The 461,373-nt window shown below is 68.8% G+C and carries 393 protein-coding genes, 1 tRNA gene, 7 pseudogenes and 3 riboswitches (2 of these 404 cut by a window edge); of the genes and pseudogenes, 214 read left to right on the top strand and 187 right to left on the bottom strand.

Going from position 1 to position 461,373, the window contains the following annotated elements; all coding sequences use genetic code 11:
- On the top strand, positions 1 to 609 hold the 3' portion of the coding sequence (locus OCU_RS39375) for a class I SAM-dependent methyltransferase (protein ID WP_225324252.1). Its footprint begins 234 nt before the window's first position; the window shows 609 of its 843 coding nt (coding positions 235-843); the start codon falls outside the window, past its left edge; the stop codon is at positions 607 to 609.
- 40 nt (positions 610 to 649) lie between these two features.
- On the opposite strand, the gene OCU_RS39370 is transcribed toward OCU_RS39375, so the two are convergent.
- The 5 genes from OCU_RS39370 to lysX form a co-directional block, all read right to left on the bottom strand.
- Positions 650 to 2,782 carry an Rv1355c family protein gene (locus OCU_RS39370; protein WP_014380337.1) on the bottom strand — a complete coding sequence of 711 codons (2,133 nt, stop codon included), beginning with the start codon at positions 2,780 to 2,782 and terminating at the stop codon, positions 650 to 652.
- Between the two features lie 60 nt (positions 2,783 to 2,842).
- Positions 2,843 to 3,508: a TetR/AcrR family transcriptional regulator gene (locus tag OCU_RS39365; RefSeq protein ID WP_014380336.1), complete on the bottom strand. Its 666-nt coding sequence runs from the start codon at positions 3,506 to 3,508 to the stop codon at positions 2,843 to 2,845.
- A gap of 135 nt (positions 3,509 to 3,643) precedes the next feature.
- Positions 3,644 to 4,063, bottom strand: coding sequence for a DUF6653 family protein (locus OCU_RS39360; protein WP_026071355.1), 420 nt, complete (start codon positions 4,061 to 4,063; stop codon positions 3,644 to 3,646).
- A gap of 4 nt (positions 4,064 to 4,067) precedes the next feature.
- Positions 4,068 to 5,546: an alpha/beta hydrolase gene (locus tag OCU_RS39355; RefSeq protein ID WP_026071356.1), complete on the bottom strand. Its 1,479-nt coding sequence runs from the start codon at positions 5,544 to 5,546 to the stop codon at positions 4,068 to 4,070.
- A gap of 77 nt (positions 5,547 to 5,623) precedes the next feature.
- Entirely contained in the window at positions 5,624 to 8,977 is a 3,354-nt protein-coding gene (lysX, locus tag OCU_RS39350; RefSeq protein ID WP_372457224.1) for a bifunctional lysylphosphatidylglycerol synthetase/lysine--tRNA ligase LysX, read from the bottom strand.
- Positions 8,978 to 9,437: 460 nt separating this feature from the next.
- Between lysX and infC the strand changes: the two genes are divergently transcribed.
- From infC to OCU_RS39330, 4 genes are all read left to right on the top strand, one after another.
- Positions 9,438 to 10,043 (top strand): translation initiation factor IF-3, encoded by a 606-nt coding sequence (infC, locus tag OCU_RS39345; protein WP_026071357.1) that lies wholly within the window; start codon positions 9,438 to 9,440, stop codon positions 10,041 to 10,043.
- 50 nt (positions 10,044 to 10,093) lie between these two features.
- On the top strand, positions 10,094 to 10,288 hold the full coding sequence (rpmI, locus tag OCU_RS39340) for a 50S ribosomal protein L35 (protein ID WP_008257635.1): 195 nt from the start codon (positions 10,094 to 10,096) through the stop codon (positions 10,286 to 10,288).
- A gap of 88 nt (positions 10,289 to 10,376) precedes the next feature.
- The gene (gene rplT, locus OCU_RS39335) at positions 10,377 to 10,772 is read left to right on the top strand and encodes a 50S ribosomal protein L20 (RefSeq protein WP_008257634.1); all 396 of its coding nucleotides are present in this window, start codon (positions 10,377 to 10,379) and stop codon (positions 10,770 to 10,772) included.
- 30 nt (positions 10,773 to 10,802) lie between these two features.
- Positions 10,803 to 11,594, top strand: a complete 792-nt coding sequence (locus OCU_RS39330) for a TrmH family RNA methyltransferase (RefSeq protein WP_085978378.1) — start codon at positions 10,803 to 10,805, stop codon at positions 11,592 to 11,594.
- Here OCU_RS39330 and OCU_RS39325 read toward each other — a convergent pair.
- Positions 11,581 to 12,648 carry an oxygenase MpaB family protein gene (locus OCU_RS39325; RefSeq protein ID WP_008257632.1) on the bottom strand — a complete coding sequence of 356 codons (1,068 nt, stop codon included), beginning with the start codon at positions 12,646 to 12,648 and terminating at the stop codon, positions 11,581 to 11,583. The genes OCU_RS39330 and OCU_RS39325 overlap by 14 nt on opposite strands.
- 201 nt (positions 12,649 to 12,849) lie before the next feature.
- Here OCU_RS39325 and OCU_RS39320 point away from each other — a divergent pair, with 201 nt between their 5' ends.
- From OCU_RS39320 to OCU_RS39235, 18 genes and pseudogenes are all read left to right on the top strand, one after another.
- Complete coding sequence (locus tag OCU_RS39320) at positions 12,850 to 13,770, top strand: adenylate/guanylate cyclase domain-containing protein (protein WP_014380329.1); 921 nt, start codon at positions 12,850 to 12,852, stop codon at positions 13,768 to 13,770.
- Between the two features lie 9 nt (positions 13,771 to 13,779).
- Positions 13,780 to 14,598: a rhomboid-like protein gene (locus tag OCU_RS39315; RefSeq protein WP_020188598.1), complete on the top strand. Its 819-nt coding sequence runs from the start codon at positions 13,780 to 13,782 to the stop codon at positions 14,596 to 14,598.
- Positions 14,599 to 14,737: 139 nt separating this feature from the next.
- The gene (gene pheS / locus OCU_RS39310) at positions 14,738 to 15,781 is read left to right on the top strand and encodes a phenylalanine--tRNA ligase subunit alpha (RefSeq protein WP_014380327.1); all 1,044 of its coding nucleotides are present in this window, start codon (positions 14,738 to 14,740) and stop codon (positions 15,779 to 15,781) included.
- Entirely contained in the window at positions 15,781 to 18,267 is a 2,487-nt protein-coding gene (gene pheT, locus OCU_RS39305) for a phenylalanine--tRNA ligase subunit beta (RefSeq protein WP_014380326.1), read from the top strand. The genes pheS and pheT overlap by 1 nt, the downstream gene beginning before the upstream one ends.
- Positions 18,268 to 18,297: 30 nt before the next feature.
- A pseudogene (gene argC / locus OCU_RS39300) lies at positions 18,298 to 19,357 on the top strand (N-acetyl-gamma-glutamyl-phosphate reductase).
- Entirely contained in the window at positions 19,354 to 20,565 is a 1,212-nt protein-coding gene (gene argJ, locus OCU_RS39295; RefSeq protein WP_014380324.1) for a bifunctional glutamate N-acetyltransferase/amino-acid acetyltransferase ArgJ, read from the top strand. Before argC ends, argJ begins: the two are co-directional and overlap by 4 nt.
- Positions 20,562 to 21,497 carry an acetylglutamate kinase gene (gene argB, locus OCU_RS39290; RefSeq protein WP_009954340.1) on the top strand — a complete coding sequence of 312 codons (936 nt, stop codon included), beginning with the start codon at positions 20,562 to 20,564 and terminating at the stop codon, positions 21,495 to 21,497. The genes argJ and argB overlap by 4 nt, the downstream gene beginning before the upstream one ends.
- Positions 21,485 to 22,687 carry an acetylornithine transaminase gene (locus tag OCU_RS39285; protein ID WP_014380323.1) on the top strand — a complete coding sequence of 401 codons (1,203 nt, stop codon included), beginning with the start codon at positions 21,485 to 21,487 and terminating at the stop codon, positions 22,685 to 22,687. Before argB ends, OCU_RS39285 begins: the two co-directional genes overlap by 13 nt.
- The gene (argF, locus tag OCU_RS39280) at positions 22,680 to 23,606 is read left to right on the top strand and encodes an ornithine carbamoyltransferase (RefSeq protein WP_014380322.1); all 927 of its coding nucleotides are present in this window, start codon (positions 22,680 to 22,682) and stop codon (positions 23,604 to 23,606) included. The genes OCU_RS39285 and argF overlap by 8 nt, the downstream gene beginning before the upstream one ends.
- Entirely contained in the window at positions 23,603 to 24,097 is a 495-nt protein-coding gene (locus OCU_RS39275; protein ID WP_009954337.1) for an arginine repressor, read from the top strand. Before argF ends, OCU_RS39275 begins: the two co-directional genes overlap by 4 nt.
- 27 nt (positions 24,098 to 24,124) lie before the next feature.
- Positions 24,125 to 25,342, top strand: coding sequence for an argininosuccinate synthase (locus tag OCU_RS39270; RefSeq protein WP_008257621.1), 1,218 nt, complete (start codon positions 24,125 to 24,127; stop codon positions 25,340 to 25,342).
- A complete protein-coding gene (gene argH / locus OCU_RS39265) occupies positions 25,339 to 26,769 on the top strand; it encodes an argininosuccinate lyase (RefSeq protein ID WP_014380321.1) in 1,431 nt (476 codons plus the stop codon). The genes OCU_RS39270 and argH overlap by 4 nt, the downstream gene beginning before the upstream one ends.
- A 111-nt stretch (positions 26,770 to 26,880) precedes the next feature.
- Positions 26,881 to 27,942 carry a type III polyketide synthase gene (locus OCU_RS39260; RefSeq protein WP_008257616.1) on the top strand — a complete coding sequence of 354 codons (1,062 nt, stop codon included), beginning with the start codon at positions 26,881 to 26,883 and terminating at the stop codon, positions 27,940 to 27,942.
- A 129-nt stretch (positions 27,943 to 28,071) separates the two neighbouring features.
- Positions 28,072 to 34,461, top strand: a complete 6,390-nt coding sequence (locus OCU_RS39255) for a type I polyketide synthase (protein WP_014380320.1) — start codon at positions 28,072 to 28,074, stop codon at positions 34,459 to 34,461.
- Positions 34,442 to 40,837 (top strand): type I polyketide synthase, encoded by a 6,396-nt coding sequence (locus OCU_RS39250; RefSeq protein WP_014380319.1) that lies wholly within the window; start codon positions 34,442 to 34,444, stop codon positions 40,835 to 40,837. The genes OCU_RS39255 and OCU_RS39250 overlap by 20 nt, the downstream gene beginning before the upstream one ends.
- Before the next feature lie 2 nt (positions 40,838 to 40,839).
- A complete protein-coding gene (locus OCU_RS39245) occupies positions 40,840 to 43,941 on the top strand; it encodes a type I polyketide synthase (RefSeq protein ID WP_036459112.1) in 3,102 nt (1,033 codons plus the stop codon).
- Between the two features lie 160 nt (positions 43,942 to 44,101).
- Positions 44,102 to 45,163 carry a type III polyketide synthase gene (locus tag OCU_RS39240; RefSeq protein WP_014380317.1) on the top strand — a complete coding sequence of 354 codons (1,062 nt, stop codon included), beginning with the start codon at positions 44,102 to 44,104 and terminating at the stop codon, positions 45,161 to 45,163.
- 56 nt (positions 45,164 to 45,219) lie between these two features.
- The gene (locus OCU_RS39235) at positions 45,220 to 46,506 is read left to right on the top strand and encodes an HNH endonuclease signature motif containing protein (protein WP_014380316.1); all 1,287 of its coding nucleotides are present in this window, start codon (positions 45,220 to 45,222) and stop codon (positions 46,504 to 46,506) included.
- 104 nt (positions 46,507 to 46,610) lie between these two features.
- Here the strand turns inward: OCU_RS39235 and OCU_RS39230 are convergent, their stop codons facing one another.
- The 8 genes from OCU_RS39230 to OCU_RS39195 form a co-directional block, all read right to left on the bottom strand.
- Positions 46,611 to 48,428: an ABC-F family ATP-binding cassette domain-containing protein gene (locus tag OCU_RS39230; protein ID WP_009957485.1), complete on the bottom strand. Its 1,818-nt coding sequence runs from the start codon at positions 48,426 to 48,428 to the stop codon at positions 46,611 to 46,613.
- 23 nt (positions 48,429 to 48,451) lie between these two features.
- Positions 48,452 to 49,138 (bottom strand): PAS and ANTAR domain-containing protein, encoded by a 687-nt coding sequence (locus OCU_RS39225; protein ID WP_029385522.1) that lies wholly within the window; start codon positions 49,136 to 49,138, stop codon positions 48,452 to 48,454.
- Positions 49,139 to 49,228: 90 nt separating this feature from the next.
- A complete protein-coding gene (locus tag OCU_RS39220) occupies positions 49,229 to 50,347 on the bottom strand; it encodes an enolase C-terminal domain-like protein (RefSeq protein WP_044059240.1) in 1,119 nt (372 codons plus the stop codon).
- Positions 50,344 to 51,360 (bottom strand): SDR family oxidoreductase, encoded by a 1,017-nt coding sequence (locus tag OCU_RS39215; RefSeq protein ID WP_014380313.1) that lies wholly within the window; start codon positions 51,358 to 51,360, stop codon positions 50,344 to 50,346. Before OCU_RS39215 ends, OCU_RS39220 begins: the two co-directional genes overlap by 4 nt.
- A 33-nt stretch (positions 51,361 to 51,393) precedes the next feature.
- The gene (locus tag OCU_RS39210) at positions 51,394 to 53,184 is read right to left on the bottom strand and encodes a glycoside hydrolase family 15 protein (RefSeq protein ID WP_008257603.1); all 1,791 of its coding nucleotides are present in this window, start codon (positions 53,182 to 53,184) and stop codon (positions 51,394 to 51,396) included.
- Positions 53,177 to 54,874 (bottom strand): GMC family oxidoreductase, encoded by a 1,698-nt coding sequence (locus OCU_RS39205; RefSeq protein WP_009953463.1) that lies wholly within the window; start codon positions 54,872 to 54,874, stop codon positions 53,177 to 53,179. Before OCU_RS39205 ends, OCU_RS39210 begins: the two co-directional genes overlap by 8 nt.
- Positions 54,874 to 55,617 (bottom strand): gluconate 2-dehydrogenase subunit 3 family protein, encoded by a 744-nt coding sequence (locus OCU_RS39200; protein WP_009953464.1) that lies wholly within the window; start codon positions 55,615 to 55,617, stop codon positions 54,874 to 54,876. The genes OCU_RS39205 and OCU_RS39200 overlap by 1 nt, the downstream gene beginning before the upstream one ends.
- 17 nt (positions 55,618 to 55,634) lie before the next feature.
- Positions 55,635 to 56,141, bottom strand: a complete 507-nt coding sequence (locus OCU_RS39195) for a hypothetical protein (RefSeq protein WP_009953465.1) — start codon at positions 56,139 to 56,141, stop codon at positions 55,635 to 55,637.
- A 467-nt stretch (positions 56,142 to 56,608) separates the two neighbouring features.
- Between OCU_RS39195 and OCU_RS39190 the strand changes: the two genes are divergently transcribed.
- Both OCU_RS39190 and OCU_RS39185 read left to right on the top strand, forming a co-directional pair.
- Positions 56,609 to 59,656: an acyl-CoA synthetase gene (locus tag OCU_RS39190; RefSeq protein ID WP_085977672.1), complete on the top strand. Its 3,048-nt coding sequence runs from the start codon at positions 56,609 to 56,611 to the stop codon at positions 59,654 to 59,656.
- A complete protein-coding gene (locus OCU_RS39185) occupies positions 59,653 to 59,880 on the top strand; it encodes a Trm112 family protein (RefSeq protein ID WP_009953467.1) in 228 nt (75 codons plus the stop codon). Before OCU_RS39190 ends, OCU_RS39185 begins: the two co-directional genes overlap by 4 nt.
- Here the strand turns inward: OCU_RS39185 and OCU_RS39180 are convergent.
- From OCU_RS39180 to OCU_RS39165, 4 genes are all read right to left on the bottom strand, one after another.
- Positions 59,846 to 60,469 (bottom strand): TetR/AcrR family transcriptional regulator, encoded by a 624-nt coding sequence (locus OCU_RS39180; RefSeq protein WP_009953469.1) that lies wholly within the window; start codon positions 60,467 to 60,469, stop codon positions 59,846 to 59,848. The genes OCU_RS39185 and OCU_RS39180 overlap by 35 nt on opposite strands.
- 175 nt (positions 60,470 to 60,644) lie before the next feature.
- Positions 60,645 to 61,463, bottom strand: coding sequence for an ABC transporter permease (locus OCU_RS39175; RefSeq protein ID WP_080552504.1), 819 nt, complete (start codon positions 61,461 to 61,463; stop codon positions 60,645 to 60,647).
- On the bottom strand, positions 61,397 to 62,161 hold the full coding sequence (locus tag OCU_RS39170; protein ID WP_014380310.1) for an ABC transporter ATP-binding protein: 765 nt from the start codon (positions 62,159 to 62,161) through the stop codon (positions 61,397 to 61,399). The genes OCU_RS39175 and OCU_RS39170 overlap by 67 nt, the downstream gene beginning before the upstream one ends.
- 75 nt (positions 62,162 to 62,236) lie before the next feature.
- Entirely contained in the window at positions 62,237 to 63,517 is a 1,281-nt protein-coding gene (locus OCU_RS39165) for an ammonium transporter (RefSeq protein WP_020188604.1), read from the bottom strand.
- 96 nt (positions 63,518 to 63,613) lie between these two features.
- Here OCU_RS39165 and OCU_RS39160 point away from each other — a divergent pair, with 96 nt between their 5' ends.
- From OCU_RS39160 to xerD, 14 genes are all read left to right on the top strand, one after another.
- Positions 63,614 to 64,258, top strand: coding sequence for a DNA-3-methyladenine glycosylase (locus OCU_RS39160; protein WP_014380308.1), 645 nt, complete (start codon positions 63,614 to 63,616; stop codon positions 64,256 to 64,258).
- A gap of 92 nt (positions 64,259 to 64,350) precedes the next feature.
- The gene (gene tyrS / locus OCU_RS39155) at positions 64,351 to 65,613 is read left to right on the top strand and encodes a tyrosine--tRNA ligase (protein WP_009955608.1); all 1,263 of its coding nucleotides are present in this window, start codon (positions 64,351 to 64,353) and stop codon (positions 65,611 to 65,613) included.
- Positions 65,614 to 65,712: 99 nt separating this feature from the next.
- On the top strand, positions 65,713 to 66,087 hold the full coding sequence (locus OCU_RS39150) for a DUF732 domain-containing protein (RefSeq protein ID WP_009955607.1): 375 nt from the start codon (positions 65,713 to 65,715) through the stop codon (positions 66,085 to 66,087).
- A 28-nt stretch (positions 66,088 to 66,115) separates the two neighbouring features.
- Entirely contained in the window at positions 66,116 to 66,916 is an 801-nt protein-coding gene (locus OCU_RS39145; RefSeq protein WP_225331121.1) for a tetratricopeptide repeat protein, read from the top strand.
- Positions 66,917 to 66,934: 18 nt separating this feature from the next.
- On the top strand, positions 66,935 to 67,942 hold the full coding sequence (locus tag OCU_RS39140) for an HAD-IIA family hydrolase (protein WP_014380305.1): 1,008 nt from the start codon (positions 66,935 to 66,937) through the stop codon (positions 67,940 to 67,942).
- 12 nt (positions 67,943 to 67,954) lie between these two features.
- A complete protein-coding gene (locus tag OCU_RS39135; RefSeq protein ID WP_009955065.1) occupies positions 67,955 to 68,140 on the top strand; it encodes a hypothetical protein in 186 nt (61 codons plus the stop codon).
- A gap of 8 nt (positions 68,141 to 68,148) precedes the next feature.
- Positions 68,149 to 68,958 (top strand): TlyA family RNA methyltransferase, encoded by an 810-nt coding sequence (locus OCU_RS39130; RefSeq protein WP_014380304.1) that lies wholly within the window; start codon positions 68,149 to 68,151, stop codon positions 68,956 to 68,958.
- Positions 68,959 to 68,981: 23 nt separating this feature from the next.
- On the top strand, positions 68,982 to 69,881 hold the full coding sequence (locus OCU_RS39125; RefSeq protein WP_014380303.1) for an NAD kinase: 900 nt from the start codon (positions 68,982 to 68,984) through the stop codon (positions 69,879 to 69,881).
- Positions 69,882 to 69,906: 25 nt separating this feature from the next.
- The gene (gene recN, locus OCU_RS39120) at positions 69,907 to 71,673 is read left to right on the top strand and encodes a DNA repair protein RecN (protein ID WP_014380302.1); all 1,767 of its coding nucleotides are present in this window, start codon (positions 69,907 to 69,909) and stop codon (positions 71,671 to 71,673) included.
- A gap of 220 nt (positions 71,674 to 71,893) precedes the next feature.
- Positions 71,894 to 73,075, top strand: coding sequence for a putative cytokinetic ring protein SteA (gene steA, locus OCU_RS39115; RefSeq protein ID WP_009955069.1), 1,182 nt, complete (start codon positions 71,894 to 71,896; stop codon positions 73,073 to 73,075).
- Positions 73,076 to 74,020 carry a copper transporter gene (locus OCU_RS39110; protein WP_014380301.1) on the top strand — a complete coding sequence of 315 codons (945 nt, stop codon included), beginning with the start codon at positions 73,076 to 73,078 and terminating at the stop codon, positions 74,018 to 74,020.
- 124 nt (positions 74,021 to 74,144) lie between these two features.
- Complete coding sequence (locus tag OCU_RS39105; protein ID WP_014380300.1) at positions 74,145 to 75,896, top strand: CTP synthase; 1,752 nt, start codon at positions 74,145 to 74,147, stop codon at positions 75,894 to 75,896.
- Positions 75,889 to 76,512 carry an NUDIX domain-containing protein gene (locus tag OCU_RS39100; protein WP_009955788.1) on the top strand — a complete coding sequence of 208 codons (624 nt, stop codon included), beginning with the start codon at positions 75,889 to 75,891 and terminating at the stop codon, positions 76,510 to 76,512. Before OCU_RS39105 ends, OCU_RS39100 begins: the two co-directional genes overlap by 8 nt.
- A complete protein-coding gene (gene xerD / locus OCU_RS39095; RefSeq protein ID WP_014380299.1) occupies positions 76,509 to 77,450 on the top strand; it encodes a site-specific tyrosine recombinase XerD in 942 nt (313 codons plus the stop codon). The genes OCU_RS39100 and xerD overlap by 4 nt, the downstream gene beginning before the upstream one ends.
- A 101-nt stretch (positions 77,451 to 77,551) precedes the next feature.
- Here the strand turns inward: xerD and OCU_RS39090 are convergent, their stop codons facing one another.
- Positions 77,552 to 78,301, bottom strand: coding sequence for an O-methyltransferase (locus OCU_RS39090; protein WP_014380298.1), 750 nt, complete (start codon positions 78,299 to 78,301; stop codon positions 77,552 to 77,554).
- Between the two features lie 234 nt (positions 78,302 to 78,535).
- Here OCU_RS39090 and OCU_RS39085 point away from each other — a divergent pair, with 234 nt between their 5' ends.
- The 9 genes from OCU_RS39085 (at position 78,536) to OCU_RS39045 (ending at position 84,733) form a co-directional block, all read left to right on the top strand.
- Positions 78,536 to 79,399: a ParA family protein gene (locus OCU_RS39085; RefSeq protein WP_008257550.1), complete on the top strand. Its 864-nt coding sequence runs from the start codon at positions 78,536 to 78,538 to the stop codon at positions 79,397 to 79,399.
- Positions 79,396 to 80,214: a segregation/condensation protein A gene (locus OCU_RS39080; RefSeq protein WP_008257548.1), complete on the top strand. Its 819-nt coding sequence runs from the start codon at positions 79,396 to 79,398 to the stop codon at positions 80,212 to 80,214. The genes OCU_RS39085 and OCU_RS39080 overlap by 4 nt, the downstream gene beginning before the upstream one ends.
- The gene (gene scpB / locus OCU_RS39075) at positions 80,214 to 81,038 is read left to right on the top strand and encodes an SMC-Scp complex subunit ScpB (protein ID WP_020188608.1); all 825 of its coding nucleotides are present in this window, start codon (positions 80,214 to 80,216) and stop codon (positions 81,036 to 81,038) included. Before OCU_RS39080 ends, scpB begins: the two co-directional genes overlap by 1 nt.
- Positions 81,038 to 81,781 (top strand): pseudouridine synthase, encoded by a 744-nt coding sequence (locus OCU_RS39070; RefSeq protein WP_014380296.1) that lies wholly within the window; start codon positions 81,038 to 81,040, stop codon positions 81,779 to 81,781. Before scpB ends, OCU_RS39070 begins: the two co-directional genes overlap by 1 nt.
- Positions 81,778 to 82,449 carry a (d)CMP kinase gene (gene cmk, locus OCU_RS39065; protein WP_170320570.1) on the top strand — a complete coding sequence of 224 codons (672 nt, stop codon included), beginning with the start codon at positions 81,778 to 81,780 and terminating at the stop codon, positions 82,447 to 82,449. The genes OCU_RS39070 and cmk overlap by 4 nt, the downstream gene beginning before the upstream one ends.
- Positions 82,446 to 83,846, top strand: coding sequence for a ribosome biogenesis GTPase Der (gene der, locus OCU_RS39060; RefSeq protein ID WP_014380294.1), 1,401 nt, complete (start codon positions 82,446 to 82,448; stop codon positions 83,844 to 83,846). Before cmk ends, der begins: the two co-directional genes overlap by 4 nt.
- Positions 83,847 to 83,998: 152 nt before the next feature.
- Positions 83,999 to 84,075, top strand: a tRNA-Pro gene (locus OCU_RS39055).
- Between the two features lie 114 nt (positions 84,076 to 84,189).
- A complete protein-coding gene (locus OCU_RS39050) occupies positions 84,190 to 84,390 on the top strand; it encodes a hypothetical protein (RefSeq protein ID WP_014380293.1) in 201 nt (66 codons plus the stop codon).
- A 4-nt stretch (positions 84,391 to 84,394) separates the two neighbouring features.
- Positions 84,395 to 84,733, top strand: coding sequence for a hypothetical protein (locus tag OCU_RS39045; protein ID WP_014380292.1), 339 nt, complete (start codon positions 84,395 to 84,397; stop codon positions 84,731 to 84,733).
- Positions 84,734 to 84,807: 74 nt separating this feature from the next.
- Here the strand turns inward: OCU_RS39045 and OCU_RS39040 are convergent, their stop codons facing one another.
- Both OCU_RS39040 and OCU_RS39035 read right to left on the bottom strand, forming a co-directional pair.
- The gene (locus tag OCU_RS39040; RefSeq protein ID WP_142305478.1) at positions 84,808 to 85,287 is read right to left on the bottom strand and encodes a hypothetical protein; all 480 of its coding nucleotides are present in this window, start codon (positions 85,285 to 85,287) and stop codon (positions 84,808 to 84,810) included.
- 57 nt (positions 85,288 to 85,344) lie between these two features.
- Positions 85,345 to 85,665, bottom strand: a complete 321-nt coding sequence (locus OCU_RS39035) for a hypothetical protein (RefSeq protein WP_014380290.1) — start codon at positions 85,663 to 85,665, stop codon at positions 85,345 to 85,347.
- Between the two features lie 843 nt (positions 85,666 to 86,508).
- Here OCU_RS39035 and OCU_RS39025 point away from each other — a divergent pair.
- Entirely contained in the window at positions 86,509 to 88,053 is a 1,545-nt protein-coding gene (locus tag OCU_RS39025) for an ORC-CDC6 family AAA ATPase (RefSeq protein ID WP_198346183.1), read from the top strand.
- Between the two features lie 444 nt (positions 88,054 to 88,497).
- On the opposite strand, the gene OCU_RS39020 is transcribed toward OCU_RS39025, so the two are convergent.
- Positions 88,498 to 89,214 carry a DUF6338 family protein gene (locus OCU_RS39020; RefSeq protein WP_041787068.1) on the bottom strand — a complete coding sequence of 239 codons (717 nt, stop codon included), beginning with the start codon at positions 89,212 to 89,214 and terminating at the stop codon, positions 88,498 to 88,500.
- A gap of 356 nt (positions 89,215 to 89,570) precedes the next feature.
- Between OCU_RS39020 and OCU_RS39015 the strand changes: the two genes are divergently transcribed.
- Positions 89,571 to 89,966, top strand: a complete 396-nt coding sequence (locus tag OCU_RS39015) for a hypothetical protein (protein WP_014380287.1) — start codon at positions 89,571 to 89,573, stop codon at positions 89,964 to 89,966.
- An 11-nt stretch (positions 89,967 to 89,977) separates the two neighbouring features.
- On the opposite strand, the gene OCU_RS51790 is transcribed toward OCU_RS39015, so the two are convergent.
- The 3 genes from OCU_RS51790 to OCU_RS39005 form a co-directional block, all read right to left on the bottom strand.
- Entirely contained in the window at positions 89,978 to 90,112 is a 135-nt protein-coding gene (locus tag OCU_RS51790) for a hypothetical protein (protein WP_014380286.1), read from the bottom strand.
- 52 nt (positions 90,113 to 90,164) lie between these two features.
- Positions 90,165 to 90,599 (bottom strand): DUF4383 domain-containing protein, encoded by a 435-nt coding sequence (locus OCU_RS39010; protein ID WP_014380285.1) that lies wholly within the window; start codon positions 90,597 to 90,599, stop codon positions 90,165 to 90,167.
- Positions 90,600 to 90,687: 88 nt separating this feature from the next.
- Entirely contained in the window at positions 90,688 to 92,244 is a 1,557-nt protein-coding gene (locus OCU_RS39005; RefSeq protein WP_014380284.1) for a succinic semialdehyde dehydrogenase, read from the bottom strand.
- Positions 92,245 to 92,670: 426 nt separating this feature from the next.
- Here OCU_RS39005 and OCU_RS39000 point away from each other — a divergent pair, with 426 nt between their 5' ends.
- A complete protein-coding gene (locus OCU_RS39000; RefSeq protein ID WP_014380283.1) occupies positions 92,671 to 93,909 on the top strand; it encodes a fatty acid desaturase family protein in 1,239 nt (412 codons plus the stop codon).
- A 148-nt stretch (positions 93,910 to 94,057) separates the two neighbouring features.
- Here OCU_RS39000 and OCU_RS38995 read toward each other — a convergent pair whose 3' ends face one another.
- From OCU_RS38995 to OCU_RS38985, 4 genes are all read right to left on the bottom strand, one after another.
- Entirely contained in the window at positions 94,058 to 94,261 is a 204-nt protein-coding gene (locus OCU_RS38995; protein WP_009954002.1) for a cold-shock protein, read from the bottom strand.
- Positions 94,262 to 94,422: 161 nt separating this feature from the next.
- Positions 94,423 to 94,557, bottom strand: coding sequence for a hypothetical protein (locus OCU_RS51785; RefSeq protein ID WP_014380282.1), 135 nt, complete (start codon positions 94,555 to 94,557; stop codon positions 94,423 to 94,425).
- A gap of 231 nt (positions 94,558 to 94,788) precedes the next feature.
- Positions 94,789 to 95,256 (bottom strand): DUF5994 family protein, encoded by a 468-nt coding sequence (locus OCU_RS51690; protein ID WP_225332129.1) that lies wholly within the window; start codon positions 95,254 to 95,256, stop codon positions 94,789 to 94,791.
- Between the two features lie 250 nt (positions 95,257 to 95,506).
- Complete coding sequence (locus OCU_RS38985; protein ID WP_009953999.1) at positions 95,507 to 96,298, bottom strand: transglutaminase-like domain-containing protein; 792 nt, start codon at positions 96,296 to 96,298, stop codon at positions 95,507 to 95,509.
- Between the two features lie 107 nt (positions 96,299 to 96,405).
- On the opposite strand from OCU_RS38985, the gene OCU_RS38980 reads away from it, so the two are divergent.
- A complete protein-coding gene (locus tag OCU_RS38980) occupies positions 96,406 to 97,152 on the top strand; it encodes an ANTAR domain-containing protein (RefSeq protein ID WP_014380280.1) in 747 nt (248 codons plus the stop codon).
- Between the two features lie 32 nt (positions 97,153 to 97,184).
- On the opposite strand, the gene OCU_RS38975 is transcribed toward OCU_RS38980, so the two are convergent.
- Complete coding sequence (locus OCU_RS38975) at positions 97,185 to 97,976, bottom strand: GAP family protein (protein ID WP_026071367.1); 792 nt, start codon at positions 97,974 to 97,976, stop codon at positions 97,185 to 97,187.
- 1,027 nt (positions 97,977 to 99,003) lie between these two features.
- Here OCU_RS38975 and OCU_RS50535 point away from each other — a divergent pair.
- The 5 genes from OCU_RS50535 to OCU_RS38955 all read left to right on the top strand — a co-directional run bounded on the left by OCU_RS50535 (position 99,004) and on the right by OCU_RS38955 (position 135,734).
- Complete coding sequence (locus tag OCU_RS50535) at positions 99,004 to 99,222, top strand: MbtH family protein (protein WP_014380278.1); 219 nt, start codon at positions 99,004 to 99,006, stop codon at positions 99,220 to 99,222.
- Between the two features lie 50 nt (positions 99,223 to 99,272).
- Complete coding sequence (locus tag OCU_RS38970; protein ID WP_014380277.1) at positions 99,273 to 130,523, top strand: non-ribosomal peptide synthase/polyketide synthase; 31,251 nt, start codon at positions 99,273 to 99,275, stop codon at positions 130,521 to 130,523.
- A 95-nt stretch (positions 130,524 to 130,618) separates the two neighbouring features.
- Entirely contained in the window at positions 130,619 to 132,424 is a 1,806-nt protein-coding gene (locus OCU_RS38965; RefSeq protein WP_041787067.1) for an N-acetylglutaminylglutamine amidotransferase, read from the top strand.
- Positions 132,421 to 134,211, top strand: a complete 1,791-nt coding sequence (gene ngg, locus OCU_RS38960; RefSeq protein WP_008257303.1) for an N-acetylglutaminylglutamine synthetase — start codon at positions 132,421 to 132,423, stop codon at positions 134,209 to 134,211. Before OCU_RS38965 ends, ngg begins: the two co-directional genes overlap by 4 nt.
- 29 nt (positions 134,212 to 134,240) lie before the next feature.
- Positions 134,241 to 135,734 carry an MFS transporter gene (locus OCU_RS38955; RefSeq protein WP_014380275.1) on the top strand — a complete coding sequence of 498 codons (1,494 nt, stop codon included), beginning with the start codon at positions 134,241 to 134,243 and terminating at the stop codon, positions 135,732 to 135,734.
- Between the two features lie 33 nt (positions 135,735 to 135,767).
- Here OCU_RS38955 and OCU_RS38950 read toward each other — a convergent pair whose 3' ends face one another.
- The 6 genes from OCU_RS38950 to OCU_RS38925 form a co-directional block, all read right to left on the bottom strand.
- Positions 135,768 to 137,549: a serine/threonine protein kinase PknE gene (locus tag OCU_RS38950; protein WP_014711780.1), complete on the bottom strand. Its 1,782-nt coding sequence runs from the start codon at positions 137,547 to 137,549 to the stop codon at positions 135,768 to 135,770.
- 177 nt (positions 137,550 to 137,726) lie between these two features.
- Positions 137,727 to 138,068 (bottom strand): hypothetical protein, encoded by a 342-nt coding sequence (locus OCU_RS38945; protein WP_008257297.1) that lies wholly within the window; start codon positions 138,066 to 138,068, stop codon positions 137,727 to 137,729.
- 109 nt (positions 138,069 to 138,177) lie between these two features.
- The gene (locus OCU_RS38940; protein ID WP_014380272.1) at positions 138,178 to 138,891 is read right to left on the bottom strand and encodes a pyrimidine reductase family protein; all 714 of its coding nucleotides are present in this window, start codon (positions 138,889 to 138,891) and stop codon (positions 138,178 to 138,180) included.
- A gap of 2 nt (positions 138,892 to 138,893) precedes the next feature.
- The gene (locus OCU_RS38935) at positions 138,894 to 139,391 is read right to left on the bottom strand and encodes a flavin reductase family protein (protein ID WP_009956799.1); all 498 of its coding nucleotides are present in this window, start codon (positions 139,389 to 139,391) and stop codon (positions 138,894 to 138,896) included.
- A 4-nt stretch (positions 139,392 to 139,395) separates the two neighbouring features.
- Complete coding sequence (locus OCU_RS38930; RefSeq protein WP_014380271.1) at positions 139,396 to 140,709, bottom strand: APC family permease; 1,314 nt, start codon at positions 140,707 to 140,709, stop codon at positions 139,396 to 139,398.
- The gene (locus OCU_RS38925; protein WP_009956800.1) at positions 140,706 to 141,830 is read right to left on the bottom strand and encodes an FAD-dependent oxidoreductase; all 1,125 of its coding nucleotides are present in this window, start codon (positions 141,828 to 141,830) and stop codon (positions 140,706 to 140,708) included. The genes OCU_RS38930 and OCU_RS38925 overlap by 4 nt, the downstream gene beginning before the upstream one ends.
- 93 nt (positions 141,831 to 141,923) lie before the next feature.
- On the opposite strand from OCU_RS38925, the gene OCU_RS38920 reads away from it, so the two are divergent.
- Positions 141,924 to 142,721: a hypothetical protein gene (locus OCU_RS38920; RefSeq protein WP_009956801.1), complete on the top strand. Its 798-nt coding sequence runs from the start codon at positions 141,924 to 141,926 to the stop codon at positions 142,719 to 142,721.
- Here the strand turns inward: OCU_RS38920 and OCU_RS38915 are convergent.
- Positions 142,714 to 143,634 (bottom strand): TIGR03619 family F420-dependent LLM class oxidoreductase, encoded by a 921-nt coding sequence (locus OCU_RS38915; protein ID WP_014380270.1) that lies wholly within the window; start codon positions 143,632 to 143,634, stop codon positions 142,714 to 142,716. The genes OCU_RS38920 and OCU_RS38915 overlap by 8 nt on opposite strands.
- A 61-nt stretch (positions 143,635 to 143,695) precedes the next feature.
- Here OCU_RS38915 and OCU_RS38910 point away from each other — a divergent pair, with 61 nt between their 5' ends.
- Together OCU_RS38910 and OCU_RS38905 are read left to right on the top strand one after the other, a co-directional pair.
- Positions 143,696 to 144,385 carry a PadR family transcriptional regulator gene (locus tag OCU_RS38910; RefSeq protein ID WP_009956802.1) on the top strand — a complete coding sequence of 230 codons (690 nt, stop codon included), beginning with the start codon at positions 143,696 to 143,698 and terminating at the stop codon, positions 144,383 to 144,385.
- Between the two features lie 175 nt (positions 144,386 to 144,560).
- Positions 144,561 to 145,958 (top strand): HNH endonuclease signature motif containing protein, encoded by a 1,398-nt coding sequence (locus OCU_RS38905; RefSeq protein WP_014380269.1) that lies wholly within the window; start codon positions 144,561 to 144,563, stop codon positions 145,956 to 145,958.
- A gap of 74 nt (positions 145,959 to 146,032) precedes the next feature.
- On the opposite strand, the gene OCU_RS38900 is transcribed toward OCU_RS38905, so the two are convergent.
- The gene (locus tag OCU_RS38900) at positions 146,033 to 147,775 is read right to left on the bottom strand and encodes a 3-ketosteroid-delta-1-dehydrogenase (RefSeq protein ID WP_080587932.1); all 1,743 of its coding nucleotides are present in this window, start codon (positions 147,773 to 147,775) and stop codon (positions 146,033 to 146,035) included.
- A gap of 101 nt (positions 147,776 to 147,876) precedes the next feature.
- On the opposite strand from OCU_RS38900, the gene OCU_RS38895 reads away from it, so the two are divergent.
- Genes OCU_RS38895 through OCU_RS38885 form a run of 3 tightly spaced genes read left to right on the top strand, consistent with a single transcriptional unit; the run spans position 147,877 to position 150,115 of the window.
- Positions 147,877 to 149,016 carry a Rieske 2Fe-2S domain-containing protein gene (locus tag OCU_RS38895; RefSeq protein WP_014380267.1) on the top strand — a complete coding sequence of 380 codons (1,140 nt, stop codon included), beginning with the start codon at positions 147,877 to 147,879 and terminating at the stop codon, positions 149,014 to 149,016.
- The gene (locus OCU_RS38890) at positions 149,016 to 149,303 is read left to right on the top strand and encodes a hypothetical protein (RefSeq protein WP_008257273.1); all 288 of its coding nucleotides are present in this window, start codon (positions 149,016 to 149,018) and stop codon (positions 149,301 to 149,303) included. The genes OCU_RS38895 and OCU_RS38890 overlap by 1 nt, the downstream gene beginning before the upstream one ends.
- Positions 149,303 to 150,115 carry an SDR family NAD(P)-dependent oxidoreductase gene (locus tag OCU_RS38885; RefSeq protein WP_014380266.1) on the top strand — a complete coding sequence of 271 codons (813 nt, stop codon included), beginning with the start codon at positions 149,303 to 149,305 and terminating at the stop codon, positions 150,113 to 150,115. The genes OCU_RS38890 and OCU_RS38885 overlap by 1 nt, the downstream gene beginning before the upstream one ends.
- Before the next feature lie 13 nt (positions 150,116 to 150,128).
- On the opposite strand, the gene OCU_RS38880 is transcribed toward OCU_RS38885, so the two are convergent.
- The 8 genes from OCU_RS38880 to OCU_RS38845 form a co-directional block, all read right to left on the bottom strand.
- A complete protein-coding gene (locus tag OCU_RS38880) occupies positions 150,129 to 150,911 on the bottom strand; it encodes an SDR family NAD(P)-dependent oxidoreductase (protein WP_014380265.1) in 783 nt (260 codons plus the stop codon).
- A 17-nt stretch (positions 150,912 to 150,928) separates the two neighbouring features.
- Positions 150,929 to 152,005, bottom strand: a complete 1,077-nt coding sequence (locus OCU_RS38875) for a hypothetical protein (RefSeq protein ID WP_014380264.1) — start codon at positions 152,003 to 152,005, stop codon at positions 150,929 to 150,931.
- A gap of 46 nt (positions 152,006 to 152,051) precedes the next feature.
- Positions 152,052 to 153,035 carry an alpha/beta hydrolase gene (locus OCU_RS38870; protein WP_014380263.1) on the bottom strand — a complete coding sequence of 328 codons (984 nt, stop codon included), beginning with the start codon at positions 153,033 to 153,035 and terminating at the stop codon, positions 152,052 to 152,054.
- Positions 153,036 to 153,047: 12 nt separating this feature from the next.
- Positions 153,048 to 153,917: an SDR family NAD(P)-dependent oxidoreductase gene (locus OCU_RS38865; protein WP_014380262.1), complete on the bottom strand. Its 870-nt coding sequence runs from the start codon at positions 153,915 to 153,917 to the stop codon at positions 153,048 to 153,050.
- Positions 153,918 to 153,919: 2 nt separating this feature from the next.
- Positions 153,920 to 154,408: a nuclear transport factor 2 family protein gene (locus OCU_RS38860; RefSeq protein ID WP_009957264.1), complete on the bottom strand. Its 489-nt coding sequence runs from the start codon at positions 154,406 to 154,408 to the stop codon at positions 153,920 to 153,922.
- Between the two features lie 71 nt (positions 154,409 to 154,479).
- Positions 154,480 to 155,505, bottom strand: a complete 1,026-nt coding sequence (locus tag OCU_RS38855) for an acyl-CoA dehydrogenase family protein (RefSeq protein WP_014380261.1) — start codon at positions 155,503 to 155,505, stop codon at positions 154,480 to 154,482.
- Positions 155,502 to 156,641, bottom strand: a complete 1,140-nt coding sequence (locus tag OCU_RS38850) for an acyl-CoA dehydrogenase family protein (RefSeq protein ID WP_014380260.1) — start codon at positions 156,639 to 156,641, stop codon at positions 155,502 to 155,504. The genes OCU_RS38855 and OCU_RS38850 overlap by 4 nt, the downstream gene beginning before the upstream one ends.
- A gap of 76 nt (positions 156,642 to 156,717) precedes the next feature.
- Positions 156,718 to 158,316 (bottom strand): acyl-CoA synthetase, encoded by a 1,599-nt coding sequence (locus OCU_RS38845; RefSeq protein ID WP_085981108.1) that lies wholly within the window; start codon positions 158,314 to 158,316, stop codon positions 156,718 to 156,720.
- A 93-nt stretch (positions 158,317 to 158,409) separates the two neighbouring features.
- Between OCU_RS38845 and OCU_RS38840 the strand changes: the two genes are divergently transcribed.
- Together OCU_RS38840 and OCU_RS38835 are read left to right on the top strand one after the other, a co-directional pair.
- Positions 158,410 to 160,347 (top strand): flavin-containing monooxygenase, encoded by a 1,938-nt coding sequence (locus tag OCU_RS38840; protein ID WP_014380258.1) that lies wholly within the window; start codon positions 158,410 to 158,412, stop codon positions 160,345 to 160,347.
- Positions 160,344 to 161,231: an SDR family NAD(P)-dependent oxidoreductase gene (locus tag OCU_RS38835; RefSeq protein WP_014380257.1), complete on the top strand. Its 888-nt coding sequence runs from the start codon at positions 160,344 to 160,346 to the stop codon at positions 161,229 to 161,231. The genes OCU_RS38840 and OCU_RS38835 overlap by 4 nt, the downstream gene beginning before the upstream one ends.
- On the opposite strand, the gene OCU_RS38830 is transcribed toward OCU_RS38835, so the two are convergent.
- From OCU_RS38830 to OCU_RS38795, 8 genes are all read right to left on the bottom strand, one after another.
- Positions 161,228 to 161,854 carry a Dabb family protein gene (locus OCU_RS38830; RefSeq protein ID WP_014380256.1) on the bottom strand — a complete coding sequence of 209 codons (627 nt, stop codon included), beginning with the start codon at positions 161,852 to 161,854 and terminating at the stop codon, positions 161,228 to 161,230. The genes OCU_RS38835 and OCU_RS38830 overlap by 4 nt on opposite strands.
- Positions 161,847 to 162,194, bottom strand: a complete 348-nt coding sequence (locus OCU_RS38825; protein WP_014380255.1) for a hypothetical protein — start codon at positions 162,192 to 162,194, stop codon at positions 161,847 to 161,849. The genes OCU_RS38830 and OCU_RS38825 overlap by 8 nt, the downstream gene beginning before the upstream one ends.
- 58 nt (positions 162,195 to 162,252) lie before the next feature.
- Positions 162,253 to 163,176 carry an alpha/beta hydrolase gene (locus OCU_RS38820; RefSeq protein ID WP_014380254.1) on the bottom strand — a complete coding sequence of 308 codons (924 nt, stop codon included), beginning with the start codon at positions 163,174 to 163,176 and terminating at the stop codon, positions 162,253 to 162,255.
- Complete coding sequence (locus OCU_RS38815) at positions 163,173 to 164,009, bottom strand: IclR family transcriptional regulator (RefSeq protein ID WP_014380253.1); 837 nt, start codon at positions 164,007 to 164,009, stop codon at positions 163,173 to 163,175. The genes OCU_RS38820 and OCU_RS38815 overlap by 4 nt, the downstream gene beginning before the upstream one ends.
- Positions 164,010 to 164,167: 158 nt before the next feature.
- On the bottom strand, positions 164,168 to 165,676 hold the full coding sequence (locus tag OCU_RS38810; protein ID WP_009957251.1) for an FAD-dependent oxidoreductase: 1,509 nt from the start codon (positions 165,674 to 165,676) through the stop codon (positions 164,168 to 164,170).
- Entirely contained in the window at positions 165,640 to 166,548 is a 909-nt protein-coding gene (bphC, locus tag OCU_RS38805) for a biphenyl-2,3-diol 1,2-dioxygenase (protein WP_008257238.1), read from the bottom strand. Before bphC ends, OCU_RS38810 begins: the two co-directional genes overlap by 37 nt.
- A 9-nt stretch (positions 166,549 to 166,557) precedes the next feature.
- On the bottom strand, positions 166,558 to 167,742 hold the full coding sequence (locus tag OCU_RS38800) for an acyl-CoA dehydrogenase family protein (RefSeq protein ID WP_009957249.1): 1,185 nt from the start codon (positions 167,740 to 167,742) through the stop codon (positions 166,558 to 166,560).
- Between the two features lie 90 nt (positions 167,743 to 167,832).
- Positions 167,833 to 168,111: a 2Fe-2S iron-sulfur cluster-binding protein gene (locus OCU_RS38795; RefSeq protein WP_009957247.1), complete on the bottom strand. Its 279-nt coding sequence runs from the start codon at positions 168,109 to 168,111 to the stop codon at positions 167,833 to 167,835.
- A 130-nt stretch (positions 168,112 to 168,241) separates the two neighbouring features.
- Between OCU_RS38795 and OCU_RS38790 the strand changes: the two genes are divergently transcribed.
- From OCU_RS38790 to OCU_RS38770, 5 genes are read left to right on the top strand one after another with little or no spacing between them, the layout of a single operon-like run.
- Positions 168,242 to 169,852 carry a flavin-containing monooxygenase gene (locus tag OCU_RS38790; protein ID WP_014380251.1) on the top strand — a complete coding sequence of 537 codons (1,611 nt, stop codon included), beginning with the start codon at positions 168,242 to 168,244 and terminating at the stop codon, positions 169,850 to 169,852.
- Positions 169,849 to 170,652, top strand: a complete 804-nt coding sequence (locus OCU_RS38785) for a mycofactocin-coupled SDR family oxidoreductase (protein ID WP_014380250.1) — start codon at positions 169,849 to 169,851, stop codon at positions 170,650 to 170,652. The genes OCU_RS38790 and OCU_RS38785 overlap by 4 nt, the downstream gene beginning before the upstream one ends.
- Positions 170,649 to 171,494 (top strand): mycofactocin-coupled SDR family oxidoreductase, encoded by an 846-nt coding sequence (locus tag OCU_RS38780; protein WP_014380249.1) that lies wholly within the window; start codon positions 170,649 to 170,651, stop codon positions 171,492 to 171,494. The genes OCU_RS38785 and OCU_RS38780 overlap by 4 nt, the downstream gene beginning before the upstream one ends.
- Positions 171,495 to 171,503: 9 nt before the next feature.
- Positions 171,504 to 172,295 (top strand): SDR family NAD(P)-dependent oxidoreductase, encoded by a 792-nt coding sequence (locus OCU_RS38775; protein ID WP_014380248.1) that lies wholly within the window; start codon positions 171,504 to 171,506, stop codon positions 172,293 to 172,295.
- Positions 172,296 to 172,325: 30 nt separating this feature from the next.
- Positions 172,326 to 172,835: a nuclear transport factor 2 family protein gene (locus OCU_RS38770; RefSeq protein WP_009957240.1), complete on the top strand. Its 510-nt coding sequence runs from the start codon at positions 172,326 to 172,328 to the stop codon at positions 172,833 to 172,835.
- 13 nt (positions 172,836 to 172,848) lie between these two features.
- Here OCU_RS38770 and OCU_RS38765 read toward each other — a convergent pair whose 3' ends face one another.
- The 3 genes from OCU_RS38765 to OCU_RS38755 form a co-directional block, all read right to left on the bottom strand.
- Positions 172,849 to 173,736 (bottom strand): alpha/beta fold hydrolase, encoded by an 888-nt coding sequence (locus OCU_RS38765; RefSeq protein ID WP_029385467.1) that lies wholly within the window; start codon positions 173,734 to 173,736, stop codon positions 172,849 to 172,851.
- Between the two features lie 62 nt (positions 173,737 to 173,798).
- Positions 173,799 to 175,199: a WS/DGAT/MGAT family O-acyltransferase gene (locus OCU_RS38760; RefSeq protein WP_014380246.1), complete on the bottom strand. Its 1,401-nt coding sequence runs from the start codon at positions 175,197 to 175,199 to the stop codon at positions 173,799 to 173,801.
- A gap of 183 nt (positions 175,200 to 175,382) precedes the next feature.
- On the bottom strand, positions 175,383 to 175,829 hold the full coding sequence (locus OCU_RS38755; protein ID WP_009954238.1) for a nuclear transport factor 2 family protein: 447 nt from the start codon (positions 175,827 to 175,829) through the stop codon (positions 175,383 to 175,385).
- A 270-nt stretch (positions 175,830 to 176,099) separates the two neighbouring features.
- Between OCU_RS38755 and mbp1 the strand changes: the two genes are divergently transcribed.
- Both mbp1 and OCU_RS38745 read left to right on the top strand, forming a co-directional pair.
- Positions 176,100 to 176,333: a microaggregate-binding protein 1 gene (mbp1, locus tag OCU_RS38750; protein WP_009954239.1), complete on the top strand. Its 234-nt coding sequence runs from the start codon at positions 176,100 to 176,102 to the stop codon at positions 176,331 to 176,333.
- 91 nt (positions 176,334 to 176,424) lie between these two features.
- Positions 176,425 to 178,671, top strand: coding sequence for a molybdopterin-dependent oxidoreductase (locus tag OCU_RS38745; RefSeq protein WP_009954240.1), 2,247 nt, complete (start codon positions 176,425 to 176,427; stop codon positions 178,669 to 178,671).
- A 26-nt stretch (positions 178,672 to 178,697) separates the two neighbouring features.
- Here OCU_RS38745 and OCU_RS38740 read toward each other — a convergent pair whose 3' ends face one another.
- Positions 178,698 to 179,543, bottom strand: a complete 846-nt coding sequence (locus OCU_RS38740) for an SDR family NAD(P)-dependent oxidoreductase (protein ID WP_009954242.1) — start codon at positions 179,541 to 179,543, stop codon at positions 178,698 to 178,700.
- Between the two features lie 251 nt (positions 179,544 to 179,794).
- Here OCU_RS38740 and OCU_RS38735 point away from each other — a divergent pair, with 251 nt between their 5' ends.
- Complete coding sequence (locus tag OCU_RS38735) at positions 179,795 to 180,793, top strand: alpha/beta hydrolase (protein WP_193375152.1); 999 nt, start codon at positions 179,795 to 179,797, stop codon at positions 180,791 to 180,793.
- Positions 180,794 to 180,896: 103 nt separating this feature from the next.
- A complete protein-coding gene (locus OCU_RS38730) occupies positions 180,897 to 183,593 on the top strand; it encodes an FHA domain-containing protein (protein WP_162130886.1) in 2,697 nt (898 codons plus the stop codon).
- Between the two features lie 11 nt (positions 183,594 to 183,604).
- Here the strand turns inward: OCU_RS38730 and OCU_RS51410 are convergent, their stop codons facing one another.
- Entirely contained in the window at positions 183,605 to 183,769 is a 165-nt protein-coding gene (locus OCU_RS51410; RefSeq protein ID WP_008257199.1) for a hypothetical protein, read from the bottom strand.
- Positions 183,770 to 184,022: 253 nt separating this feature from the next.
- Between OCU_RS51410 and OCU_RS38725 the strand changes: the two genes are divergently transcribed.
- The 8 genes from OCU_RS38725 to fadD1 are packed head-to-tail and all read left to right on the top strand — an operon-like array spanning position 184,023 to position 192,157.
- Positions 184,023 to 185,201: an acyl-CoA dehydrogenase family protein gene (locus tag OCU_RS38725; RefSeq protein WP_009952364.1), complete on the top strand. Its 1,179-nt coding sequence runs from the start codon at positions 184,023 to 184,025 to the stop codon at positions 185,199 to 185,201.
- 21 nt (positions 185,202 to 185,222) lie between these two features.
- Positions 185,223 to 186,356, top strand: a complete 1,134-nt coding sequence (locus tag OCU_RS38720; RefSeq protein ID WP_009952365.1) for an acyl-CoA dehydrogenase family protein — start codon at positions 185,223 to 185,225, stop codon at positions 186,354 to 186,356.
- Positions 186,349 to 186,849, top strand: coding sequence for a MaoC family dehydratase (locus OCU_RS38715; protein WP_009952366.1), 501 nt, complete (start codon positions 186,349 to 186,351; stop codon positions 186,847 to 186,849). The genes OCU_RS38720 and OCU_RS38715 overlap by 8 nt, the downstream gene beginning before the upstream one ends.
- Before the next feature lie 7 nt (positions 186,850 to 186,856).
- Positions 186,857 to 187,312, top strand: coding sequence for a MaoC/PaaZ C-terminal domain-containing protein (locus OCU_RS38710; RefSeq protein ID WP_009952367.1), 456 nt, complete (start codon positions 186,857 to 186,859; stop codon positions 187,310 to 187,312).
- Positions 187,309 to 188,511, top strand: coding sequence for a thiolase family protein (locus OCU_RS38705; RefSeq protein ID WP_009952369.1), 1,203 nt, complete (start codon positions 187,309 to 187,311; stop codon positions 188,509 to 188,511). Before OCU_RS38710 ends, OCU_RS38705 begins: the two co-directional genes overlap by 4 nt.
- Before the next feature lie 2 nt (positions 188,512 to 188,513).
- Positions 188,514 to 188,924, top strand: coding sequence for a Zn-ribbon domain-containing OB-fold protein (locus OCU_RS38700; RefSeq protein WP_009952370.1), 411 nt, complete (start codon positions 188,514 to 188,516; stop codon positions 188,922 to 188,924).
- Positions 188,921 to 190,516 (top strand): flavin-containing monooxygenase, encoded by a 1,596-nt coding sequence (locus OCU_RS38695; protein ID WP_009952371.1) that lies wholly within the window; start codon positions 188,921 to 188,923, stop codon positions 190,514 to 190,516. Before OCU_RS38700 ends, OCU_RS38695 begins: the two co-directional genes overlap by 4 nt.
- Before the next feature lie 21 nt (positions 190,517 to 190,537).
- Positions 190,538 to 192,157 (top strand): fatty-acid--CoA ligase FadD1, encoded by a 1,620-nt coding sequence (fadD1, locus tag OCU_RS38690; protein ID WP_009952372.1) that lies wholly within the window; start codon positions 190,538 to 190,540, stop codon positions 192,155 to 192,157.
- Between the two features lies 1 nt (position 192,158).
- On the opposite strand, the gene OCU_RS38685 is transcribed toward fadD1, so the two are convergent.
- Entirely contained in the window at positions 192,159 to 193,046 is an 888-nt protein-coding gene (locus tag OCU_RS38685) for a DMT family transporter (RefSeq protein WP_009952373.1), read from the bottom strand.
- Positions 193,047 to 193,195: 149 nt separating this feature from the next.
- Here OCU_RS38685 and OCU_RS38680 point away from each other — a divergent pair, with 149 nt between their 5' ends.
- The 9 genes from OCU_RS38680 (at position 193,196) to OCU_RS38640 (ending at position 203,085) form a co-directional block, all read left to right on the top strand.
- The gene (locus tag OCU_RS38680; RefSeq protein WP_014380241.1) at positions 193,196 to 194,293 is read left to right on the top strand and encodes a ferredoxin reductase; all 1,098 of its coding nucleotides are present in this window, start codon (positions 193,196 to 193,198) and stop codon (positions 194,291 to 194,293) included.
- A gap of 16 nt (positions 194,294 to 194,309) precedes the next feature.
- Complete coding sequence (locus OCU_RS38675) at positions 194,310 to 195,713, top strand: fatty acid desaturase family protein (protein ID WP_009952375.1); 1,404 nt, start codon at positions 194,310 to 194,312, stop codon at positions 195,711 to 195,713.
- 78 nt (positions 195,714 to 195,791) lie between these two features.
- Positions 195,792 to 197,069, top strand: coding sequence for a molybdopterin-dependent oxidoreductase (locus OCU_RS38670; RefSeq protein WP_009952376.1), 1,278 nt, complete (start codon positions 195,792 to 195,794; stop codon positions 197,067 to 197,069).
- A complete protein-coding gene (locus OCU_RS38665; RefSeq protein ID WP_009952378.1) occupies positions 197,062 to 197,592 on the top strand; it encodes a hypothetical protein in 531 nt (176 codons plus the stop codon). Before OCU_RS38670 ends, OCU_RS38665 begins: the two co-directional genes overlap by 8 nt.
- Positions 197,593 to 198,032: 440 nt before the next feature.
- Positions 198,033 to 199,646: a class I adenylate-forming enzyme family protein gene (locus OCU_RS38660; protein ID WP_009952380.1), complete on the top strand. Its 1,614-nt coding sequence runs from the start codon at positions 198,033 to 198,035 to the stop codon at positions 199,644 to 199,646.
- Positions 199,633 to 200,406 carry a class II aldolase/adducin family protein gene (locus tag OCU_RS38655; protein ID WP_044059215.1) on the top strand — a complete coding sequence of 258 codons (774 nt, stop codon included), beginning with the start codon at positions 199,633 to 199,635 and terminating at the stop codon, positions 200,404 to 200,406. Before OCU_RS38660 ends, OCU_RS38655 begins: the two co-directional genes overlap by 14 nt.
- A 19-nt stretch (positions 200,407 to 200,425) precedes the next feature.
- Positions 200,426 to 201,694, top strand: coding sequence for an amidohydrolase family protein (locus OCU_RS38650; protein WP_014380239.1), 1,269 nt, complete (start codon positions 200,426 to 200,428; stop codon positions 201,692 to 201,694).
- Positions 201,695 to 201,796: 102 nt separating this feature from the next.
- Positions 201,797 to 202,267, top strand: coding sequence for a GbsR/MarR family transcriptional regulator (locus tag OCU_RS38645; RefSeq protein ID WP_009952385.1), 471 nt, complete (start codon positions 201,797 to 201,799; stop codon positions 202,265 to 202,267).
- The gene (locus OCU_RS38640) at positions 202,264 to 203,085 is read left to right on the top strand and encodes a class I SAM-dependent methyltransferase (RefSeq protein WP_009952386.1); all 822 of its coding nucleotides are present in this window, start codon (positions 202,264 to 202,266) and stop codon (positions 203,083 to 203,085) included. Before OCU_RS38645 ends, OCU_RS38640 begins: the two co-directional genes overlap by 4 nt.
- A gap of 3 nt (positions 203,086 to 203,088) precedes the next feature.
- On the opposite strand, the gene OCU_RS38635 is transcribed toward OCU_RS38640, so the two are convergent.
- Positions 203,089 to 204,114: an NAD(P)H-dependent flavin oxidoreductase gene (locus OCU_RS38635; RefSeq protein ID WP_038536483.1), complete on the bottom strand. Its 1,026-nt coding sequence runs from the start codon at positions 204,112 to 204,114 to the stop codon at positions 203,089 to 203,091.
- Positions 204,115 to 204,190: 76 nt separating this feature from the next.
- Here OCU_RS38635 and OCU_RS38630 point away from each other — a divergent pair, with 76 nt between their 5' ends.
- The 3 genes from OCU_RS38630 to OCU_RS38620 are packed head-to-tail and all read left to right on the top strand — an operon-like array spanning position 204,191 to position 208,059.
- On the top strand, positions 204,191 to 205,792 hold the full coding sequence (locus OCU_RS38630; protein WP_038538655.1) for an arylsulfatase: 1,602 nt from the start codon (positions 204,191 to 204,193) through the stop codon (positions 205,790 to 205,792).
- 30 nt (positions 205,793 to 205,822) lie between these two features.
- The gene (locus OCU_RS38625) at positions 205,823 to 207,058 is read left to right on the top strand and encodes an FAD-dependent oxidoreductase (RefSeq protein WP_014380235.1); all 1,236 of its coding nucleotides are present in this window, start codon (positions 205,823 to 205,825) and stop codon (positions 207,056 to 207,058) included.
- Positions 207,055 to 208,059, top strand: coding sequence for a Gfo/Idh/MocA family protein (locus OCU_RS38620; protein WP_014380234.1), 1,005 nt, complete (start codon positions 207,055 to 207,057; stop codon positions 208,057 to 208,059). The genes OCU_RS38625 and OCU_RS38620 overlap by 4 nt, the downstream gene beginning before the upstream one ends.
- Here OCU_RS38620 and OCU_RS38615 read toward each other — a convergent pair.
- Both OCU_RS38615 and OCU_RS38610 read right to left on the bottom strand, forming a co-directional pair.
- Positions 208,047 to 208,886, bottom strand: coding sequence for a sugar phosphate isomerase/epimerase family protein (locus OCU_RS38615; protein ID WP_009952395.1), 840 nt, complete (start codon positions 208,884 to 208,886; stop codon positions 208,047 to 208,049). The two genes, OCU_RS38620 and OCU_RS38615, sit on opposite strands and share 13 nt — an antisense overlap.
- The gene (locus OCU_RS38610; protein WP_225331163.1) at positions 208,883 to 209,497 is read right to left on the bottom strand and encodes a SecDF P1 head subdomain-containing protein; all 615 of its coding nucleotides are present in this window, start codon (positions 209,495 to 209,497) and stop codon (positions 208,883 to 208,885) included. The genes OCU_RS38615 and OCU_RS38610 overlap by 4 nt, the downstream gene beginning before the upstream one ends.
- A 153-nt stretch (positions 209,498 to 209,650) precedes the next feature.
- Here OCU_RS38610 and OCU_RS38605 point away from each other — a divergent pair, with 153 nt between their 5' ends.
- From OCU_RS38605 to OCU_RS38575, 7 genes are all read left to right on the top strand, one after another.
- A complete protein-coding gene (locus OCU_RS38605) occupies positions 209,651 to 210,334 on the top strand; it encodes a TetR/AcrR family transcriptional regulator (RefSeq protein WP_014380233.1) in 684 nt (227 codons plus the stop codon).
- Between the two features lie 250 nt (positions 210,335 to 210,584).
- A complete protein-coding gene (locus OCU_RS38600; protein WP_009952399.1) occupies positions 210,585 to 211,790 on the top strand; it encodes a cytochrome P450 in 1,206 nt (401 codons plus the stop codon).
- The gene (locus OCU_RS38595; RefSeq protein WP_009952400.1) at positions 211,787 to 212,623 is read left to right on the top strand and encodes a mycofactocin-coupled SDR family oxidoreductase; all 837 of its coding nucleotides are present in this window, start codon (positions 211,787 to 211,789) and stop codon (positions 212,621 to 212,623) included. The genes OCU_RS38600 and OCU_RS38595 overlap by 4 nt, the downstream gene beginning before the upstream one ends.
- 33 nt (positions 212,624 to 212,656) lie before the next feature.
- The gene (locus tag OCU_RS38590) at positions 212,657 to 213,625 is read left to right on the top strand and encodes an enoyl-CoA hydratase/isomerase family protein (RefSeq protein WP_009952401.1); all 969 of its coding nucleotides are present in this window, start codon (positions 212,657 to 212,659) and stop codon (positions 213,623 to 213,625) included.
- A gap of 19 nt (positions 213,626 to 213,644) precedes the next feature.
- A complete protein-coding gene (locus OCU_RS38585; protein WP_014380231.1) occupies positions 213,645 to 215,996 on the top strand; it encodes a CaiB/BaiF CoA transferase family protein in 2,352 nt (783 codons plus the stop codon).
- Positions 215,993 to 216,754 carry an SDR family NAD(P)-dependent oxidoreductase gene (locus OCU_RS38580; protein ID WP_009952404.1) on the top strand — a complete coding sequence of 254 codons (762 nt, stop codon included), beginning with the start codon at positions 215,993 to 215,995 and terminating at the stop codon, positions 216,752 to 216,754. The genes OCU_RS38585 and OCU_RS38580 overlap by 4 nt, the downstream gene beginning before the upstream one ends.
- Positions 216,755 to 216,773: 19 nt before the next feature.
- Positions 216,774 to 218,033, top strand: coding sequence for a hypothetical protein (locus OCU_RS38575; RefSeq protein WP_009952405.1), 1,260 nt, complete (start codon positions 216,774 to 216,776; stop codon positions 218,031 to 218,033).
- A 2-nt stretch (positions 218,034 to 218,035) separates the two neighbouring features.
- On the opposite strand, the gene OCU_RS38570 is transcribed toward OCU_RS38575, so the two are convergent.
- The 7 genes from OCU_RS38570 to OCU_RS38540 all read right to left on the bottom strand — a co-directional run bounded on the left by OCU_RS38570 (position 218,036) and on the right by OCU_RS38540 (position 225,980).
- Positions 218,036 to 219,400, bottom strand: a complete 1,365-nt coding sequence (locus OCU_RS38570; protein WP_009952406.1) for an HNH endonuclease signature motif containing protein — start codon at positions 219,398 to 219,400, stop codon at positions 218,036 to 218,038.
- Between the two features lie 144 nt (positions 219,401 to 219,544).
- Positions 219,545 to 220,663, bottom strand: coding sequence for a M24 family metallopeptidase (locus OCU_RS38565; protein ID WP_029383981.1), 1,119 nt, complete (start codon positions 220,661 to 220,663; stop codon positions 219,545 to 219,547).
- On the bottom strand, positions 220,653 to 221,888 hold the full coding sequence (locus tag OCU_RS38560) for a M24 family metallopeptidase (protein ID WP_014380229.1): 1,236 nt from the start codon (positions 221,886 to 221,888) through the stop codon (positions 220,653 to 220,655). The genes OCU_RS38565 and OCU_RS38560 overlap by 11 nt, the downstream gene beginning before the upstream one ends.
- Positions 221,885 to 223,057 carry an amidohydrolase family protein gene (locus tag OCU_RS38555; RefSeq protein WP_029383982.1) on the bottom strand — a complete coding sequence of 391 codons (1,173 nt, stop codon included), beginning with the start codon at positions 223,055 to 223,057 and terminating at the stop codon, positions 221,885 to 221,887. The genes OCU_RS38560 and OCU_RS38555 overlap by 4 nt, the downstream gene beginning before the upstream one ends.
- Before the next feature lie 27 nt (positions 223,058 to 223,084).
- A complete protein-coding gene (locus tag OCU_RS38550; RefSeq protein WP_009952410.1) occupies positions 223,085 to 224,044 on the bottom strand; it encodes an SDR family oxidoreductase in 960 nt (319 codons plus the stop codon).
- Positions 224,038 to 225,261, bottom strand: coding sequence for a cytochrome P450 (locus OCU_RS38545; RefSeq protein WP_014380226.1), 1,224 nt, complete (start codon positions 225,259 to 225,261; stop codon positions 224,038 to 224,040). Before OCU_RS38545 ends, OCU_RS38550 begins: the two co-directional genes overlap by 7 nt.
- Before the next feature lie 20 nt (positions 225,262 to 225,281).
- Positions 225,282 to 225,980: a TetR/AcrR family transcriptional regulator gene (locus tag OCU_RS38540; protein WP_009952413.1), complete on the bottom strand. Its 699-nt coding sequence runs from the start codon at positions 225,978 to 225,980 to the stop codon at positions 225,282 to 225,284.
- Between the two features lie 138 nt (positions 225,981 to 226,118).
- Between OCU_RS38540 and OCU_RS38535 the strand changes: the two genes are divergently transcribed.
- Positions 226,119 to 226,595, top strand: a complete 477-nt coding sequence (locus OCU_RS38535) for a nitroreductase family deazaflavin-dependent oxidoreductase (protein ID WP_014380225.1) — start codon at positions 226,119 to 226,121, stop codon at positions 226,593 to 226,595.
- A gap of 313 nt (positions 226,596 to 226,908) precedes the next feature.
- On the top strand, positions 226,909 to 228,033 hold the full coding sequence (locus OCU_RS38530) for a class I SAM-dependent methyltransferase (RefSeq protein WP_014380224.1): 1,125 nt from the start codon (positions 226,909 to 226,911) through the stop codon (positions 228,031 to 228,033).
- Here OCU_RS38530 and OCU_RS38525 read toward each other — a convergent pair.
- The 3 genes from OCU_RS38525 to OCU_RS38515 form a co-directional block, all read right to left on the bottom strand.
- The gene (locus OCU_RS38525) at positions 228,030 to 228,488 is read right to left on the bottom strand and encodes a DUF2231 domain-containing protein (protein ID WP_014380223.1); all 459 of its coding nucleotides are present in this window, start codon (positions 228,486 to 228,488) and stop codon (positions 228,030 to 228,032) included. The genes OCU_RS38530 and OCU_RS38525 overlap by 4 nt on opposite strands.
- Before the next feature lie 41 nt (positions 228,489 to 228,529).
- Complete coding sequence (locus OCU_RS38520; protein WP_014380222.1) at positions 228,530 to 229,165, bottom strand: hypothetical protein; 636 nt, start codon at positions 229,163 to 229,165, stop codon at positions 228,530 to 228,532.
- Positions 229,166 to 229,284: 119 nt separating this feature from the next.
- Positions 229,285 to 230,094: a SigB/SigF/SigG family RNA polymerase sigma factor gene (locus OCU_RS38515; RefSeq protein ID WP_036396576.1), complete on the bottom strand. Its 810-nt coding sequence runs from the start codon at positions 230,092 to 230,094 to the stop codon at positions 229,285 to 229,287.
- 777 nt (positions 230,095 to 230,871) lie between these two features.
- Here OCU_RS38515 and OCU_RS38510 point away from each other — a divergent pair.
- Entirely contained in the window at positions 230,872 to 231,771 is a 900-nt protein-coding gene (locus tag OCU_RS38510; RefSeq protein WP_014380220.1) for an SDR family NAD(P)-dependent oxidoreductase, read from the top strand.
- Positions 231,772 to 231,809: 38 nt separating this feature from the next.
- On the opposite strand, the pseudogene OCU_RS38505 reads toward OCU_RS38510, so the two are convergent.
- Positions 231,810 to 232,269, bottom strand: a pseudogene (locus OCU_RS38505) (hypothetical protein).
- Positions 232,270 to 232,434: 165 nt separating this feature from the next.
- Positions 232,435 to 233,106 carry a TetR/AcrR family transcriptional regulator gene (locus OCU_RS38500; RefSeq protein ID WP_014380218.1) on the bottom strand — a complete coding sequence of 224 codons (672 nt, stop codon included), beginning with the start codon at positions 233,104 to 233,106 and terminating at the stop codon, positions 232,435 to 232,437.
- Positions 233,107 to 233,289: 183 nt separating this feature from the next.
- Here OCU_RS38500 and OCU_RS38495 point away from each other — a divergent pair, with 183 nt between their 5' ends.
- On the top strand, positions 233,290 to 235,053 hold the full coding sequence (locus OCU_RS38495) for an N-acyl-D-amino-acid deacylase family protein (RefSeq protein WP_014380217.1): 1,764 nt from the start codon (positions 233,290 to 233,292) through the stop codon (positions 235,051 to 235,053).
- 43 nt (positions 235,054 to 235,096) lie between these two features.
- Here OCU_RS38495 and OCU_RS38490 read toward each other — a convergent pair whose 3' ends face one another.
- The gene (locus OCU_RS38490) at positions 235,097 to 235,699 is read right to left on the bottom strand and encodes a TetR/AcrR family transcriptional regulator (protein ID WP_014380216.1); all 603 of its coding nucleotides are present in this window, start codon (positions 235,697 to 235,699) and stop codon (positions 235,097 to 235,099) included.
- A gap of 119 nt (positions 235,700 to 235,818) precedes the next feature.
- Here OCU_RS38490 and OCU_RS38485 point away from each other — a divergent pair, with 119 nt between their 5' ends.
- Positions 235,819 to 236,364: an SAM-dependent methyltransferase gene (locus tag OCU_RS38485; protein WP_009952431.1), complete on the top strand. Its 546-nt coding sequence runs from the start codon at positions 235,819 to 235,821 to the stop codon at positions 236,362 to 236,364.
- A 17-nt stretch (positions 236,365 to 236,381) separates the two neighbouring features.
- Here OCU_RS38485 and OCU_RS38480 read toward each other — a convergent pair whose 3' ends face one another.
- From OCU_RS38480 to OCU_RS38460, 5 genes are all read right to left on the bottom strand, one after another.
- Positions 236,382 to 237,746 (bottom strand): DEAD/DEAH box helicase, encoded by a 1,365-nt coding sequence (locus OCU_RS38480; RefSeq protein ID WP_014380215.1) that lies wholly within the window; start codon positions 237,744 to 237,746, stop codon positions 236,382 to 236,384.
- Positions 237,743 to 237,994 carry a hypothetical protein gene (locus OCU_RS38475; protein WP_008257110.1) on the bottom strand — a complete coding sequence of 84 codons (252 nt, stop codon included), beginning with the start codon at positions 237,992 to 237,994 and terminating at the stop codon, positions 237,743 to 237,745. Before OCU_RS38475 ends, OCU_RS38480 begins: the two co-directional genes overlap by 4 nt.
- Positions 237,995 to 238,070: 76 nt before the next feature.
- A complete protein-coding gene (locus tag OCU_RS38470) occupies positions 238,071 to 238,442 on the bottom strand; it encodes a hypothetical protein (RefSeq protein ID WP_014380214.1) in 372 nt (123 codons plus the stop codon).
- Between the two features lie 7 nt (positions 238,443 to 238,449).
- A complete protein-coding gene (gene scnC / locus OCU_RS38465) occupies positions 238,450 to 239,154 on the bottom strand; it encodes a thiocyanate hydrolase subunit gamma (RefSeq protein WP_014380213.1) in 705 nt (234 codons plus the stop codon).
- A 33-nt stretch (positions 239,155 to 239,187) separates the two neighbouring features.
- Positions 239,188 to 240,024, bottom strand: coding sequence for an SH3-like domain-containing protein (locus OCU_RS38460; protein ID WP_014380212.1), 837 nt, complete (start codon positions 240,022 to 240,024; stop codon positions 239,188 to 239,190).
- Positions 240,025 to 240,133: 109 nt separating this feature from the next.
- Between OCU_RS38460 and OCU_RS38455 the strand changes: the two genes are divergently transcribed.
- Complete coding sequence (locus OCU_RS38455) at positions 240,134 to 240,982, top strand: enoyl-CoA hydratase-related protein (RefSeq protein ID WP_009952438.1); 849 nt, start codon at positions 240,134 to 240,136, stop codon at positions 240,980 to 240,982.
- Between the two features lie 80 nt (positions 240,983 to 241,062).
- Here the strand turns inward: OCU_RS38455 and OCU_RS38450 are convergent, their stop codons facing one another.
- From OCU_RS38450 to OCU_RS38415, 8 genes are read right to left on the bottom strand one after another with little or no spacing between them, the layout of a single operon-like run.
- Positions 241,063 to 242,739 carry an FAD-binding protein gene (locus OCU_RS38450; RefSeq protein WP_036459078.1) on the bottom strand — a complete coding sequence of 559 codons (1,677 nt, stop codon included), beginning with the start codon at positions 242,737 to 242,739 and terminating at the stop codon, positions 241,063 to 241,065.
- Positions 242,736 to 244,088 carry an aromatic ring-hydroxylating oxygenase subunit alpha gene (locus tag OCU_RS38445; protein WP_014380210.1) on the bottom strand — a complete coding sequence of 451 codons (1,353 nt, stop codon included), beginning with the start codon at positions 244,086 to 244,088 and terminating at the stop codon, positions 242,736 to 242,738. Before OCU_RS38445 ends, OCU_RS38450 begins: the two co-directional genes overlap by 4 nt.
- Positions 244,089 to 244,100: 12 nt before the next feature.
- A complete protein-coding gene (locus tag OCU_RS38440) occupies positions 244,101 to 245,636 on the bottom strand; it encodes an acyl-CoA synthetase (protein WP_014380209.1) in 1,536 nt (511 codons plus the stop codon).
- A 9-nt stretch (positions 245,637 to 245,645) separates the two neighbouring features.
- The gene (locus tag OCU_RS38435) at positions 245,646 to 246,518 is read right to left on the bottom strand and encodes an enoyl-CoA hydratase-related protein (protein ID WP_014380208.1); all 873 of its coding nucleotides are present in this window, start codon (positions 246,516 to 246,518) and stop codon (positions 245,646 to 245,648) included.
- Between the two features lie 16 nt (positions 246,519 to 246,534).
- A complete protein-coding gene (locus OCU_RS38430) occupies positions 246,535 to 246,771 on the bottom strand; it encodes a biotin/lipoyl-containing protein (RefSeq protein ID WP_008257090.1) in 237 nt (78 codons plus the stop codon).
- Positions 246,764 to 247,762 carry an alpha-ketoacid dehydrogenase subunit beta gene (locus OCU_RS38425; RefSeq protein ID WP_009952446.1) on the bottom strand — a complete coding sequence of 333 codons (999 nt, stop codon included), beginning with the start codon at positions 247,760 to 247,762 and terminating at the stop codon, positions 246,764 to 246,766. The genes OCU_RS38430 and OCU_RS38425 overlap by 8 nt, the downstream gene beginning before the upstream one ends.
- 4 nt (positions 247,763 to 247,766) lie before the next feature.
- Positions 247,767 to 248,771 carry a thiamine pyrophosphate-dependent dehydrogenase E1 component subunit alpha gene (locus OCU_RS38420; RefSeq protein ID WP_179300642.1) on the bottom strand — a complete coding sequence of 335 codons (1,005 nt, stop codon included), beginning with the start codon at positions 248,769 to 248,771 and terminating at the stop codon, positions 247,767 to 247,769.
- Positions 248,771 to 249,634: a mycofactocin-coupled SDR family oxidoreductase gene (locus OCU_RS38415; RefSeq protein WP_014384792.1), complete on the bottom strand. Its 864-nt coding sequence runs from the start codon at positions 249,632 to 249,634 to the stop codon at positions 248,771 to 248,773. The genes OCU_RS38420 and OCU_RS38415 overlap by 1 nt, the downstream gene beginning before the upstream one ends.
- A 285-nt stretch (positions 249,635 to 249,919) precedes the next feature.
- Between OCU_RS38415 and OCU_RS38410 the strand changes: the two genes are divergently transcribed.
- The 4 genes from OCU_RS38410 to OCU_RS38395 all read left to right on the top strand — a co-directional run bounded on the left by OCU_RS38410 (position 249,920) and on the right by OCU_RS38395 (position 253,719).
- The gene (locus OCU_RS38410) at positions 249,920 to 251,143 is read left to right on the top strand and encodes a CaiB/BaiF CoA transferase family protein (protein WP_009952449.1); all 1,224 of its coding nucleotides are present in this window, start codon (positions 249,920 to 249,922) and stop codon (positions 251,141 to 251,143) included.
- Positions 251,144 to 251,412: 269 nt separating this feature from the next.
- Positions 251,413 to 251,700, top strand: a complete 288-nt coding sequence (locus tag OCU_RS38405; protein WP_008257079.1) for an ANTAR domain-containing protein — start codon at positions 251,413 to 251,415, stop codon at positions 251,698 to 251,700.
- A gap of 335 nt (positions 251,701 to 252,035) precedes the next feature.
- Positions 252,036 to 252,887, top strand: a complete 852-nt coding sequence (locus tag OCU_RS38400; RefSeq protein ID WP_009952450.1) for a helix-turn-helix domain-containing protein — start codon at positions 252,036 to 252,038, stop codon at positions 252,885 to 252,887.
- A 7-nt stretch (positions 252,888 to 252,894) separates the two neighbouring features.
- Positions 252,895 to 253,719 (top strand): SAM-dependent methyltransferase, encoded by an 825-nt coding sequence (locus tag OCU_RS38395; RefSeq protein WP_009952452.1) that lies wholly within the window; start codon positions 252,895 to 252,897, stop codon positions 253,717 to 253,719.
- A gap of 23 nt (positions 253,720 to 253,742) precedes the next feature.
- On the opposite strand, the gene OCU_RS38390 is transcribed toward OCU_RS38395, so the two are convergent.
- Positions 253,743 to 255,431 carry a DUF4407 domain-containing protein gene (locus tag OCU_RS38390; protein WP_014380206.1) on the bottom strand — a complete coding sequence of 563 codons (1,689 nt, stop codon included), beginning with the start codon at positions 255,429 to 255,431 and terminating at the stop codon, positions 253,743 to 253,745.
- A 227-nt stretch (positions 255,432 to 255,658) separates the two neighbouring features.
- Between OCU_RS38390 and OCU_RS38385 the strand changes: the two genes are divergently transcribed.
- Together OCU_RS38385 and OCU_RS38380 are read left to right on the top strand one after the other, a co-directional pair.
- On the top strand, positions 255,659 to 256,216 hold the full coding sequence (locus tag OCU_RS38385) for a hypothetical protein (protein WP_009954143.1): 558 nt from the start codon (positions 255,659 to 255,661) through the stop codon (positions 256,214 to 256,216).
- Between the two features lie 106 nt (positions 256,217 to 256,322).
- Positions 256,323 to 256,751: a type II toxin-antitoxin system Rv0910 family toxin gene (locus OCU_RS38380; protein WP_014382645.1), complete on the top strand. Its 429-nt coding sequence runs from the start codon at positions 256,323 to 256,325 to the stop codon at positions 256,749 to 256,751.
- Positions 256,752 to 256,755: 4 nt separating this feature from the next.
- On the opposite strand, the gene OCU_RS38375 is transcribed toward OCU_RS38380, so the two are convergent.
- The 5 genes from OCU_RS38375 to malQ form a co-directional block, all read right to left on the bottom strand.
- The gene (locus OCU_RS38375; protein WP_008257067.1) at positions 256,756 to 257,037 is read right to left on the bottom strand and encodes a LapA family protein; all 282 of its coding nucleotides are present in this window, start codon (positions 257,035 to 257,037) and stop codon (positions 256,756 to 256,758) included.
- Between the two features lie 93 nt (positions 257,038 to 257,130).
- On the bottom strand, positions 257,131 to 258,906 hold the full coding sequence (locus OCU_RS38370; RefSeq protein WP_026071377.1) for a molybdopterin-dependent oxidoreductase: 1,776 nt from the start codon (positions 258,904 to 258,906) through the stop codon (positions 257,131 to 257,133).
- A 266-nt stretch (positions 258,907 to 259,172) separates the two neighbouring features.
- A complete protein-coding gene (locus tag OCU_RS38365) occupies positions 259,173 to 259,643 on the bottom strand; it encodes a nuclear transport factor 2 family protein (RefSeq protein WP_008257062.1) in 471 nt (156 codons plus the stop codon).
- Between the two features lie 4 nt (positions 259,644 to 259,647).
- On the bottom strand, positions 259,648 to 260,529 hold the full coding sequence (locus OCU_RS38360; protein WP_009954148.1) for an LLM class F420-dependent oxidoreductase: 882 nt from the start codon (positions 260,527 to 260,529) through the stop codon (positions 259,648 to 259,650).
- Positions 260,530 to 260,564: 35 nt separating this feature from the next.
- A complete protein-coding gene (malQ, locus tag OCU_RS38355; RefSeq protein WP_009954150.1) occupies positions 260,565 to 262,748 on the bottom strand; it encodes a 4-alpha-glucanotransferase in 2,184 nt (727 codons plus the stop codon).
- 414 nt (positions 262,749 to 263,162) lie between these two features.
- On the opposite strand from malQ, the gene eccB reads away from it, so the two are divergent.
- Together eccB and OCU_RS38345 are read left to right on the top strand one after the other, a co-directional pair.
- Positions 263,163 to 264,680 carry a type VII secretion protein EccB gene (eccB, locus tag OCU_RS38350; RefSeq protein ID WP_009954151.1) on the top strand — a complete coding sequence of 506 codons (1,518 nt, stop codon included), beginning with the start codon at positions 263,163 to 263,165 and terminating at the stop codon, positions 264,678 to 264,680.
- Positions 264,677 to 268,840, top strand: a complete 4,164-nt coding sequence (locus tag OCU_RS38345) for a type VII secretion protein EccC (protein WP_009954152.1) — start codon at positions 264,677 to 264,679, stop codon at positions 268,838 to 268,840. The genes eccB and OCU_RS38345 overlap by 4 nt, the downstream gene beginning before the upstream one ends.
- 39 nt (positions 268,841 to 268,879) lie before the next feature.
- On the opposite strand, the gene OCU_RS38340 is transcribed toward OCU_RS38345, so the two are convergent.
- Positions 268,880 to 270,043, bottom strand: coding sequence for a cytochrome P450 (locus OCU_RS38340; RefSeq protein WP_014380203.1), 1,164 nt, complete (start codon positions 270,041 to 270,043; stop codon positions 268,880 to 268,882).
- A gap of 190 nt (positions 270,044 to 270,233) precedes the next feature.
- Here OCU_RS38340 and OCU_RS38335 point away from each other — a divergent pair, with 190 nt between their 5' ends.
- The 25 genes and pseudogenes from OCU_RS38335 to OCU_RS38210 all read left to right on the top strand — a co-directional run bounded on the left by OCU_RS38335 (position 270,234) and on the right by OCU_RS38210 (position 298,198).
- Positions 270,234 to 270,428, top strand: a complete 195-nt coding sequence (locus OCU_RS38335; protein ID WP_009954154.1) for a ferredoxin — start codon at positions 270,234 to 270,236, stop codon at positions 270,426 to 270,428.
- Between the two features lie 489 nt (positions 270,429 to 270,917).
- The gene (locus tag OCU_RS38330; RefSeq protein ID WP_014380201.1) at positions 270,918 to 272,129 is read left to right on the top strand and encodes a PPE family protein; all 1,212 of its coding nucleotides are present in this window, start codon (positions 270,918 to 270,920) and stop codon (positions 272,127 to 272,129) included.
- Between the two features lie 49 nt (positions 272,130 to 272,178).
- Positions 272,179 to 272,340 (top strand): annotated as a pseudogene (locus OCU_RS38325) (PE family protein); the annotation flags it as partial.
- Between the two features lie 7 nt (positions 272,341 to 272,347).
- Positions 272,348 to 273,541, top strand: coding sequence for a PPE family protein (locus OCU_RS38320; protein WP_014380199.1), 1,194 nt, complete (start codon positions 272,348 to 272,350; stop codon positions 273,539 to 273,541).
- A 497-nt stretch (positions 273,542 to 274,038) separates the two neighbouring features.
- A complete protein-coding gene (locus tag OCU_RS38315) occupies positions 274,039 to 275,292 on the top strand; it encodes a PPE family protein (RefSeq protein WP_009957370.1) in 1,254 nt (417 codons plus the stop codon).
- Between the two features lie 332 nt (positions 275,293 to 275,624).
- Positions 275,625 to 276,836: a PPE family protein gene (locus tag OCU_RS38305; RefSeq protein ID WP_014380196.1), complete on the top strand. Its 1,212-nt coding sequence runs from the start codon at positions 275,625 to 275,627 to the stop codon at positions 276,834 to 276,836.
- A gap of 332 nt (positions 276,837 to 277,168) precedes the next feature.
- Entirely contained in the window at positions 277,169 to 277,468 is a 300-nt protein-coding gene (locus OCU_RS38300) for a PE family protein (protein WP_008257045.1), read from the top strand.
- Positions 277,469 to 277,786: 318 nt separating this feature from the next.
- Complete coding sequence (locus OCU_RS38295; protein ID WP_003874404.1) at positions 277,787 to 278,083, top strand: WXG100 family type VII secretion target; 297 nt, start codon at positions 277,787 to 277,789, stop codon at positions 278,081 to 278,083.
- A gap of 41 nt (positions 278,084 to 278,124) precedes the next feature.
- Positions 278,125 to 278,409, top strand: a complete 285-nt coding sequence (locus tag OCU_RS38290; RefSeq protein WP_008254256.1) for a WXG100 family type VII secretion target — start codon at positions 278,125 to 278,127, stop codon at positions 278,407 to 278,409.
- Between the two features lie 107 nt (positions 278,410 to 278,516).
- Positions 278,517 to 279,419: an ESX secretion-associated protein EspG gene (locus tag OCU_RS38285; protein WP_008257042.1), complete on the top strand. Its 903-nt coding sequence runs from the start codon at positions 278,517 to 278,519 to the stop codon at positions 279,417 to 279,419.
- 267 nt (positions 279,420 to 279,686) lie between these two features.
- Entirely contained in the window at positions 279,687 to 281,198 is a 1,512-nt protein-coding gene (gene eccD / locus OCU_RS38280; RefSeq protein ID WP_008257040.1) for a type VII secretion integral membrane protein EccD, read from the top strand.
- A complete protein-coding gene (locus OCU_RS38275; RefSeq protein ID WP_008257037.1) occupies positions 281,176 to 282,999 on the top strand; it encodes a type VII secretion-associated serine protease mycosin in 1,824 nt (607 codons plus the stop codon). The genes eccD and OCU_RS38275 overlap by 23 nt, the downstream gene beginning before the upstream one ends.
- Positions 283,000 to 283,018: 19 nt before the next feature.
- The gene (gene eccE / locus OCU_RS38270) at positions 283,019 to 284,218 is read left to right on the top strand and encodes a type VII secretion protein EccE (protein WP_014380194.1); all 1,200 of its coding nucleotides are present in this window, start codon (positions 283,019 to 283,021) and stop codon (positions 284,216 to 284,218) included.
- Positions 284,215 to 286,044, top strand: coding sequence for a type VII secretion system ESX-5 AAA family ATPase EccA5 (gene eccA5, locus OCU_RS38265; RefSeq protein ID WP_008257033.1), 1,830 nt, complete (start codon positions 284,215 to 284,217; stop codon positions 286,042 to 286,044). Before eccE ends, eccA5 begins: the two co-directional genes overlap by 4 nt.
- Positions 286,045 to 286,128: 84 nt before the next feature.
- A riboswitch (M-box (ykoK) riboswitch) is annotated at positions 286,129 to 286,303 on the top strand.
- 437 nt (positions 286,304 to 286,740) lie between these two features.
- A complete protein-coding gene (locus OCU_RS38260; protein WP_009954992.1) occupies positions 286,741 to 287,910 on the top strand; it encodes a PPE family protein in 1,170 nt (389 codons plus the stop codon).
- 795 nt (positions 287,911 to 288,705) lie between these two features.
- A complete protein-coding gene (locus OCU_RS38255; protein ID WP_014380190.1) occupies positions 288,706 to 289,965 on the top strand; it encodes a PPE family protein in 1,260 nt (419 codons plus the stop codon).
- 67 nt (positions 289,966 to 290,032) lie between these two features.
- Positions 290,033 to 291,436 (top strand): PPE family protein, encoded by a 1,404-nt coding sequence (locus OCU_RS38250; RefSeq protein WP_014380189.1) that lies wholly within the window; start codon positions 290,033 to 290,035, stop codon positions 291,434 to 291,436.
- A 56-nt stretch (positions 291,437 to 291,492) separates the two neighbouring features.
- Entirely contained in the window at positions 291,493 to 291,819 is a 327-nt protein-coding gene (locus OCU_RS38245; protein ID WP_014380188.1) for a DUF732 domain-containing protein, read from the top strand.
- Between the two features lie 61 nt (positions 291,820 to 291,880).
- The gene (locus OCU_RS38240; protein ID WP_009957631.1) at positions 291,881 to 292,204 is read left to right on the top strand and encodes a DUF732 domain-containing protein; all 324 of its coding nucleotides are present in this window, start codon (positions 291,881 to 291,883) and stop codon (positions 292,202 to 292,204) included.
- Positions 292,205 to 292,492: 288 nt separating this feature from the next.
- On the top strand, positions 292,493 to 293,737 hold the full coding sequence (locus tag OCU_RS38235) for a PPE family protein (RefSeq protein WP_020188631.1): 1,245 nt from the start codon (positions 292,493 to 292,495) through the stop codon (positions 293,735 to 293,737).
- Between the two features lie 165 nt (positions 293,738 to 293,902).
- Complete coding sequence (locus tag OCU_RS38230) at positions 293,903 to 295,306, top strand: PPE family protein (RefSeq protein WP_014380187.1); 1,404 nt, start codon at positions 293,903 to 293,905, stop codon at positions 295,304 to 295,306.
- Positions 295,303 to 295,620, top strand: a complete 318-nt coding sequence (locus tag OCU_RS38225; protein ID WP_014380186.1) for a DUF732 domain-containing protein — start codon at positions 295,303 to 295,305, stop codon at positions 295,618 to 295,620. The genes OCU_RS38230 and OCU_RS38225 overlap by 4 nt, the downstream gene beginning before the upstream one ends.
- 122 nt (positions 295,621 to 295,742) lie before the next feature.
- Positions 295,743 to 296,459: an MgtC/SapB family protein gene (locus tag OCU_RS38220; RefSeq protein WP_014380185.1), complete on the top strand. Its 717-nt coding sequence runs from the start codon at positions 295,743 to 295,745 to the stop codon at positions 296,457 to 296,459.
- A gap of 31 nt (positions 296,460 to 296,490) precedes the next feature.
- Positions 296,491 to 297,426: a sterol desaturase family protein gene (locus tag OCU_RS38215; protein ID WP_014380184.1), complete on the top strand. Its 936-nt coding sequence runs from the start codon at positions 296,491 to 296,493 to the stop codon at positions 297,424 to 297,426.
- Between the two features lie 94 nt (positions 297,427 to 297,520).
- Positions 297,521 to 298,198, top strand: coding sequence for an Rv1815 family serine proteinase (locus tag OCU_RS38210; RefSeq protein WP_009957625.1), 678 nt, complete (start codon positions 297,521 to 297,523; stop codon positions 298,196 to 298,198).
- Between the two features lie 18 nt (positions 298,199 to 298,216).
- Here the strand turns inward: OCU_RS38210 and OCU_RS38205 are convergent, their stop codons facing one another.
- Positions 298,217 to 298,663, bottom strand: coding sequence for a nitroreductase/quinone reductase family protein (locus tag OCU_RS38205; protein WP_014380183.1), 447 nt, complete (start codon positions 298,661 to 298,663; stop codon positions 298,217 to 298,219).
- A 122-nt stretch (positions 298,664 to 298,785) separates the two neighbouring features.
- On the opposite strand from OCU_RS38205, the gene OCU_RS38200 reads away from it, so the two are divergent.
- The 3 genes from OCU_RS38200 to OCU_RS38190 all read left to right on the top strand — a co-directional run bounded on the left by OCU_RS38200 (position 298,786) and on the right by OCU_RS38190 (position 301,651).
- Entirely contained in the window at positions 298,786 to 299,469 is a 684-nt protein-coding gene (locus tag OCU_RS38200) for a TetR/AcrR family transcriptional regulator (protein WP_014380182.1), read from the top strand.
- A 135-nt stretch (positions 299,470 to 299,604) separates the two neighbouring features.
- Positions 299,605 to 300,108 (top strand): VOC family protein, encoded by a 504-nt coding sequence (locus OCU_RS38195; RefSeq protein WP_009957622.1) that lies wholly within the window; start codon positions 299,605 to 299,607, stop codon positions 300,106 to 300,108.
- Positions 300,109 to 300,157: 49 nt separating this feature from the next.
- Entirely contained in the window at positions 300,158 to 301,651 is a 1,494-nt protein-coding gene (locus OCU_RS38190; protein WP_009957621.1) for an FAD-binding protein, read from the top strand.
- A gap of 91 nt (positions 301,652 to 301,742) precedes the next feature.
- Here OCU_RS38190 and OCU_RS38185 read toward each other — a convergent pair whose 3' ends face one another.
- Positions 301,743 to 303,662, bottom strand: a complete 1,920-nt coding sequence (locus OCU_RS38185) for an ABC transporter ATP-binding protein/permease (RefSeq protein WP_009957620.1) — start codon at positions 303,660 to 303,662, stop codon at positions 301,743 to 301,745.
- Between the two features lie 87 nt (positions 303,663 to 303,749).
- Here OCU_RS38185 and OCU_RS38180 point away from each other — a divergent pair, with 87 nt between their 5' ends.
- The 12 genes from OCU_RS38180 to gcvP all read left to right on the top strand — a co-directional run bounded on the left by OCU_RS38180 (position 303,750) and on the right by gcvP (position 317,143).
- Positions 303,750 to 305,393, top strand: coding sequence for an acetolactate synthase (locus OCU_RS38180; RefSeq protein ID WP_009957619.1), 1,644 nt, complete (start codon positions 303,750 to 303,752; stop codon positions 305,391 to 305,393).
- 37 nt (positions 305,394 to 305,430) lie between these two features.
- Positions 305,431 to 307,755 carry an accessory Sec system translocase SecA2 gene (secA2, locus tag OCU_RS38175; RefSeq protein WP_009957618.1) on the top strand — a complete coding sequence of 775 codons (2,325 nt, stop codon included), beginning with the start codon at positions 305,431 to 305,433 and terminating at the stop codon, positions 307,753 to 307,755.
- Between the two features lie 93 nt (positions 307,756 to 307,848).
- Positions 307,849 to 308,478 (top strand): CDP-alcohol phosphatidyltransferase family protein, encoded by a 630-nt coding sequence (locus OCU_RS38170; RefSeq protein ID WP_009957616.1) that lies wholly within the window; start codon positions 307,849 to 307,851, stop codon positions 308,476 to 308,478.
- Complete coding sequence (locus tag OCU_RS38165) at positions 308,471 to 309,382, top strand: DUF881 domain-containing protein (protein WP_038536441.1); 912 nt, start codon at positions 308,471 to 308,473, stop codon at positions 309,380 to 309,382. Before OCU_RS38170 ends, OCU_RS38165 begins: the two co-directional genes overlap by 8 nt.
- 52 nt (positions 309,383 to 309,434) lie before the next feature.
- Positions 309,435 to 309,767, top strand: coding sequence for a small basic family protein (locus OCU_RS38160; protein ID WP_008256991.1), 333 nt, complete (start codon positions 309,435 to 309,437; stop codon positions 309,765 to 309,767).
- 24 nt (positions 309,768 to 309,791) lie between these two features.
- Positions 309,792 to 310,604, top strand: coding sequence for a DUF881 domain-containing protein (locus tag OCU_RS38155; protein ID WP_009957614.1), 813 nt, complete (start codon positions 309,792 to 309,794; stop codon positions 310,602 to 310,604).
- 27 nt (positions 310,605 to 310,631) lie between these two features.
- Complete coding sequence (gene gcvH / locus OCU_RS38150; RefSeq protein WP_008256987.1) at positions 310,632 to 311,030, top strand: glycine cleavage system protein GcvH; 399 nt, start codon at positions 310,632 to 310,634, stop codon at positions 311,028 to 311,030.
- Positions 311,031 to 311,268: 238 nt separating this feature from the next.
- Positions 311,269 to 311,742, top strand: coding sequence for a glycogen accumulation regulator GarA (garA, locus tag OCU_RS38145; RefSeq protein ID WP_014382626.1), 474 nt, complete (start codon positions 311,269 to 311,271; stop codon positions 311,740 to 311,742).
- Complete coding sequence (gene ftsR / locus OCU_RS38140; RefSeq protein WP_009957613.1) at positions 311,742 to 312,491, top strand: transcriptional regulator FtsR; 750 nt, start codon at positions 311,742 to 311,744, stop codon at positions 312,489 to 312,491. Before garA ends, ftsR begins: the two co-directional genes overlap by 1 nt.
- 111 nt (positions 312,492 to 312,602) lie before the next feature.
- Complete coding sequence (locus OCU_RS38135) at positions 312,603 to 313,097, top strand: bifunctional nuclease family protein (protein ID WP_008256980.1); 495 nt, start codon at positions 312,603 to 312,605, stop codon at positions 313,095 to 313,097.
- Between the two features lie 255 nt (positions 313,098 to 313,352).
- A complete protein-coding gene (locus OCU_RS38130) occupies positions 313,353 to 313,982 on the top strand; it encodes a MerR family transcriptional regulator (RefSeq protein WP_008256979.1) in 630 nt (209 codons plus the stop codon).
- A gap of 61 nt (positions 313,983 to 314,043) precedes the next feature.
- Positions 314,044 to 314,141: riboswitch (glycine riboswitch) on the top strand.
- Positions 314,142 to 314,268: riboswitch (glycine riboswitch) on the top strand.
- Positions 314,269 to 314,320: 52 nt separating this feature from the next.
- A complete protein-coding gene (gcvP, locus tag OCU_RS38125; RefSeq protein ID WP_009957612.1) occupies positions 314,321 to 317,143 on the top strand; it encodes an aminomethyl-transferring glycine dehydrogenase in 2,823 nt (940 codons plus the stop codon).
- A gap of 19 nt (positions 317,144 to 317,162) precedes the next feature.
- On the opposite strand, the gene OCU_RS38120 is transcribed toward gcvP, so the two are convergent.
- From OCU_RS38120 to OCU_RS38090, 7 genes are all read right to left on the bottom strand, one after another.
- On the bottom strand, positions 317,163 to 317,807 hold the full coding sequence (locus OCU_RS38120) for a TetR/AcrR family transcriptional regulator (RefSeq protein ID WP_009957611.1): 645 nt from the start codon (positions 317,805 to 317,807) through the stop codon (positions 317,163 to 317,165).
- A gap of 120 nt (positions 317,808 to 317,927) precedes the next feature.
- Positions 317,928 to 318,911, bottom strand: a complete 984-nt coding sequence (locus OCU_RS38115; protein ID WP_009957610.1) for an oxygenase MpaB family protein — start codon at positions 318,909 to 318,911, stop codon at positions 317,928 to 317,930.
- 31 nt (positions 318,912 to 318,942) lie between these two features.
- Entirely contained in the window at positions 318,943 to 319,833 is an 891-nt protein-coding gene (locus tag OCU_RS38110; protein ID WP_008256968.1) for an oxygenase MpaB family protein, read from the bottom strand.
- 350 nt (positions 319,834 to 320,183) lie between these two features.
- Positions 320,184 to 322,307, bottom strand: a complete 2,124-nt coding sequence (locus tag OCU_RS38105) for a substrate-binding domain-containing protein (protein WP_014382621.1) — start codon at positions 322,305 to 322,307, stop codon at positions 320,184 to 320,186.
- A gap of 103 nt (positions 322,308 to 322,410) precedes the next feature.
- Positions 322,411 to 324,606, bottom strand: a complete 2,196-nt coding sequence (locus OCU_RS38100) for a malate synthase G (protein ID WP_008256964.1) — start codon at positions 324,604 to 324,606, stop codon at positions 322,411 to 322,413.
- A gap of 312 nt (positions 324,607 to 324,918) precedes the next feature.
- Positions 324,919 to 325,959 (bottom strand): hemolysin family protein, encoded by a 1,041-nt coding sequence (locus tag OCU_RS38095; protein WP_009954822.1) that lies wholly within the window; start codon positions 325,957 to 325,959, stop codon positions 324,919 to 324,921.
- On the bottom strand, positions 325,956 to 327,326 hold the full coding sequence (locus OCU_RS38090) for a hemolysin family protein (RefSeq protein ID WP_009954823.1): 1,371 nt from the start codon (positions 327,324 to 327,326) through the stop codon (positions 325,956 to 325,958). Before OCU_RS38090 ends, OCU_RS38095 begins: the two co-directional genes overlap by 4 nt.
- 311 nt (positions 327,327 to 327,637) lie before the next feature.
- Here OCU_RS38090 and OCU_RS38085 point away from each other — a divergent pair, with 311 nt between their 5' ends.
- Positions 327,638 to 328,261, top strand: coding sequence for a GNAT family N-acetyltransferase (locus tag OCU_RS38085; protein ID WP_008256958.1), 624 nt, complete (start codon positions 327,638 to 327,640; stop codon positions 328,259 to 328,261).
- Here OCU_RS38085 and mbtN read toward each other — a convergent pair.
- From mbtN to OCU_RS38050, 7 genes are all read right to left on the bottom strand, one after another.
- The gene (mbtN, locus tag OCU_RS38080; RefSeq protein WP_009954826.1) at positions 328,228 to 329,394 is read right to left on the bottom strand and encodes a mycobactin biosynthesis acyl-ACP dehydrogenase MbtN; all 1,167 of its coding nucleotides are present in this window, start codon (positions 329,392 to 329,394) and stop codon (positions 328,228 to 328,230) included. The two genes, OCU_RS38085 and mbtN, sit on opposite strands and share 34 nt — an antisense overlap.
- Before the next feature lie 9 nt (positions 329,395 to 329,403).
- On the bottom strand, positions 329,404 to 330,972 hold the full coding sequence (mbtM, locus tag OCU_RS38075) for a long-chain-fatty acid--ACP ligase MbtM (RefSeq protein ID WP_008256952.1): 1,569 nt from the start codon (positions 330,970 to 330,972) through the stop codon (positions 329,404 to 329,406).
- On the bottom strand, positions 330,965 to 331,219 hold the full coding sequence (locus tag OCU_RS38070; RefSeq protein ID WP_008256950.1) for an acyl carrier protein: 255 nt from the start codon (positions 331,217 to 331,219) through the stop codon (positions 330,965 to 330,967). The genes mbtM and OCU_RS38070 overlap by 8 nt, the downstream gene beginning before the upstream one ends.
- 54 nt (positions 331,220 to 331,273) lie before the next feature.
- Positions 331,274 to 332,710 (bottom strand): GuaB1 family IMP dehydrogenase-related protein, encoded by a 1,437-nt coding sequence (locus tag OCU_RS38065; RefSeq protein ID WP_014380175.1) that lies wholly within the window; start codon positions 332,708 to 332,710, stop codon positions 331,274 to 331,276.
- Positions 332,711 to 332,749: 39 nt separating this feature from the next.
- Positions 332,750 to 334,219: an NADP-dependent phosphogluconate dehydrogenase gene (gene gndA / locus OCU_RS38060; RefSeq protein WP_009956145.1), complete on the bottom strand. Its 1,470-nt coding sequence runs from the start codon at positions 334,217 to 334,219 to the stop codon at positions 332,750 to 332,752.
- A gap of 101 nt (positions 334,220 to 334,320) precedes the next feature.
- A complete protein-coding gene (locus OCU_RS38055; RefSeq protein ID WP_008256947.1) occupies positions 334,321 to 335,271 on the bottom strand; it encodes a M56 family metallopeptidase in 951 nt (316 codons plus the stop codon).
- A 14-nt stretch (positions 335,272 to 335,285) separates the two neighbouring features.
- Complete coding sequence (locus tag OCU_RS38050; protein ID WP_008256945.1) at positions 335,286 to 335,705, bottom strand: BlaI/MecI/CopY family transcriptional regulator; 420 nt, start codon at positions 335,703 to 335,705, stop codon at positions 335,286 to 335,288.
- 337 nt (positions 335,706 to 336,042) lie between these two features.
- Between OCU_RS38050 and OCU_RS38045 the strand changes: the two genes are divergently transcribed.
- A complete protein-coding gene (locus OCU_RS38045; RefSeq protein ID WP_009956128.1) occupies positions 336,043 to 336,465 on the top strand; it encodes a PaaI family thioesterase in 423 nt (140 codons plus the stop codon).
- A 50-nt stretch (positions 336,466 to 336,515) separates the two neighbouring features.
- On the opposite strand, the gene OCU_RS38040 is transcribed toward OCU_RS38045, so the two are convergent.
- The 3 genes from OCU_RS38040 to OCU_RS38030 form a co-directional block, all read right to left on the bottom strand.
- Positions 336,516 to 337,901: an NAD(P)/FAD-dependent oxidoreductase gene (locus OCU_RS38040; protein ID WP_009956129.1), complete on the bottom strand. Its 1,386-nt coding sequence runs from the start codon at positions 337,899 to 337,901 to the stop codon at positions 336,516 to 336,518.
- Positions 337,902 to 338,107: 206 nt separating this feature from the next.
- Positions 338,108 to 338,488, bottom strand: a complete 381-nt coding sequence (locus OCU_RS38035; RefSeq protein ID WP_009956130.1) for a DUF4189 domain-containing protein — start codon at positions 338,486 to 338,488, stop codon at positions 338,108 to 338,110.
- A 212-nt stretch (positions 338,489 to 338,700) separates the two neighbouring features.
- Positions 338,701 to 339,378 (bottom strand): SDR family oxidoreductase, encoded by a 678-nt coding sequence (locus tag OCU_RS38030; RefSeq protein WP_008256934.1) that lies wholly within the window; start codon positions 339,376 to 339,378, stop codon positions 338,701 to 338,703.
- A 187-nt stretch (positions 339,379 to 339,565) separates the two neighbouring features.
- On the opposite strand from OCU_RS38030, the gene modA reads away from it, so the two are divergent.
- The gene (modA, locus tag OCU_RS38025) at positions 339,566 to 340,342 is read left to right on the top strand and encodes a molybdate ABC transporter substrate-binding protein (RefSeq protein WP_009956131.1); all 777 of its coding nucleotides are present in this window, start codon (positions 339,566 to 339,568) and stop codon (positions 340,340 to 340,342) included.
- Between the two features lie 36 nt (positions 340,343 to 340,378).
- Here modA and OCU_RS38020 read toward each other — a convergent pair whose 3' ends face one another.
- Positions 340,379 to 341,041 (bottom strand): DUF2510 domain-containing protein, encoded by a 663-nt coding sequence (locus OCU_RS38020; RefSeq protein ID WP_009956132.1) that lies wholly within the window; start codon positions 341,039 to 341,041, stop codon positions 340,379 to 340,381.
- 229 nt (positions 341,042 to 341,270) lie between these two features.
- Here OCU_RS38020 and OCU_RS38015 point away from each other — a divergent pair, with 229 nt between their 5' ends.
- The 5 genes from OCU_RS38015 (at position 341,271) to OCU_RS37995 (ending at position 345,956) form a co-directional block, all read left to right on the top strand.
- Positions 341,271 to 342,068 carry an ABC transporter permease gene (locus OCU_RS38015; protein WP_193375150.1) on the top strand — a complete coding sequence of 266 codons (798 nt, stop codon included), beginning with the start codon at positions 341,271 to 341,273 and terminating at the stop codon, positions 342,066 to 342,068.
- Positions 342,069 to 342,077: 9 nt separating this feature from the next.
- Positions 342,078 to 343,181 carry a sulfate/molybdate ABC transporter ATP-binding protein gene (locus OCU_RS38010; protein ID WP_014380167.1) on the top strand — a complete coding sequence of 368 codons (1,104 nt, stop codon included), beginning with the start codon at positions 342,078 to 342,080 and terminating at the stop codon, positions 343,179 to 343,181.
- Between the two features lie 141 nt (positions 343,182 to 343,322).
- The gene (locus OCU_RS38005; RefSeq protein ID WP_014380166.1) at positions 343,323 to 344,450 is read left to right on the top strand and encodes an alanine and proline-rich secreted protein Apa; all 1,128 of its coding nucleotides are present in this window, start codon (positions 343,323 to 343,325) and stop codon (positions 344,448 to 344,450) included.
- Positions 344,451 to 344,581: 131 nt separating this feature from the next.
- Positions 344,582 to 344,881 (top strand): GlsB/YeaQ/YmgE family stress response membrane protein, encoded by a 300-nt coding sequence (locus OCU_RS38000; protein WP_008256923.1) that lies wholly within the window; start codon positions 344,582 to 344,584, stop codon positions 344,879 to 344,881.
- A gap of 46 nt (positions 344,882 to 344,927) precedes the next feature.
- Positions 344,928 to 345,956 carry a zinc-binding alcohol dehydrogenase family protein gene (locus OCU_RS37995; protein WP_014380165.1) on the top strand — a complete coding sequence of 343 codons (1,029 nt, stop codon included), beginning with the start codon at positions 344,928 to 344,930 and terminating at the stop codon, positions 345,954 to 345,956.
- A gap of 6 nt (positions 345,957 to 345,962) precedes the next feature.
- On the opposite strand, the gene OCU_RS37990 is transcribed toward OCU_RS37995, so the two are convergent.
- From OCU_RS37990 to OCU_RS37975, 4 genes are all read right to left on the bottom strand, one after another.
- Complete coding sequence (locus tag OCU_RS37990) at positions 345,963 to 346,721, bottom strand: CPBP family intramembrane glutamic endopeptidase (protein WP_029384263.1); 759 nt, start codon at positions 346,719 to 346,721, stop codon at positions 345,963 to 345,965.
- A 61-nt stretch (positions 346,722 to 346,782) separates the two neighbouring features.
- A complete protein-coding gene (locus OCU_RS37985) occupies positions 346,783 to 349,146 on the bottom strand; it encodes a phosphoketolase family protein (protein ID WP_009953034.1) in 2,364 nt (787 codons plus the stop codon).
- Positions 349,147 to 349,176: 30 nt separating this feature from the next.
- On the bottom strand, positions 349,177 to 350,025 hold the full coding sequence (locus OCU_RS37980) for an SDR family oxidoreductase (protein WP_009953032.1): 849 nt from the start codon (positions 350,023 to 350,025) through the stop codon (positions 349,177 to 349,179).
- Between the two features lie 100 nt (positions 350,026 to 350,125).
- Positions 350,126 to 351,049 (bottom strand): undecaprenyl-diphosphate phosphatase, encoded by a 924-nt coding sequence (locus OCU_RS37975; RefSeq protein WP_008256912.1) that lies wholly within the window; start codon positions 351,047 to 351,049, stop codon positions 350,126 to 350,128.
- Positions 351,050 to 351,255: 206 nt separating this feature from the next.
- Between OCU_RS37975 and OCU_RS37970 the strand changes: the two genes are divergently transcribed.
- From OCU_RS37970 to OCU_RS37960, 3 genes are all read left to right on the top strand, one after another.
- Positions 351,256 to 353,664 (top strand): CaiB/BaiF CoA-transferase family protein, encoded by a 2,409-nt coding sequence (locus OCU_RS37970; protein WP_009953031.1) that lies wholly within the window; start codon positions 351,256 to 351,258, stop codon positions 353,662 to 353,664.
- Positions 353,665 to 353,757: 93 nt separating this feature from the next.
- Positions 353,758 to 355,242: an acetyl-CoA acetyltransferase gene (locus OCU_RS37965; RefSeq protein WP_009953030.1), complete on the top strand. Its 1,485-nt coding sequence runs from the start codon at positions 353,758 to 353,760 to the stop codon at positions 355,240 to 355,242.
- A gap of 112 nt (positions 355,243 to 355,354) precedes the next feature.
- Positions 355,355 to 357,514, top strand: coding sequence for an NAD-dependent epimerase/dehydratase family protein (locus tag OCU_RS37960; RefSeq protein WP_009953029.1), 2,160 nt, complete (start codon positions 355,355 to 355,357; stop codon positions 357,512 to 357,514).
- On the opposite strand, the gene OCU_RS37955 is transcribed toward OCU_RS37960, so the two are convergent.
- The 7 genes and pseudogenes from OCU_RS37955 to OCU_RS37925 all read right to left on the bottom strand — a co-directional run bounded on the left by OCU_RS37955 (position 357,488) and on the right by OCU_RS37925 (position 364,621).
- Complete coding sequence (locus OCU_RS37955; RefSeq protein WP_009953028.1) at positions 357,488 to 358,720, bottom strand: NAD(P)/FAD-dependent oxidoreductase; 1,233 nt, start codon at positions 358,718 to 358,720, stop codon at positions 357,488 to 357,490. The genes OCU_RS37960 and OCU_RS37955 overlap by 27 nt on opposite strands.
- Positions 358,721 to 358,765: 45 nt before the next feature.
- Positions 358,766 to 359,490: pseudogene (locus OCU_RS37950) on the bottom strand (DUF72 domain-containing protein).
- Between the two features lie 6 nt (positions 359,491 to 359,496).
- Positions 359,497 to 360,123 carry a hypothetical protein gene (locus tag OCU_RS37945; protein WP_009953026.1) on the bottom strand — a complete coding sequence of 209 codons (627 nt, stop codon included), beginning with the start codon at positions 360,121 to 360,123 and terminating at the stop codon, positions 359,497 to 359,499.
- A gap of 43 nt (positions 360,124 to 360,166) precedes the next feature.
- Positions 360,167 to 360,499, bottom strand: a complete 333-nt coding sequence (locus OCU_RS37940; protein ID WP_009953025.1) for a TfoX/Sxy family protein — start codon at positions 360,497 to 360,499, stop codon at positions 360,167 to 360,169.
- Between the two features lie 8 nt (positions 360,500 to 360,507).
- The gene (locus OCU_RS37935) at positions 360,508 to 360,885 is read right to left on the bottom strand and encodes a nitroreductase family deazaflavin-dependent oxidoreductase (protein WP_036396652.1); all 378 of its coding nucleotides are present in this window, start codon (positions 360,883 to 360,885) and stop codon (positions 360,508 to 360,510) included.
- Between the two features lie 61 nt (positions 360,886 to 360,946).
- Positions 360,947 to 363,268, bottom strand: coding sequence for an endopeptidase La (gene lon / locus OCU_RS37930; RefSeq protein WP_179293458.1), 2,322 nt, complete (start codon positions 363,266 to 363,268; stop codon positions 360,947 to 360,949).
- 93 nt (positions 363,269 to 363,361) lie between these two features.
- Positions 363,362 to 364,621: an alpha-hydroxy acid oxidase gene (locus OCU_RS37925; RefSeq protein WP_014382602.1), complete on the bottom strand. Its 1,260-nt coding sequence runs from the start codon at positions 364,619 to 364,621 to the stop codon at positions 363,362 to 363,364.
- Positions 364,622 to 364,640: 19 nt separating this feature from the next.
- Here OCU_RS37925 and OCU_RS37920 point away from each other — a divergent pair, with 19 nt between their 5' ends.
- Positions 364,641 to 365,078, top strand: coding sequence for a DUF1810 domain-containing protein (locus tag OCU_RS37920; RefSeq protein WP_009953019.1), 438 nt, complete (start codon positions 364,641 to 364,643; stop codon positions 365,076 to 365,078).
- Here OCU_RS37920 and OCU_RS37915 read toward each other — a convergent pair.
- Genes OCU_RS37915 through OCU_RS37905 form a run of 3 tightly spaced genes read right to left on the bottom strand, consistent with a single transcriptional unit; the run spans position 365,064 to position 367,565 of the window.
- Positions 365,064 to 366,392 carry an alpha-amylase family glycosyl hydrolase gene (locus tag OCU_RS37915; protein ID WP_014380160.1) on the bottom strand — a complete coding sequence of 443 codons (1,329 nt, stop codon included), beginning with the start codon at positions 366,390 to 366,392 and terminating at the stop codon, positions 365,064 to 365,066. The two genes, OCU_RS37920 and OCU_RS37915, sit on opposite strands and share 15 nt — an antisense overlap.
- A gap of 10 nt (positions 366,393 to 366,402) precedes the next feature.
- Positions 366,403 to 366,939 carry an alkyl hydroperoxide reductase gene (locus OCU_RS37910; RefSeq protein WP_009953017.1) on the bottom strand — a complete coding sequence of 179 codons (537 nt, stop codon included), beginning with the start codon at positions 366,937 to 366,939 and terminating at the stop codon, positions 366,403 to 366,405.
- Between the two features lie 38 nt (positions 366,940 to 366,977).
- The gene (locus tag OCU_RS37905; protein ID WP_008256883.1) at positions 366,978 to 367,565 is read right to left on the bottom strand and encodes a peroxiredoxin; all 588 of its coding nucleotides are present in this window, start codon (positions 367,563 to 367,565) and stop codon (positions 366,978 to 366,980) included.
- Between the two features lie 101 nt (positions 367,566 to 367,666).
- Here OCU_RS37905 and OCU_RS37900 point away from each other — a divergent pair, with 101 nt between their 5' ends.
- Genes OCU_RS37900 through OCU_RS37885 form a run of 4 tightly spaced genes read left to right on the top strand, consistent with a single transcriptional unit; the run spans position 367,667 to position 370,561 of the window.
- Positions 367,667 to 368,602, top strand: a complete 936-nt coding sequence (locus OCU_RS37900) for a hydrogen peroxide-inducible genes activator (RefSeq protein WP_009953016.1) — start codon at positions 367,667 to 367,669, stop codon at positions 368,600 to 368,602.
- A gap of 36 nt (positions 368,603 to 368,638) precedes the next feature.
- Entirely contained in the window at positions 368,639 to 369,340 is a 702-nt protein-coding gene (locus tag OCU_RS37895; protein ID WP_009953014.1) for an EthD domain-containing protein, read from the top strand.
- A 9-nt stretch (positions 369,341 to 369,349) separates the two neighbouring features.
- Positions 369,350 to 369,793, top strand: coding sequence for a TIGR03618 family F420-dependent PPOX class oxidoreductase (locus OCU_RS37890; protein ID WP_009953013.1), 444 nt, complete (start codon positions 369,350 to 369,352; stop codon positions 369,791 to 369,793).
- Between the two features lie 18 nt (positions 369,794 to 369,811).
- Positions 369,812 to 370,561: an enoyl-CoA hydratase/isomerase family protein gene (locus tag OCU_RS37885; RefSeq protein WP_009953011.1), complete on the top strand. Its 750-nt coding sequence runs from the start codon at positions 369,812 to 369,814 to the stop codon at positions 370,559 to 370,561.
- 15 nt (positions 370,562 to 370,576) lie between these two features.
- On the opposite strand, the gene OCU_RS37880 is transcribed toward OCU_RS37885, so the two are convergent.
- Complete coding sequence (locus OCU_RS37880) at positions 370,577 to 370,762, bottom strand: (2Fe-2S)-binding protein (RefSeq protein ID WP_008256874.1); 186 nt, start codon at positions 370,760 to 370,762, stop codon at positions 370,577 to 370,579.
- A 339-nt stretch (positions 370,763 to 371,101) separates the two neighbouring features.
- Between OCU_RS37880 and bfr the strand changes: the two genes are divergently transcribed.
- The 6 genes from bfr to OCU_RS37850 all read left to right on the top strand — a co-directional run bounded on the left by bfr (position 371,102) and on the right by OCU_RS37850 (position 377,779).
- Positions 371,102 to 371,581, top strand: coding sequence for a bacterioferritin (bfr, locus tag OCU_RS37875; RefSeq protein WP_008256872.1), 480 nt, complete (start codon positions 371,102 to 371,104; stop codon positions 371,579 to 371,581).
- Positions 371,582 to 371,618: 37 nt separating this feature from the next.
- Positions 371,619 to 373,691 (top strand): MDR family MFS transporter, encoded by a 2,073-nt coding sequence (locus tag OCU_RS37870; RefSeq protein ID WP_176476798.1) that lies wholly within the window; start codon positions 371,619 to 371,621, stop codon positions 373,689 to 373,691.
- Positions 373,692 to 373,756: 65 nt separating this feature from the next.
- On the top strand, positions 373,757 to 374,251 hold the full coding sequence (locus tag OCU_RS37865) for a carboxymuconolactone decarboxylase family protein (protein WP_009953008.1): 495 nt from the start codon (positions 373,757 to 373,759) through the stop codon (positions 374,249 to 374,251).
- Positions 374,252 to 374,361: 110 nt separating this feature from the next.
- Positions 374,362 to 375,243 carry a TIGR03854 family LLM class F420-dependent oxidoreductase gene (locus tag OCU_RS37860; protein ID WP_009953007.1) on the top strand — a complete coding sequence of 294 codons (882 nt, stop codon included), beginning with the start codon at positions 374,362 to 374,364 and terminating at the stop codon, positions 375,241 to 375,243.
- Between the two features lie 57 nt (positions 375,244 to 375,300).
- Complete coding sequence (locus OCU_RS37855; RefSeq protein ID WP_009953006.1) at positions 375,301 to 376,653, top strand: type I glutamate--ammonia ligase; 1,353 nt, start codon at positions 375,301 to 375,303, stop codon at positions 376,651 to 376,653.
- A gap of 10 nt (positions 376,654 to 376,663) precedes the next feature.
- Positions 376,664 to 377,779 (top strand): amidohydrolase family protein, encoded by a 1,116-nt coding sequence (locus OCU_RS37850; protein ID WP_009953005.1) that lies wholly within the window; start codon positions 376,664 to 376,666, stop codon positions 377,777 to 377,779.
- Between the two features lie 410 nt (positions 377,780 to 378,189).
- Here OCU_RS37850 and OCU_RS37845 read toward each other — a convergent pair whose 3' ends face one another.
- The 8 genes and pseudogenes from OCU_RS37845 to ag85B form a co-directional block, all read right to left on the bottom strand.
- Entirely contained in the window at positions 378,190 to 378,633 is a 444-nt protein-coding gene (locus OCU_RS37845; protein ID WP_009953004.1) for a nuclear transport factor 2 family protein, read from the bottom strand.
- Between the two features lie 85 nt (positions 378,634 to 378,718).
- Positions 378,719 to 380,041, bottom strand: coding sequence for a cytochrome P450 (locus OCU_RS37840; RefSeq protein WP_009953003.1), 1,323 nt, complete (start codon positions 380,039 to 380,041; stop codon positions 378,719 to 378,721).
- Positions 380,042 to 380,096: 55 nt separating this feature from the next.
- On the bottom strand, positions 380,097 to 380,519 hold the full coding sequence (locus OCU_RS37835; protein WP_008256850.1) for a lipoprotein LpqH: 423 nt from the start codon (positions 380,517 to 380,519) through the stop codon (positions 380,097 to 380,099).
- Positions 380,520 to 380,531: 12 nt separating this feature from the next.
- Positions 380,532 to 381,365, bottom strand: coding sequence for an SDR family oxidoreductase (locus tag OCU_RS37830; RefSeq protein WP_014380158.1), 834 nt, complete (start codon positions 381,363 to 381,365; stop codon positions 380,532 to 380,534).
- Entirely contained in the window at positions 381,362 to 381,841 is a 480-nt protein-coding gene (locus OCU_RS37825; RefSeq protein ID WP_170320593.1) for an SRPBCC family protein, read from the bottom strand. The genes OCU_RS37830 and OCU_RS37825 overlap by 4 nt, the downstream gene beginning before the upstream one ends.
- A 35-nt stretch (positions 381,842 to 381,876) precedes the next feature.
- Positions 381,877 to 382,314: a resuscitation-promoting factor RpfC gene (rpfC, locus tag OCU_RS37820; RefSeq protein WP_014380156.1), complete on the bottom strand. Its 438-nt coding sequence runs from the start codon at positions 382,312 to 382,314 to the stop codon at positions 381,877 to 381,879.
- Positions 382,315 to 382,419: 105 nt separating this feature from the next.
- Positions 382,420 to 383,004: pseudogene (locus OCU_RS51085) on the bottom strand (chorismate mutase).
- A 90-nt stretch (positions 383,005 to 383,094) separates the two neighbouring features.
- Complete coding sequence (gene ag85B, locus OCU_RS37810; protein WP_009952996.1) at positions 383,095 to 384,087, bottom strand: diacylglycerol acyltransferase/mycolyltransferase Ag85B; 993 nt, start codon at positions 384,085 to 384,087, stop codon at positions 383,095 to 383,097.
- A 626-nt stretch (positions 384,088 to 384,713) separates the two neighbouring features.
- Between ag85B and OCU_RS37805 the strand changes: the two genes are divergently transcribed.
- Complete coding sequence (locus tag OCU_RS37805; RefSeq protein WP_026071387.1) at positions 384,714 to 385,850, top strand: DUF7159 family protein; 1,137 nt, start codon at positions 384,714 to 384,716, stop codon at positions 385,848 to 385,850.
- 19 nt (positions 385,851 to 385,869) lie between these two features.
- Here OCU_RS37805 and OCU_RS37800 read toward each other — a convergent pair whose 3' ends face one another.
- Genes OCU_RS37800 through OCU_RS37790 form a run of 3 tightly spaced genes read right to left on the bottom strand, consistent with a single transcriptional unit; the run spans position 385,870 to position 388,752 of the window.
- A complete protein-coding gene (locus tag OCU_RS37800; RefSeq protein WP_009956806.1) occupies positions 385,870 to 386,430 on the bottom strand; it encodes a YceI family protein in 561 nt (186 codons plus the stop codon).
- A gap of 12 nt (positions 386,431 to 386,442) precedes the next feature.
- The gene (locus tag OCU_RS37795) at positions 386,443 to 387,456 is read right to left on the bottom strand and encodes an alcohol dehydrogenase (RefSeq protein ID WP_009956807.1); all 1,014 of its coding nucleotides are present in this window, start codon (positions 387,454 to 387,456) and stop codon (positions 386,443 to 386,445) included.
- 9 nt (positions 387,457 to 387,465) lie between these two features.
- Positions 387,466 to 388,752: a cytochrome P450 gene (locus OCU_RS37790; protein WP_009956808.1), complete on the bottom strand. Its 1,287-nt coding sequence runs from the start codon at positions 388,750 to 388,752 to the stop codon at positions 387,466 to 387,468.
- A gap of 245 nt (positions 388,753 to 388,997) precedes the next feature.
- On the opposite strand from OCU_RS37790, the gene OCU_RS37785 reads away from it, so the two are divergent.
- From OCU_RS37785 to OCU_RS37775, 3 genes are all read left to right on the top strand, one after another.
- Positions 388,998 to 389,402, top strand: coding sequence for a hypothetical protein (locus OCU_RS37785; protein ID WP_008256836.1), 405 nt, complete (start codon positions 388,998 to 389,000; stop codon positions 389,400 to 389,402).
- A gap of 11 nt (positions 389,403 to 389,413) precedes the next feature.
- Positions 389,414 to 389,704 carry a hypothetical protein gene (locus tag OCU_RS37780; protein WP_014380152.1) on the top strand — a complete coding sequence of 97 codons (291 nt, stop codon included), beginning with the start codon at positions 389,414 to 389,416 and terminating at the stop codon, positions 389,702 to 389,704.
- Positions 389,705 to 389,782: 78 nt separating this feature from the next.
- The gene (locus OCU_RS37775; RefSeq protein ID WP_008256834.1) at positions 389,783 to 390,004 is read left to right on the top strand and encodes an Rv1893 family protein; all 222 of its coding nucleotides are present in this window, start codon (positions 389,783 to 389,785) and stop codon (positions 390,002 to 390,004) included.
- 26 nt (positions 390,005 to 390,030) lie between these two features.
- Here OCU_RS37775 and OCU_RS37770 read toward each other — a convergent pair whose 3' ends face one another.
- On the bottom strand, positions 390,031 to 391,161 hold the full coding sequence (locus OCU_RS37770) for a nitronate monooxygenase (RefSeq protein WP_008256833.1): 1,131 nt from the start codon (positions 391,159 to 391,161) through the stop codon (positions 390,031 to 390,033).
- A gap of 251 nt (positions 391,162 to 391,412) precedes the next feature.
- Between OCU_RS37770 and OCU_RS37765 the strand changes: the two genes are divergently transcribed.
- Together OCU_RS37765 and OCU_RS37760 are read left to right on the top strand one after the other, a co-directional pair.
- Positions 391,413 to 393,362 carry a flavin-containing monooxygenase gene (locus OCU_RS37765; protein WP_009956810.1) on the top strand — a complete coding sequence of 650 codons (1,950 nt, stop codon included), beginning with the start codon at positions 391,413 to 391,415 and terminating at the stop codon, positions 393,360 to 393,362.
- Between the two features lie 10 nt (positions 393,363 to 393,372).
- Positions 393,373 to 394,398 carry an alcohol dehydrogenase catalytic domain-containing protein gene (locus tag OCU_RS37760; RefSeq protein ID WP_009956811.1) on the top strand — a complete coding sequence of 342 codons (1,026 nt, stop codon included), beginning with the start codon at positions 393,373 to 393,375 and terminating at the stop codon, positions 394,396 to 394,398.
- Between the two features lie 4 nt (positions 394,399 to 394,402).
- On the opposite strand, the gene OCU_RS37755 is transcribed toward OCU_RS37760, so the two are convergent.
- Positions 394,403 to 395,314: a class I SAM-dependent methyltransferase gene (locus OCU_RS37755; RefSeq protein WP_009956812.1), complete on the bottom strand. Its 912-nt coding sequence runs from the start codon at positions 395,312 to 395,314 to the stop codon at positions 394,403 to 394,405.
- 17 nt (positions 395,315 to 395,331) lie between these two features.
- Positions 395,332 to 395,763: a D-aminoacyl-tRNA deacylase gene (gene dtd / locus OCU_RS37750; RefSeq protein ID WP_009956813.1), complete on the bottom strand. Its 432-nt coding sequence runs from the start codon at positions 395,761 to 395,763 to the stop codon at positions 395,332 to 395,334.
- A 52-nt stretch (positions 395,764 to 395,815) separates the two neighbouring features.
- On the opposite strand from dtd, the gene OCU_RS37745 reads away from it, so the two are divergent.
- Complete coding sequence (locus tag OCU_RS37745; RefSeq protein ID WP_014382583.1) at positions 395,816 to 396,121, top strand: MTH1187 family thiamine-binding protein; 306 nt, start codon at positions 395,816 to 395,818, stop codon at positions 396,119 to 396,121.
- Here OCU_RS37745 and OCU_RS37740 read toward each other — a convergent pair.
- Positions 396,118 to 396,612, bottom strand: a complete 495-nt coding sequence (locus OCU_RS37740; RefSeq protein WP_029385352.1) for a macro domain-containing protein — start codon at positions 396,610 to 396,612, stop codon at positions 396,118 to 396,120. The two genes, OCU_RS37745 and OCU_RS37740, sit on opposite strands and share 4 nt — an antisense overlap.
- A 40-nt stretch (positions 396,613 to 396,652) precedes the next feature.
- Here OCU_RS37740 and OCU_RS37735 point away from each other — a divergent pair, with 40 nt between their 5' ends.
- Positions 396,653 to 397,942 (top strand): competence/damage-inducible protein A, encoded by a 1,290-nt coding sequence (locus OCU_RS37735; protein ID WP_446500393.1) that lies wholly within the window; start codon positions 396,653 to 396,655, stop codon positions 397,940 to 397,942.
- A 3-nt stretch (positions 397,943 to 397,945) separates the two neighbouring features.
- Here the strand turns inward: OCU_RS37735 and OCU_RS37730 are convergent, their stop codons facing one another.
- Positions 397,946 to 399,142 carry an MFS transporter gene (locus OCU_RS37730; RefSeq protein WP_407937426.1) on the bottom strand — a complete coding sequence of 399 codons (1,197 nt, stop codon included), beginning with the start codon at positions 399,140 to 399,142 and terminating at the stop codon, positions 397,946 to 397,948.
- Positions 399,143 to 399,296: 154 nt separating this feature from the next.
- Here OCU_RS37730 and OCU_RS37725 point away from each other — a divergent pair, with 154 nt between their 5' ends.
- Entirely contained in the window at positions 399,297 to 400,364 is a 1,068-nt protein-coding gene (locus tag OCU_RS37725) for an amidohydrolase family protein (protein WP_009956819.1), read from the top strand.
- Between the two features lie 128 nt (positions 400,365 to 400,492).
- Here OCU_RS37725 and OCU_RS37720 read toward each other — a convergent pair whose 3' ends face one another.
- Complete coding sequence (locus OCU_RS37720) at positions 400,493 to 401,887, bottom strand: HNH endonuclease signature motif containing protein (RefSeq protein ID WP_014380151.1); 1,395 nt, start codon at positions 401,885 to 401,887, stop codon at positions 400,493 to 400,495.
- 214 nt (positions 401,888 to 402,101) lie between these two features.
- Here OCU_RS37720 and OCU_RS37715 point away from each other — a divergent pair, with 214 nt between their 5' ends.
- On the top strand, positions 402,102 to 402,491 hold the full coding sequence (locus tag OCU_RS37715; RefSeq protein ID WP_008256813.1) for a phage holin family protein: 390 nt from the start codon (positions 402,102 to 402,104) through the stop codon (positions 402,489 to 402,491).
- A 2-nt stretch (positions 402,492 to 402,493) separates the two neighbouring features.
- On the opposite strand, the gene OCU_RS37710 is transcribed toward OCU_RS37715, so the two are convergent.
- The 7 genes and pseudogenes from OCU_RS37710 to OCU_RS37680 all read right to left on the bottom strand — a co-directional run bounded on the left by OCU_RS37710 (position 402,494) and on the right by OCU_RS37680 (position 407,651).
- Positions 402,494 to 403,456 (bottom strand): FAD-dependent oxidoreductase, encoded by a 963-nt coding sequence (locus OCU_RS37710; RefSeq protein WP_014380150.1) that lies wholly within the window; start codon positions 403,454 to 403,456, stop codon positions 402,494 to 402,496.
- 136 nt (positions 403,457 to 403,592) lie between these two features.
- Positions 403,593 to 404,162 (bottom strand): annotated as a pseudogene (locus OCU_RS51520) (hypothetical protein); the annotation flags it as partial.
- 98 nt (positions 404,163 to 404,260) lie between these two features.
- The gene (locus tag OCU_RS37700) at positions 404,261 to 404,755 is read right to left on the bottom strand and encodes an SRPBCC family protein (protein WP_009955988.1); all 495 of its coding nucleotides are present in this window, start codon (positions 404,753 to 404,755) and stop codon (positions 404,261 to 404,263) included.
- Positions 404,755 to 405,384 carry a nitroreductase family protein gene (locus OCU_RS37695; RefSeq protein WP_009955986.1) on the bottom strand — a complete coding sequence of 210 codons (630 nt, stop codon included), beginning with the start codon at positions 405,382 to 405,384 and terminating at the stop codon, positions 404,755 to 404,757. The genes OCU_RS37700 and OCU_RS37695 overlap by 1 nt, the downstream gene beginning before the upstream one ends.
- Positions 405,385 to 405,488: 104 nt before the next feature.
- Positions 405,489 to 406,460 (bottom strand): NAD(P)H-dependent flavin oxidoreductase, encoded by a 972-nt coding sequence (locus OCU_RS37690; RefSeq protein WP_196771129.1) that lies wholly within the window; start codon positions 406,458 to 406,460, stop codon positions 405,489 to 405,491.
- 8 nt (positions 406,461 to 406,468) lie between these two features.
- Complete coding sequence (locus OCU_RS37685) at positions 406,469 to 406,861, bottom strand: tautomerase family protein (protein WP_009955983.1); 393 nt, start codon at positions 406,859 to 406,861, stop codon at positions 406,469 to 406,471.
- A gap of 190 nt (positions 406,862 to 407,051) precedes the next feature.
- Positions 407,052 to 407,651: a TetR/AcrR family transcriptional regulator gene (locus tag OCU_RS37680; RefSeq protein WP_014380148.1), complete on the bottom strand. Its 600-nt coding sequence runs from the start codon at positions 407,649 to 407,651 to the stop codon at positions 407,052 to 407,054.
- A gap of 102 nt (positions 407,652 to 407,753) precedes the next feature.
- Here OCU_RS37680 and OCU_RS37675 point away from each other — a divergent pair, with 102 nt between their 5' ends.
- Positions 407,754 to 409,322: a phytoene desaturase family protein gene (locus OCU_RS37675; RefSeq protein ID WP_009955980.1), complete on the top strand. Its 1,569-nt coding sequence runs from the start codon at positions 407,754 to 407,756 to the stop codon at positions 409,320 to 409,322.
- 10 nt (positions 409,323 to 409,332) lie between these two features.
- On the opposite strand, the gene OCU_RS37670 is transcribed toward OCU_RS37675, so the two are convergent.
- The 4 genes from OCU_RS37670 to OCU_RS37655 form a co-directional block, all read right to left on the bottom strand.
- A complete protein-coding gene (locus OCU_RS37670; RefSeq protein ID WP_044059214.1) occupies positions 409,333 to 409,935 on the bottom strand; it encodes a YbhB/YbcL family Raf kinase inhibitor-like protein in 603 nt (200 codons plus the stop codon).
- Positions 409,936 to 409,997: 62 nt separating this feature from the next.
- Positions 409,998 to 410,444, bottom strand: a complete 447-nt coding sequence (locus OCU_RS37665) for an SRPBCC family protein (protein ID WP_009955978.1) — start codon at positions 410,442 to 410,444, stop codon at positions 409,998 to 410,000.
- Positions 410,445 to 410,480: 36 nt separating this feature from the next.
- The gene (locus tag OCU_RS37660) at positions 410,481 to 410,897 is read right to left on the bottom strand and encodes an SRPBCC family protein (RefSeq protein ID WP_009955977.1); all 417 of its coding nucleotides are present in this window, start codon (positions 410,895 to 410,897) and stop codon (positions 410,481 to 410,483) included.
- A complete protein-coding gene (locus OCU_RS37655) occupies positions 410,894 to 411,220 on the bottom strand; it encodes an ArsR/SmtB family transcription factor (RefSeq protein WP_009955976.1) in 327 nt (108 codons plus the stop codon). Before OCU_RS37655 ends, OCU_RS37660 begins: the two co-directional genes overlap by 4 nt.
- Positions 411,221 to 411,311: 91 nt before the next feature.
- Between OCU_RS37655 and OCU_RS37650 the strand changes: the two genes are divergently transcribed.
- From OCU_RS37650 to OCU_RS37635, 4 genes are all read left to right on the top strand, one after another.
- Positions 411,312 to 412,025 (top strand): MBL fold metallo-hydrolase, encoded by a 714-nt coding sequence (locus OCU_RS37650; protein WP_009955974.1) that lies wholly within the window; start codon positions 411,312 to 411,314, stop codon positions 412,023 to 412,025.
- Positions 412,026 to 412,161: 136 nt separating this feature from the next.
- Positions 412,162 to 414,450: an isocitrate lyase ICL2 gene (gene aceA, locus OCU_RS37645; RefSeq protein ID WP_008256786.1), complete on the top strand. Its 2,289-nt coding sequence runs from the start codon at positions 412,162 to 412,164 to the stop codon at positions 414,448 to 414,450.
- 419 nt (positions 414,451 to 414,869) lie between these two features.
- Positions 414,870 to 415,280: a hypothetical protein gene (locus OCU_RS51285; RefSeq protein ID WP_038538645.1), complete on the top strand. Its 411-nt coding sequence runs from the start codon at positions 414,870 to 414,872 to the stop codon at positions 415,278 to 415,280.
- A 168-nt stretch (positions 415,281 to 415,448) separates the two neighbouring features.
- Positions 415,449 to 416,612, top strand: a complete 1,164-nt coding sequence (locus OCU_RS37635; RefSeq protein WP_009956988.1) for an LLM class flavin-dependent oxidoreductase — start codon at positions 415,449 to 415,451, stop codon at positions 416,610 to 416,612.
- Between the two features lie 59 nt (positions 416,613 to 416,671).
- On the opposite strand, the gene OCU_RS37630 is transcribed toward OCU_RS37635, so the two are convergent.
- A complete protein-coding gene (locus OCU_RS37630) occupies positions 416,672 to 417,139 on the bottom strand; it encodes an SRPBCC family protein (RefSeq protein ID WP_008256767.1) in 468 nt (155 codons plus the stop codon).
- 199 nt (positions 417,140 to 417,338) lie between these two features.
- On the opposite strand from OCU_RS37630, the gene OCU_RS37625 reads away from it, so the two are divergent.
- From OCU_RS37625 to OCU_RS37615, 3 genes and pseudogenes are all read left to right on the top strand, one after another.
- Positions 417,339 to 419,183, top strand: coding sequence for a fatty acyl-AMP ligase (locus OCU_RS37625; RefSeq protein WP_009956986.1), 1,845 nt, complete (start codon positions 417,339 to 417,341; stop codon positions 419,181 to 419,183).
- 64 nt (positions 419,184 to 419,247) lie between these two features.
- Positions 419,248 to 420,440, top strand: a pseudogene (locus tag OCU_RS37620) (serine hydrolase domain-containing protein).
- Positions 420,441 to 420,574: 134 nt separating this feature from the next.
- Positions 420,575 to 421,252, top strand: coding sequence for a hypothetical protein (locus OCU_RS37615; RefSeq protein WP_014380143.1), 678 nt, complete (start codon positions 420,575 to 420,577; stop codon positions 421,250 to 421,252).
- A gap of 7 nt (positions 421,253 to 421,259) precedes the next feature.
- On the opposite strand, the gene OCU_RS37610 is transcribed toward OCU_RS37615, so the two are convergent.
- Complete coding sequence (locus OCU_RS37610; protein ID WP_009954866.1) at positions 421,260 to 422,030, bottom strand: SDR family oxidoreductase; 771 nt, start codon at positions 422,028 to 422,030, stop codon at positions 421,260 to 421,262.
- A 59-nt stretch (positions 422,031 to 422,089) separates the two neighbouring features.
- On the opposite strand from OCU_RS37610, the gene OCU_RS37605 reads away from it, so the two are divergent.
- On the top strand, positions 422,090 to 422,566 hold the full coding sequence (locus OCU_RS37605) for a nuclear transport factor 2 family protein (protein ID WP_009954865.1): 477 nt from the start codon (positions 422,090 to 422,092) through the stop codon (positions 422,564 to 422,566).
- Between the two features lie 157 nt (positions 422,567 to 422,723).
- On the opposite strand, the gene OCU_RS37600 is transcribed toward OCU_RS37605, so the two are convergent.
- Positions 422,724 to 423,131 carry a tautomerase family protein gene (locus tag OCU_RS37600; protein ID WP_009954863.1) on the bottom strand — a complete coding sequence of 136 codons (408 nt, stop codon included), beginning with the start codon at positions 423,129 to 423,131 and terminating at the stop codon, positions 422,724 to 422,726.
- 149 nt (positions 423,132 to 423,280) lie between these two features.
- On the opposite strand from OCU_RS37600, the gene OCU_RS37595 reads away from it, so the two are divergent.
- The gene (locus OCU_RS37595; RefSeq protein WP_009954862.1) at positions 423,281 to 423,919 is read left to right on the top strand and encodes a winged helix-turn-helix transcriptional regulator; all 639 of its coding nucleotides are present in this window, start codon (positions 423,281 to 423,283) and stop codon (positions 423,917 to 423,919) included.
- Positions 423,920 to 423,944: 25 nt separating this feature from the next.
- On the opposite strand, the gene OCU_RS37590 is transcribed toward OCU_RS37595, so the two are convergent.
- Both OCU_RS37590 and OCU_RS37585 read right to left on the bottom strand, forming a co-directional pair.
- Positions 423,945 to 424,688, bottom strand: coding sequence for a DJ-1/PfpI family protein (locus OCU_RS37590; protein ID WP_009954861.1), 744 nt, complete (start codon positions 424,686 to 424,688; stop codon positions 423,945 to 423,947).
- An 18-nt stretch (positions 424,689 to 424,706) separates the two neighbouring features.
- The gene (locus OCU_RS37585) at positions 424,707 to 425,657 is read right to left on the bottom strand and encodes a GlxA family transcriptional regulator (RefSeq protein ID WP_009954860.1); all 951 of its coding nucleotides are present in this window, start codon (positions 425,655 to 425,657) and stop codon (positions 424,707 to 424,709) included.
- Positions 425,658 to 425,778: 121 nt separating this feature from the next.
- Here OCU_RS37585 and tpx point away from each other — a divergent pair, with 121 nt between their 5' ends.
- Positions 425,779 to 426,273 carry a thiol peroxidase gene (gene tpx / locus OCU_RS37580; protein WP_009954859.1) on the top strand — a complete coding sequence of 165 codons (495 nt, stop codon included), beginning with the start codon at positions 425,779 to 425,781 and terminating at the stop codon, positions 426,271 to 426,273.
- A 12-nt stretch (positions 426,274 to 426,285) separates the two neighbouring features.
- Here the strand turns inward: tpx and OCU_RS37575 are convergent, their stop codons facing one another.
- Both OCU_RS37575 and OCU_RS37570 read right to left on the bottom strand, forming a co-directional pair.
- A complete protein-coding gene (locus OCU_RS37575; RefSeq protein ID WP_009954858.1) occupies positions 426,286 to 427,257 on the bottom strand; it encodes an NAD(P)H-dependent flavin oxidoreductase in 972 nt (323 codons plus the stop codon).
- The gene (locus OCU_RS37570; protein WP_009954856.1) at positions 427,254 to 427,634 is read right to left on the bottom strand and encodes an NYN domain-containing protein; all 381 of its coding nucleotides are present in this window, start codon (positions 427,632 to 427,634) and stop codon (positions 427,254 to 427,256) included. The genes OCU_RS37575 and OCU_RS37570 overlap by 4 nt, the downstream gene beginning before the upstream one ends.
- A gap of 77 nt (positions 427,635 to 427,711) precedes the next feature.
- On the opposite strand from OCU_RS37570, the gene OCU_RS37565 reads away from it, so the two are divergent.
- From OCU_RS37565 to OCU_RS37540, 6 genes are all read left to right on the top strand, one after another.
- Positions 427,712 to 428,896 carry an acyl-CoA dehydrogenase family protein gene (locus OCU_RS37565; protein WP_009954855.1) on the top strand — a complete coding sequence of 395 codons (1,185 nt, stop codon included), beginning with the start codon at positions 427,712 to 427,714 and terminating at the stop codon, positions 428,894 to 428,896.
- Between the two features lie 62 nt (positions 428,897 to 428,958).
- On the top strand, positions 428,959 to 429,861 hold the full coding sequence (locus OCU_RS37560) for an NAD-dependent epimerase/dehydratase family protein (RefSeq protein ID WP_009954854.1): 903 nt from the start codon (positions 428,959 to 428,961) through the stop codon (positions 429,859 to 429,861).
- Positions 429,862 to 429,880: 19 nt separating this feature from the next.
- On the top strand, positions 429,881 to 430,333 hold the full coding sequence (locus tag OCU_RS37555; RefSeq protein ID WP_009954852.1) for a helix-turn-helix transcriptional regulator: 453 nt from the start codon (positions 429,881 to 429,883) through the stop codon (positions 430,331 to 430,333).
- A 4-nt stretch (positions 430,334 to 430,337) separates the two neighbouring features.
- Positions 430,338 to 430,748, top strand: coding sequence for a VOC family protein (locus OCU_RS37550; protein WP_009954851.1), 411 nt, complete (start codon positions 430,338 to 430,340; stop codon positions 430,746 to 430,748).
- A 111-nt stretch (positions 430,749 to 430,859) separates the two neighbouring features.
- Complete coding sequence (locus OCU_RS37545; protein WP_009954849.1) at positions 430,860 to 432,314, top strand: aldehyde dehydrogenase family protein; 1,455 nt, start codon at positions 430,860 to 430,862, stop codon at positions 432,312 to 432,314.
- A 154-nt stretch (positions 432,315 to 432,468) separates the two neighbouring features.
- Positions 432,469 to 433,314 carry a class I SAM-dependent methyltransferase gene (locus tag OCU_RS37540; RefSeq protein ID WP_009954848.1) on the top strand — a complete coding sequence of 282 codons (846 nt, stop codon included), beginning with the start codon at positions 432,469 to 432,471 and terminating at the stop codon, positions 433,312 to 433,314.
- A 10-nt stretch (positions 433,315 to 433,324) separates the two neighbouring features.
- On the opposite strand, the gene OCU_RS37535 is transcribed toward OCU_RS37540, so the two are convergent.
- Positions 433,325 to 434,173 (bottom strand): glycoside hydrolase family 16 protein, encoded by an 849-nt coding sequence (locus OCU_RS37535; RefSeq protein WP_009954847.1) that lies wholly within the window; start codon positions 434,171 to 434,173, stop codon positions 433,325 to 433,327.
- Between the two features lie 253 nt (positions 434,174 to 434,426).
- Between OCU_RS37535 and OCU_RS51080 the strand changes: the two genes are divergently transcribed.
- The gene (locus OCU_RS51080; RefSeq protein WP_131810880.1) at positions 434,427 to 434,633 is read left to right on the top strand and encodes a hypothetical protein; all 207 of its coding nucleotides are present in this window, start codon (positions 434,427 to 434,429) and stop codon (positions 434,631 to 434,633) included.
- 327 nt (positions 434,634 to 434,960) lie between these two features.
- Here the strand turns inward: OCU_RS51080 and OCU_RS37530 are convergent, their stop codons facing one another.
- Positions 434,961 to 435,260 carry a PE family protein gene (locus tag OCU_RS37530; RefSeq protein WP_009954846.1) on the bottom strand — a complete coding sequence of 100 codons (300 nt, stop codon included), beginning with the start codon at positions 435,258 to 435,260 and terminating at the stop codon, positions 434,961 to 434,963.
- Between the two features lie 678 nt (positions 435,261 to 435,938).
- On the opposite strand from OCU_RS37530, the gene OCU_RS37525 reads away from it, so the two are divergent.
- Positions 435,939 to 436,127 (top strand): hypothetical protein, encoded by a 189-nt coding sequence (locus OCU_RS37525; RefSeq protein ID WP_009954845.1) that lies wholly within the window; start codon positions 435,939 to 435,941, stop codon positions 436,125 to 436,127.
- Positions 436,128 to 436,163: 36 nt separating this feature from the next.
- Here OCU_RS37525 and OCU_RS37520 read toward each other — a convergent pair whose 3' ends face one another.
- Positions 436,164 to 436,805 carry a carboxymuconolactone decarboxylase family protein gene (locus OCU_RS37520; RefSeq protein ID WP_009954843.1) on the bottom strand — a complete coding sequence of 214 codons (642 nt, stop codon included), beginning with the start codon at positions 436,803 to 436,805 and terminating at the stop codon, positions 436,164 to 436,166.
- Positions 436,806 to 436,963: 158 nt separating this feature from the next.
- Positions 436,964 to 437,659, bottom strand: coding sequence for a cutinase family protein (locus OCU_RS37515; protein WP_201358504.1), 696 nt, complete (start codon positions 437,657 to 437,659; stop codon positions 436,964 to 436,966).
- Positions 437,660 to 437,778: 119 nt separating this feature from the next.
- Here OCU_RS37515 and OCU_RS37510 point away from each other — a divergent pair, with 119 nt between their 5' ends.
- Complete coding sequence (locus OCU_RS37510) at positions 437,779 to 438,441, top strand: class I SAM-dependent methyltransferase (protein WP_008256687.1); 663 nt, start codon at positions 437,779 to 437,781, stop codon at positions 438,439 to 438,441.
- A 14-nt stretch (positions 438,442 to 438,455) separates the two neighbouring features.
- Here OCU_RS37510 and OCU_RS37505 read toward each other — a convergent pair whose 3' ends face one another.
- From OCU_RS37505 to OCU_RS37495, 3 genes are read right to left on the bottom strand one after another with little or no spacing between them, the layout of a single operon-like run.
- Positions 438,456 to 439,532: a prenyltransferase gene (locus OCU_RS37505; protein ID WP_009954840.1), complete on the bottom strand. Its 1,077-nt coding sequence runs from the start codon at positions 439,530 to 439,532 to the stop codon at positions 438,456 to 438,458.
- On the bottom strand, positions 439,519 to 440,277 hold the full coding sequence (locus tag OCU_RS37500) for a class I SAM-dependent methyltransferase (protein WP_008256685.1): 759 nt from the start codon (positions 440,275 to 440,277) through the stop codon (positions 439,519 to 439,521). The genes OCU_RS37505 and OCU_RS37500 overlap by 14 nt, the downstream gene beginning before the upstream one ends.
- The gene (locus OCU_RS37495) at positions 440,271 to 441,521 is read right to left on the bottom strand and encodes a glycosyltransferase family 4 protein (protein WP_008256684.1); all 1,251 of its coding nucleotides are present in this window, start codon (positions 441,519 to 441,521) and stop codon (positions 440,271 to 440,273) included. The genes OCU_RS37500 and OCU_RS37495 overlap by 7 nt, the downstream gene beginning before the upstream one ends.
- A 290-nt stretch (positions 441,522 to 441,811) precedes the next feature.
- Here OCU_RS37495 and OCU_RS37490 point away from each other — a divergent pair, with 290 nt between their 5' ends.
- A complete protein-coding gene (locus OCU_RS37490; protein WP_014380139.1) occupies positions 441,812 to 442,609 on the top strand; it encodes a DUF1906 domain-containing protein in 798 nt (265 codons plus the stop codon).
- A gap of 60 nt (positions 442,610 to 442,669) precedes the next feature.
- On the opposite strand, the gene katG is transcribed toward OCU_RS37490, so the two are convergent.
- The 3 genes from katG to OCU_RS37475 all read right to left on the bottom strand — a co-directional run bounded on the left by katG (position 442,670) and on the right by OCU_RS37475 (position 446,738).
- Complete coding sequence (gene katG / locus OCU_RS37485) at positions 442,670 to 444,910, bottom strand: catalase/peroxidase HPI (RefSeq protein ID WP_008256682.1); 2,241 nt, start codon at positions 444,908 to 444,910, stop codon at positions 442,670 to 442,672.
- Positions 444,911 to 444,960: 50 nt separating this feature from the next.
- Positions 444,961 to 445,401, bottom strand: a complete 441-nt coding sequence (locus tag OCU_RS37480; RefSeq protein WP_008256681.1) for a Fur family transcriptional regulator — start codon at positions 445,399 to 445,401, stop codon at positions 444,961 to 444,963.
- Between the two features lie 110 nt (positions 445,402 to 445,511).
- Positions 445,512 to 446,738 (bottom strand): L,D-transpeptidase, encoded by a 1,227-nt coding sequence (locus tag OCU_RS37475; protein ID WP_044059238.1) that lies wholly within the window; start codon positions 446,736 to 446,738, stop codon positions 445,512 to 445,514.
- A 157-nt stretch (positions 446,739 to 446,895) separates the two neighbouring features.
- On the opposite strand from OCU_RS37475, the gene OCU_RS37470 reads away from it, so the two are divergent.
- On the top strand, positions 446,896 to 447,648 hold the full coding sequence (locus tag OCU_RS37470; RefSeq protein WP_014380135.1) for a hypothetical protein: 753 nt from the start codon (positions 446,896 to 446,898) through the stop codon (positions 447,646 to 447,648).
- A gap of 61 nt (positions 447,649 to 447,709) precedes the next feature.
- Positions 447,710 to 449,197 carry an FAD-dependent oxidoreductase gene (locus OCU_RS37465; protein WP_014380134.1) on the top strand — a complete coding sequence of 496 codons (1,488 nt, stop codon included), beginning with the start codon at positions 447,710 to 447,712 and terminating at the stop codon, positions 449,195 to 449,197.
- An 11-nt stretch (positions 449,198 to 449,208) separates the two neighbouring features.
- Here the strand turns inward: OCU_RS37465 and OCU_RS37460 are convergent, their stop codons facing one another.
- Together OCU_RS37460 and OCU_RS37455 are read right to left on the bottom strand one after the other, a co-directional pair.
- Entirely contained in the window at positions 449,209 to 450,219 is a 1,011-nt protein-coding gene (locus tag OCU_RS37460; protein ID WP_263650139.1) for a class I SAM-dependent methyltransferase, read from the bottom strand.
- A gap of 91 nt (positions 450,220 to 450,310) precedes the next feature.
- Positions 450,311 to 451,492 (bottom strand): glycosyltransferase, encoded by a 1,182-nt coding sequence (locus OCU_RS37455; protein ID WP_014380132.1) that lies wholly within the window; start codon positions 451,490 to 451,492, stop codon positions 450,311 to 450,313.
- A gap of 462 nt (positions 451,493 to 451,954) precedes the next feature.
- Here OCU_RS37455 and OCU_RS37450 point away from each other — a divergent pair, with 462 nt between their 5' ends.
- Both OCU_RS37450 and OCU_RS37445 read left to right on the top strand, forming a co-directional pair.
- On the top strand, positions 451,955 to 453,352 hold the full coding sequence (locus OCU_RS37450; RefSeq protein WP_014380131.1) for a PPE family protein, SVP subgroup: 1,398 nt from the start codon (positions 451,955 to 451,957) through the stop codon (positions 453,350 to 453,352).
- Between the two features lie 73 nt (positions 453,353 to 453,425).
- Positions 453,426 to 454,271, top strand: coding sequence for an MOSC domain-containing protein (locus OCU_RS37445; protein ID WP_014380130.1), 846 nt, complete (start codon positions 453,426 to 453,428; stop codon positions 454,269 to 454,271).
- Between the two features lie 8 nt (positions 454,272 to 454,279).
- Here the strand turns inward: OCU_RS37445 and OCU_RS37440 are convergent, their stop codons facing one another.
- The 6 genes from OCU_RS37440 to OCU_RS37420 form a co-directional block, all read right to left on the bottom strand.
- Positions 454,280 to 454,531, bottom strand: coding sequence for a hypothetical protein (locus OCU_RS37440; RefSeq protein ID WP_008256642.1), 252 nt, complete (start codon positions 454,529 to 454,531; stop codon positions 454,280 to 454,282).
- A gap of 96 nt (positions 454,532 to 454,627) precedes the next feature.
- A complete protein-coding gene (locus tag OCU_RS51685) occupies positions 454,628 to 454,876 on the bottom strand; it encodes a DUF6480 family protein (protein WP_134770564.1) in 249 nt (82 codons plus the stop codon).
- Positions 454,851 to 456,086, bottom strand: coding sequence for a zinc-dependent alcohol dehydrogenase (locus tag OCU_RS37435; RefSeq protein ID WP_014380129.1), 1,236 nt, complete (start codon positions 456,084 to 456,086; stop codon positions 454,851 to 454,853). Before OCU_RS37435 ends, OCU_RS51685 begins: the two co-directional genes overlap by 26 nt.
- Before the next feature lie 14 nt (positions 456,087 to 456,100).
- Entirely contained in the window at positions 456,101 to 456,589 is a 489-nt protein-coding gene (locus OCU_RS37430) for an SRPBCC family protein (RefSeq protein WP_009957174.1), read from the bottom strand.
- 222 nt (positions 456,590 to 456,811) lie between these two features.
- Positions 456,812 to 457,066 (bottom strand): hypothetical protein, encoded by a 255-nt coding sequence (locus OCU_RS37425; RefSeq protein ID WP_009957172.1) that lies wholly within the window; start codon positions 457,064 to 457,066, stop codon positions 456,812 to 456,814.
- A 45-nt stretch (positions 457,067 to 457,111) separates the two neighbouring features.
- Positions 457,112 to 458,128, bottom strand: a complete 1,017-nt coding sequence (locus OCU_RS37420) for a zinc-dependent alcohol dehydrogenase family protein (protein ID WP_014380128.1) — start codon at positions 458,126 to 458,128, stop codon at positions 457,112 to 457,114.
- 319 nt (positions 458,129 to 458,447) lie between these two features.
- Between OCU_RS37420 and OCU_RS37415 the strand changes: the two genes are divergently transcribed.
- Both OCU_RS37415 and OCU_RS37410 read left to right on the top strand, forming a co-directional pair.
- Positions 458,448 to 459,005 (top strand): general stress protein CsbD, encoded by a 558-nt coding sequence (locus tag OCU_RS37415; protein WP_041787066.1) that lies wholly within the window; start codon positions 458,448 to 458,450, stop codon positions 459,003 to 459,005.
- Positions 459,006 to 459,031: 26 nt separating this feature from the next.
- Complete coding sequence (locus OCU_RS37410; protein ID WP_014380126.1) at positions 459,032 to 459,706, top strand: hypothetical protein; 675 nt, start codon at positions 459,032 to 459,034, stop codon at positions 459,704 to 459,706.
- 8 nt (positions 459,707 to 459,714) lie between these two features.
- Here the strand turns inward: OCU_RS37410 and OCU_RS37405 are convergent, their stop codons facing one another.
- The 3 genes from OCU_RS37405 to OCU_RS37395 all read right to left on the bottom strand — a co-directional run.
- On the bottom strand, positions 459,715 to 460,377 hold the full coding sequence (locus OCU_RS37405) for a cutinase family protein (RefSeq protein ID WP_026071609.1): 663 nt from the start codon (positions 460,375 to 460,377) through the stop codon (positions 459,715 to 459,717).
- Positions 460,378 to 460,444: 67 nt separating this feature from the next.
- A complete protein-coding gene (locus OCU_RS37400) occupies positions 460,445 to 461,218 on the bottom strand; it encodes an enoyl-CoA hydratase/isomerase family protein (protein ID WP_014380125.1) in 774 nt (257 codons plus the stop codon).
- A 59-nt stretch (positions 461,219 to 461,277) separates the two neighbouring features.
- Positions 461,278 to 461,373: the 3' portion of a YhjD/YihY/BrkB family envelope integrity protein gene (locus tag OCU_RS37395; RefSeq protein ID WP_014380124.1), read on the bottom strand. Its footprint extends 927 nt past the window's final position; only the last 96 of its 1,023 coding nucleotides appear in the window; its start codon lies beyond the right edge, outside the window; its stop codon occupies positions 461,278 to 461,280.

Genomic DNA, 461,373 nt, shown 5'->3' with positions numbered 1-461,373 from the left:
CTGCGCCGACGACCCGACGTTCGGGCCACAGCCGTCGATCTCGCCCCCAACATGCTGTCCACGGCGCGGGCGCTGTTCGACGCCGAAGGGATCGGAGAACGTGTCGAACTGCGTCGGGAGGACATCACCGCGTTGCCGGAGCGGGTTTCAACGGCCCCGTGGGACGCCGTCTCGTGCATGTGGACCTTGCATCAGCTACCCGATTTCGACACCTTGCGCGGCGCCCTTCGACAGATCGAAGCGATCCAACGCCGCAGTGGGGCCGCAGTGTGGATTTCCGATTTTCAGCGACTCCGGGACCCGGCGGCCGCCCCCAGCATGCTGGCGATCGCCGACCCCGACTCGCCGGCCGTCCTGCGCCAAGACGCCATTGCGAGCGAGGCGGCGGCGTTCACCATCGCGGAACTGTCGAATGAGCTTGCCGCAGCGGGTCTGCAAGCAATGCACCGCGGTCATTCGACACCGGTGCCCTACCTGCAGGCGTACTGGATGTACGGGGCGCGCGGCGGACCGAGCGCGCTGACCGGCGCGCGGGACCCTCGGCTGAGTCGTCAAGCCCGCCGCGAGTCGGCTTTGTTGCGATGGGGATTCACGGCGAAACCGTTCTGAGGTCCGATGGCCCCGGCGCGCTCGTCGCACGACGGGCGCATCACGGGCGCCCCGAACGGACCCGGCTCGGGCTGCGGCGACTGGACACCGACGGTGGCGGCGCGGAGGCCAAGCGCAAGACCAGCACGATCGATTCCTCGGGATCGGTCGCGATCAGGCGCGCAAATCCGTCTTGTAATCGGGCTAATTCGTCGCCGAAAGCGGCCGATAACTCATTGAGATCAGCAGCATTCCGCGCATGCAGAAAGACCGGCGACAGCGGCCTGACGGCGAGGCCTTCGCGCTGGGCAACGATCCATACCGCCTCGACCGCCGACCCGCCGCGGGCGTAGTCACGGAGGCGCCCCCCGGTCACGGTGAGCACGGCCAGGGCGGAGCCGGCGAGGACTTCGTCGCGCATCCCGTCGCCCAGCGCGCTGCCGGCGTCCCATTCCGCAAGATAAGCCATGACGTCGGCCCGGCGCACGATATCCATCAGCGCCAAGTCGCTGGCGTCGAGTTCGAGCGAGCGCACGTCGATACCGGTGTCGGGGTCGGGGTCTCCGGGCCAGCGCAGTTCCGAGACCATCTCCGCGTGCAGATGCGGCGTCAAGTACCGGATGCGGTCGGCCGCGCCGAAAATCGTTGCGGCCCGCGAAAGCTCGTCTCGCCCGGTGAGCAGGTGCAGGCGTGCGCCCTCCCGCTCGGCCGTGACGGTGAGTAACTTGGTCGTCTGATCGTCGAGCGGTTGAGGTGTGCCGCGATGCCGGTTGGTCTCCCGCACGATCATCGGTTCATAGAGATCGGCCAGGGCCGGGTCGCTGCCGGTTCCAAAGTGCATGGTGGCCCGCAGCGGAGACCCGGCGCCGTCTTCGGATACGGTCACCGGGCCGAGCACCCCGCGGGCGGCGGCGGCGATTCTGACGTTGTACAGCGCCGCGCCCACCGCGACGGCGCTGCCGCGGAAGCCCACGTCCATCGTCGAAGTATGTTCTGTGGCAATGCTTATGGTGAGCTCGGTCGGTTGCGCGTCGATGCGCCACGGCTGACTGTTTCCGCCCGAGGGGGCGCGCATGGCGGCGGCGACAATCGTGTCGTCGACCGCGGGGGCCGCCGGGTCGTCTCCCTGGTCGTTGTCACGCGCAGGGCGATGCTGGGCCGCGTCGACCTCGCGCAGCTGGTCGAGCGCCCAGCCTGTGTCGATGCGGCACCGGCCGGATCGAAGCTGTTCGCCCAGTCCGATTCTGCGGACGGCCTCGGCCAGGGCCGAGGCGCCCACAATGACATCGGATGCCAGCTGCGGCCACGTCGACAGCGACCGGTCGATCTCGATGAGCGATGCGGCGGTGCGCGGCGAGATGTGCTCGGCTTCGTCGTAACGCAGCATGTGAGGGAGCTTGTCCCGGGTACTCATGCCTGCCACCAGCTCGACGTCGAGCCCGTCCAGCAATCCGTGCATGATCGGGCGTTCGGGATGTTGATCGAAGCGTTCAACATCGACCCGCCCCCGGTCGCTGGTCGCCATCAACACGGGGATACGCCTGTCACGGGCCGCCAGCCGCAAGGCGACCTTCATGTCGAGCGAATCGCATTCTTCGACGGCGATGTCCAGTCCATCCAAGAACGCATCGATGGTGTCTGCGGTGATTCCGGTGTCGAGCACATCCACCGCCAGGTAGGGATCGAGCTCGGCGATCCTGCGCGCCGCCACCTGAGCTTTGTTCAACCCGAGGTCGAACACAGTGGCCGGCACCCGATTCAGATTCGATAGTTCCAAATGATCGAAATCCGCCAGGCGAAGCCGGCCACACAATCCCTGGACCGCCAGGGTGTGCGCGATGACATGCCCGACGCTCAGGCCGGCGACGCCAATGGTCAGCGAGCTGAGCCTGGCCTGTTCCGCAATGGTGATGTTGTTCCTGTTGCGATCAAGTCGTAACGCCCGAAACCCCCGCGGCCCCAACACCGCAACGACGGCGCGCCGCCACGGGTAGTACGCCCACCGGGTTCCCTCGCCGAGGAGGGTCGAATCCGGTGGCGGGTGGAGGCCGCGCAGATTGGCCAGCTGCGCGTCGAGCCGGTCGACGACCTCGACGGTGGGATCGGTTCGAAGTCGGTCCAGTACCAGACGATCGCCGGGCTCTTCGGGGTCGAGAATTTGTGCGCTATGCGCGGTTACCGTGCGCTCGTCCATGGTGTTTCGTGTATAGCACCTGACCGGCGTGCCGGCCGTCTTAACGCTGCGTTTGGCCGCTCACCGGGCGATGACGTCCTTGTCCTGCAGCTCGGTTTCCTCGGCGAATTGCCCGCGCCGTATCAGGCTCGTGACCGCGGCGTCCCACCGTCGCAGCTGTGGCGCGCTGAAGAACGACTCACCCAGGTAAAGCTCGATGTAGGGATGCAGAATGATGGCGCCAATGCGCAGGATGAGCGGGTTGAGCACCCCCCAATCGGGATCGAGGTCGGGCCGAAGCTTGCCCTGTTGCCCGAACTGATCACCCTGCCCCGCGCTGATACCCACCAGACCGGTGAAGATGACCGAACCCAATGCGCCACCCTCGGCGAGCGCACGCCCGAGGTAGGACATCACATCGGGACGTTCGACCATCAGCGCGGTCAGCCGCCGCCCTGCCTCGTTGAGATTGTCGGACGGCGGTTCGGGCAGCGTAGCGGGTTCCAATGCCTCACTCACCGTTTGCAGGACGTATTGATCGACGGCGGCGCTCAGCGCGGCCTTGGTGCGAAAGTGGTGCTGTACCAGCCCAATCGAAACGTCCGCGGTCTCGGCGACCGCGCGCAACGTCGTGGCGGCGATGCCGCGAACGGCAAAGCAGCTCAGCGCGGCGTCGCGAATCCGCTCCTTGGGCGAAGGGTCTGCTGGAGGGGGCGGGTCGTACGGAAACAGCCGGGTGGGTCCCACGGCCGGACAATACACCCGCATCGCCTCACGATACGGAGGTATCGGATAACCATACCTGCGTATCGTCACCGCGCTTACGTGGCGGCTGCCGTCCTCGGCGACGAACGGTGTTCTCGCCCACAAGGTCCCGTGAGGCTACCGCGCCCGCCGCTCGAGATACCGGACCATCTGCTGCCAGTACACCAGGGTCAGCGCCATCTGCACGGCGACCGCGATCAGCGCCGGCCGCAGCCGGTGGCGGCGGGCGGCGAGCACCGCGCCCAACGCGGCGGCCGACGTCGCCGCGCTGACCAACGCCGCCGCATCGCGGGGGCGACGACTGATCCACAGCTCCTCGCCCAGCATCGCCCGCGTCGACCATGCGCGGTGATGGGCGGGCTTGCCGAAAACGAACGGGTTCGCGGCCAGCCACAGCGCGATCCACGCCGCGTGGCTCCACCGCCGCGTCCACGGCGGCACCAGGATCAACGGCGTGCTCGCCCACCGGCTCCACGCGCTCCACGGATGGCAGTGCCGCGCGAAGACCGCACGCCGAACGCGCGCAACGGATACCACCGAGCTACCGCATCGCGGTCTTGGAACGTTCGGCCGGAACGACGACCGGGGCGCCGGCGGCCGGGGCGGAGGGCAACGGCGTCCGCGAAATGCCCGGGGTGCCCAGCGCTCCGGCCAGCCAGGGCAGCGCGGCGGCGAACACGCGGTCCGCGAACGGCCAATCGTGCCGGCCGGGCTGCGGAACGACGGCGCAGTCGATTCCGTTGGCGCGGCCGAGCGCGCACAGCGAATAGGCGGCCGCGGTCTGATTGGCGGGGTTGGCGGCCGCCTCGCGTCCGGCCAGACGGATGGCGCCGCTGTCGGTCAATGTGATGTCCCGGCGCGCCGTCGGCGGACCGTCCGACGAAATCGCGAACCAGCCGGCGACGTCGCGGTACGGCCCATGCCGGGTGATCACCGTGGACGGATCGAAAGCCGCCCAGGCATCGGCGTTTCCGCCGAACAGCCGGGTGATGGTCTGGGCCTTGTTGCCGGCATTGGGGAAGAAGTCGCCGGCGACGTCGACGAACGCGCTGAACATATCGGGATGCATGACGGTCAAGTCCACGGCGCAGGTCCCGCCCATGGACCAGCCCGCCACACCCCAGTTGGACCGCAGCGGGCTGACACCGAACGCCGAAACCATATAGGGCACGACGTCTTTGGTGAGGTGGTCGGCGGCGTTGCCCCGAACCCCGTTGACGCATTCGGTGTCGTTGTTGAAGGCGCCGCCGGAGTCCACGAACACGAACACCGGCGCCTTGCCGTCGTGCGCGGCCGCGAAGTCATCGATCGTCTTGACCGCGTTGCCCGCACGGGTCCAGTCCGCCGGCGTGTTGAACTGCCCGCCGATCATCATCACGGTCGGCAACGGCGGCGGCGGGGACGTGGCGAACCATTCGGGCGGCAGGTACACGAGCTCGCCACGGTGTTTGAAGTGCGACCCGTCCGAGGGGATCGCGACGGGCACCACGGTGCCGTGCGGTGGCCGGGTTCCCTTGGCGGCCATGGCGGTAACGGTCGCCTGGTCGGTCTGATCGGGCAGCGGGCCCGACGTCAGCTGGCTCCACGCGGACTGGACGGTGGGGAAGTAGCCCACCCACAGGTTGAGCACCAGCGCCGCGCTCAGCAAGCACAACGGCACGGCCAGCATCCCCGCGCCGCGCCGCCAGCGGCGCGCGCTGCCCCAGCCCAGCACCAGCACCGCCGCCGCCACGCCCGTCAGCGCGATCCACACCCACAGCGCCGTCGGCGCCGGCTCCTCGGAGAGTCCATGGTCGACGACGTACCAGTGGGTCAGGTAGGCGGCGGCGCCGCCGCTCAGCGCCGCCACCGGCATCCGCACCGCGCGCCAGCGACGCGACCGCCACCCGACCGCCAACGTCAGCACGACGGCGGCCAGCACCTGGATCGTCGTCGGCACCCAGCCATGCATCAGCGAGGTGTGACTAAGGGCCAGGAACTGCGCGGGCGCACCGTTCGTCGAGGCTGTCACGTGAGTCATTGTGATCTATTGTTTACCGGCCCGGAACCTGTTTGCCTAATGTTCGCCCACTACGAGCGCAGTGTTGCTGACCTCGATCAATGGGGTTTGGCCAGCGGGAACGGCAGCGTCTCCCGGATGCTGCGACCCGTTATGAGCATGACGAGGCGATCGACGCCCATCCCGAGTCCGCCGGTGGGCGGCATCGCGTATTCCATCGCCTGCAGGAAGTCTTCGTCGAGCTCCATCGCCTCGGGATCCCCACCCGCGGCCAACAGCGACTGCTCCTGCAGGCGGCGACGCTGTTCCACCGGATCGGTGAGCTCGCTGTAGGCGGTGGCCAGCTCGACACCCCACGCCACCAGGTCCCACCGCTCGGCGACGCCGGGCTCGCTGCGATGCGGGCGGGTCAGTGGCGACACCGACGTCGGGAAGTCGATATAGAACGTCGGCTCCTCGGTCCGGTCCTCGACCAGATGCTCGTACAGCTCCAGCACCACCGCCCCGGCGTCCCAGTGCGCCCGATACGGAATGTGCGCGGCATCCGACAGCTTGCGCAGCGCGGGCAGCGGCGTGGCGGGGTCGATGTGCTCGCCGAGTGCTTCGGAGACGGCGTCGTACACGGTCTTGACCGCCCACACGCCGGAGATGTCGACCGGCTTGAGGCCGCCACCGGTGCCTTGGTCGCGGGGGCGCATGACGGCCTGCTCGCCGTGGGCGGCCTCGGCGGCGTTCTGGATCAGCTCGCGGCACCCGTCGATCCAGACCTTGTAGTCGGCGTGCGCCTGATACGCCTCCAGCAGGGTGAACTCCGGGTTGTGGCTGAAGTCCACGCCCTCGTTGCGGAAGGCCCGGCCCAGCTCGAAGACCCGCTCGACGCCGCCGACGCATAACCGCTTGAGGTAGAGCTCCGGCGCGATCCGCAGGAACAGGTCCATGTCGTAGGTGTTGATGTGCGTGACGAACGGCCGGGCGGTGGCTCCGCCGTGGATCTGCTGCAGGATCGGGGTCTCGACTTCGATGAACCCCTTGTCGAACAGCGTCTGCCGGACCGAGCGCAACACCTCGCTGCGTGCCGTGATCAATTCGCGAGACTCGGGATTGACCGCCAGGTCGACGTAGCGGGTCCGCACCCGGGCCTCCGGATCGGTGAGCCCCTTCCACTTGTTGGGCAACGGCCGCAAGCACTTACCGATCATCCGCCAGTCGCCGACGATCAGCGAGCGGGTTCCCTTCTTGGAAAAGCCCATGTGGCCGGAGACCTCGACCAAGTCGCCAAGATCGATGGCCGCCGTGAAGTCGGCCGTTCGCCCGCGCTGCAACTGCGAATTGTCCAGCAGCACTTGCATTTCCCCCGACCAGTCACGCAGGTGGGCGAATAGCACCCCGCCGTAGTCGCGTATTCGCAGTATCCGGCCGGAGACGGTGATCGTCTCCCGGTCGTCCGTGTCGAGCGCCGCGGCGACGGTGTGACTGGGCGGATGGCCCACCGGATACGCGTCGATGCCCTTGCGCCGCAACACCTTCAACTTGGCCAGGCGCACCCGAACCTGCTCGGGCAGCCGGGATCTCGCCTCTTCCTCGTCGGCCGACTCCTGGCGCCTCTGCAGCCCGCTGACGTCCGGCGCGCTCCCGTCGTGGTGCAGCAGCCCGGACGCGGCCAGCCGGGCGGGGACGGCCGGGTGGTGACCCGTGTGCGGCTTGCGCCGGCCGAACGGCAGGACGAGGAAGCCCTCGGCCAGCGCCGAGGCGACCCCGACCCGCGGGATCAGGCGGGCGTCCTCGTAGCAGGCATACCGCGGCACCCATTCGGGCTGGTACTTCATGTTGGAGCGATACAGCGTCTCCAGCTGCCACCACCGCGAGAAGAACAGCAAAAACCCGCGCCACAGCCGCGCGACGGGGCCGGCGCCCAGTTGGGCACCCTGTTCGAAAGCCGAGCGGAACATCGCGAAGTTCAGTGAAATGCGGGTGATGCCAAGGTTTTCCGCGTTGAGTGCGAGGTCGCTGACCATCAGCTCGATGGTGCCGTTGGGGGACTGGGGCGATCGGCGCATCAGGTCCAGGGAGACGCCGGTGGTTCCCCACGGGACCAGCGACAGCATCGCGACGACGGCGCCGTCCCGGTCCAGGGCCTCGACCAGCAGGCAGTCCCCGTCGGCGGGGTCGCCGAGGCGGCCCAGCGCCATGGAAAACCCGCGCTCGGTTTGGGTGTCGCGCCAGGCGTCGGCGCGGGTGATGGTGTCGGCCATCTCGTCGGCGCCGATGTCGCGGTGCCGCCGGATCCGCACGGTCAGGCCGGCCCGGCGGGCGCGGGTCACGGCCTGTCGGACTCCGCGCATGTCGGGGCCGGACAGCTTGAAGTCGGCGGTCCGCAGGATGGCCTCGTCGCCGAGCTCCAGCGCGTTCAGGCCGGCTTCGCGATATGTCCGCGCCCCCTGGGTGCTGGCGCCCATGACGCCGGGCGCCCAGCCGTAGGTTTGGCACAGACCCAGCCAGGCGTCGGCGGCCTGGGACCACGCCCGGGGATCGCCGATCGGGTCGCCGCTGGCCAGGCAGACGCCGACCTCGACCCGGTAGGTGATGGCGGCGCGCCCGCTCTGGGCGAAAACCACCGACTTGTCGCGGCGGGTGGCGAAGTAGCCCAGGGAGTCGTTCTTGCCGTACAGCTCGAGCAGCCCGCGGATGGCCGATTCGTCCTCGCCGGTGAGCGCGTTCTCCGCGCGCTGAGATTGAAAGAGCACGATCGTCGCCATGATCAGCGCGAGCGCGCCGAACAGACCGAAGATCGCGTTGAGGAACACGTGCGGCCGGCCGGTGAACAGGTCCGGATCGGCGAGCGCGAATCCGACCACCCGGTTGGCCACGTAGGGCAGGCGATCCGGGCGGGCCAGCGTTCCGGGGAACAACTCGACCAGGCCCCAGGACACCAAGATCCCCACCACATCGCCGGCCACCAGCACGCCGGCCGCCTTGACCAGCGCGCCCCGGCGGACCTTGGCCCAGAACTCCCGATAGGCCAACACCAGCAGGACGATCGCGACGATGTGCAGGGCGAACCCGAGATTCTCGCCCAAGATCTCGGCGGCGGTGTTGTCCCCGGCGGCGATATCGGCGGCGTTCAGGCCGGCGGCGAGAATCATGTTGCCCAGCAACAGCAGCCAGGCGATCCGCTTGCGCGCGGTCAGGGCCGCGGCCAACAAGGCCAACACGAACGACCACGCGATGCTGGTGTCGGGGAAGTTGAACAGATAGTCGTTGATGAACTCGCGCGGAACCTTGATCAGGTAACGGATCAGGGGGGACACACTGCCCAGCAGCGACACGGTGGCGATGACACCCACGGTCCATCCGGCCGCCGCGGGCACCCAGCGATACCGCGAGTTCGATCGGCTACGGGGCCCCAAGTGCGGCCCCGAACGGGGGCCTGAACGAGGAGAAGCGAGTGTCACAGACCGCGAGGATATGCCCTCAATCCGTGAAAAGCTTGCCGAAGCGCTAAGAGTGGCGGGCGCGAGTTTGCACGCGTTTTTCGGGGCCGGTCGGTGGCCGGCGCGGCGCCGCCGACCGGCCGAAGTGCTAAAAGGCACCTCAAGGCTGCTAAACTGACGCCTGCGACCATCCCGGCGAACGCCAGGAACAGTTAAGTGGAGTCCCACTCCCACCGCGAACCGACGAGATCCCTGTGCGGATCTGCGGAAGGTTCGACGGTCCGGTCACAGGCAGCGCGTATGCCTGTTCCGCGTCCAGCGCGGGCGGCCCGAGTAGCCCTCGGCCGCGATCGGTCGGCATTGGGCCCTGCTTGTGCAGGGCTTTTTTGCTCGTGGTGTGGTGTTTCCGCCGCTGCTTCCCGACGAACCCAGGCAACGGTCGTCACCGCAGGACATAGAGAAGCCCAACAAGGGAGGCCCCATCAGCACTGAGACCCGCGTCAACGAGCGCATCCGCGTACCTGAAGTCCGATTGATTGGCCCAGGGGGAGAGCAGGTAGGCATAGTGCGCATCGAAGACGCACTGCGCGTCGCTGCGGACGCCGATCTGGACCTTGTCGAAGTTGCCCCGAACGCCAGGCCGCCGGTCTGCAAGATCATGGACTACGGCAAGTTCAAATACGAAGCGGCGCAAAAGGCGCGCGAATCCCGCCGCAACCAGCAGCAGACCGTCGTCAAGGAACAAAAGCTGCGACCCAAGATCGACGATCACGACTACGAGACCAAAAAGGGCCACGTCATCCGCTTCCTGGAGGCGGGATCGAAGGTGAAGGTCACGATCATGTTCCGCGGACGTGAGCAGTCGCGGCCCGAGCTGGGCTATCGGTTGCTGCAGCGCCTGGGCGCGGACGTCGCCGAATACGGTTTCGTGGAGACGTCGGCCAAGCAGGACGGCCGCAACATGACGATGGTGCTGGCGCCGCACCGCGGCGCGAAGACCCGCGCCAGGGCGCGGCACCCCGAAGAGGTGGGGGGCGCAGCGGCACCGGATTCCGACGCCGCCGACGCCGAACCGTCGTCGAACTGACCTAGTCGAACTGACCTAATAACGAGAACCGAGCGAGAACCAGAGGAAACATGCCCAAAGCCAAGACCCATAGCGGGGCGTCAAAGCGCTTCCGGCGCACCGGAACCGGCAAGATCGTCCGGCAGAAGGCCAACCGCCGGCACCTGCTCGAGCACAAGCCGACGAAACGGACCCGGCGGCTCGACGGCCGCACCGTGGTGGCCGCCAACGACGCCCAGCGGATCAATCGGCTGCTGAACGGCTGATCACCACGCCGGCCAGACCCGCATCGCGAGCTGGCACGGCGAACCCATTTATCGACCCACTACGCATGAACGAGAGTAGGAACATCCAATGGCACGCGTGAAGCGGGCGGTCAACGCCCACAAGAAGAGGCGCAGCATTCTCAAGGCCTCGAAGGGCTATCGCGGCCAGCGATCCCGGCTCTACCGCAAAGCCAAAGAGCAGCAGCTGCATTCGCTGCAGTACGCCTATCGCGACCGCCGCGCGCGCAAGGGCGAGTTCCGCAAGCTGTGGATCTCGCGGATCAACGCGGCGGCGCGCGCCAACGACATCACCTACAACCGGCTGATCCAGGGCCTCAAGGCCGCCGGCGTGGAGGTGGACCGCAAGAACCTGGCCGACATCGCGGTCGCGGACCCGGCCGCCTTCACCGCGCTGGTCGACATCGCCCGCGCGGCGCTGCCCGAGGACGTCAACGCCCCCTCGGATTCGGGAGAAGCCGCCTAACCGGCCCGACCGAAGATGCCCGACCGGCAGGTGCTGACCGAACGTTCGGCCAGGGTCGCCGCGGCGGTCAAACTGCATCGCCACGTCGGGCGCCGTCGGGCGGGGCGTTTCCTCGCCGAAGGCCCGAACCTGGTCGAGGCGGCCTCGCGTCGCGGCCTGGTCCGCGACGTCTTTGTCACCGAGGTCGCCGAGCAGCGCCATGCGTCGTTGCTGGCGGGGCTGGACTGCCCGGTCCACCCGGTCACCGAGCGCGCCGCGAAGGCGCTCTCCGACACGGTCACCCCGGCGGGGCTGGTCGCGGTGTGCGACATGCCGGCGACCCGCCTCGACGACGTGCTGGCGGGCGCGCCGCAGCTGCTCGCGGTGGCCGTCGAGATCGGCGAGCCCGGCAATGCCGGCACCCTGATCCGCCTCGCGGACGCGATGGGCGCGGCGGGCGTGATCCTCGGCGGCCACAGCGTCGATCCGTACAACGGCAAATGCCTGCGCGCCTCGGCCGGCAGCATCTTCTGCGTCCCTGTCGTCGTCGCGCCGGACGCCCTCGCCGCCGTGGACGCGGTGCGTGCCGCGGGTCTGCAGGCGCTCGCCACCACCGTGGACGGTGAGCGACGGCTGGACGAGGCCGGCGAACTGCTGGGCAGGCCGACGGCGTGGCTGTTCGGGCCCGAATCCCACGGCCTGCCAAGCGAAATCGCGTCGGCGGCCGACCACCGGCTGCGCATCCCGATGTCCGGCGGCGCCGAGAGCCTGAATGTGGCGTCGGCCGCGGCCATCTGTCTGTACCAGAGCGCGCGGGCCCTGAAGCTGCCTACGCGGCCTTGACCGCGCGCTTCGGGCGGCCCCGCCCGGCGCGCAGGCCGGCCAGCGACAACGTCGTGTGCACCAGCGATCCGGCCCGCTCCAGCAGCGCCCGGGCGGGTTGCAGGGCGGGGTCGAACGGCAACTTGGGCGGCGGCGGGAAGTAGTGCATCGGCAGCCCGCGGCGGTCGCGCGGCGGCGCCATGAACGGCGGGGCCTCGACCAGCGGCGCGTCGCTGGGCAGCCGTCCCTCGGCGCGGCGGTAGGCGGCCAGCGCGCGCGGGTGCAGCCGGATCTCGTCGGGCACCGCCAGGAACGCGAGTTCGACGATCTTGCCGAACAATCGCAGCAACACCTCGTCACCCGGAGTCCAACGCATACCGGCTTTTTCGCGGACCGCGGGCTCGAACAGCCCGGCCGCGATCCAGCGCTGCCCGGCCACCAGCGGTTTGAAGATCTGGTCCCAGATCGGTGTCGGCATCAGCACGAACCTGGGTTTGGGAATGCGGATGTCGAAGATGTCGAGGACCGCCTGGTTGATCTCCAGCTCCTCGCGACCGACCCGCTCCCAGTACTCCTGGAATTCGTCCCACGACCCGGGCACCGGCCGCATGCTCATCCCGTACATCCGGTACCACTGCACGTGCTCGTCGAACAGCTGCCGCTTCTCGGCCTCGGTCAGGCCGCCGCAGAAGTACTCGGCCACCTTGACGATCAGCATGAAGAACGTGGCGTGCGCCCAGTAGAAGGTGTCGGGGTCGAGCGCGTGATAGCGGCGGCCCTCGGCGTCGACGCCCTTGATCGTGCGGTGGTAGCCCTTGATCTGCTGCCCGGTCTGGGCCGCGCGGTCGCCGTCGTAGACCACGCCCATGATCGGGTAGACCGACCGGGCCACCCGCTGCAGCGGCTCGCGCAGCAGGATCGAATGCTCCTCGACGGCGGCGCCCAGTTCGGGGTACATGTTCTGGATCGCACCGATCCACACGCCCATCATTCCGGTGCGCAGATCGCCAAAATACTTCCAGGTCAAAGAATCTGGTCCGAGCGGATCAGCGGGGGTAGTCGATCTGGCAGTCATCGCGGCCTCCTGCACCGATTGGCCTCACGATAACTTTTGACAACGAGTGTTGTCTACGATTTCGGTGATGTGTCCCCGCAGCTGTTATCGAGGTTCCACACCGGTGTGCCGCCACCGTGATCAGGCGGTGAGGTGCGACTTGTGACACACCCGCCGGGGCCGTCGTTGCCTGCCTCTGACGAAACCAAATAACCTGGCCAGGTGGAACTCGCGCGTCGCGATCTGAAGCCGGGCGAGCCCGACGAATCCCGCGCGGCGCACTCCGCTTCGCGGCGCACGCCGCTGTCGGTGCACAACGCGACCCAATGGCTGCACGGCCGCAATCACAGCCCCGGGGCGGTCGCCCTGGTCCGGCGGGCACGCCGGCTGTTGCCGGGGGACCCCGAGTTCGGCGATCCGTTGTCCACGGCCGGCGACGGCGGTCCGCGCGCCGCGGCGCGCGCGGCCGACCGGCTGCTGGGGGACCGCGACGCGGTGTCGCGTGAGGTCAGCCTCGGGGTGCTGCAGGTGTGGCAGGCGCTGACCGAAGGCGTTTCCCGCCGGCCGGCCAATCCGGAGGTGACGTTGGTCTTCACCGACCTGGTCGGGTTTTCGACGTGGTCCCTGCGGGCCGGCGACGACGCGGCGCTGGCGCTGTTGCGTCAGGTGGCGCGGGCCCTCGAGCCGCCGCTGCTCGACGCCGGCGGGCACATCGTCAAACGCATGGGTGACGGACTCATGGCCGTGTTCGGCGATCCGACGGTCGCCGTGCGGGCCGTGTTGGCCGCCAAGGAGGCGGTCGGATCGGTCGAGGTGGAGGGCTACACACCGCGGATGCGCGTGGGGATCCACACCGGACGACCGCAGCGGCTGGCCTCGGATTGGCTCGGCGTGGATGTGAATATCGCCGCACGAGTTATGGAACGGGCCACCAAAGGTGGAATCATGGTGTCGAGTTCAACGTTGGATCTCATACCGCAAAGCGAGTTGGACGCATTGGGCGTCGAGGCCAAGCGGACCCGCAAACCGGTTTTCGGGCCGAAGCCCGCCGGCCTGCCCGCCGATTTGGCGATATATCGCCTCAAGACTTTTAGGGAGTTGTCAGGCTCTGATGACACAGCCGAAACAAAACCGCAGCCATAATGGGTGCCAATGCTAGGGGGCATCGTGTCCCGGCTCGCCCGGGTCCAATTCACCGTGGGGTATGCGGCGCTGCTGCTTGCCATCAGCTGCGCCATCCTGGTGCTCGGCCCGGACGCACATGACGTCATCGTCGCCCGCGCCAGCACCAACCTGCACAACCTGGCCCACGGGCACCTCGGCACGCTGCTGGGCAGCGCGCTGGTCGTCGACGCCGGGCCGCTCTACTTCTGGCTGCCCTTCCTGACCTGCCTGCTGGCGCTGGCGGAGCTGCATTTGCGCACCATCCGGCTGGTGGTGGCGTTTCTCGTCGGCCACATCGGCGCGACGCTGCTGGTGGCCGCCGCCCTGGCCGGGGCGGTCGAATTCGGCTGGCTGCCCGTGTCGATCACCCGGGCGAGCGACGTCGGGATGAGCTACGGCGCGCTGGCGGTGCTCGGCGCGATGACGGCGGTGATCCCGTCGCGCTGGCGGGCCGCCTGGGTCGGCTGGTGGGTGGCGGCGGGCATCGCTTCGGCGATCGTCGGCGGCGACTTCACCGACGCCGGTCACACCGTCGCGGTGATCCTGGGCGTGCTCGTGTCGGCGCGGTTCCGGCAGCCGATCCACTGGACACCGGCGCGGTACCTGATGCTGGCGGCTTCCTCGGGCTTCGGTTTCCTGATGCTGGCCCACCACTGGGGGACCATGGCGGCGACCCCGGTGTTCGGTCTCCTCGGCGCCGTGGTCGCCTACGCGGGGGCGAAGTACGTCACCGGCCGGGGCCTGCCGGTCGCGCCGCTGGACGGCGACGACACGCTGCCCGGTCCGGCGCCGGCCGTCGCCGGCTGAGTCCCGCCGCGCAGTTGCCCAGCGCCCGCCGGGCGCCGCGGATCCGATCACTATGATCAGCAGTCGTCCCGTGCCGCGCGGAATGCACCATCGATGCGGGCAGCCCTAATAGCCTCGTCAGCAAGGAGAGTGTCGCCGCGTGGGTGAGCAACCCGTCGACCTGTCGCCCGAAGCGTTGACCGCGGCGGTCAACGCCGCGCGGCAGGCCTTCACCCGGGCCGACGACCTCGACGCGCTGGCGCGCGCCAAGACCGAGCACCTCGGCGACCGCTCACCGCTGGCGCTCGCGCGCCAGGCGCTGGGGAGCGTTGCCAAAGACCAACGCGCCGATGCCGGCAAGCGGGTCAACGCCGCGCGGGGCGAGGCCCAGCAGGGGTACGACGAACGCCTCGCGGCCCTGCGCGCCGAACGCGACGCCGCCGTGCTCGTCGCCGAGCGCATCGACGTCACGTTGCCGTCGACGCGGCAGCCGACCGGGGCGCGGCACCCGATCACGATCCTCGCCGAACACGTCGCCGACACCTTCATCGCCATGGGTTGGGAAGTGGCCGACGGCCCCGAGGTCGAAAGCGAACAGTTCAACTTCGACGCGCTCAACTTTCCCGCCGACCACCCCGCGCGCAGCGAGCAGGACACCTTCTACATCGCGCCCGAGGATTCTCGGCAGCTGCTGCGCACCCACACCTCGCCGGTGCAGGTGCGCACGCTGCTGGCCCGCGAGTTGCCCGTCTACATCGTCTCGATCGGCCGCACGTTCCGCACCGACGAGCTCGACGCCACTCATACCCCGGTCTTCCACCAGGTCGAGGGCCTGGCGGTGGACCGCGGCCTGTCCATGGCGCACCTGCGGGGCACGCTCGACGCGTTCGCGCGCGCCGAGTTCGGCCCCGAGGCGCGGACCCGCATCCGCCCGCACTTCTTTCCGTTCACCGAGCCCTCCGCGGAGGTCGACGTGTGGTTCGTCGGCAAGAAGGGCGGCCCGGGCTGGGTGGAGTGGGGCGGCTGCGGGATGGTGCATCCAAACGTGTTGCGGGCGGCCGGAATTGACCCCGAGGAATACTCCGGCTTCGCGTTCGGCATGGGCCTGGAACGAACGCTGCAGTTCCGCAACGGGATTCCGGACATGCGCGACATGGTCGAGGGCGACGTCCGGTTCTCGCTGCCGTTCGGGGTGGGTGCCTGATGCGCGTTCCGTACAGCTGGCTGCGCGAGGTCGTGAACGCCGGCGCGCCGGGCTGGGACGTGGCCCCCGCCGAGCTGGAGCAGGCGCTGGTGGACATCGGCCACGAGGTCGAAGAGGTTCTCACCCTCGGCCCGGTCGAGGGCCCGCTTACGGTGGGCCGCGTCACCGACATCGAGGAACTCACCGGTTTCAAGAAGCCGATCCGGTTCTGCCACGTCGACGTGGGCGAGGATAAAGACCGCGAGATCGTCTGCGGCGCAACCAACTTCGTGGCCGGTGACCTCGTGGTGGCGGCGCTGCCGGGCACCACGCTGCCCGGCGGATTCGCCATCGCCGCGCGTAAGACCTACGGCCGCACCTCGGAGGGAATGATCTGCTCGGCGGCCGAACTCGGTTTGGGCGCCGACCATTCCGGGATTCTGGTGCTGCCGCCGGGCACCGCCGAACCCGGCGCCGACGGCCACGCCGTGCTGGGCCTCGACGACGTGATCTTCCACCTGGCCATCACCCCCGACCGCGGTTACGGCATGTCGCTGCGGGGCCTGGCGCGCGAGGTCGCCTGCGCCTACGACCTGGACTTCGTCGACCCCGCGGACGTCAAGCCGTTGCCGGCCAACGGGGAGGCCTGGCCGCTGACGGTGCAGCCCGACACCGGCGTGCGGCGGTTCGCGCTGCGCCCGGTCACCGGCATCGAGCCGGCTGCCGTGTCACCGTGGTGGCTGCAGCGCCGCCTGCTGCTCTCGGGCATCCGCCCCACCTCCCCGGCGGTCGACGTCACGAACTACGTGATGCTCGAGCTGGGCCACCCCCTGCACGCCCACGACCGCAACCGCATCACCGGCGGCTTCGGCGTGCGCTTCGCCCGTCCCGGCGAGACCGTCGTCACCCTCGACGACATCGAACGCAAACTGGAACCGGCCGACGTCCTGATCGTCGACGACACGGCGACCACGGCGATCGGCGGCGTGATGGGCGCGGCGAGCACCGAGGTGCGCGCCGATTCCACCGACGTGCTGCTCGAGGCCGCGGTCTGGGATCCCGCCGCGGTGTCGCGCACCCAGCGCAGATTGCACCTGCCCAGCGAGGCCGCCCGCCGCTACGAGCGGGGCGTGGATCCGGCCATTTCCGTTGCCGCGCTGGACCGCTGCGCCACGCTGCTCGCCGAGATCGCCGGCGGCGCGGTGTCCGACACGCTGACCGATTGGCGGGGCGACCCGCCCCGCGACGAGTGGGCCGGGTCGCCGATCGACATCGCCGCCGACCTGCCCGGCCGCATCGCCGGTGTGGCCTACGCTTCGGGCACGGCCGCCAAGCGGCTGTCCCAAATCGGTGCCGGCGTCGCCGAACGCGGCGACACGCTGACGGTCACCCCACCCAGCTGGCGACCCGACCTGCTGCAGCCCGCCGACCTCGTCGAGGAGGTGCTGCGGCTCGAGGGCCTGGAGGTCATCCCGTCGGTGCTGCCGTCGGCGCCGGCCGGCCGCGGGCTGTCCGCCGTGCAACAGCGCCGCCGCGCCATCGGCAGGTCGCTGGCCCAGTCCGGGTACGTCGAGATCCTGCCGACGCCTTTTCTGCCCGCCGGGGCGTTCGACCTGTGGGGGCTGCCGCCCGACGATCCGCGGCGCGTCACGACCGACGTGCTCAACCCGCTGGAGGCCGACCGCCCGCACCTGGCCACCACCCTGCTGCCGGCGCTGCTGGAAGCCTTGGTGCGCAACGTATCCCGCGGTTTGGTCGACGTTTCGCTCTATGCCCTTGCGCAGGTGGTGCAGCCGACAGCAGAGACCCGCGGCGTGACGCCGATCCCCGTCGACCGCCGGCCCACCGACGCCGAGATCGCCGCGCTCGACGCGTCGTTGCCGCGCCAACCCCAGCACGTCGCCGCGGTGCTGACCGGCCTGCGGGAAGCGCGCGGCCCCTGGGGGCCGGGCCGGCGCGCCGAGGCCGCCGACGCGTTCGAGGCGGTGCGCATCATCGCCCGCGCCGCCGGCATCGACGTCCGGTTGCGGGCGGCGCAGCAGCTGCCGTGGCACCCGGGCCGCTGCGCCGAGGTGCTCGTGGGCGACACGACGGTCGGGTACGCGGGCCAGCTGCACCCGGCCGTGACCGAGCGCTCCGGGCTGCCCAAGGGCACCTGCGCCCTCGAGCTCGATCTCGACGCCGTGCCCCTCGCCGCGGCGCTGCCCGCGCCCCGGGTGTCTCCGTTCCCGGCCGTCTTCCAGGACGTCAGCCTGGTGGTGCCGGCGGACGTACCGGCTCAGGCGGTGGCCGACGCCGTGCGCGAAGGCGCGGGCGAGCTGCTGGAAGACCTGCAGCTGTTCGACGTTTTCACCGGCCCGCAGATCGGGGAGGACCGCAAGTCGCTGACCTTCGCGCTGCGGTTCCGGGCGCCGGACCGCACGCTGACCGAGGACGACGCCACCGCGGCCCGCGAGGCCGCCGTGCGCCGGGCCGCCGAGTCGGTCGGCGCCGAGCTCCGCGCCTGATGGAATGGATTTGCAAACTACTGCATAACCATGCAAAATCGTCGAAATGGCCGACGTGATCAAGGTGGCAGTTGCCGGTGCCAGCGGCTATACGGGCGGTGAAATCCTCCGCCTGCTGCTCGGGCACCCGGCCTACGCCCAGGGGCGCCTGTCGATCGGCGCGCTGACCGCCGCTGCCAGCGCCGGCAGCACGCTCGCCGAGCACCATCCGCACCTGACGCCGCTGGCCCAGCGCGTCGTCGAGCCGACCGAGCCCGCCGTGCTCGCGGGCCACGACGTGGTGTTCCTGGGCTTGCCGCACGGCCATTCGGCCGCGCTGGCCTCTCAGCTCGGCCCCGACACCGTGATCATCGACTGCGGCGCGGACTTCCGGCTCACCGACGCCGCCGCGTGGGAGCGGTTCTACGGCACCCCGCACGCCGGCAGCTGGCCCTACGGGCTGCCGGAGCTCCCGGGCGCGCGCGAGCGGCTGCGCGGCGCGCGCCGCATCGCGGTTCCCGGCTGCTACCCGACCGCGGCGCTGCTGGCGTTGCTGCCCGCGCTGGCCGAGGACCTCGTCGAGCCCGCCGTCACGGTCGTCGCCGTCAGCGGCACCTCCGGGGCCGGGCGGGCGGCCAAGACCGACCTGCTGGGCGCCGAGGTCATCGGGTCGGCGCGCGCCTACAACATCGCCGGGGCGCACCGGCACACCCCGGAGATCGCCCAGGGGCTGGGGGCCGTCACCGGCCGCGACGTGACGGTGTCATTCACCCCGGTGCTGATCCCGACGTCGCGCGGGATCCTGGCCACGTGCACCGCCCGCACCCGTGCGTCGTTGCCGCAGCTGCGGGAGGCCTACGAAAAGGCTTACGACGCAGAGCCTTTCATCTACCTGATGCCCGACGGTCAGCTGCCCCGCACGGGTGCGGTGATCGGCAGCAACGCGGCGCACATCGCCGCCGCGGTGGACGAGGCGGCCCAGACATTCGTGGCGATCGCCGCGATCGACAACCTGGTCAAGGGCACGGCCGGGGCCGCCGTGCAGTCGATGAACCTGGCACTGGGTTGGCCGGAGACGGAAGGCCTTTCGGTGATCGGGGTGGCGCCGTGACGCGCACCGAGACGCCGCGGTTGCTGCGCGAGCAGGGCGTCACCGCGCCGGCCGGATTCCGGGCGGCGGGCATCGCCGCCGGCATCAAGGCCTCGGGCAAGCGCGACCTGGCCCTGGTCTTCAACGAGGGGCCCGATTACGCGGCCGCCGGCGTGTTCACCCGCAACAGGGTCAAGGCCGCGCCGGTGCTGTGGAGCCAGCAGGTGCTGAGCACGGGCGCGCTGCGCGCGGTGATCCTCAACTCCGGCGGCGCCAACGCCTGCACCGGGCCGGGCGGGTTCCAGGACACCCACGCCACGGCCGAGGCCGTCGCGGCCGCGCTGTCGGACTGGGGCACCGAGACCGGGGCCATCGAGGTCGCGGTGTGCTCCACCGGGCTGATCGGCGACCGGCTGCCGATGGACAAGGTGCTGTCCGGCGTGCGCGCGATCGTGCAGGACATGGCCGGCGGCCTGTCCGGAGGCGACGATGCGGCCCAGGCCATCATGACCACCGACACCGTGCCCAAACAGGTTGCGCTGCACCACCCGGACAGCTGGACGATCGGCGGGATGGCCAAGGGCGCGGGCATGCTCGCGCCGTCGCTGGCGACCATGCTCTGCGTGCTGACCACCGACGCGGCCGTCGACGCCGCCGCACTGGACTCCGCGCTGCGCCACGCCACCGCGCGCACCTTCGACCGGCTCGACATCGACGGCGCGTGCTCGACCAACGACACGGTGCTGCTGCTGGCCTCCGGGGCCAGCGGGATCGCGCCGGATCAGCGCGATCTGGACGACGCCGTGCTGCGTGTCTGCGACGACCTGTGCGCGCAGCTGCAGGCCGACGCCGAGGGCGTCACCAAGCGCGTCAACGTCACCGTCACCGGCGCCGCCTCGGAGGACGACGCCCTGGTCGCCGCGCGGACCATCGCCCGCGACAGCCTGGTCAAGACGGCGGTGTTCGGTTCGGACCCCAACTGGGGACGGGTGCTCGCCGCCGTCGGCATCGCGCCCATCGCCCTGGATCCCGATCGGATCACGGTGTCGTTCAACGGCTCCACGGTCTTCGCCGACGGGGTGGGGGCGCCGGGGGCGCGCGAGGTGGATCTCTCGGAAGCCGACATCGACATCGCCGTCGATCTGCGGCTCGGCGACGGACGGGCCACCATCCGGACCACCGACCTGTCCCACGGTTACGTCGAAGAGAATTCGGCCTACAGCTCATGACCCGCGCCAGCGACTTATCCACCGCGGTCAAGGCGCAGGTGCTCGCCGAGGCGCTGCCCTGGCTCAAGCAGTTGCACGGCAAGATCGTCGTCATCAAGTACGGCGGCAACGCCATGACCGACGACACGCTGCGGCACGCGTTCGCCGCCGACATGGCGTTCCTGCGCAACTGCGGCGTGCACCCCGTCGTCGTGCACGGCGGCGGCCCGCAGATCAGCGCGATGCTGCGCCGGCTCGGCATCCAGGGTGACTTCAAGGGCGGATTCCGGGTCACCACACCGGAAGTGCTCGACGTGGCGCGGATGGTGTTGTTCGGCCAGGTCGGCCGCGAGCTGGTCAACTTGATCAACGCGCACGGACCGTACGCGGTCGGCATCACCGGCGAGGACGCCCAGTTGTTCACCGCCGTGCGGCGCAGCGTCACCGTCGACGGCGTGGCCACCGACATCGGCCTGGTGGGAGACGTCGAGCGGGTCAATACCGCCGCGGTGCTGGATCTTATTGCCGCACGGCGCATTCCGGTGGTGTCGACGCTGGCGCCGGACGCCGAAGGTGTGGTGCACAACATCAACGCCGACACCGCCGCGGCGGCGCTGGCCGACGCGCTGCACGCCGAGAAGCTGTTGATGCTCACCGACGTCGAAGGCCTGTACACGAGTTGGCCCGACCGCGATTCGCTGGTCAGCGAAATCGACACGGCCACACTGTCGCAACTGCTACCCACGCTGGAGGCGGGCATGATTCCCAAGGTCGAGGCGTGTCTGCGGGCCGTGACCGCGGGCGTGCCCAGCGCGCACGTCATCGACGGCCGGGTCGAACATTGTGTGCTGGTGGAGCTTTTCACCGACGCGGGCACGGGCACCAAGGTGGTATCCGCCGGCGACGATGCAGAGCGCAGCGATGAGGAGGAGCGGCGCAGGTGGAAGGCATGAGTAATACCGACGCCCTGAAGCGGCGCTGGGAAGCCGTGATGATGAACAACTACGGCACCCCCGCGATGGCCCTGGCCAGTGGCGACGGGGCCGTGGTCACCGACGTCGACGGCAAGAGCTACCTCGACCTGCTGGGCGGCATCGCGGTCAACATCCTGGGCCACCGCCACCCCGCGATCATCGAGGCCGTCACCCGGCAGATGGCGACGCTGGGCCACACGTCCAACCTGTACGCGACCGAACCCGGCATCGCGCTGGCCGAGGAACTGGTGGCCCTGCTGGGCGCGCCCGAGGAAACGCCGGCGCGGGTGTTCTTCTGCAACTCCGGCACCGAGGCCAACGAGGTGGCCTTCAAAATGTCCCGGCTCACGGGCCGCACGAAACTGGTTGCCGCGCACGAGGCTTTCCACGGCCGGACGATGGGATCGCTGGCGCTGACCGGGCAGCCGAGCAAGCGGGCGCCGTTCGCCCCGCTGCCCGGCGACGTCACCTACGTGCCGTACGGCGACGCCGCGGCGCTGGCCGCGGCGGTCGACGACGACACCGCGGCGGTGTTTCTGGAGCCGATCATGGGGGAGAGCGGCGTCGTCGTCCCGCCCGAGGGATACCTGGCCGCCGCGCGCGATGTCACCGCGCGGCACGGCGCCCTGCTGGTGCTCGACGAGGTGCAGACCGGGATGGGCCGCACCGGAACGTTTTTCGCCCACCAGCATGACGGCATCACCCCCGACGTGGTCACGCTGGCCAAGGGGCTCGGCGGCGGCCTGCCCATCGGGGCGTGCCTGGCCGTCGGGCGCGCCGCCGAGCTGATGACGCCGGGCCTGCACGGCAGCACCTTCGGCGGCAATCCGGTCTGCACCGCGGCGGCGCTGGCGGTGCTGCGGGTGCTGGCGTCCGACAACCTGGTCCGCCACGCCGAGGTGCTGGGCAAGTCGTTGCGGCACGGCATCGAGGGGCTCGGTCACCCGCTCGTCGACCACGTGCGCGGGCGCGGACTGCTGTGCGGGGTGGTGCTCACCGCGGCGCGGGCCAAGGACGCCGAGGCGGCCGCGCGCGAGGCCGGGTTCCTGGTGAACGCCGCCGCGCCCGACGTCATCCGGCTGGCGCCGCCGCTGATCATCACCGAAGACCAGCTCGACGGGTTCATTTCCGCGCTGCCGGGAATTCTCGAGGGGGCCGCACGTGGTTAGGCATTTCCTGCGCGACGACGACCTGTCGCCCACCGAGCAGTCCGAAGTGCTGCAGCTGGCCGCCGAGCTGAAGAAGGACCCGTTCAGCGCCCGCCCGCTGGAGGGGCCGCGCGGGGTCGCGGTCCTGTTCGACAAGAACTCCACCCGCACCCGGTTCTCGTTCGAGGTGGGCATCGCCCAGCTCGGCGGGCACGCCGTCGTCGTCGACGCCCGCAGCACCCAGCTGGGCCGCGACGAGACCCTGGAGGACACCGCGCGGGTGCTGTCCCGCTACGTCGAGGCCATCGTCTGGCGCACGTTCGCCCACGAGCGACTCGAGGCGATGGCCGGGGCCGCGACGGTGCCGGTGGTCAACGCGCTGTCCGACGAGTTCCACCCCTGCCAGGTGCTCGCCGACCTGCAGACCATCGCCGAACGCAAGGGAGCGCTGCGTGGCCTGCGGATGACCTACCTCGGCGACGGCGCCAACAACATGGCGCACTCGTTGATGCTCGGCGGGGTCACCGCCGGCATCCACGTCACGATCGCCGCCCCGGACGGCTTCGCCCCCGATCCGGCGTTCGTGGCCGCGGCCCGCCGGCGCGCCGAGGACACCGGCGCCTCGGTCACCGTCACCGCCGACGCCGGGGCGGCCGCGCGCGGCGCCGACGTCCTGGTCACCGACACGTGGACGTCGATGGGCCAGGAGGGCGACGGCCTGGACCGGGTCGAACCGTTCCGGCCGTATCAGATCAACGCCGACCTGCTGTCGCTGGCCGACCCGGAAGCCATTGTGCTGCACTGCCTTCCGGCTCATCGCGGCGACGAGATCACCGACGAGGTGATGGACGGCCCGGCCAGCGTGGTCTTCGACGAGGCCGAGAACCGGTTGCACGCCCAAAAGGCGCTGCTGACATGGCTTTTGGAGCGGCGGTCATGACCCGCTCGAAAACCACGCCCGAAACCACCCGGGCCGGGCGCCAGGACCGCATCGTGGCGATCCTGTCGTCGGCGTCGATCAGCAGCCAAAGCGAACTGGCGGCCCGGCTGGCCGGCGAGGGCATCGAGGTCACCCAGGCCACCCTGTCGCGCGACCTGGAGGAGCTGGGCGCGGTGAAGCTGCGCGGCGCCGACGGCGGCGTCGGCGTCTACATCGTTCCCGAGGACGGCAGCCCGGTGCGCGGCGTGTCGGGCGGCACCGCCCGGCTGTCCCGGTTGCTCGGCGAGCTGCTGGTGTCGGCCGACTCCAGCGCGAACCTCGCGGTGCTGCGCACCCCGCCCGGCGGTGCCAACTATCTGGCCAGCGCGATCGATCGCGCGGCGCTACCGTACGTCGTCGGCACCATCGCCGGCGATGACACCGTCTTCGTGGCCGCCCGAGAGCCGATGACCGGCGCCGAACTGGCCACCACATTGGAAAAACTCACGTAAGCGATTTCAACCTAAGGAGATTGGTTCATGTCAGAACGCGTCATCCTGGCGTATTCCGGCGGTCTGGACACCTCGGTGGCCATCAGCTGGATCGGCAAGGAGACCGGCCGTGAGGTCGTAGCGGTGGCGATCGACCTCGGCCAGGGCGGCGAAGACATGGAGGTCATCCGCCAGCGGGCCCTGGACTGCGGGGCGGTGGAGGCCGTCGTCGTCGACGCCCGCGACGAATTCGCCGAGGGCTACTGCCTTCCCACCATCCTGTCCAACGCCCTCTATATGGATCGCTACCCGCTGGTGTCGGCGATCAGCCGGCCGTTGATCGTCAAGCACCTGGTGGCGGCGGCCCGCGAGCACGGCGGCAGCATCGTCGCGCACGGCTGCACCGGCAAGGGCAACGACCAGGTCCGGTTCGAGGTCGGATTCGGTTCGCTGGCACCCGATCTCGAGGTGCTGGCGCCGGTCCGCGACTACGCCTGGACGCGCGAGAAGGCGATCGCGTTCGCCGAGGAGAACGCCATCCCGATCAACGTCACCAAGCGCTCGCCGTTCTCGATCGACCAGAACGTGTGGGGCCGCGCGGTGGAAACCGGCTTCCTGGAACACCTTTGGAACGCGCCCACCAAGGACGTCTACGCCTACACCGAAGACCCCACGCTGAACTGGAGCACCCCAGACGAGGTGATCGTCGGGTTCGAGCGCGGCGTGCCGGTGACGATCGACGGCAAGCGGGTGTCGGTGCTGGGCGCCATCGAGGAGCTCAACACCCGCGCCGGCGCGCAGGGCGTCGGCCGCCTCGACGTCGTCGAGGACAGGCTGGTGGGCATCAAGAGCCGCGAGATCTATGAGGCGCCCGGCGCCATGGTGCTCATCACCGCGCACACCGAACTCGAACACGTCACGCTCGAGCGCGAGCTGGGCCGGTTCAAGCGGCACACCGATCAGCGTTGGGCCGAGCTGGTGTACGACGGGCTGTGGTACTCCCCGCTCAAGGAGGCACTGGAGAGCTTCGTCGCCAAGACCCAGGAGCACGTGACGGGCGAGGTGCGAATGGTGTTGCACGGCGGCCACATCGCGGTCAACGGGCGGCGCAGCGCCGAATCGCTGTACGACTTCAACCTGGCCACCTACGACGAGGGCGACAGCTTCGACCAGTCGGCCGCAAAGGGTTTCGTCTACGTGCACGGCCTGTCGTCGAAGATCGCGTCCCGCCGGGATCAGACGGTGACGGGCCCGGCCGAAGCGTGAGCACGCGCGAGGGGTCGCTGTGGGGCGGGCGGTTCGCCGACGGCCCGTCGGACGCGCTGGCCGCGCTGAGCAAGTCCACCCATTTCGACTGGGTGCTGGCCCCTTACGACATCGTCGCCTCGCGGGCCCACGCCGTGATCCTGTTCCGGGCCGGGCTGCTGACCGAAGAGCAGCGCGACGGGCTGCTGGCCGGCCTGGACCAGCTCGCCTCCGACGTCGCCGACGGCAGCTTTTCGCCGCTGGTCACCGACGAGGACGTGCACGCGGCGCTGGAACGCGGGCTGATCGACCGCGTCGGGCCCGAGCTGGGCGGGCGGCTGCGGGCCGGCCGGTCGCGCAACGACCAGGTGGCCACCCTGTTCCGGATGTGGCTGCGCGACGCGGTGCGCCGGGTCGCCGCCGGGGCGCTGGACGTCGTCGGCGCGCTGGCCGCCCAGGCCGCCGCGCACCCCGACGCCATCATGCCCGGCAAAACCCACCTGCAGTCCGCCCAGCCGGTGCTGCTGGCCCACCACCTGCTCGCGCACGCCCACCCGCTGCTGCGCGACGTCGACCGCCTCGTCGACTTCGACAAGCGGGCCGCGATCTCCCCGTACGGCTCCGGGGCGCTGGCCGGGTCGTCGCTGGGCCTGGACCCCGGCGCGATCGCCGCGGAGCTCGGCTTCGCGGCCCCCGCCGACAACTCCATCGACGCCACCGCGTCCCGAGATTTCGCCGCGGAGGCGGCGTTCGTCCTCGCCATGATCGGCGTCGACCTGTCCCGGCTGGCCGAGGACGTCATCCTGTGGAGCTCGACCGAATTCGGCTACGTCACCCTGCACGACTCGTGGTCCACCGGCAGCTCGATCATGCCGCAGAAGAAGAACCCGGACATCGCCGAGCTGGCCCGCGGCAAGTCGGGTCGGCTGATCGGAAACCTGGCCGGCCTGCTGGCCACGCTGAAGGCCCAGCCGCTCGCCTACAACCGTGACCTGCAGGAAGACAAGGAACCGGTGTTCGATTCGGTGGCCCAGCTGGAGCTGGTGCTGCCCGCGATGGCGGGGCTGGTGGGAAGCCTGACGTTCGACGTCGACCGGATGGCCGCCCTCGCGCCGGCCGGCTACACGCTGGCGACCGACATCGCCGAATGGCTGGTGCGCCAGGGGGTGCCGTTCCGCTCCGCGCACGAGGCCGCCGGTGCGGCCGTGCGCGCCGCCGAGCAGCGCGGCGTCGGGCTCGACGAGCTGACCGACGACGAGCTGGCCGCCATCAGCGGCGACCTGACACCGCAGGTTCGCGAGGTCTTGACGATCGAGGGCTCGGTGGCGTCGCGCGACGCGTGGGGCGGCACCGCGCCGGTCCGGGTCGCCGAGCAGATCGAAAACGTCCTGGCCAGCGCCGGAACGCTCAAAGAGCGGCTCGAGGACCGGGGGCGCGGGAGCCGTTGAGATGACGTCGGTTTCCGTGCCCCGCGCTGTCTCGCCGACTAGACTGCGGGCTCAAAGCGATCCGGATGAACGTTTCGGGCCGGATCCCCGTGACCAAGGGGTGGGAAACCAATGAGCGTCGTCGCCGGCGTCTTCGGTGCGCTACCGCCGCACCGTTATTCGCAGCGCGAGCTCACCGACTTCTTCGTGAGCATCCCCGAGTTCGCGGACTACGAAGACATCGTCCGGCAGCTGCACGCCAGCGCCAAAGTCGACAGCCGCCACCTGGTGCTGCCGCTCGAGCAATACCCCACGCTGACCGACTTCGGCATGGCCAACCGGATCTTCACCGAGCACGCCGTGAACCTCGGCTGCGAGGCGCTGTCCGGCGCGCTCGACGAGGCGGGACTGCGGGCGCAGGACGTCGACGTGCTGATCACGACGACCGTCACCGGACTGACGGTGCCGTCGGTGGACGCCCGGATCGCCGCGCGGCTCGGCCTGCGCGACGACGTGCGCCGCGTGCCGCTGTTCGGCCTCGGCTGCGTGGCCGGCGCGGCCGGTGTCGCCCGAGCGAACGACTACCTGCGTGGCGCGCCCGACGCCGTCGCCGCCCTGGTCTCGGTCGAGCTGTGCTCGCTGACCTACCCCGGATACAAGCCGTCGCTGGCGGGGATGGTCGGCAGCGCCCTGTTCGCCGACGGCGCCGCGGCGGTGGTGGCCGTGGGCGACCGGCGCGCCGAACAGCTCGCCGCCGCCGGGCCCAGCGTGCTGGATTCGCGCAGCCACTTGTATCCCGATTCGCTGCGCACCATGGGCTTCGACGTGCGTTCGGGCGGATTCGAGCTCGTCCTGTCGAAGGACGTCGCGGCGGTCGTGGAGCAATACATCGAGGACGACGTCACCCAGTTTCTCGGCGCCCATGGCCTGACGCCGACCGACATCGGCGCGTTCGTCAGCCACCCCGGCGGGCCCAAGGTCATCGAGGCGATCAACGCGGCGCTCAGCCTGCCGCCGGAGGCCCTCGAACTCACCTGGCGTTCGCTCGGCGAGATCGGCAATCTTTCGTCGGCGTCGGTGTTGCACGTGCTGCGCGACACCCTCGCCAAGCCGCCGCCGAGCGGAAGTCCCGGCCTGATGCTCGCGATGGGGCCGGGATTCTGTTCCGAATTGGTGTTGTTGCGTTGGCACTGATGGTCGCTCGTGTACCTCCGTTCCTGCCCTGAGGCGCCCTCTTGGGGCGGCGGGGAGGTTGTGACGGTGGGTCGACCGACGGCCCTTTGGAGGAGCCGGCGCTGTGAGTGACACGAAAGGCCGCGTTCGATGAACGGCAACACCGAAGAGCTCGTCCGGGCCCTTCGCCAATCGCTGAAGGAAAACGAGCGGCTCAAGCGCGAGAACCGCCAATACCTCGCCGCCACCACCGAACCGGTGGCGGTGGTGGGCATGGGATGCCGCTATCCCGGTGGGGTGGACTCGCCAGAGGCGTTGTGGGAGATGGTGGTTGAGGGCCGCGACGTCGTCTCGGAGTTCCCGTCGGACCGCGGCTGGAGCCTGGCCGGGCTCTTCGATGCGGATCCGGACGCGGTCGGAAAGTCCTACGCGCGCTGCGGCGGGTTCCTCTCGGACGTCGGGGATTTCGACGCCGCCTTCTTCGGGATCGCGCCCAGCGAGGCGCTGGCGATGGACCCGCAGCAACGCCTGCTGCTCGAGGTGTCGTGGGAGGCGTTGGAGCGGGCCGGAATCGATCCCGTCACCCTGCGCGGTTCGTCGACCGGCGTGTTCGCCGGGATCTTTCACGGCTCCTACGGGGGACAGGGCCGGGTGCCCGGACACTTGGAGCGATACGGCCTGCGCGGCTCGACGCTCAGTGTGGCATCCGGGCGGGTGGCGTACTCGTTGGGGCTCGAGGGCCCGGCGGTCTCCGTCGACACGGCGTGTTCGTCGTCGCTGGTGGCCCTCCATTTGGCGGCGCAGTCGTTGCGTTCCGGTGAATGCGATCTGGCGCTGGCCGGCGGCGTGACGGTGATGGCCACGCCGGCGATGTTCATCGAATTCAGTCGCCAGCGGGCGCTGGCCGCCGACGGCCGCTGCAAGGCCTACGCGGGCGCGGCCGACGGCACCGGGTTTTCCGAGGGCGTCGGCGTGCTCGTGCTGGAGCGGCTCGCCGACGCGCGCCGGCTCGGACACCCGGTGCTGGCGGTCGTGCGCGGCTCCGCGGTGAACCAGGACGGCGCGTCCAACGGGCTGGCGACGCCCAACGGGCCCTCGCAGCAACGGGTGATCCGGGCGGCGCTGGCCAACGCGCGGCTGGGCACCGCGGATGTGGACCTGGTGGAGGGCCATGGGACCGGCACCACGCTCGGGGATCCGATTGAGGCGCAGGCGCTTCTGGCCACCTACGGGCAGGACCGGCCCGCGGACCGGCCGCTGTGGCTGGGGTCGATCAAATCCAACATGGGTCACACGTCGGCCGCGGCCGGCGCCGGCGGAGTGATCAAGATGGTGCAGGCGATCCGCCACGGCGTGATGCCCAAGACGTTGCACGTGGATGAGCCGACGCCGCACGTGGATTGGTCGGCCGGCGCGGTATCGCTGCTGACCGAATCGCGCCCCTGGTCCACGCCCGACCGGCCGCGCCGCGCGGGCGTCTCGTCGTTCGGCATCAGCGGCACCAACGCGCACGTCATCGTCGAGCAGTATGCGCCGGAGCCCGAAAGCGACTCGCCCCCAGGCGATGACGTGGTGGTGCCGTGGGTCCTCTCGGCCCGGTCGGCCGAGGCGCTTGCGAACCAGGCGGCGCGGCTGCTGGCGCACGTGAAGGCCCACCCCGCGCTGCGGGTGGTCGACGTGGGCTGGTCGCTGGTCGCGACGCGGTCGCGCTTCGAGCACCGCGCGGTGGTCGTGGGCGCCACCGGCGCGCAGCTGCTGCGGGGGCTGGCCGAGTTGGCGGCCGGCGAGCAGGGGGCCGGCGTCGCGGTGGGCCGCGCGCACCCGCCCGGCAAGACGGTGTTCGTGTTCCCCGGCCAGGGCTCGCAATGGGCCGGCATGGGCGCCCAATTGCTGGACGGCTCAACGGTGTTCGCCGAGCAGCTGCACCGGTGCGCGGGGGCGCTCGCCGATCACGTCGACTGGTCGCTGATCGACGTCATCCGCGGCGCGCCGGGCGCGCCCGGACTGGACCGGGTGGACGTGGTGCAGCCGGCGCTGTGGGCGGTCATGGTGTCGCTCGCGGAGTTGTGGCGTTCGGTGGGCGTGGTGCCCGATGCGGTGATCGGCCATTCCCAGGGCGAAATCGCTGCGGCCTGCGTGGCGGGGGCGCTGTCGCTGGAAGACGCCGCCCGGGTGGTGGCGCTGCGCAGCAGGCTGCTGGTGGGGCTGTCGGGCCGGGGCGGCATGGTCTCGCTGGCCTGCGCCCTGCCGCGCGCCGAGCAGCTGATCGCGCCGTGGGGTGAGCGATTGAATATCGCCACGGTCAACGGTGTTTCGGCGGTGGTGGTCTCCGGCGAGGTGGACGCGCTGAGCGAATTGATGCGGCGGTGCGAAGCCGACAACATCCGCGCCCGCCGCATCGATGTCGACTACGCCTCGCATTCCGCCGCGGTGGACGCGATCCGCGAGCCCCTCGCCGCGGCGCTGGACGGCATTGCACCGCGGTCGTCCTCGGTCGCGTTCTTCTCCACCGTGACCGGTGAGCTCATGGACACCGCGGGACTGGACGCCGACTACTGGTTCCGCAGCATCCGGCGGACGGTGCAGTTCGAGCGGGCGGTCCGCTGCGCCTGCGACGCGGGCTATCGGGCGTTCATCGAATCCAGCCCGCACCCCGTGCTGATGGCCGCCATCGAAGAGACCCTGCCCGACGACGAACAGGGCTGCGTCATCCCGTCGTTGGGCCGCGACGACGGCGGCCCGGACCGCTTCTGGCTCTCGGCCGGGCAGGCGTTCGTGGCGGGCGTGGGTGTGGACTGGCGCGGCGCGTTCGACGGCCTGGGCGGCCGGCGTGTCGACCTGCCCACGTACGGGTTTGTACGGCAACACTTTTGGCTTCCGGGCGGATCGACGGGCTCGTCTGACGCCGCCACCCTGGGGGTTAGCGGTGCCGAGCACGGGCTGCTCGGCGCGGTGGTGCCCCGGCCCGACTCCGGCGGTGTGGCGCTCACGGGCCGGGTGTCGACGGCCGCCCACCCCTGGTTGGCCGATCACGCGGTGGGCCAGACCGTCTTGTTCCCCGGCGCGGGATTCGTCGAGCTGGCCATCCGCGCGGGTGACGAGGTCGGCTGCGGCGTGCTCGACGAGCTGACGCTGTCGGCGCCCTTGGTGCTGCCCGCCGGCGACGGAGTGCAGGTGCAACTCGTGGTCGGGGCGGCCGACGAGTCGGGTCGGCGTCGGCTGTCGGTGTATTCGGATGCCGCGCAGCCGGGTTCGGAGTGGGTGTTGCACGCCGAGGGACTGTTGCGGCCGGGGGCGGTGACGCCGGCCGCGGACCTCTCGGTGTGGCCGCCCATCGGGGCGACCGCGGTCGAGGTCTCGGGCGCCTACGCCGCGCTCGCCCGGCGCGGCTACGAATACGGCCGCGCATTCCAGGGATTGCGGGCGATGTGGCAGCGCGGGGACGAGCTCTTCGCCGAGGTCGCCGTGCCCGACGCCGCCGCGGCCGACGGCGGCTTCGGAATCCATCCCGTGCTGTTGGACGCCGCGCTGCACGCGATCGGGGCCGCCGGCGAGCAGGACATGACCGTGTTGCCGTTCTCCTGGCAGGGCGTGTCGTTGCACGCGTCGGGCGCGGCGCGGGCGCGGGTACGGATCGCGCCCGCCGGCGCCGGGGCGGTCTCGGTGGAATTGGCGGACGGAGCGGGGCTGCCGGTGCTGTCGGTGGGCGCGTTGGCCATGCGCCCGGTCTCCGCCGAGCAATTGGCCACCGCGGCGGTTCCCGCGCAGCGCCCGCTCGCCCAGGGAGTGCTCGACGTGACCTGGTCACCGATCACGCTGGGCGGCGAGGACGACGGCGCGAAGGCCACGGTGTGGGAGCTGGCCGATCACGGCGGCGACGTGGTGAAGTCGGTGCACGCGGCGGCCGCCGAGGCCTTGGAGGTGCTGCAATCGTGGTTGCGCGCCGACGGCGACGGGGTGCTGGCCGTGCGGACCCGCGGCGCGGTCGCGCTTGCCGGCGAAGACGTTTCGGACCTTTCCGGCGCCGCGGTGTGGGGCCTGGTGCGCTCGGCGCAGGCCGAGCACCCCGGCCGCATGGTGCTGATCGACTCCGACGGGTCGCTGGATGCCCACGCGGTAATCGGTTGCGGTGAGCCGCAAGTGGTGGTCCGCCGGGGTGTCGCCTATGCGGCCCGGCTGCGGCCGGTGCGGGCGGACTCCGCGATCGGCCTGCCGGCCGGCGGCTGGCGGTTGGACGCCGGCGGCGAGGGCACCCTGGAGGACCTCGTCGTAAGCCCTTGCCCGCGAACCGAATTGACTGCCGGGCAGGTGCGGGTGGCGGTGGCCGCGGTCGGGGTCAACTTCCGCGATGTGCTGGTGGCGCTGGGGATGTATCCCGGCGGCGGCCAGCTGGGGGCCGAGGGCGCCGGTGTGGTCGTCGAGGTCGCCTCCGACGTGACCGGGTTGGCCGTCGGTGATCCGGTCATGGGGTTGTTGGGGGTCGTCGGCTCCGAGGCGGTGGTCGACCAGCGATTGGTGACACCGGTGCCCGACGGGCTGTCGCTGGTCGCGGCCGCCGGCGTGCCGGTGGTGTTCCTCACCGCGCTGTACGGGTTGTCGGTGCTGGCGGGGCTGCGCTGCGGGGAGCGCGTGTTGGTGCACACCGCCACCGGGGGAGTGGGCATGGCCGCGGTGCAACTGGCGCGGCACTGGGGTGCGGAGGTGTTCGTCACCGCAAGCCGCGGCAAGTGGGATACCTTGCGCGCGATGGGATTCGACGACGACCACATCGGGGATTCCCGCACGCTCGAGTTCGAGGAGAAGTTCCGCGCGGTGGCGGGTGACCGCGGCTTCGATGTCGTGCTCAATTCCCTGGCCGGCGATTTCACCGACGCCTCGCTGCGGCTGTTGGCGCCCGGTGGGCGATTCATCGAGATGGGCAAGACCGACGTCCGCGACCCGCGCGTCGTCGCCGAACAATATGGGGGCGCCCAGTACCGGGCCTTCGACCTGTTGGAGGCCGGCCCGGACCGGACGGCGGCCATGCTGGCCGAGATCGTCGGATTGTTGACCCGCGGGGTCTTGACACCGTTGCCGCAGAGGACATTCGACGTCCGCTGCGCCGCGGCGGCCTACCGGTACGTCAGCCAGGCCCGCCACGTCGGCAAGGTCGCGCTCACCGTGCCGTCGGGGCCCGGCGAGGTGCTCAGCGGCTGCGGCGGCGGGCTGGCCGGGGGCAGTGTGGTGATCACCGGCGGCACCGGGATGGCCGGTTCGGCGCTGGCCCGCCACCTCGTCGACCGCTACGGGGTGGCCCACGTGGTGCTGGTCAGTCGGGCCGGCGCGGAGGCCCCCGGTGTCGCGGAACTGGTGGACGGGCTGAGGCGGGCCGGCGCCGACGTGTCGGTGGAGGCCTGCGACGTCGCCGATCCCGACGCGGTGGGGGCGATGCTTTCCCGGATACCGGCGCACTATCCGCTGCGCGGCGTCGTTCACGCCGCCGGGATCCTCGACGACGGGTTGATCTCGTCGCTGACCCCGGACCGGGTGGACGCGGTGCTGCGGGCCAAGGTCGACGGTGCCTGGAACCTGCACCAGCTCACCCGCGATCTGGATTTGTCGGCGTTCGTGGTGTTTTCGTCGATGGCCGGGATCGTGGGGACCCCGGGACAGGCCAACTACGCGGCAGCCAACAGCTTCCTCGACGGGCTGGCCGCCTACCGGCGCGCCCACGGCCTCGCGGGCCTGTCACTGGCCTGGGGCCTGTGGGAACAGGCCTCGGCGATGACGGCGCACCTCGGCGACCGGGACAAGGCCCGGATGAGCAGGATCGGCCTGGCGCCGCTGCCCACCGGGCAGGCCTTGGCGGCCTTCGACGCCGCCATGCTGGTCGACCGTCCGGTGCTGGTGGCCGCCGCCGTGGACCGGGCCGCCCTGTCGGACAACGTCGCCGCGCTGCCGCCGTTGCTGCGCGAACTCGCCGCCGGCCCGGCCCGGCGCGTGGTCGACGACACCGGCGCCGCCGCGTCGAGCACGGGTCTGAGCGCACGCCTGAACGGCCTGAGCCCCGAGGCCCGGCAGCGCGAATTGATCGACCTGGTTCGCGGCAACGCGGCGATGGTGCTGGGCGTGCCGAACCCGGCCGACATCAACGTCGGCCGCGCGTTCCAGGAGCTCGGCTTCGACTCGCTCACCGCGGTCGAGCTGCGTAACCGGCTCAAAAACGCGACGGGCCTTACCCTTTCGCCAACACTCATCTTCGACTACCCCACGCCGACCGTGCTGGCCGGGCACCTGGACACACAACTGGCGGGGGCCGGCACCGACGTGCAGCCGAACCTGATGGCCCGGGTCAACGACATCACCCGCGAACTGCAGGCGCTGCTGGGCGCGCCCGACTGGAATGCCGACGACCGCTCGGTGCTGCGGGCGCGCATCCACACCCTGCTCGGCGCCATTGCGCCCGCCGATCCGGCCGACTCCGAACACCTCGACGATGACCTCGATGCCGCCACCGAAAGCCAACTCTTTGCGATCCTCGATGAAGAACTCGGCCGCTGACACCCCGCCAGGAGCGGCAACGCCCGGCACCGCGCAGCACGTCGACTACCTGAAGCGCCTCACGGCGGATCTCAGGCGGACCCGGCGGCGCGTCGCCGAGCTGGAAGGCCAACTGTCCGAACCGGTCGCGGTGGTGGGCATGGCCTGCCGCTACGCCGGCGGCGTGGACACCCCGGACGCCCTCTGGGAGCTGGTCGCCGAGGGGCGGGACACGGTGTCGGACTTCCCGCTCGATCGCGGCTGGGACGTCGAGGGCCTCTACGACCCGGACCCGGACGCGAAAGGCAAGATGTACACCCGCCACGGCAGCTTCCTGCAGCACGCGGGGGACTTCGACGCCGGGTTCTTCGGCATCGGGCCCAGCGAGGCGCTGGCCATGGACCCCCAGCAGCGGATGATGCTGGAGATCTGCTGGGAGGCGTTGGAGCGCGCGGGAATTGACCCCTTCGCGCTGCGCGGCACGGCGACCGGAGTCTTCGCGGGGGTCATTCACGCCGGGTATGGCGGCGAGGTGAAAGGCGAGCTGGAGGGCTACGGGCTCACGGGCTCGACCTTGAGCGTCACCTCGGGCCGGGTGTCGTACGTGTTGGGGCTGGAAGGCCCGGCGGTCTCGGTGGACACCGCGTGCTCGTCCTCGTTGGTCTCCATGCACCTGGCCGCGCAGTCGTTGCGGTCCGGGGAATGCGACCTGGCGCTGGCCGGGGGAGTGACCGTCATGGCGACCCCGGCGGCGTTCGTCGAATTCAGCCGGCAGCGGGCGCTGGCGCCCGACGGTCGCTGCAAGGTGTACGCCGGGGCGGCGGACGGGACTTCGTGGTCGGAGGGCGCCGGTGTGCTGGTGCTGGAGCGGCTGGCCGACGCCCGGCGCCTGGGACACCCGGTCCTGGCGCTGCTGCGGGGCACCGCGGTGAACCAGGACGGCGCGTCCAACGGCTTGACCGCACCCAACGGGCCGTCGCAGCAGCGGGTCATCCGGGCCGCGTTGGCCAACGCCGGACTGACGGCGGCGGACGTGGATGCCGTGGAGGGCCACGGGACCGGGACCGTGCTCGGGGACCCCATCGAGGCGCAGGCGCTGCTCGCGACGTACGGACAGGACCGCCCGGCGGACCGCCCGCTGTGGCTGGGATCGATCAAATCCAACATCGGCCACACCTCGGCCGCGGCGGGCGTGGCCGGGGTGATCAAGATGGTGCAGGCGATGCGGCACGGGGTGTTGCCCAGGACGCTGCACGTGGATGTCCCGTCGCCCCACGTGGATTGGTCGGCCGGGGCGGTGTCGCTGCTGACCGACCCGCGGCCCTGGCCGGATCACGGCGGGCCGCGGCGGGCAGGCGTCTCCTCCTTCGGGATCAGCGGCACCAACGCCCACGTGATCGTCGAGCAGGCACCCGCCGAACCCAACGACGTGCCCGCGGCGCACGACGGCTCGAATCCCATTGTCCCGTGGGTGGTTTCGGCACGCTCGACCGACGCGCTGGCCGGTCAGGCCCAACGCCTGCTGGACCACCTGGGCGCCACACCGGATGTGCCCGCGGTGGACGTGGGCTGGTCGTTGGCGACCACCCGGGCGGCGTTCGAGCACCGCGCGGTGCTGATCGGCGCCGACCGTGCGGGCCTGTCAGCCGGCCTGGCGGGGTTGGCCGCGGGGGCGCCGGTCCCGGGCGCGATCACCGGGCGCACCCGCGCGGCGGGCAAGCGCGTGTTCGTGTTTCCCGGTCAGGGTTCGCAGTGGCTGGGCATGGGCGCGGCCTTGTACGAACGCTTTCCCGCGTTCGCCCAGGCTTTTGACGAGACGGTGACCGCGGTGGACGCCCACTGCCGGCTGCCGTTGCGCGAGGTGATGTGGGGCTCCGACGCGGAGTTGTTGCAGAGCACCGAATTCGCCCAGCCGGCGCTGTTCGCGCTGGAGATCGCGATGGCCGCGCTGTGGGAATCCCTGGGCGTCACACCGGATGTGGTGATCGGCCACTCCGTGGGGGAGATCGCCGCGGCCTGCGTCGGGGGCGCGCTCTCGCTGTCCGACGCGGCGCGATTCGTCGCGAGCCGGGGCCGGTTGATGGCGCAGTTGCCGCCCGGTGGGGTGATGATGGCCGTGACCGCGACCGAGGCCGACGTGGCGCCGCTGCTGAACGGCGACGTCGGCATCGCGGCGGTCAACGGCCCGCAATCCCTGGTGCTTTCGGGCTCGGAGTCGGCGGTGAAGGTGGTCGCGGACCGGCTGGCGGCCGGGGGCGCCCGGGTGCGGCAGCTGGCGGTCTCGCACGCGTTCCACTCGCCGCTGATGGAACCCATGATGGGGGACTTCGCCGCGGTGGTGGCCGGCGTGTCGGCACGCGAGCCGCGGATCGCGTTGGTGTCCAACCTGACCGGGCAGCTGGCCGGGCCCGACTATGGGACGGTCGCGTACTGGGTTGACCATGTGCGCAAGCCGGTTCGGTTCGTCGACGGCGTGCAGCTGGCCGAATCGCTAGGCGCCGGTGTGTTTTTAGAGGTCGGCCCCGGGGCGGCGATGACGGCCGCGGTCGACCAGTGCCTGACCACCGACCGCGCGATGTCGGTGGTGTCGATGGCCAAGGGCCGCCCCGAGGTCGACTCGCTGCTGTCGGCGGCCGGACAGCTGTTCGCGACAGGTTCGGACCTGGACTGGTCGGCGGCGTTCACCGGGCTGAGCGCGCGGCGCATCCCGTTGCCGACGTATGCCTTTGTGCGGCGCCGGTTTTGGCTGTCGAGCGATTCGGTAGGATCGGCGAACATCGCCAGCCTGGGTCTGGCCGAGGCCGAGCACGCGTTGCTGGGGGCGGTGGTGGACCGGCCGGATTCCGGGGGTGTGGTGTTGACGGGCCGGCTGTCGACGGCCGCCCAACCGTGGCTGGGCGACCACGCCGTGGCCGGCACGGTGCTGTTCCCCGGGGCGGGCTTCGTGGAGCTGGCGCTGCGGGCGGGTGACGAGGTCGGCTGCTCGGTGATCGAGGAACTGACGCTGTCGGCACCGCTAGCGGTCCCGGCGGGCGGGGTCGTGCAGCTGCAGGTGGTGGTGGAGGCGGCCGACGGCACCGGAGCGCGGGCCGTCTCCGTGTATTCGCGTGCGGCGCAAACGGATTGGATTTTGCACGCCGAGGGCTTGTTGCGCGACGGCGCGACCACCCCGGTGACGGATCTGTCGGTGTGGCCCCCCGTCGGCGCCGAGGCGGTGGACGTGGCCGGCGCGTACGACGGCCTGGCGGACCGCGGCTACGGGTACGGCCCGGCCTTTCAGGGGTTGCGGGCCGTGTGGCGGCGGGGGGCCGAAACGTTCGCCGAGGTCGAGCTCCCGCAGCACGCCGGTGTCGCGACCGGCGGCTTCGGCATCCACCCGGTGCTGCTGGACGCGGCGTTGCACGCGCTCGGGGTGGCGAACGAGCGGATCGAGACCGTGTTGCCGTTCTCCTGGCAGGGCGTGAGCCTCTACGCCGCCGGTGCGTCGCGGGTCCGGGTGCGGCTGGCGCCGGCGGGCACCGGCGCCGTGTCGGTCGACCTGGCCGACGCGTCGGGCCTGCCGGTGCTCTCGGTGCGGGAGTTGGTGACGCGCGCCGTGTCGGCCGACCAATTGACGGCGGCGCTGGCGGCCCGCGCCGGGAGCGGCGAGCTCCTCGACGTGGTGTGGTCGCCGATCTCGCTCCCGGGCAACGGGGTTGGCCAGGGCGTGACCGTGTGGGAGCCGCCCCCGGGCGCTTCGATCACCGCGGTCTACGCCGCGGCGCACGAGGCCCTCGGCGTCTTGCAGTCCTGGCTGTCCGGCGACGCGGCCGGGACGTTGGTGGTGCAGACCCGTGGTGCGGTGACCCTGTCCGCTGACGACGTCTCCGACCTGGCCGGCGCGGCCGTCTGGGGGCTGGTGCGCTCGGCGCAGGCCGAGCATCCGGGCCGCATCGTGTTGGTCGACACCGACGGCTCGTTGGACGTCGTGACGGTGATCGGTTGCGGCGAACCGCAATTGGTGGTGCGCGACGGCATCGCCCACAGTGCCCGGCTGAAGCCGGCCGGCCAGCGGGCGCTGTTGTCGCTGCCCGAGCCGCCGTCGGTGTGGCGGCTGGCCGCCGGCGACGCCGGGACGCTGGAGGATCTGGCGGTCCAGGAGTACCCGCCGGCGGAGCTGGAAGCCGGACAGGTGCGGGTGGCGGTGGCCGCGGCCGGGGTGAATTTCCGGGACGTGCTGGTGGCGCTGGGCATGTATCCCGGTGCCGCGCAGTTGGGTGCCGAGGGCGCCGGCATCGTGACCGAAGTCGGTTCCGGCGTCACCGATGTGGCCGTCGGCGACGCGGTGATGGGGATCTTCGGGCTGGCGGGTTCGGAGGCGACCGTCGATCGGCGGCTGGTCACGCGGGTGCCGCGGGGCTGGTCGATGGCTCAGGCCGCCGGCGTGCCGGTGGTGTTCCTGACCGCGTACTACGGGCTCTCGGTGTTGGCCGGATTGCGGGCGGGCCAACGGGTGCTGGTGCACGCGGCCACCGGCGGGGTCGGCATGGCCGCGGTGCAGCTGGCCCGGCATTGGGGCGCGGAGGTGTTCGCGACGGCCAGTCGCGGCAAATGGGACACGCTGCGCGCCATGGGTTTCGACGATGCCCACATCGCGGATTCGCGGACGCTGGAGTTCGAGCACAAGTTCCGCGCGGCGGTGGGCGCCGGGGGCTTCGGCGTGGTGCTCAACTCCCTGGCCGGTGAATTCAACGATGCGTCCCTGCGGCTCTTGGGCCGGGGTGGTCGTTTCATCGAGATGGGCAAGACCGACCTGCGTGATCCGGATGTCGTCGCGCACTCCCACCCCGGGGTGGGGTACCGCGCCTTCGACCTGATGGAGGCCGGCCCGGATCGAATCGCGGAGATGCTGGCCGAATTGATGACGTTGTTCGCCGGTGGGGCCCTGGCGCCGTTGCCGGTCAAGGCTTTCGACGCGCGGAGCGCCGCCGACGCCTACCGCTTTGTCAGCCAGGCGCGTCACATCGGGAAGGTCGTGCTCACCATGCCGGACGGCCCCGCGGGGCTGGCGGGCGGGACCGCGCTCATCACCGGCGGCACCGGCATGGCGGGGTCGGCGGTGGCCCGCCACCTCGTCGAGCGGCATCGGGTGCCCCACGTGATGCTGGTCAGTCGCGGCGGGGAGCAGGCGGCCGGAATCGCCGAGCTGGCAGGCGAATTGCGCGACCTGGGCGCCTCGGTGTCGGTGGTGGCCTGCGATGTCGGCGACCGGGACGCGGTCGCGGCCCTGCTGGCGCGGGTGCCCTCGCACTACCCGCTGCGGTCGGTGTTCCACGCCGCGGGGGTGATCGACGACGCGATGGTCGCGTCATTGACTCCCGCGCGTATCGACGCGGTGTTGCGCGCCAAGGTTGACGGCGCGTGGCACCTGCACGAGCTGACCAAAGAACTGGGCCTGGCCGCGTTCGTGGCCTTTTCGTCCATGGCCGGCATCGTGGGTGCGCCGGGTCAGGGCAACTATGCGGCGGCCAACAGCTTCCTCGACGCGCTGGCGGCCCATCGCCACGCCCGGGGACTGCCGGGATTGTCGGTGGCGTGGGGGATGTGGGAAGAGCCGTCGGCGATGACGCACCACCTCGGCGAGGCCGATCGGGCCAGGATGAGCCGGGCCGGGCTGAGCGCGTTGTCCACCCGGCAAGCGCTGGATCTGTTGGACGCCGCGCTGCTCGGCGACCGGCCCATGGTGGTGGGCACCCGCCTCGACCGGGGCGCGCTGGCGCACCACAGCGCCACGCTGCCGCCGCTGCTGAGCCAGCTGGCCACCCGCCCCGCCCGGCGGGTCCTCGAGCACACCGACATGGTGTCCCTGACGGGCCTGCGGGCGCGCCTGGACGGCCTGAGTCCCGAACAGCGACAAGCCGAATTGGTGGAACTGGTCTGCGGCAACGCGGCCACGGTACTGGGGCACACCACCGCCGACGTCAACGCCGACGACGCGTTCGGTGACCTCGGTTTCGACTCGCTGACCGCCGTCGAACTGCGAAACCGGCTCAAAATCGCTACCGGGCTTACCCTTTCACCCACGCTGATCTTCGATCACCCCACGCCGGCCGCATTGGCCGAACACCTCGGAACCGAACTGGCCACCGGCTCCGTCGCCGCCCCGGCCACCGAGCCCGATCGCATCGCCCGGTTCGACGACATCGCGCGGGAACTGCAGGCACTGCTGGGCCGGCCCGGGCTGAGCCCCGCCGACCGGGCACAGCTCGTCGCCCGGCTCGAGGGTCTGCTGGCGACGGCGACCGGTCCGACACCGTCCGCGCTGCCGGATCAGCCTGAGGACGCGTTCGACGACGACCTCGCCACCGCCACCGAGAGTCAGCTCTTTGCCATCCTCGACGACGAAGTCGGCCCCTGACCTTGGCCTCGACAGACGTAGCGATCATCGGGCTGGCGTGCAAGTTCCCCGGAGCGGCCGGCCCCGAGGCCTTGTGGCGGCTCATCCGCGACGGGCGGGAGAACACCCAATTCGCCGGGGAGGCGCAGCAATTCGACGCCGACTTCTTCAACCTGTCGCCGCGCGAGGCGTGCGCGATGGACCCGAGGCAACGGCTGGCCCTCGAATTGACCTGGGAGCTGTTCGAGAACGCATTCATCGTTCCCGACACACTGCGGACAGAACCGGTTTCGGTGTACCTCGGGGTGATGACGGATGACTACGCCGCGCTGACGCTGCGCGACCTCGCCGACAACCTCGACCACCACACGTTCACCGGCATCAGCCGGGCGATGATCGCCAACCGGATCTCGTATGCCTTCGGGCTGCAGGGGCCCAGCATGACCGTCGACTCCGGCCAGTCCTCGTCTCTGGTGGCGGTGCACCTCGGATGCGAAAGCGTGCGGACCGGGCAGTCGTCGCTGGCCATCGCGGGCGGGGTTCACCTCAACCTGGCCGACGAAATCGCCATGCTGGAACGGGAATTCGGTGCCGTGTCGGTGTCCGGCCACACCTACGCTTTCGATCGGCGCGCCGACGGTTACGTGCGCGGTGAGGGCGCGGGGCTGGTGCTGCTGAAGCCCCTGCCGGCCGCGCTCGACGACGGCGATCGCATCCACGCCGTCATTCGCGGCAGCGCCGTCGCCAACGCCGGGCACAGCCCGGCCGGCCAGACCGTGCCGTCGGCGCGTGGCGAGGCCGACGTGATCCGCGGCGCGCTCGCCGACGCCGGCCTCGACGCGGCGGACATCGACTACGTCGAGGCCCACGGCACGGGAACCAAAGTGGGTGACGCGATCGAAGCCCAAGCGCTGGGTGAGGTTTTCGGCGTGCGCGCACACGATCCGGTGCGGGTGGGATCGGTGAAGACCAACATCGGCCACGCCGGCGGCGCCGCCGGCGTGACGGGTCTGCTCAAGGCCGTCCTGTCGATCCACCATTCGACGATTCCGCCGAGCCTCAACCATGCCGGCCCAGATCCCGAGGTGGATCTGAATCGCCTTGGACTGCAAGTCAATACCGTGGCGGTGCCCTGGCCGTCCACGCGCCACCCGCGGCGGGCCGGGGTGTCATCGTTCGGCATGGGCGGGACGAACGCGCACCTCGTCGTGGAACAGCCTCCCGCCCAACCCGATGCGGCGCAATCGGACCCAGGCCTCACGGTGCCGTGGGTGCTCTCGGCCCGATCCGAACGTGCGCTCACCAACCAGGCGCGGCGGCTGTCGGACCACCTGGCCGAGCGGGAGGATCTCACCCCCCTCGACGTGGGCTGGTCATTGGTCAGCACCCGGGCGTCTTTCGAGCACCGCGCGGTCGTGGTGGGTGGCAATCGTGGGGAGCTGGCAACGGGATTGGCGGCGCTGGCGGCGGGGCAGCCACATTCGGGTGTGTCGGTGGGCCGGGGCATGCCGCCGGGCAAGACGGTGTTCGTCTTTCCCGGCCAGGGTTCGCAGTGGCTCGGGATGGGGCGCCAACTCTACGACCGCTTCGAGGTGTTCGCCCGCACCTTCGACGAGGCCGTCGAAGTGGTGGACGGGCATGTGCGGCTGCCCTTGCGCGAGGTGATGTGGGGCGCGGACCCGGAGTTGTTGCAGAGCACGGAGTTTGCCCAGCCGGCATTGTTCGCGTTGGGGATCGCGCTGGCGGCGCTGTGGCAATCCTTCGGTGTCGCACCGGATGTGGTGATGGGACATTCGGTGGGGGAGATCACCGCGGCGTGCGTGGCCGGGGCGCTGTCGCTGCCCGATTCGGCCCGGCTGGTGGCGGCCCGCGGCCGGCTGATGGGACGGCTGCCGGCCGGTGGGGTGATGGTGGCGGTCGGCGCCGGCGAGGCCGAGGTGGCCGCGTTGATGGACGGTGGGGTGAGCATCGCGGCGGTCAACGGCCCGCAGTCGGTGGTGCTCTCCGGCGAACAGACACCGGTCGCGGCGCTGGCCGATCGGCTGGCGCAAACCGGTCGGCGCGTACACCGGTTGGCGGTCTCCCACGCGTTTCATTCCCCACTGATGGAGCCCATGCTGGGCGAGTTTTCCGCGGCGGCGGCCGGCATCGAACCGCGGCGCCCCCGAGTCGAGTTGGTCTCGAACCTGACCGGGCGGCCGGCCGATGCCGAGTACGGATCGGCGCAGTACTGGGTGGAACACGTGCGCCGGCCGGTGCGCTTCTTCGAGGGGGTGCGCGCCGCCGAGGCGGGCGGCGCCGCGATTTTCCTCGAGCTGGGACCGGGCGCGGCGCTGACCGCCGCCGTGGACCAATCACTGAGCGCCGAGCGGGCGGCGTCGCTGGCCACCATGCCCAAGGACCGCCCCGAGACGGAATCGACCCTGGCCGCCGCCGGGCAGCTGTTCACCCGCGGACTCGACCTCGACTGGGCGGGCGTCTTCGCCGGCTTGAACGCGCGGCGGGTTGAATTGCCGACGTATGGCTTTGCGCGAGACAGGTTTTGGCTCGGCGACGGGCGCGGGCCGGGGGGATCGGGGGCCGCGCCCGCCACCGTGACGCGCTCGCCCGACTTGGCCCAGCGGTTGCACGGCCTGCCGCGCGACGAACAGCAGCGTGTGCTGCTCGGGTTGGTGTGCGAGCACGCGGCGGCCGTGCTGGGATATCCGGGCGGACAGGCCATCGACCACGACCGCGCCTTCGGCGACCTCGGGTTCGACTCACTGACCGGGGTCGAATTGCGCAACCGCCTCACCACACATGCCGGGACGGCGTTGTCACGCACTGTGATCTTCGACTACCCGACCCCGGCCGCGCTGGCCGATCATCTTCGCCGGCAACTACTCCATGACGATCGCGAGGAATCCGACGACGAAAAACTATGGTCCGCGCTGAGGAGGATTCCTGTGCGTGAACTTCGCAGAACGGGATTGCTCGACAAACTCCTATTACTCGCCGGTGTGCCGGAAACACCCGACGGCGACGCAAATGAACCCGGTCCCAGCGGTGACGATATCGATTCTTTGAGCCCCGACGATTTAATCGCCATGGCGCTCGATGCGGCGGAAGACGACGAAATCGAATGACGAATTCCCCGCTGGCGGACATGATTACGCGTACACCACGCGCAGTCAATCTGACATGTGTTGAATACCAGAAACTTTTGCAAGACCACAGCCAACCGAATAAACTTCCGGCATTACGCGGAATCGTGTTCACGTTGGTTGGCAATCAAGAGAGTAGAGCATGAGCGTCATCGCGGGTGTGTTCGGCGCTTTGCCGCCGCATCGCTACAGCCAACGCGAAATCACCGACCACATCGTCGAGTTCCCCGCGTTGAAGGAACATGAAGAGATCGTCCGGCGTCTGCACGCTGCCGCCAAGGTCAACAGCCGCCACTTCGTCGTGCCGCTCGAGCGGTACCACGCGCTGACCGACTTCGGTGAGGCCAACGAGGTCTTCATCGACAAGGCCGTGGAACTGGGCTGCGACGCGCTGCTCGGCGCCCTCGACGAGGCGGGGCTCGTCCCGCAAGACATCGACACGATCGTCACCACGACCGTCACCGGCGTCGCGGTGCCGTCGCTCGACGCCCGGATCGTCGGGCGCCTCGGCCTGCGCCCGGACGTGCGCCGCGTGCCGCTGTTCGGGCTGGGCTGCGCCGGCGGGGCGGCGGGGGTCGGCAGGCTGCACGACTACCTGCGTGGCGCCCCCGACGGCGTCGCCGCCCTGGTATCGGTCGAGCTGTGCTCGCTGACCTTCCCCGCGGTCGGCCCGACGGTGTCGGGGCTGGTCGGGACCGCGATGTTCGGCGATGGCGCCGCCGCGGTGGTCGCCGTCGGCGACCGTCGCGCCGAGCAGCTGAGCTCGGCCGGGCCCGACATCCTCGATTCGCGCAGCCGCCTGTACCCCGAATCGCTGCACATCATGGGCTGGAACGTCGGCTCGGCCGGCATCCAGCTGGTGATGTCGCCGGAACTGCCCGCCGTCATCGACCGGTACCTGGCCGACGACGTGAGCCGGTTCCTCGCCGCGCACCAGCTGACCAAGGACGACGTCGGCGCCTGGGTGACGCACCCCGGCGGCCCCAAAGTCATCAACACCATCGCCAAGTGCCTCGAGCTGCCGCCGGAGGCGCACGAGCTGACCTGGCGCTCGCTCGGCGAAATCGCGAACCTGTCGTCCGCGTCGGTGCTGCACATCCTGCGGGACACCATCGCCAAGCCACCGCCCGGCGGAAGCCCCGGGCTGATGATCGCGACGGGACCCGGCTTCGGGTCCGAACTGGTGCTGCTGCGCTGGCACTGAGCGGGTCGCTTCCGTAGGCGGCCGGTGTTGTCGGTGGTGGCTGTGATGATGACAGCATGTCGTCGATCGCGTCCGCTGAGGCTGTGGTGGTCACTGCGAGTGACCGTCTTGAGGTGTTGTTTGGGGAGTTGGCGGAGTTGGCGGGTCAGCGCAATGCGATTGATGGGCGCGTTGTGGAGATCGTGGCCGAGATTGATCGTGACGGGTTGTGTGGTGTGACCGGGGCGCGCTCGGTGCCGGCGTTGGTGGCCTGGAAGCTGGGGTGTTCGTCGGCCAATGCGCACACGCTGGCCGCGATTGCGGGCCGGCTCGAGGAGTTTCCGCGCTGCGCCGCCGGCCTGCGGGAGGGTCGGTTGTCGGCCGATCAGGTTGGGGTGATCGCGGCGCGCGCGGGTGAGGGATCTGATGAGCATTACGCGCAGCTGGCCGCGGTGGCGACGGTCAGTCAGTTGCGTACCGCGGTGAAGCTGGAACCGCGACCCGAACCTGAACCTCGGTCCGAGTCAGAGTCCGAGTCCGAACCTGGGCCCGAGATCGAGCCGGAGCGTTCGATCACTACGACCGCCACCGAGTGGGGCGCCTGTTATCGGATCATGCTGGGCCACTTGGATGCCGCGAAGTTCGACGCCGCTTTGGCGTCTCATCGTGAGGCGCTGATCGCCGAGTGGAAACACGACCACGCAAACGGCGCGGGTTCATCCGATCAGCGGCCGCCGTTGCCGAGCACCGTCGATGCGTTGATGCGGCTGGTGGAGGCGGGCTGGGACGCCGAGGCCACCCGCCGCCCCCATGGGCAGCACACCACCGTGGTGGCCCACCTCGACGTCGGGCAGCGCGCGGCAACCCTGCATTTGGGTCCGCTGCTCTCGGATGCCGAGCGTCGCTTGTTGACCTGTGATGCCACCTGTGAGGTGTGGTTTGAACGCGAGGGTGAGGTCATCGGTGCCGGCCGGACCACGCGGGTGATCAATCGGCGGCTGCGCCGCGCGCTGGAGTACCGCGACCGCACCTGTGTGGTGCCCGGTTGTGGGGCCAGCCGTGGCCTGCACGCGCATCACCTGTGGCACTGGGAAGACGGTGGCCCCACGGAGTTGGCCAACCTGGTGCTGGTCTGCCCGTATCACCACCGGTTGCATCACCGGGGCGCCATCACCCTCACCGGACCCGCCGACGCCCTGACCGTCACCGACGAGGCCGGCCAAATCCTGAGCCCGGGATCACTGGCACACCCACCCACCCGACCCCCGCCCGCGGTGCCGCCGTGTCCGGGACCTACCGGTGAGCGCGCCGACTGGTGGTGGTATGACCCCTTCCAACCCCAACCACCACCGACAAACAACTAGCCCGGTCAGTGCTGGCGATCAAACACAGTGGGGCATAACGAAATTCGTTCACACCACCAGGTCGCACACCTACACCGCATCACGAAAGCTGTAGCCGCTCACCGCTATTCGAGCAATTCCGAAAGCTCCAGCCAACGGCTCTCGGTCGCGGCGACCTCGTCTTCGAGCGCGCGCAGCTCCTGCGTGAGCCGGGTGATGCCGACATGGTCGGACTGGTCGTGGGCGGCGAGTTCGTGGTGTTTGTCCTCGATCCGGTCCGCGAGCCGCGCGAGCTGGCGGTCGAGGGAGGCTACTTCTTTCTCGGCGGCGCGGCGCTGGGCGCCCGACATCGCGGGCCGCGACGCCTGCGACGGCTGCGACTCCTGCGCCGACCGCGAAGCCTGCGCCGGCCGCGCCTCTTCGGTGCCCGCCCCGTCCTGCCGCCGCTCGGCCAGCCGCAGGTACTCGTCGACGCCGCCGGGCAGGTGCCGCAACCGGCCGTCGAGCACCGCGTACTGCTGATCGGTGACCCGCTCCAGCAGATAGCGGTCGTGCGAGACGACGATCAGCGTTCCCGCCCAGGAGTCGAGCAGATCCTCCATTGCCGCCAGCGTGTCGGTGTCCACGTCGTTGGTCGGCTCGTCGAGCAGCAACACGTTGGGCTCGGACAGCAACGTGAGCATCAGCTGCAGCCGCCGACGCTCGCCGCCGGAGAGATCCGCCACGCGGGCGGACAGCTGGCCGCGTCCGAAGCCGAGCCGCTCGAGCAGCTGAGCCGGGGTCACCTCACGGCCGTCGACCTGGTAGGCGCCGGGCAGCCGGCCCAGCACGTCGGCGATCCGGTCGTCGTCGACCGCGCCCAGCGCGTCGCCCTGTTGGTCGAGGACCGCCAGCCGCACCGTCTTGCCGCGTTTGATGCGGCCGGCATCGGGCGCGATCGTGCCGTCGATCAACCCCAGCAGCGTGGACTTCCCGGCGCCGTTGGCCCCGACGATGCCGGTGCGCTCGCCCGGGGCGATCCGCCACTCGACGTCGCGCAGCACCGGCCGGCCGCCAAACGAGACCGACACGTCGAGCAGATCGATCACGTCCTTGCCGAGCCGGGCGCTCGCCAGCTTGGCCAACTCGACGGTGTCACGCGGCGGCGGCACGTCGGCGATCAGCTGGTTGGCGGCCTCGATCCGGAACTTGGGCTTGGAGGTCCGCGCCGGGGCGCCGCGACGCAGCCACGCCAGCTCCTTGCGCATCAGGTTCTGCCGCTTGGCTTCGGCGACGGCGGCCATCCGGTCTCGCTCGACGCGCTGCAGCACATAGGCCGCGTACCCGCCGTCGAACGGCTCGACGATCCCGTCGTGCACCTCCCACGTCGTGGTGGCGACCTCGTCGAGGAACCAGCGGTCGTGGGTGACCAGCAGCAGCCCGCCGGTGTTGCGCGCCCAGCGCCCCTTCAGGTGGCCGGCCAGCCAGCTGATCCCCTCGATGTCCAGGTGGTTGGTGGGCTCGTCGAGCGCGATGACGTCCCATTCGCCCACCAGCAACCTGGCCAGCTGCACCCGCCGGCGCTGCCCACCGGAGAGCGTGGCAACCGTTGCGTCCCAAGCGATGTCGGAGACCAGCCCGGTGACCACGTCGCGGACCCGCGGGTCGCCGGCCCACTGGTGTTCGGCGGCGTCGCCGACCAGGGTCCACCCCACGGTGTGGTCGGGGTCCAGGGTGTCGGCCTGGCTTAGCGCGCCGACCCGCAGCCCGCTGCGCCGGGTGACCCGGCCGGAGTCGGGCTGTTGCTGGCCGGTGAGCAGCCGCAGCAGGCTGGACTTGCCGTCGCCGTTGCGCCCGACGATGCCGATTCGCGCGCCGTCGTTGACCCCGAGCGTGATCGACCCGAACACCGCCCGGGTCGGGTATTCGAGGTGTACGGCCTCGGCTCCGAGTAGGTGCGCCACCGGCCCGACCCTACTGGCGCGTGCTATTCCAGCGTCAGCAGCGCCTGGTCCACATGGCTTTGCGTTTCCGCTGACGCCTTGCTGGCCACGGCGTCCAGGAAGCGGCCGGCGACGTCGCGCACCTTGAGGTTGGACTCCTGGGAACGCCACACCAGGATGTCGAACGCCCGCTCGGCGGAAATGCCGTAGGTGACCATCAGCACGCCCTTGGCCTGCTCGATGCGGGCTCGGGCGTCGGCGACCGCCGACAGCACATTGGTGATGTCGGTGTGCAGCGAGTCGGTGACGTCGACGTAGAAGCCGGACGTGCCGGCCAGCGCACCGGCGTCGTCGACCATCCGATCCCCGGCGACGACGACGCAGTGGGTGCGCCCGGCGGTGTCGATGATGCGGTGCCGGCTGCTGAACGGCTTCCCCTTCATCACCCGCTCCAGCACGGCCGCTACCCGTTCGCGGTCCTCGGGATGCTTGTGTTGCAGCAACAGTTCCGTGGTGGGCTGCACCTGTCCGGGCTTGTAGCCGTGCATGCGCGCAACCGCGTCCGACCATTCCCAGCGATGGCCGTCCAGAAAGAACCGGAACCGGCCGACGCGCTGCGGATCGCCGAGACCGAGCACCGAGTCGACCGCGCTGAGGTCGCTCTCCTCGACGACGTCACGCATGAGCGCCTCGTGGCGCTCCACGGTTTCGTCGTCCGAGTTCACTGTCATCGCGCCTTGCTCCATTTCCGTTTGTGAAAACCCTGGCGTATCGGTTCCCGTTTTTGGCCCCGTCCATGCCTGCCGGCAGCGGCGGGGTTCTCAGGCCACCCGGTACCGCTCGGCGTCGCTGTGCTTGAACTCCAGGCCGAACCCGGGCCGGTGTTGATCCGGCCGCAGGGCGCCGCCCTCGGGGGCGAGCGCGCACTCGAAGAGCATGTGCTCGATGCGGTGGTGATCGTGGAAGTACTCCAGGTGCCGCAGATTCGGGATGGCGGTGGCGACGTGGGCGTGCAGGTTGGGGGCGCAATGCCCGGAGACGTCCACGTTGCGGGCGGCGGCCACGGCGGCGGCGCGCACCCAGTCGGTGATGCCCCCGCAGCGGGTGACGTCGATCTGCAGGCAGTCGACCGCGCCGGCGGCCAGCATTCGGTGGAAATAGGCCAGGTCATAGCCGTATTCGCCGGCGGTGACGTCCGGGGTCACCTGGTCGCGCACCTCGCGGAGCCCGGCCAGGTCGTCCGAGGAGACGGGTTCTTCGAACCACGTGACGTCGTGATCGGCCATGGCGTGGGCCACCCGGATCGCCTGCTTGCGTTGGTAGGCCCCGTTGGCGTCGACGTAGAGTTCGGTGTCGGGACCGATCACCTTGCGCGCCAAGGCGATTCGATCAAGATCGCGACGCTCGTCGGAGCCCCATGACTCGCCGATCTTGATTTTGACGCGCGGGATCTGCCACTCGTCGACCCAGCGTTCGAGCTGGGCGCGGGTGGTGCGTTCGTCGTACGTGGTGAAGCCGCCGCTGCCGTAGATCGGCACCGCGGGATGCGCCATGCCGAGAAGTCGGCACACCGGCAGCCCCAGCAGCTTGCCCTTGAGGTCCCACAGCGCGGTGTCGATCGCCGAGATCGCGCACGACACCAACCCCGGCCGCCCGTTGTTGCGCATCGCCTTGACCATCGACTCCCACCGGGCGGGGATGTCGATGGCGTTGTGCCCGGTGAGCGTGCCGGCCAGCGGCCCGGTGATCAGCTTGCCGCAGGCGCCGTCGCCATAGGTGTAGCCGATTCCGCGCTCGCCTCCGGCCGACACCTCGGCCAGCACCAGCGTGGTCGACGACCAGGCCAGGGTCCCGTCGGCTTCCGGTGCGTCGGTGGGGATCTTGTAGACCTGCGCGGTGACCTCGTCGATGGTCGTGTCGAGCCGGGCGGCGGTCGTCATCGCGCCCACCGGCGGCCGGCGCGCGCCGCGAGCCACGCGCCCACACCCGCGGCGCCCAGCGCGCCGGTGCCGCTGACGACCGGGTGCTGCGACGCCCACAGCTGCGGGCTGTGGGTGTGCGACTCGTCGTCGAATTCGCCGCGGGCGCCGTGATCGCTGCCGGGTTGCGAGTCGAGCGGTTCCCAGAGGTTGTGGGGCCGGCCGGCGCTGACGTGCTCCTCGGTCTGCTGCGAGTCGTATCCGGTGCGGCCGAGGTAGCGGTCCAGCAGCGGCGCGACGAACTTCTGCGCCAGCAGCGTCACCATGGTCGAATCGCCGACCCAATACTGTTTGCGCCCTGGGTGATCCGCGGCGTACAGCACGCCGCGGGCGGCGACCTCGGGCTGATAGATCGGCGGCACCGGTTGGGGGTGGCGGGGCAGCCGGGACAGCACCCACGAGAACTGCGGGGTGTTGACCGCGGGCATCTGCACCACGGTGATCCGCACCTTCGAGCCCTCGTGAAGCAGCTCGCAGCGCACCGACTCGGTGAACCCGTTGATGGCGTGTTTGGCTCCGCAGTAGGCCGATTGGAGCGGGATGGATCGTTGCCCGAGCGCGGAGCCGACCTGCACGATGGTGCCGCGGTCGCGGGGGCGCATCTTGGCCAGCGCGGCCATGGTGCCGTGCACGTAGCCGAGGTAGGACACCTCGGTCACGCGCTTGAACTCCTCGGGGCTGATCTCGGTGAACGGCGCGAACACCGAGGTGAACGCGACGTTGACCCACACGTCGATGGGACCGAACGCGGCTTCGGCCTCGTCGGCGGCGGCGACGACGGCCGCGTGGTCGGCCACGTCGGTCGGGATGGCCAGGGCTTTGCCGCCGCCGTTCTCGACGTCACGGGCCGCGCCTTCCAGCCCGGCGGCGCCGCGGGCGAGCAGGGCGACGTTCGCGCCGCGCTGCCCGAACTCCTTCGCGGTGGCGCGACCGATGCCGGCGCTGGCTCCCGTGATCACCACTGTCTGAGTCATCGCAATCCCTTTCGCTCGGTGTCGGGCACCCGATCAGTCATGGTGGGCGGCGTCGTCGGTGAGGGTGGCAGTGCATTCCAGCATCAGCGCGTGCGCGAACGCCTGGGGGAGGTTGCCGCGGAGCTGGCGCTGCTGCACGTCGTATTCCTCGCAGAACAGGCCCGGCGGCCCGCAGGCGGTGCGGTTGCGCTCGAACCACCGCATCGCGCAATGGGCATGGCCCTGTTGGTGTTCGGCCAGCGCCATCATGAACCCGCAGAGCAGGAACGCTCCCTCGGCGTCGCCGAGGTCGCGTTCGTCGTGCCGGAAGCGGTAGACGAACCCGTCGTCGGCGAGTTCCCGGCGAACGGCGTCCAGCGTGGCGATGGTCCGCGGGTCGTCGGCGGGCACGGCCCCGCGCACCGGCGGCAGCAGCAGCGATGCGTCGACCCCCTTCTGCCCGGGGCTGCGTTGCCAATACCCGTGCGGGTGCAGGCTTTCCGATGCGGTCTCGGCGAGGATCGCGTCGGCCAGCGGAGCGCACGCGGCCACCTCGGGTCCGGCGCCGGCCAGTTTCGCGACGGCGCGTAACCCCCCCACGCAGGCCAGACGTGACTGCGTCCAGCGCTCGTTGTCGATCTCCCAGACGCCGGCATCCGGTTCGCGCCAACGCTTTTCGATGGCCTTGATCGCGGTCTGCGCCGCGCGCCAGCCGTCGGCATCGAGTCGGTCGGCGGCGCCCGCCTTGGCCAGCAGCTGGAGCGCCTCGCCGAAGGCATCCAGCTGGAATTGCTGATTGACCCAGTTGCCGATCTTGTCGGCGCCGCCGGGATAGCCGGGCAGGTCGAGCGTTTCCTCCCCGGGCACGGCGCCGCCGGTAATGGTGTAGGCGGGCTTGAGGTTCGGGCCGTCCTCGAGCAGCCGGGCGCTGATGAACTCCACTGCCCGGTCGAGCAGCTCGGTCGTGCCGACGGCGGCGGCGGCCATGCCCGCGTACACCTGGTCGCGGATCCAGGAATAGCGGTAGTCGTAATTCTGGTTGGAGTGCGCGCGTTCGGGCAGGCTCATGGTGGCGGCGGCGACCATGCCGCCGCCGCTGCTGGTCAGTCCCCGCAGCACGGCGTAGGAGCTGCGCCCGTCGCGGGGCGCGATGGTGCAGCTCAGCTCGGGCACGCTGCGCTGCCAGGCCGCGGGGGTGGCCTCCCAGGCCAGGTCGGGGTCCGGGGGTTGGTCGGGCAGTGCGTGTTCCGACAGTTCGAGCACCAGGTCGTGGTGCTGGCCCTCCTCGAGCGTGATCTCACAGGTGAGCAACTCGCCCTTCTCCTGGGCGGCCCGGACGGGGCGCGCGTCGCAACCGGCCTGCCAGCGCCAGCGCAGCGGCCCCGAGCGGGCGCTCCACACCCGGTCATGAACGGTCGCCTTGCCGGGGCCGTGCCGGCCGAATCCCGCACTCGGCGCCAGCAGCACCCGCACCCGCGCCGTCCCGCGGCAGCCGGTGAGACGCCGCAGCAGCACCGCCCGGTCCGGGTCGCCCGGAAAGGCCAGCGCGTCACGGCATTCCACGATGCCGTCGCGGGTGGTCCAGCGGTTGCGCCAGATCAGGCTGCCCGGTTCGTAGTAGCCGCCCCAGACGTGCCGCACGTCGGTCGGGGTGACGGCGTAAACCCCGCCGCCGCCAATGAGATTGGAGAAGACGGCGTCGGAATCCCAGTGCGGCGCGCACATCCACGCCACGTCGCCTTGCGGTCCGATCAGCGCGCCCCGCTCGCCGTCTGCGAGCAGGGCGTACTCGCGCAGCACGCGGGGGGCGAAGGTGGTCGCGGTGTCGATCTTCAGGTCAGCCACGGGCTCCAGCCTTCGACCCCCGCCCCACGCCGGTATCGATCTTTCCGGTGGCCATCCGTTCGGCGAGCCGCGAGGCCAACGCCATGATCGTCAGCGCGGGATTGGCGGAACCCTGGGTGGGGCACACCGAGCCGTCGGCGAGAAACAGGTTCGGCACGCCCCAGACCCGGTGATCGGAGTCGACCACCGAATTCTGTGGCCCGGTGCCCATGCGGGCGCCGCCGATCAGGTGGGCGAAGCGCTCGATGGTCAGCACGTCCTGGGCGTCGGCGGCGTGCAGGATGTCGCCGATCACCTTGGTGGAGTAGGCCATGTTGGCCTTGTCGTTGTCGCAGAGCGTGTAGTCGAACCGGGCGACCGGGATGCCGTACGGGTCCTTCTCTTCGGCCAGCGTCACCCGATTGTCCGGCAGCGGTAACAACTCGTTGAGCACGCCGACGGTCGCCCAGTGGTTGTAGTCGCGCATGTACTCGCGCAGGGCGCGGCCCCAGTGCCCGTCCGCCATCACGTGTTCGGCCCAGCCGATGGGCATCGGCGACACCGTCTGGATGGAGAACCCACGGGCGAACCCGCGAGAGAGGTCGGTCTCGTAGAACTGTTCGGAGGTCACCTCCGGGGGAGGCGCCTTGTACATCCGGACCTCCTCGGACCAGCGGCCCGCGGACTGGGTGGCGCCCTGCACCATCACGTAGCGCCCGACCTGATCGTCGTTGTTGCCCAACCCGTTCGGAAAGCGCTCGCTCACCGAGTTCAACAACAGGCGCGGTGTTTCGATCGAATACCCGGCTACAGCAATAACTTTGGCGCGCTGCAACCGTTCTTTGCCGCCCACCTCGTCGTAGTAGACCACACCCCGCGCCGCGCCCGTCTCGTCGAGTTCGACGCGCGAGGCCATGCAGTTGGCGCGGATCTCCACGTCGTGGGCCAGCGCGTCGGGAAGGTGCGTGACGTAAGGGCTGGCCTTGGCGTTGACCTTGCAGCCCTGCAGGCAGTAGCCGCGGTAGATGCAGTGCGGGCGGTTGCCGAACGTGCCGTTGACGATGCCCACGGGCCCCACCCGCATCTCGATGCCGAGCTTGAGCGCGCCCCGCCAGATTTTGGCTGCCGCCCCCGAAATAGGATGCGGGGCAAAGGGATAGCGATGCGGGTCGCCCCACGGCCAATTCTGGCCGGCCACCGGCAACTCGAGCTCGACCTGCTCGTAGTGGGGTCGGATGTCCTCGTAGCGCAGGGGCCAGTCGGCGCCCACCCCGTCGAGGGTGCGGGTCGCGAAATCGCTGGGGTGGAACCGCGGGGTGTAGCCGGCGTAGTGCACCATGGAGCCGCCCACCCCGCGCCCGGAGTTGTTCTTGCCCAGCTCAATTGGGTCGTCACCGCCGATGATGCGCTTCTGGGTCCAGTACAGCGCGTGGGAGCCGGCCTCGTCGGACACCCAGTCCTCGTCGGGGTGCCAGAACGGGCCGGCCTCGAGGATCACGACCCGCCAGCCCGCACGCGCCAGCCGCTGCGCCAGCACCGAGCCGCCGGCGCCGGCCCCGACGACCACCAGGTCGACCTCGTCGTCGTCGCGGTAGCGGCGCATGGTCTTTTCGCCGGGCAGGTCGCGCGAATGCACGTCGAGCAGGAACCGCGACTCGTTGTCCTTCGGGCCGACGGCCCCCTTGAGCAGGCCCCGCCAGAAGTCGCCCATCACACCTCACCGTTCTGCACGACTTGCACGGGGTCTTCGTCGGTGGCGCCGGGCATCTCGTACGGTTCGCGCGCGGCGTCGGGCCCGGTGGCGCCGCCCAGGCGCATGAATCCGCGCGGGTAGGCGGGGCCGCCGAACCCGATCTCGTTCCAGGCCCACGGGTGGGAGTAGAAGCCGGACAGCGTCATTCGCATGCACACCGACCAGGCGCGCTTGACGTTCAGGTTCTCCCAGGCGCCGCCCTCCAGCTCGCCCTGCGAGAACTGCCCGACGATCTGTTCGCGGGTTTCGGTCCCGGCGGCGGCGAAGGAGGATGCGCCGTATCTGGCGGCGGTCTCGTCGAGCCCGCGCAGCACCAACCGCCACGTGTCGCGGTCGTCGGGCATGTCCGCGTACTGGTAGCCGTCGAGGCGCCCGTCGGCGAGCTTGGAGTCGACCGATTCGGCCGCCGGGACGCGCGGCTCGGCGTCCTGCGCGAGCACCGTGTCGCAGAACGCGCGCAGGCACGGCTCCTCTTCGGCGGTGAAAAACCGCAGGGGGCCGGGAGGTTCGAGCCGGGCCAGCACGACTTTCCTGGTGGCCTCGTCCCAGGTGCCGGCGGTTTCCAGCACGTCGAAATCGGGGTAGCGCCCGATCATCTGGGGCGTGGTGCCGCGGCGCTGCTTGGGCAGCCAGGACGGGTGCGGCGGCTTGCCGTCGGGGCGCAGGTTGGGCAGGTGGTCGGGGCGCGAGGTGTCAGCCATCTCGATGATCCCGATGCCTAACCCCGGAACCGTTCGCGGCGCAGGATCGACGCCAGCAGCCCCATCCCGCCGACCATGCACATCAATCCCGGCGCCGCGATCGGCGGGCCCATGGGCACGTTGTAGGACGCGTGCTTCCATCCGCCCGGCTTGCGGGCGACGCCGCGCGCGTGCAGGTATTCGCCCATCAGACCGTTTGCCGTGTAGATGCCGGCGGTGATCGGGAGCCACAGCTTGGCCCAGCGCCGCGAGAACACGCCCCCGACGCCGGCGACGACCACCGGCGGCGTCACCACGATCGGGCTCCACATCCACTTGTTGCCGAAGCTCGCCTTGTAGTGCTCGAAGTAGATTTCGGCCGTCGTGACGAGCGCCGCAACGGCGGTCAGCCCGGACAGCGAGCGTTCGAAACGACCGTGTGCGACGTCGTACAGCGCCCGCTCGGCCAGGTGCGAGACCTCGCCCAGTCCGTCACTTCCGGCGGTGCGGCCTTTGCGCCGTCCGCCGTTGCCGAGCAACAACATGTGAAGTCCCTTCTGCGCTTGCGTCGTGCCGGATCACCGGCCCGGGCTGGTTTCCTGGGTGAGTCGTGGGGTGCGCAGCGGCACTGCGCTGGGGTGTGCCGTGACCGTGCCGGCCGAGTACGTCCATCGCGTCATGCAGTGACCTCTCCTTCGGGCTGGAAGGAACGCGGTCCGGCGGTCTCATAGCGCCCAGCTGTGGATTTCAACCGAAACGGTCGCGACGACGCGTCGTGACCGAAGCGCATCGACTGCGTACCCCGTGCCCTGCCGGACAAACTGGCGCGCAGGTGATTCACAGCGAGCCACCAGGCGGGGCGCCGGTGGCTAACGACCTACCGCCGCGGCACACGCCGAGTCGGGGGCCGAAGCCGACGGCGAGCCACCGCCTTCCCAGCGGAGCGCGGGTCTGTCCGCACGGCGCCCGCCGCCGCCGGATCGGTGTAACCACCGCCCTTCTAGCTGCCCAGATGTGCCATGATGTCCAAGCTGTCAAGACTCAGGGAGCAGCAGTGGATGTCAATCTTTCGATGGTCACACGACCGGTCGCGCGGCTGATCGCTACCGCGCAGAACGGGCTGGAAGTCTTGCGACTGGGGGGCTTGGAAACCGGCACGGTGCCGTCGCCGTCCCAGATCGTCGAGAGCGTGCCGATGTACAAGCTCCGGCGGTACTTCCCGCCGGACAGTCGGCCCGGCCAATCGCCCGTCGGGCCGCCGGTGCTGATGGTGCATCCGATGATGATGTCCGCCGACATGTGGGACGTCACCCGCGACGAAGGCGCGGTGGGGATCCTGCACAGCCGGGGGCTCGATCCCTGGGTCATCGACTTCGGCGAACCCGACAAGGTCGAAGGCGGCATGCGCCGCACGCTGGCCGATCACATCGTCGCGCTCAGTCAGGCCATCGACACGGTCCGGGACACCACGGGCAGCGACATCCATCTGGTCGGCTATTCGCAGGGCGGCATGTGGTGTTACCAGGTCGCCGCCTACCGGCGTTCGAAGAGCCTGGCCAGCATCGTCACCTTCGGCTCCCCGGTCGACACCCTGGCCGCCCTGCCGATGGGCATCCCGGCAAACTTCGCCGCGCCCGCCGCCAACTTCATGGCCGACCACGTCTTCAGCCGGCTGGCCATCCCCAGCTGGATGGCGCGCACCGGCTTCCAGATGCTCGACCCCCTCAAGACCGCCAAGGCGCGGGTCGACTTCGTCCGCCAGCTGCACGACCGCGAGGCGCTGCTGCCGCGCGAGCAGCAGCGGCGCTTCCTCGAACGCGAAGGCTGGATCGCGTGGTCCGGTCCCGCGATCTCCGAGCTGCTCAAGCAGTTCATCGCCCACAACCGGATGATGACCGGCGGTTTCGCCGTCAACGGACAGATGGTCACCCTGACCGACATCACCTGCCCGGTGCTGGCCTTCGTCGGCGAGGTCGACGACATCGGCCAGCCGGCCTCGGTGCGCGGCATCCGGCGCGCGGCACCGGACGCCGACGTCTACGAATCCACCATCCGCACGGGCCACTTCGGCCTGGTCGTCGGGTCCAAGGCGGCCCAACAAAGCTGGCCGACCGTCGCGGAATGGGTGCGATGGCTGTCCGCCGGCGGCGATAAGCCCACCAGCATCGCGCCGATGGCCGACCAGCCCGCCGAGCACACCGACAGCGGCGTGGCGCTGAGCTCCCGGCTCGCGCACGGCATCGGGGAGGCCTCCGAGGCGGCGCTGGGCATGGTCCGCGGCGCGGCCAACACCGTCGTCGCGGCCAACAAATCCGTGCGCACCCTGGCCGTCGAAACGGCCCGCACGCTGCCGCGACTGGTCCGGCTGGGGCAGATCAACGACCACACCAGGATCTCGCTGGGCCGCATCATCGAGGAGCAGGCGCACGACGCCCCGCAGGGCGAATTCCTGTTGTTCGACGGGCGGGTGCACACCTACGAGGCGGTGAACCGGCGCATCAACAACGTCGTCCGCGGCCTCATCGAGGTCGGGGTGCGCCAGGGCGACCGGGTCGGCGTGCTGATGGAGACCCGGCCCAGCGCGCTGGTGGCCATCGCCGCGCTGTCCCGCCTGGGCGCCATCGCGGTGGTGATGCGGCCCGACGCCGACCTGGCCGCCTCGGTGCGGCTCGGGGGAGTGACCGAGATCCTCACCGACCCCACCAACCTCGACGCGGTGCTGGAGTCGGACGGCCAACTGCTGCGGCAGGTGCTGGTGCTCGGCGGCGGCGAGACGCGGGACCTGCACCTGCCCGAGGACTCCGACGAGCAGCCCCAGGTCATCGACATGGAACAGATCGACCCGGACGCCGTCGAGCTGCCCGGCTGGTATCGGCCCAACCCGGGGCTGGCCCGGGACCTGGCGTTCATCGCGTTCAGCTCGGCCGGCGGCGAGCTGGTGGCCAAGCAGATCACCAACTACCGCTGGGCGGTCTCGGCGTTCGGTACGGCCTCGACGGCCGCCCTCGACCGCCGCGACACCGTGTACTGCCTGACACCGCTGCACCACGAGTCCGCGCTGCTGGTCAGCCTGGGTGGCGCGGTGGTCGGCGGCACCCGCATCGCGCTGTCGCGCGGCCTGGACCGGACCCGATTCATCCAGGAGGTGCGCCAGTACGGCGTCACCGTGGTGTCCTACACCTGGGCCATGCTCGGCGAGATCCTCGACAACCCGGCCGATCCGCCCTTCGTCCTGCACGGCAACCACCCGGTGCGCCTGTTCATCGGCTCCGGCATGCCGACCGGGCTGTGGGGGCGTGTCGTCGAGGCGTTCGCGCCCGCTCACGTCGTCGAGTTCTTCGCCACCACCGACGGTCAGGCGGTGCTGGCCAACGTGTCCGGCGCCAAGGTCGGCAGCAAGGGCCGCCCGCTGCCGGGTGCCGGGCGCATCGAGTTGGGCGCCTACGACACCGAACACGACCTGATCCTGGAAAACGAGCGGGGCTTCGTGCAGATCGCCGAACCCAAACAGGTCGGGGTTCTGCTCGCCGCGTCCAACGGCCCGATCGATCCGAGCGCCTCCGTCAAGCGCGGGGTGTTCGCCGCCGGCGATACCTGGATCTCGACCGAGTACCTCTTCTACCGCGACGACGACGGCGACTACTGGCTGGCGGGCCGGCGCGGCTCGGTGGTGCGGACCCCGCGCGGGCTGGTCTACGCCGAGCCGGTCACCGACGCGCTGGGTTGCATCAACGGCGTCGACCTCGCGGTGACCTACAACGTGCCCGTGCGCGACCACGAGGTGGCGGTGTCGGCGGTGACGCTGTTGCCGGGCGCCTCCATCACGGCGGCCGACCTGACCGAGGCCTTCGCCAAGATCCCGATCGGGCTCGGGCCCGACATCGTCTGCGTGGTCCCGGAGATGACGCTGAGCGCGACCTACCGCCCGACCGTCAGCGCGCTGCGGGCCGCCGGGATTCCCAAGGCGGGACGGCACGTCTGGTATTTCGATGCGGAGACCGAACACTACCGCCGGCTGACTCCCGGGGTGCGTTCCGAGCTCAGCGGGGCGCGGTCATGATCGACGACGCACTGCTGAACATCCTGGTGTGCCCGGCCGACCGCGGCCCGCTGGTGTTGGTCTCCCAAACGGGCGGTGGGGAAGTGCTCTACAACCCCCGGTTGCGCCGCGCCTACCGGATCGAGGACGGCATCCCGGTGCTGCTGATCGACGAGGCCCGCGACGTCGACGACGACGAGCACGCCCGGCTCATGGCGCAAGGCCCTCCGGCAGATCCCCAGTGAGGTAGCGCTGCAGGTTGGGCGCGATGGTTCGCGCGACCTGCTCGGCCGGCAGCGACGCGAACGGCTCCAGTTGCAGGATGTAGCGCGCCATCACCACACCCACCAGTTGCGACGCCACGAATTGGATGCGAATAATTCCGCTTCCCGGCGGATCGTCCACGCGGGCACCGACTTCGACGGCGATCACGTCCTGAATGAACGCGCGAAACAGGTTGATCTCCGACCCCGCCAGGATCGAGCGCAGCGTCGCGATGAACGCCGCGCCGATCTCGGAATCCCACAGCGGCAACAACATCGACGGAATCTGGTAGCCGAGCTCCTCGACGGGCACCTCGCGCAGCGGGCCGATGACGTCCATCGGATCGACCGGGATGTGGACGGCCGCGGCGAACAGCTGCTCCTTGGTGCCGAAGTAATGGTGCACCAACGCCGAATCCACCCCCGCCGACGCGGCCACCGCACGTATCGACGTGTTACGAATACCGTTGCGCGCGAACAATTCCCGGGCGCTAGCCAGTATCCGCTCCCGGGTATCGGAGTTTCCGGAGGGCCGGCCCCGTCGCCGGCGGCCGGTGTTGGTAGTCGTCACTGGGCGCTCGCCACTAGCTCATGGTGGCGACCCGCTGCGCCCGGCTGCGCCGCGCTTGCGATCGCCACTATCTCATGGTGGCGACCCGCTGCGCCCGGCTGCGCCGCGCTTGCGATCGCCACTATCTCATGGTGGCGACCCGCTGCGCCCGGCTGCGCCGCGCTTGCGATCGCCACTAGCCGGTCCGTCGCCGCAGCGTCGCCGCCGCCAGGCACAGCGCCGCCAGGGCGAAGCCCAACACCACGATGATGTCGCGCACCGCGATGAAGGTCAGCTCCGGGTGCGCGCCCACCTGTTGCAGGGCCTCGAGCGCGTAGCTGGCCGGCAGCACATTGCTGATCCATTGCAGCCAGTGTGGCATCACCGCCCGCGGCACGATGATGCCGGCCAGCAGCAGCTGCGGCACCATCACCAGCGGGATGAACTGCACGGCCTGAAACTCGGTGCGCGCGAACGCGCTACACAACAGGCCGAGTCCGACTCCCAGCACGGCGTTGACGATCGCGATCACGAACACCCACAGCGGGCTGCCCGCCGTGTCGAAGCCGAGCAGCCAGAACGACACGATGCACGCCAGAACGGCTTGCGCCGCAGCGGCCGTCGAGAAGGCGGTGCCGTAGGCGATCAGCAGGTCGAGCCGGCGCAGCGGAGTGGTCAGGATGCGCTCCAGCGTTCCCGAGGCCCGTTCGCGTTGCATGGTGATCGCCGTGATGATGAACATCACGAACAGCGGGAACAGGCCGAGCAGGATCAGGCAGGCGTTGTTGAACGGGGTCGGGCCGCCCGGGCGGTGCGGGGCGTTTTCGAACATGAAGTACATCAGGGTGATCACCAGGACCGGCACCAACAGGATCATCGCGACGCTGCGGTGATCGGCGGCCAACTGGCGCAGGATCCGCGTCGTGGTCGCCGTATACCCGTTGAGCCCTAACCGGCTTCGCGCATGGTGCTGCGCTTGATGATGGACAGAAACGCGTCCTCCAGTGACGTGCATCCGGTGTCCTCTCGCAGTTGGGACGGGGTGGTGTGGGCGACCAGCCGGCCTTCGCGCATCAGCAGCAGGTCCCCGCAGTGGTCGGCCTCGTCCATGACGTGGCTGGAAACCAGCAATGTGGTCCCCGCGCGGGCCAATTCGGCGAACTGGTCCCACAGGTCCGCGCGCAGCACCGGATCGAGTCCCACGGTGGGCTCGTCGAGCACCAGCAGATCGGGCTGGCAGACCAGCGCGCAGGCCAGCGACACCCGGGTGCGTTGGCCACCGGACAGGTTGCCGCACAAGGCCGTTCGGTGATCGCTGAGCCCGACTCGTTCGATGGCGGCGTCGGCGGCCCGGCCGTCGAACCCGTACAGCGTGGCGAAGTAGCGAACGTTGTCGACGATGCGAAGGTCGTTGTAGATGGTCGGGTCCTGCGGCAGGTAGCCGACGCGACGGCGCAGTTCGGCGCTGCCGGCAGGCTTGCCGAGCACAACGACGCGACCCGAGGTCACGATCTGGGTGCCGACGATGCATCGGATCAGCGTGGTCTTGCCGCAGCCGGACGGGCCGAGCAGGCCGGTGATGCTGCCCGCCGCGATCTGCACGGAGAAGTCGTGCAGGGCCGGGCGTTTACCGCGGATCACGCGAAGGTGATCGATCTCTACCGCCGGCTCGGCCCGGTCCGAGATTAATTCATCACGGGATGAACTCATCATGTGATGAATATTCGTCGCGCGCGGCCGCGCTGTCAAGGGGTCGCAGCATCCGGGCCTTCGCGGCCCCGGGCGGGCCTAGTTGAAGCGCTCGCCGATCGCCGGGCGTCGCTGCGGCAGGTGCCCGTGCACGCCTTCGGCGTAGGCGGTTTCGGCGTGCTGGGTGAGGTCGGCGCCGGTGGTTTCGTCTTCGGTACTGAGCCGGAAACCCACCACTCGGTCGATCACCTTGGCGAGCACGAACGACACGGTGAACGCGTAGAACGCGACGACCGCGATCGCCAGCGTCTGCTTGCCCAGCTGGCCGACGCCGCCGCCGTAGAACAGGCCGCGCGGGCCCGCCGTCATGACCGCCGTGGCGAGCAGCCCGATCAGGAACACACCGACCACGCCGCCGACGAAGTGCACGCCCACCACGTCGAGCGAATCGTCATAGTTGAAGCGCAACTTCGCGCCCACCGCGAACGAGCACACGACACCCGCCGCCAGGCCGACGATCGTCGCGCCGAGGGTGTTGACGGTCCCGCACGATGGGGTGATGGCCACCAGGCCGGCGACCACGCCCGACGCCGCACCGAACGTGGTGGGCCTGCCGTCGCGAATCTGTTCGACCGCAAGCCAACCCAGCATGCCCAGACATCCCGCGACCAAGGTGTTGAGGAAGATGGCCGCGGCGGTTCCGTTGGCGGCCAGGGCGGAGCCGGCGTTGAACCCGAACCAGCCGAACCACAGCAGCCCGACACCGACGAACAGCAGCGGCAGGTTGTGCGGCCGCATGGCGTCCTTCTTGAAACCGATGCGCGGCCCGAGCACCAGCGCCAGCGCCAGCGCGGAGGAACCCGAGACGATCTCGACGACCAGCCCGCCCGCATAGTCGAGGACGCCCAACTTGGCCAGCCAGCCGCCCGGCCCCCAGACCCAGTGGGCGACAATCGAATACACGGCGATCGTCCAGACCGGGACGAAAACCATCCAGGCGGCGAACTTCGCGCGGTCGGCGATCGCGCCACTGACCAGCGCGGCCGTGATGATCGCGAACGTCAATTGGAACGTGGCATACAGCAACTCGGGCACCGCCGTGCCGTGCACCGTGTCGGGGGTGATGCCGAGCATCCCGAAATGCCTGAGGTTGCCGACGAACCCGCTGGCCCCGTCTTCGGAGAACGCGAGGGTGTAGCCGATCAGCAGCCACGCCACGGTCACCAGCGGGATGGAGATGAAGCTCATCATCATCATGTTGAGCACCCCGGTGGTGCGGACCATGCCGCCGTAGAAGATCGCCAGGCCGGGCGTCATCAGCAAGACCAGCGCGGTGCTGGCCAGCAGCCACGCCGTGGCGGCCGGGTCTATCGCGTGCATGTCGGCCTCCTTCGGGTCCCGGACACCGGGATACTGCCATGTTCGGGCCGCCGGTAGGTTCGTTGGGTTACTGAAAAGAGGATTCAGGATCTTCAATTGGTCGAGGCTGGACGACGATCTCGCGCAAGCACGGCGGCGGCGCAGCTGTTGGTCGACCCGGTCGAGGCCGCGCGCCGGTTACTGGGCGCCACCCTCACCGCGCGGGGTGTGAGCGGGATAGTCGTCGAGGTCGAGGCCTACGGGGGAGTGCCCGACGGTCCGTGGCCGGACGCCGCGGCGCACTCTTACAAGGGCCTGCGCGCCCGCAATTTCGTGATGTTCGGGCCGCCGGGGCGGCTCTACACCTACCGCAGCCACGGCATCCATGTCTGCGCGAACGTCTCGTGCGGTCCCGACGGCACCGCGGCCGCGGTGTTGCTGCGGGCGGCCGCGATCGAGGACGGCACCGACGCCGCCCGGGCCCGCCGCGGCGAGCTGGTGCACACCGCCGCGCTGGCGCGCGGGCCGGGGAACCTGTGCGCTGCCATGGGAATCACCATGGACGACAACGGAATCGACCTGTTCGACGGCAACAGCCCGGTGACGCTCGAGCTGCACGAACCGCTGAGCTCGATGTCCGGCCCGCGGGTCGGTGTCAGCCAGGCCGCCGACCGGCCCTGGCGGTTGTGGCTTCCCGGGCGCCCGGAGGTGTCGGCGTATCGCCGCAGCCCGCGCGCGCCGGCCCCGGGTGCCAGCGACTAACCCGCGGCGAACGTCGGGTCGCTGGGGGAAGCGCCCCGAATCCGCGCCACAAGTCGACGCCCGCCGTCGGCGCTCTGGAAGACTCGTACACCATGATCCTCGACGAGCTGGGCTGGCGCGGCCTGATCGCGCAGTCCACCGACCTCGATGCGCTGGCGGCCGAAGCCCGGCGCGGGCCGATGACGGTGTACGCCGGCTTCGACCCCACCGCGCCGAGCCTGCACGCCGGCCACCTGGTGCCCCTGCTGGCACTGCGCCGCTTCCAGCGCGCCGGCCACCGCCCCATCGTGCTCGCCGGCGGCGCCACCGGGATGATCGGCGACCCCCGCGACGTTGGTGAGCGCACCCTCAACGAGGCCGACACCGTCGCCGAGTGGACCGAACGGATCGGCGGACAGTTGCAACGCTTCGTCGACTTCGACGATTCACCGACCGGCGCCGTCGTCGTCAACAACCTGGACTGGACGCGCCCGCTGTCGGCGATCGAGTTCCTGCGCGACATCGGCAAGCACTTCTCGGTCAACGTCATGCTGGACCGCGACACCGTGCGGCGCCGCCTGGACGGCGACGGCATCTCCTACACCGAATTCAGCTACATGCTCCTTCAGGCCAACGACTACGTCGAACTGCACCGCCGCTACGGCTGTCGCCTGCAGATCGGCGGCTCCGACCAGTGGGGCAACATCATCGCCGGGGTCCGGCTGGTCCGCCAGCAGCTCGGCGCCTCGGTCCACGCGCTGACCGTGCCCCTGGTGACCGCCGCCGACGGCACCAAGTTCGGCAAGTCCACCGGTGGCGGCAGCCTGTGGCTGGACCCCGCGCTGACCACCCCGTATGCCTGGTACCAGTACTTCTTCAACACCGCCGACGCCGACGTGATCCGCTACCTGCGCTGGTTCACCTTCCTGTCGGCCGACGAGCTGGGCGAGCTGGAGCAGGCCACGGCCGAGCGCCCCCAACAACGCGCCGCGCAGCGGCGGCTGGCGCGCGAACTGACCGTGCTGGTGCACGGCGAGGCGGCCACCGAGGCCGTCGAGCACGCCAGCCGGGCGCTCTTCGGGCAGGGCGAGCTGGGCCGGCTGGACGAGGCCACGCTGTCCGCGGCGCTGCGCGAGACGTCGGTCGCCGAGCTCAAACCCGGTGGCCCCGACGGGATCGTCGACCTGCTGGTGGCCAGCGGGCTGTCCGAGAGCCGCAAGGCCGCGCGGCGCACCATCGGCGAGGGCGGCGTCTCGGTCAACAACGTCCGCATCGAAAGCGAGGAGTGGGCCCCGCAGCCGGCGGACTTCCTGCACGGCCGGTGGCTGGTGCTGCGCCGCGGCAAGCGCACCGTCGCGGGGGTCGAAAAGGTCTAGACCGCCCGGGCGCCGTAGAGCCTCCGCGAAACACGCGCGTGCACAGATCTTTACCTCACCGTGTCGTCGGCGTGACCCGAAAGGACCACTGTTGTCACGGTGATTTTCGCGACGCGTGTGCGGTCGACCGTCCTGCGGAGCCTGGGGGTGATCACGGGCCTGGTGGCGCTGGCCGCGGCTCTGTCGGGGGCGATGTCGGCGCCGATCCGCGCGGACATGCTCAGCAATGCGTTCCTGTCGGCGCTGACGAACGCCGGGATCGCCTATAGCCAGCCGACCGGCACCACCGCGATGGGACAGTCGGTGTGCCCGATGCTGTTCGAGCCCGGCGGGTCCTTCGACGCGGTGACGTCCAAGATGGCCGAGGGCAACGGCATGTCGTACGAGACGGCCGGCAGGTTCACCATCGTGGCGATCGCGACCTACTGCCCGGCGCTGATCGCGCCGCTCCTGGGCAACCGGCTGCCGAGTTAGGTGTGGCGCTGCCCGTATTCTCGGCAGCGTGGTCGACGACAGGCAGAGGCACCGCGGCGAGCGGAGGGCGCGGCCGGCATCCGGCAACTGGTCCGGTCCGGGCCGTGCGCGGCCGGCTCAGCCGCAGAGCGGCCCGCGCCGCGACGCCCAGGCCGATCGCGCCCCGCAGGACGGGCCGCCGATCCCGCCCGGCGTGGAAGCCAAGCAGCTGGCACCCGACGTTCGCCGCGAACTGAGCACCCTGGACCGGGCCACCGCCGACGCGGTGGCCCGCCACCTCGTCGCCGCGGGCGAGCTGCTCGACGAGGACCCGGAGGCGGCGTTGCGTCACGCCCGCGCGGCGCGGGCCCGGTCCAGCCGCATCGCCACCATCCGGGAGGCGGTCGGCATCGCCGCCTACCACTGCGGCGACTGGTCGCAGGCGCTGGCGGAGTTCCGCGCCGCACGCCGCATGGGCAGCAAGTCCGCGTTGCTCCCGCTGATCGCCGATTGCGAACGCGGACTTGGCCGTCCGGAGCGCGCCATCGAGCTCGCGCGCGGACCGGAGGCCGCCGAGCTGTCCGGGGACGACGCCGACGAGCTCCGCATCGTCGCCGCCGGGGCGCGCGCGGACCTCGGGCAGCTGGAGCAGGCGCTGACCGTATTGTCCACGCCGCAACTGGATCCCAGCCGCACCGGCTCCACGGCCGCGCGGCTCTTTTACGCCTACGCGGACACGCTGCTCGCGCTCGACCGCACCGACGATGCGCTGCAATGGTTCCTGCGTTCGGCCGCCGCCGACGTCGACGGAGTCACCGACGCCGAAGACCGGGTCAGTGAACTCGGCTGACACGACGGAACCGACGACGTGAAAAGCCTTGCGCAGGAATACGATTGCCTACTGATCGACCTCGACGGGACGGCATTTCGCGGCCGCCAGCCCACCGAGGGCGCCGTTGAGGCGCTGGCCGAGGTGCGCAGTCGCGCGTATTTCGTCACCAACAACGCCTCCCGCAGCGCCGACGAGGTCGCCGCGCACCTGACCGAACTCGGCTTCACCGCCACCGCCGACGACGTCGCCACCAGCGCCCAGAGCGCGGCCCGGCTGCTCGCCGACCAGCTGCCCCCGGACTCGCCGGTGCTGATCGTGGGCACCGAGGCCCTGGCCGGCGAGATCACCGCCGTCGGGCTGCGCCCAGTGCGCAGCAACGACGACGACCCGGCCGCCGTCGTGCAGGGCCTGTCCCTGACCATCGGCTGGCCCGAGCTCGCCGAGGCGGCGCTGGCGATCCGGGCCGGCGCGCGATGGGTGGCGGCCAACGTCGACCTCACCCTGCCCACCGAGCGCGGGTTGCTGCCCGGCAACGGCTCGTTGGTGGCCGCGCTGCGGGCGGCCACCGGCGCCGAACCCCAGGTGGCGGGCAAGCCGGCGCCCGCCCTGCTGCGCGACGCGGCGGCCCGGGGCGACTTCCGCGCGCCCCTGGTGATCGGCGACCGGCTCGACACCGACATCGAGGGCGCCAACGCCGCCGAGCTGCCCAGCCTGATGGTGCTCACCGGGGTCAACTCCGCGCGGGACGCGGTGTACGCCAAGCCCGCCCAGCGCCCCACCTACATCGGCCACGATCTGCGCTCGCTGCACGCCGACGCCGGGCGCCTCGCGGTCGGCCCGCAACCGGGCTGGCGGGTCGACGTCGCGGACGGGGCGGTCACGGTCCGCGGGGACGGGCCGGACGACGGGGACGGCCTGTCGATCGTGCGCGCGGTCGCCGGCGCGGTGTGGGGCGCCCCGGGGTCTGGCGCCGTGCGCATCGAGGCCGGCGACGACCGGGCGCGCGCCGCGCTGCAGCGCTGGTCTTTGGTGCGCACCGACTAACGTAGGAACGCGATGAGTATCGACCCCGATCAGATTCGCGCCGAGATCGACGCCCTGCTGGCCCGGCTGCCCCGACCCGGCGACCAGGAGGACCCCGAGAAGGCGCCCTCGCTCGACGAGCTCGAAGAGATCGCGCGCCGGCTCTCCGAGGCCCACGACGTCCTGTTGGCCGCGCTGGAGTCGGCGGAGAAGGGCTGAGTGCGCGCATGTCTCGACGCGCCCGCGTTGACGCCGAGCTGGTGCGGCGCGGCCTGGCCCGGTCGCGTCAGCAGGCCGCGGAGTTGATCGGCGCCGGCAAGGTGAGCATCGACGGGATGCCCGCGCGCAAGCCCGGCACCGCCGTCGCCGTCACCGCCGCCCTGACCGTGGCCACCGACGGCGAACGCGGCTGGGTCTCGCGCGGCGCGCACAAACTCATCGGCGCGCTGGACGCCTTCGGGATCTCCGTCGCGGGCCGCCGCTGCCTGGACGCCGGCGCGTCGACGGGCGGCTTCACCGAAGTCCTGCTGGACCGCGGGGCCGCCGAAGTGGTGGCCGTGGACGTGGGATACGGCCAGCTGGCGTGGTCGCTGCGCAGCGATGCGCGGGTCGTCGTCGTCGAGCGGACCAACGTTCGTGACCTGACGCCCGAGGCGATCGGCGGGCCGGTCGACCTCGTCGTGGCCGACCTGTCGTTCATCTCGTTGGCCACAGTGTTGCCGGCGCTGGCTGGATGCGCCGCACCGAACGCGGATATCGTTCCCATGGTGAAGCCACAGTTTGAGGTGGGGAAGGGCCAGGTCGGCGCGGGCGGTGTGGTGCACGACCCCGGCCTGCGCGCCGACGCCGTGACGTCGGTCGCGCGCCGCGCCGCCGAGCTGGGTTGGCACACCGTCGACGTCACCGCGAGCCCGCTGCCGGGGCCGTCGGGCAACGTCGAATATTTCCTTCGGCTGCGCGCCCAGGCCGATCGTCCGCTCGCCGGCGACGCCCTGGTGGCGGCGGTGCGGCACGCAGTGGAAAGCGGGCCGCAGTGACTCCAGCCGAACGCACCGTCTTAATGGTTGTCCACACCGGCCGCGAAGAAGCCACCGAGACGGCCCGCCGTGTACAGAAAACGCTGGGCGACAACGGAATCGGGCTTCGGGTGCTGTCCGCCGAGGCCGTCGACCGGGGACCGTTGCACCTGGCCCCCGACGACATGCGGGCGATGGGCGTCGAGATCGAGGTCGTCGACGCCGACCCCCGGGCCGCCGAAGGCTGCGAACTGGTGCTGGTGCTCGGCGGCGACGGGACGTTCCTGCGGGCCGCCGAGCTCGCGCGCAACGCCGGCATCCCGGTGCTGGGCGTGAACCTCGGGCGGATCGGCTTTCTGGCCGAGGCCGAGGCCGAGGCCATCGACCGGGTGCTGGACCACGTTGTCGCACAGGACTACCGGGTGGAGAACCGCCTGACGCTCGACGTGGTCGTGCGCCAGGGCGGCCGGGTCTCCGCGCACGGCTGGGCCCTCAACGAGGTCAGCCTGGAAAAGGGCCCCCGGCTCGGCGTGCTGGGGGTGGTGGTCGAGATCGACGGGCGGCCGGTGTCCGCCTTCGGCTGCGACGGCGTCCTGGTGTCGACCCCGACGGGTTCCACCGCCTACGCGTTCTCCGCGGGCGGCCCGGTGCTCTGGCCCGACCTGGAGGCAATCCTGGTGGTACCCAACAACGCTCACGCGCTGTTCGGTCGCCCGATGGTCACCAGCCCGAACGCCACCATCGCGATCGAGGTGGAGGCGGACGGCCACGACGCCCTGGTGTTCTGCGACGGCCGCCGCGAGATGCTGATCCCGGCCGGCAGCCGTATCGAGGTGAAACGTTGTGACACGGCGGTGAAATGGGCCCGGCTGGACAGCGCCCCGTTCACGGACCGGTTGGTGCGCAAGTTCCGGCTGCCGGTGACCGGGTGGCGCGGAAACTGACGGCACAGCACGGGATCCTGACTGAATGCTGACTGAAATCCGGATCGAGTCGCTCGGGGCGATCAGCTCGGCGGTCGGCGAGTTCGACCGCGGCCTGACCGTGCTGACGGGGGAGACCGGCACCGGAAAGACCATGGTGGTCACCGGCTTGCATCTGCTCGGCGGCGCCCGCGCCGACGCCACCCGGGTCCGGTCGGGGGCCGAGCGGGCCCTCGTCGAAGGGCGGTTCAGCACAACGGATCTCGACGAGGCCATGGTCGTGCGGCTCGACGAGATGCTCGACGCGTCGGGCGCCGAACGCGACGAGGACGGCAGCGTGATCGCGCTGCGCTCGGTCAGCCGTGACGGGCCGTCGCGGGCCTACCTCGGCGGCCGCAGCGTGCCCGCCAAATCGCTGGGCGACTTCACCGCCGGGCTGCTGACCCTGCACGGGCAGAACGACCAGCTGCGCCTCATCCGGCCCGAGGAGCAGTGCGCGGCGCTGGACCGCTTCGCCAAGGCCGGACCCGCGCTCGAGCGGTACTGCAAACTGCGCGACGCCTGGCTGTCGGCGCGACGCGACCTGCTCGACCGCCGCAACCGCATGCGCGAGCTCGCGCTGGAGGCCGACCGGCTGACGTTCGCCCTCAACGAGATCGACGCCGTCGACCCGCAACCCGGCGAGGACGACGCCCTGGTCGCCGACATCGTGCGGCTCTCCGAACTGGACACCCTGCGCGAGGCCGCCGCCACCGCCCGCGCGGCGCTGTCCTCCGAGGAGACCGACGGCCTCAGCGCCACCGACAGCCTGGGAAAGGCAAGGGCCGCACTGGAATCCACCGGCGACGCCAAGCTGACGGCGCTGGCCGGCCAGATCGGCGAGGTGCTGACCGTGCTCGTCGACGCGGCCGGCGAACTGGGCGGCTTCCTCGAGGAGCTGCCGGTCGACGCCAGCGCGCTGGAATCCAAGCTGGCCCGTCAGGCCGAACTGCGCACCCTGACCCGCAAGTACGCCGCGGACATCGACGGCGTGATCGGGTGGGCCCAGGGGTCGCGGCAACGGCTGGCCCAGCTCGACGTCTCCGAGGAGGGCTTGGCGGCGCTGGCAGCCCGGGTCGACGAGCTCGGCCGCGAATTGGCCCAGGCCGCGGTCGATCTCAGCGCCACCCGGCGCAAGGCCGCCAAGCGGCTCGCCAAGGAGGTCACCGCCGAGCTGTCCGGGCTGGCGATGGCCGACGCCCAATTCACCATCGACGTGACCCTGGATGCCGCGCCGGACACCGCGTCGGACCCCGACGACTCGGCCGCGCTGCGTCTGCCGTCGGGCGAGCTCGTCCACGCCGGCGCCGACGGCGTCGACCAGGTCGAGTTCGGTTTCGCCGCGCACCGGGGCATGGACCAGCTGCCGCTGGCCAAGAGCGCCTCCGGCGGCGAGCTGTCCCGGGTGATGCTCGCCCTGGAGGTGGTGCTGGCCACCTCCCGCAAAGAGGCCGCGGGCACCACCATGGTGTTCGACGAGGTCGACGCCGGGGTGGGCGGCCGCGCGGCGGTGCAGATCGGGCGCCGGCTGGCGCGATTGGCGCGCACCCACCAGGTCATCGTGGTCACGCACCTGCCGCAGGTTGCGGCGTACGCCGACGTGCACCTGGTGGTGCACGCCGCGGGGCCCAAGGGGACCAGCGTGGTGCGGCGCCTGGGCGGCGACGAGCGGGTCGCCGAGCTGGCGCGGATGCTGGCCGGGCTGGGCGAATCCGACAGCGGCCGCGCGCACGCCCGCGAGCTGCTCGAGGCGGCGCAAAAGGACGAGATCTAGCCCCGTGTTGCGGCCGCCGCCGTCTCCGCCCCTGTGTCGGGCCCCTGGCTCCGCGAGCGTCGACTTGTGGCGGCCAACCCCGGCGTGTCGCCGCATCAAGTCGACGTTCGAGACCAGTTCGGCACAGACCTGTTACTAATGGGACTCTAGATAACTTCTGGGGCTAATGTTACGGCGCGCCTCCCCGCGTCGTCCGCGCATCACCGACAGAATCGCCCCCATGAAGATGTCAGGCCTGCTTTCCCGTAATCCCGCCCGGCCGGGCCTCGTCGGCACTGCCCGCGTTGACCGCAACATCGACCGATTGCTGCGCAGGGTCTGCCCCGGCGACATCGTCGTGCTCGACATCCTCGATCTGGATCGCATCACGGCGGACGCCCTGGTGGAGGCCGACATCGCCGCCGTCGTCAACGCCTCGCCGTCGGTGTCGGGCCGCTACCCCAACCTGGGGCCCGAGGTCCTGGTCAACAACGGGGTCACGCTGATCGACGAGGCCGGACCCGACGTCTTCAAGAAGGTCAAAGACGGCGCCAAGATCCGCCTGCACGAGGGCGGGGTGTACGCCGGCGACCGGCGGCTGGTCCGCGGCACCGAACGCACCGACCACGACATCGCCGATTTGATGCGGGAGGCCAAGAGCGGCCTGTCCGCCCATCTGGAGGCGTTCGCGGGCAACACCATCGAGTTCATCAAGAGCGAGAGCCCGCTGCTGATAGACGGCATCGGCATCCCCGACGTCGACGTCGACCTGCGCCGCCGGCACGTGGTGATCGTCGCCGACGAGCCCAGCGCCGAGGACGACCTCAAGTCGCTCAAGCCGTTCATCAAGGAGTATCAGCCGGCCCTGATCGGCGTCGGCAGCGGCGCGGACGTGTTGCGCAAGGCGGGGTATCGCCCGCAAGTGATCGTCGGCGACCCCGACCAGATCAGCACCGACGCCCTGAAGTGCGGGGCCCAGGTCGTGCTGCCCGCCGACGCCGACGGGCACGCGCCGGGGCTGGAACGCATCCAGGACCTGGGCGTCGGCGCGATGACGTTCCCGGCCGCGGGGTCGGCGATCGATTTGGCCCTGCTGCTGGCCGACCACCACGGCGCCGCGCTGCTGGTGACCGCCGGCCACACCGCCAACATCGAGACGTTCTTCGACCGCACCCGTGCGCACAGCAACCCGTCCACCTTCCTGACCCGGCTGCGGGTGGGGGAGAAGGTGGTGGACGCCAAGGCCGTGGCCACCCTGTACCGCAACCACATCTCGGCGGGGGCCATCGCGCTGCTGGCGCTGACGATGCTGATCGCCGTCATCGTCGCGCTGTGGGTGTCTCGCACCGACGGCGTGGTGCTGCACTGGGTCACCGACTACTGGAACCACTTCTGCTTGATGGTGCAGAAGTGGGTCACCTAGATGATCTCGCTGCGCCAACACGCCCTGTCGCTGGCCGCCGTGTTCCTGGCGCTGGCCGTGGGCGTCGTGCTGGGTTCCGGCTTCCTGTCGGACACGTTGCTGTCCAGCCTGCGTGACGAGAAGAAGGACCTCAACGCCCAGATCAGCGGGCTGAACGACCAGAAAAACGTGTTGAACGAAAAGCTCAGCGCGGCAAACAATTTCGACACCCAGCTGGCCGGCCGGATCGTGCACGACGCGCTGGCCGGCAAGTCGGTGGTGGTGTTCCGCACCCCGGACGCCAAGGACGACGACGTGGCCGCGGTGTCGAAGTTCATCGGTCAGGCCGGCGGGACGGTGACCGGGACGGTGTCGCTGACGCAGGAGTTCGTCGAGGCCAACTCGGCGGAGAAGCTGCAGACGGTGGTGAACTCCTCGGTGCTGCCCGCCGGACAGCAGCTGAGCACCAAGCTCGTCGACCAGGGTTCGCAGGCGGGTGACCTGATGGGCATCGCCCTGCTGGCCAACCCCAACCCCGCGGTGCCCCCGGTGGACGACACCCAGCGCAACACCGTGCTGGCGGCGCTGCGCGACACCGGCTTCATCACCTATCAGGCGAGCGATCAGATGGGCGCGGCCAACGCCGCGCTCGTCGTCACCGGTGGCGCGCTGCCCCAGGACGCCGGGAACCAGGGGGCGAGCGTGGCGCGGTTCTCGGCCGCGCTGGCCCCGCACGGCTCGGGCACGCTGCTCGCCGGGCGCGACGGTTCGGCGACCGGCGGCGCCGCCGTCGCGGTGGCCCGCGCCGATGCCGGCCTGAACTCCGCGATCAGCACGGTCGACGACGTGGACGCCGCGCCGGGACGCATCACCGCGGTGCTCGGCCTGCACGACCTGCTCGGCGGCGGTCACGCGGGCCAGTACGGCACCGGTCACGGGGCGACGTCGATCACGGTGCCTCAGTAGCGGGCGTGTTCACCGCGGCTCGGCGCCGTGGATGTTAGGGTGGGTTTCCGTGGGTCGGCAGGCCCATCTAGTTGTTCGCTAGAAACATTTTTCAAGCCCTGCCCGTCTTCACGGAGGTCGCCTGTTGCGAAAGCACCCGCAAACCGCCACCAAGCACCTCTTCGTCAGCGGGGGCGTCGCATCCTCGTTGGGTAAGGGATTGACCGCCAGCAGCCTCGGTCAGCTCCTGACGGCGCGCGGGCTGTACGTGACGATGCAAAAGCTCGACCCGTACCTCAACGTCGACCCGGGCACCATGAACCCGTTCCAGCACGGCGAGGTCTTCGTCACCGAGGACGGCGCCGAGACCGACCTGGACGTCGGCCACTACGAGCGCTTCCTGGATCGCGATCTGTCCGGCTCGGCGAATGTCACTACGGGGCAGGTGTATTCGAGCGTCATCGCCAAGGAACGCCGCGGTGAGTACCTCGGCGACACCGTCCAGGTGATCCCGCACATCACCGACGAGATCAAAGGGCGCATCATGGCGATGGCCCAGCCCGACGCGCAGGGCAACCGCCCCGACGTGGTCATCACCGAAATCGGCGGCACCGTCGGTGACATCGAGTCGCAGCCCTTCCTGGAGGCGGCCCGCCAGGTGCGCCACGACCTGGGTCGCGAGAACGTCTTCTTCCTACACGTCTCGCTGGTGCCCTACCTGGCCCCGTCGGGCGAGCTCAAGACCAAACCCACCCAGCACTCGGTGGCCGCGCTGCGCAGCATCGGTATCACCCCGGACGCGCTGATCCTGCGCTGCGACCGCGACGTTCCCGAGGCGCTGAAGAACAAGATCGCGCTGATGTGCGACGTCGACATCGACGGCGTCATCTCCACCCCGGACGCGCCGTCGATCTATGACATTCCGAAGGTGCTGCACCGCGAAGAACTCGACGCCTATGTGGTGCGCCGGCTCAACCTACCGTTCCGCGATGTCGACTGGACCGAATGGGACGACCTGCTGCGCCGGGTGCATGAGCCGTATGAAACGGTGCGAATCGCCTTGGTGGGCAAGTACGTTGAACTCTCCGACGCCTACCTGTCGGTCACCGAGGCGCTGCGCGCCGGCGGTTTCAAGCACCACGCCAAGGTCGAGTTGCTCTGGGTCGCGTCCGACGACTGCGAGACCGGGCCCGGTGCCGCGGCTGCGCTGGCCGACGTGCAGGGTGTGCTGATTCCCGGCGGGTTCGGCATCCGCGGCATCGAGGGCAAGCTCGGCGCCATCCACTACGCGCGCGCCCGGGGCCTGCCGGTGCTCGGCCTGTGCCTCGGGCTGCAATGCATCGTGATCGAGGCCGCCCGCTCGGCCGGCCTGGTCGAGGCCAACTCGGCCGAATTCGACCCGGACACACCGGATCCCGTCATCTCCACGATGGCCGACCAGGTCGACATCGTCGCCGGCGAGGCCGACCTCGGCGGCACCATGCGGCTGGGCGCCTATCCCGCCGTGCTGGAACCGGATTCGATTGTGGCCCAGGCGTATGGCGCCACGGAGGTGTCCGAACGCCACCGGCACCGCTACGAGGTCAACAACGCCTACCGCGACAAGATCGCGGAAAGCGGACTCAGGTTTTCCGGCACCTCACCCGACGGTCACCTGGTCGAGTTCGTCGAGTACCCGCCGGACGTGCACCCGTTCATCGTCGGCACGCAGGCTCATCCGGAGCTCAAGAGCCGGCCCACCCGGCCGCATCCGCTGTTCGTCGCGTTCGTCGGGGCGGCCCTCGAATACAAGGCCGGCGAACGGTTGCCGGTGGAAATCCCCGAGCAGTCGTCCAACGGCATCCAGCATCGGGACAGCGCCGCGCGGCCCATACCTGAGCCCGCGTCCCGTGGCTGAACACGTCTTCTCCACGGCGTCCTCCGAAACGCTGTACACCGGAAAGATTTTCGCGCTGCGCAGCGACCGGGTGCGGATGCCGGGCGACACCACCGCGGTGCGCGAGGTCGTCGAGCACTACGGCGCCGTGGCCGTCGCGGCGCTGGACGCCGACAACAACATCCCGCTGGTCTACCAGTACCGGCACGCGTTCGGGCGGCGGCTCTGGGAGTTGCCCGCCGGGCTGCTCGACGTCGCGGGGGAGCCGCCGCAGCAGACGGCCGCCCGCGAACTCCACGAGGAGGTCGGCCTGCGGGCGGACACCTGGCGGGTGCTGGTCGACCTCAACTCCGCGCCGGGCTTCAGCGACGAATCCGTACGGATTTATCTGGCCACCGGGCTGACCGAGGTGGGCAGGCCCGAGGCGCACCACGAGGAAGCCGACATGACGATGAGCTGGGTTCCCATCGCGGAGGCCGCCCGTCGGGTATTCAGCGGCGACATCGTGAATTCGATTGCCATCGCGGGGATCTTGGCGGCCCACGCCGTCACCGAGGGGTTCGCGCAGCCACGGCCGGTGGACAGTCCCTGGATCGACCGGCCGACGGCGTTCGCGGCCCGAAAGGCCGGGCCATGACGACGGTGGCGCTGGATTCCCAACTCCAGGGTTACCTCGACCACCTCACGATCGAGCGCGGCGTCGCGGCGAACACCCTGAGCTCGTATCGCCGCGATTTGCGCCGCTACACAAAACACTTGTCGGACCGTGGAATTCACGATCTGGCCAAGGTGGGCGAGGACGACGTCAGCGAGTTCCTGGTGGCGCTGCGCCGCGGGGACCCCGAGACCGGGGCGGCGGCGCTGTCGGCGGTGTCGGCGGCGCGGGCCCTGATTGCGGTGCGCGGCCTGCACCGCTTCGCCGCCGCCGAGGGGCTGGCCGAACTCGACGTAGCCCGCGCGGTCCGCCCGCCCACGCCCGGCCGCCGGCTGCCCAAGAGCCTGACCGTCGACCAGGTCCTGGCGCTGCTGGAGGGTGCGGGGGGCGACAGCCCGGCCGACGGCCCGCTGACCCTGCGCAACCGCGCGCTGCTGGAGCTGCTGTATTCGACCGGCGCGCGGATCTCCGAGGCCGTCGGCCTCGATGTGGACGACGTCGACACCCAGGCCCGCTCAGTGTTGTTGCGCGGCAAGGGCGGTAAGCAGCGGCTGGTGCCGATCGGGCGCCCCGCCGTGGCCGCGCTGGACGCCTATCTGGTGCGCGGACGTTCGGATCTGGCGCGACGGGGGCGTGGGACGCCGGCCATCTTCCTCAACGTGCGCGGCGGGCGGCTGTCGCGTCAGAGCGCGTGGCAGGTCCTGCAGGACGCGGCCGAGCGAGCCGGCATCACCTCGGGGGTGTCGCCGCACATGCTGCGGCATTCCTTCGCCACCCACCTGCTCGAGGGCGGCGCCGACGTGCGGGTCGTGCAGGAGTTGCTCGGGCACGCCTCGGTGACGACGACGCAGATCTACACCATGGTGACCGTGCACGCGCTGCGCGAAGTGTGGGCCGAGGCCCACCCGCGGGCGCGATAATCCGCGCTCGGGCGCGCTCCCTTTGCGTCCCCCGCCGAACGTGGAGTTGTTGCGCGAAAACGGCGAAATCGTCGACAACAAGTCGACGCTCGAGCGTCGCCTCAGCCCAGGTATTCGGACTCCAGCACCAGGTCGGACACCAACGACTGGTACTCGAGGTGGGTCTTGTGCTCGACGGTATTCCACCGCGTGCCCTGATGCCGGTGCATGTACCCGCGGTACTTCGGTGCGCCCGGCACCCGCACATTGTCGGCGACCACGATCGAGCCGGGATGCAGCCAGCCCCGATCCAGGATGCTCTTCAGGTCGTCGAGGTAGGCGTCCTTGTCGTGATCGAGGAACACGAAATCGAGTGCGCCAGCGGCAAACCCGTGTTCGGCCAGCGCATCCAGGGTGCGGCCGCCGTCGCCGATGGTGCCGACCACACACGTCACACGGTCGGCCACGCCGGCATGCGCCCAGATCTGGCGGGCGTTGGCGGCGTTGGCCTCGGCGAGTTCGACCGAGAACACCTTGGCCTTCGGCGCGGCCCGGGCGATGCGCAGCGCGCCGTAGCCGCAGTAGGTGCCCAATTCGAGCGCCAGCGCCGGATCGGCGCGCCGCACCGCGGCGTCGAGCAGCAGTCCCTTCTCGTCGCCGACGTTGATCAACATCGACTTCTCGTAGGCGAACTTGTCGATGGTCGTCAGCACGTCGTCGACGTCGCCGGCCCGGGCGTTCCGCAGCACGTATTCGACGGCGGCGGCTTCGCGCCCGTCGCCGATCTGGCCCGTCGTGGTGATGTTGCGATTCCCGACGACCATCCGCCAGACCGACCACCGCAGCAGGGGTATCCGTCGCTTGAGATCCATAGGGGCCACGATAGGCCGACCGCCGGCGGTGCCCTCGCTGGCGACAGCTTTTCGCGGCCGGCACATCGCCCCCGAACTGGTGCTGCTGTGACTGGAGTGAATAGGCTGTCGGGATGTGCGTTTCACCACCGATTTTCGCTCATATTGGCTGGTTAATTGCCTGCGGGTCGCCGGGTTTCGGCGCGCGGACCCGTTAGACTTTCGGTCGATGTTCACCTCCCGAACACCCCCGCCATGACCGAGCAGCCGGACAACGGCGTCGAGCTCGGCCTGACCGGGCGGCCGCCGCGGGCGATCCCGGAGCCACAGCCGCGCACCTCGCACGGCCCGGCCAAAGTTGTCGCCATGTGCAACCAGAAGGGGGGCGTCGGGAAAACCACGTCGACCATCAATCTGGGTGCCGCGCTCGCCGAGTACGGCCGCCGGGTGCTGTTGGTGGACATGGACCCGCAGGGCGCGCTGTCCGCCGGCCTGGGCGTCCCGCACTACGAGCTGGAAAAGACCATCCACAACGTGCTGGTGGAGCCGCGGGTGTCGATCGACGACGTGCTGCTGCAGACCCGGGTCAAGCACATGGATCTGGTGCCGTCCAACATCGACCTGTCGGCCGCCGAGATCCAGTTGGTCAACGAGGTGGGACGCGAGCAGACGCTGGGCCGGGCGCTGCACCCGGTGCTGGATCGCTACGACTACGTGCTGATCGACTGCCAGCCGTCACTGGGTCTGCTCACCGTCAACGGCCTGGCCTGTTCGGACGGGGTGGTGATCCCCACCGAGTGCGAGTACTTCTCGCTGCGCGGTCTGGCGCTGCTCACCGACACCGTCGACAAGGTGCGCGACCGGCTGAACCCGAAACTGGAGATCAGCGGGATCCTGCTGACCCGGTACGACCCGCGCACGGTCAACTCGCGCGAGGTGATGGCCCGGGTGGTGGAGCGGTTCGGCGACCTGGTGTTCGACACCGTCATCACCCGCACTGTCCGGTTCCCGGAGACCAGCGTGGCCGGCGAACCCATCACCACGTGGGCGCCGCGATCGACCGGGGCCATCGCCTATCGCGCGTTGGCCCGCGAGTTCATCGACCGATTCGGCGCGTGAACGCGACCGCAAATGGTGAGGCGCCCCAGCAGAACGGCTTTCAGGTCCGCCTGACCAATTTCGAGGGGCCGTTCGATCTGCTGCTGCAGCTGATCTTCGCCCATCGCCTGGACGTGACCGAGGTGGCGCTGCACCAGGTCACCGACGACTTCATCGCCTACACCCGCGAAATCGGTCCCCAGCTGGAGCTCGAGGAGACCACCGCGTTCCTGGTGGTGGCCGCGACCCTGCTCGACCTGAAGGCCGCCCGGCTGCTGCCGGCCGGGCAGGTCGACGACGACGAAGACCTGGCGCTGCTGGAGGTGCGCGACCTGTTGTTCGCCCGGCTGCTGCAGTACCGCGCGTTCAAGCACGTCGCCGAGATGTTCGCCGAGCTGGAGGCCACCGCGCTGCGCAGCTACCCGCGCGCCGTGTCGCTGGAGGACCGGTTCACCGAGCTGTTGCCCGAGGTGATGATCGGCGTCGACGCCGACCGCTTCGCCCAGATCGCGGCGATCGCGTTCAGCCCGCGGCCCGTCCCGACGGTGTCGGTGGCGCACCTGCACGAGGTGCAGGTCTCCGTCCCCGAGCAGGCCAAGAAGTTGCTGGCGATCCTTCAGGCGCGGGGCAGCGGGGCGTGGGCGACGTTCTCCGAGCTGGTCGCCGATTGTGAGGCGTCGATGGAGGTGGTCGGGCGGTTCCTGGCGCTGCTCGAACTGTATCGGTCGCGGGCGGTAGCATTCGACCAGTCAGAGCCGCTTGGCGTGCTCCAAATTTCGTGGACCGGGGAACGTCCGGTCAGTGAAGCCTTGGTAGAAGTGCGGGACGAATCATGATGGGCGCCGGTGACGACGCAGAGCGCGGCGATGCCGAGGAACGGCGCTTCGGCACCGCCGGTGACGACGCAGAGCGCAGCGATGCGGAGGAACGGCATCTGAACGGTGCGGAGCCCAGCGACGCCGCGCAACCCGAAGTCGACCTGGATTCCGACCTCGACGTGGGCATCCCGGACATCGCCGAGGCCGCGCCGATGGAGTCCGAGGAACTCGGCTCGGTGCTCGAGGCGCTGCTGCTGGTGGTGGACACCCCGGTCACCGCGGAGGCGCTGGCGTCCGCCACGCAACAGCCGGTGTATCGGATCGCCACCAAGCTGCAGGAGATGGCCGAGGAACTGACCGCGCGCGACAGCGGCATCGACCTGCGGAAGAACAGCGAGGGCTGGCGCATGTATACCCGCGCCCGGTTCGCGCCGTACGTGGAAAAGCTGCTGCTGGACGGCGCGCGGTCCAAGCTCACCCGGGCCGCGCTGGAGACGCTGGCCGTGGTCGCCTACCGCCAGCCCGTGACGCGTGCGCGGGTGAGCGCGGTGCGCGGCGTCAACGTCGACGCGGTGATGCGCACGCTGCTGGCGCGCGGCCTGATCACCGAAGCCGGGGTGGACGACGACAGCGGCGCGACGACGTTCGCGACCACCGAGCTGTTCTTGGAGCGCCTGGGGCTGACGTCGCTGGCCGACCTGCCGGACATCGCGCCGCTGCTGCCCGACGTGGACACGATCGAGGACCTCAGCGAATCCCTGGACAGCGAGCCACGTTTCATCAAACTTTCCGGCGGCCACGCGGCCGACCCGGCGCTGACCTTCGACGTGGACCAGGATTGATGGTCGAAGCTGAGGGAATCCGGCTGCAAAAGGTGTTGTCCCAGGCCGGAATTGCGTCGCGGCGGGCCGCCGAGAAGTTGATCATCGAGGGCCGCGTCGAGGTGGACGGGCAGGTGGTGACCGAATTGGGCACCCGCGTCGACCCGGACGCCTCGGTGATCCGTGTGGACGGGGCCCGGATCGTCCTCGACGATTCGCAGGTGTATCTGGCGCTGAACAAGCCGCGCGGCGTGCACTCGACCATGTCGGACGACCGCGGGCGGCCGTGTATCGGTGATTTGATCGAACGGCGAGTTCGCGGGAACAAGAACCTGTTTCACGTCGGGCGCTTGGACGCGGACACCGAAGGGCTGATCCTGCTGACCAACGACGGTGAACTCGCGCACCGGCTGATGCATCCCTCCCACGAGGTGCCCAAGACGTACCTGGCGACGGTGACCGGGTCGGTGCCCCGCGGTGTCGGCAAGGCGCTGCGTGCCGGGATCGAGTTGGACGACGGTCCCGCGCGGGTCGACGAGTTCGCGGTGGTGGACGCGATCCCGGGTAAGACGCTGGTGCGGGTCACGTTGCACGAGGGCCGCAATCGCATCGTGCGCCGGCTGCTGGCGGCGGCCGGGTTCCCGGTGGAAGCGTTGGTGCGCACCGACATTGGGCCGGTGTCGCTCGGCAAGCAGCGCCCGGGCAGCTTCCGGGCGCTGGGCCGCGACGAGATCGGGCAGCTCTACAAGGCGGTGGGCCTGTGAGTGGGGTAGTGGTGGCCATCGACGGCCCGGCGGGTACCGGAAAGTCTTCGGTGTCAAAGGGATTGGCGTGCGCTTTAGGGGCCCGCTACCTCGATACGGGGGCGATGTACCGGATGGTGACGCTGGCCGTGTTGCGTGCGGGCGTCGATCCGGGCGACGTCGACGCGGTCGGCCGGGTCGGGTCGACGGCGCAGCTGTCGGTGGACGGCGATCGGTGTTTGCTTGCCGGAGAGGACGTTTCCACCGAGATTCGGGGGGATGCCGTCACCGGCGCCGTCTCGGCGGTGTCGGCGGTGCCCGCGGTGCGCGCCCGGCTGGTCGAGTTGCAGCGCGAGATGGCCGCTGGGCCGGGCGATGTCGTCGTCGAGGGCCGCGACATCGGCACCGTCGTCCTGCCCGACGCGCCGGTGAAGATCTTTTTGACCGCGTCGGCAGAAACGCGGGCGCGTCGGCGCAACGACCAGAACGTGGCGGCCGGGCTGGCCGACGACTACGACGCCGCGCTCGCCGACGTCCGCCGTCGCGACCATCTGGATTCCACGCGGGCGGTGTCGCCGCTGCGGGCCGCCCCCGACGCGGTGGTCGTCGACACCAGCGAGATGACCGAGGCGCAGGTGATCACCCATCTGCGGGACTTGGTCGACCAGCGAAGCGGGGCGGTGCGGTGACCCAGGACGGTACATGGAGTGACGAAAGCGACTGGGAATCCGTCGAATTCGGCATCGACGAACAGGAGGAGGCCGGCCCGGCGCCGGTGGTGGCGGTGGTGGGCCGGCCCAACGTCGGCAAGTCCACGCTGGTGAACCGGATCCTGGGCCGTCGCGAAGCGGTGGTTCAGGACATCCCGGGCGTCACCCGCGACCGGGTGTCCTACGACGCGCTGTGGACCGGCCGCCGGTTCGTCGTGCAGGACACCGGCGGATGGGAGCCCGACGCCAAGGGGCTGCAGCAGCTGGTGGCCGAGCAGGCCTCGGTGGCCATGCGCACCGCGGACGCGGTGATCCTGGTGGTCGACGCCGTCGTCGGCGCCACCTCGGCCGACGAAGCCGCCGCCCGGATCCTCCTGCGGTCGGGAAAGCCAGTGTTCCTGGCCGCCAACAAGGTTGACAGCGACAAGGCCGAAGCGGACGCGGCGATGTTGTGGTCGCTGGGGCTCGGTGAGCCGCACGCGATCAGCGCCATGCACGGCCGCGGGGTGGCCGATCTGCTTGACGAGGTGCTGGCCGCGCTGCCCGCGGTGTCGGAGGTGGGCCCCAAACCCGGTGGCCCGCGGCGCGTGGCGCTGGTCGGTAAACCCAACGTGGGCAAGAGCTCGCTGCTGAACAAGCTGGCCGGCGATCAGCGCTCGGTGGTGCACGATGTCGCGGGGACGACGGTGGACCCGGTGGACTCCCTCATACAGCTGGGCGACAGGGTGTGGCGGTTCGTCGACACGGCGGGTTTGCGGCGCAAGGTCGGTCAGGCCAGCGGCCACGAGTTCTACGCATCGGTGCGCACGCACTCGGCCATCGACGCGGCCGAGGTGGTGATCGTGCTGATCGATGCGTCGGACCCGCTGACCGAACAGGATCAGCGGGTGCTGTCGATGGTCATCGAAGCCGGCCGGGCCTTGGTGCTGGCCTTCAACAAGTGGGACCTGGTCGACGAGGACCGGCGCGAGCTGCTGGAGCGCGAGATCGACCGCGAACTCGTGCAGCTGCGGTGGGCGCCGCGCGTCAACATCTCCGCCAAGACCGGCCGCGCCGTGCAAAAGCTGGTGCCGGCCATGGAGACCTCGCTGGCGTCGTGGGATGCGCGGATCGCCACCGGCCCGCTGAATTCCTGGCTGAAAGAGGTGGTGGCGGCCACCCCGCCACCGGTGCGCGGCGGCAAGCAGCCGCGGATCCTGTTCGCCACCCAGGCCACTGCCCGGCCCCCGACGTTCGTGCTGTTCACCACCGGCTTCCTCGAGGCGGGCTATCGGCGTTTCCTGGAGCGACGGCTGCGCGAGGCCTTCGGCTTCGAGGGGTCGCCGATCCGGATCAACGTGCGGGTGCGCGAAAAGCGGGGCGCCCGGCGGCGCTGAGCGATGGGCTCTGCGTGACGCGCGACGAACTCACCCGCGCGCTGCTGGCCTGGGCGCACGGGGCGGACGCCGCGCAGGGAAGGTCGATGGGCGGGGCGGCCCGGCGCTTGCGGTAGGCTTTCGACCTGCTGCCGGTGGGAACCACTGGCGCGCGGGCTGTGGCGCAGTTTGGTAGCGCACTTGACTGGGGGTCAAGTGGTCGCAGGTTCAAATCCTGTCAGCCCGACCAGAGTTATTGCAGGTAAAGGGCGGTTTTCTCGAAATCGGGAACCGCCTTTTCTGTACCCGCCTGGGGTATGGATGGCAACGCGGATGGCAACCCGTCCAAAAATTGTCGAGTGTCATGCGGGCCGCCGGTGATGCGATCACAGCCGGGGCGCCGGTCGACGGAGCAGTCGTCAAGCGACGTATCGACGAGCTGCGCCAGGGCGACGACGAGCGCCTGGCCGACGCCGCCGCGCGGGTGCAGCCGCTGCACGTGCTCAAAATCGTGCAGTCCTGGTCGGGTGGGCTGGCCAAGACCCGCCGCGCCGGGAGGCGGTGACCCGGTGGTGGCATACGCGAGCGAGGAGGACGTCAAGGCGGCGCTGCGAGCGATCGGCCACGCCGAGCTGGCCGACGACCTGCCGCCGGTCGACGAACTGCTCAGCGAGGCAAGCGACCTAGTGACCGGGTACCTGTGGCCGTCGGAGGTGCCAACGCCGACGCCGGGGCCGGTCCTGCGGGTAGTAGCGGCGTTGGCCGCGGCCGTGCTCATTCGGCCGGCAAAACTGCTACCTGAGACGCAGAGCCTTTCGGCTGACGGGTTCGGGGTGACGTTCACGCCGGGCACAGGTTCGCCAGGGCCGTACCTCACGGCAGCGCTCAAGGCGCGGCTGCGGCCCTAGCGGGCAGCCATGACGTCGGTGGCGATGGGCAGCGAGCGCCACTGACAGAGCAGCCCACCACGGGACTGGGCGATCTAGTTCCATTCGCAGAACAGGCCGCCGGTCATTTCGAGGCAGACTGGTCGACGCTGCTGCTGTCCGTCCTCCACGACTAGAGCGAGAATTTCGTGGCCATCTCCGGGGTGGGGTCCACGCACGGCGCGTATCAGCTTGACCTTTCCGTTGCCGTCGGGATCGTCCATTATGAGCCCCTCCCACTTCCAAAGGTCGGCTGCCCGCACGTAGGCCTGGCTTTGTGGGTCGTTGCCGTCGAGGACGCGATGGATAAGGTCGCCAGGCTTCACGTCGTTGGTGACAGTCGTACCGAGATCGTGGATTCGGACAGTCATGCGGATACGCCGGTTAGGTTCGTCGTCCTCAAGTCTTGTGACCGTTGCCCTGTGATGTTCGACTGAGCCGACGCCGTTGTGCTGTATCGGCAAGAGGATGTCGTCGTTTTCGGCGAGTAGGCACACGAGGCAGGGCCGTGCGAGGGTTGGATCGGATGCGTTCATACGGTTACGGTATTGCCCTCGTCTCCCTTGCGGTGGCGGGCTTTTCTATTGGGGCTCCTATCCCAGACGTCCAGCCAGCCTATCGAGTTCGTCGGCCGCGTTACGCAGCGCGGCGGCCAGGTGCTCGACGTCGGCGGCGTCCACCATCACGGATTCTTGGCCGTCGCTGACCGCGATGCTCAGCCCGTCGAAACCGCCGTAGATGTACTGAAAGCCGTGGACCTTGACGTGTAGCCCGCTGGGTGTGGTTTGGTCGCCGCAGTGGAAGTGTCGTTGCACGATCCGGTCGTCGTCGCTCAGCTCCCATTCGCCGACGTGGGCGGCGTCGGGAGGCGTTGGGACGGACAGGGGCGTGGGGGCTGGTGTGCTCGTTGTCATGGGTGCTGACGGTAGGCGTGTGGCGGTGGCGCGTCAACCAGGCTGAAGCCGCGAAAGTGTTTACGTATCAACAGCTTTCGTTGACGGGTCAACAGCACGCGGCGTTGGCGTGCAACGCCTTTCGATCGGTGGCGGTTGACGACGGTGACAACACGCGGCTTGAATTGCTTGCGCGGGCCGGGCGTGTCGTACAGGTCGGGTAGGAATTGGGCCTATGAATTTGGAGTTGGGTGTCGCCTGTTCGTTGGCTGCTGCACCCAAGTTGACCTGCGACGAAAGTATTCCGAGCTGCAAAAGTGTTGACTGCGAAGGCACTAGACAATGTGGATCCTGAGATCGTGTGGCCTACTGGACATTAGCGGTCACCGAACGACGGTGGACCAATGTGGTCGTTGGTGAGGGTGTCGCGAAGTCGGAACGACATCAGCGGGCCGCGAACTCGCGCTGGGATTCCGTGCGGCGGGCGCGGAGTGAGCCCGTCTGCGGGCGGTGACCTGATGGCGCGGGTAAAACGTGCCCCGGACCGGGCGGCGCCGCCAGAAGATGGGCGGACGCCACGGTGGGTCGAGGCTCTGATAGCGGATCCGCGTGGGATGCCGCCCACGCAATACGACTTACAGCCGACGTCGACCAAGTATCGAGGTCAACGGTGAGCTGCCATTTTGCCGGCGAATTCACGCGCGGCCTAAACAACCTCCAATGCGTTGCGTTGGCGCCTCAGAACGGGACGCTCATGTCCTCTTGCTCGATTGTCAGGATTAATGGTCCTAGTGTGGTCACGTGCCAGGCGTCTCCGACATCAACCGAGCCTTCAACCGAGTCCCACGTAGAGCGGAGTCTCGGGTGAGTGCACAGCTACGCGACACTTTTGTCGATTCTGGGGTCGCTGCAGCCCTCGAGTCTATTGATCACCAAGTCCTTTACGGCAGGCGCGGCACAGGCAAGACGCACGCCCTGAGATACCTTGCTGCGACGCGGGCCGAGTACGGGGATATTGGCATCTACATTGACCTACGAATCATCGGCTCGGCCGAGGGGTTGTTCGACCCGGAGCGCGCCTCGCCGATCGCGCGGACATCGAGGCTCCTTGCCAACCTCCTCTTGGAGGTTCACGACGCGATCCTCGAGGCGGTGTTAAACGACGACGAACTCATCGCAGATGAAGCAATCGCGCAGAACCTCGATTTCCTGGACCAAGCCCTGCGCAACACGCGCGTCGAGGGAGGGCAGGTCGAAGAATCCTACGAGCATCAAAACGAGAAGAAGGAGAAAGCATCACTGCGGGCAAGGTTTTCGTTAACCCGGCTCTCCGCTAATGCGATGGCGGGTGTCGGAATGTCGAATTCCGATCAAAACAGGCAATCAGCGAAACGCAAAGGTGAGGAGCGGCCTAGCCTCAACTTCGGCGAGATCGCACGTTCATTGCGCGCAGTGGCGGAATCGCTGAGGGCCCGCCGAATCTGGCTTCTGCTGGATGAATGGAGCAGCGTGCCCCTGGATATGCAGCCCTACCTGGGTGAATTCCTCGTGCGTTGCGTAACACCAGTTCAGGGTTTCACCGTCAAAATTGCCGCGATCGAGCAGCAGACGCGCTTTCGAACGACCACGGCGAATAACGAAACCATCGGAATCGAGCTCGGTGCCGATTTTGCTGCCAACGTCGATCTCGATGATTTCATGGTGTTCGAGCATGATCGCGAACGGGCGCGAGACTTCTTCCGTGGCTTGCTTTTTAAGCATCTGACGGCGGGGGCCAGCGACGCAGAGCAGGTGCCGGGCCTTCGAACTGAGCGTGATCTGGTGTCGATGGGCTTTACTAGCAAGCGGGTATTCGATGAGCTGGTCCGCGCATCCGAAGGCGTGCCGCGCGACGCGATCAACATCGCAGCGAAGGCGGCCGTTCGGGCTGGCGATCGCCAGATATCGATGCCGGAGGTGCGGCGCGCCAGCCGCCAGTGGTTCCAAACGGATAAGGAATCTGCGCTGCGCGGTGTAACCGGCGGTATAGAGCTGCTCAACTGGGTAATTGATACGGTCATCCGTGAGAAGCGTGCCCGCGGCTTCTTGGTCAATCAGCGCTCTTCAGGCGAGCGGCTTCTTACTGCGCTTTTCGACGCGCGTGTGTTGCACCTGGTCCGCCGCGGCTACTCCGCTCAAGACGAGCCGGGCGAGCGGTATGACGTCTACGTTATCGACTACGGCGCGTACGTCGATTTGATCAACACCCAAAATGCGCCCCGGGGACTACTCGCGGTTGATCTAGATGGTGATGACATAGACGACTCCGACGGCGGCTGGGTCGAAGTACCGGAACAGGATCTACGTGCATTGCGTCGAGCGGTTCTGAATCTCGACGAGTTCCTAAAGGCCAACCCGCAATACAAGTGAGCCGGTGTGTACCCGTGCGACAGGATTCTCGTGCCGGGTGCGCTTCTGACCAAGGCAGCGCGACGATCAACCCAACCTCGGTCCCACCCATGGTCAAGATCGGACGTAATCCATGTCTCGGACGATTACGTGACGGCGCCGTCCGCGACGGATGTCCCGATAGTGCGACGTTGCCGACGTCACAACAGTTTGCAGCAACCTGGATGAGGTTGCGGCGAGGCCTACTCGGATGAGCCTTGCGACCGTTGGGGCTTTGGTGCCGGGGTGGTGTTTGCAGGCTTTGAGGTGAATGCAGCCGGCACCGGCGGGGTGCCCTTCTGTGGCCTGGACCCGGATGGATAACCACCCTTCTTTTCGATGCCGCCACCGTCCGCGACGCGCTTCTCGACGCGACCTGCTCCAGCTTGGCGTTCCTTGCCGCCGCCGCTCTTCGATGTTGGTCGTTCAGCCATCGTCCCCGTCCTCGCCGTTGTCGGTTTCCTCCGTTAGCCACGGACTAAATTCAAGATATCTAACTTCTGACCAGCGGATCAGGAGTCCGACGCCGCCGGGTATAGGCTGCCCGTCCTCCTCGAGTTGCAGCTGTCCATCGTTCTCGATGAGGTACGTTTCGGCGATGTACAAATCGCCGTCCTCCCCGTAGCCGCTGGCAAACGAATCGGCCCATAACCCAGCCTTCCACTCTTCATTCATCAGTTGCAGGCGAACGATCCCGACTGGCCCCTTGGAGAAGAACCAATCCCATGCCCGCGGTTCCGGATCCTTCCCGCCGATGAAACTAAGCAGCGCCTTGACGCCGCGCTTCGGCCGTTTCAGAAGGCGCCGTGAGGATTCTTTCCAGTCGCGCGACCACTCCGTCGTGTAACCCAAGAGATAAGGGACGCTGACATACGCCCCTATGGCGGCCCACCACCACCACGAGATCCGGTCGCCGTACGCGAGAGCATCAGTGACCACAAGCGTCTGATACGCAATGTAGGTAAGTGGAGCGAATATTGCATGAAACAGCGCTGACGCACTGAGGAAGCGGAAAATTTGAGTTGCCGTGTCGGTTTGTCGCCATGCCCAAGTTGCACCAAAACTTTCGCGGGCAAGCGTGTACAAGGCGCCCGGTAGCACCGCGAAGACGGCTACCAGAAGCGCTTGCAAAGTTCCAATCATGCGTCGGTTATAACTCCGTTGGCGGCCGGGTGACCGTAGAACCGACTATGCCCCTGCTGGGAGGAGCGGTTGGAGTGCCCGCGATCAGTCAGGTTGCGATGTCGCGCGGCGCATGCCAGGGCACGCCCAACGCCTCACGCTCACGACGAATGCGCGCACAATTTTCCTGCGGAAGCCAAAGCCGCCAGGTACGCCCTTTTGTACGCCCTTTAGGTGATGTCAGCGGGCGTAAGCCAGTGTTGGAAAACCGCCTTCCTCGGAAATCGACCACAAGCGAACACGCGTTGACGCAGGAGACATACTTGGGGGTCAAGTGGTCGCAGGTTCAAATCCTGTCAGCCCGACCAGGCCTACGAATGGCGGCGGCGAACGCCTCGCCCGCGGCGGCCGCTCGCCGTGATGAGAGCATGGGCCCGATGACAACCCACACCTGCATGGGCTGCGGCCTCAAAACCCGCTACTCCTACGGGCGCAACTGCGTGGCCTGCGGCCGACAGACCCGCCGCTCGTACTACGGCGAGTGGGCGGATCGGTATCAGCAGGCCGCGATCGCGTTTGCGGCGCCCGCGAGGATCGTCAGCATGGGCGAGAAGCATCCGACGGCCGCGTTGACGTTGGGGGTGCCCGGCTCGCTCATCGCCATGGCCGCTGTCGCCGCGTACCCGATGGTGTTCGTGCCGTTGCTGTTCCTGCTCGCCGTGGCTTTGGTGGCGTCCATCCGCTACGAGGAAGCCCGCAACCCCTCCAAGTAGGTTTTATCCGGTCAGTCCTCACGGTCCGGGTCGGTGAGTTCCGGCGCGTTCTCGCGAGTGGCCATGCCGCCTTCGTGGCCGTGATCCGCGGGGCCGGGACGGCCGCCCTTCGGCTCGTCGTCATCCTTTTCCGAGTGCTTGCCCATCGCAACCTCCTTCGTCGACCGAAGGACTACCCGCAACGGCGCATTTGAAGACCTACCGCGCCTTCCGGAGGTCGGCGAGCGATTGCTTGAGCCCGCCGTCCATCCGGATTTGCACGGCGGCCACCGCCACCATGATCGCGGCGGTCACCAGGTGGACCACCGCGTCGGTGACGTTGTTGGGAAACGTGAACACGAACGCGACCCGATGCGAGAAGAACGCCCAAATGCCCGGCAGCGCACCGGCGATCGCGGCGAGCAGCAGATACAACACGGACCACGACTTGCGCATCGCGAAGACCAGGCCTGGAGCGAACAACGCAAGGCCGGCGACGGCATGCCACCCGTTGTAGTCCATTCCGAACAGCTGGACGGTCGGCGCGGTGGGCCCGATCGCGAAACTGGGATTCATGATGAAGCCGATCACCGCCTGAATGACGTGGAAAACACAAATGATCAGCAGCCCGACCTGGGCGAAACTCCACCTCACATGGCACCCCCTTGTGCGCGGCAAGATGCCCGAATACTACGCGTTGTAGTAGCACCCTGGCAATGGGGCCGCACCAAGCGGCTGAAGGTCAGTTCCGCCCGGGAATCTTCATCACGGTCCGTACGATGGGCAACAGCGACTTCTGCCACAGGGTCGACGGAATGCCAAGCGGCGGATCAAGATTGAACACGCGTGCGGTCGCGATCGTCTGCGATTCGGTGTACTTCAACAGGCCCTCGGGACCGTGGCGGCGCCCGACGCCGGACTGGCCCATCCCGCCCATCGGTGCGCCGAGGCTGCCCCACGCGAACGCATAACCCTCGTTGACGTTCACCGTCCCCGACCGCAGCCGGGCGGCGATCTGCTGGCCCTCGGCGGAGGAACCCGCGAAAACGCTGGCGTTGAGCCCGTACTCGGTGGCGTTGGCCTTCTCGACCGCCTCGTCGACGTCGGCCACCGGATAGATCGAGACGACCGGGCCGAACGTCTCGTTGGCCGCGCACTCCATCTCCGGCGTCACGTCGGTCAGCACCGTGGGCTCGTAGAACAGCGGCCCGAGGTCGGGGCGAGCCTTGCCGCCGGCGATCACCTTGGCGCCCTTGGCTTTCGCGTCGTCCACATGGTCGGTTACGGTGTCCAGCTGGCCGGCGGAGATCAGGCTTCCCATGTCAATCGAGAAGTCATACGCGGAGCCCAGCTTCATGCTGCGCACCGCGGCGCCGAACTTGCCGATGAAATCGTCGGCGATGTCTTTCTCGACGTAGATCCGCTCGATGGAGATGCACAGCTGGCCCGCGTTCGAAAAGCATGCGCGGGTGGCCGCCTTGGCCGCCTTGTCGAGGTTGGCGCCGCGCGTGACGATCATCGCGTTCTTGCCGCCGAGCTCGGCGGAGAAACCGATCAGCCGCCGGCCGGCGTGCTCGGCGAGCTGCCTGCCGGTGGCGGTCGAGCCGGTGAACATCAGGTAGTCGCAGTTGTCGATGATCGCGGTGCCGACCACCGAGCCCGGTCCGGGCACCACCGCGTAGAGCGCTCGCGGCAGGCCGGCGCGATACAAAAGCTCGGCGCACGCGAGCGCGCAATACGGGGTCTGGCTGTCCGGCTTGAGCACCACCGCGTTACCGGCCAGCAGCGCGGGCACCGAGTCCGACGCCGTCAGGGTCATCGGATAGTTCCACGGCGAAATCACCCCGACCACGCCCTTGGGCTGGTAACCCACCGTGGTCTTGCCGATGCCCGGGAGCAGCGACTGCACCGTGCGCGGCTTCAGCAGGTCCGCGGAGACCCGCGCATAGTAATTCGCGTTGGCGACCAGGTCGACGATCTCCTCCTGTGCGGCCCATCGGGCCTTGCCCGCCTCGGCCTGCAGGAGATCCATCAGGAACTCGCGGTTCTCGACGACCAGGTCGCGATACCGGCTGATGACATCGACGCGCTCGCTGACCGGACGGTTCGCCCAGTCGGCCTGCGCCGCGCGCGCCTCGGCGAAGGCGGCTTCGACGTCTTCGGCCGTGCCGACGGGGATGGTGGTCAGCGGCTTGCCGGTGAAGACCTCGTCGATCGTCTTGGTCTGGCGTGCGGTGGCGTCCTTGATCGCGGCCAACTGGCGCAGGCGGTCGAAGACCTCGGCTGACGGTGCGGGCATGTCGTCACCTCTCAAAAAGCGCAGGCGTCCAAAACACCAGACTATTGGCTCTGCGATGCCGGGGGTCTCCGGTGCCCGTGGGCTTGTTTTGAGCGGCTATCACCGAGTGGAAGACGCTGATGAGTCCGAAGGCTTTGAGAACTCATGTAGCCTCGGGTATCGACCAACCCACGAGCCGATCAGGCAGGTGCTCTCACACAGATGATACGGCCGTCCACCGGACCGGTAGGTCCCGGACGCGTCGCCGTGCCGCCCAAACCCGCGGGCCGCTTTTCTAGATCGAGAAGTTCGCCGCTTATCTGACCTCGCGTCGATCCTCGCCACTCGCGCGTAACCACCCACAAGATCGGACGTGACCCCTTTTGCCGCGGTTCGTAAACCCGCCCTGTCCGCATGCCTCCGCTCAGCCCGAATCTCACTGATTCCATGGCGATTACCGAAGTACCTGAATACGCCCACCTCAGCGATGACGACGTCGAGAACCTCGCGGCCGCACTGGACACGATCCGTTGCGACGTCGAAGGTTCGCGCGGCACCAAGGACCGTGACTACATCCGTCGGGCCATCGCCTTTCAGCGATGCCTGGAGGTCGCGGCCAGACTGACCCTCATCGGCAGCAGATCGAAGGCCGGGTGGGCTCTCGGAACCGCAGCGCTGGCTGCGGCCAAGTGCATCGAGAACATGGAACTCAGCCACAACATCAGCCACGGTCAGTGGGATTGGATGAACGATCCGGAAATCCATTCCAGTACCTGGGAATGGGACATGGTCGGTCCCTCGAAGCACTGGCAGTCCTCTCACAACCACCTGCACCACATGTTCACCAACGTCGTGGGCATGGACGACGACCTCGGATTCGGAGTCCTGCGGGTCACGCGCGATCAGGAGTGGGAGCCGAGCGCCCTGGCGCAGCCGTTGCGCGCGGTGTTGCTGGCGCTGGCATTCGAATGGGGCGTCGCGCTGCATGGCCTGTACGCGGTGCGGGATCGCGAGACAACAGAGGCCGGTAGATCTGCCCACAAACGGGTGATGATCCGCAAGATGGCTCGCCAGGCCGCAAAGGATTACGTCTTCTTTCCTGCGCTGGGCCGACGTCGATGGCGCCGCACGCTCGGCGCGAACGTGGTGGCCAACGGGTTACGCAACGTGTGGGCGTACGCGGTCATCGTCTGCGGTCACTTCGCGGACGGAGCGGAAAAGTTCACCCCGTCGGTCTTGGAGAACGAGACGAAACCCGAATGGTATCTCCGGCAGATGCTCGGGACCGCCAACTTCCGAGCCGGTCCGGCGTTGGCGTTCATGAGCGGAAACCTCTGCTATCAAATCGAACACCACCTGTTTCCCGATCTACCGAGCAATCGTTACCCCGAGATCGCTCAACGGGTTCGCGCGCTGTGCGTCAGATACGACTTGCCCTACACCACCGGTCCGCTGCTCCGGCAGTACCTGCTCACCGTCCGCACGATCTGCAAATTGGCGCTGCCCGACCGATTTTTGTCCGCGACCGCCGACGACGCGCCAGAGACAGCGTCCGAGATTAGATTTCGGGACGCCGCGGGCCGGCCGCACGTAGCAATCGCGGACACTGACGTGAGGCGACGCGGGTTGGCGACGGCGATGCTCACCCGCGGTAGACGAGGCCAGCCGGGGGGCCGCACCGCCTAGCGCGCAGTGCGGACGCAATAAGGGGGCTTTTGGATTGGCGCCCCGCGTATCTCGACGGGCGCACGAGTCCAGCGGCCGAGACAACGGCATCACCGGCCCTTGGGCCGTGTGGAATGCGTTCAGTCCCAGGGGTTTTCGTGCTCCACCGCTAGAGGGCGGTCACTCCCACCGCTTGGGGGCCTTTGGGCCCCTGGGTGATCTCGAACTGGACGCGCTGATTCTCCTCGAGGCTGCGGAAGCCGCTTTCCTGGATCTCAGAATGGTGGACGAATACATCCTTTTCGCCGCCGTCGGGGGCGATGAATCCGAAGCCCTTGTCGCTGTTGAACCATTTCACGGTTCCCTGTGTCATACGAATTTCGCTTTCTTTCGGAGCGGATGAAATTAGCTACATCCGGGTCAACCGTAACACAATCCAGCGAAAAAGTAGCGGGGGTTAATTAGCGCACGCACGCTGGGGACCTGCGGCATCCGATCACGGATAAACGGGCGCTATCGAGGAAGATCGTCGCCTCAGCGCTTCTTGGTGACCAGCAGGGCTTCCGCCTGCGAGATCTCGGCGGCCTTGCCGCGCTTCGCCGCTCGTTTTTCTTTCAGGGATTTACCCGATTTCTTACCCATGGTTTGCCGGGGGGACTTATCAGACATCGCGGCCTTTTTGATTTGGGGACCTGGCAGGTCCCGATTTAGCGAGCATACACCCCTCCTGCGCACCCCGGTCCCGCTATCAAAGCGGCCACCAACTAAACCGACCTAAAATTCCAAGTCAAAATAATTCGGGCCGCCTGCAACGCGCATGGTCGGCGAAAATGCACCGTGAAGTCAGGTTAAACAGGGTCAGTCGAATCCGGCGCTGATGCGTGATGTGGCCGACATGGTCTACTCGCGGGCGTCCACTTTTTGCCCGCTGATCATGAGGTTCGCGACCGTCAAGGCGTTGTTCGGGCCGGCCGCGGTCATCATGACGGTGTGCGCATCGTTTTCGTCGGTGTGCGGTGAAACCACCAGGAGGGTGATTCTCTGGCGATTGAGCCCGAGCACCTCGACGGTGTGAACCGGCTGGCGGCGGTATCCGTCGAGCCGTACCGTCTGCGGGCCGAACGCCAATTTTGCTGGCGCCGTTGCCCATTCGGTGAGGTTGTAGATGACACGACCCACGGGACCAAGCCGAACCGATAGCACTGCCAGCAGATCTGGCAGCTCCGCCGTCAGGTCGTCACTATGCGGCCACCACGCTCCATCGACATACCCGCTGCGGGGCGACTTCGGTTTCAGGCGCAGGCGCGGTGTGTGTAGCGGCGGGGCATGCCGGCCCCCGGCAGTGGTGTGGTCGTCATGCGGCGCCATATTGACGCTCCCGTCTTGGCCGCGAAGTGGGCCAAATCATTCGAATCGACGATGACATGGCTTTGATTCGTCACGTTCGAGGTATCGCCGATGGTCTTACACTACTCCGGTCGTGTCCGAACGCGAGCGCGAATCATGATTGCCACCGGCTTGCGACGCGGCTCTTGGCGTCGCCGTGGCGCAAACACGCCGTGGCGCAGCGGATTTCATCGAAAATGCGATGACACGGTGTTCGGGTTTGCGGCTGACCTCAGCGGATCGAAACCAGTTGGTCGATCGAGTCCCGGGGCAATTCGCCGTTCACCAGGGCGCTGACCACCAGCCGATCCAGCGTGATCGCGCCCTTGTGATTATCGAGGAAGGCCGTGTCGGCAGCGTCGCGACCGGTGGCGATGCGCACCAGCGTCTGTCGCGGCGCCAGCAGCGTCGCGTCGACCACCCGCCATTGCCCCTCGACGAAAGCTTCGGCGACCGCGTGGAAGTCCATCGGATTTACCCCGGGCGCGTAGACGGATACCAAGCGGGCCGGCACGCTGACCGCTCGCAGAAGTGCCACGACCAGATGCGCGTAGTCACGGCACACACCTTCGCCGGCGAGCAGGGTGTCCACCGCCCCGTCAATCGGATCGCTCGAGCCGGGTACGTAATTGAGTCTGGTGCCCACCCAGGAACTGACGTGCTCCAGCAGCGCCGTCGGATCGCGGTCATTGCCGAATTCTGTGGCGGCGAAACCATAGAACTTGTCGGCCTCGGCGTAACGGCTCGGCCGCAGGTACATCGACTGGTCGTATTCGGTCACCGGAGCCGGATCAGTGTGCCCCACGATCGTCGCTGCGTAGTCCACGCGCAGCGTGCCGACCTCCGCGTCGAACTTGTGGATGCGGTTGCCGTGCAGTCCGCTGACCTCCAAGGGCCGGATTTGCTCTCCGTTCAAGACGAAGCGCAGCGACTCGAAGACCTCAGCACGCGGGTGCGGCGCAACGGCAATCTGGAACTCCAGCGTCGTGGCCGCAGTGATTTCGACTTCAATCTCGGCGCCCACTTCTCGTCTCATAGCGAGATAGTGCGCCGGAGGGGCCCGGATCGCCAGCCGCGGGTCGGCGATCCTCGGTGGTTGAGCGTTTTTACAAACGGGTAGTGGCATAAACAATGCGCAACCAGGGGCAGTTCGACGCGATCGCCCGAGAGATGGTCCAAGGGGTCTCGGGCGTCTGTTGCGTGCTGCTCGACCGCGACCTGCGGATCCGGGCGGCAAGCCGGGCCTACGAGCGCGTCGCGCTCCGGGAACACGGCGAGTTGTCCGGGCAATACCTGTTCGACGCATTCCCCGACAATCCCAAGGACCCGCAGGCGACGGGGACGTCGAACCTCGCGTCGTCCCTCGAGATCGCGATGCGCGCCGGCCACACCCATAAGATGCGGCTGCAGCGCTACGACATCCCCGATCCCGCCGCCCCCGACGAATTCCTGCCCAAGGTGTGGAGGCCGACCAACTCCCCGCTGCTCGACCATGGCGAGCTGGTGGGGGTGGTGCATTGCGTGAAGGAAGTCTCCGAGAGCAGCCAGCTCCTTGCCGAGGTGGCCCGCGAGGTCGAGCGCGGTGACTCCTGGGATCCGGCCGAGCTGCTGCACACGCTCGAGGCCGTCAGCGCCGTGGAAGCCAGTCTTTACGCTCAGCGCCAGGAGTCGCTGGCCCTCGAGAACAAGCAACTGATGCGCGCCATCGAGACCCGAGACGTGATCGGGCAGGCCAAGGGCGTGCTGATGGAACGATTCAATATCGACGCCGGTGGGGCGTTCGGCCTGTTGACCCGCCTCTCGCAGCAGACGAACACCCGGGTCGAGCAGATCGCCCGCACGCTGGTCGAGACGAAGCGCCCTCCGCGCTCGGCCTGAGCCGCCGGCACGGGGCGGACCGCGATCGGGGCTCAGACGATGTGCAGACCCTGGGCCAGCTGCGACACCCCAACCACCGTGAACAGGATGACCAAAATCTGCCGGTGGTAGGTCCGCACCCAGTCGTGCAGCACCCGGAGCAGGGATTGCGTCTTGGCCGGCGTGACCACATACCCGACGAGGATCACCTCGACGACGGCGTACATCAGGACGGTGAACGCGATGGCGGCTCCGAACTGTGCGGTGAGCGACGCGCCCGAGGCCATGATGATCGCGACGATGAAGAGGACGCCGTCGACCGGCACCGAAATCAGCCCGATCACCCACGCGACCCACGACGACCCGCCCTCCCATGCGTCGTGGATGCGGCCGAGCAGGCGCCGGACGGGGGAGCCGTCGTCGCTCGAGACATCTTGGACCCGGGTCAGCAGCCGCGGCATGGCGATGGGCGCCGCGGAGGCTGACGACGGTGCCGGCGATCGGGCGTCGGGCGAGGGTTGCGCCACCCGCTGGCGCGTCACGAAGCGCACCGTCATCGCCGCCGCGATCGACAGCCCGATCACGCCGAGGCCGATTTGAACCTTTCCGAGGGTCGCGCCCGTAGAAGGGGAAGACGAACCGTGCGCGATGTGCCCGAACATGGGGGTGAAGTTCAGCAGCATCAGGGGGAGCAAGAGCTCGGGTACGCATACCGTCAGCCCGCCGATCCAGTAGGCGAGCAGACTCGGTCCCGGCCGTGGCCGCGAGATCATCAGCAGGGCGAGCCCGAGACGAACCGGGTTGAGCGCAGCCAGAATTCCCAAGCCCAGCACTGACCCCCACATGGCCGCAGCTCTACCCGCACCTGTCGGCGCTTAAACGCCGACGGGTCGCGACCGGATGGCGCCGCGGCGGAGCGGGGCCCGCCCGAAGCTATGAGCCCGCTGTGCGCCGAATCTTGATCTTGGTCAACGGATTCGGGCGAAGCCGACGAGCGGTGTGCAAGCGCGCCCGTGAGATCAATCACAAGGCCCCGGGGTTGCCGGTTGTCCGGTCCCGCCGGCCAAAACGGCCGGTTGAATCGTGCGCCAGACGTAGCCAGCCGTAGGCGCGCAGCTTCACGCCCGAAAGCAAACGCACCACTTGGTCGAACGCCGCCGTGGCAATCCGACTCGCCACAGCTACGGCGAAGCTCGATGTGTCGACCTTGCTGGCGGGGCGCTAATCGCGGTTTAGCAAGCGTCCGTACGTTTTTGCACTGTGCGGCAAACGGACTGTGTCGCCGGGTATCAATTGGCTACTGAGAATCGTCGCGCCGCGAATAGGCTGTTAAGGCCATGATTCGGCCCGCAGCTGCGGCGGGTTTATCGGTTACGCCGCGGCCACGGCGCCGCGCGCCGAGCCGCCGGACGGGGCCAGAGGCAAATATTTTTCGTTCACGTAAGCGACGCCAGGAATGCCGGGCCGGCAAATTCATTATTTCCCTAGGTCGCTTGTGAAAAAGGACGGTAAGGCACCCGTGTCGTGGCGATGTCAACGGTGCCGAGCGTCAAAGTTGTTTGCTGGACAGCGAGACACGAGTGCAACAACGGCCGCTGTTAATGTCTTACGTGAGAACGTAATTCAAATGTTTCGAAACGAGCGGCCGGGGTACACCGCGGAGCGTGAATGGCAACATTGACGTTCGTGTGGCCTACCCGGGTAGGGGGTCTGCCATGGCCGTCATGGCTCAGTTGCCACCGCGTCCAAACTCACGGGCGCCGTTTTCGACCGCATCTGATCGAGCCTGACGGCTCAATCCTTAAGTGCCGCACGGTACTTCGTGTGGTGCGCAGCGCTTGGAGTTTCGTTTCGGTGTTAGGGGGTCCATCAATGCAGCTCAATCCGTTCGACGACGGCGGCAGTTTTTTCGTCCTGGTCAATAACGAAGAACAACACAGTCTTTGGCCAACTTTTACTACCGTTCCCGCCGGTTGGAGAGTAGTTTTTGGGCAAGCCGACCGCGCCGCATGCCTGCACTACATCGAAGAACACTGGCCCGATATCCGGGCGAAAAGCCTCCGCGACACGCCGACCCGCGCCGGTTTGTGATGTTTACACCGATGTCATATGAAGGACTTCGGTAGAGCTTGGGGGGTTCAGTGGAGCGTGGTGGTGACCGGGCACTCCCGGTAACACGAGGCCAGCTCGATATCTGGTTAGCACAACAGGCCGGCCATTTCGACGCGGCGTGGCAGCTGGGCGTGCTGGTCCGTATCGACGGGGCGATCGACCCCCGTCTGTTGCACCAAGCTATGCGACACGTGGTCAACGAGGCCGAGAGCCTGCGGGCCTCGTTCTTCGAGGCCGACGGCCAGGTCTTCCAGAAGGCCGTCGACTACGACGACGTCGACTTGGTCTTCTACGACCTGACGGAATCGCCGGATCCGGAGCGGGAAGTCCGCGAGACTGCGGCATCGATCCAGCGAACGCCGATGCCGCTCACCGGCCCGATGATCAAATTCGCTTTGTTCCGTACGGGTCCCGACGAGTACTACTGGTTCACCGTCTGCCATCACATCGCCATCGACGGCATGGGCATCGCGCTGACCGGACGACGGATCGCCGCCGTCTACTCCGCGCTGGCCGCCGGCAAGCCAGTTCCCCCCGCCTTCTTCGGCTCCCTGCATGACCTCGTCAGCGGCGAGCTGGAATACGAGGGGTCCGCCAAATTCCGTGAAGATCAAGAGTATTGGGTCGCGCACCGCCCCGCGGGCAGCGGGGCGGACTATCCGGCACCGGCGCTGAATGACGGGCGAGACCCGTATTCACCTTCTCCGCCAGTGCAACTGGATCAGTCCGTGGTCGGCAGGGTCAAAGAGTTGTCCAAGACGTTGGGCATCCGTCGGTCATCGGTACTCACCGCGGCCTGCGCGCTTCTGGTGCGGGGTTGGTGCGCCGACGGTTCCGACGAAGTCGTGCTCGACTTTCCGGTCAGCCGGCGCGTCGACCCGGAGTCGAAGACGCACCCCGGCATGCTCGCCGGCGTGGTGCCCCTGGTGCTGAAGGCCGCGCCGGACACCTCGTTCGCCGACTTTTGCCGGCATGTTGACCAGCGGTCTCGAGAGGCGTTGCGCCATCAGCAATTCCCGACGCGGACGCTGGACGGCGAAGGCGGCTTCAACGGCCCGCGGCAGGCGCCCAACCGGGTGGTCGTCAACTTCGTCCCGGCCCGCCTCACCCTCAGCCTCAACGGCATCCCGGCGACCGCGACCTACACCAGCTTCGGGCCGGTTGGCCACTTCGGACTGTTCTTCCTCGGATTCGGCGACCAGCAATTCCTGAGCACTGTCGGTACCGGGCAACCGTTTTCGAATTTCGACGTCGCGGACCTGGCCGAACGGCTGCAGCGTGTGCTGGCGACCATGGTCGCCGATCCGAGCCGGCGCCTGGCGTCGCTGGATGTGCTGCGGTCCGCGGAGCGCACACGCCTGGAAGAACTTGGTAATAAGGAGGTTTTGAACCTGCCGGCGAGCGCGCCCATGTCGGTGCCGGAACTGTTCGCCACCCAGGTGGCGCGCACGCCCGAGGCCGTGGCGCTGGTGTGTGAGGGCCGGTCGGTGACCTACCGGGAACTCGATGAGGCGTCCAACCGGCTGGCGCATCTATTGACCGGACTGGGCGCAGGCCCGGGACAGACTGTGGCGCTGATGTTTTCGCGGTCGCCCGAAGCCGTCGCGTCGATCCTGGCGGTGCTCAAGACCGGTGCGGCCTACCTGCCGATCGATCCGTCCTCGCCCGAGTCGCGGATCGGGTTCATGCTCGACGACGCCAAACCCGTTGCCGCGCTGAGCACCGTCGATCTGGCCGACCGCCTCGACGGCCACGACGTGCCGGTCATCGATGTCAACGATTCGCGCATCGACGCCCAGCGCGCCGACGCCTTGCCGGCGCCCGGTCCGGACCACGTCGCCTACCTGATCTACACCTCGGGCACCACCGGTGTCCCCAAAGGCGTCGCGGTCACGCATCGCAACGTGACGCAGCTGTTGGGATCGCTGGACGCCGGCCTGCCGCCGTCGGGCGTGTGGTCGCAGTGCCACTCGTACGCCTTCGACGTCTCGGTCTGGGAGATCTTCGGCGCGCTGCTGCGCGGCGGGCGGCTGGTCGTGGTCCCCGAGGACGTCACGCGCTCACCCGACGAACTGCACGACGTGCTAGCCGGCGAGGACGTCAGCGTGTTGACCCAGACCCCGTCGGCCGTGGCGATGCTCTCGCCCGAGCGGCTTTCGGCGGCGTCGCTGGTGGTGGTGGGCGAGGCCTGCCCGGCCGAGGTGGTGGACCGCTGGGCGCCGGGCCGGGTGATGGTCAACGCCTACGGCCCGACCGAGACGACCATGTGCGTGGCGATCAGCGCGCCACTGACGAAGGGATCCGGGATCCCGCCGATCGGTTCCCCGGTGCCGGGTGCGGCGTTGTTCGTGCTCGACGGCTGGCTGCGCCCGGTGCCGCCGGGCGTCGTGGGGGAGTTGTATGTCGCCGGCGACGGGGTGACCAGCGGCTACGTCGGCCGGACCGGGCTGACCGCGTCACGATTCGTGGCCTGCCCGTTCGGTGGGGCGGGCGCGCGCATGTACCGCACCGGGGACCTGGCGTCCTGGGGCGATGACGGTCAACTGCAGTACCTCGGCCGCGCCGACGAACAGGTCAAAATCCGCGGCTACCGCATCGAACTCGGCGAAATCCAGGCCGCGCTCGCCGCGCTCGACGGCGTCGACCAAGCCGTGGTGATCGCCCGCGAGGACCGCCCCGGCGACAAACGCCTGGTCGGTTACGTCACCGGCATCGCCGACCCCGTCGAGGCGCGCGCCGCACTGGCCGAGCGGCTGCCGGGCTACATGGTGCCGGCCGCGGTGGTCGTCCTCGAGGCGCTCCCGCTGACGCCCAACGGCAAACTCGACATCCGCGCTCTGTCGACGCCCGAATACACGACGGGCGAGTACCGCGCCCCGGGCAACGCGGTCGAGGAGATCCTGGCCGGCATCTACGCCGAGGTGCTCGGCGTGCAGCGCGTCGGCGTCGACGAGTCCTTCTTCGAACTGGGCGGCGACAGCATCTTGTCGCTGCAAGTCGTGGCGCGGGCCCGCGCGGCGGGCCTGACCTGCCGGCCCCGAGACGTGTTCGTCGAGCAGACCGTCGCCCGGCTCGCCCGGGTGGCGGGGGTGAGCGACGGAGCGGCGCAGGTGGTCGACGAGGGCGTCGGGCCGGTGCCGCCCACCCCGATCATGCGGTGGCTAGAGGGCGCGGAGCAGGCCGGCCCGGTCGATCAGTTCAACCAGACCGTGATGGTGCAGGCCCCCGCGGGGGTGACCGCGGCCGACGTCTCAATGGTGTTGCAGGCCTTGGTTGATCGGCACGCCATGCTTCGGCTGCGGGTCGAGCGCGACGGCACCGGCGGCTGGTCGTTCCACATTCCCGAACCCGGGTCGGTGTGGGCGCAGGACTGCCTGCAGGCGGTGGACGCGCTGACCGACGACGCGCTGCTTGACGCCCGTTCGCGGTTGAACCCGTTCACCGGGGCGATGCTGAGCGCGTTGTGGGTCGAATCCACCGGCCGGCTGGCGGTGATCATCCACCACCTGGCCGTCGACGCGGTGTCGTGGTGGATCCTGTTGGAAGACCTCAACATTGCGTGGGCGCTGCACAGCGCCGGACAGCCGGTGGAGCTGCCGCCGGCGGGGACCTCGTTTGCCCGCTGGGCGACGATGCTGAACGAGCACGCGCGCCACCCCGACGTCGTCGGCCAGCTGAACGCCTGGAAGCGGGTGACGGAGGCGCCCGCCGCGCTGCCCGCGGCGCGCCCCGACGTGGACACCTACGCCAGCGCCGGGCGCTTGTCGGTCGAGCTGGACGCCGAGACGACCGCGATGCTGCTCGGCGAGGTGCCGACCGCGTTCCACGCCGGGATCCAGGACATCCTGTTGATCGCCTTCGGGCTGGCATGGGCGGAATTCTTGGGTGACACCGGCGCCCCGATCGGCATCGACGTCGAGGCTCACGGACGCCACGAGGAACTCGGCGCCGACATCGATCTGTCCCGCACCGTCGGATGGTTCACCACCAAGTACCCGGTGTCCCTGGCGGTGGCCGGGTTGCGCTGGGCGCAGGTGGTTTCCGGCGACACGGCGCTGGGGCCCATCATCAAAGACGCCAAGGAGCAGCTGCGCGCGCTGCCCGACCCACTGACCTACGGGCTGCTGCGCTACCTCAACTCCGACGTCGACCTCGCCGGACCCGACCCCTCCATCGCCTTCAATTACCTGGGACGCCAAGGCGCAGCGCCCGATTCGGCGGGGGAGGGCTGGAGCATCAGCCAGGATGGGCTGTCGTTGATCGGCGCCGCCGCGGCGGTGCCCATGCCGCTGATGCACACCGTCGAACTCAATGCCGGCACCATCGACACCGGCGCCGGGCCGCACCTGCACGCCGAATGGACCTGGGCGCCATCGGTTCTCGACGCCACGCAGATCACCCGGTTGAGCCGGCTGTGGTTCGAGGCGCTGTCCGGGGTCTGCGCACACGTCCGCAACGGCGGCGGGGGGCTGACGCCGTCGGACATCGCCCCGGCCCGTTTGAGCCAACAGCAGATCGACGAGCTGGCGCGCCGGCACCACATCGCCGACATCTTGCCGCTGACGCCGCTGCAGCAGGGGCTGCTGTTCCACTCCAGCACCGCGCAGGGCGGCGACGACATGTACGCGGTTCAACTGGATTTCACGCTGACCGGGCCGCTCGACCCCGACCGGCTGCGCGACGCGGTGCACACCGTCGTCAAGCGGCACCCCCACCTGGCGGCCCTGTTCTGCGAACAGTTCGACGAGCCGGTGCAGATCATCCCCGCCGATCCCGTGGTCGAGTGGCGGTACCTCGAGCTCGACGACGGCGGCGCCGGGGAGGCCGACGCCGACGCGCGAATCGAGCGCCTGTGCGCGGCCGAACGCGCCGCGGTGTGCGACCTCGCCGGGCAGGCGGCGTTCCGGGCCGCGTTGATCCGCACCGCGGACCGGCGATTCCGGTTCGTGCTGACCAATCACCACATCCTGCTCGACGGCTGGTCGCTCCCCATCCTGCTGCGCGAGATCTTCGCCAGCTACTACGGGCAGCGCCTGCCCGCCGCCGGCTCCTACCGGGCCTTCCTCACCTGGCTGGCCGATCGCGACCTCGACGCCTCCCGCGAGGCCTGGGCAGAGCTGTTGTCCGGCTTGCAAACTCCCACCCTGGTCGCGCCCGAAGACCGATTGGGGCAGGGGCGCCGCGGCTTTGAGAAGTCTCGCGTGTCCGCGCAGACCACCCGGGCCCTCGGCGAGCTGGCGCGCTCGCACCACACCACGCTGAGCACCGTGCTGCAGGCCGCGTGGGCGTTGGTGCTGACCTCGCTCACGGGTCAGCACGACGTCGTCTTCGGCACCCCGCGGTCGCGGGTCGGCCAGCTCGAGGTCGACGACGCGGAGTCGATGGTCGGGCTGCTGATCAACACGGTGCCGGTGCGCGCCAACATCACCGCGACGACCACCACCGCCGATCTGCTGGCGCAGCTGCAGAACAGTCACAACGACGCGCTCGAGCACCAGCACCTGGCGCTCAGCGAGATCCACCGCGTCACCGGCCACGACCAGCTTTTCGACACGCTGTTCGTCTACGAGAACTACCCGATCGACAGCGGCATGACCCTGGGCGACGACGGCCTGGCCATCGCCGCGTTCACCAACCGCGAGTACAACCACTATCCGCTGACGGTGGAGGCCCTGCCCGGCCGCGAACTCGGCCTGCACATCGAATTCGACGCCGACGTGTTCGATGCCGCTGACATCGCGTCACTCGTCGAGCGCCTGCAGCGGGTGTTGGTGGCGATGACCGCCGACCCCGCCCGGCGGCTGTCATCGATGGACCTGCTGGACCGCGACGAGCGCGACCTGGTGCTGTCGAGGATGTCCGGGGCCGGCGTGGGGGCGCCGGTGGGCGTGGCGCCGGAGCTGCTCGCCGCGGCGGTGGCGGCGGGCCCGGACGCGCCCGCCGTGATCGACGGCGCGCGGGCGTTGTCGTATCGCGAACTCGACGAGTGGTCAACGCGGTTGGCGCGCAAGCTGATCGACGCAGGCGTCGGCCCGGAGCGCGCCGTCGGTGTGGCGATCGGCCGGTGCGCGGAGCTGGTGGTGGCGTGGTGGGCGGTCGTCAAGGCCGGTGGCATCTATGCCCCGGTGGATCTGGACCATCCGGTCGAGCGCATCGCCTCGGTGCTCGACGCCGTCGACGCGGTGTGCGTGTTGACGTGCGGCACCGACGACGTCGCGGGCGCCGGGACGCGCCCGATCGTGCGTCTCGACGGTCTCGACCTGTCAGCGTGCTCGGCGCAGGAGATCACCGACGCCGACCGGCTCTCGCCGCTGCGGGCGGGCGACACCGCCTACCTGATCTTCACGTCGGGATCGACCGGCGTCCCCAAGGGCGTCGCGGTGGGCCACAGCGGCATGCTGGGCTGGGCCGCCGCCCAGCGCGAGCTGTTCGGTCTGGGCTCGGACGCGCGGGTGCTGATGGTCGCCTCGCCGACCTTCGACGCCTCGGTCGGAGAACTGTTGCTGGCGGCGGGATCTGGCGCCGCCCTGGTGGTGGCGCCGCCGCAGGTGTATGCCGGTGAGGCGCTGACCGCCTTGCTGCACGACCAGCGGGTCAGCGCGGCCATCCTGACGCCCACCGTGATCTCGACGCTGGACCGCGCCCGGCTGGATCGCCTGGACACGCTGGTCGCCGTCGGGGAGGCCTGCCTGCCCGAGCTGGTGGACGCCTGGGCGCCGGGCCGCCAGATGTTCAACGGTTACGGCCCGAGCGAGACCACCATCTGGGTCACCTGCGCGCGGCTGTCGGCGGGCGAACCCGTTCGCATCGGCGCCCCCATCTCCGGCGTGTGCGCGCGCGTGCTCGACGCGTGGCTGAACCCCGTCCCGGTAGGCGTGGTGGGCGAGCTGTATCTGAGCGGGCCGGCCCTGGGGCACGGCTATCTGGGCCGGGTGGAGTTGACCGCAGAACGGTTCGTCGCCAACCCCTTTGGCGCGCCCGGAACAAGGATGTATCGCACCGGCGACCTGGTGCGCTGGATGTCCGACGGGACCCTGGATTACCTGGGCCGCGCCGACAACCAGATCAAACTGCGCGGACAGCGCATCGAACTGGGCGAAATCGAAAACACCCTGCTGGCCTGCCCGCAGGTGACCCAGGCCGCCGTCACCGTCGCGGACACCGCGACCGGCTCGCACCTGGTCGCCTACGTGACGCTCGATCACAACGCCACCACCGACCGGGATCTGCAGCAGGACGCCGAAGACGTCCAGGAGTGGCAGCACCTCTACGACGACCTGTACGGCGCCGACCTCGCGGCCAACTTCGGCGAGGATTTCCGCGGCTGGAACAGCAGCTACACCGGCGAACCGATCCCGCTCGAAGAGATGGTCGAATGGCGTTCCGCCACAGTCGATCGCATCATGTCCCTGCGGCCCCGGCGGGTGCTGGAGATCGGCGCGGGCTCGGGGTTGCTGCTCTCACAGATCGCCCCGCACTGCGACCAGTATGTCGCCACCGACTTCTCGGCCGTCGCGATCGACAACCTGGCGCGCGCGATGGAGCGGCTGCAGCTGCCGTGGCGCGACCGCGTGGAACTGCTGACCCAACCCGCCCACGTCACCGACGGGCTGCCGCAGGGTCATTTCGACACCATCATTCTCAACTCGGTCGTCCAGTACTTCCCCAACGCGGGATATCTGGCCCAGGTCATCGACAAGGCCATGGAGCTGTTGGCGCCGGGCGGAGCGGTCTTCATCGGGGACATCCGCAACCACACCCTGCAGGGCGCGTTCCAGACCGCGATCGCGCTGGCCCGCGGCGACGCCGCCGACGCGGCCGAGATCCGCCAGCGCGTCCGCCACGCCATGCTCGGCGAGACCGAATTGCTTTTGGCGCCGGAGTTTTTCACCTCCTGGGCGCGCTCGCGCCCGGAAGCCGTCGGGATCGACATCCGCGTCAAACGTGGAATGGCCGACAACGAACTCAACCGGCACCGCTACGACGTCGCCATCCACAAGGCTCCCGCGGCCGTGCGCTCGGTGGCCGACGAGCCCACGCTGACGTGGGCGCAGTGCAACGGGCTGCGCGGGCTGCGCGAGACCCTGACGTCGCGGCGTCCCCCCGCCGTCCGCATCACCGACATCCCGCGCGCCGGACTGATCACCGACGTCGGTGTCGAGGGCGCGCTGGCGCAGGGATTGCCCCTGGCCGACGCGCTGGCCCAGGCCGACGCCGGTCCCGACGCCACCGTCGCCGAAGAGTTGCACCGCCTCGGTGAGCGCGCCGGATATGGCGTCGCTGTCACCTGGGGCGCCCAACCCGGTACTCTCAGTGCGGTTTTCATCGCCTCCGCCGACCAGGCCTTCCCGGCGCTGACCGATCTCTACGTGGCGCCCGACGGGGCCCGGCGGCGCACCATCCACGCCAACGACCCCCGGACCAACACCAAGGTCGGCGAGGTGCGCGAGCGGTTGAGCGCCTGGCTGCCCGAGTACATGGTGCCGACACACATTGTGGCGCTGGAAGAATTCCCGATGACGACCTCGGGCAAGCTCGACCGCAAGGCCCTGCCCGCCCCGGACTACCAGGACGCCGATCGGTACCGCGCCCCGGCCACCGCCGTCGAGGAGATCCTGGTCGGCATCTACGCTCAGGTGCTCGGCCTGGAACGGGTGGGTGTCGACGACTCGTTCTTCGACCTGGGTGGGGATTCGCTGTCGGCGATGCGCCTGATCGCCGCGGTCAACACCAGTTTCAATTCCGACCTCGGCGTGCGGGCCGTGTTCGAGGCACCCACCGTCGCCGAGTTGGCCCTTCTCACCAGTGGGGACGCCGACCGTCCCGACCCGCTGGTCGCGGGGGAGCGCCCGGCGGTGATCCCGCTCTCCTTCGCGCAGACCCGGCTGTGGTTCATCGACCAGTTCCAGGGCGCCTCGCCGATGTACAACATCACCGTGGCGCTGCGGCTGCGCGGGCACCTCGACGCCGACGCGCTGGCCGCGGCACTGGCCGACGTCGTGGGCCGCCACGAAACCCTGCGCACGGTGTTCGCCTCGGCCGACGGAATCCCGCAGCAGGTGGTGGTTCCCGCCGAACGCATCGGGTTCGCCTGCGACGTCATCGACGCGCGTGGGTGGCCGCAGGACCGGCTGCGGGAGAGCATGGAGACGGCCGCCCGGTACACCTTCGACCTGTCGCACGAAAGCCCCCTGCACACCGAGCTTTTCACCGTCAGCGACGACGAACACATGCTGGTGGTCGCGGTGCACCACATCGCCGCCGACGGGTGGTCGATCACCCCGTTCGCGCGCGACCTCGGAATCGCCTACGCGAGCCGCTGCGCGGGGCAGGCCCCCGACTGGACGCCCCTGGCGGTGCAATACGTCGACTACACGCTGTGGCAGCGCGCACATCTCGGGGACGTGGACGACCGCGACAGCCGCATCGCCGCCCAACTGGATTACTGGGCGGACGCGCTGGCCGGGCTGCCCGAACGCCTGCAGCTGCCCACCGATCGGCCCTACCCGCAGGTCGCCGACCACCGCGGCGCCCGGCTGGCGGTGGACTGGCCGGCCGAGCTACAGCAACAGGTCCGCCGGGTCGCGCGCGAGCACAACGCCACCAGCTTCATGGTGATCCAGGCCGCCTTCGCCGCGCTGCTCGCCAAGATCAGCGCCAGTACCGATGTGGCCGTGGGCTTCCCGATCGCCGGGCGTCCCGAACCCGCCCTCGACGACCTGATCGGCTTCTTCGTCAACACCCTGGTGCTGCGGGTCGACCTCGGAGAACTGGGCGGGGACCCGACCTTCGCCGAGCTGCTGGGCCAGGTGCGCCGGCGCAGCCTGGCCGCGTTCGAACACCAGGACGTGCCATTCGAACTGCTGGTGGAGCGGCTCAACCCCACCCGCAGCATGGCCCATCACCCGCTCGTTCAGGTGCTGCTGGGCTGGGAGAACTTCCCGGGGGAGGTCACCGCCCCCGCCGCCGGGCTGGCGCTGGGAGACCTGCGGGTCACCCCAATGCCGTTGCACACCAACACCGCTCGCATGGACCTGACGTTCTCACTGGCCGAACGCTTCACCGAGTCCGGCCAGCGCGCCGGGATCGCCGTGACTGCCGAATACCGCACCGACGTCTACAACGCGGACACCGTCGAGGCGATGATCGACCGGCTGCAGCGGCTGCTGGCCGCGGTGACCGCGGACCCGGAGCGGCGCCTGTCGTCGGTGGATCTGCTCGACACCGCCGAGCACGCCCGGCTGGCGCAGTGGGGCAACCAGGCGGTGCTGTCCGAGCGGATGGAGCCGGTGACCGTTGCGGGCTTGTTCGCCGCGCAGGCGGCGCGCACGCCGGACGCGGTGGCGCTGACGTTCGAAGACCGGTCCATGACCTACCGCGAGCTCGATGAGGCCGCCAACCGGTTGGCGCACGTGCTGGTCGATCGCGGCGCCGGCCCGGGTGCGTTTGTGGCGCTGCTGTTTTCGCGGTCGGCCGAGGCGATCGTGGCGATCCTGGCGGTGCTCAAGTCCGGCGCGGCGTATCTGCCGATCGATCCCGCGCTGCCGGCAGCGCGGGTGGAGTTCATGCTCACCGACGCCGCCCCGATGGCCGCGGTCACCACCGCCGACCTGGCCGACAGGTTCGACGGCTTCGACCTGATCGTCGTCGACGTGGCCGACCCCGCGGTGGCGGCCCAGCCGAGCACCCCGCCGCCCGCGCCGGCGCCCACCGATCTGGCCCATGTCATCTACACCTCGGGCACCACCGGTGTGCCCAAAGGCGTTGCGGTGACTCAGCACAACGTCGCGCAGTTGTTCGACGACCTGCGGCTCGGCATCGCGTTGTCGGCCGAGCAGGTGTGGACCCAATTCCACTCCTATGCGTTCGACTTCTCGGTGTGGGAGATCTGGGGCGCGCTGCTGCACGGCGGGCGCCTGGTCGTCGTGCCGGATGCGGTGGCCCGCTCACCCGAGGAGTTCCACGCCCTGCTGGTGCGCGAGGGCGTCACGGTGCTGACCCAGACCCCCTCGGCGGTGGGGCTGCTCTCGCCGCAGGGGCTGGACGGCACGGCGTTGGTGATCGGCGCCGAGCCCTGCCCGCCGGAGCTGGTGGACCGCTGGGCGCCGGGTCGGGTGATGGTCAACGTGTACGGCCCGACCGAGACCACCATGTGGGCGTGCAAGAGCGCGCCCTTGACGGCGGGTTCGGGATTCCCGCCGATCGGCTCCCCGGTGAGCTGGGCGGCGTTCTTCGTGCTCGATGAGTGGTTGCGCCCGGTGCCCGCCGGGGTGGTCGGGGAGCTGTATCTGGCCGGCGAAGGTGTCGGCGTCGGCTATTGGCGGCGCCCCGGGCTGACCGCGTCGCGATTCCTGGCCTGCCCGTTCGGCGAACCCGGCACCCGCATGTACCGCACCGGCGACCTGGTGCGCTGGGGCCGCTCCGGATCCGGGGAGGGGCAGCTGCAGTATCTGGGCCGCGCCGATGAACAGGTTAAGGTGCGTGGGTATCGCATCGAATTGGGCGAGATCCGCGCCGCGCTGTCCGCGCTCGACGGGGTCGAGCAGGCGGTCGTCGTCGCCCGCGAGGACCGGCCCGGCGACAAACGCCTGGTGGGTTACATCACCGGGACCGCGGAGCCGGCCCGCGCACGCGCCGCGGTGGCGGAGCGCCTCCCCGCCTACATGGTCCCCGCGGCGGTGGTGGTGCTCGACGCGCTGCCGATGACGGTCAACGGCAAGCTCGACGCCCGCGCCCTGCCCGCCCCGGACTACCAGGGCGGCAACGGATACCGCGCCCCGAGCACCGCCATCGAGGAAATCCTGGCCGGCATCTATGCCGGAGTCCTCGGCGTCGAACGCGTCGGCGTCGACGACTCGTTCTTCGACCTCGGCGGCGACTCGCTGTCCACCATGCGCCTGATCACCGCGATCAACACCACGCTGGAAACCGAGCTACCGGTGCGCGTCGTCTTCGAGGCGCCCACCGTCGCCCAGCTGGCGCCCCGCATCGCGGAGAGCTCGGGCCGGCTGGAACCGCTGGTGGCGGGGGAGCGGCCGGCGATCATCCCGTTGTCCTTCGCGCAGAACCGGCTGTGGTTCATCGACCAATTCCAGGGCCCCTCACCGCTGTACAACATGGCGGCGGCCCTGCGGCTGCGCGGGCGGCTCGACGCGCACGCGCTCGGTGCCGCGCTGGCCGACGTGGTGAGCCGTCATGAGAGCCTGCGCACCCTGTTCCCGTCGCACGAAGGCACCCCCCGACAGGAGGTCGTGCCCGCCGAGCGCGCCGAATTCGGCTGGGAGGTCGTCGATGCCACCGCGTGGCCGACGAGCCGGCTGGACGACGCCGTCAAGTCGGTGACGCGCCACGCCTTCGATCTGGCGGCCGAAATCCCGATTCGGGCACGGCTTTTCACCATCACCGAGGACGAGCACCTGCTCGTGATCGCGGTACACCACATCGCCGCGGACGGCATGTCGCTGACGCCGCTGGGCGCCGACCTGAGCCTGGCCTACACCAGCCGGTCCGCCGGGCGCGCGCCCGACTGGGCCGACCTGCCGGTGCAGTACATCGACTACACGCTGTGGCAGCGCGCCCAACTCGGCGACCTCGACGACGGCGACAGCCGCATCGGCGCTCAACTGGCGTACTGGGAGCGCGCCCTGGCCGGCATGCCCGAGCGACTCGAGCTGCCCACCGATCGCCCCTACCCGGCGGTGGCCGATCAGCGCGGCGACAGCGTGGTGGTCGACTGGCCGGCCGAGCTGCAGCAGCAGGTGCGCCGGGTGGCCCGCGAGCACAACGCGACCAGCTTCATGGTGGTGCAGGCTGCCCTGGCCGTGCTGCTGTCGAAGGTCAGCGCGAGTCCCGATGTGGCGGTGGGCTTCCCGATCGCCGGGCGGCGCGACCCCGCGCTCGATCAACTGGTGGGCTTCTTCGTCAACACCCTGGTGCTCCGCGTCGACCTGGCCGGCGATCCCAGCTTCGCCGAACTGCTGGACCGGGTCCAGGCCCAGAGCCTGGCCGCGTTCGAACATCAGGACGTGCCGTTCGAGGTGCTGGTCGAGCGGGTCAACCCCACCCGGAGCCTGACCCATCACCCGCTGGTGCAGGTGATGCTGGCCTGGCAGAACTTCGCCGGCCACGACGACCCCGCCGCCGGCCTGGCGCTGGGTGACCTCGAGGTGACCTCCGTGCCCGTCGAGGACCAGTCGGCCCGCATGGACCTGGTGTTCTCCCTGGCCGAACGGTGGACCGAGCGCGGGGAGGCCGCCGGCATCGGCGGACGGGTGGAATTCCGCACCGACGTGTTCGACGCCACGACCGTCGAGGCGCTGATCGGCCGCCTGCAGCGGGTCCTGACCGCGATGACCGCCGACCCCGCCCACCCGCTGTCGTCGGTGGATCTGCTCGACGAGGCCGAGCACGCCCGCCTGAAAGAGCTTGGCAACCACGCGGTTTTGACCCGGCCGGCCGGCGACGTGCCGGCGTCGATTCCGGCGCTGTTCGCCGCGCAGGCCGCGCGGGCCCCGGAATCCGTGGCGCTGGTGTGCGGCGACCTGTCGGTGACCTACCGGGAACTCGACGAGGCGTCCAACCGGTTGGCGCACTGCCTGGCGTCCGCGGGCGCGGGCCCGGGACAGGTTGTGGCGCTGCTGTTTTCGCGGTCTGCCGAAGCCGTCGCGTCGATCCTGGCCGTGCTCAAAACGGGAGCGGCCTACCTGCCGATCGACCCCTCCTCGCCGGACGCGCGCATCGAGTTCATGCTCGGCGACGCGAAACCGGTCGCCGCGGTCACCACCGCCGACCTGGCCGAGCGGCTCGACGGTCGCGGTGTGACGATCATCGACGTCAACGATCCCCGCGTCGACACCCTGCCCGACACGGCGCTGCCGGCGCCGGGGCCGGACCACCTCGCCTACCTGATCTACACCTCGGGCACCACCGGTGTGCCCAAAGGCGTCGCCATCACTCACCGCAACGTCACCCAGCTGCTGGGATCCCTGGACGCGGGCCTGCCGGCCGCGGGGGTCTGGTCGCAATGTCACTCGCTGGCGTTCGACGTCTCGGTGTGGGAGATCTTCGGCGCGCTGCTGCGCGGCGGGCGACTGGTGGTCGTCCCCGAGGCGGTGGCGGCGTCCCCGCACGACCTGCACGACGTCCTGGTCGCCCAGCAGGTCAGCGTGTTGACCCAGACCCCGTCGGCGGTGGCCATGCTCTCGCGGGAGGGGCTGGACTCCGTGTCGCTGGTGATGGCCGGGGAGGCCTGCCCGGCCGAGGTCGTCGACCAGTGGGCGCCCGGGCGGGTGATGGTCAACGCCTACGGCCCGACCGAGACCACGATGTGCGTGACCATCAGCGCGCCGCTGGCGGCCGGGATGGGGCCGGTTCCCATCGGGTCGCCGGTCCCCGGGGCGGCGCTGTTCGTGCTCGACGACGCGTTGCGGCCGGTGCCGCCCGGCGTCGTCGGCGAGCTGTACGTCGCCGGATCCGGTGTCGCCGCAGGGTATGTCGGCCGGGCCGGCCTGACCGCGTCGCGGTTCGTCGCCTGCCCCTTCGGTGGGGCCGGAACCCGCATGTACCGGACCGGCGACCTGGTCCGCTGGGAGCGCTCGGGATCCGGTGTGGGCCAACTGCTCTGCCTCGGCCGCGCCGACGAACAGGTCAAGATCCGTGGCTACCGCATCGAGCTCGGCGAAATCCAGTCCGCCCTGGCCGGATTCGACGGCGTCGCACAGGCAGTCGTCGTCGCGCGCGAAGACCGTCCCGGTGACAAGCGGCTCGTCGGCTACGTCACCGGCAGCGCCGACCTCACCCAGCTGCGCGCCGCGCTGGGCGAACGGCTGCCCGCCTTCATGGTGCCCGCCGCAGTGGTGACGCTCGACGCGATTCCGTTGACCCCCAACGGCAAACTCGACGCGCGCGCCCTGCCCGCACCGGAATACACGGCCGGTCGGTACCGCGCGCCGGAAACGCTCACCGAGGAAATCCTGGCCGGCGTCTACGCCGGAGTCCTCGGCGTCGAGCGGGTCGGGGTCGACGACTCCTTCTTCGACCTGGGCGGCGACAGCATCTCCGCGATGCGCCTGGTCGCCGCGATCAACGCCAGCCTCGACGCCGGCCTCCCGGTGCGCGCCGTGTTCGAGGCGCCCACCATCGCCCAGCTGGCCCCCCGGATCGGTGAGGGCGGCAGCGGGCTGGAGCCGTTGACGGCCGCCGAGCGGCCGGCGGTCATCCCGTTGTCGTTCGCGCAGAACCGATTGTGGTTCCTGGACCAATTGCAAGGGCCCTCACCGGTGTACAACATGGCGGCGGCGCTGCGGCTGGACGGGCCGCTCGATGCGGACGCCCTGGGTGCGGCACTGGGCGACGTGGTGGTCCGTCACGAGAGCCTGCGCACGGTGTTCGTTGCGCCCGAGGGACTACCGCAGCAGGTGGTGATCCCCGCCGGCAAGGCAGACTTCGGGTGGGAGGTCGTCGACGCCGGCACCTGGTCGGCGGACCAGCTGGATGAGGCTATCGGCGCCACCGCCCGCTACACCTTCGACCTGTCGGCCCAAATCCCCTTGCGGGCAGAGCTTTTCCGCATCCGCGACGACCGGCACGTGCTGGTCGCCGTCGTGCACCACATCGCCGCCGACGGCATGTCCCTCACCCCGCTGGTGCGTGACCTGGGCGTGGCGTATGCCGCCAGGTGCGACGGGCGCGGCCCCGACTGGTCGCCGCTGTCGGTGCAATACGTCGACTACACGCTGTGGCAGCGTGCGCAGTTCGGCGATCTCGACGACAGCGACAGCCGCATCGCCGCCCAACTGGCGTACTGGGAAGAGGCCCTGGCCGGAATGCCGGAGCGGCTGCCGCTGCCCACCGACAGGCCCTACCCGCTGGTGGCCGACCAGCGCGGCGCCACGGTGGAGATCGACTTTTCGGCCGAGCTGCAACAGCGGGTCGCCGACGTGGCGCGCCGACACAACGCCACCAGCTTCATGGTGGTCCAGACCGCCCTGATGGTGCTGCTGTCGAAGATCAGCGCGAGTTCCGATGTGGCGGTGGGTTTCCCGATCGCCGGCCGCCGCGACCCCGCGCTCGACGAGCTGGTCGGGTTCTTCGTCAACACACTCGTATTGAGGGTCGATCTGGAAAATCTGGGCGGCGATCCCACCTTCGCCGAGCTGCTGTCCCAGGTGCGCCACCGCAGCCTGGCCGCCTACGAGCACCAGGACGTGCCCTTCGAGGTGCTGGTCGAGCGGCTCAATCCCGCCCGCAGCCTGAGCCATCACCCGCTGGTGCAGGTGATGCTGGCCTGGCAGAACTTCGCCGGGCAGGAGAGCGGGCCCGCCGCGGGACTGGCCCTCGGCGATGTCGACGTCACGCCCATCCCGGTCGACACCCACACCGCCCGAATGGATTTGACGTTCTCGATGGGCGAACGCTGGAGCGACGCGGGTGAATCCGCCGGAATCGGCGGCACCGTGGAATTCCGCACCGACGTCTTCGACGCCGACAGCATCGCGGCGCTCATCGGCCGGTTGCAGCGCGTGCTGCTCGCGATGACCGCCGACCCCGCGCAGGCGTTGTCGGCGGTGGACCTGCTCGACGACGCCGAACACGCCCGACTGGACGCCCTCGGCAACCGCACGGCGCTGACCGGACCGGCCACCGAGACCGAGTCGATCCCGGCGCTGTTCGCCGCCCAGGCGGCCCGCACCCCGGACACCGCCGCGGTGGTATGCGACGGCCACTCGATGACCTACCGCGAGCTCGACGAGGCGTCGAACCGGCTCGCGCACCTGCTCGCCGCCCGGGGCGCGGGCCCGGGACAGGCTGTGGCGCTGCTGTTTTCGCGCTCGGCCGAGGCGATCGTCGCCATCCTTGCCGTGCTGAAGACCGGGGCGGCCTACCTGCCGATCGATCCGGCGCTGCCGGCCGAGCGGATCGGCTTCATGCTCTCCGACGCCGCCCCGATCGCCACGCTCGCCAGTCCCGGGCTCGCCGACCGGCTCGAGGGCCACGACGTCACGGTCATCGCCGTCGACGATCCCGAGCTCGAAGACCGGCCCGCGACCGCGTTGCCGGCGCCGGGGCCCGACCACCTCGCCTACCTGATCTACACCTCGGGCACCACCGGCGTACCCAAAGGCGTTGCGGTCACGCACCGCAACGTCACCCAGCTGCTGGCCTCGAAAGACTCCGGGTTGCCGCGCACCGGCGTGTGGTCGCAATGGCATTCGCTGGCCTTCGACGTGTCGGTCTGGGAGATCTTCGGTGCCCTGTTGCACGGCGGCCGGCTGGTCGTGGTGCCCGAATCCGTCGCGCGCTCACCGGAAGACCTGCACGCGCTGCTGGTGGCCGAGCGGGTCAGCGTGCTCAGCCAGACCCCGTCGGCGGCGGGCGCGCTCGCGCCCGCGGGCCTGGAGTCGGTCGCGCTGGTGGTCGCGGGTGAGGCTTGCCCGGCCGAACTCGTGGACCGCTGGGCGCCCGGCCGGGTGATGATCAACGCCTACGGGCCGACCGAAGCCACGGTCTACGCCGCGATCAGCGCGCCGCTGCAGGCCGGAACGGGCGCTGTAGGGCCAGTGCCGATCGGCTCCCCGGTGCCCAACGGGGCGTCGTTCGTGCTCGACGAATGGCTGCGACCCGTGCCGCCCGGCGTCGTCGGAGAGCTGTATGTCGCCGGCGCCGGCGTGGCCTGCGGCTACTGGAAGCGCGCCGCCCTGACCGCGTCGCGGTTCGTGGCGTGCCCCTTCGGCGCGCCCGGATCGCGCATGTACCGCACCGGCGACCTGGTGCGCTGGCGCGCGGACGGGCAACTGGACTACCTCGGCCGCGCCGACGAGCAGGTCAAGATCCGCGGCTACCGCATCGAGCTCGGCGACGTGCGGGCGGCGCTGTCCTGGGTGGCCGGCGTCGAGCAGGCGGTCGTCGTCGCCCGCGAGGACCGGCCGGGGGACAAGCGCCTCGTCGGTTACGTCACCGGCACCGCCGACCCGGCCGCGGTCCGCGCCGCGCTGGCCGAAAGGCTGCCGGGCTACATGATTCCGGCCGCCGTGGTCGTCATGCAGGCGCTGCCGCTGACCCCCAACGGCAAGCTGGACACCCGCGCGCTGCCCGCGCCGGAATACTCCGACGCCGACCAATACCGCGCCCCCGACAACGCCGTCGAAGAGATCCTGGCCGGCATCTACGCCCAGGTGCTCGGGCTCGAGCGGGTCGGCGTCGACGACTCGTTCTTCGACCTTGGCGGGGACAGCATTTCGTCGATGCAGGTGGTGACGCGGGCGCGCGCCGCCGGCCTGGTGTGCAAGACCCGCGACATCTTCGTCGAGCAGACCGTGGCGCGGCTGGCCCGCGTGGCCGAGGTGGTCGACGCCGACGCCGCCGTCCTCGACGAGGGCGTCGGACCCGTGGCGGCGACCCCGATCATCCGCTGGCTGCAAGACGTGGAAAGCGTTGGCGGACAGGTCGATCAGTTCAACCAGGCCATGCTGGTGCAGGCGCCTGCCGGGGTGACCGAGGCCGACGTGGTAACCATGCTGCAGGCGCTGCTGGATCGCCACCCCATGCTGCGGCTGCGCGTCGACGGCTCGGGCGTCCAGGGGTCCGGCGACTGGTCGCTGACGGTGCCCGAGGCGGGCTCGGTCGATGCGGCCGACTGCCTGCACGTGGTGGACGAGCTGTCCGACGCGGCGGTCACCGAGGCGCGGTCGCGGCTGAACCCGGCCGCCGGCGTGATGCTCAGCGCGCTGTGGGCCGGCGCCACCGGGCAGCTCGTGGTGATCGTGCATCACCTCGCCGTCGACGGCGTGTCGTGGCGAATCCTGTTGCAGGACTTGAACATCGCCTGGGCCCAGCATCACAGCGGGCGGCCGGTCGAGTTGCCCGCTGCGGGCACCTCGTTCGCGCGGTGGTCGTCGCGGCTCGCCCAGCATGCGCGCCGCCCCGACGTCGTCGATCAGGCGGAGCGCTGGACCGAGGTGGCGGCGACACCGCCGGCCCTGCCCGCGGTCCGCCCCGACATGGACACCTTCGCCACGGCCGGACACCTCTTCATGGAGCTGGACCCCGAGACCACCGGCGCCCTGCTCGGCGAGGTGCCGTCGGCGTTCCACGCCGGCGTGCAGGACATCCTGCTGATCGCGTTCGCGTTGGCGTGCGCGGAGTTCGGCGGCGGCCGCGCGCCCATCGGCATCGAGGTCGAGGGGCACGGCCGGCACGAGGAACTGGGCCGCGACATCGACCTGTCCCAGACCGTGGGGTGGTTCACCACCAAATACCCGACGGCGCTGAACGTGCGCGGCGTCTCCTGGGGGCAGGTCGTCACCGGCGGGACCGCGCTGGGCGCGGCGCTCAAAGACGCCAAGGAACAGCTCCGGGCGCTGCCTGACCCGCTGACCTACGGGCTGCTGCGCTACCTCAACCCCGGGATCGACCTGGACGGCCCCGAACCGCCGATCGGGTTCAACTACCTGGGGCGCCAGGGCGGCGCGGGTGAGCTCACCGCCGACATGTGGCGGCCCGTGCCGGACGGCTGGTCGGTCACCCGCGCCGCCGCGTCGACAGCCATGCCGTTGATGCATACCCTCGAACTCAACGCGGCCACCGTCGACTCCGCGGACGGCCCACGCCTGCACGCCAACTGGACCTGGGCGCCGTCGGCGCTCGACGACGAACAGGTCGCCCGGCTGGGCCGGTTGTGGTTCGCGGCGCTCGCCGGCATCTGCGCCCACGTGCGCTCCGGCGGCGGCGGATTGACGCCGTCGGACATCGCGCCCGCGCGGCTGAGCCAGCAGCAGCTCGATCAGCTTGCGCGCCAACACCGTATCGCCGACGTGCTGGCGTTGACCCCGGTTCAGCAGGGTCTGCTGTTCCACGCCAACACCGCGCCGGCGACCGACGACCTGTACGCAGGACAGCTGAACATCAGCATCGCCGGCCCGCTCGACCCGAACCGCCTGCGCGACGCCGTGCACACTGTCGTGAGCCGGCATCCGAACCTGGTGGCCCGCTTCTGCGACCGGTACGACGAGCCGGTCCAGATCATCCCGGCCGATCCCGCGCCGGCCTGGCGGTACCTCGAGCTGGATGGCACCGACACCGACGCGATCGAGCGCCTGTGCGCCGCCGAACGCGCGGCCGTCTGCGGCGACCTCGCCGAGCAGCCCGCGTTCCGGGTGGCGTTGGTACGCACCGCATCCGAGCGCTACCGGCTGGTGCTGACCAACCACCACATCGTGCTCGACGGCTGGTCGCTGCCGATCCTGCTCGGCGAGATCTTCGCCGCCTACTACGGGCAACGGCTGCCGGCGGCGGCGCCCTACCGAAGCTTCGTCAGCTGGCTGGCCGACCGCGACCTCGACGCCGCCCGCGCGGCCTGGGGCCAGGTGTTCGCCGGCTTCGACACCCCCACCCTGGTCGGGGCCCAGGACCGGACGGAGCTCGGCCGGCAAAGCGTCGAATCATTCGCGCTGCCCGCCGACCTCACCCAGGCCGTCGCCGACCTGGCGCGCTCCTGCCACACCACCGTCAACACCGTGCTGCAGGCCGCCTACGCGCAACTGCTGTGCGGGCTGACCGGCCAACGCGATGTCGTGTTCGGCACCACGGTGTCGGGCCGTCCCGCCGAAATCGCCGGCGCGGACACCATGGTGGGCCTGCTGATCAACACCGTGCCGGTGCGGGCGAACATCGGCGCCGCCACCACCACCGCCGACCTGCTCGACCAGCTGCAGGGCGCGTACAACCACACGCTCGACCACCAGCACCTGGCGCTCAACGAGATTCACCGCATCACCGGGCAGGACGCGCTGTTCGACACCCTGTTCGCCTACGAGAACTACCCGATCGATGCCAGCGCGCTGTCGGGCAACCACGAACTCGCCGTCACCGACATCACCAGCCGCGAATCCACCCACTACCCGCTGACGGTGCAGGCCCAGCCCGGTCGCGAGATGCGCCTCCAAGTCGAATACGACACAGACGTTTTCGACGCGGCACGGATCGCGACGCTGATCGAACGATTGCGGCGGGTGCTGGCCGCCATGACCGCCGACCCCGCGCGGCGGCTGTCGTCGATCGACCTGCTCGAGCCCGCCGAACACGACCGGCTGGACGCGTGGGGCGACCGGGCCATCCTGACCCAGCCCGGCACGCCGGCGTCCATCCCGGAGTTGTTCACCGCCCAGGCGGCGCGCACCCCGCACGCGCCGGCGGTGACCTACGAGGGCCGGTCCATGACCTACCGCGAGCTCGACGAGAGCTCGAACCGGCTGGCGCACTTGCTGATTGACCGCGGGGTGGGCCCCGGCGAGTCCGTGGCGCTGCTGTTCGGAAAGTCGGCCGACGCGATCGTGGCCATCCTGGCGGTGCTGAAGACCGGCGCGGCCTACCTGCCGATCGACCCGGCCCTGCCGGCGGCCCGCATCGAGTTCATGCTCGGCGACACCGCGCCCATGGCCGCACTCACCGTCGCCGCGCTCGCCGACAAGCTCGACGGCCACCACCTGATGGTCATCGACATCCACGACCGCGCCGTGGCCCGCCAGCCCGTCACGGCGCTACCGGCGCCGGCACCCGAACACGTCGCCCACATCATCTACACCTCCGGCACCACCGGCGTGCCCAAAGGCGTTGCGGTGAGCCACCACAACGTGACCCGGCTGTTCGACGCGCAGGCCGTCGGCGTCGAATTGTCGGCCGACCAGGTGTGGACGCAGTTCCATTCGTACGCCTTCGACTTCTCGGTGTGGGAGATCTGGGGTGCGCTGCTGCACGGCGGGCGCCTCGTCGTGGTCCCCGATTCGGTGGCCCGCTCGCCGATGGACTTCCACGCCCTGCTGGTCGCCGAGAAGGTCACCGTCTTGAGCCAAACCCCGTCGGCGGTGCGGATGCTCTCGCCGCAGGGACTGGATGCCGCGGCGCTGGTGATCGGCGCGGAGCCCTGCCCGCCGGAACTGGTGGACCGCTGGGCGCCCGGGCGGGTGATGGTCAACGTCTACGGCCCGACCGAGGCCACGATCTTCTCCTCGACGAGCACGCCGTTGAGCGCGGGTTCGGGTGCGCCCCCGATCGGCTCGCCGGTCCCCGGGGCCGGGTTGTTCGTGCTCGACGGGTGGCTGCGCCCGGTACCGGCCGGCGTGGTCGGCGAGCTGTACGTGGCCGGGCGCGGCGTGGGCTACGGCTACTGGAAGCGGTCCGGGCTGACCGCGTCGCGGTTCGTGGCGTGCCCGTTCGGCGAGCCGGGTTCCCGCATGTACCGCACCGGCGACCTGGTGCGCTGGGGCACGGACGGCCAGCTGCAATACCTCGGCCGCGCCGACGAGCAGGTCAAGATCCGCGGCTACCGCATCGAGGTCGGCGAGGTGCGTTCGGCGCTGGCCGCGCTCGACGGGGTGGACCAGGCCGTCGTCGTCGCCCGCGAGGACCGCCCCGGTGACAAGCGCCTCGTCGGCTACATCACCGGACCCGCCGACCCGGCCGGCGCCCGCGCCGAGCTGGCCGAGCGGTTGCCGGCCTATATGGTTCCGGTGGCGGTGGTGGCGCTCGACGCGCTGCCCATGACCGTCAACGGCAAGCTCGACACCCGCGCCCTGCCGGCGCCCGAATACTCCGCCGCGGGGTATCGCTCGCCGACCACCCCCACCGAGGAGATCCTGGCCGGCATCTACGCCCACGTGCTCGGCGTCGAGCGGGTCGGCGTCGACGACTCCTTCTTCGACCTCGGCGGCGACAGCATCTCGGCGATGCGCGTCATCGCGGCGATCAACAGCGCCATGGACACCGGCGTTCCGGTGCGCGTCATCTTCGAGGCGCCCACCGTCGCCCAGTTGGCGCCGCGCATCGGCGAGGACACGGGCCGGCTGGACCCGCTGGTGGCGGGCGCCCGGCCGGCGGTGATCCCGCTGTCGTTCGCCCAGAGCCGGCTGTGGTTCCTCGACCAGCTGCAGGGACCGTCCCCCGTCTACAACATGGCCGCGGCGCTGCGGATGCACGGGCGGCTCGACGCGCACGCGCTCGGCGCCGCGCTGGCCGACGTGGTGGCCCGCCACGAGAGCCTGCGGACGGTGTTCGCCGCGCCGCAGGGAACACCCCAGCAGGTGGTGCTCCCCGCCGAGCGGGCCGATCTGAGCTGGCGGATGGTCGACGCCCGCGGGTGGTCGGCCGGCCGGCTGCGCGAGGCCATCGACATCGCCGCCGCCGAAACCTTCGACCTGGCGACCCAAATCCCGCTGCGCGCTTCGCTTTTCCGCGTCGCCGAGGACGAACACGTGCTGGTCGCCGTGGTCCACCACATCGCCGCGGACGGCTGGTCGCTGCGACCGCTGGTGCGCGACCTGGGCATGGCGTACGCCAGCCGGTCCGCCGGGCGGGCCCCCGACTGGGAGCCCCTGCCGGTGCAATACGTCGACTACACCCTGTGGCAGCGCGACCAGTTCGGCGAGCTGGCCGACAGCGGCAGCCGCATCGCCGAGCAGCTCGCCTACTGGCAGGAGGCGCTGGCCGGCATGCCCGAGCGGCTTCAGCTGCCCACCGACCGGCCCTACCCGCAGATCGCCGATCAGCGCGGCGCGGCCGTCGAGGTCGACTGGCCGGCGGACCTGCAGCAGCAGGTCGCCGGGCTGGCCCGCGAGTACAACTCGACCAGCTTCATGGTGGTGCAGGCCGCCCTGGCGGTGCTGCTGTCGAAGATCAGCGCCAGCACGGACGTGGCGGTGGGCTTCCCGATCGCCGGGCGGCGCGACCCCGCCCTCGACGAGCTGGTCGGCTTCTTCGTCAACACCCTGGTGCTGCGGGTCGACCTGGCCGGCGATCCCTCCTTCACCGACCTGCTCGCCCGGGTGCGCGCCCGCAGCCTCGAGGCGTTCGAGCACCAAGACGTGCCCTTCGAGGTGCTGGTCGAGCGGGTGAACCCGGCGCGGAGCCTGAGCCATCACCCGCTCGTGCAGGTGATGCTGGCCTGGCAGAACTTCGCCGGCCAGGACGGCGACCCCGGTGCCGGGCTGGCCCTGGGCGACGTGCGGGTCACCTCGATCCCGCTGGACACCCAGGTGGCCCGCATGGACCTGGTGTTCTCGCTGGCCGAACGCTGGACCGACGGCGACGAGCCCGCCGGGATCGGCGGGCGGGTCGAGTTCCGCACCGACGTGTTCGACGCGGACAGCATCCGGGCGCTGATCCGGCGGCTGGAACGCGTCCTGACGGCGATGACCGCCGACCCCACCCGCCCGATGTCGTCGGTGGACCTGCTCGACGCGGCCGAGCACGCCCGGCTGGACGCCCTGGGCAACCGCGCCGTGCTCACCGCACCGGCGACCCAGGCCGGCTCGATCCCGGCGCTGTTCGCCGCGCAGGCGGCGCGCACCCCCGACGCGGTGGCCCTGAGCTTCGAGGGCCGCTCGTGGACCTACCGCGAGCTCGACGAGGCCGCCAACCGCCTCGCGCACCGGCTCGCCGGCTTCGGCGTGGGTCCCGGCGAGCGGGTGGCCCTGCTGTTCGGCCGGTCGGCCGACGCGATCGTCGCGATCCTCGCGGTGCTCAAGTCCGGCGCCGCGTACCTGCCGATCGACCCGGGGCTGCCGGCCGAGCGGATCGGGTTCATGCTCTCCGACGCCGCCCCGATGGCCGCGATCAGCACCGGCGAGCTCGCGGCGCGGCTGCGCGGGCATCACGTCGTCGTCCTCGACGTGAACGACCCCGCGATCGACGCCCAGCCGGCCACCGCTCTGCCGGCGCCGGACGCGGACGACATCGCCTACCTGATCTACACCTCGGGCACCACCGGGGTGCCCAAAGGCGTTGCGGTGAGCCACCGTAACGTCGCCCAGCTGCTGGCAGCCCAGGACTTGGGCCTGCCGCGCGAAGGCGTGTGGTCGCAGTGGCACTCGCTGGCCTTCGACGTCTCGGTCTGGGAGATCTTCGGCGCGCTGCTGCACGGCGGGCGGCTGGTGGTCATCCCCGACTCGGCGGTGCGATCCCCGCGGGACTTCCACGCGCTGCTGGTCGACGAACGGGTCAGCGTGATCAGCCAGACCCCGTCGGCGGCGGGCGTGCTGTCGCCCGAGGGGCTCGAATCGGCCACCCTGGTGGTCGCGGGGGAGGCCTGCCCGACGGAGCTGGTGGACGCCTGGGCGCCGGGACGGGCGATGATCAACGCCTACGGCCCCACCGAGGCGACGGTGTACGCGGCGGTCAGCGCGCCACTGAAGGCCGGATCGAACGTCGTTCCCATCGGATCGCCGGTGCCCGGCGCGGGGCTGTTCGTGCTGGACGAGTCGCTGCGGCCGGTGCCGCAAGGCGTCGTCGGCGAGCTGTATGTGGCCGGCGCCGGCGTGGCCTGCGGCTACTGGAAGCGGTCCGGCCTGACCGCGTCGCGGTTCGTGGCCTGCCCGTTCGGGGCGCCCGGATCGCGCATGTACCGGACCGGTGACCTGGTGTGCTGGGGCTCCGACGGGCAGCTGCAGTACCTGGGCCGCGCCGACGACCAGGTCAAGGTCCGCGGCTACCGCATCGAGCTCGGCGAGGTGCGTTCGGCCCTCGCCGCCCTGGACGGGGTGGACCAGGCCGTCGTCATCGCGCGCGAGGACCGTCCCGGCGATAAGCGTTTGGTCGGCTACGTCACCGGCGCAGCGGACCCGGCCCAGCTGCGCGCCCGGCTGGGCGATCGGCTCCCGGCCTACATGGTCCCGGCGGCGGTCGTGGCGCTCGACGCGCTGCCGCTGACCCCCAACGGCAAGCTCGACGCGCGGGCCCTGCCGTCACCGGAATACACCGACGCCGATCGCTATCGCGCCCCCCAGACCCCGGTCGAGGAGACCCTGGCCGGCATCTACGCCCAGGTCCTGGGGGTCGAGCGGGTCGGGGCCGACGATTCGTTCTTCGACCTGGGCGGGGACAGCATTTCCTCGATGCAGGTGGTGACCCGGGCCCGGGCCGCGGGCCTGGCGGTGCGGACCCGCGACATCTTCACCGAGCAGACCGTGGCCCGGCTGGCCCGGGTGGCCGTCGCGGCCGACGGCGAGGACGGCGTGGTCGACGAGGGCACCGGGGCGATCACCGCCACCCCGATCATCCGCTGGCTGCGCGGGGTGGAAAGTGCGGGCGGTCCGGTCGACCAGTTCAACCAGACGATGGTGCTGCAGGCCCCCGCCGGGGTCACCGAGGCCGACGTGGTGACCGTGTTGCAGGCCCTGCTGGATCGGCACGCCATGCTGCGCCTGCGGGTGGACCGCCATTCGGACGACGACGCCGGCGAGTGGTCGCTGCAGGTGCCCGAGCCGGGCTCGGTGGACGCCGCGCACCGCGTGCTCTCGGTGGACGAACTGACCGACGCGGCGGTCGTCGAGGCGCGGTCCCGGTTGAACCCGGCCGCCGGGGTGATGCTCAGCGCGCTGTGGGTCGCACCCACCGGCCAGCTGGTGCTGATCGTTCACCACCTGGCCGTCGACGGGGTGTCCTGGCGGGTCCTGCTGGAAGACCTCAACATCGCCTGGGGCCAGCACCACCACGGGCAGCCGGTGGCGTTGCCCACCGGCGGGACGTCGTTCGCCCGCTGGGCGTCATTGCTGGCCGAGCGCGCGCACGTGCCCGCGGTGACCGAGCGGGCCGAAGCCTGGCGTCGGGTGGCGGCGACCCCGCCCGCGCTGCCGGCCGTGCGTCCCGGCCTGGACACCTACGAGACCGCCGAGAACCTGTCGGTGCTGCTGGACGTCGAGACCACCCGCACGCTGCTCGGCGAGGCGCCGGCCGCCTTCCACGCCGGGATCAACGACATCCTGCTCGCCGGGTTCGCGCTGGCCTGGGCGGAATTCCTGGGCAACGCGGGCGCCCCGATCGGCATCGACGTCGAGGGCCACGGCCGCGACGAGGAGCTGGCCGCCGGCGTGGACCTGTCCCGCACCGTGGGCTGGTTCACCGCCAAATACCCGGTGGCCCTCAACGTCGGCGGCCTGTCCTGGGCGGACGTCGTGGCCGGCGCGCCGATCCTGGGCGCGCTGCTCAAAGACGCCAAGGAGCAGCTGCGCGCCCTGCCCGACCCGCTGACCTACGGGTTGCTGCGCTACCTGAACGACGAGGTCGACCTGGACGGCTCCGACCCGACGATCGGGTTCAACTACCTCGGCCGGCTGGGCGGGGCGGCCGCCGAACTTTCCGACGAGCTGTGGCGGATCAGCCGGGACGGCGCGGCGGCCACCGCCGCCAGCACCGCGGTGCCCATGCCGCTGATGCACACCGTGGACCTCAACGCCGGCACCATGGACACCGAGGACGGCCCCCAGCTGCACGCAACCTGGACGTGGGCGCCCTCGGCGCTCGACCGCGAGCAGGTGGCCCGGCTGAGCACGCTGTGGTTCCAGGCGCTGGCCGGCATCTGCGCGCACGTGCGCGACGGCGGCGGCGGACTGACCCCGTCGGACATCGCGCCGGCCCGGCTGAACCAGCCGCAGATCGACCAGCTCGAGCGGATCCACCGGGTGGCCGACGTCCTGCCGCTGACCCCGTTGCAGGAGGGGCTGCTGTTCCACGCCACCACCATGCGGGGCTCCGACGACCACCTCTACGTGGTCCAGCTGGACCTCAGCCTCGCCGGTCCGATCGACCGCGACCGGCTGCGCGACGCGATGCACGCGGTGATCACCCGGCACCCGCACCTCGTCGCCCGGTTCAGCGACCGGTTCGACGAGCCGGTGCAGATCATCCCCGCCGACCCGGCGATGGCCTGGCGCTATCTCGAGGTCGCCGCCAACGGGTCCGAACCCGAGGAGCAGATCCAACGCCTGTGCGCGGCCGAACGCGAAGCCGTCTACGACCTGGCCGACGAGCCCGCCGTGCGGGCGGTGCTGATCCGCACCGGGCAGGACCGGCATCGGCTGGTGCTCACCATTCATCACATCGTGCTCGACGGCTGGTCGGTCCCGATCCTGCTGAACGAGACGTTCGCCTGCTACACCGGCCAGCGCCTCCCCGCGCCCCCGCCCTACCGCAGGTTCGTCGCCTGGCTGGCCGAACGCGACCGCGACGCCGCGCGCGAGGCCTGGGCCGGGGTGTTCGACGGCTTCGACACCCCGACGCTGGTCGGCCCGCCGCACCAGCCGGAGCCGGGCGCCCGGGGCGTCCAGTCGTTCGCGGTCCCCGCGGGGATCACGGCCGCGCTCGGCGAGCTGGCCCGCTCCAGCCACACCACCGTCAGCACCGTGCTGCACGCCGCGTGGGCGCAGCTACTGGCGTGGCTGACCGGCCAGCACGACGTCGCGTTCGGCACCACCGTCTCGGGCCGGCCCGCCGACGTCCCCGGCGCCGACGCGATGGTGGGCCTGATGATCAACACCGTCCCGGTGCGCGCGCGCATCGCGGCGGCGACCACCGCGGCCGACCTGCTGGCCCAGCTGCAAGGCGCGCACACCGAGACCCTCGACCACCAGCACCTGGCACTGAGCGAGATCCACCGAATCACCGGTCAGGACAAGCTGTTCGACACCCTGTTCGCCTACGAGAACTACCCGCTGGACACCTCGGCGATGGCCGTCGACCACGAGCTGGGCATCACCGACGTCAACATGTTCGAGCGCAACCACTACCCGTTGACGATGCAGGCCGCGCTGTCCGGCGAGGAACTGGGCCTTCGGGTCGAATACGACGCCGCCGTCTTCGACGCGCACACGATCGGCGCGCTGGGCGAGCGGTTCGAGCGGGTGCTGGTCGCGATGACCGCCGATCCCGCCCGGCCGCTCTCGTCGGTGGACCTGCTCGACGGGTCCGAACACGCGCGCCTCGACGAGGTCGGCAACCGGGCGGTCCTGGCCCGCGCGCCGCTCGAATTCCCGTCGATTCCGGCGTTGTTCGACGCGCACGTCGCCGGGACGCCGGACGCGGTGGCGGTCAGCTGGGGCGACCTGTCGATGACGTACCGCGAACTCGACGACGCCGCCAACCGGCTGGCGCACCTGCTGACCGGCCACGGCGCGGGCCCGGGACAGGCTGTGGCCCTGCTGTTTTCGCGCTCGCCGCAGGCGATCGTCGCGATCCTGGCGGTGCTCAAGACCGGCGCGGCGTACCTGCCGATCGACCCGGCGGCGCCCGCCACCCGGATCAGATTCATGCTCGAGGATTCCGCGCCGGTCGCGGCCGTCACCACCACGGGCCTGCGCTCGCGGCTGGACGGGTGCGACGTCACCGTCATCGACATCGAGGACGCACCGACCGACACCGCAGCGGGCACGCCGTTGCCGGCGCCCCCGCCCGACGGCATCGCCTACATCATCTACACCTCGGGCACCACCGGCGTTCCCAAAGGCGTTGCGATCACTCATCGCAACGTGACGCAGCTGCTGGAGCCGTTGGATGCGGGCCTGCCGCGAGCCGGCGTGTGGACGCAAAGCCACTCGTACGCGTTCGACGTCTCGGTGTGGGAGATCTTCGGCGCGCTGCTGCGCGGCGGGCGGCTGGTGGTGGTGCCCGAGTCGGTGGCGCGCTCGCCGCGGGACTTCCACGACTTGCTGGCCGCCGAGCGGGTCAGCGTGCTGACCCAGACGCCGTCCGCGGTGGCGATGCTGTCCCACGAAGGGCTGGAATCGGTGTCGCTGGTGATGGCCGGGGAGGCCTGCCCGCCCGAGGTGGTGGACCGGTGGGCGCCGGGCCGGGTGATGGTCAACGCCTACGGCCCGACCGAGACGACGATGTGCGTGGCGATCAGCGCGCCACTGACGGCGGGATCCGGAACGCCGCCGATCGGTTCGCCGGTGGACGGCGCGGCGCTGTTCGTGCTCGACGGCTGGTTGCGTCCCGTCGCCGCAGGCGTCGTGGGGGAGCTGTACGTGGCCGGCGACGGGGTGGCCGCGGGTTACGTCGGCCGGCCCGGGCTGACCGCGTCGCGGTTCGTGGCGTGCCCGTTCGGGGCGCCCGGGTCGCGGATGTATCGCACCGGGGACCTGGTGTGCTGGACAACGGACGGCCAGCTGCAATACCTGGGCCGCGCCGACGAGCAGGTCAAGATCCGCGGCTACCGCATCGAGCTCGGCGAAGTCCAGACCGCGCTGGCCGCGCTGGAGGACGTCGACCAGGCGGTGGTGATCGCCCGCGAGGACCGCCCCGGCGACAAACGCCTGGTGGGGTACATCACCGGAACCGCCGACCCGGGCGAGGCGCGCACCGCGCTGGCCCAACGGCTGCCGGGCTACATGGTGCCGGCGGCCGTGGTCGGGCTCGACGCGCTGCCGCTGACGCCCAACGGCAAACTCGACACCCGCGCGCTGCCGGCGGTGCAGTACACCGGCAGCGGGTACCGGGCCCCGTCGAACGCGCTCGAGGAGGCGCTGGCCGCGGCCTTCGCGCGCGTGCTCGGCGTTCAGCGGGTCGGGGCCGACGACTCGTTCTTCGACCTGGGCGGCGACAGCATTTCCGCGATGCGTCTCGTCGCGGCGATCAACACCGGCCTGGGTGCCGATCTCCCGGTGCGCACCTTGTTCGACGCGCCCACGGTCGCCGGGTTGGGTCAGCGACTGTGCACCCCCACGACGGACGCGCACGAGGTGGTTCCGGTGCAGACCCTCAAGCAGGGTGCCGGCGGTGTCCCGCTGTTCTGCGTGCATCCCGCCGGCGGGGTGAGCTGGCCGTATCAGGTGCTCGGAAACCACCTCGACTGCCCGATCATCGGGATCCAGCAGGTCCCGCGCAACGGCGACGGCGGCCCGCGGTCCATCCGGGCGATGGCGCAGACCTATGCCGACCGGATCCAGCACGCCTATCCCGACGGGCCCTACAACCTGCTGGGCTGGTCGTTCGGTGGGGTCGTGGCCCACGAGGTCGCCATCGAGCTGCAGCGGCGCGGGTGCGAGATCGGGCGCCTGATCCTCCTCGACGCCCAACCCGGCCTCGACGGCGGCATGGCCGTGGGCGAGCACGCCCAGGGCGAGCAGCGGGTGCTCGAAGAAGTGTTGCGGGCCAACAACATCGGCCCCGGCGAACAAGACGGACACGCCGACGAACGCCGGCCGCGCAGCAAACCGCTCGTCGCGCAACTGCTGAGCAACCTCAACGACAACATCGAGCTCTATCGCCGCCACGAGCCGGGGCGCTTCGAGGGGGAGATCACCGTGTTTTCCGCGGCCCGCGACGACGGCGATCGCGGCGCGCGGCTGTCCCGATCGTGGGCGCCCTACGCGTCCGGCCACATTGCGGTGCACGCGATCGACTGCACGCACCACGACATGCTGACCGCCGAATCGGTGGCGACGTACGGCGAGCGGCTGCGCGACCTTCTGGGCGCGACGATGCGAGCCACCTCACACTCGCGGCGATCGCAGTGATCACCACGCGTTGATCATGGGCGTTGATGGGCCGTTGCAGCGCTTTTGGCGGACGTCACGCGCGCGCCGAATCGGGCCCCGGTAGGGTCGAAGAGGTGTGCGGAGTCACCGGGGAGGTACGACTCGACGGGCGGGCGCCCGAGGTAGCGGCGGTCTCAGCGATGGCCGCCGTGCTGACGCCGAGGGGCCCGGACAGTGGCGGCGCCTGGTCGCAGGGCCGGGTTGCCCTCGGCCATCGTCGCCTCAAGATCATCGACCTGACCGAGGCCGGCTCGCAGCCGATGGTCGACTCCGAACTGGGCCTGTCGATCGCCTGGAACGGCTGCATCTACAACTACAAGGAACTGCGCAGCGAACTCAGCGGGTACGGCTACCGCTTCTTCTCGCACAGCGACACCGAGGTTCTGATCAAGGCCTACCACCGGTGGGGCGACGACTTCGTCAGCCACCTGTTCGGCATGTTCGCCTTCGCCATAGTCGAGCGCGACAGCGGGCGGGTGCTGCTCGGGCGCGACCGGCTCGGCATCAAACCCTTGTACCTGACCGAGGACAGCCACCGGGTCCGCTTCGCCTCGACCCTGCCGGCCCTGCTGGCCGGCGGCGGCGTGGACACCCGCATCGACCCGGTCGCGCTGCACCACTACATGACCTTCCACTCGGTGGTGCCCGCCCCGGCCACCATCCTGCGCGGGGTGCGCAAGGTGCCGCCCGCCTCGCTCGTCGCGATCGAGCCCGACGGCAGGCGCACCGTCACCACGTACTGGGCGCCCGACTTCACCCGGCACGCCGACCGCGCGGACTGGTCGGAGCGCGACTGGGAAGACGCCGTGCTGTCCACGCTGCGCCTGGCGGTGAAGCGCCGCCTGGTGGCCGACGTGCCGGTCGGCTGCCTGCTGTCCGGCGGTGTCGACTCCAGCCTGATCGTGGGCCTGCTCGCCGAGGCCGGCCAGCACGGGCTGTCCACCTTCTCGATCGGCTTCGAGTCGGCCGGCGGCGTCAAGGGCGACGAGTTCCAGTACTCCGACATCGTGGCCAAGCGCTTCGAGACCGACCACCACCAGATCCGCATCGAGACCGAACGGATGCTGCCCGCCCTCGACGGGGCCATCGGCGCGATGAGCGAGCCGATGGTCAGCCACGACTGCGTCGCCTTCTATCTGCTCAGTCAGGAAGTGGCGCGCCACGTGAAGGTCGTGCAGTCCGGCCAGGGCGCCGACGAGGTGTTCGCCGGCTATCACTGGTACCCGCCGATGGGCTCACCGGCCGCCGCGTCGCTGCAGGGTGCGGTCGCCGAGTACCGCGGTGCCTTCTTCGACCGTGATTCGGCCGAGCTGGCCGGCCTGCTGGGCCCGGGCATCATGGCGCCCGGCGACCCCAGTGGCCGCTTTGTCACCGAGCACTTCGCGCAGGCCGGCGCCGAGACGGGCGTCGACCGCGCGTTGCGGCTCGACACCACCGTGATGCTCATCGACGACCCGGTGAAGCGGGTCGACAACATGACGATGGCGTGGGGGCTGGAGGGCCGGGTTCCGTTCCTCGACCACGAGCTGGTGGAACTGGCCGCCACCTGCCCGCCGGAGTTGAAGATCGCGCACGAGGGCAAGGGCGTCCTCAAACAGGCTGCGCGGCGGGTGATTCCATCGGAGGTCATCGACCGGCCCAAGGGCTATTTCCCGGTTCCGGCGCTGACCCATCTCGAGGGGCCCTACCTCGACATGGTCCGCGACGCCCTCTACGCGCCGGTTGCCAAGGAGCGCGGCCTGTTCCGTGCGGAAGCGGTCGACACCCTGCTGGAGAATCCCAACGGCAAGCTGACCCCGCTGCGCGGCAACGAGCTGTGGCAGATCGCCCTGCTCGAGCTGTGGTTGCAACGTCACGGCATCACGGGGCCGGTTGCATGACCGTGGTCGATCCGTCCGGCGACCACACCGAGGCGATCACGCTCGGTCTGCACGACGCTTCGCCGCCGGAGCTGGTCGATGCGATGGCGAAAGACGTCGAGCTCGAATTGGGTTGGGGCCGACTGATTTTCGGGCAGACCTTCGCCGACTCCCAGCAACTGGTCGAGGCGCTGCGCCGCGAGGGTCCCGGCCGGCGCGACATCTGCATCTACGCCCGCGAATCCCACGTCGTGGTCGCCGAGGCGCCCACCGAGCTGTTCATCGACCCCAGCCACACCTACCGGCTGCGCTTCACGGGCAAGAAGAAGGCCTCGCCGCCGCCGCCGCTGGGCGTGACGGTGCGCACGCTCAACGATCCGATCGACGCCGACGCCATGAACCGCGTGTACGTGCGCTGCGGGATGGTCCCCGCCGGGGTCGACGTGATCTGGGACAACCATCGGCATGTGCCGGCGGTGAAGTATCTGCTCGCGGTGCGCGACGAGGACGGCGCCGTGGTCGGCACCGTCACCGGCGTCGACCACGAGTTGCTGTTCAACGACCCGGAGGAGGGGTCGAGCCTGTGGACGCTGGCCGTCGATCCGGCCGCCGGGCTCCCGGGGGTCGGCGCGGCCCTCACCCGGGCGCTGGCCGAGCACTTCCGCGACGCGGGCCGCGCCTACATGGATCTGTCGGTGGCCCACGACAACGCCGCCGCCATCGGCCTCTACGAGAAGCTGGGTTTCCGCCGCGTCCCGGTGCTGGCGATCAAGCGCAAGAACGCGATCAACGAGCCGCTGTTCAGCCCGCCGCCCGAGACGGTCGACGACCTCAACCCCTACGCCCGGATCATCGCCGACGAGGCGCTGCGCCGCGGGATTTGGGTCGAGGTGCTCGACGCCGAGACCGGCGAGATGCGGCTCACCCACGGCGGGCGCAGCGTCATCACCCGCGAGTCGCTGTCCGAATACACCTCGGCGGTGGCCATGTGCCGCTGCGACGACAAGCGGTTGACCCGGCGCCTGGTCTCCGAGGCCGGCATCACCGTGCCGCGCGCGCGGCTGGCCACCTTCGACGAGAGCGACTTCGCCTTCCTCAAGGAGGTGGGCGAGGTCGTCGTCAAACCGACGCGGGGCGAGCAGGGCAAGGGCATCACGGTCGGGGTCGTTCCCGACAACGGGCCCGACGACCTGTCCGCCGCCCTCGCGCGCGCCCGCAAGCAATACCCGGACGTGCTCATCGAGCAGCGGGTGGCCGGCGACGACCTTCGCCTCGTCGTGATCGACGGCCGCGTCGTCGCCGCCGCCCTGCGCATGCCCCCGGAGATCATCGGCACGGGGGAGCACAGCGTGCGGGACCTGATCGCGGCCGAAAGCCGGCGGCGGTCGGCGGCCACCGGCGGCGAGTCCCGCATCCCGCTGGACGACCTCACGGAATCGACCGTCGCCGAGGCCGGTTGGGCGCTCGACGATGTGCTGCCCCAAGGCACCCGGCTCCGGGTGCGTCGCACGGCGAACCTGCATCAGGGCGGCACCATCCACGACGTCACCGCGCAGGTGAACAGCGAGCTGTGCCGGGTCGCGGTGACCGCGGCCGAGGCGATCGGCATCCCGGTGACCGGCATCGACCTGCTGGTGCCCGACGTCACGGGCGCCGACTACGCGTTCATCGAAGCCAACGAGCGACCGGGGCTGGCCAACCACGAACCTCAGCCCACGGCGGCGGCTTTCATCGATTTCCTCTTCCCCGGCCACCCCGGGCAGCCGCAGGCCTGGACGCCCGAGGAGTCCCGCTCCGATCGCGGCTGACGCCGGTCGAAACCAGAACGGAGACGCCCGTGAGTGCGAGCGCGCAAACCAACGCCATCACGACGCAGGTACCCGCACGGCTGGACCGGCTGCCGTGGTCCCGGTTCCATTGGCGCGTCGTCGTCGGCCTGGGCGGAGTGTGGGTGCTCGACGGGCTCGAGGTCACCATGGTGGGCAACGTCTCGGCTCGGCTCATGGAACCGGGCAGCGGCATCGCGCTGGACCCCGCGCAGATCGGTATGGCGGCGGCGATCTACATCGCCGGGGCGTGTTCGGGGGCGCTGTTCTTCGGTCACCTCACGGACCGGTTCGGACGACGAAACCTGTTCATCCTCACCCTCGCGATCTATCTGGTCGCCACCGTGGCGACCGCGTTCGCGTTCGCCCCCTGGTATTTCTTCCTGACCCGCTTCTTCACCGGCTCCGGCATCGGCGGCGAATACGCCGCCATCAACTCGGCCATCGACGAGCTGATCCCGGCGCGGGTGCGCGGCCGGGTCGACCTGGTGATCAACGGAACCTATTGGCTGGGTTCGGCCGCCGGCGCCGGCGGCGCGCTGATCCTGTTGAACACCGCCAACTTTCCGCCCGACATCGGGTGGCGGCTCGCCTTCGGCATCGGCGCGATCCTGGGCATCTTCGTGCTGCTGGTGCGGCGCAACGTCCCGGAGAGCCCGCGCTGGCTGTTCATTCACGGACGCGAGGAGGAGGCCGAGCACATCGTCGGCGAGATCGAGCAGGAGGTCGAGCGGGAGACGGGCGAGCCCCTGCCCGAGCCGCAGGGCAAGCCGCTGCGGATCCGCCAGCGCAAGTCGATCTCGTTCCGGGAGATCGCCGGCGTGGCCTTCAAGCTCTACCCGCGGCGCGCGGTGCTCGGGCTGGCGCTGTTCATCGGGCAGGCGTTCCTCTACAACGGCGTCACGTTCAACCTCGGCACGCTGCTCAGCCAGTTCTACGCCGTGCCGTCGGGCATGGTGCCGGTCTTCTTCGTGCTGTGGGCCCTGAGCAACTTCGCCGGCCCGCTGGTGCTCGGGCATCTGTTCGACACCGTCGGCCGCAAACCGATGATCACGCTGACCTACATCGGCTCGGGTCTCGCGGTGGTGGTGCTGGCGCTGGTGTTCGTCACCCAGGCCGGCGGCGTCTGGGCCTTCATCGGCGTGCTCATCGTGGCGTTCTTTTTGGCGTCGGCGGGTGCCAGCGCGGCGTACCTGACCGTCAGCGAGATCTTCCCGATGGAGACGCGGGCGCTGGCGATCGCATTCTTCTACGCGATGGGGACGGCGATCGGCGGCATCACCGGCCCGCTGCTGTTCGGTCAGCTGATCAACTCGGGCCACCGCAGCGAGGTCGTCTGGTCGTTTTTGATCGGCGCGGTGGTGATGGCCGCGGCCGGGCTGGTCGAACTGTGGCTGGGGGTCGCCGCCGAGCGGCGCCCGCTGGAAGAGCTGGCGTTGCCGCTGACCGTGGAAGACGCCGAAGAGGCCGAACGCCAAGGGGATTCGGCGCCGCTCCCGGACTGACGGGCCTGCCCGCTCGCGCGCGTCACCGCTCGGCTACCCGGTGAGCCTGGTCAGCCAGGCGGGATCCTGATAGTTCACGGACGTGACGCCGTCCCACACGAAGGGGGTGGAGTTGGCGTTGACGCCGGACAGCGTCGAATAGCCGTTGGCCGCTTTCGTCTTGGCCGTGCCGAGGTCGTCGCCGGACTTGATGCAGGTGATCACGGCGGCGCCGGCGCCGACCGTCTTGGCCAGTTGCGCGAATTCGCCGTCGGTGCGGTCTTCGGCGCCGCCCTCCTGCGGCTGAAAGTTGCTGGCGAACAAGCCCGAATAGAAGTCGCTGTAGAGCTTGGCGTCGTTCTGCGCGGCGACGCAGTAGGTGGCCGCGACCGCGCGGGTCGAATAGGTCCGGCTGTGCGAGCGGTCGTCGAGGAAGTTGAGCAGGTGATAGCGCACCGCGAGCTTCTTGTTGTTCACCGCCGCGTCGATGTCGGCGCCGTTCGATCGGATGAAGGTGCCGCACGGCGGGCAGATGGGTTCGTTGAAGATGTCGATCGTCGCCCGTGCGGCCGAACTGCCCACGTACACACCGTCATCGAGCACCCGCAGCGCGACGGCGTCCGGTGGTGGCGGCGGCGAAGGCGGCTCCGGCGGGGACTCAGATTCCCACGGCCGGACCACGGCGAGCAGCGCCCCGACGAGCGCCACGGCGACGGTGGCGGCGACGCCGACCCACAGCCAGGGCCTGCGGCCGGCTTGCGGCGGTGGCGCCCACGGCGGCGGGCCACCGGCGTTGCTCCAGCCCCCAGCACCGCCCCAGCCGGTCGGTTGGGGCACCGGCCCGCCGGGAGCAAATGGCTGGCCGGCGCCCGCAGGGGTGGGCCACGCCGTCGCCGCGGGCGGTGCCGGCGCGATGCCCCCGGGTGCCTGGGCGGCGAATGCCGAAGGCGGCGTTGCCATCTGGGTGCGCGCCAGGATGTCGGTGGCCCGATCCTGGTCGGGTGCGGCCAGCGCCGCGTACGCGGCGGATGACAGGTCACCACAGGTGAGGTAGCGGTCGTCGGGGTTCTTGGCCATGCCGCGGGCGATCACCTCGTCGAAGCCGGCCGGGATGCTGGGCCGCGCCGCGCTGGGCCGTGGGATCGGTTGGTGCACGTGCGCGCCGATCACGCTGAGCTGGTCGCCCGTGTAGGGAGGGGAGCCGGTCAAGCACTCGTACAGCACGCAGGCCAGCGCGTAGATATCGGCGCGATGCGTCACCTGGGAGTCGCCGAACCGTTCCGGGGCCATGTATTTGGCGGTGCCCACGGTGGTGCCGATTTGCGTCAGCTTTTCGTCCGACGTCGCGCTGGCGATGCCGAAATCGACGAGGTAGGCGAAGTCGTCGGCGCTCACCAGGATGTTCTCCGGCTTGACGTCTCGGTGCAGGATGCCGGCCGCGTGGGCGGCGTCGAGCGCCGACCCGATCTGACGGACGATCGCCACCGCCCGCGGCGGCGACAATGGCCCGTACCGCTTCAGCATGCCGGCCAGGTCTTTGCCGTCGACGAGGCGCATGTCGACATAGAGCTGGCCGTCGATCTCGCCGAAATCGTGGATGGGCACGACGTGTGGCTCGTGCAGCCGCCCGGCGGTGCGCGCCTCGCGCTGCATCCGCGAGCGGAAGACCGGGTCGTTGGACAGCGTAGGCGACATCAGTTTCAGGGCCACCACGCGCTCGCGGACCGTGTCCTCGGCCTCGTAGACGTCGCCCATGCCGCCGCGACCGACCAGCCGCCGCAGCAGGTACGGCCCGAACTGCGAACCCGCCCGCGTATCCGCGGTCGTGTCATCCATCGGCGACTCCTCATCCGCCAGCCCCATGCACCGCAAACCGATTCGTGGCGCTCGCGCGGGCCCGGCCGATGGCGGCGCCGGATCCGCCGATGCGGTGGCATGCAGGCATAAGGCTAAGGTTTCGGCGACCGCGGGGCACACCGAATAGCGAAAGCCAGCTAATTCGACGGGACGCGCTTAACGGACGTCGTCATCCCCGGCGGCGCGGTCGGTGAGGCCTTCGCGCGACAGCGCCCGGACGAATCCGTAGGCCTGCATCCCGGCCGGGCCGGGATTGTCGAAGATCCACTCGTTGATCTTTTCCAGCGCGTTGGCCAGGTCGTCGCGCTTGACCCGGACCAGATACGTCCTGCGGTCGTCGTCGGGGTCCTCGAGTGACTCGGCGACCGCGACGGGATTCCGGAACGCATACGCGATCCCGTGTACGGCATCGTGATTGAGCGCCCACTGAATTTCGCTGGGGCGCAATCGGTTCACCGCCAGATTCCGATAGTCACGGTCGTGGTCTGAACTGCTCACCTGGCCGGTGATCCTTTTCTGTGTGCAGCGCGGGAGGCGACAAGCCGGGCGTTTTCATCATAGGAAGGGTGGCCGCTTGCTGCATGTCGAGCGCTTCTGCGCACCGGTGTCAGCGGCTGTACTTCAGAAACAGGTAGTCGTCGCAGACCAGCGCGTGCGCCAGGCGCATCGTGACCGGCGCGGTCAACCGCGCCGGGTGCACGCGGTAACCCACCGGCTGGCTCGCGGCGAGCCTGGGGGCGAGGGTGACGCACAGTTCGGTGACGGCGTCGGCCTCGACCAGCTCGTCGAGCAGGGTCGGCCCGCCCTCGCACAGGATGCGGTGCATGCCCTGCTCGCGCAGCATCGCGACGGCCAGGGCCACGTCCACGGTGTCCTCGCCGGCGATCAGGACGCGCAGCCGGTCGTCGTGGTCGAGGCGCGCCGCGGTTCGCGCGCAGGTCACCAGGATCGGTGGTTGTTCGGGATCGCTGAACAGCCGCGGGGGCAGGTCGCCGCTGCGGCTGACGACCGCGATCGGCGGGGGCGCGAATCGCCCCTCGTGGTGCCGCCTGGCCCGCGCCGCGTCGCTGAGCTTCACCGGGCCATAGTTTTCGGCGCGGGCGGTGCCCGCCCCGACCAGGACGACGTCGGCCAGCCCGCGCAGGATCCGCAACAGCCGCTGATCGGTGGGACACGACAGGGGACCGGCTCGCCCCTCGAACGCGGCGGCGCCGTCGGCGCTGAAGATCATGTTGGCGCGCAGGCCATCCGGGGGATCGGCATAGAACGGCGCGAGTTCGACGATGCTGGGGACGGTGCTGACCCGGGGAGACTGGTCCACCCTCACGCCTCGTGACCGGGTTCGAGCTGGCGGACGTCGCCGAACGACACCCAGCTTTCCAGCTCCCGTGGCGGGCTGCCGCCGACCGGGGCCAGCAGGTGCCCGACGTGGTCGCCCAGCGGGAAGCGCTCCAGGATCTCGCCGACGAACCAGGCGGCCGAGTCGTCGAGGATGGGCATCCCGTCGGGGCCGGAATGCCAGGAACAGCGGGCGAACTTGTCGATCTTGTCGCTGGTCTGACCGCCGAAGAGCTCCACGACGTCGAGGTGGTCGTGGTCGAACACGTGCACCGCCAGGTGGGTGGCGTCGCGGGCCGTGCGGAACGTGTGGTTGCGCTGCGACAGGCCGACCAGGAATCGGGGCGGGTGAATGCTGGCCTGGCTGGCGAAACCCACCAGGCAGCCGGCCGGGGTGCCGTTGGCCTGCGTGGTGACGACGAACATCGGATAGTTCAGCACCGCCACCAGCTTGTCGAATGCTTCGGTTTCGGGGTCGGCCATCCGGTCAGTCTTCCCCGTCGCAGCGCCGGGGAATCGTGTTCCCGCGATTTGCGCCGCGACGCAACATCATTCGGGAGATGAGTCGCCGGATCGCGTAGGCGGCGACGCCGACGCCCAGCACCGCCACCCCGGACAGCACCGACCACCGCGGCATCGCGAAAGCCAGCACCACGCATCCGAGCAATCCGATCACCGGGACGACCCGGGGCGGTCGGCCCTCGTCGCGCCCGAGGGTGAACGCCGAGGCATTGGCGACCGCGTAGTAGATCAGCACGGCGAACGAGGAAAACCCGATGGCGTCGCGCAGGTCGGTGGTGGCGGCCAGGACCGCGACCACGACGCCGATCAGCAGTTCGGCGCGGTGGGGCACCCGGGTTCGCGGGTGCACGGCGGCCAGCGGGTGGGGCAGATGGCGGTCGCGCGCCATGGCCAAGGTGGTGCGCGAGACGCCGAGAATCAATGCCAGCAGCGAGCCCACCGCCGCGACCGCCGCGCCCGCCTGAACCAGGGGAACCAGCGGGCCCGCGCCCGCCGCGCCGGCCGTTTCGACCAGCGGCGCGGCGCTCCGGGCCAGCCGGGCCGGCCCCAGCACGGACAGGGCCGCGATCGCCACCAGGGCATAGACGGCCAGGGCGATGCTCAGTGCCAGCGGTATCGCCCGCGGAATGGTGCGGGCCGGGTCGCGCACCTCCTCGCCCAGGGTCGCGATGCGCGCGTATCCGGCGAAGGCGAAAAACAACAGTCCGGCGGCCTGCACCACACCGCCGGCGGTCGCGCCCTGCAGGCGGAACGGATCGAAGCCGGGCCGTCCCGATCCGAGCGCGGCGACGATCACCGCGGCCAGCACGGCCAGCACCAGCGCGACGATGATGCGGGTCAGCCAGGCCGACTTCTGCACTCCCGCATAGTTCACCGCGGTCAGCGCGACCACCACCGCCACGGCCACCGCGTGCGCCTGCGCGGGCCAGACGTAGGCGCCGACGGTCAGGGCCATCGCCGCGCACGAGGCGGTCTTGCCGACGACGAAGCCCCACCCCGCCAGGTAGCCCCAGAACTCGCCCAGCCGCTGTTGGCCGTAGACGTAGGTGCCGCCCGAGGCGGGATAGCGCGCGGCCAGCCGCGCGGAGGACGTGGCGTTGCAGTAGGCCACCAACGCCGCGAGCGCCAGGCCCAGCAACAGTCCCGAACCGGCGGCGCGCGCCGCGGGACCCAGCGCGGCGAAAATCCCGGCGCCGATCATCGAGCCCAGCCCGATCACCACCGCGTCGAAGACTCCCAGGCTTCGGCGAAGCTCGCCGCCGCCGGATGGCGCGCTCATCCGAGTGGGTTGTTCTGGCGCACTCCGCGATACATGCCCCAGCGCACGATCCACGGCATCACCACGCGTTCGACCGACCAGGACGGGAAGCGGAAGGCGTGCCCGGAGGGCAGGAACACCTCCAGGCCGTTGGGCTGGATGCCGACCAGTGAACCCCAGCGCCGCGTCGGCGCGCGATAGGTGCGCAGCGGGCGGCCCGCGAACTCGGCGAGGACGTTTCGCGCCACCAGGGCGTCGCCGCGATTGCGGGCGGAGCTGCGCAGGGGGTCGGTGGCCGCGACGTCGCCGAGCGCGAAGACGCCCCGCTGACCGGGCACCCGCAGGTCCGGCGTGACGCGCACAAACCCGCGCTCGTCGAGCAATTCCGGTGGCAGCCAACCGGTGTTGGGCCGCACCCGCCCGACCGCCCACAGCACGGCGTCGGCGTCCGCCGGGGGTTGTCCGGTGCTCCAGCGCACCGGCTCGTCGGTGAGTTCGTCGCCCGCGAAGCCTTCGCCGATCACCGCGCGGTGGCCGGGGTGCACGCCGACGCCCAGCTCGCTCAGCCGGGCGCGGATCCGCCGCCAAGTCCGCGGGTGATACTCCTGAAGCGCGGACTCGCCGGGGAAGTACAGGTCGATTCGCTTATCCGGCCAGGTGGTCGCCATGTTGAGGGCGCTGCTGACGGCCGCCGCGCCGCCGCCCACCACGATCACCGACTCGGCGGCGGCCAGCCGGTCGTGCGCGGCGCGCAGCCCCGCGCCGATCTCGGCTGCGGACTGCAACGCCGGCTGGCGCCAGAACCCGTTGCTGACGCCGGTCGAGATGACCAGCGCGTCGTAGGGTTCGGCGATCGTCGCGCCGTCTTGGCCCCGGCCGAAGACGATGCGGGCGCCCAGGTCCACCCCGGTCAGCGTCGCCTGCACCGTGCGGACGCGATCCAGGCGGCGGAACCGGTCGAACGGGATCCAGTAATCGCGGGCCCAATCGTGCGGGCGGGACAGCCGAACGCCGAGTTCCTGGCCGCTGACCAGCGCGGGTTTGGCCGAGATCCCGACGACGTCGGCGTGCCGCGACAGCCGGATCGCCGCGAGGACGCCCGCGTCCCCGAGTCCCGCGACGACGACGCGCTTTCGGTTCATGGCGCTATCCTGCCCTGCGTGCGGTGCGGACGAACGCCGACGAGCCGATAGCGGGGGAGGCCACATCAGTTGGACGCTCTTCTGCGCGCCCTCGTGCGGGCCTCGGCGCCCCGTCCCGCCGCGGCACAGCGCGCCGCCAAGGACTTCGAGAAGGGTTTGTTCCCGGCGGTTGTCGCCGAGATCCGGTGGGCGTTCACGCCGCCGCGCACCTGGCTGATGGGGGTGGTGGCCAACGTGGTCGTCGCCGCCGCCTGGCTGCTGGTGCAGCCGCTGACCCCGGTGGGCCGTCACCACGATTGGGTGATCCTGGTGGGCACCTACTTCTCGTCGTGGGTCCTCGCCGATGTGACCACCACCAACTTCCTGGGCGCGGATCATTACCGCATCGTTCGGGGCCTGTCCGCGGGCGTGCCGTTCGGGCGGATCCTGTTGATCAAAAACCTCGCCCTGCTCGCGATCGTCGGGTTGCCCACCCTGGCCGCCGCGACGGTGCTGACGCTGTGGCTCGAAACGCCTGCGCGCCTGGGCATTACGATCCCCACCGTGGCGGTTCCCATCGTGTCGTGGCTGGGCGTGGGAAACCTCATCTCGGTGCTGCACCCGGTCAGCGTCGAGCCGCTGGTCCGGCGCTGGCGCCAGCGCGGCGATCTGCGCCGCACGCGCAGTTGGCTGCTGGCGCTCGCGCTGCCGTACGCGCTGTATTACGTGGCCGACCCGATGAACGGTGTGGAGCACCGGGTGCTGTGGCAGCAGGTGCCCGCCCTGATCTGGCCGGTGTTCGGGCGCGACACCAAGAGCCTTGTCCACGTTGGCATCGCGGTCACCGTGTGGGTCGCGTGCAGCGTCGCCGCGCTCGGATGGCAGCGCCGGCGCGGGCTGCAGGTCAGGTGAGCTGCGGCTTGATCTCTTCGATGACCCACTGCGCGTAGTCGAGGTACTCGTCCACGCCACCGACGGCCGGAACGGGCACCGCGGTCATCGTCACGCCCTGGTCGGCGAGCCAGCCCAACCGGTCGACGATCTGCGCCGCGCTCATGCCCGGCCGATCGCTTGCGTCGCGGCGCGCGACGTGTCCTTCGCCGACCCGGTTGGTGCCCAGCCCGTGCATCACCTCGAAAGGCCGCCCGTCATAGGAAGGTTGGGACTTGATGTAGTCCAGCTTTTCGGCGATCTGCTCGGGTTTGGTTAGGAACGGCCACCAGCCCGAACCAAAGGTGGCGGCCCTGCGCAACGCGGCATCGGCGTCGCCGCCGATCCAGATCGGGAGATGGGGTTTTTGAACGGGTTTCGGCTCGAAGGCGATGTCGGCGAACGACACGTAGCGTCCTTCGAATGTCGGCGCGTCACTGGTCCACAGTTCGACGATGGCCGCCAGGTACTCGTCGGCGATCCGCCCGCGTTCCGCGAACGGCACGCCCACGAGCTCGAACTCCCGTGCCAGCCATCCGACGCCGAACGTGACCATCATCCGGCCGCCACTCATCCAGTCGGCGGTGGCAAGCGCTTTGGCCAGCACGATCGGATGCTGCAGCGGCAGGATGGTGATGCAGGAATTGACGGCGACCCGTTCGGTGGCGCCGGCGATGAAGGCCTGGGCCACCGTCGAATGCAGGTAGTGCGGCCCGGACAACTCGACGTGGTCGGTTGGGATGACGAGATGTTCGGGCACCGCGATCATGTCGTAGCCCCACTGGTCGGCGCACCGCATCATGCGCCGCTGTTCGGGGCCCGTGACGGTCGCTTCCCATGGTTGCGAAATCGCCTTGAGGCGCAGCATGTGCGGAACGGGGAAGGAGAATTTCACGGGCGTCCCAGCCAGCGGTCCATGTCCCCCAATCTAGGGTGCGTGTTGTTAACCTGGCCACGTGGACTCCGAAACGGACCCTGCCAGCAAAAAGCCGACGAACGCGGCATTGGCCGCGACCAGTCGCGCGTTGCTGTGCATGATGTCCTACGAGGAGGAGATCTCCGGCTACGACCTCAAGAAGTGGATCGACTGGAGCGTCGATCTGTACTACTGGAGCCCGTCCTACAGCCAGATCTATACGGAGCTGAAGAAGCTGGAGGGCTTGGGACTGGTCACGTCGCGCGTCGAGCGGGACGAGGGCACCCGCACCCGCCGGCTCTACAAGATCACCGAAGCCGGCATGGCGGCCGCAATCGAGTGGGTCAACGACGCGCCGGTGGACCCGCCGGTGCTCAAACACAGTGTGCTGCTTCGGGTTACGTTCGGTCACCTCACCAATCCGGCTCGGCTCAAGGAACTGCTGCAAGAACACGTGGCGTTCGCCGATGCCCGCCACCGCAAGGCGGTGGAGGATGCCGACGGCGCCGAGGGCGAACCCGCATGGGCGTATTCGGTGATCGCCTTGCGCTGGGCGGCGAAGTACTACGCCGCCGAGCGTGAGTTCGCGCTCGAGCTCATGAAGGACATCGACGAGGCCGACGCCGTCCTGAAGAAGGCCGAGAAGGGCGGGTTCGGCAAGCCGCGCCCCACGCCGGGGTATTGGCGGGAAATCGAGAAGCAGGTCCAGGCGAAGCGCGGCGCCGACTAGTTCTGGTTCGATTCTTCAGACTAGTTCTGGTGCGCCTTTCCGGCGCCGTCGCTCGTTTCGGCTCGTGCGCGCGGTTTCGGATATCGGAAACGGATATTGAATTCCCTTGTGTCACTGTGGTTTCTGTGGTCACATTGCGGGGTTTTGTGTCGGTGGGCCTCGATAGTTTGACGGTATGGGTTCGGGCGGCGTCATCGATCGGGACGCGATTAGCGCGGCCTTCGACGCGCTCGATGCCGCGATCGAGGGCGTGGCGGGGCTGAGTTTTGATGCGCTGGTTCCTCGGGAGTGCCTGGCGCTGTTGGAGCGCTGCGAAAAGACGCGCCGCCGGCTGCCGGTGGCTGAGCATGCGTTGATCAATCACCTGGCCCGCCAAGCCAGCATCCAAGAACTCGGCGCCAAACTCGACCAGGCGATCGCCGACCGGCTGCGGATCAGCCACACCGAGGCCGCCCGGCGGGTCAAAGACGCCGCCGATCTGGGCCCGCGCCACGGCCTGACCGGTGAACCCTTGCCCCCGGTGTTGGCCGCCACCGCCGCCGCCCAGGCCCGCGGTGAACTCGGCGCCGCCCATGTGGCGGTGATCCGCCGATTCTTTCGCCGCCTGCCCGGCTGGATCGACCCAGCCACCCGCGAGCGCGTCGAGGCCGACCTGGCCGGCCACGCCGCCTATCACCGGCCCGACGAACTCGACGGCCTGGCCCACGTCCTGGAAGATTGCCTCAATCCCGACGGCCTCTTCACCGACGAGGACCGCGCCCGCAGCCGCGGGGTGACCCTGGGCCGCCAACAGGCCGACGGCATGTCGGAGTTGCGGGGCCTGATTACCCCCGAACTACGCGCCACGCTGGAAGCCGTGGAAGCCAAACTCGGTGCCCCGGGCATGTGCAACCCGCTCGACGACATTCCGTGCGTGGAGGGGACGCCCAGCCAGGCCGCCATCGATCGTGATACCCGCTCGGCTGCTCAGCGCGGCCACGACGCCCTGCTGGCCGGGCTGCGTGGGCTGTTGGCCTCCGGGGAGTTGGGTCAGCACAACGGGTTACCGGCCTCCATCATCGTCACCACTACCCTGGCCGAGTTGGAGGCCGCGGCCGGGCGCGGCCTGACCGGCGGGGGCACGATTTTGCCGATGAGTGAGGTGATCCGCCTGGGCCGCCACGCGCATCACTACTTGGCGATTTTCGATAAGGGCAAGGCCCTGGCGTTGTATCACACCAAGCGGCTGGCTTCCCCGGGGCAGCGAATCGTGTTGTACGCCAAGGACCGTGGTTGCACCGCCCCGGGCTGCACCGTGTCGGGTTACTACTGCGAAGTCCACCACACCACCGACTACAGCACCTGCCACAGCACCGACATCAACCAGCTCACCTTCGCCTGCGGCCCGCATCACCGCATGCTCGACCCCGGCGGCTGGAGCACCCGCAAAAACTTCCGCGGCGACACCGAATGGAAACCCCCACCCCACCTCGAGCGCGGCCAACCCCGCACCAACACCTACCACCACCCCGAAAAACTCCTCCACCACGAACACGACGACGACGAAGAAGCCGACAATCCCGGCGCCGCATAACACTTTTCGCGATCGCCGCGAGCTCCGATGGCGCCGACCCGCCTCGCCCGGCTGCGCCGCGCTCACGATCGCCGCTAGGTCCGATGGCGGCGACCCGCTTCGCCCGGCTGCGCCGCGCTCGCGATCGCCGCGTCCTGAGCCGCGATGTAGCCGTACACCAGACCCTGCGCAATCGTCGCGCCCGCACCCGGATACGTCGTGCCGAACGCGTTCGCGGCGGTGTTGCCGATCGCGTACAACCCGGCGATCACCCCGCCGTCCTCACGCAGCACCCGCGCCCGCTCGTCGGTCCTGAGCCCACCGCAGGTGCCCAGATCGGACAGCACCACCTTCACGGCGTAGAAGGGGCCGTTGACCAACGGACGCAGATTCGGGTTCGGCTTGACCGTCGGGTCGCCGTAATAACGGTCGTACGCGCTGCGGCCGCGGCCGAAGTCGGGATCCTCGCCTGCGGCGGCGTTGTGGTTGAACCGCGTCATCGTCTCGAAGAACGCCGACACCGGTACACCGATCCGCGCGCCCAGATCGGTGAGATTATCGGCGCGGGCCGCAATGCCGGCGTCATACCAGGCCTGCGGGACGCGCATGCGCGGGAACAGTTCGGCGCCAAAGACATAACTGTTGCGGTACTGCTGGTCGAAGATGATCCACATCGCCTCGACCGGGCTGCCGGATCGCTCCAGCTCGAGCACCCGCTGCCCGAACGACATGTAGTCGGTCGCTTCGTTGGCGAACCGGCGCCCGTGCTGGTCCACGATGAGGCAGCCCGGAAGCGACCGCTCGGCCAGCATCACCGCGGGCGCCTTGCCGGGCAACGGCGCGATGGCGGGGAACCACCACGCCTGATCCATCAGGTCGATGCCGGCGCCGAGTTCCTGGCCCGCCCGGATGCCGTCGCCGGTGTTGGCCGCGGCACCGAGGCTGAGATCGGCGCCCAACGACTCCGATTGGAATTTCCACCGCATGTCCATGCTGTGGTCGAAACCGCCGGTCGCCAGCACGACGCCGCGCCGGGCGGTAATCGTCACCTCGCGGCCGCCGTGATCGACGACGGCGCCCGTCACGCGCTCGCCGTCGCGGACGAGCCGCACGAGCGCGGTGTCGGTCCACACGGGGATCCCGGCCCGCAGCACACCGGTGAACAGCCCGGCCGCCAGGCCCTGACCGCCCGCCGCGTAGCGCCGGCCCACCACGCGGCCCGCCACGCCCTGCGCCAATCGCTTGCCGTACGTGGGAATGCCCTTACGCGGCATCCGGGCGACCAGATTCATCCAGCGGTAGTCGGCGCCCGTCGTCGGCATCGGAACACTGACCTCCATCAGGCCGGGCTCCAGCCGGGTGCGGTACGCGCCGAGCAGCGAGGTGTCGAACGGACGGCATTCGCAGGTGCGCCCGGCCGCGCTGCCACCGGGCGCCTCGGGGTGGTAGTCGGAATAGTCGCGGGCCCAGAACAGCCGCAGCGGCGTCATGCGGCGCAGCATGTCCACCGTCGCTGACACGTGCGCCAGGAACCCGGCCGACCGCTGCGCGGGCGCCGACCCGGCGACCACCGAGTCCAGGTAGGCGCCGGCGCTTTCGGCGCTGTCGCCGGCGCCGGCCTCGGCCAGCACCGGGCTGGCCGGCAGCCACAGCGCGCCGCCGGACCGGGCGGTCGAGCCGCCCACGTACGACGATTTCTCCACGATCAACGCCGACAATCCGGATTCGTGGGCGGCCAACGCCGCCGCCATGCCGGTGCCGGAGCCGACGACGAGCAGATCCACGGCGGTGTCGGCCACGGGAAGCCCGGCAGGGATCGTCGTGCTGCGCGTCGTCACGTTCGAAACGGTAGGCCGCGCAGGCGCGATACCGGAAGAGCCGTCCTGATGAGTGGAACAACCCGGCCCACACGCCGGCCCGGGGGAGTTGAATCGCGCCCATGACGTCGCAGACTGAGGCCGACGAAATCCGGTTGATAGAAGCGCAGGCGGCGCCGACGCGGTTCGCCCGCGGCTGGCACTGCCTGGGACTGATCCGGGACTTCGCCGACGGCAAACCTCACGCGATCAACGCCTTCGGACAGAAGCTCGTCGTGTTCCGCAGCGGTGACGGCAACATCAACGTGCTCGACAGCTATTGCCGGCACATGGGCGGCGACCTGTCCCAGGGCGAGGTGAAGGGCGACGAGATCGCCTGCCCGTTCCACGACTGGCGCTGGGGCGGCGACGGCCGCTGCAAGCAGGTGCCCTACAGCCGTCGCACCCCCAAACTGGCCCGCACACAAGCCTGGACGACGCTGCAGCAGGACGGCATGCTGTTCGTCTGGAACGACCCCGAGCGCAAACCGCCGCCACCGGACGTGACGATCCCGCGCATCGAGGGCGCCACCAGCGACCAGTGGACAGACTGGCATTGGTACACCACGGTCGTGGGAAGCAACTGCCGCGAAATCATCGACAACGTCGTGGATATGGCGCACTTCTTCTATATTCACGGCTCGTTGCCCACGTACTTCAAGAACATCTTCGAGGGGCACGTCGCCACGCAGTACATGAACGGCGGCAGCCGGCCGGACATGGGTGGCACCGGATCGCAGATGCTGGGGACGACGTCGGTGGCGTCCTACTACGGTCCCTCGTTCATGATCGATGACCTGACGTATCACTACGAGCATGGCGACGCCAACACGATCCTCATCAATTGCCACTATCCGATCGACGCGAATTCCTTTGTGCTGCAATACGGCATCATCGTGAAAAAGTCGGAGGTGATGCCCGACGACCAGGCGATGGAAACCGCGATCACCCTCGGCGACTACGTCAAGCTCGGTTTCGAGCAGGACGTCGAGATCTGGCGGCATAAAGCGCGCATCGACAACCCGCTCCTGGTCGAGGAGGACGGGCCGGTGTATCAGCTGCGCCGCTGGTATCAGCAGTTCTACGTCGACGTCGCCGACGTGCAACCGGACATGGTGGATCGCTTCGAGTTCGAACTCGACACGACCCGGCCCTACGAGGCGTGGATGAAAGAGGTCGAGGCGAACCTGGCGGCGCGGTCCGCCGCGGCCGGCTCGGTGTGATGGCACTCGACTGGTCCGCCAGGACCGACAATCGACTGGTCGACACGCCCATGGCCCCGGTCACGTGCCGCGAGTGCGGTGCGCGGGTGCTGGCCCGCAAGAGCAGCTGGAACCAGACGAGTGTGCAGTGGAACGCCGATGCCGCGAAGCGCTGCATCGAGCGCCGTGAGGCCGAGCGCCTCGCCGGTCATCATCGCGGGCCGTTCCTGGTGTGTGCCGCGCTGCGGGACTCGATCCAGGCCGCCGTGGCCACAGGAGAATTGGCGGTCGTCGACCCCGTAATCTGATGACCGTGAATGGTGCATCACGCGTCGCCGTCGTGACAGGAGCCAGCCGCGGCGCCGGACGCGGTATCGCGGCCGCGCTCGCCGCCCGCGACTGGCGGGTGTATGGGACGAGCCGCACCATCAGCGACGCCCCACCCGGCGTCGTGGCCGTCCGTGTCGATCACGGGGACGACGACGCCGTCAAGGGCTTGTTCGACCGCGTGCAAGACGAGTGCGGCCGCCTCGACCTCCTGGTCAACAACGCCGCGGCCATCTCCGACGCGCTGGTCAGCCCAAAGCCCTTCTGGGAGAAGCCACTCGAGCTGGCCGATGTGCTCGATGTGGGATTGCGATCGTCCTACGTCGCGTCATGGTGCGCCGCGCCGCTGCTGGTCGCCGCCGGCCGCGGCCTGATCGCGTTCACGTCCTCGCCGGGGTCGGTGTGCTACATGCACGGTCCCGCGTACGGCGCGCAGAAGGCCGGCGTCGACAAGATGGTCGCCGACATGGCGGTGGACTTCCGGGGCACCGGGGTCGCGACGGTGTCGATCTGGATGGGCATCCTGCTGACCGAAAAGCTCCGCGCCGCTTTCAGTGCGGATCCTGCGGCGCTGGCCGCAATGGCCGAGCATGCCGAAACACCCGAATTCACCGGGCATTTGATCCACGCGTTGTTCTGCGATCCGCACCTGGAGGAGCTGAGCGGGCAGGCGCTGATCGGGGCGGAACTCGCTGAGCGTTATGGGATCACCGACGAGGGCGGCCGCCGCCCGCCGTCGCACCGGGACATGCTCGGCTCGCCCCGGACGCCGAGCAGCGTCGTGGTGCGCTAGCCGGGCGGGACGCTCAGGCGTGCGCGCCGCCGTCGACGCGAATCTCCGTTCCGGTGACGAATGCCCCGTCGTCGGAGGCCACCATGGCGATCACCGCGGCGACCGCGCTTGCGTCGCCAAGGATTTCGCTGTCCGCACCGTGCAGCAGCGGAGTCTGCTTGGCCCACAGGCCCAGGTCATAGCCGTCGGGCATTTTCTCGAGCGTGCTGTTGGCCAGCGCCGTCGAGATCCCGCCGGGCTGGATGTTGACCGCGCGCAGCCCTTGCTTGGAGTACTCCAGCGCCAGCGAATGGGTGAAACTCAAGATGCCGCCCTTGCTGGCGGCATACGCGGCCATGTAGGGGTGGGCGAACGACGCGGCGGTCGAGGTGAAGTTGACGACGACACCTCGGCCGGATTCGAGCAGCGCCGGTAGCGCCTGGCGCGTCATCAGAAAGGTGCCGGTCAGATTGACCGCCAGCGTCCGGTTCCAGTCGGCCAGCGTGGTCTTGTGAGTGTGCGAACAGGTCTGCACCGCAGCAACATTGACCAGTACCTCGAGGCCGCCCAGGTCGGCCACCGCGGCATCGACGGCGGCAACGACATCGTCCTCGACGGAGATATCGAGCACCGCGGTGGTCAGTCGCTTGGCCGTGCCGGCCTCGTCGGCGGCGGCCGCCGTGCGCGCCAGCCCGTCCGCCGAGACGTCGTAGGCCACGACGGTGGCCCCCTCGTCGAGCAGCCGGGCCACGGTGGCCTGTCCGATGCCGGAGCCGGCACCGGTGACGATGACGCGCCGATCGGCGAAACGATCCACGGTGCAAGGCCTTTCGGTCACGCCAGTTGGAAGGCGCTGATCGGGGCTTCCTCCGGATAGGTGGCCGGGCCGCCCAGGTCATAGGCGGCGTTGAGCGCGCTGATGAACGCCGGGTCGTGCAGCGGCTCGGCCGGGATGTCGAGGTCGATGCCCTTGCCCTTGAGGTCGTCGACCATGATGTCGATGGCCTTGTCGATGGTCAGGTCGTCGCTGCCGTCCATGTTCTTTTTCAGCTCGTCGAAGTCGGAGAACACTTCGGCCGACCAGTGCACCAGAAACCGCAGCTCGTCGGTGTGGTGGCGGGCGATCACGTCTTCGCCGTTTTTCAGCAGCCAATGCTCGCGGCTCGTCGGGTCGCCGGCGAACACGGTGTCGAACGCCAGTCCAGGCGGAATCTGTTGATCCAGTGGGCCATTCGCCTCACCGCGGTGCACCATCATCTCGTTTTGCACCACCACGCCGCGGTTGTTGATCGGCGGCAGGATGCGTTGTGGCGCCTTGAGCGGACCGTGCGGCCAGTAGGTGAAGCCGCTGCCGGCATCGAGTGAGAACCAGGTGATGACCTGCGCCATCTTGATCAGATAGTCGCGGAACAGGCCGGATTTGCCCATGACGCTGGTCAACCAGGTCGGGGCGTTTTCGTGCCGCACACCGCGGAAGCTCGGCGAATCCAAGTGGCCGGGGTCGCGATTGGCGCACGGTCCGTTGATGTTGAACAGCATCAACTGGGGCTTGGCGTATTCGGCGTTCCAGTACTCCTTGGCCATCTGCAGGAAGCGCTCGTTGTAGAAGCAGTCGTGCAGTTGCGGGTAGAGCACGGCGCCGTAGTTCGCGAGGTAGCCGCGGAAGGTCGGGGTCAAAAACAAATCCAGCGACGGACTGAACCCCTCGGGGAACATGCCGCTCATCGTCGCCATCAACTCGTCGGCGGACGCGAAGTGCTGCGCGATGATCAGCTTCCACGGGCCTTCCGTGCGCACCACGTCGAGAAGGCGCTCGCGCTGGTCGTCGGTGTAGACGTTGTCGATCTCGCGGGGCGGCGCGGCCGGTCGCAGCACGTCGGAAAGCTCCATCCGGCGCTCGTCGGTGAGCATCAGCGGTCTCCTTTGTCGGTTCAAGGTTGGTTGATTGTGCGCAGCATCACGGCGATACGGTCGACGGCTGTCCGGTGATCGGGACGACAAACCGAAGCGGATGGGCGAACTTGGCGCGCAGCAGCGCCCCGATCTCCGCGAGGGCCAGCCGCCCCCGCGCGGTGGCATCGGAGCGCATCAGAAAGCCGTGGTACATCCCGGGATAGCGGGTGACGGTGGTCTGCACGCCGGCGTCGCGCAGCCGGTCGGCGTAGCGCTCACCCCAGTCCCGGATCGGGTCGCAGCCCCCGGTGACCACGATCGCCGGCGGTAGGCCCGACAGATCGGTCGCGTACGCGGGAACCTGATACGGGTCCGTGGGCGGGCCGGCGTCGCCGTCGGCCAGCGCGTGCATGTACTCGATGTCATCGCGGGTGAGCAGCGGTGCGTCGGGCATCGCGGCGATCGAGGCGACGGACATGTCGCGGTCCAGGCCGGGATACAGCAGCACCTGCGCGCAGATGGCCGGCCCGTGGCGATCCCGCGCGGCGAGCGCCACCGCCGCCGCCAGCGCACCCCCGGCGCTGTCGCCGACCACCGCGAGCCGCTCGGCGTCGACGCCCAATTCGGCGGCGTTTCGCGACACCCATTCGGTGGCGGCATAGGCGTCGTCGAACTGGGCGGGCGGCGCTGACTCCGGGGCGAGCCGGTAGTCCACGGCCACCACGGTGGCCGCCGCAGCCGAGGCGAGCTCACGGGCCAGCGGTTCGAACGAGCGGTTGGATCCCATCACCAGCCCGCCACCGTGAAAATAGACCAGCACCGGGCCGCCGGAAGCCGTTGTCGGACAATAAATCCGGACCGGCACGTCGTTGCCGTCGCTGGGGACGAGCGTCTCGGTGAGGCTGGCCATCTCGGGCATGTGTGGTGGCAGCGGCGCGGATTCGAGTCCGGCGCGCACCGCGGTGAAACCCCGTTGCCGCATCGGAGCGATCTCGCCGAACGAGGCGATGCGGGCGGCCGCGTCGGGATCCAGTGCGTGCGGGGTCATGTCGCGGTCACGTCAGTGCGGTGCGGATTCGAACCGGGTCTCGGTCCGCAGTCGTGGGGGTTGTTGGGCGGCCAGCACATTGGCCCGCTCGGCCATCGCCGCGCCGACGCTGTCCGGGTGGGTGTGCAGATAGAAGCGGCCCTCGGCGGACTGTCCGAAGATCCTCTCGGCGGCTTCCAGCGGATCCATGGACGCCGCCTTGATACCCAGCATGGACGAGCGTTGGGTTTCGGCGGCGGCGTCGCCCGCCGCGCCCGGGTCCACGCCGCCCGCCGACTCGAAGATGTTGGAGCGCACCGGCCCGGGCAGCACGGCCTGGACGTGGATGTGATGGTCGTGTCCCGTGGCCTGTACCTCGAGGTGCAAACATTCGGTCAACGACAACACCGCGTGCTTGCTCACGATGTAGGGCGCCTGCAACGGGATCGCCACCACCGCACCCACCGACGCGATGTTCCACACCCACGCCTGGTCATCGGTGGCCATCATCTTCGGCAGAAAGGCCCGCACGCCGTGGAAGACGCCGCTGACGTTGACGTCCATGACGCGTTGCCAATTGGCCACCGGCGTATCCCAGAGGTAGCCGAATTGTTCGATCCCCGCGTTGTTCACCAACAGGCGCACGGGACCGGCGTCGCGGTAGGCGCGGTCGGCGAGGTCCTGCACGGCCTCGGGGTCTCGCACGTCGCAGACGACATCGTGCGCCACGCCGCCACCGGCGGACAGCTCCTCGCGCAGCGCCGCGACCGCCGCCCCGTCGACGTCGGCCAGCACGACCGTCATGCCCAACCGGTCGGCGTACCGGGCCAGCCCGGCGCCGACGCCGGATCCGGCGCCGGTGATGACCGCGACGCCGCCCCCGAAGATGCCCCGAGCGTCCATGACTATGCGCCGGCGCCGCTTTCGGCGTGCAGGTCCGAGAGCAGGACCGAGTTGGTGGCGTCGAGGATCACGTCCATCTCGGTGAACTCCAGGCCTAGTGGGCCCGCGCCGCGGCGCCGGACGCCCACGTTGACCACCCCGCTGGACACCGCGAACGGCACGAAGTTGGCGATCTGGTTGACGAAGATATAGAAGCGCGCGCGGGTGACCCCGTCGTCAGCGCCGGTGCGGTGCACGTTGGTGGCGTGGTGGCGCAACGGGTAGGGGCTTTGCTTGCGGTGCTCGGACAGCCATTCCATCACCGCGTCACGACCGGTGAGCTCCGGTGACATCAGCTCTTCGAATGGGCTTGCACCGGAATCGCTTCGGGTCAGGTAGCGGACATCCTCGGCGTAGCTGCGCCGCAGCTCGTCGTAGTGGGCCTCGTCGTAGTGGTACCAGAAGGACGCGATGAACTCCTGTAATTCCGGCAGCGTGATGTCGGTGCTCATGGGCACGAGTCAACTCCGGTGTGGTCCCGGTAACATCGCCGATGCCCGGTCAGTGGAACACGGCCTGGAATTCAGCCGGTGATCAGCTCCCACAGGGCTCCGGCGCTCGCGTGCATCGCCGCGTCGGTGAGCCGTTCGTCCCAATACCGCACGGAGCCGAACTCCGAGCGCCACGCGAGCGCCGCGCGGGTGAACTCGTGCAACCGGTGCTCCCGGGTGGTGCCGATCGCGCCGTGCACTTGGTGGGCGTTGCGCACCACCACCGAGGCGGCGTGGCCGCCGCACGAACGCGCCACGGCCACAAGGAATTCCAGGTGCGGCGCCGACCATTGACCGATGACCCCGGCGTGCAGTGCGGCCTCGGTCGCCGCGCGGGCGAGCGCGGCCTCGGCGGCGATATCGGAGATCAGGTTCTGTACGGCCTGGAACTTGGCCAGGGGGCGACCGAACTGGACCCGCGCGGCCGCGTGGTCGACGCACAGCTGCAGGATCCGATCCAGGGCGGCGCTCACTTGGATGGATCGCACCAGCGCGGCTTTCAGCCGGAGCTGGGTGAGCAGCGCCGCGGTGACCGGGATCCCTTGCAGGTCCGCCGGCTCGGCGGTCACCGTGTCGCGTGGCTCGCCGATCAGGTTGCTGCCCGGGGTGATCGTGAGCTGCTCGGCGGCGACGTCGGCAACCCGGTGTCCGCCCTCGGCGCGCCACACGACCACGATCCGGTCGGCGGAAGTGGCCCAGGGCACCGCCGTTGCGGTTCCCTGCTTGTCGAGCACGCACACGGTCCGAACCGCGTCGTCCGAGGGCATTTCGCTGGCCTCCAGCAGCCAGCAGGCCAATAAGTCGTGCTCGGCCAACGGGATTCGAACCCCGTGGCCGGCGGCCGCGGTCACCAGTTCGGCGGCTTCGTACCAGGTTGCCCCGCTACCGCCGTGCTGTTCGGCACCGGTCAGGCGAACGAGGCCGAGTTCGTCGAGGCGCCGCCACAGCGCGGGGTCGCGCTCGATCGTCGCCGCGGGCGGGTGCTTGTCGCGGTAATCGGAGAACACCGCGTCCATCATCTCGACGAGGGCGCCGTCAACGGAGGGCCCGGCGCTCATCGGATGCCCAACCCGCGCGCGAGCACACCGCGCAACACCTCGTTGGTGCCGCCGCGCAGTGTGAAGCCGGGCCGCTGATCGACGGCCGCGCACACCAGGTCCGAGAAGGCCGAGTCGGGGGCCTCCTGCAGGTCGGCGAATTCCGCGATGTCGCCTTCGGTGGTGGTGCCCAGCACCTTGACGACCGCGGCGGGCAGGTCCGCGGGTTCGTGCCGTTCCAGTGCGCCCGCCACCGCGGTGGACATCTGATGTAGGCCGGCGATGCGCGCCACCAGGCGCCCCAGATCGGGGTCGCGCGGGGTGGCGTTTGACGCCATGCGATCGGCGCAGGCCGCCAACAGCACGAACGTCGACAGGAACCGCTCGGGCCCGCTGCGTTCGAAGGCGAGCTCGGAGGTCACCTGTTGCCAGCCGTTGCCGATCTCACCGAAGACCATGGCGTCGGGGACGAAGGCCGATTCCAGGATCACCTCGTTGAAATGGTGGGCGCCGTTCATCGACACGATCGGCCGGATCTCGACGCCGGGGCCCCGCAGGTCGACGATGAACTGGCTCAGCCCGGCGTGCCGGTTCGCCGGGTCCACCGGTGCGGTGCGTGCGAGCGCGATGAACGCGTGCGCGAGGTGGGCGCCCGACGTCCACACTTTGGTGCCGGTCAGCGACCAGCCGCCGTCGACGCGGGCGGCGCGGGTGTGCACGCTGGCCAGATCGGAACCGGAGTCCGGCTCGCTCATCCCGATGCCGAAAAAGCATTCGCCGCGCACGATCCGGGGCAGGAACTCCGACTTCTGGTGCTCTGTACCGTATTTGAGTAGCGAGGGCACGATCTGGCGATCGGCGATCCAGTGCGCGGCCACGGGTGCGCCGGCGGCCAGGAGTTCCTCGGTGACGACGAACCGTTCCAGGAATGAGCGCCCGTGCCCGCCGTATTCGGTCGGCACGGTCATGCCCAGCCACCCGCGGGCCGCGAGGGCGCCGGTGAAACTTTCGTCCCAGCCCGTCAGCCAGGCGTCGACCGAAGGGGTGAACGCGCCCGCGGCCAATTGATCGGCTAGAAAATCGCGCACCTCGTTGCGCAACTCCTGGGCGATCGCGGCGTCGGCACTGGCCGGCGGGACCAGACGGGGGAGTGCCATCAGCGCGTCTTCAGGGTGTCGGTATCGAGAACTGGGCTCATCCCGGCCACTGTAGTGAGCAGGCGTCGGCCCGGGATCAACTGAGGGCGTGCTGATCGAGACTGAAACGCTCCCGCAGTACGCGTTTGAGCAGCTTCCCGCTGGGGTTCTTCGGCAGCTCGTCGACGAAGAAGACCCGTTTGGGCGTCTTGAATCCGGCCAAGCGCTCCCGGCAGTGCGAGACCAGGTCCTCTTCGGTGAGAACGGTGCCGTCGCGCGCGACAACGGCGGCCACCACCGTCTCCACCCACACCGGGTGCGGGAGTCCGAACACCGCGACTTCCTCAACACCGTTGTGCCGGTAGATGACTTCCTCGACCTCCCGGCTGGCCACGTTCTCGCCGCCGGTCTTGATCATGTCCTTCTTGCGGTCGACGACGTGCAGCAGCCCGTGTTCGTCGAAGTAGCCGAGGTCACCGGAGTGGAACCAGCCGCTCGTGAAAGCCGCCGCCGTGCGTTCCGGGTCATTCAGGTAGCCCGGCGTCAAATGCGGGCTACGGTGGGCGATCTCGCCGACCACGCCGGCGGTGACCGGGTTGTCCGCGTCGTCGAGGATGGCCGTTTCCACGTTGAGCACCGGCCGTCCGGCCGCTCCGCCGTGCGCGTCCTGTTCGTCGGGTCCCAGCGCGGAGGCCAGCGGCGCCATCTCGGTCTGGCCGTAGAAGTTCCACAGCCGCAGGTTGGGCAGCCGCTCGCGGATCTCGCGCAGGATCTCCACCGGCATGGCCGAGGCGCCGTAGTAGCCCTTGCGCAGGCTGGACAGGTCCACCTGATCGAACACCGGTGAGCGCAGCAGCGAGATCCAGACCGTCGGGGGAGCGAAATAGTTGGTGACCCGGTAGCGCTCGATGGTGCGCAGCACGGTTTCGGGCTCGGGCCGCGGCAGGATGATGCTGGTCGCGCCCAGGTAAATATCGGTGGCCAGGAAGTTGTCCAGCTGCGCGCAGTGATACAGCGGCAGCGAGTGGATCTCGACGTCGTCGGGCGACATCTCGCCCGCGACGATCGTGCTCACGTACTGCCACATCAGGCTGCGGCTGGTGTGAATGGCGGCCTTGGGCCGGGATTCGGTCCCGCTGGTGTACATCAGCCGCACGGGTTGGTCGTCGTCGATGTGCGGGCTCGGGGCCGGCGCGTCGGTGGTCAGCCACTGGCTGAAATCCGCCCAACCTGGCACGCCCTGGTGGCCCCTCGGCACCAGGGCGACCTTGGCCCTGACCACCCCACCTCGCCGAATCGCCTCCTCGGCGGTCGGTGTCAGATCCGCCTCGACGACCAGGCCGCCGACCCGACTGTGGCCGAGGATGTAGGCGATCTCCTCGGCGGTCAGCATGAAGTTGATCGGGACCAGGACCACTCCCGCACGCGCCGTCGCGAACGCCAGCACGGCGTACTGCCAGCAGTTGCGTGACAAGAGTCCTAATCGGCTGCCCGGCCGAAACCCGCTGTCGTGCAACGCCGCCGCCGCCCGGTTCACCAGGTCATCGAATTCGGCAAACGTCAGCACGACACCGTCGTCGATGATCGCGATCTTGTGCGGGTGCCGGCGGGCCGATCGCCGGGGGATATCGCCGAGCCCGTGGCTACGCGCCCGTTCGATCATGGCGTCGAGGTCATCGGACTGCATGCCGGTCACGGTAAGCGCCGTCGCCCGCGAGCGGGCCATCCGTGTCCCGCTGAGTAGGCAGGGGGCCGCCACGCGCGGTGGACCGCGCCGATACTCATCGGCATGAGCACTGGTGTCCCTTTCACGACCGAAAGCGCCGGGTGGACGGGTCCGGATCACGACGGCGTCGACGAACTGCGCGCCAACCTGCGCCAGGCCGATCCTGGCGTTCTGGTCGCCGTGCTGGCGCAGCTGACCGGGGACCCGACCGTCGCCGAGCGGTTCGCACCGAAAATCACCCATGTGCCCGACCCGCCGGAGCAGGCGGGCGTCACCGATCCGGAAACGGCCGCGCAGCTCATCGACGAGATCGTCACGGCGCTGCGGGAGCCGCGCCGGGCGGACGCGGTGCCGGCCGACGACCTCGACCTGTTCGCCCGCGTCGCCCCCATCGCGCTCGGCGGAACGATCGACCCCGAGTACCTCGGACTGCTCCTCGAACAGGGTGGTTTCCAGCCCTCACAACCGGTACTGCCGCGCACCGCAAAGCTTCCCGCTGACTTCCGGGTGGTCATCATCGGCGCGGGCATCGCCGGCATCACCGCCGCGCTCGCGTGCGCGGACGCCGGTATCGACTATCAAATCATCGAGCGCAACGACGAGGTCGGCGGCACCTGGTACACCACCACCTATCCCGGCATCGGGGTGGACACGCCCTCGGCCTACTACTCGCTCTCGCGAGACATCAACGGCGACTGGTCGAGTTATTACCCGCAGGGTGCCGAGTATCAGGCCTACCTGGTGTCGGTGGCGAACAAGAACGACCTCCGCAGGAACACCCGGTTCGGTACCGAGGTGAAAGCGTTGTGGTGGGACGAGGGCCGCCGGCAGTGGCAGATCCACGCGGTCGGGCCGGACGGAACCCGCGACGTCAGTTACGCGAACGCGGTGATCCCGGCCGCCGGGTACCTCAACCGGCCGCGGTGGCCGGAACTCCCGGGCCGCGAGACGTTTTCCGGAATTTCTCTCCATTCCGCGCGGTGGGATCCGAACCTGGATCTCACGGGGAAGAGGGTCGCGATCATCGGTGCCGGGTGCACCGCGGTCCAGATCGTCGACGCGTGCGTGGACCAGGTCGCGCACATGACGGTGTTTCAACGCCAGCCGCACTGGGTCGCGCCGCGGCGCCGGCCGTCCGACGATGTGCCCGCCTATCGGCGGTGGCTGGGCACCCGGTTGCCCTACTACGCCAATTGGATTCGGCTCAAGTCATATTGGGGGACATCGGACAACAACTATCCGGTGATCCTGCATGACGAGCAGTGGGCGGCCGAGCATCTGTCGATCTCGCCGGCCAACGACGTGCTGTTGCAGATCTGCCTCGATTACATCGATCGCGTGTTCGGTGCGGGCAGCGAGCTCGCCCGCAAGGTCACGCCCGACTTTGCGCCCTACGGCAAGCGGATCATCCGCGATCCCGGCGGCTATTACGCGGCGCTGGCCCGCGAGCACGTGGACGTCGAGGCCAGTGAGCCCGCGCGGGTCAACGAGGCCGGCATCGTGACCGCCGACGGCAGGCAGATCGACCTCGACGTCATCGTCTACGCGACCGGCTATTACCTGGATTTCCTTTCCACGGTGGATATTCGGGGTCGCGACGGCAAGAAGTTGGCCGAGGAATGGGGCGACTCGCCGCGGGCCTACCGCGGCGGGATGGTGCCGGGATTCCCGAACCTGTTCATCTCCTCGGCCCCAAACTACAGTCCGGGTCACGGCGCGGGGCACAACTTCGGTGTCGAAGTGATGGTGCACTACGTGATGGAATGCCTGCAGTTGATGGCGCTGCGCAAGGCCACCACCTTGGAGGTGACGCAGCGCGCCTACGAGGACTACGTCGCCCGCCTCGATGCGACCATGACCGGCACCGTATGGCGCCACACGCCGTCGGCCCACACCTACTACCGTTCCGGCGACCGGATCGTCATCGCCTTCCCGTACCGCCTGGTCGACTTCTGGCGCGATCACCGCGCCCCGGCCGAGGAGGATCTCGAACTTCGATGAGCCGATTACTCTCGGGCAAAACCGCTTTGGTCACCGGAAGCAGCCGAGGCATCGGCCGCGCCATCGCGCGGCGGCTGGCGGCCGAGGGCGCCACGGTCGCAGTCACCGCACGATCGCACACGCCTTCGTTGTCGACGCGGGCCGGAACGATTACCGCTCTGCCCGGCACCATCGGGGAAACGGTGGAACTGATCGAGGCCGACGGCGGCGCGGCGTTCGGCATTGCGAGCGACCTGGAGGATGCGCAGCAGCGCGACGGTTTGGTCGACGCGGTCCTGGACCGAACCGGACGCATCGACATCCTGGTCAACAACGCCGGTTTCGCCGACTACGCGTTGGTCGAGGACATGAGCCTGGAGACGTTCGACCGCACCGTGGAACACTACCTGCGCATCCCGTTCGCGCTGACGAAATCGGCCGTGCCGCATATGCGTGGCCAAGGGGCGGGCTGGATTGTCAACATCGGTTCGGTCACCGGCGTGGCCCCGGTTCGGCCGTACCGCGAATACAACAAGACCTCCGGCGACGTGGTCTACGCGTCCCTGAAAGCTGCGCTGCACCGGTTCACCCAGGGCGTGGCCGCCGAGCTGCTGGACGCCAACATCGCGGTGAACTGCGTCGGCCCGTCGACCGCGGTACGCACGCCCGGTGCCGCGCAACTGATCCCGGATTCGTTCCCCACCGAACCGGTGGAGTATCTGGCCGAGACCGTGCTGGCGATGTGCCATCTGCCCGCCGCGGAGCGCACCGGCTTGGTCGCCTTCAGCCTGCACTACCCGTGGTCACAGCGCCTGCCGGTGCACAGCCTGGACGGCACCGAAGTGCTGCCCCGGTTGGAGCCGCCGGCGACCGCCAATCCGGGCATCCTGCCCGCGGGCGTCTAGCTCAGCACCGGGTCGGGGATGGCGCAGAAGCTGTGGCATACCCGGTCGCGGATGATCACGTCGGTGGTTTCCGGGTCGAACCAGCGGTCCACCACCGCCCAGTGGACGGGGTGCATCAGGTAGGGCCCCGTCAGCGCCTCGACGTCGGCGAACTCCTGCTCGAACACGTGTGTCCACGAGCAGGTTCCGACCGGCGCGGACACCCGGCTCAGCTGCCAGGCCCGGATCGTCGGTAGGTACCGCGGCATCGACGACAGCTCGCGCTCGAACCGGGCGAGGGTGGGCTCGGGTGTGCCCGGCTGCACGCGCAGCAACAGCGTCCGGTAGACCGTGCCGGCCGTCTCGCCGCAGCGCACGGGCGAACCCGCATAGCTCGCGCCGTTGACCCGAACCACAGCCGGATCGGCCAGCACGGCAGCGAGAGCCTCTGTCGCGCGGGCACATTGGTGCGCGGTCGCGAACCGCAGATGCACCAGGATGTCGCCCCCGTTGCGCGAGCCGGGCAGCGTCGGTTGCACCACCCAGCGCAGCGGCGCCGCCGCGCGGGCGGCCGCGCGCAGCTCGTCGAGAATCCGGTCGCGATCGGCCTCGGCGACGTCGATCAGCCGCGTGAGGTTATACATCGCACAGCCCGTCGACGTCGTCGGCGGAGGCGGCGAAGGAGCGGGACCGCTCGGTGACCAATTCGCCGATCCGCGACCACCATTCGCCCAGCGCCGGATCCGGTCGGCCTTTCCAGGTCATCTCCCACCATGCCTGCGCGCTGGGCAGTGTCCAGGTCGCGGTGATGACGTTGCTGTCATCGTCGAACCAGATCGGTGGGCTCACGAGGATGTCGCGCAGCGTCATTCCGCGGGCGCTTGCGCCGGGCGCGTATTCGGCGAGGTAGGCGTCGACGAATCGGCGGGCACACCCGGGTCGGGTCACCACCCGGTCGATCACGAAGACTTCGCCCTCGGCCATGAGCCGACCGTATGGCACGCCGGGGACGCGGCGTCGTCGGCTCCCAGCCACCGGGAACCTACCGCTGCAATAGCTCGGCGAGGGCGGCGGTCGCCTCTTTGCGCGCCCGGTGCGCGATGTCGAGCGTCGGCATCGTCATGAACCCGTGAATGCCGCCGTCGTAACACAATTGCCGTGTCGGCACGCCGGCCGCTGTCAGGGCGGCGCCGTAGGCCAGTCCCTCGTCGCGCAGGGGATCGTGGCCGGCGACCGCCACCACCGCGGGCGGGAGCCCGCGCAGGTCGGCGTTCAGCGGTGTGGCGTAGGGGTGGGCGCGGTCGTCGTGCGAGGGCACGTAGCAGTCCCAGTACCACTGCAGCGCCGGTTTGGGGTTGTAGAAGCCCTGGCCGAACAGCCGGTAGGACTCGGTGTCGAAGTCGGCCGCGATCACCGGGTAGAGCAGCAGTTGGGCCGCTGGCGCCGGGCCGCCGCGGTCGCGAGCCATGATCGCGGTCACCGCGGCCAGGTTGCCGCCGGCGCTGTCGCCGCCCACGACCAGACGGCCGGGATCGGCCCCGAGCGACCCGGCGTTGTCGTACGCCCAGCGCGTCACCGAGTACACGTCCTCGGCCGCCGCCGGCCAGGGATTCTCCGGGGCCAACCGATAGCCGACCGAAACAACCACGGCGGGAACGAGGTTGGCGAGGTTGCGGCACAGCCCGTCGTGGCTGTCCAGGTCACAGAAGACGAACCCGCCGCCGTGTGCATAGACCACGATCGGCAGCGGTCCGGGCGCCTCGGGACGGTACACGCGGACGGGTATCGGGCCGTCCCGACCGTCGATGGAGCGATCGGCGGCCTCGGCGATGGGTTCGGGCCGCGCCGGCGGCATCAATCTGGACCGGATGAGGGCTCGAGCCTGCGCGCCGCTCATCTCCTGAACCGGGGGGAACCCACTGTCCAATTGCTCGAGGATCGCCGCGATCTGCGGGTCGAGGCTCACGCGTACTGCAGGGCGGGTTGTCGCGCGGGGGCGGGGTGTTGTGAGCGCAGGGAAAGCAGCGGCCGCAGCGGCTGCAGAGTCGGGGCGACTCGTTGCGGGCCGCCTTCCACGTTGCGCCACACGCCCATCGCGGTCATTCGCACCGGGGCGGCGAGGCGCTGGTCGAGCGCCATGCGATTCAGCGGACCGCACACCGACACGGCTGCCACGGCCTCACCGGGACTCCCGATCGGGGCCGCGACGCAGCCAAACCCGAGCAGGGATTCTTCGCGCTCGTAGGCGACGCCGTGGGCCCTGACCTTGGCCAGTTCCGTCGCCAGTTGCGAAGCGCTGGAGATCGAGTATTTGGTCAGGCGGGCGCCCAGGTCGATGTCGGTCTCTTCGTCGCGATAAGCCAGGATCGCCTTGCCGACCGCGGTGCAGTGCGCGGGCTGACGGCCGCCGACCCGGGTGGGGATCGCACCGACCATGCGGTCGCCGACCTTGTCGAGGTAGACGACGTCGGCTCCGTCGAGCACCGCGAGGTGCACGACAAGCCCGGTGGCGCGGTGCAATTCACCCAGCAGTGGGCCCGCCGCCCGCACCAACCGATCCTGGTGCACGGCAAGCGAACCCAGCTCCACCAGCCGCATGCCGAGCTCGTAGTCACGACCGCTGCGACGCAGCCAGCGCAGTTGAACCAGCCGCTCGAGCATCCGGTGCGCCGACGAGCGCGGCAGGCCGGTACGCCGCACGATCTGGGCCAGCGTGAGGCGTCCGGGGCCGTCGAAGGCGTCCAGGACCAGCGAGATGCGGTCGATGACGGCGGTGGGGGTTTCGGCGGGCGCGGCCATTCATCCTCCTGGCTGGCATATTCCTATTAGGAATATAGTTCTACCACAGCGGTGTGGCCGCTGTCACATGGCGCGCCGAAAGAACCCGCGAGCGGGAGGCGCCCCTCGCACGCTCGTAACGCAGGGGTGAAATTTCGGCGGGATATCCCACCGTGGCGTTACGCCCGCGGAAAAAGACTCGCCGAGCGCCCGGCGCGGCGGCCGTAGAAGCTGCCGTCACCGAGCGAGACGCCGCTGGCGTAGCCCCACGCGGCCAGGCCGGCGGTGCACCGGCCGGCGGCGAATAGCCCGGGTATGGGCGCGCCGCTGACGTGCAGCACCTCGGCGTCCAGCGTGGTCGCCAGCCCGCCCAGGGTGAAGCCGCCGGTGCTTTCCCGCAGGTCAATCGCGCCGACCGGCGATCCGATCGGCTTGATCCACTCGGACTTCTTGTGCAGCAGCGGATCCTCGCCGCGCGCGGCGCCCTCGTTGTAGGCGGCCACGGTGGCCTGCAGCGAACCGGGCGGCAGGCCCATGTCGCGCTCCAGGTCCGCGACGGTGTCGGCCACCCAGGTCGCCGGGCGCAGCATCAGCTTCGGCGACCACGAGGCCTCCGCCGCCTCCTGCGCGTCGCCGTCGATGATCAGGTACGCGACGTTGTCCTGCTGGTACAGCGTGAGCTGGCCGATCCGCCCCGGATAGGTGTCCTCGGCGACGTAGCGCTGACCGCGCGCGTTGACCAGGATGCCGCGCACCAGCTGCTGGGGGTCGACGAAGATCGCGACCTCGGTGGCGTCCATGTGCGCCAGGTCGGCGCCCAGCGCCTGCGCCATCCGGATCGCCTGCCCGTCGTGCTGCTCGATCGACGCGGCCGGCCGCCCCGCGATGCGCGGCGCGTAGCGCGCCACCATCGCGTCGTTGTAGGCGAAACTGCCGGTGGCGAGCACGACCCCGCGGCGCGCCCGGATCGTCATGTCGTTGCCGTACTGGCGGGCGCAGATGCCCACCACCCGGCCGTCGGATTCGGTGATCAGCCGCTGCACCCGCACGTCGTAGAGGGCCCGCGCCCCGGCGGCGGTGGCCGTTTCGACGAGGGGCTTCATCAGCATGTAGCCCGCGCTCGCTTCGCCCTGCTTCTTGTTCTGCATCTGCGGGACGTGCCCGCGCGGGGCGGGGGAGGCGATCGTGTTGAACGGATAGGAGTTTTCGCCGCCGCTGTACATCAACCCCTGGTCGCCCATGGGCTCCCAGCCCGGCTCGGAGAAGAACTCCGCCTTGAACGGGACGCCGCAGCCCACCAGCCAGTCGAAGTGGGCGACGCTGCCGGCGCAATAGTCGGCGATCCTGGCCTCGTCGGCGCCGGGGCCCATCGCGACGTTGAGGAACGCCGCCATGTTGTCGACCGAATCGCTGAAGCCGCAGGCCTTTTGCAGCGGCGTGCCGCCCCCGAGGTAGATGAATCCGCCCGCCATCGATGCCGCGCCGCCCCAGGATCCGGTGCGCTCGAGCACCAGGACGTCGGCGCCGGACCGGGCGGCCTCCACCGCCGCCGCGGCGCCCGCGATCCCATAGCCGGCGATGACGACGTCGGCCTCGGCGTCCCACGACGTGATCGACGACGCCGCCACCGGCGTCACGTCAGATTCGGCGATCACATGCGCATGGCCGCGGGTGGTTCCGGAATCCACTCGTGGCCCCAATAGCTGTCGGCGGTGATTTCCTCTGCGGTGTAATACGTTTCGTCGACCCGCATCCCGTCGGTGCCGAATTCGATGTCCCAGTCGCCGGGCGCGCGGACGTAGAAGGACACCATCTTGTCGTTGGTGTGCCGGCCCAGCGTGGACGCGACGGTGAAGCCATCGGCGTTGACGCGGTCGAGCGCCTGGCCGACGGCGTCGAGGGTGTCCACCTCCACCATGACGTGCACCAGCCCGGGGTCGCGCTGCTGGGCGGCGGGGCAGATCGCCAGGCTGTGATGGCGCGCGTTGATGCCGAGGAACCGCACCCGGATCGGTCCGAACTCGGCGGGCAGCGGCACCCGGAACGCGCCACGAGACCGGAAACCGAGCACCTCGGTGTAGAAGTCGACGACGCCGTTGAAATCGGTCGCCGGCACGACGACGTGGCCCAGACCCTGGTCGCCCGTCACGAACTTCGCGCCGAACGGGGTGATCACCGGGCTGTGGTCGAGCACCGCGCTGTGGAACACCTCCAGCGTGGTGCCGGCCGGATCCTCGAAGGTGATCACCTCTTCGACGCGGCGGGCGTCGGCCTCCTGGACGGACAATTCCTTGAAACCGACACCGGCGCCGTCCAGGGCGGCCTTGACCCGTTGCAGCGCCTGGTGGTCACGCACTTCCCAGCCGACCGTGATCACCCGGTCAACCTCGCCGGGGACGACGATGATCCGGGCCGCGCGTTCGTCCATCCGCAAGTACAGCGCGGACTCGTCGGGTCCTTTCCCTTCGGCGAATCCCAGCACACCGAACGCGAAATGGCGCCAACGCTCGATATCTGAGGTCGAAACCGTGATGTAGCCAAGGCTTTTCAGGTCAGACATTGAAACCCCTCAGATCAAGGCCCGCAGCGGGCCTTCGGGCGGGTCGATGCCGATCGAACTCAGCGCCGCCGCGTGGTACGTGGTGCCCGGCACATGGATGGCGTGCATCTGGCCGACGTGCACGTCACGCCAATACCGTTGCAGCGGTTTGTCCATCCGGGCCGCGTTGCCGCCGGAGCGGGCGAAGATCTCGTCGACGGCGGAGACCGCGCGCCACACCGCGCGAACCTGCGTGCGGCGCCCGGCCGCGCGGTCGGCGAACGACACCTCCTTGCCCGCGGCGACCATGTCGTAGATGCGGTCGGCGTTGGCCAGCAGCTCCTGGCGGGCGGCGTTGATGTCGGCGGCAGCCTCGCCGATCGCGTGCATCACGTAGGGGTCGTCCTTGATCGCGGTCCCGGTGGCGCCCACCCGGCCGCGCTGGTAATCGAGGTGCGCGGCCAGCGCCCCCTCGGCGATGCCGATGGTGGCCGCCGAAATGCCGAGCGGGAACATCGTCGACCACGGCATCAGGTACAGCGGCTCGGTCATGCCGGCCTCGCGCTGGGCGGTGCCGTCCATCACCTTCGCCGCGTCCATGGTCCGGTAGGTCGGGACGAACGCGTCTTTGACGATGACGTCCTTGGAGCCGGTTCCGCGCAGCCCCACCACATTCCACGAGTCCTCGACGATCTCGTAGTCCTTGCGCGGCAGGATCATGTGCAGCATTTGCGGCGGCATCAACGGGATGCCCTTGTCGTCGCCGAGCATGGCGCCCAGGATGATCCAGTCGCAATGGTCGGTGCCCGAACTGAACTGCCAGCGCCCGTTGAACAGGTAGCCGCCGTCGACCGGTTTGGCCACGCCCTGCGGCGCGTAGGGCGACGCCATCCAGGTGTCGACGTCGTCGGCCCAGATCTCGGCGGCCACCTTCGGGTCGGCGTAGGCGAGCTGGTAGGGGTGCACGCCCACCACGCCGACGATCCAGCCCGCCGCGGGATCGAGCGCCGCTGTGGCCATCGTCGTCTCGGCGAACTCGCGGGGGTGGACCTCGAAGCCCTGATACTGCTTGGTCTGCAACAGCCGGATCAGCCCGGCGCCCTTCATCAGCTTGACGGTGTCGTCGGTGAGCCGGCCGAGTTGCTCGGCCTCCGCGGCCTGTTCGCGCAGCTGATCGGCCATGGCCACTACCCGGTCCAGTACCCGGTCGCTCATATCGTTGTCCTTACGTGTGGGTGCTTAGTAATGGTCTACCGCAGTCCCGACCCGTCCCAAAGTAAATCCCGATGAGCGGACACAACGCGGTCAAAATTCGACATGAACATCGGTGCCCGCGGGCCGCGCCTGGCAGGCCAGAATCAGGCCCTCCTCGAGATCGTCGGCGTCCAACACTTCGCACGGAACCATGTCGACCTCGCCCGCGACCACGGTCGCCACGCACGAGCCGCAGCGGCCCTCCCGGCACGAGTGGGGCACGGCGATACCCGCCTCGAGCAATGTCTCGACCAGCGTCTGCCCGTGGGGCCAGCACAAATGATGGCGTCGACCGTCCAGCTCGACGTCGACGCGCGCGACTTGCGGCATCCGCCGATCGTGAGCGATCCAGACGGCAGGGCGAACCCAGCTGCCCGGTGGCCGGGAAAATGCGCCCCCGGCGTCCGGTGACCGGGAGGTGGAGCGGTGCGCGATCCCGCAGGCCTTACCGTGACTGGTTGTGAACGATCCCGGCGAACAGACTCTCGATGTGGTCGTGGTCGGCGCGGGGTTCGCCGGCCTGTACGCCCTGCACAAGCTGCGCGGCCAGGGGCTTTCGGTGCGAGTCCTGGAAGCCGCGCCCGAGATCGGCGGGACCTGGTACTACAACCGGTATCCCGGCGCGCGCTGCGACGTCGAGAGCGTCGACTACTGCTACTCGTTCTCCGACGAACTGCAGCAGGAATGGACCTGGACCGAACGCTACGCCACCCAGGCCGAGATCCTGGCGTACCTGAATTGGGTCGCCGACAAACTCGACCTGCGCCGCGACATCGCGCTGCGCACCCGGGTGGTGTCGGCGGCGCTCGACGAGACGACGTTGCGCTGGACGGTCACCACCGATGCCGGGCAGACAATCTCGGCGCGGTTCTGTCTCATGGCTACCGGTCCGTTGTCGGCTGCGCTGACCCCGGACTTCGACGGCCTGGACACCTTCGCGGGCGAGGTCTACCACACCGCGCACTGGCCGCAGGATCCCGTCGACTTCACGGGCAAGCGGGTGGCTGTGATCGGCACCGGATCCTCCGGCATTCAATCGATTCCGATCATCGCCGAGCGGGCCGCACACCTCTACGTCTTTCAGCGCACACCCAACTACAGCGTGCCGGCGGGCAACAGGCCGCTGTCGGCCGAAGAGCTCGACGAAATCAAGGCGGAATATGCCCAGCGACGCGCGCTGTCGTGGCGCAGCGGCGGCGGCTCACCCCACATCACCGCGCCGAAGCCCACCATGCAGTTCACGCCCGAGGAGCGCCGAGCGGCGTTCGAAAAGCGTTGGCAGCTCGGCGGTGTGCTGTTCTCGAAGACCTTCCCGGACCAGATGACCGATCTGGAGGCCAACGAAGAGGCCCGCCGATTCTACGAGGAGAAGGTCCGGGCCGTCATCGACGATCCGGCCGTCGCCGACCTCCTGATCCCCAACGACCACCCCATCGGCACCAAGCGAATCTGCACCGACAGCAACTATTTTCAGACCTTCAACCGCCCGAACGTGTCGCTGATCAGCGTCCGCGTCACCCCCATCGAATCCGTCGACGCCACCGGCATCAACACGACCGACGCCCACTACGACGTCGACATGATCGTGCTGGCAACGGGTTTCGACGCGATGACCGGTGCGCTGGGCCGGATCGATATCGTCGGGCGCCGCGGCACCGCCCTGCGCGACGACTGGGCGCACGGACCCCGCACCTATTTGGGGCTGGGCGTCGACGGCTTCCCCAACCTGTTCCTGATCTCGGGCCCGGGAGCGCCCGCCGTGCTGGCGAACATGGTGCTGCACGCCGAAGCCCAGGTGAACTGGATCGCCGACGCCATCGCGTTCCTCGACGAGCACGGTTACGCCGCGATCGAAGCAGGCGTCGACAGCGTGGACGGCTGGGGCGCCGAATGCGCCCGTCGGGCCGAGACGACGTTGTTCACCAAGGCGAACTCGTGGTACATGGGCGCGAACGTGCCGGGAAAGCCCCGGGGTTTCATGCTGTTCGTCGGGGGCTTCGCGACCTATAACGACATCTGCGCCGAGGTCGCCGACGCCGGCTACCGCGGCTTCGATCTCATCGAACGATGACGGGTCTACGGGACACGGTCGTCGTCGTCACCGGCGCCGCCAAGGGAACCGGCCGGGTGCATTGCCAGCGGTTCGCCGACGAGGGCGCCGACGTGATCGCGCTCGACGCCCCGGCCGTGGCCGACGAGTTGGCCGACACCGCAGAGAAAGTCGCCGATCGCGGTCGGCGCTGCGTGACCGGGCTGGCCGACGTCACCGACCTCGGGGCCGTCACCGCCGCCATCGATGCCGGCGCCGCCGAGCTGGGCCGCCTCGACACCATCGTCGCCAACGCCGGCGTCCACCTGCCGGGCGCGCCGTCGTGGGAACTGGACCCACTGGTGTGGCAGCGCACACTGGACATCAACCTCACCGGCGTCTGGCACACCGTCAGGGCCGGGGTGCCGCATATCGGTGGTGACGGCGGCTCCGTCGTCATCATCAGCTCCACCAGCGGCCTTCGCGGCCTGCCCAACACCGCCCACTACACCGCCAGCAAGCACGCGGTGGTGGGACTGGCCCGCACGCTGGCCAACGAGCTCGGGCCCCGCGGCATCCGGGTCAACACCGTGCACCCAGGCCCCGTCGCGACCCCAATGGTGCTCAACGAGGCCACCTTTCGGCGGCTGCGACCGGACCTGGAAAACCCGACGGAGGCCGACGCCGCCGAGGTGCTGCGGGCCCGCAACCTGCTTCCGGTGCCGTGGGTCGAGCCCGTCGACATCGCCAACGCCGTGCTGTTCCTGGCCTCGGATGAGGCCCGCTACATCACCGGCACCCAGCTCGTCGTCGACGCCGGCCTGACCCAGAAGACGACATGAGGGCGGCGCGCGGTGGGCGACTCGACGGCAAGGTCGCCCTGATCACCGGCGCGGCGCGGGGGATCGGTCGCGCGCAGGCGGTGCGCTTCGCCCAGGAGGGCGCCGACATCGTGGCGCTCGACGTGTGCGGCCCGATCGACACGGTGCTCGTCCCGCACAGCACGCCGGACGACCTCGACACCACCGCATCGCTGATCCGCGAGGCCGGCGGGCGGGTGCACCCCGAGATCGTCGACGTCCGCGACCTCGCCGGCATGCGGGCCGCTACCGACCGAGGCGCCGCGCGGTTCGGCGGACTGGACGTGGTGTGCGCGACCGCGGGAATCACGTCGCGCGGCATGGCGGTCGAGCTGGACGAAAACGCCTGGCGCACCATGCTGGACGTCAACCTCACCGGGGTCTGGCACACCTGCCGCGCCGGCGCGCCCCACCTCATCGCGCGCGGCGCCGGATCGGTCATCCTGACGAGCTCGATCGCCGGGCTGCGCGGCCTGGTCGGGGTCGCGCACTACACGGCCGCCAAACACGGCGTGGTCGGCTTGATGCGCTCGTTGGCCAACGAGCTTGCGCCGCACCATGTCCGGGTCAACTGCGTCAACCCGACCAACGTCGACACGCCGATGATCCAGAACGACGTCGTCAGCAGCGCCTTTCGCCCGGACCTGGACCGCCCGCCGACGCGCGCCGAATTCGCCGACGCCGCGCGTTCGATGAACATGCTCGCGGTGCCGTGGATCGACCCCCTCGACGTGGCCAACGCCGCGCTGTTCCTCGCCTCCGACGAGGCGCGCTACATCACCGCGATCACCTTGCCCGTCGACGCGGGCGCCACCCAGAAATAAGGAGGATCCGTGACCGACATCGCGAAGTACGGGCCGTGGGCGGTGATCGCCGGCGGCTCGGAAGGGGTGGGCGCCGAGTTCGCAGAGCAATTGGCCGGTGACGGGTTCGATCTGGTGCTGATCGCTCGCAAGCCGGGACCGCTGGAGGACACGGCGCGGCAGTGCCGCGATTTCGGCGCACAGGTGCGCACGTTGGCCATAGACCTGCTGGACCCCGACGCGGTCGCGCGAATCACCGCGCAGACCGCGGACATCGAGGTCGGCCTGTTGATCTACAACGCCGGCGCCAACACCTGCAGCAAGCCGTTTTTGGACGCCGAGCTCAGCGAGTTCGGCCGGGTGATCGACCTCAACGTGACGCGGATGCTGCAACTCGTGCAGCACTTTGCGCGGCCGATGCGGTCCCGCGGCCGGGGCGGCATTTTGGTGGTCGGCTCGATGGCGGCGACCCACGGTTCGATGCGCCAATCGGTCTACACCGGCGTGAAGGCCTTCAGCCGCCTCTTCGCCGAGAGCCTGTGGCTGGAGCTGCGCGAGCACGGCGTCGATGTGCTGGAACTGGTGCTGGGCGTGACCCGCACGCCGGCCATGGCCCGGGCCGGCCTGAACTTCGACGTGCCGGGGCTGTCGGTGTCCGAACCGGCCGACGTGGCCCGCGAGGGGTTGGAGAACCTGGCCAACGGCCCGGTGTTCATCGCTGGCGGCAACGCGGCCGCGGTGCACCGGGGCAGCGGCCCGGACCGCGCCGCGATCGTGTTGGGCGCGCACAGAGCCGTGCAGGAACTCCTGGGCCAGAAATGATGCGCTCCTGAAACTGGAAGGAGATCAGCGGTGATCGACGCCGACGAACTGTTGACACGGCTGTGCCGACTCGAGGACGAACGCGATATCGCCCGATTGATCGCGTCCTACGGTCCGGCGGTGGACGCGGGGGACGCCGACGCCGCGGCGCGGCTCTGGGCGACCGATGGCGGCTACGACGTCGAGGGTTGGCAGATGCACAGCCGGGCCGACGTGCGCGCCATGGTCAGCTCGGCCTCCCATCAGAAGCTGGTGGGTGGTGGTTGCTGCCACTTCGTCGGACCGGCGGTCGTGACGGTCGCGGGAGATTCGGCGGTGGCGGTCAGCGAATCGCTGGTTCTCGTGCGCGACGGCGAGAGTTACCGCGTATGGCGCTGCACGGCAAACCATTTCGAGTTGCGGCGCATCGAGAACCGTTGGCGGATCACCAAGCGTACGAGCCGTGTCCTCGATGGCAATCCCGGGGCCCACGCCTTGCTCACCGCGGGCCTGGCGGGTGCACCGGCACCGACATTGGGCGCCGGGGGAGACGTGGATTGAGGACGGTCTCGCGCTAGCCGCGCGAAAGGAACGTCAGCACAGTGCTTTCGAAGGCCTCCTTGGCCTCGATCATCGCCCAGTGCCCCGAGTTCGGGAAGATGTGCAGCTCCGCGTTGGGAATGGTGCGCATCGGGATCAGGGCCATGTCTGGCGGGCTGACCCGGTCGTCGCGTCCCCAGGTCAGCAGGGTGGGCGCGGTGAGCTTGTGCATGGTCGCCCACGGCAGCGGCCGGTCGGAGGCGGCCAGCGCGGCGTTCATCCCGGCGAACGCCGCCTTGCCGTACATGCGCCGCGCCGCGGCCAGGGTGTCGGGGTCGGTGGCCAGCTGCCAGCGCTCCTCGATCAGCTGCTCGGTGACCAACCCCTGGTCGTAGACCATCGACTTGAGCCAGTCGACCAGGCGCTGGCGCGTCGGGTCCTCGACGAATTCCTGCAGCAGCCGGATGCCTTCGCTGGGGCTGGGGCTGAAGATGTTGGTGCCGATCCCGCCGATGGTCACCAGCCGACCGACGCGTTCGGGATTGTGGGTGGCGAAGTTGATGCCCACACCGCCCCCCATCGAGTTGCCCACGATGTGCACCTTGGCGACGCCGAGCGCGTCCAGCAAGGGCGCGACGGTGCCGAACGCGGTGACCATCGGGTGTCCGCCGAAGTCGTCGCTGACCCCGAACCCGGGGAATTCCAGGATCAGGCAGCGGAATCGCTCGGCGAAGGCGGGCAGCACGCCGCGGAAGTTGCGCCACCCGGTGACCCCGGGCCCGGACCCGTGCAGGAACAACAGCACCGGTGCGGAATCGGGGGCCCCGCTGTCCCCAGTGTCGTAGTAGCGCAAAGCGCCGTTTTCCGTGCTGATTTCGCGCAGGTCTTGCTCTGCGAGAGGCTGTCGAGGAGTGTCTGCCACGGGTGTCACCCTGCCATGCCGCGGCGCCGAGGGGGGATGGGGTTCCGCTGAACGGGCGGCGGTCAGGTTCGGCCGCGGACCGGCGCGCTCGAATTCATCAGCTCTTTGAGGGCGACGGGGAAGGCGTCGGCCAGGTCCCAGAGGTCGGCCACGAGGTCGGGGCAGGAAATGATGCCGACGCCGAGACGGCGGCCCAGCGACATCACGGTGATGTTGAGCCCGGCGCCGGCGATGATCGGACCGAGCGGGTACATCGCGTCGAGCCGGCAACCCAAGAAGTAGAGCTGGTCTCGCGGCCCGGCCACGTTCGACATCACCAGGTTGTGCGGCGGCTTCTCGGGCAGCGGTATGCGGGGCAGCAGCTTCATCGCGGCGCCGAACATGGTCTGCCCGGCCACCTGCGTCCAGTCCTGCAGCAGTGTCGGTCCCATCGCGGCGGCGTGGTCCTTGGCCGCGGCGTTCCCGCCGGCGATGCGGGTGAGGCGTTCGGCGGGGTCGGCGATGTGGGTTTCGAGCCGGCACAGCATCCAGGTCATCTGATTGCGGCCCGGTCGAGATGACTTGCCGCGCACGGACACCGGCACGCTGGCGACCATCGGAATATCCGGCAGGGCGTCGCGGTCCAGAAGGTACTGCCGCAGCGCCCCCGCGCACATCGCCGTCACCACGTCGTTGACGGTCACCCCGAACCGCTGTTTCACGGTTTTGACGTCCTCGAGGTCCACGCTCGCCAGGGCGATGTTGCGGCGTCGGGTGAAGCGGCCGTTGAACGCCGTGGGCGGCGCCGCGAACGGGGCCGCCATCGTGTGGCCGCCGGCGCGGGCGCGCAGGACCGTTTGCGCCAGCGTCAGTGCCGTGGCAGGCACCACCCGCGCCAGGCGCCACGGTCGCAACGCCGCCCCGATCAGACCGCCGGCGGCGATCTGCAATGGGTTCGCCGCGCCGGCGCGGGCGGCCGGTTCCGGCGGCGGCGGCGGGCAGTCGGGGGTGGGGCCGCACAGTTGCGCGAGCAGGTTGGCTCCGCCCACACCGTCGACCACCGCGTGGTGGGCCTTGAGGACGACGGACAGCGCGTCCCCGCCACGCAGCCCTTCGATCACCCACATTTCCCACAGCGGACGATCGCGATCGAGCGCCAGGCCGGCGACGTGGCCGCAGATTTCCGCCAGTTCTTCGCGCCCGCCCGGCGAGGGCAGCGCGACCCGGTGCAGGTGGCGTCCCAGATCGAACCGGTCGTCGTCCACCCAGACCGGATGGTCGAAGTTCAGTTGGTTATCGGCCAGCTTGAGACGGAATTCCGGGACGGCGTCCACCCGCTCCGCGAGCGCCTCACGAAAGCGCGCGAAATCGTAGCCGCCGGGCATGGTCGCGGGGTCGAGCTCCAGGACGCAGCAAACGTTCAGCGGCTGTGTCGGTGATTCGAGGTACAGAAAGAACGCGTCTAGCCCACTGAGTCGCTGCATACTCGCTCGTCTCTTGTGTGCGGCTCTGACCGCTGGTCACATGACCATCGGTCATCCCAACGCTCGTGGGGGATCCACGATCGGGGCGACCGCGATTTGTTGTGTGACGGTCTTTCTATAGCCACTGGGGGGCTTCCGGCAAACATTGGGCCGGACGCGGATCGGGACCGCGTTCTGCGAGGGCTAGCGGGCCATCGCCGAGTCGGGCGCTGCCCAGTCGGTGGACACCCGGCGGTGCTTGATCAGCCAGGTGCCACCCTCGGGCACCAGGACGTCCCGGTAGCGGCCGCAATGGTCGAGCCCAATGTGGGTGACGACGGTGAAGTACGACTTGACGCGCGCCTCGCCAGGTGTCACTTCGGTGAACAACACGTTCGCGACGTTATGGCGCACAATCGGTTTGACGCCGCCAGTGACATCGGCGTCGACGGCGACCTTTCCGGTGACGCCGCCCAGGAATTCCGCGATCGCCGATCGCCCGCGCAGCGGGTCGAACCCGCGGATTTCGAGCACGCCGTTCGGACAGAACGTCTCCGCGAGGCCGTCGAGCGCGCCCGCGTCGCCGGACCAGTTGTAGCGCGCCAAGGTGTCGCGGATCTGCTCACGGGCCACCAGTTCCCACGTTTCCACTGCTATGGTTCCTCCCGCCGCTGACCGGGGTGCAGCGATATCGGGCCTCAGCGTAACCGATACGGCCGGGACATTCCGGCGTCGTCTCGGCCGGGCATTGTCAAACACCCTGAACCGCAGGGGAATTAGATGCAACGGCCGGCGGTCCTTGCGCGGCGACCGCCCGACGCGTCGGCGCTGTGGCGAAGGCGACTCCCGTCGAATGTTTTGGGAACCGACCGGCTGGGCAATAAGCGCTGAGCAAGACGCACGACAAGGAGGGGAGTACGTATGTCGGACAAGAGCGGTCCCGAGGAAGCCGTCGAAGGCGTCGTCGAGGGCGTCAAGGGCAAGGTGAAGGAAGTCGCCGGGGCGGTCGCCGGACGCGACGACCTGATGCGCGAAGGCCAGGCCCAACAGGACAAGGCCGATGCGCAGCGCGAGGCCGCCCAGAAGGAGGCCGAGGCCGAAAGCGCCCGAAAGGCCGCCGATATCAACGAAGCTCGCCAGAAGGCCGAACAGTAGCGACAGCCGGCGGTGGCCCGGTCACGTGGTGTCCGGGCCACCGCCGCTGTCACCACTTCCGCTACGGGCGGTAGCGCAATACAGTGGGTGGATGAAACCCGGCGAAGACGGCAGGCACCTGCGCACCTGCCCGTTGTGTGAAGCCATGTGCGGCTTGGAAATTCAGGTCGATGACGGCCGTGTCACCGGCATCAGGGGCAACCGCGACGACGTCTGGAGCCGCGGGCACCTGTGCCCCAAGGGCACATCGCTGGCCGCCCTGCACGACGACCCGGACCGCATCCGCGAGCCGATGATCAAGGTCGACGGTCAGTGGCAGGAGGTCAGCTGGGACGCGGCGTTCCGGCGCTGCACCGAGTTGCTGGCGCCGGTGATCGACGAATACGGAATCGGCGCGGTGACCGCCTACACCGGTAACCCGCTGGCGCACTCGTTCTCGCTGGCCCGCTACGCGGGCGTGTTGATGGGCATGTCCGGGATGCCGATCACCTACTCGCCGGGCACGGTCGACCAATGGCCGAAGAACCTGTCCTCGCACCTGATGTACGGACTCTGGTGGAACTTCCCGGTGCCCGACATCGAACGCACGGACCTGCTGGTCATCATGGGCGCCAATCCCGCCGCATCGCAGGGCTCACTGCTGGCAGCGCCCAACGTGATGGGCCTGATCGACGCGATCCGCAAGCGCGGCAAGGTCATCGTGATCGACCCGGTGCGCACCCCGACCGCCGCGCGCGCCGACGAGTGGCTTCCCATCGTGCCCGGGACCGACGCGGCGCTGTTGCTGGCGGTCGCGCACACCCTCTTCGCCGAAGACCTCGCCCGTCCCGCTCCGCACCTCGCCGGCCACCTCGATGGGCTGGACACGCTGCGGCGGGCCGTCGCGGACTGGCCACCGGAACGTGTCGGCGCCGTCACCGGCATCGGCGAAGACCGGATCCGCCGGTTGGCCCGCGAACTCGCCGGCACCGACAAATCGGTGGTCTACGGACGAATCGGGTTGTGCAACCAGGAATTCGGCAGCCTCGCCAGCTGGCTCGTCGACGTGGTCAACATCCTGACCGGTCATTTCGACACCCCCGGCGGCGCCATGTTCCCCAGGCCGGCCGCCTGGTCGATCACCACGCAGCCCCTGCCCGGATTGGAGGGCGGCGCACCGGAATTCGGCCGCTGGCACACCCGCGTGCGCGGCGCCAAGGAAGTTCTCGGCCAGGCGCCGGTGTCCTGCATGGCCGAAGAGATCGCCACCCCGGGCGACGGCCAACTCAAGGCGCTCATCACGGTCGCGGGCAACCCGGTGCTGTCCACCCCCGGCGGCGACAAGCTCGACGAAGTGCTGCCGATGCTGGAGGCGATGATCTCCGTTGACCTTTGGCTCAACGAGACCACACGGCACGCTGATGTGATCCTGCCCGGACTCTCGCCGCTGGAGCAGCCGCATCACGACGATCTGATCCTGCTCTTCGCGATTCACAGCATCGCGAACTACTCGGCGCCCGTGTTCGATCCGGGCGATCGCCCGCACGAATGGGAGATCCTGATCCGGCTGACCGGACTGTGTACCGGCACGCCCGCCGAGGACGTCGACGTTGCGGCGATCGACGACGGCTTCTTCGATTACCTGGCCTTCACCCGCGGGCTCGACGGCGCGGAGATCCGCAAGCTCTACGAGCACGGCGGGCCGGAGCGCATGCTCGACCTCACCCTGCGCACCGGGCCCTTCGGCGACCAGTACGGCAAGAATCCGGGCGGGCTCACGCTGGACACGCTCAAGGCCAACCCGAACGGAATCGACTTCGGGCCCATGGTCCCCCAACTCCCCGACATCCTCGGCACCCCCGACAAGAAGATCCGGCTCGCACCGCAGTACCTGCTCGACGACCTGCCCCGGCTGGCCGCGCGCATGGAACGCCCCGCCGAACCGCTGGTTCTGGTGAGCCGCCGACACCTGCGCTCGAACAACACCTGGCTGCACAACGTGCCCGCGCTGATGAAGGGAAAGGACCGGTGCACGTTGCTGATCCACCCCGACGATGCGGCCCGGTGCGGCATCGCCGACAACGACATCGTGACGGTGAAATCGGAGGCCGGCGAGATCAGGGTGCCCGTGGAGATCACCGACGCCATCAAGCCGGGCGTGGTCTCGATGCCCCACGGCTGGGGACACGGCAAGCCGGGCACCCGCATGACGGTGGCCAACGGCTCACCGGGCGCGAACACCAACGTGCTGTCCCCGCCGACATTCGTCGACCAGCCGTCCGGCAACGGGGTGCTCAACGGCATCCCGGTGACGATCATCGACGATCAAGCCAGATTCCGTCCCGCGCAAGCGCTTTGAGGAAGCCGGCGGTTTACCAAGGAGTCTCAGGGGTCGACCGGCCGATTCGTCCACTCGCGGCCCGGCCGGCGTGACGAGCGGAACCATCCGCCGGCCGCGCCCGTTCCGCCATCGGTCGCGATGGTGTGGCCCGTGACGAACGACGACAGGTCCGAGGCCAGAAACAGGATCACGCGGGCCTGATCCTCGGGCTGGCCCATCCGCCCGACCGGCACCCACCGCGGCCATTGGGTGTGCTCCTCGGGCGATAGCCATTGCGAGTAGGGCACTTGAAGGGACTCGGTGACGTCGGGGGCGATCGCGTTGACCCGCACGCCGTGGTTGCCCACCTGCACGGCGAGGCTGCGGGTGAAGCCGATCAGGCCCGCCTTGAACGCGGCATACACCGGATCCTCCGGGTAGCCGCGCAGCCCCTCGACCGACGAGACGTTCACGATCGCACCGGCGTGCCGGTCCACCATGGCGGGCAGGAACGCCCGGGTGAGCAGGAAGACGTGGTGGAGGTTGATCCGGTAGAGCTCATCCCAGAGCCCCGGGTCGGTGTCGACGAAGTTTCCGGGGTGGCGCAGCCAGTGGCCCACGTTGTTGACCAGCACGTCGACCCGCCCGTGCTCGTCCAGCACCGTCCGGGCCACGCCGGTGACCTGGTCCGGCGCCCGGACGTCGGTGACGACCGCCCGCGCGGATCCGCCGGCCGCCGTGATCGCGTCGGCGGTCGCGCCGCCCAGCTCGCCGTCGATATCGGCGATCACGACGTGCGCGCCGTGGCGGGCGAAAAGCCGCGCGGTGGCCGCGCCGATGCCGCCCCCGCCGCCGGTCACGACCGCGACCCGGTCGGCCAGCAACGGGCCCGGATGCTCTGCGTGTGTCATCGCTCATATCTTGGGCCACGCGGCGGCCCCGGCCACAGCCGGTCCGGCCCCATTCCGGCCGCGCGACATCGGCGATCGCGATCAACGGGTGGTACCCATCTCTGCCGGCGGCAAACAGTGACCTACGCGACGTTTGCTGCGCGCTGGATCCACCGGTAAGCCGGGTACCCGGTGTCCACTTAGGAGTTGATGACACAGTGAGCACAATCGATCCGGCCCGCATACTGCCGAGCGTGGCGACGACGCGGCGCATGCACCATCGGCATAGCCCCCAGTCGGTCGCCGTCTCGCTCGCCAGCCGGTTGATCGTGAAGAACGCGGTCCGCGCCTGGGCCATGACGCCCAACCTGCACTGGCCGCTGGAGTACGTCGACAGTTTTGCCGGGATGTTTCCCCGTCTCGGCTCCGCGGCGAGCACCGAACCGGTGCGTCTCGAGCACTGCGCCGCGGAGTGGGTTCGCGCTCCCGGCGTCTCGGGGGACCGGGCGATCCTGTACCTGCACGGCGGCGCGTTCCTCACCTGCGGCCTCAACACGCACCGCTCGATGGTGACCCGCCTGTCCAAGGAGGCCGACGCCGCCGTGCTCGCCGTCGCCTACCGGAAGTTGCCCGCACATCAGATCACCGACGCCATCGACGATGGGATCAGCGGCCTGCGGTGGCTGCAGGACCGCGGCTACGACGGCGACCGGGTCGTCGTGGCCGGCGACTCGGCCGGCGGATACCTGGCGTTCATGACCACGCTGTCGGCGATCGGCGAGGACATCATGGAGCCGGCCGGGGTCGCGACCATCTCGCCGTTCACGGACACGGACCCGGCACGAAAACTCAAGCACCGCAACGCCCGCAAGTGCTCGATGTTCACCCGCAGCGCGTTCTCGCGGTTCGCTAAGTACCTCGGCGACGCCCGGGCGGCGGAGGGCCGGGGCGAGTCCACGGTCGCCTCGCCCGTGGATGCCGACCTGTCGTCGTTGCCACCGGTGACCATTCACGCGAGCTCGGACGAATTGTTGCTCGCCGACGCGGAACTGATGGCGAAGCGCCTGGAAGCCAGCGGGGTCCGATGCGATCTGCACCTGTGGGACGGGCAGATCCACGACTTCCCGTTGGCCGCCGACATCTTGCCGGAGGGCAGGCGCGCCATCAAATACCTCGGCGATTTCGTCAAGGACGTCACCCCCGCCGGGGACGCGGTCCGGAGTAAGGTCCGGAACGTGCGCCGCCTGCGCAGCGCCGCCGCGGCCGGTTGAGGACGACGAAAGTAATTGTGCTGCAGGCTGATTCGACGGCCGGCGGCCGTATTCCGTTGCGCCGGGTGCCCAACTCGCGGCGCTGCCGTTACAGTTGGTCCTGATGAGCCCACCAGCCCCGCCTGCGCTGACCGTGCGGTACGAGGGAGCCGAGCGCACCTTCGCGGCAGGCAATGACGTCGTGATCGGGCGTGACCTTCGCGCGGACGTCCGCGTCGCCCACCCCCTGATCTCCCGCACCCATCTGATCGTGCGGTACGACCAGGGCCGATGGGTCGCCGTCGACAACGGCAGCCTCAACGGTCTGTACGCGAACAATCGCCGCGTCCCGGTCATCGACATCCAGGACGGCATGCGCGTCAACGTCGGCAATCCCGACGGCCCGGCGCTGACCTTCGAGGTCGGTCGCCACCAGGGTTCGGCCGGGCGGCCGCCGCTGACGACGTCGATACCCATCGTCAGCACGCCCGGCGCGCCCCTCGTGGGAGCGCCGCAGAGCCCGAGCGGCACGCAAACTTCCGTCCAGCCTCAGCAGCCGGCGTCTGCCTCGTTCCGCCACCCGGCGCATCCGCCCACCACCACGCAGCCCAGCCACTCACCGAGCGGACCCCTCGCGAGCCAGCCGCCCAGCGGCCCGACCCCGAGCCATCCGTCGGGGCCGCAGACCCGCTTCCCGACCAGCGGCCCCCTGGCCGCGCCGCCCAGCGCGTCCCAGCCCGCGCCGCAGATCTACCGGGCGCCGTCGGCGGTGCACGCGGCCCCGCCCACCACCGCGCAGCCGGCGGCGTCCCAGACGGGCCGCATCGGTGGCGACTCGTCGAACATCGCCACGTCGATGATGAAGATCCTGCGGCCGGGCAGGGCCGGGCTGGAGTCCACGCCGGGCGCGATCACGATCGGCCGCGCCAACGACAACGACATCGTCATCCCCGAGGTCCTGGCGTCACGCCACCACGCCACGCTGATCCCGGCGCCCGGTGGCACCGAGATCCATGACAACCGCAGCATCAACGGCACCTTCGTCAATGGCGCCCGCGTCGATTCGGCCGTGCTGCACGACGGTGACGTCGTCACGATCGGCAACATCGACCTGGTCTTCGCCGGCGGCACCCTGGCCCGCCGCGACCAGACCGCGACCGCGACGCGCACCGGCGGCCTCGACGTGCGCGGGGTGACGTGGACGATCGAGAACAACAAGACGTTGCTGGACAACATCTCGCTGACCGCCCTGCCCGGGACGCTGACCGCGATCATCGGGCCGTCCGGCGCCGGCAAATCGACGTTCGCCCGGCTGGTCGCCGGGTACACGCACCCGAGCACCGGCACGGTGGCGTTCGAGGGCCACAACGTCCACGCCGAGTACGCCTCGTTGCGCAGCCGGATCGGGATGGTGCCGCAGGACGACGTCGTGCACGGCCAGCTGACCGTGCAGCAGGCGTTGATGTACGCGGCCGAGCTGCGCCTGCCGCCGGACACCACCAAGGACGACCGCGCCCAGGTGGTGGCCCGGGTACTCGAGGAACTCGAGATGACCCAGCACCTGCACACGCGGGTCGACAAGCTCTCCGGCGGCCAGCGCAAGCGCGCTTCGGTGGCGCTGGAGTTGCTCACCGGGCCGTCGCTGCTGATCCTCGACGAGCCGACGTCGGGCCTGGATCCGGCGCTGGACCGGCAGGTGATGACCATGCTGCGGCAGCTGGCCGACGCCGGCCGGGTGGTGCTCGTCGTCACCCACTCGCTGACCTACCTCGACGTCTGCGATCAGGTTTTGCTGCTCGCCCCCGGCGGCAAGACGGCGTTCTGCGGGCCGCCCGGCCAGATCGGTCCCGCCATGGGCACCACCAACTGGGCCGACATCTTCAGCACCGTCGCCAACGACCCCGACGGCTCCCGGGAGCGCTACCTGGCGCGGACGGGCCCGCCCCCGGCGCCGCCGCCGGCGGAGAAACCCGCCGAACTCGGCGACCCCTCACACACCAGCCTGTTCCGGCAGTTCTCCACCATCGCCCGGCGCCAGATGCGGCTAATCGTCTCGGATCGCGGCTATTTCGTGTTCCTGGCGCTGCTGCCGTTCATCATGGGTTCGCTGTCGATGTCGGTGCCCGGCGATGTCGGCTTCGGCATCCCGAACCCGATGGGCGCCGCGCCCAACGAGCCGGGTCAGATCCTGGTGCTGCTGAACGTCGGCGCGGTGTTCATGGGTACCGCGCTGACCATCCGCGACCTCATCGGGGAACGCGCGATCTTCCTGCGCGAGCAGGCGGTTGGCCTGTCGACGTCGGCGTACCTGCTGGCCAAGGTGTGCGTGTACACGGTCTTCGCGATCGTTCAGTCGGCGATCGTGACCATCATCGCGGTGCTCGGCAAGGGCGCGCCGACCCAGGGCGCGGTGGCGTTGGGCAAGCCCGGCCTCGAGTTGTTCGTCGACGTCGCGCTGACGTGCGTGGCCTCCGCCATGCTGGGGCTCGCGCTGTCGGCCGTCGCCAAGTCCAACGAGCAGATCATGCCCCTGCTGGTGGTGGCCGTCATGTCACAGCTGGTGTTCTCCGGCGGGATGATCCCGGTGACCGGCCGGGTGGGGCTGGATCAGATGGCCTGGGCCACGCCCGCCCGGTGGGGATTCGCGGCGTCGGCGTCCACCGCCGACCTGACCAAGCTGGTGCCCGGGCCGCTGACCCCGAAGGACTCGCACTGGCAGCACACGCCGGCCAGGTGGTGGTTCGACGTCGGCATGCTGGCGCTCATCAGCGCCGTCTATCTGGGTTTCGTGCGCTGGAAGATCCGCCTCAAGGGCGGCTGATCGCTCGCGCGTCAGGCGCCCTTGCGGACCACTTGGTCGGCCGCGGCGCGCATCCGATCGGACAGTTGCAGAAGATTGTGCTCGCCTACGCCCAGGGGAAGGGTGTACGCCAGTTGTCTCAATTCGACGGCGTAGTTGCGCAAGTCCTCGCGGAGGCGCGTCTCAACAGTGGGCATGATTTCTCCCTCGGGCTGGGGCAGAGGGCCTGGTCCGCGTTGACCAACCGATCCGAAAATCTTCGCAGCCCGCGGCCGAATCCGCCAGAGCGTCGACGGGTTTTAACGGGAGTTTGACAGCGGTTTTACAGTGCGACCCCCGCCGTTCGCGACCGATGCGCGGCAGAATGCCACGCGCGAACTCGCGGCGGCGTTACGCTGGCGCTGCTCGGTGTAACGGCATCGACGCTCCGAGAAAGGCATAGGCGCCGGAATGGATTTCGAACTCGACGCCGGGCAGCGCGCCTGGCTGGCCGAGGTCCGCCAATTTCTGCACGAGAATGTCACCCCCGCATTGCGCGCCGAGCTGGCCGCGCACGACTTGGAGATTCTCGACGGCGAGGTGGCGCGGTTCCGCCGCGAGATCGGCGCCAAGGGCTGGTTCGGGCTGAACTGGCCGCGCGAGTACGGGGGGCTGGGTCTGGGCGCCATTCACCTGCACCTGTTGATGAGCGAATTCGAGTACTGGGGCGTGCCCGGACCCGACCTGACCGTCACGTCGGTGGCGCCGATGATCATGCGTCACGGCACCGAGCGGAACAAGAGCGAGTGGCTGCCCCCGATCGCCCGGGGCGAAATGATCTGCGCGGTCGGCTATTCCGAGCCCGAGGCCGGGACCGACCTGGCGAGCCTGCGGACCACCGCGACCCGCGACGGCGAGGAATGGGTGATCAACGGGACCAAGATCTGGAACAGCGGCGCGCAGCGGGCCACGCACGAATGGCTCTGCGTCCGTACCGATCCGACGACCGCACGCCACCGCGGCATCTCGGTCATCATCGTGCCGATCGACAGCCCCGGCGTCGAGATCCGCCCGCTCTACGCGTGGTCGGGCTACCGCACCAACGAGGTGGCATTCCGCGACGTGCGGGTGCCGGCCACCAACCTCGTCGGCGAGGTCAACCGCGGCTGGACCTACATCACCGGCGCGCTCGACCTCGAGCGCGGCGCGCTGACCAACGCCGGAGACCTGCGCCGCGCCGTCGAGGAATTGCACGAACTTTCGCGCAGTCCGCGCCGCGACGGGACGGTGCCCGCCGACGACCCGTCGCTTCGCCGCCGGCTGACGCAGGCCGAAGCCGACGTCGCGGTGGCCACGCTGATGGGCTACGAGGCGGCCTCGATCCTCGACAGCGGCGTCATTCCGACCGTCGAGGTAAGCGTCGAGAAGGTGTTCACCAGCGAGCTGCGCCAGCGCATCGCCGCCCTGGCGCTCGATCTCCTCGGCCCGGACGGCCTGTTGGCGCATCGCAGCGAACAGGCCCCGCTGGCCGGCAAATTCGAGCGGCTCTACCGGGCCGCCCCGCTGATGCGCTTCGGCGGGGGCACCAACGAGGTGCTTCGCGACATCATCGCCCAGCGCGGGCACGGGATGCCCTCCTATGGACGCTGACGGAAACCTCGCACACCACCGATGAAGACGATCCCGTCCGCCGAGCAGCGGGAGTTCGCCGCGGCGCTACGCGCCCTGCTGGCCGCCGAGAACCCGGTCAGCCTGGTGCGCGCCCTCGACGAGCCGGGCACGGACCGGCGCACGCCGTCGCTGTGGAAGGCGGTGGCCGACTCGGGGGTATTCGGGCTGGCCGTCGCCGAGGAGTACGGCGGCGCCGGTGGCTCACTCGACGACCTGGCCGTGTTCTTCACCGAAGCCGGCCGCGCGCTGTGCCCGACGACCGTGCACAGCACCGTGCACGCCGCCCTCGCCGTCGACCAGCTCGGCTCCCCGGAGGCCAAGGCCGCTTGGCTGCCCCCGCTCGCGTGCGGCAGCCTCCGCGCCACCACCGCCGTCTGGAACGCCCGCGACGCCGCGCTCGTCGCCCCTGCGCTGCGCGCCGATCCCGATCCGAATCGGTGGCGGCTCAACGGAACCGCGGATTACGTCGCCGACGCCGACGTCGCCGATCTCATCGTGGTCTCGGCCGCCTCGTCGCGGGACGGAGCCGAACGCCCGCTGGTCTTCCTCGTCGACGCGCACGGCGCCGGTGTGACCGTCGAGCCGCTCGACATGGTCGGCGGGCACCGGGCGTTCACCGTGCGCTTCGACGGCACGGTCGTGGCCGGTGACGCCGTGCTCGACGGCGTCACCGTGCCGGGATTGCGCCGGCTGGCCAACACCGCGGTGGCGCTGGGATCACTCGACCTGGTCGGGGTCGGCCAGGCCGTGCTGGACCGCACCGTCGACTACACCAAGCTGCGTCACCAGTTCGGCCGGCCCATCGCCTCGTTTCAGGCGGCCCAGCATCTGATCGCCGACATGCACATCGCCCTGGCGGCCGCGCGATTGGCGGCGCACGCGGCGGTGTTCTGGCTGGGGCGCGGCCGCACCGCGAGCAGGGAGACCGCCATCGCCCGCATGCACGCGGCAACCGCGGCCCGGCTGATCACGCTCGACGCCCATCAGCTGCACGGCGGGATGGGCTATGTCACCGAGACGGACCTGCATTTGTGGAGCGAGCGGGCCCGCCTCGGTGCGACGCTCGGCGGCGGCACCGACGTCGCGGCGTCGTGGCTTCAGGAGACCATGGGAGAAGGGAGCGCCGGTGAGTGAGGACAGCTTGATCGACGCCGAGTCGGCGTCGAGGGTGGGCACGGTCGCCGCCTCGGCGACCGGTGAGGTGAACCGGCGCGATTGGCAACGGTGGGCGGCCGCGGTCGGCGAGGACAACCCGTTGTATTTCGATCCGGAGTACGCCCGCGCCAACGGCTTTCGCGACATCATCTGCCCGCCGCTGTACCTGCAGTACGCGGTCCTCGGGGTGTCGCGGCTAAAGTCGCTGCGCCCCGACGGATCCTCCGGCGCGGTCTCCGGCAGCCTCGCGTTTCCCCGCGCCCCCAAGCGGATGGCCGGCGGGGAGAGCTTCACCTTTCACCTGCCGGCCTACCACCGCGACGAAATCGAAATGGTCCGCACCATCGAGTCGATCGTCGAAAAGCGAGGCCGCTCCGGCAGATTCGTCCTCGTCACCTGGCACACGGTGTACCGCAACCAGGATCGCGACCTGCTGGCCGAAGCGTCGACGTCGATGATCGCCCGCCCCTAGGAGCATCGTGGCCGACCAGCAAGTGTTCTATGAAGACATCGCCGTCGGCGATCACATCCCCACGCTGACGGTGACCGTCGACGAAACCCAGATGTTCTTCTTTTCGGCCGCCACATACAACGGTCACCGGATCCACTACGACAAGGAGTGGGCCCGCGACACCGAGGGATACGACAACGTGCTGGTGCACGGTCCGCTGCAGGCGGCGCTGCTGGCCCGCGCCCTCGGGGACTGGATCGGCGGGCGGGGCAGGCTGGTGACGTTCTCGGTGCAGAACCGGGCGATCGCCTATCCCGGTGAGGCGCTCAGTTTCGGTGGCGAGGTCACCGGCAAACGCCCGGGCGGCAATGATTTTGAGGGCTACGGCCTGGTGGATCTGGACATCGCCGGCCGGCGCGGCGACACGGTGCTGATGCCGGGCACCGCCGGCGTCGCGCTGCCGCTGCGGGGGAGCCGGGCATGAGCGGGCTGCGGGGAGAGGCCGCGATCGTCGGCATCGCCGAGCTGCCGGCCGAACGGCGCCCCACCGGCCCCGCGATGTTCACCCTCGACCAGTACGCGCTGCTGGCGAAGATGGTGATCGAGGACGCCGGTGTCGATCCGGGCTGTGTCAACGGCCTGCTGACCCACGGCATCGCCGAGTCGGCCATGTTCGCCCCGGCCACCCTGTGCGAATACCTGGGCCTGGCACTGGATTTCGGTGAGCGGGTCGACTTGGGCGGGGCCACCTCGGCCGGCATGGTGTGGCGGGCCGCGGCGGCCGTCGAACTCGGCGTCTGCGAGGCCGCCCTGGCCGTGGTACCCGGCTCCGCGGCCGTGCCCCGGTCCGAACGGCGGCCCGCGCCGGAGCCGAATTGGTATGGGGCGTCCTCGGGCAACTACGGCTCGCCGCAGGCCGAGTTCGAGATCCCCTACGGCAACGTGGGCCAAAACGCGCCCTACGCGCAGATCGCCCAGCGGTACGCGGCCGAATACGGTTACGACCCCGCCGCGGTCGCCAAGATCGCCGTCGACCAACGCACCAACGCGTGCGCCCACCCCGGTGCCGTCTTCCACGGCACCCCCATCACGGTGAAGGACGTGCTGGACAGCCCGATGATCGCCGACCCCATCCACATGCTGGAAACGGTGATGCGCGTGCACGGGGGAGCGGCGGTGTTGATCGCCAACGCCGACATCGCGCGCCGAGCCCGCCACCGCCCGGTCTGGATCAAGGGGTTCGGCGAACACATCGCCTTCAAGACCCCCACCTACGCCGAGGACCTGCTGTCCACACCCATCGCCCGCGCCGCCGAGCGGGCGTTCGCAATGGCCGGGCTGTCCCGGTCCGACGTCGACGTCGCCTCGATCTACGATTGCTACACCATCACGGTGCTGATGAGCCTGGAAGACGCCGGATTCTGCGCGAAAGGCAAAGGCATGTCGTGGATCAACGAACACGATTTGACCCATCGCGGGGAGTTCCCGCTCAACACCGCCGGCGGGCAACTGTCCTTCGGTCAGGCCGGAATGGCCGGCGGCATGCACCACGTGGTCGACGGAGCGCGGCAGGTCATGGGACGTGCCGGCGACGCGCAGGTGCCCGACTGTCACACCGCGTTCGTGACCGGCAACGGCGGCATCATGAGCGAGCAGGTCGCGCTGCTCCTGCGGGGGGATTAGCGATGGCCCGCCGCGACGATGCGCTCGTCCCCGAGCCCACACCGGTGTCCCGGCCGTTCTGGGACGGCCTGGCGCAGCACCGGATCCTGGTGCAGTACTCGCCGTCGCTTCGGCGGCACGTGTTCTACCCGCGCACGCTGGCCCCGGGGACCCTGGCCGACGATTTGGAATGGCGTGAGATCGACGGCGCCGCAACGCTGTACACCTTCACGATCGCCCGCCGGCCCACCGGCCCGCCGTGGGCCGACGCGCTGCCGCAGCTGCTCGCGGTGGTGCAGTGGGACGCCGGGCCGAAATTCAGCACCGAGCTGGTCGACGTCGATCCCGGCGACGTCCGGATCGGGATGCGGGTGGAGCCGGTGTTCTGCGATCTCGAAGACGGAGTCACGTTACTGAGGTATCGGCCCGCATGACCGAAATGAGCGACGTCATCGTCATCGGTGCCGGGTTCGCCGGGCTGTACGCCGTGCACCGAGCCGCCTCGGCGGGGCTGTCGGTGACGGCGCTCGAGGCGGCGCCCGACGTGGGCGGCACCTGGTACTGGAACCGCTATCCGGGCGCACGTTGTGACGTCGAAAGTGTGGACTACTCCTACTCTTTCGACGAGGAGCTGCAGCGCGAATGGCAGTGGAGCGAACGCTTCGCCGCCCAACCGGAGATCCTGGCCTACCTTCGGCACGTCGCCGACCGCTTCGACCTGCGCCGCCACTACCGGTTCGGCGTCGACGTCGTCGGCGCGGCCTTCGAGGGTGGGCATTGGCAGGTCGACACCGCGACCGGACAAAGCCATGCGGCGCAGTTCCTCCTGTGCGCCACCGGGTGCCTGTCGGCACTCAACCGGCCCGATATCCCGGGCGTGCAAGACTTTTCGGGAGAGGTGTATTTCACCGCCGCCTGGCCGCGCGAGGATCCCGATCTGCGCGGCAAGCGGGTGGGGCTCATCGGCACGGGATCATCGGGGATCCAGGTTGCGCCGATCATCGCTTCGCAGGCCGAAAACCTGGTCGTATTCCAGCGATCCGCGAACTACACCATCCCGATGCCCAACCGGCCGTGGTCGGCCGACGAACAGCGGCAGATCCAGGAGCAATACCCCGAGCGGCGCCGCGCCTCGGCCTACGCGTCGGCGGGCACGCCGCACGGCAGCTACCACAAGAACGCCGTCGACACCGACCCCGAGGAGCGGGCAGCGGCGTTGTGGGAGCGTTGGCGCGAGGGCGGGGTTCTTTTCGCGAAGACCTTCCCCGACCAGACCCGCAACGCGTCGGCCAACGAGGTCGCCAGGAAGTTCGCTGAGGAGCGGATCCGGGAAATCGTCGCCGATCCCGCGGTCGCAGCCGACCTGATCCCGGTGGACCACCCGATCGGAACCAAACGGATCTGCACCGACGACGGCTACTACGCCACCTTCAACCGCGACAACGTGCGGCTGGTGAACCTGCGCCGCGAGCCCATCGAGGCGATCACCGCCGACGCCGTGCGGACCCCCGCGGCGACGTACCCCTGCGATGTGCTGGTGTTCGCGACCGGGTTCGACGCCATGACAGGCGCGTTGACGCGGATCAACCCGCGCGGGCCGCGGGGGGAGCGGCTGCGCGAAATCTGGTCCGATAGCCCCCTCACCTTCCTCGGCCTGATGGTGCCGGGCCTGCCGAACCTGTTCACGATCAGCGGGCCGGGCAGCCCGTCGGTGTTGGCGAACATGGTGCTGCACGCCGAGGTTCAGGTCGACTGGGTCATCGAGCTGGTGCGGGCCGCGCGGCGGCGCGGCGTCAGCGAGGTCGAACCGAGCCGTGACGCCGCCGTCGCCTGGACCGAGCAGGTGGCCGAAGCGGCCGAGCAGACGCTGTTCCCCCGGGCGGCATCGTCGTGGTACCTGGGCGCCAACATCGAGGGCAAGAAGCGAGTCTTCATGCCCTACATCGGCGGGTTTGGTACCTACCGTCGGCACTGCGATGACGTGGCGGCCCGCGACTATGCCGGGTTGGTGATGACGACCCGATGACAGCACGGAGGAAGTGAGACGGTGCCGGAGACGGTTCAGCAGCTGTTGCGGCAGCGCAGGCACGAGGACACCCCCGCGATCGCCCACGGCGAGAAGACGTGGACCTGGCGCGAGCACCTCGCCGAAGCCGAGGCCGAAGCGGCTGCCCTGATCTCGCGCGCCGACCCCACCCGGCCGCTGCATGTCGGTGCCGCACTGGGCAATTCACCGGCCATGCTGCGGGCGATGGCCGCGGCCGCGCTGGGCGGCTACGTGCTGTGCGGCCTCAACACGACCCGCCGCGGACCCGCGCTGCTCGCCGACATCCGGCGCTCGGACTGCCAGATCCTGCTGGTCGACCGCGATCACCTGCCCCTGCTGGAGGGCCTGGATCTCAACGGAATTCAGGTTTTCGACGTGGACGGGACGAGTTACGCCGAGGCGGTGACCGCGGCGCCACCGCTGACCCCGCACCGCGAGGTCGCCGCCGCCGACACGCTCATGATGATCTTCACCTCGGGGACGAGCGGTGACCCCAAGGTGGTCCGGTTCGCGCACGGGTTGGCCATCATGTGCGGCGCCAGCCTGATCTTCCAGTACGACGTCACCGCCGCCGACGTGTGTTACCTGGCGATGCCGCTGTTTCATTCGAACGGCGTCGCCGCGGGGTGGGCGGTGGCCATCGGCTGCGGCGCCACCATGGTCCCCGCCAAGTTTTCGCCGTCGCGGTTCCTCGAGGACGTGCGCCGCTTCCGCGTGACCTACCTGAACTACGTCGGCAAGCCCCTGGCGTTGATCCTGTCCACCCCGGAGCGTCCCGACGACGCCGAGAACACCCTGCGGGTGGCCTTCGGCAACGAGGCGACCGATCGCGATATCGCCGAATTCGCAAGGCGTTTCGGTTGCCGGGTGGTGGACAGCTTCGGATCCAGCGAGTTCGCGGTGATCGTGGTCCGAGAAGACGGCACCCCGCCCGGTTCCATCGGCAAGCCTTACCCCGGGGTGAGCATCTACAACTCGACGACACTGACCGAATGTGACGTCGCGACGTTCGACGCGCACGGGGCGCTGACCAACTTCGATGAGGCCGTCGGCGAACTCGTCAACACCCAGGGCGCGGGACCGTTCGCCGGCTACTACAACGATCCCGGCGCCACGGCCGAGCGCATGCGCCACGGCATGTACTGGTCGGGCGATCTGGCCTACCGGGACGCCGACGGCTGGATCTACCTGGCCGGGCGGACCTCCGATTGGATGCGGGTGGACGGCGAGAACTTGGCCGCCGCACCGATCGAGCGGATCCTGGCGCGGATGCCCGGCATCAGCCAGGTCGCCGTCTACGCCGCGCCCGACGACCAGGTCGGCGACCAGGTGATGGCCGCGATCGTGCCGCGCGCCGGGGCGGAACTGACGCCGGACGATTTCGGGAGATTCCTGGCGTCGCAACCCGATCTGTCACCCAAGGCGTGGCCGCGCTACGTGCGCATCAACGACCAGCTGCCCGCGACCGCGACCAACAAGATCCTCAAGCGCGCGCTCATCGCCGCGGGCCCCAGCGCCGAGGGCGGTGTGTTGTGGACGCGGCCCGCCCGCGGCACCACCTACGCTGCGGCCGACGAAAACGCCGACGGCCGTTCGGCATCCACCATCGCCGGCGCCTGAATCAGCGGCCCGAGACAGCGTCGGCCCCACCGGCCTCGCTGGGCACCGGCGCTTCCCCGAACCGCGCCAGCACCAACGTCGCCGCCACCGCGACGGCGAATCCCGCGATCACCAGCCCACCGAGCCCGTCGCGCGCCGTGTCACCCAACCACGCCACCCCCACGAACGCCGGGGCGAGGGTTTCGCCGACGACCATGCCCGCGACCGCCGTGGTCACGGATCCGCGATGCAGAGCCGAGGTGAGCAACAGAAATCCGGCGGCGCCACCCGCGGCCGCCGCGTACAGGGCGGGGTTGGCGTAGAACGACCGCGTGGTCGGATCGATCACGTCGATCAGGCGCACACCGACCTCGACGACGCCGAAGCCCGTCCCGGCACCCAGCCCCAACGCGAGCGCTCGCGCGCGGTCGGGCAGACGCCCGGCGGCGAAACCGGCGATCAGTACCGCGGCCACCACGCCCAGGAGCGCCCAGCCGAGCCCGGCCGGGGCGTGTCGAAAGTGCCCGGGCCCGGCGGCCACTGCGAGGGCGACGAGGCTGGCGCAGACCACGCCGACGGCGCACCACTCGACCGGCGACAGCCGGGCCGACAACACCCACGCGGCGACGACCCCGGTGACGGCGATCGAGGCGGCCAACGCCGCGGCGACGACGTAGATCGGAACCAGCCGCAGCGCGGCCACCTGAAGGAGAAACCCGACGACGTCGAGGCCGATCCCGACCAGGTAGCGCCACTGCCTGACGGCCCGCAGCAGCAGCACGGCGTCGACGCCCGAGCCGCTGCCCGCTTCCACCGATCGCGTCCCCGCCGCTTGCAACACGGTCGCGGTGCCGTAACAGAGCGAGCAGCCCAACGCGAGCAGAAAGCCGATCAACACACCCACCGACACTAGCCGCGCGGGGCGCCGACCCCGCCCAACACCGAATGGTGAACGGATAAGCGATGCCGATATGCGCATTTTGCATATGTGTAACCATGTGTCCCAAGCAGTTTCAGATTGGCGGTTTGAGTCGGTGTACAACTGTGTACTCCGTTGTTATGGCTGAACGCGGTGCCCGGCCCCACGTCCCACGCGGGCGTCGGCTGTTCCTGCGCGCGGTGCGGCGATTGTTCAGCCCGCTACAGCCCGACGACTACCTGGAGATGATCAATCCGCTGTGGACCACCAAGGAGCTGCGCGGAAAGGTCGAGCGTGTCGAGCCGCAGGGCTCGGAAGCGGCCAGCGTCCTGATCAGGCCGGGCTATGAATGGCCTGGTCACCAGCCCGGGCAGTACGTGCGGCTCGGCGTCGTCATCGACGGGGTCTACCACTGGCGCGCGTATTCGCTCACGTCGGATCCGGTGCCCGAAGACGGGCTGATCAGCGTGACGCCCAAGAAGGTGGACGGGGGTGTGGTGTCGCCGTATCTGGTGCAACGGATCCAGCCCGGGGACTTGGTCCGGCTCGGCGAGATCGAAGGCGTCTTCACCCTGCCCGAACCGCTGCCGCCCAAACTGCTGTTCATCAGCGCCGGGAGCGGCATCACCCCGGTGATCAGCATGCTGCGCAGCCTCGACCATCGCGACGCGTTCGGTGACGTCGTGGTCATCCACTCCGCGCGGACCCGCGAGCAGGTGATGTTCCTGTCCGTCCTCGAAGACCTCGACCGCCGGCACCCCGGCATGCGGCTGGATCTGCGCCTGACCTCCGAGCGGGGCAGGCTCAAGCCGGACGACCTGGATGACGCCTGCCCGGACTGGCGCGAACGCGAGACGTTCAGCTCGGGTCCCGGCGACATGCTCGACGCGCTGATCGAGCACTGGGAAGGCAACGCCGACCGCGAACGACTGCACTTCGAACGGTTCCAGCCCAAGATCGGTGGCGACGCCAACGCCGGAGAGGGCGGCACGGTGTGCTTTCTCGACAGTGAGAAGTCCGTCGAATGTGACGGCGGCACCTCGATCTTGGAGGCGGGGGAGAAGGCCGGCCTCAATCTGGCCCACGGCTGCCGAATCGGCATCTGCCACACCTGCGTCGGGACCCTGAAGTCGGGCAAGCTGCGTGACCTGCGCTCGGGTGACGTCATCGAGCCCACCGAACAGGACGTCCGAATCTGCATCAACACCGCCGAAGGCGACGTGAAACTCGCACTGTGATCGAAAGGAGCGGCCGGTGACCTCCGTCGCGGAAAAGACGATGAAAAGCCCCCTTGAGCGTCTGAGCGAACAAGAGCTCGAAAAACTCGCCAAGGAACTCGATGCGATCCATGACGAGGTGTTCGCCGATCTGGGCGAGCGGGATCGGCGCTACATCAAGACGGTCATTTCGGTACAGCGACAGATCGTGGTGGCCGGCCGCATCCTGCTGCTGGGATCGCGTTCGAAAACCGCGTGGATCCTGGGAACCGCCTGCCTGGGAATGGCCAAGATCCTCGAGAACATGGAGATCGGCCACAATGTGATGCACGGCCAATGGGATTGGATGAACGATCCCGATATCCATTCCTCCGTGTGGGATTGGGACACCGCCTCGACCGCCGAGGCGTGGAAGCATTCCCACAACTACATCCACCACACCTACACCAACATCCTCGGCAAAGACAAAGACCTCGGCTACGAACTCCTGCGCATCGATCCCGCGCAGAAGTGGGCCCCGCGGTACCTGTTCCAGCCGATCTCGAACCTGTTGCTGACGCTGCTGTTCGAGTGGGGTGTGGCGATCCACGACATGGACATCGAGGCCATCCGGCGCCGCGAGAAGCCCTGGTCGGAGGTGCGCAAGGACCTGCGCGGCATCAGCGGAAAGGCGCGCGCGCAGATCATCAAGGACTACCTCGGCTGGCCGTTGATCAGCGCCGGCGCCTTCGCGCTCGTTCAGCTGGCCGCACGCGGCAGGCTCGATCAGCCCCCGCGGTCGCGGGTGGGCAAAGCGCTGCGCAGGGCCGGTGGCGGTCGCCTGGGCTCGGCGGCGGATCTGCTGGACAAGCTCTTGCCGGGGGTGGAAAGCACCTATCTGCGGACCCTGGGCGCCGACGCGCTGGCCAACGTCATCCGCAATGTGTGGGCGCACGCCATCATCTTCTGCGGCCATTTTCCCGACCAGACCTACACTTTCACCCCCGAAGAGGTCGAGAACGAGACGCGCGGCGGGTGGTATGTACGCCAGCTGGTCGGCGCCGCCAACATCGAAGGCAGCCCGCTGTTCCATGTCATCAGCGGCAACCTCGGCTACCAGGTGGAACACCACCTCTATCCCGACATGCCAAGCAGCCGCTACTCGGAGATCGCGCCGAAGGTCAAAGACATCTGCGAACGCTACGAACTGCCGTACAACTCCGGCCGCTTCTCGAAGCAGTGGTTGATGGTGCACCGCACCATCTTTCGATTGGCCTTCCCCGGTGGGAAGCCGCGGCGCAAACCAGGACCGTACCGAAGCCCGACCGACCGGCCGGGGATGCAGCGGCCCAGCGAGGGCGCCCGCTTCCGCGAACGTGTCCCGGCCGAACACCCGGCCGCGGGCCCCGAACACGAGTCCGGCGGCGTCGCGGTGCAGCCGCCACCGCGCGGCAACGACTGACCGCACCCTCGGTTCGCGCCGCTCGGCGAGGATCAGCGAAATGAACCGCTATCGCCGGCCCCTCGTGAATGATGATCGATGGTGCATCTCATTCGGACCGCCAGCGGCCTACCCGCGCGGCTGTGGCGCAGCCCGCTGCGCGGACCTTGGCTGACAGCGGTATTCGGCTCGGTGCTCTTGGTGACGCTGCCGATCGTCATCCTCACCGGCCTGCTGTCCTACATCGCCTACGGGCCGCGACTCGGCCAGGCCATCCCGGGCGACGTCGGCTGGCTGAAGTTGCCGACCTTCGACTGGCCCACCGATCCGTCGTGGCTGTACCGGCTGACCCAGGGACTCCACGTCGGGCTCGGTTTGGTGTTGATCCCCGTGGTGCTCGCCAAGCTGTGGTCGGTGATACCGCGACTGTTCGTGGTGCCGCCCGCACGGTCGGTTGCCCAACTGCTGGAACGGGTTTCGCTGCTGATGTTGGTCGGGGGCATCCTGTTCGAGATCGTCACCGGCGTGCTGAACATCCAGTACGACTACATTTTCGGATTCAGCTTCTATACCGCCCACTATTTCGGCGCCTGGGTCTTCATCACCGGCTTCGTCGTGCACGTGGCGATCAAGAGCCGGCGCATGTGGTCCGGTTTGCGCTCGATGCCGCTGCGGGAGGTGCTGCGCACCGCACGCGCCGATACCAAGCCGCAGCCCTGGCAGCCCGACTCCCTGGTCGCCGCCGACCCCGGCCCCGCGACGATGAGCCGCCGCGGCGCGCTGGCGCTGGTGGGCGGGGGCGCGCTGTTCCTCGCGCTCATCACCGCCGGTCAAACCGTCGGCGGGTACGCCCGGCCCGCCGCGTTACTCCTGCCGCGCGGGCGCAGCCGAGGCAACGGGCCCAATGACTTCGAGGTCAACCGGACCGCGGCGGCCGCCGGCATCTCGCCTTTGGACACCGCCGACCGATGGCGGCTAACGATGACCGGTGGCCCCCGGCCGGTGACCGTCGACCGCGCCGCGCTGCTGGCGATGCCGCAACACACCGCCGTGTTACCGATCGCCTGCGTGGAGGGCTGGTCGACCACCCAAACGTGGAGCGGGGTGCAGCTGGCCGAACTCGCCCGCCTCGCCGGTGTGCCCGCGCCGGATTCGGCGCGCGTGTCGTCGCTGGAACGCTCCGGCGCCTTCGCCGGCGCCACCCTGCAGGGCAACCAGGTGCGGCACCCGGACGCGCTGCTGGCGCTGCGGGTCAACGGCACCGACCTGTCGCCGGACCACGGCTTTCCCGCGCGCATCATCGTGCCCGCGCTGCCCGGCGTGCACAACACCAAATGGGTGGCCGCCATTGACTTCCGCACGGCCGCCCATGCGTAACGCGTTCGCGAGGCTCTACGGGTCCCACCCGCTGCACCTGCTGACGATGATCGCCGGATTCGCGGTGCTGGGCTACGTGGTCGCCACGGTCAAACCGGCCACGCTGTGGAACCCCGACGTGTGGTGGCAGTCGATCGTCGTGTGGTTCGCCGGGGCCGTCGTCGCCCACGATCTGGTGTTGTTCCCGGTCTACGCGGGCCTCGACCGGCTGCTGTCCCGCCGAGCGCCGCGCCCCGGTCCCGACGTGCCCGTGCTCAACCATCTCCGGGTGCCCGCGCTGGGGGCGGGCCTCACGCTGCTGGTGTTCCTTCCCGGCATCATCAGGCAGGGCGGCGCCACGTACCGGGCGGCGACCGGCCAGACCCAGGACCCATTCCTGGGTCGGTGGCTGTTGTTGACCGCGGCGATGTTCGCGGTCAGCGCCGCAGCCTATGCCATCCGGACGGCAAGGGCGCGGCAGCGGACCCGGGCGCGGGAAATGGCGCCCCGGGCAACGAATCAACGCCCCGGCGACGGGCCTTAGAGGATTCTTGGTGACTCCTTGGAGTGTCCTTGCGGGTGCGCGCGCGTCCCGTGTATCTCCATTCGGCTAACTACACTCGCGCCCCGTGGGGAGCCGAAACGAAAGAACAGGAGCCACGTTCTGCGCGGGGGTGGCCGCGTTCGTCCTCGCGCTGGGCTCCTCGGCCGGCAGCGCGACAGGACCGACAACGTCAGCAGCTTTGTCCAGCCCCCTGCCCGTTTCGCAAAGCGATCCCGACGGCGTGCAACCCACCGGTGGAAACGGGTGCATCATCGGCCTCAATTGCGGGTGCCTGCATAACTGCCACAAGCCGCGGGCCCACCCTCCGAATGTTCCCGCCAAGACGCAGCGCTCCACTCCCGCCCCGAGGAATCCCTAGCCCGGCTGTTTCTCGGCGGGAGCGAGACCGGGCCCCGCGTCGCTTTCCTATCATTGACCGAATGAGCGTCGGCGGGCTGGATATCGAGTCGTCGCCGGCATTCTCCGAACAGGACCCGGCCCGGTTTCGCGAGGCCGGCTGGTGGTGCGATACGACGCTGTCGGACGCCGTGCGCCGCAACGCCGCGCAAACCCCAAACCGCCTCGCCTATGTCGACCACCCCGAAGCGTCGCTGACATGGCGTGAATTCGACGACGCCGCAACACGTTTGGCGCAGTCCCTGGCCGGTGCCGGCGTCACGCGCGGGGACCGGGTCGCGGTATGGCACCGTGACTCCGCGGCCATCCACGCCCTGTTCGTCGCCATCGAACGCTGCGGGGCGGTGGTCGTCGGCGTCGGCGCACGGGCCGGCACCCGCGAGGCCACAGCGATACTGCGCAGCGCCCAGCCGAAGGCCCTGATCAGCGATGAGCCCCACCGCGAGGCCGCCGCGGGCGTCGCCGATGAACTCGGGCTGCCGGCGCTGCTGCTGGACCGGACCCTTCGCCTGGACGTCGGCGCAAAACCCACCGCGCTCACGACCGACGCCCGCCTCGGCCCCGACGACGTTTTCCTGATCAATTCCACCTCCGGGACCACGGGGCTGCCCAAGTGTGTCGTGCACACCCAGAACCGTTGGCATTACTTCCACCAGAAGGCCGTCGCCAATGGGCTGCTGGCGCCGGACGACGTCTTTTTGCCGGTGATACCCACGCCGTTCGGGTTCGGGCTCTGGACCAGCCACACCACACCGATCTACCTCGGCGCCACCGCGGTGCTCCTGGACCGGTTCACCACCAAAGCCACCTGCGAGGCCATCGCCCGGCACAGGGTCACCGTATTATGCTGCGTCAGCACACAATTGACCATGCTGATGGCGGACCCGGCCAGCCGCGAACGCGACCTGAGCTCGCTGCGCGTCGTCTACACCGGCGGCGAGGCGTTGCCGTATCGCCCGGCGGCCGAATTCGAGGAACTCACCGGCGCCAAGATCCTGCAGTTCTTCGGCTCGAACGAAACGGGGATGCTCAGCGCGACCACTGTCGACGACTCCCGCGAACGGCGGCTGCGCACCGGGGGCCGCATCATCCCCGAAATGTCGGTCCGCCTCTTCGACGGCGACCGCGACGTGACCGACACGGGTCGGGGCCAGCCCGCGTGCCGGGGCCCGGCGACCAGCCTCGGTTACCTCGGCGGCACCGACCACGACAAGCTGTTCACCCCCGACGGGTGGATGCGCATGGGCGACATCTGTGAAATCGACGCGGACGGCTATCTGCGGGTCACCGGGCGCACCTCCGACTTCATCGTCCGTGGCGGCAAGAACATCAGCGCAAGCCAGGTCGAAGACGCCGTGACCACCCACCCCGCCATCGCGGTGGCCGCCGCGGTCGCCATGCCCGATCCGGTGTTCGGCGAAAAGGTCTGCCTCTACGCCGAACTCACCGGCTCCGCCACCATCGACCTTCCCCAGCTCGTCGAACACCTGCTGGCGCTGGGAGTTTCCAAGGAACTGCTGCCCGAGCGCCTCATCGTTCTCGACGAATTGCCCCGCTCGTCGGGCGGAAAGATAGCCAAAGGCCGACTTCGCGAGGATATTGGAGCCAGGATGGAGGCTGGTCATGAACGCACCTGATGCACGCCGTGGCGGGCTGGAAGTCTGGGCGCCGTCAGTGGTTCCGCCGATCGGCGTCGAGCTGTCCCACGAGCAGGCGCTCGCCATCGCGTTCCGCCACCTCGCCGGCATCGGCTTCGCCGAGAACATGGCCGGACACATCACCTGGCAGCTCGACGGCCAGACGAACATGTTCGTCAATCCCTGGGGCCTGTGGTGGCAGGAGGTCAGCGCCTCCGACATCTGCGTGGTGGACGCCGACGCGCGCGTGGTCCGCGGCCGCTGGGACGTCACCCCGGCCATCCACATCCACACCGAACTGCACCGCGTCCGCGACGACGCCCGCGTGGTCATCCACAACCACCCGTACTACGTATGCGTGCTCGCCGCGCTGGGCAGGCTGCCGGAGCTGGTGCACCAGACTGGGTCGCTGTTCCTCGACGACCTGTGCCTGGTCGAGACCTACGACGGCGAGATCGACAGCCCCACTCGCGCCGCGGATCTCGCGGCCCGCATCGGCGGGGCCAACCTGACCATCTTGGCCAACCACGGCGTCATCGCGACCGGCCGCAACCTGGCCGAGGCCGTCTACCGCGCGGCCTCGATCGAACGGGTGTGCAAGCTGGCCTACGACGTCATGCTCACCGGCAAGCAGCCGGTGGCCATGCGGTGGTCGGACATGGCCGGCATGCAACGCTCGCTGATCGAACGGGCCGCCGACGTGTACTGGGCCGGGGCCGCGCGGATGACGATCAAGGCCGACCCCGACGTCCTGACTTGAGCCACAAGGAGTTTGACGCGTGAAATCGATCGACGAGCTGGCCACCGACCTGAACTTCACCACGGCGAAGACCGGCACCGAACGTTCGGTCACCTTCCTGCCCGATCCGCCCCGGGCGCGACGCCGCTACACCGTCATCTCGGTCGACGACCACATCGTCGAACCCCCCGACACCTTCGCCGGCCGGCTGCCCCGAAAGTTCGCCGACCGTGCGCCCAAAGTCGTCGACACCGACGCCGGGGGCCAGACCTGGGTGTACGACGGCCGGGAACTGCCCAACGTCGGCTTCAACGCGGTGGTCGGGCGGCCGGTGGCGGAGTACGGCTTCGAACCCGTCCGATTCGACGAGATGCGCAGGGGCGCATGGGATATCCACGAGCGCGTCAAGGATATGGACCTCAACGGGATCTACGCCTCGCTCAACTTCCCCTCGTTTCTGCCCGGCTTCGCCGGACAGCGGCTGCAGCAGGTGACCACCGATCGCGACCTCGCGCTCGCCTGCGTTCGCGCCTGGAACGACTGGCATTTCGACGTCTGGGCGGGCTCGTATCCCGACCGCATCATTCCCTGCCAGTTGCCGTGGCTGCTCGACCCCGAGCTCGGCGCGAAGATGATCTACGAGAACGCCGACCGCGGCTTTCACGCCGTGACGTTCAGCGAGAATCCGGCGATGCTCGGCCTGCCGAGCATCCACACCGACCACTGGGATCCGATGATGGCCGCGTGCGCCGAGACCGGCACCGTGGTCAACCTGCACATCGGATCGTCCGGGTCGTCGCCGTCCACCACCGCGGACGCGCCGCCGGACGTGCAGGGCGTGCTGTTTTTCGCCTACGCCATCTCCGCGGCGGTCGACTGGTTGTACTCGGGGCTGCCCAGCAGGTTCCCCGACCTGAAGATCTGTCTGTCCGAAGGCGGAATCGGTTGGGTGGCAGGACTGCTCGACCGCCTCGACCACATGCTCAGCTATCACGCGATGTACGGCACCTGGCAAGCGCTCGGCGAGCGCCTGACCCCCGCGGAGGTGCTGGTCCGCAACTTCTGGTTCTGCGCGGTCGAGGACAAGTCGTCGTTCGTGCAGCGCGACCGGATCGGCGTCGACAACATCATGCTGGAAGCCGACTACCCGCATTGCGACTCGACGTGGCCGCACACCCAGCAGGCCATCCACGAACAGATCGGCGACCTGCCGTCCGACGTCATCCGGAAGTTCAGCTGGGAGAACGCATCCCGCCTGTATCGGCACCCGGTGCCCGCCGCCGTGCAGCGCGACCCCGAGGCGTTCTGAGCCCGGCAACCCAGACCCCTTGATCACCGGCGGGGGGTTCCGCCAGCGTCCCGCTTCGTATAAGTTACGTTTAGTACGTACTGAACGAACGGGATGGAGCGTATGTCGCCGGACGAGGCCGAGTTCGTCGACCGCCTCGGGCTGTTCTTCGAGTTGCTGGGCGCCACCCGCACCATGGGCCGGGTCTACGGGTGGCTGCTGATCTGCGATCCGCCGCAGCAGTCGCTGACCGCGCTGGCCGCCGCGTTGTCCGTGAGCAAGGCGTCGATCAGCACCGTCGCCCGGCAACTGCTCGAAGGTGGCATGGTCGAGCGGTTGCCGAGCCCGAACCGCCAGCACCTCTACCGGGTCACGCCGGGCGGGTTCACCAGCGTGCTGGAAACCCAGCTGTCCCTGATGCGGCTGGGGATCGAACCCGCCGAATTCGCGCTGTCCGTGCTGGACGAGGACCGCGCCGAACAACGGCAACGCGTGGAGGACTTCCGCGATTTCTGCGAGTTCTGCACGCGGGCCTACCGCGACCAGCTCATGGAAATGTGGACCGAATACCGCGCGAAGAGGAAGCAGCGATGACCGCAACGGACAAAGTCGATTTCAGCTCGGTCGCCTGGGGATCGGTGGAATGGACGAATCTCGTCACACTGTATCTGCGCGCATGCGAAAGCCGTTCGAAGCGGCCGATTCTGGGCGACACGGTCGCCGCGGACGCGGTGGACCGGATCAGCTACGACTTCAAGCGCATGCGCCGGAGCACCATGCCCGCCTCGAACCAATACCTGGTCGCGCTGCGCGCCAAGAAGTTCGACGACTGGTGCGCCGATTTCCTCTCCCGCCATCCCGACGCCGTTGTCCTGCACCTGGGTTGCGGCCTTGACGGCAGGGCCTTCCGGCTCGACCTACCGCCGTCGGTTTCCTGGTTCGACGTCGACCAGCCCAGCGTCATCGGGCTGCGGCGGCAACTCTACGACGACACCGAGCGCTACCGGATGATCGGCTCGTCGGTGACCGAGCTGCGGTGGCTGGACGACGTCCCCGCCGGGCGTCCCACCCTGGTCGTCGCCGAGGGCCTGCTGATGTATCTGCACGAAGAGGAAGTCCGGCGGCTGCTGCAGCGCCTGATCGACCGATTCCCCGGCGGTGAAATGCATTTCGATACGCTGTCGGCCCTGGCCCCGTTGCTGTCCAAGGTCTTCACCAGGGGCATCATCACCTGGGGCATCCGCGACGCGCGCCGTCTTGCGGCCTGGCATCCCCGGCTGCGGTTCCTCGAGCAGACGCCCGCGCTGGCCGGCTACGAGCACATCCCGTCGGCCGCGGTGCGGATGATCTACGCGCTGACGTGGGTGATCGGCGGGCGCGGCTACGACGTGCTCAATCGTTTCGAGTACTGAACCTCACAGGTCGGATGCCAGCCGGCGCAGAATGTCGGTCGCGGGCTCGGCGGTGGCTTGCCGGAAACCGGTGCCCGCCCACAGGTGTACGTAGTCCGGCTTTCCCGCCGCGGCGGCCGCCTTGCGCAGCGGGCTGGTCAGGTGGTGGATGGCGGGATAACCCGGGGGCGCCTCGGCTTCGTGGGCGTCGATGAACGCGTTGCGCAGGCCCCGGGCCGGCCGGCCGGTGAAGGCCCGGGTCAGCACGGTCTCGGTGTACGCGGGATCGGCCAGCGCCGCCTGATGAGTGGTCGACGCGCCGCTTTCGGTGGCGCGCAACAGCACCGTCCCGACGGCGGCCGCGGCCGCTCCCGCCCGGATCACCTCGGCCACCGCGGCCGGCGTGGCGAGCCCGCCGGTGGCCAGCACCGGCAGGGGAACCGTCGCCACGACCTGGCTGACGAGGTCGACGATCGGGACCGGGGTCAGCGGCCGCGACGGCGACAGGGTGCCGGAATGGCCGCCGGCGTCCGCCGCCTGCACCACGAGCATGTCGACGCCGGCGTCGCGTGCCTGCTCCGCCTCCTCGGCCGTGGTGACCGTCTGGACCACCACGCTCTTGGCCCGTTGCAGCGCCGCGATCACGTCGCGCGGCGGAATGCCGAACGTGAACGACACCATCGGAACCGGATCGTCGAGCAGCAATTCGATCTTCGCGTCGAAGCTGTCGTTGTCCTCGACGGGCTCGGACGGCAGCGTCAGGCCGAACTGGTCGGCCTCGGCCTGGATGATCGCCGCGTACTCCCGGTAACGTCGCGGATCGACCGGCACCGGGTTCGGCGCGAACACGTTGACGCCGAATGGGATCCCTTCGGCGCGAAGGGCTTTGATCTCGGCTTCGACGGCCTCCACGGTCTTGTAGCCGGCAGCCAGCATGCCCAGGGCCCCCGCACGGGTGGCGGCCGACACCATGGCCGGGGTGGTCGGTCCGCCCGACATGGGGGCCGCAACCAGCGGTATGGACATCCCGAACTGCGCCAACATCTCCATGCCTCGACAATATCGGCCGCGATCGGCGGTGCGGCGGCATTACACCGTGAGCACCGACCTGGCAGGATGCTTGAGCGTGAAGCGCCCCAACTTGCTCGTAATCGTCGCGGACGACCTCGGGTTTTCCGACATCGGCGCCTTCGGCGGCGAGATCGAAACACCCAACCTCGATCGGCTGGCCTACTCCGGGATCCGGCTCACCGATTTCCATTCGGCGCCGGCGTGCTCGCCGACCCGGGCGATGCTGTTGACCGGGACCGACCATCACATCGCCGGCATCGGCACGATGCTCGAAGTCGCGTCCCCGGGATTTCGCGGCGCCCCCGGCTACGAGGGCTACCTAAACGACCGGGTCGTCGCGCTGCCCGAACTCCTGCGCGACGCCGGATATCTGACGCTGATGTCGGGCAAATGGCATCTGGGCGCCACGATCGACAGGTCGCCGTGGGCACGCGGCTTCGAGCGCTCGTTCGCGCTGCTGCCCGCCGGTGCCAGCCACTACGGGGGAGCGGGCGCGCGCGGGTTTTCGCCGGTGCCAACGCTTTACACCGAGGACGACAAGTTCGTCACCGTCGGCGACGACTTCTACTCGTCGGACTCCTACACCGACACCCTGCTGCGGTACCTGGACGAGCGCGCGGCCGACGACGACCGTCCGTTCTTCGCCTACCTGCCGTTCCAAGCGCCGCACTGGCCGCTGCAGGCGCCCGACGAATCCGTCGCGAAATACCGCGGCCGCTACGACGACGGACCGGACGCGCTGCGCGAGGAGCGACTGGCCGCCCTCAAGCGGCTCGGTCTCTGCCCGCCCGACGTCACCGCGCACCCGGTGGTGGCCGACGGCGCGCCCGAGTGGGCCGACATGACCGACGAGCAGCGTGCGCGCTCGGCCCGCAGCATGGAGGTCTACGCCGGGATGGTGGACCGGATGGATTACAACGTCGGCAGGGTGATCGACTACCTGTCGGCCAGCGGCGAACTCGACGACACCGTGGTGATCTTCCTGTCCGACAACGGCGCCGAGGGCGCGATCGTGGAGGCGATGCCGCTGCGCGGCGCCGAGATCGCCGCGCAGATCGAAAAGCATTGCGACAACAGCCTCGACAACCTCGGCCGGCCCACGTCCTTCATCTGGTACGGGCCGCGCTGGGCGCAGGCGGCCACCGCGCCGTCGCGACTGCACAAGGCGTTCACCACCCAGGGCGGCATCCGGGTGACGGGTTTTGTCACCTGGCCGGGATTCGCGCGGCAACAACAGATCGGCACCGCGTTCAGCACCGTGATGGACGTCGCGCCAACCCTGCTGGAGCTGGCCGGCGTCGCGCACCCGGGCACGTCCTACCGCGGCCGCGAGGTGGCCCCCATGCGCGGCCGCTCGCTGGTGGAGTATCTGACCGGCGCCGCGGAGACCGTGCACGACGCGGACACCGGAACCGGCTGGGAATTGTTCGGCCGCCGAGCCATCCGGCAGGGGGACTGGAAGGCACTGCACCTGCCGGCGCCGTACGGCCCGGGTGACTGGCAGCTCTATGATTTGGCTTCCGATCCCGGCGAGATTCACGACCTGGCCGCGTCGCATCCCGACAAGCTGGCCGAGCTGGTGGCGCTGTGGGATCGCTACGTCGAAGAAACCGGCGTGATCCTCGAACCCGTCTCCGTGTTCGACACCGAACTCTAGCGAGCGGTCGCCACCTATGCTGGGGCGTTGATGGTCGAAACAACCACCTGCGCGGTCGTCGGCGGTGGCCCGGCGGGAATGGTCCTCGGGCTGTTGCTGGCCCGGGCCGGTGTCGAGGTCACCCTGCTGGAAAAGCACGGTGACTTCCTGCGCGATTTTCGCGGCGACACCGTGCATCCCACGACGCTGCGGCTGCTCGACGAGCTGGGCCTGGGGGAGCGGTTCGCGCGATTGCCGTTCAGCAAACTCCGCCGGGGCACCTTCGAATCCAACGGGCACTCGGTCACCTACCTCGACTTCGAACGGCTCCGCCAACCCCATCGCTACATCGCCATGGTCCCGCAATGGGACCTGCTCAACCTGCTCGCCGAGGCGGCCCGGGCCGAACCGAGTTTCACCCTGCGGATGCGCAGCGAGGTCACCGGCCTGCTGCGCGACGGCGGCCGGGTCGTGGGCGTGCGCTACGACGGACCCGACGGGCCGGGCGAACTCAGGGCCGAGTTGACGGTGGCCTGCGACGGCCGCTGGTCGATCGTGCGGCAGGAGGCCGGACTCACCGCCCACGAATACCCGGTGAACTTCGACGTGTGGTGGTTCAAGCTGCCACGCGACGGCGCCGCGGACCACTCGTTCCTGCCGCGCATCGGGTCGGGCAAGGCGCTGGCCGTCATCCCGCGCGAGGGCTACAACCAGATCGCCTACCTGGGGCCCAAGGGCGGCGACGCCCAACTGCGCGCGCGGGGGGTCGAGGCCTTCCGCCGCGACGTGGGTGCGCTGCTGCCCGACATGCCCGAGTCGGTGGCGGCGCTCGAATCCATGGACGAGGTCAAGCACCTCGACGTGCGCGTGAATCGGCTGCGCCGCTGGCACACCGACGGGTTGCTGTGCATCGGCGACGCCGCGCACGCGATGTCGCCGCTCGGCGGTGTCGGCATCAACCTGGCGATCCAGGACGCCGTCGCGGCCGCCACCCTGCTGGCCGAACCGCTGCGCCGGCACCGGGTCACCGGCCGCGACCTGGCCGCTGTGCGCCGCCGCCGCGCCGTTGCCACCGTTTTGACCCAGGCGGGCCAGCGCGTGCTGCAGGCCGCGCTGGTGCGGGCGGTGTTTCGCGGCGCGGATCCCAGCCCGCCGCGGTGGGTTCTCGGCGTCGTCCGGCGACTGCCGTGGCTCTCGGTCGTGCCGGCCTACTTCGTCGGAGTGGGGATCCGGCCCGAGCATGCGCCGGGCTTCGCCGCCCGCCGGCCGCCCGGTGCGGCACCATGACGGCGCCAAAGCGCGAAAACCCGTTGCGGATCGGCATTTTGGGGGCGGCGCGCATTGCGCCGATGGCGTTGATCAACCCCGCCAAGGAGAATGCGGACGTCGTCGTCGCCGCCGTGGCCGCCCGCGACGTGACCCGCGCGCGGGCCTTCGCCGCGCAACACGGCATCGCGACCGTGCACGGCGATTATGACGCGCTGATTGCCGACCCGGGCATCGACGCGATCTACAACCCGCTGCCCAATGGTCTGCACGGCCGGTGGACCAGGGCGGCGCTGGCCGCGGGCAAGCACGTGCTGTGCGAAAAGCCGTTCACCGCCAACGCGATCGAGGCCCGCGAGATCGCCGAACTGGCGGACGGATCGGATCGCGTGGTGATGGAGGCCTTTCATTATCGCTACCACCCGCTGACCCTGCGGGCCGAGGACATCATCGCCTCCGGGGAGTTGGGCACGCTCGAACGCGTGGAGGCGGCGCTGTGCTTCCCGCTGCCGAAGTTCTCCGACATCCGCTACGACTACTCGCTCGCCGGCGGTGCCACCATGGATGCCGGCTGCTACGCGGTTCATATGGCGCGCACGTTCGGCGGCCGGTCCCCGGAAGTCGTGTCCGCTCGCGCCACGTTGCGTGACGCGCGCGTCGACCGGGCCATGGCGGCCGAGCTGCGGTTTCCGGCCGGCCACACCGGCCGGGTGCGCTGCTCGATGTGGTCGCCGCGCTTACTGCAGATCAGCGCCCGGGTGATCGGTGAACGCGGCGAGTTGCGCATCGTGAATCCCGTGATGCCGCAGGCATTTCACCGCCTCTCGGTCCGGTCGGCGAAGGGCAGACGCACCGAACACTTCGGCCGCCGCGCCTCCTACGCCTATCAGCTGGATGCCTTCGCCGCGGCGGTGCTGCGCGGCGCGCCGATCAAGACGACCCCGCACGACGCGATCGACAACATGACCGTGATCGACGCGATCTATTCGGCCGCCGGTCTTCCGCTGCGCTATCCGGTCTGAACGCCGGCCAGCAGCCGGCGTGCCGCCTCGACGCAGGGGCGCAGCCGTTCGATCGGGCTCACCCCGGCAAGCGCCAAAGATCGTTGCGGGACCTCGATCTCGATGACGATGTCGGCGGGCAGCGCGGCCAGGATGTCGCGCAGGGGCAGGTCGCCCTCGCCGGGCACCAGGCGCTCGAACATGGCCTCCTCCAGGTAGTTGTCCATGCGCGGCCGCAGCGTCGTGTCGTTGAGTTGGGCATAGCCGATGCGCCCGGGGTCGACGGCCGCCAGCTCGCTCGCCCCGGAACCCGAGCGCATCAGGTGCATGGTGTCGACCAGCAGCCCGAATTCGCTTCGCCCAACGTATTCCGCGGCGGCCAGGCCGGCGGGGAGGTCACCGATGGTCAGTCCGGGCACCGGTTCCACGACGGTACCGATGCCGCGCTGGGCGGCAAGTTCGGTCAGCGCCGCGAACTGGTCGAGGGTGCGCGGAAGGTCGGGGTCGAGGCTCACCACGTTGATCCGCGGGACGCCGAGTTCGGCCATCACGTCGAGGTCGGGCCGCAGCGCGTCCACGTCGGCGCCGGGGCGCACGAGGAATCCGTCGCCGAGCGAGATGGTTACGCCGCGATCGTCCATCGCGGCGAGCAGATCCTTCCTGAGCGCGGCGTCGTCCTTGAGGGAGAAGGCAGGGTAGCCGAGTGGCACCAGCGGCATGCCCTGGATGGCGGCCGAGATGCGGGGGCAGCCTAGCTCCGCGGCCAGCTCCACGAACTCGATTGGGGGAAGGCCGAACACGCTGAGCATGCCGAGCGCGAGGCGATCGGGACGCCCCGGCGCGGTCACGCGGGACGACCCGCCAGCTGGGCCAATTGCGCTGCGCCCTCGGCCGTTTGGGTGGTCAGCACGATCCGTCCGGAGGTGACCTGTTCCTCGATGATCGGTGCTTCCAGCACCAGATTGTCCCGGATGAAGGCCACGTGGTCTTTGACGTGCTCGGCGGTGAACGACGCCCACGCCGCCGCCGACGGCGGGTCGAGCACCAGGGTCACCTGGTAAAAGTCGGCCGTCAGGGCCTGGGGCGGGTCCACGTGTATCAGCCCGAGCTGCATGGTTTCCGGGCCCAGGGTGTACACGTTGGCCCGGGCGAGGTCGCACGTGTTGAGGGGGTCGGTCGGGGCCACCGGGACGTTCGGACCCATGTCGGGGCACTTGGTGGCGGGCGTCGTCGGGTGTGACTTCGTCACCGGCCGAACGGGCAGCGGCGCCACCTTCACAATCGGCGCCGGCGCGGGCGGCGCGGGCGGCGCGGCAGACGGGGCGGACGTGCTGGTGGTCGGCGGGCTGGGTGGCGCGGGCTTGTGCGCCTGGTGGCAGCCACCGGCCAGCGCGGCAACCAGACCGATGGACCCAAGCCGGGCAACGGCATTGATCACGCGAACTCGACGGGGGCTCATCGCAACACACTCTACTCAGGTAGCCGACGAATCCCCGGAACTCTTGCACCGCAGTTTGTTTGGCGGCGTGCGGCGCGGCGCCGTCGCGGCGGGAAATATGGCTTCCTTTACCGACACTACGAATATAGAGTAGTGTCTTGATCCTGAATAACAATGGATAGACGACGAAAGCCTAATCCCGCCGAGCGCCGCCGCGATCTATGCGATGCGGCGATTCGATTGTTGGCCGATGACGGGGCCAAAGGGCTGAGCCATTTGAAGGTGGACCGCAAAGCGGGTGTGCCGGACGGCACGACGTCGTTCTATTTCCGCACCCGCTCGGCGCTGCTGCGGGCCGTCGCGGAACGTTCGGCCGAGCTTGACCTCGCCGAACTGCAGGCGATCGCGGACAGCTCCGACGCCGGCGGTGAGGCTCCCACACCCTCGCGGTTGTCGCAGGTCGTCATCCAGGCCGGCAGCGACCCGCACCTGTACCGGACCAGGGCCCGATACGAGCTGACCATGCAGGCCACCCGCGATCCCGCGCTCGCCGCGATCCTGCAGCAGGCCACCGACGAGTTCACCAAGCTGCACCGGGAAATCCTCGTGCAGCTCATGCCGCACGGCGCGGAACTGGACCCGGCCGTCGTCGAGGATCTGAGCAACGTCACGCTGACGTTCATCAACGGCCTGCTGCAGCGGTTCGCCCACGGCGACCGGATCGTCGACAGTGCCGAGCAGCTCGACGGGGTGCTGTCGGCGATCGCGGCCGGAATATTGCGCAGTTCGGACAAGGGCCGGCTCACCCAGGCGGGCGGTCTGCGGGTGCTGCGCGGCGGGGCGCCCGGACCCCGATGACAGCCCCGACCGAATCCGGCGCGCGGACTTCCCACCCTTGCCAGAGCACCCGCAGTATGGTTCTCTACGACAATAGAGTGAGTCGACGTTCATGCGCCGTTTTCAGCCGAAGTTGTGCACATGTCGAAGCGACGCAATTAAGCGGAGTGTGTAAATTGCCCCGGACCGAATCCAACGCTGCAATGCTGGCAGCGCGAGCACTGGTGCGGGTAATGCGGGTATCCAAAACTGCAGCGGTAGGAGGGGTTTCGTGACGGCGAGCACCGACAGCCATGTTCGTTTCGATCCATACGATGTCGGGCTGATCGCCGACCCGTATCCGATGTTCGCGCGGTTGCGCCAAGAGGCGCCGCTCTACTACAACGCCGAATTCGACTTCTACGCGGTGAGCCGCTACGCCGATGTCAGCAAGGCGCTCGTGGACCACGAGACGTACAGCTCCGCGCGGGGCGCGATCCTCGAGCTGATCAAGGCCAACCTCGAAATCCCGTCGGGCATGTTGATCTTCGAAGACCCGCCGATTCACGACGTGCACCGCAAACTGCTGTCGCGGATGTTCACCCCGCGCAGGATCGCCGCGTTGGAGCCGATGATCCGCGACTTCTGCGCCCAACTGCTGGACCCGCTGGTGGGCTCGGGCCACTTCGACTTCGTCACCGACCTGGGCGCGCAGATGCCGATGAAGGTCATCAGCATGCTGCTCGGCATCCCCGAAGACGATCAGGAGTACATCCGCGACCGGGGCAACGCCCAGCTGCGCACCGAGGCCGGCAAGCCCATGGATGCGGCCCAGCACGGCCTGTCCGTGGGTGAGCAGTTCGAGGCGTACATCGACTGGCGCGCCGAGCATCCGTCCGACGACATCATGACCGAACTTCTCAACGTCGAGTTCGTCGATGAAACCGGTGTGAATCGGCACCTCAGTCGCGAGGAGATCCTCGTCTACCTCAACGTCGTCGCCGGGGCCGGCAACGAAACGACCACACGGCTGATCGGTTGGTCCGGAAAGGTTCTCGCCGAGCACCCCGACCAACGCCGCGACCTCCTCGAGAACCCCGCCCTCATCCCGCAGGCCATCGAAGAGCTTCTGCGCTACGAGCCGCCGGCCCCACACGTGTCCCGATACGTGACCCGCGACGTCACGGTGCACGACCAAACGGTGCCCGAAGGCAGCGTGATGATGATGCTCATCGGATCGGCGTGCCGCGACGAGGCCCAATTCGGGCCCGACGCGGGCGAATTCAACATCCATCGCGCCGTCCGCCCGCACCTCACCTTCAGCATGGGCACGCACTTCTGCCTGGGTTCGGCGCTGGCGCGCCTGGAGGGCCGCGTGGCGCTGGAGGAGATCCTCAAGCGATTCCCCGAGTGGGAGGTCGATTTGAGCAAAGCCACCCTCAGCCCGACCTCCACGGTGCGGGGCTGGGAATGCATGCCGGCGCTGGTGTCACGATGACGGGCCGGGTAGAAGGGAAGGTAGCGTTCATCAGCGGTGCGGCCCGCGGCCAGGGCCGCAGCCATGCCGTGCGCCTGGCGCAAGAGGGCGCCGACATCATCGCGATCGACGTCTGCGGGCCGATCGAGAACCTGGCGTATCCCCACTCGACACCGGAAGACCTCGACGAAACCGCCGACCTGGTCAAGGCTCTCGACCGGCGCATCGTGACCGCGCAGGTCGACGTCCGCGACTACGACGCGCTGAAGGCGGCCGTGGACAGCGGGGTGGAACAACTCGGCCGCCTCGACATCATCGTCGCCAACGCGGGCATCGGCACGTTCGGCAACAAGCTGCACAAGATCCGCGAGAACATCTGGCGCGACATGATCGACGTGAACCTCTCCGGGGTCTGGCACACCGTCAAAGTCGGTGTGCCACATATCATCGCCGGCGGGCGCGGCGGTTCGATCGTGCTGACCGGTTCCGTCGGATCGCACAAGGCCATGGCCCACACCGGCCACTACATCGCCGCAAAGCATGGCGTGCTGGGCCTGATGCGGGCCTTCGCGGTCGAGTTGGGGGAGCACAGTATTCGGGTCAACTCGGTACACCCGAGCCAGGTAAACACCCCGATGACGATCAATGAGGTGACGTTCCGGTTGTTTCGGCCCGACCTGGAGAATCCCGGGCCGGACGATTTCGCGCCGTTCTCGCAAATGATGCACACGTTGCCAGTACCGTGGGTCGAAGCGGTCGACATCAGCAACGCCGTCCTGTTCCTCGCCTCGGACGAATCTCGTTACATCACAGGCGTTTCGCTACCTGTCGACGCGGGCGCTCTGCTCAAGTAAGCGTTAACAACATTCAACTGAAGGAAGAAGACTATGCCCGAATACGACTATGAAGAAATGAAGAAGGAAGCCGAGCAGTACATCAAGTTCGAAAAGGACAAGAAGAACCGCATCGCCTACATCACCTTCGACCGCCCCGACGCGCAGAACTCCACCACGCTGGGAATGCGGCAGAACTACGCCGATCTGATTCACAAGTGCAACGTGGACGACGACGTCAAGGTGGTCGTGATCCGCGGCGAGGGTGAGGATTTCGGCAGCGGCGGCGACCTGCCCGAACAGCGCGGGATGCTGGAGAACCCGGGCATGCCGCTGCTGCACGAGCTCGCGATCAACGACGACGACGTCAAGTACCCGCCCGGCGGCTCCTACCGCTACCTGTCCACCGTCACCGACTTCTACGCCAAGGCGCGCGCCGGAAACCGGCCGCTGCAAGAGCTTCGGAAGATCAGCATCATCGAGGCCAAGGGCTACTGCTACGGCTGGCACTTCTACCAGGCCGGCGACGCCGACCTGGTGATCTCCTCCGACGACGCACTGTTCGGCCACCCGGCGTTCCGCTACGTGGGCTGGGGTCCCCGGCTGTGGTGGTGGGCCGAGACGATGGGACTGCGCAAGTTCTCCGAAATGCTGTTCACCGGAAGGCCGTTCAGCGCCAAGGAGATGTACGACTGCGGCTTCGTCAACAGCGTGGTGCCCCGCGACAAGCTGGAAGACGAGACCCTCAAGTACGCGCTCGCGTGCTCGAAGGCCCGCCCGACCGACACCGTTGCCGTCCAGAAGACCTTCCTGGAGCTCTACAAGCAGCACAAGGGTGAGTACTTCGGCAGCCTGCTGACCGGCATGGTCGAGGGCATGCTGCCGATGATCGCCAACGACGCGCAGGAGGTCGACCTCACCGCGGGCACCTTCGAGAAGGGCCTCAACAACGTGGTCAAGGACAACGACATGAACTTCCCGCCGGAATGGCGACTGAGCCGCTCCGGGCGCGCGAAGCCCTGACCGCCTTGCGAGGGAGCACATGTCGGCGCTGACGGCCTTCAGGGTCATCGAGCTGGCGGGATCCGTCGCGGGGGAGTATTGCGGAAAGTTGCTGGCCGACTTCGGTGCCGAGGTGATCAAGGTCGAGGCGCCCGGGCGCGGCAGCCCGACCAGGGCCATGGCGCCCCGCCTCGCTGAGGGCTGCGAGGGCAGCGCATTGTTCGCCTACCTCAACACGAACAAGCGCTCCGTGGTTCTCGATGCGACCTCGCGAGCCGGCGCCGAGAGCCTGGATCGGCTCATCGGCGGCGCCGACGCGGTCATCGACGACGGCGCCACCGATGGGACGCAGCGGCACCCGGGCGTGGTGTTCTGCTCGATCACGCCATTCGGTGAGAACGCCCCGGCCGAGTACGCGAATGCGAAGAGCATCAACGTGTTCCACGCCAGCGGCTGGGGCTACCATACCCCCAGCCATCCGGACCCGACCAGGCCGCCGCTGCGGGGGTCCGGCCGGTTCCTGGCCGACTACGAGGCGGGGCTGGAGGCGGCGCTGTGCGTCGCGGCGGCGTTGTTCGGGCGCCTGCACTCCGGCGGGGGCGAGGCCGTCGACGTCTCGCAGCAGGCCGTGCTGGTCTCGCGTGCCGATTGCATTCTGGGGCGCCTGGTCACCGGCGAAGTCCCCGCCCTCGGCACGCGCGACGACTACGACCAGCAGGGCCCCGCGTCGTTCTTCGCCTGCGCCGACGGCTTCGTCTATCTGTACATGACCAGCCGCGCCCACTGGCTCGGCGTCAAACAGCTGATGGGGTGCCTGGACTGGCTCGACGACTTCGACGACGACTGGCTGGAGTTCTCCGTGACCCCGGACAAGGTCGCGGCGTTCCAGCGGGGATTCGCGGCGTGGGTCCGCGACCTGTCCAAGGAGACGGCGGCCGACGAGGCGCAGCGACTCGGTGTGCCCCTGGTGCCGGTCAACGAGGCCGCCGACCTGCACCGCGCGCCCCAGTACGTCCACCGCGGCTTCTTTTCCACCGTCAGCCACCCCGTGTTGGGTGACGCGGCGTACCCCACGGTGCCGTACCGGTTCGGTGCGACCCCGGCGGAAATCGTCTCTGCGGCGCCCACTCTCGGTCAGCACACCGCGTCGGTCCTCGGTGGACTCGATGTCCCCCACGCTCCACCGGCGGCGAAGGCGGCGCAGCTCAAGCCGCCGAGGGCACCGCGCGGTGGCCCCCTGCAGGGGGTGCGCGTCGTCGAGCTCACCAAGGTGTGGGCCGGTCCGTATGCCGGCAAGCTGTTGGCGCTGTTGGGCGCCGAGGTGATCAAGGTAGAAACCGCGGCGCTGCCCGAGGAGATGCGCGCCTACGGCGGCACCGACATCAACCACGCCCCGTTCTTTCTCAGCATCAACCCCGAGATCCTCAGCGTGGACATCGACATCAAGTCCGCCGAGGGCATGGCGCAACTGCGGGAGCTGATCGCCCGCAGCGATATCGTCATCAACAACCTGCGGCCGGGCGCGATGGAGCGCCAGGGCCTCGGGTATCAGCAGCTCACCGAGATCAAACCCGACATCATCTCGGTGTCGATCAAAATGTGGGGCAACGACGGACCGCTAGGTCATCAGACCGGCTACGCGCCGTGCTTCGCCGCGCTCGCCGGGCTCGCACCGCTGGTCGGCTACCCCGGTGGACCGCCGCTCGGAACCAGCATGCGCTACGGGGATTCCACGGTCGGCGCGGCGGCCGCCTACGCCGCCGTGGTGGCGCTGCTGCACCGCGAGCTCAGCGGCGCAGGGCAATTCGTCGACGTGTCGGCCGTCGAAACCCTCTCCTCGATGATCGGGGACTGCCTGCTGGAACACAGCCTCACCGGGCGACGACGCGGGCCCGACGGCAACCACCACCCCGACCTGTGCCCGCACGGCTGCTACCCGTGCGCGGCGGGCTCGTGGATCAGCGTGGCCGTCGCCGATGACACCGAATGGCAGCGGTTGTGCGGAGTGCTCGGTGCCGCCGCGCTGGCCGGCGACCCCCGCTACGCCACCCCAGACGACCGGCAGCGGCACGCCGAGGCCCTCGACGCCGATCTCGCCGCGCTGACCCGCCAGCTCGATGCCGAGCAACTCGCGCACCGGCTACGGGCGGCGGGAGTCCCGGCCACCAAGAGCGCCACCGCCATGGATGTGGTTGGCGATCAACAACTCTGGGACCGCGAGCTGTATCGTTTCGTTTCGGACCATCGCGAAGGCCAGCGACCGGTGCTGGGACCGTCCTGGCGGATGGCGCACAACCCCGCGCGGATCGCGCGCGGTGCGCCGGATCTGGGCGAGGACACCGACTACGTTCTACACCAGATACTGCGCACCCAACCGACGGGCGGATCATGACGACATTGGCGCACACCGCGGCCCTGGTGACGGGCGCCAGCAGTGGCATCGGAGCGGCGACGGCCAAAGCGCTGGCCGCCGAGGGAGCGGCGGTGGCTCTCCTCGCGCGCCGCGCCGACCGGCTGGCGGAGCTGAAAGGCGAGATCGAATCCGCCGGTGGCACAGCGCTCGTCGTCACGGCCGACGTCACGGACGCCGATCAGGTCGCGGCCGCCGTGGGGCGCACAATCGCGGAGTTCGGGCGGCTCGACACCCTGGTGAACAACGCCGGCCTGATGCAATCGGCGCCCGCGACCGAAGCGCCGCTGCAGGACTGGGACAACATGGTGGCCGTCAACGTGCAGGGCGTCCTCTACGCGACCCGCGCGGCGCTGCCACACCTGATCGACGCCGCCGCCGACTCGCCACGCGGCGTGGCGGACCTGGTGACCATCAGCTCCACCGCCGGGTGGGTGGCCCGGCCGAACACCGCCGTGTATTCGCTCACCAAGTTCGGGGTCAACGCGTTCAGCGAAGGCATCCGCCAAGAGGTGCTCGCCAAGCGGGTGCGCGTCGGCGTGGTGGGCCCGGGAACGGTGGATACCGAGATCTTCAGCCACCTGACCGAATCCTCGCGGGAGGCCTTCGAAAAGCAGACGTCGGGCATGGTCATGCTGCGGCCGGAGGACATCGCCGACGCGGTCCTGTTCATGGTGACCCGCGATCGCCGGGTGGCGGTGAACCGCATGCTGGTGCGCGCGGCCGAGCAGACCTGGTAGCGGTGTGAGTTCGCATTGGGTGGTCGGTGATCAGTACGGATTGCCGATCCCGGCGGACCCCGCGACCCTGCTCAGCGGTGGAGCTGCGTTCCTTACGAAGGCCTTTCGGGCTTCGGGTGTCCTCGCCGACAACAGCGTCGTTCGCATCAGCGACTACCGCGAGATCAGCGGTGGCAGCACCGGACGCAAGGTGGTGCTGTCGGTCGAATACGACCGTGCCGCACCCGATCTGCACACCGAGCTGTTCGTGAAGTTCTCCCGCGATCTCGACAATCCGGTGCGCGACCGCGGAAAGACACAGATGGAGCCCGAGGTGCGCTTCGCCTCGCTGTCCCGCGCCCCGGAATTCCCGATCGCCGTACCCTGCCCGCAGTTCGCCGACTACCACCGCCCCACCGGCACCGGCCTGCTGGTCACCGAGCGAATCAAATTCGACGGCAACGGAATCGAGCGCCAATACCACAAGTGCCTCGACTACGAGATGCCCGAGCCCCTAGGGCACTACCGAGCGCTGCTGACCGCGCTTGCGCGCCTCGCCGGCACGCATCGCTCGGGTCGGCTGCCCGCGGAATTGACCGCTCACTTTCCGTTGGACGTGCGGGCCGCGACGGTGGGCGAACGCGCGCCGCTGTCCGCGGAGAAGCTGGACCGGCGGGTGAGCCAGCTCGCCGAATTCGCGCAGACGCATCCTGGGCTGCTGCCGACCAATGCCTGCTCACCCGAATTCCTGGCCCGCCTGCGCGACGACGCGCCGCGCGTGGCGCTCCACGAGCAGGTGATCGCACACCAATTGGCCGACGACTCCGACTATGTCGCGCTGTGCCACTGGAACGCCAACATCGACAACGCGTGGTTCTGGCGCGACACCGGCGGCACGTTGCACTGCGGCCTGATGGACTGGGGATGCGTCGGCCAGATGAACCTCGGCATGGCGCTGTGGGGAGCGATGTCCGGCGCCGAGACCGACATGTGGGACACCCATCTCGACGATCTGCTGCAACTGTTCGTCACGGAATACGAGCGCTGCGGCGGTCCGCAGCTCGAGGCTGGCCAGTTGCGTCGGCACATGCTGCTCTACGCGGCCGCCATGGGGGTCGCCTGGCTGCTGGACGTGCCGGCCTTGATCCGCAAGCGATTCGACACCGTGCCCGGCACCCGGAAGGATCCGCGCATCCGGGACGACGAAAGCGTGCGCGCGCCGCTGCAGATGCTCTCGAACCTGCTGAGCGCGTGGGAACGTCATCGCGTGGGGGACCTACTCGATGACGTGCTGCCTTAGCGTCAAACCGGGTCGTCATCTTCGTCGTAATTCAGGAATCGTTCGGGGTGATGGAAGGCGTTGGTGCGGGGTTGTCCGTGGTCGAGGTGGGCCGGTGGGAGCCATTCGGTGTCGCCGCGGGCGTTTTTGCGGGTGGTCCAACCCTTTTCGGCTAGCCGGTTATCCGGTCCGCAGGCCAGGGTGAGGTCGTCGATGTCGGTGCGATGCGTGGTGGTCCAGCCGCTCACGTGGTGGACCTGGCTGTGATACGCCGGCGCGTCACAGCCCGGTTTCGTGCAGCCCCGGTCCTTGGCGTACAACATGATTCGCTGAGCGGGAGAGGCCAGCCGCTTGGTGTGGTGCAACGACAGAGCCCTGCCGCGGTCGAAGATCGCCAAATAGTGGTGGGCGTGGCTGGCCATGCGGATCAGATCCGACATCGGCACCAACGAGCCCCCGCCGGTGATACCTTTACCTGCCGCGGCTTCTAGCTCCTGCAGGCTGGTGGAGACCACGACCGACACGGGTAGGCCGTTGTGGCACCCCAACTCCCCGGAGGCCAGCAGGGCGCGCAGCCCGACCAGCAGACCGTCGTGATTGCGCTGGGCTGGGGTACGCAAGTCGCGGCGCACTGCAACGTCATCGGGAACCTCATCGATGAACGGAACGTCGCCGTCAGGATTGCAGGCGCCGGGGGCGCCCAGCTTGGCCAGCACGGGTTCGAAGGTGGCGCGCGCCTCGGGGGTCAGATAGCCGCGGATGGGTGACATGCCGTCGTATTGCTGGGCGCCAATGGTGATGCCGCGCTTGCGGGCACGCTCGCCGTCTTTAAGTTTGCCGTCGGGGTTGATCCAGCCCATCAGCCGGTGGGCGTATTTCTGCAACTCATCGGGGCGAAAGCCGCGGGCCTGCTGCGCCAAATCTTGGTCGGCGTGCTCCTGGATGCACGGGTCGACCCCGGACGGCAGGTTGGCAAAGAAACCGCGGATGACCCGCACGTGTCCGTCGCCGATCAATCCTTGGCGTTGGGCGGCCGCTGTGGCGCTCAAGGTGGGGGCCAACACCTCCCCGGTCAACGCCTGACGTTCCCCGAGATCAGCGGCTTCGTCCACCCGGCGGCCGGCCTCGGACTTGGTGATGCGTAACCGATCGGCCAGCGCACAACGCAGGGTGCCACCGAGTTCTGTCGTGGTGGCCTGGGCGCGCAGCTGATTGATCAACTCATGCTGGGGGGCGCGCAGCCGGCGCGCAACGCGTTCGATGCGCTCGAGCGTGCGCAACCGTTCCGGGGTGGTGAACACCTCAAAGGACAACGCGCACAACCGGTCCAGGTCGGCATCGATCGCGTCGAAGACCTCGACGATCTCATCCCGACTGCTCGAACCCATGCCCCAAAGTGTAGGAACGGCCACCGACAGAAAACCCCGCATCGTGACCACTGAAACCACAGTGACACAAGGAATTTCGATATACGTTTTCGATATCCGTAATCGCGCCCTCGCCCGCGGGGCCGGGAAGGGCCGCCACCTCGCCTAAGCCCAAGCAGGACTGCCGGTCAGCACATCGACGCCGTCCTCGGTGATGTGGACGGTGTCGCGGCGGAACACCGCGCCGACGCCCTGCCGCCACACGTAGCCGGTGATGGCCAACACCATGCCCGCCTCGAGTTGGTCGTGTTCTCCCGCGGCCAGCAGCGCAGCGGACACGACGGGCGGGTCGAAACCCAACCCCAGCCCGTGTGCGACCGGCATCGGCGGTATCGGCTCACCGACCGCCTCATAGGCGGCCAGCAGATCTCTGGTGGGCGCGCCGGGGCGACAGGCGGCAAGCATCTTGTCGTACAACGCGTTCGAGCGGGCGAAGAGCTCACGCGCCCCGCCGCTGACAACATCGCCGGCCGGCCACGTGCGTCCCACCTCCGCGACGTAGCCGTCCGCGAGCGCACCGGCGGCGAACGCGACGAGATCGCCCGACCGGATCTCGTGCGCAGACGCGCGGCGCCACGGCTGTTCCCGCGACGTCACCCACGCGGCGTCCTGGGTGGCCGGCGTGCTCACCCCGCCGGCGGCCATCGCCTCCATCATCACCCCCGCCAGGGTCCGCTCCGACGCGCCCGGCGCCAATTCGGCCAGGGCAGAGGCGAGCCCGCGTTCGGCGACACGAAGGGCCGCCCCCATCGCGGCGATTTCGTCGGGCGTCTTGATGCGCCGCGCCGCGCGCATTGCCGGCTCGGCGTCGACCAGTTCGGCGTTGGGGAACGCCTCGGGCAGCAGCGCCGCGAAAGTCGGTGTGATCGCGTCGGTTCCGACCCGCCTCGCCGACTCCGCGCCGTCGACCTTCTTCAGCACGTCGATGAGCGTCATAGGATTCCAGGCCAGCCCGTAGAGGTGATCGTGGTCGATCTCCTCCGGGACCCCCTCATCGTCGGTGCTGTTGAGGTAGATGTCTTGAGTGGCACGCACCAGCACACACATCGGACCGAAGGGCCGTGTCCCGGCGATCCACAGCTGCGGCGCGCCGGTGACGTACCGAATGTTGGCCTGCCGCCCGAGCACCAGGATGTCCAGACCGTGCTCGTCCATCTGGGCCAGCGCCCGTTCCCGCCGCCCGGATCTCAACGTCCCGGGGTCGGGCAGAACTTCAGTCGCCATAGGGGGTGTAGGGGTAGTCGGTGATCGGCACGTAGCCGTCCTCGGTGATCACCACGATCTCCTCACTGCGATAGCCTCCCGTGCCGTCCTCCCACATGACCGGTTCCAGGACCAGCACCATGCCGGGCGGAAAGACGAAGTTGTCGTCGAATTCCTCGCCGAGATCCGTTCCGATCATCGGCGCCTCGGCGGGGTAGGTGCCGATGCCGTGGCCGAGATAGAAATGCGGCAGCCACGGCTTGCGGCCACCGTTGGCCGCGATCGCCGCGCGCGCCAAATCACCGGACGTCGCACCGGCTTTGGTCACCGCCAGCACCGCGTCCAGGACGGTACGCCACTGCCGGAACTGGTCCTGCTGCCGCGGCGTCGGCCGTTCGCCGACCACCCAGGTTCGGCCGAAGTCGGAGCAGTATCCGTGGTAGGTGATGCTGATGTCGGTCCACAAGACATCGCCGGCCGCCAGTTCACGAGCGGTGGGCAACAGCGGCAGCGCGAGATCCCCGTGCGTCGTCCACACGCCGGCCTCCCGGGACCTCGGCATCACCTGCCAGATCGCCTCCAGCATGTTGGTGGTCGCGCCCAGCTCGAATGCGCGACGGACGAAGGTGGCCGACAGGTCGATCTGGCGCACCCCCGGCACCAGCGTGCGCTGCACATCGACGATGGCCTGTTCGGTGATGCGGGCCGCCCTGCGCAGGCAGGACAATTCGTCGCGCGTCTTCACCAACTGCGCGGCGCCGACCACGAGGGCCGCGTCCGTCGGCGGGCCGGCCGGGAAAAGCCTGGGCGCCGCCCGCCGCATCGCCCCGGTGAGTTCGTCGACGGCGATGCGGGCTCCCGGCGGGACGATCCCGGCCAGCCGCCGCGCGAAATCCTCGACGCCGTGGTCGAATTCGAGGTAGGCGGGGCCGTGCAGGTGGTCGTCGGGCACCGGCGCTTCGGCGGACGCTCCGCTGCGGAAGGGCATGAAGAGGTGCGGGTGCACGTCGTCGGCGAGCACGACCGCGACGGGGCGCTCCACGTGTGACAGCCCCGCATCCAGCAGCGGCCAGCTCGCCCCCGTGGCGTAGCCGACGTAGCCGTTCAGCAGCAGGATCAGCGCGTCGACGCCGTGCTCGGCCATCGCCGCGCGCAGCCGCGCGCCGGTCTCCGCGCGCATGCGGGCCCAATCGGGCTCGTCGGGGATGTCGAGCACCGAGCCGACGGCGCTCGCCGAGTTCGTCATGCGGAGATCCCCAGGAATTTCTTGATGTTCCCGCCGACAACGCGCACGGCATCCTCGGGACCGACGGCGTCGACCACGGCGGCCAGCGATCGCTCCGAATAGCCGAAAGTGCTTTCGTTGTGGGGATAGTCCGACGACCACATCACCTTGTCGATGCCGATCTCGTCGATCTGCCGCAGCCCCAGCCGATCGACCATGAAGGAGGCGCACATGTGCGTGTCCCAGTAATCGCGGACGTCACGCTCGGGCTGGTGGGCGAGCATGTGCCGATACGAGGCCAGCACGTGCTCGGCGTCCTGCAGCGCCGTCGGCACCCAGGCGATCCCACCCTCGAACCAGCCGACCCGCAGCCCCGGATGCCGGTCGAGGATGCCGCCGAAGATGTACTTGGAGAACATCTCTCGGAATGAGTCGATGTTGACCATCATGGCCACCGCCACGCTGTTGACCTCGCTGGGGAACTTGGGCTGACTTTCGCCGATGTGGTGCGTGACGGGCAGGCCGGCCTCTTCGATCTCGTCCCACACCGCGCTCATCTCGGCGCTGGAGTAATCGATGGGCCGGCCGTCGCGGTCGTTGCCCGGGCTGATCGGCATCAGAAACGTGGTGAGCCCCAGCGACTTCAGCTCGCTGAGCGTGCGGCGGGCGCCGGCTGGATCCCACCAGTTGATCAATCCGACGCCGTAAGAGTGCCCGTTCGAGCGTTCCTGGACCTCGGCGATGTGCTCGTTGTAGACGCGGAAGATCCGCTCGCGGATGGCGTGGTCGGGATGGTGGAACAACGCGAGCACCGCATTCGGGAACGCCAGCTCCTTGTCGACGCCGTCTTCGGCGAGCTCACGAACCCGGGCCTCGACGTTGTTGGTGGCCGCCCCGGCGAGGTCGTCGTACTGCATGAGCACCGCGCTGAAGTCGCCGACCACCATCGACTGTCCGGGCGGGCCGAGTAGATACGCGCCGTCCTCATACCAAATCCGCGGGGCCTGATCCTTGAGCTCGTCGGGGAAGCTCTCGTAGAAGATGTCGTCGGCCACCGAGATGTGATTGTCGGCGGAGAAGACCTCGGTGCCGGCCGGCAGGCCGGTGCTGAACTCCGCGGCGTGGCCGCGACGGTCCTTGGGCGCACCGATCACGCCCTCGGGGTAGAGGGTTGGGGCTGGGCTGGACATCATCGTCCCTTCCTCGGGAATCACTCATCATTGTGCGCCTGGGGCGGGGTACGTGACGCCACTGAGCTCTTCGGAAAGCTGCCACAGCTGTCGCATGTCGGCTTCGCTGCGCGCCAACCGGGGAACTCGAGCGAAAGTGACCCCACCCCTGACCGTTTCGTAGAAACCGCGCGGCCCGTAGTATTTGGCGCCCTGCGCATCCGGGGACACCGCGGCGTAGAGGGTCGGCTTGATGCCTTCGTCGACGTCGAGCCACATGAACGGCATCACGCGCCAGGTCAGCTGCGTCAAACGCGCCTGCAACGTCGGCTTGGCGCGGCCGTACGAGGCGCCGCTGAGCAGGTTGGTCTTGGTCAGTCCCGGGTGCGCGGCGTTGGACATCAACCCCCACCCGCCCCGGCGGCTGCGCCGATCCAATTCGACGGCGAACATCAGTTGCGCCAACTTGGCGACCCCGTACGAATGCATGGGTTTATAACCCTGTTGCGCATTGACGTCGCCGAAGTCGAGCTTGCCCTGGGTCGCGGCGAGGCTGCTGACCGTGACCACCCGCGCGGATCCCGCCGCCCTCAGCAACGAGAGCAGCCGACCGGTCAACGCAAAGTGCCCCAGATGATTTGTCCCGAACTGCAATTCGAAACCGTCGCGGGTCTGCTGCCGCTGTGGCGGCGTCATGATGCCGGCGTTGTTGATCAGGACGTCGATCGGGCGGCCCTCGGCGGTGAGCTGTTCACCCAGCGCCGCCACGCTTTCCAGCGACGACAGGTCGAGTTGTCCGATGGTGAGCTTGGCCTGCGGTGCGTCCCGGCGGATGTCGGCGACCGCCCGTTCGCCCTTGACCCGGTCGCGGACGGCCATCACCACGTCGGCACCCGCGGCGGCCAGCCGCTTCGCCAGGCCGAAGCCCAAGCCGCTGTTGGCCCCGGTCACGACGGCGAACCTGCCCCGCAGATCGGGAACACTCAGCGCGAGATCGGGTTTCACCATGTCACGGGCAGCTCGTAGAGGCCGTAGGCCAACGCGTCGTGCTTGAACGGAAGCTCATCCAGCGGGACGGCGAGCCGCAGCGTGGGGACGCGGCGCAGCAGAGTGGGCAGAACGATCTGCAATTCCATGCGGGCCAGCTGCTGGCCCACGCACTGGTGACGACCGTAGCCGAACCCGACATGCGGCCCGTCTTCGCGGAGCAGGTCGAGGCGGTCCGGGTTGGGGAACTGGCGCTCATCCCAATTCGCCGGGGCGACGTCGAGGATGATGCCATCGCCGGCGCGGATCGTTTCGCCGCCGATCTCGATGTCCTCGACGGCGATTCGCCGCTGTCCGGTCTGGATGATGCTCAGGTAGCGCATCAGCTCCTCGACCGCGGTGGCGATGACCTTCGGGTCATCGGTGTCGCGCAGCAGCGCCCGCTGATCGGGGTGCTCGAGCAACGCGGCGATGCTCAGGCTGATCATGTTCGCGGTGGTCTCATGGCCCGCGATGAGCACACCGGTGGCCAATTGCGCGGCCTCGCGCACGCTGATCTCGTCGGCGTTGACCCGCTCGGCGAGGTCGGACACCAAATCCTCTGAGGGGCTTTGCATTTTCGTCCGAACCAGGTTGGCCAGATACTTGGCCAGCGAGGCGGCGCCCTGGGCGGTGTCCTCCTCGGTCGCGTAGCGGCCCATGCCGCGCTGGGCCTGGGTCTGGAAGAACTCCGCGTCCTCGTACGGCACGCCCAGCAGTTCGCTGATGACCAGCGAGGGCACCGGCAGCGAGAGGGTGCTGACGACGTCGCCCGGCTTCGGCCCGGCCAGCAGGGCGTCGATGTGGTCGTCGGTGATCTTCTGCACCGCCGGCCGCAGCGCTTCAACCCGCTTGAAGGTGAACGGTTTCGACAGCATCCGGCGAAACCGGGTGTGCTCCTCGGCGTCGGAGGTGAACACCGAACGCGGGCGCTTGTGCACCGTGGCCAGCATGCCCTCGTTCCAGTGCGGATAACCGGGCAGGCGGTCATCGACACTGGTGCGGGAGTCGGTGAACAGCGCGCGGATCGCGTCGTAGCCGTGGATGAGCCACGGCGTGCTGCCGTCCCAGATCCGCACCCTGCTCAGCTGCTTGCCGGCGTTGAGCTCCAATACCTTCGGAGGCGGCGCGAACGGACACCCCGGCGCCCGCGTCATCGGAAACTCCGGGATATCGGTGGCGGTGGATCCTTCGGTCATCGTGCTCCTCGGTGTTCGGCCTACGCGGTTGTCGGTGATGTCGGGCCGCCGGCCGCGGCCATGTGGACGGGCGCGCGCCACAGGCCGACGATCGCGTCGATCAGCCCTTCGGCGGCGACCGGCCAGGCTGAACGGGATCGCGGCCCGTGCTCGGCCAGCGCGCCTTCGTGCTCGGCGCAGGTGTGCATCAGCAGATTGCGCACCATCACCATTCGCTCGGCACGCACGCGCTTGGGTAGCTCGGGGAGACAGCGGTCGATGCCGTCGAGCGTCTGCACCAGTAACGGCGATGCCAGGGCGTCCTTGGTGACCACGTGGCGGTACGTGGGATCGGCCATCGCCTGGGCGGCGAACCGCGCATACCAGGTCGGGATCCCCAGCGCGGACAGGTGATCGGTCAGCGGGCGCACCAGTGCGCCCACCCAGTCCCGCAGCTCGGCGGAGTCGCCGACCGCGGCCAGCATGTGCGCGCGCAGCTCCTCGATCGGCTCGCGGTGCTTGGCTTCGATCGCGCGCAGCAGGTCGACCCGGGTCCCGAAGTGGTAGCACGCCGCGGCGTTGTTGCCCTGCCCCGCCGCCTCGCTGATCTGCCGGTTCGACACGGCATACATTCCGCGTTCGGCGAACAACACCTCGGCGGCCGACAAGAGCGCCTCTCGGGTTCCCGTCGACCTTTCGGAACGAGCGATCCGCTCGGCGGTCATCGCCTCAGTGAACACCGGCCGCCTTGTTAAATCAAGCAATTTATTTAGTTGCGGGACCGTGGAATCGGGCGCAGCGACCCGAAACCCGGGGTGGTCGGGGATAGTTCACCGAGCTGATGCCCGGCCGCGGCGCGCCGCGATTACAGTCACCGCATGAATCCGCTGCGGCGGTTGGCACACAACCCGACCGTCTACCGGTTGCTCCTGCGCAGCGGACCGCCGATCGTCGAACGCTTCGAGTCGCTGCTTCGGTTCATGACGAGCGGGCGCATCGGCGTCCTGGACCTCGTCGGGCTGCCCAACATGCGAATCACGACCTCGGGCCGCAAGACGGGTCTGGCCCGTGGCGCGACGGTGCAGTATGTCCCCTTTCGCGGGGGGCTCTTGCTGGTCGGATCGAACTGGGGGCGCGACCGTCACCCGTCGTGGTCGGCGAATCTCAAAGCGGCACAACGCGTCACCGTGCGCCGGCGTGGCCAACGGTTCGTGGCGAGGGTGCAGCTGCTCACCGGCGCGGAGCGCGACGAGGCGTGGGGCGCGGTGCTGGACCATTGGCCGAACTATCGGGTGGCCCAAGGTCTTGCCGGCCGGCGCCAATTCCGGCTGTTTCTTCTGGCGCCGCTTACCTGAGCTGGCCGGAGACCCTAGTTAATCGCCGACATTTTTAGCCGGCAGCGGTCACGAGGGCCGGCGGGAGAGGGCATCGGACGGTCCGTCGAATGCCAATTCGATGCGCCGCCGCCGGCGAATTTCGCTCCGTCAAAACCGTTAGCCGATTCCGAAAGCGGACCTCGGTGTGCGGTCGCCTCGCGCCGGATCCCGTGCGGCCGCTTATTGCTTAAACGCCCTGCTAGCAACGCGCGGCGCGGGCACCGCAACGTCGGCTCTTGACGAAATTGGCCGCGGGATGTCTAATCCGGACGAGAAATCGGGAGGCTGACCGGTGGTCGCAATCGACACGCGAACCGTGGATCGGACGGGGCTTCACCGCATATGGAAAGCGATTCTTATCGGCATCGCATGCATTGTGTTTGCGGCGTGCTACTTCAGGCCCGTTCTGCTCATCGGGGTCGCCCTGATTCTTCTGTCGCTTGTGTGCGCGCGCGTGGTCTATAAGGGCCGGGATCGGTATATCCCCAATTTGTATGCGCGGGACATCGAAGTTTATGACGATGCCTATCGTTCGTTTATCGGTCGCACGCTCGCCGAACTGCGTCAGTGCAAGATCGGGGGCCACACGCTGTTGTGGGAGGCCTCGCGCCTGGCGCCACCAAGCGCCGATCACCCCGACGAATTGCTACTCGACCTGGGCGTCTGGGCCGGCTGGTCGACGCGGCTCATCTCAGACGCGTCAGGCCGCACGGTGTACGGGTTCGACACCTTCTCGGGCCTCGTCGAGGACTGGCCGATCGACGACCACACCGTCATCAAGCGCGGCGCCTTCTCCCTGGCGGACCCGGTGGCCAGACGTTTCCTCCGGGACACCGGAGTCAGCTTGCACGACGGGGTGCCCGACGCGCTCGGCCGCAAGGTGGAGTTCATCAGGGGAAGCACCTACGAGACGCTGGCCCCGTTTCTGGCCGAGCGACCGGGCGCTGCCATCCGGCTTTTTCACATGGATCTGGATACGTATGAGAGTTGCCTGCACGCGCTGGAAACCTGCAAGGACCGCTTCGTCGAGGGATCGATCCTTGTCTTTGACGAATACCTGGTCACCAACGGCGAAATGCTGGCGTTTTACGAATTCCAGAGCAAGTACGAGTTGCAATGGCACTACCGCGCTTGGGGCCTCGAAGCGTGGGAGATGAACCTCGAGATGGTGACCGCGCGCCCGAAACGCGCTGTCTACTACCTCATTACGATGGCCCTGCATTGGACGATCGGCGGCGGCAGCTACGCGTGGACGATTTTCCGCAAAAGGTTTTGGCGATTTTGGCTGGGCGCGCCGATCGCCGACATGCTTTTCATGCTGGGCGCTGCCGGGCAACGCAAGTCGGTCAGCCTGGAAATCACCGGGCTGGGCAAACTCGATCGACGCCGCCCCGCAGACCACAACGAGTTCGTCTAGCCGCCCCAGACGGCGTGGGCGCCGGCGTCGCCCACGCGGTAAATCTGCAGGGTCGACGCGATGCCGGTCGCGAGCACCACGATCGCGACGACGGCGTGGAGTACCACGCGGCGCCGATCGGATCGGCGTTCCACCATTCGGAGCGCGACGAGCAGTACGGCGACCACCAGCAGCGCGGCCGAGAAGTAGGTCATGATGCCGCCCCGCGCGGCGTGTTCGCGCAGAATCGGGCTGGGGTTGGGCTGGCGGTCGTAGAGCCACGCTCCAGCGTCGATGGTGATGGGCGTCAACACCAGCGTGACCGCCGCGAGGATCAGCGTGAGCCACATCAGTTGCCCGCGCCGGGCGGCCGGCCACAATCCGCACACGATCTCCAGCGCGGCGATCAGCGGAACGAGCACCAACACGAAATGCAGCAACAGGGCGTGAGCCGGCATCCCGTTGATGACGTTCATGGCGTCCCCTCGGCCGCGGTCCGCTCGGGTCTGCGCGGCGCCTAGCCGCCGAGGCCCTTCTTGATGGCCGCGTCTTGCTTCTGGCCGACATCGCTGACGAAATCTGGCGGGGCCAGCGTGTCGGTCGGGCCGTCGAACTGCAGCGTGGCAAGCGCCCGCCCCTCGGTGAAGAGCAGGATCACCACACCCTTACTGCGGTCGGGTGCGTTTCCCATCAGCATCGTTCCGCCGGTCCCGACGTTCGACGGTTGCGTGGTCGGATCTTTGACGACGCCGCCCTGCTGGCCCTTGGCCGCGTTCAACGCGTTGGTCGCCGCCTCGGGATCGTCGTAGACGGCGATGGTGACCTTGATGGCATGGCTGCCGTCATCGTCCTTGAAGATCGTTTCGACGCCCGGCTTCCCGTTGGGATTGCTGGTCGGGGGAGCGGCGGTGAAGGGAACCGGCGCGCTGATGTCGCTGGCCTGGATGAGCAGCCTGGCGTAATCGTTGGGCTGTGCGGGTCCTGCCGACGACGGCGGCGCCGAGCTGGCGCCGCTGGGGGCCGAGGTTGCCGAGGTGGGGGATCCGGTCTTCGACGTCGACGGTTGCGACTTGTTGTTGCCGCAGCCGGCCACCGAAACCGCCAGCGCCGTCGTCGCCGCGACACCCGCGATCAGCGCTCGTGAAATCCTCATCGCATCGAGCTCCCTTCCAGGTCTTCCCGGCGACAACGTCGGGCCCGTCCTTCGAATCGCACAGTACATTGCTCCGCGGCGGGGGACGCCGCGGAGCAATGCACTGGGTGCCGGACGGGCTACTCGAGTTGGTCGCGCAGGCAGCGCAGCGTGTTTGCCAGGATGCGCGAGACCTGCATCTGCGAGACCCCGATCCGCTCCGCGATCTGGCTTTGCGTCATCGATTCGAAGAACCGCATGCGCAAGACGTCGCGTTCGCGTGGCGGCAGGGTGGCAACGAGGGCCCGCAGCGCCTCGCGGTTGGTGATGTGCTCGATCTGCGGATCGATGTCGCCCACCGAGTCGGCCACCGAGCGCGGCGTTCCGGAACTATCGGCGCCCAGCGGTGCGTCGAGGGAATCGAGCCGGTAGGCATCGCCGGCGACGAGGCATTCGACGATCTCCTCCCGCGGAACCTCGAGCATCTGCGACAGTTCGCCCGCGTTGGGTGCGCGCCCGAGCTGCTGGGCGAGATCGGCGGTCGCCCTGCTGATCTGCACGTGCAGTTCGCGCAACCGCCGCGGGACACGCATCCCCCAGCTGTAGTCGCGGAAATAACGCCGGACCTCGCCCATCATGGTGGGGACGGCGAAACCGATGAAGCTGGGGCCCTTCGCAGGGTCGAACCGGTTAACGGCGTTCATCAAGCCCAGGCGCGCGACCTGAATCAAGTCCTCGAGACCCTCGCCCCGGCGGGCGAAGTGGCTGGCCACGTGGTCGGCCAGCGGCAGGCAGCGGGCGACGATGTATTCGCGCTGGCGGGCGTACTCGTGCGACTCGGCCGGCATGCGATGCAGCGCCACGAACATGTCGACTACGTCGTCGTATGAATCGTCGGATTGTCTGGCGGGCGCCGGAGCGGGACGGGTTGGGGCAATCGTGTGGGTCATCGTGCCGCGCACCTTGTGTTCACTCGATGAATCGTGTAAACACCTGCGCGAGAACAAGTTTGCATTGCTGACTCACTTTCCTGAGTCTATGCAGAAAGACATCGCGGGAATCCCGCACGGTCGCCTCCACTGCATCCTGATCCGCGGGACTTGTCGATTACCCACCGCACACGCGCTACCAACGGGGAATGACTCTCGGGGTGTGTGATCGCCGGAGTCAGTACCAAGCTCAGTAGCCATTGGGGCTAACTGGCCGCTTTGAGCTAAACGGCGACATGTCCAGAAGCGGACTTCATTGGAGACTATACGCCCCCGCGCATCGCACGGCGACCCGTTCCGGTGGGGCTCCGCGCCGTCACTTAACTGTTTCCCCGTGCAGTCGTCAACGGTCAGCAATCCCCGGATCCGGGGCGGCCGGACGGGACCTGACGTGCCCGCATGGCGCCGAGCTGCGATGTCGCGAATTTTCCCCGACCGACGATCTAGGGGGCGGCATTCGTCGGCAAACGGAATCGGCGGCCAATCCGACGCCCTTCGCCGCCGATTGCGCTCCGCCTTGGGTCGGTTGCGGGGGGTGCTTGAAGCGCCACCGCTCAGCCGTGTTTGGAGAGCGTCGGGCCGGGGCGCCCACAAGATGATCGGGGTCGATGCTCGCTTCGGTATCGTTCGCCTAATGTTTATCATCCAATCGAGCGGCACGCCTCGCACCGATAACGAGAGCCTTTCGCGCGCAATGCTTTACGCCGAGCTCGGGACGTCTTTCTCCCGGAGCCGTCGGTGACTGGATCCGGCGCGCACGCCCTGCTGGAAGGGCGCGGGGTGGCGGTGTCCGGTGGCAGTCGCGGCATCGGGCGTGCGGTCGCCGAACTGCTGGGCGGCCTGGGCGCCGGTGTGGTGGTCAACGGGCGTGACCGGCACGCGGTGGAGGAGACGGTCGCCGCGATCAGCGCGGCGGGCGGGCGGGCCACCGCGGTGGTGGGCGCCGCGAACGACGAGCGGGTGGCCCAAACGCTCATCGACGAATGCGTCAGCGCGTTCGGGCGACTGGACACGCTGATCAATTGCGCCGGAATCGCCGAGCCGCCGGGCTCCTCCATCCTGAACATCTCGGAGGCCGAGTTCGAGCGGCTGATCGGCGCGCACCTGGGCACGGCGTTTCACACGTGCCGGGTCGCCGCCCCGGTCATGGCCGCGCAGGGGCACGGCGCCATCATCAACACCAGTTCGGTGGCCTTTCTGGGCGACTATGGCGGGACCGGCTACCCCGCGGGTAAAGGCGCCGTCAACTCCCTGACGATGGCCATCGCCGCCGAACTGAAGCCCCACGGCGTGCGGGCCAACGTGGTGTGTCCCGGCGCCCGCACACGGCTGTCCACGGGGCTCGAATACGAAAGACATATCGAAGATCTGCACCGCCGCGGGCTGCTCGACGAGATGACCATGCGGGCCTCGCTCGACAGCGCCCCGCCCGAGTTCGCCGCCCCGCTCTACGCCTATCTCGCCAGCGACTTGGCGCGTGAGGTGACGGGCCAGATCCTCGTCGCCGCAGGCGGTTTCGTCGGCAGCTTCGACCGCCAGACGCCGCGCGTGCTCGGTTATCGCGATCACCATGAGTCCGGACCGTGGTCGGTGGCAGAGGTGCACACGATGGTCGGCGCGGCGACGAAGGCGCGATGAGCGGCGGCACCCAGCGACGAAAAGCCGCCGCCTGCCGCCTAATCCGGCCGGCCGCGTCGTTTACGGACGAACGCACTCGCCGCACGCAGCACCCCGCGGAACGCGTAGGCGGCGGCGACCACCGACAGGACGATCAACAGAATGAACATGGGCAGCCAGCTGCTTCTGGCATGGCTCACGTTCCACCAGACGATGGTGAACAACACCGCGCAGAGCAGCAGCACCGTCTCGCCAGTTGCCCTGGTAGGACAGTGCGGCCCGGCGCAACGCGCGGCTGCGGTCGGCGGCCTCGACCATGTCGTCGATGCGGGCGTCGATGGTCCGCTGCAGATCGGCACGCCGGTCGGTGGCGTCCGGGGGTAATCGGTCCAGCAGGTCCATGTCCTGTTTGATCATTCCCCGATAGTCGGGACCCTTGAACTGCCCGGCCGCGACCGCGAGCATCACGCCGCCGAACACAGGCGCGCTATCGAGTGCGATTTGTCCCAAGCCCACCATTGCGGCTCCTTGATCGGGTTGTCGCGACGTCGACTCGTCGAGGATCGCCGAACTCCACGACCAGATCAACCGGCCGGCCGGCCGGACATATCGATGGAAACGTATGGTCACCGTACCGCCGGTGCCCCGGCGGGTCCGGTACGCGGCCGACTTCGACCGTCCCGGTCAGGACGCCTTCGACGAGCGCCGGCGCGTTCGCGGCGGCTCGGCGGTGCCCAGCGCATCCATCGTGCGGACCAGCTGCGGGTAGGCGATCGCCGGCCCGATCCAGCGGGTGAGATAGCGCCGCAGATCGGCGCCGCTGCGGGGCGGCCTGCCCGGGTCGGCGAGAAAGGAATGCAGGACCCGCAGCGAGAACTCGTTCAGCTCGTCCAGGCCCGCCTCGTCGAAACCGTAATGCTCCCAATCGATATCGTAGCGATGCAGCATCGACCGACCGAATGCCAACGCGGTATCGGAGATGATCGAGACCTTCTGGCCACCGCGATGGCGCTGGTTGAGGACGAATTCGACCTGATTGTCCGAGGCCAGCTCCTCGATGGCGAAAGCCATTCCCTCGGTGATGGCCACGACGGGGTCGGTGACGCCGTCGAGGTGGGCCGCCATGCGATCGAGGAAGCCGTCGGCCGAACGCATCGCGGACGCCACCAACAGCGCCTGGGTTCCGGGGAAGTATCGGTAGACGGTCTGGCGGGTGACGCCCAGCGCCCGGGCGACATCGGCGATCCGCAGCGCTGAACCGCGTTCGTCGATGATCTTGTCGGCGGCGTCGAGGATGCGCTCGATCGCCTCCGCGTCGGAAGCCGGCGTATTTCCTGCCCAACCGTGGCTGCGCATGATTACCGAACGGCAAACCGGTAGGCGGTGATCCCCACAGCTGGATCATAGCGTCCGCCGCCACACTGTCGTTGCTGGCTAATCGGCGGGTGGCGCGCCGATAACGAGGCCAGACACTATGCCCGGTATGTATGATCACTGCGGATCCAGCAGGCAGGGCGCCTGGCAGAGGGAGGCCGACCGATGCAGTACGACACCGTGATCACCAACGGGCGCTGGTTCGACGGGACTGGAGGACCCTCGGCGGTGCGGGACATCGGTGTGCGTGACGGCCGCGTCGTTGCCATCGCCAAGGGGCTCGACACGGCCGGCGCCGACGTCATCGACGCGACGGGCCAGTGGGTGATCCCTGGCATCATCGACATCCACACTCACTATGACGTCGAAATCCTTTGTGCGCCAGAGCTTTCCGAATCGCTGCGGCACGGCGTGACGACCGTGATGCTGGGATCGTGTTCGCTGTCCACCGTTTACCTGGACAGCGTCGATGCCGGTGACATCTTCGGCCGGGTCGAAGCGATTCCCCGGCGCTATGTCATCGAGCACCTCGACGCGGCGCGCTCGTGGACCAATCCCACCGAATACGTGGCCGAACTCGAACGCCTCAACCTCGGTCCGAACCTCGCGGCCTTCATCGGGCACTCCGATCTGCGCGCCGCGACGATGGGCCTGGATCGGGCGACGCGCAAGGACGTGCGGCCGTCCGCCGCGGAACTCGCCCGCATGGAATCGATGCTGAACGACGCGCTCGATGAGGGGTTCGTCGGGATGTCTTCGCAGCAGCTGCTGTTCGACAAGCTCGACGGCGAGGTCTGCAGATCGCGCACGCTGCCGTCGACGTACGCGTCCCCGCGCGAACTGCGCCGCCTGAACGCGATCCTGCGGCGGCGCGACAAGATCCTGCAGTCCGGCCCCGACATCAATAACCCGCTGTCGGTGGTCTCGCAGCTGCTGACGTCGCTCGGGATCCGCCGGCCCCGCCTGAAGACCAGCCTGTTGTCGGCGGCCGACATCAAGGCCATCCCGTTCGTCATTCACGTCATGGACCGCCTCGCCCGCGTCGTCAACGCCCTCGGCGGCGACTTCCGCTGGCAGCATCTGCCGGTGCCGTTCGAGGTCTACGCCGACGGGATTTCGTTGGTGGTGTTCGAGGAGTTCGGCTCCGGCGCCGCGGCGCTGCACCTGCAGACCGAGATCGAACGCAATCAGCTCATGCGTGACGAGGAGTATCGGCGCAGGTTCCGCAAGGACTACGACAGCAAATACGGGCCCCGGGTCTGGCACCGCGACTTCTTCGATGCCGAAATCGTGGCCTGCCCAGACGAGTCAGTCATCGGCAAATCATTCGGGCAGGTCGGCGTGGAGCGTGGCGGCGTGCACCCGGTCGACGCCTTTCTCGACTTGGTCGTCGAACACGGCGAAAAGCTGCGCTGGCGCACCACGATCTCCAACCACCGACCCGAAGTCCTCAAGAAGATGGCCCAGAGCCCGACCATCCAGATGGGGTTCTCCGACGCGGGCGCGCATCTGCGCAACATGGCGTTCTACAACTCCGGACTGCGGCTGCTGCGGCACGCGCGCGACGCCGAAAAGTCCGGCAGGCCGTTCATCTCGATGGAGCGCGCCGTGCACCGGCTGACCGGCGAGCTCGGGGAGTGGTACGGCATCGACGCCGGGACGCTGCGCGAGGGCGACCGCGCCGACATCGTCGTCATCGACCCCGACAAGCTCGACGAGTCCCTCGACCGCTACGCCGAGCATCCGGTCGAGTCCTACGGCGGGCTGTCGCGGATGGTCAACCGCAACGACGAGACGGTCACGGCCGTGCTGGTGTCCGGGAAACTCGCGTTCGCCGCCGGCAAGGCCACGCCGGCGCTGGGCAAGGAACGATTCGGTCGGTTCCTGCGGGCGGGCAGCCCCTCCCGAAACCTCGCCGCCACCGGGTAGGTAGGCGGCGCGCCGAGCGAATACGCCTGGGCCGCAGGGGTCTTCACGCCACCGAGGCGCCCAGGATGAGGTTGACGGCCTCGTCGAGTTGGCCGGCGATCTCGGCGAAACTGATGAACCGGGCCGTCATCAGCGCACCGGAGAAGGTCATCTGCAGCGTGGACTTCACCGCACGCGGCCAACCCGGCCCCAACGCGGCGCCGATGCGCCTGGACACCTCCTCGCCGATCTGTTCGCGCAGCGGCGTGACCGCCGGATCGTCGGCCATCAGGGCCGCGCCGCACGCGGCGGTCAGCTCCGGCTCGTCGGCGACCACCACCGCCATGTCCCGCAGGGTTGCGCTGACCCGGGTCTTGGTCGTCTCGTTGACGTCGGTGTGCAGCGGCAGGTCGCGCAGGAAGCGCAGGTACACTGCCGCGACCAGCGCGCTTTTCGACGGGAAGTAGGTGTAGGCGCTGGCCGGGGACACCCCGGCACGAGTCGCCACGGCCCGCATCGTCAGGTTCGCGTACGACGTTTCCCGCAGCTCCTCCAGCCCGGCATCGAGGACTTTGCGAATCGTCTGGCCCGGCCGGCGATCCGACCTGCGGGCCGCCCCGGCGGCGGTTTTAGCGGCAACGGCCTGGAACGACGCCTCGTTGGACACCCGTCCAGTCTAGGAAGGCGCCGCGCCACCAACAACTTCCGTTCATCGCGGTCGTCTCCACCGCGCGATGCCGCTAGCAGACAACTGTCCAGAAGACGCCGGGTCCTAGAGTGTCGCGTATGGGCGAATCGGACCGGCAACGCTGGGACGAACGGTACGCCGCGAAGGCGCCGCCGTCGCTGGATTCGGTTGGGCCGCCCGGTGTTTTCGCGGGCCACGCGCGGGAGTTTCCCACCGCCGGCACGGCGCTCGACCTGGCCTGCGGGCAGGGAACCGGCTCGGTCTGGCTGGCGTTGCGTGGCCTGCACGTGCTGGGGCTGGACATCTCCGCGGTGGCGGTCGCCCACGCGCGGGAGTTGGCCCGGCGTGCCGCGGTGGCCGACCGCTGTCGCTTCGACGTCGTCGATCTCGACAACGGTCTGCCGGCGGGCGCGCCCGCCGATGTCATCCTCTGCTGCAAGTTCCGCGACCGCCGTCTCGACCGTGCGATCATCGAACGCCTGGCGCCCGGCGGGCTGCTGGCGATCGCCGCGCTCAGCGAGGTGGGGGCGTCCGCGGGGCCGTTTCGCGCGGCGCCCGGCGAGCTCACCGCCGCGTTCGCCGAACTGACCCCGATCGCCGCCGGCGAGGGAGCGGGCCAGGCCTGGCTGCTGGCGCGCCGCTGACCCGTTCCGGACCTCGACTATCTGGTGCTTCCTTGTGGGCGGCTCGAACGGCGACGATCCAGCCGACGCGTCGCGGTGGCGCCGTGGTGCGATGTCGCCGCTTCGGCGGGGGAACTGGTCTTGGGTGACCGGGTGTTGGTCCGCCGACGCCGGTTACCGCCGGCGTTCTGCCGATGCTGGCGCGCGGGAACATTGGCGGGCACCGGGGCCTGATAGGGCGCAACCTCACCCACGAGCGCCTGCACCGCCTCCGACATCGCGGTCACCTGCTGGGGGGCGACTTTGATGCCGGCCTTGCGCAGCAACTCCCGGGTATCTTGGCGCTGCTCGGGCAGCACCACCGTGACGACGTCACCGGCGCTCCCGGCCCGCGCGGTGCGCCCGGACCGGTGCAGGTAGGACTTGTGCTCGCTGGGCGGATCGATGTGCACGACAAGCTCGACCTCGTCGACGTGTACGCCACGCGCGGCGATATCGGTCGCCACCAGCACCCGGGCGCTGCCCGCGGCGAACCTCGCCAGGTTGCGCTCCCGAGCCGGCTGAGACAGGTTGCCGTGCAAGTCGACTGAGGGAATGCCAGATTCGGTGAGCTGCTTGGCGAGCTTTCGCGCTTGGTGCTTGGTGCGCATGAACAGGATCCGGCGTCCGGCGCCGGAGGCGAGCCGGTGTACCAGTTCCTTTTTGGCCTGCGCACTGTCGACGTGGAACACGTGATGTGTCATCTCGGACACCGGGGAGTTGGCCTCGTCGACGGAGTGCGAGACCGCGTCGCGGAGGAACCGCGTGACGAGCTTGTCGACGCCGTTGTCCAGCGTCGCCGAAAACAACAGGCGCTGGCCACCATTCGGCGTCGCGGCCAGGATCCGCGTGACGCCGGGCAGAAAACCGAGATCGGCCATGTGATCCGCCTCGTCGATCACGGTGATCTCGATCGCGTCGAGGCTGATCAGACGCTGCTTCATCAGGTCCTCGAGGCGGCCGGGGCAGGCGACGACGATGTCGACGCCGGATTTGAGCGCGGCCACCTGACGGGTCTGCGAGACGCCGCCGAAGATCGTGGTGACCCTCAGGCCACACGCAGCCGCCAACGGCTCGAGCGTCGCGGTGATCTGCGTCGCGAGCTCGCGGGTGGGTGCGAGCACCAACCCCGAGGGCCGTGCGGGGCGCCGGTTTCCGCGGGAGAGGCGGCTGACGAGGGGAATCGAGAATGCGAGGGTCTTTCCGCTGCCGGTTTTCCCGCGGCCGAGGACATCTCGGCCGGCGAGTGTGTCGGGCAGGGTTTCCACCTGAATCGGGAATGGGTGTGTTATGCCGCGCGCTGCGAGCGCACTGACGATGTGTTTGCCCACGCCGAGATCGGCGAAAGTCTTGTCGGTAGTCACTTTTCGGTGCCTTTCAGGCATCGGTGGTGCCGCGCCGGAGACAAGGAGGTCACGCGGGCATCGGCACGAAGGTGGCGAGATTGCCGGGTGGCAAAATCGATCGCCGCGAGACCAGCTAGTGCGCGATGCACGGTCATCGAGGTGTCAAGCGCGATCTTCTTCGCTGGCACCAGTGGGATGAGGAAGCGTTCCACGACGGTGTTGGCATGCAGTGTTGTGAAGCCAACGTTGCCGCCAGCGTAGCGCATCGCCGACCGAAGCCTCTCATCAGCAGCGAAAAACACGCGCTGTTGTGCTGCAACTCACTATTTGCGATGACGTCGCTCAGGATTCCAGCCTGGCGCGCACGGCGGCCAGCCTCGCCTCGAGTTCGGATTCGTCGATGACGCCGCGCGCGACGAGCGAGTGGGCCAGGGCAACCAGCCGGTTCTCCGGGTAGGGCAGGTCGGCGTAGAGGGTCGCCGACAGCGCGTCCTCGTCGTCGCGCCGCTCGACAAGGCCGAGGAGCCGTGCGCCGCAATGACTTTGGTCGATCGCATCACAAATGCCGTCGAGACTCGTCTGCCAGGGCGGCACCGGGTTGTCGACCCCGTACTTCGCCGCCATGCGACTCCAGACCTGGTTGCGCGCAACGATTTTCGTCAGCGGTGCGACGGTAGAGTCCTCGATCGGACGTGGGGTGTGCGCGGTGCTCATCGGAAGCTCAGGGCGCTGCGGGATGGACGGCGGCGCGGGTCCGGGTGACGGCGTTGGTCGTCACGCCCGGCTTGGGCAGCGCGACACCGATCAGGCAGTCGCGCGTGACGATCTCGGCGAGTTGCTCCTCGGTCCACCCCTGCGTTCCGTCGGGGCGGACGGGCAGCACCATGAAACGGTGCTTCTGGTTGGAGTCCTCCACCCGGATCTCGACGTCCTCCGGCAGGATCAGGCCGAACTCCGCGAGCACCTGGCGTGGCCAGCGGACGATGCGGCGGCGATAGTTGGGCGTCCGATACCACTCGGGGGAGTTGCCCAGAATCGGCCGCGGATAGCACGAACACAGCGTGCAGACGATCACGTGGTGCAGCGTCGGGGTGTCCTCGAGGACGTGCAAAGCCGTGAAGTCGCTGGGCGTCCCGAAGCCGGTCGGTTCCAGCCAGTCGACCCCCACCTCCTTGCTCGCGGCGAGGGGGTCCGAACGGACCAGCTCCTTGTAGTCGGGGTCGAGCCAGGCCCGCGCCACCAGGTGCGCCGCGGGGGTGGGGCCGATCTGTTCGGCGAACTCGGTGAAGCGTCGATGCTCCTCCGCGGTGAAAAGGCCCTTCTCGATGCACAATTCGCGCAGCGCGATCTCGAGGACTTCGAAGTCGGTGATCTCGTCCACCATGGGCGCTGCGGTGCGCTCGTGATCGTGTTCGTCGGCGCTCATTCGTGGTCCTTTCTTCCGAAGCCGCAGCCGTGGCTAGGCCGATTCGAGCCACCGTTCCGGGATCTCGGTCTGCAGGGTGTCGTTGCCGGGCCCGGTGTAGCCGTGCCACAACTGGGAGAGGTTGAACCGGACGATGTAGAACCACTCGGGCCGTTGGTCCGGGCCGTCCCACGTCTCGTCCTCGGCGGCGGGGCTTTCGTAGGACACGACCGCGATCTCGCCCGTCGCGCCGCGCACATACTCCTGGGTGCGGGTGTAGAGCAGCACGGGGAGATCGCGCACCACGACCCTGTCGCCGACGCTGAACTTCGGTGCGCCGGCCTGCCCGGCATACACCTGCGGGTCGCCCTTGCCCACGGCATGGACATGGTGGCGGTTGCGGTGGACGGGTGCGGGATCGCCCTCGAACTTCGGCGTCGCCGCCAAGGGCTTTCCGCGCAGGCCGTCGGCGTAGCGTGCCTTGACTTCGGCCATGCGTTCGGCCAATTCGCTCAACCCGATGTGGTGCTTTTCGGCGAGTACGCGTGCCACCGCCAGCAGCCAGCGCCCGTAATAGGGCAGGCCGAGATAGATGGTGCGGCCGAGATCGACGTTGCCCATCCGGCGCCGTTCCTCGGACAGCCAGATCCCACGCCAGCCGAGCACCTCGCACAGGACATACGTGTTGTGCTCCCAGATCTCGTACTGCTTGTTCTCGTACTCGATCGGGGCGTCCGGCTCGCCGCCGACGTCGTGCGGGGTCTTGACATAGGCGGTGAATCGCTTGTGGTCGATGAGATCCGGTGTGGGAGCGTCCGGAAGTTCGGGATAGGCGGATTTGAGCCGGGCCACCAGATCCAGCTGTTGCACCCGGTCGAGAGGAGTCGCCATACCAGCCCCATCCGTCGTCACTGCGCCCCAGTACAGCTCACTCCTCGCGTCACGATCGCGCAACCGTCAAATCGGCGGCGCGCGGGGCGCGGGAGGGTATGGTCCGACCATGGAGCGTCGCGAGCTCGAAGCGGTCATCTATGAACGCGAACCGCCGATTGCGCGGATCATCCTGAACCGGGCGGACAAGGCCAACACCAAAGACGCGATCCTGGTCACCGAGGTGGACGACTGCCTGCACGAGGCCGACCGCGACAAGGACATCAAGGTCGTCATCCTCAAAGCCAACGGCAAGGGATTCTGCGGTGGGCACGTGGCCCGTTGGGGCCCCGACGAAAACCCGTATCCGGATTTCGGCGAGACGTTCGAGGATCTCTACAAGGGCACCGCCGACCTGTTCCTGTGGCCGACGTTGTACCTATGGGAATTTCCCAAGCCGACCATCTCGCAGATCCATGGCTATTGCATGGGCGGGGGCATCTATCTCGGGTTGCTCACCGACTTCTGCGTGGCGTCCGAGGACGCGTATTTCCAGATGCCCCTTGCCCAAAGCCTCGGCGAGCCCGGCGGGCACACCATGATCGAGCCGTGGCTGCTGATGAACTGGCACCGCACCATGGACTGGCTGCTGCTGGCGCCGACCCTATCCGCGCAGCAGGCCCTGGACTGGGGTCTGCTCAATCGGGTGGTGCCACGCGATCAGCTCGAGGACACCGTCGAGGAGATGGCGCGCAGGATCGCCCAAATCCCGCTGACCACACTGATGGCGGTCAAGAACAACGTCAAGCGCGCCTGGGAATTGATGGGCATGCGGGTGCACCTGCAGGTCAGCCACATCCTGACGAACATGGTCGGCGCCGCCTCCGATGTGCAGGCGCGGCGGGCCGAGCTCATGCGGTCGGGCATGAAGCCGCGGGAATTCGTCGACCGCGGCGAAAACGAGTCCCCGCCAACGTGACGGCAGTGTCACGTTCGGCGTCGAGCGTGGCGACAGTGTCACGTTCGGCGGGAATGCCCGCCTGACGGGTCCTTTCGCCGTTACTTGCCGGCGGCGTGGCGGGCGGCGACGTACCCGAACACCATCGAGCTGGCGATGCTCGCCCCGGCACCCGGATAGGTCCGCCCCATCACCGTGGCCGTGGTGTTGCCGGTGGCATACAAGCCCTCGATCACCCGATCCCGTTGGTCGAGGACTTGTGCGTGTTCGTTGGTGATCACGCCCCCGCAGGTCCCGACGTCGGACGGGAGTACGCGGGTCGCGTAGTACGGCGCGGTGTCGAGCGGCCCGATCGCGGCGTTCGGCCGATACCCCGGATCGCCGAGGCAGTCGTTGTAGGCCGATTGGCCGCGGCCGAAGTCCGGGTCCAGCCCCTTGGTCGCGTACCGGTTGAACCGCTGGATCGTGCGGGCCAATTCGTCGGCGGGAAGGCCGATTTCGCCGGCCAGCTCCGCGATGGTCGGCGCGCGCTTCACGGCGCCGGACTCGATCAGTTCCGGCGGCAACGGCTGGTTGCGCTTGAGCGGGTTGGCGCTGGTGACGTATCTGCGGACGTATCCCTCGTCGAAGATCATCCAGCAGGGCACGGCCTTGTTGGCGTACATCGCTTTGCCGACCTCGACGTAGGAGTTCGACTCGTTGCAGAACCTGCGGCCGCTCGGGTCGACGTAGATGGCGCCGGGTCGCTGGCGGCCCGAGCCCAGCGAGGCGGCGACCGCGCCGCCGTTGGCGATGAAAACCGAAGGCAGCCACCAGGCCTCGTCGAGCAGATCGGTCTTGGCGCCCAAACGCATCGCCGCCTCGAGCGCCTCACCGGTGTCCCCGGCGTTGGCGATCGACCACTGCCCTTCGTTGGGCTGGTCGCCGCTGTAGCGGCGGCGCATCTCCTTGTTGTGGCCGAATCCGCCCGCGGCCAGCAGGACTCCCTTGCGCGCCTCGACGTGCAACGGCGTGCCGTCGCGCACGATGCGCGCGCCCACCACACGGCCGTCCTCGACGACGAGGTCGGCCATCGCGGCGTTGGTCCACAACGGGGGGTGCCCGTCGCTGAGATCCGTCAGCGCCTTGAGCATTTGACCGATCAGCGATGCGCCGTTGGTGAGGATCTGGCGCCGGCGGGCACGCGCGGCCGCGGTGCGCAGGAACACCCGGGCCGCCACGGCGAAGGCGCGCGGTGAGCGGTTGAAGTATTGAACCGACCGCAATTCGTTGGTCAGCACCACGTATCCGTAATTCTTGGCCAGCGGCGGCTGCACCTTGTCGCGCCAATCACCCAACTGTGCGGCGTCGAAAGGGATGCCCTCGACCGCGCGGCCGGACGCGTTGCCGCCCTTGTGGTTCGGGTAGTAGTCGCTCCAGCCCGCACATCGGATCAGTCGCACGCCCTTGCGGGTGAGGAAGTTGATCATCTCGTGGCCGGCCCGCAGGAACGTTTCGCGCCGCTCGGGCGAGGACGCCGCGCCGATGTCGCCGACCACGTCGGCCAAGTAGGCCAGCCCGTCCTCGTGCGAGTCGGCGATGCCGCCGGCCCGCATCAACGGGTTGTTGGGCAGCCAGACGATGCCGCCGGACAGCCCCGTCGAACCGCCGACCAGTGACTGCTTTTCGATGATGAGGGGTTCGAGCCCGCAGTCCAGGGCGGCCAGGCCGGCGACCATGCCGCCCCCGCCGCTGCCCGCGATGAGCAGGTCCACGGAGCGGTCCCACTGCGGGCTCATCGCGCCTCCACGGGGCTCGTCGTGAAGCCGAGATCGGCGATCGGCACGTCGATGGTGGTGTTGGTCTTCTGGATCGCGGGCACCAGCGCGTCGTACGGCAGCCCGGCCAGGAAGCCGTCGATGACACGCTCGAAGTTGGAGATCAATCCTTCGATCTGGTTGGACAGCCGCATGAAGTCAAAGCCCTTGGAATGCAACCCCTTTTGTTGCCTCGGCAGGTTGGAGAAGTCCTGGGCGGGGATCGGCGGCCAGCGCCGGTCGTCGGGCGCCATCGGTACCGGGGGCGTCGGTTTACCCGCCGATGCGTCGTTGGGAAACCGGGTGAGGGACCAGATCTCGAACAAGGTGTCCTCGGGTCCCAGCGGCCGGATCCGGTACGACGACGCGCTGCTGTAGGTCGGCAGGATGAAGTAGTGCGGGAAGGCGAACCCGATCGCGTCGGTGATGCCGCGGCGGACCAGCTCGTTGAGGTCGGGCATGCCGCTGCCGCGCGCCCGATGCCAGGCGACGACGGCGTCGTTGAGGGCGCTGCGCCACGCGGCCATTGCCGCCGCCGGGTCGGGCGGCAGCTCGATGTTCTGCAGGCCCTCGGCGATCCGGATGTCGTTTTCGTGCGTCATCCCGCCCATGCCGTCGCCGAGGGTGCGCATGAAATACAGGCTGCTCGCGACGACCGGGTGCACCGTCGCGGCGACTTCACCCGGCTGCGCGGACGGCAGCAACTGAGGGTGGGTTTGCGGGACGTGATAGCCCTCCATGAACGCCGCCGCGGCCAGCTTCCAGTTCACGGGCAGCCGGCACGATTGCCACCACTCGACGCGCAGCGAGTCGACCTGCCAGGCGTCGTAGACCGACGCGAACGGCTCCATCCAGTCCCGCAGCGCCGGCGCGTCGTCGTCGAGGTTGATCCACGCGCAACCGCCCCAGAGCTCGCATCGCACCGCAACGAGCCGAAGGTCGTCGGCGCTCAGGTTTTCCTCGGCGAACGCTTCGGGACGCAGCACGAACGTGTTGTGGCCGTCGAGGCCCCAGCACCAGCCGTGGAACGGGCACACGAAGGTGCGCCGATTCCCGTTGCCCTCCACCAGCTTCACGCCGCGATGCCGGCAGGCGTTGTGATACGCGCGCACGGTGTGGTTGTCCACCCGCGCCACGATGACGGACTGGTCGAGGATTTCGTATTCGACGAAGTCGCCGGGCTTGGGGATCTCCTCGAGCCGGCACGCCATTTGCCACATGCGGGGCCACAACATCTCGGCTTCCAGCGCGTAGAACTCGGGGTCGTAGTAGCGCTGTTTGGGGATCCGATCGGCGGTCCGAACCGCCCACGGTACGTTCCTAGCGTTCATAGCCATCCTCGTTCACACGATCCGCGATACCCGTCCCTGCCAGAACCGTTCGCGGATGCGCCTCTTGTAGAGCTTTCCGTTCGGGTCCCGCGGCAGCTCCGCGTCGAATTCCACGCTGCGCGGGCACTTGTAGCCGGCCAGGTGGGCCCGGCAGTAGTCGATGAGTTCGGCTTCGAGCTCCGGCCCCGCGACCACGCCGTCGGCGGGCTGCACGACGGCCTTGACCTCTTCGCCGAATTCCCCGTTGGGGACCCCGAACACGGCCGCGTCGACCAGCTTCGGATGCATGACGAGCAGGTTCTCCGCCTCTTGCGGGTAGATGTTGACCCCGCCGGAGACGATCGTGAACGTCGACCGGTCGGTGAGGTACAGGTAGCCGTCTCGGTCGACGTATCCCATGTCGCCGAGCGAGCGCCAGCCGCGGTCGTTGCACACCGACGCGGTCTTGGCGGGGTCCTTGAAGTACGCGAAGTCCGGTCCACCTTCGAAATACAGCTCGCCCGATTCGCCGACGGGGAGCTCCCGCCCGTCCTCGTCGAGCACGTGCACCGGGGCCATCGGGATGCCCACCGAGCCGGGGTGGGCGAGCCATTCCCGTGGCCCGATCGTCGTTCCGGCGAATCCTTCGGTGCCTCCGTAGTATTCGTGGATGATCGGTCCGAACCACTCCATCATGCGGCGTTTGACGTCGACGGGACAGGGCGCGGCGGCGTGGATGACGCACCGCAGGCTCGAAACGTCGTACCTGTCCCGGACTTTCGCGGGCAGCTTGAGCATGCGCACGAACATCGTCGGCACGAACTGGGCGTGGGTCACCCGGTGCTCCTCGATCAGCCGCAGCACGGTCTCGGCGTCGAACCTGCGCAGCAGGATCGATGCGGCGCCGACGCGGTTGGCCGCCATGGTGTAGTTCACTCCGGCCGCGTGATACAGCGGCGCGGGGGACAGGTACACACTCGAGGGGCTCATCCCGTATTTGTGGATCAGCGCCAGCTCCAGCACCGCCTGCGCCCAGGACCCGTTGCCGTCCTCGGGCAGCGGCCGCCGCACCGCCTTGGGGCGCCCCGTGGTGCCCGACGAATACAGCATCTCCGACCCGTCCGACACCGGCGGCGCTTCGCCGGCCGAGGCCAGCGCGTCCTCATACGACTGCCAGCCGGCCATCGACCCCCCGACGGCGATGTGGGTGATCGGCGCGGCGTTGGCGGAACGGAGGTGTGCGGCCAGTTCGGGCATCGAGGCGTCGACAAAGACCGCTTTCGCGTCGGAGTCGTCGATGACGTAGGCGACCTCGTCGGGGATGAAATGGGTGTTGACGGGGGTGTAGTAGAGGCTGGAAAGCTGAGCGCCCCAGGTGATTTCGAGGAATTCGGCTCTGTTCGGCAGAACCAGCGCGATGCCGTCGCCGCGACGCAGGCCGGCGTCGTGCAGCAGCGCGGCGACCCGCCGGCTGCGGGCATGCAGCTGGGCGTACGAGATCGCGTCACCGTCCGCGACGATGAGTGCCGGCGACTGCGCGGCACTGCGGGCGTGGTCGGCGATGTTCACCGGCGACCCTTAAGTGGTTGCGGCGCCGTCGGTCTGGGCGGCCGCGGCGGCCTGGCGGCGGGCGTGCTCGAAGGGCAACACCTTGTCCTTGAAGACGGTCTGAATCAGCTGCTGCACGTCCTTGCTGATCGAGGCGAGCGCGACGAGGTCGTTGGAGCTCTGCCAGTGGACTCGCATGCCCATCAGCTCCCAGGCCCGTTTGAGGTTGGCCTTGGTGAGCATCAGCGTCGTCAGCGGCGCCTGGGCGATGTGGCGGGCGATCGCGTCGACCCGGTCGTCGAGGTCCTCACGCTTGACCACTTCGTTGACGAGGCCGACTTCCAGCGCCTTCCTGGCGTCGATCACCTCGGCGGTGAACAGGTAGTAGGCGGCGCGCCGCCAGTTCATGAAAACCCATGGCTCGATGGAACATTCGCCCGACGGCATGCCGAACCCCTGCAGCGGCGGGTAGGAGAAGTAGGCGTCCTCGGAGGCGATGACGATGTCGGTGGTCAGGCCCATGTGCGTGCCGCCGCCCACGCAGTAGCCGTGCACCTGGGCGATGGTGGGTTTGGAGAATTCCCACAGGTTCAATGTCGGCTTGACGAACAAGTCGCTCTGGGCTTTCCACGGATGGCCGGTGACCATGGCGTTCTCAACGAACAACGGGTAGTCGACGGCGTTGTTGCCGATCGCGTGGCCCGAGCAGAAGCCCTTGCCATTGGCCTTGAGGATGAGCACCTTGATGTCGTAGTCGCGGTCGGCGTCGGCCAGCGCCGCGTCGACCTCCTCGGCCAGCTTCTGGTCCTGCGCGTTGGCCTTCTCCGGCCAGTTCAGGGTGACGCGGGCGATGGGGCCGTCCTTTTCGTAGATGATTCTCTCGCGGGTCTCGTTGAGATCCATGGGATACCTTTCTTCGTTATGACGAGATGACGCCGATTTCGGCGCCGATGTCGTAGGTGGTCCCGACCTGGCCCGTCCACCGCACGGTCCCCGTCGCCCCCGCTTCGATCTCCTGCTCGACCTTCTCGGTGGCGATGACGTAGATCGGCGTGCCCGCCTCGACGTGTTCGCCGGCGCCGACGAGCAGCCCGGTCAGTTCGGCCTCCGAGACCGCCACCGAGACCCGGGGGATGCGAATGATGAAGTCAGCCATGCACCTTCGCCCTCTCGCAGGTGCGCAGGGCCGCTTCGACGATCCGCGCCGGCGACGGGTACACCTGGGCCTCGAGCGCCGCCGCGGCCGGGTTGGGGACGAATCGCGCGGCGACCCGCTCGACCGGCGCGGCGAGTTCCCCGAAGAGTTGTGCGTGCAGGATCGCGGCGATCTCCGCCCCGGGGCCCGCGAATTGCACGGCGTCATGGACGATCACGGCTCGGCGCGTGCGGCGCACGGACCCCACGATGGTGTCGACGTCGAGCGGCACCAGGGTGCGCAGGTCGATCACCTCGGCGCTGACACCCCGCTCGCCCAGCGTGTCCGCGGCGCTCAGCGCGTCGTGCACGCAGCGGCCGTAGGCGATCACGCTGACGTCGGTGCCCGGCCGCTTGATGTCGGCCTGCCCGAGCGGGATGGAGAACCCGGGCTCGGTGGGGACGGGGCCCTTCTTGCTCTGCAACCGGATCGTTTCGACGAACAGGCACGGATCCGGGTCGAAGATCGCCGCGGTCAGCAGCCCCTTGCCGTCGCGTGGGGTGGAGGGCACGATCACCTTCATCCCGGGGATGTGCATGAACCACGCCTCGAGGCTCTGCGAATGCGTTGCGCCCGTGGCCAATCCGGCATATACCTGGGTGCGGACGGTGATGGGCGCCGACGTGCGCCCGGCGGTCATGAACCTCAGCTTGGCGGCGTTGTTGATCAGCTGATCGGCGGCGATCCCGATGAAATCCATGATCATGATCTCGGCGACGGGCAGCAGCCCGTCGATCGCCGCGCCGATGGCCGCGCCCACGATCGCGGCCTCCGAGATCGGCGTGTCGAGGACGCGGTCGTGGCCGTACTTCGTCGACAAGCCCGCCGTCGGCCCGGAGGCGCCGGGATCGGCGATGTCCTCCCCGAGCAGGAACACCCGTTCGTCGGCCGCGAGCGCCTGGTCCAGCGCGAGGTTGAGCGCCTCGCGCATGGTCATCTCCTTGTCGTCCATGCGCTTACACCGGGAACGCGATCGGGGCGACGTATACGTCGCGGTCGAGTTCGTCGATCGACGGGGAGTCCGCGCCCAGCACGGTCCGCAGGGCCGCCTCCACCGCGGCCGCCGCGTCGCTGTCGATGCGGACGAGATCGTCGTGATCGCAGACGCCGGTCCCTTCCAGGTGGCTGCGGAACCGGGGCACCGGGTCGGCGGCCAGCGCCGCCTCGAGTTGTTCGGCGGGGATGTAGGGCGTCCGGTCGCCGAAGTAATGGCCGCGGAAGCGGAACGTGACGCACTCGATGAAGGTGGGGCCGCCTCCGTCGCGCGCCCGCCGCAGCGCGTCGTCGAGCGCCGCTTTCACCGCGAGCGGGTCGTTGCCGTCGACGCGCACGCCCGGCATGCCGTAGCCGGCGGCCCGGTCGGCGACGTGTTCGAGCTTCATGGTGTCCGATGTCGGTGTCATCTCGGCGTAGAGGTTGTTCTGGCAGACGAAAACGAGCGGCAGGTCCCACAGCGCGGCCATGTTGGCGGCCTCGTGAAACGAGCCGGTGTTCGTGGCGCCGTCGCCGAAGCTGACCACCGTGACGCGGTCGATGCCCTTGCGTTTGGCGGCCATCGCCAGCCCGACGGCCACGGGTGGCCCAGCGCCGACGATGCCCGTCGAAAGCATCACGCCCTTGGCGGGATTGGCGATGTGCATGGTGCCGCCCTTGCCCCGGCCGGCGCCCACCGTGCGGCCCATCATCTCGCCGTAGATCTCCTCGAGCGGGACGCCCTTGCCGATCAGGTCGTGCAGGCCGCGGTAGGTCGTCACCAGCTGGTCGTCGGGCCGCAGCGCCACGCCCATCGCTGCGGCGATCGCCTCCTGGCCCCGCGAGGGCCAGTACACGCACATGAACTCGCCGGTGCCGATGCCCTTGGACAATCGATCGTCGGCCGCCTTCATCAGCACCATCAATTCGTACAGGCGACGCTCGACGCCCTGCGAGACCGATTGCGGTGCATCGTGTTCGGTGGTCATCACGCTCCCGACCAGGGTTTGACCTTGAGGAAGCCCCCGGCGTCGACGCGCAACTGCTGTCCGGTGATGTAGCGCGCCGCGTCCGAGGCGAGGAACAGCACCGCCTCGCTGATGTCTTCGGGCTCGACGTAGGGGACCGGCATCGCCTGCACGAGCGGGAACACCGGCTCGGCATCCTCGCGAGTCGGCTCCGCCAGATCGGGCCGGAAGGCGCGATACATCGGTGGGCTGTGCAGCATGTCGGTGTTGACGTTCGTCGGATGCACAGCGTTCATCCGGATGGAAAACCGGGCCAGCGCCAACGCGAAGTCGTTGACGTAGTGTGCGGCAGCCAGTTTCGCGAAGGCGTACCCGGCCCCGCCGGGGCCACCGTCGATCCCGCTGGTATTCATCGATGACATGAACGCCGCGTTGGAGCCGATGACGATGATCGACGCGCCGGAGCGCAGGTGTTTGAGGCTCGCGTGCACCAGGTTCAGCACGCCGATGAGATCCACGTCCACCGCGTCGGCGAAGGCTTGCGGCGGCAGACCCGCGGTCAGGGGGCAGATGCCCGCGTTGGCGACCACGACGTCCAGATGCCCGAACTCGGCGACGCCGGCATCGATGGCGGCGGACAAGGCCACGCGGTCGCGAACGTCCGCGACCGCCGTGTACGCGCGTTGCCCTTCCTTTTCGACCAGCCGCGCCGTCTCGTCGAGGTCCTCCGGACGGGCCAGGGGGTATTCGTTGGTTTCGATGTCGGCACACAAATCCACCGCGATGATGTCCGCGCCCTCGGCGGCCAGCATCCGCGCGTGCGAGCGGCCCTGGCCGCGTGCGGCGCCGCTGATGACGGCCACCTTGCCCGCTACTCTGCCCATCGGCCGCCCTTCGTCCGTCCGGCTACGTCGCGATTCACATTGGGGCCCAACGGTATTCGGTGTGACGGCAGCGGGCCCGGGCGAGGATGAGGGGGCCGGTCACCCGTCTGGGCGGTGGCGGGGCGCGCGATCACCGCGGCGGTTGGCGAAACGAGACCTTCGGCCGGCTCCATCGCATCTCTTCCCGGAAAAACTGCGCTGACCTGCGGATGGGCTATCACTACGCCCAAGACTAGCTAGAATATCTAAAATAGCAAGGAATGGCGGCGAGCGAGGGGATTGGCGATGTCCGACGGGGTACTGCGCGGCGTGCGGGTGGTGGAATTGGCGTCGTGGACGTACGTGCCGTCGGCCGGTGCGGCCCTGTCGGACTGGGGCGCCGACGTCATCAAGGTGGAGGGTGTCACCTCGGGCGACCCGGGCCGCGCGCTGGTCGTCGGAGGTTTCACCCGGCAAGCCGCCCGCCCCGACGCCGACTTCATCCTCGAGTTGGGCAACCGCGGGAAGCGCAGCATCGGGATCGACATCAAATCGGCGACCGGCCGTGAGCTGTTCGGCCGGCTGCTGGCCAGCGCGGACGTCTTCTTGACCAATTGGCTTCCGGGCGCGCTCGAGCGGGCCCGCCTGACCGTCGACGACATCCGCTCGTTCAACCCGAAGATCATCATCGCGCGCGGCACCGGGCTGGGCGTGCGGGGACCGGACCGGGACAGGGGCGGATTCGACGCCGCGACGTACCTCGCGCGGGGCGGGGTCGCGTACACGCTCACACCGTTCGGCACCGAGACCCCGGCGGTTCAGGGGCCGGGTTTCGGTGACCTGCAGGGTGGGGCGACACTGGCCGGCGGTGTCTGCGCCGCCCTGTTCCACCGCGAACGCACCGGCGAGCCCACGATCGTCGACTCCTCGCTGCTGGCCCAGGCGATGTGGTCGATAGCGCCGTCCATTTCGGCCGCCGACTTCTTCGACATCGACGGGATTCCGGGCGCCCCGCCGGGGCTGGCCATCAACCCGCTCGTCAACCGCTACAAGACCAAGGACGGCAGGTGGATCCAACTGGTCTTCCTGCAGCCGGACAAGTTTTGGGTGGGCTTCTGCCGGCGTATGGGCCTGGCCGAGCTGGCCGACGACGAGCGATTTGTCCCGTCGAGCAACCTGATCGCCAACGCGGCCGCGGCGACCGAACTCTTCGCGGATGCGTTCGCCCGCCACGACCTCGCGCACTGGCAACGTGTGCTTGCGGACGAACCCGGCGTGTGGGGCGCCCTGGCGACGCCGCGGGAGACCCTCAACGACCCGCAGGTCGAGCCCAACGGATACGTGGTGACCAACGTGGACGACCACGGCGAGAAGTACCGGATCGTCGCCGCCCCGGTGCAATTCGACGAAACCCCGCCGGCGCCCGCGCGTGCACCCGAACACGGCCAGCACACCGAGGAGATCCTGCTGGAGCTCGACGTCGATTGGGACGACATCGCCAAGGCCAAGGAGCTCGGGGCGATTCTCTAAGGCCGCGCGCGGGGGAGCGACCTAATCGCGGGATTCGCAATCTGTTTCGATACCACGCGTCGCGGATTCCGTGGTTAGCAGCCGATTCCGAAAGGGTCACGGGCGGATATCAATGTCTCCCGCGGTCTGGCAGAACGCAGGCCATCGACAAATCATGGCACAGGGCGCTTTTGAGGTATGCGGCCGCGACGATGCGTAGCACACACGAATTCCTCGTCCGGTACGTGAGTGGCGGATTCATTGACGGCGCCGCAGGAGGTATCCACAGCATGACATCGAACTGGGTTCCCGCCCAGACTTCGTGCGGCCCGCACTCCGGTCGCATCCTCGACACCGCGCGGGGCATCCTCATCGGCCTGCGCCGGTGCCCCTCGGAGGCCGCCCTGGACGAATTGCACAGTGCGGCATTGCGGCACAAGGTTCCGGTGTTCGCGATGGCATGGGCGCTGGTGCACCTGGCCGGCGACGGTCAACAGACACCCAGTTTCGCCGACGCCCAGTCCGCGGCGCGGCACGAATGGGGTCGGTTGTTCGAGTCCGCCGCAGTGCCCTGTTGAGCGGGCACCAAGACGTTGGGACGGCCGAGCTTTCGAGGGGTAACCCGGCCGTCTCCAACTCTCTCGACAACTCTTTCGATAACTCTTTCGATGAAGCACCCGACCGTTCTGCGGGTCGCGCCTTCGGGCTCGAGCTCTATTGGCCGGCTCGCGGGCGCGGCAGCAGGCGCTGGCGGAAAAATCGGGCGGCCCGTCGACCGATGTTTGAAACCGACTACGGCATAAGCCTGTTCCGCTGACGGGCGCACACCGAATCCAAAAGATGTGGGCGTCGAGCGAAGTGCGAGAATGTCATCTGTGGCCGGTGTCCAACGCGATGTGAACCGGGTCCGCTGATGGGCTCGGGGCCCCGGCTGTACCGCCCGCGCTCTGAGCTGGCGGACCATATCGAATTCTTCGGGCATTGGCTCCATCGCGGGGCCACCTACCGAAGCCGGGCGCTGCCGCGCGGCGCGGTGACGATCGTCTTCGACGTCGGCCACCGCCAGCAACTGGACCTCTATGCCGCCGACGGCACCACCGAGATGAGCGTTCCGCCTGCCTTCATCACGGGATCACAGAACACGCCCTACGTCTCGGACATCGCTGCCGACGAGCCCGTCGTGGCCATCCATTTCCGGCCCGGGGGCGCATTTCCGTTTCTGGGCATACCGTTGGGCGACCTGGCGGATGGACCCGTGGGCGTCGGTGAGATCTGGGGACGGCAAGGACGCGACTTGCACGAGCGCCTGATCGAGGCACCGTCCGTCCCGGCCAGGTTTCGTCTGCTGGAGCAGTTCATGCTCGCGCAGGCGCGCTCGTCGGTGCATCGCCATCCCGGCGTCGCCGCCGCGATGGCTGCGGTCGAGGCCGATCCCTCGATTCGACTGGCTGACGTCCGCCGCATGACCGGACTGTCCACCAAGCGGCTCATCGCCCTGTTCCGCGCCGAAGCTGGCTTGCCCCCAAAGGAATTTGCCCGTGCCCGGCGCTTCCAAGCCGCGCTGAAGCGCCTTGGTGACGGCACGCCCGGCGCCCGCATCGCCGCCGACCTAGGGTATTTCGACCAGTCCCATTTCGTGCGGGAATTCCGGGCTTTCAGCGGGACGACGCCGACCTGCTACCGGCGGCAGCGCATCCTGTTGCCCAGCCACGTCCCGCTCGGGCGGCACAAATATCCAAGACCATTCGTTCGTGTGTGCTCATGATTGCGACATGGAAGACACCAGATTAGCCGTCGCCCACACGGGCCTGTTGGTTGCCGCGATGCGCGCCGAGGAATCCGCGCGCCGGGACCGACTGTTCACCGATCCGTTCGCCGAACGGCTCGCCGGCGACGAGGGGCGCGAATTGCTTGCCCAAGCCGTGGCGAAGACGGGCGCGACGTCACCGCAGATCGCCATCCGGACGCGCTTCTGGGATGAGCGCCTGCTGCGGGCTCAATCGGACGGCATTTCGCAGGTGGTGATCCTCGCCGCAGGCATGGACGCCCGCGCATACCGTCTGCCGTGGCAGCCGGACACCACCGTTTACGAAGTCGACCAGCCCCGGGTGACCGCCATCAAGGACGAACGGCTCGCCGGCGAGCAACCCCGGTGCCAGCGGGTTGCGGTGGGCATCGATCTGGCCGACGATTGGCCGAAGGCGCTGCGTTCCCAGGGGTTTTCGTCGTCCGCACCGGCGGTGTGGCTAGTCGAGGGTCTGCTGCAGTACCTCGATGCATCGGATGTCGACGCCTTGTTCGCCAGAATCGACGCGTTGTCCGCGCCGGGTTCGCGGGTGCTCTATGACCTGGTCGGGGCGACGTTGCTGGAAGCCGAATTCCTGCAGCCCACCCTGGAATTCATGCGGCGCCTCGGTGCGCCATGGACGTTCGGTACTGACGCACCGGCGTCCCTCGTCGAGCGGCACGGCTGGACGGCCCACGTCACCGATGTCGCCGAGCCTGGAACGAAGTGGAATCGCTGGGACCACCCGGTGGTCCCGCTCGACGTGCCCGGAATACCGCGCGGCTACTTCGTCGAGGCGGTCAAGGCCTAGCTTCGGTCCGCAATAGCGCCAGGCTATTTCGGCGGCGGCAGTTGGCGCGGCCCTTCCGACGCACCCAAATCCCGCGGCGCTCCGCGCGTCGCCAACTCCGGTGCGTGTCCGGCGGCCGGCAGGCGACCCTCGCCGGGTGTGTAGCGCGATGAGGTGACGAATTCCGTCCGGGCAGACGGCGTTTCGGCACCACCTTCGCCCGCGGGCAGTTCGGCGCTCGACGCCTCGGAGTTGACGGTCACCGTGCGGGTTCGCTTCAGCGCGAACGTGATCTCTTCGGTCTCTTCGAGTACCCCTTCAAACACGTGGCGCGCGGTGCGTAGCGGCTGGGTCGTGGTGTCGATCACCCGCGCCACGAACGGCGGTACCAGCGGCCTGATCCAGCGGGCGGCGGCCCGGGTCGCCTCCGGGAGCGACGGGATCAACGGCGCGTTTCGCTCGTCGGGCCGCGCGATCTCGTCGCCCGCCTCCGGCGCGGGCCGCTGGGCGATCGCCCGGCTGGCCGCCTCCGCTTCGGCGGCGATCGGCAGATACCCGCCGTCCTCGACCGGTTCGACGGCCCGCCGCGACGGCGCGTGCACCGGGTGCTCGAGGGCCTGCAGGACACGGCGACGCTGATGCTCGCGGTCGATCTCGGTCTGCGCCTCGATGGCGAGCCGGGCCTGGGTCAATTGGTGCTCGGCCCACATGATCTCGGCGTCGCGGCGGACCTCGGCCCGCTTGATTGCGATGGCGGTGTCCGCGTCGAGTTCGGCGCGGTCGCGCTCCGCGCGCGCGGCGGCGTGGCGATCGTAAGTTGTCTGCCCGCGCCACAACCCCAGGATCAGTGGCGCCAGGTACAGCAGCACGCACGCCCCGATGGTCAGCACACGCAGGGCTTGGGCCCCCGCGGTGTTCCACGCGAGGTCATTCATCGCGACCCACCGTGCGCCCAGGCCCCGGCCGGCGTCGGCGATGACGCCGCGCCGCGCATCCTGCAGGTCTTGCTCCTGTCGCGAGATCGTGGCATCCAACGCCGGCGCGCGGCTGTCCCGCGCGGACAGTGCGGCGTCGAGTTCATGCTGGGCGTCGTTGAGAAGCTCGTTGCCAGTGCGGGTTTCGGGTCCGGGTCCCGGAACGCCGGTGATCCGGGTCTGCGGGCAACCGGGGGTGGGGTGATATTCACAGCGGGCGACGACCAGGGCCCTGTCCTGCCGATCGCGGGCCTGCGTGACGGCGCGCTCGAGCGCGGCGCGCGCCTCCTCGGTGCGCTGTAGCGATGCCGATGCCTGCGCGACCGCGGGCGCCGATTCCGCGGCGCGCGCAGCGCGTTCGTCGACACGCTGGTCGATCGAACCGGACAGGATCACCAACGTGGCTAGTTCGCCGACGATGACGCCGACCGCGGCCGCCATCGCGGCGCGTCCCACGAGGCCCGGGCGGCTCCGGTGGGAGCCCGGCACGGTGGCGCGGGTTACCGCGCCGGCCAGCAGGCCGAAGACGACGGTCAGCGGCACGACGGCAACGCTCGTCGCGCGGGCCGACCCGCCCACTGCCAGCGCCGCGACCAGCCAGGCCAGCGCGGCTCCCAGCATCACGACGGCGCCGGCCACCGCGTGGGCGGACCGCTCGTGGCGTTCGCCGGCCTCGCGGCCGTCTCCGCCGCCGAGCCAGATGAGCGCTTCCGCGACCCTGGCCAGGCCCGGGCGGCGGTCGATTACTTCCTGGGGCATGAGACTGAAAACACCTCCGCGATCAAGCCTCCCAGGCCCGGGGCCGACGCATCGAATCGAAGCTGCCACGTGTGGCGGGCCTCACAGGCCGGCGGGATGGACGCAGATCACCAGCCGGGCGTCGGCCGGGCGGGCCCGGTGCGACGGGACGGGAACGCGCGCGTAATTCCTGCGACGCGAGCGGATCAGCGGTCGTTCGGGCAGGTGACGTGAGACGGTATAAGCCTATGTCGAATCACGATTTTGTCACCTACGAGGAATTCGGTCGCAGGTTCTTCGAGGTCGCCGTCACCCCCGAGCGTGTCGCCGCCGCGTTCGCCGACATCGCCGGCAGCGAGTTCGCCATGGAGCCGATCGCGCAGGGACCGGGCAAGATCGCCAAAGTCAGTGCGAATGTCTCCATCCAGGAGCCCCGCGTCACCCGCCGACTGGGCGACAGCATCACCTTCGTCATCCACATACCGCTGTCGATCGACCTGCTCGTGGACCTGTGGCTCGACAAGCAGCGCTTCGTGGTCTCGGGTGACATCGCCCTGCGAGCGACCGCGCGCGCGGCCGAACCGCTGCTGCTGATCGTCGACGTCGCCAAGCCGAGGCCTTCCGACATCACCGTCAATGTCTCGTCGAATTCCATCCGCGGCGAGGTGCTCCGGATCCTGGCGGGGGTGGACGGCGAGATCCGGCGATTCATCGCGCAGTACGTCGCGGCCGAGATCGACGCGCCGGCGTCGCAGGCGGCACAGATCATCGACGTCGCTCAGCAACTCGAACAGGCGTGGCCCTGAGGTTGCCCCACGAATAGCGCCGGCGGTGTTGGGGTACCCAGCCACGGTTGTGCGTTTGACCACGTGGGTGGCGGCGCTTGGGATCGGGGAGGAGCGGAGGAACGCCTTGGCTCGAGTAGATGTTTCGGTGTCCTCGAAGGTGGAGCCGGAAGCGGCCTGGAAGCTGGCGTCGGACCTGGACCGGTTCGACGAGTGGATGACGATCTTCGCCGGGTGGCGAAGCCCCGTTCCCGACACGATCGAGGAAGGCACCTGTGTCTCGTCGTGCGTGAAGGTCAAGGGTTTCCGCAACGTCATCCATTGGACCGTCACCCGGTACGACGAGCCGAAATCGATTGAGCTGCAAGGCCGTGGCCGTGGTGGAATCCGGCTCAATGTGGAGATGACCGTGTCGGCGAACGACCCGGGATCGACCTTTCACCTCACCGCCGACCTCAAAGGCGGCCTGCTCAGCGGGCCGATCGGGGGACTGGTCGCCAGGGTGCTGCGATCGGACGTGCAAAAGTCCGTGAACAACCTCGCGTCGTTGCGGTAGGGACCTATCGGCCCGGGTGGCCGATCACCCATTCGCGCTGCGCCTGGCGAATCCGCCTGCGGTCCATCGCAAGCCACGCCAGGCCCGCCCCGAACGCGAGCATCGCGACGATCGCCGCGACGACGCCCGCGTGAGCCTGTCCCAGGGCAAAGTTCGCCACGCACACCACGAACGCCAGCGCAGCCGCACAGACCACGACCAATCCGGGCGTCTGCGCCGCATCATGCATCGAGTCGTCGCCGCGGCGGGCAACGGTCCGATCATCATCGACAGGGCTGTGCCTCATGGGCGTCTCCTCTGCTGTCGCTTCCGTCCGGCCGATGCAGTGGAGCTACCCAAAACACCGGCTGGACAAACGACTTGGCGGAGTCGACGGCCGCTACAGGGTCTGGTGCCGCCCGAAGTACTTGTGGTCCTCGCTGTAGCCGCCATAGCCGCTTCCGATGTCGCGGTAGTCGGCGACGAATTCGATTCCCTTGATCCACTTCACCAATTTGAATCCGTGCTGCAGCTCGTTGCGCAGCCGCAGCGGCCTGCCGTGCATGTACGGCAGCTGCTGGTCGTTCATGTTGTAGGCCAGCATCGTCATGTGGTGGTCCATCTGACCGATGTGATGGGCGTTGTAGTAGATGCCCCCCGTGGCGCCCAGACCCATCGAATAGAACACCGCCCACTTCGCCTCGGGCAGCGGCTTGACGATGTCCATGATCGTCTTCATTTGCACGCCACCCCATTTGGCGACGCCCGACCACGCCTGGATGCAGAAGTGCTGGCTGATCTGCTCGTGGTAGGGCAGCGCCATCAAGTCCTCGAGCGAGAACTCCATCGGGTGCTCGACCAGGCCGTAGACCTTGAGCCGCCAGTTCTTGAAGTCGTCGCGCTCGAGCTCTTTGTATTCGACGGTCTCGGGGAGGCGGCCGTTGCGCCAGTGGTGCGGCGAGATGTCGTTTTCGGTGAAGGCGCCCGGCTTGGGGTCCAGCCGTTCGAGCGCTCGCTGGAACGGCCCGACCAGGGCGTACCCGACCCGCTGAACGACCCGCGGGTGCTTGATGGTGAACGGGGTGGCCCACACCCACGCGACGGCCGTCAGCACCATGGCCGCGGCGAAGATCCAGAAACCCATCCAGCTGTTGTCGTCGCGGGAGGCGAACATGTGGTTGAGGTTCCGCAGTGCCTCGGTGGTCAACACCATCGTCACGTGCACCAGGATGAAGAACAGGAAGTACACCAGCACCAGGAAATGCAGCGACCGCGCGTGCTGAATGCTCAGGCGCTTGCTCAGCCAGTGCACGCGCTGCGACAGCGCCGGCGACATCCCCAGGCCGGTGATCAACGCGGCTGGCGCGGCGATGAAGACGGTGGTGAAGTACGACAGCAGCTGCAGGCCGTTGTAGGCGACCCAGCCGTTGTCGGTCGGCCAGTCCAGCGACATGTACTGAATCGCGACCGACGCGGCGTTGGGAAAGACGTCCCAGCTGGTCGGCACGATGTGGCGCCACTGCCCGGTGGTGAACAGCAACACGTAGAAGACCGCCCCGTTGAGGAGCCACAACACGTCGACGCCGAGATGCCACCATCGCGCCAGCCCGATGGAGTGCCGGAATCCGGGCAGGCCGAATTGCGGCGGCAGGGCGACGGTGTCGGCGTTGGCGGTCCACAGCTCGTCGTCCGGCACCGGCGGGCCGACCCGCAGCCACTCGTCCTTGCCCGGGGTGGCGTTGCGGCTGAAATAGAGCCGGGGATGGTCACAGAGAATCTGAATCCCCGTCCTGATGATGAACATCATCATGAACAGGTTGAAAAAGTGCGTCCAACCGATCCACGCGGGCAGCCCGTCGGGAGCACCGCTGTGCGGATCGGTCCCGGGGTAGCGCGCGATGAACGACTGAATGGCCGGCATGTTGTGCAGGCCCTTGCCGATCGCCACCGACGCGATCAGCAGTCCAAAGCCGATCGGGATCAACCACAGAAGGTTGAACCACCGGTCACGGCCGACGCGCAACTTCGGGGCGGTCGCCCGCCTGGTCAGATCGAACCCGCCGCCGTACTCCTCGACATCGATGGTGTCGTGGGCGGTATGGATCTCGTGCCGATAACCAGGATCGGATGTCAGCGGCGTGCCTACCGCCAACGTCGAGACTGAGCCGTTCCCCACCGGGTCAATACGTTTGCTTTCGGCATGCGTCACGGGGTTGAAAATACACCAAAACACCTGGATAAATCCAAGTTTGATTGGAAAAAATCCTTCCGTGGCGCGTCGTGTCCCGTCGTGTGATCGTCGGCAACAGTTGCCAGGGGGCGGAATCCGCTCCGGCTCGGACGCCGGTTGCCGCAACTGCCTACGGAATGCTCAATTCTTTCCGCAAACACGGCTCCTTGGCGATTGCTGTGAATTCTCTCCCAACCTCCTAGCAGACGAGGCTAGGCGGTGTCGCGCGGTAACAGCCGGCGCACCGGGCGCGTCTCGAGGGCGTTGATCGTCAGCGCGCGGCGGGCGATCCGCCAGCCGGCGGCCGTCAGCTCGTATGCGTCGTCGTAGCGCAGGTGCCACACCACATCCACCACCTCGTCGCCCCGCGGGTTCCAGTGGTGAGCGACGCACGCGACGCGCCCGCGCGCGGCCCCCCGCCGCCCGGCCGCCTCGTACACCTCGCCGACGATAGCGTGCTCGGTGCGCGCGACCGCGGCCACGGCCCCGACGGCCCTCGCGATGGCGGCGCGGCCGCGATGCGCATGTGTCGGCAACAGATCGGCCGGTGGCGAGGGCACGACCAACTCGGCCTCGGTGGTGAAAAGCTCTGCGACGGCGCCGAATTCACGGTCATCGACGTGGGCGGCGTACCGGTGAACCACATCGCTGAGCGCCATTCGCTCGTCAGCGGAAAGCGTCATCGGTTCACGAAACCAGCGACAGCCGCTGCGCGCACGCCGACAGGGCGTCCTTGGCCGCCTCGAGGTCGGCGGTCGGCGGCATGGCCAGCACCAGCCGGTCGGCGCCCTGGTCGACCAGGCCCGCCGCGCGCTCGGCGTCGATCTTGGTGACACTGTGGCCCAGCGACACCTCCAGTGCCGCGGGGTCGCGGCCTGCCGCCGATGCCTCCTCGCGCATGAGCCCGATCAGCGACGCCAGCGCCGGACCGGTGACGCCAAGGGGCTGGAAGCCGTCGCCGAAGCGCCCCGCACGGCGTGCGGCCGCTCGGCTGTGGCCGCCGATGTGCACCGGAAACCGTTCCCCGGCAACGGGTTTGGGATAGCTCATCACATTGTCGAAGCTGAAGAATTCACCGTGGAAGGACGCCCCCTGGGGTCGGTCGGCCCACAGCGCGCGCAGCACCGCCAGCTGCTCGTCGGCCCGCCTGCCCCGATTGTCGAAGTCCGCGCCGCACGCCTGCAGCTCCTCTTTGAGCCAGCCCACACCCACACACAGCCGCAGCCTTCCACCGGAGAGGGCGTCGACGGTGGCGACCCGCTTGGCGAGCACCACCGGGTGGTGGTTGGGCAACACCAGCACCCCGGTGGCCAGCCCGAGGCTGGTGGTGTGGCCGGCCAGAAAGGCCAGCAGATCCAGCGGGTCCGGGATGGGGCAGTCGGGGGCCAGCCCGACCCGCCCGGAACGGTCGTAGGGATAGACGCTGTCGTAGCGCGTGAGCAGGACCGTGTGCTCGACGGCGACGATCGATTCGAATCCGCAGGCTTCGAGGTGGCGCGCGAAGGCCACCATCCACTCGGGGTCCGCGGTGACACCGTCGGCGACCGGGGCCACCACTGAGACCTTCATGGTTGGTGAAGCTAACAAGCCGACCGGTCGCGCGGTCAGCGGGCCGCGCTTTGAACGCTCTCCGAGCTTTCCGAGGCGGCCGGGGCGATCGCGGCGCGCACGGCCTCGGCCAGCGTGGCGGCCCGGGGGTCGGTGAACACGTCTTCGAGCAGCACGTCGCGCCCGTCCGGACCGGTCAGCGGGACCCGCCAGTTGGGGTATTCGTCCGTAGTGCCGGGCTGGTTCTGGGTGCGACGGTCACCGACGGCGTCGGTGAGCGCCAGCCCCAGCAGCCGCGACGGCGTCCGGCCCAGGTACTTGTACAGCGCCAGGACGACCTGCTGCGGGTCGTCTTCGCCTTCATCGAGCAGCCCCACCCGGCGCAACTCGGCCAGCCACGCCGCCAACTCGGCACGGTCGGACTCGAGCTCCTCGGCGACGGGCCGGGTCAGCAATCCCAGCGAGTCACGCAGCCGCACATGGTCGCCCGCCAGGTAGCCGGCCGTCGGCGGCAGGTCGTGGGTGGTGACCGAGGACAGGCAGTACTCCCGCCAGCGCTCCGCCGGCAGTGGTCCGCCGTTCCCGTCGCGGTCCAGCTCGAACCAGAGGATCGACGTGCCCAGCAGCCCCCGCAACAACAGGTAGTCACGCACCCACGGCTCGACCGTGCCGAGGTCCTCGCCCACCACCACCGCGCCGGCCCGGTGTGCCTCCAGGGCGACGATGCCGATCATGGCTTCGTGGTCGTAGCGGACGTAGGTGCCCTCGGTTGGTGGTGCACCCCGCGGGATCCACCAGAGCCGGAACAACCCGATGATGTGGTCGATGCGCACCCCGCCGGCGTGCCGCAGTACCGCGCGGATCAACGCGCGAAACGGCCGGTACTCGTGCTCGTCCAGTCGGTCCGGCCGCCACGGCGGCTGCGACCAGTCCTGGCCGAGCTGATTGAACTCGTCCGGTGGCGCCCCGGCGGTCACGCCCAGCGCCATCACATCCTGCAGCGCCCAGGTGTCGGCGCCGTTGGGGTGCACGCCGACGGCCAGGTCGCCCATGATGCCCAACGACATTCCGGCCCGGATCGCCTGGGACTGGGCCGCGGCGAGCTGCTCGTCGATTTGCCATTGCAACCAGCGGTGGAAATCGACGGTGTCGGAATGTTTTTCGACAAAGTCTGCGACCCCGGACGCGTCGGGATGTTGCAGCGCTTCGGGCCAACGATGCCAGTCATCGCCGTATTGTTCGGCCAGCGCGCACCAGGTCGCGAAGTCGTCGAGTGCGCGGCCCTCCCGGTCGCGGAACGCCGCGTAGGACAGTTCCCGGCCCGCCGACCGCGGTTCCTCGTGCAGCAGCTTGAGGGCGGCCCGTTTGGCCGCCCACGAGCTGTCGCGGTCGATGGTGTCGACGCGGCCGGCGCGCTCCTGGACGTCCGCGCGCAGCCGGCGGACCCGGCTGCGCTTGCCCAGGTCGGCGAATTCGGGGATCGCCTCGACGCGAAGATAAATCGGATTGACGAAGCGCCGCGACGTCGGCAGGTACGGCGACGGCTCCATCCGGCCCTTCGGACCCGGAGGCGCCGCCGCATGCAGCGGATTGACCAGGAGGTAATCGGCGCCGTGGCGCGACGCCGACCACACCGCGAGGTCGGTCAGATCGGTGAGATCCCCGACGCCCCAGGACCCCCGGGACCGCACGCTGTAGAGCTGAACCGCCAGGCCCCAGGCGCGACGGTTGCCGAGCCGCTCCGGCAGCCCGAGCCAATCCGGCGTCACGATCAGCGCGGTGCTGGTCTCGGAGTCCCCGGACCGCAGGTGCACCCGGTGATACCCCAGCGGCAGGTCGGTGGGCAGCAGGAAGCTGGCCTCGCCGACCCAGCGTCCGTCCAGGTCGAACGGCGGGGTGAAGTTGTCGACCTGCGCGACGTCGCCGCGCACCGTGCCGTCCTCGAGCGCCAACCACACCTCGGCGGGAGCACCGTGGGTGACGTGGGCCCAAAACCGGATCTGCTCACCGGTGCGGCCGACGATGGTCGCCGGCAGTCGCCGCGCCCAGTGCGACCTCAGCTTGGCGGTGAGCGCGAGGTTGCGTTCCTGTTCGTCGCCGGCCGCGACGCCGAGCGCGGCCAGCACGGCCTTGAGCGTCGCCTCAGACACCCGCACCCGCCTGCCGCTCCAGTCCTCGTACTCCGTCGCGATGCCGTACCTCCGGGCGAGTTCGATCAGCGACGGTGCGAGTTCGGTCATAGGGCCATCTTGCTGCCAGGATTCGCCGACCGGCGACCCGGACCCGACGCGAGTTGGCGTTTTCTTTGCTGGACGGCCGCCTTCCGTTCATCTGCCCCGCCCGTCGGTGACCCGCCCCGCGCGCTCGACAGGACGCCGGCGCGATGGGCCACTACGATGCCGTGAGGGGATTCGGTGGCTGATCTTGGGGGAACAGAAACTGCCAGCTCAACGACGCCGGTCGGGGCCGTCCGCGCGGGGCGCCGGCGCGGTGAACGGGCCGGATCCGGGCGCGATGAGCAGAGGCAGAAGTGAATGCGCTTCGGCGCCGCATGGCGAGGTCCGTGCAGGTGCCTTACCGTTGTCATGTAATTCGCGCTGGATCGGTTCACAGGGGCCGAATCCAGGCGTTCGAGCAACCCGGATGGTGAATTAGTGGCGGAAGAGAGTCGCGGGCAGCGCGGGTCGGGGTACGGCCTTGGGCTGTCGACGCGGACCCAGGTCACCGGCTATCAGTTCCTTGCCCGCCGGACCGCGATAGCGCTGACCCGGTGGCGCGTGCGCATGGAGGTCGAGCCCGGCCGACGGCAGAACCTCGCCGTGGTGGCATCGATTTCGGCCGCCCTGGTGATCTGCCTGGGCGCGCTGCTCTATTCGTTCATCAGCCCGGCCGGCCAGATCAACGAGTCGCCGATCATCGCCGACCGCGACTCGGGCGCCCTGTACGTCCGGGTGGGGGACCGGCTGTATCCCGCGCTGAACCTGGCGTCGGCGCGGCTGATCACCGGCCGCCCGGACAATCCGCACCTGGTTCGGTCGAGCCAGATCGCCAGCCTGCCGCGCGGCCCGATGGTGGGCATCCCGGGTGCGCCGTCGAGCTTCCACCCCACCAGCCCGGGCGCCTCGTCATGGTTGGTCTGCGACACCGTGGCGAACTCGACCGGCGCGGGCGCCCCGTCCGGCGTGACGGTCACGGTCATCGACGGCAATCCCGATCTGAGCCACCACCGGCGGGTGCTGACCGGGACGGACGCGGTGGTGCTGAACTACGGCGGCGACGCCTGGGTGATCCGCGACGGACGCCGCTCGCGCATCGACGCCGCGAACCGGTCGGTGCTGCTGCCGCTGGGCCTGACCCCCGAGCAGGTCAGCATGGCCAAGCCGATGAGCCGCGCCCTCTACGACGCGTTGCCGGTGGGTCCGGAACTGACGGTGCCCCAGATTCAGAACGCGGGCGCCGGCGCGTCGTTCCCGGGGGCGCCCGGACCGATCGGCACGGTGATCGTCACCCCGCAAATCAGTGGGCCGCAACAGTATTCGCTGGTGTTGGCCGACGGTGTGCAGACGCTGCCGCCGTTGGTGGCCCAGATCCTGCAGAACGCCGGACCGGGCAACACCAAACCCGTGACGGTGGAACCGTCCGCGTTGGCGAAGATGCCGGTGGTCAACAAGCTGGACCTGTCGTCCTACCCGGATGCGCCCCTGAACGTGATGGACATCCGCGAGAACCCGGCGACCTGCTGGTGGTGGCAGAAGACCTCCGGTGAAAACCGGGCCCGCGTGCAGGTCATCTCCGGCGCGACCATCCCGGTCGAGACGAAGGACGTCAACCGGGTGGTGTCGCTGGTCAAGGCGGACACCACCGGCCGCGAAGCCGACCAGGTGTTCTTCGGGCCCGACTACGCGAACTTCGTCGCCGTCACCGGAAACGATCCCGGTGCCAAGACCACCGAATCGCTGTGGTGGCTCACGGACGCGGGCGCCCGGTTCGGGGTCGACGACACCCGTGAAGTCCGAGAAGCGTTGGGCCTGAAGACGAAACCGGCCCTGGCGCCGTGGGTGGCGCTGCGGCTGCTGCCGCAGGGGCCGACGTTGTCGCGCTCGGATGCGCTGGTGCAGCACGACACGCTGCCGATGGATATGTCCCCAGGAGAGTTGACGGTACCGAAGTGAAACGTGGATTTGCCCGGCCGACACCGGAGAAGCCCCCGGTCATCAAGCCGGAGAACATCGTCCTTCCGACCCCGCTGAGCATTCCGCCGCCGGAGGGCAAGCCCTGGTGGCTGGTGGTGGTCGGTGTGCTGGTGGTCGGCCTGCTGATCGGCATGGTCGGCATGACGTTCGCCAGCGGCTCGCACGTGTTCGGTGGCGCGGGCGCCATCTTCCCGATCTTCATGATCGGCGGCGTCGCGATGATGATGTTCGGCGGCCGGTTCGGCGGCCAGCAGCAGATGAGCCGGCCGAAGCTGGACTCGATGCGCGCCCAGTTCATGTTGATGCTCGACATGCTGCGCGAGACCGCCCACGAGTCGGCCGACAGCATGGACGCCAACTACCGGTGGTTCCACCCCGCGCCCACCACGCTGGCCGCCGCGGTCGGATCCTCGCGCATGTGGGAACGCAAGCCCGACGGCAAGGACCTGAACTTCGGCGTGGTCCGTGTCGGCGTCGGCATGACACGTCCCGAGGTGACCTGGGGTGAGCCCCAGAACATGCCGACCGACATCGAGCTCGAGCCGGTGACCGGTAAGGCGCTTCAGGAGTTCGGGCGCTATCAGAGCGTCGTTTACAACCTGCCCAAGATGATCTCGGTGCTGGTCGAACCCTGGTACTCGCTGGCCGGGGACCGCGAGCAGGTCCTGGGTTTGATGCGGGCGATCGTCTGCCAGCTGGCGTTCTCCCACGGCCCCGACCATGTTCGGATGATCGTGGTCAGTTCGGATGTGGACGAATGGGACTGGGTGAAATGGCTGCCCCACTTCGGTGATCCGCGCCGCCAGGACGCGGCGGGCAACGCGCGCATGGTGTACAGCTCGGTGCGTGAGTTCGCCGCCGAGCAGGCCGAATTGTTCGCCGGCCGTGGGTCTTTCACTCCCCGCCACGCCAGCTCGGCCGCCCAGACGCCGACGCCGCACACGGTGATCATCGCCGACGCCGTTGACCCCCAATGGGAGTACGTGATCAGCGGCGAGGGCGTCGACGGGGTGACGTTCTTCGATCTCACCGGCTCGCCGATGTGGAGCGCGGTGCCGGAGCGGACCCTGCGGTTCGACAAGATGGGTGTGATCGAGGCGCTGCCCCGCGACCGCGACACCTGGATGGTGATCGACGAGAAGCCGTGGTTCTTCGCCCTCACCGACCACATCAGCGTCGCCGAGGCGGAGGAGTTCGCGCAGAAGCTGGCGCGCTGGCGGCTCGCCGAGGCGTACGAGGAGATCGGCCAGCGGGTGGCGCACATCGGCGCCCGAGACATCATGTCCTACTACGGAATTGACGATCCCGGCCACATCGATTTCGAGGCGTTGTGGGGCAGCCGCAACGACTCGATGGGCCGGTCGCGGTTGCGGGCCCCGTTCGGTGTGCGTTCCGACAACGGCGAGCTGTTGTTCCTGGACATGAAGTCGCTGGACGAAGGCGGCGACGGCCCCCACGGCGTCATGTCCGGGACGACGGGTTCGGGGAAGTCGACCCTGGTGCGGACGGTGATCGAATCGCTGATGCTCAGCCACCCGCCGGAGGAGCTGCAGTTCGTGCTGGCCGACCTCAAGGGTGGGTCGGCGGTCAAGCCGTTCGCCGGGGTGCCGCACGTGTCCCGGATCATCACCGACCTGGAAGAGGACCAGGCGTTGATGGAGCGCTTCCTCGACGCGCTGTGGGGGGAGATCGCGCGTCGTAAGGCGATCTGCGACAGCGCGGGTGTCGACGACGCCAAGGAATACAACTCGGTGCGCAGCCGGATGCGGGCGCGCGGCCAGGACATGGCGCCGCTGCCGATGCTCGTGGTCGTCATCGACGAGTTCTACGAATGGTTCCGCATCATGCCGACGGCGGTCGACGTCCTCGACTCGATCGGCCGTCAGGGCCGCGCCTACTGGATCCACCTGATGATGGCGTCGCAGACCATCGAGAGCCGCGCCGAAAAGCTCATGGAGAACATGGGTTACCGGCTGGTGCTCAAGGCGCGTACCGCCGGTGCGGCGCAGGCGGCCGGCGTGCCGAACGCGGTCAACCTGCCCGCCCAGGCGGGCCTGGGGTACTTCCGCCGCAGCTTGGAGGACATCGTCCGGTTCCAGGCCGAATTCCTTTGGCGGGACTACTTTCCGCGCGGCCTCACCGACGACGGGGACGAGGCGCCGGCGTTGGTGCACAGCATCGACTACGTCCGCCCGCAGCTGTTCACGAACTCGTTCACCCCGCTGGAGGTCAGCGTCGGGGGGCCCGAGGTCAATACCCCGGCGATCCCCACCGACGGCGACCTGCCGGAGGTAGAGGGACCGGACGACGACGTCGAAGGGATCCGGACGCCGAAGGTCGGCACGGTCATCATCGATCAGCTGCGCAAGATCGACTTCCAGCCCTACCGGCTGTGGCAGCCGCCGCTGAACCAGCCCGTCGCGATCGACGAGTTGGTGAACCGGTTCCTCGGCCGCCCGTGGCAGCAGGATTACGGCACCGCGCGGGATCTGGTCTTCCCGATCGGGATCATCGACCGCCCGTTCAAGCACGACCAGCCGCCGTGGACCGTCGACACGTCCGGCCCCGGTGCCAACGTCCTGATCCTGGGGGCCGGCGGCTCGGGCAAAACCACCGCGCTGCAGACCCTGATCTGCGCGGCGGCGCTGACCCACACACCCGAGCAGATCCAGTTCTACTGCTTGGCCTACAGCAGCACCGCCCTGACCACGGTCGCCGGGCTGCCCCACGTCGGCGAGGTGGCCGGTCCGACCGACCCGTACGGCGTGCGCCGCACGGTGGCCGAGCTGCTGGCCCTGGTGCGGGAGCGCAAGCGCACCTTCCTCGAGTACGGCATCGCCTCGATGGAGGTGTTCCGGCGGCGGAGGTTCGGCGGCGAGCCCGGGCCGGTCCCCAATGACGGGTTCGGCGACGTCTACCTGGTGGTGGACAACTACCGCGCGCTGGCCGAAGAGAACGAGGTGCTGATCGAGCAGGTGAACGTGATCATCAACCAGGGCCCCTCGTTCGGGGTGCACGTGGTGGTCACCGCCGATCGCGAATCCGAGCTGCGGCCGCCGGTGCGCAGCGGCTTCGGCTCCCGGGTCGAGTTGCGGCTGGCCGCCGTCGAAGACGCCAAGCTGGTGCGGTCCCGGTTCGCCAAGGATGTTCCGGTCAAGCCGGGTCGCGGCATGGTCGCGGTCAACTACGTCCGCCTCGACGCCGACCCGCAGTCCGGTCTGCACACGCTCGTGGCCCGGCCCGCGTTGGCGAGCACGCCGGACAACCGGTTCGAGTCCGACAGCATCGTCGAAGCCGTCAGCCGTGTCGCGAGCGGCCAGGCCCCGCCGGTGCGCCGGCTGCCGGCGACGTTCGGCATCGATCAGCTTCGCGAGATTGCCGCCCAGGACACCCGCCAGGGCGTCGGTGCGGGCGGAATCGCTTGGGCCATCTCCGAATTGGACCTGTCGCCGGTCTACCTCAACTTCGCCGAGAACGCGCACCTGATGGTCACCGGCCGCCGCGAATGTGGGCGCACCACGACGCTGGCCACCATCATGTCCGAGATCGGGCGGCTGTACGCGCCGGGAGCCACCAGCGCCCCGCAGCCGCCGGCGGGGCAACCCTCGGCGCAGGTGTGGCTGGTGGACCCGCGGCGTCAGCTGCTGACGACGCTGGGTTCGGACTACGTGGAGAAGTTCGCCTACAACCTCGACGGCGTGCAGGCGATGATGGGCGAACTGGCCGCGGTCCTGGCCGGCCGCGAGCCACCGCCGGGCCTGTCGGCCGAAGAGTTGCTGTCGCGGTCGTGGTGGAGCGGACCGGAGATCTTCTTGATCGTCGACGACATCCAGCAGCTACCAGCCGGTTTCGATTCGCCGCTGCACAAGGCCGCACCGTGGGTGACCCGGGCCGCCGACGTCGGCCTGCACGTGATCGTCACCCGGACGTTCGGTGGTTGGTCGTCGGCGGGCAGCGACCCGATGTTGCGGGCGCTGGCCCAGGCGAACGCGCCCCTGCTGGTGATGGACGCCGACCCCGACGAGGGATTCATCCGCGGCAAGATGAAGGGTGGTCCGCTGCCCCGCGGCCGCGGCCTGCTGATGGCCGAGGACACCGGCGTGTTCGTTCAGGTCGCCGCGACGGAGATACGCAAGTAGGGCCGGCCGCGCCGGGGCGGCCCGGGAAATACCCCGGGCTCAGCCCCAGCGCAGCGGCAGCTCCTTGAGCGCGAAACTCTTTGACGGGTAATTGATCACGGGGGAGTAGTCCGCGGGCAGCTCGAAATCCGGGATCTGGTTGAGCCACTCCGCGACGATCACCGTCAGCTCGATGCGCGCCAGGTGCGAGCCCAGGCACCGGTGCGGACCGCCGCCAAAACCCCAGTGCCGGTGGACTTTCCCGTCCATGTTGAGCTCGTTGGTGGACATCGGGTCGCTGTCGTCGCGGTTGACGGCCGCCATGCACAGCCGCACCGAGGTGCCCGGCGGCAACGTCATGCCGCCGACTTCGACGAACTCGGTGGTGATCCGGGGCGCCACCGGCGCCGACGGTTCCAGCCGGACGATCTCTTCGATGAAAACCCTGATCTGCTTGGGGTTGTCGCGAAGCTCCGCGCGCAGCTGCGGCCGCCGCGCCAGTTCGAAGAGCGAGAATCCGATCGCCGCGGTGACGGTGTCCAGGCCGGCGAGGATCAACAGGTGGCTCATGCCGAGCAGCTCGATGTCACTGAAGTCGCCGCCGCCGGTCATCACCTGCGACAACATGTCCGAGCCCGGGTTTTGCCGGCGCTGCGCGATGGCGTCGACCAGGTATTGCAGCAGCTGCTGGCCCTTCGCCATATCGGCCTGGGTGAGGAACGGCTTGTCGGCGATGACGGAATCTTTCCAATCGATCAGGCGATCGCGATCCTCGAGGGGCAGGCCGTAGAGGTCCAGGAACACCTGAAACGGGTACAGGCTCGCGAGATCCGCCATCACCTCGCACTTGCCGCGACCGGCCAGCGCGCCGATCATGTCGCGGGCGTGGCGCTCCAACGCGGGACGGGACTTGCTCAGCGCGTGCGGGCTGAAATACGGCTGCAGGATCTTGCGGTAGCGGGTGTGTTGCGGTGGGTCAAAAGCCAGCGGCAGCACCGGCAGCGGGTGGCCGGGGGGCTGCAGCACCGTCGAGGAGAAGACCTTGGGGTTGCGCAGCGCGGCCAGCACGTCTTCGCGGCGGGTGAGGTAGTAGTGGCCGTTCATGAACACCACCGGCCCCGCGTCGCGCAGCGTCTTCCACCCCAGCCCGCGGTCGGCGCTCATCGGCAACTTGTCGACATCCAGCCGGGGTAAGTGGAACGAGCCGTATTGGCCGTCGCTCATGCCGGCACCAACATCTGGGGGCGCATCAATATTGCATGGGGGGCAAAGGAACACGGATCCGAACAGCCGGGCCCATTCGAGCCATTCGGCGCCCGTCCTTGATGGCGAACATCCTCGATACTTTACCGACCGACTAATCTGGGTATCGGACCGTGAAGCGCCGTATCGGGCCGCCTAGGGAGGAAACTTCGTGAGGGTTCGCCTGGAGCAGTCGAAATGCGTGGGCCACGCCCAGTGTTACGCCGTCGACCCCGACCTTTTTCCCATTGACGAGTCCGGCTATTCGATTCTTCAGGAGCGCGACGTCCGGCCCGAAGACGAGCAGGTGACTCGCGATGGCGTCGCATCCTGCCCCGAGATGGCGCTGATCCTCGACGAGGACTGACGGCGCAACGACGCCGCCGGACGGCCGCGGTACCGCGCCGTGCAAGCAAACGGTGAATGAACAAACCGTTGCCCTATATGAACTGCTGCCGACCGGGAATGAACAGTGGTTGGCCATTGATAAACAGCGGCCTTTGCGTGTCGGCGTTTGCCCCATAACGAACTAATCTCAGTGCCGGGCGGCAGTTCGGAGGCATGGAGCTGTCGCCCGGTTGCTGAAAACGGGATTGGCCGAGGCAGAAGGTGCATGTCGTTTTTGACCAGAAGTCCGAGAAGCGTGGTGGCAGATCACCTTTCCGGACGCAGCCCCTTGGTCAGCATGCACCGGCCCGCCCGGCCGGCCGAGTCGCGGACCGAACGGCCGCTGACGGGCTCCCGCGGACGCAGCCATCGACCGGTGGGGTCGTTTACAGAGCCGTGATTACCGCCACCACTGATTCCCATGTGACAGCCGAAATCGCCTGCGGGCTCGGCCGACTGAGGAGGATAGGTGCTTGACTTCGGTGCGTTACCGCCCGAAATCAATTCAGGTCGCATGTATGCGGGTCCGGGCTCGGGGCCGATGATGGCCGCGGCCGCCGCGTGGGACGAGATCGCGGCGGAGGTGGGCGTGGCGGCCAACGGGTACAACTCGGTGGTCACGGAGCTCATCAGTGGGCCATGGGTGGGGCCGGCGTCGATCTCGATGATCTCGGCGATCACCCCGTTCATCAGCTGGCTCAGCGCGGTGGCCGCGCAGGCCGAAGAAGCCGCCAGTCAGGGCCGGGTGGCCGCGGCGGCGTTCGAGGCGGCGTTTGCGATGACGGTGCCGCCGCCGGTGATCGCGGCCAATCGGGTGTTGCTGGCGAATCTGATCGCGACGAACTTCTTCGGGCAGAACACCCCGGCGATCGCGGCCACCGAGGCGCAGTACATGGAGATGTGGGCCCAGGACGCCGTGGCGATGTACGGCTACGCCGCATCGTCGGCGATGGCCTCGGAGTTGGCCCCGTTCGCGCCGCCGCCGAAAACCTCGACTCCGGACGCATCAAGCAAGCAGGCCGCCGCGGTGGCGAAGGCCGTCGCCGAACCGGCGGGCAACACCGCACAAAACACGTCACAGGTGGCCTCGCCACAAGCGTTGTCGCTGAATGCGTCTCAAGCCACGCAGGCGCCGACGACCGCAACGAATGCGGCGTCTACCGGGACCACGACCTCACTCAAGAACATCTTTGGCGACCCGACCTTCAACGACACGATCTTCAAACGCACCACGGGTCTGGCGTACTTCTCTAACGGTATGGGGCAGTTCGCGTCGTCGATCGCCCAGCAGCTGACCTTTGGTCCCGGTGGTAGTACGGCGGGTGCCGGCGGTGCGTGGTTCCCCACGCCCCAGTTCGCAAACTTGGGATTGGGCAACCTAGGTGGCGGAGCGGGCCACCTGAGCGGGGTTACCGCGAGCGCCGGGCAGGCCGCCCGGATCGGGACGTTGTCGGTGCCCCAGCATTGGGCGACGCTCACCTCGGCGGTCAACCCGGCGACGGTGCCCGACCTGGAGGCCACCCCCGTGCAGGCCGCGGCGACGGGAACCACCGGACCGGCCAACGGGCTGTTGCGTGGCATGCCCGCCGGGGCACTGGGACGCCGGGGCGCCGCCGCCGGCTACGTCAATAAATACGGATTCCGCTACAGCGTGCTGACACGCCCACCCTCGGCCGGATGACACCCATGGATACCTCGACAGACGGAGGCGATGCCCCATGACCCACCTCATCCCGGAGGTGACTGCGGCGCAGGCCGCTGCGCACGCACGGATATATCAGGCCGTCAGCGTTGCGCCGGCGGCCATCCACGAAACGTTCGTCAACACCCTGAGCACCGGCTCCGGGTCGTACGCGGTGACTGAGGCGGCCAACGCGGCCGCAACGGGTTAAGGAGTCAATGATGTTGGATTACGGGGCTTTTCCGCCGGAGTTCAATTCGGCGCGGATTTATTCGGGTCCGGGGTCGGGTTCGTTGGTGTCTGCGGCGTCGGCGTGGAGTGCGTTGGCGGCGGAGTTGAATTCTGCCGCGCTCAGTTATGAGCAGGTGGTGACCTCGCTGAGCAGTGAGGAGTGGTTGGGTACGGCCTCGGCGATGATGGCCCAGGCGGTGGAGCCTTATATCGCGTGGATGACGTCGGCGGCTGCGCAGGCTGAGGAGGCGGCTACGCAGGCGCGGGCGGCGGCGGCGGCTTATGAGGCGGCGTTGTCGTCGTCGGTGCCGCCACCGCTGGTTGCGTCTAACCGCATGCAATCCAAGCTGTTACAGGCAACCAACGTGTTGGGACAAAACACCCCGCTGATCGCCCAACTGGAGGCCCAGTACGGCGAGTACTGGGCCCAGGATGCCGGAGCAATGTACAGCTATGCGGGCCAGTCATCCTCGGCGACCAAGCAGACGCCCTTTAAGGAGCCACCAAAGATCACCAACGAGTCCGGGACGGCCAACCAGACTGCTGCGGTCACCAACGCGACGAGCAACTCGACTGCGACCGACACGTCAAAAATCTTGCAGACGATGGCGGCACCCGGGTCGAGCGGGACCAACCAGCCCACAGCCGGGACGACCCCGACCGCGACCGCTCCCAGCTCGGGCGGAAGCGGGAGCGGGAGCGTGAGTGACCTCGTCAGCGCCTACAACCCCTTCGCCAGCCTCTTCTATAACACTGAGGGTTTGCCGTATTTCAGCATTGGTATGGGGAACAACTTTGTGCAGATTTCCAAGTCGTTGGGGTTGATTGGTAGTGCGGCCCCGGCGGCGGCCAAGGCCTTGCCCGCGTTGGGGGGTTTGGGCGGGATGCTCGGTGGTGGTGCGGCCGCGGCGCATCCGGTGGCGGCGTTGGGCAGTGCGGCCTCGATCGGGGGCAAGTTGTCGGTGCCGGTGGCCTGGTCGGGGGCGCCGGCGGCGGCGCCGGCGCTCGGGCATGCGGTCCCGGTCAGCACCATCAGCGCGGCTCCCGAGGCCGCCGGCGGGCCCGGAAACCTGCTCGGGGGCATGCCGTTGGCCGGTGCCGGCGCCGGCGGGCACGGTGTGGCCGGCCCCAAATACGGCTTCCGACCCACCGTCATGGCCCGACCACCCTTCGCCGGATAGCCTCCCAAGCCCAGCGACACCGGCGCGTTCGAAAACACGCCCTGCCCCGAAAGCACCTGCGGCAGGGCGTGTTTCGCCGCGTCCGCACCAATCCCACCGGCCCTCGCTAGGGAGTTGTCGGCCCGCCGGTGGGCGTCGCGACCGTCGTCGCGGCGGCGAACCTCGCATCCGCTTTATCTGCGGCCGGATTTTTTGTCCCGCGGCGGGGGTTTCCGCGCCGCGGCGACACCTCGAATCGTCCCGCCCTGGCGAGTGCTGACGCGATATTCCCGCAGGTAACCGCCAGCCGCGGCGGCGCGCGCCCCGGGACGGCCGGGCGTCGGCGCGCGCACGCAGAACCGCTGGGGCTGGTTGTCGCCGCAGCTGCGGCCGGGCGAGGAACCGGCGAGGGGGCGGTGCGCCCATTTAGCCTTCCCAAGCAAGCAACTGCCCAATGTCATCGACTCGAGACCAGGTACGAGGGGATACATGTCGTTCGAGCCCGGCGCCTCATAGCCATGGACTTCGGGGCGTTTCCGCCGGAGATCAATTCCGGTCTCATGTACGCGGGCCCGGGCTCGGGGTCGATGATGGCCGCGGCCGCGGCCTGGGATGGGCTCGGCGCCGAGTTGGGCACGGCCGCAAGCGGTTACGCCTCGGTGATCTCGGAACTGACCCACGCCCTGTGGGTGGGTCCGGCATCGGCGTCGATGTTGTCGGCGGTCATGCCGTATGTGAACTGGCTGGGTGTCCTGGCCGCGCAGGCCGAGGAGACGGCCGGCCAGGCTCGCGCCGCCGCGGCGGCGTTCGAGGCGGCGTTTGCGATGACGGTGCCGCCGCCGGTGATCGCGGCCAACCGGGTGTTGCTGGCGAACCTGGTGGCGACGAACTTCCTCGGGCAGAACACGCCCGCGATCGCGGCCACCGAGGCGCAGTACATGGAGATGTGGGCCCAGGACGCCGGGGCGATGTACGGCTACGCCGGTTCGTCGCTGGCCGCCTCGGAGTTGGTCCCGTTCACGGCGCCGCCCAACACCACGGCCCCGGACGCGACCGGCGACCAGGCCGCCGCGGTGGCGAAGGCCGTCGCCGAACCGGCGGGCAACACCGCACAAACCACCTCGCAGCTGGCATCGCCACACGCGTTGTCGCTCAGCGCAACTCAGGCCGCGCAGACGCCGGCGGCGGTCACCAACTCCTCGGAATCGGGGTTGCTCACCAGCACGCTGCAGAACTTGCTGCAGTCCGGGCTCCCGACCCCGACCAACAACTGGCTGGGCCTGACCCCCACGATCTACGACACGATCCTGAAGCGGACGACGGGTCTGGCGTACTTCTCGAACGGTATTGCGAGCTTCTGCACGTCGATCGCGCAGCAGTTGACGTTTGGTCCCGGTGGTAGCACGGCGGGTGCCGGTGGTGCGTGGTTCCCCACACCGCAGTTCGCGAGCCTGGGCCTGGGCAACCTCGGTGGCGGGCTGGGCCATGCGAGCGGTGGGGTCGCCGCGGGTGCCGGGCAGGCCGCGCGGGTCGGGGCGTTGTCGGTGCCCCAGCATTGGGCGACGCTGACCTCGGCCGTCAGCCCGGCGACGGTGTCGGAGATGGAGGCCACGCCGGTGCAGGCCGCCGCGACGGGCACTTCCGGGCCGGCCAACGGTCTGCTGCGGGGCATGCCCGCGGGGGCGCTGGGTCGCCGTGGCGCCGCCGCGGGCTATGTCAACAAATACGGCTTCCGCTACAGCGTGCTGACACGCCCACCCTCGGCCGGATAAGCGGCGGAATTCGGCGATGCACACCCTCACCTTTAGCCGCGCCCGGATTTTATCCCCGGCCCCGATACCGGCGCCCCGGGCCACCACGACATCGCGCCGCCCCTACCCGAGCGGGCGACCCCTCGGCTCCGGCCGTTTGCGCAGTTCCGGATCGTTATCCGGGCCGACGCCCGCGCGGTCGGTCGGCGCGCCGCGGCCGGTGGCGCCGCCCGCCCGGGCGGCCGACCGTGACGCCGCCCGCCGGGCGAACGCGGCGAGGCCGGTCACCAGCGCATTAACGTCGTTCGCAACTCGACGCATCGATCCGCAGATCACAGGTTAAGGGGCTATTCGTGCTGGACTATGGGGCTTTTCCGCCGGAGTTCAATTCGGCGCGGATTTATTCGGGTCCGGGGTCGGGTTCGTTGGTGTCTGCGGCGTCGGCGTGGAGTGCGTTGGCGGCGGAGTTGAATTCGGCGGCGCTTTCTTACGAGAAGGTGGTGACCGCGTTGAGTAGTGAGGAGTGGTTGGGGGCGGCCTCGGCGACGATGGCGCAGGCGGTGCAGCCGTATATCGCGTGGATGACGTCGGCGGCGGCGCAGGCTGAGGAGGCGGCCACGCAGGCGCGGGCGGCGGCGGCGGCTTATGAGGCGGCGTTGTCGGCGTCGGTGCCGCCGCCGTTGGTGGCGTCGAATCGGATGCAGGTCAGCCAGTTGCAGGCGACGAATGTGTTGGGGCAGAACACGCCGTTGATCGCGCAGTTGGAGGCTCAGTATGGGGAGTATTGGGCGCAAGATGCCGGGGCGATGTATGGGTATGCGGGTCAGTCGTCGGCGGCGACCAAGCAGACGCCGTTTCAGAAGGCTCCCGAGATCACCAATGCGTCGGGGCAGGCCACTCAGAGCGCGGCGGTGACCAAGGCGACCACGGATTCCACGGCGACCAACACCTCCAAGGTGTTGCAGTCGATGGCCCAACCCGCCAGCAAGGCCACCGCCAACGCGACCGCGCAGGCGACGACCGCCACCGACCCGTTGACCGAGCTCTGGTTCCTGCTGACCGGGCAGACCACCTTCCCCACCAACCTCGGCACGCTGGTCAACGGCTACACCCCGTTCGCGGGCCTCTTCTATAACACTGAGGGTTTGCCGTATTTCAGCATTGGTATGGGGAACAACTTTGTGCAGATTTCCAAGTCGTTGGGGTTGATCGGTAGTGCGGCCCCGGCGGCGGCCAAGGCCTTGCCCGCGTTGGGGGGTTTAGGCGGGATGCTCGGTGGTGGTGCGGCCGCGGCGCATCCGGTGGCGGCGTTGGGCAGCGCGGCCTCGATCGGGGGCAAGTTGTCGGTGCCGGTGGCCTGGTCGGGGGCGCCGGCGGCGGCGCCGGCGCTCGGGCATGCGATCCCGGTCAGCACCATCAGCGCGGCTCCCGAGGCCGCCGGCGGGCCCGGAAACCTGCTCGGGGGCATGCCGTTGGCCGGTGCCGGCGCCGGCGGGCACGGCGTGGCCGGCCCCAAATACGGCTTCCGACCCACCGTCATGGCCCGACCACCCTTCGCGGGCTGAGCCGCGGCCATAGGTGATCGACCAGCTGAAAAGGACGAAAGGAGGTTCGAGGGACGCGCTATCGGCAAAGACCATCGCGCCCGCCGGTGCGACGAGTTCGTCGCCGTCGGGGGCCACCAGCAACTTTTTCGACCCGGGACAGATGCCGTTTGTTCCGGCTGTCGAGCGAAGGGCTGCGGTCGAGGTCAGACGCTGTTACTGTGTCGTTAACGAAAGTGAATTCGCAGTACCACCACGTGAACAATTGCAAACACGCTGCGTCCACCCCGGCCTCAGGGGTCGCAGTCATCTACTCTCGCAGAGTCGGGGAATGAACTAGGAGGGAAACAAATATGTCGTTCGTGACCACACAGCCGGAGGCTTTGGCCGCGGCGGCCGGGAATCTGCAGGCTATCGGGTCGACCTTGAGCGCCCAGAACGCAGCCGCTGCAGCCCCAACGACGGGGGTGGTACCCGCCGCTGCCGACGAGGTGTCGGCCCTGACCGCGGCTCAGTTCGCCGCGCACGCGCAGATGTACCAGGCGGTGAGCGCCCAGGCCCAGGCCATTCACGAGGCGTTCGTCAACACCCTGTCCACCAGCTCCGGTTCGTACGCTGCGACCGAGGCAGCCAACGCGGCCGCCGCCGGCTGATTCGTATCGGCGGTTCGGGCTTGGGGCAGATTGTCACCGACGTGGGTTCCAACGTAGCCGCCCATCGGGGGCCGAGCGCGGGGCCGCAGGAATGGTCCCGCGCAGCATCCCCCACAGCAACACGCACTCCGTCAACTCAAACGCCGCGGTTCGGGTCTGACGTCCGTCTCACCGTGACAACGCCCGGTGGCCGCCGGCTGACGGAAAGGGGGGGTTATTTCTATCTGTTCGGCACGGCGGTTGCGTAATCCGTAAACGATCCGGCCACCGTCTTAAAGCACATCACCCATTCATTACCTAAATAAGGAGACAGCCGACATGGCAACACGTTTCATGACCGACCCGCACGAGATGCGGGCGATGGCGGGCCGTTTCGAGGTCCACGCCCAGACCGTCGAGGACGAGGCTCGCAAGATGTGGGCGTCGTCGATGAACATCGCGGGCGCGGGCTGGAGCGGCCAGGCGCAGGCCACGTCGTATGACACCATGGGCCAGGTCAACCAGGCCTTCCGCAACATCGTCAACATGCTCCACGGGGTGCGCGACGGGCTGATCCGCGACGCGAACAACTACGAGCAGCAAGAGCAGGCCTCGCAGCAGATCCTCAGCAGCTAGCCCAGAACTGCTGCTGCCCAACACTTTTAAGGAGCCATGTAATGAGCATTAACTACCAGTTCGGCGACGTAGACGCCCACGGCGCCCTGATCCGCGCCCAGGCCGCGTCCTTGGAGGCCGAGCACCAGGCCATCATTCGCGATGTGCTTGCTGCCGGCGACTTTTGGGGCGGTGCCGGTTCGGTCGCGTGCCAGGAGTTCATCACCCAGTTGGGTCGCAACTTCCAGGTGATCTACGAGCAGGCCAACTCCCACGGACAGAAGGTTCAGTCCGCGGGCAACAACATGGCCAGCACCGACAGCGCCGTCGGGTCCAGCTGGGCCTGACGCCTCGACCACAGGCGCGGCAGCACACCACCCGTCGGTGTGCTGCCGCGTCCTGCGGTTACCGTGCAGTGTGAGCTTGACCTACCCAGGGACCAGTTGAGGATTTGATGGACCAACAGAGCACCCGCACCGACATCACCGTCAACGTCGACGGCTTCTGGATGCTCCAGGCGCTGCTGGACATTCGCCACGTCGCCCCGGAGTTGCGGTGCCGGCCCTACGTTTCCACCGACTCGAACGACTGGCTCAACGAGCATCCCGGAATGGCGGTGATGCGCGAGCAGGGCATCGTCGAGAACGACGAGGTCAACGAGCACGTGGCCGCCCGGATGAAGGTGCTCGCCGCGCCCGACCTCGAGGTCGTCGCGCTGCTGTCGCGGGGCAAGCTGGCCTACGGCGTCCTCGACGACGAGAACCAGCCCCCGGGCTCGCGCGACATCCCCGACAACGAGTTTCGGGTGGTCCTGGCGCGTCGCGGCCAGCACTGGGTCTCGGCGGTTCGGGTCGGCGGCGAGATCACCGTCGACGACGTCGCCGTCGCGGACAGCGCCTCGATCGCGTCGCTGGTGATCGACGCGCTGGAGTCCATCCACCACGCCGAGCCCGCCGCGATCAACGCGGTCAACGTGCCGCTGGAGGAGATGCTGGAAGCGACGAAGTCCTGGCAGGAGTCGGGTTTCAACGTGTTCTCCGGCGGAGACCTGCGCCGGATGGGCATCAGCGCCGCCACCGTCGCCGCGCTGGGCCAGGCGTTGTCGGACCCCGCCGCCGAGGTCGCGGTGTACGCCCGCCAGTACCAGGACGACGCCAAGGGGCCCAGCGCGTCCGTGCTGTCGCTGAAAGACGGCTCCGGCGGCCGCATCGCGCTCTACCAGCAAGCCCGGACCGCGGGTTCGGGGGAGGCGTGGCTCGCCATCTGCCCGGCAACCCCGCAGCTGGTGCAGGTCGGCGTCAAAACCGTGCTCGACACCCTTCCCTACGGCGAGTGGAAAACTCACAGCAGGGTGTGACCTTCGCGCGAAACACAGATTTCATCAATGTGGTCGCACTCAACATGCGGTTGAGCTGCGAACACGGCATACTTCTGTCAAGGCATCAGCAAACTGAAAACCGGTGTCAACCACAACTCTTAATCGCAAGGCGAGGCAGATGGAATTCCAATTAGTAGGAATGCGCTGCGCGGGGGATCGCAGCACCTCGGCGAGAACACCGGCGCCGGCCGGCACGCGAACGGCGGCACGGGCTCACACATTCATCACGGTAGGGAGTGCAAGGCGATGACTGCGGTCGTTGAAGTACCACAGCCTGATGTAGAGGGCATCTCACAGCCCCAGGCGGTCGTCGTCGGCGTGATGGCCGGCACGGGCGTCCAGATCGGCGTCCTGCTGGACGCGAACGCCCCCGTCTCGGTGATGACCGACCCGTTGCTGAAGGTCGTCAACAGCCGGCTCCGCGAGCTCGGCGAGGCCCCGCTGGAGGCCACCGGCCGCGGCCGGTGGGCCTTGTGCCTGGTGGACGGCTCGCCGCTGCGGGCGACCCAATCGCTGAGCGAGCAGGACGTCTACGACGGCGACCGGTTGTGGATCCGGTTCATCCCGGACACCGAGCACCGCTCGCAGGTCATCGAGCACATCTCCACCGCGGTCGCGGCGAACCTCAGCAAGCGCTTCGCCGCCATCGACCCGGTGGTTGCCGTGCAGGTCGGTGCGTCGATGGTGGCCATCGGGGTGACGGCCGCGACCGGTTTGCTGGGCTGGTGGCGCTGGCACCACAACTCGTGGCTGCCGACCGTCTACGCGGGCGTGATCGGCGCGCTGATGCTGGGCGTTTCGCTGTTGCTGTTGATGCGGGCCACCACGCTGCAGGAGCGGCGCGTCGCCGACACCATGCTGTTGAGCAGCCTCGCGCCGGTGTCGGTGGCAGCGGCGGCCGCGCCGCCCGGCGGTGTGGGGTCACCCCACGCGGTGTTGGGCTTCGGCGTGCTCACCATCGCCGCGATCCTCGCGCTGCGTTTCACCGGGCGTCGGCTGTCGATCTACACCGCGATCGTCACCGTCAGCTCGATCGCGGCGGTGGCCGCGTTGGCGCGGATGGTGGCCATGACCAGCGCCGTGACGCTGCTGACCTGCGTCGTGCTGGTGTCGGTTCTGATCTACCAGAGCGCACCGGCGATCTCACGACGGCTGGCCGGCATCCGCCTGCCCGTCTTCCCGTCGGCCACCAGCCGATGGGTGTTCGAGGCACGGCCCGACCTGCCCACCACCGTGGTGCGCAACGACGGAGGCCCCCCCGTTCTGGAGGGACCCGCCTCGGTCCGCGACGTCCTGACGCAGGCCGAACGCGCCCGCTCCTTCCTGTCGGGTTTGCTGATCGGGCTCGGCGTGCTGATGGTCGTCTCGCTGACCGCCCTGTCGGACCCGCACACCGGGCAGCGCTGGCTGCCGGTCCTGCTGGCGGGCTTCAGCGCGGGATTCCTGTTGCTGCGCGGCCGCTCGTACGTCGACCGCTGGCAGGCGATCACCCTGGCCGGAACCGGCGTGCTGATCGTCGGTGCCGTCGTGGTGCGGTACGCGCTCGTGTTGCAGTCTTCGCTTGCGGTCTCGATCTGCGCGGCGATTCTGGTTCTGGTGCCGGCGGCGGGGCTGACGTCCGCGGCCGTGGTGCCGAACACGGTCTACAGCCCGCTATTCCGCAAATTCGTGGAATGGATTGAATACCTCTGCCTGATGCCGATTTTCCCGCTGGCATTGTGGTTGATGAATGTCTATGCAGCAATCCGCTATCGCTGACCGCAAAGTGTGGCGTGGCCGCGCGACCGCCGCGACCGTCGCCGCCGCCCTGCTCGCCTCGGGCGCGTTGGCGAATCTGCCGCCCGCCTATGCGATTTCGCCTCCGACGATCGACGCGGCGGCGGTGCCGCCGGACGGCCCACCCGGGCCGGGCGCGCCCATGAAGCAGAACTCGTACTGCACCGAGGTGGGCGTGCTGCCCGGGACCGACTTTCGGCTGCAGCCCAAATACATGGACATGCTGAACCTGCAGGAGGCGTGGCAGTTCGGTCGCGGCGCCGGCCAGAAGGTGGCCGTCATCGACACCGGCGTCACGCCGCATCCGCGGTTTCCGCACCTGATCCCGGGTGGCGACTACATCATGTCCGGCGACGGGCTGTCCGACTGCGACGCGCACGGCACCCTCGTGGCGTCGATGATCGGCGCGGCGCCGGCCAACGGCGCCGGGGTACCGCCGGCGGCACCGCGCAAGCCGGTCACCATTCCGACCACGGAGCCGCCGCCGAAAGCGCCGCCGCCGCAGACGGTGACCCTGTCGCCGCTGCCCCAGACCGTGACGATGGTGCCCCCGCCGCCCCAGGAGCAGCCTGCTCCAGGCCCCTTCGGGGCGCCCCCGCCGCCACCGGCGCCGCCGCAGCCCGGCGGACCGCCCCCCGGGCCGCCGCAAGGTGGGCAGGCCCCGGCGGGCAACCACGGAACCGGCACGGTGACCATCCCCGGCTACTCCGGTGGCGGGCACGTGGTCACGGTCGACAATCCGCGCCCGCTCGACCCGCCGCCGCCGGCACCGCCGCCACCCGCACCCACCAAGGGCGGACCGGACGCATTCAGCGGGATCGCGCCGGACGTCGACATCATCGCGATCCGGCAGTCCAGCCAGGCCTTCGGCCTCAAGGACGCCTACACCGGCGATGAGGATCCGCAGACGTCGGCCAAGATCGACAACGTCCAGACGATGGCGCGGGCGATCGTGCATGCCGCCAACATGGGTGCGTCGGTCATCAACATCTCCGACGTGACATGCATGAGCGCGCGCAACGTCATCGACCAGCGCTCGCTGGGCGCCGCGGTCCGCTACGCGGCGGTCGACAAGAACGTCGTCATCGTGGCCGCGGCCGGCGATACCAGCAAAAAGGACTGCAAGCAGAACCCGCCTCATGATCCGTTGCAGCCCAACGATCCTCGCAACTGGAATGCCGTCACCACCGTCGTGACGCCGTCCTGGTTCAGCGACTACGTCCTGACCGTCGGCGCCGTCGACGAAGAAGGGCGCCCGCTGAGCCAGGGCAATCAGGGCCAGGCGTCGACGAGCGTGGCCGGGCCGTGGGTGGGCATCGCCGCGCCCGGGACGGACGTCGTCGGGCTGTCGCCGCGGGACGACGGGCTCATCAACGCGATCGACGGACCGGACAACACGCTGCTGGTTCCGTCGGGCACCAGCTTCTCCGCGGCGATCGTGTCGGGGGTGGCGGCGCTGGTGCGCGCCAAATTCCCGCAGCTGTCGGCGTATCAGGTCATCAACCGGCTGACGCGCACCGCCCGCGCGCCCGCGCGCGGGGTGGACAACCAGGTCGGCCACGGGGTCGTGGACCCGGTCGCGGCGCTGACCTGGGACGTGCCCGACGGTCCGGTGAAGCCGCCGCAGCAGCTGTCGGCGCCGCTGACCGTTCCGAAACCCGCCCCGCCGCGGGATATGGTGCCAGTATGGGTTGCCGCCGGAGGATTGTTCGTGGCGCTGCTCATCGGCGGCGGAGTGTTCGGCACGGCGATGCTGATGAAGCGATCACGGAAACAGCAATAGGGGCGGAGCAGCAGCACTCATGAAGGCACAGCGCAGGTTCGGGTTGTCTTTGTCGTGGTCGCGGCTGACCACGGTGTTCCTGGTCGACGTCGTGATCATGGCGGTGGCCAGCCACTGCCCGGAGTCCTGGCAGGGCACCTACCGCATCGCGTTCTGGGTGGGGGTGGGTCTGGCCGTGCTGGTCGCGCTGCTGTCGCTGGTCACCTACCACGGCCTGACGGTGACGTCGGGGATTGCGACCTGGCTGTGGGACTGGTCCGCCGACCCGGGCTCCGCGCTGGCCGCCGGCTGCACCCCGGCCATCGATCACCAACGCAGATTCGGCCGCGACAAGGTCGGCGTGCGCGAGTACCAGGGCCAGCTCGTCACGGTGATCGCAGTCAACGGCGGCGAGGACGACCCGGCGTCGCGCCACCGCCACCGGTCGTCCCGGCCCACCTTGCTGGTGCAGGCCGTCGCCTCGGGGCTGCGCCAATTCGACATCCACCTCGACGACATCGACATCGTGTCGGTGAAGGTGCGCCGGGGCGGGAATGCCGCCGAGTTGTCCAAGCTCGACGACTGGGGCCCCGAGGAATGGGAGGTGGCGAACGATCAGCCCACCTCCTACGTGCGCAGGACCTGGCTGGTGCTGCGGATGAACCCGCAGCGCAACGTGGCCGCCGTGGCGGCCCGCGATTCGCTGGCGTCGACCCTGGTGGCGGCCACCGAACGGCTCGCCCAAGATCTCGACGGGCTGACCTGTGCGGCAAGGCCGTTGACCGCCGAGGAGCTCGCCGAAGTCGACCGCGCGGTGCTCGCCGACCTGGAGCCGACGTGGAGCCGTCCGGGATGGCGCCGCCTCAAGCACTTCAACGGGTTCGTGACGAGCCTGTGGCTGACGCCGTCGGACATCACCACCGACAAGCTCGAGGAGCTTTGGGAGGACGACACTTTCGCCACCGTGCTGACCATCCGGCTCACGTCCCGCGGCGGCCGTCCGCAGGTGTCGGCGTGGGTGCGTTATCACACCGAGAAGCGGCTGCGCCGAAACGTGTCGTCGGGGCTGAACCGCCTCACCGGTCGTCAGCTGGCCGCGGTGCGGGCCAGCCTGCCCGCCCCGACGGCCCGCCCGCTGCTATCCGTGCCGAGCCGTCCATTGCGCGCCGACGACGATGAGCTCTCGCTGTCCGTCGACCAGCTGCGAGGGAGCTCGGCGGGCGTACCTGTAGCGCAATGACGAGGCCCCAATCAACCGCCGAAGGCGCCCGTAACGCGATGGTCGCCGGCCTGTTGGCGTCGGGCGTGTCGGTCAACGGGCTGCAACCCAGCCACAACCCGCAGGTCGCGTCGCAGATGTTCACCACGGCGACCAACCTGGACCCGTCGATGTGCGACGCCTGGCTGGCGCGGATGCTGGCGGGGGAGCAGAGCCTCGACGTGCTCGCCGGTGCCTGGTCGTCGATCCGGACGTTCGGGTGGGAGACCCGCCGCCTCGGGGTCACCGAGTTGCAGTTCCGCCCGGAGGTCTCCGACGGGCTGTTCCTGCGGCTGGCGGTGACCAGCGTGGAGTCGCTGGCGTGCGCTTACGCGGCTGTGCTTGCCGAGGCCAAACACTATGCGGAAGCGGCGAAGCTGCTCGACGGCGTCGAACCCCGCCAGGCCTTCGACGAGGAGCTGGTCAGCTACGTGCGCGGCGTGCTGTACTTCCGCACCGGGCGGTGGCCGGACGTGCTCAACCAATTCTCCGAGGGCAAGGGGTGGCGTCAGCCCGAGCTGAAGGCCGCGGGGGCGGCGATGGCCACCACCGCCCTGGCCTCGCTCGGCGTGTTCGAAGAGGCGTTGCGCCGCGGCCAGGACGCCATCGAAGGCGACCGGGTACCGGGCGCGGCCAACATCGCGCTGTACACGCAGGGCATGTGCCTGCGCCACCTGGGCCGCGAGGACGAGGCCGTCGAGCTGCTGCGGCGCGTCTATTCGCGTGATCCCAAGTTCACCCCCGCGCGCGAAGCGCTGGACAACCCGAACTATCGCCTGATCCTGACCGACCCCGAGACGATCGAGGCCCGCACCGACCCCTGGGACCCCGACAGCGCGCCCACCCGCGCTGAGGCGGAGGCCGCCCGTCACGCCGAGGAGGCCGCGAAGTACCTGGCCGAGGGCGATGCCGAGCTCAACGCCATGCTGGGCATGGAGCGGGCCAAGCGGGAGATCAAGCTGATCAAGTCGACGACGAAGGTGAACCTGGCGCGCGCCAAGATGGGCCTGCCGGTGCCGGTGACGTCGCGCCACACCTTGCTGCTCGGTCCGCCGGGAACCGGAAAGACCTCGGTGGCAAGGGCTTTCAGCAAGCAGCTGTGTGGGTTGACGGTGCTGCGCAAACCGGTGGTGGTCGAGACCAGCCGCACCAAGCTGCTGGGCCGGTACATGGCCGACGCGGAGAAGAACACCGAGGAGATGCTCGAGGGCGCCCTGGGCGGCGCGGTGTTCTTCGACGAGATGCACACCCTGCACGAAAAGGGCTACCAGCAGGGCGACCCCTACGGCAACGCGATCATCAACACGTTGCTGCTGTACATGGAGAACCACCGCGACGAGCTGGTCGTCTTCGGGGCCGGCTACGCCAAGGCCATGGACAAGATGCTCGAAGTGAATCAGGGTCTGCGGCGGCGCTTTTCGACGGTGATCGAGTTCTTCAGCTACACCCCGGACGAACTGGTCGCGCTGACCCGGTTGATGGGCCAGGAAAACGAAGACGTCATCACCGATGAATCGGCGCAGGCCCTCCTGCCGTCCTACACCAAGTTCTATCTCGACGAAACGTATTCGGAAGACGGCGATCTCATCCGCGGCATCGACACGCTGGGCAATGCCGGTTTCGTGCGCAACGTGGTGGAAAAGGCCCGCGATCACCGCAGTTTCCGCCTGGATGACGAGGACCTGGATGCGGTCCTGGCCAGCGACGTGACCGAATTCAGCGAGCGCCAACTGCTGCGGTTCAAGGAGCTGACCCGCGAGGATCTCGCCGAGGGCCTGAACGCGGCGGTCGCCGAGAAGGCGAACTAACCGGCCAGGCGGCTACGTGCTGGTACGCGGTTGTGTTGCACGTCAATTTGACTCGGCGTAGCCCGAGTGCCACCATGGCCTGTGCAAGCACCTCGCTAGGTGAGGCGTCTGCACGGACATAGGCCACTGACCTCGAACGTCGAGAGACGCCCAGGGTCAGGACAGCTCCTCCCGGATTAAGGGTTGAGCCCAAGTGGCTTCCGGCTCTGGTGACCGGATACGCCGTGTGGTGCCGAAGCTCTGACGAGAGGGGTGCGCGCCCAACGATTCTCGCGTTGGGTGCCTATCCCCGCGTGCAACGTATGGCATCCCCGTATGCCCTGGCCGCGAGGAGGTGAGAGCGGAATGAGTCCCGGTGATAGTCCGTATCCCAGATCGATGACCATTTCGTTGCGATCCGACCCCGGCCACGTTTCGTAGCCTGAATCGGCTCCTTCCACATATTCTCGCGCACGCCAACGCATTACGCGTGCGTGCGCGAGTGTGCGCGGAATTAGCCTGATTCGGGCGAACCACGGCTGAGTTCGGTCTCTGCTGTGAGGAGAACTCCGATGTCGTTTCCCATGTCGTGTTGCCACGCGGTGACTGAGTTATCAGCGCTGGCCTCAACACAATTCAGCGTCGACGCCACGCGCCGCACGTCGAGGGCGCGGGCGCTGGCCGACACGATCGCGGCCGGCTAGGGGAGGGCCCGAAATGTTCGTGGACTTCGCAACGCTCCCACCCGAAATCAACTCCGCGCGTATGTATGCCGGGCCCGGGTCGGGCCCGATGCTGGTTGCCGCGTCGGCGTGGAACGGGTTGGCCGCGGAATTGCGTTCGGCCGCACTGTCGTACGGGTCGGCGCTCTCTTCGCTGACCAGCGAGGAATGGCACGGCCCGGCATCGGCGGCGATGGTCGCGGCCGCGACGCCGTACGTGGCGTGGATGAGCACGACCGCCACCCAAGCCGAGCAGGCCGCGACCCAGGCCGAGGCCGCCGCCGCGGCCTACGAGGCCGCGTTCGCGGCCACCGTGCCACCGCCGGCGATCGCCGCCAACCGCGCACAGCTCGCGACGCTGATCGCCACCAACGTGCTGGGCCAGAACACGCCCGCCATCGCGGCTACCGAGGCGCAGTACGGCGAGATGTGGGCCCAGGACGCGGCAACCATGTACGGCTACGCCGGCTCCTCGGCCGCCGCCACTCGCCTGCCCATGTTCACCGATCCCACGCAAACCACCAGCCAGGACGGCCAAGCCCGCCAGGCCGCCGCGGTCGCCCAGGCGACCGGCACCTCCGCGGGAAACCAGCAGGCGACCGTGTCGCAGCTGAACACCGCCGTGCCCAACGCGCTGCAGACCCTGTCGTCGCCGACGGAATCGTCGACCGGATCGACGTCCGGCCTGTCGTCGATCCTGGACCCGAACAGCAATTTCTGGAACACGATCACGTCGACCGGCGCGCTCGACCCGGCGCAGGTGGTGCAGACCGTGACGAGTTCGACGCTGATCGGCGCCAGCACCAGCGCCCTCAACGACCTGGCGAGCGGCGCGCCGGTGGCGACCGGCATCGGAACAAGCGCCCAGTCACTGTCGGGGTTGGCGGGCGTGGGCAATGCCGGCGCGTCGGTCTCGGCGGGACTGGGCCGCGCGTCCCTGGTCGGCCCGCTGTCGGTGCCGCCGAGCTGGGCCCCGCCCGCTCCGGTCGCCAGTCCGTTGCCGTCGGCGCTGGGCGGCACCCCGATGGTGGCCCCGCCCCCGGCGATGGCGGCCGGCATGCCCGGCATGCCGTTCAGCCCGATGGGCAACCACGGACTCGGACGCGCCGTCCCGCAGTACGGATTCCGGCCGAACTTCGTGGTGCGCCCGCCCGCCGCCGGGTAGGTCTCCGGCACGCGCGCCCTTGGCTTTGGCCGAAAACCGTTACCGCCCGGATCTTTACAACGGCACATGGAAAAATTCGCTGTGCCGATCGCACCGCCACCATGCTTCGAGAGGTCTGTGTCACGCCCGAAAGCCGCTGCGCCCTATGGGAATTCGTCCCACAGGAAATTGTCAGTGGCCCACCAGCGCCACGGCAGGCTGGCCGCGTCTAGTGGTATGAACAGACCGTACGACACAGCGTGACCACACCCGCCAGTTCGGCGATGACGACGCCGTCGGCTCGAACTGGGGCTTAATCGCATTTCGCGAAAATGGCGCGGATTCGCGCCTTTGGCGATTCCGAAAGCGAAAACTCATCGTCGATAAAGAAAGTTTTTTGGTGTCCGCATCGCGTCGCAATGCGGACACCTTCGAAGCAATACATCAGCACGCCCACCCTGCCCGACGGGCGCATACCGGGTGATTTGCGCCACTAATCGAAAGGATCTCATGCGCCGTTCTCACACCGGTCCCGAAGGCCGCGACATCGATGTTTTACACGGCTTTACCTGGCGGGAACGCCGCCTGAATACCAACGGTGCAACATCTTCATTGCGATAGCAGCGTGGCTTGACTACTCATTCGTCCGCCTTTTATGGCACCGGTTTGCAGCTAGGAGAGTAGGGCTTGCTGTCTTCCAACCCACGGAATGTTCGCCCGCATTCGAAGGCTTGTTTCGTGAATTCCCTTCCAGGCGCGAATTTGTCGAGCCCGCGATGCCGCGCTCGGCGTGGCCGAGACTCGAGGAGGTCCTGAATGCTGGACTTCGGCGCGTACCCGCCGGAATACAACTCGGGCCGAATGTATGTCGGCGCGGGATCGGGCCCGCTGCTGGCCGCCGCCGCGGCCTGGGACGAGCTGGCCGCGGAATTGCAGACGACGGGGGCGTCGTACAGCTCGACCATCGAGACGCTCGCGACGGGCCCCTGGACGGGCCCCTCGTCGCTGGCGATGGCGGCCGCTGCCGCCCCGTACGTCGCCTGGATGCACGCCACCGGGGCGCAGGCCGAGGAGGCCGGCGCGCGGGCCAAGCTCGCCGCCGGCGCCTACGAGGCGGCGTTCGCGGCCACCGTGCCGCCGCCGGTGATCGCGGCCAACCGCGCCCTGCTCGCCACGCTGGTCGCCACCAACATCCTGGGCCAGAACACCCCGGCGATCGCCGCGACCGAGGCCCACTACATGGAGATGTGGGCGCAGGACGCCGCCGCCATGTACGGCTATGCGGCGTCCTCGGCGAGCGCGTCGGCGCTGACCCCGTTCGCACCGCCCCCGCGCACCACCAACGATTCGGCCGGGCCCGCCCAAGCCGCCGCGGTCGCCCAGAGTGGCGGGCAGTCCGGCTCCAACACCGCCACCCAGCTGTCGCAGCTGAGCGGCACGCTGCAGCCTGCGGCGCAATCCGTGGCGAACGCCGGCTCGTCGGGAACGTCGTCCGCCGAACTGACGACGCCCAGTTTCATCACCAACTGGAACGAGTTCTGGTCGGTGGTGACCGGGGTGTACTCGCCGCAGTCGTGGACCACCATCCCCGGCGGCCCGTTCCTGTCGTTCGGCCAGGCGTACGCCTGGGGACAGAACGGGCAGGGTGCGGCCGCCTATCTGGCTGGGCCGAAAGCCATCTCGGGCGCGTTGGCCCCGCTCACCAGTGGCGCCAACGCCGTCAAGCCCATGCTCAGCTCCGCGATCGGGGCGGGGCAGGTCTCGGGGTCGATGGGCAAAGCCGCTCTGGTCGGCGGCATGTCGGTCCCGCAGGGCTGGACGGAAGCCGCCCCGGCGATACGGACGCTCGCCCAGGGGTTGCCGACGAACTTGGCGGCGGCGCCGGCCGCGTTGGCCGGCGAGGAGGGCGTGTTCAGCCAGATGGCCCTGTCGAGCTTGGCCGGACGCGCCGTGGCGGCCGCCGCAACCCGTCCGGTCGGCGGCGCCGCGACGGCGATGGGAGCGCTGGGCGGTGTTGCCGCGGAAGCCGATCCGGCCGCAGCCACCATCATCGTGATCCCCTGCATCGAGGAATGACCGCGATGACCAAACCGCATGGCCGCCAGTCGCTTTCGCTCGAATGTCGAGGCAGGGGGTAGCAGGGTTGTTTTACGGAGCCTTTCCGCCGGAGTTCAATTCGGGCCGGATGTACAGCGGTCCGGGCGCCGGATCGCTGGTGGCAGCGGCGACGGCCTGGCAGAGCCTGGCCACCGAATTGCAGTCCACCGCGACGTCCTATGCGGCGACGATCTCGAGCCTGACCGCCGGGCCCTGGGCGGGTCCGTCATCGTTGGCCATGGCGTCCGCGGCGGCCCCGTACGTGGCCTGGATGCAGCAAACCGCCGCCGCCGCCGCACAATCCGCGACCCAGGCCACCGAGGCGGCGGCCGCCTACGAGACGGCCTTCGCCGCCCATGTGCCGCCGGCGGTGATCGCCGAAAACCGGGCGCTGCTGGCGCAATTGGTGGCGACGAACCTCTTCGGGCAGAACACGTCCGCGATCGCGGTGAACGAGGCCCAATACGGCGAGTTCTGGGCGCAGGACGCCACGGCGATGGACACCTATTTCGCCTCCTCGGCGACCGCTTCCAACAAATTGACGGAGTTCGGCCCGGCGCCCCAGACCACCAACGCGGCGGCCGAACCGATGCAAGCGGCCGCGGTGACGTCGGCCGCCAGCACCCCCGCCGCCAACGTGGCGAATGCCGCGGCGACGGCGGCGACCACCACGCTGCCCTACAGCGGGCCCTTCTCCGGCGCGGCGAACCTGGCGTACCTCTACCAGACGTTCATGACCAATCTCTTCAACACCGTCCCGGGCGGGGCGAGCTTCTACACCGCGATGTACAACGCCGTGAAGGTGCCGCTGGGCCTGACCACCCAGTTCAACGACGTCGGCCTGTTGGTCAACTTTCCGTTGTCGCAGTGGCTCAAATTCGCCCCTCCCATCGCGTACGGTGCGTTGCCCAAGGACGCGCTCGGCGCGGGGCTCGGCGCGTTGGGCTTCGGTCGGGGCACGCTGTACAGCGCGATCAACCCCATCGCCGGCATGGGCAATGCCGGCACCCTGGTGGGCAAGCTCTCGATCCCGCCCAGCTGGGCCACGGCCACGCCGTCGGTCAGGACCGTCGCCGCCGCACTGTCGGCCGCCGGGACCGAGGCCGTACCGGCAGCGGCGCTGGGCGAGGGAAGCCTGTTCAGTTCGATGGGCCTGGCCGGGATGCTGGGCAGCGGGCTGGGCTCTGGGGCGCCCACCGTGGTCCGCGGCGGGGTGCGCAACCGGATGGCCGCGATCAAGGACCTCAAGGACAAGCAATCGCCCGAACAGCTGAAACGCCTTGTCGCACAGATCTCGGAGAAGCCCGAAAGCGTGCAGCACCACAACGTCGATCAGGAAAACCTCGACGCGCTGCTCGAGCAGCTGGCCAAGAAGCCCGGCATCCACGCGGTGCATCTGAAGAAGGGGGACAAGTCCAAGGTCCTACCGACGGACGCCCAGTTGGGTTAGGGGACAAGGCAATCGGTGTTCACGCCGCGACCGCGCGTGATGACGGAAGGTGATGAGTGATGACACGACTACTGGCGCTCCTGAGTGCCTTCGCGACGATCGGCCTTGCCGCACCGGCTCACGCCGATCCCGGGCCGGAACCGGGCGCTGACGACGGAGGCTTCATCGCGGCGCTGCGGCAAGCCGGGTTCAGCTTCGCCACGCCGGGCTCGGCCGTCGCCGCCGGACGGGCCGTGTGCTCGTGTCTGGACAACGGCGAACCCGGTTTGGAGGTCGTCCACGACGTCAAGACCCGCAACCCCGGGATGGACATGGAGATGGCGTCCAATTTCGCTGTCCTATCGGCGAAGTTCTACTGCCCCAACCAACTCTCCAAGGCCTGACGCGTCGGCCGTCCGCCGGGGCGGCCGAATGCCTCGTCGCCGCATGGGAGAATCGCGAGTCATGAGACTGCTGGCGGCGCTGGGCGTCGGCGTTTCGGTCATCCTCGGTCCGACCCCGCTCGCGCACAGCGACCCGGGGACGACCGGGGGCGACGAGGCCGCTTTTCTTGCGTCGCTGCGCGGCGCCGGCATCACGTACTCGACCCCGGATGGGGCGGTAAAGTTCGCCAAAGCCGTATGCGTGTCGATGGCAAACGGCGAGTTGGGTCCCCAAATGGTGGACGAATTGAAGAGCCAAAACCCCGGACTCACCGACGACCACGCGACGTCGTTCTTGGCGATTGCGGCGAAATTCTATTGCCCGCAGCAGCTTAACAAAAGATAGCTCCAGAGCCCACGGCGGCCGTGCGGTTCTGCCGCACCGAAATCCCTTGCGTCTAGCGGACATTCACCGCGCGGGCATCCGCGACCGGTGGAGCGGGCTCCGGTGCCGAACGCCGATCCTGAGAATTTCTCAGTCGAAGGACGCGTTGGAGCGGAGCCGGTGCAACACATGGAATACACATATGCCGCCCCGGCGAATCTCATGAATTCCATTTGAGCCGTGGCTTGTTTGCGGGAAGGCCGCATATTCGCTCCTACCCTGGCGCCAGAGGAGGACGGGAGGCAACGGGTGGACTTCGGGGCGCTGCCACCAGAGGTCAATTCAGGACGGATGTACGTGGGTGCCGGATCGGGGCCCCTGCTGGCCGCCGCCGCGGCATGGGATGCGCTGGGAGCCGAACTGTATTCCTACGCGGCGGCCTACAGCTCGACGATCGCCGGCATGACCGTCGGGTCCTGGCTGGGACCGGCGGCGGCGTCGATGAGCGCCGCGGCCGCGCGCTACGTGGCGTGGGCCACGGCGACGGCCGCCCAGGCAGAGCAGGTGGCGACCCAGGCCAGGCTCGCCGCCGCGGCCTACGAGACCGCGTTCGCGGCGACGGTGCCCCCACCGGTGATCGCCGCCAACCGCAGTCTCTTGATGACGCTGATCGCCACGAACATCCTCGGCCAGAACACCGCGGCCATCGCGGCGGCCGAAGCGGAGTACGCCGAGATGTGGGCCCAGGATGCCGTGGCGATGTATGCCTACGCCGCCTCGTCGGCGGCGGCCACGCGGCTGACGCCCTTCACCGAGCCGCCGCGGACCACCGATTCGTCCGCGGTGGCACGACAATCCGCGGCGATCGCGCAAAGTGCCGCCTCTGACATCCCGTCCGAGCTGTCGGCCTTGATCAACGTGACGCCGACGATGCTGCAAGGACTGGCGGCGACCCCGTCGGCCGCGGCGGCGACGCCGGCGGCATCGATCATCGAAGCCATTTACCCCATCACGGCCGCCCTGCGGCCCTTCTTCGCGGCCGTCACCGGCGCGTACAGCCCCATTGGCGCGATCATCGTGCCCGGCGGATGGTGGCTGCTGTCGCTGCAGGCCCTGGGTCTGTCCCAAAACGCGCCGGGTGTCGCCGAACTGCTGGGCGGCGGAAAGGCCATCGCCGGGGGGCTGTCGCCGCTTGCGCCGCTGCGGGGCGGTTACGTCTCCGCGGTGACACCGGAGATCGGGGGCGTGGCCGGGTCGATGGGCCGCGCGACCCTGGTCGGATCCCTGTCGGTTCCGCAGGGCTGGGCCACCGCCGCCCCCGTCATGAAGACGGTCGCGTCGGTACTGCCGGGCGCGAGTTTAGGAGCCGTCCCGGCGATGACCGCCACGTCGCAGGGGGCGATGTTCGGCGAGATGGCCATGGCGAGCGTGGCCGGACGCGCGCTGGCGGGCGCGGGTGTGCGCACCGTCAGCAACGGCACGACCGGCGTCGCCGCGGCGGCCGCCGACGGCGTCGCGACCACCGCCACGATCATCGTGGTGCCGGCGGATTGATGGGCCTTGACATGACACCAATGGCATTGATCCAGCGGACCGCGGGGGACGACCGATGTCTTCGGTGACCTCACCGCCGCGAACGTCGGCGATTCACGGCATGTTTGCCGGCACTCCCGGTTCGCCGGCGGCCAGCGGCCCGGCTGGCGCGGGAAGGGCACGCCGATGAATTTCGCAGTGCAGCCACCCGAAATCACCTCCGGCCAGATGTACACCGGCCCTGGGGCGGGACCGATGCTGGCGGCCGCCGCCGCCTGGGACGCGTTGGCCGCCGAGCTGCAGTCCACGGCGTCGTCCTACGGTGCGATCGTCGAGGGCCTGGCCAACGAGGCGTGGGCCGGCCCGTCGGCGGTCGCGATGGCCGCCGCGGCCGCGCAATACGTGGCATGGATGTCGGAGACCTCGGCGCAGGCGAAGACGGCGGCCGTGCAGGCCACGGCGGCCGCGGGCGCCTACGAGAGCGCCTTCGCGGCGGTGGTACCGCCGACCGAGATCGCGGCCAACCGCGTCCGGCTGGCAACGCTGTTGGCAACCAACGCCTTCGGGCAGAACACCGCCGCGATCGCCGCCACCGAGGCCGAATACGCGGAAATGTGGGCCCAGGACGCCGCCGCGATGTACGCCTACGCCGGCGCGTCGGCGGCCGCCACGCGACTGGCACCGTTCACCGAGCCGCCCCAGACCACCAACGAAACCGGGATCGCCGCGCAGGCGGCCGCGCTGGGCGAGGCCACCGGCGTGGCAAGCGGCACCGCCGCGGCCACGGACGCGGTGGCCCCGCCGTCGGGCATCTTCAGTGACCTGCTCGAGGCCATCGGCAACGCGTCCCGCGGTTACATGGAGTTCTGGGACCAGGTGCTCAACACCCTGACCGGGTCGCCGTTGGCCGGGACGACGTGGCAGAACACCTTCGGGATCCTCGCCGACATCGGCCGGTTCAGCACCGTCGCCAACGACAGCATGAGCCCGATCAACCTCGCCATGACCGAGTTCAAGATGTTCTACAACCTGCCGGTCGAGGGCCTGGACATCCCGAAGTCCGCGCTGGGGGCCGGGCTCGGGATGCGGTCGGCCGGCGCGGGCCTGACCAGCGCGGTATCGGCGGGCATGGGCGAGGCGAACGTGGTGGGCAAGCTGTCGGTGCCATCGGCCTGGGCGTCGGCCACCCCGGCGATCCGGCTGGCCAGCGGCCTGGCGCCGAGCGCCGGCATCGCCGCGGCGCCCGCGGCCGGAATCCCGGGCAGCCTGCTCGGTCAGATGGCGCTGGGCAGCCTGACCGGAGGCGCCCTTGGCGCCGTCACGCCGCAGGTCGTGAGCGGCGGGGGCGTGCGGGCCCGCGCCGGGGGAGCGACGAAGGCCGCCGAGCCCGTCAAACTCGACGACGTCATCGCCAAGCTGCAAAAACAACCGGAAGCCGTGCAGCACTGGAACGTCGACAAGGCCGGACTCGACGATCTGCTCGACCAATTGTCGAAAAAGCCCGGCATCCACGCGGTGCACGTGTCCAGCGGAGACAAGCCGAAGGTGACGTTGCCCGACGCCCGGCTCGGAAAGGCGGGATCGGCATGAAACGTTTCGCTGCGCTGCTCGGCGCCGTCGGCGTGATCGGTTTCGCGGCGCCCGCGCACGCCGAGCCGGAGGGTGACGATGCCGCGTTTTTGGCCAACCTCGACAATTCCGGCATCACCTATAGCAGCCCCAGCCAAGTCATCACCTCCGCCAAGGCCGTGTGCGGGTTGATGGGCCGGGGCGAAACCGGTTTGCAGGTCGTCAGCGACATCAAGGATCAAAACCCCGGGATGACGATGGACGCCGCCGCCAAGTTCGCGGCCCTCGCCTCGAGCGCCTACTGCCCCCACCACATCGCGCCCAAAGCCGGTTAGCCTGAGACTCGCCGCCCGCGGGGGATACCTCCCGACGTCGGCGGTTCGGTTGGGCTCCACTTGCGGTTAACCCGGATTTGGTTAGCTCCCTTCGCCGTCGAGCCACCGGGAAGGAGCGTGTCGTGGAAACGCTGAGCGCCGTCGATTTCGCGCTCCGCCTGGGCGTCGGCGTGGGTTGCGGCGCCCTCATCGGCCTGGAACGGCAGTGGCGGGCCCGCCGGGCCGGCCTGCGCACCAACGCGCTGGTTGCCGGCGGCGCAACCCTGTTCGTCCTGTACGCCGCGGCCACGTCGGATTCCAGCCCGACCCGGGTCGCGTCCTATGTGGTGTCGGGCATCGGCTTCCTCGGCGGTGGCGTGATCCTGCGGGAGGGCGTCAACGTTCGCGGCCTCAACACCGCCGCCACCCTGTGGTGTTCGGCGGCCATCGGCGTGCTGGCCGCTTCCGGGCACCTGGTCTTCACGTTAATCGGCACCGGCACGGTCATCGGCATTCACGTGCTGGGGCGCCCGCTCGGCCGGTTGATCGACCGCGACAACAGTGCCGACGAAGACGAAAGCCTGCTGCCCTATCTGGTGCAGGTGGTCTGCCGCCCCAAGCACGAGAAATACGCGCGCGCCCAGATCGTCCAGCACGCCGGCGGCAACGACATCACGCTTCGCGGGATCCACACCGGGCATCCGGCCGACGACGAGATCACCTTGACCGCCCACCTGCTGATGGACGGCGACGCCCCCGCCCGGCTGGAGCGGCTGGTGGCCGAGCTATCCCTGCTGCCGGGCGTTCGCGCGGTCCAGTGGTACGCCGGCGACGACGTGCAGACCGACGATCGTCGCTGAGCGGCGCGGCGGCCGTCGTAGTCTTACCGGTGTGAGCGCCCTCTCCGGCTTCCTGTCCGCCTTGCCCCCGCAGATGCGGGACCCGGTGCTGCTCGCCATCCCGTTCTTCTTGCTGCTGCTGACCCTCGAATGGACCGCGGCCCGCAAGCTGGAACACCTCGCGGCCGACGCCGCGCGGCCCCCGTCGGGGGCGCACCGCACCCGCGACTCGCTGACCAGCATCTCGATGGGGCTGGTTTCGGTGGCCACCACCGCCGGCTGGAAGACCCTGGCCCTGCTCGGCTACGCCGCGATCTATGCCTACGTGGCGCCGTGGCACCTTTCGGCGGCCCGCTGGTACACGTGGGTGATCGCGATTCTCGGGGTCGACCTGCTGTATTACGCCTACCACCGGATCGCCCACCGGGTGCGGTTGATCTGGGCGACCCACCAGGCCCACCACTCCAGCGAGTACTACAACTTCGCCACCGCGCTGCGCCAGAAGTGGAACAACAGCGGCGAGATCTTGATGTGGATCCCGTTGCCGCTGTTGGGAATCCCGCCGTGGATGGTGTTCTTCAGCTTCTCCGTGAACTTGATCTACCAGTTCTGGATCCACACCGAGCGCATCGACAAGCTGCCGCGGCCGTTCGAGTTCGTGTTCAACACGCCGTCGCACCACCGGGTGCACCACGGAATGGACAAGGTGTACCTCGACAAGAACTACGGCGGCATCTTCATCATCTGGGACCGGCTCTTCGGCACCTTCCAGCCCGAGCTGTTCCGCCCCCACTACGGCCTCACGAAGCAGGTGGACACCTTCAACATCTGGAAGCTGCAGACGCGCGAATACGTCGCGATCGCCCGCGACTGGCGAACCGCGACCCGGCTGCGGGACCGGCTGGGCTACGTGTTCGGTCCGCCCGGCTGGGCCCCGCGCACGGCCGGCCAGACCGATGCGGCCGCCGCGCTCGTGACCTCTCTGTAACATCGGCGCTGCGCGGCGCGAAAAGCTGAACGTGGAGGACGGTTACGCCGTAACCTCGACCTCCCGTCGGTGTCCGCCCGATGGATCGGAGTTCATGGTGCATCGCCTGGCAACGCGCGCCTTCGCCGCGTCGGTTACTGTCGCCGCGCTCGCCTCCTTGCTGCCGGCCGCGCCGGCAAAGGCCGATGTCCTGGTGTATCCGGGCATGGAGATACGCCAGGACAACCGCGTCTGCACGTTGGGATACGTCGACCCCGCCCTGAAGGTCGCGTTCACCGCGGGGCACTGCCGCGGCGGGGGCGGAGTGGTCACGGATCGGGGCGGCACCGTCATCGGCCGCCTGGCGGCCTTCCGGGACAACACCCCCAGCGGGACGACGGTGTCCACGAGCCAGGTGATCAACGATTACGAAGCGATCGTGCTGGACAACGACGTCACGGCGAACAACATCCTGCCGAGCGGTCGTCCGCTGGTCTCCGACCCCGGACTTTCGCTGGCGCCCGGGCAGCCGATCTGTCACTACGGCGTGATCACCGGGGAGACCTGCGGGACGGTGCAGAGCGTGAACAACGGCTGGTTCACCATGTCCAACGGCGTGCAGAGCCACAACGGCGACTCCGGCGGGCCGGTGTATCTGGCGCCCGGTGGCGGTCCGGGACAGCTCGTCGGGATCTTCAACAGCGTGTGGGGGGACTTCCCGGCGGCGGTGTCGTGGGGGGCCACCTCGCAGCAGGTTCGCGAGGATCTCGGGGCGCGGGACAACGCCCGTTAGGGCCCCGATCGGACGCCGTTAGCCCGCCTTGGTCAGCGCGAACACCGGAATCGTGGGCGCCGCGGCGCGGAACTCCTCGTCGCTGCTGTCCGGCGTCAGCCCCGCGACGTAGTCCTTGACCTGCCAGTACCACCGGGACAGGTAGTGCCGCAGCAGATCGGGCTTGGCCGCGTCGTCGACCTCGGTGGCGCGAACGCGGTGCCGGCGCCACCGGGGACCCACCTCGACGACGGCCGCGGCCCGGAGGTTGCGCGCCCACTGGGTGTCGCCGCGGGGCGAGACCAGGTAGTCCACCCCGTCGACGGTCAGCAGGTTGACCACGACCGCGCGCTGCTTGCCCGACTTGCGCCCACGAACGCGCAGCGCACGGGTGCCGGCGATGCTGATGCCCGCGTCGGCAAGCCAGCGGATCACCACGTTGGCCGCGCGGGCGGCCCGGTTCGGCTCTTCATAGCGCGTGGGCATGGCGGGTCCTTCCGGCGAAGCTCCTCGGAATTAACGAGAGCGGCGCTCTCGCTTTTGATGACGCTGCCACACCCCGGTTCGGAAAGCAAGAGCAGCGTTCTCGGTTGTGTCAGACTGACCGCGTGGGCAAACGCCAGCAGTCGCGGGAACAGATCGAGGCGCGCATCATCGAACTCGGTCGCCGCCAGCTGGTGGAACGCGGTGCGCCCGGACTGTCGGTGCGCGCGATTGCCCGCGACCTGGGCATGGTCTCCTCGGCGGTGTACCGGTACGTCGCCAGCCGCGACGAGTTGCTGACCTTGCTGCTGGTCGACGCCTATTCCGACCTGGCCGACACCGTGGAACGCGCCCGCGAAACCGTGGGAGAACTGTGGAGCGACGACGTCATCGCCATCGCGAGGGCGACCCGACGGTGGGCCGTCGCGCACCCCGCGTGCTGGGCGCTCCTGTACGGCAGCCCGGTCCCCGGTTATCACGCGCCTCCGGAGCGCACGGTGGCCGTCGGCACCCGGGTCGTCGCGGCCTTGTTCGACGCCGTCGCGTCCGGAATCGCCACCGGGGACATTCGCCTGACCAACGACCTTGCGCCGCAACCGATGTCGTCGGACTTCGAACGCATCCGGCACGAATTCGGATTTCCCGGTGACGATCAGGTGCTTGCCAAGTGCTTTTTGTTGTGGGCCGGGGTGCTCGGTGCCATCAGCCTGGAGGTGTTCGGGCAATACGGCGCCGACACCCTGACCGACCCGGAAGCGATCTTCGACACCCAGGTGCGACTCCTGGTGGACGTGCTCGCCCAGCATTGACGCCTTGGAGGCCGGCGGGACAGGGCGCGAATTAGAACGTGTTCACCCCGGGATTTCGGGCGCGGAACGATTCGGCATGGCAAAGTCGTTCGGCCCCTTTCTGGCGGCGCGGCGGCTGGACTATTGTGCGAGACGATGACCCCTCTTCTCGAGTCGCCGACGCAGATCGCCTGGGTTACCACCGACCTCGACGCGACAGAAACGGCGCTCACCGGCCTGTTAGGCGTCAGGAAGTGGGTGCGCATCCCCGACGTGCACTTTGCTCCGGACGCCTGCAGCTATCACGGCAAGCCCGCCGATTTCATCGCCAGCATCTCTCTGAGCTATCTCGGTGACATGCAGCTGGAGCTGATCCAACCGGTGCGGGGCGAGAACATCTATAGTGACTTTTTGCGCGAGTGCGGGGCCGGTTTGCACCACATCTGCATGGAGGCCGAAAGCCCCGAGCAATTCGAGGCGGCGCTGGTCCAGGCCGCCGAGCGGGGCGCCGCGGTCGTGCAGCAAGGCGTGATGCCCGGCGGAATCCAATTCGCCTACGTCGCGGCGCCGCAAGCGGGCGTGCCGTTTGTGGAGTTCGCATACATCGCGCCCGAAATGAGGGCGTTTTACGACTACATCAAACAGGAGCAGCGGCGATGAGCCGCGCCGGCGACGATGCAAAGCAGAGCGATCAGGAGGAGTGGCGCCAATGAGCACCGAAATACCGCCAACAGTCAGCGCCAACGACGTGACGTCGTGGTCCGACGAGGTCGACGTGTTGGTGATCGGCTTCGGCATCGCCGGCGGCTGCGCCGCGGTCAGTGCGGCGGCCGAAGGGGCGCGGGTGCTCGTGCTCGAACGCGCGGCCGCGGCCGGCGGCACCACTTCCCTTGCCGGAGGGCACTTTTACCTCGGCGGCGGGACCGCGGTGCAGCAGGCGACCGGCCAGGACGACTCCGCCGAGGAGATGTACAAGTACCTCGTCGAGGTGTCGCGTGAGCCCGAACTCGACAAGATCCGCGCCTACTGCGACGGCAGCGTCGAGCATTTCAACTGGCTGGAAGACTTGGGCTTTCAGTTCGAGCGCAGCTACTACCCGGGCAAAGTCGTCGTGCCGCCGGGCACCGAGGGCCTCAGCTACACGGGCAACGAAAAGGTGTGGCCCTTCTGCGAGCGGGCCAAGCCGGCGCCGCGCGGGCACTCCGTGCCGGTCCCCGGCGAGCTGGGCGGCGCGGCCATGGTCATCGACCTGCTGGTGAAACGCGCCGACGCCCTGGGCGTGCAGACCCGCTACGAGACCGGGGCGACCAATCTGATCCTGGACGACGACGGCGCCGTGGTGGGCGTCGCCTGGAAGCACTTCACCGAAACGGGCGCCATCAAGGCCAAGGCCGTCATCATCGCGGCCGGTGGCTTCGCGATGAATCCGGAGATGGTCGCCGAGCACACTCCCGCATTGGGCCAGCCGCGGCGCACCAAGCATCACGGGCTGGCGGCGCCCTACATCCTGGGCAACCCCAACGACGACGGGCTGTCCATCCGGATGGGGGTCTCGGCGGGCGGGGCCACCAAGCACATGGACGAGCTGTTCATCACCGCGGCGGCCTACCCGCCCGAAATCCTGCTGACCGGTGTCATCGTCAACAAGGAGGGCAAGCGCTTCGTCGCCGAGGACTCCTACCATTCGCGCACCTCGGCGTTCGTGCTCGAGCAGCCGGAGCAGACCGCCTACCTGATCGTCGACGAGGCGCACACCGAGATGCCCGCGATGCCGCTGATCCGTTTCCTCGATGGCTACGAGACGATCGCGGAAATGGAAGCCGCGCTTGGCATCCCGGCCGGCAACCTCGCGGCCACGCTGGACCGCTACAACGAGTTCGCCGCCGCCGGTGAGGATCCCGATTTCCACAAGCAGCCGGAATTCCTTGCGCCGCAAGACAATGGGCCGTGGGCGGTGTTCGATTTGTCGCTCGGCCGCGCGATGTACTCGGGCTTCACGATCGGCGGCCTCGCGGTGACCGTCGACGGTGAGGTGCAACGGGACGACGGCACCGTGGTGCCCGGCCTGTATGCCGCCGGCGCCTGCGCGTCCAACCTCGCCCAGGACGGCAAGGGTTACGCCAGCGGGACACAGCTGGGTGAGGGTTCGTTCTTCGGGCGCCGCGCCGGAACGCACGCGGCGCGGCGGGCCGGGGGAGCGTAGGCGCGCGACGACCCAGCGCCGGAACGCACGCGGCGCGGCGGGCCGGGGGAGCGTAGGCGCGCGACGACCCAGCGCCGGGGCAGCGTAGCCGCTAGACCTGCGCGGGCTCCTTTTCGACCGGCCCCAGCTGCCACGCGCCGCCGCCGAGAAGTTGCAGCTGCTGCTCGTGGTGCTGCTCGACGGCGGGCCGATGGCTCACGCTCACGAGCACGCATTCCGGCAGCTCCGCCCGAACCAGTTGGTACAGCGCGTATTCCAGGCCGCTGTCCAGCGCGGAAGTCGCCTCGTCGAGGAAGACCGCCTTCGGCCGGGTGAGCAGGACGCGCGCAAACGCGACGCGCTGCTGCTCGCCGGGGGACAGCACTTTGGCCCAGTCCTGCTCCTCGTCCAACCGGCTGATGAGCGGCGCCAGAACAACCTTGGTGAGCACGTCGCGCAGTTGGTCATCGGCGACGCCGTCCGGCGAATTCGGGTAACACACCACGGTGCGCAACGTGCCGAGCGGCACATATGGCAACTGCGACAAGAACATCGTCTCGTTGTCGCCATCCGGACGGCACAGCGTTCCCGAGGCGTAGGGCCACAATTCGGCCAGGCTGCGCAGCAGCGTCGTCTTGCCCGCTCCGGAGCGTCCGGTGATCACCAGGCTGTCGCCCAGGTCGAGCTGGATGTCCAAAGAGTCGACCAGCTGGTCGCCCTCCGGCGTGCGCACCTCGATGCCGCGCAGTTCTACGGCGGTCTCCTCGCTGGGTTTGACGAGGATGGTGGGCAGCGCGCGCCCCTTGTCGTTGGCGTCGACGAGGCCGTGCAACCGGATGATCGCCGCCCGGAAGGCCGCGAACGCGTCATAGTTGTTGCGGAAGAACGACAGTGAGTCGTTGATGTTGCCGAAAGCCTGCGCGGTCTGGGTAACATCGCCGAAGGCGATCTCCCCGGTGAACAGGCGCGGCGCCTGAATCGCCAACGGCAGCGGAATGATGGTCTGCGTCGCCGACCAGTTCCATCCGTTGAAGATAATGGTCCGGCGCACGTACCTGCGGTAGTTGTCGATGATCGGCGTGAAGCGCCGCCACAATTGGGTACGTTCGACGCGCTCGCCACGGTAGAAGCCCACCGCCTCCGCGGCGTCGCGCAACCGCACCAGGGCGTAACGGAATGCGGCGTTGAGTTTCTCGTTGTTGAAGCTCAGCCAAATCAGCGGGCGCCCAAGCCAAATCGCGACCACCGTCACGATCAAGACATAGACCAGGACGGTCCAGAACATCGCACGCGGCACGTTCACACCGAAGAGATTGAAGTCCCCGGACAGGTTCCACAGGATCGCGGCGAACGAGATCACCGATGCCACCGCGTTGACGGCACCGAACAGCAGGGTGCTGGTCGTCCCGTTGGACGGGATGTTCGGGGTGCCGCCCACCCCCGCGGTGAAGATGTCGATATCTTGTTGGATGCGCTGATCTGGGTTGTCAATGGTCTTGTCGATGAACAGATCCCGGTAGTAGGCCCGGCCCGCGAGCCAGTCGTCGGTGAGATGGCCCGTCAGCCACATGCGCCAGGCGATGATGAACCGCTGCGTCAGGTAGATGTCGAGGATCACACGGGCGATGAAGATGGCCGCCAGCAGGATGAAAATCCCCAGCGAGACCCAAAAGTTGTGGATCCCCGAGTGTTTGACTTCCTCGTTGCCCGTGGCGAGCCCCTTGAGTGCCACCTGCAAAGCCGTGTACATGTCGTTGCTCTGATAGCTGAACAGCACGTTGAGCCGGACCGAGAACAGCACCAGCAGTAGCAGCACGCCGAGTCCCAGCCATGCCTTGACGCTGGTCGGCCCGACGAAGTAGCCGCGCGTGATCCGCCAGAATTGACGGCCCCACGGGGTCAGGTACCTGGCGGCGACCAGCGCGGCCAGCAGACAGACGGCACCGATGACCCACGCGATGGCGAGCCACCGCAGGGAGTCCTGAAATGCCGACGACCAATCAATGGACGGTTTGAAGAGCTTCGTGTCCAATTTCGGCGTCTCCTTCTGAGGTCGGCACTTCCCCGCAAGCTACCCGAGCCCGCAAGCTACCCGAGCGGTTGTCGATAGGCTGCGCAGATGAGCATCGACGCTCCGTCCAGCCAGACCGTACATGCCGGCCGACTCGTCGCGCGCCGGCTCAAAGCCAGCGGAATCGACACCGTCTTCACGCTGTCCGGCGGTCACCTGTTCTCGATCTACGACGGCTGCCGCGACGAGGGTATCCGGCTGATCGACACCCGCCACGAACAGACCGCGACCTTCGCCGCCGAGGGCTGGTCGAAGGTGACCAGGGTCCCGGGCGTGGCGGCGCTGACCGCGGGGCCGGGCGTCACCAACGGGATGAGCGCGATGGCGGCGGCGCAGCAGAACCAGTCGCCCCTCGTGGTGCTGGGCGGCCGGGCGCCGGCCCAGCGCTGGGGGATGGGCTCGCTGCAGGAGATCGACCACGTGCCGTTCGTCGCGCCGCTGGCCCGCTTCGCCGCCACCGCGCAATCGGCGGCCGACGCCGGGCGGCTCGTCGATGACGCGTTGCGCGCCGCGGTCGGCGCGCCGTCGGGCGTGGGATTCGTCGACTTCCCGATGGACCACGTGTTCTCCATGTCGGACGACGGCCCGCGCCCCGGGGCGCTTATCGACGTGCCGCCGGGACCCGCACCCGATGACCGGGCGCTGACCCGGGCCGTCGGTCTCCTGGCCGCGGCGAAGCGCCCGGTGATCATGGCCGGCACCAACGTGTGGTGGGGACACGGCGAAGCCGCACTGCTGCGCCTGGCGGAGGAACTCCAGATCCCGGTGCTGATGAACGGGATGGCCCGCGGCGCGGTCGCGGCCGACCACCCGTTGGCGTTCTCCCGGGTTCGCGGAAAAGCGTTGGGGGAGGCCGACGTTGCGCTGATCGTCGGCGTGCCGATGGATTTCCGGCTCGGCTTCGGCGCGGTGTTCGGGCAACAGACCCAGCTCGTCGTGGTCGACCGTGTCCAACCCGAGCGCCGCCATCCGCGGCCGGTGCAGGCCGAGCTCTACGGTGACCTGCTGACGATCCTGGCGGCGCTGGCCACCGCCGGGGGCGCCGGGCACCGAGACTGGGTCGAGGAACTCCGGGCGGCCGAGACCGCCGCGCGCGCCAAGGAGAACGCCGAGCTCGCCGACGACCGCGTCCCGCTGCACCCCATGCGGGTGTACGCGGAGTTGGCGCCCATGCTGGACCGCGACGCCATCGTCGTCATCGATGCCGGCGACTTCGGCTCCTACGCCGGCCGGGTGATCGACAGCTACCTGCCGGGGTGCTGGCTGGACAGCGGCCCCTTCGGCTGCCTGGGTTCGGGGCCCGGCTACGCCCTGGCCGCCAAGCTGGCCCGGCCGCAGCGCCAGGTGGTGCTGCTGCAAGGCGACGGCGCGTTCGGCTTCAGCGGCATGGAATGGGACACCTTGGTCCGGCACAACGTGCCCGTCGTGTCCGTGATCGGCAACAACGGCATCTGGGGCCTCGAAAAGCACCCCATGGAAGCCTTGTACGGCTATTCGGTGGTGGCCGAACTGCGCCCGGGGACCCGCTACGACGAGGTGGCGCGCGCCCTGGGCGCCCACGGCGAGCTGGTGGCCGCACCCGGCGAGCTGCGGCCCGCCCTGGAGCGCGCCTTCGCCAGCGGAATGCCCGCCGTCGTCAACGTGCTCACCGACCCGGACATCGCCTATCCACGCCGATCCAACCTCGCATGATGAGTGGGCGCCGCAGCCCACCGCGTACCGTTGACCTGTGCCTAAGACGACCCGCGCTCAACCCGGACGGCTGAGCAGCCGCTTTTGGAAGCTGCTCGGCGCCAGCACCGAAAAGGACCGCAGCCGCTCCCTCACCCAGGTCAACGACTCCTCGGAATACGACGGCGAGGCGGCCGGTCTGAGCGACGAGCAGCTGCGCAAGGCGGCCGGGCTGCTCAACCTCGAGGACCTCGCCGACTCCGAGGACATCCCGCAGTTCCTCGCCATCGCCCGCGAGGCCGCCGAACGGGCGAGCGGGTTGCGGCCGTTCGACGTTCAGCTGCTCGGGGCGCTGCGGATGCTGGCCGGCGACGTGATCGAGATGGCCACCGGCGAGGGCAAGACCCTGGCCGGCGCGATCGCCGCCGCCGGGTACGCGATCGCCGGGCGGCACGTGCACGTGGTGACGATCAACGACTACCTGGCGCGCCGTGACGCCGAATGGATGGGTCCGCTGATCGAAGCCATGGGGCTGTCGGTCGGCTGGATCACCGCCGAATCGACCAGCGAGGAGCGCCGGGCCGCCTACGGCTGCGACGTCACCTACGCCTCGGTCAACGAGATCGGCTTCGACGTGCTGCGCGATCAGCTGGTGACCGACGTCGACGACCTGGTGTCGCCCAACCCCGACGTGGCCCTCATCGACGAGGCCGACTCGGTGCTGGTCGACGAGGCGCTGGTGCCGCTGGTGCTGGCGGGAACCACGCATCGGGAGACCCCGCGGCTCGAAATCATCAAGCTGGTCGGTGAACTCAACGCCGACACCGATTTCGACACGGACTCCGACAGCCGCAACGTCCACCTGACCGACGCCGGCGCGCGCAAGGTCGAAAAGGCGCTCGGCGGCATCGACCTGTACTCCGAGGAGCACGTCGGCACCACGCTGACGGAGGTCAACGTCGCGCTGCACGCGCACGTGCTGCTGCAGCGCGACGTGCACTACATCGTGCGCGACGACGCGGTGCACCTGATCAACTCCTCGCGCGGACGCATCGCCCAGCTGCAGCGCTGGCCCGACGGGCTGCAGGCCGCCGTCGAGGCCAAGGAGGGCATCGAGACCACCGAAACCGGCGAGGTGCTCGACACCATCACCGTGCAGGCGCTGATCAACCGCTACGCCACCGTGTGCGGCATGACCGGCACCGCGCTGGCCGCCGGTGAGCAGCTGCGCCAGTTCTACAAGCTCGGTGTGTCGCCGATCCCGCCGAACAAGCCCAACATTCGCGAAGACGAGTCCGACCGGGTCTACATCACCGGCGCGGCCAAGAACGACGCGATCGTCGCGCACATCGCCGACGTCCACGAGACCGGGCAGCCGGTGCTGGTCGGCACCCGCGATGTCGCCGAATCCGAGGACCTGCACGAACGGCTGCTGCGCCGCGGCGTGCCCGCGGTGGTGCTCAACGCGAAGAACGACGCCGAGGAGGCCCAGGTCATCGCCGAGGCCGGCAAGTTCGGCGTGGTCACCGTGTCGACGCAGATGGCCGGGCGCGGCACCGACATCCGGCTCGGCGGCTCCGACGAGGCCGACCACGACCGCGTCGCCGAGCTGGGCGGGCTGCACGTCGTCGGCACCGGCCGGCACCACACCGAGCGGCTGGACAACCAGCTGCGGGGCCGCGCCGGGCGGCAGGGCGACCCGGGGTCGTCGGTGTTCTTCTCCAGCTGGGAAGACGACGTCGTGGCGGCCAACCTGGACCACAACAAACTGCCGATGGAGACCGACGAGGACGGCCGGATCGTCAGCCCCAAGGCGGCCGGGCTGCTCGACCACGCCCAGCGGGTCGCCGAGGGCCGCATGCTCGACGTGCACGCGAACACCTGGCGCTACAACCAGTTGATCGCCCAGCAGCGCGCCATCATCGTCGATCGGCGAAATACGTTGCTGCGCACCGCGACCGCGCGCGAGGAGCTCGCCGAGCTGGCGCCCAAGCGCTACGAGGAACTGGCCGAGGAGATCTCCGAAGAACGCCTCGAGACGATCTGCCGGCAGATCATGCTCTATCACCTGGACCGCGGCTGGGCCGACCATCTGGCCTACCTGGCCGACATCCGCGAGAGCATCCACCTGCGGGCGCTGGGCCGGCAGAACCCGCTGGACGAGTTTCACCGGTTGGCCGTCGACGCGTTCGCGTCGCTGGCCGCCGACGCGATCGAGGCGGCCCAGCAGACCTTCGAGACCGCGAACGTCCTCGAGGAGGAGCCGGGACTGGACCTGTCCAAGCTGGCGCGGCCGACGTCGACGTGGACGTACATGGTCAACGACAACCCGCTGTCGGATGACACGCTGTCCACCCTGAGCCTGCCCGGCGTGTTCCGCTAGACCACCCGCCGAGCGTGCGGCCAGCCGGGCGTTCGCGCTCGAGTGTGCGCCCAGCCGGGCGCTCGGCGTGGAGTCGCGTTAAGGTCACGGCTCATGGAGCCGGTGCTTCCGCCCAACCGGGTGCTGACGGTCCCCAACGCGCTCAGCGCCATCCGCCTGGCGCTCATTCCGGTGTTCATCTACGCCTTGCTGGTCGTGCACGCCCACGGATGGGCGGTCGCGATCCTGATGTTCAGCGGCGCCTCGGACTGGGCCGACGGCAAGATCGCGCGGCTGCTCAATCAGTCCTCGCGGCTCGGCGTGCTGCTCGATCCCGCCGTCGACCGCCTCTACATGGTCGCCGTTCCCGTCGTGATGGCGTTCAGCGGGATCGTGCCGTGGTGGTTCGTCGCGATCCTGCTCGCACGCGATGGCCTGCTGGCCGCGACGCTGCCGCTGCTGTGGAGCCGCGGTCTCTCGGCGCTGCCGGTGACCTACATCGGCAAGGCCGCGACGTTCGCCCTCATGTCGGGCTTTCCGCTGGTGCTGCTGGGCACGTGGGACGCGCTGTGGAGCCGGGTGGTGGGCGCCTGCGGGTGGGCGTTCCTGATCTGGGGCTTGTACGGCTACCTGTGGGCGTTCGTGCAGTATGCGGTCCAGATGACACTGGTGTTGCGCCGCATGCCCAAGGTCGATCGCGGGTCGCGCCCGCCGGCCGTGGCGAAGGCGACCGACCATGGCTGACGTGGACCGCCGGCTCGGCGGCTATGACCCCAACGCCGGTCACAGCGCGCACGTGGCGGCCCGGCCGCAACAGATTCCGGTGCCCTCGCTGTTGCGCGCGCTGCTGTCCGAGCACCTGGATCCCGGCTACGCCGCGGCGGCGGCCAAGCGAGCTACCACCGAAGGACGCCAGCGCGCGTTCGGTTGGCTGTGGCAGGCCCTGGCCGCGCTCCTCATCGCCACGGTTTTCGCCGCCGCGGTCGCGCAGGCCCGTTCGGTCGCCCCCGGGGTGCGCGACGCCCAGCAACTGCTGTTGGGCAACGTGCGGGCGATGGAAGGCTCGGCGACGCAGTTGGCGCAGCGGCGCAACCAGCTCTCGACACGACTCGACGACGTGCAGCGCCGCGTGCTGGCCGACGATGCCGAGGGGCAGCGGTTGCTGAAACGGCTCGACGCGCTCAGCGTGGCGGCCGCCAGCACGGCGATCATCGGTCCCGGCCTGAAGTTGACCGTGACCGATCCGGGTGCCAGCCCGAACCTTTCCGACGTGTCCAAACAGCGGGTCGGCGGCAGCAGGCAGATCATCCTCGACCGCGACCTGCAGCTGGTGGTCAACTCGTTGTGGGCCAGCGGCGCCGAGGCGGTCTCGGTCGGCGGCGTGCGGATCGGGCCCAACGTGACCATCCGGCAGGCCGGCGGCGCGATCCTCGTCGACAACAACCCGACCAGCAGTCCGTACACCATCCTGGCGATCGGGCCGCCGCGCTCGATGCGCGACGTCTTCGACAACAGCCCGGGGCTGCAGCGCCTGAGGCTGCTGGAGATTTCCTACGGCGTGGTGGTTACGGTGGATGTTGCCGACGGTCTTTCGCTGCCTGCCGGATCCGTCCGGGATGTCAAGTTCGCCAAGCAGATTGGGCCATAGTGAGAAAAGTCCCGAACACACAGTTTCGCCTGTGCGAGACGGGAAACCCCGCATGATCGGTATCGCGGCGCTGGCGATCGGCATCGCGCTGGGCCTGGTTTTTCACCCCTCGGTGCCCGAAGTCGTGCAGCCCTATCTGCCGATCGCGGTGGTCGCGGCGCTCGACGCCGTGTTCGGCGGGTTGCGTGCCTATCTGGAGCGGATCTTCGACCCCAAGGTCTTCGTGATCTCGTTCGTGTTCAACGTCTTCGTGGCCGCGCTCATCGTCTATGTCGGCGACCAATTGGGGGTGGGCACCCAGTTGTCGACGGCCATCATCGTCGTGCTCGGTATCCGCATCTTCGGCAACGCGGCGGCCCTGCGCCGCCGGCTGTTCGGGGCGTGACGCCATGACCCGATCGAGCTCAGCGTGAGTCAGGATCCGACGGATCGCGACGCCGGCGCGGCGCCGGATCAGGCCGCGCCACACGGGCGTCACGAACTGCGCGGGAAACACCCCCGCGGCGGGTTGTCCGGCATGCTGCGCGGCGGCCGCTCCCGCCTGGGTTTCGGCACGCTGGCCGTCCTGTTGTGTCTGCTTCTCGGGATCGCCATCGTCACCCAGGTTCGCCAGACCGAATCGGGCGATTCGCTGGACACGGCGCGCCCCGCCGACCTGTTGGTGCTGCTGGATTCGTTGCGGCAGCGCGAGGGCACACTCCGCAGCGAGGTGAACGAGCTGGAGAACACGCTGAATTCGTTGCAGGCGTCCGGCAACAACGACCAGGCCGCCATCCAGTCCGCCCAATCCCGGCTGGCGGCGCTGTCCATCCTGGTCGGCGCCGTGGGCGCCACGGGGCCCGGCGTCACCGTCACGATCGAGGACCCCGGGCCGGGGGTTTCCCCCGAGGCGATGCTCGACGTGATCAACGAGTTGCGCGCCGCGGGCGCGGAGGCGATCGAGGTCAACGACGCCCACCAGTCCGTGCGCGTGGGCGTCGACACGTGGGTCGCGGGTGCGCCCGGGTCGCTGACCGTCGACTCCAAAACGCTGTCGCCCGCGTATTCGATTCTGGCGATTGGTGATCCGCCCACCCTGGCCGCGGCGATGAACATTCCCGGTGGCGCGCAGGACACGGTCAAGCGCGTCGGGGCGCGGATGTCCGTCCAGCAGGCCGAACGGGTGGACGTGACCACCTTGCGGCAACCAAAACCGCACCAATACGCTCAGCCCGTCAAGTGAGCAATTCCCGAACAGACAGGATCACTCGTGAGCGATATCCCGCCCGATCTGCGCTACACCGCCGAACACGAATGGGTTCGTCGAAGCGGCGATGACACACTGCGGGTGGGCATCACCGACTTTGCACAGTCGGCGTTGGGCGATGTCGTGTTCGTTCAGCTGCCCGACGTGGGCGCGGAGCTGACCGCCGGTGAATCCTTCGGCGAGGTCGAATCGACGAAATCGGTGTCGGACCTGTACGCCCCGGTCTCGGGCAAAGTGTCGGCCGTCAACACCGATCTGGAAGGCAGCCCGCAACTGGTCAACTCCGATCCGTACGGGGCCGGGTGGTTGCTGGATGTGCAGGTATCCGACGTCGCCGAAGTGGAGTCCGCCATTTCGTCGTTGCTCGACGCGGAGGCCTACCGCGGAACGCTGACCGAATGACGATTGCTAATGTCCCTGCAGCCTCGCACGGCGAGGCCGACGGTGCAGCCGGCACGTCGGGGAACCGACGTTTCGGATCGCCAAGTGGTGGGCGCATTGCAGGCCGGTGCGCGGTACCGTCGACAGATCTACCTTTTGAAGACCGGCATACCGGGCAACAAGACCTGGTGCGGAGGCCGGCCGAGCGGCCCGGACAGACAACGCCACAGCGGCCAGTGAGGAGCAGCGCGTGACGGACATGGACTCAGGAAGTCAGCAAGACCAGAATTCGGACGAAGTCACGGTAGAGACGACCTCTGTCTTTCGCGCCGACTTCCTCAACGAGCTCGACGCACCCGCGCAGGCGGGCACGGAAAGCGCGGTATCCGGGGTCGAGGGACTCCCGGCGGGTTCGGCGCTGCTGGTCGTCAAACGGGGTCCCAACGCGGGATCGCGGTTCCTGCTCGACCAGCCCACCACGTCGGCGGGCCGGCACCCGGACAGCGACATCTTCCTCGACGACGTGACCGTCAGCCGCCGCCACGCCGAATTCAGGTTGGAAAACAACGAATTCAGCGTCGTCGACGTTGGTAGTCTCAACGGCACTTACGTCAACCGTGAGCCCGTGGACTCCGCGGTGCTGGCCAATGGCGACGAAGTGCAGATCGGCAAGTTCCGCTTGGTGTTTCTGACCGGACCCAAGCAGGGTGAGGATGGAGGATCTTCGGGCTAGTGAGCGCACCCGATAGCTCGGCACTGGCCGGGATGTCGATCGGGGCGGTTCTGGAATTGTTGAGGCCGGACTTCCCCGATGTCACCATCTCCAAGATCCGCTTCTTGGAGGCCGAGGGGCTGGTGACGCCGCAACGGGCCGCGTCGGGTTACCGGAGGTTCACCGCGTACGACTGCGCGCGGTTGCGCTTCATCCTTACCGCGCAGCGTGATCACTACCTGCCGTTGAAGGTCATCCGGGCGCAACTGGACGCCCAGCCCGACGGCGAGCTACCGCCGTTCAAAACCTCCTATGCCGTCCCGCGCCTGGTGTCGGTGAACCGAACCGGGGAGGTCGGCGCGGACGCGGGAGCGGACACTTCGGCGGTGGCGGCCACGCACGTCCGGCTGAGCCGCGAAGACCTGCTGGCGCGTGCGGGCGTGGACGACGACCTGCTGACGGCCTTGCTCAAGGCCGGCGTCATCACCACCGGGCCCGCGGGTTTCTTCGACGAGCACGCCGTCGTGATCCTGCAATGCGCGCGGGCGCTGTCGGACTACGGCGTCGAGCCGCGGCATCTGCGCGCATTCCGGTCGGCGGCGGACCGGCAGTCGGATTTGATCGCCCAAATCGCCGGGCCGGTAGTCAAAGCCAACAAGGCCGGTGCCCGGGATCGCGCCGACGATTTGGCGCGTGAAGTTGCGGCGCTGGCCATCACGTTGCACACGTCGTTGATCAAATCCGCCGTTCGCGACGTTCTGGATCGCTGAGGACTAGACTTCGGTCGACAGCTTGGTTTCGGCGGTAGGGCGGATTTTTGACCTCGCCGCCGCTGGGAATGCCAATCCAACCGGCGCCACGAATGCGGAGGACAGACACAAATGGGTGAGGTTCGTGTTGTCGGCATTCGCGTAGAGCAGCCGCAAAACCAGCCGGTGTTGTTGCTGCGCGAAACCGACGGTGACCGTTACCTGCCGATCTGGATCGGCCAGTCGGAGGCTGCCGCCATCGCCCTCGAGCAGCAGGGTGTCGAGCCGCCTCGTCCGCTGACGCACGATCTGATCAGGGATGTCATTGCCGCGCTTGGGCATTCGCTCAAAGAGGTGCGGATCGTCGATCTGCAGGAAGGCACTTTCTACGCCGACCTGGTGTTCGACCGCAACATCACCGTGTCGGCGCGGCCCTCGGATTCGGTGGCGATAGCGCTGCGCGTCGGCGTCCCGATCTACGTCGAGGAGCCCGTGCTTGCCCAGGCCGGGCTCTTGATCCCCGACGAGACCGACGAAGAGGGCGGCACCGCCGTCCGCGAGGACGAGGTGGAGAAGTTCAAGGAATTTCTCGACAGCGTGTCTCCCGACGATTTCAAAGCCACCTAGCGCGCTGCGGGCGGATCGCGCTCGACTAGCCTGGTGGGGACATCACGGATCCGTCTCAACTGGCAACGTGATGTCGACACGCTGGCGGATAGCCCGCCCAGTTGGCCCCGGGGCGGCCATACTTTGATCACGACTTCAGGCGCGGCGGCTATCGGAAAGCGTAAGCTCACTAGCACTCGGGCCTGAGCAGACGTGGCTGCGGTGCAGCCAACAACGCAGCTAACGACGAGAGCGCGATCGCGGAGAGGAACCACCGTGAGCGAGCAGCCACGCCAAGAACAGCTCAACCTAGCTGAGCAGGGCACCGACGCGAGTAGCGACCGCAGCATCACCGCGGCCGGCCCCCCCGTGCAGCCCGGCCTGTTCCCGGACGACTCCGTGCCCGACGAACTCGTCGGCTACCGCGGTCCCAGCGCGTGCCAGATCGCCGGCATCACCTACCGGCAGTTGGACTACTGGGCGCGCACCTCGCTGGTGGTCCCGTCGATCCGCAGCGCGGCGGGCTCCGGAAGCCAGCGGCTCTACTCGTTCAAAGACATCCTGGTTCTCAAGATCGTCAAGCGGTTGCTCGACACCGGCATCTCGCTGCACAACATCCGCGTCGCGGTCGACCACCTGCGTCAGCGCGGTGTTCAGGATCTGGCCAACATCACCCTGTTCTCCGACGGCACCACCGTCTACGAGTGCACGTCGGCCGAAGAGGTCGTCGACCTGCTCCAGGGCGGGCAGGGCGTGTTCGGCATCGCCGTGTCCGGCGCCATGCGCGAGCTGACCGGCGTCATCGCCGACTTCCCGGGCGAGCGGGCCGACGGCGGCGAGTCGATCGCCGAACCCGAGGACGAGCTGGCGTCCCGGCGCAAGCACCGCGACCGCAAGATCGGCTGACGGCGCGCCCCGACAGCGCGCGACCGCGCGCACCCGTGGCCGAGTAAACTGGGCCGCGCATCGTATTCGAGCGGGAGAGTTCCGTGACGGCCAGTCACGGACGCCGAAGGAGCAACACCTCTCCGTCAACCTCTCAGGCACCCGGACCGCGCGAAACAATGATGCCTCTGGAAAGCGGTGACGACCCGGCGGGTCGACACCCGCCGATGGGGAAAGGCGCCCGGGACAGGCATCCGGCGCCGAATCTCTCAGGCGCCCGGCGCAGGGTGAAGACAGAGGGAGAGGGCCGTTCGTCCTCTGCCTCGATCCGTCGTCGCCCGCCTACCCAGGAGTTTCCAGTGCCCGATCAATCCACGTTCGCCGCCCGGCACATCGGCCCGGACAGCCAGGCCGTCGCCGCCATGCTCGCCGTGATCGGTGTCGACTCCCTCGACGAGCTGGCGTCCAAGGCGGTCCCGGCGGGCATCCTGGATCGGCTCGCCGACAACGGCGCCGCGCCGGGACTTGACCGCCTGCCGGCACCGGCCAGCGAGACCGAGGCGCTGGCAGAGTTGCGGGCGTTGGCCGACGCCAACACGGTGGCCGTGTCCATGATCGGTCAGGGCTACTACGACACGCTCACGCCGCCGGTGTTGTTGCGCAACATCTTGGAGAACCCCGCCTGGTACACGGCGTACACGCCGTATCAGCCGGAGATCAGCCAGGGCCGGCTCGAGGCGCTGCTGAACTTCCAGACGATGGTCGCCGACCTGACCGGCCTGGAGGTCGCCAACGCCTCCATGCTCGACGAGGGGACCGCCGCCGCCGAGGCCATGACCCTGATGCACCGCGCGGCCCGCGGCAAAACCAACCGGCTGGCCGTCGACGCCGACGTCTTCGCCCAGACCGCGGCCATTCTGGCCACCCGCGCCAAGCCGCTGGGCATCGAGCTCGTCACCGCCGACCTGCGGAAGGGCCTGCCCGACGGCGACTTCTTCGGCGTCGTCGCCCAGCTGCCCGGCGCCGGCGGCCGGGTCACCGACTGGACGGCTCTGGTCCAGCAGGCCCACGACCGCGGCGCGCTGGTCGCGATCGGCGCCGACCTGCTCGCGTGCACGCTGATCACGCCTCCCGGTGAGATCGGCGCCGACGTCGCCTTCGGTACCACCCAAAGATTCGGTGTGCCAATGGGATTCGGCGGACCGCACGCCGGCTACCTGGCCGTGCACGCCAACCACGCGCGCCAACTGCCCGGCCGGCTGGTGGGGGTCTCGCTGGACGCTGACGGCAACCCGGCCTACCGGCTGGCGCTGCAGACCCGCGAGCAGCACATCCGCCGCGACAAGGCGACCAGCAACATCTGCACCGCGCAGGTGCTGCTGGCGGTCATGGCCGCGATGTACGCCAGCTACCACGGCGCCGAGGGGCTGACCGCGATCGCGCGCCGCGTGCACGCTCACGCCGAGGCGATCGCCGCCGCGCTCGGTGATGCGCTGGTGCACGACAAGTACTTCGACACCGTGCTGGCCCGCGTGCCGGGCCGTGCCGCCGAGGTGATCGCCGCGGCCAAAGCCAAGGGCATCAACCTGTGGCGCGTCGACGACGACCACGTGTCGGTGGCCTGCGACGAGGTCACCACCGACGAACACGTCGCCGCGGTGCTCGAGGCCTTCGGGGTGCAACCGGCCGAGCCGGTGTGCGCCGGCATCACCCGCACCTCGGAGTTCCTGACCCATCCCGCCTTCACCCAGTACCGCACCGAGACGGCGATGATGCGCTACCTGCGCACCCTGGCGGACAAAGATATCGCCTTGGACCGCAGCATGATTCCGCTCGGCTCCTGCACGATGAAGCTCAACGCGGCCGCCGAGATGGAGCCGATCACCTGGCCGGAATTCGCCCGCCAGCATCCGTTCGCGCCGGCCTCCGACACCCCCGGGCTGCGGCGTCTGATCGCCGACCTGGAGACCTGGCTGGTGCACATCACCGGCTACGACGCCGTCTCGCTGCAACCCAACGCCGGCTCGCAGGGCGAATACGCCGGCCTGCTGGCCATCCACGACTACCACGCCAGCCGCGGCGAACCGCACCGCGACATCTGCCTGATCCCGTCGAGCGCGCACGGCACCAACGCGGCGTCGGCGGCGCTGGCCGGGATGCGGGTGGTGGTGGTGGCCTGCCACTCCAACGGCGACGTGGACCTCGACGACCTGCGCGCCAAGGTGGCCGAACACGGGGAGCGGCTGTCGACCCTGATGATCACCTACCCGTCCACGCACGGCGTCTACGAGCACGACATCGCCGACATCTGTGCCGCGGTGCACGACGCGGGGGGCCAGGTCTACGTGGACGGCGCCAACCTCAACGCGCTGGTCGGCCTGGCGCGGCCGGGGAAGTTCGGCGGCGACGTCAGCCACCTGAACCTGCACAAGACGTTCTGCATTCCGCACGGGGGCGGCGGACCGGGCGTCGGGCCGGTGGCCGTGCGTTCGCATCTGGCGGCGTTCCTGCCCGGGCACCCGCACGCCCCCGAGCTGCCCCACGGGCATCCGGTGTCCTCGGCGCCGTACGGGTCCGCCTCGATCCTGCCGATCAGCTGGGCCTACATCCGGATGATGGGCGCCGAGGGCCTGCGCGCGGCGTCGCTGACCGCGATCACCTCGGCCAACTACATCGCCCGTCGCCTCGACGAGTACTTCCCGGTGCTCTACACCGGCGAGAACGGCATGGTGGCCCACGAGTGCATCCTGGACCTGCGCGGCATCACCAAAGACACCGGCGTGACCGTCGACGACGTCGCAAAGCGCCTGGCGGACTACGGTTTTCACGCGCCCACGATGAGCTTCCCCGTGGCCGGCACGCTGATGGTGGAACCCACCGAGAGCGAGACCCTGACCGAAGTCGACGCCTTCTGCGAGGCCATGATCGCGATTCGCCGCGAGATCGATCGGGTGGGTGCGGGGGAGTGGTCCGTCGACGACAACCCGCTGCGCGGCGCCCCGCACACGGCCGAGTGCCTGGTCATCGGCGAGTGGGACCACCCGTACACCCGCGAAGAGGCCGCCTATCCGCTGGGCAAGGACTTCCGGCCCAAGGTGTGGCCGCCGGTGCGCCGTATCGACGGCGCCTACGGCGACCGCAACCTGGTCTGCTCGTGCCCGCCCGTGGAGGCGTTCGCCTGACGGCGGGGTCGGTGCGGGATCACCCCGGCGTTCGCGCCGGGGCCCGCAACGCCAGCGGCACCAGGTATCGGCGGGCGAAGTCGCGGGCCTCGTTCGGGTTGTAGATCGGGATGACGGACTCGGGCGTCTTGATCAGCGAAATGATCAGGCGCCCGATCATCTCGCCGACGATCTCGGTGTCCAGGTCGGCGGCCAGTTCGCCACGCTCCTGCCAGCGGCGCAGCCACGTCGCGATGTAGCCGCGCGTCATGGCGATCAGGTGCTCGTCGGTCAGGTAGGCGGACAGCTCCCCGGCGGCGGGCGATTCGCGGATGCTTCGGGTCAACAACTTGGGGGCGGAGGCCTCGTGCACGAACGCGGCGAAGACTTCGGCGATCCCTTCCTCCGGTGATCCCGCGCGACCCGCGACCTCGGAGACCAGCGTGCTCAGCCGCAGCGATTCGTCCATGATGGTCAGCCGCACCAGGTTTCGCTTGTGCCGAAACCGGCGGTAGACGGTGGCGACGCCGACACCGGCGGTGTCGGCGATGTCCTGCATGGTGGTGTTGGAGAATCCGCGCTCGGTGAAGCAGGTGCGTGCCGCGGTGACGATCGTGCGGGCGGTCGGATCGAGGCTGGCCAGGCCGTCGGGCAGCGCGCCGAGCAGCATCGCGGGGTCTGCCATCTGCCCTCCAGCCGGTTGGGGTATCAGGTCAATTCTGCGCCCCATCAGCGTATTCACCGGCATTCGCGGCGCGCCGGTGCGGGTGCGCCGTCACCACCGCGAGAAAGCCGGGCTTGCGGGTCAATTCCGCTCGGGCGCCGCGAAGGAATCCAGCAGCACCGAACGGTAGCGGTCGCGGAGCCGCTCGTATTGGTAGCGGTTGTAGGCCAGGGGTTCCAACGTCAGCCGGCGCGGCAACCACCGCCAGCCCAGCTGCAACGCGGCGACGTAGACGACGAACTCGACCTGCTCGCGCGCGCCCCACCGCACATTGAGCAGCCGGCGCATCGTGGGGTGGGCGACGGCGGCCGAACACACGACCACCGGGCGCGATGCCAGAGTGGTCAGCACCGGCCAGACCACTTGCAGCACGGGCCGCAGTTGCCGGGAAACCAGCAGCTTCGGGATCGGCGGGGCGACGAAGCTGCGATTGGCGAATTGCAGAAACTCGTTGTCGGCCAAGTCTTTTGCCGCGACGGCGTCGTAATGTTCGAGCATGTCGTGCAGGGTCGCCGGCAGCTTCCCCTGCTTGCTGGGCAGCTCCAGAAACTGCAGTTCCGAACGCAGGGTCTGATAGACGACCTCTTTCTCGGCGAGGGTGAGGCGACGCCCGCACACCCGCAGATAACCCTGGTACAAGAGGTTGAGACCGCTCACGGCCACCCAGGTCCACACCTCGGGGTTGAGCGCGCTGTAGCGCGTGTCGCTGAACGAGTCCTTTCCCGTGCCGCGGACGTCGCGGTGCAACCGTTTGAGATCGTCCCGCGACGCCTTCACGTCCGAGCTGTCACCGAAGGCGGCGAGGGCGGTGAACGCCGCACTGCGGATCCCACGGTCGGTGAAGTTGTCGGCGAAGCGTCCGCTGCGGTCCACCGCGGCCGCGATTTCGCGATGCGCGACCTGGTCGAGGGCCAGGCGGCCGAACGCCGCGGCCAGCGGCGACCCGGCGAACCACCTGACGTCGTCGGCCAGCGCCCGGTGCGCGGAATTCCATTCCGCTTCGGGGGGCACGAACGTCGCCGCGGAAGCGTTGCCGCGCCGGTCGATTCGGCTTGTCATCGTCATCCCGTTCCTCCTTGTGCGCGTCGGTGGGCCGTCACACGACGGTCGCCCCGATCCGGTGCCGCAAACGCATGTCCCACACCACCGCCTGCACGCCGAGGCGCGTCAAGAACCGCGGCGTGAACAGGTCCAGGACCCCGAGGAGGCGCTGCCAGCGGTCGAACCGGCGTTGCTGCGCGGCCGTCCAGCCGAACCCGAGCTTTTCGCGCAGCTGCGGCGGCAGGTACCCCAGCGTCATGAAGAGGTTCCACCCGCCGAACAGCGCCGAGACGGGGGCGGGCAGAAAATCCAGGCGCGCGATGCCGATCAGGTAGCTGCGCATGCGGTCGTCGAAGTCGAGCCGGTCGAGTTGCTCCTGCCAGTACCGGTCTGCGGCTTCGCGGTCGGCGGGCCACATTTCCGGCGGCACCTGCAATGTGGTGGCGAACACCGACGCCGCCCGGTGGATGGTGTCGGGGTCGCGTCGGGAACGGCCGCCCCGCAGCCTGCGGGTGTCCTCGAACACCGCGGCCATGCAGGAGGCGACCCACAGCTGTAACTGCGGGTCGAAGGCGTTGTAGCGCACCGGGCTTTGCGGGCCGGAGCGCACCTGGGCGTGTGCGGCGTTGACGGCCTCCCGGTACACACGGCGGTCCCGCGCGTTGCCGGCGATGGCCACCGCGATGTAGGTGAAGGTGGTGCGGGCGCGTTTGAACGGATGCTTGTACAGGTTGCCGCTGTCCACCTTGCTTTCCATCACGCCATAGGCCACACCGGAATTCGCCAGCTGCATCACGACGTTCGCCGCGCCGTAGGCGGGGGACAGCCACGGCGATATCTCCTCGGCGAGAAACGAGGTGTCGGCGGAATCCGTGTCCGCCCGCCGGTCGCGCCGCTCGGGTCCGGCCGGGACGTCCTCCGGGTCGGTGGGCAGGGGCTGGGCCATGGGGTGCCTTCCTGGGTTGGCCAACGGCTCAACGAGATTCGGTGCGGTGTGCGAAGGGGAGGCGGGCGCGCCCGGGTGCCGCGCGGCCGCCGAGCAGGGCGCGCCAGGCGCTCCCGCGTCGCCGGGTCGCCGAAGGGGGTCCGGTCGGGCGCAAGGCCGGTGTCGCGGCGGCGTCCAGCGGTGCAGAGGACATCGTTGCGCTACGTCTTCCTGGATCAACGTTGATAGAAAGAACGGTTTGTTCTATCACGAGTGTGGCACAGCCGACCGCGATTGGATAGACGGTGTCCGAATTTTCCGGTTTTCCGTGCACGACGCCGTCGGCCACATCGTGACCGACGCCGGGCCGGCTAGCCCAGGAAGGCGTTGACCGCCGTCGCGAGCTCGGGGGACGCCGACGTCGCGATGTTCTGGTAGCTGCCGCCGCTGAGCTGGGCGACGGCTTCCCACGTCGATCGGTCCGGATCGGCCCCGAAATCGATGACGTTCACCGCGATCGGCTTGGCCGGGTCGGCGCTCTTGCGGATGAAATCCTGTAGCCCCGGACCGTCCAGGGTTTGGTCGGTGTGGGGTCCGGAGGTGATCACTAGAAGCGAATTGGCTTGGCCCGCATGGTAATTGGCCTGCATGTCTTGGTAGATCATGCGCAGCGTGGTGAACGACACCGCGCCGCCGCCCGAGGAGTACTGCTTGTCCAGGGCGGCCAATAGTGCGGCCGAGCGTGGCTGGCCGCTGGAGCCGCCGACGGGATCGGCCAACGGGCCGCTGGCCACCTCGGAGCGGCCCTCGTGACCGTCGAAGGTCCACAGGCCGACGACGGCGCTGGCGGGCAGGGCCTTGATCCGGTCCTGAAGCGCCGCAATCACGTTCGCCAGCCGGGACTTCGCGCCTTCCTGGCCGGGCATCGACTGGTCGAGCATGATCGTCGTGGCCTGCCCGGTCGATGGCGCGGCCATGGCCTCGGCAAGGGTGGCGCGCATCGGGTCGTCGCCGACGGTCAGCGTGGACGGCAGCGTCGGGAAGGTGGTCACCGGGCTGCTGGGGGTTTTGACCCCGTTGACCCGGAAGCCCGCCTTCGCCAGCTTGGCCAGCTGATCGGGCTTGTGCATGAAGCGGGAGAACTCGCTGGCCGCCGTGGCCTGTTCGCGCGTGAGCCACGAACCGCTGAGCAGCACGGTGGGATAGTCGGCCACCGGCGCGGGACCCGGCGGCAGCCAGGAAGCCAAGGCGCTCTTGGCATCTGGGAGCGATTGGCCACGCTGGAATAGCTGCTGTTCGGTGGTGATCACGGCGTGCACCGGCGCGGTCGCCGGGTCACCGGGCTTCAGCAGCGTGTTCATCGCCTCGGTCAACGAGTTGTCGGCGAGCTTGGGTTGCGCGCTCAACAGGGAGCGCACCGCGGCGGTGCCCTGGGGCACCGGGGCGCCGGGCGGTACGGACGCGGCCGCGACCGCCTCACCGGCAAGAAACGATGCGTCCCCGTTGCCGCCCATCGGCAGCGCCAGTCGCAGCGACCCCCACGCGGGTAAGTTCAACCCCGCCAACGCATTCGGGTTGGTCTGCAGCCCGGGCAGCGCCGCCCAGTTCTGCTTGGCGAGGGCCGGTGCCAGTTCGGGACGCACGGCAAGCACCACCGGGGAGCTGACCAGTGAATGGCTCTCGCTGATCGTCTTCTGAGTCGCGGCTCCCGCCAGCCGGGCGGCGGAGATCGAGCTGCCGGGGATCCACAGCGCCGGCTGGCCGCCCAGTTCCGCCGGCCACTTGCCGATGAAACCGTTGAGCACGGCGTCGGAGTCGGCCGGCTTGACGTTGACCACCATGCAGCGGTCGCCGATCGGTCCGGCCGATTTGTTGTAGCTTTCGGCGAGTTCCTGAACGGACGTGGCGATCGACGGGTCGGCGACGACGGCTACGGTCTCTTGACCGCCGACGCAACGGCCGGCCGCCTTGTGCGACCGCTTGGACAGCACGTCGCCGAAGAAGCTCCACAGGATCACCGATCCCACCACGACGACGACGGCGACCAGCGCGACGATCACCCCGATGCTGACGCCGCGGCGACCGCCCTCGCTGCGATGGCCGCCCCGCCAGTCGGCGAGCCCCCGGTGCCCGCCGCGAAACAGCGAGGGGGATTCGGCCGGCGGCTCCGAACTCGCCGGTCCGCCCTGGCGCGGCGGAAACTCCGGGTACTCGTCGGCCGTGCTGTCAGCGAACGCGTCGCCCGCGGCGTACGGCTCGTCGTCGGCGTAGGGCTCATCGTCGTCGGGATAGTGGCGCTCGTCCGAGTAGTAGTCCTCGTCCGCGTAGTCGTCGTCGGCGTAGTCGTCGTCGGCTTCCGAGTAGTAATCGGCCGCCTCGCCGGCGTCCCGCTGCTGATGTCCTGCGTCGTCACCTCGGGACGGCTCGTCGACCACGTCGTCGCGAGAAGGCTCGTCGAGGGAGTCGTCAGGGTCGGGCGCACTGTGCCTACCCATAGCAGTGCCCGCGGCCTTTCCGTCGTTCCATCCGAATGAACTCGCCGCCGATTTTAGTCATCCGCGGCACTATTACACGTGCGAACCCGATTCCAGCGCAGGCTCAATTCGACTGCGCGGCGCGCGCCTTGGCCTCGCGCCGACGGCGGTGCAGGATCGGCTCGGTGTAGCCGTTGGGCTGCTGCGTTCCGGTCAGGATGAGGTCCTGCGCCGCCAGGAACGCCAGGCTGTCGTCGAAGTTGGGCGCCATCGGCAAATACGCCGCATCCTTGGCGTTTTGCTCGTCCACCAGCGGGGCCATCCGCTCGAGGCTGGCCCGCACGTCCTCCTCGGTGATCACACCGTGGCGCAGCCAGTTCGCCAGCAGCTGACTCGAAATCCGCAGTGTCGCACGGTCTTCCATGAGCGCCACGTCGTGGATGTCGGGCACCTTCGAGCAGCCGACGCCCTGGGCGACCCAGCGCACCACGTAGCCGAGGATGGACTGGCAGTTGTTGTCGACCTCCTCGCGGATCTCCTCGGGAGCCCAGGCCAGTTCCTTGGCCAGCGGGATGGTCAGCAACTCGTCGATGTTGGTGCGCTTCTTGCCCGCCAGCTCCTCCTGCACGGCGCCCACGTCGACGTAGTGGTAGTGCATCGCGTGCAGGGTGGCCGCCGTCGGCGAGGGCACCCACGCGGTGGTGGCTCCGGCCTTGGGCTGGCCGATCTTCTGCTCGACCATGTCGGCCATCAGTTCGGTCATCGCCCACATGCCCTTGCCGATCTGCGCCTTGCCCTTGAACCCGGCGGCCAGGCCGATGTCGACGTTGGCGTCCTCGTAGGCCTTGATCCAGGTGGTGCCCTTCATCGCGCCCTTGCGGATCATCGGACCCGCCTCCATCGAGGTGTGGATCTCGTCGCCGGTGCGGTCGAGGAAGCCGGTGTTGATGAACACCACCCGGTCGGCCGCGGCCTTGATGCAGGCCTTGAGGTTGACGGTGGTGCGCCGCTCCTCGTCCATGATGCCGACCTTGAGGGTGCCCTGCGGCAGCCCGAGGACGTCTTCGACCCGGCTGAACAGCTCGCAGGTGAACGCGACCTCGTCGGGCCCGTGCATCTTGGGCTTGACGATGTAGATGGACCCGGTGCGGCTGTTGGCCAGCGGCCCGTTCGCCTCACTCGTCTTGAGCCCGTGAATCGCGGTCAGCCCGGTGAACAGCGCATCCATGATGCCCTCGAACACCTCGTGACCCTCCGCGTCGATAATCGCGTCGTTGGTCATCAGGTGGCCGACGTTGCGGACGAACAGCAGGCTGCGGCCCGGCAGGGTCAGCTCGCCCTCGCCGTCGGGCGTGGAGTAGGTGCGGTCCTGGTTGAGCACCCGGGTGAAGGTCTTGCCGCCCTTGTCGACGTCCTCGGACAGGTCGCCCTTGTTCAGGCCGAGCCAGTTGCGGTAGCCGAGCACCTTGTCGTCGGCGTCGACGGCGGCCACCGAGTCCTCGAAGTCCATGATCGTGGTCACGGCCGATTCCAGGATCACGTCCTTGATGCCGGCGGCGTCGGTCTTGCCGATCGGCGAGTCCGGATCGATGAGGATCTCGATGTGCAGGCCGTGGTTGACCAGCAGCACCGACCAGCTGGGGGAGCCGAGCTCGCCGGTGTAGCCGGCGAACTTGTCCGGGTCGGCCAGGCCGGCGGAACCGTCGGCGGTCGCGACCTTCAGGCGGCCGTCCTCGACGGACAGACCGGTCGCGTCGGCCCACGAGCCGGATTCCAGCGGCACGGCCTCGTCCAGGAATTTGCGCGCGTAGGCGATGACCTTGTCGCCACGCACCTTGTTGTAGCTCGACCCCTTTTCGGCGCCGTCGTCCTCCGAGATGACGTCGGTGCCGTACAGGGCGTCGTAGAGCGAACCCCACCGGGCGTTGGCGGCGTTCAGCGCGAACCGGGCGTTGAGCACCGGCACCACGAGCTGGGGGCCCGCGGTCGTGGTGATCTCGTCGTCGACGCCCGAGGTGGTGATCGTGAAATCCGCGGGTTCGGGCAGCAGGTAACCGATTTCGGTGAGGAACTCGCGATAGGCGTCGATGTCGAGCGGCTCGATGACCCGCTGCCGGTGCCACTTGTCGATCTGGGCCTGCAGCTCGTCACGCCGGCGCAGCAGATCCTGGTTCTTCGGGGTGAGGTCGGTGACGACCTTGTCCACGCCGGCCCAGAAGCTGTCCGGGTCGATATCGGTGCCGGGCAAGGCCTCTTCGTTCACGAAGTCGTAAAGCACCCGGGCGACGCGCAAGTTCCCCGCCGACACGCGATCAGTCATGATTCTCCTCCGTCATGGGCCGCCCTGGACCCTCCATGGGCCGTCGAGGGACCAGAAAGGCCCAGATTGGCAATGTCATCAGCCTACCGAGCACAGCCTGGCGAGCGTTATTCGCCGACCTGCCACAGCAGGTCAGGACGCGCTGACAGCCCCAAGAATGATGCTGCGGTGGTAACCGGAATCGATGTCCAGCAACGCACATTCCGTGCGCAAGCGGCACTGTGCCCTCCGGCGCCCTCCAGCACTTTCTTAACTGGTAGCCGTGAAAGATCATACGGGCTGCGCGCGGTCGGGCCCGCCGGGCCAGTCTCGCTAGGCCTCGCGCATCGTCCCGACGAAGTCTTCGACCAGGTCTTCCATCGCCACCATGGCCACCACGGCGCCGATCTCGTCGATGACCAGCGCCAGGTGGCTGTTGCTGCGGCGCAGCCGCGACAACGCCTCGGCCAGCGGCAGCGACCTCGGCAGTCCCGGCAGGGGCCGCACCTTTGCCAGATCGATCACCGTCTCGGGATCGTCGTCGAGCGTCAGCACGTCCTTGATGTGGAGGTAACCGACGAAGCTGCCGTCGACGTTTGCCACCGGGAAGCGGGAGTAGCCGCTCTGGGCCAGGGCTTCCTCGACCGCTGCGACCGTCGGGCCCTTGCCGGCGCCGGCCACCGGCACCGCGCGCACCCCGGACAGGGGCACCGCGACGTCGCCGACCACCCGGTGGCGGATCTGCAGCGCACGCGCCAGCCGGGTGCCCTCCTCCTGGTCCAGCAGCCCCTCGGACGCGGACTCGGCGATCATGGCGCTCAGCTCGACGGGGGAGACCGTGATCTCCAGCTCCTCCTTGCGCTCGACCCCGAGCGCGCGCACCACCACGCTGGCGCACTTGTCGTAGAACACGATGAACGGCCGGGCCGCCCGCACGTAGGCCAGGTACGGCGGGACCAGCAGCATGGCCGTGCGCTCCGGACCGGCCAGCGCAATGTTCTTGGGCACCATCTCGCCCAACAGCACGTGCAGCGTCACCACGATGACCAGAGCGAGCGCCAACGACAGCGTGTGCAGCAGCGCCGGGTGAATCGCGGTCAGCCCGAGCCCCGTTCGCAGCAGGTCCGAGACCGCCGACTCACCGATCCGGCCGAGCAGCAGCGACGCGGCCGTGACGCCCAGCTGCGCGCCGGCCAGCATGGACGGCAGCTGCTCCCCGGCGCGGATCACCGTGACGGCGGCGGCTCTGCCCTGTTCCGCCAGCGCTTCGAGGCGGTCGCGCCGCGCCGAGATGAGCGAGAACTCGGCCCCGACGAAGTACGCGTTGACCGCGATCAGCAGGCACGCCAGCAGCACGCCCATGGTGTCGCTCATCGGTGTGCCTCCGGCGCGGGAATGTCGCCGTGACCGCTCAGTTCGGTCAATTCGAGCAAGTCGATCCGGCGGCCGTCCATCCGGATGACCCGCGCCTGCCAGCGCGTCACCGCGTCCAGCAAGCCGTCGGCGTCCAGGCCGGGAAGCTTCACCGTGTCACCGGCCGCCGGGATGTGACCGATCTCGCGCAGCACCAATCCGCCGATCGTCTCGTAGGGGCCCTCGGGCGCCCGGAATCCGGTGGCGGCGGCCACCTCGTCGATGCGCAACAGGCCCGACACCCGCCAGCCGGTGCCGGCGGGCACCACGTCGGGCGTGGCGTCGTCGTGTTCGTCGCGGACATCGCCCACGATCTCTTCGATCAGGTCCTCGAGGGTCACCATGCCCGCGGTGCCGCCGTATTCGTCGACGACGAGTGCGGTTTGCAAACTGTTGGCCCGGATCTCGGCCATCACCGCGTCCCCGTCGAGGGTGGAGGGCACCACCGCGACGGGTTGCGCCACCGTGGTCAGCAGCGTGCGCCCGCGGTCGGCGCGCGGGATCGCGAACACCTGTTTGACGTGCACGATGCCGACGGTCTCATCGAGGTCGCCGTCGACGATGGGGAAGCGGGAGAACCCGGACTCGGCGGCCGCGGTCACCAGGTCGGCGACCGTGTCGTCGGTCTGCAGCGCCACGATCTTGGAGCGGGGCGTCATCAACTCCTCGGCGCTCAGCGTGCCGAACTGCAACGATCGCCGCACCAGCGCCGCCGTCGAGGCGTCCAGGGCGCCGCTGCGCGCCGACGAACGCACGAGCGACAACAGCTCTTGCGGGGACCGTGCGGACCGCAACTCCTCGGCGGGCTCGATGCCCAACCGGCGCACGATCCAGTTCGCCGCGCCGTTGGTCAATCGGATCGCCGGGGTCAACAGCAGCGAGAACAGCACCTGAGCCCCCACTACGGCGCGCGCGGTCGACAGCGGCCGCGCCACCGCCAGGTATTTGGGGACGAGCTCACCGAACACCATCGACACCGACGTCACGATCACCAGCACCAGCGCGGCCATGATCGCGTCGCCGACCCGGTCGGGGATGCCGAGCGCGTCCAGCCAGGGGTGAGGCAGGTCCTCGACCATCGGATCGGTCAGGTAACCGGCCGCCAGCGTCGTGACGGAGATCCCGAGCTGCGCGCCCGACAACTGAAACGACAGCCGCTGGTGCGCGCGGCGGATCCAGCGGTCGCGGCGGCCGCCGCCGCGGGCGTTTGCCTCCACGGCGCTGCGGTCCAGGGTGGTCAACGAGAATTCGGCGGCGACGAAGACGGCGTTGCCGAAGATCAGCACCGCGATCGCCACAATGCTGATCACGGTGACGGTGACGTTCATGAATTACGCCGCCCGCGGGTCGACGGTGGTGGGCCGGTGACCGGGGGAGGCTCCGCATCGGGCGGCTCGTCCGACGGCCCGTGCGCCGGCAAGCCGATGGCCTGCGCGGGTGCCTGCGGCACGTCGATCCTTTCGCTGCCTGGTGACCGAGCGGACGCGGTTGCTTCCGTCTTTGCTGCCTAATGCTAGCCCGGGTGACGGCGCCGCGGCGCCGACCGCTCGCGGCGGCGCCGCGGGTTGGCGCCGGAAACCGCCGCTGACCGAGGGCAACTACGGTATGCCTACCCTTACTCAGGTACGCTCTGCGCACTATGCCCGACGCCCCACCGGACACGCCTGCCGTCCAGATCCTGCCGCGCGAACGCTTCGACATCGCCGACGAGGTCGCACAGATCCCCCGGCCACCCACGCCCGCCCTGGATGCCCCCTTCGGGCTGCGCGCGGCCCAGCTCGAGGACGCGGACATGGTGGCCGAGTGGATGAACCGGCCGCACCTGGCCGAGGCGTGGGAGTACGACTGGCCGACCCCGCGCTGGCGGCAGCACCTGGACGCCCAACTCGAGGGCACCTACTCCCTGCCGTTGATCGGGAGTGTGCGCGGCAGGGATATCGCCTACCTCGAACTGTATTGGGGCGCAAAGGATCTGATCTCGCGCTATTACGACGCCGCGCCGTACGATCTGGGGCTGCACGCCGCCATCGCCGACGTGAAGCTGGTGAACCGGGGCCTGGGCCCGATGCTGTTGCCCCGGATCGTGGCCAGCGCCTTTTCGGCGGAGCCGCGGTGCCGCCGGATCATGTTCGACCCCGATCACCGCAACACCACCGCCCGCAGGCTGTGCGAGTACGTCGGATGTGAGTTCCTCGGCGAGCACGACACGACGAACCGGCGCATGGCGCTCTACGCGCTGGAAGCCCCCACCACCGACGCGTAGCCGGCGTAATCGGGCGCCATTGCGGCGGCGACCAACTCCCACAACACCTCGTCGGTGCCGCCGCCGACGCGGGCGAGCTTCATGTCGCGCCACCACGCACCCAGCGGCGTCTCGTCGATGAGGTAACCCGCGCCGCCGAATATGTGCATGCATTCCGACATCACTTCCTCGCCGAGGCGGGCCGCGGTCACCTTGACACCCGCGGCCGCGCGCAGATCCAGCCGGCCCTGGGCCGCGATGCCGAGCAGGCCGTGCCGCAGCAGGTCGACGCGCGCCTGCAGATCCGCCATCCGCAGCCGCAGCGCCTGGTGCTCGAACAACGTGTGACCGAACTGGCGACGAGTCATCATGCGCGCCAACGTGATCCCGATCGCCCGCTGGCACGACGCCGCGATCTGACCGGCGATCGACATCCGCTCGTGGGCCAGCCCCCAGCTGATGGCCGCCAGCCCGGTGCCGGCCCGCGCGACCAGGGCGTCGGCGGGGACCCAGGTGTCGATGTGCACGGCGGCGGTGTCCAGCGGCCCGGCGCCGACCTTGTTGTAGGGCCGCTGCACGCCGACCTGGGCCGTCGGCACCGCGATCAGCGCGACGTTGCCGTACTTGCTGGACGAGTCGTGGTCGACGCTGCGCGCCACCACCATGATGTGATCGGCGATGGGGGACAACGAGACGAACTTCTTGATCCCGCGGACATCGAAACCCCCGTCCCGAGAGGAGATCTCGGTCTCGACGATCTGCAGGTCGGAGCCGCCGGACTCCTCGGAGGCTCCGATGCACAGCACGGCCTGCCCCCGGATCGCCCGTTCGCAGATGTCCCGCAGGTAGTCGGACTTGCCGAACCGGCGCAGGACGGCGATCGCCGAGTCGTGCAGGCTGACCCCCACCCCGATGCCGGCCGAGGACAACCTGCCCAGGGCGAAGGCGAGCTCGACCAGCTTGCCGACGTCGGGCAGCGCGCCGTCGCCCCATTTTTCGCTGAAGACACCGCGCGCACCGAGGTGTTCGATCAGTTCACGCGGAAACTGTTGGCGCGCTTCGGCTTCCGTCGTCCACGCCAGGACCTGTTCGTTGAACGCGTCGGCCAGCAGGCCACGGTAGCCGTCGAGACTGGTCTGGGTTGTCTCAGGCACTGCCGTCACTTAATCCACCGCCTCTAGGGAGCGCCGCACTTCCAGGCGGCGCAGCTTGCCCGACGACGTCCGGGGCAGCGACCCCGGCGCCATGAAGATGACGTCGGAGGGAACGACGCCGCACACGGACGCGACGCGCGCGATGACGTCGGCGCGCGCGCCGGCCTGATCCGCCCCCCGGAATTCGGCGGCGACGATCAGGCCGGGGCGCGCGGAACGTTCGCCGGTGGCCAGCGCCACCACGGCGCCTTCGCGCACCCCGCGGACTCCGGCGGCAACCGTCTCGATCTCGGTCGGGAAGATGTTGCGTCCGGCGATGGTGATGAGCTCCTTGGCCCGGCCGCACACCACCAGGCCGCCGTCGGCGATGAAGCCGAGATCGCCGGTGGGAAACCAGCTTTCGCGGTCGACGGGGTCGTGCCCCAGGTAGCCGTCCATCATCGACGCGCCGCGGATCTCGATCTCACCGATGTCGCCGTGCGTGTCGTCGCGCGGCGAGATCCGGATCTCGGTGCCTGCGATGGGTTCGCCCAGCATCGCGTGGCGGCGCGAGCCCGCCTCGTCGGTGACGTCGGCGAACCGCAGCCCGGTGCCGGGGGCGGGCACGCTCACCGCGCACGTCGACTCCGCCAGCCCGTAGGACGGGGTGGCGGCGCCGGCGTCGAACCCGAAGGGGCCCATCGCGTCGGCGAAGCGCTCGAATCCCTCGCAGTCGACCGGCTCCCCGCCGTTGATCGCCACCCGCACGGCGCCGAGGTCCACGTCGGAGACCCGGCGGGCGTACCTGCCGACCAGGTTGTAGGCGAAGTTCGGCGCCGCGGTGATCGTCGCGCGGCTTTCCGACAGCCAGCTCAACCAGCGAAACGGCGAGGCGGTGAAAGCCGATGTGGGAGAAAGCCATACCGACATGCCGCCCAGCGACGACGCGAGCAGGAAGGACAGGCCCATGTCGTGGTAGAGCGGCAGCCACGAGCAGCCGACGTCCGCGGGGGTGACCGAGAGGCGGTGATTGAGGCCGCGCAGGTTGGCCAGCACCGCCCGCGGCGACAGCGCGGCGGTCTTGGGCGAGCCGGTCGAGCCCGCCGTGCCCTGCAGGATCGCGGGATTCTCGCGTCGGGCCGGCGGCTCGCCACACGTGCGGCCCGTGCGCGCCGCGGGCCCAACGTCTTCGACGACCATGTCCTCGTCGAGGCCCGCGGGATCGAGCGATTGCAGGCCGTCCAGATAGGAGCCGTGGCTCAGGACGGTGCGCACCCCGATGCCGCGGAAGCGGGTCAGCGTCGCATCGGCCCACCGGCGGCCCTCGGCGCCGCGCACCGGCCCGGGCAGGATCGAGACGCTCGCGCCCGTCAGCCAGGCACCCTGAATGGCGGCGACGAACTCGACGGTCGGTTCGCCGACCAGTCCCACCGCGGCCGGCCGGCCCCGGTCCAGCAGCCACGCGGCGACGCTCTCGGCCAGCCCGTGCACCTCGGGCCAGGGGTGGCGGTGCCAGGCCGAGGCCTCGCGGTCGAACACCACCAGATCGCTGGTGCCGCCGCGCATCGCGACCGTCAGCGCCGTGGCCAGCTCACTCATCGCGATGTTTGGCGGCGATCGCGGCCTGCAGGTCGCCGACCGTGTCGCAGTTCAGGAGTTCCTCTTCGGACAGCGAGACACCGAGCCGTTCTTCGATGGCCACCATGCCCACGGCGAAGGCCACCGAATCCAGCCCGACGTCGTCGACCAGTCGGGCGTCGGGGGTCAGGCGGGACGCGTCGACGTTGAGGTCCTCGCGCAGGATGCTCAGCAGCTCGGCGCTGACGGTGGGGGAAGAGGAGGTCATGGCGCAGTAGGCTAGCAGGCCCTATTAGGCAAGGCTAGCCTTACCCTGCGCGTGTCACCACCCCAGCGGGAGCGGATGCCCCTCGGCGAAGCCCGCGGTCGACTGCACCCCGACCACGACCCGCTCATACAGTTCCGCCAGGTTCGCGGCGCCGACATAGGTGCAGGTGCTGCGCACCCCGGAGGTGATGTGATCGAGCAGATCCTCGACACCGCCGCGGGCGGGGTCCAGCCCCATCCGCGACGTCGAAATGCCCTCCTCGAACAACGCTTTGCGGGCCCGGTCGAAGGGGGTGTCGGCGCCGCTGCGGGCGACCACGGCCCGCTTGGACGCCATGCCGTAGCTCTCCTTGTACGGTTGGTCCTCGCGGTCGCGCATCAGGTCGCCGGGCGACTCGTAGGTGCCGGCGAACCATGACCCGATCATCACGTTGGACGCGCCCGCGGCCAGTGCCAGCGCCACATCGCGGGGATGGCGGATGCCGCCGTCGGCCCACACGTGCCCGCCCAATTCCCTTGCCGCCGAAGCGCATTCGACGATGGCCGAGAATTGCGGGCGCCCGACCCCGGTCATCATCCGGGTGGTGCACATCGCGCCCGGCCCGACGCCGACCTTGACGATGCTCGCCCCGGCGCCGAGCAGGTCGCGGGTTCCCTCGGCCGAGACCACGTTGCCCGCCGCCAGCGGCACGCCGAGGTCGAGCGACGCGACCGTGTTGATCGCCTCCAGCGTCTTGACCTGATGCCCGTGTGCGGTGTCGATCACCAACAGATCGATCCCGGCCTCGACCAGGGACCGCGCCTTGGCCCCGACGTCGCCGTTGATGCCGACGGCCGCGCCCACCCGCAGCCGGCCGCGCGCGTCGACGGCCGGCGCGTACAGGCCCGCGCGGATGGCGCCGGTGCGGGTCAGCACCCCGGCCAGCGTGCCGTCGGCGTTGGTGACGACCGCGACACCGATCGGGGACTGCTCGAGCAGGTCGAAGATCTTGCGCGGCTCGGTGCCCACCGGGGCGGTGACGAAGTCGGTCATCGCGACGTCGCGCACCCGGGTGAACCGATCGACACCCAGGTAGGACGATTCGCTCACCAACCCCAGCGGACGGCCCTCGAAAGCCACCACGGCGACCCCGTGCGCCCGTTTGTGGATCAGGGCCATCGCATCGGACACCGAGTCGTCGGGCTCGAGCACCACCGGGGTGTCGAGAACCAGGTCGCGGCCCTTGACGAACTCGACCGTCTGCTCGACCGCGGTGATCGGCAGGTCCTGCGGCAGGATCACCAGCCCGCCGCGGCGCGCCACCGTCTCGGCCATCCGCTTGCCGGCCACCGCCGTCATGTTGGCGACGACGACCGGAATCGTCGTACCCGAGCCGTCCGCGGTGGAGAGGTCGACGTCGAACCGCGACGCGACCTCCGAGCGGTTGGGCATGATGAAGACGTCGTTGTAGGTCAAGTCGTATCCGGGCCGGTGCCCGTCGAGGAACCTCATCGCAACGCGAACCCCCTTACGCCCTCCAGTGTGGCCCAGCTAGGCGGGCACTTCGGTGCGGTCGCCGCTCCACAGCGTGTGGAAGCGCTTGTCGGGGTCGTCATCGATGCGGCCGTAGGTGTGCGCGCCGAAGAAGTCCCGCAACCCCTGGGTCAGCGCGGCGGGCAGCCGCTCGGTGCGCAGCGCGTCGTAGTACGACAGCGCCGAGGAGAACCCGGGGATCGGGATGCCCAGCTGGGTGGCGGTCACCACGACACGGCGCCAGCCGTCGATGGCGTCCTCGATGGCGCTGCGGAAGTACGGCGCCACGATCAGCGTCGGCAGGTCGGGGTCCTCGTCGAAGGCGTCCTTGATCCGGTTGAGGAATTTAGCCCGGATGATGCAACCGCCGCGCCAGATGGTGGCCAGGTCGCCGGGCGTGATGCCCCAGTCGTATTCGGCGCTGCCGGCCTGAATCTGGTTGAAGCCCTGGGCATAAGCGATGATCTTCGACGCGTACAGCGCCTGCCGGATGTCCTCGGTGAACTGCTTCGCATCGCCGGGCTTGGTGCCCAAGCCGCCCGATGCCAGCCCGGTGGTGGCCTTGCGCTGGGTCACCGACCCCGACAGCGCGCGCGCGAACACCGCCTCGGCGATGCCGGTGACCGGCACGCCGAGATCCAGGGCCGACTTCACCGTCCAGCGGCCGGTGCCCTTCTGCTCGGCCTCGTCGAGGATCAGGTCGACGAGCGGCTTGCCGGTCTTGGCGTCGGTCTGGCGCAAGACCTGCGCCGTGATCTCGACGAGGAAGCTGTCCAGGTCGCCGGAGTTCCACTCGTCGAACACGTCGGCGATCTCGCCGGCGGTCTTGCCGAGGCCGTCGCGCAGGAGCTGGTAGGCCTCGCCGATCAGCTGCATGTCGGAGTATTCGATGCCGTTGTGCACCATCTTGACGAAGTGCCCGGCCCCGTCGGGACCGATGTGGGTGCAGCACGGCACCCCGTCGACGTGCGCGGAGATCTCCTCGAGCAGCGGGCCCAGCGACTTGTACGACTCGGCCGGGCCGCCAGGCATGATCGACGGCCCGTTGAGCGCGCCCTCCTCTCCGCCGGAGATGCCCGCCCCGACGAAGTGCAGACCGCGCTCGCGCATCGCCTTCTCCCGACGGATGGTGTCGGTGTAGAGCGCGTTGCCGCCGTCGATGATGATGTCGCCTTTTTCCATGGCGTCGGCAAGTTCGTTGATGACGGCGTCGGTGGGATCGCCGGCCTTGACCATGATCAGCACCCGTCGCGGCTTTTCCAGCGCGTCGAGGAACTCGGCGATGGTCTCCGACCGCACGAACTTGCCGTCGCCGCCGTGCTCCTTGAGCAGCGCGTCGGTTTTGGCGATCGACCGGTTGTGCAGCGCCACGGTGTAGCCGTGCCGGGCGAAATTGCGGGCGATGTTCGACCCCATCACGGCCAGGCCCGTGACGCCGATCTGTGCGGTGCCGGTCTTGGAACCCGCCTGGGTGTCCGACGAACTCATGTCTTCGCCTCTCAATCGGGAGAACATTTCGGCAAAAGCTTTCGGTGACACTGTGGCACAGCGCAGGAATGTGCGCCCCGGGTGATCGGCTCTGCGCGACGTCAGAGGTTGAACAGGCGTTCCAGCTCGGTGAGCCAGGGCACGGCGAGCGCGATGGTGGGCACCACGAACACCGCCGCCGCGGCGAGGTAGGCGGCCGCCGCCAGCGCGGCGCTGTTGCCGCGCCCCCCCAGCCGACGCACCCGCAGCACCGTGCTGGGACCGCTCGCCGCCAGCGCGCCCGACGGCGCCCGCCCCGACGCGCAGGCGACCAGCGCCCGGGCCAGGGGAGCGCGGCCGGCGGCACGCACCGCGGCGTCGTCGGCGAGCAACTCGACCAACAGCTGGACGGCGCCCAACGCGTTGGCGCTGCGGACCAGCCGCGGGAAGGCCGCGTGCACCGCGGTGAACGCCTCCAGCACCAGGTCGTGCCGCGCCCGCAGGTGGGCGCGCTCGTGGGTGAGGATGGCCGCGACCTCGGCGTCGGCGAGCGTGCTCAGCGTGCCCTCGCTGACCACCACCCGGCTGCGCACGCCCGGCAGGCAGTAGGCGAGCGGTTGCGGGACATCCAGCACGCGCAGATCGCGGGTGCGGGTGCAGGACTGCGAGAGCGCCGCGTCGTGGCCGACCCCGACCAGGTCGACGACCATCCGGTGGTGGGCCCGGCGCTTCCGATTGGCGATGGCCACCCGGGCGAGGGCGACCATCAATCGGGCGCCGACCAGCACGGTTAACGCGAAAACCCCGATGTATGCCGCCCACAGCGGCCACCCGAGCCGGTCGGCGGCGCCGACGATGCTGGTCGTGGGTCGCCCGTCGGGACCGGGCATGAGCAGCCGGGTGGCGATCGCGATCCCGGCGCTGAACGCCGACAGGACCGCGGCCAGCGCGACGGCCTGCCACAACACCATGGCGGCTCTGGGGGCGCGCAGCGGCCACCGCGCGCGTGCCAACATGGCCGGCACGGGACCGGTCAGTAGCACCGCGAGAATGGTGAAAGCCAGCGCGGACACACTGTTAGTGTCTCTCAGCCCTCCGGGCCTGCGCCAGCAGATGGCGAGTTGTTGCGTTGATTGGCTTCCAGTTCGGCGAGCGCGCGCCGCAGCGCCTCCGCCTCGTCGGCGCCGACGCGCTCGACGAAGTGCACCAGCGCGGCCTGCCGGCCGCCGGAGTCCTCGGCCTGGGCCAGCGCGTCCACCATGAGGCCGGCGACGAGTTCGTCGCGGCCGTGCACGGGGGCGTACCGATGTGCCCGGTCGTCGCGGATCTGGGAGACCAGGTTCTTCTTGGCCAGCCGCTGCAGCACGGTCATGATCGTGGTGTAGGCGAGGTCGCGCTGCGCCGACAATGCCTCATGGACCTGGCGCACCGTCTGAGGCTCGGGCGCGGACCACAGATGGTCCATGACGGCCCGTTCCAGATCCCCCAGCCGTGTCAGTTTGGCCATAGTTCGTTCATCTCCTGAGCGTCGAAACCAGACTACTCCCGCTTACTACCGACCGTCGTACGGAAAGCTGACAAATCTCTGTGCCGGCCACCGCGCACGCCCCGTCGCGAACAAGTCGAACCATACCCCTTGCAAAGTTAGGGCAGCCTTGCCTATGCTACTCGAGTCGAGCGATAACGGACCGCGTGAGAGTCCTGAGGGCTGCAGTGACCCCCGGTCTTACTCGATCGGCGAGCCCCGTGCCCTGTGCACGGGGCTCAGCCGTTTTCGGGGGTGTATCCGGCGAGTTGTGCTGCCGCCGAAGCCGTCCCGCACGCGATGGTGTAGACACAGGGACGTGCCAGAGCCGCAGGAAACGATCATCCCGCCGCATTTCTCCGCGCCGTTCGACCGCGAGATCGGCTTGCAGTTCACCGAACTCAGTCCCGACGGCGCCCGCGCCCAACTCGAGGTGACGCCCAAGCTGTTGCAGCCGATGGGGCTGGTGCACGGCGGCGTCTACTGCTCGATGATCGAAAGCATGGCCAGCGTGGCGGCCTACACCTGGCTGGCCACCCGCGGTGGCGGAAATGTCGTGGGAGTCAACAACAACACCGACTTCCTCCGCTCCATCGGCTCCGGCATGCTGTACGGCAGGGTCGAACCGATCCACCGGGGCCGGAGCCAGCAGTTGTGGTTGGTCACCATCACCGACGACGACGACCGCGTGGTCGCCCGGGGCCAGGTGCGCCTGCAGAATCTCGAGCTTCGCGAGGGCTGAGCAGAGGACGCCCGGATGCGCCGAATCCCGCTGCCGGGCAACGGGTTTCGCTAGCTCGCCCGCCTGGCGACGGGGCGCTTGGTCTCGGCCGCGAGCACCGCCAGCTGTTCGAGCCGGGTGCGGGCGAACGCCTGCTGTTCGGTGATGGTGAGCTGGCCCCGTCGCGTGCTCAGGAATGTCACCGTCCACGACAGCAGCGTGCTGATCTTGGTCTTGAACCCGACCAGGTAGACCAGGTGCAGCACCAGCCACGCGAACCAGGCGAACAGGCCGCTGAATTCGACCGGGCCGATCTTGGCCACCGCGGAAAACCGCGACACCGTGGCCATCGACCCCTTGTCGAAGTACTGGAACGGTTCCCGCTCGGCCGGGTTGGCGCCGTCGAGCTCGGCCTTGATCGTGCTCGCCACGTACTTGGCGCCCTGGATGGCGCCCTGGGCGACTCCCGGCACGCCTTCGACCGCGGCCAGGTCGCCGATGACGAACACGTCGGGATGGCCCGGGACGGACAGGTCGGGCAGCACCTTGACGCGCCCGGCCCGGTCGAGTTCGACCGTCGACTGGTCGGCGAGGTCGCGGCCCAGCGGGCTGGCCGAAACGCCGGCGGACCATACCTTGCAAGCGGATTCGATGCGCCGGACGGTGCCGTCGGAGTCCTTGACGGTGATGCCGTTGCGGTCGACGTCGGTGACCATGGCGCCCAGCTGAATCTCCACGCCCATCTTTTCCAGCCGGTCGGCGGCCCGCTGGCCCAGCTTGTCGCCGAAGGGCGGCAGCACCGCGGGGGCGGCGTCGAGCAGGATCACGCGCGCCTTGGTGGAGTCGATGTGGCGGAACGAGCCCTTGAGCGTGTAGGTCGCCAATTCGGCGATCTGCCCGGCCATTTCGACGCCGGTGGGTCCGGCGCCGATCACGGTGAAGGTCAACAGCTTGGCGCGTCGCTCCGGATCACGGGACCGTTCGGCCTGTTCGAAGGCGCTCAGGATCCGCCCGCGGACCTCGAGCGCGTCGTCGATCGACTTCATGCCGGGGGCGAACTCGGCGAAATGGTCGTTGCCGAAATACGACTGGCCGGCACCGGCGGCGACAATCAAGCTGTCGTAAGGGGTTTCGTAGGTGTGGCCGAGCAGATCCGACACCACGAACTTGCCCGCCAGGTCGATGTGCGTGACGTCGCCGAGCAACACCTGGACGTTGCGCTGCCGGCGCAGCACGACCCGGGTGGGCGGGGCGATGTCGCCTTCGGACACGATGCCCGTCGCCACCTGGTACAGCAGCGGCTGGAAGAGGTGGTGCGTGGTGCGGGCGATCAGTTTGATGTCGACGTTGGCGTGCTTGAGTTTCTTGGCAGCGTTGAGCCCGCCGAAGCCCGACCCGATGATGACGACCTGGTGGCGACGCTCCGGTCCAGCTGCGTTACTTGGCTGGGGGCTCATGTTTCCGCTGCTCCTGACGAGGGCTTTTGGAGGCTTTTGGACGCGCGATTGCAACTAGCAACCACGCTAGTCAGGCGGATACCCCGCAACCTAACTCGCAACATGTGTAATCAACCACACCGTGCGCATCACGCCTGGTCGTCGACCGGCACTGTGGTGAAGTTATCAATCCCGCAGAGACAGCAGCGCCGCGCATCGCGTGGCCGTCACTGGGGGGCGCCTTCTCCCGCGCAGTGGTCGTGGCCGGCCTGGACCATTCCGCCGGGTGCGCGCGCCAGCGCCGCCGCCTCGGCGTCCTCGCGCGTCGGACCCCAGCCCCCGAAATATCGGGATTTGGCCCCGTTCAAGGCGAGCGCCACGCAGCCGCCCTGGCCGCTGGCCAGCAGACGACAGTCGCTGATGCTCTTGCGGCACGTATCCATGGCCGCCTTTTCGGCTGCGCCCTGGCTGGCCGCGCCATCGGCGATGCTGATGTGCCCGGTGGAGTCCGATATCGCCATGGCGATCCAGTTGTCGTCGGCATGCGCTAGGGGGGCCGGCGCCAACGCCACGCCGACGGCAAGCGCGGCCCATGCTCGTTTCTTCATGGCCTCCCCGGCTTTTCTTCTGCGCTGCGCGACCGTGGCGCAGGTAAACGCTATTCGGGAAGTATTACCGCGCCACGACGAATCCGCGAGCCGCGTAGGGCCTACAGCCCGACGAGCGGGCGCACCGCCGCGCCGGCCTCCTCGACGACGCTGATCACCGTAGCGATCGGCCGGGCACGGGAAAAGGGTTTGCGACGGGCGCGGGTTACGCCTCAGGCGAACTGAGCCAGCGCGCCGTGGCTCACGTGCAACGTCTGACCGGTGATGTGGCGTGCCGCCGATGTGGTCAAGAACAGCGCCAGGCGGGCGACCTCGGCGGCCACCGGGGCGGGGGTGCGGGTGAGTCCGTCGTAGCCCGCCTGGGCGCTGCGCCCACTGGCGACGGCGTTGACGGTGATTCCACGGGTGCCGAAGACGCTCGCCTGCCCGGCGGTCCAATTCGCCAGCGTCGCTTTGATTGCGGCGTCGGCGCTGCCCGCCGGCGGGTTCTCGGGTACCACGCTGATGATCGACCCGCCCGAGCGCAGATGATCGCCCACGGTCTGCAGCGTCAGCACCGCCGAAAGCACCGTCGCGTCAAGCGCTTTGCGCCACGCGTTTGCGGTGTCGGCGATCGAGTAGGTGCGCGGGTCGCCGGCCTCCCAGGTGGGCGCCGGCACGTTGACGATGGTGTCCAGGTGGTGGGGGAACAGCGGGCGAGCCTCTTCGAGGCTGGCCGGGTCGGTGGTGTCGCAGACGATCGCCTCGACCTCGAGTTCCTTGGCGGCGATCTCCAGATCGCTCTTGCGCGCGCCCACGAGGGTCACTTTGTGGCCGTCATCGCGGAAGCCCTCGGCCACCGCGCGCCCCAGCTCTGTGTCTCCGCCGGTAACCAGTACCTCCACTGCCATGACCTCCTCTGCCTGGGACCTCAGCGCGTTATGGCGTCAATCCCCGTATATGTTACTGGACAGTAGCTAGCTGGCGAAATTTTTGCGGCCGCGACGCGCGGATCACTTGGGTAACTATTTGTGCGTCACTTTTTGCGGCGATTCGGCCGCCAGGGGGACCGCATCGTCGGCGGGCTAGGGTGCATCCATGCGTCGGATCGGGTTCCGGACCGGGTTGGTTTCGGCGATGTTGGTGGCGGGGCTGGTCGGGTGCGGGTCCACGCCGCCGCCGGCGCAGTCGCCGCAGGCGTCCGGGAAAGTGATGGTGTTCGCCGCCGCGTCGCTCAAGCCGGTGTTCACCCGGCTGGGCCAGCAGTTCACGGCCGAAAACCCGGGCAGCGGCGTCGAATTCGAGTTCGCCGGCTCCTCCGAGCTGGCCACCCAGTTGACGCAGGGCGCGACCGCCGACGTCTTCGCGTCGGCCGACACCGCGCAGATGGACACGGTCAGCAAGGCGGGCCTGCTCAGCGGCGCCCCGCGGACCTTCGCGTCGAACACGCTGGTCATCGTCACCGCGCCGGGCAATCCAAAGCAGATCGGATCCTTCGCCGATCTGGCCAAGCCCGGGCTGAACGTGGTGACCTGCCAACGACCGGTGCCGTGCGGGGCGGCCACCCATCGCGTCGAAGACAGCACCGGGGTGCGCCTCAACCCGGTCAGCGAGGAACTCAGCGTGACGGACGCCCTCAACAAGGTCACCAGCGGCCAGGCCGACGCAGCGCTGGTCTACGTCACCGACGCCAAGACGGCCGGGAGCAGGGTCGCGACCGTGACCTTCCCCGAGGCCGCCGGCGCGGTGAACGTCTATCCCATCGCGGTGCTGAACAAGGCCGCGCATCCATCCCAGGCGCAGAAGTTCGTCGACCTGGTGACCTCCGCGGCCGGCCAGCAGATCCTGGCGCAGGCCGGCTTCGCCAGGCCCTGACCGTCGTCCTCACCGCAACTCGGCGAACGCCCTCGGTTAGGGCTGGAAGGCCGGAAGAATCGAGCCGGAATCGCGGATCTCCCAGATGCTGTTCTTGGTCACGCCGTCGAAGTTGATCTTGTTCAACGTCTCCCGCGAGTAGGTGAGGTCGATGGCGACCTGGGTCGAGGTGTTGCCGTACGGGTCGGTCATCGGGAACGTGCCTTGAACGTTCACGGCGGAAGCGTCGGGGTAGGTCGCTCGGGCGTACCTGAGAATGTCGATGGTGTCCAGCCGCGCACCGTCTTTGATCAGCAGCTCGGTGTAGTTGTCTCGAATGGCGAATCGGGCGTCGACGATTTCGCCGTCCGGGCTTTGCGTGGTCGTGAAGGTGACGCCGTCGGGCTTCTTGGGACCGGCCGGCGTCGACGGCGCCGCCTCGGTCGGTGTCGACGGCGCGGACGAGGGCAGTTGGCTGTCGTTTCGTTCGAAACCCCAGCTTTTGCCGACGATCACGAGGAGAACCAGCACGGTGAGTACAGACAGCGCCAGGGCCACCTTCCCGGAAAGGCCCTTCCTGGGCGGCTCCGTGGCGAAGGCCCATTCGCTGGTCCAATTGGTCCCGTCGAAATACCGTTGCAGCCCATGGCCTACCCCGGCGGGATCCGGGTACCAGCCCGGCGCCGATTTGGGCGGGGGCGGCGCCTGTTCAGATGGCATCCAAGCACCTTCGTCCTGACGGTGACCTTCCGGCTACCCGCGGCGATGGCCGCGCAAAACCATTCTCGCGCACTGGCTGACCACCAGTCATCGGGCCACCACTTACCGCCGGCGTCGGCGGGTCCCGCCCCCACTGCGGCGCGCCGAGCACGCCGTTCCGGTGTAATGCGAGGAGCGGGTGAGCGGGTTCCGCGAAGTTGTCGAGGTGGCCGTCGGCAGGAGGCTGGGTATTAGCGCGCACAGCACGGATCTGCCCCGCTGGGTGTACCTGCCCGCGGCCGTCGGGACCGCCTTCGTGGGGCTGCCATTGCTGGCCGTCGCGGTGAAGGTCGATTGGCCGCATTTCTGGTCGCTGATCACGAGCCCCTCGTCGCTTACCGCGCTGGCGCTCAGCCTTCGGACCGCGACCGCCAGCACGGTGTTGTGCGTGGCGCTGGGCGTGCCGATGGCGCTGGTGCTGGCGCGCAGCACGGCGCGACTGGTGCGGTTGCTGCGGCCGTTGATCCTGCTGCCGCTGGTGCTGCCCCCCGTCGTCGGGGGCATCGCCTTGCTCTATGCGTTCGGGCGGCTCGGACTGCTCGGCCAGTGCCTCGAGGCCGCGGGCATCAGCATCGCGTTCAGCACCGCCGCCGTGGTGCTGGCGCAGACGTTCGTCTCGCTGCCGTTTCTGGTGATTTCCCTCGAGGGCGCGGCGCGTACCGCGGGGGCCGACTTCGAGGTGGTGGCCGCGACGCTCGGGGCGCGGCCCAGCGCGGTCTGGTGGCGCGTCACCTTGCCGCTGTTGGCGCCGGGCGTCGCTTCGGGCGCGGTGCTGGCGTTCGCCCGCTCGCTGGGAGAGTTCGGCGCCACCCTGACCTTCGCCGGCTCGCGGCAGGGGGTGACCCGCACGCTGCCGCTGGAGATCTATTTGCAGCGGGTGACTGACGCCGACGCGGCCGTGGCGTTGTCGCTCCTGCTGGTCGTGGTGGCGGCCCTGGTGGTGTTGGGGCTGGGCACACGCCGGCTGACCGGGGCGGACGCGAGGTAGGGCCGGGCCATGAGCGAATTGCAGCTGCGCGCGGTCGTCGCCGACCGCCAGGTGGATGTGGAGTTCTCGGTGTCCGCGGGGGAGGTGCTTGCGGTGCTCGGGCCCAACGGCGCGGGCAAATCGACTGTCCTGCATGTCATCGCGGGCCTCCTTCGACCCGACCACGGGACGGTGCGGCTGGGCGATCGGGTCTTGACCGACACCGCGGCCGGGATCGACGTCCCGACGCACGACCGCCGAGTGGGGCTGCTGCTGCAAGACGCATTGCTGTTCCCCCACATGACCGTTGCCGCCAACGTCGCTTTCGGACCGCACAGTCGTCGCGCGAGCCTGCGTCCGGCCCGCGCGACGCAGAAAGCGACGGCATCCCGCTGGCTGCGCGAGGTGGACGCCGAGCGGCTCGCCGACCGCAAACCGCGACAGCTCTCCGGCGGGCAGGCTCAGCGGGTCGCCATCGCAAGGGCGCTGGCGGCCGAACCCGACGTGTTGCTGCTCGATGAGCCCCTGGCCGGGCTCGACGTCGCCGCGGCCGCGGCGATCCGGGCGGTGCTGCGCGAGGTCGTCACCCGCAGCGGCTGCGCCGCGATCCTGGTCACCCACGACCTGCTCGACGTGTTCACGTTGGCCGATCGGGTGCTGGTGCTCGAGTCCGGCAAGGTCGCCGAAATCGGGCCGGTGCCCGACGTGCTCACCGCGCCGCGCAGTCATTTCGCGGCCCGCATCGCCGGTGTCAACCTGGTCAATGGGACGGTCGACCGCGACGGCTCGCTGGTCGCGGTCGGCGGCGACCGCTGGTACGCCGCCCCACCCGAGCGGGGCGAACTGGTCTCACCCGAGCAGCATGCGATCGCGGTGTTCGCGCCCACGGTGGTCGCCGTCTATCGCGACCGGCCGCACGGCAGCCCCCGCAACGCCGTGGAAGTCACCGTGGCGGAGATGGATGTCCGCGGGTCGGCGGTGCTGGTGCGCGGCGCCCAGCAACCCGATGGCGCCCCCGGCCTGGCCGCCGAGATCACCGCGGACGCCGCCGCGGAGTTGCGGCTGGCGCCGGGGGACCGGGTGTGGTTCTCCGTGAAAGCCCATGAGGTGACGCTGTATCCGGCCGCGCACTGAGCGCCGGCGGCGGAGTGCCCGGCGGCGTCCGCCGTCCGCAAGGCAGTCGGCAGGTTGCACATTGGCAACATCGACACAACTGCGCTGCAATAGTCCGCAAAGCTCCTTGCGTCACAGCCGTAACACGGTAGGTTCGTCGCCATGGAGCAGGTGGAACCGATTTCGACACGCCGCAAAGGACTGTGGACGACGCTGGCGATCACCACGATGAGTGGTGCCAGCGCACTCGCCATCGCGTTGCCGGCGACCTCGAGCGCCGATCCCGAAGTCCCGACCCCCGTCCCGCCGAGCCCGGCCGCTCCGGCGCCACCCGCAGCGCCGGCGGCTCCGGCCGCGCCGGCGGCTCCGGCGCCGAATGGGCAACCGGCACCGGGTGATCCCAACGCGGTCCCACCGGCCGTGGCCCCCAACGGGGCACCGCCACCGCCCGTCGACCCCAACGCGCCCCCACCACCGCCCGTCGACCCCAACGCGCCGCCACCACCGCCCGTCGACCCGAACGCGGGGCGGATCAACAACGCCGTGGGTGGATTCAGCTACGTCCTGCCCGCCGGCTGGGTCGAGTCGGACGCTTCCCACCTGGACTACGGTTCGGCGCTGCTGAGCAAGGTGACCGGCCCGCCGCCGATGCCCGACCAACCGCCGCAGGTTGCCAACGACACCCGCATCGTGATGGGTCGCCTCGACCAAAAGCTTTACGCCAGTGCGGAAGCCGACAACGCCAAGGCCGCGGTGCGGCTGGGTTCGGACATGGGTGAGTTCTTCATGCCCTATCCCGGAACGCGGATCAACCAGGAGAGCACCCCGCTCGCCGGCGCCAACGGCAGCACCGGGAGCGGGTCGTACTACGAGGTCAAATTCAGTGACGCCTCCAAGCCGAACGGCCAGATCTGGACGGGCGTGATCGGTTCGGCCAACGGCGGGAACGCGCAACGCTGGTTTGTGGTGTGGCTCGGAACCTCCAACGACCCGGTGGACCGGGGCGCGGCCAAGGCGCTCACCGAGTCGATCCAGGCCTGGACACCGCCGGCGGCTCCGGGAGCCCCGCCGGCTCCGGGTGCGCCCGCACCGGCGGTTCCTGGTGCGCCCGCACCGGCGGTTCCTGGTGCGCCCGCGCCGGCACCCGCACCGGGGGCTCCCGCCCCGGCTCCCGCACCCGGGGCTCCCGCAGCGCCGGCGGCTCCGGGGGCACCGGTCCCGGGCCAGGCGCCGGCCGTGGAGGTCAGCCCCACTCCCGCGCCGGCACCGCAGCAAACTCGCTCGGCCTGATATAGGCCGACGGAAAACCGGTTGGTCAACCGTCTCCGATTCGGCACTCGTTTCGTGACCCAAACTGGGTATACCGAAGTGACGGCCCAGCAAAACGCTGGGCTTTGCCAGCGATTGCAAGGAGACCCGCAATGGACATCATGGCAGCTACGGAATTCCTCGCTCGATCAAGCACGCTCACCAGCGTCGGCTGGATCGGTTACATCATCATCGGTGGTATCGCCGGTGCGATCGCCAGCAAGATCATCCGCGGTAGCGGAGCCGGGATCCTGATGGACATCGTGATCGGCATTGTGGGCGCGCTGGTCGGCGGTTTCATCCTGAGCTTCTTCGTCGACACCGCCAGCGGCGGCTACTTCTTCACCTTCTTCACCGCCCTGCTCGGCTCGTTGCTCCTGCTCTGGATCGTCGGCATGGTCCGCAGGACCTAGCCGCCGAACCCGTTGCGGCCGTGGTGGTTAGCGGCATGATGGAGCGATGGCATCACCGGTGACCACCACCGCAATGCGCGCCTGGCGCGTTCGTCGACCCGGGCCGATGGATACTGGCCCGCTCGAGCAGGTCACCACCGAGGTGCCGCGGCCGGGCCCGTCCGAACTGCTGGTGGCCGTGCGAGCGTGCGGGGTGTGCCGGACCGACCTGCACGTCACCGAAGGCGACCTTCCCGTCCACCGCGAGCAGGTCACGCCCGGGCACGAGGTGGTGGGCGAGGTCGTCGAAATCGGCCCCGAGGCCGGCGACGAGTTCCGGGTGGGGGACCGGGTGGGTATCGCCTGGCTACGCCACACCTGTGGCGTGTGCAAGTACTGCCGCCGCGGCGACGAGAACCTCTGCCCGAAATCCCGCTACACCGGCTGGGACGCCGACGGCGGCTACGCCGAATTCGCCACCGTCCCGGCCGCTTTCGCGCACCCCCTGCCCGGCGGGTACAGCGACAGCGAACTCGCACCGTTGTTGTGCGCGGGCATCATCGGTTACCGCTCGCTGCTTCGCGCCGAGCTGCCGCCCGGCGGGCGGCTGGGCCTCTACGGTTTCGGCGGCAGCGCGCACATCACCGCGCAGGTCGCCCTCGCGCAGGGCGCAGAGGTGCACGTGATGACCCGCGGAGCCCGGGCCCGCGAGCTGGCGTTGGAACTCGGCGCCGCATCCGCACAAGGCGCGGCGGATGCGCCCCCGGCGCCACTGGACGCCGCGATCCTGTTCGCTCCCGTCGGTGATCTGGTGCTGCCCGCGCTGCAGGCGCTGGATCGCGGTGGCACGCTGGCGATCGCCGGGATCCACCTCTCGGATATCCCGGCGCTGAACTACCAGCGTCACCTGTTTCAGGAACGCCAGGTCCGGTCGGTCACCTCCAACACCCGGGCCGACGCGCGGGCCTTCCTCGATTTCGCGGGCGAGCACCACATCGAGGTGACCACGCCCGAATATCCTCTCGGACAAGCCGATCGGGCGTTGACGGATCTGAGCGCCGGGCGCATCGCGGGCGCGGCGGTGCTGCTGGTGTGACCGTTCTCAGGTGGACAGGTGCCACACGAACGCGGCGGCGAGCGCACCGAGCCCATTCAGGGACCAGTGCAACGCGATCGGCGCGATCAGGCTGCCGCTGCGCCGGCGCAGCCAGCTGAAGACGAACCCCGCGGCTCCCGTCGCCACCACGGCGCCGGCCACCCCCGCCACCATTCCCACGATCCCGCCGCCGAACAGCCGGGTGAACCCCACGTTGCTGCTGGTCAGTCCGAACGACGTGGCCACGTGCCACAGCCCGAACAGCAGCGAGCCCGCCAGCGCGACCCCGCGAAAACCCCACGCCCGGTTGAGCGCGCCGTGCAGGACGCCCCGAAACGCCAGCTCCTCGGGGATGACGGTCTGCAGCGGGATGATGACCATCGAGGCGACCATCGCGCCCGAGATCGTGGCATAGCGGTTGTTCAGGAACATCGGCCGGGTCGCCGGCAGCAGCACGCCGACCGCGATCACCGAGGCCACCACCGCCACGGCCGCCAGCGCATAGCCCAGTCCCGGCTTCCAGTGCTCGCGCCCGAGGCCGAGGTCCGCCCAGCCCAAACCGCGGCACCGCATCAAGATGACCAGCCCGACGGCGGCGGCCGGGACCGTGCCGACGCTCGCCCATGGCGTGGTGAAATGCGCGATCAAATCCGTCAGGACGAGAACCACGACGACGACGCCGATGTCCAGGTGGATCCGGAACCGGTGCAGTGCCGAAGGCTGGGACGCCACAGGGTGAACGTCGACTGTGCCGGCCTCATGCATCCGGCCAGTCTACCGGCGGCCCACGGCGCGACGGGCCAATGCGATTGCCGTCATGCGAATCTCAGTCGCTCGGGCCCCAGGTCCACCCCGAAATCTTCGGGTCGTCCTCCCCGTGCTCGCGGGTGTACATCCGCGCGGCCAGGCGGGCGTCGACCATGCGCTGCCGCAGCATGGCGGCGCGGCTGGCCAATCCGTCGACCCGGTCGATGACATCCATGACCAGATGGAAGCGGTCCAAATCGTTGAGCATCACCATGTCGAAGGGCGTCGTCGTGGTGCCGCGTTCCTTGAAGCCGCGCACGTGCATATGCGCGTGGTTGGTGCGGCTGTAGGTCAGCCGGTGGATCAACCACGGATAGCCGTGGTAGGCGAAGATCACCGGCCTGTCCGGGGTGAACAACGCGTCGAATTCGCGGTCCGGCAGGCCATGCGGGTGCTCGGTGTCGGGCTGCAGCCGCATCAGGTCGACGACGTTGACCACGCGGACGGCCAGCTCCGGCAGCTCGGAGCGCAGGATGTCGGCGGCGGCCAGCGTCTCGAGTGTCGGGATGTCCCCGGCGCACGCCAGCACCACGTCGGGGTCGTCGGTCGCGGTGCTCGCCCACTCCCAGATGCCCAGCCCGCGGGTGCAGTGCGCGACGGCCTCATCCATGTCGAGATAGGCCAGCGCGGGCTGCTTGCCGGCGACGATGACGTTGATGTAGTCGCGGCTGCGCAGGCAGTGATCGGCCACCGACAGCAGCGTGTTACCGTCCGGCGGCAGGTACACCCGGGTCAGCTCGGGCCGCTTGTTGGCGACCAGGTCGATGAACCCCGGGTCCTGGTGGGACGCCCCGTTGTGGTCCTGCCGCCACACGTGCGAGCTCAGCAGGTAGTTCAGCGACGCGATCGGCCGCCGCCACGGCAATTCCCGGCTGGTGGCAAGCCATTTCGCGTGCTGGTTCAGCATCGAGTCGACGATGTGCACGAACGCCTCGTAGCAGTTGAACAGGCCGTGCCGCCCCGTCAGCAGGTAGCCCTCCAGCCAGCCCTGGCACAGGTGCTCGGACAGCACCTCCATGACGCGACCATCGGGCGCCAGGTGCTCGTCGTCGGGCTCGATCTCGGACAGCCACACCTTGTCGGTCGATCCGTAGACGGCGTCGAGCCGGTTGGAGGCCGTCTCGTCGGGCCCCATGAGCCGGAATCGGTCCTTGTTGCGGGCGATCACGTCGCGCAGGAACCCGCCCAGCACCCGGGTCGCCTCGTGCGTGACGGCCGCCGGTCGCTCGACGGCGACGGCGTAGTCGCGGAAGTCGGGCAGGTCGAGGTCGTGCAGCAACAGCCCGCCGTTGGCGTGGGGGTTGGCGCTCATCCGGCGATCCCCGCTGGGCGCCAGCGCCCGCAGCTCCGGCCGCAGCCGGCCGTTTTCGTCGAAAAGCTCCCCGGGCCCATAGCTGCGCAGCCACTCTTCGAGCTGGGCACGGTGTTCGGGGTTGTCGCGCGTCGCGGCCAGCGGCACCTGGTGCGAGCGCCAGGTGCCCTCAACCTTCTTGCCGTCCACCATCTTTGGCCCGGTCCAGCCCTTGGGGGTACGCAGCACGATCATCGGCCACACGGGCCGCTCGACCCCGTTGCCGCCGCGGGCCGCACTCTGGATGGCGGCGATGTCGTCGAAGGCGTCGTCGAGGGCGGCGGCAAGTTGCCGATGCACATCGGCCGGGTCGTCACCGGCGACCGTGATCGGGCGGTACCCGTAGCCGCGCAGCAGCGATTCCAGTTCGGCGTGCGGGATGCGGGCCAGCACCGTCGGGTTGGCGATCTTGTAGCCGTTGAGCGCCAGGATCGGCAGCACGGCGCCGTCGGTGACGGGGTTGAGGAACTTGTTGGAGTGCCAGCTGGCGGCCAGCGGCCCGGTTTCGGCCTCGCCGTCACCGACGACGCAGGCCACCACCAGATACGGGTTGTCCAGCGCGGCGCCGTAGGCGTGCACCAGCGCGTAGCCGAGCTCGCCGCCCTCGTGGATGGATCCCGGCGTCTGGGCCGCGACGTGGCTGGGGATGCCGCCGGGGAAGGAGAACTGCCGGAACAGCTTGCGCAGGCCCTCGGTGTCCTCCTCGATGCCCGTGTAGACCTCGCTGTAGGTGCCTTCCAGGTAGGCGTTGGCGACCAGCCCCGGTCCGCCGTGCCCCGGCCCGGTCACGTAGATGACGTCGGCGTCGCGGTGGCGGATGACCCGGTTCAGGTGCGCGTAGACGAGGTTGAGCCCGGGGGTGGTGCCCCAGTGACCCAGCAACCGCGGTTTGACGTGATCGATGGTCAGCGGCTCGGTGAGCAGCGGGTTGTCCAGTAGGTAGATCTGCCCGACCGACAGATAATTGGCGGCACGCCAGTACTTGTCGATCAGGGCGAGTTCGTCGTCGGAGAGCGCGGTTGCGTGGGTCATCTCACCGATTGTTCCCACCGATCCCTCCCGCTACTCCTCGCCGCGGGCGCGGGCTTCGTACGCCTGCCGCTTTTCGACGTCGACGTCGTCGGTGAAGACGTGATCCCCGCCGAGCATCCGGTTGAGGCCCTCGGCGATGCGGCGCGGCCAGAATTTCTGGGACACCACCATCGCCCCCGCGGCCTTGGTGATCCGCACCCGCGGCTTGGGGTGGGCCACCAGCTTGACGATGGCGTCGGCGATCTCGGCGGGCTCGGCGTTGCGGAAGCCCTTGGCCCCGTCCGTGCCCGCGGTGAGCTCGGTGTTGACGAACGTCGGCAGCACCGCGGAGAACTTCACCCCGGCCGAGCGGTACTCCAGCCGGGCCGAGTCGGTGAACGCGACCACCGCGTGCTTGCTGGCGCAGTAGGTCGCCAGGCCGACGATGTAGAGCTCCCCGGCCAGGGAGGCGACGTTGATGACGTGGCCTGTGCCGCGGGGCACCATGCGCTGGGCCGCCAGCTTGCTGCCCAGGATCACGCCGTAGACGTTGATGTCCAGAATCCGCCGCGTGACCGCGTCCGGCTCGTCGACGATGCGGCCGACCGGCATGATGCCGGCGTTGTTGATCAGCACGTCGATCGGGCCGAGCCGGCGTTCGACCTGGTCGAGGAAATCGGCGAAGGAGTGCGGGTCGGTGACGTCGAGTTTGCCGTAGACGTCCAGTCCGAGGTCGGCGCCCGACTCCTTCACCCGCACCTCGTCGACGTCGCCGATGGCGACCTTGGCGCCCAGATTGTGCAGCGCGGTCGCGGTGGCCAGCCCGATTCCCCGGGCACCGCCGGTGATGACGATGACCTTTCCGCGGACTTTGAGGCCGAGGGAACCCGTGTCTGCCATGTTCGTGCCTTCCAGATTCTTGACGGGTGTCAACTAGACAATCCGGTAAGCACAGCACTCGAAGTCCGGCCGCGCAACAGCCGGTCGGACCGGGCGAGGTTCAGCGCACGGCCAGCCACACCAGGCTGGCGGCGCCGGCCAGCGCACAGTAGATCGCGAACGGGGTCAGCGTCCGGGTCTGGAAATAGCGGGTGAGGAAGCGCACGGCCAGGTAGGCGCAGACGAACGAGGCGACGCTGCCCGCCAGCACCTGGCCGCCGATGCCGGCGCCCAGCGGCCCGAAGAGCTCCGGGATCTTGTACACCCCGGCGGCCAGGATGATCGGCGTCGCGAGCAGGAAGGAGAAGCGCGCGGCGTCCTCGTGCGACAGGCCGCGCCACAGGCCGGCGACGATCGTGATCCCCGACCGGCTGATACCGGGGAACAGGGCCAGGATCTGCGCGGCCCCGATCACCAGGCCGCGCGGCAGCGGGAGCTGCGCCAGCCGCTGATCCGAGGCCTCGTCGCCGTGTTCGAGCTCCGCATCGGACGGCGCCGGCTGTCCCGGCGCGGGCGCGGGCGCGATGCGCCGGCGCAGCACCTCGCCCACGTACAGGGCGATGCCGTTGAGCAACAGGAACGTCGCCGCCGGGATCGGTTTGCCGAGCGTGGTCCGAAACAGCTGCTCGAGCGCCAGGCCGGCCAGGCCCACCGGGATGGTGCCCACCACGATCAGCCACGCCAGCCGCTCGTCGGGCGTCTGAATGCGGCGATACCGCAGCGACGAGAAGAACCCCGACAGGATGCGCAGCCAGTCGCGCCAGAAGAACAGCAGCAGGGCGGCGGCGGTGGCGACGTGAAGGCCGACGATGAACGCGAGGTAGGGCGAGTGGGGGGCCGAGACGCTGAGGTCCTGCGCCCACCGCCCGCCGACGAGTGCCGGCACCAACACCGCGTGCCCGAGGCTCGAGACCGGGAACAGCTCGGTGACGCCCTGGAACGCGCCGACCACCACGGCCTCGACGTAGCTCAAGTGCGCGGTCATAGTGGGTGCCTCCATCGGACGACGGGTCGCGGTCGGCCTGTGACGATAGCCCACGCCGCGCCGGCGCGGGTCCGCGACCGAGCGTTGCGGCTGACCCGGACGGACGGAGACCGAATCGGCTTGCCCACCTGGCCTTTTGGCCGCCTCGTCGCTCGGCCGGGCGGCTAAACGCCCGCCGTGCAGCGCCCTGACCAGGCAGGTACGGTGTGCAGATGGTCGACGGGTTGCTGGATGCCGTGCGCGTCCTCGACTTGTCGAGCGGGGTCGCCGACGTGGTGACCCGCCTGTTCGCCGATCTGGGCGCCGACGTGTTGAAGGTCGAACCGCCGGGCGGCTGCCTGGCGCGTGACGCGCTGCCGACGCTGCGCGGCGCCAGCATCCCGTTCGCCGTGCACAACGCCAACAAGCGCAGCGCGGTGCTCGACCCGTTCGACGACGAGGACTGCGCCCGCTTCCTCGATTTGGCCGCCGACGCCGACATCGTCGTGGACACCGGCGCCGACGAGCGCGGCGCCATGTTCGGAACCTCCGGCGAGGAGCTCGCCGCCCGCTACCCGCACCTGGTGGTGCTGTCGATCACCGACTTCGGCGCGACCGGCCCGCGCTCCTCGTGGCGCGCCACGGATCCGGTGCTGTACGCGATGTGCGGCGCGCTGTCACGGTCCGGCCCCACCATCGGCACCCCGGTGCTGCCGCCGGACGGCATCGCGTCGGCCACCGCGGCCGTCCAGGCGGCGTGGGCCGCGCTCGCGGCGTACTACAACCGATTGCGTTGCGGCACCGGCGATTACATCGACTTCTCGTGGTTCGACGCGGTCGTCATGGCCCTCGACCCGGCCTTCGGCGCGCACGGGCAGGCCGCCGCCGGCGTCCGGCGCACCGGGCGGTGGCGGGGCCGCCCGAAGAACCAGGACGCCTACCCGATCTACCCCTGCCGGGACGGCTACGTCCGGCTGTGCGTGATGGCGCCCCGGCAGTGGCGCGGCCTGCGGCGCTGGCTGGGGGAGCCGGAAGACTTCCAAGATCCCAAATACGACGTGATCGGCGCGCGATTCGCGGTGTGGCCGCAGATCAGCGAGCTGCTGGAGAAGCTCTTCGCCGGACAGAGCATGAAGGATCTGGTGGCCGCCGGACAGGCGCACGGGGTGCCCATCGCCGCGGTGCTGACGCCGGCGCGGATCCTGGGTTCGGATCACTTCCAGGCGGTCGGCGCGATCACCGAGGCCGAGCTCGTCCCCGGCGTGCGGACCGCCGTGCCGACCGGGTATTTCGTGGTCGACGGCCGGCGCGCGGGTTTCCGCACTCCGGTGCCCGCCGCGGGCCACGACGAACCGTACTGGCGCGGCAATCCCTCGGTGGTGCCGTCTGCCTCCGGCCGGCTCGGCGACTATCCCTTTGCGGGACTGCGGATTTTGGATCTGGGCATCATCGTCGCCGGCGGTGAGCTGAGCCGGCTGTTCGGCGACCTGGGCGCCGACGTCATCAAAATCGAGAGCGCCGATTACCCCGACGGATTGCGCCAGGCCCGCGTCGGCGAGGCCATGAGCGAGTCCTTCGCCTGGACGCACCGCAACAACCGCGGTTTCGGGCTGGACCTGCGCAGCGCCGAGGGCAAGAAGATCTTCGGCCGGCTCGTCGCCGACGCCGACGCGGTCTTCGCCAACTTCAAGCCGGGAACCCTTACCGCACTGGGGTTTTCCTACGACGAGCTGCGCGCCCTCAACCCGCGGATCGTGCTCGCCGAGAGCAGCGCGTTCGGCGACACGGGGCCGTGGAGCGCGCGACTGGGGTACGGCCCGCTCGTGCGGGCCACGACCGGCGTCACCCGGCTCTGGACGAGCGACGGCCCGGGGGAGGGGGCCGACGCGGCGCGGCACGCGTTTTACGACGCGACGACGGTGTTCCCCGACCACGTGGTCGGCCGGGTCACCGCGATCGCCGCGCTGGCCGCGCTGATCCACCGCGACCGGACGGGCAACGGCGCCCACGTCCACATCTCGCAGGCCGAAGTCGTGGTCAACCAGCTCGACACCCTGTATGTCACGCAAGCCGCGCTGGCCGCGGGCATCGACCGGATCCGGCAGGACACCAGCCTGCACGCGGTCTATCCCTGCGCCGGTGACGACGAATGGTGCGTCATCTCGATCCGAACGGACGACGAATGGCGGCGCGCCGCTTCGGTTTTCGACCACCCCGAATGGGCGGATGACCCGCGCTTCGCCACCGGCGAAGCGCGGCTGGACAATCGGGACGAATTGGTGGAACGGGTCTCGGCCTGGACCCGCACCCGCACCCCGCTGCGGGCCGCCGAACTGCTGCAGTCGGCGGGTGTTCCGGCCGGGCCGATGAACCGTCCGCCCGACATACTCGAGGACCCGCAGCTGATCGCGCGAAACGTCTACAGCGCCATGACTCATCCGCTGATCGAGAACCCGCTGCCCGCCGAGACGGGACCGGCGCCCTACCGCCACATTCCGTCGGCCCGGCGGGCCCCGGCACCTCAGCCCGGGCAGGACACCGTCGAGATCTGCCGAAACGTGCTGGGAATGAACACCACCGACATCCAGCGGCTGATCGACGACCGCGTGCTGTTCGGCCCGGCCACCGACGCCTGAGCCGCCCCGCGATCGCCCGAATGTGCGGCCGGCCGCGCGCTCGCGCCCCACTGTGCGGCGAGCCGCACGCTGGGGGTCCGATAGGTTCGACGCATGACCGCTGACCCCAGGACCCCGGTTTTGATCGGCTATGGCCAGGTCAACCACCGCGACGAGATCGATCCGGCCACGCGGTCCGTCGAGCCGATGGACCTGATGGTGGCCGCGGTCGAGCGGGCCGCCGACGCCGCGGTGATCGAGGCGGTCGACTCGATCCGGGTGGTCAACATCCTGTCGGCCCAGTATCGGGATCCCGGGCTGTTATTGGGCCAGCGCATCGGCGCCTCGGATTTCACCACGCTGTACAGCCCGGTCGGCGGCAATGTGCCGCAATCGCTGCTCAACCAGGCCTGCCTGGACATCCAGGGCGGCCGCGCTGGCGTCGTGCTGCTGGCCGGCGCCGAAACCTGGCGCACCAGGCGGGGTCTGCGGGCCCAGGGCGGCAAGCTGGTGTGGACCGAACAGGACCGCTCGGTCCCGATGGCCGAGGTGAGCGGCGACGACGTCCCGATGGCCGGCGACGCCGAGATCAGGATTTCCCTGGACCGCCCGGCCTACGTCTACCCCTTGTTCGAGCAGGCGCTGCGGGTGGCGCGCGGCGAGTCGATCGACGATCACCTCCGGCGCATCGGGGAGCTGTGGGCGCGGTTCAACGCGGTGGCGGTGGACAACCCGCACGCGTGGATCCGCACGCCGTCCAGTGCCGACGACATCCGCCGGGTGGGCCCGCGGAACCGGATGATCAGCTGGCCCTACACCAAGTTGATGAACTCCAACAACATGGTCGACCAGGGCGCGGCGCTCGTTCTGACCTCGGTCGAGCAGGCCAGGAGGCTGAAGATCCCCGCCGAACGCTGGGTGTACCCGCACGCGGGCACCGACGCGCACGACACACCGTCCATCGCCGAGCGCCACGAACTGCACCGGTCCACGGCCATCCGGATCGCCGGCGCGCGGACGCTCGAGCTGGCCGGCCTGGGCATCGACGACATCGATTACGTCGACCTGTACTCGTGCTTTCCCTCCGCGGTGCAAGTCGCGGCGGCCGAACTCGGGCTGAGCGTCGACGACCCCGCCCGGCCGCTGACCGTGACCGGCGGACTGACGTTCGCCGGCGGCCCGTGGAGCAACTACGTGATGCATTCGATAGCAACCATGGCGGAGTTGCTGGTGGCCAATCCGGGCCGGCGCGGTCTGATCACCGCCAACGGCGGCTACCTGACCAAACACAGCTTCGGTGTCTACGGCACCGAACCGCCGGCCGAATTCCGTTGGGAGGACACGCAACCAGAGGTCGACGCGGAGCCGACGACCGACGCGGTGGTGGAATGGGAAGGCGTGGGCACCCTCGAGGCGTGGACGACGCCGTATGACCGCGAGGGACGGCCGGAAAAGGCCTTTCTGGCGGTGCGCACCCCCGACGGGTCGCGCGCGCTGGCCGTGGTCACCGACGCCGACGCGGTGCAGGCCTCGGTGCGTGAAGATCTCGGTGGCGCCAAGGTCGCCGTCGCCGCGGACGGCAGCGCGACGCTGCGCTAGCCCCGTCACCCGTATGGCGCCAGGTCAACGGCGCCGATCCTGGGTAACGGTCGCGTAGCCTATGCCGACTTGCCTATTGTTGAGTGCTGAGGGTTGGGGGAGGTGAGCCCAGGTGCACATCCTGGTTACCGACGCCACCGGCGCACTCGGGCGCCTGGTCGCTGGGCAGCTCATCGCTGCCGGGCACACGGTCACAGGCATTGCTGAGCTCCCGCATCCCTGCCTCGACCGCAACGTCGAATTTGTTTGCGCATCGCTGCGCGACCGCGTCTTGCGGGAACTCACCGACGAGGCCGACGCGGTCATCCACCTGGCACCCATCGACCCCACCGCGCCCGGCAGCGCCGGCATGGACGGGCTGGCGCGGGTCACCGATGCGGCCGCGCGCGCCGGCTCCCGCCTGGTGTTCGTGTCGCAGGCCGCGGGACGGCCCGAGTTGTATCGGCCTGCCGAGGACCTGGTGTCCTCGAGCTGGGGCCCCACCGCGGTCATCCGGATCGCGCCACCGGTCGGGCGCCAGCTCGACTGGATGGTGTGCCGCACCGTGGCCACGCTGTTGCGCAGCAAGGTGTCCGCGCAGCCCATGCGCGTGCTGCACCTCGACGACCTGATGCGCTTTTTGGTCCTGGCGATGGATACCGACCGCACCGGTGTGGTGGACCTCGCCAGCCCGGACACCGTCAACATGGTCACCGCCTGGCGCGTGTTGCGAGCCGCCGACCCGCGCATCCGGCCGCATCGGGTGCGCAGCTGGGCCCAGCTGACGCCGGAGTTCGATGTCGCTGCGGCACAAGAGGACTGGATGTTCTCATACGGCTGGCACGCGCTGGACGCCGTCGCCGACACCGCGCGGGGACTCGTCGGGCGCCGGCTGGACACCGCCGGCGCGATCAACCAGGGGGGACAGCTCGCGCTGCCCGTCGAGGTGCTGCCGCAATCTCGGCGACCGGCCGGTGACGACGTGCGCACGGCCGCGCCGGAAGGCCTGGAGGGCGAATTCGACGATCAGATCGATTCGCGGTTCCCGGTTTTCAGCGGCGCCGCACTGGCCGAGGCGCTGCCCGGACCGCTCACCCCCATCACGCTGGACGTCCAATTGAGCGGGCTGCGCGCCGCGAGCCGGGTGCTGGGACAGGCGCTCGCCCTCGGCGGCGTCGCCGATGCCGAATGGGGCAGCAGGGCCATCGCGGTGTTCGGCCACCGCGCCTACGTCGGCGTGTCGGTCAACATGGTCGCGGCCAGCCAGCTGCCCGGCTGGGACCAGGACGCCGTCGCCCGCAACGCCCTCGTTGACCAGCCCCAGGTCGGCGATCCGCTGCCGTTCGGCGAGCCGGCCTGGACGGCCGGGGCGCTCGGCTCGGTCGCCAAGGCCGTCGCCGCGGGGCGGTCGGTCGCGCTCCTGCGTCACCTGCGGGCCGACACCCGGGCGTATTGCGCCGCCGCGGAAGCAGAGCACCTCGACGCCGCCCAACTGGCGTTGCTGCCCGAAGCGGCCCTGGAAGTGCGGCTGCGGCTGTTGCGCGACCGCATCCACCAGGGCTGGATCCTCAACGCGCTCTGGTTGATCGACACCGGCGTCACCGCCGCGGCGCTGCCGCGCAGCCAGGCGGGGCGCAGCGTGCCCGGGATCAGCATGATCACCGACAGCGGACTCGTCGCGGCGGAGACGGCCGAGCTGGCGTCGGCGCTGCGGGCCGACCCGCCGTTGCGCGCGCTGGCCGCCGAGGGCAACCTCGCGAGCATTCGTGCGCTGTCGCCGAAGACCGCCGCCATTGTGGACGCGGTCGTCGCACGAATCGGGCACCGCGGTCCGGGCGAGGCCGAGCTGGCCAGCAAGACCTTCGCCGACGACCCGACGATGTTGCTGACCGCCGCGGCAGGGGCCGCACCCCCCGAGCCCACGCCCGCCACATTGGCCGAGCGGCTTACCGCCAACGCGCGCGGTTCGCGGGAGCTGGCCCACGACACCACGATGCGGTTCACGCACGAACTGCGGATGACGTTGCGCGCGTTGGGATCTCTGCGCGTCGAGGCGGACCTGATCGACGCCGTCGACGACATGTACTACCTGACGTGCAATGAACTGGTCACGATGCCGGGCGACGCACGGCTGCGGATCAAACGCCGCCGCACCGAACGCGAACGCCTGCAGGCGCAGTTCCCACCCGACGTTATCGACGGGGCCTGGGCGCCCGTCCCGCACAGCCCCGACGACTCCGGCGCCGGGACCACCGCCGAGGATGGCTCAGCCGAGCAGCTCGCCCAGGGGTGACCGCGGGTCGGCCAGCTTGTCGGGGTCGACGGCGGCCTTCGACCGGATCAGCGCTTTGACGTCGTCGAGCACATCCCAGATATTGACGTTCATCCCGGCCAGCACCCGGTGGTCGCCGTCGAGCCAGAACGCGACGAACTCCCGGCCGGCGACGTCACCGCGAAACACCACCCGCTCGAAGCTGGGGGCGTGTCCCACGTACTCCATCCCGAGGTCGTATTGATCGGTGAAGAAATAGGGCAGCTCCGCGTATTCGCCTGGTGTGCCCAGCATCCCGGCCGCCGCCACGGCGGGCTGCTTGAGCGCGTTGGCCCAGTGCTCGGTGCGGATGCGGGTGCCCAACAGCGGGTGTTCGGCGGCCGCGATGTCGCCGACCGCATAGATGTCGGGATCGCTGGTGCGCAACGAGGCGTCGACGAGCACCCCGCCGTCGCCCAGGGAGAGCCCGGCCTGCTCGGCGAGTTCGACGTTGGGCTTGGCGCCGACGGCCACCAGCACGGCGTCGGCGGCCACCGTCGATCCGTCCCGCATCCGCAGGCCGGTGGCCGAGCCGTCGGCCCTGGTGATCTCCGCGACCTGCGTCTCGAGGCGAAGATCCACCCCGTGCTCGCGGTGCAGGGTGGCGAACACCTCGCCGACGGTCTCGCCCAGCGCGGCCAGCAGCGGCTGCCTGGCGGTTTCCACCACGGTGACGTTGACACCTCGCTGGCGCGCACCCGCCGCCACTTCCAGCCCGATCCACCCGGCGCCCACGACCGCGAGCGAAGCGCCTTCGGACAGAACGTCATTCAATGCCACGGCGTCTTCGTAGGTGCGTAGGTAATGCACACCGGGGGAGTCCGCCCCCGGTATCGGGGGCCGGCGCGAGGCCGATCCCGTGGCCAGCAACAGCTTGTCGTAGCCGACCGTGGTGCCGTCGGGAAGCCCTACCGTGTGGGCGGCGGCATCCAGGGTGCTCACCCGCGTGTTGAGCCGCAGGTCGACGTTGTGGTCGCGGTACCAGTCGGAGTTCTGCACGGTGAAATCGGTCAGCGACTTTTTGCCGGCCAGATACTCCTTCGACAGCGGCGGCCGCTCGTAGGGCAGATGTTCCTCGTCGGCGAACACAATGATGTGCCCATCAAAATCGTTGTCGCGCAAAGCTTCTACGGCTTTGGCGGCCGCGAGTCCGCCGCCGATGATGACGAAGCTGGTCGAGTTGGCCATGGATGGGGCTCCGTTCTGTGGAATTTTCAGCCTACTCGCGGGCGCTCAGCCCAACAGCTCGCGCAGGTCGAGAGCGTTGCGGACCGCGTGCCCGCCCAGGTCGTTGTTGAAATACATCCACACGTCCTTCCCTTCACCGTCCCAAGCGGTGAGCCGCTCGGCCCAGCGCCGCAGATCGTCAGCGGTGTAGGAACCGGCGTAATTGGCCTCGGGATCCGGCCGTGCATCCGGATGTACACCAGATCGGTCGTCGCGCGGGGAATGCACTCGAGCCCCAGCCCACTCATCACCACATACGCGGCGCGATGGCGTTCCAGCAGCTCGAACACCGCGGGGTCATTCCACGACGGGTGCCGCAGTTCGACGGCGACGCGGATCGACGCGGGCATGAGTTGCAGGAACGAGTCCAGGCGCGCGTCATCGCGCTGCTGTTCGGGGTGCAGCTGCACCAGCAGCACGCCGTGGCGATCACCCAGCAGCTGCCAGCAGCGTTCGAATCGTTCGATCCACGGTTCGGGGGAGGCCAGCCGGCGGTAGTGCGTCAAGCCGCGATGCGCCTTGACCGACATGGTGAAGCCGTCCGGCAGCTGATCGCGCCAACCCTTGAACGTCGAATCCTTGGGCCACCGGTAGAAACTCGCGTTCAGCTCGACGGTGTCGAACGCCTCGACGTAGCGGGCGAGCCGGCGCGCCGACGGCGTTCCCGGCGGATACAACACATTGATCCAGTGGTTGTACGACCACCCCGAGGTACCGATTCGTATGGTCACCGCGGCTCAGCCGGCCACCCGCTGACGCACATCGGCGTCCAGCGACGCCCTGACCAACGCGGCGGCCAGTCGCGCATTGGCCTGCGGCGCAAGGCTTCCCAGTTTCTTCGGTTCGGCGGGCAGGCCAAATCGCTTGGCGGTGCCGGTGGCGCGGTCATCGAAATACGGCCGCACCCAGGTCCACACGTCCTGCACCTCGCGCAGGTAGATGTCGGCGCCCGTGTCGCCGATTCCCTTGAACTTCTTGAGCATCCGTTTCGCGGTGGCCACGTCATGCCCGCTGCGATCGGCCAATTCGCGCATGTCGCCGGAGTAGTCGTCGCGAAGTCGTTCGGCCATATCGGTGAGCCGGGTGGCCGAGCTCTCGTCGTAACGCACGTAGTGCGCGCGCCCAAAGGCGTCGATCATGGTTTTCCGGTCCGAGGCCAGCACGGCCTTGGGAGTCCGCAGGCCCGCCTTGAAGAGTTCGCGCGCGGCGGCCGTGGCGATGGTCGCATCGATCGGCTTGCTGGCCAGCATGCACAGCACCAAAAGCTGGAACAGCGGCATCGGCTTGTCGCTCAGCGTGATGCGCGCCTGCGCCGCGTAGGTGGTGCCCGCCACGTCGAGCAGTCGTCGCACCCGCTTGTCCATACCGCACCGCGTACCCCCACGCCGCGACGGCAAACCGCGCCCGCTATTTGGGCGGCAGGCTGCGCGCGTGGTCGACCCCGCGTTTGACCCAACTGTGAAGCTGGCGTTTGGTTTGCACCCCGGCGGCCTCGACGCGCAACCAGCCCCGGGCTTCCCGTCCGGCCATCACCATGGGGCTGACGTGCGCGCGCCCGGCGAGTTTGTCGGTGTCCTCGCGCGGCACCCGCACCAACAGTCCGCCCTGGCCGCTGACGGCCACCGACATGTTGCCGTTGACCAGGAACGCCAGGCCGCCGAACATGCGCTTCTCGTCGATGCCGGGCCGGCCCGCGAGGAGTTCGCGGATCCGGTTGGCCAGGTCTTCGTCGTAGGCCATCCGCGGGTTCAGTCCAGGTCGACCCGGACGGTGAGCAGGTCGCTGCCCATCAGCCGCACCATCGCGCTGTTCAGCCTTGGCAGGTTGCCCAGGCGCTGCACCGCGTCGTCGTCGGGCAGGAGGTGGGCGGTGCCGTTGCGCCACGTGCCGCCAACACGCACCCGCACAGCCGGATTGGCCTTGATATTGCGGACGTAATCCGAGTGCTCGCCGTGTTCGGAGACCATCCAGAACTGGTTGTCCACCACGCGCCCGCCCACCGCGGTGCGCCGCGGCTGCCCGCTCTTGCGTCCGGTGGTTTCGAGCATGGTCATCGGCAGCTGCCGGCCGACCGGGTTGACCAGCAGGCGTTGAACACGGTGGACCACTTGTCGTTTGAGAGTCACGGGTTCATTCAACGCCGGGCGTGACCGCGGGGAAAGCCCCGGGTCACGCCCGGCGCCCCGATCAGGCCGCGGCCGTGGCGGCCGAGGCCGCCGGTTCGAGCGCCTGGGCCACGATCTCGGCGACGTCGGTCATGGGCCGCACGTCCAGCGCCTCGAGCACCTCGGCGGGCACGTCATCGAGATCCGGCTCGTTGCGCTGCGGAATGAAAACCGTTGACAGCCCGGCACGTTGGGCGGCCAGCAGCTTTTGCTTCACCCCGCCGATGGGCAGCACCCGGCCGTTCAGCGTGACCTCTCCGGTCATGCCGACGTCGGAGCGGACCTGGCGTCCGGTGGCCATCGAGACCAAGGCGGTCACCATGGTGACACCGGCCGACGGGCCGTCCTTGGGCACCGCCCCCGCGGGCACGTGGACGTGGATGCGCCGGTCCAGCGTCTTGGGATCCACACCGAGCTCGGCGGCGTGCGAGCGCACGTAGGACAGCGCGATCTGCGCCGACTCCTTCATCACGTCGCCCAATTGACCCGTCAGTTGCAGGCCCGGGTCACCGTCGGTGGAGCCGGCCTCGATGTAGAGCACGTCGCCACCGAGGCCGGTGACGGCCAGGCCGGTGGCCACACCGGGCACCGCCGTGCGTTCGGCCGATTCCGGCATGAACCGCGGACGGCCCAGGTAGTCAACCAGATCCGGCTCGTCGATGGTGATCGGTCGCGGATCGTCAACCAGCTTGGTGGTCGCCTTGCGCAGCGCCTTGGCCAGCAGCCGTTCGAACTGTCGCACACCGGGCTCGCGGGTGTAGTCGGCGGCGATCTTGCGCAGCGCCGCGTCGCTCACCGCCACCTCGTCCTCGGTCAGCGCCGCGCGGTCCCGCTGCCGGGGCAGCAGGTAGTCCCGCGCGATGGCGACCTTGTCGTCCTCGGTGTAGCCGTCGATGGCCACCAGCTCCATACGATCCAGCAAGGCCGACGGGATGTTCTCGATCACGTTGGCCGTCGCCAAAAACACCACATCGGACAGGTCCAGGTCCAGATCCAGGTAGTGGTCGCGGAAGGTGTGGTTCTGCGCCGGGTCGAGCACCTCGAGCAGCGCCGCGCTCGGATCGCCGCGGTAGTCGGAACCGACCTTGTCGATTTCGTCCAGCAGCACAACGGGATTCATCGATCCCGCCTCACCGATCGCGCGCACGATCCGGCCCGGCAACGCGCCCACGTAGGTACGACGGTGCCCGCGGATCTCGGCCTCGTCGCGCACACCGCCCAGGGCGACGCGCACGAACTTGCGGCCCAACGCCCGGGCCACGCTCTCGCCCAGCGACGTCTTGCCGACGCCGGGGGGACCGGCCAGCACCATCACCGCACCGGAGCCGCGCCCGCCGACCACCTGCAGCCCGCGTTGGGCGCGGCGCGCCCGCACGGCCAGGTACTCGACGATGCGATCCTTGACGTCGTCCAGCCCGTGGTGATCGGCGTCCAGGACTTCCCGCGCCGCCTTGAGGTCGGTGGAGTCCTCGGTCTTGACGTTCCACGGCAGGTCGAGCACGGTGTCCAGCCAGGTGCGAATCCAGCCGCTCTCCGGGCTCTGGTCGCTCGAGCGTTCCAGCTTGCCGACCTCGCGCAGCGCGGCCTCGCGCACCTTCTCGGGCAGCTCGGCGGCCTCGACGCGGGCGCGGTAGTCGTCCGAACCATCGGGTTCGCCCTCGCCCAATTCCTTGCGGATGGCGGCCAGCTGCTGACGCAGCAGGAACTCCTTCTGCGTCTTCTCCATGCCCTCGCGCACGTCCTCGGCGATCTTGTCGCTGACCTCGACCTCGGCGAGGTGGTCGCTGGTCCAGTCGATCAGCACGCGCAGCCGCTCGGCGACGTCGACCGTCTCCAGCAGCTGGCGCTTCTGCGCGTTGCTCAGGTAGGACGCGTACCCCGAGGTGTCGGCCAGCGCCGACGGATCGGACAGCCGGTTGACGTAATCGATGATCTCCCAGGCCTCGCGTCGTTGCAGCATGGCCAGCAGCAGCTTCTTGTACTCCGCGGTCAGCGCCTTGACCTCGTCGGTCGCCTCGGCCTCGGGGACCTCGGTCACCTCGACCCATAGCGCCGCCCCGGGGCCGGATGCGCCCGCCCCGATCTGTGCCCGGCGCTCGCCGCGCACCACCGCGGCGGTGCCGCCACCGGCGATGCGCCCGACCTGCAGGATCTTCGCGATCACGCCGTGGGAGGGATACCGGTCCTCGAGCCGGGGGGCGATCAGCAGCTGTCCCGACTCGCTGGCCTGGGCGGCGTCGATCGCCGCGCGGGCCGCGTCGTCCAGCGCGATCGGCACCACCATTCCGGGCAGCACGATGGTGTCGGTGACAAACAGCACCGGCACCGACTTGGCTTCAGCCATCAAATCCTCCAAAAGTTGAGTCTGATGCGCTTAACCCAGCCCGGCGCCGGTTTGTTCCCGCGCGCCCCGGCCAGCGCGGGGGTGCGGCCGGCCTCACACCGGCGGCACGGGCCCCAGGCGCCGCAACTGCGTGACGTGCCGGGGCGAGAGCTCCTCGAGGCACGTGACGCCGAGCAGGCGCATCGTGCGGATCACTCCCGCGGCGAGGATGTCGATGGCGCGGCTCACCCCGGCCGCGCCGCCGGCCATCAGGCCGTAGAGGTAGGCCCGACCGACCAGCGTGCACCGGGCGCCCAGCGCGACCGCCGCGACGATGTCGGCGCCCGACATGATGCCGGTGTCCACCAGGATCTCGGTGTGCTGACCCAGGTCGCGCGCCACCGTCGGCAGCAGGTGAAACGGCACCGGGGCCCGATCCAGTTGGCGCCCACCGTGATTGGACAACACGATCCCGTCGACACCGCGGTCGACGACCGCGCGGGCATCGTCAAGCGTCTGAATCCCTTTGACGACGAGCTTGCCCGGCCACTGCTCCTTGATCCACTCCAGGTCATCGAAGGTCAGGCTGGGATCGAACATCGTGCTCAGGTATTCGGCGACCGTGCCGGGCCAGCGGTCCAGCGACGCGAACGCCAAAGGTTCGGTGGTCAACAGGTCGAACCACCACTTCGGGTGGGGCACCGCGTCCAACACGGTGCGCAGCGTCAGCGTGGGCGGGATCGTCATGCCGTTGCGGTTGTCGCGCAGCCGCGCGCCGGAGACCGGGACGTCCACGGTGGCCAGCAGGGTGTCGAAGCCGGCCTCGGCGGCGCGTCTGACCAGCTCCATCGAGCGTTCGCGGTCCCGCCACATGTAGAGCTGAAACCACTTTCGGCCTTGGGGCACGGCCGTGACGAGGTCCTCGATCGCGCAGGTGCCCAACGTGGACAGCGAAAACGGGATCCCCGCCCTGGCCGCCGCCTGCGCGCCGGCGATCTCGCCCTCGGTGTGCATGAGCCGGGTGAATCCGGTGGGCGCGATCCCGAACGGCAGCACGACCGGCTGGCCGAGCACATCCCACCCCGCGGTCACTTGGGAGACGTCGCGCAGGATCGCCGGATGAAATTCGATGTCGCGGAAGGCTTGTCGGGCGCGTTCGATGGACAGCTCGTCTTCGGCCGCGCCATCGGTGTAGTCGAACGCCGCCTTCGGGGTGCGCCGCTTGGCGATGCGCCGCAGGTCTTCGATGGTGTAGGCGGCGTCGAGCCGCCGCTTGGTCGCGTTCAGCTCGGGCCGCTTGAACTGCATGAGCGGGGCGAGATCGCGCACTTTGGGTACTCGTCGGCGAACGGCCTTCCGTCTTTCGAGTTCCATAATGTGCAACCGTAGTCAGGTGAGATCTGCAGGCGACCCGTTCGATCTCCAGCGTTTCGTGGACGCGCAGGAGCCGGTGTACGGCGACGTCCTCGACGAGCTGCGGGCCGGACGAAAACGCAGCCACTGGATGTGGTTCGTCTTCCCCCAACTGCGCGGCCTGGGCGGCAGCCCGACCGCGGTCCATTACGGCATCTCCTCGCTGGACGAGGCTCGGGCGTACCTGCGTCATGAGCTGCTGGGGCCGCGGTTGCGGGAGTGCGCCCGACTGGTCACCGCGGTGCAGGGGCGCTCGATCGGGCAGATCTTCGGCTCGCCGGACGACCTCAAACTGCGCTCGTCGATGACCCTGTTCGCCCACGCCACCGAGGACGACGAGGACTTCGTCGCGGTGCTCGACAAGTATTACGACGGCCGCCAGGACGCGCTGACGTGCGAGCGCCTAGACCGAGCTTAGGATCCGCCACCCGTGCGGCTCGACGGCGACAGCGTCCACGACCTCCGGCGGCGGGGCCGCCGATCCGCCGATGACCTGCGCGCGCCCCGGGCCCAGCTCCGGCAGCGACACGTGCAGGGGTTCGTCGTCGATGTTGAGCACCACCAGCAGGGCGTCGTCGCCGTTGCGCGCCTCGTAGACGTAGTGCCGGTTTTCCAGCCGTAACGCGGTGGTGGACGCCGCGTGCAGCCAGGGGTGGCGCCGTCGCAGCCCGACCAGGTACTGGTGCAGCCCCCAGGTCTGGACGCCGAAGTCATCCAGTTGCAGTGGGGGAGAGCCGAATTCGGGGCGCACAGCGTCGTCGCCGCCGAACCGTTCTTCCTTGACGCCGCGGAACCCGAGCTCGTCGCCGGCGTAGACGCTGGGCACCCCGCCGATGGTGAGCAGCAGCACCAGCGCGTGGGCCACATGCGCGGGGTTGTCCAGCTGGCTGGCGATGCGGGTGACGTCGTGATTGCCGATGAAGGTCAGGGGCGCGAAGCGGCTCAGAAAGTCGTTGTGGCGCTGCAGCGCCCAGTCCAGCTCGAAGAAGTTGCCGTCGTTGAGGCTGCTCCAGATCGCCTTCCACAGCTCGTATTGGGTGGCCGAGTCGAAGGTGGCGGCGTCGACGACCGCGGCGTAGTCGCCGTGGATGAGTTCGCCGACGAACCAGGCATCCGGATAGCGCTCGCGCACCCGGGGCAGGGTCGAGGCCCAGAAGTGTTGTGGCACGGCATAAGCCGCGTCGAGGCGCCAGCCGTCGGCGCCGCGGCCCAACCAGTGCGCCATCACCTCGACGGTGTAGTCGACGACGGCGGGGTTGTCGTGGTTGAGGGTGATCAGCCCGTCGTGGCCTTCGAACGTGTGAAAGCGCCCGGGACGTCCGCGGAACCAGCGCGCGGCGACGTCGTCCTCGGCAGCCTCGCGGTGGCGCGGAAAATCCACCCCGACGTGGTTGAACACGCCGTCGAGCAGGACGCGCAGGCCGCGTCGGTGCGCCTCGGCGACGAGGTGGTCGAAATCGGCATCGTCGCCGAGCCGGGGATCGATGCGGTAGTGGTCGGTGGTGTCGTAACCGTGTGTGCGCGAGGCGAAGATCGGGCCCAGCGCGATGCCGGACGCCCCGAGTTCGATGGCGTGGTCCAACCAGTCGACGAGCCGCCGCAACCGGTGTTGATGCGGTTGCGGCGGCTCGTTTGACTGCGGTACGGGGAACGCGCCCACGAACCCCAGCGGGTAGACCTGCCACCAGATGGCGTGCTGGACCCAGTCGGGTCCGGACACGGCGCTGGTCACGACGGCGCGATCAGCCGACGGTCGCCAGCGTCTGGGAAGCGACGATCGCTTGGGCCACGCCGGAAACGATCGCCGCGGCCTTCAGCGCCTCCTGGATGGTTTCGCGGCTGACACCGGCCTCGCGCAGCGTGTGCTCGTGGGCCGCCACGCAATCCGGGCATCCGTTGATCGACGACACTGCGAAGCACCACAGCTCGAAGTTCGCCTTCTCCACACCGGGATTGGCGATGATGTTCATCCGCAATCCCGCGCGCAGGTCGTCGTACTTGCCGTCGAGGAAACCCCGGCCACGGTAGAACACGTTGTTCATCGCCATGACCGATGCGGCTCCCAGCGCCGCGTTGTACGCCTCGGCGGACAGAATGTCGGCCGCCTCCGCGCCAATCTCGCTGAGCACCTGCGTGTTCCGGGTCGCCGCGGCGCTCGCCAACAGCGTGCCCCACAGCTGCTCCTCGTCGAGCTCGGTCGTACGGGTGATCGAGCCCAGGTTGAGCTTGAGGTCCTTGGCGTACTCCGGCAGCGCTTCCTTGAGGTTCTCTACGCTCATCTCGCCTCCTGTTCAGACCCTACGGGATCAGCCCCGGATCAGGCCGACTGCTTGAGCAGCTCGGTGGCGTCGAGCGTCGGGTCGCCCTTGCGCCAGTTGCACGCGCACAGCTCGTCGGACTGCAGCGCGTCCAGCACGCGCAGCACTTCCTCGACGTTGCGGCCCACCGAACCCGCGGTGACCGAGACGAACTGGATCTCGTTGTTGGGGTCGACGAGGAAGGTCGCCCGGTCGGCCACACCGTCGGCGTTGAGCACACCGGTGGCCAGGCTCAGCTCCCGCTTGATGTCCGAGAGCATCGGGAAGGGCAGCTTTTTGAGGTCCTCGTGCTGCGCACGCCAATTGAAGTGGACGAACTCGCTGTCGATCGACACACCCAGAACCTGCGCGTCGCGGTCGGCGAATTCGTCGTTGAGCTTGCCGAAGGCGGCAATCTCGGTCGGGCACACGAAGGTGAAGTCCTTCGGCCAGAAGAACACCACGCGCCATTTGCCGGCGTGGTCCTCGTTGGTGATGGTGGTGAAGTAGTCGCCGGGCTGCTTGGCGTCGACCTTGGACAGATCGCCGGCGATCAACGCGGTGAGCTCGTAGGCGGGGAACTGGTCGCCGATGGTCAGCAGAGGCATATCGCTCCTTATCTGGATTTACTCAAGATTAGCTTTCTTCCACCATGTTGCCGCGTACCCTGGTTGAAGTAAAGGTGATATTTCCCACTACACTTATAGGTATGACCGATAAGAGTTATCAGCCGACGATCGCCGGCCTGCGCGCGTTCGTGGCGGTGGCCGAGAAGCATCAATTCAGCGGTGCCGCAACGGCTCTCGGCGTCAGCCAGTCGACGTTGTCGCAGGCGCTCTCGGCGCTGGAGGCGGGCTTGGGCACCCGCCTCGTCGAGCGCTCGACACGGCGTGTCTTCTTGACACCCCAGGGTACGGAGCTGTTGCCGCGCGCCCAGGCCGTCGTCGAGGCGACCGACGCCTTCACCGCCGCGGCGGCGGGCGCCTCGGATCCGTTGCGGGCCGGCATGAGGCTGGGCCTGATTCCCACGGTGGCGCCCTACGTGCTGCCGACCGTGCTGGCCGGGGTGGCCGAGCAGCTTCCGGGGCTGGCGCTGCGGGTGACCGAAGACCAGACCGAGCGGTTGTTGGCGGTGTTGCGCGAAGGGGCATTGGATGCGGCATTGATCGCCCTGCCCGCCGAGGGCGCCGGGGTCAGCGCGATCCCCATCTACGACGAGGATTTCGTCCTTGCCCTGCCCCCCGGCCATCCGCTGGCGGGCAAGCGCCGGGTTCCGGCGACGGCGCTGGCCGACCTGCCGCTGCTACTGCTGGACGAGGGGCACTGCCTGCGTGATCAGGCGCTGGATGTCTGCCACAAGGCCGGGGTCCGGGCGGAGCTGGCCAACACGCGGGCGGCCTCACTGGCGACCGCGGTGCAATGCGTAACGGGCGGTTTGGGCGTCACGCTGATTCCGCAGAGCGCGGTGCCCGTCGAGGCCTCGAGAAGCCGCCTGGGCCTGGCACAGTTCGCGGCGCCGCGCCCGGGCCGGCGAATCGGCTTGGTCTACCGCTCGTCGAGCGGGCGCGACGAGTCCTACCGTCAGCTGGCCGGGCTCATCGGGAAGCTGATCAGCGGCCAGCATCAGGTGCGCCCGGTGAAGTAGGCCTATCCGGCGGGCCCGCACCGGTAGGTTCGGCCTATGGAAAAGGTAATCGCGGTGCTCATGCGCGCCGACTCCGACGACGATTGGTGCGCCCGGCAGCGGGGGCCGGTCGCCGATGCGCTGCTGGAGCTGGGTGTGCCCGGATTGTCGGTCAACGTCCGCGACGACGCCGTGCGCCAATCGTTGATGACGCTCACGACGCTGGACCCACCGGTCGCCGCGGTGGTGAGCATGTGGACCCAGCAGTGCTACGGCGAGCAGATGACGTCCGCGCTCGAGCTGCTGGCAAAGGAGTGTGAGCAGCTCGCCGCGTACCTGGTGACGGAATCGGTCCCGCTGAGCGCGCCCGCCGTCGAGTTCGGTTCCCGCACACCGGGTTTGGCCAACATCGCGTTGCTGCGTCGGCCCGCGGGCATGGACCAGGCGACGTGGCTGACCCGTTGGCAACGCGACCATACACCGGTAGCCATCGAGACACAGTCGACGTTCGGCTACACCCAGAATTGGGTGGTGCGCGCGCTCACCGAAGACGCGCCGGGAATCGCCGGCATCGTCGAGGAGTTGTTTCCCGCGGAGGCGATCACCGATCTTCAGGCATTTTTCGGAGCCGCCGACGACAACGATCTCCAACACCGGTTAGGACGAATGGTGGCCAGCACGACGGCCTTTGGCGCCAACGAGAACATCGACACCGTGCCGACGAGCCGCTACGTCATCAGCACGCCGTTCACGGACTGAGGACACCAGATGACGACACTGCGCGACGCCGTGGCATTGGCCGCGGCGGAGAACGGACTGGCGGTGGTATCGACCGTCCGGGCTGACGGGACCGTGCAGGCGTCACTGGTCAACGTGGGCCTGTTGTCGCACCCGGCGAATGGTCAACCGGTGCTGGGGTTTACCACCTACGGAAGAGTCAAACTGGCCAACCTGCGGGCCCGGCCGCAGTTGGCCATCACCTTCCGTAACGGGTGGCAGTGGGCGACGGTCGAGGGCCGCGCGGAGCTGGTCGGCCCCGACGACACCCAGCCGTGGCTAACTGATCCCGATCGGTTGCGAGTCCTGCTGCGCGATGTGTTCGTTGCGGCGGGCGGTACCCACGACAACTGGGACGAGTACGACCGGGTGATGGCTTCCGAGGGGCGCGCCGTGGTGCTGATCGCCCCGACCCGCGTCTACAGCAACGGCTAGCCTCGCTACGCTGCGGGGGTGACGCTGCAGATCGACGACGACAAGCGGGTGCGCACCCTCACGCTGAACCGCCCGGAGGCGCTCAACGCCTTCAACGAAGCCCTCTATGACGCCACCGCCGAGGCGCTGCTGGCCGCCGCCGACGATCCCGAGGTGGCCGTGGTCCTGCTGACCGGAGCGGGTCGCGGGTTCAGCGCCGGTACCGACCTGGGTGAGATGCAGGCGCGCATCACCGACCCCGGCTTCACCCCGGGCAAGCATGGCTTCATCGGACTCATCAACGCGCTCAGCGCCTTTCCCAAGCCGCTGATCTGCGCGGTGAACGGTGTCGGCGTGGGGATCGGCGCCACGATTCTGGGCTATGCCGATCTGGCGTTCATGTCGTCGACGGCCCGGTTGAAGTGCCCGTTCACCAGCCTGGGCGTAGCCCCGGAAGCGGCGTCGTCCTATCTGTTGCCGCAGCTGGTGGGCCGGCAGAACGCCGCGTGGTTGTTGATGTCGTCGGAATGGGTCGACGCCGACGAGGCGCTGCGGATGGGCCTCGTCTGGCGGGTGTGCCAACCGGACGAGCTGCTCCCGCAGGCCCGCCACCACGCCGAAATCCTTGCCTCCCGGCCGATTTCGAGCTTGATGGCCGTCAAACACACGATGATGGAGCCGGTCCGCCCCGAGATCACGGCGGCCACCGCGCGGGAAAACGCGCACTTCGCCGAGCTCATGGGCGCGCAGGCCAACGCCGCGGCGCTGGCTGATTTCAACAAGGGCTGAAACGGCGTTCCGGCGTCAGGCCGACGGCGCTGTCTCTAACTTCGCCGCGTCGGCGAGGATCGCGCGCAGGGTGCGCCGGCAGCGACCGCAGTCACCGCCCGCCCCGCATGCCGCGGCGATTTCCTTGGAGGTCGACGCGCCCTGCGCGACGACGTCGCACACGGTCTGGCTGGTCGCCCCGACGCACAGGCACACGTACATCAGCGCACCTCCCGCATGTGGGCGTCCCCTTCGTCGACGGCTCGTTCGAGCGACCCGATGCCGGTCCCGCGCCTGGCCTCCCGGGGACTCGGGGCCCCGGCCGGAGGTGCGAAACGAACAAGCCGCATATTAGTGGAGTCTAACCTAACCTGCTTAGTGCAGTCTAACCTAACAACCGGGTGCTTAGACTAGCTCGACAACGCACTGAGTGCAGCCAAACCTTGCTAGAACATTTGCGGCGACCGTGGCAAAGTGCTGCTACGGGCCGGTTTTGTGCGCTCCAGCCCAGCGCACGGATCGCGGCCGAACATGCCAGCAGCAGACACCGTAGGAGTGAAAATGCAAGGGGATCCGGAAGTTTTGCGTCTGCTCAACGAGCAGTTGACCAGCGAGCTCACCGCGATCAACCAATACTTCCTGCACTCCAAGATGCAGGACAACTGGGGTTTCACCGAGTTAGCTGAGCACACCCGCGCGGAGTCCTTCGACGAGATGCGACACGCCGAGGCGATCACCGACCGCATCCTGTTGCTCGACGGGTTGCCGAACTACCAGCGCCTCTTCTCGCTGCGCATCGGCCAGACCTTGCGCGAGCAATTCGAGGCCGACCTCGCCATCGAATACGAGGTGATGGACCGCCTCAAGCCGGCCATCGTCTTATGCCGGGACAAGCAGGATTCCACCACCGCCACCCTGTTCGAGGACATCGTCGCCGACGAGGAAAAGCACATCGACTACCTCGAGACGCAGCTGGAGTTGATGGACAAGCTGGGCGTGGAGCTGTACTCGGCACAGTGCGTCTCGCGGCCCCCCAGCTGACGCGGGCGGCGGGCAAGGTAGGTAACGTCGGGCCGGCATGACGAGCCCGAGAGCAGCGGTGACCCAGGCGACCCCGGCGGCGAATTCCGCGCCCAGCGGCGAGCTGATCAGCCCCCAACGGCGCAACCTGATCTTCGTCGCGATCGTCCTGGGGATGCTGCTCGCGGCGTTGGACCAGACCATCGTCGCCACCGCGCTGCCGACGATCGTCGCCAACCTGGGCGACGCCGGCCATCAGTCCTGGGTCGTCACCAGCTATCTGCTCGCATCGACCGTCGTCACCGCGCTGGCCGGCAAGCTCGGGGACTCCTACGGGCGCAAGCGGGTGTTCCAGGCGGCGATCGTCTTCTTCGTCGTCGGATCGGCGTTGTGCGGGCTGTCCCAGTCGATGGCCATGCTGGTGGGAGCGCGTGCGCTGCAAGGGATCGGCGGCGGCGCCATCACCGTCACCGCCAGCGCGCTGATCGGCGAGGTCGTCCCGCTGCGGGAGCGGGGCCGGTACCAGGGCATCCTCGGGGCGGTCTTCGGCGTCACGACGGTGATCGGGCCGTTGCTGGGCGGCTACTTCACCGACTACCTGACCTGGCGGTGGGCGTTCTGGGTCAACGTGCCGATCTCCGTGGTCGTGATTTTCGTTGCGGCCGCGGCGATTCCAGCGCTGGGCGCGTCCGCCAAGCCGATCATCGACTACTCCGGAATCGTGTTCGTCGGCCTGGGCGCGGCGGGCCTGACGCTCGCCACCAGCTGGGGCGGGACGCTGTACGCGTGGGGGTCGCCGACGATCATCGGCTTGTTCGTCGGCGCCGCGGTGGCGCTGGGTGTTTTCGTGGTGGTGGAACGTCGCGCCGCCGAGCCGATCCTGCCCATCCGGTTGTTCGCCAGTCCGGTGTTCGCCGTGTGCTGCGTGCTGTCCTTCGTCGTGGGTTTTGCGATGCTGGGCGCGCTGACGTTCCTGCCGACCTATATGCAGTACGTCAACGGGGTCTCGGCGACGACCTCGGGTCTGCGCACGCTGCCCATGGTGGTCGGGATGCTGATCACCTCGACCGGCAGCGGAACCCTGGTCGGCCGCACCGGCCGCTACAAGGTTTTCCCGGTGACCGGCACCGCGCTGATGGCGCTGGCGTTTTTGCTGATGTCGCGCATGGAGCCGTCGACGTCCGCCCTGATCCAGTCGCTGTACCTGGTCATCCTGGGCGCCGGGATCGGATTGTCCATGCAGGTGCTGGTTCTGATCGTGCAGAACACGTCGAATTTCGAAGACCTCGGCGTCGCCACGTCGGGTGTGACGTTCTTTCGCACCATCGGAAGTTCTTTCGGGGCGGCGATATTCGGCTCGCTGTTCGTGAACTTCCTCGACCGCCGCATCGGTCCGGCCCTGGCGGCCAGCGGCGCGCCGCCCGACGCGGTCAGCTCGCCCGGGGCCCTGCACCGGCAGCCGCACGATGTGGCCGCGCCCATCGTGGCGGCCTACGCCGATTCGCTGACCGAGGTTTTCTTGTGGGCGGCGCCGGTGGCCGTGGTCGGTTTCGTGCTGGCCCTGTTCCTGCGCGAGGTCCCGCTGCGGGATATCCACGACAGCACCGTCGATCTCGGCGACGCGTTCGGCATGCCGACCTCCGAGACGCCGGACCAGATGCTGGAGAACGCGATCGCACGGATGTTGCGCGGCGAAACCGGCATGCGGTTACGCAGCATCGCCATGCGGCCCGATTGCCGGCTCGACGTGGCCGGGCTGTGGGGGGTCCTGCGCATCAATCGCTACACGCAGATGTACGGGACCGCCCGTCTCACCGACATGGCCGACTATCACCGAATACCGTTCGAGGTTCTCGAGCCCACTTTCGCGCGCCTGGCCGCCGGCGGTTACGCGCGAAGCGACGGCGACCAACTGTCGCTCACCCCGGCCGGGGCCCAGCAAGTCGGCTACGTGCACTCGCTGCTGGTGGCCTGGCTCGTGGACAAGCTCGCCCGCTCGCCGGGCTTCGAGGGCCGCCCGGACCGCCGCGCGGTGCAGGCCGCGCTCGAACGCGTCGCGCATCGGGTTCTCGCCCAACGTGATTGGCATGAGGAAACGCCAACCGCGGCGATCGGTCCGGCCGCTCGCTAGCCGGTGGCTCCACCCGTTTCGCGACAACCGCGACCCAGGTCCTTAGGCGGGCGTACCATCACGCCATGAGCCGAATCGGAACATTTGCTGACGACGACCTGGCCGGCTGGTTTGTGAAGTCTCCGGACATCGGCGGCGCGCTCGGTGCCTTCAGCCAGGCGGTCTACACCAAGAACCGGTTGCCGTTGCGCACGCGCGAATTGGCGCGCGCCGTGATCGCTCACCGCAACGAATGCGTCGTCTGCGTCAACACCCGCGACGAGGACGGACCCGCCGCGGGTGTCGACGAGGAGCTGTACGACCACGTCCACGAATGGCGCACCTGGCCCGGCTACAGCGACCAGGAGCGGCTGGCGGCCGAGTTCGCCGACCGCTTCGCCACCGACCACACCGGCCTGCGCGACGACGAAGACTTCTGGACGCGCTGCGCCGAACACTTCTCCGACGAGCTGCTGGCCGACCTGGCGCTCTCCTGCGCGCTGTGGGTGGGCATGGGCCGGGTGTTGCGGACCCTCGACATCGGCCAGGCCTGCAAGCTCACCATTCCCAGCCGCGCATAGCCGTTTGCGCCCTCCGAACTCCGGGCAGCAGGCGATGACGCGCGCCGCGGGCACAAAACGGGGCGCCGCGGCGTTGCGCGACGGGTGAGACCACGCAGGAGGAGGCTCGGGTGAAGGTTCGCTTCGGCGTCGGGCTGGGCGCGGACACCGCCCCACATCAGCTGGCCGCCATCGTCGACCACCTCGAGGCCAACGGCGTGGATTCGCTGTGGTTTTCCGAGCTGGTGTACTCGCCGGCCGTCGATCCCACGGTCGGGATGGCGTACGCGCTCGCCCGGACGAGCCGACTGAAGGTGGGCACCTCGGTGGCGGTGCTGCCGGGCCGGCATCCGGTGCTGGTGGCCAAGCAGCTCGCGTCGCTGGCGGCCGTCGCCCCGAAGCGGGTCCTTCCGGTGTTCGGCTTGCGATCGGCGATACCGGCCGAGCGCGAGGTGTTCGTGGTTCCCGACGGTCAGCGGGCGGCGGTCTTCGACGAGTCGCTACGGGTGCTGCGCGCGGCCCTGGAAGGGGATTCGGCCACGTTCACGGGCCAATACTTCACCGTCACCGGCGCGGCGGTCGCCCCGAAACCGGTGCCGCCGCTGGACATCTGGTTGGGCGGCTCGGCGCCCGCCGCGTTTCGGCGTATCGGGGCGCTCGGCGACGGCTGGCTGGGCAGCTTCCTCACCCCGGCGGAGGCCAGGACCGGGCGCGAGGCGATCGAACGGGCCGCGGAGCGGGCCGGCCGGCACATCGAACCCGACCACTTCGGGATCTCGCTCGCCGTCACCGAGGGCGAGCTGCCCGCGGAATTGGCCGCGGCGGTCCGCAAGCGCCGACCGGACCTCGACCCCGGTGAGCTGATCGCCGCCGGGTGGGATCAGCTGCACCGCCAACTGGACGCGTACCTGGAGGCCGGGTTGACGAAATTCGTCATCCGGCCGGCCGGTCGGGCCCCCGTGGACGGATTCCTCGATCGCTTCGTCTCCGAACTCGTCGGCCGCCAGAACTGACCGGCCACGCGGGACGATTACCCGACCGCACCACCACGAGGCTGCAGAATGACTGCCATGACCGGCACACCGCTTGCCGCCGCGGCGATTGCCCAGCTGGAGGGCGAGGGCGTCGACACGGTCATCGGCACCGTCGTCAATTCCGCCGGGCTCACCCTGGCCAAGGCCGTTCCGATCCGCCAGACGTACACCTTCGCCGATCCCGGCCTAGGCGCCAGCCCCTCCTGGCACGCGTTCGCCATCGACCAGACCGGCATCGCCTTCACCGCCGACGTCGGCGTGGTGGGGGACCAACGCCTCCGGATCGACCTGTCCGCGTTGCGCATCGTGGGCGACGGCCTGGCGTGGGCGCCCGCCGCGTTTTTCTCCCAGGACGGCACGCCGGTCCCCACATGCGGCCGGGGAACGCTGCGGCGCATAGAAACGGCGCTCGACGACGCCGGCATCGAGGCGGCCGTCGGGCACGAAATCGAATTCCTGTTGGTCGCGCCGGACGGCGGCCGGTTGCCGTCGGCGGTGTGGGCCCCGTACGGCCTCGCCGGCGTGCTGGAGCGTGAAGCGTTCATCCGGGAGGTGATCGGGTCGGCGACGGGAGCCGGCGTCGCGATCGAACAATTCCACCCCGAGTATGGCGCCAACCAGTTCGAGATCTCGCTGCCGCCGCAACCGCCGGTCGCCGCCGCCGATCAGCTGATACTGATGCGGCTCATCATCGGCCGCGCGGCGCGCCGCCACGGCCTGCGCATCAGCTTGTCACCCGCCCCCTTCGCCGGTGCCGTCGGATTCGGTGCGCACCAACATTTTTCGCTGACGACGCCGGAAGGTCCGCTGTTCTGCGGCGGCGCGGGCGCCGCGGGCATGACGCCGGCGGGGGAGAGCGCGGTGGCGGGCGTGGTTGGTGGCCTGCCGGAAGCCCAGGGCGTGCTGTGCGGATCGGTCGTCTCGGGTCTGCGGATGCGGCCCGGCAATTGGGCCGGCGCCTACGCGTGCTGGGGCACCGAAAACCGCGAGGCCGCAGTGCGATTCGTCACCGGCGGACCCGCCAGCCCGCGCGGCGGAAACGTCGAGGTCAAGATCGTCGACCCGTCGGCCAATCCGTACCTGGCGTCGGCGGCCATCCTGGGGCTCGCGCTGGACGGCATCAAATCCGGGGCCCCGCTGCCGCCGGAGGTCACGGTCGACCCGGCGGCCCGCTCCGATGCCGACCGCGCGCGTGACGGCGTGGTGCGCCTGACCGATTCGCAGGCCGAGGCGATCGCGGCGCTGGACGCTTCGGAGCGCATGCGGTGCATCCTGGGCGATCCGGCGGTCGACATGGTGGTCGCGGTTCGCCGACTGGAACACGAACGCTACGGCGATCTGGACCCCGAGCAGCTGGCGGACCGATTCCGCATGGCCTGGAGCCTGTGACGGGCCGTTGATGAGCGCCGAGACCCGCGACCTGGCCGAGCACATCGGCGCGGTGTCGCTGATCGATCAGCACGTCCACGGTTGTTGGTTGGCGGCCGGCGACCGACGGCGATTCGAGAACGCACTCAACGAGGCCAACACCGAGCCCATCGCCGACTCGGGTTTCGACTCCCAACTCGGGTTCGCCGTGCGCGCGCACTGCGCCCCCGCCCTCGGCCTGCCCGAGCACGTCGACCCGCAGGCCTATTGGGACCGTCGTCGCCAGTTCGCCGAAGACGAACTGGCGCGGGTGTTCCTATCGGCCGCCGGCGTCGGGGACTGGCTGGTGGACACCGGGATCGGCGGGGGCGGGGTCGCCGGCGTCGGGCAGATCGCCCGGATGTCGGGCGGCCGTGCGCACGAAATCGTGCGTCTCGAGGAGGTGGCCGAACAGGCCGCCCAAGCCGCGGGTGACTATGCGGCGGCGTTCGAGGAGATCCTGCATCGGCGCGCGGCCGACGCCGTGGGCACCAAATCGATCCTGGCCTACCGGGGCGGTTTCGAGGGTGACCTCAGCGAGCCGTCGACGGCGGAGGTCGCCGAGGCCGCCGACCGGTGGCGCGCGCGCGGCGGGACGCGATTGCGGGACCGGATCCTGCTGCGGTTCGGGTTGCATCAGGCGTTGCGACTCGGCAAGCCATTGCAATTCCACGTCGGGTTCGGCGATCGGGACTGCGACCTGCACAAGGCCAATCCGTCCCTGCTGCTTGACTTTCTGCGCCGGTCGGCCGACGTCCCGATCGTGCTGTTGCACTGTTATCCCTACGAGCGTGAGGCCGGTTATCTGGCGCAGGCGTTCAACAACGTCTACCTCGATGGCGGACTGAGCGTGAACCACTTGGGGGCGCGGTCGCCGGCGTTCCTCGGGCGGCTGCTGGAGCTGGCGCCCTTTTCCAAGATCCTCTACTCGTCAGACGGTTTCGGTCCCGCGGAACTGCATTTTCTCGGGGCGGTCCTGTGGCGCCGGGGCCTACACCGGGTGCTACGCGAATTCGTCGACCGCGGCGACTGGAGCGAGGCCGACGCCATCCGGGTGGTCGATCTCATCGCCCGCGAGAACGCCCGCAGGATCTACGACCTCGCGTAGCCCGGTCCTCGGCCGCGAAAGCGCGGCCACGACATTTTTCACAAATTCCGCTGTAACCCGCCGCGGGGGCGCATAGGCTTCGGGAGACGAATCGGGCAACGTCACCAAACTGAGGTAGCAAGGAGGTTTGGGCACATGTTGTCCCGCGCTGCGTTCGTCGACGCAGCCATCGTTACCGTCGCCGCTTCGGCGCCTCCGCCCTACGCGTCACGCAGTGGGGGTCGCCACGCCACCAGTTCTGGTGACTACGTGTCATATCCGCACCAGGGCGGGTTGTAGCCAAGCCCTATCGCCGTTGCCGAGGGAGTGCCGGAATGGTCTATGAGGGGTGGCCATACCGGCATTCCACGGCAGCGCGTGCCAAGCCGGCGCATTACGTTGCGCGGCAGCGCAATTCGCGAACGTCTGATTCAGACCAGCGCTGACGCGTCGAACACCCAGCTAGTGTCCCCATTTGCCAGTGCTTCGAAGTGGTTCGGGGGAGCGAACGCGACGAGGCTGTTCATGTCCCAATAGTCTTTCCAGACGGTGATCTTGCCGTCGACGACTTTGTGGACGGTCACGAACCGCAACACGCCCTGTTCGCCGGTCGCGAATGTCCATGTCTCCGAGTGCTCGTAGAGCACGTCGGAACCGTTGGACACCAGCACGCCGGTGTGGTTCTCGTAGCCCGCCAGGTGTTCCAGACCCATCTTGAGTCGTTTGACGATGCCCTCGGGGCCGCGGGCCGACAAGGCCGGAACCGGCATGTCGACGTAGAGGCAGTCGTCGGACAAGAATGTCGGGATCGCCTCCCAGTCGCGGCGCGAAAGGGCCTGCCACAGCCCACGGACGACATCCTCGACCGTGATCATAGATACCTCTGTCATACCGGCAAATAAACTCGGTTGCCGCGCCGGTGTCAACTACTGCGGCCGTTCGCGCCGCAATCGCGATCGGTCAGCTTTCGGCGGCGGCCATCGACCGGGCCGGCCCGAGCGCCGCCGGCAGCGACGACCATCCCCGCAGCACGCGGGTCTCGCGCCGGCTGCCGGCGCCTGCCGCGCGCACCTCGGGGAAGCGGTCGAAGAACGTCCGCAGCCCGACTTCGCCCTCGGCGCGTGCCAGCGCCGCCCCGAGACAGAAGTGCCGGCCACCGGAAAAGGCGAGATGCCGCCCGGCGTTTGGTCTTTCGATGTCGAAGCGGTGTGGGTCGCTGAACACCGCCGGATCCCGGTTGGCGGCGGCCAGGTACACCAGCACCAGGTCGCCTCGGGCGACCTGGTGCCCCGCGATCTCGACATCGCCCCGCGCCATCCGGGCGGTCAGCTGCACCGGCGATTCCAGCCGCAGGATCTCCTCGACGGCGTTGGGCCACAGCTCCGGTCGTCGCCGTAGCGCGTCGAGGTGCTCGGGCGCGTCCAACAGCGTGCGAATCCCGTTGCCGAGCAGGTTCACGGTGGTCTCAAAGCCCGCCGCCAACACCAGTCCGGCGATCGCCTGAAGCTCGTTTTCGTTGAGATAGGTCTCCGCGGAGCCACTTTCGGCGGTCTGGATCAGCTGGCTCATCACGTTGTCGCTGGGTTCCCGGCGCAGCCGCTGCAGGTGTTCGGCGAGCCAGGAACTGAAGCCGGCGATCCCGTCCTGCACGCTGCGGTACTGCCGCCACGGCAACCCGATATCCAGGCTCGGCGCGGCCAGCTCACCGAATTCCAGGACCCGCGGCCGGTCCGACTCGGGAACGCCGAGGATCTCGCTGATGATCGAGACCGGAAGTTGCGCACAGTAGCGCCCGACGATGTCGACGACGCCGGACTCACCGGTCAACCGCTCCAGCAGGTCGGCGGCCGTCTGCTCGACGCGCTCACGCAGGGCGGCGACCGCCCTGGGCGTGAACACCGCCGACACGGTCTTGCGGTAGCGGGTGTGGTCGGGGGGCTCGACGGCCAGCAAGGAAGGGGCACGCAGGGGGTGCAGGAGGTCGTCGCGGGTGCGGCGCTCGAGCCATCGCAAGGGCGCGGGCAGATTCGATCCGAAGATCACCACCCGGAAGTCGTCGGACCGCAACAGCTCGTGGGCGAGCGCGTGATCGGCGGTCAGGTAGGCGACGCGGCCCTTCACCAGTTTGCCCCGGGCCCGGACCTCGTCGTAGAAGCGCACCGGATCGGCCGCCACCGCCGGATCGGCGATCAACCGGGCCTGGACGTCACCCCGGCGCGCGCCGTACGCCGCGGCGCCGCGGATGAAGCCGTGCATCGCGAACCAGTGCAGTCGTTCCTTCACCGGCCCTCCCTCGCTCTGGTGTCGCTACGAGCGTAGGCCGCGCGCATCGGGGGAGTCAGCACTCCGCGACGATTTTGAATTCGGTGGTCACCACCTTGTTGGGATTGCTGCTGTTGATGCCGTACGCGCTGCCGGTGATGGTGTACGCGTCATGGGCGAGGTCGACATGCGCGTCTCCCACGCCGCCTTGCCAAAAGCTGCCGGTGAAGCCGTCGACGTTGCGGATCTTCACCCACTGCGGCATGACCCGGTAGCCACTGAGCAGCATCACCGCCTCGACGCCGCCGTCGTGGTCCGGAATCTTGATGGTCCGATACATCTGGTCTTGCCGGCACGCGGGGGGACGTGTCGTGTGTGTGGCGCCGTCGATGGTCAGGCGGGCGGCGCGGCGGGGCGTCGTCTGCGCCGCGCTGCACCCCGCGACGCCGACGACGACCGCCGCCAGGATCAAAGCGACTGTGGGCAAGCGGTTTTGCACCAGCCGACCTCCTTACTGCCGCTTCGGCGCTAGCGCGGGTAGGGCCTTGACGATACTGCGTCGCACGAGTTCGGGGCTCAGGCCCTTGAAGAAGTCAATCAGGCGAATGCTTTTGGGCACATACCAATGCAGCCGCTTCTGCTGGTGGTAGGCCTGCCACGCGGTTTCGGCGACGCTGCTGGCCGGCATCAGCCGCAGCGGGCCTCTTTTGGGGGCGGTGGCGCGCAACTCCTCGGCGGTTCTCGGCGCGGCGCCGTCGCCGGAGTGGTTGGTCGTCGTGGTGAGGATGGCGGTGTCGATCAGACCGGGCAGCACGTCGGCGACGCGCACCCCGTGCCGCTGCCATTCCACGCTGAGCGCCTCGGTCAGGCCCTTGACCGCGTGCTTGGTCGACGAGTAGACCGCGAGGCGGGGCATGCCGTAAGTCGCGGACGAGGACGACGTCGAAAACATCAGGCTGCCGGGGGTTTTCTTCAGGTACGGCAGCGCGCCGTAGGCGCCGGTCAGCACCGCTTTGTAGTTCACATCGACGAGGCGCATCGCGGCGTCATACGGCACGTCCTCGAACCACCCGGATTCGCCGACGCCGGCGTTGTTCCACATCATGTCGAGGCCGCCGCCGGCGTTGCCGGAGCAGAAGTCGGCCAGGGCGCCGTCCAGGGCCGCCTTGTCCGTCACGTCGACGGCGCGGGTCCACAGCCGGTCGCCGCCCAATTCTTGCTGCAGCGTGGTCAGGCCGTCGTCGTTGCGGTCCACCGCGCCCACCCGCCAGCCCTTGGCGTGGAACAGCTTTGCGCCTTCGCGGCCCATGCCGCTGCCGGCGCCGGTAATGAAGACCGATTTCACGACGCGTCGGCCTCGACCACGTCTTTGATGCGGTTCAGCGTCTTGGTCATGTCGCGGATGTTGCGGCGCTTGCGCAGAAATCCGCCGAACAACCAGTACACGCCCAGCCAGGGCGCGGGGTTGAGCCGAAACGACTCGGTGACGTCGGTCCCGCCGCCGCTGGGCGCCAAGCGGTAGTGCCAGTTGTTGACCTCCCGATCACCGAGCAGCACGGTGAAGCCGAATTCGCGGCCCGGATCGCACGCGGTGACCTTGCAGGTCGTCCAATACACGGGTCCCATTTCATTGCGCCGGACGTGGCCGCGGAATTTCGCGCCAAGGGCCGGGCCGGTCGCATCGCCCAGCCACTCGGCCTCGAAAACTTCCGGGGAAAACCGTCCGGTGTTGCGCACGTCCGCGATGAGATCCCAGATCTTGGCCGCGGGCGCCGCCATGTGAACAGTCGCCGAACCTTCCATGGGCTGATCCAAACACAGCTTGGTGCCGGGTCATAGACCACGCGGGCGTGTCATCAGTGCGGGACGGCCGCCTGGATCAACCCGTTGATGATCTGCTTGATGCCCTGCGCCGGGTGCGAGTACCAACCGATCGGCAGGCCGGACTGCGCGCCGCACTTCGGCCAGGGCTCCACGCCCTCTTCCGCGAAAACCCGGTTGGCCACGGCGATTTGCTGCTCCCTGGAGGCGGCCGCCGGGTTGCCGACGCCGCCGTAACGCGCCCAGGTGGCCGGCTTGAATTGCAGTCCACCGTAATTGCCGTTTCCGGTGTTGGCGTGCCAGTTGCCGCCGGATTCGCATTGAGCGATCGCGTCCCAGTTGGGAGCGGCGTCCGCGCTCACCACACCCGTGGACGAAGCCATCGATGCTGCAACGAACCCGCCGACCGCTATGGACTTGACGAGAAGCTTGCAGAGATTCTTCATGTCAAGGTTTTCGGCGCGTGTGGCCAAAGCGTTACCTATTCGAAAATGGCGCGAGATATGCCTTCTATCTGCGGAAATCGCGTTATCGCCAGGCCAAATTCGACGGTTAGGAAATGGTGAGGAAAAATTAAATTATTGCTGGCAATACGATTGCGTCGCTGACCAGAGGGCGCGTCGGTAGAGGCCGTCGAGCCGACGACTCGCGACGATGGCGCCCCTGGCGGCGTCGAGCTGGCCCGCGCACGCCGGCGAGTGCAGCACGTCCCAGTTGGCCGATATCTGCGCCAGCATCGCCTGGTTGAGGCCGTCGATCGTCGACCGCGAGGCCGCGAGGTCCGGGGAGTCGGCCGGGGCGTCACCCGGATTGAGTTTCCAATCCGCGAACCGGCCGTATTCGATGGCCTCGGTCGCGCCGATCTGGTCACCGAAGACCCGGGTGATTTAGTCGCGGTCGATGCGTGCGGCGACGGCGTCGTCGCCGAGCTTTGCCAATTCCTGCCGGACGCGAACGGGGTCCTCAATTGCCCCGTGGGTGTTCCATTTATAGGCGGCCACCGGGTCGGCAACCTGTAGCCGTTGCGCGGCGGCGTCGACCAACGGGGTCAGGCGATTCGCGTCGTCGGCGCGGGCCGGCGCCGCCCACACCGCCAGGCCGCCGACCACGGCGACACACAGGGGAACGAGACGGACGCGGTGCGGGCGCGCGCTGCGGGACATAGCGACGATTCTGGCGTGAATCGCCGCCCCTTAACGCACTACTGCGCCTGACGTGTCGTCAAGCGCAGTAGTGGCGTCAGGTGAATAGGGTTATCCGCCGCCGCCCGAGGAAGCGCCCAGCGCGCTCTGCAGGTCGGGCTTCATGGCGTTGAGCTGGGCTCCCCAGTACTCCCAGCTGTGTGTTCCGTTGGCGTTGAAGTTGAACACGGCGTTGTGGCCGCCGGCCGCGTTGTACGCGTCCTGGAACTTCAGGTTGCTGCTGCGCACGAAGTTCTCCAGGAACTCGGCAGGCATGTTCGCCCCGCCCAGCTCCGACGGTGTCCCGTTACCGCAGTACACCCAGAGCCGGGTGTTGTTACCGACCAGCGCCGGGATTTGCAGGCTGGGGTCGTTGCGCTGCCAGGCCGGGTCGCTCGACGGGCCCCACATGGCGTCCGCCTTGTAACCGCCGGCATCTCCCATCGCCAAGCCGATCAGCGAGGGGCCCATGCCCTGGGACGGGTCCAGCAGCGCGGAGAGCGATCCGGCGTAGACGAACTGGTTGGGGTGGTTCACGGCCAGGATCATCGCCGAGGAGCCGGACATCGAGATGCCGACCGCGGCGCTGCCGGTGGACTTGACGCCCTTGTTCGAGGCCAGGTACTGCGGCAGTTCGCTGGTCAGGAAGGTCTCCCACTTATAGGTCGAGCAGCCGGCCTTCCCGCACGCGGGCTGGTACCAGTCGGCGTAGAAGCTGGACTGACCGCCGACCGGCATGATGACCGACAGACCCGACTGGTAGTACCACTCGAACGCCGGGGTGTTGATGTCCCAGCCGTTGTAGTCGTCTTGAGCCCGCAGCCCGTCCAGCAGATAGACCGCGGGGGAGCCGTTGCCACCGCTTTGGAACTGGACCTTGATGTCGCGACCCATTCCAGCGGACGGCACTTGCAGGTACTCGACGGGCAGGCCCGGACGCGAAAACGCATTCGCGGTCGCCGCGCCGCCGGCAATACCGATCAGGCCCGGCAGCGTTGCAGCCGCGGCTGCACCGACCACAAGTCGGCGCCCCCAGGCCCGGACCTTCTCGCTCAGATCTGTCATACCTGCCCCTTGTCGGATGTGATCGAATGTGATCGCGGTCTCACAGGAATTTACCGTGTAAGTCCGTCAAATGTCGATTGGGACGCGGACGCGTCTCGGTTTCGTATCGCTTTTACCTCGCAATTTCGCCACCCGGGGATCCGAGCGGCGACCATCGGCGAGTACCCGCTCGGCGTCCGCCTAACCGAGCCGCCGCAAAAGTCGCCGGCCGGCGGCCTCCGGTGTGCGCGGCGCCGAAAGCCCTTGAGACCGCGCGATAGACACAGCGCGCGCCCGATCGACCCAGATGCGCTTTCGGCGGACGGTCAGCGGGAGTGCGTGTCGCGCCGTCGACCGTCTGAATCGGGCATCGGGTGCACAGCGACACCGGAATTGTGTGCATATCCGATGAGAACGGCGCGGCGTCCCCATCCGATCAACCCAATTGGGATTATCGGCGTGTCGCGAGGCGGTGTGGACCGGCGCCGCCCGGTTTGCGCCGACCGCGTAGGCTCTGTCGAAGCAAGCCGATGAAGACCACGCTATCCCGTGTCTGTTCCGGCCCTCACGAACCTCCGCACCAGCGGTTTGATGGTGCGCGTCGGTGCGTCTGGGAGCCGAGGCGCGGGACCGATTGGGGCATAGATTTGGACACGGTACTTGGCCTGTCAGTGACGCCGACCGCCGTCGGCTGGGTCCTCGCTGAGGGACACGGCGCAGACGGCACCATCCTGGATCACCAGGAGTTGGCGCTGCGCGCCGGCCGAGGTGTCCGCGCCGTGAACACCGCGGAGCAAGTCGTCGACGAGGTCTTGCGGGTCGACACGGCGGCGGCCGCGAGCGATCAACGACTGCGCGTCATCGGGGTGACCTGGAACGACGACGCAGCCGCTCAGGCGGCACTGGTGCTGGAGGCGTTGACCGACGCGGGTTTCGACAACGTCGTGCCGGTCCGGTTCCTCGAGGCCATCGAGACCCTGGCGCAGGCCATCGCACCCGTCATCGGTTACGAACAGACCGCGGTCTGCATTCTCGACCATGACGCCACGACCGTCGTCATGGTCGACACTCAGGACGGCGAGACCCAGACGGCGACCAAGCAGGTGCGCGGCGGCCTCGACGGCCTGACCCGGTGGCTGACCGGCATGTTCGACCGCGACGGATGGCAACCCGGCGGGGTTGTCGTCGTCGGCGCACACCGCGACATCGACGGTTTCTCATGGCAACTCGAAAAGGCCTTGCCGGTACCGGTTTTCGTGCAATCGATGGCCCAGGTGACGATCGCACGGGGCGCGGCGCTGTCCGCGGCCCGCAGCACCGAGTTCACCGACGACCAGCTGGTGGCGCACCACAGCGAACCCATTTCCTCAGCGCCGGCACGACAGCGGCACCTGTCGTACGCCGGGGCCCTCACGGCGTTGGCCGCCGGTGCGGTCACGTTCGTCGGCTCGGTGTCGCTGGCGGTGGGGATCCACGTGGGCCCGGCCAGCGCGCCCGCGTCCAAGCACACCACCCACCCGTCCACGCCCCAGGCCGCCGAGGCGGCCCCGGCCGTCGCGCCGCTTCCGGCGCCCCCACCGGTCAAGCGACCCACCCAGCCGCCCGCCGCCGGCGAGTCCGCTGCCGAGCCGGCCGCGCCGGAAGAGCAGCCGGGCGTCGGTGGCGATCGGCAGCCGGATCCGGGTAACGGGCAGCCCTACTTGACCCGCGTGCTCGAGCACATCCCCGGGGACGCGGGCGACGCGGCCGATTCGGCGCCGCGCGCGGCGGGCGGGCAGCCCTGATCTCGCCCGGAAATTTTGTTCACCCGTCCTTGGCGTGAACCGCGGTAAACGTCAATGACACGTCGTCGGCGACCTGGACCGAGCCCATCAGCAGCGAGTAGGGCTTGACGCCGTAATCGGTTTGCCGGACGGCGGTTTCACCCGATATGCGCCACGCGTTTCCGAGATCTTCGGTGCGCACGTCGACGACGTGGTCTCGCGAGGTGCCATGGATCTCGAGCGTGCCGGTGAGCCGGTACCCGTCGCCGGCCCGCTCGATGACATCCGCACTGTAGCGAATCTCGGGAAATCGCTTGGCGTCCAACGACTTCAATGCATTGGAGCGCACCTGCGCCTTCTCGGTCGCGGACAGCCCTTTGATGCCGCCCTCGGCGTTCACCACGGCGAAGGAACCGACGTCGACCGCAAGTTCGGCGCTGACGGGTCGCGAACCCGCCCAATTCACGGTGGCACGCCAGCGCGACATCACGATGGTGAGGCGGTGGCCCATCCGCGCCGCTCGCCCGGCAACACCGGTGTGGAGCAACAGTTCACCGTCGGGCGGGCCGATCGTCCACGTCGCGCCCTTCTCAGAAGTCACGGACCGACGCTGTCACATGGTCAAGACGGTGCGGTAATGCGCTCGCCCCTGCTCCAGCGCCGCATAGCCGTCGGCCGCCTGCGCCAGCGGTAACTCCTCGATCCACGCCCGAACGCCGGACAGGACCGCGAAATGCATGGTGTCCTCGACGTCTTTGGCCGTACCGGAGGGATGCCCGACGATGCTGACGCCGGGGGTGATCAGCTGTACGGGGCTGATCTGCAGCGGCTCGGGCGTGACGCCGATGGTGACCAGTTCACCTTGCGGGACGATGCCGCCGACGGTGGCGGCCATCGCCTTCGAATTGCCCGCGGTGGCCAGGACGACGGTCGCGCCGCCCAAGTCCTTCAGCGCTTCGGCGGGATCGTTGGCGGTGGAATCGATGTAGTGATGGGCGCCCAGTTTCCGGGCGTCATCGGCCTTGCCGCTGCCGCGGTTGATCGCGATGGTCTCGAAGCCCATCGCCCGGGCGAACTGCACGCCGAGGTGGCCCAGGCCACCGACGCCCAGTATCGCCACGCGATCGCCGGGCAAGGCTTTCGTGTGACGCAACGCGTTGTAGGTGGTGACGCCGGCACACCCCATGGGGGCGGCTTCGGCGTCGGAGAGCTCGGCCGGTATCCGGGCCAGGGCGCTCACCGGGACGGTCACCGATTCCGCGTATCCGCCGGGATACTGCCAGCTCGGCACCTTCCCGTTCGCGCAGTGAATGAAGAGGCCCTTGCGGCATTGATCGCAGTGGTAGCAGCACCCGCCGAACCAACCGACCGCGACGCGATCGCCGATCGCGAAATCCTGCACGCCGTCACCGACTTCGGCGACCTTGCCTGCGATCTCGTGTCCGGGCGTCAGGGGCCACGAGATGCCCGGGAACCCCCCGTTGACGAAGTGCGCGTCGGTGCCACAGATCCCGCACGCGCCGACCGTCAGTCGTACCTCGTCGCGGCCGGGTGGTTGGGTTTCGACTTCGGCCAGCTCTAGGGGGCCGCCTGCGGACTGGATCCGGACAGCTTGATGTTTGGGCATCGGCTTAGCTTAGTGCGCGGCAGGGACTTTCGCTTTTCCATCGGTGTGGTAGTCCACCTGCCAGTGCTTGATCCCGTTGAGCCAGCCCGACCGCAGGCGTTCGGGCTTGCCGATGGACTCGAGGTCGGGGATGCCGTCGGCGATCGCGTTGAACATCAGGTCGATCGTCATGCGCGCCAGGTTCGCCCCGATGCAGTAGTGGGCGCCGGTTCCGCCGAACCCGACGTGCGGGTTGGGATCGCGCAGGATGTTGAACGTGAACGGATCGTCGAAGACGTCCTCGTCGAAATTGGCTGAGCGGTAGACCATTACGACCCGCTGACCCTTTTTGATCCGCACACCGGACAGTTCGTAGTCCTCGAGCGCGGTGCGCTGAAACGAGGTGACCGGGGTGGCCCACCGGACGATCTCGTCGGCGGCGGTGCCGGGACGCTCCTTCTTGAACAGCTCCCATTGGTCGGGAAAGTCGGTGAAGGCCATCATGCCCTGGGTGATGGAGTTGCGGGTGGTCTCGTTTCCGGCCACCGCCAACAGGATCACGAAAAAGCCGAATTCATCGTCGGAAAGCTTGTGTCCGTCGATGTCGGCCTGGACCAGCTTGGTGACGAGGTCTTCCCCCGGATTCTTCGTCCGCTCGGCCGCCATCTGCATGCCGTACATGATGAGTTCGACCGAGGCGGTGATGGCGTCGTTGTTGGCGAATTCGGGGTCCTGGTCGCCGACCATCTCGTTGGACCAGTGGAACAGTTTCTTGCGTTCTTCCTGCGGCACGCCCATCAACCCGGCGATGGCCTGCAGCGGCAGTTCGCACGACACCTGCTCGACGAAGTCGCCGCGGCCCTCGGCGGCCGCTTGCTCGACGATGTGGCGGGCCCGCTCGGCGAGGTCTTCGCGCAGGCGCTCGATGGCCCGTGGCGTGAACGCCCGCGAAATGATCTTGCGCAGCCGGGTGTGCTGCGGCGCATCCATGTTGAGCAGGACGAACTTGCCGCGTTCGATCTGCTCGCCGACCGTGCCGTCCTTGTAGCGCGGCAGCGCGGTCTTCTGCAGGCTGGAGAACACGTCACTGCGGAGCGAGACCTCTTTGACGTCCTTGTGCTTGGACACCACCCAGAAGCCGCCGTCGTCGAACCCGCCGGCACCGATCGGTTGTTCGTTCCACCAGATCGGCGCCGTGCGGCGCAGCTCGGCCAGTTCTTCTACCGGCAATCGCTCGGCGTGGATGTCCGGATCGGTGAAGTCGAAGCCTGGAGGCAGATTGGGGACCGGCTTGGTGCTGGGCTCGACGGTTGACATGGCGCACTCCTCGATACGAAGTCGTCTAGGCGTCCTTGTGCAAGGAAACCATTGCCGGACCACGGTTGGGAAGCATTGACGCAAGATCGTCGGGGGCAAATTGGAACGTGTTCCGCGGGTGCGCTTTGTCCGCCACGGTCGTGCGCCGGCGGGGATCGCGGCCGCGCGCCGAATCCGTCTTGTGGCCCGCGGCCCGACCGATATGCTTTGGTGCAGGTCACCGGCGACGACAGGCGGGGTGGAACATGATTCGGGAATTGCTGAGCGCCGCTTCGATAGCGGGCATCACGATCGGCATGGCGCCGTGCGCGGCCGCCGACCCGCATTACGACGGCGACGTCCCGGGCATGAATTATCAAGCTTCGCTGGGCGCCCCGTGCGACAACTACGAGCGCTTCATCTTCGGACGAGGGCCCAGCGGCCAGGCCGAGGCCTGTCACTTCCCGCCGCCGAACCAGTTCCCGGCGGCCACCACCGGGTACTGGGTCGCTTCCTATCCGCTCTACGGGGTCCAGCAGACCGGCGCGAAATGCCCGGGCTCGCAGGCGGCGGCGCAGACTCCGGACGGGCTTCCCATGCTGTGCCTGGGGGAGCAGGGATGGCAACCCGGATGGTTTACCGGCGCAGGGTTTTTCCCGCCCTCCGACTGATCGGTACGACGATGAAGCGTGGTGTGCAAGGCGCGTCGCCCGTGCCCCGCTGGCTGCGTTTCGTCCTGGCCTCGGATCGCGCCGGGTCGGCGTGGTACATCGGCACCGGATTCTTCTTCGCGCCCGTGCTGGCCGTGTTTTCGCCGTGGCCCGCGGTCACCGCCGTGTTGTGGGGCGTCATCGCGGTGGCAGGGCTGTGGTTGGGGCTGCTGGGCATCGCGATGGCCATCGGTCTGGCCCGAATACTGCGCTCGGGGGCCGAAATTCCCGAAGACTACTGGCGCACCCTCGTGCACTACTGAAGCCCACCGCCGCCGAGAAATGGGGCCTCGTCCCGTCTAGAGTTCAGGGCAACGAACCTGCGACAAAGGAGACTCGAGATGGCCTTCAATCCCAAAGATGCGGTCGACGCGGCGAGGGACATCGCGACCAACGCCGTCGAGAAAGCCTCCGACATCGTCGAGCACGCCAGCGACATCATCCGGGGTGACCTTGCCGGCGGTGCCAGCGGAATCGTTCAGAATTCCATCGACATCGGCACGTACGCCCTGGACCGGACGAAGGAAGTGTTCACCGGCCGGCAGGACGTTGACGACGTCTAGCCCCGCCGGCCGGGCAAGCCCCGCCGTCAGACGGAGGCGGCCTCGTTGAGCTCGTCGAGCCTGTTGGTCGCTTCCAGGTACTCCTGCACCCAGCGCTCGATGACCGTCGACGTCTTCTCCACCTTGGTGAACTGCCCGACGACCTGACCGACCGGGTTGAACGCGACATCCACGGATTCGTTCGGGTACCTGTTCGTGGCACGAACCGCCATGCCGGACACCATGTATTGCAACGGCATTCCGAGGGGCTTCGGGTTCTCCGGGGCCTCCCACGCCTCGGTCCAGTCGTTGCGCAGCATGCGGGCCGGCTTGCCGGTGAACGACCGGCTGCGGACGGTGTCGCGGCTGCCCGCCTTGACGTAGGCCTCCTGCTGGACCGGGGTGTTCGAGGATTCCTCGACCATCAGCCACTGCGATCCGGTCCACGCGCCCTGTGCGCCCAGCGCCAGCGCGGCCGCGATCTGCTCGCCGCTGCCGATGCCGCCGGCGGCCAGCACCGGAACCGGAGCGACCTCCTTGACGACCTGCGGCCACAGCACGATTGAGCCCACCTCGCCGCAGTGCCCGCCGGCCTCGCCGCCCTGCGCGATGATGATGTCGACGCCCGCGTCCGCGTGCTTGCGGGCCTGCGAGGGGGAGCCGCACAGCGCGGCCACCTTGAGTCCGGCCTCGTGGATGTGCTTGATCATGTCGGCCGGCGGGGTGCCCAGCGCGTTGGCGATCATCTTCACCTTCGGGTGCTTGAGCGCCACCTCGACCTGGGGTGTGGCCGTCGCCTCGGTCCAGCCGAGCAGCTGCAGGGTGTCGCCGTCGCTGTCCTCGACCGGCACGCCGTGGTCGGCGAGGATCTTCTTCCCGAAGTCAAGGTGCTCCTGGGGCACCATCTTGCGCAGCGTCTCGGCCAGCTCCTCCGCGGACAGGTGTGAGTCCATGCCCTCGTACTTGTTGGGGATGACGATGTCGACGCCGTAGGGGTGGTCGCCGATGTTCTCGTCGATCCAGTTGAGCTCGATCTCGAGCTGCTCAGGCGTGAAGCCGACGGCCCCGAGCACGCCGAACCCCCCGGCCTTGCTGACCGCCACGACGACGTCGCGGCAGTGGGTGAAGGCGAAGATCGGGAACTCGATGCCGAGTTCGTCGCAAATAGGGGTGTGCATTACAACTCCTGGGATGCTCGCCGAATTGGAACGTGTTCTAGTTTAGTACGGACGTCACTGACGTGGCCAGCGGGTCCTGAGCTGCGCCCCATCACTACGGCCCGTCGCCGCCGAGCGGGCGCGACGCCGTTCGGCCTGCCACCGCCTTTGATCCCTTGATCCCGCACCGAGCAACCGGGTACCGTAGTGCTGCCAATTACGAAACTACGCGTAGCGTAATTGGCTTCCAAACCACCGAGAGGATCGGCTTGATGCGCAGCCGCTACGCCGGCGATCCCTTCACCACGTCCACGCCCGAGATCGCCGCCGCCCTAGAGGATGTCAGCATCCCGACGCTGCTGCTCTCCCTCGTCCACATCACCGGCGACCCCCGATTCATCCGCGACTACAAGCAGATGGGCATCTTCCTCAACGAGGTCCAGGGGTTCATGTCGGAGGAGGACAAGGCGCGGGCCCGCGCCGAGGCGCTGACGGTGATCACCGAGTATCGGGATCGCGGCTGCCCCGAACCGGCGCCGCTGAGCCCGGAGCTCATCAGGGAAATGATGGATTGGGCGGCGTGTGAGCACGTTCCCGACGACTATCTTTCCCTGGTGTCCGAAGAGCTGGACCTCGACGGGGTCGACCCCCGGCGGCCGGCCGCGTTGCCGGCCGAGCGCGCGGCGCAGCTTCCGGTTCTGGTCGTCGGGTGCGGCGAATCCGGCATCCTTGCCGGCGTGCGCCTCAAGCAGGCCAACATTCCGTTCACCATCGTCGAGAAGAACGCCGGCCCGGGCGGAACATGGTGGGAGAACCGCTATCCCGGCGCCCGTGTCGACGTCGCGAACCATTTCTATTGCTACAGCTTCGAACCCAACAACGACTGGACCCATTTCTTCGCCGAGCAAAACGAGCTGCAGGACTATTTCACCAAGGTCATCGACGAACACGACCTGGCCGACCGGATACGTTGGCAGACCGAGGTTCTCGCGGCCCAATGGGACGACGACGACGGCACCTGGACCGTGTCGCTGCGATCGGCCGACGGCCGCACGTCGACCCTGCGCGCACGCGCGCTCATCACGGCGGTGGGCCAGCTGAACAGGCCCAACATTCCCGAATTCGCCGGAGCACAGACTTTCCGGGGCCCGTCGTTTCACTCGGCGGCCTGGGATCACTCGGTGGACCTCAAAGGCAAGCGGGTCGCGCTCGTCGGCGCAGGCGCCAGCGGGTTCCAGATCGCGCCCGCCATCGCCGAGGAGGTCGAGCGCCTGACGGTGTTCCAGCGGACCGCGCAGTGGATGTTCCCGAACCCGATGTATCACGACGAGGTCGGCGACGGTGTGCGCTGGGCGATGCGCCACCTGCCGTTCTACGGCCGGTGGTACCGCTTCCTGGTGCTATGGCCCGGCTCGGACAAGGGCCTCGACGCCGCCGAGGGCGATCCGAACTACGCCGATCAGGACCACGCCGTCAGCGACATCAACGCCGGCGCGCACATGATGTTCTCCCAGTGGATCACCAGCCAGGTCGGCGAAGACTCGCCGTTGTTGGCCAAGGTGATGCCGGACTATCCCGCCTGCGGCAAGCGCACCCTGCAGGACAACGGCAGCTGGCTGAGAACGCTGCAGCGCGACAACGTCGAATTGGTGCGCACACCGATCGACCGGATCACGCCGCAGGGCATCGTCACCGAGGACGAAGTGACGCACGACGTCGACGTCATCGTCTACGCAACGGGGTTCCGGCACACCGACGTGCTGTGGCCGCTGAAGATCACCGGCCGCAACGGCGTCGACCTGCACGAGATGTGGGGGAGCAGGCCGTATGCCTACCTCGGGATCACCGTCCCGCAGTTTCCGAACTTCTTCATCGTCTACGGCCCCGGAACCCACCTGGCCCACGGGGGCAGCCTGATCTTCCAGTCCGAACTGCAGATGCGCTACATCGACCAATGCCTGGCGCGCCTGGCCGACGTCGATGTGCACTCCGTCGAGCCGAAACTTGACGCCGCCACGGACTGGCACCGGCGGACGCAGACCCAGATCAAGAAGATGGTGTGGTCACACCCGGCGGTCAAGCACTCGTATTTCAAGAACGCCGACGGCGAGATTCACACCGTCAGCCCGTGGCGCCTCAACGAGTACTGGTCGGCGGTGCGTGAACCCGACTGGTCACAATTTGTAGTGCGCCAGAAAGATCAAGCGCGACAAGGGAAGTGAGCACACCGGTATGCGCACGGTAGTCGTCGATGGGCCCCGCAGCATCCGGGTCGACACCCGCCCCGACCCAACGCTGCCGGGCCCGGACGGAGCGATCGTCGAGGTGACCGCCGCCGGAATCTGCGGCTCGGATCTGCACTTCTACGAGGCCGACTTCCCGATGCCCGATCCCATCGCCCTCGGCCACGAAGCCATCGGCACGGTGGTGGACGCCGGGCCGCAGGTGCGCAACGTCAAGGTCGGCGATCAGGTCATGGTGTCGTCGGTCGCCGGCTGCGGCGCGTGCGCGGGGTGCGCCACCCGCGATCCGGTCATGTGCCACTCCGGCTTTCAGATCTTCGGCGGCGGAGTGCTCGGTGGCGCGCAGGCCGATCTGCTCGCGGTGCCCGCCGCCGATTTCCAGCTCCTGAAGATGCCCGAGGGCATCAGCACCGAGCAGGCGCTGCTACTCACCGACAATCTCGCCACCGGCTGGGCCGCGGCGCAGCGCGCCGACATTCCGTTCGGCGGGACCGTGGCGGTGATCGGCCTCGGAGCGGTCGGCCTGTGCTCGCTGCGCAGCGCGCTTTTTCAGGGCGCGGCAACGGTTTTCGCCGTCGATCAGGTCGACGGCCGGTTACAGCGCGCCACGCGGTGGGGGGCGACACCCGTCAAGGCGCCGGCGCTCGAGGAGATCCTTGCCGCCACCGGCGGCCGCGGCGTCGATGCGGTGATCGACGCCGTCGCCACCGACGCATCCCTGACCGAGGCGCTCAACGCCGTCCGGGCGGGCGGAACCGTCTCGGTCGTCGGTGTGCACGACATGAATCCGTTCCCGCTCAACGCGCTGGGCTGCCTGATCCGCAGCATCACGTTGCGGATGACCACCGCGCCGGTGCAGCGAACCTGGCCGGAATTGATCCCGCTGCTGCAGTCCGGCCGCCTCGATGTCGACGGCATCTTCACCACGACAATGCCTTTGGACGACGCGGCCAAGGGCTATGCGACCGCGGAATCGCGCTCCGGCGACGATGTGAAGATCCTGCTGCAGCCCTAGGCCTTCACCGGGTGGCGGTGATGTATTGGGACCGCATGAAACTGTCGATCTTGACGTCGACCTCCGGTGGGGTCATGCCGTAACCGGCCTGCAAATCGAGCGTGTTGCGGACGGGTTCGACGGCCCACCCGTGCGCGGTCAGCCACTCCGCGGGATCGGACTGCGGTTCATACGTCAGAGCCGAAAAGTCAACGTTGCCCGACACGTTGACCCCCGGGTGATCCGCCTCCAAGGCGTGGAGCTGGTCGTGGTCCAGCCGCGACCCCAGCGCGCCGATCGCGATCCGGCTGCCCGGCGCGCTGAGCCCGCTGATCCGGGTGAACAGCGCGTGTTGCGCCTCGTCGGTCAGGTAGGGCAGCAACCCCTCCACCGACCAGGCGCTCGGGCTCTCGACGTCGAACCCGGCCGCCTCCAAGGGCCGCGACCAGTCGGTGCGCAGATCGGCGGCGACCTCGATCCGGTTCGCCTTCGGCGCGGCACCCTGCTCGTCGAGCACACGCGCCTTGAACTCGAGGACCTTCGGCAAGTCGACCTCGAAGACCCTTGTGCCGTCGGGCCATTCAAGGCGGAACGCCCGCGAATCCAGGCCGGCGGCGACGATCACCGCCTGGCGTATGCCCGCCTGGCCGGCGCCGACGAAGAAGTCGTCGAAGAACCGGGTCTGGACACCATACAGCCGCGGAAAGGCCGTCTCGTCCTCGGTGCTGCCCGGGTTCGCAAGCACCCCCGCCAGATACGGGTCCCGCGCGGCGGCGATGAAGACCTTCGCGTATTCGTCGCGCACCAGCGGCTGCGGGCCCACGGCGTGCAGGGCACGCCATCCCGCCACGAGCAGCGCGGTGTAGCCAACGCTGCTGACGATGTCCCAGTTGTCGTCGTCGGAGCGGAGCGATCCGAATTCAGGTGTCGTGCCCACGGGGGCCAACGTACCCTTCAGAGTTCGAGCAGCACCGTGACCGGGCCGTCGTTGACCAACTCGACCTGCATGTTCGCGCCGAACACCCCGGTCTGCACCTCGGCGCCCAGCCGCTGCAGCGTCGCGGCGAACTCCGCCACCAGCGGCTCGGCCACCGGTCCGGGGGCGGCCGCATTCCACGACGGGCGGCGGCCCTTGGCGGTGTCGGCGTACAGGGTGAACTGACTGATGACCAGGATGGGGGCTCTTGCGTCGGCCGCGGACCGCTCCTCGGCGAGAATCCTTAGGTTCCAGAGCTTTTCGGCGAGCCGGCGGGCCTTGTCGCGATCGTCGGTGTGGGTGACGCCGACGAATGCCAACAGCCCCTGGCCATCCGGCCGGATCGCTCCCACCACCGCGCCGTCGACCGTCACCGTCGCCGACGAGACCCGTTGCACCAACACCCGCATGGGCCTCGATGGTGCCAGACCGGCCGGGGCGGGGGTGGGTACGCTCGACAGGGTGTCCGTGCTCGTCGCGTTTTCCGTCACCCCAATGGGGGTGGGCGAGGGTGTCGGCGAGATCGTCGCCGAGGCGGTTCGGGTGGTTCGCGAGTCCGGCCTGCCCAACAAGACCGACTCGATGTTCACGGTGATCGAGGGCGACACGTGGGAGCAGGTCATGGCGGTGGTGCAGCGCGCCGTCGAGGCCGTGGCGGCCCGGGCGCCGCGGGTGAGCACGGTGATCAAGGCCGATTGGCGCACCGGGGCCAGCGACGCTATGACGCAGAAGGTTGCCTCCGTCGAGCGCTACCTTTCCGAGAGCTAGGCCCGCAGCGCGGCCCGAAACGCTTGCTCCGCCGCGTCGCCGTGCACGGCGAACACCACCTTGCGCAGCGAGTCCGGCTGATGCCGCCGGACGGTGTCGACCATCAGCCGGGCGGCCTGGTCGAGCGGGAACCCGCCGACACCGGTGCCGAAGGCCACCAGCCCCAGCGTGCGGCACCCGAGCTCGTCGGCCTTGCGCAATGTCGAAGCCGTGGCGGCGCCGATGATCTCGGCCGAGGTCGGCCCACCGAGTTCCATGGTCGCCGCGTGGATGACGTAGCGCGCGGGCATGTCGCCGGCGGTGGTCTCGATCGCTTCGCCGAGCCCGATCGGCGCCTTCTCGGTCGATTCGCGCTGCACGTCGGGCCCGCCCGCGCGCGAGATGGCCGCGGCGACGCCGCCACCGTGCCGCAGCTGCGTGTTGGCGGCGTCGGCGATCGCGTCCACGTCGAGCTTGGTCACGTCGGCCGCAAGCACCTCTAACTCGATCATCGGCTCATTGTCCCGCAGGCCCATGCGTAGGCTCATGGCGGTGAGCGCACGTGCAGGCATCGTTGTCACCGGAACCGAGGTCCTCACCGGACGCGTCCAAGACGCCAACGGCCCCTGGATCGCCGATCGCCTCCTGGAGCTGGGCGTCGAGCTCGCGCACATCACGATCTGCGGCGACCGGCCCGCCGACATCGAAGCCCAGCTGCGGTTTCTCGCCGATCAAGGCGTGGACCTGATCGTCACCAGCGGCGGCCTGGGGCCCACGGCCGACGACATGACCGTCGAGGTGGTGGCGCGCTTCTGCGGGCGCGAGCTGGTGTTGGATGCCGAGGTCGAAGAGAAGATCGCGAACATCCTCAAGAAGCTGATGGGGCGCAATCCCGCGTTCCAATCCGCCTTGGACCCCGGCACTTTCGAGTCGCTGCGCGCCGCCAACCGCAAGCAGGCCATGATCCCAGCCGGGGCGCAGGTGCTCGACCCGGTCGGCACCGCGCCCGGTGTCGTGGTGCCGGGCAAGCCCGCGGTGATCGTGCTCCCGGGACCCCCGCGCGAGCTGCAGCCGATGTGGCACACGGCCATCCAGACACCGGCGGCGCAGGACGCGATCGCCGGCCGGACCATTTATCGGCAGGAGATGCTGCGGATGTTCGGGCTGCCCGAGTCGGGGCTGGCCGAGACGCTGCGCGACGCCGAAAAGACCGTGCCCGGCTTCGACCGCCTCGAGATCACCACCTGCCTGCGGCGCGGGGAGATCGAAATGGTCACCCGCTACGAGCCGGACTCCGCCGACGCGTACACGCAACTGACGAAGCTGCTGCGCGAGAGGCACGGGCATCAGCTGTACTCCGAAGACGGCTCGCGTGTCGACGATCTGGTCGCGCAGCTTCTCACCGGGCACCGGATCGCGACGGCGGAGTCGTGCACCGCGGGACTGCTGGCGGCGCGGCTGACCGATCGGCCCGGATCGTCGGACTACGTGGCCGGCGGGGTGGTGTCCTATTCGAACGAGGCGAAAGCGGAGGTGCTCGGCGTCGACCCGGCGCTGATCGAGGTGCACGGCGCGGTATCGGAGCCGGTGGCCGAGGCCATGGCCGCGGGCGCGCTGCAACGCTTCGGCGCCGACACCGCGGTCGCGATCACCGGGATCGCCGGACCGGGCGGGGGCACGGAAGACAAGCCGGTCGGGACGGTCTGCTTCAGCGTGAAGGTGGCGGGCGGTCGCACGGACACTCGCACCCTGCGCCTTCCGGGCAACCGGTCCGATATCCGGGAACGCTCGACGACGGTGGCCATGCACCTGCTGCGGCGCCTGCTGGCCGACGCCGACTAGCTTTTACGTCGCTTCCGTTGCGAGAAAAGAACTTTCCGTCGTGCCGAAGCGGATTCCCGTCGCGTCCTTTCCGATCAGCGTCAGGACCACCACCGCGGCCAGCACCGGCACGATCGTGGCCGCCAAGGCGAACGGGTAGCCATGGGATTCGGCGAGACGTTCCTGAATCGGTAAGTTGAACGCCGCCAACAGGTTTCCGAGTTGGTAGGTCACACCGGGGTAGAGGCCGCGGATGGCGTCCGGCGACATCTCCGTGAGGTGGGCGGGAATCACGCCCCACGCGCCCTGCACGAAGAGCTGCATCAAGAACGAGCCCAGGCACAGCATGGCCGCGCCGCGTGAGTATGCGAACAGCGGCACGATCGGCAGCGCCAGAACCGCACAGAAGACGACCGTGTAGCGCCTGCTCAGTCGTTGCGACAGCGTTCCGAAGACGAGCCCTCCGATGATGGCGCCGACGTTGTAGGCCACCACGATCCACCTGACCGTCGTGCTCGACAACCCGGCCCCCTGGTTGGCGTGCGCGCCGAGGAAGGTTGGGTAGACGTCCTGCGTGCCGTGGCTCATCCAGTTGAAGGCCGTCATCAGCAACGCCAGGTAGATGAAGCGCCGGATGATCGCGCCGCTGCGCAGCACGTCGCGGATTCTGGTGCTGGTGAGCCTCATCCGGTCTTGGGCGGCCTCCCACACCTCGGATTCCTCCACCCGGTAACGAATGATCAAGCTGATCAGTGCGGGAACGATGCTCAGGCCGAACAACCAGCGCCACGAGAGCTCGAGCCAATCCATCACCACCAGGGCGGCCACGCTGGCCAGCAGGTAGCCGAACGCGTAACCCTCCTGCAGCAGCCCGGAGAAAAATCCGCGTCGCTGGACCGGAACCTTCTCCATGGCCAGCGCGGCACCGAGCCCCCATTCCCCGCCCATGCCGATGCCGTACAGCAGGCGCAGGATCACGAGCACCGTGAAGTTGGGTGCGAACGCGCACAGGAACCCGACCACGGAGTAGAACATGACGTCGACCATCAGGGGGAGTCGCCGGCCGACGCGGTCGGCCCACAGCCCGAACAGCAACGCGCCGACGGGACGCATGATCAGGGTGGCGGTGGTGACGAACGCGACCTCGGCCTTGCTGTGGTGGAACGTCTTTGCGATGTCGGCGTAGACGAGCACCACGATGAAGTAGTCGAAGGCATCCATCGTCCAGCCCAACAGAGCGGCGATGAAGGAGTTTCGCTGGTCGGCGGTCAACTTCTGTCGAGGGCTCTGTGTGGTCACGTCAGCATCGTGGCGTACCGAGCGCGTCGGCGCGACCTGTTTCGCCGCCCGTCGTGCGGGAGTAAGTTCCGGATGCATGCGGATCATCGATGCCGACGGCCATGTCGCCGAAAATTCGTCACTGGCAGTCGAAGCGATCAAGCGGTGGCCGGAGCACGTCAGACCCGGCAGGCATGGGCGGCTCGGGTTGACCCTCGAAGGACGCAACTACCCCGAGGACCGCGGTCCGGGCGCGGGCTGCCCGCCCGAACACGGGATCAGTAGCGCGGCCGATATCAACTGCCGGTCGGCCGAAGGCGTGCTGGGTGACGCCGACCGCGATCACATCGACACGATGGTGCTCTATCCCAGCCTTGGCCTGTGCGCGCCGAGTCTCGAGGATCCCGAATTCGCGGCCGGATTCGCTCGCCTCTACAACGAGTGGATCGCCGATTACTGCGCCGCTTCGGGCGGGCGGCTCCGCGGCGTCGCGGTGACTCCGATAGAACATGGCCGGCTGGCGATCGATGTCATGACCGAAGCCAAAGACCTTGGGCTGGTGGCGACTTTGGTGCCGCCGGCGCTCAAGACACGCAACCTCGACCACCCCGACCTCGACCCGTTCTATGCCGCCGCCGTCGAACTCGGGATGCCGCTGGGGGTGCATGGGGCGCCCGGCATTCATCTGCCCAAGATCGGGGTAGACCGTTTCACGAATTACATTCAGGTGCACTGCATCAGCTTTCCGTTTGACCAGATGACGGCGATGACCGCGATGGTTTCCGGCGGCGTCTTCGAGCGCCATCCGGAGTTGCGGGTGGCCTTCCTCGAGGCGGGTGCGGGCTGGGTTCCGTTTTTTATCGATCGGCTGCACGAGCATTACGAGAAGCGTGGCGACTGGGTGGAGCGCGGCTGGCGTCGCGATCCGCACGAGTATCTGGCCGCCGGAAACATCTGGGTGACGTGTGAACCGGAGGAGCCGATTCTGCCCGGGGTGATCGACGTGCTGGGCGCCGATTTCATCATGTTCGCCAGCGACTATCCGCACTGGGACGGCGAGTGGCCAGAAAGCACCAAGCACCTGCGCACTCGCGCCGATATCAGCGAGGAGGCCCGCGAGAAGATCGGTGGGCGCAACGCGCAGCGCTTCTACAACCTGAACTAGCGGCGATCGCGAGCACGGCGCAGCCGGGCGACGCGGGTCGGCGCCATTGCACCTAGCGGCGATCGCGAGCGCGGCGCAGCCGGGCGAGGCGGGTCGGCGCCATCGGAGCTAGCGGCGATCGCGAAGTGTTATGCGGCGCCGGGATTGTCGGCTTCGTCGTCGTCGTGTTCGTGGTGGAGGAGTTTTTCGGGGTGGTGGTAGGTGTTGGTGCGGGGTTGGCCGCGCTCGAGGTGGGGTGGGGGTTTCCATTCGGTCTCGCCCTTGGCGTTTTTGCGGGTGCTCCAGCCGCCGGGGTCGAGCATGCGGTGATGCGGGCCGCAGGCGAAGGTGAGCTGGTTGATGTCGGTGCTGTGGCAGGTGCTGTAGTCGGTGGTGTGGTGGACTTCGCAGTAGTAACCCGACACGGTGCAGCCCGGGGCGGTGCAGCCGCGGTCCTTGGCGTACAACACGATTCGCTGCCCCGGGGAGGCCAGCCGCTTGGTGTGATACAGCGCCAGGGCCTTGCCCTTATCGAAAATCGCCAAGTAATGGTGGGCGTGGCGGCCCAGGCGGATCACCTCACTCATCGGCAGGATGGTGCCCCCGCCGGTCAGGGCGCGCCCGGCGGCGGCCTCCAACTCGGCCAGGGTGGTGGTGACGATGATGGAGGCCGGTAACCCGTTGTGCTGACCCAACTCCCCGGAGGCCAACAGCCCACGCAGCCCGGCCAGCAGGGCATCGTGGCCGCGCTGAGCAGCCGAGCGGGTATCACGATCGATGGCCTCTTGGCTGGGCGCGCCCTCCACGCACGGGGTGTCGTCGAGCGGGTTGCACATGCCCGGGGCACCGAGTTTGGCTTCCACGGCTCCCAGCGTGGCGCGTAGTTCGGGGGTGATCAGGCCCCGCAACTCCGACATGCCGTCGGGTTGTTGGCGGCCCAGGGTCACCCCGCGGCTACGGGCGCGGTCCTCATCGGTGAAAAGGCCGTCGGGATTGAGGCAATCTTCCAGGACGTGGGCCAGGCCGTCGAGTTCGTCGGGCCGGTGATACGCGGCGTGACCGGCCAGGTCGGCCTCGACGCGCTCGCGGGTCACCGGGTCGATCCAGCCCGGCAGGCGGCGAAAGAATCGGCGGATCACCGCAACATGGGCGGCGCCGAGTTCACCGCGGGCCTGGGCGGCGGCGGTGGCGGCCAACACCGGGGGCAAGGGTTCACCGGTCAGGCCGTGGCGCGGGCCCAGATCGGCGGCGTCTTTGACCCGCCGGCCGGCCTCGGTGTGGCTGATCCGCAGCCGGTCGGCGATCGCCTGATCCAGCGGGCCGCCGAGTTCTTCGATGCCGGCTTGGCGGGCCAGGTGATTGATCAACGCATGCTCAGCCACCGGCAACCGGCGGCGCGTCTTTTCGCAGCGCTCCAACAACGCCAGGCACTCCCGAGGAGCCAGCGCATCAAAACTCAGCCCCGCCACGCCCTCGATCGCGGCATCAAGCGCATCGAAGGCCGCGCTGATCGCGTCCCGATCGATGACGCCGCCCGAACCCATACCGTCAAACTATCGAGGCCCACCGACACAAAACCCCGCATTGTGACCACAGAAACCACAGTGACACAAGGGAATTCAATATCCGTTTCCGATATCCGAAACCGCGCCCGCGTGTATGCGCGAGAGCCGACGGACGAAGCCGGTCACCCGGTCAGAACTCACCCGCGCCGATTTGCTTACCTTCCCGGCCGACCGGATGGCAGGATCTAGGCGCATGGGCCCATTTTTGGTGCGCGCCGCGCTGACCGGCTTTGCGTTGTGGATCGTCACCCTTTTCGTGCACGGCCTGAGTTTCGTGGGCGGTAGCACGAGGCTGGAACGGGTCGGCATCATCTTCGTCGTCGCCGTGATCTTCGGTCTGGTCAACGCATTCATCAAGCCGATCGTCCAGATCCTGTCGATCCCGCTCTACATCGTTACGCTCGGTCTGTTCCATGTCGTCATCAATGCTTTGATGCTCTGGATCACGGCGTGGATCACCGAGCACACCACGCACTGGGGGCTGCAGATCGACCACTTTTGGTGGACCGCCATCTGGGCGGCGATCGTCTTGTCGATCGTCAGTTGGTTGCTGTCGTTGATAATTCGCCGCACCGGCGCCTGAGATCATGGGCCGTCGGCCAGGGCCACCACGTCGCGCGCGCAGCCCCAGGACAGGGTGACGCCGTTGCTGCTGTGACCGTAGTTGTGGATGCAACGCGCCCGCCCGAGCGGTTCGGCCTCCACGCGCACCGACGGACGGTCGGGGCGCAGTCCGGTGATGACCTCGATCACCTCGGCGTCACCGAGTCGCGGCTCGATTCGTCGGCAGCGCTGCAGGATGCGTTCGGTCACGTCGGGTTCCGCGGTCGTGTCCCAGCGACCGGGGATGCTGATTCCGCCGCACACCACCCGTTGTGGATGCGGGAAGAAACAGGTCCACTCGGGGCCGTCGTTCAATTCCAGAAACAGTTGCTGCAGACCGGGATTGGTCAGCACCACGTGCTGGCCGAAGAGCGGCCGCACGGTGTGGTCGTCGATGAGCGCGCCCGCGGCGAGACCAGTGCAGTTGACGACGATGTCAGCGGTGTCGGCGGCCTCGGCCAGGGATCGAACGGGGTGTTCTTCGATCTCGCAGCCGGCCGCCGCGAGCCGCCGGGTCAGATAGTCGAGGTAGTGCGGCATGTCGATCATCGGCACGGTGGCGCGAAATCCGGTGCCGAAACCCGGCGGAACGTCGGCCGGGTCGGCGGGCCGCAGGTCGGGGATCAGCGCGGCCGCCGATGACATCGCCTCGGTCGCGGTCAGCTCGCCGACCGCCAGCGCCGGCGCCAGCAACACACCCGAGTCGGGATCGCGGGCGAGATCACGGAACACCTCTAGAGAGTGCTCGGTCCAGCGCAGCGTCGCGCCGGCGCGTTCCGCGGGCCGCGGGGGCGCCCACACGGCGCCCGCCACCGCCGAAGTCGTTCGCTTGGGCATCGTGTCCGCCCAGACCCGCACCGGCCAGCCCGCCTCGGCCAGGCAGATGGCCGACGTCAACCCGCTGACGCCAGCCCCTACCACGACGATCTGGTGCGTACTGGCCACGGCGCCGGCGGGCCGATCAGGAATGCGCGGCTTGTGGGGCTACCGGAGTTGCGGGCGCGGCCGCCGGGGCTTGCGGGGCCGCCGGCGCTTGCGAGGCCGGCGCCGGTGCAGGTGCGGGCGCTTGCGGAGCGGGCGACGGTTGCGGGGGCCGCTGTGCGTTTCCGCCCAACAGACCGTTGAGGATGCCGAGCGTGCCCTGCACGCCCGCGGGCGGCGTTTGTGACGGCGGAACGGCGTCTGGGGTCAGCTGCCAGGGTTGGCAGCCCGAGGTCTTGAAGGCTTTGTCACCCGGGTCGATCTGCACGACCTGCGCCTTCTTGGTCATGGCGTTGTCGATGAGCGCGCCGTCGGGGTTGCCGGTCCGTTTCCAGTAGCACGTGCCGTTGCCGACGGGGCCACCGGAGCTGTAGATGCCCGGGACGATGTCGGTCCCCACGGCGTAAATGCCGTCCTTGTCGATGCTGGTCTTCGGCCCCGGCGGGGCGGGTGCCGGCGAAGCCCCTGGCGACGCGGCCGGTGCGGGTGCTGCCGAAGGCGCTGGTGCCGGTGCCGGCGACGCGGCCGGTGCAGGTGCCGCCGAAGGCGCTGGTGCCGGTGCCGGCGACGCGGCCGGGCCCGGGGCGGGCCCCCGTGTCTCGTCCGGATCGGCGCTGGCAACGACCGTCGAAGTGGCCAACCCCGCGACCATCAAACCCGCGGCGGCCAGTCGCGCCGCAGTAGCTACTCCACCCATAGAAATCGAGGGTACCGGGGCCAAGTACCTAATTCATGTCGTTGTGAAATGAACCCGGCAGCAAAGAACGGCTAGACGAGACGCCGGACCCGGCCCGCGCGGGCGAGCGCATGCTCGTACGTCTCGAGGTTGTCACGGGAAATCTTCGCGTAGACCGGGCGTTCGAGGAGGAAGCGCAGCACGGGGTTGTAGGCGCGATACGTCTCGTGGAACGTCAGCACGGTGGTGCCGTCGGGCTGCTCCTCGAGCTGGTGATACCCCTCGGCGCGCGACCACAGCGGCGCGCCGACGGCCACGTAACGCGACAGCTTGTCGATCTCGGCTTCGGTCACGGTTTCCCAGGAACGCGCCCGGCCGCCGGTGAGCAGGTATTTGGGCACTTCGAAGACACACGTGCGGACCAGGCCCTCACCGGCCTCGTTGCCCTCGTTGAGGATTTCCATGCTGCCGGTCGGCCACTCGAGCACCCGGGGGCGCGGGGCGTTCGGCGGGGCCGGCGGATGCAGCGCCCGCCAGACCTTCCGCGGCGGAGCGTCGATGTGGAATCGCACGGTGTAGGACTGCATCAGCCTTCCCCCCAGCCATCCCAGAACGTGATGGTCGCCGCCGGCGGGCGTGCGGCCGGCCGGAAGTCGGTGCCGATCGTGTACGCGACGGGGAACAGCGCGGCCTGCGTGACGGTGGGTGGGATGCCCAGCAGCTCGGCCACCTCGCGCTCCTTGAACAGGTGCATCGTCGTCCACACCGATCCCAGCCCGCGCGAGCGGAGCGCCAGCAGAAAGCTCCAGCCGGCCGGGATGATCGACGCCCACGCCGCGGCAGCGATGCCCGGTTCCGCGGTGTCGATGCGCTGGTTGAGGCAGGGGATGACGTGCACCGGGACTTGCCCGAGCGTTTCGGTCAAGCTCATCGCGCTCCGGTACACCCGCTGCGTCTGCGGATCCGTCGCGTTGTCGGCCGCGTACGCCAGGTACTGCGCGCCGATGCTGCGGTAGATCTCGGCGATGGCCGCGCGTTTGTCGGGGTCCGTGATCACCAGCCAGCGCCAGTCCTGCGTGTTGCTCGCCGTGGGCGCCTGCATCGCCAGCTGGATGCACTCCAGGATCACGTCGCGGCCGACCGGCCGGGTGAGGTCGAGCCGTTTGCGCACCGACCGGGTGGTGCTCAGCAGTTCGTCGACGGTGGCGATGTCCATGGGATCCTTAGATGTGTCGGCGGGGGTGGTTAAAGGTGCGGCCCATCATCGCGACGTGAAGTTGAGGTGTCGAGCTGAGCAAACCAGACCCCGAGCTCGGCTGTCTAGGCCCTCGCCCGCCGATTGAGGATGTGTGCGGCCTCGGCGACCATGTCGGCGACGATGTCAGCGGCGGGACGGACGTTGCGAACGCGTCCCACGCCTTCGCCGGTCAGGATCGCCGCGGTATCGAAATCCTCTGCGGCAACGGATTTTTCGTAGTCGGCGACCGCTTGGGGTAGCTGGGCCGTCAGCTCGGGTTCGCGACCGTGCCAGGTGGCGAGGAACGCGTTGCCCAGCGCCCGCGCGTCGTATCCGGCGGGCCAATCGAGGCGGCGCACAACGTCATAGACCCGGGTGCGCACGGTGTCGTCGCCACAGGCCGCGACGGCCCGCCGCTGCGCACGCGGTGACACCAATGCCTCCGGCGACGCCCACAACCTGCTACCCACGACCGCGCCGTCGGCGCCCAGCGCCAGCGCGGCCGCCAATCCGCGGCCGTCGACGACGCCGCCGGCGGCCGCCACCAGCGTGTCGGGTGAGCGTTCGGCCACGAAATCGACCACCTCGGGCACCAATGTGAACGTCGTCCGCCCGCTCATTCCATGTCCGCCGGCTTCGCTGCCCTGCGCGACGATGACCTCCGCCCCGGCGTCCACGGCCCGGCGCGCCTGGTCGAGGTTTTGCACCTGAGCGATGAGCGGGACGCCGGCCGCGTGGATGCGATCGGCGAACGGCCGTAAGTCGCCGAAGGACAACATGATCGCCGCGGGTTGGTGGGCGAGCGCGATGTCGAGCGCCCGCGGGTTGCCCGCCAGGCTCCAGGTGATGAACCCGCAACCGATCCGGGCGCTGTCGGCGTTGTCGAATTCGCGCTGCAGCCATTCGGGATCGCCGTAGCCCCCGCCGAGCAGGCCCAGGCCGCCCGCCCCGGTCACCGCCGCCGCGAGCCGACCCCCGGAGACCAGGGCCATCGGCGCGAGCAGGACGGGCTGCTCGATACCGAAGAATTCCGTCAGGCGGGTCCGCAACGGCACGGTGTCGCTCACTTCAGCTCACCGGTGAGGAACTGTGCGCGGCCGTGGCCGAAAGACCAGTCCTCATCGTTGTTTTCGGTGACCGAGACGATCAAGTCCGCCGGGTCGAGTCCGCACCGGTCGGCGAGGCGGGACGCCAGCAGTTCGTAGAACTTCTGCTTGAGTTCGCGCGGACGTCGCCTGCTGACCACGTGCAGGATGACCTGCCGCGCCGAGCGGTCGATGCCGAGACCGGTGTCCAGCGCGATGACCTCGTGGGCCGGATGAGTGCGGACCACCTGATAGCGATCACGCTCGGGAACACCGAACGCTTCGACCACCGTCTCGTGGATCGCGTCCAGCAGCGCCCGAACCTCCGACGGAGAGCGGCCCCCGATCAGGTCGATGTACAACAGCGGCATGTGTCCTCCATCGCCGGAGTGGATCGTGGATCTCGACGTCTACTCCAACAGACGGTAGGCCCGCGGAAATCCCTCGTGAGATGCGTGCTGCGACACATCGCTCATGAACTCGCGTCTTCGAAGCGGTCGCTACGCCGTGCCGCGCCGCTTCGTCGAGGCGGGGAATAGCGCGCGGGAACTGCAGGGTCGCTCAGGCGAGCCGCGCCAGACCGGAGCGCACCAGATCCAGGCTTGCGGCCACGTCTGCGCCGAGGTCGCCCGCACAACCCTTGCGGCCCCAATTCTCCACTGCCGCAACCAAGGCCGCGGCCAGCGCAGAACCCGCGACTTCGGCCGCCAGGTCGATGTCCGCCGTATCCGGATTGCGCTTCCTGACGAAGTCGGCGAGCACGCCGGCGAACGAGGACTGCACCACTCGCAGGTGGCCCGCGATCCGCTCGGCGCTGATCAGCTCCGCGCGCGCCGTCGCCGCCTGACGAACCACCTCGAGGTCGTGCGGGAACGCCGAAACACTCGCCAGCACCGCATCGAACAACGACTCCGACGACGGGCGTTGCGTGAGCGCCTCGGCCAGCCATTCCAGCTGCGTCTCGTAATCCTGGAAAAGGACGGCTTCCTTGGTGGGGAAGTGCCGGAAGAAGGTGCGCTCGGTGACGCCGGCCTCGCGCGCCAACTCGGTGACGGTGACATTCGCGAAGCCCTTGCGCGCGAAGCTCTTCAACGCCGCGCGACGTAGGGCCTCATGCGTCGATCGTCGTCGTTGTTCGTGACGGTTGCCCGGGGCGGTCATCTCAGGGGAGATGGTATCCCAGCCGAAGTGGTCACTACTGACATCTTCCAATTATGTCAGTACTGACATATTCTGCACGGGTACCCGACGGAGGCGAGAACCATGAGCACAAATCATTACGACGCGATCGTGGTGGGGGCGGGACACAACGGGCTGACCGCGGCGGCGATCCTGCAACGCGCGGGACTGCGCACCGTGTGCCTCGAGGCCAACACTTATGCGGGCGGCATGGCCGCGACGGTCGAATTGATCGACGGCTTCCGATACGAGATCGCCGGGTCGGTGCAGTTCCCGATGGCAAGCCAGCTCACCAAAGACCTCGGCCTCGACACGCTGCCGGCGGTGGAGCCCGAGGTGATGTCGACAAACATCGGCGACCACGGCGAAGAGCCGATGATCTTCTATCGCGACCCGATGCGACTGATGACGCATCTGGGCGAGAAACACGGAGTCGAGGCCGTCACGGGCATGGCCGAACTGATCGGGTGGAGCCAGGCACCGGCGAAGGCGCTCGGCCGCTTCGACGTCCGCCAACGGCCGAAGACCCTGGACGAAATGTATGCCTGCGCGACCAACGACGCCGAACGCCGTGCCATTCACGACATGCTCTTCGGCTCGGCGATGGACGTGATCGACCGCTATCTGCGCGACCGGGAAAAGCACGCGGTCATGCGCGGGATGCTGGCGTTCCTGGCCGTCAACTCGACCTACCGCGGTCCGTATACACCGGGCAGCGCAACATGTTTGGCGTTCGCGCTGGCGGTGCCCGACGGCAGCACCGCGATGATGACCAAGCTCAAGGGCGGCATCGGCGCCCTCACCGACCACCTACGCGAGCTCTTCGTCTCCCACGGCGGCGAGATCCGCTTCCGCACCAAGGCCGAGCAGATCCTCGTCGACCGGCAGAAGGTGACCGGCGTGCGGCTGCGCGACGGGTCGACGATTTCGGCGCCGATCGTGGTGTCCAACCTGTCACCCGATGTCACCCTCACCGACCTCATCGCACCAGAACACGTTCCCGCGGAGCTCGTCTCGCGGGTATCCGGCCGCGACCACCGCGCCTCGTTCGTGCAGATCCACTTCGCCCTGGACGGGCTGCCCGAATTCGCCCCACCGTACGAGTTTCTCAACGACGACGGCATGCAACAGTCCATCGGCATCTTCGGGTCGCCCGAATCCCAACAGCTGCACTGGGAGAACTGCCGGCGGGGCATCGTCCCGGACGATCCGTCGATGGGCATGCAGATCCCGTCGGTCCACGACCCCGCCATGGCGCCGCCGGGCAAGCACGCGGCGAGCGCGTTCGCCTACGCGTTTCCGGTCGAATCCGACCGCGGTCAGCACGGGCGCCTCAAAAATGAGATGGCGCAACGGGTTATCGACAAGATCACCAGGTTGGCACCGAACTTCAAGGACATCGTGATACGCCACATCACGTTCGCGCCTTACCACATGAACACTATGTTCGGTGCGCCCGACGGCGACTTCTGCCACGGGCTTTTGCACCCAGACCTGATGGGGCCCAACCGACCCGGACCGCGCGGCTTCCTCGATCTACCCATTCCGATCGACGGTCTCTACCTCGCCGGCGCCGGCTGCCATGGCGGACCGGGCATCACCTTCACCCCGGGGTACAACGCCGGCTACCAGGTGCTCGACGACGCGTCCTGAGGCGAGCCGATCAGCCGCCGAACGCCCCGACGAGCTGCGCCTGCGCGGTCGCGGCGCCGGCGATCGTCTGCGCGGCCTGCACGCCCGCCAGGCCGCCGGGCAGCTGGTAGTCATCGGGAAGCTGATAGAGGGTGAACCGGTAACGATGCGTGCCTGTTCCGTTCGGGGGACAGGGACCCTGATACGCCGACTGGCCGGCCGTGTTCGGCAGAGTGGTTGCGCCGGCTGGGGTTTGGCCCTCGGCCGTGCTGCCGGGCCCGGGGGCGATTCCGATCACCACCCAGTGGACGTACAACCCGGCCGGGGCGTCGGGATCGTCGACGACGAGGGCCGCACCCAGCGGCGCCGACCACACCAACGGCGGTGCGACGTCGGCGCCCTTGCAGGTGTACTGCACCGGAATCGGCGCACCGTCGGCGAAGGCCGGGCTGCTGATCGTCAATGAGCCTCCGGCGGGCGCCTTGGGCGCCGTCTTGCCCAGCGTCGTGACCTTCGGCGCCGGAGACGACGTCGGGTGGCTATCCCCAGTTCCGCCGCAGCCGGTCAGCGGCCCAAGCAGCACCGCTGCTCCGATGAGCGCTGCGGTTCGGCGAAACACGTGCGACGAGTCCATGAAAACAGTCTGACCCGCGCGGGCGCGCCGCGAAAGCACCCGTTTCGGGGCGAGGGCCGCGGCTACTTGGCGCGCTTCTCGACTTCCAGTACCCGCTTGCGCAATCCCTCGGTGGCCGTGTCCATGAGGGTTTTGGCACCCCTCTTGACCAGGAATCCGGGAACGGGCGCCACCAGGTCGACGGTGAGGTCGAAGCGGACCCGGGTGGAGTCCCCCTCGGGAGTCAACGTGTACCGGCCCTCCTGAGCGCGTTGCTGTTTGGAGCTGATCAGGGTCCAGCCGACGCCATCGTCGTGAACGGTGTAGGCGAGCTCCTGTTCGTCGCTGACGCCGACGAGTTTGACCACCTGTCTGGATCGGGTCGGATGGTTTTGGTCGTCCCGCTCGAGCACCTCGACCTTTTTGTGCGCCGACGACCATTCGGTCAACGACTCGAGGTCGAACAGCACATCCAGGATTTCGTCGGGCGTCGCTTCGATGACGACTTCGCGGGAATCGGTGATAGCCATCTCGGGGAGATAGCCGGTGCGACGTCGCTCGAAACCCTAGGGGCTCACGTGAGCGACAACCCGCGTGAGCCGGGGGAGGACCACGTCCCGCCAGCCGGGTCCCATGCGTTCGAAGGCCTGCGCCATACGGCCGTCGTCGAGGTCAAAGCCGCTGTGCTCCAAGAACACTCGGGTGCCGGCGCCTTCGGCTTCCAGCCGCCAGGTCAGCGTCCAGGCCGTGGTGAACGTGTAGACGAAGCGGTGCGGCGCGTCGACCTCGAGCACCGTGCACGGCTGCTGGCCATAGCCCGGCATGTCGAGCGTGAACGTGTGTCCCACCACCGCGGCCACCTGCCCCTCGGCCCACCAGAGTTTCATCAGGGCGGGTTCGGTGAGCAACCGCCACACCTTCTCCGGTGGCGCCGCGACGAATTGATCCACCCGGATCGTCGCGAACCGTGACGTTGCGGTCATTCCAGCTCCTCTGCCACCTCGGCGAGCCGGGCAAGCCGGGCACGCCAGAACTTCTCGAACGGATGAAGCCACTCACCCAGCTCCGCCAGGGGCTCCGCGGTCAGGTGATAGATCCGATGGCGCCCCCGCGGCTCGTCGGCCACCAGCCTCGCGTCACGCAACACCTTGAGATGCTCGGCGACCGCGGGCCGGCTGAGTTCGAACCGCTCGCTGAGCTCCCCGGCCGACAATGGTTGCCGGAACAGGATCTCCAGCAGTTCACGCCGCACCGGGTTGGCCAAGGCGAGAAAGACGCGATCGACGCCAGTCACGGTCGACAACATATGTCGGACAATCCCGACATGTCAACTATTTCCGACACATCGTCCCGGCGCACCGCCGGCGCAGCCCACGCGTGGCCGCTACGTTGCTGGTGTGCATTTCGGCTGGGAAACGCTGTCCAGCGGCGTGCACCGCTGCCGGCTCTCGTTCTGCGATGTCACGATCGGCCTGGTGCGCGGCCGCACCGGAACGCTGCTCGTCGACTCGGGTACCACGCTGGCCGAGGCCGCCGCCATCGACGCCGACGTCCGACGGCTTGCCGGGCGGCCGGTGAGCCATATCGTGTTGACGCACAAGCACTTCGACCACGTCCTGGGCTCATCGTTCTTCGGCCGCGCGAAGATCTACTGCGCGCCCGAGGTCGTCGGGCACCTCCGATCGGCGACCGACCAGATCCGCGCCGAGGCGCTGCGGTACGGCGCCGACGCCACTGAAGTGGACGCGGCGATCGCCGCGTTACGCCCTCCGCGCCGCGGGGTCTACGACGCCAGCGTCGATCTGGGGGATCGGACGGTGACGATCACGCACCTCGGGCGCGGCCACACCGCCTCGGACCTGGTGGTGATCGCGCCCGCGACCAACGCCGGCGACAGGATGGTGGTGTTCGCCGGTGACCTGGTCGAGGAGTCCGCCGACCCGGCGATCGACGCCGATTCCGACGTGGCGGCCTGGCCGGCCACCCTCGGGCGACTGCTCGCCGTCGGCGGACCCGACGCCATCTACGTCCCGGGCCACGGCAAGGTCGTCGACGCCGCATTCGTGGCCCGTCAGCGGGACTGGCTTGCCCGGCGCGGAGGCGTCCCGTGATCGGTGGACCATCGAATGCGCTGTGCCCCAGTGGTTTTGCAACCGTTTCAGCCGAGTCTTTCGACTCCTGATTGAACCGCCCTTCGCGGGGATAGACTCACGTTCAGTGGAGTCGTGCCGGAGAGGGGCGTAAGACATGGCGATCATCGACAAGGACACACAAGTCCGGCCATCGTTCGACGACGAGGTCGCTGCCACGCAGCAATACTTCGACGATCCGCGCTTTTCCCGGATCACCCGCCTGTACACGGCCCGCCAGGTAGCCGAGCAGCGCGGCACCATCCCGACCGACTACACCGTGGCACGAAACGCGGCGGCGGCCTTCTACGAGCGGTTGCGCGAGCTGTTCGCCCAGAAGAAGAGCATCACGACGTTCGGCCCGTACTCGCCCGGCCAGGCGGTCGCGATGAAGCGGATGGGCATCGAGGGGATCTATCTGGGCGGCTGGGCGACCTCGGCCAAGGGGTCCACCACCGAAGATCCCGGACCCGACCTCGCCAGCTACCCGCTGAGCCAGGTGCCCGACGACGCCGCGGTGCTGGTGCGCGCCCTGCTGACCGCCGACCGCAACCAGCAATACCAGCGCCTGCAGATGAGCGAAAAGCAGCGCGCCGCGGCGCCGGTCTACGACTACCGGCCGTTCATCATCGCCGACGCTGATACCGGCCACGGCGGTGACCCGCACGTGCGCAACCTGATCCGCCGGTTCGTCGAGGTCGGCGTGCCCGGCTACCACATCGAGGACCAGCGCCCCGGCACCAAGAAGTGCGGCCATCAGGGCGGCAAGGTGTTGGTGCCGTCCGACGAACAGATCAAACGGCTCAACACCGCGCGCTTCCAGCTCGACATCATGAAGGTGCCGGGCATCATCGTCGCGCGCACCGACGCCGAGGCCGCCAACCTGCTGGACAGCCGGGCCGACGAGCGTGACCAGCCGTTCCTGCTCGGAGCCACCAACCTCAAGATCCCGTCGTACAAGTCGTGCTTCCTGGCGTTGGTGCGTCGCTTCTACGAGCTGGGCGTCAAAGACCTCAACGGCCACCTGCTGTACGCGCTGCCCGAAGGGGAGTACGCCGAGGCCACAGCTTGGCTTGAGCGCCAAGGGATCCAGGGCCTGGTCTCCGACGCCGTCAACGCCTGGCGCGAGGACGGTCAGCAGTCGATCGACGACCTGTTCGACCAAGTCGAGTCGCGGTTCGTGGCGGCCTGGGAGGACGACGCCGGCCTGATGACCTACGGCGAGGCCGTCGCCGATGTGCTCGCGTTCGCCGCCAGCGAGGGCGAACCGGCCGATATGAGCGCCGAGGAGTGGCGAGAGTTCGCCGCGACCGCCTCGCTCTACTCGGCCAGGGCCAAGGCGAAGGAGTTGGGCGTCGACCCCGGTTGGGACTGCGAACTTTCGAAGACGCCCGAGGGCTACTACCAGATCCGCGGCGGCATCCCGTACGCCATCGCCAAATCGCTGGCGGCCGCGCCGTTCGCCGACCTCTTGTGGATGGAGACCAAGACCGCCGACCTGGATGACGCCCGGCAGTTCGCCGACGCCATCCACGCCAAGTTCCCCGACCAGATGCTGGCCTACAACCTGTCCCCGTCGTTCAACTGGGACACCACCGGCATGACCGACGAGCAGATGAAGCAGTTCCCCGAGGAACTGGGCAAGATGGGTTTCGTCTTCAACTTCATCACCTACGGCGGACACCAGATCGACGGCGTCGCCGCCGAGGAGTTCGCCACCTCGCTGCAACAGGACGGCATGCTGGCGCTGGCCCGCCTGCAGCGCAAGATGCGCCTGGTCGAATCTCCTTACCGCACACCGCAAACCCTCGTCGGGGGACCGCGCAGCGACGCCGCGCTCACGGCCTCCTCGGGCCGCACCGCCACCACCAAGTCGATGGGCGAAGGCTCGACCCAGCACCAGCACCTGGTGCAGACCGAGGTGCCGAAGAAGCTGCTCGAGGAGTGGCTGGCGATGTGGAGCGAGAACTACGACCTCGGCGAGAAACTGCGGGTGCAACTGCGGCCCCGCCGCGCCGGCTCGGACGTGCTCGAACTCGGCATCTACGGGAACGACGACGAGCAGCTGGCCAACGTGGTCGTCGACCCGATCAAGGACCGGCACGGCCGCAGCATCCTTCAGGTGCGCGACCAGAACACCTTCGCGGAGAAGCTCCGCCAGAAGCGGCTGATGACCTTGATCCACCTCTGGCTGGTGCACCGCTTCAAGGCCGACGGGGTGATCTATGTGACGCCGACCGAGGACAACCTCTATCAGACCTCGAAGATGAAATCCCACGGCATCTTCAGCGAGGTCTACCAGGAGGTCGGCGAGATCATCGTCGCCGAGGTGAATCAGCCCCGCATCGCCGAACTGCTCAAGCCCGACCGCGTGGCGCTGCGCAAGCTGATCACCAAGGAGGGGTAGCCGCGGTTTCGGCTGCGGCCCTGGTCACAGGCTTGCGCGCGGCCCACGCCCGATCGGAGGACGGTCTACTTAGTGAATATAAGGAATTTTCTAATTTACGAGTCAGACATTTCGCCCACGGGAAGGCCCGCACCCGGATACGATTTGTCTCGCCGATGGTCCATAGGCCCGAGATGGGCCATCGGCTTTTAAAAGCCTCGATGGTCATGTTCCCGCGTTCGCCAGATTCCCTTGTGCCGCTGCGGCTCCGCTCCACGGGATCGCGCACGCTCCACTTTCCCGGCCGGCCACGCCCACCCGCGTGACGGCCATCCTTTTCCCGTCGCAATCTCGGCGCCGGAAGTAGTTTGCGCGCCGACGCCCCTGGGTAACAAACAGTGGGCGCCGCGGTGTGGCGCAAGTGGAGATTGGGGGATCTGATGGGATCTGGACCGAGGACAACGGTCGCCCTTTTCGGCGGCGCGGCCATGCTCGTACTGGCGGTCGGCTGCGGCGGCGGTCATAAAGAGGGCCCGAGCAGCACCACCACCCCGACGACCACGCCCTCGTCGAGCGTCGCGCCCTCCACTGCGCCCGGTGAAGGCGGCGGCGGCAACGTGCCCGGCGGCCCGACCGGGGGCGGTGGCCCCGGTGGCGGCGGCGGCAGCGTCCCCGGCGGCCCGACCGGCGGCGGCGGTCCCGGTGGCGGCGGCGGCAGCGTCCCCGGCGGCCCGACCGGGGGCGGCGGTCCCGGTGGCGGCGGCGGCAGCATCCCCGGCGTCGGCGGTGGCGGCGGTGGCCCGGGCGGTGGCGGCGGGTGCGTCGGCAACGTCTGCGGCGGCTACCCGTGATCAGCCACTGGCGTTGAGCCCGTTCTAGTTCGAAGTCCCAGACTTGTTTCGCTAGCCGGTGGGGCCATGGTTACCTGGCCCCACCGACTGATAACTCTCGGGTTTTTTCTGGCTTCCCGCAGCGCCCGTTGAGCTATGGTTCGGGGGACTCGACTGCAAAGGGATCCCATGGGCAAGCTCAGGTTTGGATACTTCATCGCCCCCTTTCATCGCGCGGGCACCAATCCGACGCTGGCCCTGCAGCGTGATCTCGCGTTCATCGAGCATCTCGACGCCCTTGGCTTTGACGAAGTCTGGTTGGGCGAGCACCATTCCGCCGGAAGCGAAATCATCAGCTCCCCGGAGATTTTCATCGCCGCCGCCGCCGAACGTGCAAAGCGAATCCGGTTCGGCACCGGGGTGATTTCGCTCTCGTATCACAATCCGCTGTGGGTCGCGGATCGGCTGATGCTGCTGGACCATCTCACCCACGGCCGCATCATCGGCGGTGTCGGGCCGGGCTCGCTGCCCAGCGACTCGTCGATGATCGGACTCACCCCCACCGACACGCGCGAGTTGCTGGAAACGAACCTCGACATCGTCGTGCGGCTGCTGGCGGGGGAGACGGTCAGCGCCAAAACGGCAACCCATCAGCTGTTCGACGCCAGGTTGCAGCTCGCCCCGTACTCCGATGGCGGGATCCCGCTGTCGGTCGCCGCGGTCGCGTCGCCGACGGGGGCGCGGCTGGCCGGCAAGCACGGCATCGGGCTGCTGTCCATCGGGGCGACGCTGACCGTCGAGGGCTTCAACGCGCTGTCGTACCACTGGGACATCGTCGAGGAGCGCGCGGCGACCTTCGGCGCGCAGGTCGATCGCCGCAACTGGAGCCTGGTCGGCCTGTTCCATCTCGCCGAGACAGAAAAGCAGGCCCGCGAAGAGGTCAAGTTCGGCATCGAGCCGTGGTTCCGGTACTTCCAGAAGGTGGCCGCGTTCCCGCAGATGACGATGCCGGGAGAACAGCTCGACGAGATGATCGACGTCATCAACGACAACGGCGCGGGCGTGATCGGCACGCCCGAGCGGGCGCGCGAGCAGGTGCAAAGGCTGTGGGATCAGTCCGGCGGGTTCGGTTGCATGCTGCAGATGGGTCACGAGTGGGCGAATCCGGCCGCCACCAGGCGATCCGCCGAATTGTTCGCCGCCGAAGTGATGCCGCACTTTCAGGGCCAGGCTCAGCCGACGCTGGACGCGGCGGCGCGCGCCGGGCAGGCGCGGGAGAGCCTCGCGCAGTCGCAGCTCGATGCGGTCGCGCACATGACCAAGAAGTATCAGGACGAGGTCGAGTCCAAGTAACGGCTTACCGACCCAACCGCCACGCGAGTGTGCTTCGCGGACCGCATATTTCGCGCTGACTAACGCCCGGCGTTCGACTCGCGCTCGGCCGCCTTCACCAAGCGGCCGGAGAAGAACCGCACCGCCCCGCCCATCGCGGCGCGCATCACCGGGCCGGTTCCGCGAACGCCCTCGGTGAATGAGCCGGTCCAGCGGATGTCCGTGCCGCCGGCCGCATTCGGCGTGAAGACCACCTCGCCGGCGTAGTCCTTGGCCGGGGTAGGCGGCCCCACCAGCTTGTAGGCGTGGCGGCGGTCCGGTTCGTACGCGACGGTCTCCTCCTGCACGAAGACGGGCCACATGCCCACCTTGCGGATCGCCCCGACCCCGCCCGGTGCGGGATCGCCCTCGCGGGCCCAACTCGAGCGCAACACGATCGGCTTGGCCCATTGCGACCAGTTGGCGCCATCAGCGACGAGCCGAAACAGCGTCTCGGCGGGTGCGCTGCTGGTACGGGTGATTTCGAAGGAGAACTTCCGGCCCGACATGACAACTCCTGGTGATAGCAAACCCTACGGCCTTCGATGGCCCTGGACGCCGCTCGCCGGTAGGCTACCGCCCGCCCGACCAGGACCCGGCCACGGGGCCACCTACACCTCACGGAATGAGCGAATGCGGCCGCCGCTCTTGGCGTTTCCCGATTCGTCGGCGTAGGGCCCGCCTGATCGGCTTGCCTAGACTGGCGGCATGGATCACGGTTCCCGGCGCGACGCCGGTGTCCCCGGGCTGCTCCGAATCGAGGACTGCCTGGACGGCGACGGGGGTATCGCGCTGCCACCCGGCGTCAACCTGATATCCCTGATCGACCGCAACATCGCCAACGTCGGTGACGCCGTCGCCTATCGCTACCTCGATTACAGCGGCTCGGGGGATGGCAAGGCCGACGAGGTGACCTGGACCCAGTTCGGTGTCCGGCTGGAAGCCATCGGCGCGCGCATCCAGCAAGTCGCGAGCCGTGGCGAGCGCGTCGCGGTCCTCGCGCCGCAGGGCATCGACTACGTCGCCGGGTTCTACGCGGCCGTCAAGGCCGGAGCCATCGCGGTCCCGCTGTTCGCCCCGGAATTGCCCGGGCACGCCGAGCGCCTGGATACCGCGTTGCGCGACTCGGAGCCCACGGTCCTGCTCACGACCACCGCCGCGCACGGCGCGGTCGCGAAATTCCTGGCCGACCACCCCCACCTGGGCCGGGCGGAAGTGATCGCCATCGACCAGATCCCCGATTCGGCCGGCGAGTCGTTCGAGGCGACCGAGCTCGGCATGGACGACGTGTCGCACCTGCAGTACACGTCGGGATCCACCCGGCCGCCGGTCGGCGTGGAGATCACCCACCGCGCCGTCGGCACCAACCTGGTGCAGATGATCCTGTCGATCGACCTCTTGGACCGAAACACCCACGGCGTCAGCTGGTTACCGCTCTACCACGACATGGGTTTGTCGATGATCGGCTTTCCCGCCGTCTACGGCGGCCATTCCACGCTGATGTCTCCGGCCGCGTTCGTGCGCCGGCCATTGCGGTGGATCCAGGCGCTGTCCGACGGCTCGCGGCAGGGCAACGTCGTCACCGCCGCGCCGAACTTCGCCTACGAGTGGGCGGCACAGCGCGGCCTGCCCACCGGCGGCGAGGACATCGATCTGCGCAACGTGGTGATGATCATCGGCTCCGAACCGGTCAGCATCGACGCGATCAGGACCTTCAACAAGGCGTTCGCGCCATACGGGTTGCCCCGCACTGCGTTCAAACCGTCCTACGGCATCGCCGAGGGGACGCTGCTCGTCGCGACCATCGCCCCAACGGCGGAAGCGACGGCGGTGTACTTCGACCGCGAACAACTGGGCGCCGGGCACGCGGTCCGCGTTCCCGCGGACGCTCCCAACGCCGTCGCTCAGGTGTCCTGTGGCCAGGTGGCACGTAGCGAATGGGCCGTGATCGTCGACCCCGGCAACGCAGCCGAATTGCCCGAAGGTCAGGTGGGCGAAATCTGGTTGCAGGGCAACAACATTGGTCGCGGATACTGGGGCCTGCCCGAGGCGACTCGGCTGGCGTTCGGCGCCGAACTGCGATCGCGACTGACCGACGGCAGCCATGCCCACGGCGCCGATCTCCAACGCTCGTGGTTGCGCACCGGCGATCTGGGCGTGTACCTCGACGGCGAGCTGTACGTGACGGGGCGGATGGCGGACCTCATCACGATCGAGGGCCGCAACCACTATCCGCACGACATCGAGGCCACCGTCGCCGAGGCGTCCCCGATGATTCGGCGCGGATACGTGACGGCGTTTTCCGTACCGGCCGAAAACAACCCGGGCACCGACCGGCTCGTCGTCGTCGCCGAACGTGCCGCCGGCACCAGCCGTCAGGACCCACAGCCGGCGATCGAGGCGATCCACGAGGCGGTCTCGCGGCGACACGGCCTGACGGTCTCGGACGTGCGCCTGCTGCCGGCCGGCGCCATCCCGCGGACCACCAGCGGCAAACTGGCCCGTCGGGCATGCCGCGCTGAATACCTCGGCTGCGGCCTAAGCGCCCACTGACCGGGGCGCCCAAACCGGCCCCGCGTGCGCACCCGGCTGGCTAATCTCCACTCGGAGGCGCCAGATGGTTCTCAAGATGACGGTGTCGCCGGACTTGATCGGCGGCGACGTGGATGCCGGCTACGGCAAGGTGGCCGACGCTTTCCGCGCGACTCTTCGCGGCGGCGCGGAAGTCGGCGCGGCCGTCGCCGTCTACCGCGACGGCGCCAAGGTGGTCGACCTGTGGGGCGGGTACCGGAACGGACTGACCAAGGATCCGTGGCGGCCCGACACGATGGTGAACATGTTCTCCACGACCAAAGGGGTGGCCGCCCTCGTCGTGGCGGTGGCGGTGTCCCGCGGACTCATCTCCTATGACGCCAAGGTCGCCGATTACTGGCCGGAATTCGCCCAATCGGGAAAGGCGGATGTCACGGTCCGCCAACTGCTGGGACATCAGGCCGGACTGTGTGCGCTCAAACCGAAGCCGACGCTGGCCGACGTGGCCGACCCGGAGCGGCTGTCGCCGATCCTGGCCGCCCAGACACCGGCGTGGCGACCGGGCACCCGGCACGGATACCACGCGATCACGCTGGGCTGGTACGAATCCGAATTGATCCGCCACAGCGACCCCGCCGGCCGCACCCTGGGCCGATTCCTGGCCGACGAGATCGTCACGCCGTCAGGACTCGACCTGCACATCGGCCTGCCGGACTCGGTCGACCGCACGCGAGTCGCCCACGTCCACAATTGGGTGCGCGCGGAAACACTTCTGCACCTGGGCGTGATGCCCCCCGGGTTCGTCGGCGCCTCACTCAATCCCGTCGGCCTGACGGCACGCACCGTCGGGGTCCCACGGGGGGTCAACGCGTTCAACGGCGACTACAACCGCGACGACGTCCGGGCGGTCGAGATCCCGTCGGTCAACGGCATCGGAACCGCCAGATCGGTGGCGCGCGTGTACGGCAGCGCCGCCGCCGGAGGCGCCGAGGTGGCGCTGAGCGCCGCCACGCTCGAGTCCCTGGCGGCGCCGGCGATCTCGCCGAGTCAGGGCGTGCGCGACAAGGTGATGCACGTAGACGTGGCGTATTCGCTCGGCTTCTGTAAGCCGGTGCCGCACTTCACGTTCGGTTCATCGGATGTGCGGACCCCGACACGGGCATCGGCTTCGCCTACGTCATGAACCGGCTCGGGTTTCACCTGTGGAGCGACCCCCGTGAACTCGCGTTGCGGCAGGCGTTGTTTCGCGATGTGCTCGGGGCGCGCCCACAGAGTTGACCGGATTCGTGCGGCGTCGAGTGTGGGTCCCAGGGACGCGAACCGCACCGGATTCGTCCGTAGTCCCCACGCTCGGCGGCGGGTGCGCCCGCAGAGTGACCGAACACCGACCGTCCTGATGGCATCCTGGCCATGTGGGCTTGCTATTCCGGTTGGCGGAGCTGCTGATCGTGATCCTGCCGCTGACGGGCGCGATCGTGGCCGCAGCGCGCGCGTTCGGCGCCTACCGGCGGCGCGCCGACGAGCAGCCGCGGGAAGCCGACCGGGCGCCACTGCCCGACGCGCCCGCCGGCGGGGCCGCCGCCAACAACCACGCGGCCCGGTGGCGCGCGATCCGGCGCGTCCTCGACGAGCACAACCGCACCGATGATCGTTGGCTCGAGTACGAACTCGACGTCGCCAAGCTGCTGGACTTTCCGCTCATGACCGACATGCGCGATGCGCTGACGGTCGCGTTCCACAAGGCCAAACTCCGCGCCGACTTCCTGCGGCCCGCCAAGGCCGAAGATCTGCTCGACGATCGGGAAGCCGCCGCCCAATACATGGCAGCCGTCGAGGATTACGCGACCGCGTTCAACGCCGCGGAGGCCGAAGCGATGCGCCGACGCCGCAACGATTTCTCCCAGGCGGATCAGCAACGGATTGCCCGCGCCCAGAGTCTGCTTCGGGTGGCCGCCGACCCCGCGGCGGCGGCGCACGAACGTCAGCGCGCCTACGAGGTTGCCCGCAGCGAACTCGACGGCATTTTGGTGCTGCCGTCCACTGCGCAGGCGAAGATCGAACGCGGGATCTCCGGCGAGATCGAGCGGTGACGAAGCGCTACGGGCAGCTGTATCCGCCGTCGATCACGAGGTCCGAACCGGTCATGTAGCTGGACGCCTCGCTGGCCAGGTACAGGTAGAGGCCGGTGAGTTCCTCGGGCCGGCCGATGCGGCCGAGCGGAATCTTGGGCTCCCACAGGCGGTGATACTCCTCGAGGGGCTCGACGAGCTCGGTGAGGATGTAGCCGGGGCTGACGCTGTTGACCCGAATGTTGTGGGGCGCGAATTCGACTGCCATCGCCTTGGTCAGGTGGATGACGGCCGCCTTGGAGGCGCAGTAGTGGCCGACCTGCTGCGGGACGTTGATGATGTGGCCGGACATCGAGGCGGTGGTGATGATGGCGCCACCGTGTCCCTGGCGGACCATCGCCCGGGCCGCCGCCTGGGCGGTGAGAAAGACTCCGGTCACGTTGGTGTCCTGGATGCGCTGGAACTCCTCCGGCGACATCTCCAGCATCGGCGTGACGGCGATGATCCCGGCGTTGCACACGGCGACGTCGATGCCGCCCAACTCCGCGGTCACCCGGTCCACCATGGTGCCCACCTGGTCCGGTTGGGTCACGTCGCAACGGATCGGCACCACGTTGCCCTCCCCGGCTGCGGCCAGCTCGGCGGCGACGCGTTGCAAGGCTTCGAAATTCCGTGCCGCAAGGGCCACCTGGGCGCCGGCTTGCAGATACGCCTGGGCCACCTTCTTGCCGATGCCGCTCGACGCCCCGGTCACCAACGCGCGCTTGCCGCGCAAGTCGAACAGGTCCCACACGTTCATTCGATAACCCTATTCGCAACGGGCAACCCGAAACCGAAACACGTTCTAGTGTGTCCGCTATGGGCAAATTCACCAGGGCAGAAATCGACAAAGCCGTCGAGAACTACACCAAGGTCGTCGAGGGGTGCAGCGCGTCGGGCGACTGGCGTCCCTTCGCGGATCTGTTCACCGAAGACGTCGTCTACACCGAGCATCACTACGGCGTCTTCCACGGGCGCGAGGCGGTCCGGGACTGGATCGTCGCGGTGATGGCGCCGTTTCCGCACATGCGCTTTCCCAACGACTGGATCGCCCACGATGAGGACAACGACGCCGTCGTCGTCATGATCAAGAACCTGCTGGACCATCCCACCGATCCGGACGGCGAACCGTTCTGGTTCCCCAACTGGACCCGGCTGGTCTATGCCGGGAACGGCCTGTTCTCCAGCGAGGAGGACATCTACAACCCGGACCGTGATGCGCCCGGTGTCGTCGCGGCATGGATGCAGGCCGGCGGGCAGCTCGCCACGACCGAGATCCTGCAGCCCAACGCCTAGGCGTCGCCGGCCACAAGCTGCAAGGCGTGCTGCGCGCCAAAGCATTTCGAAAAGCTGACGCCGACCGGCGTCCCCGCGCACCGTACCGGCTTGGACCAGAGCACCGCGTCTGCACCCCGGTCCAAGCCGATCGGCGAGTCCGCTGCCGTGCGGGATCTCAGCGGTTCAGCGCGGCGACCGCTTCAACGATTTCCGGCTTGTCGGATTGAAGGCTGCCCCTCCAGCCGACGTCGCGTAACGGGTAGTGATTGATCAACACGAGAACTTCGTCGATGTTGGCGATCCCGTCGTAGGCCGCGCCGACGGCCGACTCGATCTTTTGCACCAACTTCCTCTTGGCGTCGAGGTTCGCCAGTTCGGGCGCTTCCAAGGAAACCACCGGTCGGATCGGCTCGGCTCGCACGCGACCATCTTGGGACACGTTGTCAGCCGAGTACTCCCGCAGCCATCCGCGGGTATCGGGGATGGGATAGGCCTCATCGAGCGCATCGGTGATCTCCTTCAGCATTTTTTGCTTGGCGTTCGGTGGCGCACCGATCGGTGCGTCAACGGTGAATACGGGCATGACTCTCTCTCCTTGATGGTCGTCCGAGTGGACACGTTCGATGCTAATCCGACTACTTGGAATTTCCAAGTATGAACTTGGGTAATCCAATTAGCACTGGTAGACTGCCGTTCATGGCAGGGAAACGCAGGTACGACACCGGGTGCGCGGTGGCCCACGCGCTGGATTTGGTCGGTGAGCGTTGGGCGTTGTTGGTGGTTCGCGAGCTGCTGCTCGGCCCAAAACGTTTCACGGATCTGCTGGCCGGCTTGCCCGGCGCCAGTCCGGACATGCTTACCCAGCGATTGCGCGAGCTCACCGACGCGCAAGTCGTGCTCCGGCGTCGGCTCAACCCGCCCAGCGCGTCCTGGGTCTACGAATTGACGCCGTGGGGGGCCGAATTGGCGCCGACCGTGCTCGGGCTGGCCCGCTGGGCCAGCCGCTCACCGTCCATGCCTTACGACGCTCCGCTGAGCGTCGACTCCCTGATGCTTTCCCTGACAGCCCTTTTCGACCGACGAGCCGCAGCCGGATTGGACGCGACAATCGCAATCCATCTGAGCGGTCAACCCTTTCGGCTCCGCATCACCGGCGGCGAGCTCAGCCTCACGCGCGGCGAGGACGATCACCCGGACGCCACCCTGGTAACTGATCAGGCCACGCTCCTGTCGCTGCTCCGCACCGACAATGGGCTCGACGGGATGGTCGAGGACGGGTCGCTACGCATCGTCGGCGACCGCGCCGTCGTGGAGAGGTTCCGGCGCCTGTTTCCCTTGCCGGCTCCTGTCGAACCTGCGCCTGACGCGTGAAGCTCACGGCGCGCAGTCGGCGGTGCTAGGCGGGGAAACGAACCGGCTGGCGCCTGCGCCGCCGCGACCGGACCCTACCCAGCGCCTGCTCCCAGGCCAGCAACGTCGTGGCCTTGACGTTGGCGGGCTTCACGCTGTCCTTGGACAGCAGCGCCGTCGCCGCGGCCTTCGTGGTCGCAGACGCCTTCGACATGTGGCCCGAGTCGAACGGCGGCTGCGGGTCGTATTCGAGCGCGAGTTGGATTGCCTTGGCGCGGTTTTCGCCACCGATCTGTCCGGCCAGCCACAGCGCGAGGTCGAGGCCGGCGGACACACCCGCGCTGGTGACGATGTCGTCCTGGTGCACGATCCGTTCGTCGGCCACGGGGATGGCGCCGAAGGCCTTCAGCGCGGGAATCGTCAGCCAGTGCGACGTCGCCCGCCGCCCGTCGAGCAGGCCCGCGGCGGCCAGGATGACCGAGCCCGAGCACACCGACGCCGTCCAGCGTGCGGTGCGGTGCGCGCGGCGCAGCCAGTCGAGCAGCGCGTCATCGCGGGCATGGACCGGGGTCGAGGGACCTCCGGGGACGAGAATCACGTCGGGAGAGGGTGTTTCGGCCAGGGTGTGCGTGGCGCCGATGACCAGCACGCCGGAGTCGGCGGTGATCGGTCCGGCCTCGTGCCAGACGAACCGCACCTGCGCGCCCGGCAGGTTGCGCAGCACCTCGTAGGGGCCGATCATGTCCAGCGCGGTGAATCCTGGGTAGGCCACGAAGGCGATTTGGGTCATGAGTGTCGTCCTTTCCGGCTAAGCGAAGGCCTTGCGGTACTGGTCGGGCGAAATGCCCACGCGGCGAAGGAAATTGCGGCGCATCGTCTCCGCGGTTCCGAAGCCGCATCGGGCGGCGATTGCGACGACGGTGTCGTCGGTCTCCTCCAACTGCCGGCGCGCGGCCTCGGTGCGGATGCGCTCGACGTACTGGCCGGGCGCCTCGCCGATTTCGGCGGTGAACACCCGGGTGAAGTGGCGCGGGCTCATCGCCGCCCGGCGGGCCAGGTCGTCGACGCTGTGCGAACCGCCCGGCTCGGCCTCGATGGTCTCCTGCACCTCGCGGATCGAGTCGCGGCGGGCCCGCGGCATCCACACCGGCGCCGCGAACTGCGTCTGCCCGCCGGGGCGGCGCAGATGCAGCACGAGCCAACGAGCCACCGTCTGCGCGACCTCGGTGCCGTGGTCCTCCTCGATCAGCGCGAGCGCAAGGTCGATGCCCGCCGTGACGCCCGCCGCGGTCCACACGGTCTCGGAGCTCCGGACGAAGATCGGGTCGGCGTCGACCTCGATGGCGGGGAACTCGCTCGCCAACCGCTCGGCGAAGGCCCAGTGGGTGGTCACCCGCTGCCCGTCCAGCAGCCCCGCCTGGGCGGCCAGGAACGCGCCGGTGCACACCGTCACCATGCGCCGGGCATGTCCGGCGACGGCCTTGACCCAGGCGACGAGCTCGGCATCGGCGCGCGCCGCGTCGATGCCGCCGCCTCCGGGCAGCACGACCGTGTCGATCGAGTCGCCCGGGTCCGGCAACGGCGCCGCGACGAAGGCCAGCCCGGTAGCCGTCGACACTGGTTGGCCGTCGACCGAGGCGACGGTGACGTCGTAGCTGCCGCCCGTCAACAGCGACGCGGTCGTGAAGACGTCATGAGGCCCGATCACATCGAGCGCCTGCACGCCGGGATAACCGGCGATCACCACCTTGCGAGGCATGAACCCAGTGTTGGACACGCGACGGCCTGGCGTCTACGCCATGCACCCCACCAATTAGGACACGCGGGCCTGCGCCCACCCTGCCCCATCGCGCTCGCGGCAGTGTTGGCAGACTGTGCGCATGGCACAGATAACGTTGCGTGGAAACCCGATCAACACAGTCGGCGAGCTGCCCCCCGTCGGATCCAAAGCCCCGGGCTTCAGCCTGACGGGCGGCGATCTGGCCCCGGTCAGCAGCGAGCAGTTCGGCGGTAAGCCCGTGGTGCTCAACATCTTTCCGTCCGTGGACACCCCGGTCTGCGCGACCAGTGTGCGGACATTCAACGAGCGCGCCGCCGGGGGCGGGGCGACCGTCGTGAACGTCTCGAAGGATCTGCCGTTCGCGCAGGCGCGATTCTGTGGCGCCGAGGGCATCGAGAACGTCAAGACCGCGTCGGCGTTCCGGGACAGCTTCGGCGAGGACTACGGCGTCACCATCGCCGACGGCCCGATGGCGGGGCTGCTCGCGCGGGCCATCGTGGTGATCGGCGCCGACGGCAACGTCGCCTACACCGAACTGGTGCCCGAGATCGCGCAGGAGCCCAACTACGACGCGGCGCTGGCCGCGGCGGGCTGATCTCGCGGCACGCTAGGCGCGCGCCTCGCCGCCGACCGTCCCGAGGCGGTCGGCGGTGGCGGCGAGCACCTCGCGGCAGCCTTTCCACATCTGATCGATGATGTCGGCGGCCGGGGGCAGGTCGTCGATACGACCCGCCACCTGGCCGGTATTGGCGACGCTGGCGTCCAGGTCGCCGTCGAAATAGAGCCGCTGCACGCGTTGCAGCGCCGCGGCGCCCTCGCCGGCAGACGTCGCGGCGTCCAGCCGCTCGGCCGCGGGCGTGCGGATGACGCGCATCATCCGTTTGCCGTCGAGGGGGAGCATTACCGTGCCCGTCTCGTCGGCGTCGACGACCGCTTGCTTGAGATTGCCGTGCACCGGCGAATCCGCCGAGGCGAGTAACCGCGTGCCCATCTGCACCGCTTCGGCGCCCAGGACGAAAGCGGCCGCCATCGACCGGGCGTCGCAGATCCCGCCGGCGGCCACGATCGGAACGTCGACGTGGGCCGCCACCAAGGGCAGCAGCACCATGGTGGAGGCGCCGAAGCGGTTCTTGAAGCCGCCGCCCTCGACGCCTTCGACCACGAGCCCGTCCACGCCGGCGTCGACGGCCTTGCGGGCCGCGGCCAACGTGCCCACCACGTGGAAGACCGTGATGCCCGCGTCGTGCAGCCGATCGGTGAACAGCGAGGGGTCCCCGGCCGAGGTGGTCACGAACCGAATGTCGTTGGCGACAAGTAAATCCAGCATGGCGGGATCACGGTTGAACAGCAGCGCGATGTTGGCGCCCACGGCGCCGTCGGTCAGGTCGCGCACGCGCCGCAGGTCGGCTCGGCCTTGATCCGAGGTGGTCTCGATGATGCCGAGGCCCCCGGCGTTCGACACCGCCGCGGCCAGCTGGGCGCCGGCGATGTAGGTCATCGGGGCCTGCATGATCGGGATGTCGATGCGCGCGAGCGCGCAGACCCGGTTGGGTACGGGGCCCGGCGCGCCGGCGGTCATCGGTCCCGCGGATCGACAAGGTCGCGAAAGCTTTCCGACCGATGGACGGACGCCCCCAGGCTTCGCACCCGCTCGGTCAGCGCGCGGTCGGATGTCACCACCCGAATGTCGCGCGGCGCGGCGTCGGCCGCGACCAGCCGGACGATCTCGTCGTCGGCCGAGTTCGCGGCCGCCCTGGGGGCGTGGGCAATCTCGACCGCCGACGACGCGATCACCCTCGACGGCGGTCGCTCAAAAACCACTGTCACCGTTTCTCCTTGACTCGAGGCCCATCGATCCAGGCGCTCCACCAATGCGACCATCGCACCCTCGCGGTCCTTCCACCAACCGTCGGGGCGGCTTCCGATCACATTCATGCCGTCGACGATCCAGCGCACAACCCACACCGTAAACGACGTGCCGCGACGGCCGATTTTCGTTCTCAAAGCCATGGCCGGTTGATACGGTCACCCCCATGACGTCGATCGCCGACACCGAAGACCGGGTCGTCTCGCTCGCGCGCGGCATGCGCGAGCTGGTGGCTGCCCAGGCCCCCGAATCCGAACGCATGCGCACCCTGACTCCGGCGATCGTCGACGAGATGTGGGCCAGCGGGCTGATGTCGGCGTTCAACCCCGTCGCCGCCGGCGGCGTCGAGCCGTCTTTCACCGAGATGATCGAGACCTGGATCGAAATGGCTTGGCAGGACGGGTCGTTCGGCTGGGTGGGGATCGCCAATCTGCCGTCGTCCTTCGCCGCCGCCGCATACCTGCCGGACGAGGGCTTCGCCGAGGTGTTCACCGCCCACGACAACCGCGTCACCATGGGCGGTCAATTCTTTCCCAACGGACAGGGAACCGCCGTCGACGGCGGCTACGCCGTCACCGGGGCGTGGAACTTCGGTTCGGGAATCGGGCACTCGCACTACGTTGCCGCCGGATTCCTGCCGATGGACAACGGCGAGATGCGCTGGATCAGTGAAGGTTTCCCCGAGATGCGGGTCGCCGTCATTCCCCGCTCCGAGATCAGCTTCGACGACGGCTGGTATGTCCAGGGGCTCAAGGGAACCGGGTCCTACGACTACAGCGCCACCGACGTGTTCGTCCCGGCAGGCCGCACGTTCGAACTGTTCACCCGGCGGCCGCACCGGGGATCGTCGCCGGCCTCCCGGATGGGCCTGATGCCCGTCACCGCGGCCGGGCACGCGTCGTGGGCCCTGGGCGTCGCCAAGAGCATGCTCGACGACGTTCAGGAGCTGGCCGCGACGAAATTCCGGATGAGTGACATGGCGTCGCTGGCCAGCCGCCCGACCTTCCAGAAGGGGCTGGCGCATCACCGCGCGGCCTGGCGTGCGGCCCGGCTGCTGGTGCTCGACGCGTTCACCACCGCCGAGGCGGCGGTGGCCTCGGGGGAGGAGCTGACACCGGCCCTGCGCGCCGACATGCGGGTGGCCGCCGTCTTCGCCACCGACACCGCCCGAAGCTGCGCCGAGTGGGCCCATCTCGTCGCCGGGACCACCTCGATCCGGGAGGGCAGCCGGCTCGAGCGCGCCTTCCGTGACATCTACACCGGAACCCAGCACGCCTTCATCAGCGAGAAGGTGGCCATCGACGCCGCGCAGATATGGCTGGGCATCATCGACGACCAGCCCGGGCTGTGATCCGCCGGCGAACGTTGACGGATCCACTGACGGCCCAACGGCTCCTCGCTAGCATTGCGCCCATGCGCGGCTCGAAGATCCTGATCACCGGTCCAACCGGTCAAATCGCGACCCCCATCGCCCGGGCGCTCGCGGCCGACAACGAAGTGTGGGGGATCGCCCGCTTCACCGATCCCACCGCGCGACAAGGCCTCGAGGCGGCCGGAATTCGATGCGAGACAGTGAATTTGGCCGCCGGCGACTTCAACGGTATCCCAAAGGATTTCGATTACGTCCTCAACTTGGCGGTGGCCAAGAGCGGCAGCTGGGACAAGGATCTGGCGGCCAACGCCGAGTCGGTGGGCCTGCTCATGGCCCACTGCCGCGAGGCGAAGGCCTTTTTGCATTGTTCGTCGGCCGCCGTCTACGACCCCCCGGACGACGACCCCCGCAGCGAGCGCTCCGCCCTGGGGGACAACCACAAGTCGGTGTTTCCCACCTATTCCATCTCCAAAATCGCCGGGGAGGTGGTCGCCCGTTCGGTGGCCCGTGTCATCGGACTGCCCACCACGATCGCCCGGCTCAACGTCCCCTACGGCGACAACGGCGGGTGGCCGTTCTACCACATGGAGATGATGCTGGCCGGCATCCCGATCCCCGTGCCGCCCGGCGAACCCGCCCGCTACAACCCGATTCACGAGGACGACATCATCGCCACCATCCCCAAGCTGCTTCAGGTCGCGTCGGTCCCGGCCACCACCGTCAACTGGTGCGGTGACCAGGCCGTCAGCCTGCAGGAGTGGTGTGACTATCTCGGCTCGCTGGTCGGCAAAGCGCCGATCTTCGAGCCCAGCGACCAAGCGCTACGCGGCAACCCCACCACCGTCGACAGGATGCACGAGCTCATCGGCGGCACCACGGTCGACTGGCGGGAGGGAATTCGCCGCATGGCGGCCAAGTTCCACCCGGAACTTGTCGGCGTCTAACCGATTGCGGTAGCCCGGAGTGACCGGCAGAGCGGACGCGACGGCGCAGCGGCTGCGGACCCTTGTTCTGTTGCGCCGCGTCCGGGACCGAATCGACCGCGACTACACGCAGCCGTTGAACGTCGAAGCGCTGGCCCGTGACGCGCACATGTCCGCCGGCCACCTCAGCCGCGAATTCCGTTCTGCCTACGGCGAATCGCCGTACTCCTACTTGATGACGCGACGCATCGAGCGCGCGATGGCACTGCTTCGCCGCGGCGACCTGAGCGTCACCGAGGTCTGCTTCGCGGTCGGCTGCTCGTCATTGGGCACCTTCAGTAGCCGGTTCACCGAATTGGTGGGTGTACCACCCAGCACTTATCGCCGGCAGTCAACCGATGCGCTGGCCGGCATACCGCCATGCGTGGCCAAACAGGTGTCGAGACCGATCAGGAATCGAGAAGCAGCCGCCGGCGGACCGGACCTAGCCTGACCGCATGAACATCACCATTCACTCGAGCTTCCTTCCCCATGACGATCCGGAAGCGTCACTCGCCTTCTATCGCGACGTTCTCGGCTTCGAAGTCCGCCTCGACGTCGGCAAGGGCGCGATGCGCTGGATCACGGTCGGCCCGCCGAACCAGCCGGACACCTCCATCGTCTTGAACCCCCCGGCCGCCAACCCGGGCCTCACCGACGACGAGCGCCGCACCATCGCCGAGATGATGGCCAAGGGCAGCTACGCCACACTGTTGCTGGCCACCAAGGATTTGGACGGCACCTTCGAACAGCTCCAGGGCAATGACGTCGAGATCGTCCAGGAGCCCACCGACCAGCCGTACGGCCTTCGCGACTGCGCCGTGCGCGATCCCGCGGGCAACCTCATTCGTATCCAAGAACTGCGCTGAGCCCATCCGCCTGCGAATGCTTGACCAGCCGTGTGCAGAATGCTAAGCAAGTGCTCAGCACTGAGCGCATTCGGCGCTGGTTGCGACGACTGGCAAGACGAAAGGGATCAGATGACGGTGCAGGCGGTACTGGACGACCTTCGAAAGCGACCCGGAACGGGTGACGTCATCACGGTCATCGATCCCGCGACCGAGGAGACGATCACCGAGTTCACCGACTGCGGGCAGGAAGCGGTCAACGAGGCCGCCGCGCGGGCGAAGGCGTCGTTCGAGTCGGGTGTCTGGTCCGACCTTCCCGGCCGCGAGCGGGCCAAGATCTTGTGGCGGATTGGGGATTTGATCGACGAACACGCCGAAGAGTTCGCCCAACTCGACTCCCTGAACACGGGAATGCCCTTGATGCAGGCCCAGTTACAGATGTCCACCTGTTCGGAGTTCTTCCGCTACTACGCCGGTTGGTGTTCGAAGATCAACGGCGTCGCCTACGACGTCAAGACCGACGGCATCGCGACCGACAACTACGTCAACATGCACGCCTACACGCTCAAAGAGCCGTACAGCGTGGTGGGGCTGATCTTCCCGTGGAACGGCCCGATCTTCAACGCCAGCGCGAAACTCGCGCCGGCCCTGGCCGCGGGCGGCAGCCTGCTCGTCAAGCCCGCCGAGGAGACGCCGCTGTCGGCGCTGTTGTTGGACAGGCTCATCCACGAGGCCGGCGTTCCCGAGGGCGTCGTCAACCTGCTGACCGGTTACGGCCACACCGCGGGCGCCGCGATCACCGCGCACCCCGACGTCGAGAAGGTCGCCTTCACCGGTTCGACCGAGGTCGGTAAGGAGATCGTGCGTGCCTCGGCGGACAACCTGAAGAAGGTCACGCTCGAACTCGGCGGGAAATCGCCGGTGCTGATCTTCGACGACGCCAACCTGGACAACGCCATCATGATGGCGTCGCTGGGCATCTTCGTGCACTCCGGCCAGGGCTGCGTGTGCGGGTCGCGCATCTTCGCCCAGCGCGGGGTCTACGACCGGGTCGTGGAAGGCATTGCGATGATGGCGAATTCGTTCAAGCTGGGCGCCCCGAGCGAAGAGGGCTGCGTCAGTGGCCCGCTGATCAGTCAGAAGCAGCTGAACCGGGTGATGGGATTCATCGACGAAGGCAAGAAGGACGGCGTGGAAGTGGTCACCGGGGGCCACCGCCTGGACCGCAAGGGCTACTTCGTCCACCCGACGGTGCTGACCAACGTGGACCCGGGCATGCGCCTGTACCAGCAGGAGATCTTCGGGCCGGTGGTCACCATCCTGCCGTTCGACGACGAGGACGAGGCCGTGGCCCTGGCCAACGACACCACCTACGGCCTGGCGGCCACCGCGTGGACGGAGAACCTCGGCCGGGCCCACCGCATCATGAGGCGGCTGCAGGCCGGCAGCGTTCAGGTCAATTGCCAGTTGGTCTTCGACCACGATGTGCCCTTCGGCGGCTACAAGCAGTCCGGCTGGGGCCACGAGTTCGGCAAAGAGGGCCTGGAGATCTACCTGAAGACGAAGTCGGTCTGGGCGCAGCTGTAGATCCCGGTCGGACCCCGCCGCGGGCAATCCGACGTGCGAGAGTGCAACTGCCGACACGCTTTCCGAGAGAGACCGTCGGAGTCGCACTCTCGCGCGAAAGCCGCGCGGGCGGGGCCGGTCAGTAGGGCGGCAACGAGGTGCTATAACGCAACGTATGTCTGGCCCCGCGCACGCGATCACCCATGTTTCGGACACGGCCCGGTGGACGGCATTGCACCGGGCCACCGAATCGGCGCGCCCCGACGCGTTGTTCAGCGACCCGCTCGCCGGACTCCTGGCCGGTGACCACGGCCGCGCGATCGTCGACAACGTGCCCCGCACGACCCGCAATGGCTGGTGGCTGGTCGCGCGGACCAAGATCATCGACGACGCCATCGCCGACGCGATCGCCGACGGATGCGACCGGGTGCTGAATCTGGCCGCCGGGCTGGACACCAGGCCGTACCGGCTGGACCTTCCCCCCGACTTCGTCTGGGTGGAAGCGGATCTGCCGAAGCTGCTCGCCGAAAAGACGCAGGTGCTCGCCGAGCAGGTGCCGCGCTGCCGGTTGACGCGAACCGCCGTCGATCTCGCCGACCCTCAGGCCCGCGACGCCTTCCTGAACGAGGCGCTCGACGGCGCAACCAAGGCGCTGGTGCTGACCGAGGGCCTGCTGATGTATCTGGACGACGCTGACGTGACCGCCCTTTCCGCGGCGATCACGCGGCCCGAGGTCCACTGGTGGATGCTCGACTTCGCCGGGCCCGGTTTGAAGAAGATGATGAACAAGAAGATGGCGGGCATGTTGCAGAACGCGCCGTTCAAGTTCGCACCCGAGAACGGGCTGGCCTACTTCGAAAACCTCGGCTGGCGCACCGTCGACGTGCAAGCGCTGTATGTGGCCGCCCACCGCATGCGTCGCCTACCTCTGGTGATGCGCCCGCTCGCGTGGCTGCCGCAGCCGGATCCCCGCCGTCCGGGTGGCCGGGCCTGGAGCGCGACCGCCCTGCTGACGCACTGAGCGCGCCCGTCTACCAGACGCGGATCCAGTCGATGAGCATGTCGGCGGGGTAGGTGCCGGGGCCGGGGTCACCGCCACCCGAGCCGGCCACCGCCAGGTTGAACACCGGATAGGCCGTGTAACCCGCCCCGTTGAACGGCCAATCGGGCAGGGCACTGGCCGGCACGTCGAAGTAGGGTTGCGCGCCGTCGGCGTAGTCCTTCCAGAACCGGATGCCGGCCTCGTCCCACTGGCATCGCCAGGTGTGCCATGCGCTGTCCACCGCGATGTTGTGGGTCTTCCACTCGCCCCCGTTGGCCTTGGCGTGGACGGTGGTGGCCGAGGGCCAGTTGCCGTTGCCGTACCACTCCATGACATCGATCTCGCCCTGGTCGTCGTTGCCCAGCCAGTAGGCGGGCCAGGCGCCCGCGGTCAGGCAGTTCAGCTTGATCCGGGCTTCCCAGGTGTGGCCGACCCCGCCGCGCCAGGTGCTCTGAACCTTGCCGCTGTAGTAGGTGGGTCCGTCCTTGGCGGCGCGCAGGACCAGATTGGACTTGCCGTCCAGGAACACGTTCCGGCGATCATCGCGGTACTGGCCGATGTTCTCGGGTCGCTCCCAATAGGTCGGGTCCTTGATCGTCTCGCGGGCTTTCGCCACCACCCACTTGGACGCATCGGGTGCAGAACCGACAGGGCCGTCGAATTCGTCGGCGAATATGTAGGTCCCGGACTGGCCGCTGGGCGCGGCGGGCGCCGGTATCCGACCGGCGGGTTCATCCCGTCCGGCCGGGGAGGCCCAGGTTTTCGGGGCCGGCAGCGCGGCTGCCAGCACCCCGATTCCGGTTGTCAAAATCATGCGGCGGCGATCGATCTCCGGCATAAGCAAGGGACCCTAGCAGCCGGCCGTGCACGACGGTAAACGGGAATTGTCGGAGCCTGCCGCTACGGTTCGAATCACGGTCGGCCGAGCGCGGGCCGGCGGCACGGCAGGGGCACCCGGACGAGATTTGGGAATTCACGGTCAATTCTCATCTAGGGGGATGGTTTGGTCTCAGGATTCGGCGGGCATTCTGGGATCACGATCCAATAACCACTGTCCTTGCTTTGCGGGTGGTCTGAGAGGAGTGACGATCGTGGCGAATACCCAAGAAGGCACGGTTATTTTCCTTCAGTCCCACCCGGTATGGGCCGCCGCCCAACGTCGTGAACGCGAACGTAGCGAGGCGATGCGTCGCCATCCTTCGTTTCGGACCCGTCAGCGCGCAGCGGTCTCGGGCAATGCGGTTATTCCCTTGATCCGCAATTTCAAGGCCTACTCGAGCACAAACACCCCGGCCTGATCTCTTTCGGGTTCGCTGGGTGCCTGGCCATCACGCGCACCCCACGCGGCTGCCCATAGCCCGGCGCAGATACGTCCGTGGGCGGCGGCGACGTAGTCCAGCGCCATCACACTCTTATCCTCGACCGCTTGGCCGCCGCGGCCGCGGACACCAAACCTTTCACGAATGTCGTCACGTAAACAATGGCGTTGTCGATCATCGTGTATTGCGAGGTATAGTCGTGGGATTGATTTGAGGGTAGTTTGGCACTCGCCAATGCGTTTTGCGCGCCCCTGTTACCGAATTCTCTTGGCCGCCGCGACGGCAGATCCCCGGACGCCCGAACGCTCACTCCGCCGACGACGTGTTGGCCGCCTCGATCGCCGCATAAGAGCCGGCGCTGGCGGCCAGCATCACCACCATCAGGTCTTGGATCGCGGCCGCGCGCGCACTCAGTTCCTGAAACCGTTGAGCATGAGCCGCAAATCGCACCGCGGTCAACATTGAAACCTCATCTGCCGCGGCCGGAACGACCGCGACCGTCGGGGCCGCCGCGGCGGTGTTCTCAGCTTTGAGTGCCGCGCCGATCGATTGCAGGTTTGCGGCCGCGGCCGACAGCTTGTCTGGAGCAGAAGATGCGGACGACATCTGACTTCCCTTCAGTGGACTGGACCCCCGGACGAACACACCGACGTGTCCGGTTGCCCCGAGACGGTATTTATCGCGAAGCGACACGTTCAACGCATCCGCTGCCGTGAAAAAGGGCTGAACTTTGCCTTTCGTACACGCTCTCATTGATTTTAATTGGCCCGCCTATGGTTCGATAAACTCAACGACGGGAGCTCTGAATTTGCTATGGAAATATATGTTCACGACGCGAAAACATATACTGTCGCTGAACATATGTGTCCTATTTGAATAGTTGTTCAGACATTGACGCCGCGCGACTTTGGAGGGTTCGTCGACCTAAGCGGGGCGGCGGCCACACCCCGCGGTCGCGGTATTTACACGCATCCCCAGAGCTACTACCGTTTGTAGTAGTCGCTAGTTGGGAGAAGCCGATGTCCGGCAACTGGGATGCGGTGACAACACAGCGTCCGATACCAACGGCGACGATCGGGTTCGTCGCCGCCTTTGCAGTGCACGCGATCGACCATTTCCGGCGCGGGATGTCGGCATCGCCGCCGGCGGTCATGGTCGGCGGAACGATCCGGGGCCTGATCGTGGTAATCGCCCTCGCGCTGATATTGCGCGGCCACCCCCTGGGCGTCCCGGGTCGCGATCGTCGTCGGATTCGGCAGCGCGACCCTGTTCGTCTACGCGCGCGTGCTGCCCACGTTTCTTCCCGGCCACCAGGACAGCTTCACCGCGGGACCGCGAATCAATGTCACCTGGTTCTCCTGGCTGTCCGCCGTCGGTGAGATCGGGACCGGGCTGATCCTCGGCGTCGTGGGTCTGCGAGCGCGGCGCCGGGCGGCCGTCGAGCCGCCCGACCACCCCCGCGCAATCGCCTAGGCCCGCAAGCGGCGACCGGGTCTCCCACCGCGATAGTCAGTCATCCGGCGACGTGGCGGCACCGATGTCGAGCACACCGCCGCCTTCCGGATCGACTACCTCGACCGTCGGGTCCTCGACGTCGTCAAATTCCAGCCGCAAGGCCCGAGACATGATCGCGTGCATCACGTACATGGTTGTGGTGTAGGTGAACTCGAGGATCTCGGTGTCGCTGAAGATTTCCCGCAGTTGGGTCATCAGCCGCTCCGGAACCCGGCCATGCTGTCCCGCAAGGCAATCCGTGTAGGCCAGGAGCAGCCGCTCGGTCTGGTCGAAGCAGTCGGCGGTCTGCCAGGACGGTATGGCAGCGATCTTCTCCTCGGATAAACCCGCCGATCGGCACGCTTTGCAGTGTTGCGAGAAGACGAACTGGCTCCCGACCACCCAGCCCGCGCGGATCTGGCCCAGTTCGCGGTGGTCGGCGCGGATGGAAACCTCTTCGCGGTACAGGCGGAAGCCACGCACGGCGTGGCGCAGGGCGGCGGGGGATTGCGCCATCACCGTCCACCAGTTGCCGGGAGTGCCACCGATGGTGCCCGGCTCGGCCACCGGGTCGCGATCGCCGAACATGAAGTCATACATCTTCAGCGTGAATTCGTCGCTGACTTCGTCCCGTGGGATCGGCTTCAGACGCGGCATCGCGTCTCCTCTCAGCTGGCGGCACGAATCGGGCATACGCAGTCGGATCGATCTTAGGTTCCGCGCGGCGTCAACGTAGTTGGCAGCAACGACAGACGGCAAGAGCGGTCTGGCGTCTGGTCGGCGCGCCGAATCGGGTACCGCCCGGCGCGCCTGGCTCAGAGCTTGCCGGCGACGAAGTCGGCGGCCTGGTTGGCCATGCCCGCGTCGATGTACGCGCCGGCGAGATGCTGGGGCCAGTTCTGCTTCCACGTGTTCGGGTCGGCCGGGTTGCAGATCGGGTCGGCGCCGTGGCACAGCTCGATGGTCCGGTCGTTATAGGTCGGGTTGAAGTTGGTGATCGGACCCACCCACTGACTTCCGTTGCCGAACAACGCGACCGCGGCGATGTGCTGGTCGACGCCGGGCGGCAGGGGGCTGTCGAAACCGAACGCGCCGATGGGCGCCGCGAGCACGACGTCGGTGACCGCCGCGCCCAGCGAGTAGCCGCCCAGCACCAGCCGGGTGTCGGGGCAACTGTTGACCATGTCCTGGATGTGGTGGCTCATGTCGTTGGCGCCCTGCGCGACCTCGGTGTCGGCGGGGTATCGCACGGCATAGGCGTCGACGGTCCTGTTCACCTTGGATCGCAGCGCGCTGATGAACGCGTTGCCCAGCACGCCCGGTCCCGGCGATTCGTTGCGGCCGCGGGCGAACACGACCTGCACCGGCGCGCAGGCCGCGGCGGCCGATGGCGCCGCGAGCGGCGACGCGGGCGGAAGGGCCGCGGTGGCCAGCACCAGGGTGGCCGCGGTGGTCACCGCGGCAAGGCCGACGGCAGCGAATTTACGGATAGGCAAGGCGCGCACGCCCATGATGGTAAAGCGATCCCGCCGGGCCCGCTGGCCGGCCTGCACGCAGACCTCGCGTGATCGCTCAGCGCGAACATCGACCACGGTAACGGTGGCGCCGATCCAGGCGATAGGTTCAGCTGATGGATCACGTCGACGCGGGTGCGCCCGAGCGCTTGTTCGCCCTGGCCGAACGGGTACAGGGTTTCATGCCGGCCGACGAGGGGCGCGCGCTGTACGACGCCGCGCTGCGCTATCTCGGCGGCGGCACCGGCGTCGAGATCGGCACGTACTGCGGCAAATCCACCCTGTTGCTGGGCGCGGCGGCGCAGCAAACCGCGAGCGTGCTCTACACGATCGACCACCACCACGGCTCCGAGGAACATCAGGCGGGCTGGGAATTCCACGACGCCTCGCTGGTCGACGAGGTCACGGGCTTGTTCGACACCCTGCCGACGTTTCGCCGCACCCTCGACACCGCCCAGCTGGACGACCACGTCGTCACGATTGTCGGCAAGTCGCCACTGGTGGCGCGGGCATGGCGGGCGCCGCTGCAGTTCCTGTTCATCGACGGCGGCCACAGCGAGGACGCCGCCAACCAGGACTTCGACGGATGGGCCAAGTGGGTGGCCGCCGGTGGGGCGCTGGCCATCCACGACGTCTTTCCCGACCCCAAGGACGGTGGGCGGCCTCCGTACTACATCTACTGTCGCGCAATCGATTCCGGGAAGTTTCGGGAGGTGTCGGCCACCGGGTCGCTACGCGTGCTCGAACGCGTCAGAGGCCAGCCCGGGGAACCCATTTAGCGGACAGTCTCCGGCTACCGGCCGGGCCCGGCTGCGACGCATTCGCAGTCGAAGTCGGTCTGCAGGCCCATCGGCAGCGCGTCGCCGTGGAAGATGCCCGCGCCGGCGGTCGCATCCGACAGGGCGTCCGCCGCCAGGATCATCGCGGCGCCGGTCCAGGTGGTGCGCTCCTCGGGCCACCGTTTCCCGTCCGCGAAAACCAGGCCCGTCCAATAGGATCCGTCGCTTTCGCGAAGGTGCTGCATGGCGGCGAACTGGCGGTGAGCCTCGGAGCGCTGGCCGAGGGCATCCAGCGCCATCACGAGCTCGCAGGTCTCGGCCCCGGTCACCCAGGGGCGATCGCCGACGCATCGGATGCCCAGACCGTCGACGACGAAGTCGTCCCAGCGCTGCTTGATGCGCGCGTCCGCCGCCGGCCCCCGCAAGGCACTGCCGAGGATGGGGTAGTACCAGTCCATCGAGTAGCGCTCTTTTTCGGTGAACGCCTCCGGATGGTCGGTGATGGCGTGGCCCAATCTGCCCACCGCCAATTCCCACTCGGGCTGCGGGTCCTCGACGAAGGCCGCCAGCGCGAGCGCGCAGCGGATGCTGTGATACACGCTGGAGCACCCGGTCAGCAAGGCTTCCGGTAGCAGACCGGCCTCGCTTCGCGCCCAAGCGATTCCACCGTTGCCGACCTGCATGTCGATGACGAAATCAATAGCCTTGCGCACCGCCGGCCACATGTCGGCCGCGAACGAGGCGTCGCCCGTGACCAGTACGTGGTGCCAGACACCGGCGGCGATGTAGGCGCAGAAGTTGCTGTCGCTGTTGGCGTCTTCGATCACGCCCGCCCGAAACTGGATGGGCCAGGAGCCGTCGGACCGCTGGGTGCGGCGGCTCCAGTCGAAGGCCGCCCGCGCGGGCTCCAGCAGTCCGGCGGTGGTGAGCGCCATCGCGCACTCCACGTGATCCCACGGGTCGGTGTGGCCGCCCTCGAACCAGGGGATGGCGCCCGAGGATTCCTGTGCGGCGGCAATCGACAGCGCGGTCTGTCGGCATTGTTCGGGAGTGAGCACCCCCGCGACCGCGGGCAGGTTAGACCGTTGCAACTGAATATCCCGCGCTCGGTTGGCTATCGGCGTCCTGCTGTTTGACGAAGTACATCGCCACGCTCTTGCCGACCAGCGGATTGAGCAGTGACTCGGCAAGCTGGGTGATCTTGGGTCGCTGCATCAGATCCCACACCAGAAGTTTGTGGTAGGCGGTCACGGCCCGGTGGTCGGTGTTCGAGACGCCCACAGCGCATTTCAGCCACCAGAAGGGCGAGTGCAGCGCATGCGCGTGATGGGTATGTGTCAGTTCCATTCCGCCATCGAGGATCTTGCCGCGCAATTCGTTGGCCCGGTAGATGCGCACGTGGCCGCCCTCGTTGGCGTGGTATTCGTCGGACAGCAACCAGCACAGGCGTTCGGGCAGCCAGCGCGGCACACTGACCGCCAGCGTGCCGCCGACTTTGAGCACCCTGATCAGTTCGGCGATGGCGATGTCGTCTTGCGGTATGTGCTCCAGAATCTCCGAGGCGATGACACAGTCGAATGTCTGATCGGCGTACGGCAACGTGAGCGCATCACCGACCACCACCTTCGCCGACGCTCCGGCGGGCGCCTCGCCGTTGTCGGCCATCGCGCGCAAAATGGTGTCGACCGACCGTAATTCGTCCTCGTCGCGGTCGAAGGCGACGACGTCGGCGCCGCGTCGATACGCTTCGAACGCGTGCCGGCCCGCGCCGCAACCCACGTCGATGACCTTGCTCGACGGCCCGATCCCGAGCCGGTCGAAATCGACTGTCAGCATGTCGCCTCGCCCCGCGCGGTACGGGCGATCGCCCGCTCGTAGACCCGGACGGTCTGGGCGGCGACGGCTTCCCAGCTGAACACGTCGACTGCGCGTGTTCGTCCCGCCCTGCCGAGGTTGCGGCGCTTTTCCGGAGAATCCAGGAGTTCGGCGAGCGCGTGGGTCAGTGCGTCCACGTCGGCGGGCGGCACCAGCTCGGCGCAAGCGCCGTCCGTCCCAAGGACTTCCGGCAGCGCGCCCACCCGGCTGGCGACGATCGGGGTGCCGCTGGCCATGGCTTCCACGGCCGGCAGCGAAAACCCTTCGTAGAGCGACGGAATGCACGCCACCTCCGCGGACGCGAACAACGCCGCGAGCTCGGCATCCGAGAGCCCGCTGGTGATGTGCACGATGTCGGAGATCCCGAGTTCGGCGATGAGCTTGTGGGTCGGGCCGTTGGGTTCGACCTTGGCGACGAGCCGTAACTCGAGATCACGGACGGTGCGCAGCCTGGCCACCGCCTGCAGCAGGGTACGGACGCCCTTGAGCGGGGTGTCGGCGCTGGCGATCGCGATGATGCGACCCGGTTCCCGCGGGCCGGAGCCCGGTTTGAACAGCTCGGTATTCACCCCGAGCGGCACCACGTGCAGCTGGTCCGGCGAGACGCCGAAGTCGCTGATGATGTCGGCGGCCGAGGACGACGAGACAGTCAACAGGTCGGGGATGTGGCGGGCGACCTCCTGCTGCATGTCCAAAAACCCATACCAGCGGCGCACCAACGGTTTTCGCCACCATCGCGCCGCGGCCAGATCCAGCACCCGATCGCGGGTGATCGGGTGGTGCACGGTGGCCACCACCGGCAGTCCCGCGCCCGCAATGGTGAGCAGCCCGGTGCCCAGGCTCTGGTTGTCGTGCACGACGTCGAAATCGGCTGCCCGCTCGGCCAATAACCGCGCGGCCCGCATCGTGAACGTCCGCGGTTCGGGAAAGCCCGCGGTCCACGTGGTCAGCAATTCCAAAAGGTCGATGGAGTCGCGAATTTCGCTCGGCCGCGGCACCCGGAAAGGGTCGGGTTCCCGATACAGATCAAGGCTCGGAACCTCGGTGAGCCGGACCCGAGGGTCGAGCAGGTCGGGATACGGCTGCCCGGAAAACACCTCGACGTCGTGACCGAGTTCCACCAGACCGTGGCTGAGATGGCGCACGTAGACGCCCTGTCCGCCGCAATGGGTCTTACTACGGTAGGACAGCAGGGCAATTCGCATACTCAACTCTTCTTTGCTGGAAAATGACCGCGGAAAGGCGCCGAATCCATCGCGGTCAACGGGCTCCCGAACTCCGTGACAGCAAACTGGACATGTGTCCAGACTATAGTTCGATCACCTAAGCGAGCGCAACGAGCCCGAAATCCTCCGTCTCGCGCGGAGACGGCCCCCGGGATGTCCGACACGCAAAGATCATGCCACTGGCGGAGGGCCGCCGGCTTTCCGGCCGGGGACCTGCCGGTGCTGACCGGCGAAAATGAGCGGCCCGCGGCCTTTGTTACCATCGCGCGGTGCGGGATTCGGCTGCACCGGCGGGACACGCGCCGCGATCTGTCTCCAGACGCGACGTCCTGAGGTACGCGTTCGCCCCGACCATCCTCGGCCTGGCGGCCGCGATGGCCGAGGGACCGACGGCGGCGGCCGCCGGACTGACGCTGATCGATTTCGCCGAGAAGAGGATCGCGCCGGACGAAATCAAGGCCGCGGGATACGGCGGCGTGGTCAATTACGTGTCGGAGTCGCGGCCTGGCGCGAACTTCGAGGCGAAGCCCATCACCCGCCCGTACGCGGACTCGCTGCGCGCGGCGGGCCTGCAGATCGTCAGCAACTTCCAGTACGGCAAGCCGGGTTGGCCCGACCCGTCGGACTGCACCCGCGGGCACGAGGGAGGCGTCGCCGACGCTCAAGCGGCGATGCGGCTGCACACCGCGGCCGGGGGACCGGACTCGGCGCCGATCTTCTTCAGCATCGACGACGACATCGACGAGAACACCTGGAATGGCGTTGCCGTCGACTGGTTTCGAGGGATCAACTCGGTGCTGGGCGTCGGCCGCACCGGCATCTACGGGCACGCCAGGGCGTGCGGCTGGGCGATCCGCGACGGCGTCATCGGGAACTCCAGCACGCCGGGGCACCGGTGGGCGTGGCAGACGCGGTCGTGGTCGCACGGGGAGCGCGAACCGGCGGCGGTGCTCTACCAGGCCGTCGTCAACAGCCCGTCGAACCCGGGCCCGCTGCTCGGCGGGATCAACGTGGACGTCGACGACGTCCTCGCGCCCGACTACGGACAATGGGATCTGGCGCGCTGATCCGAACGCACGACACCCCGCGAACCGGTGGCCCGCGGGGTGTCGCTCGCTATCCGACTGTTATTTAAGGTCGAACCGGTCGCTGTTCATGACCTTCACCCACGCCGCGACGAAGTCCTCCACGAACTTCCCGTGGGCGTCATCCTGGGCGTAGACCTCGACGAGGCCACGCAGCACCGAGTTGGAGCCGAAGACGAGGTCGTTCGCGGTCGCGGTCCACTTGAGCGCGCCGGAAGCCCGGTCGCGTCCCTCGTAGACGTTCTCGGCGGTCTCCGACGCCTTCCACTCGGTGCCCATGTCGAGCAGGTTGACGAAGAAGTCGTTGGTCAACGCGCCCGGCCTGTCGGTGAAGACCCCGTGCTTGCTGCTGCCGTGGTTGGCACCGAGGGCACGCAGACCGCCGACGAGCACCGTCATCTCCGGACCGGTCACGCCGAGCAGGTACGCCCGCTCGATCAGTAGCTGCTCGAGCGGCGCCTTCTCACCCGGCCGGATGTAGTTGCGGAATCCGTCGGCCCGCGGTTCGAGCACCGCGAACGACTCCACGTCGGTGCTCTCCTGCAAGGCGTCGGTGCGGCCCGGCGCGAAGTGCACCGAGATCTCGTAGCCGGCGTCCTTGGCCGCCTTCTCGACGGCCGCCGAGCCCGCCAGCACGATCAGGTCGGCCAGCGAGATCTTCTTGCCACCGGATGCCGAGGCGTTGAAGTCCTGCTGGATCTTTTCCAGCACCGGCAGCACCTTGTCGAGCTCGGAGGGCTCGTTGACCTCCCAGCTGCGCTGCGGCTGCAGGCGCAGCCGGCCACCGTTCGCTCCGCCGCGCTTGTCGGTGTTGCGATAGCTCGCCGCCGCCGACCAGGCCGTCTTGACCAACTGCGGGATGGACAACCCGGATTCGAGCACCTTCTTCTTCAGCGCCGCGACGTCGTTGTCGTCGACCAGCTCGTGGTCGACGGCAGGGACGGGGTCCTGCCACAGCTGCGGCTCGGCGACCCACGGGCCCAGGTAGCGGCTGATCGGGCCCATGTCGCGGTGCAACAGCTTGTACCACGCCTTGGCGAACGCGTCGGCCAGCTCCTCGGGGTGGTCCAACCAGCGCCGCGTGATGTCGGCGTAGATCGGGGACTCCCGCAACGAGATGTCGGTCACCAGCATCGTCGGGGCCCGCCCGGCACCGCCGAACGGGTCGGGGATCGTGCCCGCACCCGCGCCGTCCTTGGCGGTGAACTGCCACGCCCCGGCGGGGCTCTTGGTCAGCTCCCATTCGTAGCCGTACAGCGTCTCCAGGAAGCTGTTGTCCCACTTCGTCGGGGTGGGCGTCCAGACCACCTCGAGGCCGCTGGTGATCGCATCCTTGCCCGAACCGGTGCCGTACGAGCTCTTCCAGCCCAGCCCCTGCTGTTCGATCGGGGCGGCCTCCGGCTCGGGGCCCACCAGGTCGGCGTCACCGGCGCCGTGGGTCTTGCCGAAGCTGTGCCCGCCGACGATCAGCGCGGCGGTCTCCTCGTCGTTCATCGCCATCCGGCCGAACGTCTCGCGGATGTCGATCGCCGCGGCGATCGGGTCGGGCTTGCCCTCCGGGCCTTCGGGGTTGACGTAGATCAGGCCCATGGTCGTCGCGCCGTAGGGCTGCGCGAGCTCGCGCTCACCCGAGTAGCGCTTGTCGGTGCCCAGCCATTCCTCCTCTTCTCCCCAGAGGATCTCTTCGGGCTCCCAGACGTCCTCGCGGCCGAAGCCGAAGCCAAAGGTCTTGAAGCCCATCGACTCCAGGGCCACGTTGCCCGCGTAGGTGATCAGGTCGGCCCAGGAGATCTTGTTGCCGTACTTCTTCTTGATCGGCCACAGCAGCCGCCGGGCCTTGTCCAGGCTCGCGTTGTCCGGCCAGCTGTTCAGCGGGGCGAAGCGCTGCATGCCCTGGCCGGCGCCGCCGCGGCCGTCGTGGATGCGGTAGGTGCCCGCGGCGTGCCAGCTCATCCGGATGAACAGGCCGCCGTAGTGGCCATAGTCGGCCGGCCACCAGTCCTGCGACGTGGTCATCAGCGAGATCATGTCGGCCTTGAGCGCCTCGACGTCGAGCTTGGCGAACTCCGCGGCGTAATCGAAGTCGTCGCCGAGCGGGTTGGACAGCGGCGAGTGCGGGTGCAGCGACGAGACGTCGACCTGGTCGGGCCACCAGTCCCGGTTGGTCAGCGGGGCATGCGCCTTCGGCTTGGGTGAAGGGATTGCTGGGTTTTCGCTTTCGCTCTTGCTAGCCGTCCCGCTGTCTGGTTGGGGTGGGCGGCTACTGGTTGTATCAGATGACACAGCATTCCTTTCGAGGGTGGGTGAATCGGGCTGCGATCACGGGCTGTGATCTAGGAGCCTGCAGTCGAGCAATCGGCGCACAGGCCCCAGTAGATGACTTCGGCCTCGTCGAGAACGAAGCCATCAAGAACGTTGTCGTCGTCCGACGGTGTCAGGCACGGTGCCTCGCCGACGGCGCAGTCGACGTCGCCGATGGTCCCGCAGGACCGGCAGACGACGTGGTGGTGGTTGTCGCCGACCCGCGACTCGTAGCGCGCGACCATGCCCAACGGCTGGATGCGCCGGACCAGGCCGACCGCGGTCAGCGCGTTGAGGACGTCGTACACCGCCTGTCGGGACACATCCGGCAGGCCCACCCGGACCGCCGAGAAGATCGTCTCGGTGTCGGCGTGCGGATTCGCGTCTACGACCTCCAGCACGGCAACCCTGGGGCGGGTGACCCGCAGATCGGCCATCCGCAACCTGTCCGCGTAATCGGCCGTCGATGACACCGCACCAATATGACGCACTTATCTGGAACGAGTCAAGAGTTTCCTGTGAAGTGGGGCACAATTCGGGTAACGAATGGGCTGCGTCACGTCTGGATCACGTCGCGCGAATGTCAGGTGGGCTTGAGCGCGCTGCCTTCGCGCCACTGGTCCCAGCTCAGCGTCCAGTCGCCGTTCTGCTCCAGCGCCAGCGGCGGCCCGCCACTGTTGCGGACCTCGACCACGTCGCCGGGCACCGAAAAGTCGTAGAACCATTTCGCGTTGTCGGCGTTGAGGTTCAAGCACCCGTGCGAGGTGTCGCGGTGCCCCTGGGCCCACACCGTCGCTTCGAGCTCGTGCAGGTAGATGCCGTCGGTGCTGATCTTGGTGGCGTAGTTGATGGTTTCGCGATACCCGAGCCGGGAGTTCTTGGGCAACCCGAAGGTCGAGGAGTCCATGACGACCGGATTGCCCTTGTCGAGCACGGTGTACACGCCCGGCGGGGTCCACAGCGAGATCTTGCGGCCGCCGACATCTTCGGTGCCGCCCATTCCCATGCTGGTGGGCATCGTGCGCACGAGCGCTCCGTTGTTGAAGACGCTGATCTGTTTGGTGGCGTCGTCGGCGATGGAGACGTGCGCATCCCCGATCCGGAACGAGACCCGACTGTCGTCTTGCCCGAATAGCCCGTCGCCCAAAGCGATTCCGTAGATTTGCGCCTCGGCCGTGATCTGCGTGCCCGGGGCGTAGTAGTGCTCCGGGCGCCAGTGCGCGTTCTGGCCGTCGACCCAGAACCATGAGCCCTCGACCTTCGGGGTGGTGGTCACGGCCAGGTGTCGCTCGGCGGCCACCCGGTCGGCGATCTGCTCGTCGAAGTGCGCGACGATGACCGTTCCGACGCCGTAGGTGCCCCCGTCGCGCAGCGGCGCCTCCGCGGTGGTGGTGAACGACACCTTGGTCTGGTTGGACGGTCGCAACGTCGTGAACGTCGAGACTTGTTTGGCCGCAACACCGTTGGTGCCGCGACTGGTGACCGTCAGTGTGTAGGTGCGCCCGTAGCCCAACGGGACGGTGGGCTTCCACACCAGGTTGTCCGGGGTCATGACGCCCTGGACCGACGTACCGGCCTCGTTGACCATGTCGACCCCGGCCAGGGTGCCCACCTCGGCCTTGACCATCACGGGAGCGACGGGGTCGACGTCGTGTGCGTCGGGGGCGGGGGTGAACGTCACGTGCGCGGGCCCGGGCGTCGTCGCCGCGGTTTCGGAGTGATGATCCCGCGATGCGATCTGGATCGCGCCGACCACGCCGACAACGACGAACACGACCAGCAGGAGCCGGCGGGGCCAAGGGAATGTCATGGTGTGCACCTGATAACCCGCGACGCCCTGCCCGTAAACGTGCAGGTGTCCTGGGCCGAACGCGCATTCGGGCGAGAAGATCGCCGGACCTCGCCGTGGGTACACGCCCGGCGCAAAGAATCATGCCGACGCCCGGCCCGCGAGAGATCATGGCTTCATGGCCGACGAGGAACTCGACGATCTTTATGGCGTGCCGCCCAAGGAGTTCACCGCCGAACGCGCCCGGCTGACGGCCGCGGCCAGGAAGCGCGGTGACGACGCCGCCGCCGAACGCATTTCGGCGGCCACCAAGCCGACGACGGCGGCGTGGATCGTCAACCGGCTGGCCCTGCGGCGCAAGGACACCCGCGAGCGCCTGGCCGACCTCGGTGAGCGGTTGCGGGCGGCGCACGCCGCGATGGACGGCGCGCGCATCCGCGACCTGTCGGTCGAGCAACACAAGCTCATCGACGAACTCACTCGCGACGCGCTGCGGGCCGCCGAGGTGAAGCAGCCGTCGGCGTCCGTGCGCGAGGATTTGACCAGCACCCTGCAAGCCGCCGTCGCCGACCCGCAGGTGAGGGCGCGGCTGGGCCGACTGACGCGGCCCGAACAGTGGTCGGGTTTCGGCGCCCTCGGGGAGGCGGCGCCGGAATCGGCGCCCGAGAAACCCCATCGCGGGCGCGTCGAGAAGCTCCGCGCGGCGGTCGCCGAAGCCGAGCGGGCCAAAGCCGAAGCCGACGACCGGTTGTCCGAGCGGGAAGCCCAACGCGACGAGGCCCGGCGCCGCCGCGACGAGGCGGCGCGGGCGCTGCGGGCGGCCGAGCGCGAACTCGGTAGCGCCGAACACAATTACGAGCGGGCCGAGGAAGCCAGCCGAGCCGCCGCCGACTCGCTTGCGGAGGCGAAAGCCCGGCTGAAGCGGGCGTGAACCCGCGCGGCGTTTCTTCGTGCCGGGTTGGGGTATCAGCACAGCCGTGACTTCTTTGTGGATGACCGACCGAACCGAACGCCCGTGGGCGGCAAGCCCGCTTGACCGGGGCCCCGCATCCGCCGATGTCATCGTCGTGGGCGCCGGCATCACCGGGCTGATGACGGCGGTTCTGCTCGCCCGCGCGGGCAAGGACGTGCTGGTGCTGGAGGCGCGCACGGTGGGTGCCTGCGCGACCGGGAACACGACCGCCAAAATCAGCCTGCTGCAAGGCAGTCAGCTCTCGAAGGTACTGCCGCGGCACGGCAGGGACGTGGCCCGGGCCTACGTCGACGGCAATCGCGAGGGACAGGAATGGGTGCTGGGCCACTGCGAGGCGCACGGGGTGGCGGTGCAGCGCGAGGACGCCTACACCTACGCCCAGTCGGCCCGCGGCGTGCCGTCGGCGCGCGCCGAACTCAAGGCGTGTCAGGCGGCCGGCCTGCCGGCGGTGTGGGAAGACGATGCCGACGTGCCGTTCGACTACCACGGCGGCGTGCGGCTGCCCGACCAGGCCCAGTTCGATCCGATGCCCTTCCTCGACTCGTTGGCCGTCGAGTTGCTCAACCGGGGTGGGCGGCTGGTCGAGGGCACCCGGGTGCGACGAGTCTCCACGCGCGGCAAGGGCGTGCGCGTGCACGTCAACGACGCCGCCCAGCAGGACGTCGAACTTCAGGCCGGCCAGCTGGTGCTCGCCACCGGGATCCCGATCCTGGATCGCGGCGGCTACTTCGCGCGGGTCAAGCCCAGCCGGTCCTACTGCCTGGCCTTCAAGGTTCCCGGCAACATCACCCGGCCGATGATGATCACCACCGATTCGCCGACACGTTCGGTGCGCTACGCGCCGGTCGCGGATGGCGAAAGGCTGATCGTCGGTGGGGCGGGCCACACCGTCGGCCGCGAGAAGAGCCCGTCCGAAGCGCTCGATGAGCTGGCGACGTGGACGCGCAAGCACTTTCCGGGGGCCGTGCAGACCCATTTCTGGTCCGCGCAGGACTACACGCCGATCGACCACCTGCCGTATGTGGGCCCCATCCTGCCGAACAATGAAAACATCTTTGTTGCAACGGGTTTCAACAAGTGGGGCATGACCAATGGCGCCGCGGCGGCCTTGGCGCTGTCGAGCCGGATGCTGGGTGGGCGGATGGATTGGGCGCGCGCGTTCGCCAGCTGGAGTCCGCACGAGCTGACCGGCCTGGGGACGGCGCTGCAGGCCAACCTCGAGGTCGGCTTCAATTTGACCAAGGGCTGGATCACCCCGGCGGCACGCATCGGCCGTCGCAGCCCCGACGGGGAGGGCGGCGTGGTGAGCGGCCCGCCGTGGCACCTCGAGGCCCGCTGCCGCGTCGACGGCACCGAGCACCGCGTCTCACCGGTGTGCCCGCACCTCGGCGGGATCGTGAATTGGAACGACGCCGACAAGGCGTGGGAATGCCCGCTGCACGGGTCGCGCTTCGCGCCCGACGGCACCTTGTTGGAGGGGCCGGCGACGCGCGATCTGACCGCGTAGACCGCCTGAGCTCAGCCCGCCTTCTCAAAGACGAGCCAGCGCAGCTCGATCGGGGAGTCGTCTCGCTCGACGTCGAACACGTCGATGCCGGTGGCCCACCCCTCGAACCACGCCGTGGGCGGCCACGCCTCGGCGGGCAACCGCGCCTTCTCGTACTCGTAGGCGGAGTCGTCGGCGACGGGCTCGAGCGGCAGGCCCACCGCCGCGCCCTTCACCTCTTCCCGGGTGAAGATCATGCTGTTGCACTGTTGGCCGAGTTGCACCGCGGCGTCGTCGGGCACGTAGCCGTCGCGGGCCAGGAAGGTGTTGAAGACCAGGCGCCCGCCGGGGGCCAGACATTCGGCGGCGAGTTCGAACATCCCGCGCAACTCGTGCGGAGTCCGGAAATCGGGCACCACCTCCGAGAGCACCATCAGGTGGTACCGGGCGTGCGCACCCTCCATGGCGGTGAACACGTCGCTTTGGATGACGTTCACGCGCAGCGCTTCGCGGCCGGCTTCCGCGCGGATGACGTCGGCGAACTTCGCCGTCATCTCCACCGCATCGACCTGGTGGCCGCGGCGGGCCAGAGCCAGGGCGTTGCGTCCGGTTCCCGCGCCGACGTCGAGCACCCGAAAGGCGGCGGGATCGGCCGCCTGCGCGGCGAGGTCCAGCACGCGCGCGTCCGGTTCGGTGCCGAACAGCGGCGGCGGGCGCACGGCGACCCACTGCTCGTAGTCGGCCTCGATCGTCCGCGCGTCGGCCTGGACGCGGAAGTTCACACCGGCCGACCCGAACGGGGAGTGGTACGAGATGACCACGTCGGACCGCGGGGATGCCTTGAACGCCTTCGCCAACTCGGTTTCCAGCGCGGCCCGCAGCTGCGCGGACTGTTCGGGGGTGTACCAGACACCCAGCGTGGCGCACACGTTGGCGCACAATTGCACGTACTCGTCGATCAGGCCCGGCACCGCCGGCACCCGGAGCTGGCCCTCGGCCGACGATCGCCGATACATCCGCCGGATGAGCGCCTCGCGCAGCATCGACGGGTCGAATGATCCCTCCGGCGGTTCGTGCACCAGAACCTTCTACACGACCGATCGGCTTTGCACCACCGCCAAGCCGGTGCGCCTATCAGTCCCGCCGCGCCGTGCGGGCAGCGTCTTCGAGGAGATCGGCGGCGCGGGCAACGCTGTGGGCGGGCTCGGTCACTTGGGTGGCGACCTCGCGCGCCCGTTTGAGGTAGCGGGCATCCAGGACCGAGCGCAGGTCTGCGACCAGTGAGTCCAACGTGGACGCCGAGAACGCCCGCGCCACGCCGACTTCCAACGCGCTGACGGCCTCGGCCCACATCGGCTGATCGAGCCAGAGCCACAGAATCAGCATGGGCACTCCGGCCCGCAGGCCCGCGGCGGTGGTGCCGGCCCCGCCGTGGTGCGCGATCGCGCGGCAGGCCGGAAACACGGCGGCGTGATTCACCTCCGTCACGATCTTGACGTGATCTTCCGGCGGGAGGCCGGTGAAATCGTTTGGGCCGCTACAGATCAACGCCCGCTCGCCCAACCGGGCGCAGGCCGCGCTGATGACGGCGACCGTCTCGGCGGGAAAGGTGACGGGGGTGCTGCCGAACCCGAAGTAGATGGGCGGCGTCCCCGTGGCGATCCAGGACAACACTTCGTCGTCGGCCTCGCCCGGCATGCCCAGCGTCAGCGAACCGACGAAGGGCCGTCGGTACTGCGGGGTTGCCCATTGCTTTGCCAGCTCGGGCACGCACAACGCGTCATAGGCCTGAATCTCCAGCGTCGGCCCCGTGGACGCCACGGCCTGCGCGGGCAAACCGAGCGCTTGGCGTTGCGCGTTCTCGGCCGCGCTGGTGACCTGGGACTGCAACCAGCCGAGTTCCAGGGCGGCCGCCGGGAAGAAGTGCAGCGCGGCCAGCGGAATGCCGAAGCGCTCGGCGACGTTGGCGGCGAGCCTTTGCTCGTTCATCCCGGCCACCAGCAGGCCGGCATCGGTCGCCAGGCGGGCCAGCGTCTCGCTCTTTGCGGCCCAGATGTTGGTGACGCGCTCCATGAGGTGCGGCAAGGCGCTGATCGGATCCTGCACGTTGCGGATGAAGTCGGTGGCGGTGTCGAGCTGCTCGCGGCTGTCGGGCCCGTAGGCGACCGCGGCAAGCCCGGCCGATTCGGCCAAGGCGAGCTTGTCGGGCGGCACCGCGATCACGACGTCGTGGCCCCGGCGTTGCAGCTCCCGCGCGACGGCGGCACAGGGTTCGACGTCGCCGCGGCTGCCGTAGGCGGCCAGCACACATTTCATTAACGGACCTCACTCGCGGTGGTGCCACAAATCCAAGCAGAGCCGGCGGCGCCCAACCTTCTGGGCGCGAGAAGCCCAACCTGACCACGCCTTTTGTCGGTGCCGGCGGACGCCCCCGTGCCCGAATCGATGCGGCGACGCCCTTGCAGCCCCACCGACCACGCGCCGAAACGATTTGCGCGGCGCGCGCCAAACCCTTGTGAGTTTCCTGTGTCATGTGCCGGTAACCTATCGTTAACCCATCGCAACAATTTCGCTGTATTCGTTAACGTTGGGCCACACTTGCGAAGGTGTGAGACCGATCCCTCAGCAGTCGGGACGGTCTCGTTAGGTCGCCTTCCTTCGCGGTACCGGCGCTGCCCGAAGGAATGCGATTTGTTTGCTGTTCGGCTGGCTACCCCCATACGACGCGCACCGGAGCCGTCGGCGCCCTCGCGGCCATGAAAGCGATCGGAGGAGAACGTGGACTTCGCAGTACTACCGCCGGAGGTCAACTCCGCGCGGATGTACGCCGGTCCGGGGTCGGGACCCATGCTGGCCGCCGCCATGGCCTGGGACGAATTGGCCGCCGCGCTGCAGTCGACGGCGGACTCGTACCAGGCGGAGATCACCGCCCTCACCTCCGGCCCGTGGGTCGGCCCGTCGGCTGCCGCCATGACCGCGGCGATCACCCCTTATCTCGAGTGGATGCGGACCACCGGCGCCCAGGCCGAAGAAGCCGCCACCCAGGCCCGGGCCGCGGCCTTCGCCTACGAGACGGCCTTCGCCGAGACGGTGCCGCCCCCGGTGATCACTGCGAACCGCACCCTGCTGGCGTCCCTCGTCGCGACGAACTTCCTCGGCCAGAACACGCCGGCGATCGCCACGACCGAGACCGAGTATGCGGAGATGTGGGCGCGCGATACCGCGGCGATGTTCGGCTACGCGGGTTCCACGGCGTCGGCGACCAGGCTGACACCGTTTGCCGAGCCCGATCAGACCACCAACTCCGGCGCCGACCAATCCGGAGCCGTGGCCCAGGCCACCGGCACGGCCGCCGGGAGCACACGCAATGCCGTTACGCAGCAATCACTCTCGGCGGTGCCCAACATGCTGAGCCGAGCGTCCCTGGCACCGAACGCCTTGGCCGCCGACCCGTCGCCGGTGGAAGCCCTGGACGTGGGTGCCGATCTCATCACGTATTTTCTGGACGCACCCGGCAGCTTGGTCACGTTTTTCGTCGACGCACCCGCGGCTACGATTGCCCTTCCCTACGACATCGCCGGTGCCCTGACCGGTTTCCACACCGATGACATCGTCAGCGGCTGGGCCGGGGTGCAGTCGTTCCCGGGGACGGGCGCGGTGCCGCCATCGCCATTCCCCGTCATCACTAACCCGGCCGGTGGATTCGGAACTCTCGCGTCAGCGGGGCTGGGGGAGGCCAACACCGTCGGCGGCCTATCGGTACCGCCCGGGTGGACAGCCGCCGCCCCGGCGATCAGACCGGCCGCGCTGGCGCTGCCGGCGACCAGCGTCGGCGCCGCCGCGGAAGCCGCGGCCGCGGCCGCCCCCAGCGGCACCGGGAGCCTGTTCGGCGAGATGGCGGTGGCGAGCATGGCCGGGCGCGCGATGGCCGGCACGAGCGCGTTGGGTCGCGAGCGAAGCCGGGCCGAGACGGCGAAATCCCCGCGCGACCCGAACAAGCGCGACCCGAACAAGAAGGACAAGGCGGACGAGTCCGCAACGACCCCGCAGGTGTCGGCGGGCGGACCGATCACGAGCATCGCCGCCGAGCTGCGCGAGCTGGCATCGCTGCGCGACGCCGGAATCCTCACGCAGCAGGAATTCGAGGAGCAGAAGAAGCGGCTGCTCCCCGGCTGACCCAGCGGTTCCGTTGCCGCCGTTGTGAGAAGTGGTGACGCCCTGCGATTTGGGGCACAGTGTGAAGGTGCCTATGGACACGTCGTCGACCGGCAACGGCCCCGGTGCCGTGCAGATGCGCGTGGAGGCGCTGCTTCGCTACCCGGTGAAGTCGATGCTCGGCGAAACGGTGGATGCCCTGGCGGTCGACGAGCGCGGCGCCGAGGGCGACCGGCGGCTCGCACTCGTGGACGGCGAGACCGGCCATGTGGCCAGCGCCAAGAATCCGCGGCTCTGGCGGGACCTCTTGACGTGCACCGCCCACGCGGGCGCCGACGGCGTGAGCATCAGGCTGCCCGACGGGACGGACGTGGCCTTCGACGACCCCGGTGTCGACGAGCTGATCTCCCGATTGACCGGACGACGGGTCCAACTCGTGGCCCAGCGGCCCGAGGGGGCCACGCTGGTTCGCCCCGATCCGGAGCAACTGCTCGAACTCGGTCTCGACGCCGAGGTCGACGGCCGTATTCTGCGGATCGCCCAGGCCACCCCGGGGGACTCGTTCACCGACGAAGCCCCGCTGCACGCCATCACCACGGCGACCCTCGAGCACATCGGGGTGGAGGCCCTGCGGTACCGGCCGAATCTGGTGATCGCGACACCACCGGACTATCCGCCGTACGTCGAAAACGATTGGGTCGGAAGCGATATCACCGTCGGTGAGGCGCGGCTGCGGGTGCTGACCGCCACGTCACGGTGCGTGGTTCCCACGCTCGAACACGGCCCCCTGCCGCGTGCCCCGCAAGCGCTTCGCATCCCCGCGAAGGAAAACCGGTTGAACACGGGCGGTCACGGGGCGCAGGCCTGCGCGGGGGCCTACCTCTCCGTGGTGACCAAAGGCGTTATCCGCGTGGGTGATCCGGTCGACATCCGGCCGTAGCCGTGGCATCAGCCGCCCAGATTGCGCACCGCCGTGTCGAGGTCTTCGGCCTGCTCGGCCAGCTCACGGTCGGATAGCTCCGCGCGCCCGATGCGCTGCACCAATTCCTGGCGGGTGGCGACCTGCAGGGCGCCTCGATATTCGGCAGAGTTCAGGTCCTCCGGCGTGACGACCGCGGCGCGCCCCTCGACAACCACGAGTGCGGCGTCCTGCTCTTGGCTGGCGAGTAGCCGCCGAACGTCGTCGGCCCCGATGGTCATGAGCCGTCCAGCTGTGACAAACCGTCGATCATGCATGTGGCTATGCCCACTCCGGGGCCGAGGTAATCAGAAAATGTCGTCATCGTTTCCGACCCGCTAGCCTGTCGCCCCAACCATTTTCATCACCAGCAGCACCGCTACCGCGATGAACGCCACGACGAAGATGCCGACGGCGATCACTGTGAGCACCGAGCTGGGCGTGAATCGCCGGGTGTTCGGCGGTTGCGGCTCGGACACACCGGATGTTTGGGGCGCGGCCGGGGGAGTAGCGCCCGGTGCGGTTCCTCCTCCCGGCTCGAGTCCGGGGGTTCGTGCGGGGTCAGGATCGGGAGGTTGCGCGGTCATGGTGGACAGCGCCCCTTTCGCCGCCGGTGATGGTCGATACGCCCGGCCGCATCGCGACCCGGATGCACTTGTCTTTTTTGTTTTTGAACAAGTCGTAGGCCCGCACGCCCTCCTCGAGCGGCACGTCGTGGGTGATCAGTTTCGCCGGGTCCAGGTCGCCCTGCTCGACGTAATCGAAAAGCCGGGTTATGTAGCGTTGTCCGTGTTGCTGCGCCGTCTTCAGCGTCAGGCCTTTGTTGGTCAGGACACCCGTCGGGAATTTGTCGGTCAGCCCGTACACCCCGAGCACCGACACGACTCCGCCCTTGCGGCAGGCCAGGATCGCCTGGCGCAGCGCGGTGGCGCGGTCGGTCTCCATGCGCAGCAGTTGCTTGGCCCGGTCGTAGAGTTGCTGCACGCCGGTGCCGTGACCTTCCATGCCGACGGCGTCGATGCACGCATCGGGGCCGCGGCCGCCGGTCATCTCCCGAAGCGTCTCGTGCACGCTGTCGACCGCGGTATAGTCGATCGTTTCCAAGCCAAAGGCGTTGCGCGCCAGGGCCAGCCGCTCCGGTATGCGGTCGATGACGATGGCCCGCTCGGCGCCCAACAGCAGCGCGCTCCGGGCCGCCATCAAGCCCACCCCGCCGGCTCCCCAGACCGCGACCGTGTCGCCACCGGCGATGTCACAGAAATCGGCGCCCATGAAACCCGTCGGCACCGCGTCGGACAAGAACAGCGCCTGCTCGTCGGCGATGTCACCGGGAATCACGAAGCAATTCGCGTCGGCGAACGGCACCCGGACGTATTGGGCGTGGGATCCGGCGTAGCCCCCGAACGGATGGGTGTATCCGTAGATGCCGCCGGAGGGATAGCCCAGCAACGGCTGCTGCAGCTCGGCGTTGGGATTGGTGGTGTCGCAACACGAATACAACTCGTGATCGCAATACCAGCAGCGGTTGCAGGCGATGAACGACGGGACCACCACACGGTCGCCCACCTTGGTGTCGCGCACCTCGCGGCCCGTTTCCGCCACCATGCCCATGAATTCGTGGCCGAAGATGTCGCCGGCCCGCATGCCCGGCAGGTAGCCGTCGATGAAGTGCAGATCCGATCCGCAGGTCGTGGTGAGGCGGACTTCGACGATCGCGTCGTGCGGATTCAGGATCTTCGGGTCATCGACCGTCTCCACCGAGAGATCGTTGACCCCGTTCCAGCACAGTGCTCGCATGTTGGGCCTTTCGCTTAGCGCGCGGACTCGCGTGCGCTGGGGTTGGACTGGATGGTCGGCACCTCGCCGGTCTGCATCAAGGCGCGCAGCCGGTAGAGGACCTTGAAGGCCGCCGCGCCGGACAGCAACGCGGGCGCGGGCGCCTGGACGCACAGCGTGACCTCGGTGCCCAGCTCGCGCGGGGCGGGCCGGTAGTTGACGACGATCTGGTTCCCGTTGCCGACGAAGCGGATTCCGCCGGATTCCTCGACCAGCGTGGAATCCCAGGTCACGTCAGGCGCCGCGGATGACCGCCAGCGATAGCGATTCCGTCCGTCGGATTCGACGTCGGCGATGTCGCCGAGCACCACCGACAACTGGTCGGGGTCGCGCCAGAAACGCTCGATCCGTTCGACGGGGCACGCGATCGTGACCGTTTGCGCCTTGGCGCGTCGCGGCACCTTGTCGATCACCCTGTTCACCGCGCCCAACACTTGGTTTTTCGCGAAGCCGAGATAACTCACCGCGCGCTCCCTCCGTCGGGGCATTGCGGTACCCGCCCACGGGCCGCCCAAACCGACCGCGGGCGCGGGCCCGGTGACGCGAAGGGGTCCCTACAGCGGATCGCCGTCCGGCGATGCCGTCTGCAAGGTGCGGCCGACCGGCGGGTCGGTCACCGAATAGGCTGCGGGCCAAGGCTTTTCGTGCGGTCCGCCGCGTTCATGGAGCCGGAATCGCCGGCGTCGTCAGTTTTCGGAGTTCGGTGTGGGACTTTGCGCGGATTCCCACTTCGCCTCGAGGGACCTCTCCACCGTGGTGCCGGCGGCCAGGTCGAGCTGAAAGGTCTCCCCGCGGTCGCTTTCCAGCGTGACGAGATATCCCGCATCGGTGGGGTCCTTGAACACGACCTTGTAGGGCTGTGCGCCGGAGCCGCGGTCAACGGCGATGATGTCGCCAGGGGTGACGTCGTCGATGCGGTCGTTACCGGAGGCTTTGGACATACCGCCGACCGTAGCCGATGTCCGTCCGCCGCGGCCGGGGCCCGGTCAGGGCTGCAGGAAGGCCTTGATGGCGCGCCGCTCATCCATGGCCCGGTAGGCCTCGGCGACTTGTTCAAGCGGCAGGTGTAGGTCGAAGACCTTGCCCGGATTGATTCGCCCGTCGAGCACCGACTCGATCAGGTCGGGCAGGAAGTGCCGGACCGGGGCGGGGCCGCCGCGGAGCCCGACCTGACTCCTGAAGAGTTGCTCGCCGGTGATGCTGACGTCGTGGGGGACTCCCACGAACCCGACGAAGGCGCCTGGGCGGGCGGATTGGATGGCTTGCTGCATGGATTGGCCGGTACCCACGCATTCGAGCACGGCGTCGGCGCCGACGCCTTCGGTCATGTCCTTGATGACGGCTACACCGTCGTCGCCGCGCTCGGTGACGATGTCGGTGGCGCCGAACTCGCGCGCCAGCTTCTGCCGGGGCTCGTGGCGGCTCATCGCGATGATCCGCTCGGCGCCCTTTTCGCGGGCGGCGAGCACCGCGCACAAGCCGACCGCGCCGTCCCCCACGACGGCCACCGTCATGCCGGGAGCGACGTTGGCCGCTTCGGAGGCAAACCATCCGGTCCCCATCACGTCCGACAGGGTCAGCAGGTCCGGAATCGATTCGTGGTCGGGTTGGTCGGGGAGGGCGACCAGGCTGCCGTCCGCCCACGGGATGCGGATCACCTCCGCCTGGCAACCGCTCATCAGTACGCCGTGCACACACGACGTTTGAACTCCGTTGCGGCAGTTCGGGCAGGTGCCGTCGGAAGCGAAGAAGGATCCGATGACGAACTGGCCGGGCTTGACCGAGGTGACCTCGCTGCCAACGGCTTCGACGACGCCGCAGTATTCGTGACCGAACGGCTTGGGCTCGGGAACGGGGTTGATGCCGCGGTAATCCCAGAGATCCGAGCCGCACACGCACGTGGCGGTGGTGCGGACGATGGCGTCGGTGGGGGCGACGATCTCGGGGTCCGCGATGTCCTCGAAACGGACGTCGCCGGCGCCGTAAATGACGGCTCCTCGCATGATGCCTTCCCTCCCGTGCCAGCCGGCCCTACCCAAATCGATGGGTTTCAACCGCGCCTCGACGCCATTTGACGTGCCCATCCGTCGAGTCGGACGCGACGGCCCTGCCGGCAAGAGTATCGCCCTGCCGCTCTTTCGCGCATGGCAAGGCGCCTCCGCCACGAACGATGTTGCGGCAGTTGTTATTTCACGCCCGCCGACCGCGGCGATGACGTCCTGGCGATCAGTGACGCGGTTCACGTCGTGTTTGAGCGACCGAGTCCGTGGAATCCCCCTGCGTGAACGAACGTTCTTGGCCAACGCCGCAAGGAGAATTTCGATGAGTAAGCACGACAAGGCAGACGAGGCGCGTAGGGGCCTGATCGATTCGGTCAAGGGCAAAGCCAAAGAGGTCGTCGGCGCCGTGACGGGCAATGATTCGCTGACCGCCGAAGGACAGCTCGAGCAAACCCAGGCGCACGAGCGCAAAGAAGCGAACGCAACCGAGGCCGTCGCCGAGGCCCAGGCCAAGCAAGCGCGGGATGACGCGGCCGAAGCCAAGGCGGATGGCGCCCGACAGCGCCTGGCGGCGAACGCCAGCGCGGTGGCTACGGAGGATTCGATCGAAGCCCGACAAGCCGCGCAGAAGCGCGCGGCCGAGCGCGCGGCGCAGCAGACCGCCGCAACGGAACAAACGCGGGCTGAGCTCGACGCACAACAGCAGATCCAACGGGCCAAGGCCGACGAACGCAAGGAAATCGGTGACGCGACGGAGGACGTCGTCGATGCCGCCGCGCAGCATCAAACCTCGGTGCAGGTGGCCGCCAACGAAAAGGCGGAGGCCGATCGCCTTCGCCACCATGCCCAGAACGTGTCCGACGAAGCCGACCTGCCCTGAGGGCGGGCCACGTACAGGAGAAAACGATGAAAATATCCGACGCCCCGTTGGCGGTTCTGCGGTTTCACTACCAACTCGCCCGGTTCCCGCTGCAGTTGATCGAAGATCGGGTCGTTACCCGAATCCCAGCGGAAGCGCGTGCGCGGCTGCTCTATGAGCGCTCGCTCGGGATGCTTGACAGCACTGTCGGGAATGCGCTCGGCGATCCCCGGCTGGTCGAGCGGGGGACGGCGCTCGTGGAACGCAGCGACGCGCTCGGGCGTGCCGCACAGCTGGACGCGACGGCGGCGACCAGGAAAAAGCAGGCCGACGCGGAGTTGGCGGGTGCTCGTGACGAGGCGATCGAGGAACGCCAGCAAGCGCAGGCGGCAACAGCTCAGGAGATCGCGGAGGCCCGCAACGCCGCCGGGGACCGCAAGCGGCAGGCGGCACAGTCGGCGCAGAAGGCGAGCGCCTCGGCAAAGCAGCGCGTCGACGAGGCGGCCGCCAAGCAGAAGGACGCCGTCGAATCGGCAAAACGACAGGTGGAGAACAGGACTCAGGCCGCCGAGCGGGCCGCGTCCAAGGCTTCCGCCGCCAAACTCGATGAGGCCGAGGACAAGCTAGGCGAGGCCGCCGACAAGCGCGCCGAAGCGGATCGCGTCGCGGATTTGGCGGCCGCCGAAAAGCAAGAACGCCAAGAGCGGCGCGCGAACGACTAGAACCTGCCTCAGACGCGCGGCGCGGCTTGGTTGACCTTGTCGGCCGCGAACGTCGCGGCCTGGGCCGTCATCCCGGCGTCGATGTAGGAGACGTGCGCGATGATGTTGCCGCCACCCGAGCAGATCGGGTCGTCGGGGGCGCACAGGCTGATGGTCTTGGCGCCGTACGCCGGGTTGATCGTGGGGAGCGGCTGGCCGCCCCACAACATGGTGGAGAAGCCGCTGGACGGCTCGCCGAAGAGGGCGACGGCGGCGACGTGGTCGGCCGCCGAGGCGGGCAGCGCGTTGGTGGCGAGGTCGATCACCGTCGAGCCCTGCGAGTACCCGCCGAGCACGATCCGGGAGTTCGGGCAGCTGGCCACGGTGTCCTGGATGTGGGTGGCCGCGTCGTCCGCGCCGGCGTTCGCGCTGTTGTGGTAGTCGTCGTTGGCCGGGTAGTTGACGGCGTAGACGTCGACGGATCGCCCGCCGAGCTGCGACGTGAGCGAGTCGACGAACGCCTGGCCGATGTTGCCGAGGCCGGGCTCCTGGTGGGTGCCGCGGGCGAAGACCACCGAGACGTCCGAGCATGGATCGGCGGCGGCGGTCGGAGCGCCGATGGGTGCATTCAGCAGCGCCCACGCCGTCACAGTCGAGATACCAACGAAGCGAGCAAGTCTGCGTGCATTCATCCCCGAATCCTGACACATGCGCCACGACGACGGTGGCGGTGGCCGGTTCGGCGCCATCCGCGGCACGTCAACGGCCACGCCACTGCGGCTTGCGCTTCTCGCTCCAGGCCCGGATACCCTCGGCCACGTCTTCGGTCGCGCCGGCCACCTTGCGCATCGTCTCGCCGAAGCGCACCGACTCGATCCAGCCCATGTCCGCGGTCCGCCAGGCCACCTCCTTGGTCGCCCGCTGGGCCAACGGTGCGGCCTCGGTGAGGGTGCGGGCCCAGGCCTGCGCCTCGGCCTGCAGTCGGTCGGGCTCGACGAGCTTCCAGACCAGGCCGACCTCTTTGGCCCGCTGGGCGCTCATCGGCTTGCCGGTCAACAGCAGTTCCATGGCGTTGGCCCAGCCCACCCGCTGCGGCAGCCGGATCGCCCCGACGATGGTGGGCACCCCGATCGAGACCTCGGGGAAACAGAACGTGGCCTCGGTACTGGCGATGACGAAGTCACAGAACAACACCCCGGTCACCCCGTAGCCGATGCAGGGACCGTGCACGGCGGCGATCGTCGGCTTGAACAGTTCCATGCCTGATTCGAACGAGTTGATGGTCGGTTTCTCCCAGAAGGTGCCGCCGAACGTGCCGACGGAGCCTTCGCCGTCCTTGAGGTCGCCGCCCGCGCAGAACACGCTGCCGTTGGCTGTCAGGATCCCGACCCAGGCGTCCAGGTCGTCGCGGAAACGATCCCATGCGGCGTTGAGGTCCTGGCGCAGCGCGCCGTTGATGGCGTTGCGCGCCTCGGGGCGATTCAGCGTGATGGTGGCGACGTGATCTTGCAGCTCATAGGTGACCAGACTCATGCCTGCAGAGTATTGCGCCGGGCGTGACGACCCACCGATAAGCCGGGCGCGAACCTACCTCACGGCGTGCGGGAGCGGCGAGGGTCGTCGGAAACTCCGAGGCGCCCAACGGCTTTCGCGGAGAGACGCCTGACGTCATCGAACCGCACGCTGAC

The organism is Mycobacterium intracellulare ATCC 13950 (assembly GCF_000277125.1).
GTDB lineage: Bacteria > Actinomycetota > Actinomycetes > Mycobacteriales > Mycobacteriaceae > Mycobacterium > Mycobacterium intracellulare.
This window is presented reverse-complemented; position numbering and strand designations above follow the sequence as displayed.

Coding starts and splice junctions, on each gene's coding strand:
- OCU_RS38360 (WP_009954148.1), bottom strand. CDS start 260,529: ATGAAGGTCTCAGTGGTGGCCCCGGTCGCCGACGGTGTCACCGCGGAC.
- OCU_RS38495 (WP_014380217.1), top strand. CDS start 233,290: ATGCAGTACGACACCGTGATCACCAACGGGCGCTGGTTCGACGGGACT.
- OCU_RS38065 (WP_014380175.1), bottom strand. CDS start 332,710: ATGAGGTTCCTCGACGGGCACCGGCCCGGATACGACTTGACCTACAAC.
- OCU_RS38875 (WP_014380264.1), bottom strand. CDS start 152,005: ATGCTCACCGACGAGCGCCGGATGGAGCTTTCCGACGTGCTGCGACCG.
- OCU_RS38665 (WP_009952378.1), top strand. CDS start 197,062: ATGCGTAACGCGTTCGCGAGGCTCTACGGGTCCCACCCGCTGCACCTG.
- OCU_RS37585 (WP_009954860.1), bottom strand. CDS start 425,657: ATGCCTCGCAAGGTGGTGATCGCCGGTTATCCCGGCGTGCAGGCGCTC.
- OCU_RS38830 (WP_014380256.1), bottom strand. CDS start 161,854: ATGTATAACCTCACGCGGCTGATCGACGTCGCCGAGGCCGATCGCGAC.
- OCU_RS39175 (WP_080552504.1), bottom strand. CDS start 61,463: ATGCACGTCACTGGAGGACGCGTTTCTGTCCATCATCAAGCGCAGCAC.
- bphC (WP_008257238.1), bottom strand. CDS start 166,548: ATGTCTGACCTGAAAAGCCTTGGCTACATCACGGTTTCGACCTCAGAT.
- tyrS (WP_009955608.1), top strand. CDS start 64,351: ATGATCCTCGACGAGCTGGGCTGGCGCGGCCTGATCGCGCAGTCCACC.
- OCU_RS38515 (WP_036396576.1), bottom strand. CDS start 230,094: ATGACCCACACGATTGCCCCAACCCGTCCCGCTCCGGCGCCCGCCAGA.
- OCU_RS37685 (WP_009955983.1), bottom strand. CDS start 406,861: ATGCCGCTGTTGTACATCGACCTGATCGGGGGCCGCTCTCCGTCGGAG.
- OCU_RS38445 (WP_014380210.1), bottom strand. CDS start 244,088: ATGAACGCTAGGAACGTACCGTGGGCGGTTCGGACCGCCGATCGGATC.
- OCU_RS38995 (WP_009954002.1), bottom strand. CDS start 94,261: ATGACACAGGGAACCGTGAAATGGTTCAACAGCGACAAGGGCTTCGGA.
- pheT (WP_014380326.1), top strand. CDS start 15,781: ATGCGCGTTCCGTACAGCTGGCTGCGCGAGGTCGTGAACGCCGGCGCG.
- OCU_RS38470 (WP_014380214.1), bottom strand. CDS start 238,442: ATGAGCACCGCGCACACCCCACGTCCGATCGAGGACTCTACCGTCGCA.
- OCU_RS37780 (WP_014380152.1), top strand. CDS start 389,414: ATGAAGCGTGGTGTGCAAGGCGCGTCGCCCGTGCCCCGCTGGCTGCGT.
- OCU_RS37425 (WP_009957172.1), bottom strand. CDS start 457,066: ATGTCCAAAGCCTCCGGTAACGACCGCATCGACGACGTCACCCCTGGC.
- OCU_RS39005 (WP_014380284.1), bottom strand. CDS start 92,244: ATGCCCGCACCGTCAGCCGAGGTCTTCGACCGCCTGCGCCAGTTGGCC.
- recN (WP_014380302.1), top strand. CDS start 69,907: ATGCTGACTGAAATCCGGATCGAGTCGCTCGGGGCGATCAGCTCGGCG.
- OCU_RS37455 (WP_014380132.1), bottom strand. CDS start 451,492: ATGAAATGTGTGCTGGCCGCCTACGGCAGCCGCGGCGACGTCGAACCC.
- OCU_RS38460 (WP_014380212.1), bottom strand. CDS start 240,024: ATGGCGACTCCTCTCGACCGGGTGCAACAGCTGGATCTGGTGGCCCGG.
- OCU_RS38950 (WP_014711780.1), bottom strand. CDS start 137,549: ATGGATGACACGACCGCGGATACGCGGGCGGGTTCGCAGTTCGGGCCG.
- OCU_RS39315 (WP_020188598.1), top strand. CDS start 13,780: ATGCTAGGGGGCATCGTGTCCCGGCTCGCCCGGGTCCAATTCACCGTG.
- OCU_RS38205 (WP_014380183.1), bottom strand. CDS start 298,663: ATGCCCACGCGCTATGAAGAGCCGAACCGGGCCGCCCGCGCGGCCAAC.
- OCU_RS39240 (WP_014380317.1), top strand. CDS start 44,102: ATGAGCGTCATCGCGGGTGTGTTCGGCGCTTTGCCGCCGCATCGCTAC.
- OCU_RS38420 (WP_179300642.1), bottom strand. CDS start 248,771: ATGACCACCGAACACGATGCACCGCAATCGGTCTCGCAGGGCGTCGAG.
- OCU_RS39235 (WP_014380316.1), top strand. CDS start 45,220: ATGTCGTCGATCGCGTCCGCTGAGGCTGTGGTGGTCACTGCGAGTGAC.
- OCU_RS37890 (WP_009953013.1), top strand. CDS start 369,350: ATGACGACACTGCGCGACGCCGTGGCATTGGCCGCGGCGGAGAACGGA.
- OCU_RS38735 (WP_193375152.1), top strand. CDS start 179,795: ATGCACCATCGGCATAGCCCCCAGTCGGTCGCCGTCTCGCTCGCCAGC.
- malQ (WP_009954150.1), bottom strand. CDS start 262,748: ATGACCGAACTCGCACCGTCGCTGATCGAACTCGCCCGGAGGTACGGC.
- OCU_RS39260 (WP_008257616.1), top strand. CDS start 26,881: ATGAGCGTCGTCGCCGGCGTCTTCGGTGCGCTACCGCCGCACCGTTAT.
- OCU_RS39370 (WP_014380337.1), bottom strand. CDS start 2,782: ATGGACGAGCGCACGGTAACCGCGCATAGCGCACAAATTCTCGACCCC.
- OCU_RS38385 (WP_009954143.1), top strand. CDS start 255,659: ATGTCGAATCACGATTTTGTCACCTACGAGGAATTCGGTCGCAGGTTC.
- OCU_RS39225 (WP_029385522.1), bottom strand. CDS start 49,138: ATGACAGTGAACTCGGACGACGAAACCGTGGAGCGCCACGAGGCGCTC.
- OCU_RS38295 (WP_003874404.1), top strand. CDS start 277,787: ATGGCAACACGTTTCATGACCGACCCGCACGAGATGCGGGCGATGGCG.
- OCU_RS37415 (WP_041787066.1), top strand. CDS start 458,448: ATGAGTAAGCACGACAAGGCAGACGAGGCGCGTAGGGGCCTGATCGAT.
- OCU_RS37440 (WP_008256642.1), bottom strand. CDS start 454,531: ATGACCATCGGGGCCGACGACGTTCGGCGGCTACTCGCCAGCCAAGAG.
- OCU_RS37870 (WP_176476798.1), top strand. CDS start 371,619: ATGACGAGCCCGAGAGCAGCGGTGACCCAGGCGACCCCGGCGGCGAAT.
- OCU_RS38610 (WP_225331163.1), bottom strand. CDS start 209,497: ATGAGCCCCCGTCGAGTTCGCGTGATCAATGCCGTTGCCCGGCTTGGG.
- OCU_RS39355 (WP_026071356.1), bottom strand. CDS start 5,546: ATGACTCACGTGACAGCCTCGACGAACGGTGCGCCCGCGCAGTTCCTG.
- OCU_RS37910 (WP_009953017.1), bottom strand. CDS start 366,939: ATGAGCGTAGAGAACCTCAAGGAAGCGCTGCCGGAGTACGCCAAGGAC.
- OCU_RS37560 (WP_009954854.1), top strand. CDS start 428,959: ATGCGCGGCTCGAAGATCCTGATCACCGGTCCAACCGGTCAAATCGCG.
- OCU_RS38670 (WP_009952376.1), top strand. CDS start 195,792: ATGGTGCATCTCATTCGGACCGCCAGCGGCCTACCCGCGCGGCTGTGG.
- OCU_RS37575 (WP_009954858.1), bottom strand. CDS start 427,257: ATGACCGCCGGCGCGCCGGGCCCCGTACCCAACCGGGTCTGCGCGCTC.
- OCU_RS37590 (WP_009954861.1), bottom strand. CDS start 424,688: ATGACCCAAATCGCCTTCGTGGCCTACCCAGGATTCACCGCGCTGGAC.
- modA (WP_009956131.1), top strand. CDS start 339,566: ATGCGTCGGATCGGGTTCCGGACCGGGTTGGTTTCGGCGATGTTGGTG.
- xerD (WP_014380299.1), top strand. CDS start 76,509: ATGACGACGGTGGCGCTGGATTCCCAACTCCAGGGTTACCTCGACCAC.
- OCU_RS39130 (WP_014380304.1), top strand. CDS start 68,149: ATGTCTCGACGCGCCCGCGTTGACGCCGAGCTGGTGCGGCGCGGCCTG.
- OCU_RS37540 (WP_009954848.1), top strand. CDS start 432,469: ATGTCTGGCCCCGCGCACGCGATCACCCATGTTTCGGACACGGCCCGG.
- OCU_RS38395 (WP_009952452.1), top strand. CDS start 252,895: ATGGAAGACACCAGATTAGCCGTCGCCCACACGGGCCTGTTGGTTGCC.
- OCU_RS39090 (WP_014380298.1), bottom strand. CDS start 78,301: ATGGATCTCAAGCGACGGATACCCCTGCTGCGGTGGTCGGTCTGGCGG.
- OCU_RS37770 (WP_008256833.1), bottom strand. CDS start 391,161: ATGCACACCCCTATTTGCGACGAACTCGGCATCGAGTTCCCGATCTTC.
- scpB (WP_020188608.1), top strand. CDS start 80,214: ATGGGCGCCGGTGACGACGCAGAGCGCGGCGATGCCGAGGAACGGCGC.
- OCU_RS39220 (WP_044059240.1), bottom strand. CDS start 50,347: ATGACGACCGCCGCCCGGCTCGACACGACCATCGACGAGGTCACCGCG.
- OCU_RS38935 (WP_009956799.1), bottom strand. CDS start 139,391: ATGGCCGACCCCGAAACCGAAGCATTCGACAAGCTGGTGGCGGTGCTG.
- OCU_RS38400 (WP_009952450.1), top strand. CDS start 252,036: ATGGGCTCGGGGCCCCGGCTGTACCGCCCGCGCTCTGAGCTGGCGGAC.
- OCU_RS37420 (WP_014380128.1), bottom strand. CDS start 458,128: ATGCGAGGAGCCGTCATTTACGGCGCCGGCGACGTCCGTTTCGAGGAC.
- OCU_RS38425 (WP_009952446.1), bottom strand. CDS start 247,762: ATGGACGACAAGGAGATGACCATGCGCGAGGCGCTCAACCTCGCGCTG.
- OCU_RS39085 (WP_008257550.1), top strand. CDS start 78,536: ATGACCGAGCAGCCGGACAACGGCGTCGAGCTCGGCCTGACCGGGCGG.
- OCU_RS38565 (WP_029383981.1), bottom strand. CDS start 220,663: ATGGCGACTGAAGTTCTGCCCGACCCCGGGACGTTGAGATCCGGGCGG.
- OCU_RS37945 (WP_009953026.1), bottom strand. CDS start 360,123: ATGGACAAGCGGGTGCGACGACTGCTCGACGTGGCGGGCACCACCTAC.
- OCU_RS37475 (WP_044059238.1), bottom strand. CDS start 446,738: ATGACATTCCCTTGGCCCCGCCGGCTCCTGCTGGTCGTGTTCGTCGTT.
- OCU_RS38300 (WP_008257045.1), top strand. CDS start 277,169: ATGTCGTTCGTGACCACACAGCCGGAGGCTTTGGCCGCGGCGGCCGGG.
- OCU_RS37435 (WP_014380129.1), bottom strand. CDS start 456,086: ATGCGAGCACTGTGCTGGAACGGGGTCAACGATCTCTCGGTGGAGACG.
- OCU_RS37470 (WP_014380135.1), top strand. CDS start 446,896: ATGGCCGACGAGGAACTCGACGATCTTTATGGCGTGCCGCCCAAGGAG.
- OCU_RS37670 (WP_044059214.1), bottom strand. CDS start 409,935: ATGGACTCGTCGCACGTGTTTCGCCGAACCGCAGCGCTCATCGGAGCA.
- OCU_RS37725 (WP_009956819.1), top strand. CDS start 399,297: ATGCGGATCATCGATGCCGACGGCCATGTCGCCGAAAATTCGTCACTG.
- OCU_RS39185 (WP_009953467.1), top strand. CDS start 59,653: ATGATCGACGACGCACTGCTGAACATCCTGGTGTGCCCGGCCGACCGC.
- OCU_RS38885 (WP_014380266.1), top strand. CDS start 149,303: ATGACCGTGAATGGTGCATCACGCGTCGCCGTCGTGACAGGAGCCAGC.
- ag85B (WP_009952996.1), bottom strand. CDS start 384,087: ATGACAGATCTGAGCGAGAAGGTCCGGGCCTGGGGGCGCCGACTTGTG.
- rpmI (WP_008257635.1), top strand. CDS start 10,094: ATGCCCAAAGCCAAGACCCATAGCGGGGCGTCAAAGCGCTTCCGGCGC.
- OCU_RS37790 (WP_009956808.1), bottom strand. CDS start 388,752: ATGTCAACCGTCGAGCCCAGCACCAAGCCGGTCCCCAATCTGCCTCCA.
- aceA (WP_008256786.1), top strand. CDS start 412,162: ATGGCGATCATCGACAAGGACACACAAGTCCGGCCATCGTTCGACGAC.
- OCU_RS38285 (WP_008257042.1), top strand. CDS start 278,517: ATGGACCAACAGAGCACCCGCACCGACATCACCGTCAACGTCGACGGC.
- OCU_RS39275 (WP_009954337.1), top strand. CDS start 23,603: ATGACCCGCTCGAAAACCACGCCCGAAACCACCCGGGCCGGGCGCCAG.
- OCU_RS37720 (WP_014380151.1), bottom strand. CDS start 401,887: ATGGGTTCGGGCGGCGTCATCGATCGGGACGCGATCAGCGCGGCCTTC.
- OCU_RS38165 (WP_038536441.1), top strand. CDS start 308,471: ATGGCTGACGTGGACCGCCGGCTCGGCGGCTATGACCCCAACGCCGGT.
- OCU_RS37765 (WP_009956810.1), top strand. CDS start 391,413: ATGCGCAGCCGCTACGCCGGCGATCCCTTCACCACGTCCACGCCCGAG.
- OCU_RS37625 (WP_009956986.1), top strand. CDS start 417,339: ATGGATCACGGTTCCCGGCGCGACGCCGGTGTCCCCGGGCTGCTCCGA.
- OCU_RS38760 (WP_014380246.1), bottom strand. CDS start 175,199: ATGCAGCGACTCAGTGGGCTAGACGCGTTCTTTCTGTACCTCGAATCA.
- OCU_RS38430 (WP_008257090.1), bottom strand. CDS start 246,771: ATGGCTGACTTCATCATTCGCATCCCCCGGGTCTCGGTGGCGGTCTCG.
- OCU_RS39035 (WP_014380290.1), bottom strand. CDS start 85,665: ATGACAACGAGCACACCAGCCCCCACGCCCCTGTCCGTCCCAACGCCT.
- OCU_RS39000 (WP_014380283.1), top strand. CDS start 92,671: ATGGCGATTACCGAAGTACCTGAATACGCCCACCTCAGCGATGACGAC.
- OCU_RS38035 (WP_009956130.1), bottom strand. CDS start 338,488: ATGAAGAAACGAGCATGGGCCGCGCTTGCCGTCGGCGTGGCGTTGGCG.
- OCU_RS37675 (WP_009955980.1), top strand. CDS start 407,754: ATGAGCACAAATCATTACGACGCGATCGTGGTGGGGGCGGGACACAAC.
- OCU_RS38865 (WP_014380262.1), bottom strand. CDS start 153,917: ATGGACGCTCGGGGCATCTTCGGGGGCGGCGTCGCGGTCATCACCGGC.
- tpx (WP_009954859.1), top strand. CDS start 425,779: ATGGCACAGATAACGTTGCGTGGAAACCCGATCAACACAGTCGGCGAG.
- OCU_RS38590 (WP_009952401.1), top strand. CDS start 212,657: ATGCCCGAATACGACTATGAAGAAATGAAGAAGGAAGCCGAGCAGTAC.
- OCU_RS38850 (WP_014380260.1), bottom strand. CDS start 156,641: ATGGCACTCCCCCGTCTGGTCCCGCCGGCCAGTGCCGACGCCGCGATC.
- OCU_RS38365 (WP_008257062.1), bottom strand. CDS start 259,643: ATGACGCTTTCCGCTGACGAGCGAATGGCGCTCAGCGATGTGGTTCAC.
- OCU_RS37610 (WP_009954866.1), bottom strand. CDS start 422,030: ATGAACGTGTGGGACCTGTTCGACTTGCGCGGCAAGCGCGCGTTGGTG.
- OCU_RS51685 (WP_134770564.1), bottom strand. CDS start 454,876: ATGACCGCGCAACCTCCCGATCCTGACCCCGCACGAACCCCCGGACTC.
- OCU_RS37695 (WP_009955986.1), bottom strand. CDS start 405,384: ATGGACATCGCCACCGTCGACGAACTGCTGAGCACCACCCGGTCGGTG.
- OCU_RS39070 (WP_014380296.1), top strand. CDS start 81,038: ATGGTCGAAGCTGAGGGAATCCGGCTGCAAAAGGTGTTGTCCCAGGCC.
- OCU_RS38660 (WP_009952380.1), top strand. CDS start 198,033: ATGAGCGTCGGCGGGCTGGATATCGAGTCGTCGCCGGCATTCTCCGAA.
- OCU_RS38870 (WP_014380263.1), bottom strand. CDS start 153,035: ATGACCCCGCACGCACTGGATCCCGACGCGGCCGCCCGCATCGCCTCG.
- OCU_RS37900 (WP_009953016.1), top strand. CDS start 367,667: ATGACCGATAAGAGTTATCAGCCGACGATCGCCGGCCTGCGCGCGTTC.
- dtd (WP_009956813.1), bottom strand. CDS start 395,763: ATGCGGGTGTTGGTGCAACGGGTCTCGTCGGCGACGGTGACGGTCGAC.
- OCU_RS38545 (WP_014380226.1), bottom strand. CDS start 225,261: ATGACCGAAGGATCCACCGCCACCGATATCCCGGAGTTTCCGATGACG.
- OCU_RS37730 (WP_407937426.1), bottom strand. CDS start 399,142: ATGGATGCCTTCGACTACTTCATCGTGGTGCTCGTCTACGCCGACATC.
- OCU_RS38780 (WP_014380249.1), top strand. CDS start 170,649: ATGAGGGCGGCGCGCGGTGGGCGACTCGACGGCAAGGTCGCCCTGATC.
- OCU_RS37865 (WP_009953008.1), top strand. CDS start 373,757: ATGAGCCGAATCGGAACATTTGCTGACGACGACCTGGCCGGCTGGTTT.
- OCU_RS37605 (WP_009954865.1), top strand. CDS start 422,090: ATGGGCAAATTCACCAGGGCAGAAATCGACAAAGCCGTCGAGAACTAC.
- rplT (WP_008257634.1), top strand. CDS start 10,377: ATGGCACGCGTGAAGCGGGCGGTCAACGCCCACAAGAAGAGGCGCAGC.
- OCU_RS37535 (WP_009954847.1), bottom strand. CDS start 434,173: ATGCCGGAGATCGATCGCCGCCGCATGATTTTGACAACCGGAATCGGG.
- OCU_RS39255 (WP_014380320.1), top strand. CDS start 28,072: ATGAACGGCAACACCGAAGAGCTCGTCCGGGCCCTTCGCCAATCGCTG.
- OCU_RS38240 (WP_009957631.1), top strand. CDS start 291,881: ATGAGACTGCTGGCGGCGCTGGGCGTCGGCGTTTCGGTCATCCTCGGT.
- OCU_RS38105 (WP_014382621.1), bottom strand. CDS start 322,307: ATGGGTAGGCACAGTGCGCCCGACCCTGACGACTCCCTCGACGAGCCT.
- OCU_RS39125 (WP_014380303.1), top strand. CDS start 68,982: ATGGTTGTCCACACCGGCCGCGAAGAAGCCACCGAGACGGCCCGCCGT.
- OCU_RS38640 (WP_009952386.1), top strand. CDS start 202,264: ATGACCGCAACGGACAAAGTCGATTTCAGCTCGGTCGCCTGGGGATCG.
- OCU_RS38925 (WP_009956800.1), bottom strand. CDS start 141,830: ATGAACCGAAAGCGCGTCGTCGTCGCGGGACTCGGGGACGCGGGCGTC.
- OCU_RS38340 (WP_014380203.1), bottom strand. CDS start 270,043: ATGAGCGACGGCCAATACGGCTCGTTCCACTTACCCCGGCTGGATGTC.
- OCU_RS39270 (WP_008257621.1), top strand. CDS start 24,125: ATGTCAGAACGCGTCATCCTGGCGTATTCCGGCGGTCTGGACACCTCG.
- OCU_RS38815 (WP_014380253.1), bottom strand. CDS start 164,009: ATGGCCGCGCCCGCCGAAACCCCCACCGCCGTCATCGACCGCATCTCG.
- OCU_RS39170 (WP_014380310.1), bottom strand. CDS start 62,161: ATGATGAGTTCATCCCGTGATGAATTAATCTCGGACCGGGCCGAGCCG.
- OCU_RS38000 (WP_008256923.1), top strand. CDS start 344,582: ATGGACATCATGGCAGCTACGGAATTCCTCGCTCGATCAAGCACGCTC.
- OCU_RS38625 (WP_014380235.1), top strand. CDS start 205,823: ATGGTCGAAACAACCACCTGCGCGGTCGTCGGCGGTGGCCCGGCGGGA.
- OCU_RS38680 (WP_014380241.1), top strand. CDS start 193,196: ATGGCTGAACGCGGTGCCCGGCCCCACGTCCCACGCGGGCGTCGGCTG.
- OCU_RS38700 (WP_009952370.1), top strand. CDS start 188,514: ATGGCCCGCCGCGACGATGCGCTCGTCCCCGAGCCCACACCGGTGTCC.
- OCU_RS51690 (WP_225332129.1), bottom strand. CDS start 95,256: ATGGCGCCGCATGACGACCACACCACTGCCGGGGGCCGGCATGCCCCG.
- OCU_RS38070 (WP_008256950.1), bottom strand. CDS start 331,219: ATGACCTCCTCTTCCCCCACCGTCAGCGCCGAGCTGCTGAGCATCCTG.
- OCU_RS37850 (WP_009953005.1), top strand. CDS start 376,664: ATGAGCGCCGAGACCCGCGACCTGGCCGAGCACATCGGCGCGGTGTCG.
- OCU_RS39110 (WP_014380301.1), top strand. CDS start 73,076: ATGATCTCGCTGCGCCAACACGCCCTGTCGCTGGCCGCCGTGTTCCTG.
- OCU_RS39195 (WP_009953465.1), bottom strand. CDS start 56,141: ATGTTGTTGCTCGGCAACGGCGGACGGCGCAAAGGCCGCACCGCCGGA.
- OCU_RS38585 (WP_014380231.1), top strand. CDS start 213,645: ATGTCGGCGCTGACGGCCTTCAGGGTCATCGAGCTGGCGGGATCCGTC.
- mbtM (WP_008256952.1), bottom strand. CDS start 330,972: ATGAGTGAGCTGGCCACGGCGCTGACGGTCGCGATGCGCGGCGGCACC.
- OCU_RS37510 (WP_008256687.1), top strand. CDS start 437,779: ATGGATCACGTCGACGCGGGTGCGCCCGAGCGCTTGTTCGCCCTGGCC.
- OCU_RS37785 (WP_008256836.1), top strand. CDS start 388,998: ATGATTCGGGAATTGCTGAGCGCCGCTTCGATAGCGGGCATCACGATC.
- OCU_RS38725 (WP_009952364.1), top strand. CDS start 184,023: ATGGATTTCGAACTCGACGCCGGGCAGCGCGCCTGGCTGGCCGAGGTC.
- OCU_RS39250 (WP_014380319.1), top strand. CDS start 34,442: ATGAAGAACTCGGCCGCTGACACCCCGCCAGGAGCGGCAACGCCCGGC.
- OCU_RS38605 (WP_014380233.1), top strand. CDS start 209,651: ATGGATAGACGACGAAAGCCTAATCCCGCCGAGCGCCGCCGCGATCTA.
- OCU_RS37990 (WP_029384263.1), bottom strand. CDS start 346,721: ATGCATGAGGCCGGCACAGTCGACGTTCACCCTGTGGCGTCCCAGCCT.
- OCU_RS37680 (WP_014380148.1), bottom strand. CDS start 407,651: ATGACCGCCCCGGGCAACCGTCACGAACAACGACGACGATCGACGCAT.
- OCU_RS38180 (WP_009957619.1), top strand. CDS start 303,750: ATGAGCATCGACGCTCCGTCCAGCCAGACCGTACATGCCGGCCGACTC.
- OCU_RS38115 (WP_009957610.1), bottom strand. CDS start 318,911: ATGACGATGACAAGCCGAATCGACCGGCGCGGCAACGCTTCCGCGGCG.
- OCU_RS38635 (WP_038536483.1), bottom strand. CDS start 204,114: ATGGAGATGTTGGCGCAGTTCGGGATGTCCATACCGCTGGTTGCGGCC.
- bfr (WP_008256872.1), top strand. CDS start 371,102: ATGCAAGGGGATCCGGAAGTTTTGCGTCTGCTCAACGAGCAGTTGACC.
- OCU_RS38520 (WP_014380222.1), bottom strand. CDS start 229,165: ATGAGGATTTCACGAGCGCTGATCGCGGGTGTCGCGGCGACGACGGCG.
- OCU_RS38170 (WP_009957616.1), top strand. CDS start 307,849: ATGGAGCCGGTGCTTCCGCCCAACCGGGTGCTGACGGTCCCCAACGCG.
- OCU_RS37845 (WP_009953004.1), bottom strand. CDS start 378,633: ATGATCACGGTCGAGGATGTCGTCCGTGGGCTGTGGCAGGCCCTTTCG.
- OCU_RS37775 (WP_008256834.1), top strand. CDS start 389,783: ATGGCCTTCAATCCCAAAGATGCGGTCGACGCGGCGAGGGACATCGCG.
- mbp1 (WP_009954239.1), top strand. CDS start 176,100: ATGTCGGACAAGAGCGGTCCCGAGGAAGCCGTCGAAGGCGTCGTCGAG.
- OCU_RS37985 (WP_009953034.1), bottom strand. CDS start 349,146: ATGACCCACGCAACCGCGCTCTCCGACGACGAACTCGCCCTGATCGAC.
- OCU_RS37995 (WP_014380165.1), top strand. CDS start 344,928: ATGGCATCACCGGTGACCACCACCGCAATGCGCGCCTGGCGCGTTCGT.
- OCU_RS37405 (WP_026071609.1), bottom strand. CDS start 460,377: ATGAATGCACGCAGACTTGCTCGCTTCGTTGGTATCTCGACTGTGACG.
- OCU_RS38160 (WP_008256991.1), top strand. CDS start 309,435: ATGATCGGTATCGCGGCGCTGGCGATCGGCATCGCGCTGGGCCTGGTT.
- OCU_RS37565 (WP_009954855.1), top strand. CDS start 427,712: ATGACGTCGATCGCCGACACCGAAGACCGGGTCGTCTCGCTCGCGCGC.
- OCU_RS38570 (WP_009952406.1), bottom strand. CDS start 219,400: ATGGGTTCGAGCAGTCGGGATGAGATCGTCGAGGTCTTCGACGCGATC.
- OCU_RS37760 (WP_009956811.1), top strand. CDS start 393,373: ATGCGCACGGTAGTCGTCGATGGGCCCCGCAGCATCCGGGTCGACACC.
- OCU_RS38085 (WP_008256958.1), top strand. CDS start 327,638: ATGCCCGACGCCCCACCGGACACGCCTGCCGTCCAGATCCTGCCGCGC.
- OCU_RS38525 (WP_014380223.1), bottom strand. CDS start 228,488: ATGAACGTCATCAACGGGATGCCGGCTCACGCCCTGTTGCTGCATTTC.
- OCU_RS37975 (WP_008256912.1), bottom strand. CDS start 351,049: ATGACCGCGCACTTGAGCTACGTCGAGGCCGTGGTGGTCGGCGCGTTC.
- OCU_RS38100 (WP_008256964.1), bottom strand. CDS start 324,606: ATGACTGATCGCGTGTCGGCGGGGAACTTGCGCGTCGCCCGGGTGCTT.
- OCU_RS38740 (WP_009954242.1), bottom strand. CDS start 179,543: ATGACACACGCAGAGCATCCGGGCCCGTTGCTGGCCGACCGGGTCGCG.
- OCU_RS37630 (WP_008256767.1), bottom strand. CDS start 417,139: ATGTCGGGCCGGAAGTTCTCCTTCGAAATCACCCGTACCAGCAGCGCA.
- OCU_RS39135 (WP_009955065.1), top strand. CDS start 67,955: ATGAGTATCGACCCCGATCAGATTCGCGCCGAGATCGACGCCCTGCTG.
- OCU_RS37520 (WP_009954843.1), bottom strand. CDS start 436,805: ATGCCGCGTCTGAAGCCGATCCCACGGGACGAAGTCAGCGACGAATTC.
- OCU_RS38840 (WP_014380258.1), top strand. CDS start 158,410: ATGAGCACTGGTGTCCCTTTCACGACCGAAAGCGCCGGGTGGACGGGT.
- gndA (WP_009956145.1), bottom strand. CDS start 334,219: ATGAGTTCGTCGGACACCCAGGCGGGTTCCAAGACCGGCACCGCACAG.
- OCU_RS38225 (WP_014380186.1), top strand. CDS start 295,303: ATGAAACGTTTCGCTGCGCTGCTCGGCGCCGTCGGCGTGATCGGTTTC.
- OCU_RS38825 (WP_014380255.1), bottom strand. CDS start 162,194: ATGGCCGAGGGCGAAGTCTTCGTGATCGACCGGGTGGTGACCCGACCC.
- OCU_RS37545 (WP_009954849.1), top strand. CDS start 430,860: ATGACGGTGCAGGCGGTACTGGACGACCTTCGAAAGCGACCCGGAACG.
- OCU_RS38010 (WP_014380167.1), top strand. CDS start 342,078: ATGAGCGAATTGCAGCTGCGCGCGGTCGTCGCCGACCGCCAGGTGGAT.
- OCU_RS38785 (WP_014380250.1), top strand. CDS start 169,849: ATGACGGGTCTACGGGACACGGTCGTCGTCGTCACCGGCGCCGCCAAG.
- OCU_RS38975 (WP_026071367.1), bottom strand. CDS start 97,976: ATGTGGGGGTCAGTGCTGGGCTTGGGAATTCTGGCTGCGCTCAACCCG.
- eccD (WP_008257040.1), top strand. CDS start 279,687: ATGACTGCGGTCGTTGAAGTACCACAGCCTGATGTAGAGGGCATCTCA.
- OCU_RS38835 (WP_014380257.1), top strand. CDS start 160,344: ATGAGCCGATTACTCTCGGGCAAAACCGCTTTGGTCACCGGAAGCAGC.
- OCU_RS37400 (WP_014380125.1), bottom strand. CDS start 461,218: ATGAGTCTGGTCACCTATGAGCTGCAAGATCACGTCGCCACCATCACG.
- OCU_RS37635 (WP_009956988.1), top strand. CDS start 415,449: ATGGGCAAGCTCAGGTTTGGATACTTCATCGCCCCCTTTCATCGCGCG.
- OCU_RS37700 (WP_009955988.1), bottom strand. CDS start 404,755: ATGCAGTCCTACACCGTGCGATTCCACATCGACGCTCCGCCGCGGAAG.
- OCU_RS37855 (WP_009953006.1), top strand. CDS start 375,301: ATGACCGGCACACCGCTTGCCGCCGCGGCGATTGCCCAGCTGGAGGGC.
- OCU_RS38720 (WP_009952365.1), top strand. CDS start 185,223: ATGAAGACGATCCCGTCCGCCGAGCAGCGGGAGTTCGCCGCGGCGCTA.
- OCU_RS37795 (WP_009956807.1), bottom strand. CDS start 387,456: ATGCCCAAACATCAAGCTGTCCGGATCCAGTCCGCAGGCGGCCCCCTA.
- OCU_RS38655 (WP_044059215.1), top strand. CDS start 199,633: ATGAACGCACCTGATGCACGCCGTGGCGGGCTGGAAGTCTGGGCGCCG.
- OCU_RS37895 (WP_009953014.1), top strand. CDS start 368,639: ATGGAAAAGGTAATCGCGGTGCTCATGCGCGCCGACTCCGACGACGAT.
- OCU_RS38705 (WP_009952369.1), top strand. CDS start 187,309: ATGAGCGGGCTGCGGGGAGAGGCCGCGATCGTCGGCATCGCCGAGCTG.
- OCU_RS37445 (WP_014380130.1), top strand. CDS start 453,426: ATGGACACGTCGTCGACCGGCAACGGCCCCGGTGCCGTGCAGATGCGC.
- OCU_RS38860 (WP_009957264.1), bottom strand. CDS start 154,408: ATGAGCACCGACATCACGCTGCCGGAATTACAGGAGTTCATCGCGTCC.
- OCU_RS39190 (WP_085977672.1), top strand. CDS start 56,609: ATGTGCCATGATGTCCAAGCTGTCAAGACTCAGGGAGCAGCAGTGGAT.
- OCU_RS37880 (WP_008256874.1), bottom strand. CDS start 370,762: ATGTACGTGTGCCTGTGCGTCGGGGCGACCAGCCAGACCGTGTGCGAC.
- eccE (WP_014380194.1), top strand. CDS start 283,019: ATGAAGGCACAGCGCAGGTTCGGGTTGTCTTTGTCGTGGTCGCGGCTG.
- OCU_RS37600 (WP_009954863.1), bottom strand. CDS start 423,131: ATGCCCGTATTCACCGTTGACGCACCGATCGGTGCGCCACCGAACGCC.
- OCU_RS38745 (WP_009954240.1), top strand. CDS start 176,425: ATGAAACCCGGCGAAGACGGCAGGCACCTGCGCACCTGCCCGTTGTGT.
- garA (WP_014382626.1), top strand. CDS start 311,269: ATGGACTCAGGAAGTCAGCAAGACCAGAATTCGGACGAAGTCACGGTA.
- OCU_RS38260 (WP_009954992.1), top strand. CDS start 286,741: ATGTTCGTGGACTTCGCAACGCTCCCACCCGAAATCAACTCCGCGCGT.
- OCU_RS38560 (WP_014380229.1), bottom strand. CDS start 221,888: ATGACGAACTCGGCGAGCGCCGTCGGCTCGGTGCTCGACATCCCCGAC.
- OCU_RS37515 (WP_201358504.1), bottom strand. CDS start 437,659: ATGGGCGTGCGCGCCTTGCCTATCCGTAAATTCGCTGCCGTCGGCCTT.
- OCU_RS39215 (WP_014380313.1), bottom strand. CDS start 51,360: ATGACTCAGACAGTGGTGATCACGGGAGCCAGCGCCGGCATCGGTCGC.
- OCU_RS38090 (WP_009954823.1), bottom strand. CDS start 327,326: ATGAACGTCACCGTCACCGTGATCAGCATTGTGGCGATCGCGGTGCTG.
- OCU_RS38050 (WP_008256945.1), bottom strand. CDS start 335,705: ATGGCCAAACTGACACGGCTGGGGGATCTGGAACGGGCCGTCATGGAC.
- OCU_RS38390 (WP_014380206.1), bottom strand. CDS start 255,431: ATGCCCCAGGAAGTAATCGACCGCCGCCCGGGCCTGGCCAGGGTCGCG.
- OCU_RS37655 (WP_009955976.1), bottom strand. CDS start 411,220: ATGTTGTCGACCGTGACTGGCGTCGATCGCGTCTTTCTCGCCTTGGCC.
- OCU_RS37500 (WP_008256685.1), bottom strand. CDS start 440,277: ATGCTGACAGTCGATTTCGACCGGCTCGGGATCGGGCCGTCGAGCAAG.
- OCU_RS37955 (WP_009953028.1), bottom strand. CDS start 358,720: ATGGCCAACTCGACCAGCTTCGTCATCATCGGCGGCGGACTCGCGGCC.
- OCU_RS37940 (WP_009953025.1), bottom strand. CDS start 360,499: ATGGCCTACGACGAAGACCTGGCCAACCGGATCCGCGAACTCCTCGCG.
- OCU_RS37965 (WP_009953030.1), top strand. CDS start 353,758: ATGACCGCTGACCCCAGGACCCCGGTTTTGATCGGCTATGGCCAGGTC.
- OCU_RS38550 (WP_009952410.1), bottom strand. CDS start 224,044: ATGGTGAAACCCGATCTCGCGCTGAGTGTTCCCGATCTGCGGGGCAGG.
- OCU_RS39200 (WP_009953464.1), bottom strand. CDS start 55,617: ATGGCTGACACCTCGCGCCCCGACCACCTGCCCAACCTGCGCCCCGAC.
- OCU_RS38030 (WP_008256934.1), bottom strand. CDS start 339,378: ATGGCAGTGGAGGTACTGGTTACCGGCGGAGACACAGAGCTGGGGCGC.
- OCU_RS51410 (WP_008257199.1), bottom strand. CDS start 183,769: ATGCCCACTGTTGAGACGCGCCTCCGCGAGGACTTGCGCAACTACGCC.
- OCU_RS38410 (WP_009952449.1), top strand. CDS start 249,920: ATGTCCGACGGGGTACTGCGCGGCGTGCGGGTGGTGGAATTGGCGTCG.
- OCU_RS38895 (WP_014380267.1), top strand. CDS start 147,877: ATGACGTCGCAGACTGAGGCCGACGAAATCCGGTTGATAGAAGCGCAG.
- OCU_RS38855 (WP_014380261.1), bottom strand. CDS start 155,505: ATGAGCGCCGGGCCCTCCGTTGACGGCGCCCTCGTCGAGATGATGGAC.
- OCU_RS37980 (WP_009953032.1), bottom strand. CDS start 350,025: ATGGCAGACACGGGTTCCCTCGGCCTCAAAGTCCGCGGAAAGGTCATC.
- OCU_RS37660 (WP_009955977.1), bottom strand. CDS start 410,897: ATGACCGCAACGTCACGGTTCGCGACGATCCGGGTGGATCAATTCGTC.
- OCU_RS38095 (WP_009954822.1), bottom strand. CDS start 325,959: ATGAGCGACACCATGGGCGTGCTGCTGGCGTGCCTGCTGATCGCGGTC.
- OCU_RS38415 (WP_014384792.1), bottom strand. CDS start 249,634: ATGGGCAGAGTAGCGGGCAAGGTGGCCGTCATCAGCGGCGCCGCACGC.
- OCU_RS39015 (WP_014380287.1), top strand. CDS start 89,571: ATGGCGGCGGCGAACGCCTCGCCCGCGGCGGCCGCTCGCCGTGATGAG.
- OCU_RS38375 (WP_008257067.1), bottom strand. CDS start 257,037: ATGAGGCACAGCCCTGTCGATGATGATCGGACCGTTGCCCGCCGCGGC.
- steA (WP_009955069.1), top strand. CDS start 71,894: ATGAAGATGTCAGGCCTGCTTTCCCGTAATCCCGCCCGGCCGGGCCTC.
- OCU_RS38405 (WP_008257079.1), top strand. CDS start 251,413: ATGACATCGAACTGGGTTCCCGCCCAGACTTCGTGCGGCCCGCACTCC.
- OCU_RS39205 (WP_009953463.1), bottom strand. CDS start 54,874: ATGGGCGACTTCTGGCGGGGCCTGCTCAAGGGGGCCGTCGGCCCGAAG.
- eccA5 (WP_008257033.1), top strand. CDS start 284,215: ATGACGAGGCCCCAATCAACCGCCGAAGGCGCCCGTAACGCGATGGTC.
- OCU_RS38020 (WP_009956132.1), bottom strand. CDS start 341,041: ATGCCATCTGAACAGGCGCCGCCCCCGCCCAAATCGGCGCCGGGCTGG.
- OCU_RS38455 (WP_009952438.1), top strand. CDS start 240,134: ATGGAGCGTCGCGAGCTCGAAGCGGTCATCTATGAACGCGAACCGCCG.
- OCU_RS38320 (WP_014380199.1), top strand. CDS start 272,348: ATGATGTTGGATTACGGGGCTTTTCCGCCGGAGTTCAATTCGGCGCGG.
- OCU_RS37495 (WP_008256684.1), bottom strand. CDS start 441,521: ATGCGAATTGCCCTGCTGTCCTACCGTAGTAAGACCCATTGCGGCGGA.
- OCU_RS37740 (WP_029385352.1), bottom strand. CDS start 396,612: ATGATCGAGTTAGAGGTGCTTGCGGCCGACGTGACCAAGCTCGACGTG.
- OCU_RS37465 (WP_014380134.1), top strand. CDS start 447,710: ATGACCGACCGAACCGAACGCCCGTGGGCGGCAAGCCCGCTTGACCGG.
- OCU_RS37550 (WP_009954851.1), top strand. CDS start 430,338: ATGAACATCACCATTCACTCGAGCTTCCTTCCCCATGACGATCCGGAA.
- scnC (WP_014380213.1), bottom strand. CDS start 239,154: ATGAGCGCCGACGAACACGATCACGAGCGCACCGCAGCGCCCATGGTG.
- OCU_RS38695 (WP_009952371.1), top strand. CDS start 188,921: ATGACCGAAATGAGCGACGTCATCGTCATCGGTGCCGGGTTCGCCGGG.
- lon (WP_179293458.1), bottom strand. CDS start 363,268: ATGGCTGAAGCCAAGTCGGTGCCGGTGCTGTTTGTCACCGACACCATC.
- OCU_RS39020 (WP_041787068.1), bottom strand. CDS start 89,214: ATGATTGGAACTTTGCAAGCGCTTCTGGTAGCCGTCTTCGCGGTGCTA.
- OCU_RS37715 (WP_008256813.1), top strand. CDS start 402,102: ATGGGCCCATTTTTGGTGCGCGCCGCGCTGACCGGCTTTGCGTTGTGG.
- OCU_RS37410 (WP_014380126.1), top strand. CDS start 459,032: ATGAAAATATCCGACGCCCCGTTGGCGGTTCTGCGGTTTCACTACCAA.
- OCU_RS38930 (WP_014380271.1), bottom strand. CDS start 140,709: ATGAGCGCGCCATCCGGCGGCGGCGAGCTTCGCCGAAGCCTGGGAGTC.
- OCU_RS38210 (WP_009957625.1), top strand. CDS start 297,521: ATGGTGCATCGCCTGGCAACGCGCGCCTTCGCCGCGTCGGTTACTGTC.
- OCU_RS38800 (WP_009957249.1), bottom strand. CDS start 167,742: ATGAGCGACCGGGTACTGGACCGGGTAGTGGCCATGGCCGATCAGCTG.
- OCU_RS38255 (WP_014380190.1), top strand. CDS start 288,706: ATGCTGGACTTCGGCGCGTACCCGCCGGAATACAACTCGGGCCGAATG.
- OCU_RS39050 (WP_014380293.1), top strand. CDS start 84,190: ATGCGGGCCGCCGGTGATGCGATCACAGCCGGGGCGCCGGTCGACGGA.
- OCU_RS38120 (WP_009957611.1), bottom strand. CDS start 317,807: ATGGCAGACCCCGCGATGCTGCTCGGCGCGCTGCCCGACGGCCTGGCC.
- OCU_RS38230 (WP_014380187.1), top strand. CDS start 293,903: ATGAATTTCGCAGTGCAGCCACCCGAAATCACCTCCGGCCAGATGTAC.
- OCU_RS38315 (WP_009957370.1), top strand. CDS start 274,039: ATGGACTTCGGGGCGTTTCCGCCGGAGATCAATTCCGGTCTCATGTAC.
- OCU_RS38485 (WP_009952431.1), top strand. CDS start 235,819: ATGGGCGAATCGGACCGGCAACGCTGGGACGAACGGTACGCCGCGAAG.
- OCU_RS38595 (WP_009952400.1), top strand. CDS start 211,787: ATGACGGGCCGGGTAGAAGGGAAGGTAGCGTTCATCAGCGGTGCGGCC.
- OCU_RS38645 (WP_009952385.1), top strand. CDS start 201,797: ATGTCGCCGGACGAGGCCGAGTTCGTCGACCGCCTCGGGCTGTTCTTC.
- OCU_RS37665 (WP_009955978.1), bottom strand. CDS start 410,444: ATGGCTATCACCGATTCCCGCGAAGTCGTCATCGAAGCGACGCCCGAC.
- OCU_RS38435 (WP_014380208.1), bottom strand. CDS start 246,518: ATGGATCTCAACGAGACCCGCGAGAGAATCATCTACGAAAAGGACGGC.
- OCU_RS51785 (WP_014380282.1), bottom strand. CDS start 94,557: ATGTCTGATAAGTCCCCCCGGCAAACCATGGGTAAGAAATCGGGTAAA.
- OCU_RS38905 (WP_014380269.1), top strand. CDS start 144,561: ATGGGTTCGGGCGGCGTCATCGATCGGGACGCGATTAGCGCGGCCTTC.
- OCU_RS38190 (WP_009957621.1), top strand. CDS start 300,158: ATGAGCACCGAAATACCGCCAACAGTCAGCGCCAACGACGTGACGTCG.
- OCU_RS38890 (WP_008257273.1), top strand. CDS start 149,016: ATGGCACTCGACTGGTCCGCCAGGACCGACAATCGACTGGTCGACACG.
- OCU_RS50535 (WP_014380278.1), top strand. CDS start 99,004: ATGCAGCTCAATCCGTTCGACGACGGCGGCAGTTTTTTCGTCCTGGTC.
- OCU_RS39165 (WP_020188604.1), bottom strand. CDS start 63,517: ATGCACGCGATAGACCCGGCCGCCACGGCGTGGCTGCTGGCCAGCACC.
- OCU_RS38275 (WP_008257037.1), top strand. CDS start 281,176: ATGCAGCAATCCGCTATCGCTGACCGCAAAGTGTGGCGTGGCCGCGCG.
- OCU_RS38290 (WP_008254256.1), top strand. CDS start 278,125: ATGAGCATTAACTACCAGTTCGGCGACGTAGACGCCCACGGCGCCCTG.
- OCU_RS51285 (WP_038538645.1), top strand. CDS start 414,870: ATGGGATCTGGACCGAGGACAACGGTCGCCCTTTTCGGCGGCGCGGCC.
- OCU_RS38450 (WP_036459078.1), bottom strand. CDS start 242,739: ATGAGCCCGCAGTGGGACCGCTCCGTGGACCTGCTCATCGCGGGCAGC.
- OCU_RS39040 (WP_142305478.1), bottom strand. CDS start 85,287: ATGAACGCATCCGATCCAACCCTCGCACGGCCCTGCCTCGTGTGCCTA.
- OCU_RS38535 (WP_014380225.1), top strand. CDS start 226,119: ATGAATCCGCTGCGGCGGTTGGCACACAACCCGACCGTCTACCGGTTG.
- OCU_RS38580 (WP_009952404.1), top strand. CDS start 215,993: ATGACGACATTGGCGCACACCGCGGCCCTGGTGACGGGCGCCAGCAGT.
- OCU_RS37530 (WP_009954846.1), bottom strand. CDS start 435,260: ATGTCGTCCGCATCTTCTGCTCCAGACAAGCTGTCGGCCGCGGCCGCA.
- OCU_RS38500 (WP_014380218.1), bottom strand. CDS start 233,106: ATGCGCAGCCACGGTTGGGCAGGAAATACGCCGGCTTCCGACGCGGAG.
- OCU_RS37925 (WP_014382602.1), bottom strand. CDS start 364,621: ATGGAACTCGAAAGACGGAAGGCCGTTCGCCGACGAGTACCCAAAGTG.
- OCU_RS37460 (WP_263650139.1), bottom strand. CDS start 450,219: ATGCTGCGCGAGGCGCTCATCCGGCGGATGTATCGGCGATCGTCGGCC.
- OCU_RS37905 (WP_008256883.1), bottom strand. CDS start 367,565: ATGCCTCTGCTGACCATCGGCGACCAGTTCCCCGCCTACGAGCTCACC.
- OCU_RS51790 (WP_014380286.1), bottom strand. CDS start 90,112: ATGGGCAAGCACTCGGAAAAGGATGACGACGAGCCGAAGGGCGGCCGT.
- OCU_RS38005 (WP_014380166.1), top strand. CDS start 343,323: ATGGAGCAGGTGGAACCGATTTCGACACGCCGCAAAGGACTGTGGACG.
- OCU_RS38195 (WP_009957622.1), top strand. CDS start 299,605: ATGACCCCTCTTCTCGAGTCGCCGACGCAGATCGCCTGGGTTACCACC.
- OCU_RS38135 (WP_008256980.1), top strand. CDS start 312,603: ATGGGTGAGGTTCGTGTTGTCGGCATTCGCGTAGAGCAGCCGCAAAAC.
- OCU_RS38040 (WP_009956129.1), bottom strand. CDS start 337,901: ATGAGCCCCCAGCCAAGTAACGCAGCTGGACCGGAGCGTCGCCACCAG.
- OCU_RS39325 (WP_008257632.1), bottom strand. CDS start 12,648: ATGACTGCCAGATCGACTACCCCCGCTGATCCGCTCGGACCAGATTCT.
- OCU_RS38475 (WP_008257110.1), bottom strand. CDS start 237,994: ATGCGCTACGCTGGCGGCAACGTTGGCTTCACAACACTGCATGCCAAC.
- OCU_RS38795 (WP_009957247.1), bottom strand. CDS start 168,111: ATGCCGCAAGTCGCGCGCGTCGACGTCGAGCTGGACGGTCGACGCCAT.
- argB (WP_009954340.1), top strand. CDS start 20,562: ATGACCCGCGCCAGCGACTTATCCACCGCGGTCAAGGCGCAGGTGCTC.
- OCU_RS38620 (WP_014380234.1), top strand. CDS start 207,055: ATGACGGCGCCAAAGCGCGAAAACCCGTTGCGGATCGGCATTTTGGGG.
- OCU_RS38730 (WP_162130886.1), top strand. CDS start 180,897: ATGAGCCCACCAGCCCCGCCTGCGCTGACCGTGCGGTACGAGGGAGCC.
- OCU_RS38110 (WP_008256968.1), bottom strand. CDS start 319,833: ATGGCCCAGCCCCTGCCCACCGACCCGGAGGACGTCCCGGCCGGACCC.
- ngg (WP_008257303.1), top strand. CDS start 132,421: ATGACCGTGGTCGATCCGTCCGGCGACCACACCGAGGCGATCACGCTC.
- OCU_RS38555 (WP_029383982.1), bottom strand. CDS start 223,057: ATGTCCAGCCCAGCCCCAACCCTCTACCCCGAGGGCGTGATCGGTGCG.
- OCU_RS38980 (WP_014380280.1), top strand. CDS start 96,406: ATGCGCAACCAGGGGCAGTTCGACGCGATCGCCCGAGAGATGGTCCAA.